Genomic DNA, 461,373 nt, shown 5'->3' with positions numbered 1-461,373 from the left:
CCGATTTGCGCCGCTGGTGCCCGAGATAACACCGCACAAGCACGGTTTGCGCGTACGCCGCCGGGTTTCCGACACGCGATGTGCGCCCCCATACCGTGTACATCCGGCCGAGCGTCTCCTGTACGAGATCCTCGGCAAGATGCGTGTCTCCGCCGGTCAGCAGGCACGCCGAACGGAAGAGATGACCCATGCGGGCTTCCGCGAATTCACGGAAGGCGCCCTCCGTGGACTGCCTCATCCGCCACCCCCCCTCTCACCTACACCCTTTTAGATGCAGTGACTGCCGGAAAATGTTTCACCCCGCGAGGCCGAGGCTTCCTGGCGCCCCGTGGCACAGGGCGGGACCGACGGCAATGCCGATGGGGTCCCTGGCCGCTGGCGTCCTTGAGGTAGTGCGTGCCAGGGCACGCGAGCCCAGCGTGATCCGAACGAGAGGCCCTGGTCAGGCCATGTCCCGGCCCGTGCACGCCTGAACGTACGTGTTCCCCTGTCCGCGAGGCGGGCAGGGGAACACGTCGTGGGAGCCGCAGCCGCAGCCGCAGCCGTTGCGTTACGAGGCGGTCGGTACCGCCTCGTGTGCCGCCGGGGCCGGTGTCCGCCCCTGAGACCGGGCCTGTGCCCTGCCGAGGTGGTGGAGGCGCGCCGTGCACGCGATGCCGATCGCCGAGATGACCATCAGCATCACGGCCGGCGGCCAGTAGTGACCGCCCGCGGCCGCCGCGAGGGAGACCGCCGCGAGGGGGGCGAGGCCGCCGAAGATCATGTTGCAGATCTGGTAGGAGAGGGAGATGCCGGTGTAGCGGACGTGCGGCGCGAAGCCCTCGACGAGGATCGACGCGATCGGCCCGTACAGTGCGGACATCACCAGGCGCATGGCCAGCATCATCAGCCAGATGAGGAAGACGCTCCCGGTGCCCAGCACCATGAACTGCGGCAGGGCCAGGACGATGACGCCCGCCAGTCCGGCGATGACGACCTTGTGCGATCCCACCCGGTCGGCGAGCCACGACAGCCAGGGGGTGACGAGGAGTTCCAGGAACGCCGCCAGGGTGAGGCCGTTGAGCAGCATCGACTCCGACAGGTGGAGGTCGCCGGTGCCGTACGAGAGCAGGAAGCTGGTCACGACGTAGTAGCCGCCGGTCGCGGTGGCCAGGGCGAAGACGCCGACGAGGACGGTCCGCCAGGCCGTCTGGAAGACCTCGACCACCGGGAGTTTGGTCTCTTCCTTCCCATCCTTCGCCTGCTTCGTCTGCTGTTCCTTGCGCACCTCCTCCATGACCGGGGACTCCTCCAGCTTGGCCCGGACGACCAGGCCCACGATCACCAGCACGGCGGAGGCCAGGAACGGTACGCGCCAGCCCCAGCTCATGAACGCGTCGTGCCCGAAGAGGTTCATCAGGCTGAAGGCGCCGGTCGACAGCAACGCTCCGACCGAGGAGCCGAGTTGGGCGAACGAGCCGAAGAAGGCGGCCTTGCCGCGCGGGGCGTTCTCCACGGCGATCAGCACCGCGCCGCCCCACTCGCCGCCGATCGCGATGCCCTGGACCAGCCGCAGCACGATAAGCAGGATCGGCGCGAGTGCGCCGACCTGGGCGTACGTGGGCAGCAGGCCGATGGCGAAGGACGCGACGCCCATCATCACCAACGTGATGACCAGAGTCTTCTTGCGTCCTACGCGGTCGCCGATGTGCCCGAAGACGATGCCGCCGAGCGGGCGCAGCAGGAAGCCGATGGCGAACGTCGCGAAGGCGGACAGGGTCCTGAGGTACGGCGACATGTCCGGCGGGAAGAACACGTCGTTGAAGACGATCGCCGCGGCGGTGGCGAACGCGTAGAAGTCGTACCACTCGATGGACGTGCCTGCCAGTGCCGCGATGGCGGGTCTGTACGGGCTCTGCTTGGTGGCGGACCGCGTGGACGCGGATGGGGACGGGGACATGGTGCCTCCGGGGGCGGGAGGGGCGGCGGAAGGTGCGTGAGCGGGGGAGCGGTGGGTCAGGCGAGGGAGCGGGGAGTGACGGGTCAGCGGCCGGGGGCTGCCCAGGCGCGGGTGCCGCCGATCCAGGTCTCGCGTACGCCGATGGAGGCGAGTTCCGTCGGGTCGGTGGTGAGCGGGTCGTCGGCCAGGACGACGAAGTCGGCGAGCATGCCGGGGGCCAGGGCGCCGACGGCGTGTTCGCGGTGCAGGGCGCGGGCAGCCGCGGCGGTGTGCGCGTGCAGTCCGTCGGCGACGGGCATCCGCAGCGAGGCGTCGCCGAGGACGGTGCCGAGCACGGTGCGCCGGGTCGCGGCGGCGGAGACGGCCTCCAGCGGGGCGGGCGGGGCGACGGGCGCGTCCGAGCTGAACACGACGGGCACCCCGGCGGCCAGGCAGGTGCCTGCCGGGTTGTAGCGGTGGCCGAGGTCGCCGACGGCGGTCAGCGTGCCGTCGCCGGTGCGCAGGTGGTGCTGGGGCTGCATGACCGGGACGACGCCCAGCCGGCCCATGCGGGCGATCTGTTCGTCGGTGGGCAGGCCGGAGTGCTCGATGCGGTGGCGGATGCCGGGGCGCTCCCGGTCCGCCTGCGCCTTCTCGACGGCGTCGAGGACCATGCCGATGGCGTACGGGGACTGGGCGTGGGTCGCGGTCTGGAGCCCGGCGCGGTGGGCGCGGCCGATGAGTTCGGCGTACTCCTCGGTGGAGTGGTAGAGCTGTCCGTGGTGGCAGCAGTCGGCGGCGTAGCCCTCGGGGAAGTACGCGGTCCAGCCGCCGAGGGTGCCGTCGGCGTAGAACTTGACGCCCTGGACGCGGAACAGGTCGTCGCCGAAGCCGTTCACGACGCCCAGTTCGAGCGCGGTGTCCAGGAGCGCGGAGGTGAGGTACGCGGAGACGCGCAGGCGCAGTGAGCCGTCCGCGCGGGCGCGCAGGTACGTCTCCATCTCGCGCCGGGATGCCTGGGCGTCGCCGACGGTGGTGACTCCGGCGGCGAGGAAGACCTCCTGGGCGCGCTGGAGGTGGTCGGCCATGATGGCGTCGGGCTCGGAGAGGTGGAAGTTCGGGCCGTGGTTGCCGATCTTCACGCCGCCGGGGCCGGTGAGCAGGTCGCAGGCGGCGTCCCAGAGCTGTCCGTCGGGTTCGCCGGAGGCGGACCGGCCGATGCTGCCGCCCTCGGGGTCGGGGGTGCCCGCGGTGACACCGCAGGTGCGCAGGGTGTGGGAGTTGACGACGCCGCCGTGGCCGGAGGCGTTCATCACGTACACCTCGCGGTCGGTGGCGACGCGGTCGAGGTCGTGGCAGGTGGGGTGGCGGCGCTCGGCGAGGCGGCGGTGTTCGTAGCCGAAGCCGCGCACCGGGACGCCGACGGGCAGTTCGCGGGCCGCTTCGGTCAGGACGGCGACGAGCGTCTCGATGTCCGGTACGCGTTCGGGGCGGCAGTCGACCCAGGCGAGTGCCTGCCCGTACATCACGGGGTGGCAGTGGGCGTCGACGAAGCCGGGGTGGACGAGGCCGCCGTCGAGTTCGAGGACGTCGTCGGCCCGGCCGCCGAGTGCGGCGCGGGCGTCGTCGGTGGTGCCGATGTGGACGACCCGGCCGCCGCGGACGGCCAGTGCCTCGGCGCGTTCGGCGGTACCGGGGGCGGCGACGGCGGCGCCGGTCACCAGGAGCGTGCGGTCGGCGTCGTCGAGGGGGTGGTGCATGAGGGGGCCTGCTTTCGACCTGGGGCGTCCATGAGGGAGGCCGTACGCACGGAGACTCCGCGACGGCTGATTCGTTCGCATGGACGATATGCAGCAGACGATGTCTTGCCTAGACCCCCGGCTCACAAATTTTTCGTAATGTGATGCGGGTTCTGACTTACGTATCGTCTGGCATCCAGCTCAGGAGCCGGTGGTGGTGAGGTCGTACCGCTCCTTGACCAGCTCCAGATGGACCCAGCTCTCCACGGCGCGCACGCCCGCGCACGCTCGCATGTCCTCCAGCGTGTCGCGCACCGCGGTGAGCGACTCGGCGCTGATCGTCCCGACGAGTTCCGCGCGCCCCATGCATGCGGAGAGGAACGAGACCCGGTCCCATCCGCCGATGTGCTGCGCGATGGTGTCCCGCTCACCGTCCAGCCGTACGGCGAATCCGCACAGGACGCCGAGCCCCAGCAGATCGGGGCGGACCAGCGCGAGCACCTTGGCCACGCCGTCATCGAGGAGGCGCAGGGTGCGGGCGCGGGCGGCGCCGGGCGAAAGCCCGACGCGCTCGGCGAGTTCGGCGAAGGGGAGGCGCCCGTCGCGCTCCAGCTCGTCCAGGATCAGCCGGTCCGTCGCGTCCAGTTCCGGCACATCGGGCCGGCCCGCCAGCAGGTAGGGGTCCTTGAGGTGCTGGAGGGAGATCAGCGGGTCCACGACGTCGACGCCGTCCAGCGAGCGGATCGACTCGATGGCCAGGTCCAGCTCCGCCAGCCCCTTGGTGCGCAGCTCCGCCATGATCGCGCGGCTGCCCGCGGTGAGGGTGACGAACGGCGCCTGCGGCATGGCGGCGATCGCGCGCGCCACCGGCTCGGCCGGTCCGCTCACGCCGATCGACAGATGCGCCGACGCGGTCAGCTCCCGTACGGCGGGATGCACGACGGCCACCACGCGTACGCCGCCGCCCGCCAGCAGCCGCTGCACGCGGGCGCGGGTGGCGGGGCGGGAGAGTCCGACGCGCTGCGCCAGGGTCTCGTACGTCAGGCGGCCGTCCGTCCGCAGTTCGCGGACTACGGCCAGATCGGTCCGGTCCAGATCCACCTGGGCGCTTCCCCTCGGTTCGGTTGCCCGGGGGCGGGTGCGCCCGGGGCGGGCCCCATTCTTGACCACCGGGGCGCAGGGGCTACGGGGTGTGGGCCGGGTGATACGCATCACCGGCGTACGCATTTGCTGCATCTGGACAATTTTGCCGGATGAAACGTAGGTTCAGTGCGGATGAGACGAACGAATCAGTATTTTGCTGTGGCTGAAGGGCTGCGGCGGCTGGAGGTCAGCTGTGGCTGAAGGTCGGTTCTGGCTGAAGGTCGGCTGTGGCTGAAGGCCCGAAGGAGCTTGTGCAGCTTGAGGAGGATGGGATGAGTCGGCCCCTGGCGGTGTTCACGGACCCCGAGGAACTCGATGTCGGTCCGGCGATGCGGCTGCTGGCCGAGGCGGGCTTCGACACCCGGGTCGTGGGCAGCCGGGACCCGGACGCGATCGTGGCGGCCGCACGCGACGCCGTGGCGCTGATCGTCGGCTACGCGCCGGTGGACGCCGCGCTGCTCGACCGCCTCCCCGGTGTGCGGATGGTGGCCGCCATGTCCGCCGGGTACGACATGATCGACACCGCGCAGGCGCTCCGGCGCGGCGTGTGGGTGAGCAACCTGCCGCATGCCGCGACCGAGGACGTCGCCGTGCACGCGCTCGCCTCCGCGCTCTGTCTCGTACGCGCGCTGCCCCAGGCCGACGCCACCGTGCGCGGTGGGGGCTGGAGCGCCGAGTTCGCCGAACTGCCGCGCCGGGCCGGTGAGCTGACGCTCGGCCTCCTGGGGTTCGGGCGCATCGCGCGAGAGCTGGCCAGGATCGCGGGGCCGGTCTTCGGGCGCGTCGCCGCGTACGATCCGCGCGCCGACGCGGCCGGGTGGCCGTCCGATGTCGAGCGGCTCGGCCGCAACGAGCTGGTCGCCGGCTGCGACGTGCTCTCGCTGCACACGCCGCTGACCGAGCAGACCCGCGGCATGGTCGACGCGGAACTGCTCGCCCGTATGCGGCCGGGCGGCTACCTGGTGAACGTCGCCCGCGGTGAACTCGTCGACACCGCCGCGCTGCTGGCCGCGCTGGACGGCGGACGGCTCCGGGGCGCGGCCCTGGACGTGTTCCCGGTCGAACCCCCGGCGCCGGACGACCCGTTGCGCGTCCACCCGCGCATCCAGCTCTCCCCGCACAGCGCCTATCTGTCCGACACCTCGCAGCGGGCGTACGTGTGCGTGCCCGCCGAGAACGTCATCGCCTGGCACCGCACCGGGCGCCCGCTGACCCCCGTGGTCGACCCGACGCTCGAAGGAGCCCCCTCGTGACCGAACTGCCGACCGTCCACGACACGGATCTCGCCGAGGGGAGCGGGAGCGGCGCGGACCTTGCCGAGGAGACCCGGCTGCGTCGTGAACTCGCCGCCGTCTACCGGCTCGTGGCGCACTTCCGGATGACCGACCTGATCTTCACCCACATCTCGCTGCGGCTGCCGGGGCCCGATCACCACTTCCTGATCAACCCCTACGGCCTCCTCTTCGAGGAGATCACCGCGTCGAACCTGGTCAAGATCGATCTGTCGGGCAATCCGGTCGAGCCCACGCCCCACCCCGTCAACCCCGCGGGCTTCGTCATCCACAGCGCGATCCATGCCGCGCGCGAGGACGCGCAGTGTGTCCTGCACACCCACACCCGGGCCGGCTGCGCGGTCGCCGCCCAGCGCGACGGGCTGCTGCCGCTGAACCAGATGTCGATGGAGTTCTACAACCGTGTCGGCTACCACGACTACGAGGGCGTGGCCCTCAACCTCGACGAGCAGAAGCGCCTGGTCGAGGACATCGGCAACCATCCGGCGCTGATCCTGCGCAACCACGGTCTGCTGACGGTGGGTGAGAGCGCGGCCCAGGCCTTCCTGCGCATGTACTACCTGGAGAAGGCCTGCGAGATCCAGGTCACCGCCCAGGCGGGCGGCGGACCGCTGACCATTCCCCCGGCCGCGACCTGCGAGTACACCGCCCGGCAGCTCGCGGGCGACGCGGACGCGGACAGCGACCTTCAGGACGATGTCGCCTACGACCTGGCATGGGCGGCCATGCTGCGGCTGCTGGACCGGGTGGCTCCGGACTACCGGGACTGAGGGCTGCCGGGAGTGACGAACTGCCGGGAGTGACGAACTGATGCGGAGGCTCTGGGGCGGTTGACCAGAGCCTCCGCGCCGTCAATTGGAGACTCAGTACGTGAGGGCGTCGGCCATGTCGCTCTGCCAGTAGGTGACGAAGCCGTTGCTGCCCCAGGAGGTGCCGGCGGGGAGCGTCAGCTCGGCGGGGGCGCCCGTGGAGCCCTGGTCGCTCTTGCCGGAGAAGTACACCGTGAGGTGGGTGCCCTTGTACAGCTCCTGTCCGTCCGGCTCACCGGACAGCCCGATCGAGGCGTAGGCGGACTGGCCCGGCGCAAGGGTGACCACGGCCTGCGGGATGCTGTCGCGGAGGATCGGGAAGACGGCCTGGGCGTCGTCGAACCGGAGCTTCGGCGCGTGGTACGCGTAGCAGGGGCTGGAACCGGTGTTGGTCGCCGTGAGCAGCAGGTGGTTGATGGGACGGCTCACCTTGCTGACGGTGACCTTGGTGTTCGCGCCGGTGCAGGTGACGGGTGACTTGCTGCCGCTTCCGGTGGTGCCGGCGTTGCTCTTCTGACCGCCGGTGGTGCCGGCGTTGCTCTTCTGGCCGCCGGTGGCGACGGCGTTGCTCTTCTGACCGCCGGTGGAGCCCTTGGATGCGTCGGAGACGTTCTCGGCGGGGGCATCGGCCGTGCCGCTGTCGGTCTCCTGGGCGTCCTTGCCCGTGTCGGGGGTGGTGGCGGTGGTGCTCGCCGCCGGAGCCACCGCGCCTGCCTTGCCGTCGTTCCCGTTGTCGTTGCCGCCGCAGGCGGTGAGCGAGAGGGCGGCCAGCAAGGCGGTCGCGGCGAGGGTGGTGGTGCGGATGTGGTTGCTGCGCATGGTGGTACTCCCCGTGTGTGGGCTGGTGATGTCGTTCGGTCAGTTGTGGCAGATCAAGACCATGACGATCGCGGTGGACACGATCACCACTCCGATGGCCACGGCATCGACGAGCTCGATGCGGGAGTGGATTCGCACTGCGTTGTCCCGGTGGTCGCTGCGGTGTGTTCACAGATTGCGGGGCGGCGGAATCCGTCCGCAACGCCGAACAGCCCATTCGGGAAGCTGGAATGCCTGCGCGTACTGTGACCTGGGCAGATTCCACGTCCCTGGAACGGTGTTCCGGGACGGACCAGGAGGGGGAACGCCGAAGTGGCGACGCCGGAGGCCGGGGAATTCGCGGCTCTGCTGAAGGAACTGAAGGACCGTTCGGGGCGCAGCTACGGGGTTCTCGCGGGGAGACTGCACGTCAGCACGTCGACGCTTCACCGGTACTGCAACGGTGATGCGGTGCCGAACGAGTACGCCCCGGTGGAACGGCTGGCGCGGTTGTGTGCGGCGAGCCCGGAGGAGCTGGTGGAGCTGCACCGGCGATGGATCGTGGCGGATGCGGCCCGGCGGCGGCCGGCCGCGGCTGCTCCTGCGGCTGCTGAGCCGGTGCGGGACGCGGCTGCGGGACCGGTACGGGACGCGGGTTCGGAGCCGGGTCGGGATGCGGTCTCGGACATGGTTTCCGACTCGGGTCCGGAGGCGGTTCGTGGCTCCGGGGCCGAGGCTGGTCGCGACGCGTCCGAGCTCACGCCCGAACCCGAACCCGAACCCGCGATCGTGGCCGGTGGGGCGAGCCAGCCCCGGCGGTTCCTGGCCTCCGCACGGGCGCGCGTGCTGCTCGCGGCCGTTGCCGTCGTCGCGCTGACCGTGCCCACCTCGATCGTCGTCAGCAATCTGTCGGGTACGGACATGGACGATCTCAGCAACGCCCCCGCCGTGGACGGGGTGGACCCGGACGGGCCCGTGTCCACCCGGCCCCGCCTCGACGCGAGCCTCACGGCTCCGCCCGGTGGGGGGAAGAAGTCGGGTACGCCGGCCCCGTCCGGTACGGCGAGTGCCTCGTCCCCGGCGCCCGGCCATGGAACCGCCACGTCCGAGGGGCACGGCACGCGAGCCGGGTCGGGTGGGCAGCAGAGCGGGGGTGTGCCGCTGAGCGCCACCATCAGCTCGTACAACTGGGAAGAGCCCTGCGGTCAGCACTACGTGCTGGACCAGAAGCCGGACGACGTGCCTCCGCCGCCCGCACCGCAGGACACCCGCGGCTGGGCCAGGGCGCTCGGCGGGGTGGACGGTGGCAGCATGCTGCTCGAACTCACCGTGCAGGGGAAGTCGGGGCAGGCCGTCGTGCTGAAGGGACTGCATGTGCGGACACTGTCCCGGAAGGCGCCGCTGGCGTGGTCGGCGTACTCGATGGGCGAGGGCTGCGGGAGCGGCATCACCCCGCAGTCCTTCGACATCGACCTCGACGACAACCGGCCGACCCTCACCCCGGTGGCGGGGCAGCAGGGGGACGTGCGGGTGCCGCCGAAGAACTTTCCGTTCCAGGTGTCCTCCACCGATGTGGAGGTGTTCGACCTCAAGGCCCATGTCGAAGGGCACGACGTCAGCTGGTACCTGGAGCTGGAGTGGAGCAGCGGCGGCCGGAAGGGGACGCTGCGCATCGACGACGGCGGGAAGCCGTTCCGTACCAGCAGCATCGAGGCGCGGCCGAAGTACATGTACCGGTACGACACGGCCCAGTGGGTGACCAAGGAGTGGGACTAGTGGTCACGGCCACCGGGCCGGTGCGTACGGGCTGACTGACGTCCCGGTCAGAGGCGCTCGGGCGTCCTGATGCCGAGCAGCTCCATGCCCTGGCGCAGGGTGCGGGCGGTGAGGTCCGAGAGGAAGAGACGGTTCTCGGCCACATCGGCCGGGACGTCGGACTTCAGCACCGGGCACTGGTCGTAGAACGTCGTGAACAGCGACGACAGCTGGTAGAGGTACGAGGCCAGCTTGTGCGGCTCGTACGCGGCGGCGACCTCGGCCACGATCTCGCCGAACTGGTCCAGGTGCAGGCCCAGCGCCCGCTCGGCCGGGGCCAGCTCCAGCTCGGGGTGCGGCTGGGGCTTCCGCTCGCCCGCCTTGCGCTTGATAGAGCGGGAACGGGCATGCGCGTACTGGATGTACACGCTCGTGTCGCCGGTCAGCGACACCATCTGGTCCAGGTCGAACTTGTAGTCGCGGGCGGCCGACGTCGACAGGTCCGCGTACTTCACCGCGCCGATGCCGACCTGCGTGGCCCGCTCGGTGATCTCCTCGTCGGTGAGGTCCTGTGCCTTCTCGCGCACGACCGCAGACGCCCGGTCGATCGCCTCGTCCAGCAGGTCCGCCAGCCGGATCGTCTCGCCCGCACGGGTCTTGAACGGCTTGCCGTCCTTGCCGAGCACGGTGCCGAAGGCGAGATGCACGGCCTTGACGTCCTCGTTCAGCCAGCCGGCCCGGCGGGCCGTCTCGAAGACCATCTTGAAGTGCAGGGCCTGCCGTGCGTCCACCACGTACAGCAGGGTGGACGCCTTGAGGTTCTGGACCCGGTCGCGGATCGCGGAGAGGTCGGTGGCCGCGTAGCCGAAACCGCCGTTGGACTTCTGCACGATCAGCGGCACCGGCTCGCCGTCCGTGCCCTTCACATCGTCGAAGAACACGCAGAGCGCGCCTTCGGAGCGGACGGCGACGCCCGACTCCTCCAGCAGGCGGCAGGTCTCCGCCAGCATGTCGTTGTAGCCGGACTCGCCGACGATGTCGGCGTCGCGGATCTCCATGTCGAGCTTGTTGAAGACCGAGTAGAAGTAGATCTTCGACTCGTCGACGAAGCGCTGCCACATGGCGAGGGTCTCCTCGTCACCGGCCTGGAGCGCCACGACCCGGTCCCGGGAGCGAGCCTTGAACTCCTCGTCGGAGTCGAACAGCACCCGCGAGGCCTTGTAGAGCCGGTTCAGGGAGGACATGGCGGCCTCGCCGTCCGCCGCGCCGCCGTCGGCCTCGTGGTTCAGCTCGCCCGGGTGCTCGATCAGGTACTGGATGAGCATGCCGAACTGGGTGCCCCAGTCGCCGATGTGGTGGCGCCGGACCACGGTCTCGCCCGTGAACTCCAGGATCTGCGCCATCGCGTCACCGATCACCGCGGAACGGAGGTGACCGACGTGCATCTCCTTGGCCACGTTCGGCTGCGCGTAGTCGATGACGGTGGTGCCCGCGGCGCTGTTGTACGGGACACCGAGGCGGCCCTCGTCGTCCGCGTCACGCGCGGCGAGGGTTTCGATGATCGCCCGGTCGGTGAGCGTCACATTCAGGAAGCCGGGGCCGGAGACCTCGATCTCCTTGATCAGATCGCCCGCCGGGATCGCGGCCGTGACCTGGGACGCCAGCTCGCGCGGGTTGCCCTTGAGCTTCTTGGCGAGGGCCAGGATGCCGTTGGCCTGGAAATCGGCCCGGTCGCTTCGTCGCAGCAGCGGGTCCGCGGTGCCGACATCCGGCAGAGCTGCCGTCAGGGCGTCCGCCAGCTGCTGCTGGAGCGTGGAAGCGAGGGAATTGACCGAGGCCATGGGCTGGCTGCCGTTTCCGTAGGAGTACAAGGGATCACACCCAGTATTCCACGGCGAGTAAAGCCGTTTTCGCGCTGTCGGTGGGACCTGGGACAATGGGCAATGCCCTACGAGTCCCGCAGGGGTTTGTCCCTCCCAGGGGTTGTCCCTTGCCAGGGTTTGTCCCTGCCAGGGGTTCTGCCCCTGCCAGGGGTTTTGTCCCTGCGAGCCCCACAAGAGAGAAGGACGTGCAGACCGTGGCTCAGAGTCAGAGCAGCACCGAGACCGACTGGGTCTCCCGCTTCGCGGACGATGTCATCGCCGAATCGGAGCGTCGTGCGCCTGGCAAACCGGTCGTCGTCGCGTCCGGCCTCTCCCCGTCGGGCCCGATCCACCTGGGCAACCTCCGCGAGGTCATGACCCCGCACCTCGTCGCCGACGAGATCCGCCGCCGCGGGTACACCGTCCGGCACCTGATCTCCTGGGACGACTACGACCGGTACCGCAAGGTTCCCAATGGGGTCCCGGGGATCGACGAGTCCTGGGCCGAGCACATCGGCAAGCCGCTGACCTCGGTGCCCGCCCCGGCCGGGTCCGCGTATCCGAACTGGGCGGAGCACTTCAAGGCCGCCATGACCGCCGCGCTGGACGAGCTGGGCGTCGAGTACGACAGCATCAGCCAGACCGAGCAGTACACGGCGGGCGCCTACCGCGAGCAGATCCTGCACGCGATGAAGCACCGTGCCGACATCGACGCCGTCCTCGACCGGTACCGGACGAAGAAGGACCCGGGCGCGGCGGGTGCGGCGGGCGCCAAGGGCGGCAAGAAGCCGCAGCAGCAGAAGAAGGTCGACGAGGCCGAGCTGGAGGCCGAGGCGGGTTCCGGCGCGGCCAGCGAGGACGACGGCAGCGGCGGCTCGGCCGGCTACTTCCCGTACAAGCCCTACTGCGGCAACTGCGAGAAGGACCTCACGACCGTCACGTCGTACGACGACGACAGCACCGAGCTGAACTACACCTGCACCGCCTGCGGCTTCGCCGAGACCGTCCGGCTGAGCGAGTTCAACCGCGGCAAGCTGGTCTGGAAGGTCGACTGGCCGATGCGCTGGGCGTACGAAGGCGTGATCTTCGAGCCGAGCGGTGTGGACCACTCCTCGCCCGGCTCCTCGTTCGTCGTCGGCGGCCAGATCGTCCGTGAGGTCTTCGACGGCGTGCAGCCGATCGGCCCGATGTACGCGTTCGTCGGCATCTCCGGCATGGCGAAGATGTCCTCCAGCAAGGGCGGCGTGCCGACCCCGGCCGACGCGCTGAAGATCATGGAGGCGCCGCTGCTGCGCTGGCTGTACGCGCGCCGCAAGCCCAACCAGTCCTTCAAGATCGCCTTCGACCAGGAGATCCAGCGGCTCTACGACGAGTGGGACTCGCTGGCGCGCAAGGTCGCCGACGGCTCGGTGCTGCCCGCCGACGCCGCCGCGTACACGCGGGCCATCGGCACGGCCGCCGGCGAGCTGCCGCGGACACCGCGCCCGCTGCCGTACCGCACGCTCGCGTCGGTCGTCGACATCACGGGCGGGCACGACGAGCAGACGCTGCGCATCCTGAGCGAGCTGGACCCGGAGAACCCGCTGACCTCGCTCGACGAGGCCCGGCCCCGCCTCGACCGCGCCGAGAACTGGATCACCAGCCAGGTCCCGGCCGAGGCCCGCACCATCGTCCGCGACGAGCCGGACAAGGAACTGCTCGGCTCGCTGGACGAGCAGGGCCGGGAGTCGCTGCGGCTGCTCCTGGAAGGGCTGGACACGCACTGGTCGCTGGACGGGCTCACCACGCTCGTCTACGGCGTGCCGAAGATCCTGTCGGGCCTGGAGCCGGACGCCAAGCCGACGCCCGAGCTGAAGGTCGCGCAGCGGTCGTTCTTCGCGCTGCTCTACCGGCTGCTGGTCGGCCGGGACACGGGGCCGCGGCTGCCGACGCTGCTGCTGGCCGTGGGGGCGGACCGGGTGCGGAGGCTGCTGGGCGCGTAGGGGGTTTCATACGAAAGGGCCGTCACCCGGTGATTCGGGTGACGGCCCTTTCGTCGTTGCCGGTTCCGGTCCGTCTTCGAGCGGTGACGGGCCCGGATCGCTCACGCGATGTGGTTCTCGGCCATCTCGTTGTCGAAGCGCTGCTTGAAACCCGGCAGCAGACGGCGGAGCAGAGCCGCGCTGCGCGGGTGCCTGACGTTGTGGCCGTCCGAGAGATGTATGTCGAGGACCTCGACGCTCGGGTAGTCGTTGTGCTGGTGCGTGTACGCGCTGAACACCTCGTACGCGATTTCGCCGAACTCCGCGTCCTCCTGTGCCCACTCGACCGGGTCCGCCACGGGCTGCTCGGACTGCTCGGGCTGCTGGGGTTGCTCCGGTGACTCCGGCAGGGGCTCTTCGCTACGGGGGTGGGGGACCGCGCCGATCGTGCCCACGTTGCCCAGCGGGCGGGTGCGGCCGCCCGGGCCCGACGGGACCATGACCGGGGTGGGCTCCAGGCCCTCGACGTACTTCGGGTTGTACGCACCCTCGTACGTGCCCTCCGGGACGTGGGGCTTCGCGAACCAGGGGCTCTCGTGCGAGCCGGGGCCTTCCTGGGGCCACTCCTCGGAGGCGGGGGCCGGCTCGGAGGGGTGGGCGTGTTGTTGCTGTTGCGAGTGTTGTTGCTGTTGCTGTTGTTGCAGGTGCTGCTGGGCTTGCTGCTCCGGGTGGGGCTCTGCGTACGGCAACTCCGGGAACTCGTCCGGTCCGGACGAGGCCAGGACGGGCGCCGGGGCGGGGGCGGGGGGCAGCAGGGCCGGTTCGATGCCCGCGGCGGCGAGGCCGGACGGACCGGTTTCGGCCAGCGGGACGCCGTACTTCGCCAGGCGCAGCGGCATCAGGGACTCGACGGGAGCCTTGCGGCGCCAGTTGCGGCCGAAGCGGGCCTGGAGGCGGGCCTGGTAGATCAGCCGGTCCTGTTCGAGCTTGATGACCTGCTCGTACGACCGGAGTTCCCAGAGCTTCATCCGACGCCACAGCTTGAACGTCGGTACGGGCGAGAGCAGCCAGCGGGTGAGCCGCACGCCCTCCATGTGCTTGTCGGCGGTGATGTCGGCGATCCGGCCGACGGCGTGCCGGGCGGCCTCGACGGAGACCACGAACAGCACCGGGATGACCGCGTGCATGCCGACGCCGAGCGGGTCGGGCCAGGCAGCGGCGCCGTTGAAGGCGATCGTCGCGGCGGTCAGCAGCCAGGCCGTCTGGCGCAGCAGCGGGAACGGGATGCGCATCCAGGTCAGCAGCAGGTCCAGGGCGAGCAGGACACAGATGCCCGCGTCGATGCCGATCGGGAAGACCAGCGAGAAGTTCCCGAAGCCCTTCTGCAGCGCGAGCTCGCGCACCGCCGCGTACGAGCCCGCGAAACCGATCGCGGCGATGAGCACCGCACCGGCGACCACGAGCCCGATGAGTATTCGGTGAGTGCGTGTCAGCTGCATCGCGGCCACCCGCGTTCCCTCCCCGTTTCCCGCATCCGACGCCCTGCGCTGATGCTCTGCTTCGACGTCCTGCTTCGACTTCCGGCGGGCACAGCCTGGCACATGAGGGGGCGGTGTGTTGCGCGGGGAGGGGCGAAGCCCGGTACTCGGGGGAGAACCGGGCTTCGTGAAGAGCTCCGTAACGGGCTCCGTAACGGCTCCATATCGGGCTTCGTGACGGGCGTCGTGGCGGGCGTCGTGATGGGTTTCGTAAAACTGCTTCTGGGCGGGGGCGTTGAGGTGCTTCCCGAGGAGGCCGCCGCGTTGGCTAGTTCGCCTTGGCGGACTTGCTGGGCTCGGCGGAGCTGCTCGGTGCGTCCGGCTTCGTGTCGGCGGCGAGGGCGGCGACCGAGGCGACCGCCTCCTTGGCCACCTTCTCGGCGCCCTTCAGGATGTCGTCGGCGGACGGGGTCTTCGCGCCCGCGTAACCCGCGCCGTTGTAGGTGAGGGTGACGACGACGTTCTCCGTACGGGCCACGATCGTCGCGTACTTGAAGTCCTCACTCGTCTTGGTGAGGTCGTACGTGATCTTGGTGGCCTGTTCGCCGATGCCGCTGGCGGGCCCCTCGGCGACCTTCTTCGCGCCCTCGGCCGCCTTCGCCTTGGCGACCTGCTTCGCGTAGTCCTGCTGCGCCCGCTCGGCGCCGCTGCCCAGGGTCTGGTCCGAGTCGAAGCGGGTGAAGCCGATGTCGAGCCAGCGGTACTGGGAACCGTTCACGCCCTTGTCGGTGAGGCCGTTCCAGGAGCAGCCGGCGCGGTACGAGACGTCGCTGGAGTTGGCAGGCGTGCCGCTCTTGGACTTCGCATCGGGGACCAGGGAGGTGATCGTCTTCTTGGCGATCGACTTGCACGGGTCGGGCAGCGTGGCGAACTTGGCGGGCGCGACGCTCGGTTCCGACTTCTTCGCGCTCGGCGCCGCGGACGACGAGGACGAACCCGACGAGTCCTTCGTTTCCTTGCCGCCGGAGTCCGACGAGCAGCCGGCGACGACGAGCATCACCGGAACGGCGGCGCAGGCGAGTATGCGGGAGAGTCGCGGGGCTGAACGGTGCATGGTTCCTTCACTCGGGTGGCGCGGCGGTCGGGCTGCCAGGCGGTCGGCGGACGTTCCGGGAGGGGCCGGGGGATTCCCGGTCGGGTCCCTGCTGGTGTCCCTGCTGTGTCCCGGATGGGTCCCGGTTGGGGTCCCGGTTGGTGTTTCGGCTGGTGTTCCGGAGGGCCACGGTACGACGTACGGCGATCGGATGCCGCCTCGGTCGGGTGGTCGGCGGGCGGGAACGGTGCCGGTCCGGGGCGTCCCGGACGGGGCTATTCGCTGAACTTCTCGACCAGCTTCCGGGCCAGCGACTGGGCCTTCTCCTGCAGTTCCTTGCTGTCGGGGACCACTGTGGAGACGGTCGGGTGCTGGGCGTACTGGATGGTCACGATGACGTTCGATGTGCGGAATACCACGCTCACCGTTCGGTTCTGTGTCGTGGAACCTGCCCGGGTGGGCAGATCGTCCAGAAATGCACTGTCTCCGAGGCCGTCGAGGGTGCGCGGAGCGAGGCTCTGGTCGGAACTTCCGGAGCTGCCGGAGGTGTCGGCACTGTCAGCCGTACCGCCGTCGGTGGTTCCGCTGTTGTTGCTGTCGGCGTTGTTGCTTTCGGGATCGTCCGCGTTCTTGTCCTCGGAGGCCGATGCGGAGTCCGAGGAGGGGGACGTCTGCTCCTTCGTGCTGCCGGGCGTGGCGGCATCGGTGTTCGCGTCCGCGGGCAGGCCGGCGGCGGCCTCCTTCTGCGCGTACACCTCGCGTGCCCGGTCGTCGTCGCTTACCGAGGGGTCGTAGGACACGACCCGCTCGAAGTCGACGAAGAGGGTGCGCGAGGAGTCGGAGGCCTCGGACTTCCAGCGGCAGCCGACGCGGCGGTCGGTGTCGTAGGTGACGGTGGCCGTGCCGCCGTACACCTTCTTCTGCTGGTCCTCGGGAAGATCGGCTGCGCCCGGGAGCAGGTCCTTCAGGCTGGACGACGGAACGGTGCGGCAGGCGTCGAGGAGGGTGCGGTACTTGCCCGGGGCGGCAGCCGCGGCGGTTGCCTCGCCGGGCTTGCTGTCGGGGGCGGAGCCACCCGTTCCGGTGCTGGCACTGCAGCCGACGACAAGCGCTGCCAATAGCGCGGTGCCGGGTACGTACGCCATTCGTCGCACGGTCCTGGGCTCCCTTCGTGCGAAAAACGGTTGCCGCTCGGTGGCGACCGGTGAACACAATGTGTATCGCACGCGCCGCTGTGATTGCCGGTCGACCGACTTATTTGTCGACCTTGGCACCGGTTTTGCGCTTTCAGGCTTTTCGGGGGAATCGAGGAATTATGTCGTATGTAGAGGTGCCGGGCGCGAAGGTTCCGATCCGCATGTGGGCCGACCCGGCTTCGGTCGAGGACGTTGCGATGCGGCAGCTGCACAACGTGGCCACCCTGCCCTGGATCAAGGGGCTCGCCGTCATGCCGGACGTCCACTTCGGCAAGGGCGCGACGGTCGGTTCGGTGATCGCGATGCACGGTGCGGTGTGTCCGGCGGCGGTCGGCGTGGACATCGGCTGCGGAATGTCCGCGGTGAAGACGTCCCTGACGGCCAACGACCTGCCGGGCGACCTGTCCCGGCTGCGGTCGAAGATCGAGCAGGCCATTCCGGTGGGTCGCGGCATGCATGACGACGCCGTGGACCCGGACCGGGTGTACGGCCTCTCGGCGAAGGGGTGGGACGACTTCTGGGGAGAGTTCGACGGGGTGGCCGACGCGGTCAAATTCCGTCGGGAACGAGCCACGAAGCAGATGGGAACACTCGGATCGGGAAACCACTTCATCGAGTTCTGCCTCGACGAGTCGGGTTCCGTCTGGCTGATGCTGCACTCCGGATCGCGGAACATCGGTAAGGAACTGGCCGACTTCCACATCGGGCAGGCGCAGAAGCTGCCGCACAACCAGAACCTGGTCGACCGTGACCTGGCCGTGTTCATCGCCGACACCCCGCCGATGGCGGACTACCGGAACGACCTGTTCTGGGCGCAGGAGTACGCGAAGCGCAACCGCGCGATCATGATGGGGCTCCTGAAGGAAGTCGTCCGCAAGGAATTCCGGAAGGCCAAGGTCACCTTCGAGCCGGAGATCAGTTGTCACCACAACTACGTCAGTGAAGAGCGCTACGAGGGCATGGACCTGCTGGTCACTCGGAAGGGGGCGATCCGTGCCGGGTCCGGTGAGTACGGAATCATCCCGGGCTCGATGGGTACCGGCTCGTACATCGTGAAGGGCCTCGGGAACGAGAAGTCCTTCAACTCGGCCTCGCACGGGGCTGGCCGGAAGATGAGCCGGAACGCCGCGAAGCGGCGCTTCACCGCGCGGGACCTGGAGGATCAGACGCGGGGCGTGGAGTGCCGTAAGGACTCCGGCGTCGTGGATGAGATTCCGGCCGCGTACAAGCCGATCGAGCAGGTCATCGAGCAGCAGCGGGACCTGGTGGAGGTCGTCGCCAAGCTCAAGCAGGTGGTGTGCGTGAAGGGCTGAGGCCCCTTACGTACGCGAGTTACGTATTACGTACGCGAGTTACGTGTGCGAGTTACGTGTGCGAAACGAGGGCCCCGGACGCGGATTGCGCGTCCGGGGTTCGCGTGCGACCGGGGCCGTCCGACAGTTCCGTCCGGGGCTCCGGAGGGCTCAGGCGGTGCGGTGGACCTTGGTGTTGGAGGCCTGGGCGCGGGGGCGGACCACCAGGAGGTCGACGTTGACGTGGCTGGGGCGGGTGACGGCCCAGGTGATGGTGTCGGCCACGTCGTCGGCGGTGAGGGGGGCCTCGACGCCCGCGTAGACCTTTGCCGCCTTCTCGGTGTCGCCGCGGAAGCGGGTGATGGCGAACTCCTCCGTCTTGACTATGCCGGGGGCCACCTCGATGACGCGGACCGGGGTGCCGACGATCTCCAGTCGGAGCGTCTCGGCCAGGACGTGTTCGCCGTGCTTGGCGGCCACGTAGCCGCCGCCGCCCTCGTACGTGGAGAGGCCCGCGGTGGAGGAGAGGATCACGATCGTGCCGTCGCCGCCCTCGGTGAGCGCGGGGAGCAGGGCCTGGGTGACGTTGAGCGTGCCGATGACGTTCGTCTCGTACATCTGGCGCCAGTCGGCGGGGTCGCCGGTGGCGACGGGGTCGGCGCCGAGCGCGCCGCCCGCGTTGTTGACGAGGACGGCGAGGGCACGGAACGCCGTGGCGAACTCGTCCACCGCGTTGCGGTCGGTGACGTCCAGGGCGTAGGCCGTTGCCTGGTGACCCGCCTCGTTGATCTCGGCGGCGAGCGCCTCGATGCGGTCCTTGCGGCGGGCAGTGAGGACCACGCGATAGCCGGCGGCCGCCAGCTGCCGGGCGGTTGCGGCGCCGATGCCGCTGCTCGCTCCGGTGATGACGGCGATCGGGGTGGCGGCCATGGCGGACTCCTCGGGCGGCTGATCGGTACGGGCTCAGGATAGGCAGGCGCGCGGTCAGTGGTTGCGGGGGGCGTACATGATGACGGCCATGCCGGCCAGGCAGATCAGCGCGCCGATCACGTCCCAGCGGTCGGGGCGGTACCCGTCCGCGACGACGCCCCAGGCGATCGAGCCCGCCACGAAGACACCGCCGTACGCGGCGAGGATGCGGCCGAACTCGCCGTCCGGCTGGAACGTGGCGACAAGACCGTAGACGCCGAGCGCGATGACGCCCGCGCCGATCCAGATCCAGCCCCGGTGTTCACGTACGCCCTGCCAGACGAGCCAGGCGCCGCCGATCTCGAAAAGCGCGGCGACGAGGAACAGGACTACAGAGCGGGCGACGAGCATGAACTCAGCGTTTCATGGGAGGGGAGGGAGCCGGGTCAGGGGGGCGAGGCCCCGGGGCGGTCGGGGGAGGCAGGGGAGGACGAGGGGGAAGGCGCGCCGAACTGGTGGGTAAATGTGGATGATTCGGGGCTATCTGTATCTTCGGGGCATGGTAGTGACACGTAGAGGTGCGCCTGTGGAGTCCGCCGCGGCCGAGACCGCAGCGGCGGCAGCTATGGCCATGGCTATGGCTATGGCTGTGGTGCTGGGGATGGGTGGCGCGGCTGCGGCTGCACCTGGGAACGGGGCCGTGGCGGGGGCGGCCGGGGGCATCGCGCCCGAGGCGGATGTGTCGCACCACGGGCATGTCTCGCTGTGGGGATCGGGGCTCGGTGTCTGGGTGCAGAGCGTGAACTACGGTCCGTCGAACCTGGCCGATGTGACGGTACGGGTGCGTACGTCGGTGTCGCTCTCCAGGCGGCAGGAGCTTCCGGAAGGCTGCCTGCAGGCGGACCGGCTGACCGTGCTGTGTCGTACGGGTGCGCTGCGCACGGACGAGGCGGAGGGGCGGCAGCTCGCCCTCGAACTGCAGCTTGCGGGGTGGCCGGACGAGGTCGTCGTGCGGGTCGACACGCTGTGGAACGGCGGGGCGACCGACCGGAACCCGCAGAACAACGACCACGAGGTGCTGGCCCTGGCCACTGGGGACGAGTATGTGTTCTGACCGTCGGCGCCCGGCGATGCCGGCACGACGGGCGCTGTGGGGGCGGGTGCGTGCTCATAGCGTGACCGCCGTCTGCAGGGCGGCAGGGTCGGCGTGGTCGCCCGCCCAGGCGATGTAGCCGTCGGGGCGGATGAGCAGCGAGGTGGTGCGGTCGCTCTTCCAGTGGGCGTGCACCAAGGGGATGGGTGATGCCGGAGTGGTGGTGTCGACGGGGGTGACGAGCACGAACGTGCCGTCGCGCAGGAGCTGGTGGAGGCGGCCCTCCTGCAGGCTCAGGTCCGGGGCTCGCTTCGCGGTGAGGGGGTGGGCGCCGCGCGGGGCCGCGTAGGCGATCGAGATGCCCGAGACCTGGCCGATGGCCTTGTCGGCGGCGGGCCGGATCGTGTACAGCACTGTGGCGGCGAGGGCTCGGACCGTCCGCTGGAGCGGCGTGCGCGCCATGGCGAGGCGGACGAGTGCGCCGCTGGAGCGGAGCACCATTGTGCCGACCGGGTGCCGCTCGGCGTGATAGCTGTCGAGCAGCGCCTCCGGGGCGGCCGTCTGTCCGCGCAGTACAGCGGAGAGCTTCCAGGAGAGGTTGGCGGCGTCCTGGAGACCGGTGTTCATGCCTTGGCCGCCTGCGGGGGAGTGGACATGCGCGGCGTCCCCGGCGAGGAAGACCCGGCCGGTGCGGTAGGCGGGCACCTGGCGTTCGTCGCTGTGGAAGCGGGAGATCCAGCGCGCGTCGTGCATGCCGTAGTCGGTGCCGAGGACGCGGCGGGTGGTCTCGCGGAGTTCGTCGAAGTCGACGGGGTCGCTGTCGGCGGCCTGGTGGGCGCGGTTCCAGCCCATCACGCGGTACCAGCCGTCGCCGAAGGGGACGATGAAGGCGAAGGCGTCCCCCACGCCGTTGACCGTCAGGAGGTCCGGGGGCTCCTCGGCGAGCCGGACGTCGGCGAGGACGATCGACCGGATCACGGACTGGCCGGGGAAGGGGAGGCCGAGCGCCTGACGCACTCGGCTGTGCACGCCGTCGGTACCGACGAGGTAGCGGGCCCTGAGCGTCGTCACGCTGTCGTTCGCCTCGCGCAGTTCGGCTGTGACGGTGTCCGATGAGGCGTCCTGATGGAGCGCGATCAGCTCCGTGCCGTAACGGAAATGGACGCCCGAGGTGCGGGCGCGGCGCTCCAGCAGGCGCTCCACCTCGTACTGCGGGGTGATCAGCACGAAGGGGAAGCGGGTGTGCAGCCGGGAGAGGTCGAGCGAGAGCTTGCCGAAGAAGCGGAAGGCGGAGAGGGGGGTGCCTGTCTTGACGAGCTCGTCGGCCACGCCGCGGGTGTCGAGCAGTTCGAGCGTGCGGGCGTGTACGGCGAAGGCGCGGGTCGTGTTGCTGGTCTCGTGCGGGCGGCGCTCCGCGAGTGCGACCGAGAGGCCCTGGGCGGCCAGGTCGCCCGCGAGCAGCAGTCCGGTGGGCCCCGCGCCCACGACGAGGACGTCGACGGTGTCGGGTGCGGTGCTCGGGGTGGTGGTCATGTCTGCCTCCTGCGCCCGCTCGTCAGCCGGCAACTTCGCGCGATTCGCACCAACAACTGTTGGTCAACGCTTGTTGGCAACGGTAACTCCGCCGGGTCTGGCGTGTCAACACTTGTTGGCCTACAGTTGTTGGCATGGAGACGAAGCCCGCTACCGCCAACCGCCGCTCGGATGCCACCAAGGCCGCGATTCTCGGAGCCGCGCGCGAGCGGTTCGCTGCCGACGGCTACGAGCGCGCCACCATCAGGGCCATCGCCCGTGACGCGAACATCGACCCGTCGATGGTCATGCGCTACTACGGCAACAAGGAGGGGCTGTTCGCCGCCGCGTCCGTGATCGACCTGCGGATTACCGAGCTGGGCGCGATACCGGGCAAACACATCGGCGCCGCCCTCGTCGCGCACTTCCTGGACCGCTGGGAGGGCGACGACGTGCTCACGGGCCTGCTCAGAGTTGGTGTCACCAATGGCGCCGGAGCCGAGCGGATGAGGGCCGTCTTCGCCGAACAGCTCGGCCCGATAGCAGCCGGGGTCTGCCCCGACCCGGCCGCCGCCCCGCGCCGTGCGGCTCTCGTCGCCTCGCAGATCCTGGGGATGGCGCTCGCGCGCTATGTCCTGCGGATCGACCCCGCCGTCTCGATGCCGCGCGAGGAGGTGATCGCCTGGCTCGCGCCCACCGTTCAGCGCTATCTGACCGCCGAGCGGCCGTAGAACAACGTGTCGGCCGGCAGTGACTGCTTCGAACACTTTCTGCATGCCGCAGAAATTCCGGGGGCACCGCGGTGCGCTGATGGCCGAGCTGACCGCCGAGCCGCGCCGCTTGCGGGGTTCCTTGGATTCTCTGATTCCTCGGGGTTCCTCGGGGTCTCAGGGCTTCGGGGGAGTGGGCGCGAAGTCGTGGAGCGCCTGTGTGACGATCGCGTCCAGGTGGGTGTGGTGGGCGCCCCGCCAGTAGACCCGGCCGCACTCCGTGCACTGTGCGAAGACGTCGTACGAGCGCCGGGTCCCGTGTTCCAGCCGGCCGCTGACGGACTCCTTGTCGGCAGCCTTCAGCGGGCCGTTGCACGCGGTGCATCTGGTCCAGGGGGCCAGATGCGGGGTGAACCGTTCCAGCACGTCCCGCAGTTGGTCCTCCGGCCGGTCGCTGTAGACATACGCCCCGGCCCAGATCTCCCGCCGGTGCAGCAGCCCGCGGTCCCGGGAGAGCAGCACGCGGCGCTCGTCCGCGGACCGGGCGGCCAGTGCGGCATCGCCGATGTCCTCGCTCTCGTACGCCGCGTCGACGCCCAGCAGCCGAAGCCGCCGGGCGAGCGTGCCGAGGTGGACGTCGAGCAGGAACCGCAGGGGTGCGCCCGGGACGCGCTGGGGGCGTTCCACGGCGCGCACCTCGACCAGTTCGCCCGCCCCGGGGATGTGGGAGGCGGGTACGGGCCGGCCGTCGACCAGGAGCTGCCCGGCCTCGGTGAGCGGGATGCCGAGCGACTCCACGACGTGACCGAGGGTGGACGCGCCGTCGGTGGTCACGGTCGAGCGTCCCCGGCGGCGTTCATGCGCGACGAAGAGCCGCAGCTCGGGGGCGACTTCGAGGTGGATCTCCGGTCCGTTCACCCCGTCAGGATGTCATCGGGTGGGGTGTGTCGGCGAGGGCTTTCTCCTCGCGTGCCTACAGTTCCCGCATGAAGATCCTCGATCTCGAACCCGGTGATGCCCGACTGGCCGCCGACCTGCTTCCCGTGCTGCGGGAACTCCGCCCGCATCTCACCGAGGACCTCTTCCGGGAGGTGTGCGAGAAGGGGCACCCGCAGGGGCTGCGGTTCAGCGCCGCCTATGACGACGAGGGAGCCTGCGTGGGCGCGGCCGGCTGGCGCGTCGTCCACAACACCAGCCGGATCCGGATGCTGTACGTCGACGATCTGGTGACCGCCGAAGGGTCCCGCTCCACCGGTGTCGGCCGTCGGCTCCTCAGGCACATCGAAGGGCGGGCCAGTGCGGCGGGCTGCCTGCACCTCAATCTGGACTCTGGCACGCAGCGCACCGACGCCCACCGCTTCTATATGCGGGAGCGGCTGAGCATCGGCGCGTTCAATTTCGACAAGGCCCTCGATCTGGACTGAGTCGGCCCGCCTCGTCCGGGGTGAGGTCCAGCCGCCAGTCGTTCGTCAGCAGCGCGTGGCCGGGCGGGTACTCGAAGTCGCACGTGCCGATCAGGGTGAAGCCCGCCTTGCGGCACACCGCGTTCGACGCGCCGTTGTCGACCGACGGATAGGCGTGCAGATAGCGGTGCCTGTGCTCGGCGCGGGCCTGTTCGGCCACGGCTGCCGTGGCGGCCGTCGCGATGCCCAGGCCCTGGTGTCCGGGGAGGACGGCCCAGCCCGTCTCGTACACATTCCGGCCCTGCCACGTCCGCTCCCAGAAGCCGATCGTGCCCACGGCCTCGTCCCCGCCGGACAGGGCGATGCGGAACATCCTGCCCCGGCCCGTGCGGTCCGCACTCATCTCCACATAGCGCTCGTGGCGCGCTATGAGCCGTGCCTCCGACTCGGGACCGCCCAGATGGTCCATCAACTCCGGTGCGTTGGCACGGCGGAGCAGCTCCAGGTCGGCCTCCGACCAGGGCTCGATCCGTACGGATGACGAAGCGGTGCGTTCCATGTCAAAACTGTAGAACGGGGCACTGACAGACGGGGCACTGACAGTGGGACAGGGTCAGCGTGGGGCGAACGCCGTCGGTCAGACGCCGACCGTTGCCGTGAAGTCCCTGACCAGGTGGGCCTGGTCGCTGTATCCGAGTTCGGGAGCGTCGACGATGCCCCGGGTGTCGCGTCGCGGACCTGGCATGGCCGCGATCCTACGGTGGGCAGGGAACGCCGTGGGAGCGACGTCGCGTTTCTTCACCGACCAGGAGTTCGTACCGGACGAGTCCGTGTTGAACGCGTCCGGGCCGTTGTCGTAGAGGCTGCCCAGCCTCGTGTACGCACTGTCGACAATGTCCTCGGCGTCCGCCGGCATCGCGCGCAATGAAGGTGTCTCTGTATCGGCAGATTCTGCAGGTCGGCTGAAGATCACTCCTCGGTCAATGAATGGCCGAATGCGGGCGATCGGTGGACGGCAGTGGTGACCCCGAGGCGCCGCTTCAGCGGCTCCAGACATGCAGTGTGTCGCCGGCCTCCGACACCGTGTACCAGGTGCCGTCGCCGAGGGTCGTGACCCCGCCGGATATCGGGAACGGGTACGTGATCCGCGCGGCCACCCGCATCCGTACCGCGTCCGTGCTCACCAGCCAGTGGCGCTGCTCGCCGTAGTCCTCGTCGCTCTCCGACGTACCGGCGACGACGGTCTCCTCGTCCAGGAAACCGCACTCGTAGTCCCAGAACGTCTCGTCGGCGTCCCGGTCGTCGGGATCGGCCTCGGGGTGGCGGGGAATGGTGGTTTCGCTGTCGAGCGCATCGGCCCCTTCGCACCTCCCGAACCCACGCCGTGGAGCACCGAGCCGGCGTACAAGGATCTTTGACCGGATACGACGTATGTCCCTGATGTCTACTCCACGCCGGGCGCGGGGGAGCCGAGCGCGGGGGAGTCGAGTCCGGAGGACCCGTCGGGGCCGTAAAGCGGTGCGGTCGTGAAGCGGTGCGGCGGTGGAGCGGGTTCGCGGGCGTTACTTCGATGCCGCCGGGGTGATCTCTTCGATCAGGCTCTCGACCAGGGCCCTGATCTCGTCGCGGATCGGGCGGACGGCCTCGACGCCCTGGCCTGCCGGGTCTTCGAGCTGCCAGTCCAGGTAGCGCTTGCCGGGGAAGGCCGGGCAGGTGTCGCCGCAGCCCATGGTGATGCAGACGTCCGACTCGCGGACCGCGTCGACCGTGACGATCTTCGGGATCTCGGCGGAGATGTCGATGCCGGCCTCGCGCATCGCCTCGACGGCGGCCGGGTTCACGGCGTCGCCGGGAGCCGATCCCGCCGAGCGGACTCGACGCGGTCCCCGGCCAGGTGGGTCAGCCAGGCGGCGGCCATCTGGGAGCGGCCGGCGTTGTGGACGCAGACGAACAGCACGGAGGGCTCGTCGGGCATCGGGGGTCTCTCCTGTCGTGCGTCGAGCGGTGGAATCAGTAGTGGTGGTGGCGGTGGACTTGGGTGGCGAGAGCGATGGGGGCGGCGCGCCCGGCTGCTGCTGGACCTTCGGCTCAGTCCGTATCGGGCCCGGGCTCGGGGCGGTGGTAGGCGTCGGGGACGACTGCGACCGGGCAGGGCGCGTAGTGCAGCATCGCGTGGTTCACCTGGCCCAGGTGGGTGCCGTGCCATCCGCCGGGCCGCCGTGCTCCGACGACCAGCAGTTCCGCACCCTTGGCGGCTTCGATCAATTCCTGGTGGACCGGCCCCTGCACCACCGACCTGTGGATGGTGACGTCCGGGGCGCCGGTCCGGTCCAGCCCCGCGAGTACCTCTTCGAGGTGCTCCTCGGCCTGCCGGTGGTGCGCGGAGGCCGGGGAACCCGAGATGAGCGGATGGACCACCGCGTGGTGGGCGGGGCGGCGCCAGGCCCGTACGACGACCAGTTCGCCGTGGCGCGCGGCGGCCTGGGCGAGGGCGAAGACGGTGGCCGCCGTCGGTTTTGCGGCGTCGCTGATCCCGACGACGACGCGGCCGGACTGCGGCGGGGTGTCCGGTGGCCTCGCCGGGATCACCACGACCGGGCAGTGGGACCGGCCGGCGAGCGCGAGGCTGACGGACCCCAGGAGCATCCCGGCGATCCGGCCGCGGCCGCGGGAGCCGAGGACGACCATGGCCGCCTCGTGGCTCTCCCTGACGAGTGCGGCCACCGGGTCCTCGGGTTCCACGGAAGCCGTCACGGCCACCTCGGGCCCGAGCCTCTGGGCGCGTTCACGGGCGGTGGCGACGAGATGCTCGGCGAGGGCCGTTTCGGTGGGACGCTCGCTGTCGGAGGCGGGGTGCATGCCCTCGTAGCGTTCCCACAGCGAGGCGTGGACGACGCGCAGCGGGTGCTGCGAGCGGGCCGCTTCCGTCGTCGCCCAGTCCAGGGCGCGGAGACTGCCGTCCGATCCGTCCACTCCGACGACTACGGGGAGCCGCATCGCTCCCACCGCCTTCCGTACGGATGTCTCTACGGTTTTCCGGTTCTAGGGTTCTGTCTCTGGTTCTGTCTCTGGTGCTGTTTCTGGTGCTGTTTCTACGGCGCTGTTCCTACGGTTCGATGGTCAGTATCTGGTCCAGGGGCCGACGCGGCGAGCGTGGTCCTCCGGGCCCGTATCCCAGGCGGAGGATCATCTGGGCCTGTCCCGTGCCGAAGACCGGGTCGCGCAGCAGCCATCGCAGGTCCGGCCATTCGACGGGCTGGGTCGAGAACGAGGTGGACACCTGGTGGAGCGTGGCGGTGAGCAGGACGCGCTCCAGGGCCTGGCCGGCGCGCAGCCAGTCCGCGGCGTGGTCGCCCGGGGTGGTCAGCAGGGCCAGTTGCGGCCGGTTCTCGAACGGGACGCGCGGCCGGCCCGGGATGACCCGGGTTCCCGCGAAGTCGCGGGTGGTGGCTCGTTCGGAGGCGTCGCGGGGGCCGAAGGCGTAGTCGGGGATTCCGTCGACGGGTGCCTCGGTCTGCGTGTCCCGGGTCCAGTGCTCCTGCTCCGCCTCCCGTGCCGGGTCCCCGCGGTCGTATCCCTCGGCGTCCCGGATCAGCTCGAGGACGGTCTCCAGATGCGGCGAGGCCAGGAACGTGAAGTCCGCGCCCTCGGCGCGGGCCGCTTCGGCCAACCGCGCGCGGACGTCCTCGGGGATCGGCTGCTCGTCGAACGGGTAGCGGCTGGTGTGCCGGTCCGGGATCGCGGGGTGGAGGGCGGCGAGCGCTACGTCCGCGGGCTTTCGCGGGGCCTCGTCGGCGATGCCGAACCGGACGGTGGCCAGCAGGGCCGGGTCCGAAGGTTCGGGCAGCAGCGTGGTGACCGCCTCCAGGCCGTGGTGGGCGGCGGACACCCGCAGGTTCAGCAGGGCCGCGCCGCAGCCCACGTGCAGTGCGCGGGTGGCGGGGTCGGCCTCCGGCATGGCGCGCTCGAAGTCTGCCCGGAGCGTGAGGGTGCGGCCGGCGCGTGTGTAGCGGAACTGCCAGGGCTGGGCGTTGTGCATCGACGGGGCGGCGGTGGCATCGGCGACGAGGCCGGTCAGCGTCGCGTCGTCGACTGACTGGTTGAGCATCGGGACTCCCGGGAGATCGGGAACGGTCGATGTCTCTCCAGCATGGAACAGATCTCGTCCCGGTGGGATGGGCCGTTCATCCCGCCCCGGGCCCCGGACGGCCCTCGCGCCACGCGAATGCCTGCACCACTGGGGCGTCGTGACGCCGGGACGTCGTACGGAGCCACGCCGCGCCCCTGCGCCGGAACCGTGATGCCATGAAAAGGAGCCCCTGACGAAGGGACCCTCGATCGTGGCAGCCGCACTGGTCCCGGCACCGTGCCTGCGCTCCGTGCGGGCCGTGGTCTTCGACACGGACGGAGTGATCACCGACTCCGCCCGGAGTCACGCCGCAGCCTGGAAGAAGGCGTTCGACGCCTGCCTGTCGACCGTCGAGGGGCAGCGTCCCTTCGATGCCGTCGACGAGTACCTGCGGCACGTCGACGGCCGCTCGCGGAGGGACGGTGCGGCGGCGTTCCTGGCATCGAGGGGGGCTGGACCTCCCTGAAGGCAGCCCCGACGACCCGCCCGGAACCGCGACCGTGTGGGCGGTCGCGGCCCGCAAGGACGAGCTGTTCACGCAGAGCCTGCGTACCGACCCGGTCGACGTCTGGCCCGGTACGGTCCGCCTCCTCGACGTGCTGCGCGGCGAACGGAAGCCGTGCGCCGCCGTATCCGCGTCCCGGCACGCCACGGAACTGCTGTCGCGGGCCGGCCTCATCGACCGGTTCGACGCCGTGGTCGACGGGAACGAGGCGCATCGGCTGCGGCTGCCGGGGAAGCCGGACCCCGCGCTCTTCGTCGAAGCGGCGAGGCGCCTGCGGGTCCCGGTCCGGGACACGGCCGTGGTGGAGGACGCGCTGGCCGGGGTCGAGGCCGGGCGCCGAGGCGGCTTCGGACTCGTGGTCGGCGTGGACCGTACGGGTGGCCCCACCAGCGCCGCCGAACTGCGCGGCCACGGCGCCGACCTCGTGGTGTCCGATCCGGGGGATCTGCTGACGGCCGGTGACGACTGATGGTGCAGGCGTGGACCTGGTCGTACGAGGGGTACGACCCGCGGGAGGAACGGCTGCGGGAGGCGCTGTGCACGCTCGGCAACGGGTACTTCGCCACCCGCGGGGCTGCGTCCGAGACACCTGTGACCCCTATGACGCCTGTGCCACCTGTGCCACCTGAGACGTCGGCCGAGGCGTGGCGGCACTACCCCGGCACCTACGTGGCGGGCTGCTACAACCGGCAGACCTCCACGGTCCGGGGCCGCCGGGTCGAGAACGAGGACCTGGTCAACCTCCCGAACTGGCTGCCGCTGCACTACCGCATCCACCCTGCCGGAACCGCCCCGGGGCCGTGGCTCACCCCGGATCACTCACACCTCGTGGAGCACCGCCAGTCACTCGATCTGCGCGGCGGCACGCTGACCCGCCGATCCGTCTACGAGGACGAGGCGGGCCGACGGTTGCACGTGGAGCAGTGCCGTCTGGTGCACATGGGCGATCCGCATCTCGCCGCCCTGCGCACGGTGTTCCGGGCGGAGGGGTGGGCGGGCGTGATCGAGGTGGAGGCGGGGATCGACGGCGGCGTCCGCAATTCCGGCGTCGCGCGGTACCGGGATCTGTCGTCCAGCACCTCACCGGCTGGGTGACCGGCGTGGACGAGGACGGTGTGGTGTCGCTGAAGTGCCGCACGGTGGAGTCGGACATCGTTGTCGTACTGGCGGCCCGCACGCTGGCGGTGTACGACGGTGAACCCGGCCCCGACGCCGCCCCGGGACCCGATGCGCACCCCCATCCCCATCCCCGTCCCCATCCCCGGCAGGCGGAGAAGGCGGTCTTCCAACGGCTGGTGCTGCCGCTGAACCCGGACTCCGACATCACCGCCACCGTCGCCCGTCGACAAGACGGTGGCCCTCCACACCACCCGCGACCTCGCGATCGGCAGCCCGCTGCGGGCAGCCGTGGCCGCGGTGCGAAGGGCCCCGGACTTCGCGCAGCTGCTGTCCTCGCACCGGCAGGCCTGGGCCGACCTGTGGCGGCAGGTCCGGCTGGACGTCCCGGGCGAAGCGGGGCGCGTGCTGCGGCTGCACCTCTTCCACGTACTGCAGACGCTCTCCCCGCACACCGCCGAACTCGACGTCGGCGTACCGGCCAGAGGGCTGCACGGCGAGGCGTACCGCGGCCATGTCTTCTGGGACGAGCTGTTCGTGCTGCCGTTCCTGAATCTGCATCTCCCGGAGGTCTCCCGGGGCCTTCTCGACTACCGCTACCGGCGGCTGCCCGCGGCCTGCCGGGCGGCGCGCGAGGCCGCCCGGGCGGGGGCGATGTATCCCTGGCAGAGCGCCGCCAGCGGACGCGAGGAGACCCAGGAACTCCATCTCAACTCGCACTCGGGGGGCTGGCTGCCCGACCACTCCCGGCTGCAGCACCATGTCGGCTCGGCCGTCGCGTACAACGTGTGGCAGTACTGCCAGGCCACCGGGGACACGGAGTACCTGTACTCCAGGGGTGCGCAGATGCTGCTGCAGATCGCCAGGTTCTGGGCGGACAGTGCCACATGGGACGAATCCCTGGCCCGGTATCGCATCCGCGGTGTCGTCGGGCCGGACGAGTACCACGACGCCTATCCGGGAACGGCGGCGGCTGGCCTCGACGACAACACGTACACGAACGTGACAGCGGCCTGGGTTCTGTCACGTTCGACGGAGCTGTACCGGGCCCTGCCGGAGACGCGGCGTCGGCGGCTGTGCGACCGGATGCATCTTGATTCCACCGAACCGGAACGCTGGGAGGACATCTCCCACCGGCTGCATGTGCCGTATCACCGGGGCGTCATCAGCCAGTTCGCCGGTTACGGGGAGCTGGAGGAGTTCGACTGGGAGGGGTACCGGAGGCGGTACGGGGACATCCGGCGGCTGGACCGGATCCTGGAGGCGGAGGGCGACACGGTCAACCGCTACCAGGCGTCCAAGCAGGCCGACGTGCTCATGCCCTCCACCGCCGAACCCTCCACCGCCGAGCCCGTAGCCCCTGCACCCTCCGCCGCCGGGCCCTTCACCGCCGAACCCTCCACCGCCGAGCCCGTAGCCGCCTGGTCACGCGAGTCCGTACAGTCCGCCCGGTCCGACGGCCGGGTCGCGCCGAGCTGTGTGACCAGGTGGTGCCAGCCTTCCTCCAGGCGCTCCAGCGGTATGCCGCGCTCCTGCGTGAGGTGGTGGACGAGAGCGGTGTCGATGGACGCGAGGAGGGTGTGCGCGAGCAGTGCCGGGTCGCCCGCCACCTGCGCCCCTCGCAGCAGCATCGTGATGTGGCTGAGCCGCAGACGGCTCGCCGGGACGCTGTAGGCGCGCAGCGGGTCGGTCCGGCCGGCCAGGATCAGGGGATGGTGCTCGCGTTCGTGGCGCAGGACGGCGGGCCCGAAGGCGTGCAGCCGCTCCGCCGCGGGGGCGCCGGGGCCCAGGGGCGGCGGCCCCGAGAGGAAGGCGGCCTGCAACTGCACCTCCCGGTGGTCCAGGAGCGCGATCAGGAGCCCCGCGCGGTCGCCGAAGCGCCGGAAGACGGTGCCTTTGCCGACTCCCGCGGCGGCAGCCACCGACTCCATGGTCAGGTTCGCCGCCCCGCACTGGGTCATCAGCCGGGAGGCCGCGTCCAGCAGGCGGGTGCGATTGCGTGCGGCGTCCGCCCGTAGCTGCGGCGGTTCATCGGTCGGGGCGAGGGGGAGAGTCGTCCGTGCCTCGCCGGGGCCGGACGGTCTGAGCGGCGGGGTTTCGGGACTGGTCATGGACTCAGGGTAGCGTCCGGAGAGGACAAGTGGACCGCGGTCCGGTTAAGTGGTACAAATTTCAACGGACCCTGGTCCGCTTGAAGCCGTTCCGAAGTCTCCGCCCTCTTGGGAGTTCCTCATGTCTGTACGCATCCTCGCGCTCGTCGGCAGCCTCCGCGCCGGCTCGCACAACCGTCAGCTCGCCGAAGCCGCTGCCAAGCACGCCCCCGAGGGCGTCGACATCGAGCTGTACGAGGGCCTGGCCGACGTGCCCTTCTACAACGAGGACACCGACGTCGAGGGAGGCGTCCCGGCCGCTGCCGTCCAGCTGCGCGAGGTGGCCGGCCGGGCCGACGCCTTCCTGCTGTTCTCGCCGGAGTACAACGGCACCATGCCGGCCGTCCTGAAGAACGCCATCGACTGGCTGTCCCGCCCGTTCGGCGCCGGCGCCATCTCCGGCAAGCCGGTCGCCGCGGTCGGCACCGCCTTCGGCCAGTACGGCGGCGTGTGGGCGCAGGACGATGCCCGCAAGTCCGCCAGGATCGCGGGCGGTGTGGTCCTGGAGGACGTCAAGCTGTCCATCCCCGGCTCCGTGACACGCTTCGCAGAGACCCACCCCGCCGATGACGCCGAGGTCGTCACCGCGCTCACCGAGGTCATCCGCCAGGTCACCGAGCAGGCCGCGCCCGCCGCTGCCTGACCCACGCCACGTGCGGCGGCGGCCCGCCGAGGATGCCGCGCCGCCGCCGCACGAAGCCGTACCGCGCAAGCGCGGGCGAGCCCGACACCCTCGGCCACCCCGTCAGGCCCGATGCGCCCCGCGAGGAACTCCTGATTCAGGATTCAGGGCCACACCAAGCAGTACGCCTGGTGCCCCGCGTCGTGCAGGCGGTAGCTGAAGTCCTGCCACTCGTGCAGCAGTTGGTAGACGTTGAACGCGTCGCGCGGGCCGCCCCGGTCCGGGACCGTGGACCAGATGAAGGCCGCCGCGCCCACCGACTCCTCGCCGACGCTGCGCAGTGGGTCGACGACCGTCATCGGAAGCTTGACCACCGCGTAATCGGGGTGGAGTACGACCAGTTCCAGCGGGGGAACCTTGTGCAGGGGTATGCCCTGGATGCCGGTGAGGACCATCGCCGCCACCGTCTCCGGCTTGATCTTGGTGAACATGCCGCCCATGCCCAGTTCGTCGCCCCCGAGCTCCTCGGGGCGCATCGAAATGGGCACGCGTGCCGCAGTCGCCCCGTCGGGGGCACCGAAGTACTTGTAGGTCACCCCCATCCGGCCACCACTCCTGCTTCCGGCTCCGCCACCCTGCGCGCCACCGGCCTGTATGCCTTGCCTGCGCTCTGCCCCACGCCGGTGCCGACCCCGCCGGGAAGGCTCGGGCCCCAGGTCGTCGGTCCCTTCGCCCACTCCGCCACCGCGATGCATATCTCATCCACCCGACTACTACTTAGGAGACCCGGCCCCCGCCGCGCAACCTGATCATCGTGTCAGTGACCTCCCCCACGGGCGCGCGGTGAAACACCTGGCCGCGAGACCGTCCGTGGCTCGGACACCATGGCTTGTGTGAGCTTTCCCTATGTCGGCCCAGTTTCGCAGACGTGAGGGGGCCGAAGCCCGGTCGTCGCGCGACGGATGTGCCCGCCGGGCATTCGGTGGCCGGAATCTTCCGCGCCCGGCCGCGTACGGGCGCTGTCCTACCCTGGGGAGGTCACTAGCCCCCCGGAGTCGGAGAAGTCGCAGGTCATGACCGAACTGCCTTATCAATATGAAGCCCCAGTCTCGCAGGCGCTGTTCGACCGCGCGTCCCTCGTGACGCCCGGCGGCGTCAACTCTCCCGTCCGTGCCTTCCGGGCCGTGGGCGGTACGCCCCGCTTCATGGTGTCCGGTACCGGTCCGTACCTCACCGACGCCGACGGCCGCGAGTACGTCGACCTCGTGTGCTCATGGGGGCCGATGATCCTCGGGCACTCCCACCCCGAGGTCATCGCCGCGGTCCAGGAGGCGGTCGCCCGCGGCACCTCGTTCGGTACGCCCGGGGAGGGCGAGGTCGCGCTCGCCGAGGAGATCGTGGCCCGGGTCGAGCCCGTGGAGCAGGTGCGGCTGGTGTCGTCCGGCACCGAGGCGACCATGTCCGCGATCCGTCTCGCCCGCGGGTTCACCGGCCGGGCCAAGGTGGTGAAGTTCGCCGGCTGCTACCACGGCCACGTCGACGCGCTGCTGGCCGCCGCCGGGTCCGGGGTCGCGACCTTCGGCCTTCCGGACACCCCCGGCGTCACCGGCGCCCAGGCCGGCGACACGATCGTGCTGCCGTACAACGACCTGGACGCCGTGCGGGAGGCGTTCGCCGCGCGGCCCGGCGAGATCGCCTGCGTCATCACCGAAGCGTCGCCGGGCAACATGGGCGTCGTACCGCCGCTGGACGGTTTCAACGCCGGACTCAAGGAGATCTGCGCCGCGGGCGGCGCGCTCTACATCTCCGACGAGGTCATGACCGGATTCCGTACCTCGAAGGCCGGCTGGTTCGGCGTCGACGGGGTGCGCCCCGACCTGATGACCTTCGGCAAGGTCATGGGCGGCGGCTTCCCGGCCGCGGCCTTCGGCGGGCGCGCGGACGTGATGGCGCACCTCGCCCCGGTCGGCCCCGTCTACCAGGCGGGCACCCTCTCCGGGAACCCGGTCGCCACCGCCGCCGGTCTCGCGCAGCTGCGGCTGCTCGACGACGCGGCGTACGCCAAGGTGGACGCGGTCTCCGCGGAGATCCGCGGCCTGGTCAGCGAGGCGCTCGCCAAGGAAGGCGTGGCGCACACCGTGCAGACGGCGAGCAACATGTTCTCCGTCTTCTTCACCGACCGGCCGGTGCGGAACTACGAGGACGCGAAGCAGCAGGAAGCTTTCCGCTTCACCGCCTTCTTCCACTCGCTGCTGTCGCAGGGCGTCTACCTGCCGCCGTCCGCCTTCGAGTCCTGGTTCGTCTCGACAGCCCACGACACGCAGGCCGTCGAGCGCATCGCCGCCGCCCTGCCCGCCGCTGCCCGCGCCGCATCGGAGGCCACCGCATGAGCGGGAACGGAAGCCGCGAGGACGTCACCGTCGTCCATCTGATGCGGCACGGAGAGGTGCACAACCCGGAGGGCGTGCTGTACGGGCGCCGCCCCGGCTACCACCTCTCCGAGCTGGGCCGGCAGATGGCGGACCGGGTCGCCGAGCACCTGAAGGACCGCGACATCACCCATGTCGTCGCCTCCCCGCTGGAGCGTGCCCAGGAGACCGCCACGCCGATCGCCAAGACGCACGGCCTCGACCTGGCCACCGACGACCGGCTCATCGAGGCCGCCAACGTCTTCGAGGGCAAGACCTTCGGCGTCGGCGACGGGGCGCTGCGCAAGCCGGACAACTGGAAGCACCTCACGAATCCGTTCCGGCCGTCGTGGGGCGAGCCGTACATCGAGCAGGTCGTACGGATGATGGGCGCTCTGGACGCCGCGCGTGACGCGGCGCGCGGTCACGAGGCGGTGTGCGTCAGCCACCAGCTGCCGATCTGGATCGTGCGGAGCTTCGTGGAGCGGCGGCGGCTGTGGCACGACCCGCGCAAGCGGCAGTGCACTCTCGCGTCGTTGACCAGCTTCACGTACCAGGGCGACAAGATCGTGTCGGTCGGGTACGCGGAGCCGGCGCGGGATCTGGTGCCGGCTCATCTGCGGGCCGGGGCGAAGCCGGTGAAGGGGAAGTCGAAGGCGTTCGGCGCGTAGCCGGCCGCCCGGTTGCCGTTCTGTCCTCGATCGCCGGACGGGCTTGATCTCGCCGCCCGTCCGGCGAACTGTCATGCCATCAGCCATGCCGTCAGCCATGCCGCCAGTCCTGCCGTGAGTCATGCCGTCAGTCATGCCATGAACCGAGAGTTCGGACGGACGATCAGCTGAGCGATCAGCAGGTGATCGACCATGTGATAGGTCATGTGTTCGGTCACGTACCGGGTCTGGTCACGCAAAGAAAAATATGCTAAATAGCGGAACCCCCGTGCTGTTTCCATCATCTAAGCCTTTGGCAGTTTGTATGGATTTGGGGCAAAACGACCGCAGGTGGGGAACTCATGCGCGAGATCAGCCGAAGGGGTTTGCTCGGAGCCGGGCTCGGGGCCGCGGCCGCGATCGGTCTCGCGGGGTGCAGTTCCTCCGGCACGGGTTCATCGGGGGCGGACACGGGGACCACCGACGAGAAGGGTGCCGACGGGCACACCCGGGGGACCGGGCCTGCCAAGAAGGACGTCCGGGAGATCGGCGACGGTTCCACCGTGGACACCGGGAAGCAGCCGCACCAGCCCGCCGCGCCGGTTCCGCTCGAACCCGGGCAGACGCCGCCGCAGTTCGTGATCTTTTCCTGGGACGGGGCGGGCGAGGTCGGCAACGGGCTCTTCCCGCGCTTTCTGGAACTCGCCAAGGAACACGACGTGGCGATGACCTTCTTCCTCTCCGGCCTCTATCTGCTGCCCGAGTCGAAGAAGTCCATGTACCGGCCGCCCAACAACCCGGTCGGCGCTTCCGACATCGGATATCTCACCGATGATCACGTCAAACAGACGCTGAAGTACGTCCGGCAGGCATGGCTCGACGGGCATGAGATCGGCACCCACTTCAACGGGCATTTCTGCGGCGGTTCCGGATCGGTCGCGAACTGGTCGCCCTCCGATTGGCGGAGCGAAATCGATCAGGCGGTCTCCTTCGTCACCGAATGGCGCACCAACACCGGCTGGAGTGACCTCGATCCGCTGCCTTTCGACTACCGCAAGGAACTGATAGGCGGCCGCACCCCCTGTCTGCTCGGCCAGGACAATCTGCTGCCCACGGCGAGCAGACTGGGCTGGCGCTACGACGCCAGTTCGCCCGGCGGCATCCAGGTGTGGCCACAGAAGCGCGAGGGCGTCTGGGACCTGCCGCTGCAGGGCATGCCGTTCCCCGGGCACTCCTTCGAGGTCCTTTCGATGGACTACAACATCCTCGCCAACCAGTCGCTGAATTCGACCAAGGGCATGCCCTCGCGTTATCCGGGCTGGCGCGAGCAGGCCGCCAAGTCGTATCTCGCCGGTTTCGACCGCGCCTACACGACGAACCGCGCGCCCTTCTATATCGGAAACCACTTCGAGGAGTGGAACGGCGGCATATATATGGATGCGGTCGAGGAAGCGCTCAAGAAAATCGCGGGGAAGCCGGATGTGCGGCTCGTCTCCTTCAAGCAGTTCGTCGACTGGCTCGACGTGCAGACCCCGGCCGTGCTCGACAAGCTCCGTACGCTGGGTGTCGGACAGGCGCCCGAAGGCGGCTGGAACGCCTTCTTTAAACAGGCCTGACAACGGGCTTTACGGGCACCGAGGGGGGTGCCCGAGATCGCCGGAACCGCCATGCGAAACTTTTCACATGAGCTATGGCCGGGCACCTCGACGCCGCTTCACCCTGCTCGCCGCCCCCGCAGCGGTCGTCGCGCTCGCACTCACGCTGACGGCGTGCGGCGGGGACGACAACAAGGTCGGTGGCGGTGGCAACACGAACTTCGTCACGGGCAGTGGCGGAATCTCCACCGTGGCCAAGGGCGACCGCAAGGCCGCCCCGAAGCTCGACGGTGAGACCCTCGAAGGCAAGCAGCTCGACGTCGCCGACTACAAGGGCAAGGTCGTCGTGCTGAACATGTGGGGCTCGTGGTGCGGGCCCTGCCGCCTGGAGGCCCAGTACTTCGCGAAGGTGGCGAAGGAGACGAAGGACAAGGGCGTCCAGTTCGTCGGGATCAACACGCGCGACGCCCAGAAGGGCCCCGCGCTGAGCTTCGAGAAGGACTACGGGGTCCCCTACCCGAGCATCTTCGACCCGACCGGCAAGCTCATGCTCCGCTTCCCCAAGGGCACGCTGAACCCGCAGACCATTCCGTCGACCGTCGTCCTGGACCGGGACGGGAAGATCGCCGCCCGTTCCCTGGCCGCGCTCGACGACACCAAGCTGCACAAGATGATCGACCCGCTGATCGCGGAGAAGTGATTCCGTGCTCACCCTCGCCGCCGTTGCGGGCCAGAACGAGACCGTGATGAACGGGGCGCTGTTCGTCGCCCTGCCCATTGCCCTGCTCGCCGGGCTCGTCTCGTTCTTCTCGCCGTGCGTCCTGCCGCTCGTGCCCGGCTACCTTTCCTACGTCACCGGCGTCAGCGGCACCGACCTGGCGCAGGCCAGGCGAGGGCGGATGGTCGCGGGCGCCTCGCTCTTCGTGCTCGGCTTCACCGCCGTGTTCGTCTCCGGCGGCGCGCTCTTCGGCTTCTTCGGCCAGACCCTCCAGGCGCACAGCGCGACGCTCTCCAAGGTCCTCGGCGTGCTGATGATCCTGATGGGGATCTTCTTCATGGGCCTGATGCCCTGGATGACGCAGCGTGAATTCCGTATCCACAAGAGGCCGGTGACCGGGCTGGTGGGTGCACCGCTGCTGGGTGCCCTCTTCGGGATCGGCTGGACGCCGTGCCTCGGTCCGACGCTCAGCTCGGTGAGCTTCCTCGCGCTGGATCAGGGCACCGCCGTACGCGGGGCGATACTGACCGTCGCGTACTGTCTCGGGCTCGGTCTGCCCTTCGTGCTCGCGGCGGTCGCCTTCCGCAAGGCGCTCGGCGCCTTCGGCTGGGTCAAGCGCCACTACGCATGGGTCATGCGGATAGGCGGCGTCATGATGATCGCGACCGGGCTGCTCCTGCTGACCGGTGTCTGGGGCAGCATGATGCAGGAATTGCAGGGCTGGTCCAACGGCTTCACTGTGGGGATCTGAGTTCCATGAGCGACACCAAGTCCAACCCGGCCCCGGAGCGCGAGCGCCGGGACGAGCGGGAGATCCGGGACGAGCAGGACCGGGAGAACGCCCGCGAACTGGGCGCGGCCGGCTCCCAGCTCTCCACCGCCCCGCGCGAGGAGACCGCGGCCGCCCTGCCGGCCATGGGCGTCATCGGCTGGGCCCGCTGGTTCTGGCGGCAGCTCACCTCGATGCGGGTCGCGCTGATCCTGCTCTTCCTGCTGTCGCTCGGCGCCATCCCCGGCTCGCTGATCCCGCAGAACAGCGTGGACGAACTGAAGGTGCAGACCTTCAAGGAGGCCCACACCACCGTCACGCCGATCTACGAGAAGCTCCAGCTCTTCGACGTCTACAGCTCGGTGTGGTTCTCCGCGATCTACATCCTGCTGTTCATCTCGCTCATCGGCTGCATCGTGCCGCGCACCGGCCAGTTCATCGGCCAGCTGCGCAGTCGTCCGCCGGGCGCCCCGAGGCGCCTGACCCGGCTGCCCGCTTACACCACCTGGCGCACCGAGGCCGAGCCCGAGCAGGTCCGCGAGGCCGCGCTCGCCATGATGCGCAGTCGCCGCTACCGCGCGCACACCGCGGGGGACGCGGTCGCCGCCGAGAAGGGGTACCTGCGCGAGGCCGGGAACCTGATCTTCCACGTCGCCCTGATCGTGATGCTGGTGGCGTTCGCCTTCGGGCAGCTCTTCAAGTCCGAGGGCGCCAAACTGATCGTCGAGGGCGACGGCTTCTCCAACACGCTGACCCAGTACGACGACTTCAAGTCCGGTTCGCTGTTCGACACCGACTCGCTCGTCCCGTTCAGCTTCAAGCTCGACAAGTTCATCGGTACGTACGAGCGCAGCGGCCCCCAGGTCGGTACGCCCCGGACCTTCGAGACCCATGTGACGTACGAGAAGGGCGCGTACGGCAAACCGCAGAAGACCGTCATCAAGGTCAACGAACCCCTCGTCATCGACGGCACCAAGGTCTATCTGAACGCGCACGGCTACGCGCCCGTCGTCTCCGTCAAGGACGCGAGCGGCAAGGTGGTCTACCGCAACGCCGTGCCGCTGCTGCCCATCGACAACAACGTCACCTCGACCGGGGCGATCAAGGTGATGGACGGCTACCGCGACAAGAACGGCAAGAAGACCCAGCTGGGCTTCCAGGCCTTCTTCGTGCCGACCTTCGCGGGCGACAACCAGGGCACGATGTTCTCCCAGTTCCCCGCCGCCGACAATCCGCGGCTCGCCCTCAACGGCTACTACGGCGGCCTCGGCGTCGACTCCGGACTGCCGCAGAACGTGTACCAGCTGGACAAGTCCGATATGAAGGAGTTCAAGGACAGCAAGGGCAAGCAGCTCAAGCAGCGCCTGGCGGTCGGCGACACGATGAAGCTGCCCGACGGCGCCGGCTCGATCACCTTCGAGGGCGTCGAGGAGTGGGCCAGCTTCCAGATCTCCGAGCAGCCCGCCAGCGGCTGGGCGCTCACCGGGTCCATCGCCGCGATCGCCGGACTCGCGGGCTCGCTGTTCATCCAGCGCCGCCGCATCTGGGTGCGGGCCGTGCGCGGTGCGGACGGCGTCACCGTCGTCGAAATGGCGGGTCTCGGCCGCAGCGAGTCCGCGAAGCTTCCCGAGGAGCTGGCCGATCTCGCGGTCACGCTCCACGCCGTCGCGCCCACCGCGCCCGGCGCCGACCCCGGATCCGATTCCGGCACCGTCGAAGAATCCCCCGTAGAACTTGCCGAAGGGGCTGAGAAGTGAATCTCGCCGCCGCAACCAACGAGAACCTGGCGCACACCAGCAATGTGCTGATCTATTCGTCGATGGCCGTGTACACCCTGGCCTTCTTCGCGCACATCGCGGAATGGGTGTTCGGCAGCCGCAGCAAGGTCGGCCGCACCGCCGCCGCCCTGACCGGCGCCGGGGCCCAGGGCGCCGGAGCCTCGGTGAAGGTGCAGGTCGCGCAGCAGGGCGGCGGCACCGCCGTACTGGACCGCCCGAAGATCATCACGCGCTCCGCGGCCGGTTCCCGCGACGTCCCGGACGGGCCCGGCGCGGCCGGTGGCACGTTCAAGGGCGACCTGTACGGACGCATGGCGATCTCCATGACCGTGCTCGCGTGCCTCGTGCAGGCCGGCGGAGTCATCGCCCGTGCGCTGTCCGTGCAGCGTGCGCCCTGGGGCAACATGTACGAGTTCTCCATCACCTTCTCCACGGTGGCGGTCAGTGCGTACCTGGTCCTGCTCGCGCTGAAGAAGAACGTCCGCTGGATGGGCCTGCTCCTGGTCACCACCGTCCTGCTGGACCTCGGCCTCGCGACCACGGTGCTCTACACCTCCAGCGGCCAGCTGGTGCCCGCACTGGACTCGTACTGGCTGTGGATCCACGTCTCCACCGCCATCATCTGCGGTGCCGTCTTCTACATCGGCGCGGTCGCCACCCTGCTCTACCTCTTCCGCGACAGCTACGAGAGCAAGCTCGCGGGCGGCGTGCAGCCCGGTTCGTTCGCCCAGTCCGTGCTCTCCCGGCTGCCCGCCGCCGCGACGCTCGACAAGTTCTCGTACCGCATCAACGCCGCCGTCTTTCCGCTGTGGACGTTCACGATCATCGCGGGCGCCATCTGGGCCGGCGACGCGTGGGGCCGCTACTGGGGCTGGGACCCCAAGGAGGTCTGGTCCTTCATCACCTGGGTCGCGTACGCCTGCTACCTGCACGCCCGCGCCACCGCCGGCTGGAAGGGCCGCAAGGCCGCCTACCTGGCCCTCATCGCCTTCGGCTGCTGGCTCTTCAACTACTACGGCGTGAACATCTTCGTCACCGGCAAGCACTCCTACGCCGGGGTCTGACCCGCGCCCGCCCCGTAAGGGTGCGGATCGTGGCCCACCGGGCCACGCTGGAACCATGACCGATGCGACCCCCGTCATCGAGCGTGGCACCAGTGAAACCCACGGTGACCTGCACATTGTGCGGTTCCTGCTACGGCTGCCCCACCCCGTTCCACGGGTGTGGGCAGCCGTAGCCAGTTCCGAGGGGCTGGCCGGCTGGCTCGGTGCCGCCGACCCGTTCGAACCGCACATCGGCGGCGCGATCACGCTGCGCCGGCTGACCACCGACCGGGACGGGCACGCCTCGGCCGCCTCCGGCACGGTCACCGCCTGGGACATCGAGCGGGTCGCCGAATACACCCTCGTAGGGGCCCACGGCCGGATCCGCTTCCACCTGGAGCCACCGCGCGGCGACCATGTGCTGCTGCGCTTCACGCACGAGTTCCGGGGCGACGACGCGATGCGCCTGGACCGCCTCGCCGAGTGGCACGACCACTTCCGCTACCTCGTGGACGCGCTCGACGGCTACCCCGCCGACTGGACGCGATGGACCCCGGTCCGGTGGGCGGAACTGCGCGAGGAGTACGCGGCCACCGTGCGGTGACGCGACTTGAGCCGAACGAAAGGCCCTACGACGGCGGCAGGCACCTCGGGCCGGGCGGCGCTCCCTTGGGCCAGGCGATCGCGACGAACCGCTGACGGGCGTCCTCGGGCGCCGGCCCCGGGACGCGGGACGGGCCGGGTGTATCAGCCGGCGCCGATGTCCTCGTTCCACAGGCCGGGCCGATCCCGTACGAAGTCCCGCATGAGCGCGATGCATTCGGCATCGTCGAGCACCACGATCCCGACCCCGTGCCGGGCCAGCCAGTCGTGCCCGCCGTGGAACGTCTGCGCCTCGCCGATCACCACCCGCGAGATCCCGAACTGCCGTACCAGGCCGGAGCAGTACCAGCACGGGGAGAGCGTCGTCACCATCGTCGTGCCCCGGTACGAACGCTGCCGCCCGGCCGCGCGGAAGGCGGCCGTCTCTGCGTGCAGCGACGGATCGCCGTCCTGCACCCGGCGGTTGTGCCCGCGCCCGAGGAGCGTACCGTCCGGCCCGTACAGCGCGGCACCGATGGGGATGCCGCCCTCGGCGAGCCCGGTCCGGGCCTCGGCGAGGGCGGTGGCGAGCATGGCCCTGTCGTTCACGCGTGCGTGCTCCTGGTAGCCGTTGCCGGGGGCGCTGCCCCCGCACCGCCGCTCCTCAATCGCCGGAGGGGCTTGAGCTCTCCCCGCTCTCGCGGCGCTTGAGTTCCTCCTCGCGGCGGCGCAGATCCGCCTCCCAGTCCTTGAGGAGCGACTCGTCCTTCTTGTTCTCTTCCTTCAGCGCGTTCAGGAACTCCGGATTGTCGTCCGGCGCCACCCACTGCGAGCGGTGATTGCGGTGCCATTCGGAGGGCGTACGGCCCCCGGCGGGCACCTCGCGCATCTTGCCCGCGGCCAGCCAGACGATCGGGCCGACGATCCAGAACAGCAGGATGATGAAGACCCAGGCGATCTTCGGCAGGTGCTTGGCCTCGTCCTCGGGGGTGTTCAGGCAGTCGATGAACGCGTAGATCGTCAGCGCCAGAGGCAGGAGAAAGGTCAGGGCCCGGAGCATGATGGAAAGGTCCCCCTGAGGAGAGATGGCGGGGCTCGGCCCGCCCCGGTGACGCGCCCAGAGTAGCCGGTGTCAATGACGTCCCACGGCGAGCAGGTGGGAACTGGCGGCGAGCAGGTCGGGGTACGGCTCCGCCATGCGGGCCGCGGTCACGATGCGCTTCCCGACCACGGCCGACGGTCGGGACACGGAGCCCCCTACCGTCTATGTGGAGGGCTTCACCGGCGCGCTCTACCTCGATAAGCCCCACGAGATCGAGCGCTACGACGGGGCGTTCAAGTCGATTTGGGGCTCGGCGCTTGACGAAGCAGGCAGCACGAGCCTTCTCAAGCGAGCAGCGAGGGAGCTAAGAAAGTGAACAGTGCGGATCTGACAGGCGCGGTCTGGCGCAAGAGCAGCCGCAGCAACGGTGACGCGAACTGCGTCGAGGTCGCCTTCCTCGGCGACGGGCGGGTGGCCACCCGAGACAGCAAGGACCGGGGCGACGGACCCGTGCTCGTCTTCACCAGGGGTGAGTGGGCCGCTTTCGAGGGCGGCGTGGTGGACGGCGAGTTCCAGCGGCCGTAGCCCTGGCGAAGCCGGTCGTCCGGACGCCTCAGCGCCCCCGTGGCGCGGGCGCGTCCCTGTTCCGTCCGAGGGCCACCGAGGTGGGGCACCCCCGGTGATCGCCAACGGTGATGACAAACTGGGCGGCATGGCTTACGACGATCTTCGTTCCCTCCTCCGGGCCCTGGAGCGCGAGGGCGAGCTCAAGCGCATCAAGGTCGAGGTCGACCCGTATCTGGAGGTCGGCGAGATCGTCGACCGGGTGAACAAGGCGGGCGGACCCGCGTTGCTCTTCGAGAACGTCAAGGGGTCGTCGATGCCCCTGGCCATGAACGTCTTCGGGACCGACAAGCGGCTGCTCAAGGCGCTCGGGCTGAAGTCGTACACCGATATCAGCGACAAGATCGGCGGGCTGCTCAAGCCGGAACTGCCGCACGGCTTCGTCGGCGTGCGGGAGGCGTTCGGGAAGCTCGGGTCGATGGTGCACGTGCCGCCGAAGAAGGTGAAGTCGGACAGCGCCCCCGTGCAGGAGGTCGTCCTCACCGGCGACGACGTGGACCTGGACCTGCTGCCCGCGCTCTTCACCTGGCCCGAGGACGGTGGCTCCTTCTTCAACCTGGGGCTCACGCACACCAAGCACCCGGAGACCGGCGTACGGAACCTGGGCCTCTACCGGCTCCAGCGCCACGACCGGCGCACCATCGGGATGCACTGGCAGATCCACAAGGACAGCCGCAACCACTACCAGGTCGCCGCCAAGCGCGGGGAGCGGCTGCCGGTCGCGATCGCGTTCGGGGCGCCGCCCGCGGTGACGTACGCCTCCACCGCCCCGCTGCCGGGGGACATCGACGAGTACCTCTTCGCCGGGTTCATCCAGGGCAAGCGGATCGAGATGGTCGACTGCAAGACCGTGCCGCTCCAGGTCCCGGCGCAGGCGGAGGTCGTCATCGAGGGGTGGCTGGAGCCCGGGAAGATGCTTCCCGAGGGGCCGTTCGGCGACCACACCGGCTTCTACACGCCGCAGGAACCATTCCCCGCGCTGACCATCGACTGCGTGACCATGCGGAAGCGTCCGCTGCTCCAGTCGATCGTGGTGGGCCGGCCGCCGACCGAGGACGGGCCGCTGGGGCGGGCCACCGAGCGGTTCTTCCTGCCGCTCCTCAAGATCATCGTGCCGGACATCGTGGACTACCACCTGCCGGAGGCGGGCGGCTTCCACAACTGTGCGATCGTCTCGATCGACAAGAAGTACCCGAAGCACGCCCAGAAGGTGATGAGCGCCATCTGGGGCGCGCACATGATGTCGCTGACCAAGCTGATCGTGGTCGTGGACTCCGACTGCGACGTCCACGATCTGCACGAGGTGGCCTGGCGGGCGCTCGGGAACACGGACTACGCGCGGGACCTGACCGTCACCGAGGGGCCCGTCGACCATCTCGATCACGCCTCCTACCAGCAGTTCTGGGGCGGCAAGGCGGGCATCGACGCGACGAGGAAGTGGCCCGAGGAGGGTTACACCCGGGACGGGGGCTGGCCGAACATGGTCGAGTCCGACCCTCAGACGGCGGCGAAGGTCGACCGCCGGTGGAAGGAATACGGACTGTGAGCGCCGCCGAAGCAGCACTGGGCTCAGGGCCCGTACAGCCGAACAGCAGGGTCAAGGCGTTCCTGCGACTCGTGATGATCGAGCACTCGGTCTTCGCGCTGCCCTTCGCGTACATCGCCGCCCTGACCGCGATGTTCCAGGCGGACAAGGCCATCCACTGGGTCACGCTGCTGCTCGTCACCATCGCGATGGTGGGGCTGCGGACGTTCGCGATGGCCTGCAACCGGATCATCGACCGGGAGATCGACGCCCGTAACCCGCGCACCGCGAGCCGGGAACTGGTCACCGGCGCGGTGTCCGTGAAGTCGGCGTGGACGGGGGCGATCATCGCCGTCGTCCTCTTCCTCGGGGCGGCCGCGCTGCTGAACCCGCTCTGTCTGGCGCTCGCGCCGGCCGCCGTCGTACCGATGGTGGTCTATCCGTACGGGAAGCGGTTCACCCACTACCCGCACGCCATCCTCGGTGTCGCGCAGGCGATAGGGCCGATCGGCGCCTGGCTGGCGGTGACCGGCAGCTGGTCGTGGGACGCGGTGATCCTCGGTCTCGCGGTCGGGATCTGGATCGGCGGCTTCGACCTGATCTTCGGCTGCCAGGACGTCCAGGCGGACCGGGCGCACGGGGTGCTGTCGGTGCCCGCTCGGTTCGGGATTCCGGCCGCCCTGTGGGGTGCGCGGGTCTGCCATGTGGTGACGACCGGGCTGCTCGTCTGGTTCGGGCTGGCCACGGAGGCCGGACTGCTCTACTGGATCGGCATGGTGATCGTCGCCGTCGCCTTCGTGTACGAGCACCGGGTGGTGCGCCCGCACGATCTGTCCCGGCTGAACCGGGCGTTCTTCTCGGTCAACGGGTTCATCGGGATGGCGCTGTTCGCGTGCGCGCTGCTCGACCTGCTGGTGCGCGGGCTGACGGTGTAGGACCTGTCCGGCGGCCCCGAACTCCTGACGCGTGGGCCGCCTTGCGCGCCGGATAGGCTCGGGTGTGTGGATTCCGGGATTTCAGTGAGTCAGCACCAGCGTCAGCCTTGGATTGTCGGGGTTTCCGGTGCTTCGGGCACCCCATTCGCCGCCTCCGTGCTGCGTGGTCTGCTGGCCGCGGGGGAGAGCGTCGATCTGGTGGTGAGCCGGGCGTCGAGGCTGACGCTGCTGGACGAGACCGGGATCGCGTTCCGCGACGCGCACTGGCGGGAGGATCTGCGCAGCTGGCTGGCGCGCGGGGCGGACGGCAAGCCGCACACCTTCGACGTGGGTGACGCGGACATCGAGGGCGTACGGCACTGGCCGGCCGGTGATCTTGCCGCCGGGCCGTCCTCGGGGTCGTACCCGGCGAAGGGGATGCTGATCGTCCCGGCTTCGACGGCGTGTGTGGCCGGGGTGGCGCTCGGACTCTCGAAGGATCTGCTCCAGCGGGCCGCGAGCGTGACGCTCAAGGAGCGGCGGAAGCTGGTCGTCGCGGTGCGGGAGACCCCGCTGAACGGGCAGACGCTGAAGCATCTGGTGAGCCTGGACGAGGCGGGCGCCGTGGTGCTGCCCGCCTCTCCGGCGTTCTACGCGGGGGCGACGCACATCCAGGATCTGGTGGACTTCGTCGCGGGGCGGGTGCTGGACGCGGCGGGGGTGCCGCACGGCCTGTACCGCCGGTGGGAGGGAGAGCTCGGTGGCGGCTCTCGCCGGGATGGCTGAGCCGGTGGTGGTCAGCGCTTCTTCGTGGCGCGCGGGCTGCGGGGCTTGTCGATCCGGTGCGCGGCGGCGGGCTGGTGGGCACGCGAGCGGTTGGCCAGGTCCTGCAGCTCGCGCATCCGGGCGTAGGCCATCTCGATCGTGTACACGGTGTTCTCACTCCTGAGGATTCGAAAGCATTTTTTGGATGTTCGAGAAGTTTTGCAGGCAATGAAGCCTGCGTGCCTTAGATTCTACACGTAGAATCGCGATACTGCTGAACAATGGAAGGTTTCAGTCATATGGACGCGGTGGACAGGCAGCTCATCCAGGCCCTCAGGGAGAACGGCAGGGCCTCGTACGCCGAGCTGGGACGGCTCGTCGGACTCTCCGGGCCCAGCGTCACCGACCGCATCAACCGGCTGGAAACCGCCGGTGTCATCACCGGCTACCGCGCCACCGTCGACGCCGCGGCCCTGGGGCTCGGCGTCACGGCACTGATCGGCATCTCGCTCTCCGACGCGGCCGATCACGAGGACGTGGCGCGCCGGCTGAAGGACCTCGCGGAGATCGAGGACGCCTGGTTCATCGCGGGCGACGACTCGTACATGCTCAAGGTGCGCGTCGGTGACGTGGACGGTCTGGAGCGGACCATTCGCCGGCTCAGCGGTACGAGGGGCGTCTCGCGTACGCGTACCACGATCGTGCTCTCCACCAAGTGGGAGAACCGGGTCGGGGAACTTCCCGAAGAGGTGTAGGCGTAACGTGGTGGGGCCCCCGGGGGACCGGGGGTTTCGCCCGGTATCACCTGTCACCGGGAAACGCACAGCACGTCGACAACTGGGAGGCAGCCGCATGGACGTCGGGCTCAAGCGCGAGCTGGAGGAGAAGGTCCGCGCAGGGGAGCGGCTGACCCGTGAGGACGGCATCGCCCTCTACGAGTCGGACGACCTGGCCTGGCTCGGTGGCCTCGCCCATGAGGTGCGGATGCGCAAGAACGGCGACGTCGTGCACTTCAACGTCAACCGGCACCTCAACATGACCAACGTGTGCACCGCGTCGTGCGCGTACTGCTCGTTCCAGCGCAAGCCGGGCGAGAAGGACGCGTACACCATGCGCATCGAGGAGGCCGTCCGGCTCGCGAAGGCGATGGAGGGCGAGAACCTCACCGAGCTGCACATCGTCAACGGGCTGCACCCCACCCTCCCGTGGCGCTACTACCCGCGCTCCCTCAGCGCGCTGAAGGAGGCCCTGCCGCAGGTCTCCCTCAAGGCGTTCACCGCAACCGAGATCCACCACTTCGAGACCATCTCCGGGCTCTCCGCCTCCGAGATCCTCGACGAGCTGATCGAGGCCGGTCTGGAGTCGCTGACCGGTGGCGGCGCGGAGATCTTCGACTGGGAGGTCCGCCAGCACATCGTGGACCACAACACTCACTGGGAAGACTGGTCGCGCATCCACCGCCTCGCGCACGAGAAGGGTCTGAAGACCCCGGCGACGATGCTGTACGGCCACATCGAGGAGCCGCGTCACCGCGTCGACCATGTGCTGCGGCTGCGCGAGCTGCAGGACGAGACCGGTGGCTTCCAGGTCTTCATCCCGCTGCGCTACCAGCACGACTTCGTGGACATGAAGGACGGCAAGGTCCGCAACAAGCTCCAGGCCCGGACGACGATGGCGACCGGCGCCGAGGCGCTGAAGACCTTCGCCGTCTCGCGGCTCCTCTTCGACAACGTCCCGCACGTCAAGGTCTTCTGGGTGATGCACGGCGTGCAGACCGCCCAGCTCGCGCTCCAGCACGGCGCGGACGACATGGACGGCTCGGTCGTCGAGTACAAGATCACGCACGACGCGGACAACTACGGCACGCCGAACAAGCTCGGCCGCGAGGATCTGCTCGACCTGATCCGTGACGCGGGCTTCCGGCCCGTCGAGCGCAACACCCGGTACGAGATCATCCGCGAGTACCCGGGCCCGGACGCCGAGCGGCGCGAGTCGCCGCAGCCGATGCGCGTCTGACGTCCCGCCGTCAGCAGCCCCGTACGAGTTGAGCCCCGGCCACCGGCCGGGGATCGCGGGGATCGAGGCCGTCCGGCCGACCTGCCGCGGAGGTATCGGTGTCGACCGGTTCTATGCCTCGTGCGGATACAAGGAGGTGGGGCGGGTGCCCGACGCGATCCGGGTGGCCGAGGGGGACGACCGCGAAGACATCATCATGCTGCTGCCGCTCGGCCGAGAAGCCGCGGCGGAACCCTTCAGACGCAACCCTCCGAAGTGATCGATTCCGGGGCATGCTTCACTGGTCGGGCAGGATCGCAGGACTGTCGTACGTAGAGAAAGAGGCCAACTGTGTCCGCTGCCAGCCCGAGCGCGACAATTCGGTACACCGCGATGCGCCTCGGTATCTTCGTAGGCTGCTTCGCCGTCGCGGCCGTGGCCGTCCACTTCGGCCTGCTGCCCTCCGGGGTGGGCGGCTCCAATTTCATCTGGGTGATCCTCCTCGCCCTGGTCCTGTCCGCGCCGCTCAGCTATGTGCTGCTGCGCAAGCAGCGTGACGAGATGTCCGAGCAGATCGTGTCCACGGTCGGCCGCACCAAGGCACGGCTCGAAGCGAACCGGACCCGCGAGGACCGCGTCGCCCCGTGACGACCGGCCGAGGATGACGCGGGCGGCTGCACACGGCCTCGTAAGGGCTGCGTAAGTTTTCTCACACCCGCACCGTTTCTCTACGAAACCCCAGCGCCGGAGCGATTGCTCCCGTACTGGGGTTTTGCCGTTCCCGCAGGGGTGTTGGGCGCTCCGGCGCCCGCGTCGCCGGCCGAGCGGGGCCAAAGAAGACCTTTGAGGTTCTCAAAGTTCAAGTGTTAACGTGTTCGCCATGAAGACAGCAGTGCGCCACCGATACGCCGCGAGCGTCCCGCTCGTGGAGCGCCTGCATGTCGATCTCTGCCGCTGTATGTCCGCGGTCTGTTGCCGCAACGTCTGAACCGGCACCATGCAGCGGCGCCGCCCCTGACGCGGGCGCCGCACCCCCGTCCCCCGCACAACGTTCCCGTGCGCCCCGGTGCGCCACCCCAGGAGTGTGTCCGTGTCCGCGAATTCCGCGTCCGCCGCCGCGACCGACAGCCCGTCCGGCTCCGGTTCCCGTATACCCAAGGTCCCGTTCTGGGCCCAGATAGTCGCCGGTCTCGTCCTCGGTGTCGTCCTCGGGTGGCTTGCCCGTACGTACGACATCAACTGGCTCTACAGCACGCTCGACAAGGTCGGCCACATCTTCGTCCAGCTGCTGAAGCTGGCCGTCGCGCCGCTCGTCTTCTTCGCGATCCTGGTGTCGATCACCAACCTGCGCAAGGTCAACAACGCCGCCCGGCTGGCCACCCGTACCCTGCTCTGGTTCATGATCACCTCGCTGATCGCGGTCGCCATCGGCCTCACGATCGGCCTGATCACCAACCCGGGTGCCGGAACCGGCCTCACGCCGAAGGACGGCAAGCTGCCGGAACACGCGGGCTCCTGGCTCGACTTCCTCACCGGCATCATCCCGGACAACGTGATCACCCCGTTCACCGAGCTGAACGTGCTCCAGATCGTCTTCATGGCCGCCGTCGCCGGCATCGCCGCGCTCAAGCTCGGCGACAAGGCCCAGCCGATCCTCACCCTCAGCGAGTCCGTCCTGGAGCTCCTCCAGAAGGCCCTGTGGTGGGTCATCCGCCTCGCCCCCATCGGCACCATCGGCCTCATCGGCTACGCGATCGCCGACTACGGCTGGGACCTGATCGGCAAGTACGCGACGTTCACCGCCGACGTCTACATCGGCTGCGCCCTGGTGCTGTTCGGGGTGTACCCGCTGCTGCTCGCGACCGTCGCCAAGCTCAGCCCGCTGCAGTTCTTCAAGGGTGCCTGGCCGGCGATCCAGCTGGCGTTCGTCTCCCGCTCCTCGGTCGGCACGATGCCGGTCACCCAGAAGGTCACCGAGCGCCTCGGCGTCCCGAAGGAGTACGCCTCCTTCTCGGTCCCGTTCGGTGCCACCACCAAGATGGACGGCTGCGCCGCGATCTACCCGGCGCTGGCCGCGATCTTCATCGCGCAGATCTTCGACGTCCAGCTGGGTGTCGGCGACTACGTCCTGATCGCGTTCGTCTCGGTGATCGGCTCCGCGGCCACCGCCGGCCTCACCGGCGCCACGGTCATGCTGACCCTCACGCTGTCGACGCTGGGCCTCCCGCTGGAGGGTGTCGGTCTGCTCATGGCCATCGACCCGATCCTGGACATGATGCGCACGGCCACCAACGTGGCGGGCCAGGCGCTGGTCCCGGTGATCGTCTCGGCCCGCGAGAAGATCCTCGACCACGACGCGTACAACTCGGCCTCGTCCTCCCCGGTCGACGACGACGTCGAGGTGCGTGACGACGAGCCACAGCGCGTGCCGGTCGCCGCGTAGCGCTCATCCGACGTACGCAGGGGCGCCCCGGTCCGTGCTCACGGACCGGGGGCGCCCCTGCGTACTGGTCAGGGCGCGTGTCTACCGGGCCGCCCCGGCAGGCGAGACCGTCGACCTGGCCGGGCGGAAGACCGACGACGGCTTCCGGGCGGCCAGCCGCTGCTCGGCGAAGTCCCGGTTGGCGCGCGTCTGCTCGCGATAGGCGTCGGGCAGGTCCGGCATCGCCAGCAGGCGGTCGCAGGCCCGGAGCGAGCCCGCGTAGTCGCCGACCCAGTAGGCGGTGATCGAGAACTCGAAGAGCAGGCCCCAGCGGTACACCCACGGCTGGACGAACAGCAGGTCGTCCTTCGGCGCTTTCCGGTCGAGCGCCGCGCAGACGAAGGCGTGCGCGGTGCGGTAGCGGCCGAGGCGGCGCAGCCGGGAGGAGAGTTCGTAGCAGGCTTCGAGCCGCTGCGGGCGTGATTCCCAGGCGCGGGAGAGGGCATCCATGGCGGCCGGCCAGTCGTCGGCCTCGGCCTTGAGGATTCCGGCCTGCAGCAGCGCGTAGTACACCTCCTCCTCCCAGCCGCCCATCTGCGCGCGGCGTTCGTACAGGGCGGCCGCCTTGGCGATGTCGCCCATGTCGCGCATGGTCTGTGCCAGGTAGAAGACCGTACGGGTGTTGGAGGGGTCGCGCTTCATCTCGGCGCCGAGCAGCCGGGCGTCGCGTTCGAACTTGTCGTGCCGCGAGCCGCCGTCGGCGTAGTCCTCGATGACGAGGGCGTCGAGATTCCGCTGGTCGTCGTGCCGGTCGGTGGTGAGGTACTCATGGGTGACGCCGACGTACCGCCAGGGCAGGTTGCCGCGGACCAGCCGCTTGATCCGGTACTCGGTGGCGCCCTCGTGCCGGAGCATGTACGAGTCGGCGGTCAGCGGGGGCAGTGGGCCCTCCTGGCGGATCACCAGGTCCGCGTCGAGGAGCAGCAGAAAGTCGGCCTTGCCGTGGGCGTGCTTGATGTTCAGCGTGCGGTTGTGGCCGAAGTTCACCCAGGGCTCCTCGTGGAGCTCGCCGGGGAGGCCGTCGAGTGCGCCACGGATCAGTTGCTGGGTTCCGTCGGTCGAGCCGGTGTCGGAGATCACCCAGGTGTCGATCAGGCCGCGGACGGAGGCGAGGCAGCGTTCGATGACCGCGGCCTCGTTCTTGACGATCATGCACAGGCAAATAGAAGGTTTCATGGCAACACCAATTCCCGGCGGACAGGTGCGCGTGACCTTACGTACGGGGCGGGGCGGTGCGACTGCGGCACGCCGGAACAGCCCGGATGTACCACGGTGCGGGCACCCGACCGGACGTGGTCGCTAGGCCAATGCGTTAAACAGACCCGCTCGGCTGTAAAGCGACTCCTCCTGCGATCCGATGAACCGACCGAAGCGTGAACACGCTTCGTTGTGGCTTCACTTGATTCAGCTCTGGAAGGAGCAGTGAATGAGTCCTGAGAACAGGACCCGGTCCTCTCTCGGCCCGATTCCGCGGCGGCGTGCGTGGCTGACGGGTACCACGATTGCCTCGATCGCCCTCATCGTCACGGGGTTCGCGAGCCCCGCGGTCGCCGCGGCACAGCAGGCGCGTCCGGCTGCCGACAGCAGCAGCGTCGTCATGCCGTCGGGCGGCGACAATTGCAAGGTTGAGAAGCCCAAGAAGAAGAAGCCGAAGAAGCACAGGTCGCTCACGGACGCGGAGCAGGCGTCGCTCGCGCTCGGCGGCGGCGACAAGTGCAAGGTGGGCCCCACCGGGCCGACGGGGCCCACGGGTCCGAAGGGTGACACGGGACCCACGGGTCCGACGGGTGACACGGGTCCCACGGGTGCCAACGGTGAGACCGGTCCCACCGGCCCCACGGGTGGCAACGGTGAGACCGGTCCCACCGGTCCCACCGGTCCCACCGGCCCCACGGGGCCCAGGGGTCCGAGGGGTAACACAGGCCCTACCGGCCCCACCGGTCCGTGTGCCGACATCGATTCCCTCGACCCGAACGACGCGGAGGAGTTCAGCGCCGTACTCAGCGGCGGCAACGCGTTCGTCGGACGCCGGAACACCAACCCCATGCCCCCGCAGGGGAACTACTCGTGGGTGAACCTCTCGAACAATGACAACTACCCCACCAACGCCTGTTCCATCTCCATCGTGGACCACGGGAACGACTCCTACGTGAAGGTGCTGACCACCACCGGTCAGGTCTGGGAGACGCACGGGGTCACCAACGACAACAACTTCATCTGGATCGAGCCCTGGACGCTGGTGGTGTTGCAGCCGAGCTGACCGAACGAGGGAAGTGATTGTGTGTGCTGTGCCCGCCGGGTTCCGGCGGGCACAGTGCGCATTCGGCCCCGTCCGCAAATCGGCCATCTGAACCGGGCCGCCACCGCTCCGTACGACGCCGAGGAAACCCGCGCCGTACTCTTACCGGGGAGTGGCACAGCGGGGCGGGAGGAAGTCGACGTGGGTGCTGTGAAGAGCAGACGGATGCCGCGTGCCGTGCGTGAGCAGCAGATGATGGACGCCGCCGTGCGGACCTTCGGGCAGCGTGGATACCGTGCCGCGTCGATGGATGAGATCGCCGAGCTGGCCGGGGTGTCCAAGCCGCTGGTGTATCTGTACCTCAACTCCAAGGAAGAGCTCTTCACCGCCTGCATCCGGCGCGAGGCGAAAGCACTGGTCGACGCCGTACGGGCGGGGGCGGAGCCGGGACTTCCGGCCGACCGGCAACTGTGGTCCGGGCTCCGCGCGTTCTTCACGCACACGGCGGAGCACCCGGACGGCTGGTCGGTGCTGCACCGCCAGGCGCGTACGCACGGGGAGCCCTTCGCCGCCGAGGTCACGGCGATGCGGGACGAGATCGTGGCGTTCGTGACGGGTCTGATCGGGGCCGCGGCGCGCGAGGCGCACCACGATCCGGCGCTCCCCGACCGCGATGTGTCGGGGCTGGCGCAGGCGCTCGTGGGGGCCGCGGAATCGCTCGCCGGGTGGGCGAACGAGACCCCGGGCGTCTCGGCGAAGGAGGCCGCGGCCACCCTGATGAACTTCTCCTGGGCGGGGCTGGAGAACCTTTTGACTTCCTCCCCCTCGTGAACGAGGGGGATTCCTACGGCTCGCGCCGTGGGGGTTTCTGCTTCGTAGCCGACTGCCCGCCCGGAGAACTCCGTTGAGGTCTTACACCAGCTCCACAGACTGTTACCGCCAGCCCGGCGGCCAGAAGGTTCTTCGCCGCGTTCACGTCCCGGTCGTGGGTCGTTCCGCAGTCGCACGTCCAGGTACGGACGTTCAGCGGCATCTTCTCGGCGAGGGTGCCGCAGGCGGAGCACAGCTTGGACGAGGGAACCATCGGTCGACGGCGATCACCTCGCGCCCGTACCAGGCGGCCTTGTACTCCAGCATGGAGCGGAACTCGCTCCAGCTCGCGTCCGAGATGGCTCGGGCGAGCGTGTGGTTCTTGACCATGTTGCGCACGGTCAGGTCCTCGATCACGAGCGTTTGGTTTTCACGCACGAGACGAGTGGTCAGCTTGTGGAGCAGGTCACGGCGACGGTCGGCGATCCTCGCGTGGATCTCGGCGACCTTGCGCCGGGCCTTGGCCCGGTTGGCGCCGTCGCCCCTGGCCTTGCGGGACAGTTTCCGCTGAGCTTTGGCGAGTCGGGCGCGGTCTTGGCGTTCGTGCCGGGGGTTGGCGATCTTCTCCCCGGTGGAGAGGGTCAGCAGGTGGTCCAGGCCGGCATCGATTCCGAGCGCGCTGTCGGTGGCGGGGAGGGGCTGGATGGACGGGTCGTCACACAGCAACGAGACGAACCAGCGTCCCGCCGCGTCCTGGGAAACGGTCACCGTGGACGGCCTCGCCCCCTGGGGGAGCGGCCGGGACCACACGATGTCCAGCGGTTCGGTCATCTTCGCCAGGGTCAGCTCCCCGTCACGGAAGCGGAACCCGCTGGTGGTGTACTCCGCCGACTTCCGCGACTTCTTCCGCGACTTGAAGCGCGGGTACTTCGCCCGCTTGCCGAAGAAATTGGTGAACGCGGTCTGCAGGTGCCGCAGCGTCTGCTGGAGCGGCACCGACGAGACCTGGTTGAGGAACGCCAGCTCCTCGGTCTTCTTCCACGCCGTCAGCATCGCCGACGTTGCGTTGTAGTTGACCCGCTCCTGCCGCACCCATGCCTCCGTGCGGGCGGCGAGCGCCAGGTTGTAGACCTTCCGCACGCAACCGAACGTGCGCGACAGCTCGGCTGCCTGCGCATCGGTCGGACAGAAGCGGTACTTGAACGCCCGCTTCACACAGCTCGTGGTCACGCTCACAAACTAGCGGTGCTGCGAGTTAAGATCAAATCTGCGGGTCACAGCACGGCCTTTCGCCCCGGGAGCGAAACCCCGTTCCTTGCCCTGCTCCGCAGGAGTCCGTTTCCTCTCCGCCCTGAAGGGCGGAGTATCCGCGGAGGAATCCGATGAACGGCCGTCCGTGGCAGCCGCCGAACCGGGCGGGGGACCGGGCGACCTGAGGGTCGTCCCGGTGAGGTGGACGCGGTCCGCGCCGCGCAGCTGGAAGCCGGTGGGGTCCGCCGCGTAGATGACGGTGGCGGGCAGCGGGACGGGGGCCCGGAAGTCGGCCCGTACCCACCGGACTTCATCGGGTCGCGGCGCCTCGGCCAGGCAGCGGGCGACGGTCCACATGCCGTGGGCGACGGCCCGGGGGAAGCCGAAGAGCCGGGCGGTGAGCGGATACAGGTGGATCGGGTTGCGGTCGCCCGACGCGGCACCGTAACGGCGCCCCAGATCACCGGGGAGCCGCCACTCGGCGACGGCGGGCGGCTCGGGGACCGGGGTCGGGTCCGGGGCAGGGGTCGGGGGCGGGGCCGGGGTCGGGTCTCCCGTGGTGACGGTCGCGCGCGTCGCGTGCCGGGAGAGGTAGCCGCTGCGGGACTCCCAGACCACTCGCCCGCCAGCCGCGCCTCGGTGACCATCGTGACCTCGGTGCCGCGCCGGTGCGGGGCCAACCCATAGGCGTACACCGTGAGTTCGAGCCGATCGCTCGGGTGCGGGGCGCGGTGGCGGGTGATCTCTGTCCAGGTGTGGACGAGCCCGACGACCGGCAGGGGAACTCCCTGGCCGTCATCAGCCGCATGGCGAGCGGGAAGCCCAGCACATGCGGGTACGTGAGCGGCAGCGCGCCCGACCCGGAGAAGCCGCAGACCCGGCGGTACGCGGCGAGGGGGGCCGGTGCGATCGGCGCGGCCGGGAGGACCGCCCGGCCCGTGGGTACGGTGGCGCCCGGGCGGCCTGCCCTCTTGAACGGGGACGTGACAGCTGCCCGTACGAGTGTCACGTTCAGATTCGGCATGGGCCACGCACCCAGCAGGCTCTGGCCGCAGACCCGCACGATCTGGCCGTTGACGGCCGTCGACGAGGGCTGGGCGAACCAGGCGACGGTCTCGGCGACATCGACCGGCAGGCCGCCCTGCGCAAGGGAGTTCATCCGGCAGACCGCCCCGCACAAGGGAGTTCGTCCGGCGGCCCGCCTCCCGGATGAAGAGGGGAACGGCCGCGGTCATCTTCGTCTCGATGAAGCCGGGGGCCACCGCGTTGACCGTGACACCGTGGTCGGCGGCGGCGGCACGCGGAGCCAGCGAGCGGACCAGGCCGATGATGCCCGCCTTGCTCGCCGCGTAGTTCGTCTGGCCGGTGTTGCCCGCGATACCGGCGATGGAGGCCGTGGCGACGATTCGGCCGCCGCGGTTGACGGTGCCCGCCTTGAGCAGCGCGTCCGTGGTGCGCAGCACGCTGTCGAGATTGACGTCGACGGCACAGGCCCAGCGGTCGGCCGGCATGTTGGCGAGCCGGCGGTCGCGGGTGATGCCCGCGTTGTGGACGAGGACGTCGAGGCCGCGAGGAACCGCGGCGGCGATCCGTTCCGCCGCGTCCGCGGTGGTGATGTCCAGCGGCAGTGCGGTGGCGCCGAGCCGGTCGGCGGTCCGGGCCAACTCGTCCTGCGCCGACGGGATGTCGAGGCAGACGACCCGGGCGCCGTCCCGGGCCGGCACCGAGGCGACCGAGGCGCCGATGCCGCGCGCCGCGCCGGTGACCAGCGCGGTGCGCCCGGCGAGCGGTGCCGCCGGGCCGGCGACGTGGCCGGGCGCGTCGGCGGTCAGCTCGATCCCGCAGGGTCGCGGTGATCGGCGGCAGCCGCACCCCGTTCGCGCGCTCCGACGGCCCGTACGTGCAGGTCGGCTGGTTCGCCACCGGCGACCTCGGCGCGCTCGACGAGGACGGCTGCCTCGCCATCACCGGCCGCAAGAAGGACATCGTCTTCACCTCCGGCGGCAAGAACGTCGCCCCGGCTCCCCTGGAAGACTGGCTGCGCGTTCACCCGCTGGTCAGCCAGTGCGTGGTCGTCGGCGACGACCGGCCGTTCATCACCGCCCTGATCACCTTGGAACCGGACGGGCTCGCCCACTGACTGCAGATGAAGAAGAAACAGGACGTGCCGATACGGAACCTCGTCGTCGACGACGAGTTCCGGGCGGCCCTGCAACGCGCGGTCGACGTGGCCAACCGGCTCGTCTCCCGCGCCGAATCGATCCGTAAATTCACCGTGCTGCCCGCGGACTTCACCGAGGAGAGCGGCCACCTGACCCCCTCGCTGAAACTGAAGCGCGCCGCGATCGGGCGGGACTTCGAGAAGGAGATCGAGGCGCTTTACCGGAACTGACCGCACAGGCCGCGGCCGTCGTCATCGGGCGGGACGGTTTCCGGGTCTTTCCCGGATTCCGGATTTGTCATATACGTCTTTCAATCCGACCCAATGGGGCAATTCCTCAAGGTCAATTGGCAAGGTGGATGCATTGCGGCCGGTCCGGACGCCGGGCCGAAGTGAGCAACGGGCTTAACCAGTCTGCAAATAGGGGCAGATGGCCGAAGCCCTGCTCACTCACATGGGGAGCGGTCTGCATCCAGACGGTAGATCACCGGCGTGGCGCATATGCCATTGAGTCGCCGCGGCTGCCACAGTCCAGGCTCCGATCCACGCAGAGCCGGTAAGGAATCCGAGATGCACAAATCGAGAAGCCGGGACGCCCTGTCCCGTTCAATCCTGGGCGCCATGTCGCTGGGTATGACCCTGGCGCTGTGTCCCATGGACATCGCTCACGGAACGCCGAACCCCGTGGGTTCGCAGGCGGTCAACCGAGCGATGGCGGAACGGGTGGCGGCCAGCGTGTCCGGGACAGTCATCGCCCAGACCTCTCAGAACATCCGCAGCGGTCCCACCACTCAGTCGGCGATCGTGGGCAGCGTGCCGTCCGGCGGCACGGTGTCCATCGCCTGCCAGGTGAACGGCGAGAGCGTGGGCGGGAACCCGCTGTGGTATCTGCTGTCCAACGGCAGCGGCTGGATGAGCGCCCGCTACATCGCGACGCAGACCAGCGTGCCGTTCTGCAGCAGTTTCCCGGGTAGCGGTGCCACCGGTCCGACGGGACCCACGGGTCCGACGGGTCCGACGGGCCCGACGGGTGCCCACGGCACGACCGGTCCGACGGGTGCGACGGGTCTGCAGGGTGTGACCGGCGCGACCGGTGCGACGGGTGCCCACGGTGCGACCGGTCCGACGGGTGCGACGGGTGCCCACGGTGCGACCGGTGCGACCGGTGCGACGGGTGCGACGGGTGCGACGGGTCTGCAGGGTGTGACCGGTGCGACCGGTGCGACCGGTGCGACGGGTGCGACGGGTCTGCAGGGTGTGACCGGTGCGACCGGTGCGACGGGTGCGACGGGTGCGACGGGTCTGCAGGGTGTGACCGGTGCGACCGGTGCGACGGGTGCGACGGGTCTGCAGGGTGTGACTGGCGCGACCGGTGCGACCGGTGCGACGGGTGCGACGGGTGCGACGGGTGCGACGGGTCTGCAGGGTGTGACTGGCGCGACCGGTGCGACGGGTGCGACGGGTGCGACGGGTCTGCAGGGTGTGACCGGCGCGACGGGTGCGACGGGTGCGACCGGTGCGACGGGTGCCGATGGTGTGACTGGTCCGGCTGGTCCGACGGGTGCGACGGGTCTGCAGGGTGTGACCGGTGCGACGGGTGCGACCGGTGCGACGGGTGCCGATGGTGTGACTGGTCCGGCTGGTCCGACGGGTGCGACGGGTCTGCAGGGTGTGACCGGTGCGACGGGTGCGACCGGTGCGACGGGTGCTGACGGTGTGACTGGTCCGGCTGGTCCGACGGGTGCGACGGGTCTGCAGGGTGTGACCGGTGCGACGGGTGCGACCGGTGCGACGGGTGCCGATGGTGTGACCGGTCCGGCTGGTCCGACGGGTGCGACGGGTCTGCAGGGTGTGACCGGTGCGACGGGTGCGACCGGTGCGACGGGTGCCGATGGTGTGACCGGTCCGGCTGGTCCGACGGGTGCGACGGGTCTGCAGGGTGTGACCGGCGCGACGGGTGCGACCGGTGCGACGGGTGCCGATGGTGTGACCGGTCCGGCTGGTCCGACGGGTGCGACGGGTCTGCAGGGTGTGACCGGCGCGACGGGTGCGACCGGTGCGACGGGTGCCGATGGTGTGACCGGTCCGGCTGGTCCGACGGGTGCGACGGGTCTGCAGGGTGTGACCGGCGCGACGGGTGCGACCGGTGCGACGGGTGCCACGGGTGCCACGGGTGCAGCTGGTGTGGACGGTACCAACGGGATCGACGGTGCTACCGGGCCTGCGGGTGCGACGGGTGCCACCGGTGCGACGGGTGCCACGGGTGCCACGGGTGCTACGGGTGCAGCTGGTGTGGACGGTACGAACGGGATCGACGGTGCTACCGGACCTGCTGGTCCGACCGGCGCAACCGGCGCCACGGGTGCCACGGGTGCAGCTGGTGTGGACGGTACGAACGGGATCGATGGCGCTACCGGGCCTGCGGGTGCGACGGGTGCCACCGGTGCGACGGGTGCCACGGGTGCCACGGGTGCTACGGGTGCAGCTGGTGTGGACGGTACGAACGGGATCGACGGTGCTACCGGACCTGCTGGTCCGACCGGCGCAACCGGCGCCACGGGAGCAACCGGCGCAACCGGTGCGACGGGTGCCACGGGTGCCACGGGTGCAGCTGGTGTGGACGGTACCAACGGGATCGACGGTGCTACCGGGCCTGCGGGTGCGACGGGTGCCACCGGTGCGACGGGTGCCACGGGTGCCACGGGTGCTACGGGTGCAGCTGGTGTGGACGGTACGAACGGGATCGACGGTGCTACCGGACCTGCTGGTCCGACCGGCGCAACCGGCGCCACGGGTGCCACGGGTGCAGCTGGTGTGGACGGTACGAACGGGATCGATGGCGCTACCGGGCCTGCGGGTGCGACGGGTGCCACCGGTGCGACGGGTGCCACGGGTGCCACGGGTGCTACGGGTGCAGCTGGTGTGGACGGTACGAACGGGATCGACGGTGCTACCGGACCTGCTGGTCCGACCGGCGCAACCGGCGCCACGGGTGCAGCTGGTGTGGACGGTACCAACGGGATCGACGGTGCTACCGGTCCGGCTGGTCCGACGGGAGCAACCGGCGCGACGGGTGCTACGGGTGCAGCTGGTGTGGACGGTACGAACGGGATCGACGGTGCTACCGGGCCTGCGGGTCCGACGGGTGCCACCGGTGCGACGGGTGCGACGGGTGCAGCCGGTGTGGACGGTACCAACGGGATCGACGGTGCTACCGGACCTGCTGGTCCGACCGGCGCAACCGGCGCGACGGGCGCAACCGGCGCAACCGGTGCCACGGGTGCCACGGGTGCCACGGGTGCCACCGGTGCGACGGGACCTGTCGGCCCGTCTCAGACCGCGACCAGCAACGCCATTCCCATTCCCCCCGGCGGTAGCGTCGAGAACATCAACGCCATCTGCCCCGCCGGGACCGTAGTGACCGGTGGAGGTGCCCTGAACCAGAACCAGAACGATGAGATCCACTGGACCGCGAGCTACCCGGACACCGGCCTCAACATGTGGGTGGTCTCCGCGTACAACGCCGGTGGCAGCCCGCAGACCGTCCAGTCCTACGCGGTCTGTCTTCCCGCCAGCCCGTGACGTGACTAGTTCGAAGGGGAATGGTCAGGAACCCGCTTAGGGTTCGGGACAGTTCCCGTGGCCGCTGCCGCAGCAGATGAAGGGTCTTCTGCTGCGGCAGCGGCATGTCGTTTCCGCCGAGCGCCACAGGTCTTACGGGGCAACCGAACTTCCGGCACTCTTGGGTCCGTTCAACCCGAAAGGCTCTCCCCCCGTACCTCGGTGTTCCACACGGAATCGACTCGGAGGATGACCGCATGCGCATGCGCTCGATACGTATCGCCCTGCTTGGCCTGGTGGCCCTCGTCGCAGGGCTGCTCACCGCGACCCCCGCCGCCGCGGCCCCGAATTTCAAGGCGCCGTTCCCCTGCGGCCAGACCTGGACCTACAGCCATCACTCGGCGGAGGTCAGATCGGCCCTCGACTTCGTCCGCACCGACGGTGGCGCCACGGCCGGCACCCCGGTCCTCGCCTCGTCCGGTGGGATCGCACACCGTTACTCCCAGCCCAGCGGTGCGGGCAACTACATCGCCATCGACCACGGCGGCGGCTGGCAGACGTACTACTTCCACCTCGCCTCGTACTCCGTCGCCGACGGCGCCTCCGTCTCCCAGGGCCGGCAGATCGGTGTCACCGGCTCCACCGGCAACAGCAGCGGCGCCCACATCCACTACGAGCAGCTGTACAACGGCGTGGGCCAGACCATCGCGATCAACGGGCAGTCGCTGGCCCCGTACCCCGGCTCGTACTACAGCAAGTACCTGACCAGCGACAACGGCTGCGGTGGCGGTGGAGGCGGTAAGTACTGGGTCGACACCTTCGCCAACGCCACGGGCTACGCGGCACCCAACACGGCCGACGCCCAGGGCGTGCTGAACGCCGGCACGAACTACGTCTACTGCAAGGTGTGGGGTGCCCAGGTCGGCTCGGGCTCCAGCTACAACCACTGGTGGCTGAAGACGGACCTCGACACGGTGTACGCGGGCAAGAACGGGCGCGGCGCGTACGTCTCGGCGTACTACCTGTCCCGTTGGGGCAACGACGAGGCCCGGGACAACAACGGAACCGTGATCCCGGGCTGCTGACCGGCCGGCCTACGCGATCCGGTGGTCGTCGCCCGCACGGACGCCACGGTTGGCTGGAAGTGGACCGCACCCTCAATGTGCTGGGTCCCTTCAGCAAGGGCACGGCGGGCAGCGACCACGACGGCGGCGGGGGCTCGATCGAACAGCACGTGTCGGGTTCCCAGGGCGTCGGCGTCCAGGCCGCTCCGAACGAACACGAGGACGGCGAGGAGGAGGGAGAGGGGAAGGAAGGGGCGGTGGCGGTTGTCCCTGCCGCGGCGCACCCGGGTCGACCGCTCCCACCCCTTGTCTGATGCGACGTCAGGTACGACGATGGCCCCCGCACCCGTCAAGTGACGATGCGTCAGATTCAGCGGGAAGGAGGCCGTTCGGTGCCGATACCGCTCACCGGGCCGCTGCCGTACGGGATGCAGCTCCCGGTCCAGTCGCAGAGCACCATCTATGCCGAGGGGTGGGAGGCCGCGGCCACCCCCGCCGATCTCGCCGAGATCGCCCGCACCGCGGACCGTACCGGCTTCGCCTACCTGGCGAGCTGTGACCACGTCGCGATCCCGCGGCGGCTCGCCGGGGTCATGGGTACCGTCTGGTACGACCCGGTCGCCACGCTCTCGTTTCTCGCCGGGATCACCGGGCGCGTCCTGCTGATGAGCCATGTCGCCGTCGTCGGCCTGCGGCACCCGCTGGCCACCGCCAAGCAGTACGCCACCCTCGACCACCTCTGCGGCGGCCGGCTGATCCTCGGTGTCGGGGCCGGGCACGTCCCGGAGGAGTTTCAGGCGCTCGGGGCGGACTTCGACGGGCGGGGCGGGGTCCTCGACGAGACCATCGACGCGCTGAAGGCGGCGCTGGGCCCCGAGGAGTACCCCGAGTTCGTGGGGGAACGGTTCTCCTTCGCCGGGCTCGGGCAGCTGCCGCGGCCGGCCCAGGAACGGGTGCCCCTCTGGGTGGGCGGCTCCTCGCCCGCCGCCGTGCGCCGGGCCGCGGTGCGGGGCGACGGCTGGCTGCCGCAGGGCGATCCGCGGGAGAAGCTGCCCGCGCAGATCGCCCGGCTGAAGGCGCTGCGCGAGGCGGCCGGGATCGAGGACCCGATCGTCATCGGCGCGATCACCGAGCCGCTGTACGTCGGCGAGCCGGAGTGGTCCGTGGGGCGGCGCACCCTCGCCGGGAAGCCGGAGGTGCTCGCCGAGTCGCTGCGCGCGTACGGGGCGATGGGCGTGCACCAGATCCAGGTGCGGTTCCGCAGCCGGAGCCGTAGCGAACTGACCGACCAGATGGCGGCGTTCGCCGCCGAGGTCGCACCCCATCTCGACAGGTAGGAGTCAGGTCATGGGCAAGCTGGACGGGCGCACCGTGCTGATCAGTGGTGCGGCGCGCGGGCAGGGCGAGCAGGAGGCGCGGCTCTTCGCGGCGCAGGGCGCGCGGGTGGTGATCGCCGATGTGCTCGACGAGCAGGGTGAGGCGCTGGCCAAGGAGTTGAGGGAGGAGCTGGGGGAGGACGCCGCCCGGTTCGTCCATCTGGATGTGAGCCGGGAGGAGGACTGGCAGGCCGCCGTCGCCGCGGCGAAGGATGCCTTCGGGCGGATCGACGGGCTGGTCAACAACGCGGGGATCCTCCGGTTCAACGAGTTGGTGGCCACGCCGCTGGCGGAGTTCCAGCAGGTGGTGCAGGTCAACCAGGTGGGCGCGTTCCTCGGGATCAAGAACGTCGCGCCCGAGATCGAGGCCGCGGGCGGCGGAACCATCGTCAACACGGCCTCGTACACGGGGCTCACGGGCATGGCGTTCGTGGGCGCGTACGCCGCTACCAAGCACGCGGTGCTCGGGCTGACCAAGGTGGCGGCGGTGGAGCTGGCGGCAAAGAAGATACGGGTCAACGCGCTGTGCCCGGGGGCCGTGGACACCGCGATGACCAACCCGGCGGCGCTGGACCCGACCGCGGACCCGGAGGAGTCCAGGGCGGCGGTGGCCGAGCTGTACCAAAAGCTCGTGCCGCTGGGGCGGATCGGGCGGCCGGAGGAGGTGGCGGCGCTGGCGCTCTTTTTGACCTCGGACGACTCCTCGTACATCACCGGGCAGCCGTTCGTCATCGACGGGGGCTGGCTGGCGGGCGTCAGCCTGTTCTGAGCGGTCGCCTCCGGCTGTTCCGGGCAATCCCCTCCAGCGGTTCCGGGGAATCCCCTCCGGCGTGTCTGACGATGCGTCAGGTATTGACGGGTGCGGGTGCCGGTGGAACAGTCGGACGCATCACGAACTGACGATGCGTCAGAAACGATTGAGGACGGTGAACCCCCTTGGAATTCGGGCTCTTTGTACAGGGGTACGTGCCCGCCGCGCGGGCCAGGACCGACCCCGAGGCAGAGCACAAGGCGCTGATCGAGGAGACCGAGTACGTCATCCAGGCGGACAAGTCCGGCTTCAAGTACGCCTGGGCCTCCGAGCACCACTTCCTGGAGGAGTACTCGCATCTCTCGGCCAACGATGTGTACCTGGGCTACCTCGCGCACGCCACCGACCGCATCCACCTCGGATCCGGGATCTTCAACCCGCTCGCCCCCGTCAACCACCCCGTGAAGGTGGCCGAGAAGGTCGCCATGCTCGACCACCTCTCCGAGGGCCGCTTCGAATTCGGCTCCGGGCGCGGGGCCGGCAGCCACGAGATCCTGGGCTTCATGCCGGGCATCACCGACATGAACCACACCAAGGAACTCTGGGAAGAGACCATCGCCGAGTTCCCCAAGATGTGGCTCCAGGACGAGTACGTCGGTTTCCAGGGCAAGCACTGGTCGCTGCCGCCGCGCAAGATCCTGCCCAAGCCGTACGGGAAGTCGCACCCGGCGATGTGGTACGCGGCCGGGTCGCCGTCCTCGTACGCGATGGCGGGGAAGAAGGGGCTCGGCGTGCTGGGCTTCAGCGTGCAGAAGGTCTCCGACATGGAGTGGGTCGTCGAGTCCTACAAGACGGCGGTCAAGGACGCCGAACCCGTCGGGGACTTCGTCAACGACAACGTCATGGTCACCTCCACGGCCATCTGTGCCGAGACGCACGCGAAGGCCGTTGAGATCGCGGTGGGCGGCGGGCTGAACTACCTGCAGTCGCTGCTGTTCCGCTACCACGACACGTTCCCCCGGCCCGAGGGCATTCCGGAGTGGCCCGAGCTGCTGCCGGAGTACTCCGAGGAGATCATCGAGCTCCTGATCGCCGAGGAGCTGATGATCTGCGGCGATCCCGACGAGGTGCTGCGCCAGTGCAAGCGGTGGGAGCAGGCGGGGGCGGACCAGCTGAGCTTCGGGCTGCCGGTGGGGATGAGTCGTGAGGACACGCTGAACTCGATCAGGCTGATCGGGGAGCACGTGATTCCGGAGATCGATACGGACCCGGTGCATCGGACCTCGCGGTTCCGCGGGGCGGCGTAGGGAGGTTTCGGGGGCGCTGCCCCCGGACCCCCGCTCCTCAATCGCCGGAGGGGCTTGATTTTGCGGGTTTCGGGGCGCTGCCCCTGGACCCCCGCTCCTCAATCGCCGGAGGGGCTTGATTTTGCGGGTTTCGGGGCGCTGCCCCTGGACCCCTGCTCCTCAACCGCCAGAGGGGCTTGATTTTGCCCGGTCGGGCTTGGTTTTCAGCCTCGCCGGAGGGGCTTGACTCCCCCGACCAGCGGCGTCTTCCCGGACCGCCGCTCCGTGGGGCCGGGGTGCGCGACGCGGCCGTGCGCACCCCGGCCCCGCACACACCACGGAAGGGAACCCCGTCATGCTCGACCACCTCATCCGCGGAGCGACCGTCGTGGACGGCACCGGCGGACCCTCGTACCCCGCCGACATCGGCCTTCGCGACGGGCGCATCGCCGTCATCGCCGAACCGGGCACGCTCACCGAGGAGGCCGTCACCACCGAGGACGCCACCGGACTTGTTCTCGCCCCCGGCTTCGTCGACCCGCACACCCACTACGACGCCCAGCTCTTCTGGGACCCGTACGCCACCCCGTCCATGAACCACGGCGTCACCACCGTCGCCGGGGGCAACTGCGGATTCACCCTCGCCCCGCTCCACCCCGAACGCCCCGAGGACGCCGACTACACCCGCCGCATGATGGCGCGGGTCGAGGGCATGGCCCTCAAGGCCCTGGAGGAGGGCGTCGACTGGACCTGGTCCAGCTTCCGCGAATACCTCGACGCCCTCGAAGGACGGATCGCCATCAACGCCGGGTTCATGGTCGGCCACTGCGCCCTGCGCCGGCACGTCATGGGCGCCGACGCGATCGGCGGACAGCCCACACCCGGGCAGCTGGCCGCCATGCTGGCGCTCCTCCACGACGCCATGGACGCCGGGGCCTGGGGCCTTTCCACCACCCAGTCCGCCACCCACTCCGACGGCGACGGACAACCGGTCGCCTCCCGGCACGCGCTGCCCGAGGAACTCCTCGCCCTCTCCCGCGCCGTCGGCGAACACGAGGGCACCCAGCTCGAAGCGATCGTCGCGGGCTGCCTCGACCAGTTCTCCGACGAGGAGATCGACCTCCTCGTCGACATGACCGCCACCGCCGGACGCCCACTGAACTGGAACGTCCTCACCATCGACGCCGCCGTCCCCGAACGCGTACCCCGCCAGCTCGTCCCCAGCGAACGCGCCCGGCGCGCCGGCGGCCGGATCGTGGCCCTCACCATGCCGATCCTCACGCCCATGAACATGTCGCTCGGCACCTTCTGCGCCCTCAACCTCATACCCGGCTGGGGCGACATCCTCGCCCTCCCCGTTCCCGAACGCATCGAACGGCTCCGTGATGCCGCCACCCGCGCCGAGATGCTGCGCCGCGCCGACAGCAAGGAGGCCGGCGTCTTCCGCCGGCTCGCCGACTTCGGCCGGTACGTCATCGGGGACACGTACAGCGCGGCCAACGAGGGGTTGAGCGGACGCGTCGTCCGCGACATCGCCGCCGAACGCGGCCAGGACCCCTTCCACTGCCTCGTCGAGATCTGCGCCGCCGACGAGCTGCGTACGGTGCTGTGGCCCATGCCCACCGACAACGACCCCGACTCCTGGGCGCTGCGACGGCAGACCTGGGAACACGAGGACGTCATGCTCGGCGGCTCCGACGCGGGCGCGCACCTGGACCGGATGTGCGGCGCCCCGTACACCACCCGCTTCCTCGGCGACTGCCTGCGCCGACGCAAGCTCCTCCCCCTGGAACAGGCCGTCAAGATGCTCACCGACGACCCGGCCCGCCTCTTCGGGCTTCGAGGCCGCGGCAGGATCGAGGAGGGCTTCCACGCCGACCTCGTCCTCTTCGACCCCGAACGCATCGACGCCGGGCCCGCCACCCTCGTACACGATCTGCCCGGCGACAGCCCCCGCCTCGACGCCAAGGCCATCGGCATCGTGTCCGTCCGCGTCAACGGCGTGGAGACCCTGCGCGACGACAAGGTGACGGGCGCGGTCCCCGGTACGGTGCTCCGCTCGGGCCGCGACACCCGGACGGTGAGCACACTGTGACCACACCTCAGCGCCTCTTCATCGGCGGCGAGTGGACCGAACCGGACCACGGCCATTACGAGGTGATCAACCCGGCGACGGAGGACGTCGTCGGCCTCGCCCCCGAGGCGAGCCGCGCGCAGGTGTACGCGGCGGCATCCGCGGCCCGCGAGGCGTTCGTCGGCTGGTCCCGCACCCGCCCCGAGGAGCGGGCCGCGATCCTCGACCGGGCCGCCGACCTGATGCAGCGCGACCTCACCGGCAACGCCGCGCTCGCCCAGGCGGAGAGCGGCGCCACCACGGCAACGGCCAGGGGCATGCAGGTCGCCGTCGGCGCCGCCCGCTTCCGCCGGTACGCGAAGGGCGCCCTGGAGCCGGTCGAGGAAGCCGTCGCACCGCAGATCAACGAGGCCGGTCCGATGGGCCGGGCCGGAGTCTTCGGGGCGCTGGCCGTACGCCAGCCGGTCGGCGTCGTCACCTGCATCACCTCGTACAACAACCCCTGGGCCAACCCGGCCGGGAAGATCGCCCCCGCACTCGCCATGGGTAACACGGTCGTCGTGAAACCCGCACCGCAGGACCCGCTCTCCGTCTACCGGATGGCCGAGGCGCTCGCAGAGGCGGGCGTCCCGGCGGGCGTCGTCAACGTCGTCACCGGGTCGGGCCCGGACGCGGGGGAGGCGGCCGTCGACTCACCGGACGTCGACATGGTCAGCTTCACCGGCTCCACCGCCGTCGGGCAGCGCATCGCCGAGGTGTGCGGGCGCTCCATGAAGCGGCAGCTGATGGAGCTGGGCGGGAAGGGCGCCGCAGTCGTCCTCGACGACGCGGACCTCGACTCCGCGGTGGCGGGCATCGGCACCACGTTCTCCTTCTACAGCGGTCAGATCTGTACGGCTCCGACCCGCGTCCTCGTCCAGCGCGCGGCCCACGACGCCCTGATCGAGCGGCTCACCGCGTACGCGGGCCATCTGACGGTGGGCGATCCGACGGTCAGGGGCACGGTCGTCGGGCCGGTCATCTCCGCCGCCCACCGCGACCGCGTCGAGTCGTACATCGAGCTGGGGCGGAAGGAGGGGGCCAGGATCGTCACGGGCGGCGAACGCCCGGCCGGACCCGACCGGGGCTTCTACGTCGCGCCCACCCTCCTCGCCGACTGCACCAACGACATGCGTGTCGTCCGGGAGGAGATCTTCGGCCCGGTCGTCGTGGTCGTCCCCTTCGACGACGAGGAGGAGGGCATCGCCCTGGCCAACGACAGCGACTACGGGCTGATCGACTACGTCTGGTCCTCGGACGTGGCACGCGCCTTCCGAGTGGCCCGGCGGCTGCGAGCCGGCGGGGTCGGGGTGAACACCATCGGGCGGAACATGGAGGCCCCGTTCGGCGGGTTCAAGAAGAGCGGTGTCGGACGCGACGTCGGCTCGTACGCCCTGCACGCGTACAGCGAACTCCAGGCGATCGTCTGGCCGGGCTGAACCGGGGAACGGTGTACGGGTGTCCGTGGGCGTCCGCTGAGCGGACACCCACGGGAAAATTTCGAACCCCCATAAAACGGACAGTGCTGCGATTCCCGTACGGTGCTGCGATCGGGTGTCGGCCTATTATTGCGAGGCCGTTGTTGCTGATTGCCTTCAATTAACCCCAACTTGGGCCTCCTGGCGCCTGAAATTCAAGGGCGAGGGGACGGAGTCTCAGGCTCCGGATGTGGATATCGCAGCGCCTAACGTCCTTTTCATGACACAGCTGGATGCTCGGCCGGAGGCCGGAGAGACGGTACGGGGCGACGCCCCGGCCGACGGCCAAGTACGCGGCAAGGGTCTCGGCGGGAACTCCGTCGGCCTGATGGGCAGTGCCGTCATCGGCATCTCCACCGTCGCTCCCGTCTACTGCCTCACCTCGACGCTCGGCTCCACGGCGGGCGAGGTCGGCGTGCAGATGCCCGCGGTCTTCCTGGCCGGCTTCCTGCCGATGCTGCTCGTCGCCTTCGCGTACCGCGAACTCAACAAGGCCATGCCGGACTGCGGCACCTCCTTCACCTGGACGGTGAAGGCCTTCGGCCCGCGCGTCGGGTGGATGTGCGGCTGGGGCCTGGTCATCGCGACGATCATCGTCCTGTCGAACCTGGCGGGCGTCGCCACCTCGTACTTCTGGCTCCTCGCGGGCGAGATCACGGGCAGCGGTTCGATCGCCGCCCTGGACGACAGCAAGCCCGTCCACATCCTCACGTGTCTGATTCTGATCGCGATCGCCACGGTGATCAGCTACCGGGGCATGACGGCCACCAAGGGGATCCAGTACGCCCTGGTGGGCCTTCAACTCGTCGTCCTCGCGCTGTTCGTGGTGATGGCCGTGCAGAAGGCGCACAGCGGGGAGTTCGCCTCGTCGCTGAACTTCTCCTGGTCCTGGCTGAACCCGTTCGCGGTGCAGTCGTTCGCGGCGTTCACGGCGGGGCTCTCGTTGTCGATCTTCATGTTCTGGGGCTGGGACACCTGTCTGACCGCGAACGAGGAGACCATCGGCAGCGAGAAGACCCCGGGGCGCGCCGCTCTCATCGCGATGGTCGTGCTCGTCGGCTCCTACCTGGCGACCGGCGTCGCCGCCCAGATGGCGGTCGGCTCCGGCGGCTCCGGTCTCGGCCTCGCCAACCCGGACACCTCCGACAACGTCTTCGCCGCACTCGCCGGCCCCGTCATGGGCCCCGGCCTCGGCGTCCTGCTCTTCGTCGCCGTGCTCGCCTCCGCCGCCGCGAGCCTGCAGACCACCTTCATCCCGGTGGCCCGCACGGTCCTGGCGATGTCCACGTACGAGGCCCTGCCCGCCTCGTACGCCCGCGTCCACCCGCGGTTCCGGACCCCGGGGAAGGCCACGGTCACGGCGGGCGTGGCGACCGGTGTCTTCTACACGGTCATGACCCTGGTCAGCGAACACGTCCTGGTCGACACGATCTACGCGCTCGGCCTCATGATCTGCTTCTACTACGCGCTGACGGCCTTCGCCTGCGCCTGGTACTTCCGCGCCGACCTGAAGCGCTCCGTCCGCGACCTGATCTTCAAGGGCCTCTTCCCGGTCGTCGGCGGCATCCTGCTCACCTCGGTCTTCGGCAAGACGCTCTACGACATGTGGAACCCCGCGTACGGCTCCGGTTCGTCGGTCTTCGGGGTCGGCTCGGTGTTCGTGATCGGTGTCGGTCTGCTGCTGCTCGGCGTGGTGCTGATGGTCGCGATGCAGCGCAGGAGCCCTTCGTTCTTCCGCGGGGAAGTGCTGACGAAGGAGACTCCGGCGCTGGTCGTCGAGGACTGAGGGCCGGATCGCCTCAGTGACCGTGTCCGCCCTGGTGCGGCCCGGTTCCCCCCAGGCGGGCGTCCAGACGGTCCAGGACCCGGCGGCCTGCTCGGCCCACGCCGATGGGGATCAGGGCCGCGCGGCCCGGGACACGCACGCCGCCCGTGAAGGCGACCAGGGTGCGGCCGGGGACAGTGGGGGACGGGGTGGCCGCCAGGCCGATCAGGAGGAAGCGGCTCTGCAGCCAGAGCCAGCCGGGGCGGCGCACGCCGTGGAAGCGGGCGTGCATGCCGAAGCGGCTGTGGGCCACGGCCTCGATGCGGTCGCCATCCGTGTGGGTGAGTTTCAGGCGGCGCATGTCGGGGACCAGGCGGGACAGTTCGCCGTCGATGTCCGCCAGGAGCGGGTGGACGGTGGCGTAGGGGACGGGGATCTCGCGGGTGGTGACGCGGGCGCCGCGGACGCCCGCCGCGAGGGCGTGCAGGCGGCGGACCGGGTCGAGGCCGGGAGCGGTGGGCCACTGGGGGCGGGGGAGTTCGGTCATGACGTCCATGCCTTCCGGAAGGAGTCCCGGGCCCGGTGCAGCCGTGACTTGACGGTGCCCACCCGCAGGCCGAGGAGTGCGGCGGCGGATTGTTCGTCGAGGCCCTCGACGTCGCGCAGGACGAGGACGGCGCGGTGTTCGGGGGAGAGGCGGGCGAGGACGTCGCCTATGTCGGTGGCCAGTTGCGGGTCGCCGCGCTGAGGGACGGTGGTGAGGTCCGCCGGGACGGAGCGTGCGGTGCGGCGGGCGACACGGACCGCCTCGCGGCAGGCGATGGCGCGCATCCATCCGTACAGCGCGGCTGGTTCCTTGAGGGAGCGCAGGCCGCGGAAGACGGCGACGAGGGTCTCCTGGACGGCGTCCGGCCCGTCGGCCAGGGCGATGGGCGTGCAGATGCGGTCCGCGTACGGGGTGAGGGCGTCGAGGAGTTCGTTCATGGCGATCGTGTCGCCGCGTTGGGCCGCGCGTACCAGCCGGATGGTGCGGTCGTGGTCATCGGTCACGGGCCGGGGCTTCCTCCCCGGCCGCCACCCGGAGTGCGGCGGCCGCGAGCAGCAGGCAGACGGGGGTGTAGAGCGCCAGGTTGAGCCAGTGGAACGTGTCGCCCGCCCCGTCGTCCAGCCCGGTGCGCAGCCCGAACGCCCAGGCGGTCCCGGCGAGGCCGCGCAGCGCGGTGCCGCAGGCGACGGCCACGGTGCCGGCCTGGAGCAGCCTGCCCAGGCGGTGGGTGCGGCCCAGGCGGGCGCGGGCGGTGACCAGGGCGGCGCCGGTGAACAGCAGGGCGGCGAGGGGGAGGACCACGGGCGGGGTGAAGGGTGCGTTGATGCCGAGTACGGCGTACGAGAGGGACGTGGCGTCGTGCGCGGGCCAGGTGATGCCGGTGGACCAGAGCACGTGCAGCAGCCCGTCGGCGGTGAGGACGGTGGCGACGGCGGCGGCCGCGACGGGTGTGCGCCGGGTGGGGTTCATGGGGGTGCTCCTCTGCGGAGGCGGATGGCCGGTGGCCGTTGGCCGGTTGTGGTGACGGCATGCGTCACCCCACAGAGGAGCCGGATCGCCGATTCGTTCCGGCGAGTTCGTGAGATTCCGGTACGCCCGCTGATTCAGTCCGTCGTCGGGGTCGGCAGCAGGACCGGCGACCGCAGGAGTAGGGCGCCGTGCGGGGGCAGGCCCGCCGGGCGGCAGGGGTGTCCTCGGGGCCTTGGGCCTCACGCGTGCGCTGCGACGTCGTCCACGACGTGCTTGTCCAGAGCGGCACGCACCAGGGCCGCCGCGAGCACGGCGGGCCCGCGGTCGTCGGTCTGCCCGGCTCGCTCGGCCTGCTCGGCTTGATCGACCTGTTCTGCCAGCCGTACGAGATTCGCCGGCGAGGCGGGCAGCCCCAGTTTCTCGGCGCCCTGAAGCGCCTTCCCGTCCAGGAACGGTGCCGCCTCCGGCCACACGGCCTGCACCTCGCGGACGAAGATGTCCGCACCGGCCGGGCCCATGCCCGGGGTCCTGCGCAGCCCGGACCGCAGGATGTCCAGGTCGCCGTCGGCCTCCTTGCGCAGCCGCCGCAGATCGCCCCCGTACTCGACGAGCAGCAGTTCCGCCCCGTCACCGAGCTGGGTGGCGGTCCGTTCGTCGTAGCGCCGGTAGCCGCCCTCGCCCAGGGCGTCAACGCGCTCCTGCCAGGTCGCTCCGATCATCCTGTCCGGGGACCGCAGGCCGTGGGCGAAGAGCGCGCGGGCCGCCGCCACCGCCACGGACGCCCGGATGCGCGCACTCAACAGATCGCTGAGTACGAGGAGTTGGTACAGGGGCTGCGGTGCGTTCCGCAGCCGGATGCCGGCCTCGGCGGCATAGGTGGTTCCGTAGCGGTCGAGGAGCACCTCCACGGTCCTGCGCGCGGTCACGGGGCCCCGCCCCCTTCCTCGGCGGCGACCTGCTGCAGCGTGCGCCCCGTACGGGCCGAGCGTGCGCGGTACGGGTCGGGCGTGTCCGGCCCGTCATGGGTGGCCTGGCCGTCCTTCGCCTTGATCAGCAGCCACACCTCCTCGCCCGGGGCGTCGTTTCCGCTGCCGCCCTTGAAGCGGGTGAGGGCGAACTCGCCGTGCAGCTTGGTCCCGTCGAGCCAGAAGGTGGCGTGCCCGTCCTCCAGGGACTGCTCGAACGGCACGGGCGCGCCCCAGCGGTCGTGGCTGAGCGGCCGGTAGGTGCCCTGGTCCCAGACGATCACCGTGCCGCCGCCGTACTCGCCCTTCGCGATGACCCCCTCGAACGTGCGGTACTCCAGCGGGTGGTCCTCCGTGGGGACGGCCAGCCGCCTCTCGCGCGGGTTCTCGGACGGGCCGCGCGGCACCGCCCAGGACTTCAGTACGCCGCCGACCTCCAGCCGGAAGTCGAAGTGCATGCGCCGCGCCTGGTGGATCTGGACGACGAAACAGGGCGCCGGACCCGTCCGCCCGCCGTCTCCGCGCGGCTCCGCGGTCGCGTCGAAGTGCCGTTTGCCTCGGTAGTCCCGGAGCCGGTCGTCGCTCCCGCCGGTCACATCCATCGGGATACCTCCTCCGGCAGCCCCGCCAGTGCCCCCCTTCCCCCCTTCCACTGTGACGCTCCCGGGCGTGACGTGCACAGGGACGCCGACACCGGCGCGGACGGCAAGTATGCCGACGTCAAGTATCTCGACATGGAGACTGTCGGTGAAGCCGGTCCGCCCGGTTCGGGCGCCCAGTCTTCAGGCCGCCGGCGCAGCGGCGCGTCGTGGTCAGTGGAACCGCGGTCCGGCGTCGGTGACCCTTGCTGCTTCGACCAGGCCGGGCTTGCCCTTGTCCACGGTCTGGCAGGTGTACTTGGTCTTCACGTCCAGCGGCACCAGCACGGCCTTGGGAATGTTGTTGCAGCGCACAAGTTCGGGGTCGTAGTTGCCGTAGAGCAGGCGGGCGGCGCCGTCCCGGGTAAGGACGCCCTTGCGCGGGACCGCTTGGTATTGCACCACGTTGTCCGACCAGCCGGAGTTCTCGCCGATGGTCACATCCCACACCACCTCGAGGCCCTCGTAGGTGATCGTGCAGGTCACCTGCGTACCGGCCTTCGAGGCCACGTCGTTCGGGCACTCGCCGACGGTCTTCCCTTCGGCCTTGGCCATGTCGAGAGTCTTGCGGCGCAGCTCGTACGCCAAATTCTTGCTGAACGAGGCGCCGGCGGCCGGAGACGGTTGCAGCTCCCCCTCCGGCATCGCCGGCGGCTTGGGCACCTTCTGCGGGAGCACGGGAAAGGCCGACGCCGACTTGGCACCGGCGTCGTCCGAGCCGGAACCTCCGCCCGCGCACCCCGTGACCAACAGGCCCACCGCACCGACCATGACGGCTGTAACGATCTTTATCCGCATGGCCGTCACTCTACCGAGGGGGCAACCGGCGCCGGGCGGGGCTTCTCGCCCCGCCCTCTTCGACGAGGACCGGCCCCGCCGACCTCCCTACCCCTCCAGGAACACCGGATTGGTGAGCGCCGCCAGTGCCCCCGGCAGCCCCGGCACCGTCGCCGGGTGCCGGACCTCGGCCCGCACATAGGCGGCGTACACCGGCGTCGTACGCCACTCCACCACGCCCGTCCCCGACTCCGGCAGCGTGGCCGTGAACAGGGTGCCCTGGTCGGTGACGAAGTGCGCGGTGCAGCCGGGTGCCCCGGTCACCTCCAGCCGCACGGTGACCGGGGTGTCGTCGCCGTCCACCCGCAGCCGCTCACCGATCCCGGCGTGCCCGCCGCGCCCGCCCGAGACGCCGAAGGACAGGGTGACGGCGGACGACTCGGCGATGTACGAGCGCCCCGCACGGAGGCCGGCCACGATCGCCTCGCGCGACAACTCGTCGGCCAGGACCACGGTCTGCGGCAGCCCCACCTTGTCCGGCTCCCGGTGCGCGTCGCTGTTGCCCATCGCCGGAACCCACGGCTTCGACGAACGGACGGCGGCGACAAGGGAGTTGTCCCACTCCGCGAGGGCGATCCCGTCCTCCGGGGTGTACGCCCCGTTCCACACCTCCACCGCGTCCGCCTCACCGAAGCCGAACTTCCAGTGGCAGCCGATGCAGGTGGCGTGCGGATGAGCGGGCACGACCAGACCACCGGCCCGGCGCACAGCCTTCGCGCAGTGCCCGAACCGGTTGTCGCGGGCCCGGTAGCGCCAGTCGATCCACGTGCCCGGGTCGGTGGCGAGCGCGAGCACATGCCCGTTACGGGTAGTGACCTCCTCGCCCGTGAGGACGAGCAGGTCGTCGCCCCACAGCCCGCCCCACGCGCCGTGCGCGGAGTACGTGTTGTGCTCGCTGCTGTTGATGAAGTCGAGCCCGGCCGCGCGCGCGGCGGCGGCGACCTCCGCCGGGGTGCGCCTGCCGTCCGAGTGGACGGAGTGGAGATGGCAGTCCCCGCGGTACCAGGCGCGCCCGCGCCCCTTCGCGCGCTCCGGCGGGTACACGGGCTCCGGCGTGGACCCAGCGGGCCCGAAGCGCAGGGTGACCGTCACCTCGTACGGCAGCCCTGCCGGGGCGACGGTGTACGGGCCGAGGGCGATGTGCCACGTCCCGGCCCGAACCGGACCCGCGATGTAGCCGGGCGTCGCCTCGTCCGCCCGGATGAAGAAGCTGCTGCGCGCCCCGCCGGACCACCCCCGGAACCCGGGCCCGCCCAGCTCCGTGCCGCGTTCGTCGAAGATGCCGATGTCGAGGGCGTTGCCCTGGGTCCCGGCCGGGACGGGCGTCTTCTCGTACGTGTACGAAACGGCGATCTCCCGTACCCCGCGTGGTACCTCGACCGGCAGGTACACATAGTCGGGCGACCCGGTCGGCAGAGTGCCGCGTACGGTCCTGGTCCGGTCCGGGGCGTCGTCCCCGGTCGCGGCGTCGGCGAAGCTCACACCGCCCAACGTCAGAGCGGTGGCCGCCGTCCCGACGAGAAGGCCGCGCCTGGCCGTCGGACGGCCGTGGGCGGATCGCGTTGCGGACATACGAGTGGCTCCCCGGAATGTCGTGAGGGGCGAGGCATGACGTCCCCGACCCTGGCCGCGCGCCGTGAACTCCCGGGAAACGGCGGGAGGAATGACCGGGACCGGAACTCCCGAACTCCGGAACTCCGGAACTCCGGAACTCCGGAACTCCGGAAACTCCCGAATTTCCGGACCCCGGACTCCCGGACGCTCGGCTTTGCGTACCGCGCGGCATACGTTGGGGCCGTCACCGGACCACGACGGAGGAGCCCTCGTATGCGGATCGCCACCACGATCTTCCTCACCGACGAGACGATCACGCCGCTGCGGCTCGCCCGCGAGCTCGAACAGCGCGGGTTCGCCGGGCTCTATCTGCCCGAGCACACCCACATCCCCGTCAGCAGGGAAACCCCGTACCCGGCGGGCGGCGAACTCCCGCCGGAGTACGGCCGCACCCTCGACCCCTTCGTCGCCCTCGCCCAGGCCGCCGCGGTCACCGAGCGCCTCACCCTCGGCACCGGCATCACCCTCGTCGCCCAGCACGACCCGATCGACCTGGCGAAGCAGATCGCCACCCTCGACCACCTCTCCGGCGGCCGGTTCACGCTCGGGCTCGGCTACGGCTGGAACGTCGAGGAAGCCGCGGACCACGGAGTGAACTGGTCGACGCGCCGCGAACTCGTCGGCGATCGCATGGCCCTGATGCGGGCCCTGTGGGCGTACGAACCGACTGCGTACGAGGGCGATTTCGGCTCGGTCCGCGCCAGCCACGCGTACCCGAAGCCGGTCCAGGAACCCCGCGGCCCGGTGAACGGTCCCCGCACCCTGATCGGCGGGGCGGCGGGCCCGAAGCTGTTCACGCACATCGCGCAGTACGCGGACGGCTGGCTCCCGATCGGCGGCCGGGGCCTGACGGAGTCCGTACCGAAGCTCCGCGAGCTCTGGGAATCGGCCGGCCGCGACCCGAAGCACCTCCAGGTGGTCCCCTACGCGGTACTCCCGAGCCCGGGGAAGCTGGCGCACTACGCGGACCTCGGCATCGAGGAGGTCGTCCTCCAGCTGCCCCCGGCCGGAGAGGCGCAGGTGCTTCGGGCGCTGGACGCGTACGCGGAGTTCCTGTAACCGCTCGTCGCAACCAAGCTGATGCAGCCGTACATCGTCGAGGAGCTGCGCGACCCGACCTGTCGGTCCTGGAGAAGCACGAGCCGAAGCTCAAGAGCCAGGCCGTGTCCGAGGGGACGGCGAAGAAGGTCCAGGAAATGATGGAGTTCACGGCCAAGGAGGGCAGCGCTCAGCGGGCCTTGATCGACGGCGTCACGGTCGGCGGCAAGACGGGCACGGCGCAGCGCGGTGTCAACGTGAAGGACGAGGTGCCGTACGGCTGGTTCGTCTCGTACGGCAAGAAGTCCGACGGCCGGTCGGTGGCGGTCGCGGTGTTCATCGACCCGACGGACATGGACATCTCCCGATCGGACATCTCCGGTGGCCGGCTGGGTGCGCCGATCGCGAAGAGCGTGATGAAGGCGGTATTGGGCAAGTAGCTTCCTGGGACACGTGTGCGATCATCGTGTGCACTCTTCTTTACGAGTTGCGTCTTTACGAGTCGCGCACCTCTCGCTTGTGTCACGGGCCGCCCCGCGTTCGCGCGTCGTTCGTGAAGCCCCCGGCACAAGCGCACACTTCACCAGTCCGGGGGGAACGGAATGCCCAGCTACCCACGCACGGCGGCGAGATCCGAGAGATCGGCGGGATCGGCGGCGTACGCCGCGCTGTTGCTCGCGCTGTCGGTCCTGTTCTCGCTGCTGATACCCGCGAGCGCCGCGCAGGCGTACGCCCCCACGGCGGCGGCCGACACCGCGGCCGATGCCACGGCCGATGCCACGGCCGATGCCACGGCCGACGAGGACTGTGCCGCCCTGCCGCTCTCCGGCTTCGGCGAGGCCGCCCCGGCGGAGGGCAAGCCGACGATCCCGGGCGACGGCACGGCCTGCTTCACGTTCACGGCCGGGGCCGCGGGGCTGCACAGGGTCGTGCTCGTCGGCGGCGCCAACGCCAGCACGTACACGCATGTCTACGACGGCGGGACGGAGATCGACTGCTACGACCCCCAGGGGGGCGCCGGCTGGTGCCGCCTGCCCCGCTCGGGCGACTTCACGCTCCGGCTGTACAACGACTGGTCCGAGCCGAGCAGCCCCACCGTCGCCGTCGTCCCCCTCGGCACCACCGAGGGCTGCGCGCCCGAGACCGGCACGTCCTGGGACACCGCACCCATCGTGGGCTCGGCGGCCGGGCCGACCGCCATCCAGTGCCAGCCGATCAAGGCCGTGCCGGGCGAGCGCGTCACCGACACCATCAGGACGACCGCGTACGGCCGGAGCCTGTCGTGGATCACCGACGAGACCGGCGGCCTGATCTGCGCGCACTCCAATACGGACAACGGCAAGGGCTGCGTCCTGCCCGGCGACGGCCCCTACCGCGTGCTCTCGCAGGTCAGCGAGGCCGAGCACGGCTTCCCCGCCGAGTACACCCTCACCGTCCGCCGCATCTCCGACCCGGCCGGCTGCACGCACCCGGCGCTGAACGGGTACAACTCCGGCCCCACGGCCGCCGATCCGTCCCGCGGCTGCCGGACCTTCACCGCCCCGGCTGCCGGACGCTTCGACGCATACGCCGTCCACGACGGCATCCGCTCCGCGCTCCCCGTCTACGACCGGACCGGCCGGACCGCCTGCGAGACCTGGGACGTCTGCACCCTCCCCGCCGCCGGTGACTACACCGTCTACACCGGTGCCGCCACGCTGATCATCGACCACACCGCCACCACCGGCTGCGAGCCGGTCGAACTCGGCGTGCACCACTCCGAGTTCACCGTCGGCGGCGAGATCGACTGCCTGCCCCTGCCGCTGCCCGCAGGCTCCCGGATGGCCGCGCTGGAGCCCCTCTACAACGGCGCGCCGCACCCGGCCGTCACCGTCGTCGACGCCGACGGCGTCCAGATCTGCGAGCCCTCCCGGCCCGCGAACGGTACCTGCGGACTCACCGGCAAGGCCCCGTTCCGGGCCCTGGTCACCAACGACAGCGAGTCGAAGCCGACCGGCCCGTACACACTCGCCCTGCACCGCACCGACGTGGCGGGCGACTGCCCGGCGGTTCCGGCGGGCGACTTCACCTCGGCCACCCGCTCCGCCCGCGCCGTCACCGGCAACGGCGTCTTCTCGAACTGCCTGAGCATCCCGGCCGGCGACCACAGCGCCCAGGAGATCATCCAGCTCCAGGCCACCTCCGCCACCGCGGCCCTCGCCCAGTTCACCGTCATGGACGTCCAGGGCAAGCAGATCTGCTCGACCCTCCCCGCCGTCTCCAGCTGGACGAGCTGCGCCCTGACCCCCGGTGTCGCCCACACCGTCCTCGTCACCGGCCGCGACACCCCCGGCGAGTACGTGCTGACCCGCCGCGACGTCACCGCGACCGCCAAGGGCTGTACCGCGAACCCGGCGACGAAGCCCGGCGGCCCGTCCACCGGCGGCACCATGGGCGCCCCCGGCGAGCTGCGCTGCCGCCAGGTCACCACCACCGACGCCAAGGACACCCTGCACATCAACGTCCGCGACCCGCTGGGCACCGCGAATGTCGTGGTGAACGGTGACGGCGGCGCCCCCCTCTGCGAGAAGAACCAGGCGTGCGCCGTCACCGGCTCCACGCACTACCAGGTCGTGGTCACCGTCCCGCCGACGCTGAAGGCCGCCGACTCGTACCGTTTCGACGCCCTGCGCATCGCGGGCCCCGAGGGTCCGGCCGCCGAGTGCGAGAAGGTCGCGAGCATCGCCTACGGGTACGGCCCGGTCACCGGCACCCTCGACGAGCAGCACACCGCCGTCTGCGCCGCGCTGCCCACCGTGTACAGCGACCGCTTCAAGATGGAGATCAGCGACACGACGGGCGCCACGGATACGGCGGTACCCGCCCTGTACGACCCGAGCCTCGACAACGGCTGCACGTACTCCACCTCCGGCGGCTACGCGTGCCGGGTGATCGAGAGCATCTCCAGGGAGCTCACCCCGAGCATCCTGGTCCTCTCGCTGCCGGAGAAGGCCTCGCAGACCTCCTACAAGGCCGAGGCGGTCTGCTCGGGTCTGTGCGGCATGGAGCGGGTGACCGTCACGAAGCTGACCCCGGCCACCGGGGCCGCCGGTACGAGGACGACGGTCACGGTCACCGGCTCGGCCCTGCACAAGGACCACCGCCTCGTGCTGCGGAACTCCGGCCGGGAGATCACGGCGACCACCGTCTCGGTCTCGCCCGACCGCCGCACCCTGACCGCCGAGGTCGACCTGACCGGCGCGGCAGAGGGCGCCTGGAGCGCGAGCATCATCACCCCCAGCGGCGGGGAGTACCCACGGGGCAACTTCACCGTCACCTCGGCCCCGCTCCGCAACAGCGCACCCCCGACGATCGGCTCCACCGCCCGCGTCGGCGACCGCCTCACCGCGTCCACCGGCACCTGGGCCCCCGCCCCGACGTCGTACGCCTACCAGTGGAAGGCCGACGGGCAGCCGATCACCGGCGCGACCGCCGCCGCGTACACCGTCCCGGTCTCGCTGCTCGGCAAGAAGATCGGCGTCACCGTCACGGCCCGCCGCACCGGCACGGCGGACGTCCCGGCCACCTCGGCGGCGCTCACGGTCACCAAGGGCGCGGCGCCCAGGGTGACGACCACTCCGAACATCACCGGCACCGTGAAGGTCGGCGCCAAGCTGACCACCACGAACGGCAGTTGGATGCCGTCCGCCACCTCCTACGGCTACCAGTGGAAGGCCGACGGCAAGGCGATCAAGGGCGCGACGGCGTCGACGTACACCGTCCCGGCGTCGCTGCTCGGCAAGTACATCACCATCACCGTCACGGCCCACCGCACCGGTCACGCCGACGGTTTTGCGACGCCCGCCTCGGTGAAGGTCGCCAAGGGCAGCGCGCCCAAGGCCACCAAGCAGCCCACGATCTCCGGCACCGCGAAGGTGGGCCGCACCCTCAAGGCCGCCCATGGCACCTGGACGCCCGCCCCGACCTCGTACGGCTACCAGTGGTACGCGAACGGCAAGGCGATCTCCGGCGCGACCAAGTCCTCGCTGACGCTCAAGTCCGCCCAGCGCGGCAAGAAGATCACCGTGAAGGTGACCGCCCGCCGCACCGGCCACGCCAGCGGTTCCGCCACCAGCAAGGCGACGAAGACGGTCGCCCGCTGACATCGGCAGTGTGATCAAAAGGGCCGGGCCCCTCACTGGGAGTGGGGTGCCCGGCTGTCGGCGGGCCGTTCTCCAGCCCGCCGCGCCCAGTGGCAACGGGAGGAACAGGGTAGCGACCGGGCGGCCGTCAGATCTCCGACAAGAGCGTCGGTAGTTTGCGCATGTCGTCGAAGACCACCGTGTCCGGGCCCTCCAGCCAGTGCGCCGGAGTCAGCCCGCCCGCGTAGCCCAGCGACCGCATGCCGGCCGAACGGGCGGCCTGGACCCCGTACTTGCTGTCCTCGACGACGACGCAGGCCGTGGGGGCCACCCCCATCTGCCGGGCCGCGTGGAGGAAGAGGTCGGGGGCGGGCTTGCCGTGTGCGACCTCGGTCGCGCTGAAGATCCGGCCCTCGAAGTGTACGCGGAGACCGGTGCGGCCGAGGGTGTGGCGCATCTTCTCGTGGCTGCCGCTCGACGCCACGCAGGTGGGGAGCGTGAGGGCGGCCAGCGCCTCGTGGATGCCGTCGACCGCGACGAGTTCGGCGTCCACGGCGTCGCGGTGGAGGTCCTCGAAGCGTTGCTGCCAGGTGGCGGCCGCGCTCGTCCCCAGCCGGGCGGCGATCAGCTCGCCGACGGACGCGGCCGACCGGCCCACGAACTTCTCGATCACCTCGTCCGCCGTCAGCGGCCACCCCAGCTCGGCACCCACTTCGACCTGGATGCGCACGGCGATTCGTTCACTGTCGACGAGTACGCCGTCGCAGTCGAATATGACGAGTTCTGGGGAAGTGGTCATCCGGACAGGATAGGGACCTCACCCGTGCGAGTGACGCGTGCGGTGGGTGGCCGCGTCTTACTGCACCGAGTCGGGGGTGCCGCGATCCGGTGCAGTGCCGGTGGGGGCTCAGCCCTGCTGCGCGTACGCCGGCCACGAAGGCGGACCAGGTGACGTGATCACGCGGGCTGGTCCGGCAGTGCGGCAGGCGGGGCGGGGGCCGTGGCGTCGGTGGATTCCGTGCGGCCTGCGGTCAACCGCAGTGTCACGACAGCCGCGACGCCCGCCACCAGACCGCAGGTCAGGGCGGCCGGGACGCCGCCACCGATGGCGGCTGACAGGTGTACGAGCCCCCAGCGCATGCCAGAGTCCGACGCGCTCGTCGCGATCTGCAGCAACTGGCTCGACAGCAGCCCGATAACGGTCGCACAGACCGTGCCGACCGCCATCGCCGGAACCGTGGCCCGGGTCAACAGCGCGGGCAGCCACCGCAGCGACCACCACACCACGGCGAGCAGCAGTACATCGGCGGCGCGGTACAGGAGCCAGTCGCCGATCGGCGCACCCGCCGGGCCCGCCCAGGCGCCGAGCAGCAGCCACTGGCGCAGGAGATCGCCCGGTTCGGAGAGCAGCCGGCCGGACAGGGGGACGCTCTGGAGGATCGCGGCGACCGGCTGGTACGAGAGGACCACCAAGGACAGCGCGACGACGAAGGTCCCGGAGGTGGCGGCCAGGCGGGCGGCGCGTGCCGGAACGTTCTGCCGTGGCAGCACATCGGCACCCTTGGCGGTGACCCACGCCGCGAGCACGGTGGCCGCCGCCGCGACGAGCGCGATCACCGTCAGGATCTGCCGCCCGGAGGAGATCGCCCCCGCCAACTGGGGCAGGAAGCGGTAACTGCCGCGCCCCTGCGAGGCGATCAGCCACGGCGCGGAGACGGTCACCGCCAGGGTCCCGGCCACCAGGCCCCAGGCCCACACCGCGAGCAGTGCGGCCACCATCCGGCCGCGTACCGGCGGCAGCCTGCGTACCAGGAGCAGCGCCCCGGGTATGAAGAAGGCGAAGACCGCGACGAACCTGATCTGCATCCCGGTCGCGTACAGCGTGAGGTAGCGGCTGCCGTCGGTCACGGCTGTGTCCCCGATCCCGCCGGACACCTCGGCGCCGAGCCGTACCGAGTCCGGGGGATCGTACGACCAGGGGATGAGCCAGTATTCGAGATCGGCGGCTGCCCGGCCGCCGATCACGTCGGCGGTGCCCGGCAGGTGCAGTGCGTTCACGCTCGCCCCCGCCCACCACAGAAGCGCCGTGAGCAGCAGTCCTCCGGCCAGTGCCGGTATCGCTGCGCGCCGGTATGTCATGTCCTGCCCCCGCCTTGATCGCGTACCCCGCCAATCGCCTGGCCGGTGGGAGGTTACGAGGTGGTGATCACGCGGGGATCACGGTCGTGCATGGGCGAGGGCGTTGTCGTCCCCTGCGAAGGTGCAAGTCGCCGCGATGCCTGTTCAGCCCGTGCTCTCCCGAGCGCCGCAGACAACCCCACCCCATCCGAACAACGTGACACCACACCCCCTACATGTCACGTTTTTTCTCGACCGTGCCCGAGCCGCGCGGCTCCGCGAGCGGCCGGCCCGAACCGGATACGGGCGGGCCGCGCGGCTCCGCGAGCGGCCGGCCCGACCCGGATACGGGCGGCCTGCCACACGGCGGGACCGGCCGGGCGGGTGGGCGGCTATGCGGCGCAGCGCAGCGGTGATCACCATCAGGTGGAGATCCCACTCGTTCAGCCCGCCGACCCTCCTCCGGGCCCGCCGACCTGCCTCGACGGGACACCGAATCCCGTAAGACGCACGTCAGTGAGACGCAAGCGATGCATCAGCGCTGAGCAGGAGAGTGGGTGATGTCAGCGGGGCAAGGGGCGGTTCAGCCGTCGGGCCCGATCCTCTTCGGTCGTTCCGTATGGAACTTCATGCCCGCGTTCCGTCGGTGGCCCTCTGCTCTCCGAGCTGACCGTGCGCCTGGGAAGGCTCCGTAGCAAGCCGGGCCTTCTCCGGCTCTCGGCGTACCCAGCCCTCCGTCCACCACCATCGAAGGAAGATCCGTGCGTTCGAGAAACAAGCTGTCGGTCCTGGCCACCCTGTGCGTGAGCGCCCTGGCGGTCGGGGCCCTGGCCCAACCCGCTGCGGCGGACGGCTCGTACGACCCGGCCACGGATAACTGCAACGCCGCGACCGCCGTGACTCCGGGCTCCTACGGCACCGGCAGCCTGACCTGGTGCATCATCGCGGCCAAGCAGTCCGGCGAAACCAAGAAGCTGGCGCGCGAAGGCTTCGTCAAGGGCCTGCTCGACATGCTGATCAATCACACCGGCGGCTACTACAACATCATGATCTTCGACGTCGCGGGCAAGAACGCCTTCGGAGATCCGTGGTTCGTCCACGACTACCGGGAGAACTTGCAGGAAGTGGCGTTCCAGACGGACGTCACCTACAACGACCAGACCTCGCGCGAGGACCAGACCTACCGGGTCTGGATCTTCTCGGGTGGCGGCACCTTCGCCAACATGGGCGACGGCGGCTGGGGCAACTGGGCCTTCTACGGTCTGTGGGACCGCAGCACCTCCGTCGTGAACCTCCGCCCCACGTCGATCCCCGCGCTGCCCAACCCCGGAGAGCCGGCCCCGGGCGACACCCCCATGACACCGGCCGTACCCGCGCGGCCCGGCCCCGACTACCGTTCCGGCACCACGACGGCGCTCCTCGAACGCCGGACGGGCTGCCGGAGGCGCGGACAGTCCCGCCCACCGGAGGCCCCGGTCCGGGCCGTGCGCCTCGCTCGTATGCTCGGTCCATGACCGATCCTCAGCGCGGACGCCCGACCACCAACTCCATGCGGCGGGCCCTCAAGCGGGCCCGCGACGGTGTTGCCCTCGATGTGGCCGAGGCCGCCGTTCTGCTCCAGGCGCGCGGCGACGAGTTGACGGATCTCGCCGCCTCGGCCGCCCGGGTGCGCGACGCCGGGCTCGAAGCCGCGGGCCGGCCGGGTGTCATCACGTACTCCCGCAAGGTCTTCATCCCGCTGACCCGGCTCTGCCGCGACAAGTGCCACTACTGCACCTTCGTCACCGTCCCCGGCAAGCTCCGGCGCGCCGGGCACGGAATGTTCCTGTCGCCCGACGAGGTGCTGGCAATCGCCCGCGAAGGCGCCGGCATGGGCTGCAAGGAAGCGCTGTTCACGCTCGGCGACCGGCCCGAGGACCGCTGGCCCGAGGCACGGGAGTGGCTGGAGGCCGAGGGGTACGACGACACTCTCGCGTACGTACGCGCCATGGCGATCCGGGTCCTGGAGGAGACCGGCCTCCTCCCGCACCTCAACCCGGGCGTGCTGACCTGGACCGACCTCCAGCGGCTCAAGCCCGTCGCCCCGTCCATGGGCATGATGCTGGAGACGACCGCCACCCGTCTGTGGTCCGAACCGGGCGGCCCGCACCACGGCTCCCCGGACAAGGAACCGGCCGTACGCCTGCGCGTCCTCGAAGACGCGGGCCGCTCCAACGTCCCGTTCACCACCGGCATCCTGGTCGGGATCGGCGAATCGTACGAGGAGCGCGCCGACTCCCTCTTCGCGCTGCGCAAGACGGCCCGCGCCTACCACGGCATCCAGGAAGTCATCGTCCAGAACTTCCGCGCCAAGCCGGACACGGCGATGCGCGGCATGCCGGACGCCGAGCTGGAGGAACTGGCCGCGACCATCGCCGTCGCCCGGCACATCCTCGGCCCGTCCGCGCGCATCCAGGCCCCGCCGAACCTCGTCGACTCCGAGTACGCGCTGCTCATCGGCGCGGGCATTGACGACTGGGGCGGCGTCTCCCCGCTCACCCCCGACCACGTGAACCCCGAACGCCCCTGGCCCCACATCGACGAACTGGCCGCGAAGACCGCCGAATCGGGCTTCACGCTCCGCGAACGCCTCACCATCTACCCGGAGTTCATCCAGCGCGGCGAGCCCTGGCTCGACCCCCGCGTCCTCCCGCACCTCCGCGCCCTCGCCGACCCGGAGACGGGGCTGGCCCGTGAAGGAGCGATCCCCGCCGGCCTGCCCTGGCAGGAACCCGACGAGGAGTTCGGCGCCACCGGCCGCACCGACCTGCACCGCACCATCGACACCGAGGGCCGCACCGGCGACCGCCGGGAGGACTTCGACGAGGTGTACGGGGACTGGGAGGCGCTGCGCGAGGCCGCCGCCCCCGGCATGGTCCCGTCCCGCATCGACGCCGACGTGCGCCAGGCACTCGGCCAGGCCGCCGACGACCCGACGAAGCTCACCGACGAGCAGGCCCTCGCCCTGCTCCACGCGGACGGCCCGGCGCTCGACGAACTCTGCCGGATCGCGGACGCCCTGCGCCGTGACGTGGTCGGCGACGACGTCACGTACATCGTCACCAGGAACATCAACTTCACCAACGTCTGCTACACCGGCTGCCGTTTCTGCGCCTTCGCCCAGCGGCGCACCGACGCCGACGCGTACACCCTCTCCCTGGACCAGGTCGCGGACCGGGCCGCGCAGGCGTGGGACGTCGGCGCGGTCGAGGTCTGCATGCAGGGCGGCATCCACCCGGACCTGCCCGGCACCGCGTACTTCGACATCGCGCGGGCGGTGAAGGAACGCGTCCCCGGCATGCACGTGCACGCCTTCTCGCCGATGGAGGTCGTCAACGGGGCGACCCGCACCGGCATGTCGATCCGCGACTGGCTGATCGCGGCGAAGGAGGCCGGGCTCGGGTCGATCCCCGGCACGGCGGCCGAGATCCTGGACGACGAGGTCCGCTGGGTCCTCACCAAGGGCAAGCTGCCGACGGCGACCTGGCTGGAGGTCATCAGGACCGCCCACGAGGTGGGCCTGCGCTCCTCCTCCACGATGATGTACGGCCATGTCGACCAGCCCCGCCACTGGCTCGGCCACCTGCGGACCCTGGCCCGGCTCCAGCAGGAGACCGGCGGGTTCACGGAGTTCGTCACCCTCCCGTTCATCCACACCAACGCCCCGGTCTACCTGGCCGGCATTGCCCGCCCCGGCCCGACCGACCGCGACAACCGGGCCGTCACCGCCATGGCCCGGCTGCTGCTCCACCCGCACATCACCAACATCCAGACCAGCTGGGTGAAGCTCGGCACGGAGGGTGCGGCCGAGATGCTTCGCTCGGGCGCCAACGACCTGGGCGGCACGCTGATGGAGGAGACCATCTCCCGTATGGCTGGCTCCAGTTACGGCTCGTACCGCTCCATCCAGGACCTGATCGCGATCGCGGAACTCGCGGGCCGCCCGGCGAAGCCGCGTACGACGCTGTACGGCGAAGTGCCGCAGGAGCGCGTCACGGCCGCGGCGGCGTCGGACGGCCACCTGCCGGAGCTGCTGCCGGTGCTGCCGAGCTGAGGCTCTCGCGGCAGGCGCTCAGGACGGGGCCGTACCCCAGCGAGACCTCTCGGGGGGTACGGTTCCGGCCGAAGCGCATGCGGGACGGACGGAAGTCCGACTGGGGGCGGCGCCAACCGGGAACGTTGGAAAGGTAGTTGGGGCGACAAAAAAACCGGTCCGATTCGTCAAGTCCGGGATGCCTCGTGATCAACCTCCGGTTGTTCAACGTCCATGTTTCACGTCGATCCTCCTCACGCGGTCGCAGTGGCGACGCGGGACCGAGGAGACCGGCATGGGACACGGACACGGGCATCACCACCATCACGACCACAGTCACGAGGGCGGTCCGGAGCTGCCCGCCGCGTTCGACACCTCCGTGCCCGACGAGGCCCTGACCCCCGAGCAGCAGTCCCGCCGCACCCTGCTGCGGCGATCACTGACCGCGCAATCCGTCCCGGAATCACCTTCGGGAATCCCGTCCGCGGAAACGTCTCCCCGAATCCTTCCCGAAACCTCCTCCGGAATCCCGCACCGGAAATCCGCCCAGGAAACTCATCCAGGAAAACCGTGAGGAATGCCGTTCAAAAGTGCTCCGAAGTGCGACTCCGTACATAACGTTCCACCCCTGAATCGGCACTTCCCGTTCGATTACAGTGCTTGCGCAGTCGCAAGCCGGTGAACGAACGGAAGGGGCACGGTGAGCACAGGGACCACAGCTGTCTGGGGCCGTGCCGAGCAGCAGGACTTCCGTAGCCGGGTACGGGGCGCTCTGCTGGGCGGGGCCATCGGCGACGCGCTCGGGGCGGGGGTCGACGGGCTCACGCTCGAAGAGATCCGGGCGGCCCACGGCGCCGACGCCGTCACCGACTTCGTGCCCGCGCACGGCGGGCGCGGCACCGTCACCGCCATCACCCAGCTCAGCCTGTTCACCGTCGACGGGCTGATCCGCGCCCAAGTCCGGCGCGACACCGGCGCCTGGCACCCGCCCACCGATGTGCACCGGGCGCACCTGCGCTGGGCTGCGACCCAGTACGACTGGGGGCCCGACGAGCGCCGCAAGGACAACGGCTGGCTCGCCCAGCAGGAGTGGCTCTACGCCCGCCGCGCCCCCACCCGGGAATGCCTCACCGGGCTGGGGGACGCCACCATGGGCACCCTCGAGCAGCCGAAGAACCCCACCGCACGGAACTCGGCGGCCCTCACCCGGTCCGCGCCGTTCGGGCTGCTCGTCGGCTGGGAGCCGCACCTCGTCCTCCAACTGGCCGTCGAATGCGCCGCGCAGACCCACGGCCATCCCACCGCCCTGCTCTCCGCGGGCGCCCTCGCCGTCGTCGTGCACGGGCTGGCCCGCGCCGAGACCCTGGACGGTTCCGTACAGCACGCCCTGGCGCTGCTCGCCGAGCGGCCCGGGCACGAACCGGTCTCCGAAGCGCTGAAGCGGGCCCTCGGGACGGTGCGCCAGGGCATCCCGGGACCGGCCCTGATCGAGTCGCTCGGCGCGACGGAATCGGCCGAGGACGTCCTCGCCGTCGCCGTGTACTGCGCACTGGTCGGCGAGGACATACGGCACGGTCTGCGGCTGGCCGTCAACCACGGCGGCCCGTCCGCGGCCACCGGGGCCCTGTGCGGGGCGCTGCTCGGTGCGCTGCATGGCGAGACCGCGCTGCCGCCCGCCTGGCTCGCGGAGCTGGAGGGGCGCGCAACCCTCCTCGAACTCGCGGACGACTTCGCTATGGAGATGACCCAGGGCCCGGCCCTGCACAGCCCGTCGGCCGCCGCGCCGGGCTGGCTGACCCGCTACCCGCGCGGCTGACACGCGCTGCCCGTGCGGTCGGCGCCTGGAGCACGGTCGAGGGCAGGGGTGCGGAAAAGAACGTGACAGTGAAACGGTTCCCTGTCACGTTCTTCTCCGACCCCACCCCAACCCCGTGCAGCGGCGAGCGTCAGTCCTTCACGCCCTCCGTGACCGCCGCGTCCCCCGGACCGGCCTGCGCCGCCACCGTCGCCCCGGCCGCCGCGCCGTTACCGTCCGAGTTGATCTTCTCGGTGATCGCGTCGCGCTCCGGGGTGTCCTCCGGCTTGACGAAGCCGATCACGATGTAGAGGACCAGCGAGATCGCCGGCGGCAGCGCCACCTGGTACTGCCGCGCGACATCCTTCTTTACCGAACCGTCGAAGTTGTAGTTGGTGAAGTAGAACGCCAGCAGCCCCGCCGCCCAGCTGGTGAGCGCCGCCGTCGGTCCCTACCTGTGGAACCTGCGCAGCAGACCCAGCACGAACGGAACCGCGATCGGGCCCATCAGACCGGCGACCCACAAGATGACGACGGAGATGATGTCCCTGAACGTCGGCGAGTTGTGTCAAGGTTTTTCGCGATCAGAAATGTGAACACCGATCAGCAAGGCGAACGAATTTGCTTGTTCTTGACTCACGTGGGCGTTGTCGCGAACGTGACGGCGGCCACACGATGAGCGGGCACTTCGTCAGGCTGTACAGACGAGTCGGAAGCATCGAGAAGCGCAGAAAGACCGCACGGGATGCGGGTCCCGCGCGGCCGGGAAGGAGGAGGGCTGCTCGTGCCGACAGCGTGCTGGCGCATCAGCTCATGCATGCCCTCCTTGGGGGCCCGCCTGAAGCGCACGGGTGAGCAGGTTGTGACGTTTTATGGTCACGGTGAAGCGCGGCTCGATTCATGAGGCGGCGATGTCTACCAGTTCCGATCTTTTCGCACGGGTCGTCGAGTCCCAGTCGTACGGTCGTGCATGTGCAGCTTCGCTATTCGTTTCGAATCGAGCCGAGCCCTGGTCAACGCAAGGCGTTGGGCAAGGCGTTCGGCTGTGCGCGTGTGGTGTTCAACGACTGTCTGCGGGCCCGGAGGCAGGCCCATGAGCACGGCGCACCGTTTCCGACGTCGTCGGAGCTGTCGAAGCGGTACATCACGGAGGCGAAGAAGACCCCGGAGCGGTCCTGGCTCAAGCAAGTGTCGTCGGTGGTGCTTCAGCAGTCGTTGCGGGACCTGGATACGGCGTATCGGAGCTTTTTCGCGAGCATCAAGGGCGCCCGGAGGGGGCCGAGGACCGGCGAGCCGCGGTTCAAGTCGAAACGTGACAGCCGTCAGTCCGTGCGGTTCACTGCGAATGCGCGGTGGTCGATCACGGCGGACGGGAAGCTGAACCTGCCGAAGATCGGCCCGGTACGGGTCCGCTGGTCCCGCACCCTGCCGTCGGTTCCGTCGACGGTGACGGTAGTCAAGGACGCGGCCGGCCGGTACTGGGCCAGCTTCGTCGTGGAGACCAACCCGGCGGACGAGGTCCTGCCCCCGCTCGACTGTGACCAGGGCATTGACCTGGGGCTAACGCACTTTGCCGTCATGGCGGACGGCTCCCGGGTGCGGTCACCCCGGTTCCTGCGCCGGGCGGAGAAGAAGCTCAAACGCGAGCAGCGGAGCCTGTCGCGGAAGGAGAAGGGGTCGAAGAACCGGAACAAGCAGCGGGTCAAGGTTGCGCGGGCTCACGCCAAGGTGGTCGACGCGCGCCGGGACTTTCACCACAAGCTGTCCACGAAGCTGATCCGTGAGAACCAAGCGGTCAGTGTGGAGAGCCTGAGTGTGAAGGCCCTGGCCCGCACGCAGCTGGCGAAGTCCGTGCAGGACGCGGGCTGGTCGGCGTTTGTGACCATGCTGGAGTACAAGGCGTCCCGGTACGGGCGCACCCTGACCAAGGTCGACCGATCGTTCCCGTCCTCGCAGATCTGCTCGGCCTGCGGACACCGCGACGGCCCAAAGGCGTTGCACGTCCGTGCCTGGACGTGTTCCGCATGTGGTGCCCGGCATGACCGGGACCACAACGCGGGCCAGAACATCAGGGACGAAGGGCGGCGCATCCGCGCCGCAACAACAAGCTGAACCATCTACCCCCGGGCCGGGGGCCTCACACCGGTAACGACGTGAGTACACGCCTGTGGAGCACAGGTAAGACCAGGACTTGTCCCGGCACAGTGCACAGTCCCCACCCCACGGGTGGGAAAGAACCAGGAACCCACCTCAAGGCGATCCGTTCGCACGGACACCAGAGAGAGAATCCCCCAGACTCGTGCGGGGGAGGAGGCCAAGACGATCACATGAAGTGGACCGTCGGGATCAACGACCGGATGACAAGGACGGCTGGGCCTACCCAGGGCCGCACCCATGTCTTCACAGCCTTCCAGGGGCAGGAGGCCCCGCGGGACTGCTGGGCCGAGCGCTGCACCGGGCTCGAAGCGGTGGTCGCGGAATTCGGCCTGGGGCGTGTGGAGCTGGTGACGCCGTTCATCCCGACCGTGCCCGGCACCGATCTCCACGCCGATCAGCTGCGCTGACTTCGAGAATGCGTTTGGCTCTGTCATGCCGGACCATGCTTGTCGGTACTTCCACCTGACACCGCAAACCACCACACATATTGTGGACGTTCGATCCAGGTGCTGAAGGGTGCCGGCGGAGTGGGGGCGTAGATGGAAGCGCAGTTGATCGAGCTGGCACGGGCTGCAGGGACTGCTGTGGTCACGCTCATGGCCACCGATGCGTGGGAGAGGACGCGGGAGGGGGTCGTTGCTCTGTGGCGACGGGCCAGCCCGGCGCGTGCCGAGGGAGTCCTGAACGAACTGGATGCAGCTCGGAATGATCTGCTCACGGCCAGGGAATCCGGCGACGAACTGACGGAGCAGGAGCTTCGCGAGGCATGGACGGGCCGTGTCCGACGCCTTCTCAGCGAAAGGCCCGAGGTGGCCTCGGACTTGCGCCAGATTCTGTCGGAACTTGATCCCGAACTGCGGGACGGTGCGCCGCGCACCGTGCAGATGCGCGCCGCAGCGTTTGGTAGTGGCCGCGTCTACCAGGCAGGGCGCGACCAGAACATCACCGAACGGTGAGCGGGTACGAACAGGGCGCAGAGCACCTGGTGCAGGGGCGAGCATCGGGTCAGGGCCGTGTGTTCCAGACGACCGGCGACCAGTACGTAACTGAACACCACTACCATCACCCTCCGGACCAGGGCGCGTCCCTCTTCGGCCCGTCCATGCAGCGAACTGTGGTGCGGGCACAGACCAGTCATCGGTTCGACTGGCCTGCCCCGGATTCCGTGCGCACTCCGCTCGTCGGTCGGACTCCTCTGGTTCTTCGGGACCGAACGGACCTCGTGAGCAGACTGATGGACGCCGTTCAGAATGAGAGTGGAGGAATTCACGTCCTTCACGGGCTGGGCGGCTGCGGCAAGACGGCTGTGGCCCAGGGGGTCTTCAACGCAGTCACGCGCCAGGGCGGCCGGGTAGGCTTGTGGGTCAACGCCTCCGAGCGAGCCACGCTCCGAGCGGGAATGCTTGCAGTGGCCGCCGATCGTGGCGCCGAGTCATTCGAGCTTGCTGCTGCCTACGACGGACAGCGCGCGTCGGCCGACCTTGTCTGGCACTACCTGCACTACTCGTCGCAGCCGTGGGTTCTGGTTTTGGACAATGCGGATGACCCTGCGGCCCTTGAGGAAGGCACGTGGCTGAGGTCGAGTTCGCAGGGCACCGTCATCGTGACCACCCGGCAGGCCGGCTCGCACGTATGGAATGGAGCGGAGCTGCACCGTGTGGGCGTACTGCCTGTGGAAGATGCTGCGCTGGTGCTGTGTGACCTGGCTCCTGGGGCCGGCACTCCGGAAGAGGCCGAAACCGTTGCTCGAAGACTTGACTGCCTCCCTCTTGCGCTGACCTTGGCCGGATCCTTCCTGTCTCGTCAACTTCTGGAGAGTTGGTCCATGAGCGACTACCGACGGCACTTGGATGCCAAGCCAACCGAGCTGATCGACCGAGGAGTAGCCCCAGGGAGTTCGGAGAAGAATGCGCGGCAACTCGTTGGCCGGACATGGGAGATCTCGCTGAGGGCCCTCGCTGAAGAAGGAATCCCCGAGTGCGTTTCGTTGCTGCGGCTGCTGTCCTGTTGGAACTCCGACCCGGTTCCGCTTTCGCTGCTTCTTCCATCGTCTATTGATGCCGCAGGTCTGAGTAGCTTCGATCCGCCACTGCCTGGGCACCGGGTCGAGATCGCGCTCCGCGGTCTACTGGATCACTCGATGGTTTCGCTCGTCGACTCGGAGGAGAGCGGTGAGGTGGTGCGGTGTATCAAGGTGCATGGCGTTGTTCTCGACAGCGTTGCGGCTGCGGTGCCGAACGACCAGAGGCCGCTCCTGGTTGAAGCGGCAGCGCGTCTGCTCGGTGGCGAGATCCCTTCCGAGGTGTGCGGAGCACAGGCGGTAGGTCGTGTTCGCCGACTCGTCCCGCATGCGGCGAACCTGCTTCGGCGCTTGGAGGATGCTGCCACCGGGGGAAACGTGGTCGGGGTCGCAACTCTGGTGGCTAAGCACGTTTTTGAGAGCGGAGACTACCAAGCTGCCCTCTTTTTGGCTCAGGCTGCCGCAGAGGCGGCGCAGGTGCATCTGGGGTCGGATCATCCACTGACATTCCGTGCGGAGCATCGAGCGGCCTTGGCCCTGTTCAGGCTCGGCCGCTTCGAGGAGTCCGAGATCTTGCACCGAAGAGTTCTTGACGGGCGGAAAGGGGTGCTCGGGGAGGAGCACGCAGAAACCATGGAGAGCCGCCAAGACATCCATGAGCCGCTCGGCCAGATGGGAAGAGTGGAAAAATGTATTGCGGTTCTGCGAGAGACGGAGGGAATTCGAAGTCGAGTTCTTGGTGACACTCATCCGGAGACGCTCTATGTTCGAGCGCTTCTCATCGAATACTTGGCTGTTGTCGATAACGTCGAAGAATTCGACAGAGTCGGCCCGGCAACTGTGGCCGTCTGTGAGGAGGTTCTCGGATATGACTCCCTGGCCACCGTGACCGGCCGCCACAATCTCGCCTACGGCCTCTACCATTTCGGTAGGCATGAGCAGGCTGAGCCGATTGCCCGAAGGGCTTTGTCGGATCGTGAACGTGTACAGGGCGCCGGTCACCCACTGACTCTCTCAGCCACGGTCCTCCTGAGCTGGATCCTTGCTGAGCGGGGATCGCTGGCGGAGTCCATCTCATTCGGGCGTCTTGCAGTGGCCGGACAGGAGCGGGCTCTCGGGCCCGAGCACCCTTATCTGCTCTCGAATCGAGCGGGACTGGCTGTTTCTCTCGCAGCCTTCGGTCAGCTGGCCGAGGCGCAGGAGCTTGCGCGGCTCAATCTGCCGCTGTGCGAGCGTGTGCTGGGGACGGAGAGTCCTGTCACGGTGAAGACCCGCAGCCTGTTGGTTGACCAGTAGGCGGGCAAGCAAGCCCTCTCGGCCAGGACGGTGGGCCAGTCGAGAGGGCTTGACTCAGGCTGCGGCTCACGTGATCGGTCGGTTGTTCCGTTCAGCTTCCGTGCTGAGTGGTCCGGCTGACGCCCAAGACGAACATCGACCACGTCTGCGCGGTGAAGTCGAGGATTCCGCTGCGCGGATCCTTCGAATCGCGAACTGCCACGGCGTGGTGCCCCGTTGCCTTAACTTCTACGCAGTCCCCGTTTACGGCGGAGTATGAGGACTTGGTCCATTCCGTCAGTGCGTCATGCCGAATCAGCATATTGACTCCGATGGTTGTGCCAGTTGTTGGGCCTGGTATGCCCAGTCGCTGCGCTCAGCAACTCTACGACCGACGCTACGCCGCAGCATCGCCGGAAGTGAGTAGCGTTCACCCATACGGATGGCGCATCTCCTTAAAGTCTTCCCGGCTTGGGTCACTTAGGTGTATTATCCGCCCTCCGCGCCGAGGTGGATCGCTCATGTGTCGCAACTTTCCGCTGCTCTGAGGATGAACTCGCGAGATTGCTCGGCGCTCAGTGCCTTGGCCCGCAAGTGCTCGTACATCACGGTGTAGCTCTGAACGTCGTTCGCCTTCTCCAAGTACAGGTCGCTCGTGACGCCCTCAAGGTAAACGACACTTGCGTCCATGGCTTCCTGAAACTCAAGGATGGCGAACTTCCCATACATGCCTGGATGTGCTCCGACGGCATACGGCAAAACCTGCAGTGTCACGTGCGGAAGTTCACTCAACTCTGCTAGGTGTGACAGCTGGTCGGTCATGATCTGCGGATTTCCGACGACGCGACGCAGCAGCGCCTCATCGATCACAGCCCAGAAGCGGAGTGGGTTGACCGGATCGGTAAGGCGATCCTGGCGCTTGAGCCGGATCTGGATGCGCTTGTTGATCTCGCTGGGTGTGGCCTCGGGCCACATCCCCTCGATGACTGCTTGTGCGTACTCCTGTGTCTGCAGCAGGCCGGGAACGATCAGCGACTCGTACACGCGGAGCGAAGCGGCGTCGGTCTCCAGGCCGATGTAGACGCTGTACGGGATGTCGCCGAAGGCGTGCCACCAGCCCTGCTGGCGCGAATCCTTGGCCATCTGCATGAGGGAGTCGACGATCCGGTGATCCTCGACCTCGTACACCCCGCAGAGGTCGCGTACATCGCGCTGGCTGATGGAGCGGCGGCCGTTTTCGAGACGGCTGATCTTCGACTGCGAGACCAGCAGTCGCTCCGCGACCTCCTCGGCCGTCATGCCCTTGAGTTCGCGCAGTCGGCGCAATTCCTGGCCCAACCGGCGTCGCCTGACGGTGGGATTGACGTTGGACGGCACGGAAACGGCACCTCCGGCTATGTAGCTGTGCGTATCTACTGCTGAGCAGATTGCCACCTGCGACCCCGGCCGCGCTGGGAAATGGTCACACGCAAGCGCGCGGGGCAGCCGTGATTCCGGCTGCCCCGCGCTTGGTGCGGCTCCCGAACCGGGTCTCGGGGACGACGGTGCGGCGGTATTCGGTTGGTGCAGCGGTGCGTGCGGCGCCAGGCCCTAGCGGGCCGCGGTGTGCGCCATGCTGCCGCGGCGTGACTGCGACTGGACTTGCGGTTGCAACGGCATTCCGGCCGCCTGGTTACGGCGCGGCTGTGCGACCGCCCCGTTCTGGACGTCCATCACGGCATGCGCCACGAGTCCGCCCATCGGGTCGTGCCTGATCAGGTCCCGGAGCCTGGAGCGTGATGAACGCCCCTCGTTCCCGGGATACAGGTGCTTGCCGAGTCCGACCGCGTGGGCCAGCGCGGCGAGCGCCGCGGTCCGCGGGTCCGGCGGTACGCCGGTGCGGATCGCACTGTCCAGCCTGGCTTTGATGTCCCGGCTGATGGCCGTCTCCGTCGCCTGGTAGCGAGTCGTCGGCAGCACTCCGCACATCTGGCCCGCCACGGCATGCACCATGCCGCACCGCTCCAGATGAGCGAGATAGATCTGGCGCAGCCCCAGCCGGGGTCCGCCGATCCAGTGGACCGCCCGAACCGGGCTGCCGCGTCGGCGCAGCAGTTCCAGTGCGGAGTCCAGAGTCGGATCTCCTGTCGGCCGTGGCATCACCACGGCGATACGATCCCCGTCAGGGGCTATCCGTCCTGCCAGAGCCAGCTCCACTAGCTGAGCTCCGGCGAGGCCGAGGTCGAGCGACTGCGGCTGCGCTGTGGTACCCGTGGCCGGGTCCAGAGCGAGCAGCAGAAGCTCCTCCGGAATTGTTCTGCGGCTCCTGCCCATCCATGCCTCCCCGCGTGGATGAATGACAGGGTGACCCCTCTCACATTGGTCTGTCGAGGGTGCCTGGGCGCTATGTGCGGGAACCAGTAGGTATGTCGTTCTCGTCTAGCAGCCGGGTCGGTGGTTCACACGGGACACTGGTAGATGGTTCGGACAGCGCGGGGATGTCCCCGCGCCGCATGGAGGAGGCATCGGTGGCGGGCGAGTCCCCCGACAAGTCGAAGCAGCAGAAGTCGTCGGGGACGGCTCGGAGCGAGAGTGATCCGCGGCTTGCCGTCCTCCTCGAACCGTCCGCCGGGGCCGGCGGGGGCACGGACACGGCGACGGCCGTTCTCCGCACGGGGCCGGAGGCGGGGACGGGTTCGAGGTCGGGGTCGGGCGCGGAAGCGTCCGGCGACGACGGCGGGCGGGGCGACGACTCCTCGCACGTCGGCGACTCCGGGGCCCGGGAGGGCTCCTCGGCGGTCGAGAGCTCCGAGGACTCCGAGGGGGCCGAGAAGGCTGCCGAGGGCCTGGAGGAGGCGCCTGAGGCCTCTGGGGCCGGCGAGGAGCCGGTCGAGGAGCCGGTCGAAGAGTCCACTGAGGAGTTGTCCGAAGAGCCGGTCGAGTCCGCCGGGAAGTCCGAGGGCTCCGAGAGCTCCGAGGACGCGGATGGCGCCGGGCACGCCGATGCCGACGCGCCCGAGACGCCCGAAGCGCCGGAGGAGGGCGACGCGCGGCTGCGTGCGGCGGTCGCGGCATGGGTGTCGAAGGGCGACGCCGAGAGCGACGAGCCCGCCGAGCCCGCCGAGAGCGACGAGAGCGACGAGAGCGACGAGAGCGGCGAGAGCGGCGAGAGCGGCGAGAGCGGCGAGAGCGGCGAGAGCCCGAAGGTCGACGTGTCCGACGTGTCCGACGCGTCCGGCACGGGCAGCGCGGATGGTGCGGACGGCACGGACACCGACGCCGCGGCGGAGCGTGACGATGCGGATGAGCCGTCCGACGCCGCCGACGACGATGCCTCCGGCGAGGCCGCCGAGGACGCGAAAACCGCCGAACCCGACGCCAAGGACCGCGCAGACGCGGACGGCGCAGGCAAGGCCGACGACTCGGACAAGGCTGACGGCGCAGGCAAGGCCGATGACTCGGACAAGGCTGACGGCGCAGGCAAGGCCGATGACGCAGACAAGCGCGACACCGCCGAGGGCAAGCGCGGAGTCGATCAGCCGACCGCCGTCTTCAGGGCGCCCGCGGCGGCCAAGGTCGACCAGCCGACGACCACGCTGAAGATCACGCCGCCCGCGTCGAAGACCCCGCCGAAGCCGGACTCGAAGCCCGAGTCCGCCAACGAGCGGACCAGCACGTTCGTGCCCCTGCGCCGGGACGACGTACGACCGGCCCCGGCCGCCGCCCCCGCGGCGGCGGCCGCTACGCGGCCCCCCGCGCCCTCGCTCTTCGGCGCCGAGCGGACCACGCAGCAGCCGATGCCGCCGAAGCCGCCGCTCGACCTGCTGGCCGAGCTGACGAACACGCCCCCGCCGCCCGAGACGCCGGTCCGCACCGCCGTCCGCCGGGTCAAGATCTGGACCCCGCTGGTCCTGCTCCTGCTGATCATCTTTGCGATCGTGCAGATGGTGCGGCCGCTCCCGGACCCCGAACTCCAGATGTCGGCGAAGCCGACGTACACCTTCAAGGGGAGCAAGCCGTCGCTGCCGTGGCCGAGCGAGGGCCAGGGCTACATGGCGGCCACCGGCCTCGGCACAGTGGACTCGTTCGGCGAGCAGAAGGCCGTGCCGATCGGCAGCGTGGCCAAGGCGATGACCGCGTACATCGTGCTCAAGGACCACCCGTTGAAGAGGGGCGAGAAGGGCCCTTCCATCAAGATCGACGCCAAGGCGGAGTCGGACGGTCAGCTGGACTCGGAGGGTGAGTCGACGCTCAACACCGTCAAGGCCGGTGACAAGCTCACGGAGCAGGAGGCACTCTCCGCGATCATGATCCCCTCCGCGAACAACATCGCGAGGCTGCTGGCGCGCTGGGACGCGGGTTCCGAAGAGGCGTTCGTCAAGAAGATGAACGACACCGCCAAGTCGCTCGGCATGACGAACACCACCTACACCGATCCGTCCGGCCTCGACGCGACCACGGTGAGCTCTGCCGAGGACCAGGTGAAGCTCGGCCAGAAGCTGGTGGAGATCCCGGCGCTGATGGACATCACCAAGCTGCCGTCGTGGACCGACCCGTCGGGCAAGTTCCATCGGAACTACAACACTCTCGTTCCGTACAACGACGCGCTCGGCATCAAGACCGGCTCCACCACCAAGGCCGGCGGCAACCTGCTCTTCGCCGCCCACAAGATGGTCGGCGACACCGACCAACTGATCGTCGGCGCCGTGCTGGGCCAGCACAAGCCCTCCATCATCGACACCGTCAACGCGGTGAGCAAGGAAGCCATGGTCGCCACCCAGGATCTGCTGACGAGCGCCAAGGTGGTGAAGAAGGGCGATGTCGTCGGCGCCGTCTTTGACGGGCTGGGCGGCAGCACCCCGGTGGTCGCGGCCAAGGACGTGACGGCGGTCGGCTGGCCCGGTCTCACGGTCAGGATCGAACTGACCGACGACGGAAGGACGATCCCGCACTCGGCGGCGGCCGGCACCCACGTCGGCACGCTCACCGTGGGCGAGGGCACCAGCCAGGTGAAGGTGCCCGTCGCGCTGCAGAGCGATCTGGCGGAGCCGACGGCCGGGGACAAGCTGACCCGGCTCGGCTGACCGGCCGATTGCCGGAACGGTGCGGCAGTCGGGAAGAGGGTGCCGGTCCCGGCCCCCTCTTCCCGACTGCGTACGTGTTAGCGTCCCGGAGCAACTCAAGGATGCCGCGGAGGCGTCCTCATAGGCGTACGGGGTACGGGGCACGGGGCCGGCGGATACGGGGAGACGGGGAGAGCCGTAGTGACCACCGCGGAGCCGAAGCCCGGCCGTGAGGCGGCCGACAGCGGCGGCATGAGGGGCAGCAGCGGCAGCAGCGGCGTCAGCACGCGGACGGCCGCGCCCGCCCCGGACAGCCTTGGGCCGTGCACCACCCCGTCGCGGCGGACCCGCGCCGAGCGGCTGCTGCGGCACCCGGTGACGATCGCGACGGCGGCCGCCGCCGTCACCCACGTGCTCTGGTTCTTCTTCTTCGCGAACAGCGGCGGCGACCTCGCGGCCCAGGACGCCTGGGCGGAGTTCGTCGGCCGGCATCCGGGCACCGCGTACAACCTCGCCTGGTACGGGGGCATGCACCCCGTCTCGTACAGCGTCGTGTCGCCGTATGTGATGTCGGTGCTCGGCGTGCGGACGACGATGATGGTCGCCGGGACCGTGTCGGCGGCGCTGACCGCGTTGATCCTGGTCCGGGTGCGGGCCGTCCGCAATCCGCTCGCCTGCTCGCTCGCCGGGGCCTTCGCGTACCTGTGCAACGCGCTGTCCGGGCGGGTGACATTCGGGCTCGGCATGATGTTCGCGGTGGGGGCGGTGGCCGCGGTGTTCTGCTGGCCGCACCTCCGGTGCGAGCACCGGCTCCACCGGAGCAGCTGTCGCTGCGCCCCCCGTAGACGGTGGGCGAAGGCGGCAGTCGCCGCGCCGCTCGCCGGACTCGCGACGGCGAGCAGCCCCGTCGCCGGGCTGTTCCTGGGTGTGGTCGCCGCCGCGCTCTTCCTGAACAAGCGGCGCCCCGGCGCGTACGCGCTGGGCCTGGCCCCGGTGGCGGTCGTGGCGCTGTCCGCGTGGCTGTTCCCGTTCTCCGGTACGCAGCCGATGTCGATCGCGACCCTGTCGCTGCCGTTCCTCTTCGCGGTCCTCGTCTTCGTCCTCGTACCGCGCGACTGGAAGACGGTCCGTACCGCGGCCGCCGTGTACGGCGTCGGGACGCTGCTGACCTATGTGATCGACTCGCAGATCGGCTCGAACGTCACGCGGATGGCGATGCTGTTCGCCGGGGTGGTGCTGCTCGCCGCGCTGCCGTACGCGCGGCCGCGCTCCCGGCGCTGGTACGCGCTGGTTCTCGCCTTCGCCGGGCTGAACTTCTGGATCGGCTTCAAGGGCGTCGACGACATCGTCCGTACCGCCCCCGCCGCGTCCTGGACGCGTGAACTGGCCCCGCTGGTCAACCAACTCCAGGAGGTCGGGGCCGAGCGCGGACGGGTCGAGGTCGTGCCCGCGAGCAGCCACCGGGAGGCGTCCGCGCTCGCGCCGTACGTCAATCTGGCGCGTGGCTGGAACCGGCAGGCGGACATGGAGCGCAACCCGCTCTTCTACGACGACACCTTGAACAGTGCCAGTTACCGCGAGTGGCTCGACCGCTGGGCGGTGCACTACGTGGTGCTGCCCCGGGGGACACCGGACTCCACCGGCGCGGTGCAGGAGGCGGAGCTCGTCGACGGCGGGCTGCCGTATCTGAAGCTGGTCTGGTCCGACGCCAACTGGCGGCTCTTCGAGGTCGACAGCCCCGTACCGCTGGCCGATCCGCCCGCCACGGTGGACCGGGCCGGTGCGGGCGAGCTGACCATCCATGTGAAGCGGGCCGGCCGGATCCTGATCCGCATCCCGTACTCGCGCTGGCTCGCCGTGGTCGACGACCAGGGCAAGAGCGTCGAACGGCCGCAGGAGACCGAGGAGTCCACGCGGCGCGAGGATCAGAGCAGCCCGCGGACGTATCTCAACACCAACGGCTGCCTGATCAAGGTCGACGAGGACGAGGACGGCGACGAGTGGACGGAACTGCTCGCGCCGCGGCCGGGCGTGTACCGGCTCGCCGCCCCTTACCAACTGCCTCCCGGCACGCCGTGCCCGGAGGAACTGCGCTGAGCGCGGACGGGTCGTCCTGAGCCCCCGGCAGCGGGTGCCGCACGCCCGAGGGTCTGTCGGGCTGATGAACGATCGCGGCTGATCTGCCTGCTTGTCGGCATTTCCCGGGGGCATGACAGGCAGGGAGCAAGCTCGCTCGCCGATGAGTCCCGCCCGTCAGGCACGGTGAGGCTTGCACGCAGCAGGTCCCCGAAGGCCGCGGTGGCGGGGCCGGAGGGGCCATCTGTCCGCCAGGCCAGAGCGATGCGGGCGCGTAGCCGTGGCCCGGTGATCTCCAGCGTCCGCAGTCCGAAGCCCGTCGCCGCGTCGGTCCGAAGGGCCGGAATCACCGCCACGCCGAGACCGCGGACGGCGAGCCGGGCAAGGAACAGCGGGGCGGCCGCCTCGAAGGCGATGTCGAGTTTCCCGCGGTGCCCGAGACGAGGCCGACGTCGACATGGCCTTCGGAGCAGTCCGGTGAACTCGTCCACGGTCTGCCGTACCGCTTCGACTGCGGCAAGCGCGGCCCGCGCGTACGGCAGGACGGCGTACCGGACGCCCGGCTACTCGTTGACCAGGACGGGGATGGAGACGACGGCGGCCGCCGCGGTGCCGGTGAGCTTGGTGGCGGGCACCTTGAAGTCGATGCCCTCGCCCGCCGCGCGCGGCCCGTCGTGGTGATGGCCGCCTTCTGCGTCCTGCCCCTCTTCCTGGTACTGGAAGCTGCCGGTGCCGATGAAACGACCCTTGGAATCGTAATAGGCGGCGCTCAGCTCAAGCGCGAGCACATCGCTGACGTCGGAGGTAATTGCCAGATGCCCGCTGACGGCGGGCCCGCCGGTGAGCGTGAGCCGCGTGAGGCGGACGCGGTCGGTGAACGGCCCTTCCTCGACACGTACCTCGCCCCGCTCGGGCGGCGCCGGGAGCGTCGCGGCCGGGGACGGCGCGGAACGGGGAGGGGGCAGGGGCAGGGCGGTGGCCGGGGTGGTGGCCGCGAGCGGCTCGCCCTTGCCCGGGTCGGTCCCCGCGGAGGTGCCGCAGCCAGTGAGAGCGGTCAGCGCGATAGCGCCCAGCGCGGCGGCTGTCGTGATGCGGATCGGGTGTCTCATCGGACATGCTCCTGGGATACGAACGACCCGGGGCCGGGAGGGGCGCCCCCTCCCGGCCCCGGGTCGCGTGGCTGAGTGAGGGTCAGTGGCCCTGCGGTGCGGTGCCGAACAGCGAGCGGTACATCTTGCCGTAGAGCTCGGTGTTGTCCTGGCTGGCGGCGAAGGAGCTGTTACCCGGTCCGTACGCGTAGATCGGCACATCGGCGCCGGTGTGGTTACCGGACAGGTAGGTCAGCCAGAGGCTGGCGTCCTCGCTGCCGTCCTTCACACCCGCCGGGTCGTCGGGGGTACGGAAGGTGGCCGGGCCGAAGTTCTTGGCGTCGCCGGCACCCGAGCCGTTGACGATGCCGGAGGAGCGGGCCGGGTCCTTGACGTTGGCCGAGGACGAGCGCGCGGGCACGGAGTTGTTGGCCGTGTTGCCCGAGTCGTTGTTGGCCGGCGGGGCCGCCGCCTCGGCGTTGGTGAAGCTGCCCTTCTCGATGATGTTGAAGCCGGCGCACTCGTGGTCCGCCGTCACGACGACGAGGGTGTGGCCGTCCTTCTTCGCGAAGTCCGTGGCGGCCTTGACCGCGTCGTCGAACGCCTTGATCTCGCCCAGGGCCTGCGACGCGTCGTTGGCGTGCGAGCGCTTGTCGATCAGCGCGCCTTCGACCTGGAGCAGGAAGCCCTTCTTGGACCGGCCGTCGAGCAGCGAGATCGACTTCTTGGTCAGCTCGGCGAGCGTCGGCTCCTTCTTCTCCGGGGCGCCGGCGGGCAGTGCGGCCTTGGACGTCTCGACCGTCAGGTTCCCGCGGTTGAACAGTCCGACGACCTTGCCGCTCTTGACCTTGTCGAGATCGGCCTTGGTCGCGACCTTCTGGCTCTCGGCGGTCTGGGCGGGCAGCGCCGGGTCGCCGAAGTTGCCGAGCACCTGGTAGCCCTGCGACCCCAGCGCCTTCTGGTCGTCCGGCGCGAAGCGTGCGAGGCCGCCGCCGAAGATCACGTCGGCGGTGCCGTTACGGGCGATCTGCTGGGCGATCGGCGTGATCAGGGTCTTGTCGGCGGGCTTGTCCTCGTACGACCCGTCGTCCTTCTTCGGCAGGCACGCCGCGTCGGAGTACACCGGGCCCTGGCAGCCGCGCAGCAGAGCGTGGCTCATCTGGGCGGCCGGGGTGGCGTCGGTGATCTCGGCAGTGGACACGTTGCCGGTCGCGAAGCCCGACTTCTTGGCCTGCTCCATCAGCGTGGGCAGCTTCTTCTCGTACGAGTCGACGCCGATGGCCGCGTTGTACGTCTTCACACCGGAGGACCACGCGGTGGCCGCGCTGGCGGAGTCGGTGACCAGCGCCGGCTGGTCACTGCCCTTCTCGACGGCGGACGTCGCCACCGCGCCGTAGCTCGGCAGCCGCTCCATGTTCAGCTTGCCCTCGGCGCCGTAGTAGCGCTCGCGCCCGGCGGTGACATGGGTACGGCCCATGCCGTCGCCGAGCAGGTAGATGACGTTACGGATCTCCTGCTTCTTGCCATCGCCGCCCTGCTGGGGCGCGGAGCTGGCGGTCGCCGCGGTACTGGCGGCAAGTGCACCGGTCACGGCGAGAACCGCCAGGATTTTGCTTGATCTGCTGCGCATGCGCGGAGTGCTCTTTTCGGACGTTGGACGAGGCACCGGGGCAGGCCGGGCGAGGCAACGGTAGGAGCGGGACATGAACGCAGCGCCAATACCGGGCGCCATACCGATGTGGAACCCCCAACCCAATACTTCAAAAATTGCGCAACTGGGTAACAGAATTCATCAGGACGAGGTCGCGGGCAGGCTTGCACGCCGCCAGATGGCCCAGGAGCGAGGACAGGTCCTCGTCGCCGAACCGTCCGGCTGCCGCCGCCGGCCCGAGGGCCTGGCCGGCCTTGTCGCTGCCCAGGACGGCGGCGAACTCGACCGCGCGGGCCATCTTGGCGCGGATGCGGGTCGCGCCGGCGGGCCCGGCTTTCTTCAGCCAGTGCCCGGCCCCGGCGCCTGTTGTGCGGACAGCACCCGGAATGCTGCGGCGAGATCGCCCTTCAGATCGTCGAGGTCCTCGAAGCCGACGTGGACCCGCAGCAGTGGGCCCCGGCCCGCCCAGGTCCCCGGCAGCCGGTGGCCGACCGGGTCGGCCGGCACGATCAGACTCTCGTAGCCGCCGTAGCTGTGGCCCAGCCCGAACAACCGCAGCCGTCCCAGCATCGCGTCCACGGCGGGTTTGCCGAATCCAGGCTCAAGCTCCAGACCGAACAGGCCCGCCGCACCCGTGAAGTCCCTGCACCACAGCCCGTGACCCGGGTCGGCGGGCAGTGCCGGGTAGACCACGCCGGCGACCCCGGCCTGCTCCTGCAGCCAGTAGACAAGCTCCAGCGCCTGGCGTTGGTGTTGTCGCAGCCGGATGCCCAGCGTGCGTAGTCCCCGAAGCCCCAGGTAGGTGTCGTCCGCGCTCGCGCACTGCCCGAGTCTGATCGCTGTGCCGCGGACCGGCGCGAAGGTGTCCTCGGTGCACACGATGGCGCCGAGGATGCTGTCGGCGTGCCCGGTCAGATACTTCGTCGCCGAGTGCACCACGACGTCCGCTCCCAGGGAGCCGGACTCCGACACCGGCTTGATCACCACCGGATAGCCGTGCTGCGCGACGAACTCCACAGCGGTGTAGGCCGAGTCGAGGAGCCGGTAGGCGGGGACCTCCACCGGGCCGCCGTTCAGATGGGCGGAACGCGAGCGCGCTCGCAGTCCGCTGCCCGGGCAGATTCAGCAGGTCCCGTAGCTGGGCGGCCCGTACGACGTCCGCCTCGGCCCGGGCGAAGACCGCACCGACGCAGTAGGCGCGGGCCAGTTGCAGTGCCGTCAGCCCGGCCAAGATCGGCTGCACCACTCCGCGGGACGCCATCGTGGCGGGTTTGTGGCATGGACGACATCCGCCACTGTCCATCAGTTGCCCTGGTACCTGGGAGGCCTGAGCATCTGTCTGATGCGGCAAGGAAATTCTTTGTTGCGACGAGTAGGAGGCGCTCGTGCATCCGCCACGCCATGTTCACGGCGAAAGCGAAAGAACGGCAGCTCAGGAGGCCTGGCGATGAGGCGTTTGGGACAGCGGTTGGCCACTGCGGTCACCGGCATCACCATCCTCGGGGTGGTCATGTCGACCACCCCGGCGAGTGCCACCGGCTCGAACCCCGCCCCATCTACCCCTGCAGCCTTCGACCAGACCCAGCCCGATTCGGTCGACGGCAACCTTCTCCGCGCTGCCGCCGGCACTCGGGCAAAGGTGTCACTGACGCTGGTGACCGGCGACAAGGTGCAGATCGGTGTCACCGCGGACGGGAAGCCGGTTGTCCACGAGATCGAGCCGGCAGCGCGGCCCGGGCACGAGTCGGTTCTCTTCCAGACCATCACCAGGAACGGCCAGGCCTACGTCATACCGGACGACGCGTTGCCGCTGCTCCGTGCCGACCTGCTGGACTGGGAGCTCTTCAACCTCGCCAAGCTGGCCGATTGGGCGGCCGAGGGTAGGACCGGTGAGGTCCCGGTGATCGCCGAGTACACCGAGAAGACCAACGCCCGGACGGCGGCGACCGTCGCCGGTATCACAGCCAAAACCGTCCTGCCGAGCATCAACGCCCGCTCGATGACCATCAAGGGCAACGGCCAGTGGTGGCGAGAGGTACGGGAGAAGAGCGCCGGCAAGTCCGCCTCCGCCGCTCGGGCCGCCGGTCCGCTGGCCGGAGTGCAAAAGGTGTGGCTGAACGAGCTGGCGAAGATTCAGCTCGACAAGTCCGTACCGCAGATCGGCGCGCCCGCCGCCTGGAGCCGCGGCTATGACGGTTCGAACGTGAAGGTCGCGGTGCTGGACAGCGGCATCGATGCCACCCACCCCGATCTCGCCGACCGGATCGCCGAGGCGGTTGACTTCACCAACAGCCCGAAGGGTCCGGTGGACGAACACGGACACGGTACCCATGTGGCGTCCACGATCGCCGGCACCGGACAGGCCTCCGACGGGCTGCGTCGAGGTGTGGCGCCTGGTGCGAATCTGCTCATCGGCAGAGTCTGCGGTCCGGACGGCTCGTGCCCTAGCGACGGGATCATCGCCGGCATGGAGTGGGCCGCCAAGTCCGGTGCCGATGTGGTGAACATGAGCCTCGGTGGCCCGCCCTCCGACGGAACGGACGCGCTGAGCCAGTCGGTCAACAAGCTCAGCAAGGACTACGGCACCCTGTTCGTCATCGCCGCGGGCAACAACGGCCCGACCGCCAAGACGGTCGGGTCGCCAGGTTCCGCCGACGAGGCGCTGACGGTCGCGGCCGTGGACAAGAGCGACCAGATGGCCCCCTTCTCCAGCCGCGGACCTCGGATCGGGGACGGCGGGGCCAAGCCGGACATCGCGGCTCCGGGCGTCGCCATCACCGCCGCCCGCGCCAAGGGCACCGCGATGGGTAAGACCGTGGACGACTACTACACGACCGCCAGCGGCACTTCCATGGCCACCCCCCATATGGCCGGCGCCGCGGCGATCATCGCCCAGCAGCACCCGGACTTCACCGGGCGGCAGATCAAGGCGCTGCTGATGGCCACCGCCAAGGACCTCGGGCACGACCTGTACTCGCAGGGCGCCGGCCGGGTGGACGTGGCCCGTGCGATCGATCCGAAGATCATCCCGGACGGGAACCTGAACTTCGGCCGATTCGAATACCCGCACTCGTCGGCGTCCAAGACGGTCACCTACACCAACTGGACCGACGAGCCGATCACGCTCACGCTTTCCGCCTCGGCCTCCTCCTCGGGCAAGCCCGCGCCGACGGGGCTGCTCACGCTCAGCGCCGACCAGGTGACCGTGCCCGCCAAGGGGTCGGCCGACGTGACGGTGACCCTGGACGGCAAGGTGGCGGAAGGTGCCGGGCAGTACGGCGGATACACAGGCGCCCTGACCGCCAAGGACAGCACGGGGACGACGCTGGGAACGTCGCGGCTCTCGGCGTTCTTGGAGCCGATCCGTCACGACCTGACCATCAAGGTCATTCCTCCGGCCGGCGCCACCGACATCCGGTACGGCAACGCGCTGATCGTCCCGATGAACGAGGACAAGCTGGGCCTTTACGAGGACGCGATGGTGGCACCGGGTGGCGAGACGACCAAGGCCAGGGTCTTCGCCGGCACGGTCGCGGCGGGCCTCGCGATGTCGTGGCGGGACGCGGCCGGTGAGCTGCACCGGGCCGCACCGATGGCACCGCAGGTGCAGATCACCGGGGCGACCACGGTGGAGCTGGACTTGCGGAAGGCCAAGCCGGTCAGGGTGAACGCCACGGAGCCGACGGAGACATACCGCGCGGCCTTCAAATACCAGCGGACCTCTGTGGACAGCAATTGGGGGCTTGCCGGAGCGCTGGGCACCGAATACGGTCCCGATGAACCGAACTGGTGGGTACTGCCGACCAGCGAGGTGAGCCTCGGCACGCTCACCTTCAACAGCCGCCATGTCCTGGTACCGCCGTCAGTAACGATGAAGGTCACGGGACACGGTGACTCCTTCGACCTGGACGCCCGCTACGCGACGCCGGACACCTCCATCCACGGCGGGACCCAGGGATGGAAGGAAGACGGGAAGAACCAGGTCCGCTCCGTGCGGTTGACGATCCCCCGACTGCCCACCAACGGGCAGAAGCCCGTGGTCTACGCGGGCACCGGCTCGGCCGAGGAGCTCGCCAAGGTCGACGCGAAGGGTGCGCTGGTGCTGTTGCGGCCGACCGACATCTGCAAGACGACCTGCAACTTCACCGCACTCCGTGAGCGAGTGGCGGCGGCTGCCGCGGCGGGTGCGGTCGGGGTGCTGGTGGCCGGCGGGACCGATCGGGTCACCCTGGAGTCGTACGGGACTCGGAACTACCAGTGCGGGAACGGTCCGGACAGCTGCCCGCCGGTCGAGCCGTACGCAGCGTTGCCGATCGTGACCGTACCCCCGGCCGGGGCCGCCACGCTGATCCAGCGGATCGGGGACGGGGCGAAGCCCGGCGTCCAGGTCGAACTCGGCGGCAACAGCGAGGTGTCGAAGAGCTACGCGCTGGCGTTCAGCACCAGCGGTCGGATCCCCGCCAGCCTGCCGCACCAGGTCCTGCCCGAGGAGCTCGACCGTGTCGACCACCGTATCCACGCTGACCGGCCCGGGGTGACTACCTACTTCGGCTGGAGCCGGACCACCGACGCCGGCCCGGTTGTAGCGGAGATGGACCTGCCCAAGCCGGCCAGCCAACGGCAGCTCACCACGTGGGTCACGCGGGACGACAACGCGGTCGACACATTTGAGCTGGCCACCAGGCATTACATCGCGCCGTCCGTGCTGAGTGGAACGGGCGCAGGCGAAACTCAGGACCTGGCGCTCGACAGGAAGAACACGATCGACTGGAGCACGGGTCCGTCCCTGCCCGGTGCGGTGCCCCAGGTCCGCACCAAGTCGGGCTTCACCAGCAGCGCCGGCCTGCCGTGCGCCGGCTGCCGGGAGGCCGACCGATTCTGGCCGACCATGTACCTGACCGGCAGCGGAGGCGCTCGCCAGGCCGTGATCGGCATGGCCAACGAAACGCCATTGTTCCCGCTCCTCTATGGGATGCAAACCTGTACCACCTGCGACGTCAGCCTCTCCAACCAGGCCGGCGACGAACTCGAGCAACGGCTCGTCCCGCTCGAGTTCGCCTTCCAGCTCGGCGAGCCCGGCAACGCGCCGGACCTGGTGTCGGGGAGCAAGCGGTGATGACCGAAGTGAGGAAGGAGACCGGTCCGATGAACGCGACCGCGCCATCGAGGTGGCGCCGGACAGTGAATCTGGCGGCGCTGACAGCCGTAGCGGTGCTTGCGGTGGCGGGTTGCGGTAGTGCTGACGTCATCGTGTATGACCTGCCTGCGCAATCAGCCCGCTACTCGTACGAGGCGGAAACCAACGGGGTCAAGACCGTGTGGGAGTACACGTCCGACCGGCCGACCAAGCCTGACGCGCCGACGTCGCAGCCGTGCATCGCGGACGCCATCGTCAAGGATCCAGGTGCGTGCCGTCCGGAGCCGTTGATCTTCCTGCGGTACGACCTGGGCCTGGAACTGGACAACACCGCCAAGGCCGGCGGCATGCACCCCATCACCGTCACCGGCTACTACCAGGATCGGCTCAGCAAGCCACCGACCGTGACCAAGCTGCGGGTCGAGGCCAGCGTCGACGGCGGCAAGACCTGGCAGCCGGCAATGACCAAGGCCGACGGGCAGAACACGTTCACCGCGCAAATCAAGCACCCGAAGCGTGACGAGGCTCCCGGAGGAGTCGGACTGCGGATCACCGCGACCGACAGTGCGGGGGACACCGTCAAGCAGACGATTCCCAAGGCGTACCAACTGCGCTGAGGTGAACCGCTGAAGCGGTGAACCAACCCGGAGGGGGTCACGGCCGGGGCGAGACGTGAGTTTCGCCCCGGCCGTTTCTCGTGTACTCGGCGAAGCCCTCGCCGCATGCGGGCAGGGCCAACGATCGCAGACCGTTCGCCAGTAACTGCCCCGCTCCGTCGGTTCAGCCCCGTCGGTTCAACCCGTTGGCCCGCTCCCGCTTGTACCCGATGAAGTCGGCCCTGTCGCGCGGGGACGGCAACCCAGCAGTCCAGATCGTGGGCACGCGCCGCACTCCGGCGATCCGGCCCAGCGCCCGCTCGTCCAGGGCCGCCAGGGCACGCCGAGCTGTGGAGCCGGAGGCCAGGGCACCGAACACCGGGGCCTGGTGGAGCTGCAGCTGCTCGGCCTCGAGCAGGTTCGCCGCCCCAGCCCCATCGCGCAGGCCACGCCCGCTAGGAACTCGGCACGGTCGCGCCAGGCACCGCTCCCGCCCGGCAGCACCCGCCCGAGCACGGCGGTCAGCCCGAGCCGGTCCGCACACGCCCTCAGCAGCACGGCCCCGCGTGCCCGACCAGCCCCTTCCCGTCGGCAGCCACAGACAGCCGCTGGTTTGCTAAACAGCCATCAGGGAATCAGACCCAGCTGAACAGGCAGGGCCGGCAAGCAGGCGGAGGAGCACCATGTTGTCAGACGTGCTGGGACTAGCCCCCGCAGAGTCGGAGATCTACGGCACGCTCATCTCGGTAGCGTCCGCCACTCCCGCCGAACTCGCCGGGTCCGTCGGCCGCGATGCCCGCCAGGTCGAGCGCATCCTCGGCATGCTCGAAGGCCGGGGACTCGCCACGCGCAGCCTCAGGGACACCACCCGGTTTGTGGCCTCCCCACCGGCGGCGGCGCTGCGGGCGCTCCTGGTCCAGCGACAGAACGACCTCAGGCTGGCGGAACTCGAACTCGACTCCCTCGACGAAATCTACCGTGCGGCCGCCGCTAGGCGCGGCGTCGGAGACGTCATCGACGTGATCCACGGCGCCGAGACCATCCGCGAGCGCCTCGGACAAATACAACTCGGCGCACAGAAAGAAATCATGAACCTCGTCAAGGCGCCAGTCTTTTCGGTCGGCAACATGACCGACGGCGCGGCCATCGCGCGCGGAGTCCGTTACCGCGTGATACTCGAACGCGCGATGCTCGACGAGGGAGCCCCGTCGTTCGACGAGATCGTCCAGGCACGGGCCGCAGGAGAGGAGGTCCGAATCACTGAGACGGTGCCACTGAAACTCTTCATCGTGGACCGCGAGTTCGCCGTTGTTCCACTCCTCGGTTCGGCCGATGCCGCAATGGCGGAAGCCCTGATCGTGCACGCGAGCAGCCTGCTCGACGCGCTGATAGCACTCTTCGAGTCCGAATGGGGGAAAGCGACGCAGTTTGTCACCTCTGCAGGTGCTTTGCAGAACGCGCCCGCCATCGATGATCTGGATGCACAAATCCTCAGCCTGTCGCTGACCGGCCTCACCGACAAAGCGATCGCCGCCCAACTGCACAGCTCCCTGCGGACGGTGCAGCGCCGGATCCGGCACCTGATGGACGTCGCGAAGGTGCAGAATCGCATGCAGTTGGGCTTCCACGCGGCACGGCTGGGCTGGCTCGAAGCCGAGTGAGCCGGCAACCGGACCAGGGCCCCGGCGTTCGGTCCGGATGTCCGGGTTCGGCATGGTCGGTGATGGTGGCGCCCCCGAACACAGACGAACACGGGCCTTGTGCGACTGGTTCGAGCAGGGCGACGTCTGGGCGAAGATCGCCGCACTCCGGCCGGTCACCAGTCCTCTGCCACCCGAACGAGTCGCCGAACTGGCCCCGGCCGCGCGGCAACTCATGACCACCGATGCCCGCAGTCTCTGCCGCCCGGACGGTCCACTCCACGCGCACGGCGCATGGGTGACCGCCTTCGAACGGGCAGGAGCCACACTCGCCGACCTTGCAGGCTGCGGCGCGTTCACCCGCGGCCTGCGAGCCGTCATGGCCGTCCTGTTCTTCGTGCTCGGCCTCAAGCTCCTGGGCGACGGCATCAGCATCCTCGCCACGTGAGATCGTCGCGCTAACCGTCGCCCTGCTCGATGTGCAGATGGATCGGCCCGCGCAGAACGGGGCTGCGCCGGTACGGTGGCGGGTCGGCGACCAGCCTGGGCCGGTCGAGGCGGCGTACCAGCTCGGTCAGTGCGATTTGGGTTTCCCTTCGGGCCAGCGGGCCGCCGAAGCACAGGTGAATGCCGCTGCCGAAGCCGAGGTGCTGGTTGTCACGCCGATCGGGGTCGAAGCGGTCGGGGTCGTGGAAGCGGTCCGGATCGCGGTTGCCCGAGGCCAGCATCAGCATGATCTGCGAGCCCTTGGCGATCACTGTGTCGGCGACAGCGATGTCGCTGTACGCCGCCCGCCAGGGAATGATGTGCACGGGCGGCTCGTAACGCAGCAGTTCCTCGACCAGCGGTATGACGAGGCCCGGTTCGTCGCGCAGGCGCTGGAGCACCTGCGGGTGGCGCAGCAGCGTCAGCATGCCGTTGGTGATGAGGTTGACGGTGGTCTCATGGCCGGCGATCAGCAGCAGGTTGGCGGTGCTGACGATTTCCTCGTCGGTCATCCGCCCGTCGGGCCCGTCGTCGTTGGCCAGCCGTGACAACAGGTCGTCGCCCGGCCGGCCGTGGCGTTGCTCCAGCAGCCCGCCGAGGTACTGGCGCAAGTCCTTGCGGGCCTGCACGCCGTTGTCCAGTTTTTCCTTCGGATCGGTCTTGGGGTCGTAGTCGATCGAGTTGATGATGTCGTTCACCCACAGATGGAACCGCGGTTCGTCCTCGCGTGGCACGCCGAGCAGGTGGCAGATCACGGTGACGGGGAACGGGTAGGCGAAGTCGTCCACGACGTCGATCTGCTCCTTGCCCGCAAAGGCGTCGATCAGGCCGCTGACGGTGGCGGTCAGGGCGGGTTCCATGCCGGTCACCAGCCCCGGGGTGTGCGGGGGGCCGAAATGGCGCATCGCCATACGCCGCAGGCGGTCGTGCTCGGGCGGGTCGAGGTTGATGAACGCCGGCGTGGTCTGCTCCTCGGCTCCGGCCGTCGGATGCGAGAGATTGCGAGTGTCCGAGCTCAGGTGCGGGTTGTGCAGGATGTCCGCGATCTCGCGATAGGTACTGATGACGTAGCTGCCGTCCTCCTGCCGGGCCACCGGTGTCTTGCGCAGTTCGGCGTACAGCGGATACGGGTCGGCTCGTGAGGAGTGGTCGAGGACCCGGCGCAGCAGGTCGGGCGTCTTGGTCGTGGTCATCTCGCTTCCCTCCTACCGGTGCTGGCTCGCGGCCGTGACGCGTCGCTCGCCCGGATCGTGGCCGGTGACGACGACGGTGGCGCCCTGGGCGAGCAGGACGGGTCCGGGGAAGTCGACGGGCACCGGTTTCATGTCGGCGGGCCGGTCGGGCGTGGGACAGGGAGGCGGGAAGGGTGCGGCCGTCTCGATGAGCGTCCGGTAGTGGTCCAGCCACTTCGCGTTGTTGAAACTCACTGCCGCGGTGACGCGGCCCCGGTAGCCGTATGCGGCGACGAAGCGGTGGTCGGGCACCGACCCCTGGGTGACGACCACCTCGTCGGCGAAGGTCGGCACGCCGACGGACTTGATGTTGACGCCGAACTGGATCGACCAGAACAGCGGAATGGACAGATGGGGCCAGCGGTCCGCCTGGGAGCTGACCATGTTGTGCGCCGCGACCTCGGCCTGCTCCACTGCGTTGGCCCAGTGCTCCAGCGAGATGAGCCGGTACTCGTAGATCGGGTTCGGGCAGCGTGCCACGTCTCCGGCGACGAAGACATCGTCGGTGACGAGGCCGTTGAGGTCGAGGGCGCGACAGCCCGTGTCGCAGGCGATTCCCCAGACACCCGCCGCCAGTCCTGAGCCTTGCAGCCACTCGGTGTTGCGGATGCCCCCGAGTGCCACCACCGCCACGTCGGCGTCGATCGTGGTGCCGTCGTCGAAGTGAGCGCGGCGAAGCCGCCCCTGCGCGTCGCCCTCCAGTCGGGTCACCTTGACACCGCAGCGCAGATCTACACCGTGAGCGCGCTGCATGTCCGCCGCAACCTCACCGATCATGGCGCCGAGGGCCCCGACCAGCGGGGCCGGTGCGAGTTCGGCGACGGTCACCGGGATGTCCCGTTCGCGGCAGATCGAGGCGATCTCGGAGCCGGTGAATCCCGCACCGATGACCAGGACGCGGGAGGGGCCGGCGGCGAGGGCTCGCTGCAGGCCCTCGGCGTGTTCGCGCGTACGCACGACAAAGACCCCGTCCAGAGCCGCCTCGCTCTCGACGAACCAAGGCCGGGCCCGGACCCCGGTGGAGATCAACACCCGGTCGAAGGGGACGTCGCGTCCGTCGGCGAGACGCACGTGGTTGGTCCTCAGGTCCAGCCCGCCGGCAGGCACACCCAGCAGCCACTGCGCATCGATGTCACGACGTCGCGGCAGTTTGGTGCTTTCGGCCGGCACCCACCCGGTCAGTACCTGCTTGGACAGGGGAGGCCGGTCGTAGGGCTCGCCCAGCTCGTCGCCGATCATGGTCAGCGATCCGGTGAAACCCTCGTCGCGCAGCGCCTCCGCGGCCCGCAGTCCCGCCAGCGACGCCCCGACAACCACGATGCGGCCATCGCGCTTGAACGCTTGCAGATTGTCGGCGCTGGTCATGACGGCGACGCCTCCGCCGGTGCGTCCGGTCCCTCCAGTTGGTCGACCAGAATCGCTTGGACGGGGCAGGCCGCCGCGGCGCGCAGCACCTGGTCGCGCTGGGCGTCGTCGGCGTTCGGGTCGTACATCAGCGCTTCCTCGCCGTGCATCCGGAATGCGTCCGGAGCCAGGAAGGCGCACTGCGCGTACCCTTCACATCGGGAAAGATCAACGACAACTCTCATCCCGACCTCCACAGGGACTACAAGCTGCGGGCCCGGAAGCCGGCGCCACTCGGTGCGCAAGGAGCGCAAGGAGCACACGGCGCGAGAGAAGGCATGTAGCCGTTGCCCAGCTCCGCGGACGCGAGGAGATGCACCGCGCTCGTCGGGTCGCCGCAGAAGGTTGGTTATCGCGTACAAGGCGACTGGCGGGCAGAACCGCCCAGAAATCCTCCACCTTCCTGTCAAACAGCGTATCCCGCACGTACTTTGCCCGCACTCCGGGAAAGGCTGCGCTGCCGATCGGCTCCGGCGTCCCATGTCCCCGAGGCCCGGTCGCGTTCGACCGATCGGCGCAATCTGTCCGTGCCCGGCGTGTGGCCTGGGCTTTCGGATGGTTCGGTGTCTACGGGAGCCGACCTGACTCACATGCGGTCGTGAGGTCAGCCAGTCGAGGAGGAGAACCGGCGTGAGCGTGACTCAGGGAGCCCCGCAGGGCGTCGTTCCCTCGCATCTGCTGAAGGGCCAGAAGGCACTCGTCACCGGCGCGAACTCGGGCATCGGTAAGGCGACGGCCATCGGCCTGGGGCGTGCCGGAGCCGACGTGGTCGTGAACTACGTCGCCGGGCGCGAGGAGGCCGAGCAGGTAGTCGAGGAGATCTCCGGGTTCGGGGTGCGCGCGATGGCGTACGAGGCCGATGTGTCCCAGGAGGACCAGGTCGTCGCGATGATCGATCGGATGGTTCAGGAGTTCGGGACCATCGACATCCTCGTGGCCAACGCCGGGCTGCAGCGCGACGCTCCGTTCACCGAGATGACGACGGCCCAGTGGCAGAAGGTGCTGGACGTCAACCTCACCGGCCAGTTCCTCTGCGCGCGGGAGGCGACGAAGGAGTTCTTGAGAAGGGGGGTCGTCCCCGAGGTGTCGCGCGCGGCCGGGAAGATCATCTGCATGAGCTCGGTGCACCAACTCATCCCTTGGGCCGGCCACGTCAACTACGCGGCCTCCAAGGGCGGCGTGCAGATGATGATGGAGACGCTCGCCCAGGAGCTCGCGCCCCATAAGGTCAGGGTCAACGCAATCGCTCCAGGAGCCATCAGGACGCCCATCAATCGCAGCGCCTGGGACACTTCCGATGCCGAGAAGGACCTATTGGAGCTGATTCCTTACGGGCGCGTCGGTGATCCGGAGGACATCGCCCGCGCGGTCGTCGGGCTTGCCTCGGACCTCATGGACTACGTGGTGGGTACGACTCTCTACGTGGACGGCGGCATGACCCTCTTCCCCGGCTTCGCCACCGGCGGCTGAACCGCTACGGCGGCCTCGAGCGGCAGGCGCGACCTTCGTTCTCAGTCGCGCTGCTGGTCGAGGGCGTTGTCCAGGGTGGTGGCGGCCATGATCAGGGACAGATGCGTGAAAGCCTGCGGGAAGTTGCCCAACTGCTCGCCACTGGGGCCGATCTCCTCAGCGAACAGGCCGACGTGGTTGGCATAGGTCTGCATCTTCTCGAAGGCATAGCGCGCCGGACGAATCCGCCCGGCGCGAGCGAGAGCGTCCACGTAGAGGAAGGTGCAGAGACTGAACGTGCCTTCGGAGCCCCGCAGACCGTCCGGGGAGGCCGCAGGGTCATAGCGGTAGACAAGGCTGTCCGACACCAGCGTGCGTTCCATCGCGTCCAAGGTCGACAGCCAGCTCACCGTCCTGGGCGCCAGGAACCCGACGCGCGGAATGAGCAGCAGCGAAGCGTCGAGGACATCGCTTCCGTAGTGCTGGACGAGGGCCTGCTCCTTCTCGTTCCAGCCCCGCTCCATCACCTGTTCGAGGATGGCGTCGCGAGCCGCGGTCCACCGAGGAGCGTCGGCCGGACGGCTGTGCTCTCTCGCCAGGCGCAGCCCCCGGTCGAAGGCCACCCACGTCATCACCCGGCTGAAGGTGTAGTCCTGGCGCCCGCCACGGGTCTCCCAGATGCCTTCGTCGGGGCGGTCCCAGGAATCGGCGAGCCAGTCCAGCGTCCGCGCGAGGTTCTTCCAGCCGTGGTAGCTGCCTCCGATGGCGACCTCACGCCCCTCCGACAAGGCGTAGAGCGCCTCCCCGTAGATGTCCAGCTGCAGCTGATCGGCCGCCGCGTTCCCCAGCCGCACCGGATACGAACCCCGATAGCCCTCGAAGTGCGAGAGAACCTCTTCCGGCACCTCGGGGTCTCCGTCGACGCGGTACATGATCTGCAGCGGCTCGCCACCGACGCCCTCCCGGGCCTGGAGGCGGTCGCTCATCCAGTGCGTGAACTGGGCCGCCTCCTTGGCGAACCCCAGATCGAGCAGGGCACGCACGGACAGGGAGCCGTCGCGGACCCAGGTGTAGCGGTAGTCCCAGTTGCGTTCACCCCCGATCTGCTCGGGCAGGCCCATGGTGGCGGCGGCGACGGGAGCACCTGTGGGTGCGTAGGTGAGCAGCTTGAGCGTGATGGCCGAGCGGTGCACCACCCCCGGCCACCGGCCGCGATACCGGGAGGAGTGCACCCAGTGCTGCCAGAATTCCACCACGTCCCAGAACTGCTCCATCGCCGAGTCCGGGGTGACCGGCGGCGGAGGGTCACCATCGGGTCCGCCGACGGTGAACACCGCTGCGGCCACCTCACCCGGCCTCAAGGTCACCGCACCCCGCACGTCCCTGCCGTCCTGCTGCAGGGGGAAGGTGCTCTGCAGAAAGGCGGTGACGTTCGGTGCATGGAACGTGGCGGTACCGTCCTGCAAGTCGAGATGGTGGGTGGCCCGGCCGTAGTCGAAGCGCGGACGGCACTCCAAAGTGAAGCGCACCGTTCCGCGCACCGCCCGCACTCCGCGCGTCAGCACGTGCCTGTCCGTTGGGGTGCCGGTGCGATCCGGTGGCATGCAGTCGAATACCTCGCCGACCCCGTCCGGCGACATGAACCGCGTAACCAGGACTGCGGTGTCGGGGTAGTAGAGCTGCTTGCAGGTGGTGGTCCGGCTGTCCGGCGCGAACAGGAAGTAGCCGCCGCGGTCGTGGTCGAGCAGGGCGGCGAAGACACTGGGCGAGTCGAACCGGGGAGCCGCGAACCAGTCGACGACCCCCTGGGACGACACCAGAGCAGCGGTCTGTAGGTCGCCGACGAGGCCGTGGTCGGCAATGGGCGGGTAACGGTCCATGACCATCTCGCTTCCCTGATGCCCCTGATGCCCCTGATCCCACTGTCCGCCCTGTGCGACGAGGCTGCCATGGGATGCGGCACGAGGGGCGAGCGGTGCGACGGCCGGCGTCAGGAGGCGAGGGTGCTCGCCGAACTCGACAAGCTGCCCGATCTGCCTGGCCGCACCTGCCGCCTCATCCGCGCCTGCTGGGACCTCGACATTTCGGTCCCAGCTGATGGTTGTCAGTGGCCCCGCTCACCTGACCGACGAGGCACCGGATCCCGGGCAACCGAATCCGCCGAAACTGTGGTCTGGAGGGCGAGGGAGGGTGCTTGATGCAGGCCAAACAAGAGGCCGAGTTCCAAGAATTCGTCAGAGCGCGGTGGTCCCATCTCGTACGGACCGCGTATCTGCTCACGGGCGATGTGCACTACGCCGAAGACCTGACTCAGACGGCGCTGGCCAAGGCGTACCGCTCATGGCGGCGCGTCTCGCGCAGCGACAGACCGGAGGCGTACGTCCGGCGGATACTGGTCAACTGCAACAACGACCGGTTCCGCAAGCGGCGGGTTACGGAGGCTCTGACCGCGGCGCCGCCGGAGGTGGCCGGGCGCGACGAGGCCGTCTCGTGGGCCGACGAGCGCAGCGCCCTGCTCACGGCGCTGGCCGGACTGCCGCCGAAGCAGCGGGCGGTGATCGTCATGCGCTACTGGGAGGACCTGTCCGAGGCCGAGGTCGCCGAGGTGCTCGGCTGCTCGCCCGGCACGGTCAAGAGCCAGGCGTCCAAGGCGCTGGCGAAGTTGCGTACGTATCCGGGGCTCGCGCAGGTCGTGGACGAACCTGTCCGCAGCCGAGTGTCGTCCGGGCAGGAAGGCAGCAAGTGAACGAGGAACAGAAGCAGCAGGGGACGGGAACCAGCGGGGACTTCGAGGAGCAGCTGCGCGAGCTGCTCGCCGAGGACGCGAACACGATCCGGCCCGCGCCGGTGCCGTATCCGGCGATCCGCCGCTGGGGCACGGTCGAGCGGCGACGCCGGGTGGCGGCGACCGGGGCGGCCCTGGTGACGCTGGCGGCGATGCCCGTGGGGGCGTACGCGCTGGCCGACGGGGATGCGGGTGGGAACACGGTGGCATCGACACCGCCGCTCAGCGCCACACCGCGGACGTCGGCGACGCCGACACCGACGCCGTCCGCGTCGCCGGCGAGGCCCGCGCGGCCGGCCACGGAGGACCAGCTCCTCGACGGGATCACCTTCGGGCAGGCCGTCGACGGGCTGAAGAAGTGCCTCGCATACGACCAGTCGCACACACGCGGCCCGGCCGGCTTCCGCACGGACTTGGGCGCGGCCGAGGAGTACCGGATCATCCTGGCGATGAACAGCATCGGCGACTCCAACGCGCCCGGCGATGGCATGTACGTCGTCGCGGTGAAGGAGCAACCGAAGCAGACCCGACTGATCTGCAACGTGAAGGACGGCAAGGCGAACGGCCTCAACGCCGGCGTGGGTTCCGACGATGTGCCGGGCGCCGGCCCCGTGATGGCCGACATCAACGGCGGCAAGCTCTACCAGCAGTCGGTCCTCGACCGCGGCAACTGGAAGCTGCCGTTCAGGTGGGGTGTCATCGGCACCGTCGAGCCGTCAGTGGCCCGGGTGACCGTCTCCTACGGCGGCGCCACCAGCCAGGCCGCCCTGGACCACGGCTGGTTCGTCGCCTCTGGTGTCCTGAACCAGCAGGTCGCCGTGGCCCCGCGCATCAAGGGTTATGACGCCGACAGCAAGCTGGTCTACGACTCCGACAAGGACAAGAACTACGAGAAGCGGTTGCCGTAGCGCCACCCGGCCGGCCAGGGCGCCGTACAGGGGGCGGCGCCCCGGTTTTCGGTCAGCGGTGCGGCACGAGGGCCCTTCTGGCTCGGTGCAGATGTGGCAATCCACACCGAGCCAGAAGGCCCCGCTGCGAACCGCTGAGGTTCAGGGCCTCGATGATGCGGCGAAACGTCGTGTGGGTGACTTTGCGGGCTCGGGCTTCGGCCTCGAACTGGTCGAGCTGGGTCCAGATCGCGGCCGACCGACCGCACCCGTGAGCGGAACGAGTCGGTGATGCGGCTGCACATCCTGCCCACCTTCGGGGCGGGAACTGAGGCTGACGTGACGACTGCTCGCGTACGGAGCCGGCGCGGCAAGCTGCTCACGGCCGGCACCGGCGGGCCGATGGCCGTCAAGGCGTACCAGCTGTTGCGCGCCCCTATGAACACCCCTGCGGCGCCGGGACATCGATCCGGAGGGGCGGGCTGACCGCCACTGTTCGCCGAGCGCAAGCCGAGCTGCAGGACGGCCGGCTCTTCGACAGGAGCCGAAGTCCGCGGCCGGGGTGCGTTCCGTCTCTTTCCCGGCCGAACTGCTCGACGAGGTGATGCGCAACCTGGAGCAGTTCGCCGCTCCCGGTCGTGACGGTCAGGTCTTCGTGGGGCCCCAGGGCGGGCAGTTACGACGCAGCAACTTCCGGGACGACTGGGCCAAGGCCCGGAAGGCTGCGGGCGTCGCTGGCGAGCCGCACTTCCACGTTCTACGGCACACGGGCAACACACCGGCCTCCACGGCCGGGGCCAGTACGCGTGAGCTGATGACGCGGATGGGGCACAGCAGCTCGCCGGCCGCGCTGATCTATCAGCACATGACCAGTGACCGTGACCGAGCCATCGCCGACCGGCTCGGGGCCATGATCCGGGGCGGTGGGGGAGCGGCTTCGGGCTCCTCCGAAGAGGGCGCCGAGCGGACGTAGTGACACACGTGTGGCACGGCCTGGACAGCGAAGGGCCGACCTGGGAGGCCCCCCTGAGCCGGCCCTTCTGTCTGTGCCCCCGGCAGGATTCGAACCTGCGACACCCGCTTTAGGAGTTTTCCCGGGTGAGGGCTGTGACCTGCGGAAACAGTGGTTGCAGGGTGCCTGGCCCGGGAAAACGCCCTTCTGCACTTCTCACGTGTTCACGGGGCTTCCCGGCCTCATGTGTGCTGAATCCGTTGCGCTGGAAGTTGTGCGGTGTCGGCTGTGAGGAGCCGGACCGCGTCCACAAGGACCGCGCGGGAGAGGCGTAATCAGTTTCTGCCCCGCGGGTCACCGTGTGCCGTCCAGAGCACCCGACATGAGCCGGCGGACCACCTCGGTCAGCAGATCGGTGCCCGCGCTGATGTCCTGGTCGTTCGTGAACTCGCCCTCGTTGTGGGAGATTCCCTCGATGCTGGGCACGAACAGCATGATCGAGGGCGCGACATCCTTCATGTTCACCGAGTCGTGTCCCGCGATGGTCATCATGGTCTGGTGGCTGAGCCCCAGTTCGTCGGCTGCTTGGGCTGCGAGCTCGACCCCGGCCGCCGGGAACTGCGCCACGCCCCAACCGTGTGTCTGAACCTGCTCGATGGTGACCGACGCACGCTCCTCGATGCCGGGGATCGACTCGGCCAGCTTCTTGGCCGCCGAGTCGAGAAGCGCTTCGTCGGGCGAACGCAGATCGACGTGCATGCGCACCTCGCGCGCGACCACCACGGGAGAATTGGGTTCGATGATCATCTCGCTCACCGAGGTGTGCAACGGGATGTCCGTGCTCTGCTCGGCCAGTTCGCGCACCGCCACGACGAGGAGCGAGGCGCCGAACAGGGCGTCGCGTCGGTCCGCCATGATCGTCGATCCGGTATGCGACTGCTCGCCGCGAACCACGACCTGGTACTTGCGTGCCGCCCAAGTGGCATCCACCAGGCCGATCGTGATCCCCTTGTTCTCCAGGTCGCGGCCCTGCTCGATGTGGATCTCGGCGTACGCTGCCACGTCCGGCCCGGCGTAGTCGCCGATCGTTCCGATCTCGCGGAGAGCGGCTTCGACCGTGGTGCCCGCAGGATCGGTCGTCGTGAGGGCGGTCCGGGCCGGCAGCTTCCCCGTGAACACCGAGCTGCCCATCATGCTCGGCTTGAACCGGGAGCCTTCCTCGTTGAACCAGTTGACCACGGCCACGTTGTACTTCGGTGCGGCGTCCGCGACGCCGTACCGTTCCACGGCCCGGTGCGCGGCGTGGGCCGAGGCCAGGACGCCGTACGCACCGTCGTAGCGGCCACCGAGCGGCTGGCTGTCCAGGTGTGAGCCGGTGAGGACGTACGGGGCTCCGGGTGTGACGGTGAAGAGACCGAACTGGTTGCCGACACCGTCGTAGCGCACTTCGGCGCCGCGGGCGGTGAGCCACCGGTGGAGCCAGGCACGCTGTTCTGCGTCGGCGGGGGTGGCAGCCTGTCGGTCGACCCCACCGCCGGGTGTGGCACCGAACGCCGAGAGAGTCGCGAAGTCCTCCAGCAGGGTGACGTCGTGTGCGGTCGGAGCCGTGGAAGAGGTGGCGGGGTTGCTCATGATCACGTCCTGTCGGGTTGCGGGGTGGGGTGCGGGAACGCGTCCACGGAGGGAGGCGGGTCACCTTGGCGGAGGCGGGTGGGGCGCCGGCGATCGTGGGGCGGCGCGGGGGTCATCGGGCGGGTGGCCTCGCGGCTCATCGGGCGGGCGGCTTCGGGGCTCAGGCGGCGGTCGCCGGAGCCCGGACCGCCGGGTCCTGGATCAGGTGCAGCACGGCCGGGAGGCCGCTCGCGCGGGCCCGCCGGAACGCCTCGCGGAAGTCGCGGTGCGAGGTCACGGTCTCGCCGTACGCACCGTACGAGCGGGCCCATGCCGCGAAGTCCGGGTTGGTCAGCTGGGTGCCGGACGGGCGGCCCGGGTAGGCGCCCTCCTGGTGCTCGCGGATCGTCGCGTAGCAGCCGTTGTCGACCACCAGGGCGACGAAGGCGGCGCCGTGTCCCACTGCGGTGGCCAGTTCCTGACCGTTCATCAGGAAGCAGCCGTCACCCGCGACCGACACGACCTCGCGTCCGGGGAAGGCCAGCGAGGCCGCGACGGCGGCCGGTATGCCCATGCCCATGGCGCCGTTGCGGGGGGCGACGAGGGAGGCCGGGGCGCGGTGCGGGAGGTAGCGGGCCGGCCAGAGGGCGTGGTTTCCGGCGCCGTAGGTGATGACGGCGTCGTGGGTGAGCTCCTCCCGCAGCACGCCCATGACCGCGGTGAGGTCGACGTAGGTGTCGTGGGTGTCGTCCTCGGTCGGCTCGGAGGGGGGAGTGGCGAAGCGGGCCTGGGTGTCCACGGCCGCCCCGAACCACGCGGCGTCGGCGTCCGGCGCCGCCGGCGTGGTGACGAGGTCGAGGACGAAGGCGGGCGCATGGGCCGCGACGAACTGGTCGATGCGGCCGCAGTGGCCCTGTGCGTCGCCGGGGAGGACGAGCACCGTCTCCGAGTCGAGGCCGCGGGTGTATCCGTCGCTGAGCACGTCACCGCGCGGTGCGCCGAGGAAGACCGTGAGGTCGGCCTCGTCCAGCAGGCGGGCCGCGTGGTCGCCACGGCCGTAGCCGAGCGAGCCGGCGTAGGCGCCGAGGCCTTCGAGGTCGTGGGGGACGGCGTCGTAGGCGCGGAAGTCGGCGAGGACGGGGATCGAGTGCCGTGTCGCCCAGCGCATGAGTTCCTGGCCGCTCTCCGCGGTCCAGCCCTCTCCGCCTACGACGACCAGGGGCCGCCGCGCGCGCTCGAACCGGCGCACCAGCTCCTTCAGCTCCGCTTCTGCGGCGCCGGGCCGCGGCACCGCAAGCGGCCGAACTCCGAGGGCGGGGCCCGCGGGGAGGGTGAGTACGTCCTCGGGCAGGCCGATCACCACCGGGCCGGGCCGGCCGCTGCGGGCCACGTGGACGCTCTCCGCGACAACGCGGGCGGCGGCGGTGGGGTCGTCCAGCATGACGACCTTCTTCGCCGTGCTGCCGAACCACCCGCTGAGGTCGAACTCCTGGAACGCCTCCCGGCCGCGGTCGGGCACCGGGACCAGCCCGACGAAGAGGAGCATCGGGGTCGCGTCCTGGTACGCGGTGTGGACGGCGATGAAGGCGTTGGCGGCGCCCGGCCCCCGGGTCACCATCGCCACCCCGGGAAGGCCCGTCAGCCTGCCCTCCGCCAGTGCCATGAAGCCCGCACCGCCCTCGTGCCGGGTCACCACCGTCGAGATCGACGAGTCGTGCAGGCCGTCCAGAACGTCGAGGAAGGACTCACCGGGAACCCCGTACACCCGCCGGACGCCCTCGCGCTCCAGCTGCGCGACGATCAGATGGCCGGCGGAGAGGGGGCGTTCGGGGGAGTCGGTGGGTTCGGGTGCGACGTTCGCCATCGGGGGTCTGTTCCTTCTCTTGAGGCCGCGGTTGCCCGGCCAGTGTTGCTTTCGAGGCGGCCGGAGACACGGGGCAAAGGCCCCCGGATAGCGGCGCTGCGATGTGCAGATGAACAGGCGTGGGCGAGGGGGTCAGGTCCGTAACACGAAGTTTTCATCCGGAATTCGGAGCGCGACGTGGCGCATTGGTCATGTGCACAGTCGCCGCCCCGCTGCGGTGTGCTTCTGCTCCTTGTGGTCGGCGAAGTCGTCGATGCACCGTTGGCCAACCGGACGGCGCCCGCTCAGCCCCCAGTCCCCCAGACGATTCCTCGGCTCAGACCTCAGACCGGAGTCCCCATGACCGCTCCCGCTTTCCCGCCGACCACCGGCAGCCGGCTCGACGCGACGAAGATGCGCAGGATCTCCCTCGCCAGCATGGTCGGCACCACGGTCGAGTGGTACGACCTGTTCCTGTTCGGCACCGCCTCCGCGCTGGTCTTCGGCAAGGTGTTCTTCCCCGAGTTCGACGGGGCCGTAGGCACGATCCTCTCGTTTCTGACCTTCGCCTCCGCCTACCTGGCGCGCATGGTGGGCGCCGTGCTCTTCGGCCACTTCGGAGACCGTCTCGGCCGCAAGTCCATGCTGCTGATCTCCCTGACGGCGATGGGCGTGGCCACCTTCGCCATCGGTCTCGTGCCCGGTTACGCCACCCTCGGCGTGGCCGCGCCCCTCCTGCTGCTCGGCCTCCGCGTGGTGCAGGGTCTCGCGCTGGGCGGCGAGTGGGGCGGAGCCGTACTGATGACCGTCGAGCACGCACCGGAGAACCGACGCGGATTCTTCGGCTCCATGGTCCAGATCGGGGTGCCGATCGGAACGCTGCTCGCCAACGGGGCTTTCCTGCTGGTCGCCTCGACCACGAGCACCGACGCGCTGTACTCGTGGGGCTGGCGGATCCCCTTCCTGGCTTCGGCGATCCTCGTCGGGATCGGCTTCTACATCCGGCTCCACATCGAGGAGACGCCGTCCTTCCAGGCGGTCCGGGAGGAGGGCGTCAAGGCCAGAATCCCGTTCTTCGCGCTGATGAGCCGGTACTGGCGCCAGGTGCTGCTGGGCGGCGTAGCGACCCTGTCCACGGGGTCGACCTTCACCCTGATGGTGGCCTCCGGCGTGAGCTACGGGACCAACGACCTCGGACACTCCAAGAACCTGATGCTGTGGGCGGTCATGGTGTCCTGCGCCATGGCGTTCCTGGCCATCCCGTACTTCGGCCGGCTGTCCGACCGGGTGGGCCGCAAGCCCGTTATCTACGCGGGCATCGCGGCGGAGGCCGTACTCGCCTTCCCGTTCTTCTGGCTGCTGGACACCGGATCGGCGCTCGGGGTCTTCGTTGCCTACGCGCTCATGATGCTCGCGTTCTCCGCCAACTACGGCCCCATCGCGACCTTCCTCGCCGAGCTCTTCGGCACCCGGGTCCGGTACTCGGGCCTCTCGGTCGCCTACATGCTGTCGGGCCTGCTGGGCTCCGCGGCGACTCCGGCCGTCACCGCCTGGCTGCTGTCGGCCACCGGAAGCAGCTCCTCGATCGCCTGGTACGTGCTCGGCGCGGCGTCCTTGTCCCTGCTGGCCCTGCTCCTGCTCGCGGAGACCCGGTTCGGGGACATCGACGAGCCGGGCGTGGAGTCCCGGTCCGCCGCGCGCCCGATCGGGGCGGTCGCATGAGCACAGCGACAACGGCGGCAACAGCGACAAATGGACGCGGGATCACGCGGATCGACTCGGCGCCGGGCGTCCCGGCCGCCGTGGGCCCCTACGTCCAGGCGACGTCCGCCGGTGGCTTCGTTTTCACCACCGGTCAGATACCCGCCGCCCCGGGGCAGTCGAACGGCACCTTCGAGGACGACGTGCACGCGACGCTGCGCAACCTCGAAGCCGTTCTCCACGCGGCGGGTTCGGATCTCGACCACATCGTCAAGGTCAACACCTATCTCAGCTCGCCGGACCAGCTCGCGCCCTACAACCAGGCGTACGAGGCGTTCTTCGCCGACCGCCGGCCGGCGCGGACGACGGTCTGCGTGGGGCTGTGGGGCGTGTCCCTGGAGATCGACTGCATCGCGGTGGTCAAGGAAGGAGCGGGGGAGTGAGGGTCACCGCCGCCCCCGACCAGGCCGGACTCGCACACGGGGAGTTGCTGGAGCGCCTCCGGCGGGTGGACCTCCCGACGCTCGGCCATTTCCTGGAAGAAGGCTTCGTCGACTCGGCCGTCCGGCGACTGGGCCGGCCACGGCGGATGGCCGGTACGGCCGCCACCCTCGCCCTCGACGCCCCGGACGCCGTGGCGGTGAACCGCGCGCTCGTCGCGCTGCGCCCCGGCGAGGTGCTGGTCGTCGACATGCGCGGCGACCACACCCACGCGCCGATCGGCGCCGTCACGGCAGCGGCGGCGCGAGCGCGCGGGGCTGCGGGCATCCTCGTCGACGGAGTGGTGACGGATGTGGACGCGCTCACGGACCCGGCCTTCGGCCTGCCGGTCCACGCCCGGGGCACCAGCTGCCTGACCACCAAGAGGCTTGACGGTCGGGGCGGGCGGCACCAGGTGCCCGTGGACATCGGCGGCGTCCGCATCGCGCCGGGGGACATCGTCCTCGGCGACGCCAACGGCGTGATCGCCCTGCCGCCGGCAGCGCTGGCCGCCGTAGCGCACAAGGCGGAACTGTCGGACGCGGCGGAGCCGGAGCTCCTACGGCGGATCCGCGCGGGCGAGGACCTCCGGACGCTCCTGCACCTCGGCTGATCCACCTTTGGCTATGCGAAGGAAGAAGGCACGCGTGACGGAATACAAGATCGTCGACCCGGCCACGAACGTTCTCGTGCGGCGGTACCCGACGTCGGACGACGCCACGGTCGACCGCGCGGTCGAGGCGGCGGCAGCGGAGTTCACGGCCTGGCGGCGACGCCCGGTCAAAGAGCGGGCCGACGCCGTACTCGCCGTGTCCCGGGAGTTCGAGAACCGGCGGGAGGAACTGGCCGCGATCATCACCCGCGAGATGGGCAAGACCACCCGCGAAGCCCTGGGTGAGGTGGATCTGTCGGCGGCGATCTTCGCGTACTACGCGGAGCACGGCCCCGACTTCGCCGCCGACCAGCGGCTCGACATCCGCGGCGGCGACGACGTGGTCGTACGGTCCGAGCCGCTGGGCGTGCTGCTCGGCGTGATGCCGTGGAACTACCCGTACTACCAGGTCGCCCGCTTCGCGGCCCCCAACCTCGTCCTCGGCAACACCGTCGTCCTCAAGCACGCCCCGAACTGCCCCGAGTCGGCGCAGGCCATCGAGGACATCATGCGGGCGGCCGGACTGCCGGCGGGCGCGTACATCAACGTGTACGCCACCAACGAGCAGGTCGCCCGCGTCATCGCGGACCCTCGGGTCCAGGGAGTGTCGCTCACGGGCTCGGAGCGGGCCGGGCGAGCGGTGGGCGAGGTCGCGGGCCGCCACCTCAAGAAGTACGTCCTCGAACTCGGTGGCTCCGACCCCTTCGTTGTCCTTCCCGACGCCGACCTGGAGGCCGCCGTCGCCGCGGCCGTCGAGGGCCGGATGGGCAACGCGGGCCAGGCGTGCACCGCCTCGAAGCGGTTCATAGTCGTAGACCCTCTCTACGACCGTTTCCTCGGCGCCTTCACGGACGCGGTGCGGGCGTTGACCGTTGGAGACCCCACCGACGACGGCGTCTCCTTCGGTCCCCTCTCCTCCGAGGAGGCCGCCCGGGCCGTGATCGCGCAGGTGAACGACGCGGTGGAGCGGGGCGCGACGGCGGTGACGGGGGGCAAGCGGCCGGCCCGCGAGGGTGCCTTCGTCGAACCGACCGTCCTCACCGGGGTCACCCCCGGCATGCGGGCGTACCAGGAGGAGATCTTCGGCCCGGTCGCGGTCGTCCACCGTGTCCCCGACACCGCGACGGCGATCCGCCTCGCCAACGACACCCCGTACGGCCTCGGCAGCGTCGTGTTCGGCCGCGACCTCGCCGCCGCGAAGGCGGTCGCCGACGCGCTCGACGTCGGCATGGTCTCGATCAACGGCTCCTCCCGGACCCAGGAGGACCTCCCCTTCGGCGGGGTCAAGCTGTCCGGCGTGGGGCGGGAGCTGGGGGTGTACGGAATGGCGGAGTTCGTGAACCGGAAGGTGATCCGCGTACGCGGCCGAGCGAGCTGACTCGGCGTTTCTACCCCGGCGGGGACGAGGCACGATGGAGCACATGCACACCCCGACTCCGCACCTGGCCGCCCTGCCCTCGCCGGACCCGCATGTCGTCGCTCTGGCCCGCGAGTGCCTGGAGGAGATCGACAGCCTGGTCGACGAGTGGGCCGAGTACGTGGGGCCGGTCCGCGCGTCCTACTCGGACCTGGTCTCCCGGCACGAGTTCCGCGACAGCGCCTGGCAGGCGTTCGAGCTCTTGCTGCGCACCGTCGCGCAGTTGCCGGTGCCGGAACACATCGTCGGCGTCTCCGAGCGGGTCGGCGAACAGCGTGCCCGGCAGGGCGTTCCGCTGGATGCGCTGCTGCAGGCCGCCCGCGTGGACTTCCGGGTCGTCTGGGCCGCCCTGGTGCGGCGCGCGGGTGAGGAGGGCAGGGCGCAGCTGGTCACCTCCGCCTACTACGTGTGGGAGGCGGTCGAGCGCCACGTCACCGGCATCATGACCGCCTATCAGCGCACCGTCCTGGAGATGGGGCGGCGGACGGAGGACGATCGGCGTCTGTGGTTCAGCCGGCTCCTGGACACCGACGGTCGCAACCCCACCGTGGTGCAGGACACGGCGCGGGCTCTCGGATTCCAGGTGCCCGGGCAGTTCCTGTGCGCGGTAGCGCCCGGAGGCGGCGAGGCGTCGCTACGGGGAGTCGCAAACGCCCTCCGCAACCTCGACGCCCCACTGCAACAGCAGGCGGTCGCCTCGGACATGGTCCTGGTGGTCCAGCTGGGCCCACGCCTCACCCGGGAAGTGGTGCTGACACAGCTGCACGGGACGCCGTGCGGCGTTTCCCGCGTGGTGACCGGACTCACCGAGGTGCCCCGCGCGGTGACGCTCGCGACCGCCACGGCCCGCGTGCTGCCGCCCGACGCCACAGAACCGCACCGGCTGGAGGACAACTGGCTCGACGTCCTGGTCCACCGCGCCGGCGACCTCGGCCGGGACCTGGCGTCCGACGTGCTCGGCGGCCTGTACGCGGGAGTTCCCGCGGTTCCTGCGGCGGAGGCGGAACGCCTGCTGGAAACCGTCCAGGTCCATCTGTCGGGCAGCGGATCGGTGGCCGACACGGCCGCCGCCCTGTACTGCCACCGCAACACGATCCAACAACGCCTCAACCGCTTCGCCGAACTAACCGGCCGCGACCCCAGACGCCCCGAGGACGCGGCCCTGGTCGTCCTGGCCCTCAGCGCGCATCGCCTGCAACAGATGTGACGCCCGGTGCCGGCGCGCAACGCGACGGAGCCGACACCGCCAGGGGAAAGGTCCGCGCCACGTTCGCCGGCCCAGTTCGTCGATCCAGTCGGCGACTCCGAGCTTGCAGCGGCGCCCCGCCCTGCATCGGCTCCGGGGGCGATGCGTTCGACCAGCCGGAGCAGTGGCAAGAAGTGCCCGGAGGGAGCGGCGAGATGCTCCATCCCGCAACGCGTCACACGGCGGTTCGTCGAGCTGTGCGAGGAGATCGGTCTCCCGCCGGTCCGCCTCCACGACTTGCGCTACGGTGCCGCAATGCCGGCCCACGCGGCCGGGGCCGGCCTGAAGGACATCCAGGAGATGCTCGGCCACTCCTCGATCACCGTCACGGCCGACACGCACACGAGCCTGCTCCCTGAAGCGGACCTGGCGATCGCCGAGGCCGCAGCCCGGCTCGTCCCGCGCGCCCGCGCCGACCTCCGAAAACACCGCCCCCGAAGCGGAGGCCGAGCCCGACGACGCGGAGCATCCCGGCCCGGAGTCCGTGCCGGATGATGCTGATCCATTGGGAGAAATTTCGGAGATCAACTCTCCGCCCGCTCACGCACCGCTCACGCATCCGGCGGCCGTGGGTGTCCAGCGGCGGACCATGCTGTGGCGTCGAAGGCTGGTTCTCTCCCGTGGGTGTACCGGGGGAAGTGGCACCCTTCCCAGCCCGCTTGTCACTAACGCGCATGTTACTAACTGTGATGTTAGTACCTGCGGCGGCATCCCAACTTGCCGGGCGGGCCGCGGACAGCAGATCTCGGCCTTGCTGGTGTCGGCGGAGCGCTCGCTCGCTGCGGAGTTCCCCCAACAGGTGCAAGCCCGCACCGTCCTCTCGGCGATCGGCAGCGGTGAGCGGACGTTCTCAAACATTGCACGCGCCGCCGGGGTATCGGGGCGACCCCGCTACAGCGGTCGCTGGGAATCCTTGCGGACAAGCGGGTGATCGCGGCGGAACTTCCCGTGTCCATGCGGCCGTCGAAGGACCGTCGCTATCGGGTCGCGGATCCCTACCTCCGCTTCTGGCTGAAGCTCCTGGGGCCGGCGATGGAGGAGATCGAGCGGGGACGGCGCGGCTCAGCCGAAGCGCCGAGCCAGGGGAGAACGGGAGGCTCCTTCCCTCATCCACCTCTGGCGAGGCGGTACAGGATGTCCCAGCCCTTGTGCGTGATGCGTGGATCTTCGTTGGGGGTGGGGGGCCGGCCCAGAAGGTGCTCCCGGTTTAGTCTGGCGACCGCCTGGCAGGTCTTGGGGCCGTAATGATCGCTCTCGACAACGAGCTGGTCAAGGTATTCGGCCCGCTTCAAAAGTCTCTGCAACTGTTCGACGTCCGCGTGGACGCGGCCGGGCGCAAGGCGCCGCGGGAACGGCGGGACCATGAAGTGCCGGCGGTCGGATTGGAGGGGGATGCTCAGGGCCTGCCCCTCGCGGATGGTGTACGGGACCCGGAGGTCGTTTTCGTCGAGGATGCCCGCCTGGCGCACGCCATAGCGTTTCGCAATGTCAGAGACGGTTTCATCGCGTTTGACGATATACATCACGTGCGTGTGCGCTGATGGCTGGTAGGCGAAGCGCTGCCGTGGCCACCACGGCCACCAGGGCTCCGCGGGCTTGGTCTGCTTCCGTGCGGTGCGCAGGGCAGCTGCGAAGTCCTTATCGCTGGAAGCCCGTTGCTCCAGGTACCGGGCGCAACCGATCTGCGAACGCTCTTCCAGCCCGATGATGAGCTGTGCCTGCGCCGTCATGCTCCACTCGGCGACGACCGCCTTGAGTACCTTGTTGGACAGGGTGTTGGCCTCTGCCTTCTCCAGGCTGTCCACCATCGTGGCTACCTGGTGCACGGGGCGTCCGGTAATGCTGAGTAGCAGTTCCGACTTGTGTGGAAGAGAGCGCTCCAACGCCAAGGCGAGCCGGGCAAAGTCACTGGGCGGGCGGGTCTGCAAAAGATCGGACAGCTCGGAGTCGCTGAGGAACCGTGATCCCGCGTGGTCCAGGTGGCGGAGCATTCCCGCGGCGTGGCCCACGGGGCGGTGGAGGCTTAACCAGAAGATACGATCCGCCGGTCCGTCCTGCCCCGCGGCGTCTAGCTTGGTCACCAGGTAGGCGGCCTGACTGGACGAACACGCTCGGGCCGCGTCGTCCAGCAGCTCTCCCATTGCCTGGTCGGCGATCAGTTGGGTGAGGTGCGAGGTGATGGAGGCGAACTCCTCGACCGTCCGCTCCCGCGCTGTGTCCACGGCTGCCTCCAGCGCGTGCTGGTGCTGGCCGACCGCCAGCAGATGCGCGATGAACTGAGAGACCTCCTCTGTGGACCAGCGCTGTACTGCCAGGAACCGGGCAGTGGCAGCGGCGTCGACCAGCCGATTCGACTGCAAGGCCGCGACCAGTTCCGCCAGGTAGTCGGGGCCGCGTTGGCTCATACCGACCGCGAATATCTGCCGTGCTTCGTGTTCGTACCCTTCCCGCACGAGGACGGAGATCATTTCGGCGGCATCGATGGCGCTGCGACTCTCCGCGACGATCTTGGAAAGGAGGGCTGCAGTGTCTCGCATGTCGTCCACGTACAGCGGCAGGAACAACGCCGTGACGTCGGAGGCCGCGCGGCGCTCGGAGACGGATCGCGCGACCTCGATGAGTAGATCGGTCAACTCGCCATGGGCCAGCTCCTGCATCAGCTGGAGAGTCTCTGCCACGTCCCTTGTCAGTGCGAAACCTGTGAGGAGCACCCGCGCGTGTTCGGCGAGGTCTGCCCGGCACAGAGCCTCGGCAAACTGGACAGCCTGCTGTGTCGGCTGCAACCGCACGGAAAGCTGCAGCAGGCTGACGACACACTCGTCCGCGGACATCGCGTGCAGCAGGTCCACTAGATGCGCGGTTTCCTCCACGGGCCGGGTCAGGAACAGGGTCGGCAACGCTGCCTCGGCTGGGGCACGAAGGCCGGCCTCGAAGAGAGCAGCCAGAAACGGGGCGAGTTCAGCGACCGCTCGTACCTGGAGAGCTGTACGGACGAGGTCGCCAGCGGTGGCCGTGCGTTTCTCGCTCAGGAGGCTCACCGACGCCACTAGCTGGGCGATTGTCGCAGTGCGCGGCGTCGACTCCAGGACATGCAGCACGTCGTGTTGTGCATCGGTCGGGGGCTCGGTAGGCACATAGGCGCTGTTGCGGATAAAGGGGGTGGCGCCCAGGCTGTTGCGGTCCAGGTCCAGCGGCGTGGGCCGACTCCGGGCCTTCAGGCGTCCCCGTACATCGCGGAAGATGACGTTGAGGTCGAGCAGCTCGCCCGCACCCGGCACGCCCTTGCTCAAGGTCTCGATGAGTTCGGCGGTGAAGGCCGTGAAGGTCTCCCCGGGCGGGGAGAGAGCCACGGCCGTTTCTCTCGCCGCGGCCATGACATAAGTGCCGTCCACCTCCGCGAGGTCGATGACCGACTCGGACTGGACGCCGAACGCCCTTGCGCCGTAGCAGCAGTCCAGGATGACGATGCGGCGGGCCGCTCCGGTCGACTCGATGGGGCGCCTGATCCAGTCGTAGGGGACGGCCGTGTCGTAGACGGAAGCATTGTCGCTTTGCGGGACGGCCAGGTGCAGGTCACCCTTGTCGTCGAGGAGACCGTGCCCCGCGTAGTAGATGAGAAGTGTGTCGGTCGCCTCGCGTGCTGCCTTCTGCACGGCCTTCGATACCTCGACGGTGGTGGCCGGGTCGACCAGGGCAGCGCAGTTCTCCGTTCGAAACGGCGAGTCGGGCCCGCACAGCAACGCCCTCAGCGCGGGCACGTTGGCCTGCACGGCGGGCAGATCGTCCAGGTGGGAGTAGCTGCTGGCGCCGACGAGCACGGCCCGTGAACGTTCAGGGCAGGGAAGATCGTCCACAACTCGGCCGCGCCTATTCGAGCCCGAGCCGTTCGAGGAGGACGCGTGCCTCCTCTGGCGAGCCGGTGTTGATCTCGACGGTTGTTCCGTCGGTTCGGCGAACCGTCAGGATGGGCTGTTGCGGTCGTGTGGCGCGCCAGTTGATGAGGCTCAGAGCCAATGACGCGGCGTTGAAGGCTGAACCGAGCACAAGTGAGAGGACATCGATCACCGACCCCTGTGCTCCTGGTACGGGTGGGTTCACTGCCCCTAACTGCGGGGCCGCGAGGCGCCTCGTGTGCCGGTCCGATTGAAGCCACCTGTGCAGCGATCTCAACTCGGCGTCTTTCTCACGGTCGTTCACGCCTTCAACACTGACCTGAACCTGCATGATCCCTCCTTTTCTGCCCCCAGCGTTCATGGTCCACAGACGTCGGCGCCGACGCCCTGGTTCCCGACGGACCGGGGCTTCGGCGTGTTGGCCTCCCTCTGTTACAGGGCGCCGAGCTCGCTCGACGACGGGCTGCGCGGCGCGCCAAAGTAACTCCACGCAACTCGAGGCAGGCCGCTGGCTCCACCGAACTCAGCGCATGACTGCGGCTTCATGGAGCCGTGGTTGTGGGTCTCAGCGTAGGTGGCGGTGTTCGGCGCAAAACCGCTGCGCATAGGTCTGGTCCCCGACACAGCCGATCGGCTCCATCCGCTCACGCACCGCTCACGCAAACGGCCCCGGACGAGGAGTCCGAGGCCGAATAGAGCGCTTCCCTGGCGGATAAACCCCAGGTCAGCGGCGTAATGCGTTGTGCCCCCGGCAGGATTCGAACCTGCGACACCCGCTTTAGGAGAGCGGTGCTCTATCCCCTGAGCTACGAAGGCGGGGGCTTGTCGAAAACCTTGCCGGAAACCCCAGTGGGGAATGCCGGGCGGAGTGAGACAAACTCCCTGGTCAAGCTCCCTTGCGGCGGTGCCGGGACAGGGGTTCGGAGGGACCCTTTCCCGGGCAGGTGCACTGAAGGTCGACTGACCGCTGACAGCCTAGCGGATAAGGGTTACGGAGGTCGCCCCCGTTGCCACTAAGCGCCGCCATGGGTTCATGCCATGCCTTCTGGCCTGGGAGGTTCCGATGAGGTGTATGGGGGCTGGAGCCGGTGTGATCAAGGTGTCGGCCGCCTGCGGGCGGCGCAGGATGTCCGATCTGGCGCGTAGACAGGTGCGGCCGCGGCGCGTGATGCGGGGCGGCGTCTTCGGACAGCCCGTGCAGGGATTCGGCCATGTTCACGGATGGGCGTACACGCCGCCCTCACCTCGCGACACTACTCAGGGCACTTGCCTGACTACTGTTTCTCAGGGGTGGAGGGCGCTTCGGTGCGCAGGACACATCGTGACGATCCTGATCGACACGAAGAACGAGATGAAGACGTCGATCGCGGGCCTCGACGGCCGTGTGAGCGAACTGGATCGGGAACTTCGGGGGGGGCGTTCGCCGATGAGATCGGCGAGCTGCGGGACAACGGCCTCGCGGATTTGAAGGCATCCCAGCAGGAGACGCGGACCAGCGCCTACAACGCGGGCAAGCGCAAGCGGGCCCGCTTGCCCTTTCGGTATTCGAGTTCCTCGACGGGGAGCGGGGTGTAGTGGGTCTGTCCATCGACGGTGATGCGGCGTTCGCAGACCCGGGCCTCGGCGACGTAGAGGTCGTGGGTGCAGGGTCCGTCCTGGTAGCGCTCCAGGGATTGAGGTGGGAGTCCCGCGTACTGGGGGGTGAAGACGAGGAGGCCTTCGGCGATAAGCGGGGCCCGGTGGACACCTCGGAGGGCCTTGTCGTAGGTGACGGCCCGCAGGCCGGGAGCATGCTTGAGGAGATGCCTGATCATCTCGACGAGGGCGGCGCCCTCGGCCTCGCGTTCCGGGTCTTCTTCCTCTGACTTGTGACAGATGGACTCCAGGGCCAGGAACACGCGGCTGTGCGGAGTGTTTGCGAGGCGGACGGCGACGGAGAGCGATGGGCTTGGGGGCTTGGTTCAGCGCAAGTACGAGCGCGTCGCCTTCGAGCGGGAATCCATCACCGTCCCGGGTAAGCCCCGAGCCGACCTCATCGCACCGGGGCATCCGTCTTCGACGCCGTATTGAATGAGACGCTGCGACGCCACAGCCACCTGCTGGGCAGGGCGCCATCTCGGTCGACGCCGCTGATTCGGGCGACCAGCCGCAGCTCCTCGTCGCCCTCGAGCAGGACACCCTGGATGGCCACCGGCGAGCTGTTGACCGAACCTTCGCGCTCACCGAGCTGCTGCCGGACGGTGCGGCCCGCAACGCGGGTCCGGCCCCCTGTCTTGGCTATCGGCCCCCTACGGCACTGGAGGCCAAGGCCATAAAGGTCTTGCTGGACAAGGAGTGGCTGCGTGACGGCGGAAGCACGCGAGCGCTGGACTGGGCGATCCGGGAAGCTGTACCTGAACACCTCGCTTTGGCTCGTGAACGCCTCCTCCCGTTCATCGACCGCACCCGCACTCAGGTCGATCAGCGTCTGAAGCAGGAGATCAGCTACTGGTACGCCCAGGCCGGCAAGTTGGAGCAGGACTCGGCCGAGGGTAAGTGGATCCGACACCGGCCGGAGCACGCGCGGTCGTGGGCTGAGGAACTTGAGATCTGCCGCGTCAGCTCGAGAGGGGCGCGTCGCTCGACCAGAACGTCGACTTCACGTTCGGCGCCGGCAACTCCTGCTTCGAGTAGTCGGGACCGTTCGGCTTGCTGGTCGGCGGAGCAACCTCGGACTTCTCCACACACGGGGTGGTGACGCTCACGTGGGCCTGGCCGGTGGTCCCGATCAGGGCTTCGAGTTGGAAGCCGTCCTGCGTCTCGAAGTTGGCCGCCAGCCCGTTCGGACTCGTGGCGACGAGCTTGTAGCCCTTGCTTTTCCAGTGGCGTTCCAGCACGCCGAGGAAGCCGCCACGCCGTTCAGCAGAGATGATCGTCATGACGGAACGCTCGCGGTCCACGTAGCAGTCACCCGGCATGGAGTACCTGTGTGTCCACTGAACGGGAGGCTTGATGGACGCAAACGTCTCGTCCAGAATCGTGTCCGCCCTGTCGGCCGCCTCTTGCATGTTCATCTTCGATTGGCTTCCCTTGGTTGAGGACGCGGTACCTGTCGCGCCGCATCCGGAAAGAAGCAGAGTCAGTACTGCGGCTGCTGCAACCCTTTTCCTCATCGCGGCGTCTCCCTCGTGACGTATCCTGGCTGCCCTGCGACAATGGCAGCGATGTTTCGCGCAGAGACCCTATCCTTCCCTTCTTCTGGAGAGAAGTAATTGCTATGGGCTTCGATATCCAACTTCGAGTCCAGCACGTTGGGGAAGGAAGGCTGAACAACCTCCGGTCCGGGCAAGGTCTCGAATCTGTTGGCGCCGAACGCCTTGCTTGCCGGATCCTTGCCGAACCAGATGTCGTCGTCACCCTGGTCGGCAATTTCTGCCATGAGGTACGCGCCAGGCGGCCCTCCTCCGAGGAGCCCCATGGTTCCGGCCAAAGCTTCCATTTTCGAAGGGAGTTTGGTGACGATGTCGTTCTCGGCCGCTCCCACCCAGACGTGCTCCTTGCCTACACCCAGGTCTTCCGCCCTGTCGACGCCAACGCCGGGACTTCCGACGAGGATGATGTCGTCAGCCCCCGGAATCCCTCCTGGCTCCTGTGTGGCGGCCCCCACCAGTCGAGAGCCATAGGAATGTCCAATGGCAGTGATATGGGAATCGGCGTTCTCATTGGTTGCCGAAATTCCACTCATGAAACTGTTGTACGCGGGAGCGCCGCGCTCGGCGTCGACCGTAGTCATCACATCGATCGATTGGGGGGCATCGTAACCGAGCCATACAATCGCGGATGAGGAGGGGTCAATATCCTGGGCGCCCGTTGCTGTTTCGAAGGCGCGTTTCACTGTGCCGTCGGCAAAATCGGCGTTGAATTTAGTGCCCAAGCCGGGCACATAAGCCGAGACGTTCTTTGAGGTGTCAGGGTTTCCGAAGGCGACGATCGCCCTCCCGTTTCCTTCGAGACCAATCCCCAGGAGGAACATCGGCGGCTGGCTTCCCGAGTTGAGCTTGTTCTGGATACCTTTCAGTCCGCCGAGCTTGTCTATGGAAGCCTCGTCGTGCCGGCCCTCCAACTGTGCGATGAGAAGGTGGATGTTCTCCCGGTTCACCTCGTCCCGGACCGCTGACGGGATGCCGTCCAAGTTGCCGATGACTTCCGGGAAGGCCGTCCTGTACTCCTCGCGCTCCTCGTTGCTGAGGCTGTCCCACCACTCCTTGCGGTCGGCCGGCGACTTGTCCAACGGGATCTGATCCTGAAGGTATTTGCTGGCGGCCGAACTGACAGCGTCGACATCGTCTGCCACATTTGCCCACGTCTTGGTGTCGACGTTCAGCCCCGGCGCGGCCTTGAGCTTGCCCAGCGCCTTGCTGTACCGATCGTCGATCTCCTGGGCTTCCCGTACGGCGTGGGCGATGCGGTCGGCGATGTCCACGGCTTTGGCGTGGTGTGGGTTCGGGTTCTTGAGCCGAGTGTCGCTCGGTAGCAGTCCCGGCGATTGGAAATTTGTGTTGTTGCCCGTGATCAGGTAGGTGTTGCCCAGGACTGTGCCGCCAGCGATCGGCTCGCCGGTGAGCTCGCTCTTACCGCCGGCGGGATACGTGACGGTGCCGTCTTCGTTCACGGAGTATGCCAGCGTGGCCGCATCGTCCAGTGCCTCAGTCAGGCGCCGCTTTGGAGCGGTGATTTCGGACGAGAAGCCGTCGAGAGCTCCGGTGATCAGACTGCACTCGACCTGGGTGTAGTGGAAGTTCTCCGACAGCTTCCGCAACTGCTCGAGCGCCGCGTCCGCAGCCTCGCCCGCGTTGGCCTTCCGCATGGCCGCGGTGATCTGGTTGTCGATGCGGTCCTTGGCCGAGTCAGCCATGGCGCTGATCGCGCGGTACCCGTCCGCCGCTTCCACGTACTCGGTCGGTTTGAGGGCCTTGAGCGTCAGGTGGTCCATTCTTGCGGGTCACCGCTCCTTGGGCTGGCCGCCGGCGGGCGAATCCTGGTAGTACTCGGTCTTCAGCTTGGCGATCTCGGCCTTGATGGCCTCGTCGGTCCGTAGCTGGTCATTTCCCGAGTTCTCGAGCACGTTGGCAAGCCCGTCGCATACCTTGCCGACATCCTTGACGTAGCGCCTCCAGGAATCGTAGACATCCTGCTGGGCTGCCGAGGTCAGGCACCCCGACTCCTTCCCGAGTCCCGTCTGGCCCAACTCCGCCTTCACCCACGCCTTGTCAAGGTCCCCCCGCAACGAGCCGACGCCTTCCCCTGCCTTGGTCCATGCCGCCTTGTCGGACCTCAGCTTGCCGGCACCGCCGCCGCTGCCACCGGAAATGGAACCTCCGGGGTCGGCGGGCAGTTGGTTGAGCTGCATCTGCGTGGTGTGCCGCTCGACCGCCGCGGTCTTGAGCTGCTCCCACTCATCCCACGCCATGCGTGGCCCCCTCCCCGTGCCTCGTCGTACACCGACGAGCGGATATGAACGTGCGACAGCAACGTTTTGGTGATCGAGAAGTACCGTAGCGCCCGTTCATCACGTGCCCCATCTGTGCCGGTAACCATCGCGCCTGAGTATCTGTACTCATGCGGAACCAGGGCCTCGGTCGGAAGGATCGACGCTGCCCGGTGCGCTCCGGGGCCGAATGCGGAGCATGCGTGAACCCTGTATCTGTGTAAGGGAATTGGCTCGGGTAGATCGTGGCCGCCTGGAATGACGCTGCAGGGGCCCGACGCTTGCGGATGGCTGCGGAAACCGTGATCGCCGCTCCGAGGAGTACTGCCGTCCCGATACCCAGAGTGATCCAGAGGATGCTGTCGTCGTCCTTGGGCGCGGAGGCCGTCGTGGCGGAGTGGTCATTCTTTGCCGACGCATCGTTGCCGTTGGATCTAGAGGCGTCGGGAGACGGCGACTGCGACGCTGCGGCTGCGAGGTCCGGGCGGGGGTACTCGTTGGAGGGGCCCGGAGCGCCGGGGTTCTGCAGAGCGATGCGGGGGCGTACGGCGCCGTAGCCGAGGTACACGGTGCGCTCCTTGCTGCTCTTGGGCTTGCTTGCCGTGTTGAGCATGACCCTGAGTACCTGGTTGTTCGTCCAGTCGGGGTGCTTGGACCAGATCAGCGCTGCGGAGGCGGAGGCGAGGGCGGTGGCGTCGCTGGTGCCGTGCGTCTTGCACAGTTCCGTGCCGCCGAGACAGGCAGCGAACATGTCCTCGCCCGGCGCGACCAGGTCGACTTGGGGGCCGTGCTGAGATTCCTTCGTCGCCTTGACGTTTCTGTCGATTGCCCCGACGCCCACCACGCCAGGAGTCGCTGCCGGATATTCCAGTTCGTTGAGAGCATCGCCGGTGTTGCCCACTCCCGCGAAGATCAGCTTGCCCTTGGACAGCGCGTAGGCGACGGACTCTCTCCACGCGGCTGACAGGGCAACAGGGGCCAGGCCTGATCCAACTCGCCTACCAGATCGACGCGGAACTCCGGCCCGATGGCACACTGCGCTTCCCCGGTCCTGGCTTTGCCGAAGCGGTCGTGCGCTACTTCCTGCTGGACCGACCCGAACTCATCGACAAGTTCACCAGGTGGGCAGCGCAGTTGTGCATGGGCCTGACGGCGTCCAAGGCTGAGAAGCTCGCCGAGCGCCTGGCTCCGTGGATCCTGCACCATGCGCAGGCCGCCCGTTCCACACGCACGTTGCTCGTCGTGGCGACGAACTGGTCTGCGGACAGCACCCTGGACAGGCATGCACACGCGCTACTGGTCACGGCGGCTCTGGACCCGGAGATCGGCCAGCTCACACGGAACGCCACCAGCAGCTGGATCGAGAAGGACGACGCTCCTCTCCTGAAGACCCTTGCCCACGTCTTCCAGAGCGTCACCCCAGCCCACCCTGAGCAGATGCTTCGCCGCCTGGGCGACCTGGCCGGCTCGCTCGACCAGCGGGTGCAGTTCGACGCCGAACGAAAGGCCGGCGTCGCGGAGGCAGTCGGCGCAGCCATCGATGCCCTCTGGGGCGACGACGGTCTTCGCCCGCTGCTACGCAAGACGCTGAACACCTGGTTCGCCAGTGATCAGAAGGGGCAGCAGCAGGCCGCGGCGAGCGCCTTCATGCACCTGGCCCTGCAGCGGGATGACACGGGCTCGCCCGTCCTCCTGAGCGGTTCAGAGGACTCCATTCCGGACTGGTGATCCGCGGGTGGCGAACCGCCCTGGAATCCGAGGAGCCCACGTCGCTGACCCGTCGAGCCTGTGCTGCCTGGCTGGATTCGGCAGTGGCGCATCCAGACGCGGCTGACCTGATCTCCAGCACGATGGTGCGGGCTGTACATGAGACTCCCAGTGACCATCTGCGAGGCCTGCGTTTCCTCAACCTTGTCCGGCTTGCTGAGCACTGGGTGTCTGAAGAGGCCGCACCCGACAAGGAAGACCGCCACCGGTTCCACGCCACCTTGATGCGAAGTGTCCGGGACGCCGATCCGCATGGAGCCCGCTCACAGAGCGAGGGCGAGCCAGCGGGTGAATAGAACCTGGCCCTGGTCGGCGCGACGCGGCTTGTTCTCTGTGGACTTCACCGCCGCGAGCGCCGACGAGGTCTTCCGCTTTGCCGTCCAGGTGGAGGGGCAATGGCGTAGAAGGGGGCGCCGATTCCATCACGCACCTGAGGCGGTCGCGGCAGCCCATGTGATCGATGAGTTCACGAAGATGGCGGCCGCCTGCTCGATCGTCACGGCCGTGGAATTGCAGCATCGCGCTAACGTCCGGTTTGGTCGGCGTGTGGACCTACCAGGCGACCGAGTGCGCGTGGATTGGGCCACTGCGCAGGTTTACGTCAGCCCGGAGGACCTGCATGTGGCCCAGAGCCGCATACGCCTTCGTGCCCGGGCGCGCACGGACTGGGAGCTTAAGCAGCTGCGGGTCGTCCAGACGGTGGCCTACCGCGATCAGCTACGCGAGGACCCCACGCTGATTCTCGCGCAGTTGCTCCTTGATTCACCTGCGGCGGTCAGCGACCAGACCCTCGCGATGATCCCCAAGATCGCTGCGCACGTAGGCGCCCATGCCCCGGGTGCAGCGTGGGTGCAGACCGCTCACCTGCTGAACGAGTGGTACGGAGGGTTGGCCCCAGATGCCAAGCAGTTCATCATCGATCGCCTGTGCACTGTGGCTAGAGAATTTGGCGGAGAACGAGTTGCCCAACGGTTGAAGGATGCTCACAGAATTGCTGCTGACTCACCCGCACCTGCCGGAGAGCCCGCTCACGAGAGTTCGACCGGCCCATCGGGCAGCCAGCCCCCCGGTGTAGCCGGCGGTCAGGAGCGCGACTCCTTCAGGGAAGACCTCCCTTCGCCGTCGCCATAGTTGGGGCACAGACCAGAGGTCGTGCTCATGGCCTGCGCTTCTTGCGTTCTCGGCCTGTTCATCAGTGATGCGCACGATGTAGATCCGCGAGGCGGTCGGACGGTCAGACTCCCACACCGCACCCGACCGCGACTGATGCCGCCCATACAGGCCGGAGAATCGTGGATCCCGGAGACCGAACCGATCTTGCAGGAATCGGGTGGCCTGACCGAGGTAGCCGGCACCCGAGTCCAGCCGTACTTGTGGGACTGTCCATCCGCGACAGCATGCCCCGCACAGCAGCAGCCGCTGTTGCTCATCCAGGAGCAGGAGGAACACGCGCCGGTCGAACCGGGGCCACGGTACGTAGACGTCGTCCATGACCACACCGCCAGGTCTTGCGTTCAAATAGTAAGTCGACGGGTGCGTGTGCAGAGTCGGAATGATCCGACTGGGTGAACACGGAGCCAGCGTGCAGCCGTGGAGCTTGTCTTCCCCGGGCAGGCCGGCATCGCGGGGAGGTGGTAGCTGCTGGGGGCGTTTTGGAATCAGGGGGAGGCCGTTTTCACTCCCAGGGAGCCGAGCCGGTGACCTGCGTCTCGAGAGTTTTCGACAGATCCCACGAAGGCGGGGGCCTGTAGAGAATCTTGGGAAAACCCAGCGAGTGGATCTTCGGCCAGGCCTACAAGCCCGCTGGTCAGGCGGAGTGCGGCGCTCTCTGCGATCTTGCTCGGGCAGACAGTGGGACGTACCGACGACCGACCAGGGACAGCGTAGCGGATCCGTGCCGGTGAAGGGGCTGCCATATCGCGATAGCGACGTGAAACGGCTGCAGGGCGCCTCTGACCTGCTGCTTGTGCGTTCAGGTGCTGACTGGACCTCACGGTTCCACCAGGTGCTTCTCGGCGTGTGGCTACTACCGTGAAGGTGTGGTCCGCTGCGCTGCGCGCGGGTCACGACGGAGGCACCGTGGGCGACAAGGGATCTGACCACTGCGGAGAGGCGCACCGGTGGCTGGGCACGCTGCCGGGCGATCTTCAGGAGCGGCTGGACGCCGTGAAGCGGGGGCCTGCCGAGGCGGCCCTGTTGCTGGATGCCGTCATGTCGGTGGGCAGAGGGCTCGATCTGCCCCAGGTGCTGCAACGGATCATCGAGGCCGCAGTCGTGGTGGCCGATGCCGAGTACGGGGCCCTGGGAGTTGTCGGTGAGGGGACCCGGCTCACGCAGTTCCTGCCGGTGGGCGTCACTGGAGAGCAGCGCGAGGCCATCGGCCCGCTGCCCGAAGGGCACGGCATCCTCGGTGAGCTGATCCGCCACCCCGAGCCGTTGCGCCTCACGGAGATCTCCGAGCATCCGTCGTCCTACGGGTTTCCGCCGAACCATCCCCCGATGCACTCGTTCCTGGGGGTCCCCATCCGGGTTCGCGACAAGGTGTTCGGCAATCTGTACCTGACACAGAAGCGGCGTGGCCGGGCGTTCGACAGCGAGGACGAAGTCGTGCTGTCGACGCTCGCGGTGGCGGCGGGAGTGGCCATTGAGAACGCCCGTCTGTACGCGGAGACACACGACCGTCAACGCTGGCAGGAAGCCAACAGCGAGATCGTCGCGGCTCTGCTGAGCGGGGCGGACGAGGTACGCGTCCTGCAGATGATCGTCGACCACTCCTCGCGCATTCTCGCCGCGGATCTCGGTGTGCTGGCACTGCCCGCGGAAGGGAAGTCCCTCCGTGTGGCTCGGGCCTCCGGGGTGGACGCCGAGACGCATCGCGGTCTGGTCCTGCCACGGGCGGGATCGTTCGCCGGCGCCGCCCTGGACGCGGGCGAGCCGATCACCAGCCTCGATGTCGCACATGATCCGAGGATCACCGAAGGCCCTCCGAGGTGGACGGGGCTCGGCCCCGCTGTCGCGGTTCCGATGGTTACGGGGGAGCGGACCCGTGGGGTGCTGCTGCTGGCCCGGGTACGGGAGCGCCCCGCATTCACGGATGCGGAGACCGCGCCCCTGCTGGCGTTCGCCGGGCAGGCGGCTCTGGCGATGGAACTCACCGAACGGCGTGAGTCCGCCGAGCAGATCGCCCTGCTGGAGGAACGTGACCGCATTGCCAGGGATCTGCACGACCTGGCCATTCAACGGCTGTTCGCCACCGGGATGACGCTGCAGAGCGTGGTGCGGCTCGTGGAGCAGCCGCAGGCGAGCGAGCGGTTGCTGCGCGCGGTGGACGATCTGGACGAGACCATCAAGATCATCCGGTCCACCATCTTCGGGCTCCGTGCCCGTGACTCGGGCCGTACCGGCCAGGGGCTGCGCGCCCGGACGACGGCCACGGTCGAGCAGGCCGCCCGGACCCTGGGCTTCCAGCCGTCCCTGCGGATGGGAGGGCTGATCGACACCGATGTGCCGGCCGAGACCGCCGAGCAGGTGATCGCGGTCCTCGGCGAGGCGCTGAGCAACGTCGCCCGCCATGCACGGGCGACGGCGGTGATCATCTCGCTGGTGGTGGGAAAGGGCGAGGTGAACCTGGTCGTGTCCGACAACGGAGTGGGCATACCCAGACACCGCGGTTCCCGAAGCGGGCTCGACAACCTCGCACGGCGCGCCCAGAAACTCGGCGGCGAGATGGATGTGGGGGCGTCCGCGCAGGGCGGCACCCGGCTGAGCTGGCGGGTGCCGTTGCGGCCCTCCTGATGTCGTGTGATGTCGCGCGGGATGCTTCGAGGGGCGCCGTACGGTTCGAGGGGCCGTGCGGTCAGCTCTGGTGGTGCCCGGCACCGGGCGGGGAGGATTCCGTGGCGTGCGCGGCGATCACGGCCGCCTGGATGCGGCGCTCGACGCCGAGCTTGGCCAGCAGGCGGGAGATGTGGTTCTTGACCGTCTTCTCCGACAGATAGAGGCGTTTGCCGATCTGGCTGTTGGTCAGCCCTTCACCGATCAGCGCGAGGACGTCCTTCTCCCGCGGGGACAGCCCGGACAGCGCGTCGTCCTCCTCGGAGCCGGTACCGGATTCCTCCTCGCGCAGACTGTTCATCAGCCGCGCCGTGGTCGACGGGTCGAGGGTCGAGCGCCCGGATGCCAGGGTGCGGACGGCGGTGACGAGGTCCGCACCCTTGATCTCCTTGAGTACGTATCCGGCCGCGCCGGCCATGATGGCGTCGAGCAGTGCCTCGTCGTCGTCGAACGAGGTGAGCATGAGGCAGGCCAGTTCAGGCATCCGCGAGCGCAGCTCACGGCAGACCGTGATCCCGTCGCCGTCCGGCAGCCGCACATCGAGGATCGCCACGTCGGGGCGGAGCGCCGGGCCGCGGGCCAGTGCGTGATCGGCTGTGCCGGCGTCGCCGACGACCTGGATGTCGGGTTCCGCGTCGAGCAGGTCCTGCACGCCGCGCCTGACGACCTCGTGGTCGTCCAGCAGGAACACGCGGATCGGATTCTGAGCCGAGAACCCTGTCTCGTCGCTCATGGTGGCCCTCCTCGCTGTCAAGGGTGGCGCAGTCCCAGTCCCGCCTCGTTCATAGTGGGTTCGCGCAGGAGGAACTCACCAGGGCCGAACGGTCCCATGCCCGGGACCGTTCAGTCTTCGGGAGCCTCGGCCCGGGGACCGTACAGCTGCAGCAGCCTTTTCCGTGTTCCGTACAGTCGCTCCGCCACCGTCTCGGCGACGTACTTGTAGACCGCCCGGCCCAGCACCGCATCGGCCTCGCACAGCGAGCGGACGGCCCCGGCATCGAATTCCACGGCCTGTCCCGCCTGGATCACGTGCGCACCCAGGTGCCAGACGCGCGGGGGGAACAGCCAGGACCAGCCCAGCAGATCGTCCTGTCCCAGCGTCTCGATGACCGCCGCACGGCGCCCGGGCACATGGAGGTCGACCTCGACCTGTCCGGAGCGGATGACCCAGAAGCGGTCGGCCCTTCGGCCTTCCTCGAAGAGCCGTGCGTCGAGGACCAGCGGCACTTCGCGGGCCGCCTCGTCGAACAAACGGGCCCGGCTCTCGGGCGGGATCACGTCGAACAGACTCCTGGCCGTTGACATGGAACCTCCGTCCCTGGCCGACGGTGTGCAACCCGACCGCCTGCCCTGAACGATATGCGCGCTTTTGGAGGGGCGCTCGGTCGTGCCCCGTGGTGCCGTACGCAAATGCATGCCGGGCCGGTACGCCGTGGGGCGGTGGGCTGGTTGGCCGGAACCCGCGACATCGTGCGCCTGAGCCCTGCCGTGGACCGGTCGCTGCGTCACGTCGAGGGATCTCGGGGTCCACCGCCGGTCGGCGCGGCGTGGCTGTCGAGCACACGAATGCGGCGCCCGGTCATGCGGGTGGGGGTGATGGTCATCCATACATTCCGTGGGCCGCCCGCCCACGGAGTGGTGTAGGCGAGTTCGTCCAGCCTGCGCGAGGCTTCGGGATCGGTGACTCTCGCCGCCGTACCGGCGAGAAGTACGCTCCACCCCTGGCTCAGCGCTTCGTCGATGTGATCCACCTCGAAGGCCACCGGGTGGTCCGCTGCGGTGGCGGGCAGTGTGTCGGGAGCGCAGCGATAGGAGATCCGGTCACCGTCGACGACGTAGTTGACCGGCAGGATGGCCGGCCCGTCGTCCGTCGTCACACCGATTCGGCCCACTCCGTGGGTGGACAACAGCCGACGGCACTCCTGCGGGCCGAGTTCGAGCAATTCGGCGTGATAGCCGGCGCGGCCGATGCCCGGCGGCAGCTCCGTCGTGCTGCCGGTCAGCTCGGCCACGGTGGTTTCCAGTGCCTGGGCCAGCCGCAACAGAAACCCGATGCCAGGTGTGGCCTGCCGTTCCTCGACGTACTGGACGTATCCGGGCGCCGATCCGGCCCGCTCGGCCACCTCCTCACGGCTGAGCCCCAGCTGCTCGCGGCGCATCGCCACCCGGCGGCCCAGGTCTCCCGGCTGGAATGCGTCCGGCTTGCTGTCCGATGAGTGGCTTTCTCCGTGCACCATGCTCCACACATCCTTCATGGGGTCCGGGGCCGGGTCCGGTCCGGCAGCCGGGCCAGTCACTGTTCTGCGTGCCCTTCCGCCACTCCATCGTGTGCCACCGGGGGGCACGGCGCTTGGGCCGACCGGCCCGGTCCCGCGACCCGCTCAGCCCCTGCCGTACAGGATGGTGGTACGCGTTCCTGCCCGCACGCCGCGCGATGCACCGCGTGCGGGGGACGGGCGGTTGCGCAGGACAATGAGGACCGGACCATGGCTGCGGAAGTGCCCCGTGGAAGCCGAGATTCCGGGCAATCCCGGGACCGGTGGTAAGCCGGTGCTCGTTCGTTCTGCCTCGCACACGGAACTGCGAGGAGAGACCATGGGCAGCACTCGATCAAGCGTGACCATGACGGGACCGGTCGTGGTCGGCACCGACGGTTGCGACCACGCGATGCGGGCCGTGCGGTGGGCGGCGGACGAGGCGGCTGCCCGCAGCCAGCCGCAAAGGGCGTTCCGCTGCGGGTGCTCAGCGTCTGGGTCCTCCTTGAGAACGTCGGCAGCATGGTGACGATGTTCGATGGTGTGGGCCGGCTTGCCGCGGATCAGGCCACGGAATTTGCCCGGCTCGTCGAGCCAGTACGCCAGGAGTTCCCGGACCTCAAGGTGACCGAGCACGTCGTTCGGGCCGGTTCCGTCTCCGAGGTCCTGGTGGCGGCGACCGCCGACGCGGACGCGATCCTCATCGGATCCCGTCGGCGGTCCCACCCCGTCGGCTCTCCGCTCGGCCATGTGACTCATGCTGTCCTGCACCACGCGCACTGCCCGGTCGTCCTCATTCCCCACCCTTGATCGAGATTCCCCACCCTTGGTCGAGGGCGCCCCTTGGCGACGGGGCAGGGCGCACAGTGCAACACCGCATGGTTCACCGGGCGTGCGGTCCGGGGTTCTACGGTTCGATGGTCAGCACCTGGTTCAGCGGGCGTCGCGGTGTACGTGGCCCGCTCGGTCCATATCCCAGACGGATGATCATCTGCGGCTGTCCCGTGCCGAAGACCGGGTCGCGCAGGATCCACCGCAGGTCCGGCCATTCGAGGGGTTGGGTCGCGAACGACGTGGACACCTGGTGGAGCGTGGCGGTGAGCAGGACGCGCTCCAGGGCCTGGCCGGCGCGCAGCCAGTCCGCGGCGTGGTCGCCGGGGGTGCTCAGCAGAGCCAGTTGCGGCCGGTTCTCGAACAGGACACGGGCTCGGCCCGGGATGACCCGGGTTCCCGCGAAGTCGCGGGTGGTGGCTCGCTCGGAGGCGTCGCGGGGGCCGAAGGCGTAGTCGGGGATTCCGTCCACGGGTGCCTCGGTCTTCGTGTCCCGGGTCCAGTGCTCCTGCTCCGCCTCCCGTGCCGGGTCCCCGCGGTCGTATCCCTCGGCGTCCCGGATCAGTTCGAGCACGGTCTCCAGATGGATCGGGGTCAGGAACGTGAAGTCCGCGCCCTCGGTACGGGCCGCGTCGGCGAGGTCTGCGCGGACGTCTTCGGGGACCACCCGTTCGTCGAACGGGTAGCGGCTGGTGTGCCGGTCCGGGATCGCGGGGTGGAGGGCGGCGAGCGCTACGTCCGCGGGCTTTCGCGGGGCCTCGTCGGCGATGCCGAACCGGACGGTGGCCAGCAGGGCCGGGTCCGAAGGTTCGGGCAGCAGCGCGGTGACCGCCTCCAGGCCGTGGTGGGCGGCGGACACCCGCAGGTTCAGCAGGGCCGCGCCGCAGCCCACGTGCAGTGCGCGGGTGGCGGGGTCGGCCTCCGGCATGGCGCGCTCGAAGTCTGCCCGGAGCGTGAGGGTGCGGCCGGCGCGTGTGTAGCGGAACTGCCAGGGCTGGGCGTTGTGCATCGACGGGGCGGCGGTGGCATCGGCGACGAGGTCGGCCAGTGTGGTGTCGTCGAGCGCTCTCGTGAGCATCGTAGGTCTCCCGGGGACTCGGGAATGGTCGATGGCTTCAGCATGAGGCGGGGCGCCGCCCTGTACATATGGGCCGTTCGTCCCTTGCCCGGACCCGGACGGCTCCTCGGCAGGGGCACATCCGGTCCCCCTGGAGGCGGATGTCGGACGGATGTCGGACCTTCGGGGTCCGGCCGGACAGGTCCTGGCCGGCTAGGCGGATGCCGGGCCTTCGAGCCGGCAGTCCACGCCGACGATGCCTTCCACCTACTGGGTGAGGCGGGCGGCGACGGGAATGACGGTGGCGTCGTGGACGCGACCGGTGAGTGTGGCCACACCGCGGGTGACGCCGACCTTCACGTTTCGGTGCGAGGCGGGGAACAGCCGGTCGACGACCTCGTGGCGTATTTCGGCGGCGAGGTCGTCGTCGGAACGCAGGAAGATCTTGAGGAGATCGGCGCGGCTGACGATGCCCTTGAGGCGGCCATCGGTGTCGACGACCGGGAGGCGCTTGACGCGCCGTTCGGCGATGAGCCGGGCGGGCGCGAGTGGTGTGCCCGTGACCGGGACGCCGGGCTGCCGGCAGATGAGGCCGGCACGAATCCGGACGAGAAGCCCTCGTGGCCGAGGTCGCGCCGTCATCCGACCTGGTAGGGCCGCATCATCTCGTTGTCTTCGTGTTCGAGCATGTGACAGTGCCAGACGTACCGGCCCGCCCGGTCGAACGTCGCCTTCAGTCTCGTAACAGCACCGGGGTAGGCGACCGCGGTGTCCTTGAACCCTCTCTCCCACGGCTCCGGCGGCCGGGCGGCACGGCCGGCCTGTCGACGGTCGAGGATCTGGAACTGAACCTCGTGGATATGGATCGGGTGCGCGTCCGCCGTGAGATTGTGAATCTCCCAGATCTCGGTCGCTCCAAGGGCCGGATTCTCCGTGACGGGGTCGTCCCAGTGCATGGGCACGGCGTTGCCGGCTCGATCCAGGGTGCCGACCATCATCTGCCGGGGGCCGACGTGTGGCAGCGTCGCGGAGTTCTGCTCGCTGAGGGAAAGTTGTCGGATGCGGCTCGCCTTTCCCAATGGCTTGATCGTCGGCAGCGACAGCTGGGAGGGCGGCACGCTCGTGTCAGGCGCGGTGAGCGCTTCGACCACGAACTTCATGACCTGCCCGGTGGTGGCCGGGTCCGCCGGGGAGAAGTCCGTACCCGCCTTCCCGCCCTGGAACGCCTTATCGGGGCCCTCGTTGACGAGATACAGCTCGCTCCCGATCGGGACCGCGGTGAAGTCGACGATCACGTCGGCGCGTTCGGCGGGTGCGATGAGCACCTCGTCGCGCTGTACGGGCGCGGGCAGGAACCCTCCCTCGTTGCCGATCTGCCAGAACGGGAGGGCCGCCCGCACGGGTCTGGGCGCGAGTGCACGGGTCGCGATCTTCAGGATCAGATATCGCGAGTTGCATCCGTTGAGGAGCCTGAACCGGTAGCGGCGGGGTTCGACTCGAAGGACCGGCCAGGTCCGCCCGTTGGTGACCATCGTGTTGCCGAAGAACTCGGGGTTCCAGATCGGCGAGATGTCACTGACCGGAACGTAGGGGCCCTTGAATCCGTCGAAGGCAGCGCGTCCGGCCGGATAGGAAAGGCTGCCGTCGGTGTGGAACGAGCGGTCCTGTACCACCAGAGGGATCTCGTAGTACTTCCGACCGGGCGGATCGCCGGGCCGGGGCGCCGGGCCGGGCAGTACGCCGTCCGGAAGGTCTGCGGGGCCGCCCCGCAGGAGGTAGAAACCCGCCAGTCCGGCGTAGACGTTCAGCCGCGTGAGACCCAGGGTGTGATCGTGGAACCAGAAGGTCGAGGCTCTCTCCTCGTTGGCGTACTGGAACACGGCGTCTCCCCGGCCCCAGGCATCGTCGAACCGGTTCTCGAACTTGTCCCTGAACTCATCGTAGAACGAGCCGACTTGAGCGAATCCTGCGGGAAGGTCGAGTGCGCCGGGAAGGTACCAGGCTTCGGTGTAGCCATCACTCTCCTCCGTGTTCCGCCCGCCGTGCAGATGCGTCACGATCGGTACCGGGCCCGTATACGGTCCGGGGGTCGTGCGGAATGCGGGGCGTGTGTCCCGGTCCGATATTCCGCCCGCAGGGTTCGCCCAGTGCAGTGTGGGGTCGACCGGTAGCAGGTGGGGCAGGTAACGCCCTGTGCGGTCGTGCAGTTGGTTCTTCCACCTCACCCGCACGGGCGTTTCGGAGCGCGCCTCGATGGTGAACGCGGGGTAGTGGAAGCTGAGCGGATGCTGTGTGGAGCCGTACCCCCACACGGTCGTCACCGGCAGGCCGGGGGGCAGCACCTGCTGCTGGAACTGCCGTACTCCGATCACGTAATGGTCGATGGGGCCACCGACGGAGCCGTCGGTCCGCGGCATGGCGGACGGGACGACGAGCGGCGTGACGTACTTGTCTGTTTTCCCGGGATCGAGAAGGCTTTTACCGGCCGGCGCCAGGAGACGCGGAGCCGCGGTAGCCGCCGGCAGGACGGCGAACGCTCCGCCGACCGCTGCCTGTATGACACGCCGCCTCGTGACCAACTTCTCCTCCAGTGCGCGTCGGGCCTGCCTCGCTGCCCACTCCGGGCGGGTCGGCGGTGGCCTGGGGCCGCCTGCGCGCGGCAGGCGTTATCAGCTTGCTGCAGACGCCGGATCCGTGCGGTGTCGGACTGCTCCGGAGGAGGGATCTCGGCTACTGCCAGTGATGACCGGCGCGCCCGGGGACACGCTGCGCGCCGAGCTTCCCGGGGCGGTCATGCGGGCCCGTCGTGCCTGCCGCGCCGGTGACTGTCGGCGATGCCTGCCGTCATTCCCCGGACGGGCAGTTCGTTCACGGCCGGGCCGGCCTGGGGCGCGGCCGTGAGGGCTGACGCGGCTTTGCAGCGTCGGGTGAGAGGCGCGGAGGTGATGCCGTGTGCGAAGACACTGAGCAGCACGGCGCAGGCGACCACCGGCACGATCGTCTCCCTGGGACGGGCTCCGGCTCGGGGGGGCGCTGGTTCGGTCTCCGCCGTACGTCCGGGGGCGGCGCTCGCGGGACGGTGACGGCCTCTCGGGTCATGAACGGGTGTGCGTGCCGATGCGCCGTGCTCCCCTCCTAGCGTGGGGCGCCCGGTCGTGCGTCGTCGACCGGTAGGTCGTCCCGCTCGTAGCCGAGCCGATCGGTCACGTCGATGACTCCGTCGACGCTCCGGCACAGACGCAGGACGACCGGGACGAGGCTGTGCCGGCTGACGGTGCCGCTGAGGGTCACGACGCCGTCCGCGACCTCGACGGTCAACGACGAGGGACTGAGCCGCAGCGTGTGCGTCAGGACGTCTTCGAGGATCTCCTCCTGGATTGCGCGGTCCCTGCGCAGGAAGAGCTGCAGGAGGTCGCTGCGGCTCAGGACTCCGACCAGCCGGCCCTCGCTGTCGACGACGGGGAGCCTCTTGACCTTGTGCTTCTCCATGACGCGGGCGGCACGGACGACGCTCCACTCGGGCGACGCGGTGATCACCGGGTGGCTCATGAGTTCGACGGCGGTGTTCGTGCCGCTCCCGTAGCCGCGCCTGCGGAGCAGGTCGGCTTCCGAAACGACGCCCACGAGACACCCGTTCTCGTCGACGACGGGCACGGCGGTGACGCCGAACTCGTCGAGGACCCGGGCGATCTCCTTGAAGGTGGTGCCGCGCTGGACGCTGACGACCGCGGGTGTCATGAGGTCGGCGACGCTGCGATGCCTCATTGTCCCTCTCCTTCAGACGGGCACTTCGGTGTCGTCGTTCCCGGCGGCAGCACCGGCCGGGGGCCACCGGGGACCGGTCGGCCCTGTCGGCCCGGCACGGACGGTGCTTTCATGAGGATGACGGGAAGAGTCATTGTGAGGATGCGGAGGAGCGACCGACGGCCGCGCACCGCACGATCGGGATCCGCGAGAAGTGGATGAGGCTCTTTCCGTCCCTCGGCGTACGTGCAGTTCCCCGGCGTACGTGCTCATCGTTCGCTGCTGCCCTGTGCCGGATCGAGTTCCGGTGACAGGTCGTCCACGGCGTAGGCGAGAGATTGGTCGACGCTGACGACGCCGTCCACGGAAAGGCACAGGAGCTCGATCACCGGGATGGCGGAGCGCCGCTCGACCCCTCCACTCAGGGAGACCACCCCTTCCTGAACGGTTACTGTCACACCTCCCGGCGTCATCCGAAGGGTTCGGCCCAGTACCTCGTCGACGATCTCGTCGTGTATGGCGTCGTCCCTGCGGAGCATGGGACGCAGCAGGTCCGAGCGGCTGACGATGCCTACGAGTACGCCGGTGTCATCGATCACCGGCAGGCGTTTGACGCCCCGCTCGTCGAGGAAGCGGGCTGTCTCGACGATGCCCCACTCGGGCCGGGCCGTCAGTACGGGGGCGGACATCAGATCACCGGCGGTACGCGCGTCCATGGCGCGGCGGTCCACAGCTGTCGGCTCGCGCAACTGGTCGCGCCCCGCCGCGTCCGGCAGACCGGCCTGTCTGCGGAGCAGGTCGGCTTCGGAGACGATGCCGATGGGGCGATGGCGGATGTCCACGACGGGCAGGGCCGAGACGTTGTTGTAGGCGAGGCTCCAGGCGACTGTCTTGAGCGACGCTTCGGGGCTGGCCGTGGCCACGTCACGGGTCATGACCTCGGCGACAGTGCGGTGCGTCATGGTCGGATCTCCCTTTCGTTCCGGGCCCGTCCACCTGGTGGCCATGTGCGGGGCGACGTATTCCGGCGCACGTGACGACGACGGCCGCAGCGCGCTCTCATAGCTCCGCGGGCAGTCCGCGCGCGGCACGTGGGGAAGCGGCTACGGGGCCGTCCTCGTGTGCGGTGACGTGGTTCACGACCGCGACCACCCCGTCGAGCTGTTCGGCAAGACGGGTCAGGATCGCGATCTGGGTCCGCTTCCTCAGACGGCCTTCCAGCGTGACGACACCGTCCACCACATGGGCGGTGACCATGTCGGCTCCGAGGTCCATGGTGTCCGTGAGTACGTCCTGGACGACGCGTCGTCGTATCTCGGCGTCGGGCCGCAGAAAGAGGCGCAGCAGATCCCGGCGCGTGACGATGCCGACGAGCCTGTCCTCGTCGTCCACGACCGGGAGCCTTTCCACGCCTCGGCGTGTCATCAGCCGGGCGGCCGCCGGCGCGTTCTCCTCTGCGCGGACCGTCACCGCCGGCGTCGACATGACCTCGGCAGCGGTGAATTCCGCTCCGTTCGAGACCGTGGTCCCGGTGGCGGCGTCGGCAGCGTCGCCCGTGACCGGGTACCCGGCCGCCTGCCGGCCCACCAGGTCGCTCTCGGAGACGACGCCGACCACCCGGTCCTCGTCGTCGAGCACGGGCAGTCCACTGATGTCGTACTGGGCGAGCAGCTTCGCGACCTCTTTGAAGGAGGTGAGCGGGACGACCGACACGACCTCGTCGGTCATCAGGTCTCCCACTTTGATGTGCTTCATGGAGGCACCTCCTGCCATCTCACAGCGCTTCGCACGGGCCTGGTGCCGCAGGTGGTTCAGCAACCACGATCCGCCGGGCCCCACCGAGGCGAGGAGGGCCGAACGGGCCGGGGCCGGGGCCGGTCGGACCAGGGTCGGGCGCCCGGGCGCGGCAGGTTCCCCCGAACAGGGACCATTGGGCCCCCGGGCGGCCCTGAGCGGCCCTCTCCACCCGGGGCCCGCGGTGTCGGCGCGAGAGCTGATCCTTCAGTCGCCCTTGGGGGGAACCATGAAATGCGTACGTCCACGACGCCTTCGACCGCGCGGATGGCCCGAGCCAGCAGTGGCACCAGGGAACGGTTCCGGAGAGGTCCCTTCAGGGTGACGACACCGTCCAGTACGGAGAACTCCGGACGCTCGGCTGGAGGAAGTTCCGCGACGACGGAGGACCGGATCTCCTCGTCGATCTCCTCGTCCGGGCGCAGGAACACCTTCAGCAGGTCGCTGCGGCTCACGACGCCCTCCAGCATGCCGAGACGGCGACGTCATCCGCGTCCACGCGGTGGGCGGAGCGGCGGTCGAGGACCGAATCCAGCCCGGCACAGACAAGAAAGCCCCGGTCCGGCGGCAGATCGCGCACGAACAGGCTGAACGTCGCCGAACGGGTCATGCCCTCGCTCAGATACGACTGAGCCATCGTGACCTCGTAGAGGTCGGTGCTCGTGGCACTGGACATGGACGGCGCTTTCCTCCCCGTCGTGTCATCCCTTCCGGGACTGCTGCCCGACCCCGCGCGTTCGTGCCGCACTGCCCCGGTCTCCCCTCCCACTGTGGGCCTCCCGCGCCTCGTGGGCCAGCCAGGAGCCGGGGCGGCAACCAGCACCGCGGGCCCGGAACGAGTTGATCGCCGACGTGAGCTCGCATGATCTCTGCCGCTTCCTCATCATGTTGCTGTACCCGACGTGCCACGCGTCTTCTCGGCACCTGACCATTACCAGCCGTCACATCCCGAAAGGAGAAGCCGCATGCACCACCGATCGGTCGCAGAGCTCATGACCCGGGATGTCGTCCGGGCGCGGCGTGATCTGCCGTTCAAAGAGATCGTCAAGCTGTTGGCGGAGAACGATGTCACAGCGGTACCGGTGGTCGACGAACTGGACCGTCCCATGGGCGTGGTGTCCGAGGCCGACCTGCTGCGCAAGTCCTCCGACCAGGCCGATCCGTCCGGCCTGACGCCGATTCCGTATCTGGAGGCGTGGGAGCGGGCCAAGGCCGAAGGGGCCAGGGCGGAGGAACTGATGTCGGCTCCCGCGGTGTGTGCGCGTCCGGAGTGGACCGTGGTCGAGGCGGCCCGCCTCATGGAAGTGCAGAACGTCAAACGGCTGCCCGTCGTGGACGAGACGGACAGGTTGCTGGGCATCGTCAGCCGTAGCGACCTGCTGCGGATCTTCCTGCGCCGTGACGATGCCGTCCATGAGGAGATCACCCGGGAAGTACTGCAGGGGACGATGGGGCTGGCCCCCTCGGAGGTGACGGTCGAGGTACGCCAGGGGCAGGTCGTCCTCGGCGGATCCGTCGAGTTCAAGAGCCTGATCCCCATCATCGAACGGCTGTGCCGGAGCGTTGACGGTGTGGTCTCCGTCGCCGAGCACATCACCTATCGGACCGACGACACCTCGAGTTCCCGCACCGGCACGTGAGACTTGCGTGGCCCCGCCACCTCGGGGCCCGCATGCGGTACCGGGAGATCTGCGGTACTTCTCGAGTAGGAGGAAGCCGTGCTCGGCGCGGCGGCATGGAAGCACGGCGCACGGCGCACGGCGCACGGCGCAGGGACGACAGGCCGGACAGGCGGTCTCGCTCGCCGTCCTTCCACCGGTTACGAGACGGAGACGGTCGTCATGGAGCCAGTCGTCACCGTGGGCCTCGACGGCTCACCCGAGAGCCTTACCGCTGCCCGGTGGGCCGCTGACGAAGCAGAGCGGCGCAAGCTCACGCTGCGTCTGCTGCACGCATGGCCGCTGCTGGTACCGGAACCGACCCGCGTTCCTGCGGAGATGGACCAGAACTACTGGGCAAGGCGGATCGTGCACAAGGCGCGGGCCGAGCTCCAGGCGCGCCACCCGGGTCTTTCCGTCGTCGGCAACCTGGTCGCCGACGACGCCCAGAACGCGCTGCTGCTGGCGGCAGCGGAATCCGAGATGACCGTGCTCGGTTCGCGCGGGCTGCTGCCTGTCGAGAGCTATTTTCTCGGAGACATCAGCATGCCCGTCGTGGCGCGGGCCGAGGGGCCGGTGGTTCTGGTGCGCGCCGAAACGAGCGAACGGGGGCCCCAACCCGCTCCAGCGGGGGAAGGCGGCGTCGTGGTGGCACTGAAACTGCACGGCTCCTACGACGACCTGCTCGCATTCGCCTTCGGCACCGCCGCGGCGCGGGGGGTGCCTCTTCGAGCCGTCCATGGCCAGAGTCTGCCGCTGAGCGCATATGTGCCGTGGGGTGTGGATCACGACGTGACGGAGGAAATCACCCAGGACGCACGGAAGCACCTCGAGCAGATCCTCCGCCCCTGGCGTGACAAGTTCCCGCGTGTGGAGGTGAGTGTCACCATCGCTCTCGAAAGCCCCGCCAGGGCTGTCGTACGGGCCGCCCATGACGCCACGCTGCTGGTTGTCGGCCGCCGCAAGCACCGCCCCGCGCCGGCACCACACCTGGGCGCCGTGGTCCAGGCCGCCATTCATCACGCGCGCTGCCCTGTCGCCGTCGTCCCCCACGCCTGATCCGGGCAACCGTCCGAGCCGAGCACGTCGGCGCGGCGTCGCCGCTCCTGGCCTCCGACGGTGTGCGAGATGCCGTAGACCTCGCGTTTCGCGGTGATCGAGTGGTCACCCTTTCGAACTCATAGGCTATAACTCGTAGGCTGTACAGGGGAGATCATCCGAAGCGGAATCGCGCCTGCGAGGCGCGCCGACGGCCGGTGCGCCGTGGTGGGCGCAGGGCCCGTACGACCGCTGTGGGCGTATCACTGATGCAACCGCATCCGGGGGGAACGAATGACGCGGCTGAGACTGTCCTTGTGCGTCGGGGGGCTGCTCCTCGTGCTGGTTGCCGGTGGGCTGGTCTGGACCGTCTCGTCCAAGGGGGGTGACGGTGAAGACCTCGGAGACCGGTGCCAGGGCTCCCTCGCGGTGGAGGAGGCGCGGCAGTTCTTCGGCGGTGCCAGGCTGAAGGCGCGCGGTCATACCGCTGACTGGGGCGGGTACGACGCCCAGTGGTGCTCGGTCTGGGCCGAGGGGCATGACGGTGGGCCGGTCCTCAAGCTCCGGGTATGGCCGCGGGCGGCCTACCGGTCGAGCGGGTCTGCCGCGGACGAGTCGGCGACGCCGATCGGTCACGGTTGGACCGGGTCCTTCGTGAGCGGGTATTCGCCGGGAGCCGCTGTGCTGGTCGACTGCAAGTCGATGGCGGGCGCCGGTCTGCTCGTCACGGCCGAGACGAGCGAGAAGTCGGAGGATCTCTCCGCCCGGCAGGTGCTCCAAGTGGCACGGGTCGCAACGGAGACGGCGCGTCGCGCAGCCGGCCGCGCCGGGTGCGAGGGCGCGCTCGGTGAACGTCCGGGGAGTGTCGACCGTGCGGAGTGGGCGACGCGGCCCGTCGGCCGGGCGGCGGGCACGTGCGGCGGCGTGATGACCGGGCGTGAAGCTGCTCGGTTGCGCGTCACCGACGTCACCGAGAAGCCCGCAGGACGTGCGCTGACGGAACAATGCGGGATGAGCCGGGGCGAGTTGGACCTGTTCAGCATGACCGGCTACTACGGGCCGTCGGCGGAGGAGGAGAAGCATCTCGACAACAAGTACCCGGGCACCGTGAAGGGCGCCTACACCCGCACCCTCGAATGCGGGGGCGCCATCGGGACCGCCTACTTCAAGCTCGTGCTCCCCAAGGGCAAGGCGGCGGACGGCGCCGTCGGAACGGATGGAGCGAGTGACCCCGCAGCGCTGAAGCGGATTCTGGAGTCGTACGCCACCGCCTCGGGCAAGCGGCACGGCTGCCCCGCACCCACCCCCTGACTGCGTCCGCTGGGATCCTCCCGCTCGCCCTGCTCGTCGCCCCGGGGCGGCCCGGCACCGCTGGGCCGTCGGCGCAGGAACGGAGTCGAGCCGTGGCCACGAGGTACGACAAGCGCGTCCGCGTCTTCCAGCGGCCCCGTCACTGTCACCGCGATCCGGCTCCGGCTCCGTTCGTGAGCTGCCGGATACGTCGCAGGTGTCCGGGTGGACCATCGCGTCCGAATTCCGCCAGCGGGCCACGGGCGAGCCGCCGACGCTGGACCCATGACCACGTACACACCCCTCCCCATCCCGCCCGCCGCACTCGAAGAACTCCGCCACGTCGATGACGCCGGACACCCACTGCGGCCGTACACCGCACGCGAGGACGGCGTTCCCCTCGACTGCGTAGGCAGTCCGCTGCGGTGCTGCCTGCGGGCCATCGAGCCCGGCGACCGCGTCGCCCTCGTCTCCTACGCGCCTCTGCGCCGCTGGGCGGTGGCGACCGGAGCCGAGCCCGGAGCCTACGACGAAGCGGGGCCGGTATTCATCCACGCCGATGAATGCGGAGCCCCACGAGGAGTCCGGGGCTATCCCTTCGCCCGTCCCGGGGCTCTGCGCACCATCCGCCGCTACAACGCCGAAGGACACATCGTCGGGGGCCGTTTCTTCGAGATCCCCGACAACGCCGAGGCCGGGTTCGACCGGGCCTTCGAGGAAGCGTTCGCCGAGCCGGAGGTGGTACTGGTACACGTGCGGGCGCTGGAGTACGGCTGCTTCCAGTTCGAGGTGCGGCGACCGTAGTCCGCGGCCGGCAGACCGGCCGACAGTGCTGCCCTTTTGCCGCCTTGTCGCGGGTTTGGCGTCCGCCGTCCGTTATCTCGTTGCGCGGCCCGGTCGAACGCCGGCAGGCTCCGGTCCGTGGCCCGCCGGCGCGGGCCGGACGGCTCCCTTGACGGGGGGTGGGCGCGGGCATACCGTCGCGAAGACTACTGAGCAAGCGCTTAGAGAGGTCCTTCGTGCCGGATATCGAAGCCGCGCTCACCGGCCCGGGAGCACCGTTCGCCGTGGTGCGGGTGCAGGACGGGGCGCACGCGGGGTCGCTCGTGTACGCGGACGGGCCCAGGACGCTCCGTGAGTTCGTGGAGACCACCTGGGCCTTCGGGGACCGGTCGTTCCTGATCGCGGAGGAGCGCCGCTACTCGTACGCCGAGTTCTTCGCCGCCGCGTCCGCGCTGGCGTGCCGGATGACCAGGACGTACGGGCTCCGCCGGGGCGACCGGGCCGTCGTCGCGATGCGCAACCACCCGGAGTGGCAGATCGCCTTCTGGGCCGCGCAGCTGGCCGGTCTGGTCGCCGTGCCGCTCAATGCCTGGTGGACGGAGGACGAGTTCACGTACGCGCTGGACGACTCCGGGCCGCGGGTGCTCCTGGTGGACGGCGAGCGGCTGCCGCGGGTCGCCGGCTGGGCGGCGAAGAACGGTGCGCGCGTCGTCGTCTGCCACGCGGAGGGGGCCGTTCCGGACGGCGTCGAGCGGTACGAGGACCTGCCCGCGCCCAATCCGCTCGCCGCGCCCCCCGAGGCCGAGATCCGGCCCGAGGACGACGCGACGATCATCTACACCTCCGGCACCACCGGGCGGCCCAAGGGTGCCGTCGCCACCCATCTCGCCCAGGTGGGGGCCGTACTCAACCCGCGCTACCACGCGGCCGCCTCCGCGCTCGGGCGCGGGATCATCCCGGGGCAGGGGCCCGCCCCCGTGACGCTGCTGACGTTCCCCTTCTTCCACGTCGCCGCGTTCACCGGCTTCTACGCGGCGATGGCGGCGGGCGGCACCCTCGTCCTGATGCGGAAGTGGGACGCCGAGGAGGCGCTGCGGCTGATCCGTGAGCACGGCGTCACGCACTACGCGGGTGTCCCGACGACCGCGCTCCAACTGCTCGCCGCGGCCGAGCGGACGGGCGACGGCCTGGAGAGCCTCCAGATGCTGAACACCGGCGGGGCCGCCGCCCCGCCCGATCTGGTCGCGCGGCTGACCGCCCGCCACGGCGACCGGATCGAGCCGCGCAACGGCTACGGGCTGACCGAGACCAGCGGGGGTGTCCTCGCGAACTTCGGCGCCGAGTACCGGCTCCACCCGGGCAGTGTCGGCCGGCCGACGCCCACCACCGAGGTGCGCATCGCCGGTCCCGCGGGCGAGGCGCTGCCCGAGGGCGAGGTCGGCGAGCTGTGGCTGCGCGGCCAGTCCCTGGTCCGCGGCTACTGGCGGGACGAGGCGGCGACCGCTCGGGCGTTCATCGACGGCTGGTTCCGGACCGGTGATCTCGCGGTGGTGCACGAGGGGCGGGTCGAGGTGGTCGACCGGATCAAGGACATGGTGATCCGCGGCGGCGAGAACGTGTACTGCGTGGAGGTCGAGGCGGTCCTGCACGACCATCCGGACGTCGAGGACGCCGCGGTGCTGGGGGTGGCGCACCCGGTCCTGGGCGAGGAGGTCGCGGCCGTCGTCCGGCTGCGGGCCGGTGCGACCGTCACGGCCGAGGAGTTGCGGGCGCACGTCGGGCGGAGCCTGGCCGCGTTCAAGGTCCCGGCCCATGTGCTCGTACGCGAGGAACCGCTGCCCCGGAACCCGACCGGGAAGATCCTCAAGCGGGAGCTGCGCGGGCCCGCCGAGGCGGAGGTGCGGCGGGCGGCCAGGGATGCGGTCAGGGGCGAGTGATCCGGACGCGGTAGTTCCCTTTGTCCTCCTTGCCGACCACGGATATGCGTATCCCGCGGGCCCGGTCGGTGAAGGTCTGGCCGGGCTGGAAGGTGGCGTCGGAGAGCGCGGCATGCACATTGGGCAGTCGGGTGCAGCCGTCGCTGTCCTTGGTGCTGTCCGTGACGGACACCGGGCCCTGACCGGTGTCGACGTCGGTGCTGACCTTGTAGATGAGCACGCCGGGCCGGCAGACCGCATGGTCGTTGCCCGCCTGCGTCCGTACCTCCACGGCGTAGCCGGACACGTCGCTCAGCGGGACGAACGCCAGCTTCGTCCCGCCCCGGGTGGCCAGCGGTTCGAGGACGTGGTCGCTGGTGCCGGGCCTGGCGGCGCAGCTGATCTGCTTGTTGTCCAGCCAGCCGAGCTTCCACTTGTGCCAGCCGAGCAGGTCGTTGTCGGCCCCCCAGTCCTCGGACATGATGTCCCAGTGCCCGACCGCGCCGCCGCCCTCCACGGTGTAGAGGTCGGGAAGGCCGAAGATGTGCCCGTTCTCGTGCGGCAGGACGCGGAATCCGGTCTGCTTGAACGACCCCGAGCCGTCGTCCTGGCGGCTGTAGATGAAGGACGTGTTGCCGAGGGGCGCGCCGTCCGCGTGCGGTGCGTCCTGGTTGCCGGAGAAGGTCACGGACAGGACGGTGTCCAGGGCGGAGGGACCGGCGTTCGGGGTGACCAGGATGTTGACCAGGTCGTACGTGCTGAAGTCGACCTTCGGATCGGCGGCCGCGACGATGTCCTGGACGAGGTGGTGGTAGCCCGGCTCGTACGGTGATCCGCGCTCGATCCCGTACTCCGAGAACGGCAGTGGCATCCGCAGCCAGGACTTCAGGGGGGCGTCGGGGACGTAGGTGAGTCGCCCGTACGAGGCGGTCCGGAACCAGTTGATGGTCTGCGGGAAGAATTCGGCGAACCGGTCCATCGCCGGTTCGGGGCCCGGTGCGTCCGGGAAGTCGATCATCAGGTTGAGGGCGCGGATCCTGCCCGTGGAGCGGGCGTAGCCCTCCGGTGTCGGCATGCCCTCCGACATCTGTACGCCCATGGTCGCCGGTATGCGGCACGGGGCTATTCCCGCGGACCGGGCGGTGGCCACCGGGCCGGCCGAGGCCCGGCTGGATATCGGAAGGGTGCTGCTGGCCGAGGCCAGAGTGGCGATGATCAGGGCTGTTGCCGAGGCGAGCGCGATCGCGTGGCGGTGCTTGCGTATCCGGTGGCGGGGCTTCTGCATATAGGCGCCTCGGGGTCCGCGGCAGTCGGCCGGCCCAAACTGCGCTCTCGGATCAGCCTGTGGCGGGTGGTGCGGCATCGCTCGTTGAGTGCGCCGATCGGTTGGTTTTCCCGCTCCGGAGGTGTGGGTCAGGTCACACCGTGCTGGGGAAATATCCGGGGAGCCTTTCCCCGTTTGAACGTGAGTCCCCGCGAACCGGGGAGGTGGTCCCCGGTTACGGAAGGGGGTCGCCATGAAGAACGAAGAGCGTCGCGGCGACGAAGGGCGTGGCGACGAGAGCCGGACGGGTCAGCGGGCCCGGAGGCTCCAGAAGGCCCAGAAGAGCAGCAGGACCAACAAGAGCAACAAGAGCAACAAGAGTCGGAAGGCAAGGACAGCCGTCGTGGATACCGTCATCCGCACCGCCACCGGAGCGGCGCAGCCCCGGACGACCCGTCCGCGGGCGGACGCGCTGCGCAACCGGGAGCGGATCGTGACGGCTGCGCGCGAGATGTTCGTCGAGTTCGGGCCGGATGTGCCGCTCGACGAGGTGGCCCGCCGCGCCGGCGTCGGCAACGCCACGCTCTACCGGAACTTTCCCGACCGGGCCGCGCTGACGCACGAGGTCGTGCTCGCGGTCACCTCCCGCACCACCGAACGCGCGGAGGAGGCGACGGCCGAGGAGGCCGATCCCTTCGCCGCACTCAGCCGCTTCGTGCACGCGGCGGCCGACGAACGGATCGGGGCGCTGTGCCCGATGCTGTCCGGCGGCTTCGACAAGGACCATCCCGAACTGCTCGCCGAGCGCCGACGTCTCGAAGAGGCCGTCGAAGGGCTCGTGTCGCGCGCCATGTCCGCGGGGCGCCTGCGTACCGACATCGCAGTCGGTGACGTACTGGTCGCCCTCTCCCAGCTCACCCGGCCGCTGCCCGGCATCGGATGCCCGGACATCGACCGGTTCACCCACCGTCATCTACAGCTGTTCCTGGACGGACTGGAGGCCCCGGCCCGGTCCCGACTGCCCGGAACGGCGGCGACCTTGGAGGATCTGCGGCGCCGGTCATGACGCCCGCACCGGGCCCGCCACCGGGCGGCCGGTGCGCCTCGACCACGCCATTCCTTTCATGACCAGGGCTTTCACGCCTCGTCGTCCTCCTGCGACCCCTCCTGTCACGACCAGCGTCCTCCTTTTCACCGTCCCTCCCCTTTTCGCCGTCCTCCCTTTCACCGCCCGCCTTTCGCCGACGGTCGCCGTCTTCGACCGTCCCTGACCGACTGCCCGTTCGCCGACCTCTCGGTTCATGACTCCGCGCGCCCGCGTGCGCCCTTAGGTGGATACCCCCATGCCAAAAACAGCCGACATCCGACTCCCGGACCCCAGCCGCTGGAAAGCGCTGGCGTTCATCGCCCTCGCGCAGCTGATGGTCGTACTCGACGCCACGATCGTGAACATCGCGCTGCCGCACGCCCAGACGGCACTGGGTATCTCCGATGCCAACAAGCAGTGGGTCATCACGGCCTACGCCCTCGCCTTCGGCGGGCTGCTGCTCTTCGGAGGCCGGATCGCCGACCTCTGGGGCCGCAAGCGGACCTTCGTCGTCGGCCTGATCGGCTTCGCGCTGGCCTCCGCGCTCGGGGGTGCGGCGCAGAACCAGGGCATGCTCTTCGGCTCCCGTGCGCTCCAGGGTGTCTTCGGCGCGCTGCTCGCCCCGGCGGCCCTGTCCCTGCTCGCCGTGATGTTCACCGATGCCAGGGAGCGCGCCAAGGCGTTCGGTATCTACGGTGCGATCGCCGGTGGCGGCGGCGCCGTCGGCCTGATCCTCGGCGGCTTCCTGACCCAGGCGCTGAACTGGCGCTGGACGTTCTTCGTCAACATCCCGTTCGCGGTCGTCGCGGCCCTCGGCGCGTACTTCGTGATCCGTGAGCCGGCCGGCAGCCGCAACCGCTCGTCGCTCGACATCCCCGGTGTCGTCCTGTCCGCGCTCGGGCTGGTCTCCCTGGTGTACGGATTCACCCGCGCCGAGTCCGCGGGCTGGTCGGACCCGCTGACCATCGGCACGTTCATCGCGTCCGGTGTGCTGCTCCTGGCGTTCGTCGTGACCGAGTCCCGGGTCTCGTCGCCACTGATGCCGCTGCGCGTCCTGCTGGACCGCAACCGCGGTGGCGTCTACCTCTCGCTGGGTCTGGCCATCATCGCGATGTTCGGGCTGTTCCTCTTCCTGACGTACTACCTGCAGGTCGTGAGGGGCTACTCGCCGATCAGGACGGGCTTCGCCTTCCTCCCGATGATCGCGGGCATGATCACCGGCTCGACGCAGATCGGTGCCCGGCTGATGACCCGGGTTCCGGCGCGGGGGCTCATGGGCCCCGGCTTCCTGGCCGCCGCCGTCGGCATGCTGCTGCTGACGCAGCTGGAGATCGGCTCCTCCTACACCCTGCTCATCCTGCCCGCGCAGCTGCTGCTGGGCCTGGGCATGGGTACGGCGTTCATGCCGGCCATGTCGCTGGCCACGCACGGTGTCGAGCCGAGGGACTCGGGTGTCGCGTCCGCGATGGTCAACACCTCGCAGCAGGTGGGCGGCGCGATCGGTACGGCGCTGCTGAACACAGTCGCCGCCTCGGCCGCGACCGCGTACGCCACCTCGCACGCCGCGCTCGGTGCCACCGACCCGGAGCTGCTGAAGCTCCAGGCGATGGTGCACGGCTTCACCGGTGCCATCTGGTGGGCCGTCGGCATCCTGGTGGTGGCCTCCGCGATCGCGCTGACCTTCATCAACGCCGGTCGTCCCGCGATGGCCGCGACGGGCGGAGCCTCCGGTTCCGGCGACGCCGACGGTGTCGAGGACGAGTTCAAGGTCCCGGTCGTCGCCCACTGACGTGCTGGTGAGACCTGGAGCGGCAGGAACGCGGCTCTGCCCCGGTTCCGTTCGACGGGACCGGGGCAGAGCCGTTTCGGCGGGCGGCTCAGCGCAGCCAGGGCAGATCCGCGTCCGTACCCTCCGGCTGCAGTCCGCCGGCGACGACCTGCATGATCTCGCCCAGCGAGCGCATCTGCTCGGGAGTGAGCCGGTCGAACATCGCCTGGCGCACGGCGCTGACATGACCCGGCGCGGACCGGCGCAGCATCTCGTAGCCCTCGTCGGTGAGGACCGCGTTCTGGCCGCGCTTGTCGGACGGGCAGTCCTCGCGGCGCACCCAGCCGCTCTTCTCCAGCCGCGCGACGGCGTGCGAGAGCCGGGATCGGGTGATCTTGGCGTCCTTGGCCAGCTCGGTCATCCGCTTCCGGCGGCGGGGCGCCTGGGAGAGCTGGACGAGCAGTCCGTAATAGATGTGCGGCATGCCGGCATCGCGCTGCAGCTGACGGTCGAGATGGTCCTCCAGGAGCGTCGTGGCGTGGAGATACGCCTGCCAGACGCGCTGCTCTTCGTCGGAGAGCCAGCGGGGCTCGCCGGGGGATGCCGGGGTCATGTACTCCACTGTACGACCTTTTCTTGAAAGTTTAACTAGATAGAGCTAAGGTCTCGGGAAGTAGGAACTTGAAGTTTAAAGAATCCTTCCTTCTCGAAGACACCTGTAGAAGACCTACCTCGATCAGCACCGGATGGGGAGTGCCATGACTGTCACCGCGGAGCGCATGCCCGCCCTCTACCTCTCCCACGGCGCACCGCCGCTGGCCGACGACCCGCTCTGGCCCGGCGAACTGGCGGCCTGGTCCGCCTCGCTGCCCCGCCCCCGCGCGATCCTGATGGTCTCCGCGCACTGGGAGGAGGCCCCGCTCGCCCTCGGTGCCACGGAGACGGTCCCGCTCGTGTACGACTTCTGGGGCTTTCCCGAGCACTACTACCAGGTGCGGTACGCGGCCCCGGGCGCCCCGGCGCTGGCGGAGAACGTGCGCAAGCTGCTGCGCGGCGCCGGTACGCCGGTCCAGGACATCCCGGACCGCGGCCTCGACCACGGGGCGTACGTCCCGCTGGTGGAGATGTTCCCGGACGCCGACATCCCCGTACTCCAGATCTCCATGCCGACGCTGGACCCGCAGCGGCTGATGGACATCGGGCGCAAGCTCGCGCCGCTGCGCGACGAGGGCGTCCTGATCGTCGGCAGCGGCTTCTTCACTCACAACCTGGCCGCCCTGCGGCACGCGGGCGGCGGCACCCCCGGCTGGTCGGCGGAGTTCGACGACTGGGGGAACCGGGCGCTCCAGGCGCAGGACATCGACGCCCTGCTGGACTTCGAGCACAAGTCCCCGGCCGGCCGGCTGGCCCACCCGCGCACCGAGCACTTCGCGCCGCTCTTCGTGACGCTCGGCGCGTCGGAGCACGAGCTGGACCGGGGCCGCAGCGTCATCGACGGGTTCTGGATGGGGCTCGCGAAGCGGTCGGTGCAGTTCGGCTGAGACCGACGAGCGGAGCCGGGCGGCCCGTCACGGGGGTGGCGGGTCCGGTCCGCGTACGGGCGGGCCGGCCGGGCCGGGCCGGGCCCTTAAGGCTGTGGTCCCAGTCGTTTCTCGTACCAGGCCACGTCCCAGTACGTGCCGAACTTCCGCCCCACCTCGGCGTACGTACCGACGTGGCGGAAGCCGAAGCGCTCGTGCAGCCGGACCGAGACGTCATTGGGCTGGGTGATGCCCGCGTACGCGCGATGCAGGTCCTCGCCGGCCAGCGCCTCGAACAGGGACGAGTAGAGGAGCGTGCCGATGCCGCGGCCGGTGGCCGACGGAGCGCAGTACACGCTCACCTCGACCGAGGTCGCGTACGCCGCCTTGGGGCGGAAGGGGCTGCTGGTGGCGTAGCCCAGGATCGAGGCCGGGCCGACAATGCGGACATCCTGAGCAACCAGAAGACGGTGCGGGCCGTCTTCAGGGTGGGAACGAAGCCACGGCAGACGCCGTTCAGGTGTAAAGGGGTCCGTATCGAATGTGAGCGCGGTCTCACGCACGTAATGGTTGTAGATGTCCGTGAGCGCCACCAAATCACCTTCGGTGCCCGGTCTGACCAGCACTTCTGTCCGGGTGTTAGGCATTCGCTCTCCCCTCGCGGCGGCACAGGGTACTGCATGATCGCGAAAATGAATGCCAGGCATGGGAATTCTGTCCGGATTCCAGTCGTTGTTTCCATCGGATGCAGGGCACCCGAGAGGGTGTCGCGACCTACTCAGCAAGGGAGCACGCATGGCAACCCGTGCCGTCGCCCGTCGTTCGTCCGCCACCGGTGGGACCAGCCGGGCAAGCAGTGTTCGCGCCTCGGGCGGGGAGATCGCCGATCGCGACCTGGTCGGCATGTACCTGGACGAGATCGCGCGTACGCCGCTGTTGGATGCCGCGAAGGAGGTCGAGCTGTCGCAAACCGTCGAGGCGGGTGTGTACGCGCGGCAGATTCTCGACGGTGCGGTGGAGAGCGACGCCGGCGGAGCGTCACGCGCGGAGCTGGAGGCGCTGGTCGCCGAGGGCGAGCGCGCCAAGGACGTATTCATCCGTTCCAACCTCCGACTCGTCGTTGCCGTCGCCCGCCGCTATCCGCGGGCCGGGCTGCCGCTGCTCGACCTCATCCAGGAGGGCAACGCGGGCTTGGTGCGCGCGGTCGAGAAGTTCGACTACGCCAAGGGCTTCAAGTTCTCCACGTATGCGACGTGGTGGATCCGTCAGGCCATCACCCGTTCCATAGCCGACCAGTCCCGTACGATCCGGCTCCCCGTCCACCTGGTGGAGGAGCTCGGCCGGATACGGCGGGTGCAGCGCGAATTCAACCGTGAGCACGGGCGCGAGCCGGAGCACGCGGAGATAGCCACCGAGCTGGACTCCACGCCGGAGCGCGTGGGCGATGTCCTGGACTGGGCCCGTGACCCGGTCAGCCTCAACATGTCCGTGGACGACGAGGGCGAGACGCAGTTCGGCGATCTGCTGGAGGACACCTCCGCGGTGTCACCCGAGCAGTCGGTGATGACGCTGCTGCGCAGTGAGGAGCTGGAGGACCTGATCGGCAAGCTCGACAACCGCACCGCGTCGATCATCCGTATGCGGTACGGCATCGAGGACGGCCGCGAGCGGACCCTCACCGAGGTGGGCAAGCAGCACGGCCTGACCCGTGAGCGGATCCGGCAGATCGAGAAGCACGCGCTGCTCGAACTGAAGCGAATGGCCCATGACACGGGTTTTGACGCTGCGGCGTGAGCCCCGGTCCAGTATCCTCCGAAATAGGTCGCTTCGTGTGACCCCCTGAGCTGAGTCCCGGCGCCCACCCCCCCCTGGCGCCGGGGCTCATTCTTTTGGCGCTCGCCCGTCTTTCGGCGGCGGCAGGTCTTTTGCGCTGGTCGGTCCTTCGGCGCTGGTCGGCGATGTGTCAGCGTGCCGTCGCGCGCGTCAGGCGGGCGCCCAGATCGCCCAGGTACTCCACCAGCTGCGGCGGCTCGTGGGCGGTGAACTCGCAGTCCACCAGCGCGAGTCGGAGCGCGACCCACTCCAGCGAGTCCGACAGCACCGCCCGCAGCCGGCAGCTGTTCTCGCCGGTCGGTTCCAGCGGGCCGAACGCGGCGGGCAGCCGCGCGGACACGAAGCCCGCCGGGGCCGCGAAGCCCACATCCACCGCCAGCTCCGGCTGCCGCCGGGCGATCGAGCCGGCCAGGAACTTTGCCGCGTCCCCCGTGGGCAGCTCGCGCGGTGTGAACCGGGCCCCGGTCGCGAACGGCTCGCTGACCCGGTCGACCCGGAACGTACGCCAGTCCTCGCGCCCCAGGTCGTACGCGACGAGATACCAGCGCCACCCCGTGCTCACCAGCCGGTACGGCTCGGCCTCCCGCTTCGTCTCCGCGCCGTCCCCCGCGCGGTAGGCGAACCGCAGCCGCTCCCGGCCGGTGACCGCCGACGCCATCACCGTCAGCGTGTGCGGATCGATCGTCGAGCCGTCGCCACGGGTCAGCGGCATCGTCGCGTTCTGCAGGGTCGAGACCCGGTACCGCAACCGCGACGGCAGCACCTGCTCCAGCTTCGCCAGAGCCCGTACGGACGCCTCGTCGACCCCCTCGATGGCATGCCCGGCACCCGCCCGCAGACCGACCGCGATGGCCACCGCCTCCTCGTCGTCGAGGAGCAGCGGCGGCATGGCGGTGCCCGCGACGAGGCGGTAGCCACCGACCGAACCACGCGAGGCCTCGACCGGATAGCCGAGTTCGCGGAGCCGGTCGATGTCGCGACGGATGGTGCGCGGGCTCACGTCGAGCCGCTCGGCGAGTTCGCTGCCCGGCCACTCGCGAGGCGTCTGGAGGAGCGACAGCAGGTTCAGCAGTCGTGCCGGGGTGTCCGTCATGGGCTCATCCTCGTGTCCGGGTGTCGGTGGTTCGGGGCGTCCGTCGTCTCACCAGGCTGCCCATCCATTGGGTCATGAACTGTCCTAATGACTGGTTAGCTTCTTCTCATGACTTCTTCCGCATCTCTGCCGTCCACGGCATCCGGGCCGACGGTGTCCTCGGACCCGTCGGACCGGCGACGCTGGTTCGCGCTCGCCATCGTGATGACCGCGGCCTTCATGGACCTGGTGGACGTCACGATCGTCAACATCGCCGTCCCGAGCATCCAGGAGGACACCGGCGCCTCGTTCAGCTCGATCCAGTGGATCACCGCCGGATACGCCCTGGCCTTCGCGGCCGGGCTGATCACCGGCGGCCGGCTGGGCGACATCTACGGCCGCAAGCGGCTGTTCCTCATCGGCATAGGCGGCTTCACGCTGGCCTCCGCGCTCTGCGGTTTTGCGATGAATCCGGAGATGCTGGTCGCCTCCCGCATTCTCCAGGGCGGCACCGCCGCGCTGATGGTTCCGCAGGTGCTGTCGATCGTGCACGCCACCTTCCCGGCGCACGAGCGCGGCAAGGTCTTCGGTCTCTTCGGCGCGATCGTCGGCCTTGGCGCCGTGCTGGGACCGCTGCTGGGCGCGCTGCTCACCGAGTGGAACATCGCTGGTCTCGAATGGCGGCCGATCTTCCTGATCAACCTGCCGGTCGGCCTCATCGGTCTCGTCCTGGGCCAGAAGTTCATCACCGAGTCCAAGGCCCCGAAGGCGCTGCGGCTCGACTTGATCGGCGTCGCTCTGGTGACGCTGGGGATGCTGATGCTGATCTACCCGCTGACCCGTGGGCGCGAGCTGGGCTGGCCGCTGTGGGGCTACGCGTCGATGATCGGCAGCCTGCTGGTGTTCCTGGTCCTGGTGGTGTTCGAGCGGGAGAAGGCGCGCGGCGACGGTTCGCCGCTCGTGGAGCTGTCGCTGTTCCGCGTCAAGAGCTTCGCGGCGGGCATCGCCGTGCAGCTGGCCTTCGGTGTCGGCCTCGGCATCTTCTTCCTGGTCTGGACGCTCTACATGCAGAAGGGGCTCGGCTGGAGCGCGCTGCGGGCCGGTACGACCGGTATCCCGTTCTCGATCGCCGTCTCGTTCGCCGCCGGGATCTCCGTGCAGAAGCTGGTGCCCCGCTTCGGCCGCAAGGTCCTCCAGACGGGCGCGCTGCTGATGATCGTCGGCCTGCTCCTCTACATCTGGGAGTCCGACCGGTACGGCATGGGCATCACGTCCTGGCAGATGGCGCTGCCGCTGGTGGTCATGGGCGCCGGCATGGGCCTGATCGTGGCCCCGCTGACGGACATGGTGCTGTCCGAGGTGCCCAAGGAACACTCCGGTTCGGCCTCCGGGCTGATCAACACCGTGCAGCAGATGGGCAACGCGCTCGGGCTCGGACTGGTCTCGGTCGTCTTCTTCAGCTCGATCGGGGACCGGCCGGCGCCGCAGCAGGCGGGCCCGGCATTCGCGGAGGGGTTCCAGCACTCGCTGTGGTGGGTGGCCGGGGTACTCGCGGTGATCTTCCTGGTGATGTTCGCGCTGCCCGCCCGGCCGCGACCGCATGCGGAGGGCGGCGGCGAGGGCGCGGACACCACGGACGAAGCCGTGGACCACGGGAATCCGGACGACGCGACCCCGGACACCCCCGCCGGGTCCGTGCACGCCGTGAACAAGCCCGAACTCGGCAAGGAGCCCGCCTTCACTCCCTGATGCTCCGGACGATGCTCCGACGTGGAGAACGGCGACGGTGCCCGCACCCCCTCGGGGATGCGGGCACCGTCGCCGTTCGCTCCTCGCCCGGATCGCCTCGGGTCAGCAGATGCGTGTGCGGCTCTCCATGGCTCCGCGCGCGGAGTCCTCGTCGCCGTACACCTCACACATGTGGCGGCCGTCCGGAGTGGCCGTGTGCTCGACCTCCCACAAGCTCGTCTCGCTGCCGTCGAGGAGCAGGAAGGCGTGCTCGTACAGCGTGAATCCGGCGTCCCGTCCGTCCACCTGGCACTGCCGTCCGAAGACCTGGGTGATGTGGTGGGCGAACGCGGCGCGCAGTAGCCGGGCGGTCTCCTCGCCGGGGCAGTTGCCGTTCTCCGCGCGGCGCAGGACGCGGCGGGCATGGTCGGCGGAGTTGTCTGGGGCGTACATCCGGGGCAGCGGGACCGGGGGAGCGGCCATCAGGACCGTGAGTATCTCCAGGTCGCCCTGCGGCCCGTCCTCCCCGAACGCCGGGACGTCACCGAAGCCGGCGGTCAGCCGTGCGGCGGCGATATGGGCATCGGACTCGTCGTCGTACAGCTCGTGGTGCCGGAGGTCGGGCTCCGCCCGGGAGCGCGGGTCCATCGAGCTCCGCGGACCGCCGTGCACCAGCTCCCACAGGATGAGGGGGGTGCCGTCGGACAGCAGATACGTGTGCCGGTAGGTCTCGCGGTGGAGTACGGAACTGTGGTGCGAGGAGTGCAGGGAACTGCTGTGGGCGAGTGCGGTACCGAGTCTCTCGACCGTGCTGTCGGGCAGATCGAAAGAGTTGAGTGCCCGTCGCAGGAGTCGCTCGAGGTGCTGCTCGGTTGTCTCGTACGGATCGCTCAAGGTGCTGTCTCCAGGCCGTCGCCGCGTGTTACTTGGTGCGTGCTTAACGTAGTCCCTGGGCCTGACATCGTGACCGGGGTTCAGAAAAACGTATGACGCACACAGATGGTTCCTGGCAGTTCGTCCGAACTTTCTTACCCGGCAGGCGAGTCGGGGTCCGGGCGGCTTCGCTGCGACGGCCGCGAGGGGGACCGGCCGGCGCCGTAGAGATCACTGTACGCGGGGTAGCTGCCCCCGCCGGGGCGGCCGTTGACGCTCTGAGCTGCCCGGACGGCCTTCACGATGGCACGGGTCAGCGCGTCCGCGCCGGCCGCCAGGAGGTCGTTCAGCGCGATCGGGTTCTGCGGATCCAGCGACCGGGCGCCGGTGGCCAGCGCGAAAACGGTGTCCCCATCGGTCAGCAGATGTACGGGGCGGACGGCGCGCGCCAGTCCGTCGTGCGCCGTACCCGCGAGCTTCTGCGCCTGGGCCCGGGTGAGATCCGCGTCCGTGGCGACGACCGCGAGCGTGGTGTTGAGCGGAGGCCGCGCGTTCGCCTCCCGGGCCTCGGCCAGGCGCTGCCGCGCCGCACGGTGGACCTCGGGCGCGGGGTGCACCGGAGGTTCGGCGGCGCCGTACTCGCCGTACAGCACCCCGGTACGCGGATCGATCACCGATCCCGCCGCGTTCACCACGACGAGCGCGGCCACCGTGATCCCGGACGCCAGCCGCACGCTCGCTGTGCCGACCCCACCCTTGAGCTGCCCGGCGACCGCACCCGTACCGGCGCCGACACTCCCCTCGACGACCGGCGCCGCGGTCTCCTTACCCGCCGCGTCGACCACCGCCGCGCGGCCGGTCGACGCGTCCGGGCGGGCCCGCCAGTCGCCGCCCCGTCCCAGGTCGAAGACGCACGCGGCCGGAACGACCGGCACCACCTGCGCCGGATCGGGCCCGACTCGCACCCCGCGCCCCTGTTCTTCCAGCCAGGCCATCACCCCGGACGCCGCGTCCAGGCCGTACGCGCTGCCGCCCGTCAGGACCACGGCGTCGATGCGCTGCACCAGATTGCGCGGATCGAGCGCGTCCGTCTCCCGGGTGCCCGGGCCGCCGCCGCGTACGTCGACGGCCGCGATCGCGCCGCCCTCGGGGGCGAGGACGACGGTGGTGCCGCTCAGTGCGCCCGCACCCGCCACCTGCGCATGGCCGACGCGCAGCCCGGCGACATCGGTGAGCGCGTCGAGCGGCCCGCAGGACGGGAGTGATGTGTGCTGCACGGCGGAGAGGTCCGTCGGCTCGTGCGGTTCTTCTGTCATCACGCGCTCCTCACAGGATTCACCACGGGCAACTCACCACTCGCCGGCCGTGGGCAGCGCACCACATCCGTGTTGCTCACCCCGCCACCACGGGCCGCCGGGACAGCAGCACCCCCACGGCCACGTTCGCCGCCACCAGGCCGACTGCGAACACGGCCCACTCCCCGGCGAACGTACAGGCCAGGATCGCCAGCGCGGCCACGGGGAGCGGCAGTTGCTCCGCGAGATCGCGCTTGAAGTGGCGGGCGTGCAGCACCCACACCGTCAGCAGGAAGAGCGCGGAGGGCACGGTCACCGCGGCGGCGGCCACCGTCGTTGAGGCATGGGCCTCGGGTACGACGAAGACGGGGGCACGCGCTCCGCCCGTGTTGTCGGTCAGCAACAGCATGCCGATCCAGCCGCATTGCACCACCGTGATTCCGGGCATGGCATCAGCATCCCCAGACGGGTTCGGTGGTGCCCGGGGACGCGCCCCGGACGCGGGTCGGGAAGTTTTCGTGGAGCTTTCGCCGGTGGACGAGGGCGCACGGTCCTCGGAGAAACCACGCGTGCGGGCAGCAAGTCACCCGACGGGTGCCGCGGGCCCGAGTCACCCGGCGGGTGCCGCGGGCCCCTCCTCGTCCTCGGGCTGTGGCTGCTCGCCCCGATGGACTGCTGACCACCGACGTTCCGCGGGCCGTCGCCGTACCCTGGATTCATGAGTACCGCCCCCGCCCCCGGCCCGCGCGATTCGAAGCCGTCCCAGCCGGAACAGCCGAAACCGAAACCGGCTCTGATCTTCGACGATCCGCTGGACCAGCAGTCCGCGGACGATACGGACCGAGGGTGGGGCGAGCGGGCCCCGGCCGGTGGCAGCGCCGCAGATCTGGCACGCTTCCTCGACGAGAAGCCTCCCCACCACATCTGAGCCCCCCGCTCCGTGGTGGTCCGACGACGCTGCTGTCGGTCCTCCCGCGCATCGAGCCGCACAGGATCCGGTTACTGACCGTCCATCAGTACGCATCAGCCCATCAGTACGCATCAGCACAGGGTCACCGCCAGCCTGGCGGAGATGCCCGCACCGGCCAGCGACGCGGCCGTGCCCCGCGGTACGGACAGCACGATCAGCGCTCCGTCCTCCGCGGAACCTTCGGCCGGGGCCCGCGGTACGTCTGCCACCCGCGCGCCCTTCGCCAGCACCCGGGCATCGGATCCGGTTCTCTCCGCGGCGATGACATCGACGCGGTCCCCCGGCCGTAACAGCCGCACCGTCCCCGCATCCGCGATCCTGACCGGTGCGGACACCAACGGAGCCGTCCCCCGCGCCCGCTCCGGCGCCGCCCCGGCCGCACCCCCTGCCTCCGCACCCGCACCAGGCCCGGAATCGCCGCCCACGCCGCTTCCGACGCCCGCGCCCAGCCCCGTCGCGGCCAGCGCGGCAGCGGTCAGGGCCAGTCCGGCGGCCATGGTGTGGCGGCGTTGCCGCCACAGGGCCCGCCGCAGCCGGTGCGCACCGCCTCCGTGCACCCGCAACGGTTCGAACGCGGGCACACCGCACGGCGGGGGAGCCGACGCCGGAGGCCCTGGAGCCATCGGCCCTGGAGCCATCGTCGCAGCGGATCGCCCGAAGCGCGACGGGGACGACTGCGACGACGGGGACGACTGCGACGACGGGGACGACTGCGACGACGGGAACATGGTCAACACCACCTGGCGTGAGGAGTTTCGGACGAACACCCCTCACGATCCACCGTCCGCGAGTTTCCCGCCGACGCCTGTGGACAGCCCCAGCGTTGTGGATAACTTCGTCACCCGGCCGCCCCCGGCTACCCCCCCGGCTACCCCCGGCTACCCCCGGCTGCCCCGGCTAAGGAAGCTCGATTCCCGTCTCCAGCCCGTCCAGCGCACGCGAGCAAGGGCAGTCGCGGTCCGCCTCCACGGGCAGCGTGGCCACCACGTCGAAGAGCACTGCGCGCAGCCGGTCCACATTGGCCGCGAACACCTTCAGCACATCCCCGTGCGAGACGCCCTCCCCGGCCTCCGCCCCGGCGTCCAGGTCCGTCACCAGCGTCATCGTCGTGTAGCAGAGGCCCAGTTCACGAGCCAGGATCGCCTCCGGGTGCCCCGTCATCCCGACCACCGACCAGCCCATCGCCGCATGCCAGCGCGACTCCGCCCGGGTCGAGAAGCGCGGCCCCTCGACGACCACCAGCGTCCCGCCGTCCACCGGCTCCCAGTGCTTCGCGCGAGCCGCCACCAGCGCCGCCCTGCGCCCCTCGGGGCAGTACGGGTCGGCGAAGCCCAGATGCAGGACGTTCGGCTCCGCGCCATCGGCTCGGATCTCCCCGTCGTAGAACGTCTGCGTACGAGCCTTGGTGCGGTCCACCATCTGATCGGGCACGAGCAGCGTGCCCGGCCCGTACTCCGGACGCAGTCCGCCCACCGCGCACGGGCCGAGCACCTGCCGTACGCCGACGGAGCGCAGCGCCCACAGGTTGGCCCGGTAGTTGATGCGGTGCGGGGGGAGATGGTGGCCGCGTCCGTGGCGGGGAAGGAAGGCGACCCGGCGGCCGCCGACCTCGCCGAGGAAGAGGGAGTCGCTCGGCTGTCCGTACGGGGTGTCCACACGCACCTCCGTGACGTCCTCCAGGAAGGAGTACAAGCCCGAGCCACCGATGACACCGATCTCTGCGTTCGCCATGCGATCACACTAGTGGCGTGGAAAAACGCCGGGGACCCCGCTGAACGGATCAGCGGGGTCCCCGGAAAAGTGCGGTGCGGGTCAGGCGGCCGACGTACCACTCGTCGAAGACGAAGAGGACGAAGCAGAGGATGAGGACGTCGAAGAGGACGACGACGCGGCGGCCGAGGAGGAAGCGGACGACTTCGCGTCCGACCCCGTCGACGACGACGAATCGGAACCGGCCGCCTTCGCCGAGGACGACGTCGGCGTGCTGCTCGACGAGGAGCCACGGCTGTCGTTCCGGTAGAAACCGGAACCCTTGAAGACAATTCCGACCGCCGAGAACACCTTCTTCAGGCGTCCGTCGCAGCTCGGGCACACGGTCAGGGCATCATCGGTGAACTTCTGCACCGCCTCGAGGCCCTCGCCGCATTCGGTGCACTGGTACTGGTAGGTCGGCACTTGTCTTCCTCCTGGCACTCTCACTCGATGAGTGCTAACAGTCGTCAATGGTAACTGCTGCAGGCCACTGTTTGCAGTAACGTCTGTCACCTGCCCGATGGGCAGCGGTCAGTGCTCGCCCGTCCTGAGGGCCGTCGGCCCGGGTGAGAGGCTGCCACACCGTGGTTCCGGTCGTTCCCGCGATTCCCATGAATTCGAGTACAGGAATCGTCTGATTTCGAGTGCAGGAATCGTCATTCTCCGGCCGTGACAGCATCGCGGCGAACCACGCCACGCGCGGCCGTGACGGTCACTTGGACCGGTGCCAGCCTCGAACGCAGCGCGACCAGGGTGACCAGCGCGAGTATGGTCCCGACCAGCGGCACGACGAATCCGGTGCTTGCGCCGTGGGCGTCCGCGAGCCGTCCGGCGACCGTCACCGCGGCCGCCTGGCCGAGGGCGACCGAGCCCGTCAGCCAGGTGAACGCCTCGGTCCGGGCGGAGTCCGGAACCAGCGCCTCCACCAGCGTGTAGCCGCTGATCAGGGCCGGGGCGATGGACAGCCCGACCAGCAGGCCGAGCCCGGCCAGCAGCGGCACGGAGTGCACCGCCCACAGTCCGGAGGCGGTCAGCGTCAGCGCCGCGTACCCGACGATCAGCCGCCGCCGCGGCCCGATCTTCCAGGCGATGGCGCCGCAGGCGATCCCGGCCAGCATGTTGCCGGCCGCGAAGACCCCGTACAGCAGGCCGTTCGCCCCCGGCCGGCCGATCTCCTCGGCGAACGCCGTCAGCGAGACCTGCATGCCGCCGAAGACCGCGCCGATCCCCAGGAAGGCCACCGCGAGCACCCGGACACCCGGTACGGACAGCGCCGACGCATGCCGCCGGGAGGTGCCGGGCGAGGCGTTGCGCACCGCGGGCTGGGTGCGGCGCCGCGCGGCGAAGAGCAGCCCGCCGACCAAGGTCAGCCCGGCCTCCGTGATCAGACCTGCCGCCGGGTGCACCCCCGTGCACAGCGCGGTGGTGAGCACCGGGCCGATGACGAAGGTGAACTCGTCCGTCACCGATTCGAACGCGGCCGCGGTGGACAGCAACGGCGAAGCCTCGCGGCCCGGTGCCGCGCCCAGCAGGGCCGCCCAGCGGGCCCGGACCATCGGCCCGATCTGCGGAACCGACGCACCGGTCGGCACGGCTGCCGCGAACAGGGCCCACAGGGGCGCGTCCGCCAGCGCGAGCGCCGTCAACGCCGACACGGACGCCGCGTGCACCAGGACACCGGGCAGCAGCACGGCGCGCTGGCCGAAACGGTCGGCGAGCTTGCCGGTCTGCGGCGCGAACAGGGCCATGGAGACACCGGTCACGGCGGCGACGGAGCCCGCGCTGCCGTACGAGCCGGTGGTGTTCTGAACCAGGAGCACGATGCCGATCGTCAGCATTGCGAAGGGCTGCCGTGCGGCGAAGCCCGGCAGGAGAAATGTCCACGCACCGGGGGTGCGCAGCAACTGCCCGTAACCGGGGCGGTCGGAGACCGTGGACGCCACGGTCCATGCCTTTCTGCCGCCTGGTGGCAGAGCTCCCGGGGTCGGCCGGCACTGGGGTGCGGGCACATGCGGGTGCTGCCGAGAGCTGTCCTCTTCGCGCGGGACTGCGGTAGATGCCGGGCGCTCAGCAGAGGCGGAGGACGCCACGACCGCCATACGGTCGCGCCAGCTCTGCGTCAGGCAGAGTTGGTCGTTCGAGTTGGTCGTTCGAGTGGTTTTTCGGGTTGATCGTCGGGCCGACCGGCCCCGTAGGCAGGGGCCGGAAGTAAGGGCCGAACGGGCCTCCTTCATGATACAGGCGGATGCCCCCGCACACCTCTGATTGTGCGGAAGGCCCCCGCCTCCGCCTCGGATCGCAGCCCTGGGGCCTTGACCTGCGGCCACCTTCACCCCTCCGGTGGTGCAGGAGCCTCAGTGGTGCGCTTTGGGCCCGTCGGCCTTCCCGCGCTTCGTCACGGCCTTCAGCGCGTGTGCCACATCATGTGCCACATCGCTCCCGGCGAGGCTTTCGCCGCCCTTGCCGGTCGTCCCCAGCCAGCCCGCGAGCTTGCCGCCCTCGCCGACCGCGCGCAGCCGCTCCTCCGTCGCGTCGCGCACCGGGTCGGTGGTGACCACCAGCAGTTCGTCGCCGCGCCGCAGTGCGGTCGACGGCGCCGGTACGAAGCTCTTCCCGTCCCGTACGACCAGCGTGACCGCTGCTCCGGCGGGCAGCCGCAGTTCCCCGACCTCCACGCCGTGCATCTTCGACTTCCCGGGGATCGCGACCGACAGCAGATGGCCGCGCAGCCGCTCCAGCGGCGCCGATTCGATGCCCAGGTCGGAGGCCTCGGCCGGATCCTCGGCGATCTTCAGCGCCTTCGCCAGCCAGGGCAGGGTCGGTCCCTGGATGACGGTGTAGACGATGACGAGCACGAAGACGATGTTGAAGACCCGGGTGGAGCCCTCGATTCCGGACACCATCGGAATGGTCGCCAGGATGATGGGTACGGCGCCGCGCAGCCCTGCCCAGGACATGAGCGCCTTCTCCTGCCAGGGCAGCCGGAACGGCGCCAGCGAGATGAAGACCTCCAGCGGCCGTGCCACCACGGTCAGGACCAGTCCCACGATGACCGCGGGCCAGAAGTCGTCGTACAGATCGTGCGGCGTGACCAGGAGTCCGAGCAGCACGAACATGCCGATCTGGGCCAGCCAGCCGAGCCCGTCGGCGAAGCCGCGGGTGGCGGGCCAGTGCGGCAGCTTGGCGTTGCCGAGGATCATCGCGGCCAGGTAGACGGCGAGGAAGCCACTGCCGTGGGCCATGGCGCCCGCCGCGTACGCGGACACCGCGATCGCCATCACGGCGATCGGGTACAGGCCGGAAGCCGGCAAGGCGACATGGCGCAGTCCGAACGCGCCGAGCCAGCCGACGGCGAGACCGACGGCCGCGCCGATCGCGAGCTCCAGGGCGATCTCGCCGACCAGTACGTACCAGCTGTCCACCGGTCCCTTGGCCGAGAAGGCCACCACCAGGATCACCACGGGGGCGTCGTTGAAGCCGGACTCGGCCTCCAGAACACCCGTGATGCGGGCGGGCAGCGGCACTTTGCGCAGGACGGAGAAGACCGCGGCGGCGTCCGTCGACGAGACGACCGCGCCGATGATCAGTGACTGCCGCCAGTCCAGGCCGACCAGGTAATGGGCCCCGGCCGCGGTGACGCCGACACTCACCGCGACGCCGAGAGTCGAGAGCACCGCCGCGGCCGGCAGAGCGGGCTTGATCTCTTTCCACTTCGTGCCCAGGCCACCCTCGGCGAGGATCACGACCAGTGCGGCGTAGCCGATCACCTGGGTCAGTTCGGCGTTGTTGAACTTGACGTCGAAGATGCCGTCCTGCCCTATGGCGATCCCGATGCCCAGGTACAGGAGCAGGCTGGGGAGCCCGCTGCGGGACGAGACGCGCACCGCCGCCACCGCGACGAGCAGGACGAGTGAGCAGGCGAGCAGGAGTTCGTTGAGCGCGTGGACAGTCAGTGGCCGTTCCTTCCCTGTGTACGCCTGCCGAATCGACCCTCGGCATCGGCTCTTCCCCGCCGACACTTCGTTACCTTACCTAATCTTTAACGCTTTCTTGACGCGTTCGATCGTTCGTGCGATCGCTGTGGAATTCAGACCATTCCCATGCCGCGTCAGAGCCGCCCCGGTGCTGCGCCTATGGTTGCTCCTGCACTCCCAGGACCACCTGCCCCTCGAAGGACAGCGATGCCCGCCAACACAACCGCCTCTTCCGGCACCACCGGTTCCGCCGGTGGGGAGACCGGCAGGAAGAAGGGGCGACGTGCCCGCCTGATCGTGATCGTTCTGGTGCTGGCGCTTGTCGCGGGTATCGGGTACGGCGCGTTCTGGTCCGTATCGACCGTGCGGGCCTCGTACCCGCAGACGACCGGGTCGCTGAAGCTCGACGGCCTCGACGGCAACGTCGACGTCAAGCGCGACTCCTACGGAATCCCGCAGCTGTACGCGGACTCCGACACCGATCTCTTCCGCGCCCAGGGCTTCGTACAGGCGCAGGACCGCTTCTGGGAGATGGACGTCCGCCGCCACATGACGGCGGGCCGGCTCTCCGAGATGTTCGGTTCCGGCCAGGTCGAGACGGACTCCTTCCTGCGCACGCTCGGCTGGCGCAAGATCGCGCAGGAGGAGTACGACAGGGTCCTGTCCGCGGATACCAAGAAGAACCTCCAGGCGTACGCGGACGGCGTCAACGCCTACCTGAAGGGGCGCGACGGCAAGGACATCTCCGTCGAGTACGCCGCCCTCGGCTTCACCACCGACTACAAGCCGGCCGAGTGGACCCCGGTCGACTCCGTCGCCTGGCTCAAGGCCATGGCCTGGGACCTGCGCGGCAACATGCAGGACGAGATCGACCGCTCGCTGATGACCAGCAGGCTCGACGCGAAGCAGATCGAGGACCTGTACCCGGCCTACCCGTACGAGCACAAGCCGATCGTCGGCGGGGGTGCGATCTCTCCGGTCACCGGGAAGTTCGACCCGGACGCGACACCGTCGACGAACCTCGGCTCGAACACCGTGGCGGGCGCCACCGAGGGTCTGAACACCCAGCTCTCCTCGCTCTCCGACACCCTCGACCAGATCCCGGCGCTCCTCGGCCCGAACGGCACCGGCATCGGATCCAACTCCTGGGTGGTTTCCGGCGACTACACGACGACCGGCAAGCCGCTGCTCGCCAACGACCCGCACCTGGCGCCGCAGTTGCCCTCGCTCTGGTACCAGATGGGGCTGCACTGCCGCCAGATCTCGGCGAAGTGCCAGTACGACACCGCCGGCTACACCTTCTCCGGTATGCCCGGCGTGATAATCGGCCACAACCAGGACATCGCCTGGGGCTTCACCAACCTCGGCGCGGACGTCACCGACCTCTTCCTGGAGAAGGTCTCCGGCGACGGCTACCTGTACGACGGCAAGGTCAAGCCCTTCACTGTCCGTGACGAGACCATCAAGGTCGCGGGCGGCAAGAGCCGGACGATCACCGTCCGCGAGACCAACAACGGTCCGCTGCTCTCCGACCGGAGCGGCGAACTGGAGAAGGTCGGCCAGAAGGCCCCCGTCGTCAACGCGGCTCCGGACCGGGCCGACGGTTACGCGGTCGCCCTGAAGTGGACCGCGCTGGAGGCCGGCAAGTCCATGGACGCCGTCTTCGAGCTCAACCGCGCCAAGGACTTCCCGTCCTTCCGCAAGGCTGCCGAGCACTTCGAGGTGCCCTCGCAGAACCTCATCTACGCCGACACCAAGGGCAACATCGGCTACCAGGCCCCCGGAAAGATCCCGGTCCGCCTCCAGGGCGACGGCACGATGCCCAGCCCCGGCTGGTCCTCGGCGTACGGCTGGAAGGAGGCCGAGATCCCGTTCGACGAGCTGCCCTACGAGTACAACCCGAAGCGCGGCTACATCGTCACCGCCAACCAGGCCGTCATCGACGAGAAGAAGTACCCCCACCTGCTCACCCAGGACTGGGGCTACGGCTCCCGCAGCCAGCGGATCAACGACCTCATCGAGTCGAAGATCAAGGGCGGCGGGAAGATCTCGACCGAAGACATGCAGAAGATGCAGATGGACAACACCAGCGAGATCGCCGCGCTGCTGGTGCCCGAGCTGACGAAGATCAACATCTCGGACAAGAGCGTCCGCGAGGCGCAGAAGCTCCTGGAGGGCTGGGACTACACCCAGGAGCCCGACTCGGCCGCCGCCGCGTACTTCAACGCGGTCTGGCGCAACATCCTGAAGCTGGCCTTCGGCGACAAGCTGCCCAAGGAGCTGCGGGTCAAGGGCGAGTGCCTGTATGTGCCGCGGGCCGACAGTTCGGGCCCGGTCGACGAGCAGGGCAAGCTGGTGCGCGAGTGCGGCCGGCGCGACGGGGACACGGCACAGCCGGACGGCGGCGACCGCTGGTACCAGGTGGTCGAGCGGGTGATGGAGGACCCGAAGAGCGACTGGTGGAAGTCGCCGGAGCGCGGCCGGGACGAGGCGACCGAGAACCGCGACCAGCTCTTCGCCCGCGCCATGGCGGACGCCCACTGGGAGCTGACCGCCAAGCTCGGCAAGGACATCACCACCTGGAACTGGGGCCGGCTGCACCGGCTGACCCTGAAGAACCAGACCCTCGGCACCGAGGGCCCCGGTCTGCTCCAGCGGGTGCTCAACCGCGGCCCGTGGAATCTCGGCGGCGGCGAGGCCGCGGTGAACGCCACCGGCTGGAACGCGGCGGGCGGCTACGACGTCGTCTGGGTGCCGTCCATGCGGATGGTGGTCAACGTGGGGGACTGGGACAAGTCCCGCTGGATCAACCTCACCGGCGCCTCCGGGCACGCGTTCGCGGCGCACTACACCGATCAGACCGACAAGTGGGTCAACGGCGAATTGCTCGACTGGTCCTTCGGGACCAACGCCGTCGCCGGGTCGACGACCGACACCCTGACCCTCAAACCGTAGGGCGGCCCGTCCGGCGGGTCATGGCCGGAGTCACCACCGCGTCCACGGGGTGGTCGTGCGGTTCCTCGGGGACCTGCGCGACCACCTCGTCGTCGTACAGCAGGACGATCAGCGCCGGATGCGCCCCCGCCGCGGCGAGCCGGGCCAGCACCCGGTCGTAACTGCCGCCGCCGCGGCCCAGCCGCATCCCGCGCGCGTCCACAGCGAGACCCGGCAGCAGGACCACCTCTGCGTCCAGAACAGCGTCGGGACCGAGCCGTGGCCCGTCCGGCTCCAGCAGCCCGCGACCGGCCCGGACCAGACGGTCGGGTCCCTCGTACGGTGCCCAGTCCAGATCGTTGTCCGCCAGGAGCACCGGGAGCAGCACCCGCACGCCCCGCGCGCGCAGCGCGTCCAGCAGGGGGCGGGTGCCCGGCTCGCTCCCCACCGAGACGTACGCGGCGACGGTGCGGGCCCCGGAGAGCTCCGGAAGACGCAATGCGCCCCGGGACAGAACCGCCGCGGCGTTGTCCACGTCTTCCCCGGTCAGAAGGCGCCGCGCGGCCAGCAGTTCACGTCGGAGAAGCGCCTTTTGTGACATGTCGGTATTCAAGGGGCACCTGAATTTCTCTTAAGTTCACATAGGTGTACAAAGTTAACCGGAGCATCATCTTCCGCCTGTACGCACCGGTTATGGTTCTGCGCATGACTCAGTCGCACACCAGGATCAGCAAGGCTGTCATTCCGGCGGCAGGACTCGGTACCCGCTTTCTGCCGGCCACCAAAGCCACTCCCAAGGAGATGCTGCCGGTCGTCGACAAGCCCGCGATCCAGTACGTCGTCGAAGAAGCGGTGGCCGCCGGCCTCTCCGACGTCCTGATGATCACCGGCCGCAACAAGCGTCCCCTCGAGGACCATTTCGACCGCAACTACGAACTGGAGTCGGCGCTCACCCGCAAGGGAGACGCCGAACGGCTCCAGAAGGTCCAGGAGTCGAGCGACCTGGCCACCATGCACTACGTCCGGCAGGGCGATCCGCGCGGTCTCGGCCACGCCGTGCTGTGCGCCGCGCCGCACGTCGGCGACCAGCCGTTCGCGGTCCTCCTCGGTGACGACCTGATCGACCCGCGCGACCCGCTGCTGGCCCGCATGGTCGAGATCCAGGAGCGCGAGGGCGGCAGCGTCGTCGCGCTGATGGAGGTCGCGCCGGAGCAGATCCACTTGTACGGCTGCGCGGCCGTGGAGCCCACCGCCGAGGGCGATGTGGTGCGTGTCACCGGTCTCGTCGAGAAGCCCGACAGGGCAGCGGCGCCCAGCAGCCTAGCCGTCATCGGCCGCTACGTCCTCGACCCGGCGGTCTTCGGCATACTGCGCAGGACCGAGCCCGGGCGCGGTGGCGAGATCCAGCTCACCGACGCCCTGCAACTCCTCGCCGAGGACGAGAAGATCGGCGGCCCCGTGCACGGCGTCGTCTTCAAGGGGCGCCGCTATGACACCGGTGACCGGAGCGACTATCTCCGTGCCATTGTCAGACTCGCGTGCGAACGTGAAGACCTGGGCCCGGACTTCAGGACCTGGCTCCGCAGTTACGTCACCGAGGAGATGTAGCACTTTGAGCAGCACGATCTGGTCGGTGGACGAGCACCTGGAAGACATTCTCGGCGCGGTGCGACCGCTCGAACCCATCGAGCTGCAACTGCACGATGCCCAGGGCTGCGTCCTCGTCGAGGATGTCGTCGTGGAGATCGCCCTGCCGCCCTTCGACAACAGCTCGATGGACGGGTACGCGGTCCGTGTCGCCGATCTCGAGGGCGCCGACGAGGAGTTCCCCGCGGTGCTCACCGTCATCGGTGACGTCGCGGCCGGCAGCGACGGGCTGCCCGGAGACCGCCGCGTCGGCCCCGGCGAGGCCGCCCGCATCATGACCGGCGCCCCGCTGCCGGCCGGCGCCGAGGCCGTGGTCCCGGTCGAGTGGACCGACGGGGGCACGGGCGGTGGCCCGGCCGCCACGATGCGCGCCCACCGCGACGCCCCGGAGGGCGCGGGCGGCGAGGTCCGCGTCCACCGCCCCGTCGAGGCCCGCGCCCATGTCAGGGCCCGCGGCAGCGACGTCAAGCCGGGCGATCTGGCCCTGCGCGCCGGATCGGTGATCGGCCCGCCGCAGATCGGTCTGCTCGCCGCGATCGGCCGTTCCACGGTGAAGGTGCGGCCGCGGCCGCGCGTCGTCGTCATCTCGACCGGCAGCGAGCTGGTGCAGCCCGGCGAGGAGCTGACCGGCGGCCGGATCTACGACTCCAACAGCTTCGCGCTCACGGCCGCCGCCCGGGACGCCGGAGCGATCGCCTACCGGGTCGGCGCCGTCACCGACGACGCCGACACCCTCCGCGCCACGATCGAGGACCAGCTGATCCGCGCCGACATCGTCGTCACCACCGGCGGCGTCAGCGTCGGCGCGTACGACGTCGTCAAGGAAGCCCTGTCGTCGGTGGGCGACGAGGACGAGCCCGGCAGCGGCATCGACTTCCGCAAGCTGGCCATGCAGCCCGGCAAGCCGCAGGGCTTCGGCTCGATCGGCCCCGAACACACCCCGCTGCTGGCGCTCCCGGGCAACCCCGTCTCGTCGTACGTCTCCTTCGAGCTGTTCGTACGGCCCGTGATCCGTGCCCTGATGGGTCTTCAGGACGTGAACCGCCCCACCGCCCGGGCCACGCTGAACACCGACAAGGCGCTCTCCTCACCGGCGGGCCGACGCCAGTTCCTGCGCGGTACGTACGACGCGGAGGCCGGCACCGTCACCCCCGTCGGCGGCTCCGGATCGCATCTGATCGCCGCCCTCGCGCAGGCGGACGCGCTGATCGTGCTGCCCGAGGACGTCACCTGCGCCGAACCCGGCACGGACACCGAGGTGATCCTGCTCCGCTGATCCCCGGGCGGTGGCGGTACGGTATCTGCCGCTGTGCCGTCCCGGGGACACCCCCGGGCCCCTCGGCCCGCACCAGTGGTGCGGGCCGGTCGGACAACCGGCGCCCTACCGCGAGGCGGAGTGAGTTGAGTACGCAGAACAGGCTGACGCACATCGACGAGGCGGGCGCGGCCCGCATGGTCGACGTCTCGGAGAAGGACGTCACCGCGCGGGCCGCCAGCGCCAGCGGCCGGGTCCTCGTCTCGCCGCGCGTCATCGAACTGCTCCGCGGCGAAGGAGTGCCCAAGGGCGACGCCCTCGCCACCGCCCGGATCGCCGGGATCATGGGCGCCAAGCGCACCCCCGAGCTGATCCCGCTCTGCCACCCGCTCGCCGTCTCGGGCGTCAAGGTCGAGCTGAGCGTCGCCGACGACGCGGTGGAGATCCTCGCCACGGTGAAGACCACGGATCGCACCGGCGTCGAGATGGAGGCCCTGACGGCCGTCTCGGTCGCCGCGCTCACCGTGATCGACATGGTCAAGGCGGTCGACAAGGCGGCGGTCATCACGGACGTGCGGGTCGAGTCGAAGTCGGGCGGCAAGTCCGGCGAGTACCGGCGCACCGCGCCGGACGGAGCGGACGCGTGACGGCGCCCGACGGGGTGGCCGTCGGCGGGCCGGACGAGAACGCGGCGTCCGGAACCGGGCAGTCCGGTGACGGCCGACCGGCCGAGCCTCCGCTCGGTGGCGCGCTGACCGCCCCGTACGCCGCCCTCGTCGTCACCGCATCCAACCGGGCCTTCGCCGGGGTCTACGCGGACAAGGGCGGCCCCCTGATCTCCGAGGCGCTCACGCGGCTCGGCTTCGCCGTCGACGGACCGCGGGTCGTGCCCGACGGCGACCCGGTCGAACAGGCACTGCGCGCCGGGGTGGCCACCGGGTACGACGTCATCGTCACCACCGGAGGTACGGGCATCTCGCCCACCGACCGCACCCCCGACGCCACCCGCCGCGTCCTCGACCACGAGATCCCCGGCATCCCCGAGGCGATCCGCGCCGAGGGCCGCGACAAGGTGCCCACCGCCGCGCTCTCCCGCGGCCTCGCGGGCGTCGCCGGCCACACGCTCATCGTGAACCTGCCGGGCTCCACCGGCGGGGTGCGCGACGGCCTCGCCGTCCTCGAACGTCTCCTGACGCACGCCGTCGACCAGCTTCGCGGCGGCGATCACCCCCGACCCGGGAGCCCGAGCTGAACGTCCCGACCTGGCCGGTGGTCCTCACGGACGGAGCGGTCACCCTCCGCCCGGTGAAACTGCGCGATCAGCGCATGTGGCGCGAGGTCAACCGGCGCAACCGTAACTGGCTGCGCCCTTGGGAGGCGACCGTGCCGCCGCCCGCCCCGGGCGGCCCCGTGACCCAGCGCCCCACCTACCGTCAGATGGTCCGTCATCTGCGTTCCGAGGCCAACGCGGGCCGGATGCTGCCCTTCGCCATCGAGTACGAGGGCCGTCTGGTCGGGCAGCTGACGGTCGCCGGCATCACCTGGGGCTCGATGTGCTCGGGCCACGTCGGCTACTGGGTCGACCAGGACGTGGCGGGCCGCGGCGTGATGCCGACCGCCGTCGCCCTCGCGGTCGACCACTGCTTCCAAAGGGTCGGACTGCACCGCATCGAGGTGTGCATTCGGCCGGAGAACCGGCCCAGCAGAAGGGTCGTCGAGAAACTGGGATTCCGCGAGGAAGGTCTGCGTCCGCGCTATCTCCACATCGACGGCGCCTGGCGGGACCATCTGATCTACGCGCTCACCGCGGAGGAAGTACCCGAGGGACTGCTCCGGCGCTGGCACCAGGCACGACCCGGAACGTCACGGAAATAAAATAAGTGTTCGATATCGATCGGCGTATGACCACAAATGAACGCGCAAACATGCGCTGCCGATCTGAACAATCACAAAAAAAGTCCTTGAAATCAGCCGGATCGTGCGACACACCGGGCCAATTGGCGGATCCCTCCGTGCAAACCCCTCTACGGTGTGAGACGTGAGCAGCAGCGGCCTCATCTACGCAGTCATCGTCGGGGCCTGGGCCGCCTACTTGGTGCCGATGTGGCTCCGCAGGCAGGACGAGCTCAACGAAGCCCGTCCGACGGAACGCTTCAGCACCGCCATCCGGCTGCTGTCCGGACGGGCGGCAATGGAGCGCCGGTACGCCAAGGAGCTGCGGGAGCGCACCGCCGAGGAGGCGGGGCCCGACGCCGACCCGGACGTCGACACGGACCGTATGGAATCCGTGGACGTCCGGGCCTTCGCCGCGCCTCCGGCGCATACCGAAGCCCGGTTGCACGACCCGGCGCACCCGCCCGAGCGCGCGGACCGGGAGCGCCCCGCGTCCGCACGGCGCGCGCGCCCCGGCGCAGCGGACGCCGAGCGCGTCCGGCGCGCCCAGCGCCTGCAGGTCCTCGCGCGCCGTCGGCGTACCACCGTCGTCCTCTTCCTCGCCTTCACTCTCGGCGCGGTCGTCGCGGCGGTCGGCGGCCTCGGTTTCCTGTGGGCGCCCGCGGTTCCGGCGGTGCTGCTGAGCACGTACATCGTGCATCTGCGCGCCCAGGAGCGGCGCCGGTTCGCCTTCACGATGGACCGGCGGCGGGCCGAGGTGGCGGCGCAGCATCTGCGCGAGAACCGCCCCCGCAGGCACCAGCCGGCCGCGTCGGCCCCCGCAGAGGCCGACGAGGAGCCCGAAGCGCGCCACCCCGAGCCCGAGCCCGCACCCGCCCTCTCCCCGCAGGAGGCCGGCCGGCGCGCCCTGGTCGAGCAGACGGACCACGCGGAATGGGTCGACCAGCAGCGCGAACGCGGCCGGGTCCAGGGCGACAGCTGGGAGCCGGTCCCGGTCCCGCTGCCGACGTACGTCACCGCCCCGGTCGCCCCGCGCGCCACGGGCGGCGTCGAGGTCGGCAACCCGGAGACCTGGAGCGCGGCCCGCTCCAGCACCGCGGAACCCATCCAGACGGGCACCTCGCACGCCACGGCACCTCCCGTCGACCCGGCGCCGCGCCAGCGCACCAACCAGTCCCGCCGCACCCGCGACCGCGGCCGGACCCCGCTCTTCGACCAGTACGAGGACGGGGAACGCCCCCGTGCCGCCAACGAGTGAGACCGCCGGGCCCCCGCTGCGACACCGACTCGGCTGACCAGCACGGAACGGATTTCCGAGCACCCCCGAGGGGGTGCTAGAGTTTCACTCGTTGCAAGGGCCTGTGGCGCAGTCTGGTAGCGCACCTCGTTCGCATCGAGGGGGTCTGGGGTTCAAATCCCCACAGGTCCACCGCACATAAAGAATCCCGGTCCGACGATCATCGTCGGACCGGGATTCTGTCGTTTCAGGCGTGGGTTCTCTCCCGCGTCGACGTTCACGACGTGACCAAGGAGATCGTCGGCCGGGCCGCCGCCCTCCTGCGCGCCCACCACCTCCACGGCCACAAGTACGCCATCGACGCTGCCTTTGCCGTTATCGCCGGCGTCGCGCCCCGGCCGGTCACCGTTCTTACTTCCGACCCGGAGGACCTCACGCTCCTCTGCGGCCCCGCGGTAGAGATCGTCAAGGTGTGAAACCTTGACGCACCCGAACCGCGCCCGAACCGCACCCGAGGCCGAAGAGGCCCGCCGTTTGCGATGGAACCGCTGGGTGTGGGCCGCGAGTACCGCATTGGACGGTTCGTGATCACGTGTGCGCGGACTCCCCGCGGCCCGAGCTTCGGGATTCGAGCCTCGGAAGGGGCCCGTTCACTCTTTCGTGGGTACGGGGACGGCGCTGGGCCCGAGTCTGGAGCTTCGGGCTCCGGGCGTCGGGGTCCGGGCTTCGGGACCCAAGCTGTGTCTTACAACCGGTAGGTAAAAGAAGGGGGTTGGGAAAACCTCCCCACCCTCCCTGACCCGTCACGGCCAGCAAGTATGACTAATCGTGACCGACTTGCGGCGCGGAGTCGCGGCTGCTTACGGTGCCCCCAACGTAACGACCCCGACGCGGTGTTAGCAGCACCGAGCCGGGGTCTCACCCCAAGATCGACAGGACGATCCCGTGGTTACCCAGAACCTTAGCCCTGCCCTGTGCGCGCCCGCATCCTCGCGCCCGTACCCGAAGGCGAAGCCCGGCTACGGGAAGCGATCCGTACCGGACCAGCGCCCGCCCCGCGAGGACGACTTCGCGTTTCTGCCCGAGCGCGAGCGGCACATCGCGGGCTACGTCGACAAGCTGCCCGACGGCGCGGCGATGGACATCAAGTCGCTGGCCAAGTGCCAGCCGCTATACGGGCAGATGGCCGTCGGCAGCGCGCTGCGGGCCCTGGGTGTGGCCGGTCATCTGCGTCACGTACGGTGCCTGACCGGCGAAGGCGGCCAGGCCCGCTGGGTCACCCGCACCTTCTGGTCCCGCGCCGCCCGCGACAATGAGTGGTGGACCGCCTTCCTCGCCGCCGAGGAGAGCCGCCCCGTACCGCAGGAGGCCGCAGTGGCCGTCGCGACCCCGCCGCCGTGGGCCTCCGCCGATCCCGCCGCACCCCGGGCAGATGTTCCGGCCGAAGGGGCCGCACCCGTAGCGGTACCGCCACCCGTAGCGGTACCGCCACCCGTCCCGGCCGTGCCGCAGCAGCGCACTGCGGAGCCGAAGTGCGACAAGGGTGCCTCGGGGCACCCCTCGATCGCCTTCCTCACCCTGGCCCAACTCGGCCGTACCGAAACCCGCTTGGCCCTCTCCGCCGCAGACTGCACAGCGCTGGAGCAGCCGGCCGCCGAGTGGTTCGCACGCGGTGTCGACGCCGACTACCTCACGCACGCCCTCACCGCCGGACTTCCCGCGGCTGTCGACTCGCCCGTCGGTTTCGTCAGGCGTCGCCTCCTCGACAAGATCCCGCCCCGCCTGCCCGTCACCCCGGCACCGGCTGCGCCGGGCGCTCCCGTACGCCGTCTGATGGTCGAGTGCATCGAATGCGGCGCGCCTGGCAAGTCCGAGGCGTTCCGCGACGGGCTGTGCGGCCCCTGCCGCGAACCCGCTCCGGACCCTGCAGCCCACCCTGCCCCGGAGGCGGCCCCCGCCATCGAACGCGACATCCAGGCTCATGTGAACCGTCTTCGCGAGCAGTTGAAGCTGCGTTGACGCTTCCGGCGCCAGGTCTTGCCGGTGCCCGGGTCCTTGAATTCCACCTCTTTCGACGGTCGCCGTGTCCCCCGCTCGGAACCACGACCTGGCCGGTACGAGCATGAGTCCCGGGCCTGGGAAGCTGGGTGCGGCATCGAAATTCGCTGGACGGTTGTCCGCAATCCACCCGAGCGTCACCCGATCCATCGGCTGGTGGGCCGGCAGTCGGCGCTGGGAGGCGAGTTCATGCAGGCGGGCGCGGCCGGGCGGAGTGGTATCGGTCATGGCGTCCTTCACACAGATGGGTACAGAGCAGGCGTGAAGCTGGGCCTGGCGATCCTGACGATGGGCACCCGGCCCAAGGAGCTGGCGGAGCTGCTGGCCTCGGTCCATTCGCAGACGACTGAGGCGTCGCGGACGGTGGTGGTGGCCAACGGATGCGCGATGCCCGATCTGCCGCCGTGGGTCGAGACGGTGCGACTGGATGAGAACCTGGGGGTGACCGGCGGCCGCAACGCTGCCCTGGCGCATCTTGAGGACATGGACCTGGTGCTGGACCTGGACGACGACGGCCTGCTGGTGGCCGACGACGTCTTCTCCACGATCACCGCGCTGTACACGGCGGAGCCGCGGCTGGGGATCGTCGGGTTCCGTATCGCCGACGAGACCGGAGTGACCCAGCGCCGCCACGTGCCCCGGCTGCGGGCCGGTGATCCGATGCGCGGCGGCCTGGTGACTGGCCACTCCAGGTAGCGGCTCGCCCCGTCCTCAATGTCCACCTGTGAGGTTCCCCCGAGACGCGGAAAGAAGTGACGGCGGGTCAGATGGGGCTCATGAGAGGAACATCGACCATGGCTGCCCCAGGAACTTTGACCGGCCGGCCGCTGGGGCGTGTCAGCGTGCGGTGACTGAATACGCGGCGAGCGCTCGGTTACCGCGCGGCTTGGCGATGGCCCGGAGAACGTCGGCCTGGCTCAGGACGATCTGTCGCACCGGCTCGGGCAGCGCGGCCAGGCGTTCCTCCGTTCCGGCCAGGTCGAGGCAGGCAGCGATTTCCCAGTCGCCGTCCTGGAGGGCTTCGGTATCGACTGACTCGCTGCCGTCGGTCGTCCAGCCGGTCTCGGGCAGCAGCCGCAGCAGCCCCTCGCGGGAGAAGGGTGTGCGGACGTTGCCTTCGCCATGCGATCCTGCGGCCTCGATCTGCCCTTGGATCAGCACGGCGAGGAGGTGTGCCAGCTGGTCGCCAGAGGTGGGCGTCAAGTCCCACTCGGTGAACCATAGTCGCCGCGCCCACGGCCGTACCCGGGCCAGTGTGTCTCGCAGTTGCCCGAGCGAGGCGAAGTACCAGGAGCAGTGTGCGAGCACCACGTGGTCAAAGGCGCCTTCGGGGAAGTCGACCGATGGGTCGAGGACGTTCGTGCCGAATCGGAAGTCGATGCGCGGCCCGAGGGAGCCCGCCGCGAGCCGGGCGGCCGATTCCCCGAGCGTGACCGGCGCCCCGTAGGAGGGCTCGGCCACGTCGACGGCCACCACGCGCCCCTTGGGTCCGACCGCCTCAGCCAGGACGGCGGTCATGTCGCCCTGTCCGCAGCCCAGTTCGAGAACGGTAGAGCCGGGCGTGATGTGCCAGCTCGCCACCAGCGCGGCCCGGTGGCGAGTCTGGGACAGCTGGATATCCGGGCTGTGATCGGCGGCGGCCATGCCGGCCGCGAGCGAAAGGGCCTTGGCCCGGAGATCGGAATGATTCACAAAATCCTTGGTGGTGCTCGACGTCAGTTCGGGCCGACAATACGAGACACCCGGGCGGCGGCGCCTCCGACTTCCCAGGCACCCTGCGACGCCGCAGCCGGAGCCTACGGCGCCGCGGGGCTGAGCCGGGCCACCGGGGATTCGGTGGTCAGGACCTGGCCCGCGGGGGTCGGAAGGGCATCCCCGCCACGAGCGGGATGCCCTTCTGCGCCCGGCGGTCACCGGGCCCGGTTCACCCGCCGCTCGTCCCACACCGGCTCGTTGGTCTCGCGCACGACGCCGTCCGAGCCGAACAGCAGGTAGCGGTCGAAGGACTTGGCGAACCAGCGGTCGTGGGCGACGGCCAGGACCGTTCCCTCGTACGCCTCCAGCCCCTCCTGCAGGGCCTCCGCCGATTCTAGTGCCGCATCAGGCAACGTTCGCCCTGTTAATGTCCGGCGGTGTCAGCGCGTGCTGAGTGGCTCGGTTTGCTCAGTGTCGAGCTGGTGGTCGGCCCAGATGTAGCTTTTGGGAAGCAGGTCGGTGATGGCGACGGTCCGGAGGCGGTCGCCTGTCCCGACGATGACTTTCAGGGCCGGGAAGTAGTCGACAAGGACCTGGCGGCACCGTCCGCATGGGGGAACGACCCCCCGGTCGCGGTCGCCCACGGCGACGATCGTGTCCAGTTCGTAGGCACCCAGGGTGGCTGCCGCGCCGATGAGAACCAGCTCGGCGCAGGGGCCTCCCGTGAAGTGGTACGCGTTCACTGCGGTGACGATCCGGCCGTCCTGGGCACGGGCCGCGGCCGCCATGGTGTGGTTGTCGCCCCGGCAGCGAGTGCGTGCGACCTGGGACGCGGCCTGGATGAGTTCGTGGTCGACGTGGTGGGTCTGCGTGGTCATCGTCCCTGCCTTCGTAAGGTGTCAGGCGACGTTGACTCGAGTGACGATTGTGTGCAAGCGAATATCGGCGGTGTGCTTGTTCCGCCAGACGATGTAGCGGCGGATTACGCTGCCCTGCTCCTTGTGGCCGGCGTGGTCGGTGCCGTCGAGAGTGAAGTAGCGCAGGGCGGTGAACTGGGCCTCGATGCGGTTCAGCCACGAGGAGTTGGTAGGTGCACTCCGACGCCAGCAATCAATGATGCGTGCGACGCGGGGGCGGGCCGGGATCTCCGGGGCCGAATTTCGGTCGGCCTAGTCCTATTGACGTCACGTCAGGTCATGGAGATCACGTTCGAGCTGTGCGTCGCCTACGCTGAAGGCGCTCGCCTGCTCATGAATTCCCCGTACGGAGGAGCGTCCTGTGACGGCCGGAATGCCCCAGCCGCAGCTCCCGATCGACACCAGCAAGCCCCACCCCGCGCGCGTCTACGACTGGCTGCTGGGCGGCAAGGACAACTATCCGGCCGACCAGCGGGTGGGGGAGACGCTGCCCGAGGAGGCGCGGGGCAATGCGGCGCGGAACCGGGCGTTCATGCACCGGGCCTCCGCCTGGTTGGCGAGGAACGGCGTCGACCAGTTCCTCGACATCGGCACCGGTATCCCCACGAAGCCCAATCTGCACCAGGTCGTCCAGGCCATCACGCCGACCGCCCGGGTCGTCTACGCGGACAACGACCCGATCGTCCTGCGTCACGCGGAAGGGCTGCTGATCAGCAGCCCGGAAGGCGCCACCGACTACCTCCACGCGGATGTGGGGGAGCCGCGGGCGATCCTCGAACGAGCCTGTGAGCTGCTGGACTTCAGCAGGCCCGTCGCGCTGTCCCTGATCGCGCTCATGCACTTCCTGCCCGACGACCAGGACCCGTACGGCATCACCCGCACCCTGGTCGACGCCCTGCCCGCGGGCAGCTTCCTGGTCCTCTCGCACGGCACGGCCGACCAGCACCCGGAGCTGAAGCAGAAGACCGAGACCGCGTACAAGAAGGGTGCGATTCCGCTGCGGATGCGTACCCGGAGCGAGGTCGAGCCGTTCTTCGAGGGGCTGGACCTTGTCGAGCCCGGCCTGGTGTTCGCCACGGAGTGGTACCAGGAGGAGCCTGCGCCGGCGCAGGAGCGCAGTGGCTTCTACGTGGGCGTCGCGCGGGTGCGCTGACCGGGGGCGAGGCCGGGGGCTGCGGCCTGATGGTCTGAGGCCCTCGGGAGCGGCGGGGCCGCTACCGCAGCGGTTTCGCGAAGCAGAGGCTGCTTTCGTACGTGCGGTAGTGGCCGAACTTCTCGCACGGGGTGTAACCGCTGGACGTGTACAGCGCGATGGCCTCGGGCTGCTTGTCCCCCGTCTCCAGCACCATCCGGATTCGGCCCGCCGCCCGGGCGTCGGCCTCCAGGGCGGCCAGGATGCGGCGTGCCAGCCCGTTGCCCCGGCCCTCGGGTATCACGAACATCCGCTTGATCTCGGCGTCGCCGTCGCAGTAGCCCTCCTCGTTCCGCTCCTGGGAACGCCAGCCTCCGGTGGCGACGGGGCGGCCCTGCGCATCGTAGGCGAGGAGATACAGACCGTTCGGCGGCTCGAACATCGAGGCGTCGAGCGGTGTGACATCGCCCTCGTCGTCGTACCGGGCCGCGTATTCGAGCTGCACCTGGTCGTTGAGTCTGACGGCGTCCGGGTGGTCGAAGGGGCGGGGCTGGATATTCATGCGGAATATCGTACAGGTATGCGGATCGTTGTTGTCGGTATCGTGCCTGAATGCTCACTGTGACGACCGTCAATGTTAATGGGCTCCGCGCCGCCGCCAAGAAGGGCTTCGTCGAGTGGCTGGCCCGGACCGAAGCCGATGTGATCTGCCTGCAGGAGGTGCGGGCCGAGCCGCAGCAGCTGCCCGACGAGGTGCGTGACCCCGAGGGCTGGCACACCGTGCACGCGCCGGCCGCCGCCAAGGGGCGGGCGGGTGTCTCCCTCTACACCCGGCGCGCGCCCGAGCGCGTGCAGATAGGGTTCGGCGGCTTCGGGGACGCCGGGAGCGAGGAGTTCGACGCGAGCGGCCGCTATGTCGAGGTCGACCTGCCCGGCGTCACGGTCGCCAGCCTGTATCTGCCCTCCGGCGAGGTCGGCACGGAGAAGCAGGAGGAGAAGGAACGGTTCATGGTCGCGTTCCTCCCGTACCTGAAGGGCCTCAGGGGGCGGGCCGCGGCCGACGGCCGTGAGGTCGTGGTGTGCGGTGACTGGAACATCGCCCACCAGGAGGCCGACCTGAAGAACTGGAAGGGCAACAAGAAGAACTCCGGCTTCCTCCCCGAGGAGCGGGAGTGGCTGACCCGGGTCTTCGGCGAGGCCGAGTACGTCGATGTCGTACGGGCGCTGCACCCGGAGGAGGAGGGGCCGTACTCGTGGTGGTCCTACCGTGGGCGGGCTTTTGACAACGACACGGGCTGGCGGATCGACTACCAGGTCGCGACGCCGGGGCTGGCCGCCCGCGCGGTGAAGGGCTGGGTCGAGCGGGCTGCGACGCACGACGAGCGGTGGAGCGACCACGCGCCGGTGACGGTGGTCTTCGAGCTGTAGGACTTCGGCCCGTGGTTCTACGCCGTGTCGGTCGTCGCGGTCTCGGTCATCGGCCCGTCGGGTATGCGCGGTTTTGGGCCCGCTGCGTCACGGGGCGGGCTTGCGCGCCGGGCGCGCGGTGTCCTCGCGGCGCACGCGCCGGTCCAGTGCCATGGAGAGCTCGGCGTCCACCACCGCGCGGGCCAATGGGCGGAGTTGGGGCGGTTCGGGCGCGTCGCCGCGGGCATCCTCGTCGCTGTGGGCTTCGAGGACACCCACGAAGAGTTCGGCGAGCGCGTCCGCGTGTTCGCGGACCCGGCGGCCGGCCGACAGCACCGTGGCGAGCGGCACCCCTTCCCGTACCAGCTGCGCCGAGACCTCCAGCAGGCGGCGGCTGATGTGGACGATCTCGTCACCGTCGGTGGCCAGATAGCCCAGGTCGAGGGCGGCGGCCAGGTTCTCCGGGGTGACCTCGCCCTCGAAGTGGTCCGCGAGCTGTTCGGGGGTGAGGCGGACCGGCGTCTCCTCGCTCGGTTCGCCCAGGCCCAGCACCTCGGCGACATCGCGGCCACTCTCGAAGGTGCGGGCGAGATCCGCGATGCCGGTGAGGGTGTGCCCTCGCTCCAGCAGGCCCGCGATGGTGCGCAGCCGGGCCAGGTGGTGATCGTCGTACCAGGCGATGCGCCCCTCGCGGCGGGGCGGCGAGATCAGGCCGCGCTCCCGGTAGAAGCGCACGGTCCGTACGGGGATGCCGGCCTCCTTGGCCAGCTCCTCCATCCGGTATTCGCGGTGCTCGCGTCCCTCAGCCACACCCGCACCCTATGTTGTACCGCCGGTAACTTTCCCTTGCCGGACCCCTACCCATCGGTACGGAGCTGCTCTACTCTCCCAACAATGCCAGTGATTGCTGGCGGAGTCGTGTGACGTACCGCGGGAGGCGGCAGCATGGCCCAGCACGAGCACGTACGAGTGGCGGTGATCGGATCCGGATTCGGGGGCCTTGGAGCCGCGGTCCGGCTGCGCCGCGAAGGCATCACGGACTTCGTCGTCCTGGAACGGGCCGACTCCGTCGGCGGCACCTGGCGCGACAACAGCTACCCGGGCTGCGCCTGCGACGTACCGTCCCACCTCTACTCGTTCTCGTTCGCGCCCAATCCCGAGTGGCCGCGCACCTTCTCCGGGCAGGAACACATCCGCGCCTACCTGGAGCACGTCGCGGACACCTTCGGGCTGCGCCCGCACATCAGGCTGAACCATGAAGTCATGAAGATGAGTTGGGACCGCGACGAGCTCCACTGGGTCATCGGGACCGGCAACGGGGCCACGTTCACGGCCGATGTCGTCGTCTCGGCGACCGGACCGCTCTCCGACCCGAAGACGCCGGGCATCCCCGGGCTCGACGGCTTCCCCGGCAAGGTCTTCCACTCGGCCCGCTGGGACCACGACTACGACCTGACCGGCAAGCGCGTCGCGATGATCGGCACCGGCGCCTCCGCCATCCAGATCGTGCCCTCGATCCAGCCGAAGGCCACCAGGCTCACGCTCTTCCAGCGCACCCCGCCCTGGGTCATGCCCCGCATGGACCGCAGGATCAGCGGCGCCGAGCGCTGGCTGCACCGCACGCTCCCCGTCACCGGCGCCGCACGCCGCGGACTGCTGTGGGGCATACGGGAGTTGCAGGTCAGCGCCTTCACCAAGCACCCGAACGAACTGGGCCTGGTCGAGAAGATCGCCAAGTCCAACATGGCCCGGTCCATCAAGGACCCGGCGCTGCGGGCCAAGCTGACCCCCTCGTACCGCATCGGCTGCAAGCGCATCCTGCTCTCCAGCGCCTATTACCCGGCGCTCGCCCAGCCCAACGTGGACGTGGTCGCCTCCGGTCTGGCCGAGGTGCGCGGCTCCACGGTCGTCGCCTGTGACGGTACGGAGGCCGAGGTCGACGCGATCATCTTCGGCACCGGCTTCCACGTGACCGACATGCCGATCGCCGACCGGGTGGTGGGCGCGGCGGGCAGCACGCTCGCCGAGTCCTGGAAGGGCGGCATGCAGGCGCTGCGCGGTGCGAGCGCGGCCGGCTTCCCCAACTGGATGACGATCATCGGCCCCAACACGGGGCTCGGGAACTCCTCGATGATCCTGATGATCGAGTCCCAGCTCAACTACATGGCCGACTACCTGCGCCAGTTGAACGTACTGGGCGGCCGGGTCGCACTCGACGCGCGGCCCTCGGCGGTCGGCGCCTGGAACCGCCGCGTCCAGGACCGGATGAAGCGCACCGTGTGGAACACCGGTGGCTGCACCAGCTGGTACCTGGACGCCAACGGCCGCAACACCACGGTGTGGCCGGGCACGACCGCCGAATTCCGCAGGGCGACGCGGTCGGTCGATCTCGCGGAGTACGAGATCGTGCGGCTACCGAAGCGGGCCGCCGCCGAGCGGGCCGTCGCCGAGGAGGTCGTGGGATGAGCCGGCTGCTGCGGCGGGACGACGCTCCGCCGGTCCCCGCGCGCGAACTGACCGCGCTCTGTGCCGACGGCGCCCGGATCCACGTCGAGGTCCACGGACCGGACAACGCCCCCGCGGTGGTCCTCGCGCACGGCTGGACCTGCAACACCCACTTCTGGGCCGCGCAGATCCGGGACCTGGCGGTGGACCACCGGGTCGTCGCCTACGACCAGCGGGGCCACGGCCGTTCGCCCGCCGTTGGCCGCGAGGGCTACAGCACGGACGCCCTCGCCGACGACCTCGAAGCGGTACTGGCCGCCACCCTCGCACCGGGCGAGAAGGCCGTGCTCGCCGGGCACTCCATGGGCGGCATGACGATGATGGCCGCCGCGCGGCGCGCCGGACTGCGGGCACACGCGGCGGCCGTGCTGCTGTGCAGCACCGGCAGTTCGCGGCTGATCGACGAGTCGCTGGTGGTGCCGTTGCGGGCCGGGGCCGTCCGGACCCGGATGACCCGCGCGATTCTCGGGGCACGCGCCCCGCTCGGGCCGGTCACGCCGGTCTCCAGGCGGATACTCAAGTACGGCACGATGGGAGCGGGCTCGGCCCCGGAACGGGTCGACACCTGCGCCCGGATCGTGCACGCGTGTCCGCGGGCGGCCAGGGTCGCCTGGGGGCACGTCCTCGCGGAGCTCGATCTCGACGCCGGGGTACGGGAGTTGCGGGTGCCCACGGCGGTGATCGTGGGTACGCAGGACCGGCTGACGCCGCCCGTGCACGCCCGCGCCGTCGCGGCGGCGCTCCCCGACTGCCTGGGCCTCACCGAACTGGCGGGCATGGGGCACATGACACCGGTGGAGGCGCCCGAGGCGGTCACCGCGAAGATCCGGGAGCTCGTCACCGCGTACGTCCCGGCGGGCGGCGCGTGCAGTGCGCGCGGCGCGGGCAGTACGGACGGTGTGGACGGTACGGCCGAGAAGGAGGATGTCGCATGAGCGACCGGCGGAGTCTCGAAGGACAGGTCGTCGTCGTCACGGGCGCGGCGCGTGGCGTGGGTGAACTGCTGGCACGCAAGCTCTCGGCGCGCGGCGCAAAGCTCGCGCTGGTCGGCCTGGAGCCGGACGAGCTGAAGAAGGTCTCCGAGCGGCTGTATTCGGAGAGCGACCACTGGTTCGCGGACGTCACCGACCACGAGGCGATGGCCCGCGTCGCCGAGGAGGTCAAGGAGCGGTTCGGGAAGGTCGACGTCGTCGTCGCCAACGCCGGAGTCGCGTCCGGCGGACCGTTCGTCGACTCGGACCCGGAGGCGTGGCGCCGGGTCATCGAGGTCAATCTGATCGGCGGCGCGGTGACGGGCCGGGCGTTCCTGCCCGTACTCATGGAGAGCCGCGGCTACTTCCTGCAGATCGCCTCGCTCGCGGCGATCACGCCGGCGCCGATGATGACCGCGTACTGCGCGTCCAAGTCGGGGGTCGAGGCGTTCGCGCACAGCCTGCGGGCCGAGGTCGGCTACCGCGGGGTGAAGGTCGGGGTCGGCTATCTGTCCTGGACCGACACGGACATGGTGCGGGGCGCCGACCAGGACGACGTCATGCGGGAACTGCGGCAGCGGCTGCCCTGGCCGTCGAACCGTACGTATCCGCTGGGCCCGGCGGTCGACCGGATCGTGGCCGGTATCGAACGGCGCTCCGCGCATGTGTACGCGCAGTGGTGGCTGCGCGGGATGCAGTCCGTACGGGGCTGCCTCCCCGCGCTGATCGGCGTCGTCGGGCAGCGGGAGATGCGACGGTTCGGGCCGCGGCTGGAGGGCGTGAGCAAGGGGCTCATGGGTGCGGGAGGCGCGGCGGACCAGGAAGCGCGGGCGGTGCGTACGCAGCGTAATTGATCGAAATGCGCGGCGTGTCGAGGCGTGTAACTCTGGTCGAGGCCCTTACGGGCCGTCCCCACGCACCCACTAGGAGTAAACAGCATGGGTATCGCAGACCAGTTCAAGGACAAGGCGCAGGAGCTCGCCGACCAGGCGAAGAAGAAGGCGAACGAGGGCAAGGGCACGGGCACGGGCCGCGAGGCCCGCGGCGAGGGCCGGGAGCGGGCGCAGGACGCGTCCCAGCGGGCCTCGAAGCCGGGCTCGAAGACGTCGCAGCAGGGCCGTGACAGGGTCCAGGGCGCGACGGACGACACCCGCGAGCGCTTCGACCGCTGACGCGATTCGCGACACTGCGCGTTGCCTGTGAGGGGCGTGCCCGGGTGACCGGGTGCGCCCCTTGCGCGTGGCGTGGACAGGGCTTACGGCGGGGCCGCCGGCCGGGGCGGCAAGCCCGGGCCGGCCGCCGGGAATCAGTGGTCGGCCGGGTGCACCAGGTCGCTCGGGTCGGTGTTCGCCCCGCACAGCACCACGGCGACCCGCTCGCCGTCGCGCGGCCGGTAGCCGTAGCCCGGCGCCGTCGGCCCGTTCGGCCCGTTCGGCCCGTTCGGCAGGTCCGGAGCGCTGAGCGCGGCCAGTGCGGTGGCGGCAGCGTGCTCGACGGCGACACGGCGGTGGTCCCACAACGCCTTGCGGGCGCGGACGATTTCGCCGTCCGGCACCAGGACGGAGCGGACGTCGTCCCGGTCGGCGGCGTGCAGGGCCAACGCGGTGGCGCGCCGGGCGCCGAGGGCGTCGACGGCGACCGAGTCGACGGGGACGTCGACCGGGCGACCGGCCTCGATGGCTGCGTTCAGCGCCCGGCAGTTCTCCGGCTCGACGGCGACCGTGCGGATTTTGTGGTGCCGGGCGGCGGTGGCGACGCCGGCGAACAGGCCGCCGCCGCCGACCGAGACCACCACGGTGTCCAGACCGGGGATCTGGGCGTGGATCTCCTCCAGCAGGGTGCCGGCCCCGGCGGCGATCAGCGGGTGGTCGTAGGCGTGCGCGGCGAGCGCGCCGGACGAGACGGCGAACTCCTCGCACGCTTCGAGAGCTTCGGCGTACTCCGCGCCGACCACCCGTACGTCCGCCCCGAAGCCGCGGAGCCTGGCCACCTTCACCGCCGGGGCGACGATCGGCACGAACACCGTGGCTCGCACGCCCTGCTGCTGGGCGGCCCACGCGCAGGCCAGCCCGGCATTGCCGCCGGAGGCGATGGTCACCCCCGCGCTCGGCAGGGTGCCTGCCTCGCGGTGGGCCTGGATGAAGTTCTGCGCGCCGCGCGCCTTGAAGGAGCCGGTGTACTGCATGAACTCCAGCGCGAACCAGACCTCGTAGGGCTCCTCGGACGGGGCGTCGAGCGGACCGCGGCGCGCCGTGCGGATCGTTTCCGGTGCGACGGGCGCGACAGGTGCGACGGGTGTGACGGTGACCGGGCGGATGTGCCCGGCGGTCCGGTCGGTAGCCGCCTTGATGTCGTCGTAGGTGAGCTGCTGCACGTCGTTGCTCCTGCCGAGAGAGGCCGCGACCGGGCGAGGAGTCGGGCGGGGACGGTACGGGTGGGGGAGAACGCGCAGACGATCGTCGCCCGTCTGCACCCTGGTGTCGTGAGTGCTCTCTCAGCCGGCGTGAAGGATCCGAAAGCGATCGGGTTCCGCCGGATCTCGATCAACGACTTGGATTGGCGGCCGAGCCCATTGCCAAACGCTGATGCCTGGCGTGCGGGAGAACTGGATCTGCCCGCGGGTGCCTTCGACTGCGACGCGCGGCCAGGATTCGGCAGTGCGCGCCCGGTCCGCGCCGTGAGAACGCAGCACATCGGCGAGGACGGCGACCGTGTCGTAGCCCTCGAAGGCGACGAAGGAGGGCGCTGCGGCCAGCTGCTCGCGCAGGGCCGTCTCGACTCGTGCACCGAGTGGGCCGAGGCGCTCGGGCAGGTAGCGCAAGAACGGGATCGCGGCGCTGTCGTCGCCCAGCAACGTCGCCCATTCGGCGAACTCCGGTTGCCCGGCCGGAGCACCAATCATGATCTCGGCGAGGCGCTGGTCGCGACGGACCGACTTGACGATCGGCACGGCCGGCTCCGGGTGGCCGACCAGAAGAAGGAGGGCGGTCGCGCGATTGTCGACGAGTTCGTCGCACACGGCCGCAGGGGTGAGCGCGCTCATGTCGAGTTCGATGACGGTGCCGCCGCGTGGAGCGAGGTAGTCGCGCAGAATGCGGGTCCCGGATGCCCAGTAGACACTCGGCTGGGCTGCTACGGCGATTCGGCTGTGGCCCGCGCCGAGGAGGAAGTCCGCGTAGATCTGCCAGCCGCGGGACTGCGGCGGGGCGAGGCGCGCGACCCATTCCGTTGGCTGTTCGGTGAGCGCGTCGAGCACCGCTGACGAGCAGAGGAACGGCAGGCCGAGGGCGTCGGCCCTGGCGGCAGCGGCGCGAGCGACGACGCTGTGATACTCCCCTGCCAAGGCAGCCACACCCAGGCGAGCCAATTCGTCTACGGCCGCCGCGGCCCTCTGTGGATCAGCCGCGGTGTCTCGGACCACCAGCTCGAGTGGTCTTCCGACGATCCCGCCGGCGTCATTGACTTCGGATACGGCCAGCTCGAGTCCAGCGAGCAAGTGTTGGCCTGCCTCGACCCAGCCAGGCCGGGTGAGCGGAACGAGAGCGCCGATCCGCACTGATGATCCGTCAGTCCGCTCCGTTTCAGATGTCGATGGCGGCGTATTCATGCGTTGGCGTCTCCCTCGTGACAATTCGGTCGCAGGTTGCCCGGATCGCCGAGTGGTATGACCCGGTGGTACGCGTCCATCTCATCTCGCCGTGGCGGGCGCACCTGCGTGATCATGCTGGACATTGCATCCACCATCATCGCCAAGAGGCAACCGATTATTTTTTCAGGTGCCCGGACTGCACCGGCGGCCTCTACGTTGCCGGACAGAACCTGCGATCCGCACTCCGCATACGGCCTGACTTCACGTCAGCCCCCGAAGGACTTCCACAGCCGACCACTTGGCACGACGATCGAACGGCGCCCTCGACGCACACTCGACCACATCGGTATGGCCGAACGCCTCATCCGCACCGTCCCCGACGGCCGCGCGATGTCGATCGACGGCACCGCCCACCACCCCGACACGGAACGCCCGGACGCCTTCTCAGTGGCCTGCCTACCGCGGCGGCAGGGGGGGACGCCGACGGTCCGGGACCGAGCCGTACGTCGGCGGGGTCGCCGCCGGGTGCGCGGCCAGCAGGTCCAGGGCCACCCGCACCGCGTCGTCGAGTACCGCGTACCGGCCCTCGGCCCAGTCGAGCGGGGTGCGCAGGGCTTCCAGGTCCGGTTCGACGCCGTAGTTCTCGACCGACCAGCCGTACGTGTCGAACCAGGCCGCGTTCATCGGCACCGTGATCACCGTGCCGTCGCCCAGCCGGTGCCGGCCGGTCATGCCGACCACGCCGCCCCACGTCCGCTGGCCCACCACCGGGCCCAGCTTCAGCAGCCGGAACACGGCGGTGATCATGTCGCCGTCGGAGGACGTCGCCTCGTCGGCCAGGGCGACCACCGGACCCCGGGGGGCGTTGGACGCGTACGACACCGGCTGGGCGTTGCGGGTCAGGTCCCAGCCGAGGATCGTGCGGGTGAGCTTCTCGACCACCAGCTCGCTGATGTGGCCGCCCGCGTTGCCGCGTACGTCGACGATCAGCGCCGGGCGGGAGACCTCCATGCGCAGGTCCCGGTTGAACTGTGCCCAGCCGGAGCCGCCCATGTCGGGGATGTGCAGGTATCCGCACTTGCCGCCGCTCAACTCCCTTACGACCTCTCGGCGTTTGGCCACCCAGTCCTGGTAGCGCAGGGGGCGTTCGTCGACCAGGGGGATGATCGCGACGCGGCGGGGAGCGCCCTCCCCCTCGGGCGGGCGGAAGGTCAGTTCGACCGTGGTGCCGCCCGCCGCGGAGAGAAGGGGGTACGGGCCCGCCACCGGGTCGACGGGGCGGCCGTCGATATGGGTGAGGACCGAGCCCTCCCGGATGCCCGTACCGGCCAGCGGGGAACGGGCCTTGGAGTCGGAGGAGTCGCCAGGCAGGATGCGCCGGATCGTCCAGTCGCCGTCCCGGCACACCAGGTTCGCGCCGAGCAGGCCGATCGCCCGCTGGTAGTGCGGCGGGCCCTCGTTGCGGCGGGCCGGTGCGACGTAGGCGTGCGAGGTGCCCAGTTCGCCCAGGACCTCGCGCATCAGATCGGCGAACTCGTCGGGGGAGGCGACCCGTTCGACGAGCGGGCGGTACTGGTCGAGCACGGCGTCCCAGTCGATGCCGCACATGTCCGGTTCCCAGAAGTACGAGCGGATGATGCGGCCGCCCTCCCCGTACGCCTGGCGCCACTCCGCCGCCGGGTCGACCTCGTGCAGGATGCGGCGCAGGTCGAGGTAGACCGTCGAGTCGCTGTCGCCGATCTCGGTGGCGGGGACGGCGCGCAGCTCGCCCTGGTCCATGACGACCAGCCGCGTCGCGTCGCCGCTGACCGCGAACCAGTCCAGGTGGCCGACGAGTTCGGTCTTCCTGGCCTTGGAGATGTTGAAGTGTTCGAGTGTGGGACGGCCCGACATGTCCGCCGGGTTCGCGAACGTCTCGCCGAGCGCGCCGGAGATCGGCCAGCGCAGCCAGACCAGCCCGCCGCCGCTCACCGGATGAAGGGCCGAGTACTTCGACGCCGAGACCGGGAACGGCGTCACCCGGTTCTCCAGCCCCTCGAACTCGACCGTGACCGTCGACGGCCCCTCTCCCGTGCCCGTGTCGGGTACGTCGTCGGCCGGGTCGAGTCCGCCCGCCGCCGGGCGCCCCTCCGGTGACAGGGCGAACGGGGAGGGTGTCGCCGAGGAGAGCGGCACCAGGTACGGGCGGCAGCCCAGCGGGAAGGAGAGGTCCCCGGTGTGGACGTCGTACACCGGGTCGAAACCGCGCCAGGAGAGGAAGGCGAGGTAGCGTCCGTCGCCCGTGAAGACGGGATTCTCGTCCTCGAAGCGGCCGTTGGTGACATCGACGATCACCGGCGAGCCGGTGCCCAGGATGCGGGCCAGTTTGATCTGGCGCAGCGAACGGCCGATGCCGGGGTGCGACCAGGCCAGCCAGGCGCCGTCCGGCGAGAACGCCATGTCGCGGACCGGGCCGTTGATGGAGCGGATGAGTTCCACGGGCTCCCCCGTGGACGTCTCCTCGTCCGTGTCCAGGAGCAGCAGCCGCCCGTCGTTCGTCGCGATCGCCAGGCGTTCGCCGTCCGGGTCGGCGACCAGTTCGTGGACCCTGCCGATCTGTCCGGAGGCCAGCCGGCGCGGGGCGCGGTCGCCGCTGGCGCGCGGCAGGTAGGCGATCTCGATCGCGTCCTCGCCGTCGGCGTCCGTGACATAGGCGACCTGGCCGCCGCTGCCGAGCATCTCGGGCAGCCGGACCCGGACCCCCGGGGTGTCGGCGATCGTCCGGGCGGGGCCGTCGCGGTGGGTGAGCCAGTACAGGCTGCCGCGTACGGTGACGGCGCTGGCCCGGCCCGTCTCGTCCACGGACAGCGAGTCGACGTTGCTGGCGGCCGGCACCTGGTGCGTACGCCGTCCGACGCGCGGCCCGCCGAGCCGTACCTCCAGCTTCCGCGGCACCGCGTCCGGCGAGGCCAGATCGTCCACCAGCCACACGTCGCCCGCGCACTGGTAGACGACCCGGCGCCCGTCGCTGGAGGCGTGCCGGGCGTAGAAGGCGTCGTGGTCCGTATGGCGGCGCAGATCGGTGCCGTCGGGCCGGCAGGAGTACAGATTGCCGACGCCCTCGTGGTCGGAGAGGAACGCGATCCGGCCGCCGACGAACATGGGCGAGTCGAGATGCCCGCCGATGTCCGGGAGCAGCCGCTTGCCGTGCAGCCACAGCCGCCCCATCGCGCCGCCCCGGTACCGCTTCCAGGAGGCCGGTTCGTGCGGCGGTGTGCCGGTGAGCAGCAGGGTGCGCCGCTCGCCGTCGATGTCGGCGACCGCGATGTCGGAGACCGGACCCCAGGGCAGCTTCCCGCCGGGGCTGCCGTCCGTGGGGAGGGTGTAGGCCCAGGAGATGTGCGCGAACGGCTGGTTGTGCGAGGACACGGCGAGGATCTGGGCGGCGTCCCCCGGATCGGGGGTCCAGCCGCAGACCCGGGCGTCCGTCGATCCCCAGTAGGTGAGCCGCGTCGCCGGGCCCCCCTCGACCGGTGCGAGATGGATCTCGGGGTCGAGGCTGCGCCAGGTCGTGTAGGCGATACGGCTCCCGTCGGGGGAGAACCGCGGGTGGCTGACTCTGGTCCGGTCGACGGTCACCCGCCACGCGCGGCCCGGCCGCTGCCCCTCCGGCGCGAGGGGAGCGACCCAGAGGTCGTCCTCGGCGGCGAAGCAGAGCAGATCGTCGTGGAGGTGCGGGAATCGGAGATACGCGACGTCGTCACTCACTCTTCAATGCTTTCCGCGTGCGGGGGCCCCGGCAACTTGTGGTGCGGAACACAAGCGAAACGCATTCGTTTCGCTGGGCGGCGCCGCCGCTATGTAGCCCTGATCCGGGTGGCACCGCCGGCACTCGCCGGATTCGGCGCGGCTTCCGCGTCCACCGCCACCTCCAGTTCCTTCTCCATTCCGGGTACGTCATCGCCGTCCGCGTCATCGCGTGGACGTCATGCGTCCATATGGGTCATGGGCGTGGGGGCGGGGGCGTCCTCGCCGTAGGTGCGGTGCAGAAAACGGATCAGCGGCGCGTTGTCGATCTGCACCACCTCCACGCCCTCCTTCGAGCGGAGCTCCACGACCAGTTGGGTCCGGCCGCACGGCCACACCCGGATGCCGCCGAGTTCGGCGGGGGCGCGCAGTCCGCGCTCCAGCAGGTCGCGGCTGAAGGACCAGTCGATGCCGCCGGGGAAGGCGAGATGGACGGTGCGCGGGTCCACGTCGGCGTCGTACAGCAGGTCGACCGGTACCGCCGGGAGGTCTGGGGTGTCATTGACGAGCCAGGCCTCGGCCTGTTCATGAATCACGGGGGGCATGGCCGACTCCTCCAGTCTGTTCGTATTCGTCATCTAATGTCCCATATTTCCTGCTGGAGGCGCGGTGAGAATTCCAGCCGGGGAGGCGATGGGTGGGCAGCTGTGACAGACCTGCTCTTGCGAATCATTCGCAACAAGGCCCTATCATTGAGCGGTTCACGACACCGTTCGCGGTACGCAGGATCGCAGGAAGCGGAGCCCCCACATGCATGTACCCGACGGATTCATCGATGCCCCCGTCTCCGCCGCCGCCGGAGTCGTCGCCGCGGGCGCCGTCGCCGTCAGCCTGCGGGGCGCCCGGCGCGAGCTGGGGGGCAACTCCCGCTCGAGCGCAGCCGAGAGTGGGGGAGAACGCACCGCGCCGCTCGCCGGTCTCGTCGCCGCGTTCATCTTCGCCGTGCAGATGCTGAACTTCCCGGTCGCCGCCGGCACCAGCGGGCATCTGCTGGGCGGGGCGCTCGCCGCGATCCTGGTCGGGCCGTACACCGGGGTGCTCTGCATCTCCGTCGTCCTCCTCATGCAGGGCATCCTCTTCGCCGACGGCGGTCTCACCGCGCTCGGCGTGAACGTGCTCGACATGGGCATCACCACCACCGTCGTCGCGTACGCCCTCTTCCGCGGGCTGGCCCGCGTCCTCCCACGGACCCGCCGCTCCGTGACGGTCGCGTCCTTCGTCGCCGCACTGGTCTCCGTACCGGCCTCGGCCTGCGTCTTCACACTGATCTACTGGATCGGCGGCACCACGGACATCCCGATCGGCAAGGTCTTCACCGCCATGGTCGGGGTCCACGGCCTCATCGGGATCGGCGAGGCCGTGATCACCGCGCTGACCGTCGGCGCCGTCGTCGCCGTACGCCCCGACCTGGTCCACGGCGCCCGCGGACTCACCACCCCGCTCAAGCTCCGGGTCGACGGGGCGCTCGTCGACGCCCCGGTCCGGCAGCCCGTCGCCCCGGTCGCCGCCCGCTCCACCCGCGGGCTCTGGGCCACCGGCCTGGTCACCGCCCTCGTCCTCGCGGGCTTCGTCTCCTTCTACGCCTCCGCGAGCCCCGACGGCCTGGAGAAGGTCGCCGCCGACCAGGGCATCGACAAGAAGACCGAGGAGCACGCCGCCAAGGACTCCCCGCTCGCCGACTACGGCGTCAAGGACATCTCCGACGCCCGCATCTCCGGCGGCCTCGCCGGGGTGATCGGTGTCGGCGCCACGATCGTGGTCGGCAGCGGCGTCTTCTACGTGATCCGCCGCCGCACGCCGGACGCGCCCGCCGCCTCCACGCACGACCGGGAACTGGTCTGACATGGGCGCGGGACACGCGCACAAGCTCTACCGGCACGGGCACTCGCCCGTCCACGACCTGCCGCCGCACTGCAAGCTCGCCGCCACCCTCTGCTTCGTCGTGGTCGTCGTCTCGACGCCGCGCGAGGCCGTGTGGGCGTTCGCGCTCTACGCGGTACTGATCGGCGCCGTCACCGCACTGGCCCGCATCCCCGCGGGCTTCCTGCTGGGGCGGCTGCTCATCGAGGTGCCGTTCGTCGCGTTCGCGCTGCTCATGCCATTCGTGGTGCCCGGCGAGCAGACCCACGTCCTCGGCCTCTCCGTCAGCGTCCCCGGCCTCTGGGGCGCCTGGAACGTCCTGGCCAAGGGCACCCTCGGCGTCGCCGCCTCCGTAGTCCTCGCCTCCACCACCGAACTGCGCGCGCTGCTGCTCGGCCTCCAGCGGCTCAGGCTGCCGCCGCTGCTCGTCCAGATCGCGTCCTTCATGATCCGGTACGGCGATGTGATCACCGACGAGCTGCGCCGGATGTCGATCGCCCGCCGCTCCCGCGGCTTCGAGGCCCGCGGGATACGGCAGTGGGGCGTCCTGGCCAAGTCGGCGGGCGCGCTCTTCATCAGGTCGTACGAGCGCGGCGAACGCGTCCACCTCGCGATGGTCAGCCGCGGCTACGCCGGTTCCATGCCCGTCATCGACGAGGTGACGGCCTCCCGGACCCAGTGGGCGTACGCCGCCGCCCTCCCCGTCCTCGCCCTCACGATCTGTCTGCTGGGATGGACCCTATGAGCCTGCACACCGCCCCCGCGCCGTCCCTGGAGGTCAGCGGCCTCGCCTACGCCTACCCCGACGGCCACCAGGCGCTCTTCGGCGTGGACCTGACCGTCGACCGGGGCGAACGCGTCGCCCTGCTCGGCCCCAACGGAGCCGGCAAGACCACCCTCGTCCTCCACCTCAACGGCATCCTCGACGCCGGCGCGGGCACCGTCCGGGTCGCCGGTCTCCCCGTCGACAAGCGCAACCTCGCCGAGATCCGCCGCCGCGTCGGCATCGTCTTCCAGGACCCCGACGACCAGCTCTTCATGCCCACCGTCCGCGAGGACGTCGCCTTCGGCCCCGCCGCGTCCGGGCTGCGCGGCGCCGCACTGGAGGAACGCGTCACCGAAGCGCTCGCCCAGGTCGGCATGGCGCAGTACGCGGACCGGCCGCCGCACCACCTCTCCTTCGGCCAGCGCCGCCGCGTCGCCGTCGCCACCGTCCTCGCCATGCGGCCGGAGATCCTCGTCCTGGACGAGCCGTCCTCCAACCTGGACCCGGCCTCCCGGCGCGAACTCGCCGACATTCTGCGGTCCCTGGACGTCACCGTGCTCATGGTCACGCACGATCTGCCGTACGCCCTGGAGCTCTGCCCCCGCGCGGTCGTCCTGAGCGAGGGCGTCATCGCCGCCGACGACCGCACCCAGGATCTGCTCTGCGACGAGAAGCTGATGCGCAGCCACCGCCTGGAGCTGCCGTTCGGCTTCGACCCGCGGTCCGTGACCGTGGATTCGAGGTGACCCGCCCCACCTGCGACCTGCGACGGGATGCACCATGGAGGGATGAGCGGGAGCGCAGGAACAGGTGTGGACGTACGGGGCACGGTGGCGGCCGGATTCGAACCGGTCCGGGACGCCTTCGTCCGTAACTTCGAGCAGCGCGGCGAACGAGGCGCCGCCGTCACGGTCTACCGGGACGGGCGCAAGGTCGTCGACCTGTGGGCCGGCACGAGAGACGTCGACGGGGCCGAACCGTGGGCCGTCGACACCGTGCAGATCGTCCGCTCGGCCGGAAAGGGCATCGCCGCCGCCGTACCACTGCTGCTGCACCAGCGCGGCCAGGTCGATCTCGACGCCCCGGTCGGCACGTACTGGCCGGAGTTCAAGGCGGCCGGCAAGGAGCGGGTGCTCGTCCGCCACCTCCTCGCCCACCGGGCCGGCATACCCGCGCTCGACTGCCCGCTGACCCCCTCCGAGGCGGCCGACGGGATCTCCGGTCCGCAGGCCGTCGCCGCCCAGCGCCCCCAGTGGGAACCCGGCACCGACCACGGCTACCACGCCCAGACCTACAGCTGGCTCATCGGCGAACTGGTGCGCCGGGTCACCGGCCGCACCGTCGGCCGCTGGATCGCCGAGGAGATCGCCCGCCCGCTCGGCCTCGACTTCTGGTTCGGCCTCCCGGCCGACGAGGCACACCGGGTGGGCCGCATAGGCCCCGTCGAACCACCGGCCGTCGCGGGCAACGGCGGCACCCTGCGGATGCGCCCCAAACGTTCCGTCGCCGACGCGTACCGCGATCCGGAGTCCCTCACCCGCCGCGCCTTCGGGGCCATCGACCCCTTCCCCGACGAGAACGCCCCCGACTACCGGGCGGCCGAACTCCCCGCCTCCAACGGCATCGCCACCGCCCGCGCGCTGGCCCGCTGCTACGCCGCGATGATCGGCCCGGTCGACGGCCACCGCCTGTTCGCCCCCGCCACCCTCACCCTCGCCCGCACCGAGGAGTCGGCGGGCCCGGACCGGGTCCTGGTCGTCAACACCCGTTTCGGCCTCGGCTACATGCTGCACGGTCCGGCGGCCCCGCTGCTCGCCCCCGGCTCCTTCGGCCACCCCGGCCGGGGCGGCTCGCTCGGTTTCGCCGACCCCGAATCCGGTATCGCGCTGGGCTATGTGACGAACGGTCTGCAGAAGGGAGTCACCGCCGATCCCCGTGCCCAGGCCCTGGTCAGGGCAGTACGGTCGGCGCTATGACTCCTCCTTCCTCTGCTGGTTCACGGTTCGACGGATATGGCGTACTCATCACCGGAGCGGGCCGGGGCATCGGGGCGGCCACGGCCGGCCGGCTGGCCTCGGAGGGCGCCCGCGTCCTGGTCACCGACCTGGACGGCGACCGCGCCGAACGCACCGCCGCGGCGATACGCGAGAGGGGCGGGACCGCCGAGGCGCTGCCGTGCGACGTGTCCGACCGGGCCGCGGTCGAGGCCGCGGTCGCCCACGCCGTCGCCGCCTTCGGCTCCCTCGACGTGCTGGTGAACAACGCGTACGCCTGCACGCCCGATGCCCCGCTCTTCGAGGACGAGCCCGACGAGGCTTGGCAGCGCGACCTGGACATCACGCTCACCGGCCCGTACCGGTGCGCCCGCGCCGCCCTTCCGTACCTGGTGGCCTCCGGCCGGGGCGCGATTGTCAACATCGGCTCGGTCAACGGCGAACAGGACTTCGGCAACCACGCCTACAGCGCCGCCAAGGCCGGCCTGGGCAGCCTGACTCGCACCCTCGCGGGCCATGCCGGACCGCGCGGCGTACGCGTCAACCTGGTCGCGCCCGGCACGATCCGCACGGACGCCTGGGCGGGCCGGGACGCGGAACTGTCCCGCTTGAGTGGCCTCTACCCGCTCGGCCGGATCGGCGAGCCCGACGACATCGCGTCCGCCGTCGCCTTCCTCGCCTCGCGCGACGCGGCCTGGATCACCGGCACGACGCTACGGGTGGACGGCGGTCTGACCACGGTGAACTCGGCCTTCCACCAGGCGGCTTCGGCGGAGTGACGGAGCCCGCGTCCCTGCCGCCGGGGTACGAGCGGGGTGCAGAATAAACGTGACACATCGGGGTTCGGGTGTCACGTTCCCGCGAAGGGGTGGGCGGCGAACGGGGCACATCGCCCACCCCGCTCGGACCAGCCGTTGGCCGCGGGGGTGTCGTCGGACGTCCTGCGCCATAGCCGGTCGGAGCTGGGCTGGGCGATGTCCAGGCAGAGGGTGTGCCAGCCCGAAGCCCTGCCGAAACGATCAAGTCCGGGCGAACCGGCCCCTTTTCACCCCATCGGATCCCTCACCGCCCGCAACGCCCTGACGTGCCGGTCGCAGGCCGGGAACGGGGTACGTCGCCCCCGCTGGCGTGCGTGACAGCGGCGATCAGGACGGCGAAGGCGACCAGGGGTGTCACGCGGACTGCTCGCGCACATCCACCACGGTTCCGCCGGCGTGCCCGATCAGGGTCTTGGGGTCGAGCGGGAAGACGGTGTGCGGGGTGCCCGCGGCCGCCCACACCACGTCGTGGTCCAGCAGTCCGCGGTCGGCCAGCACCCGGGTCGTCGTACGGTGCCCGAAGGGCGGTACGCCCCCGATCGCGTACCCGGTCGTCTCCCGGACCAGATCGGCCCCGGCCCGCTTGACCTTCGCGGCCCCCAGCTCTGCGCGCACGAGCTCGACGTCGACGCGCGAGGATCCGTCCATCAGGACCAGCACCGGGACGCCGTCGGCCTCGAAGATCAGGGACTTGACGATCTCGCTGAGCTCGCAGCCGATCGCGGCGGCGGCCTCGGCGGCGGTACGGGTGGCCTCCGGGAACCGGCGGACCTCGACATCGAGGCCCAGTTCCCGCAGGGCCTCGGCGAATCGGGGGTGGGCTTCGGCGGCAGCGGTGGTGTCGGGAGTGCTCATGCCCTGCACGCTAGCGAACACGGCACAGGGCGCGCGACGGGGTTCACGCGTGCGGAACCCGTCGGGACGGAATCGCCGTCACCTCTTCCCGGCGTACGACACGACGCAGCCGACGGTCAGCGTCACCCCGAGCACTCCTAGGGAAAGTAGGCCAAGGACCTTGAGGAGCCCCACGCCGTCCGCCGCGCCTCTGATCGCGCCGGCGATCCCGCCGACGGACGCGCATGCCCCGAGCACGAACATGCGCGAGCCGAGGGGCCCTGACAGGCCGCGGCCGGACGTGCCCACGGCCTTGGCGGGGCGACGCCTCACGACCCCGCTCGCAGCACCGCCGCCACCACCGGCCCCGCCGCGTCGCCGCCGTGGCCGCCGGACTGGACGACCGCCGCGGCGGCCAGGTCGTTGCTGAAGCCGGTGAACCAGCTGTTGGACGTGTCCTGGCCGTCGACCTCCGCCGAGCCCGTCTTGGCGCCCTTGTCGCCGCCGACCGAGGCCATCGCGGCCTTTCCGGTGCCCCAACTCGCGGTCTGGCGCATCATGTTGGTGACCTGCTGGGAGGCGGACGGGGAAAGCGACCGGGAGGCGGTGGCGATCGGCCGGCCGTCGAGGTCCCGGTCGACGAGAATCGGCTGGCGGAAGGTGCCGTTCTTCGCGGTGGCGGTGATGGACGCCATGTTGAGCGCGTTCATCTGGATCGTGCCCTGACCGATGTACTGCGCGGCTGCCTCGCCTTCGGTCTCCTCGGGCACGCTGCCGTCGAAGGACAGGATGCCGGTCTTCCAGTCCAGGCCGATTCCGAAGACGTCGCGGGCCTCCTTGGCGAGCGCCGCGTCGTCCTTCGTGTCGTCGATCAGCTTGATGAAGGCCGTGTTGCAGGACCGGGCGAAGCTGGTCGTCAGAGTGCCGTCGGGAATGGAGAAGTCGTCCAGGTTCTTGAAGGTGCTGTTGTAGTACGTCGCGGTCGGCGGGCACTCGATCTTCTGGTTGGCCGAGGCGAGGCCCTTCTCGATCAGCATCGCCGCCGTCACGATCTTCATCGTCGACCCGGGTGCCTGCTTGCCCTGCATCGCCGTGTTGAAGCCGGTGGCCGGATTGTTGGCGACCGCGCGGATCGCACCCGTGGACGGCCTGATCGCGACCACCGAGGCCTGGCTGAACTTCTTCACGGCAGTCTCGGCCGCCGCCTGGGCGTTCGCGTCCAGGGTGGTCTGCAGCTTGCCCGGCCTGCCCTTGGTGAGGGTCAGCAGGGTCTTGCCCGGCCCGTCCGCGTTCGCGCTGTCGATCCAGGTCTCGATGCCGGCCGTCCCGCCGGCCTTCTCCCCGTACTTGTCGCGCAGCGCGTCCAGGATCGGTCCCAGGGAGGGGTACTTCTCCTTGGTGAGCACCTTGCCGTTGTGGTCGATGGCCTCGATCGACGGCGCCGACGCCTCACCCGTCTTCAGCGACGCACCGGCCGTCAACTGCGGGTGGATCACGGTGGGGGCCCAGTCGACCAGCGGCCGGCCGGTGGTCAGGCCGCGCACCACGGTCAGATCGGAGGAGTACGACCAGGGCTTGGACTTCCCCTCGAACGACACGGTCGCCTTCACCGCGAAGGGCACCTTCGAACCCACTGCCGGGCCCGGAGTGATCACCGCGTCCGTGACATGGGCGCTCTCGCGGTAGCCGCTCAGGGCGGGTTCGGCCTCGGTCGCGTTGTTGGTGAGCTGGGACGCGACGGCCGCGTCACCGCTCGCCCAGGCCTTGAGGAACTTCTTCGCCGTGTCGTCGATCTCCGCGGCGGTGACCGGCCCCGTCTTCACCTCGGCGGAAGCGGACTTGCTGTTCGTACCGTCGCCGCCCCCGCCGTTCAGCCCGTCCAGGACGTTGTACGCGCCGTAGCCCACCCCGCCGACCACGACCGCGAACACTCCGCCGACCATCGCGACCTTCGCTCCACTGCGCATCCGTCAGTCCCCCTCCCCCGGAGTTCCCCTTGAACGTGTCCAAGGGGATGGTGCTGGGCACCCTACGGGACCGCGGTGACAGTCGAGATGGTCGTTATCGGAACGGGATACGTGTGGCATGAATACGACGGTCGAATCATGGTGCACCCTCCTAAATCCAGGTATTGAGCCACATTCGGTTCCGCCAGGATCCGTCGGGAATGGGCGTTCCCGTGTAAATGGGCCAGAAATAAATGAAATTCCAGATGATCAGCAGGACCAGCACGCCCGCCGCGACAGCCCCCAGCGTCCGCCGCCGTTCGCCCGTCGCGTCTCCGGTCACCAGGCCGAGTTCCCGCCGGGGGCCGGTACCCGCCGCCGGGCCCAGCATCGCGCCGATCATCATCGTGACCGCCAGACACAGGAACGGCACGAACACGACCGCGTAGAAGAGGAAGATCGTCCGCTCCTGGTAGAAGAACCAGGGCAGCCAGCCCGCCGCCACACCGCAGGCGATCGCACCCGCCCGCCAGTCGCGCCGGAAGAACCAGCGCCACAGCACGTACACCAGGGCGAAGCACGCCGCCCACCACAGCAGCGGCGTCCCGATGGCCAGCACCTCGCGGGAGCATTTGCCGGTCTCCGACGCCGCGCAGCCCGGCTGTTCCTGCCAGAAGTAGGAGACGGGCCGGCCGAGCACGATCCAGCTCCAGGGATTGGACTGGTAGGTGTGGCCGGAGGTCAGATTCACATGGAATTCGTAGACCTGGTACTCGTAGTGCCACAGGCTGCGCAGCCAGTCCGGCAGCCACGTCCAGTTGCCGCCCCTGCCGTCGGTCTGCGCCCAGTTCCGGTAGTAGCCCTTGTCGGTGACGATCCAGCCGGTCCAGGACACGAGGTACGTGAGGATCGCGACCGGGACCGTGGAGACGAACGCGGGCAGCAGATCGCGCTTGAGCACCGCCAGGTACGGCCGCACCGCACCCGCGGTCCGGCGCGCGCCCACGTCCCACAGCACCGTCATCAGGCCGAAGGCGGCCAGGATGTACAGGCCGTTCCACTTGGTGGCGAAGGCCAGCCCCAGCATCAGACCGGCCGTCAGTCGCCACGGGCGCAGGCCGAGGCGCAGATTCTCCGCGACCCCGGCGTCGGGGCGCAGCACACCCTCCTCGTCGACCGGCAGCGCCGCGGCGAGCCTGCGCCGCGCCCAGTCGCGGTCGATCAGCAGCGCGCCGAACGCGGCCAGCACGAAGAACATCAGCACCAGGTCGAGCAGCGCGGTGCGGCTCATCACGAAATGCAGACCGTCGACGGCGAGCAGTGTGCCCGCCAGGCACCCCAGGAACGTCGAGCGGAACAGCCGCCGGCCGATCCGGCACAGCATCAGCACCGACAGCGTGCCGAGCACCGCGACCATGAACCGCCAGCCGAACGGCGTGAAACCGAAGAAGTGCTCCCCGATCCCGATGACCCACTTGCCGACCGGCGGATGCACCACATAGCCCGGGTCCACCGGAACGTGCACCTTCGACGGATCGTCGAGGATGAGCTTGTCGATGTCCTTGGGCCAGTCGCCCTCGTACCCCTGGTTGATCAGCGCCCAGGAATCCTTGGCGTAGTACGTCTCGTCGAATATCAGCGCGTGCGGGCTGCCGAGCTGCCAGAACCGCAGCACCCCCGCGACCAGCGCCACCAGCAGCGGACCGCCCCAGGCGGACCACCGCACCAGGCGCCCGGCCAGCGGCGGGGAGATCCCGAGTACCGCCCACAGCTGGAGGCCGGGCCGGGTGTACGGCGGAACCAGCCGTTCACGCAGCCCGATTCCGGGCCGCGGCGCATGGCCGAAGCGGCGCAGCCGCTGTTGCCAGGAGGCGGGCTCTTCGCCGTGCGGTTCCCCGGCGTCTTGACCCTGCTGGGCCTCGGGCGCAGTACTCGTCACCGCGCCATCGTAGGGAACGCGTCTGTGCGAACGTTGTCGCCCGTGCTGGGAGGATGACTCATGTGACTGGAACGACTGGAACGCTGGTACTCGCAGGAACCCCCATCGGCGATGTGGCGGACGCCCCGCCGCGCCTCGCCGCCGAACTGGAGACGGCCGATGTCGTCGCCGCCGAGGACACCCGGCGGCTGCGCCGCCTCACCCAGGCGCTCGGCATCCACACCACGGGGCGGGTCGTCTCCTACTTCGAGGGCAACGAGTCGGCCCGTACGCCCGAACTCGTCGAGGCACTGACCGGCGGCGCCCGCGTCCTGCTGGTCACGGACGCCGGGATGCCGTCCGTCTCCGACCCCGGCTACCGGCTGGTGGCCGCGGCGGTGGAGAAGGGCATCAAGGTCACCGCGGTCCCCGGCCCGTCCGCGGTGCTCACCGCTCTCGCCCTGTCCGCGCTGCCCGTCGACCGGTTCTGCTTCGAGGGCTTCCTGCCGCGCAAGGCGGGCGAACGGCTCGGCAGGCTGCGCGAGGTCGCCGACGAGCGCCGCACCATGGTCTTCTTCGAGGCCCCGCACCGGCTCGACGACACCCTCGCGGCGATGGCCGAGGTCTTCGGCGCCGACCGCCGGGCGGCCGTGTGCCGGGAGCTGACCAAGACGTACGAGGAAGTGAAGCGCGGCCCGCTGGGCGAGCTGGCGGCGTGGGCGGCCGAAGGGGTGCGCGGCGAGATCACCGTCGTCGTCGAGGGCGCGGCCGACTCCGGACCCGGGGAGCTGGACGCCGCGGAGCTGGTACGCAGGGTGCGGGTGCGCGAGGAGGCGGGGGAGCGACGCAAGGAAGCCATCGCCGCTGTGGCCGCTGACGCGGGGCTGCCCAAGCGCGAGGTCTTCGACGCGGTCGTGGCGGCAAAGAATGCGGAGCGAACCGGCCCCGCTTAGGTCAACGAACCGATCTCGTAAGCAAAGCGGGAGTCGCGCATCGGGCCTTTCTGCCACGAGATGGCCAAAACCGCTCCAACACTCGTCACGGTCCGATGCGCTCCCGCCGGTAAGGGCGTCCACTGGACCAAGGACGCATTCTGCGGAGTGCTCGTCCGGCGGACCAAAGGAGCAGGCATGAGCGAGATCACACCTACCACCGTCCATGAGGCGTATGCCTTCGCCTGCATGAAGTGCGGATACGGCTGGGAACAGGCCTACGAGATAGAGCACCACGTCGACGGTTCCAACAACGACTACGTCATATACAAGGCGGACGGGGAGCGGGTCCCCTCGCCCCTCTCCCGGCCCAACTGCGCGAACTGCGGCGGGCACGTGCTCCGGTTCATGCGGGCCGGCCGGGTCTCGACCGTCCAGAACCTGCTCCACACGTCCCGGACGCCGCGGCCGCCCGTCGAGGGCGTCGACGCCCCGGCCGGCGAGGCCATGACCGCCGCCCCCACCACCGCACCCGCGGGCGCGCAGCACCACTGGCACCTGTCCGGCCTGCTGCACCCCTTCCACCGCAAGTAGCGGCCGGTCGGCTTCCACCGCCGGCGAGGCGCCCGGCGCGGTCCTCGTACGATCGTCGTCATGAGCCGTACCGAAGCCCCGCCGCTGCCCGAACCCCTCCGGGTGCCGGTCGCCGATTCGCACACCCACCTGGACATGCAGGACGCGACCGTCGAGGAGGGCCTGGCCAGGGCCGCGGCGGTCAACGTGACCACCGTGATCCAGGTGGGCTGCGACGTGGCCGGTTCACGCTGGGCCGCCGAGACGGCCGCCGCGCACGCGAACGTGCACGCGGCGGTCGCACTCCATCCCAACGAGGCGCCGCGCATCGTGCACGGCGATCCCGATGGGGGGTCGCGGCAGGGGGCGCGCGAAGGGGGCGGGACAGCGGCGCTGCACGAGGCGCTCGCGGAGATCGACGCGCTGGCCGCGCTCGACCACGTACGCGGTGTCGGCGAGACCGGGCTCGACTACTTCCGTACCGGCCCCGAGGGCATGGCCGCGCAGGAGGAGTCCTTCCGCGCCCACATCGAGATCGCCAAGCGGCACGGCAAGGCGCTGGTCATCCACGATCGCGAGGCGCACGCGGACGTGCTGCGTGTCCTCGCCGACGCGGGCGCCCCCGAGCGGACCGTCTTCCACTGCTACTCCGGCGACGCCGATATGGCCCGGACCTGCGCGGACGCCGGGTACTTCATGTCCTTCGCGGGCAATGTCACCTTCAAGAACGCCCAGCCGCTGCGTGACGCGCTGGCCGTCGCGCCGATGGAACTGGTCCTGGTCGAGACGGATGCGCCGTTCCTGACCCCCGCCCCGTACCGCGGACGGCCCAACGCGCCTTATCTCATTCCCGTTACGCTGCGTGCCATGGCGGAGGTGAAGGGCGTGGACGAGGACGTCCTGGCGTCGGCCATCGCCGACAACACCGCTCGCGCATTCGACTACTGACGGTACGTATTCAGCCGTCGGTCACGGTACGCAGTCGGGCTGTTTTGGAGAGTCACCGATGCTCCGCTATCATCCCGGGCGCCATCAGGCGAGCCGGCCGATCGGATCCTCTGGAGCATCGTGAGCAACTCGAAGGGCAGTCACCGCGCGGCACGCGGCAGCGGACGTACGGCGGTGGCGCGACCGCCCGCCCCGCGACCGCCGGCCCCGCTGCCCGCCGCCCCCGCGTCCGTCCCGCTCCATGAGCGGCTGACGCTCGCCGCCTGGGCGGTCCACGCCCCGACCGTCGTCGACCTGCCGTCGCCCGGCCGGCCGGCCGCCCCCGACGCTCCCGGCGGCCGGGCGGCAGCGCGCCGGGCCGCCCGGCGGCACAGGGCCCCGGTCCGGCCCGAGAGCCTGCGCCGCCTCGTTCCGCAGGCCCTCGTCGTCGCGTTCCTGGCCGGTGGCACGACGGCGTTCGTGGCCTGCGACAAGGCGGTGACGCTCGACGTCGACGGCAGGCCCCGCACCCTGCACACCTTCGCGGACGACGTCGACGAGCTCCTCGCCGACGAGGGCGTCACGCTCGCCGCCCGCGACAGCGTCATCCCGGCTCTCGGCAGCGGACTCGCCGACGGCGACGAGGTCGTGGTCCGGCCGCGGCGGTAGGAGCCCGGCGCCCGGCCGGAGAAGCCGGGTGTGCGACGGGCGCGAGCCCCCGGCCACGCCGCGGCCGTACGCTTACCGGGTGAGCACCACTGAGCCCGACGCCCTCCTGGGCCCCGCAGACATTCGCGAGCTGGCCGCCGAGCTGGGCGTACGCCCGACCAAGCAGCGCGGTCAGAACTTCGTCATCGACGCCAACACGGTCCGCCGGATCGTGCGGACGGCGGAAGTCCGCCCGGACGACGTCGTCGTCGAGGTCGGTCCCGGGCTCGGCTCGTTGACCCTGGCGCTGCTGGAGGCGGCGGACCGGGTCGTCGCCGTCGAGATCGACGACGTGCTGGCGCGCGCCCTGCCGGCCACGGTCGCCGCTCGGATGCCGGGGCGCGCCGACCGGTTCGCGTTGGTGCACTCCGACGCGATGCTGGTACGGGAGCTGCCGGGCCCGGCGCCGACCGCGCTGGTCGCGAACCTTCCGTACAACGTCGCCGTGCCGGTCCTGCTGACGATGCTGCAACGGTTCCCGTCGATCGAGCGGACCCTGGTCATGGTCCAGGCCGAGGTCGCCGACCGGCTGGCCGCCCGGCCGGGCAACAAGGTGTACGGCGTGCCGTCGGTGAAGGCCAACTGGTACGCGGACGTCAAGCGGGCCGGGTCCATCGGCCGCAACGTCTTCTGGCCCGCCCCGAACGTCGACTCCGGTCTGGTGTCGCTGGTCCGGCGCACCGAGCCGATCGCGACGAGCGCGAGCCGGACCGAGGTCTTCGCGGTCGTCGACGCGGCCTTCGCCCAGCGCCGCAAGACGCTGCGGGCGGCCCTGGCCGGCTGGGCGGGCTCCGCGCCCGCCGCCGAAGCGGCGCTGGTCGCGGCCGGGATCTCGCCGCAGGCCCGCGGCGAGGCGCTGACGGTCGAGGAGTTCGCCGCCATCGCCGAGAACAAGCCCGCCGGGAACAAGCCCCTTGGGAACGAGCCGGCCGGGAACGAGCCGGCCGGGAACGAGCCCGTCGGGAACGAGCCCGTCGGGAACGAGCCGGCCGGGAACAAGCCCGCCGAGAACGAGCCCCTCGGGAACGAGCCGGCCGGGAACGAGCCGGCCGGGAACGAGCCGGCCGGGAACAAGCCCGTCGGGAACGAGCCCTCCGGGAGGGGCGAGTGAGCGTCACCGTCCGCGTACCGGCCAAGGTCAACGTCCAGCTCGCGGTCGGCGCCCCGCGCCCCGACGGCTTCCACGACCTGGCCAATGTCTTCCTCGCCGTCGGCCTGTACGACGAGGTCACCGTCACCCCCGCCGACGAGCTGCGCATCACCTGCTCGGGCCCGGACGCCGCAAAGGTCCCGCTGGACGCGACGAACCTCGCCGCCCGCGCCGCGATCGCACTGGCCGAACGGCACGGCATCGCCCCCGACGTGCACATCCACATCGCCAAGGACATCCCCGTCGCGGGCGGCATGGCGGGCGGCAGCGCCGACGGTGCCGCCGCCCTGCTGGCCTGCGACGCCCTCTGGTCCACCGGCGCCCCCCGGGAAGAGCTCCTCGCCATCTGCGCGGAGCTGGGCAGCGACGTCCCGTTCAGCCTCGTCGGCGGCGCGGCCCTCGGCGTCGGCCGCGGCGAGCGGCTGACCCCGATCGAGGTCGGCGGAACCTTCCACTGGGTCTTCGCGGTCGCCGACGGCGGGCTCTCCACCCCGGCCGTCTACGGCGAGTTCGACCGGCTCACGGCGGGTACGGACGTCCCGGCACCGGAGGCCTCACCGGCACTCCTGGCCGCACTGCGCGCCGGGGACACCACCGCGCTCGCGGACGCACTGAGCAACGACCTCCAGCCCGCCGCGCTCTCCCTGCGCCCCTCGCTCGCCGACACCCTCGCCGCGGGCACCGCGGCCGGTGCCCTGGCCGCCCTGGTCTCGGGCTCGGGGCCGACCACCGCGTTCCTGGTGGCGGACGAGGAGTCGGCCCGGAAGGTGGCCGAGGCGCTGATCACCTCGGGCACCTGCCGCAACGCCCGGGCCGCGGTCTCCCCGGCGCCGGGTGCGGCCGTCGTCTGACAGCGCCTGCCACCACCGGAGGGGCGGCAAGGGCGAGCGGGCATCGCACCGCCGTCGCCCCGTACCCTGGGAAGTCGATCGATCCCCCGGGGCAGGAGTGAAATGGCCGTCAATCTGGTCAATGTCGAGCAGGTCAGCAAGGTGTACGGCACCCGTGCCCTGCTCGACGGCGTGTCCCTCGGGGTGTCCGAGGGGGACCGGATCGGTGTCGTGGGCCGCAACGGCGACGGCAAGACGACCCTCATCCGGATGCTCGCGAGGCTGGAGGAGGCGGACAGCGGCCGCGTCACCCACAGCGGTGGGCTGCGCCTCGGCGTCCTGACGCAGCACGACTCGCTCGACCCGGAGGCGACCATCCGCCACGAGGTGATCGGCGACCTCGCCGACCACGAGTGGGCGGGCAGCGCCAAGATCCGCGATGTGCTCACCGGGCTCTTCGGCGGGCTCGCCCTGCCGGGCTTCGAGCACGGCCTGGACACCGTCATCGCGCCGCTCTCCGGCGGCGAGCGGCGCCGCATCGCGCTGGCCAAGCTGCTCATCGCCGAGCAGGACCTGATCGTCCTCGACGAGCCGACCAACCACCTCGACGTCGAGGGCATCTCCTGGCTGGCCGGCCATCTGCGGGCCCGCCGTTCGGCGCTCGTCTGCGTCACCCACGACCGCTGGTTCCTCGACCAGGTCTGCACGCGCATGTGGGACGTCCAGCGCGGCACGGTCCACGAGTACGAGGGCGGCTACAGCGACTACGTCTTCGCCCGGGCCGAACGGGAGCGGATCGCCGCGACCGAGGAGTCCAAGCGGCAGAACCTGATGCGCAAGGAGCTGGCCTGGCTGCGCCGCGGCGCCCCCGCCCGTACCTCCAAGCCGCGCTACCGCATCGAGGCGGCCAACGAACTGATCGCCGACGTGCCGCCGCCGCGCGACACCAGCGAGCTGATGAAGTTCGCCAACGCGCGGCTCGGCAAGACCGTCTTCGACCTGGAGGACGTGACCGTCCAGGCGGGCCCCAAGACGCTGCTCACCCACCTCACCTGGCAGCTCGGCCCCGGCGACCGGATCGGCCTGGTCGGGGTCAACGGCGCGGGCAAGACCTCGCTGCTGCGGGCGCTCGCCGAGGCGGCCCGTACGCAGGGCGACACCCAGCCCGCCGCCGGGAAGGTCGTCGTCGGCAAGACCGTCAGGCTCGCCTACCTCTCCCAGGAGGTCCACGAGCTGAACCCGGACCTGCGGGTGCTCGAAGCGGTGCAGCAGGTACGGGACCGGGTCGACCTCGGCAAGGGCCGGGAGATGACCGCGGGCCAGCTCTGCGAGCAATTCGGCTTCTCGAAGGAGAAGCAGTGGACCCCGGTCGGCGACCTCTCCGGCGGTGAGCGGCGCCGGCTCCAGATCCTGCGCCTGCTGATGGACGAGCCGAACGTCCTCTTCCTCGACGAGCCCACCAACGACCTCGACATCGAGACCCTGACCCAGCTGGAGGACCTCCTCGACGGCTGGCCCGGGTCGATGATCGTGATCTCCCACGACCGGTTCTTCATCGAGCGCACCACGGACCGCGTGATGGCGCTGCTCGGCGACCGCACGCTGCGGATGCTGCCGCGCGGGATCGACGAGTACCTGGAGCGCAGGCAGCGGATGGAGGAGGCGGCCACCCCCTCCGCCGCGCCCGCGGTCAAGGAGAAGGCCGCACCGGCCGCGACCGTCTCCCCGCAGGCCGCACGCGCGGCGAAGAAGGAACTGCAGAAGGTGGAGCGGCAGCTCGACAAGGTGTCGACGCGGGAGACCGCGCTGCACGCACAAATCGCGGACAACGCCACGGACTTCGAGAAGGTCGCCAAGCTGGACGCGGAACTGCGCGAACTGGTCGCGGAGCGCGACGAGTTGGAGATGCGCTGGCTGGAACTGGCCGAGGACGCCTGATCGCTGAGGTGCATGAGGCGCCTGAGACGCCCGCGGTGCGTGAGGCGCCCGCGGTGTGGCGGGTGTGGCGGGTGTGACCCGTGCAGCTTGAGGGGCGGGTGGTAGAAAGAAGCCTTGCCCGGCGCAGGTGCAGGTGCCGGACCAGGTCCGCACGAAGGGGGACGTGTCGATGACCCAGCCGCCCGGCCGGCAACCGTCGCAGGGAGGCTTCGGCGCCCCGTACGATCCGCCGCCGGGGCCGTACGGGACGCCGCCCGTACAGCCCGGTCCGTACGACGCGCCCACGCAGCCCGGTCCGTACAACGCGCCCGCGCAGCCGGGACCGTACAACGCGCCCACGCAGCCCGGTCCGTACGACGCGCCCACGCAGCCCGGTCCGTACAACGCGCCCACGCAGCCCGGTCCGTACAACGCGCCCACGCAGCCGGGACCGTACAACGCGCCCACGCAGCCCGGTCCGTATGGCTACCAGGCTCAGCCGCAGCCCGGATACGGCGCTCCGCCACAGCCGCCGCAGCAGCCGCAGCCCGGGGGCGGCGGCTTCTTCCGGGGCAGGCGCGGGGCGGTCCTGGGCGCCGTGCTCGCCGTGGTGCTGCTGGCCGGTGGCGGCGTCTGGTTCGCCACGAGCGGCGACGGCGGGTCGAAGCCCACGGCGGAGGCGAGCGCCGATCCCGGCCCGAGCTCCACCGGCGACGGGAGCGACGGCAAGGGCCAGGGGCAGGGCAAGGACCAGGGCGCGCACGACCTCCGCGCGGAGGCCGACGCGCTCAACGCCCAGCGCAAGCCGGGCGAGGCGAAGGTCACCGCCGACGGCAAGATCGTCCTCGGGATCGAGAGCGGTCACGGCGACCAGGCGCTCTGCAACGCGCTCCAGATGGTCGACCTCACGACCGGCAAGGCCGGCTGGCACAAGACGTACAAGCGGCAGGGCACCTGGGACCTGCTCTCCGACCCCGCGATGGCGATCAACGGCGACACCGTGACCGTCGGGCGCAAGACCAGGACGGACGCCTTCCGGGTCAGCGACGGCAAGGTGCTCTTCGGGAAACTGCCGGGCAACTGCCAGCCGTTCGGCTTCGCGAGCGGCCCCGTGGCGATCGCCGCGGCCAGCTGTCAGACGGCCGCCGACGACCACAAGGAACAGCTGGTGGAGCGGATCGACCCCGCCACCGGCAAGGTCCAGTGGACGTACAGGGTCAAGAAGGGCTGGGAGGTCGCGCAGTTCTACTCGGTCAGCCCGCTGGTCGTCTCCCTGAAGAAGGAGCGCGACTGGGCCGTCATCATGCTCAACGCGGACGGAACCTACCGCTCCCAACTGGTCGGCGGCACCGAGAACTACAAGACGCAGTGCGACACCGACGTCGTCTCCGACGGCAAGAACCTCGACAACTGCCTCGGGGCGGCGGCCGACGACAAGACGGTCTACCTGGCGACCAAGCCCGACGAGTCCGACCCCGCCCCCACCAACAAGGTCGTCGCCTTCGATCTGGCCAGCGGTCAGACCAAGTGGAAGGCCGCAGCCCCCGCCGGGCAGACCCTGATGCCGATGCGGGTGGAGGGCGGCAGGTTGCTGATGTACCTGTCGGCGGCGAAGAACAGGGGCGGCGGCATCGCGTTCCTCCCGTCGACCGGTGGCACACCGCAGATGGTGCTGCGGCACCCGGCCGCGGCGGCAGAGGCCGAACGTGGTCTCTTCGACACCCGGGTCGCCTACGTGAACGGGCGTTCTTTCCTCTTGAGCACGAGCATCACCGGGATCGAGGACGGGGACGAGAAGTGGATGAAGTCGATGGTGGCTTTCGGTAGCTGACGGGCCGAGGCGTAACGAGGGCATCACGGGGCGGTTCTCCCTTGGGAACAGGGGGTGGACCGACCCGGTGTCCGTGGTGGGGCGGGTGGTACAAAGAAGCCCCGCTCGACTGTCGTAACACTGCGGGATCCATGCCTGATTCGCTCCTTTTCGTGGAGTTCAGGGGCCTTGTCGGCCCCTTCGAGTTCCGCGGAATCGCGGGGGAGACCGGACCGGGCACCGGACCGCACGAAGGGGGACGTGCTGATGACCCAGCCGCCCAGCCAGCAACCGCCGCAGGGTGGCTTCGGCGCACCGCAGGAGCCGCCGCAGGGAAGTCCTCAGCCGCCCCAGGGCCCGCCGCAGACCCCGCCGCCCGCGCAGCCGCCGCAGACCCCGCCGGCTCCGCAGTCCCCGCCGCCCGCCCAGCCCGGTTACGGCTTTCCTCAGGCCCCCGGTCAGGCGCCGGGCCAGATGCCAGGTCAGGCGCCGGGCCAGGCCCCCGGTCAGGCGCCGGGTCAGATACCCGGCCAGGCGCCGGGTCAGATGCCCGGCCAGGCCCCCGGTTACGGCTATCCCCAGCAGCCCGGTCCGTACAACCAGCAGCAGCCGGGCCCCTACAACCAGCAGCCCGGTCCGTACGGTCAGGCGCAGCCAGGCCCGTACAGCCAGCAGCCCGGTCCGTACGGTCAGGCGCAGCCGGGCCCGTACAACCAGCAGCCCGGCCCGTACGGCCAGCAGGCACAGCCCGGTTACGGCTACCCGCAGCAGCAGTACCCCGGCGCACCGGCCCCGGGCGGCCCCGGCGGTGGCGGCCTCTTCAAGCGCAAGCCCGCGCTGATCATCGGCGCCGCGGTCGTCGCGCTCCTCGTGATCGGTGGCGGCGTACTCATCGCCACGAGCGGGGGCGGCGACGACAAGAAGCCCGTCGCGCAGAAGAGCGACGACGCCAAGCCGAGCACCTCGCCCTCCGTCGACGAGGGCAACGGCAACGGTGACGGCGACGGCCGCGAGACCGACGACGACCTCAACGCGGGCCGCAAGGAGGGCGAGGCGAAGGTCCTCTGGCTGCAGAAGAACGACATCGACCTGCCGCGCAACGGCTCGTACGTGTACGGCCCCTGGGTCGTCGGCGACATCGTCGTCAAGGGCATGTACCGCAGCATCTCCGGCTACTCCGTGGCCGACGGCAAGCAGAAGTGGACGCTGAAGCTGCCCGCCGACCTGTGCGCGGCACCCTCGCAGACCACCACCGACGGCAAGATCGTCATCGGAGTCAAGAACGACACGACCGAGAGGGCGGTCTGCGCGGACCTCCAGATGATCGACCTCAACACCGGCAAGGCCGGCTGGAAGAAGTCGATCAAGAAGAACGGCGTCTGGGACATAATGTCGGACATCTCGCTCGCCATCAGCGGCAACACCGTGACGGTCGGGCGCACCGGCAACTCCAACGCGTACCAGGTCAGCGACGGCAAGGAGCTGTTCGGCAAGCAGCCGGGCAACTGCCAGCCGTTCGCCTTCGCGGGCGGGCCGAAGCTGATCGCCGCCTCCAGCTGCCGCACCGACGACGTCGAAAATCCGCAGCACCAGGTCCAGGAGCTCGACCCGACGACCGGGAAGCCCAAGTGGACGTACCGGCCCAAGCGCGGCTGGGAGATCGACCGGGTCTTCTCGGTGAGCCCGCTGGTGGTCTCCCTGAAGAAGGACAAGGAGTGGAGCCTTCTCTCCCTCAGGGAGAACGGCTCGTTCCGCTCCGGGCTCGTCAGTGACAAGGGCGACAAGTTCTCGCCGGACTGCGGCAGCTCCTTCGTCACCTTCGTCAAGTCCCTGGACGTTTGCACGGGTGTCGCCGCCGACGCCAACACGTTCTACATGTCGACCTCGCCGGACTCCAGCGGCCTCGCCCGTACGAACAAGGTCGTGGCGTTCGACCTGAACACCGGCAAGCCCAAGTGGAAGGCCGCGGCCCCGGCCGAGCGCACGGTGAAGGTGCTGCGCATGGAGGGCGGCAACGTGCTGCTCTACGTGGAGGCCGGTTACAACAAGGGCGGCGGGATCGCCACCCTCGCACCGACCGGCGGCGCCGTGCAGATGGTGCTGAAGCACCCCGTGTCGATGTCCGAGATCGAGAGCACCTTCTACAACACGAAGATCGTCTACGCCGGTGGTCGTTCGTTCATCGCGAGTGGATTCGTCAGTGGGAGAAACGACAAGGAAGAGCTGGAGACGAAGACCATGATGGCCTTCGGCAACTGACGGCTCACGAAGACCTCTCACGGTGGGCAGCGGCCCGAGCCCCTTCGGCTGCCGCTGCCCGCCCCGACTCACCGACTCTCCCTTCCCCCTGAGGTACGTACGCCATGACGCAGCCGCCCCAGCCGCCCAACGAGCCGTCCCAGGGCGGGTTCGGTGCCCCGCAGGACCCCCCGCCGGGTGGGTTCGGCGCGCCGACACCGCCGCCCGCCGACCCGTTCGGCAAGCAGCCGGCCACCCCGCCCGCGGGCGGATTCGGCGCCCCGCAGGCTCCGCCGCCGACAGGCGCCCCGCAAACCCCGCAGCCCGCGGGCCCGCCGCAGCAGCCGGGCCCCGGTTACGGCTACCCGCAGGGCCAGCCGCCGCAGCCCGGTTACGGCTACCCGCAGGCGCCCGTGCCCGGCCAGCCGCAGCAGGGGTACGGCTTCCCGCAGGGCCTGCCGCCCGGTCAGCCGCCCCAGCAGGGCTACGGCTACCCGACCGCCCCGATGCAGCAGCAGTACCCGCCGCAGCAGAACGGGAACGGCGGCAAGAAGTTCAGCACCCAGATGCAGATCATCGTCGCCGCCTCGGTCGCCGTCGTGCTGATCGTCGCCGCCGGCGTCTGGTACTCCTCCAGCGGCGGTGACGACGGCAATAAGAAGGAAGAGGCGTCCCAGACCGGCGGCACCGTCGATGGCAAGGGCGGCAGCCAGGGCGGCGCGGTCGGTGGCGGCGGCAAGGAGAAGGCACCGGCGGACCCCAAGTCCAAGGTCGCCTTCCAGCTGCCGTTGCCGAAGGTCACCGAGGTCACCAAGGTCGACGGTTCCTGGCTGACCGACAAGGCGTACGTGAAGAGCGGTCTGAACGAGATCGTCGGCTACGACCTGGCCAAGGGCACCAAGCTGTGGTCCATCCCGCTGGCGGGCCAGGTCTGCGCCGCCTCCCGGCACATGTCCAAGGACTACAAGACAGCCATCGCCTTCGAGGCGGGCAAGCCGACCGCGGCCAAGAAGTACCAGCCGTGCAACCAGGTCGGCGCGCTCGACCTGAACACCGGCAAGCTGATGTGGAGCAAGTCGGTGACCGCCGCCACCAGCGGTGACGAGCCGGTCAGGTACGACGAGATAACGCTCAGCGGCACCACGGTCGCCGCGGCCGGCACCGAGGGCGGCGCGGCGTTCGACCTCGACACCGGCGCCGAGCGCTGGAAGCCCAAGGTCTCCACCGACGGCTGCTACGACAGCGGCTACGGCGGCGGCGACGCGCTCGCCGTGGTCCGCAAGTGCGGTACGTACGACGACCCGCAGCTCGTCATCCAGGCACTGAACCCGACCACCGGCGCCCCGATCTCCTCGTACAAGATGCCGCCCGGTGTCGACTACGCGAGCATCGTCTCCACCAAGCCGCTGGTCGTCGCGGCCGACGTCGGCGACACCGCCGGTGACGGCAGCGGCATCTCGGACTTCTTCTCGATCGACGCCTCCACCGGCAAGCTGCTCACCAAGATCGCGGCGGACGGCGAGAAGTACGCCGCGCGGTGCCACTCCACCGAGGTCGAGAGCTGCAGCCAGGTGGCCGTCGGCAACAACCGCATCTACGTGCCGACCGAGGACCACGAGGGCACCGGCGAGTACGGCGACACCAACGAGATCGTCTCCTTCGACCTCACGACCGGCAAGCCGACCAGCGATCGGGCCGACGCGGGCGAGCGCTACACGATGTTCCCGATCCGCATGGACGGCGGCAACATCATCGCGTACCGGGTGCCCCCGTACGACAAGGGCGGCCAGGTCGTCTCCATCGACGGTGCCACGTTCAAGCAGACGGTGCTGATGGAGAACCCGAGCGACCGGTCCGTCCGCGAGGTGGAGACCAGCTTCACGCCGGACTACTCCGAATTCCTCTACAACGACGGGCACTTGTACCTGGCCAGCACCATGGTGAGCAAGCCCAGCGGATCCCTGGACACGAGCCGCCGCCTGGCGGTCGGCTTCATCAGGGAGTAACCGCCCGCCGTATACGCGGGGGTGGCGCCGGTCGTCGGCGCCACCCCCGCGCGCGTGTCCACGGCCCGGACGCCGCCGTCGGCGAACGGTATCGGTCGGCAGGCGGATCGAAACGACGCCCGGTCGGGCAGGTCGGGCTGTCAACTGATCTTGAATGCTCGCCGAGTTGGCCATTCAGGCCTTTTGGCCGGTAAGGCGCCCGTAACGTCGAACAAGCGTGTAACTTGCCGGGTCAGGGCGGGCCGGGGGGCCTGGTGCCGGTGCTATGGGGGTGTGCTCGATGGGCGTGCGGCTCATGGTGGTCGACGATCACCGACTGCTCGCCGAGGCGCTGGCCTCGGCGCTGAGACTGCGGGGCCACCGGGTGCTCGCGGCGGCCGCGCCGACCACGGGGGCGGCGGAGCTGGTGGTCAGCAGGGCCCCGGACGTCTGCCTGTTCGGCACCGCGGCGCCCGCCGATCCCGGTGCCTTCGACCCGATCGTACGGATCCGGCGGGAGCGCCCGCAGGTGGCCGTGGTGGTGCTCGGTCCGGTGCCCAGCCCGCGCGGGATCGCGGCGGCGTTCGCGGCGGGCGCCGCAGGATACGTCCGCCACGACGAATGCATGGAGGGCGTCGAGCGGGCGATGGTCAAGGCGCGCGCCGGTGAGGCCGCGGTGGCGCCGCAGCTGCTCCAGGGCGCCTTCGCCGAGCTGCTCAACCCGGCCGCGGCGCCGGACGACGAGGGGCAGCGGCTGCTGGCGCTGCTGACCCCGCGTGAGATCGAGGTCCTGGTGCGGGTCGCCGAGGGGCAGGACACCCGGCTGATCGCGGCCGGGATGCGGATCGCGTCGAGCACCGCGCGCACGCATGTGCAGCGGGTGCTGATGAAGCTGGGCGTCGGCTCCCGGCTGGAGGCCGCGGCCCTCGCGGCCCGCACGGGGCTGCTGGACCGCACGGGTCTGCTGGACCGGGCGGTGCCGCTGGACGGGCAGGGGCCCGGCGGCATCGGGTGACGCCGTCGGCCCCTTGCTGAAAGGCCGGGCCTCCCGCTGAAGGCGGTGTGTCAGCCGTCGGCCGGGTTCATCGAGGCCCACTTCCTTCGTTGTGCGAACTGAGCCCGAAGGAATCAAAGCTCTTGTGTTCAAAAGCTGAACACTTCTCCTGAGCTCACGCGCGCGGGTGGACCCGGATCGCGGAGCCGTGTACGCGCACCTCCCGCACCGCTCCACCATTGACGCGCCTGTTGGCTTGTGATTCATTGTGTTTGTTTATGTTTGGAGGAACCTGGTGAAGAAGACGGTCACGACGCTCGCCGACGGCCGGGAGCTGCTCTACTACGACAGCTGCGACGATGTCGTGCGCGACGCCGTCGACCGGCGGCCCCTCGACGCCGTCTCGACCTCGTCCGAGATCCGCCGTGACCCGTTCCTCGGCGACAGCGTCGCCATCGCCTCGCACCGCCAGGGCCGCATCTACCACCCGCCGGCCGACGAGTGCCCGCTCTGTCCCTCGCGGGACGGCCGGCTGAGCGAGATCCCCGAGGCGGACTACGACGTCGCCGTCTTCGAGAACCGTTTCCCCTCGCTCGCCGGCGACTCCGGCCGCTGCGAGGTCGTCTGCTTCACCTCCGACCACGACGCGTCGTTCGCCGACCTCACCGAGGACCAGGCCGCCCTGGTCCTCGCGGCATGGACCGACCGCACCGCCGAACTCGCCGGGCTTGCGCAGGTCGAGCAGGTGTTCTGCTTCGAGAACCGGGGCGCCGAGATCGGCGTCACGCTCGGCCATCCGCACGGGCAGATCTACGGCTACCCCTTCGTCACCCCGCGCACCGAGCTGATGCTCCGCTCGATGGAGGCCCACCGCGCCGAGACCGGCCGCAACCTCTTCGACGACGTCGTGGCCCGCGAGGAGAAGGACGGCTCGCGGATCGTCATCGCCGCCGAGCACTGGATCGCCTTCGTGCCGTACGCGGCGCACTGGCCGTACGAGGTCCATCTCCATCCCCGTCGCCGCGTCCCCGATCTGAGGGAACTCGACGAGGCCGCGCGCACGGAGTTCCCACAGGTCTATCTGGAACTCTTGAGGCGATTCGACCGGATCTTCGGCCCCGGCGAGCCGCCGACCCCGTACATCTCGGCCTGGCACCAGGCCCCGTTCGGGGCTCCGGGGCGGGAGGACTTCGGGCTCCATCTGGAGCTTTTCACCATCCGACGCACATCCGGCAAGCTGAAGTTCCTCGCGGGTTCCGAATCCGGCATGAACGTGTTCATCAACGATGTGCCGCCGGAGGCCGCGGCCCAGCGACTGCGAGAGGTAGCGAGCGAGTGAGCAAGCCCCAGAAGAAGTATCTGGTCACAGGTGGCGCGGGATATGTCGGCAGCGTGGTCGCCCAGCACCTGCTGGAGGCCGGTCATGCCGTCACCGTCCTCGACGACCTCTCGACCGGGTTCCGGGAGGGCGTCCCGGCCGGCGCCGAGTTCGTCGAGGGCCGCGTCCAGGACGCGGCGAAGTGGCTGGACGCCTCGTACGACGGGGTGCTGCACTTCGCCGCGTACTCCCAGGTCGGCGAGTCCGTCGCGGACCCGGAGAAGTACTGGGTGAACAACGTCGGCGGCTCCGTCGCACTGCTCGCCGCGATGCGGGACGCCGGCGTACGCACCCTGGTCTTCTCCTCCACCGCCGCGACCTACGGCGAACCCGCCACCACCCCCATCACCGAGTCCGACGCGACGGCGCCCACCAACCCCTACGGCGCCACGAAACTCGCCGTCGACCACATGATCACCGGCGAGGCCGCCGCCCACCAACTGGCCGCGGTCTCGCTGCGCTACTTCAACGTGGCCGGGGCGTACGGCAGCCACGGGGAACGGCACAGCCCCGAATCGCACCTCATCCCGCTCGTCCTCCAGGTCGCCCTCGGGCAGCGCGAGTCGATCTCCGTTTACGGCGACGACTACCCGACCCCCGACGGCACCTGCGTCCGCGACTACATCCACGTCGCCGACCTCGCCGAGGCCCACCTCCTCGCCCTGGACGCGGCCACCGCGGGCGAGCACCTGATCTGCAACCTCGGCAACGGCAACGGCTTCTCGGTGCGCGAGGTCATCGAGACCGTCCGCGCCGTCACCGGCCACCCGGTCCCCGAGACCGCGGCCCCGCGCCGCGCCGGCGACCCCGCCGTGCTCGTCGCCTCCGCCGCCACCGCCAGGGAGCGGCTCGGCTGGACGCCGTCACGCGCCGACCTGACCGGAATCGTCTCCGACGCCTGGACGTTCGCCCGCCGAGAGGAGCCCACCGCCCCATGACCGACGATGCCGAGCTGCGCACCGCTTTCACCGAGCTGTACGGGACCGCCCCCGAAGGAGTCTGGGCGGCGCCCGGCCGGGTCAACCTGATCGGCGAATACACCGACTTCAACGACGGCTTCGTGATGCCGCTCGCGCTGCCGCACACCGCGCGCGCCGCCGTGGCCCGCCGCACCGACGGCGAACTGCGGCTGCACTCGACCGACGTACCGGGCGGCGTCGTCCGGCTCCGGCTCGACGAACTGGCCCCCCACCAGGGGCACGGCTGGGCGGCGTACCCCGCCGGAGTGCTCTGGGCGCTGCGCGAGGCCGGTCACCCGGTCACCGGTGCGGACATCCAGCTGACCTCCACCGTCCCGACCGGCGCGGGCCTGTCCTCCTCCGCCGCGCTCGAAGTCGTCACCGCGCTGGCTCTGAACGACCTCTTCGAACTGGGGCTCTCCGCCTTGGAGCTGGCGGTCATCGGCCAGCGCGCCGAGAACGCGTTCGTCGGCGTGCCGTGCGGGGTCATGGACCAGATGGCCTCCGCCTGCTGCACCGAGGGCCACGCCCTGTACCTCGACACCCGCGACCTCACCCAGCGCCAGGTCCCCTTCGACCTGGCGGCCCACGGACTGCGGCTGCTGGTCGTCGACACCCAGGTCAAGCACGCGCTCGGCGACGGCGCGTACGCCGAGCGGCGGGCCGGCTGCGAGGCGGGGGCGGCGGCACTCGGCATACGTACGCTGCGCGAGTTGCCGTACGACGGACTCGGCGCGGCCCTGGACACCCTGGCCGGGGCCGGCGTGGACGAGTCCGTGGTGCGCTACGTACGCCATGTGGTCAGCGACAACGAGCGGGTGAAGCAGGTCATCGCGCTGCTCGACGCGGGCGATGTACGGGGCGCGGGCCCGGTCCTCGACGCGGGACACGCCTCGCTCCGCGACGATCTGCGCGTCTCCTGCCCGGAGCTGGACCTGGTGGTGTCCGCGGCGGGCGAGGCCGGGGCGCTCGGCGCGCGGATGACCGGTGGCGGCTTCGGCGGCTCGGCGATCGTCCTGGTGGAGGAGGCGCAGGCGGACACGGTCGCCAAGTCCGTGCTGGCGGCGTTCGCTTCGGCGGGATACGCGACGCCGCGCGTCTTCCCGGCGGTTCCTTCGGCGGGCGCCCGGCGCCTGGCCTGATGCTTGTCCTGAGGCCTGTTCACTTCTGCCTCGCGACGGAACACGTATCACACCCTACGGAGCCGAACCCGCCACTTCTGCGAATCGGCTTCCCCATCGGCCGTACGGCCGTACGCTGATGCACAGCACCGGTGGGGGCCGGTGCTGATTCAGGGGTACGAAACAGTCGGGTACGGCACCCGGGGCGGGTAGCAGTCGACACACGGCGGCGGCCGTGGGACTGCGGTCCATCTCCCCGATCCGGGCGGCCGTACCCGCGCCCGTTCCGTCCCTTCGTCGGGCCGGGGGTGGCCCGGCAACAGAGGCAGTATGGGGGTGCCTGTGGTTCGTATCCGGGTTCTCGTGGTGGACGACCACCGCATCTTCGCCGAGTCGCTCGCGGCGGCGCTCGCGGCCGAGCCGGACGTCGAAGTGGCGGCGGCGGGCAGCGGCCCCGCCGCGCTGCGGTGTCTGGAACGGGCCGCCGCCGAGGGGCGCGGCTACGACGTGATGCTGGTCGACGCCGAACTGGGCGCCCTGGCCGGGGCGCGGAACCCGGCCGGTGCGCGGGGCCACCGGGCAGCCGTCCCGGCGCCCCGCAGCGGGGAGGCCGCCCCGGTGGACGGCATCTCGCTGGTCGCCGGGGTCCGTTCGGGCCGGCCCTCCGTGCACACGGTGGTGCTCGCCGAGAGGGACGACCCGCGCCGGGCCGCGCTTGCGCTGCAGGCCGGGGCCTCGGGCTGGGTGGCCAAGGACTGCTCGCTGCAACGGCTGCTCACGGTCATCCGGGGGGTGCTGCGCGACGAGACGCATCTGCCCCCCGCCCTGCTCACCGGCGTGCTCCGGGAGCTGACGGCGGCACGCAAGCACCGCACCGAGAGCGAACAGCTCGTCGAGTCGCTGACCCCGCGCGAGCGCGAGGTGCTGCGCTGCATGGTCGCGGGCCTGGGGCGCAAGGCGGTGGCGGAGCGGCTCTACCTCTCCCCGCACACGGTGCGTACGCACATGCAGAACGTGCTGGGAAAACTGGGCGTGCACTCGACGCTGGCCGCGGTCGCACTGGCCCGGCGGGCGGGTGTCGGACCGGTGGATCTGGAACCGGCCGGGTCCCTAGGGGATGTTGTCGAACGGGGCAGTCAACCGGCGTAGCAGTCCGGCCAGTTCGCTCCGCTGCTGCGTGGAGAGCTCGCCCAGGATGGCGCGCTCCTGGGCGAGCAGGCCGGCCAGCGACTGGTCGGCCTTGTCGCGCCCCTCGGCGGTGAGCCGGACCAGCACGCCGCGGCGGTCGCTGGGGTCGGGGAGCCGCTCGACGAGGTTCTTCTTGGTCAGCCGGTCGATGCGGTTGGTCATCGTGCCCGAGGTGACCAGGGTCTGGGTGAGCAGCTGGCCGGGGGAGAGCTGGTAGGGGGCGCCGGCGCGGCGCAGGGACGTCAGTACGTCGAACTCCCACGGCTCCAGGTTGTGCTCGGAGAAGGCGATCCGGCGGGCCCGGTCCAGATGGCGGGCCAGGCGGGAGACGCGACTGAGCACCTCGAGTGGTTCCACGTCGAGGTCGGGGCGCTCGCGGCGCCATGCAGCGACCAGTCGGTCGACCTCGTCCTCCATGTGGATCAGTGTAGAGGGTCTGTCGACATGAAGTCTCTTGAATTCAAGTGTCTTGACATCAAGATAGTCTGCCGTGATCCTGGTCCCATGACCGCACCCACCTGGGATCCGCAGCAGTACCTGCGTCACGCGGACCATCGCACCCGCCCCTTCCGTGACCTGCTGTCCCGCATCGCCGAGCCTCCGGCCGCCCCCGCACCCCGTATCGCCGACCTCGGCTGCGGCGCGGGCAACGTGACGATGCTGCTGGCCGACCGCTGGCCGAAGGCGCACATCACCGGCTACGACAACTCCCCACAGATGCTGGAACAGGCACGCACCCACGCCGGCCCCCTCCTGGACTTCACCGAGGCCGACGCCGTGACCTGGACCCCCGAGGAGCCGTACGACCTGATCGTCTCCAACGCCCTCCTCCAGTGGGTCCCGGACCACACGGCCCGCTTCCCGGTCTGGCTGGACGCCATCACCCCCGGCGGAACGTTCGCCTTCCAGGTCCCCGGCAACTTCGACCAGCCCAGCCACGTCCTGATGCGCGAACTCGCCGGATCCCCACGCTGGCGCGACCGCCTGGCCGGCGAGCTGCGCCACGCCGACGCGGTGCTCAGCCCCGCCGCCTACCTCGACGCGCTGACGGCCCCCGGCATCACGGCGGACGTCTGGGAGACCACGTACCTGCACCTGCTGCCCGGCGAGGACCCGGTGCTCGACTGGGTCAAGGGCACCGGCCTGCGCCCCGTCCTGACGGCCCTGGCCGACGACCCCGAGGCCCGCGACGCGTTCCTCGCCCAATACCGCGACCTGCTGCGCACCGCCTACTCCCGGGGTCCGCACGGCACGGTCTTCCCGTTCCGCCGCATCTTCGCCGTGGCCCGTAAGGAGAAGTGATGATCGCCGCCCTCGACCACGTCCAACTGGCCGCCCCGGAAGGCTCGGAGCCCGCCCTGCGTACCTACTACATCGACACCCTCGGCATGACGGAGCTGCCCAAGCCCCCGGCACTCGCCTCCCGCGGCGGCTGCTGGTTCGAGGCGGGCCCGGTCCAGCTCCACGTGGGCATCGACCGCGACTTCCACCCGGCGAGGAAGGCCCACCCCGGCCTGCGCGTCACGGACATCGAGGCGTTCGCGGCCCGACTGGCGGAACACGGCGCGGAGGTGACCTGGGACGGCGACCTGCCGGGGCACCGACGCTTCTTCAGCCACGACCCGGTGGGGAACCGGCTGGAGTTCCTGGAGCGGGTGGACGGGTGAGCCGCAGGGCGGTCACCGCAGTCCGGCCTCCGCCTCGGCTGTCTCCCGGATACGCCGTATCTCGGCGATCGCTTCGGCCGGATCCTCCTCGCCCGCGTCCACGATCCGCTCCAGTGCGCGCAGCCGGGTGGCGTGGTTGGGATGCCGCTCGATCGCTACGAACACGGCGCAGGCGCGGACGAATGCCCGCAGGGGAGCGAGGCTCTGCGTCCGGCGGTCATAGCTGATTGAGCGCGTCCAGTGTGATGTCGATGCTGATCGGGAACGGCACTCCCGTCTTTAGCCGACCGTGGTGGATCCCGGTCAGGGCATACGTCTTGGACACCGGGTCCAGCGCGTAGACCCGTACCACCGGATGCTGGTCGGTGCCGTCCCTCTCGACCAGCCAGAAATTCGGGATACCGGCGGCGGCGTACTTCTGCGGCTTGGTACCGCGGTCGCGGGCCTCGGAGTCAGGGGAGGCGACCTCGACGGCGAGAAGGACGTCGGCGGCCCGGTAGAGAGTCTCGTCCGGGCCCAGCTCGATCTCGGCACGAATGAGCGAGATATCGGGTTCCGGGCCGTTGTGCCGGTCGAGGACCACGGTCATGTCACGGCGGACTTTCAGATTCGGGGGCGTCGTGCGCCGTATGCCGGTCACCAGGAGATCGACCATTGTGCTGTGGAAGATCTGCTGCGGACTGGCGAACACGAGGCTCCCGTCGAGCAGCTCGGTGTGCGGCGGAAGTTCGGACAAGGTGAACAGATCGTCCACCGTGTATCCGCCCTGCTCGGTAGTCATGTCCTCTCCCACGGATGGGATTCTGAACCTGTTACCTCGTGGTGTCGGCCGGAATCGAGCGGCGTCATCAAATGGTGTGACGCCGGGCCGGTGTCGACCTCGGCCCAGACGAGGAGACCGCCGCATATGCGCCGCTGACCCCAGTCGGTGGCCAGCGCGCCGACGATCAGCAGCCCGCGTCCGTCCTCCTGGTCCGGCGGTGGCGCGCCCGCTGCGGTTGCGCTGCCCTGCCCTTCGTCGATCACTCCGACGGCGGCCGTACGGGCGGTACGGGACAGCACGACGGTGATCGAACGGCTTGCGCTGTGCTCCAGGGCGTTGGCGGCGAGCTCCCCGGTGATCAGTTCCAGAGCGTCCACCGCATCCGGCGGCAGTCCCCAGGACCGGGCCGTCGTCGTTACGTAACAGCGGGCCGCGCTCGCTGACGCGAGTGTTCCTCCGGGTAAGGAGACCAGGCCCAGGGCCTGTGGAGAGGTGGCGCAGTGCACGAGGGCGTTGTGGACGATCTCGACGAACGGCGGCATGACCGCACCTCCTTCACTGGTCCTCATCGGTGTCCGCCGTGGCGAGGCGGGCGCCGCGGCTCTCGGCAATGAGCAGGGTGTCGCGCAGTGCGTCGGCCAACTGGGCGGTCAGGAGCCTGAGTTCCGAGGTGTCCGGTGTGGCGCCGGAGAGCACGACTCGTACGTGGTCGAGGAGCTTGCCCGCGAGGCCGAGCTGTACGTACTCGATCTGGTCGGCGAGCCGGGACAACGGGCCGGTGCCGTCAGTGGAGAGGTAGCAGGGCTTCCCGTCCGTCCAGGGCAGCAGCCGGATCACCGGGCCACCTCCACGCCGTGGATGCGGCGCGGGCCGACGTCGATGCCGTACGTCGCGAGCCAGAGCGCCCGGCGCCGCTGCCGCTGCTCGGGGGTGAGCAGGTAGGGCCGCACCAGGGCGGTGGCCCGGCCGTCGATGGGGATGTCGGTGGCGTACGGCCCGGGGCGGGAGCGGGGGAGGCGGCCTGCGGGGGCGTGGGGGAGGGGTGCAGGGCACGGTGCCGGCCGCGTGGGGCGAAGAGGCTTCGCAGCCGGGCGGTGGTGCGGGTGGCGAGGCTGGTCATGACCTCAACTCCCTTTCCTGAGGCAGGTGGACGGGGCAGTTCGCGCAGACCTTCACGGCCCAGCCGAGACGTCCGCCATCGGGGCTGTGGGTGTACGCGTGGCCGCCGGGCCAAAGGGTTTCGGTGCTGCCGCAACGGGCGCAGGCGAGTCCGGCAAGGCGGAGGCGAGTCTCGGGGGTGAGGGAGGCCAGGTCGTGGACCTGGGCGCGTACGTCTTCGGAGCCGGTTGGAGCCGGACTCTTCGCGGGCATGACTCCCATCCCCTCTTTCTGGGCTGGCGCGAGAAAGCGCTCCTCTGAGATCGCTAAAAGCGATCAAGAGCACACGTGGAGTGCTTGTTGAGTACCGTGTCATTGAATTTCAATCAGTGATAGCTCCATGGATGGAATTCCTCCGGAGGGGTGAACGCCGGTGGACCGAGATGAAGCACTGACTGCCGCGTACGCTCGGCGTGTTGATTGCATCGCTGGACAAGCTGGCGGCAAGGACAGCTGCGTTGGAGGAGCACCGTGACCGTACGAGGCTCGGCAGGGCCGGCCGGGCGCATGCAGATCGCCCGTGGGCTGAAGGCACTTCGCATGCGAGCCGGCCTCACTCAGTCCGAGGTGGCCAAACGGGCCGGTGTCTCCGTCGGAACCGTGAACCGATACGAGACCTGGCAGGACCGCGCCAAGCTCAGAGTGCCCACCGTGAGCGCGCTCGCGGAAACCTGCGGTGCTTCACCTCAAGAACGCGAGGCGTTGGTCGAACTCGTCCGCAACCAGCAGAACGGCTGGTGGATGGATCACCCCGGTTTGCCTGAAGTCATGGACCCGCTGATGTCCTTCGAAGACGTGGCCGAGTACGAGCACGTCTACGCCAACGCCCTGGTTCCCGGGCTGCTCCAGACGCCTGACTACGCACTTGCGCTCCACCGGGCGCAGGACGTCCGGGCGGACGCGATCGCAGACAAGGTCGACGCACGAATCAAGCGTCAGGCGATCCTGGAGCGCTCGCCCGCCCTTCACTTGTGGGTCGTTCTCGACGACGCTGTTCTCCGCCGCCCTGTCGGGGGTCCGGACGTGATGTCCGCGCAGATCGACCACCTGAGCGCCATGGCCCAGCGTCCCAACGTGGACATCCAGGTGCTCAAGTTTGCCGCAGGGGCTCACGCCGCAGGGTCCGGCGGACACTTTCTGATCCTTGGACGGGACGACGAGAAGAATCCGCTCAACAGCATGAACGTGGTCTACCTCGAACTGCACAAGCGCGGCCTGTATCTCGACGCCCCCACCGAAGTGCAGAGCTACAAGCTGATGTTTGATTACTTGCGATCCCAAGCGGCCGATACGTCGAACAGCGTCGAACTGCTGGCCGCAGCACGACAGGAGCTGATCCGATGAACAACGCACCAACCAATGCTCAGTTCGCTGCTACGGACTGGACGAAGAGCAGCTACAGCGCAGCCGACAACGAGTGTGTGGAGGTCGCATTCGCCAGGTTGTGGGTCGGGGTCCGGGACTCGAAAGCAACGCAGGGGCCCGTACTCCCTGTGACTGCGGAAGCGTTCACCGCGTTCGTGAACGGTGTGAAGGGCGAGGAGTTGACGTGAGAGTGCCAGTCGACTTTCGCGAATCGCACTGGGCCAAGAGCCTGGGGGGTGTCCACCAGCCCAACCCCGGGAAGGTCGTCTGCTGCGATTTCGCCAGGCGACTGTGATGGCCGCCGGACCTTGTGGACACCCCGAGCGTCCGGCACCATGACGAGCATGAAGACCTGCCGAAAGGCCCATGCCGCGTAGACGGCCCGGCGCGCTTCGCGCCGAAGATCCGGTGGCGCCTGTCTGGGGCCCCTGGACCGATCGGATTCCCGGCTTGTCCGAGCGTACCTGCGCCGAGATTCAGCGCACGGAGCGCGAACACGACGACCCCGTGGGCGGCCTGTGGAACGGGGCGGTGGAAGCCGCGCTCAGGCACTACCGGGCGTTCTTGCGGCAACCCGGCCATTATCTGGACCTGTGCTTCGAGGTTTCTCCCCACCCTGAATCCTCGCTCGTCAACGTGGCGAATGCTCGGGACCTCTTGGAAGAAGCGTTGCGGGTGCTGCCCCTGCCCGCCCGCGCCGAACTCGGGCGACTGGTGTCGTCCCTCGACGCCGAGTTCCGGCGCCGGACCTTGCCCGACCCGCACGCCTACCGGCGTTTCTGGCGCGGTAGTGGATGGTGGCACCAGCGCCTCTACGACGGTGAGTTCCGGTGGTGAAGGGCCTCGGCTCGACTGCTTCTCGCCTCTACTTCGAGTTGGAGAGACTGTGACCTCTTTCTTGGCCCGTACGGCTCTCTCGCATCGGATCTGCACGGGCATCCCGAGGTATCGACTTGGTTCGCTCATTGCCGAGTTGGCTGGACCGTGGACAGCGCGACAGGACTCACTGCGGCGGGGCTGTGGTGATGCGCGAACAGCTCAAGGCCCTGGCTGCATCCACTCGGCAGCAGAACATCACGGTGCAGGTATATCCGGAGACCAAAGAAGTTCATCCCGGACTCCGTGGATCTTTCAGCCTCTTGGAGTTCGGGCCGTCGGACCCCCGAGTCGGCTACGTGGACAGCCCGTCGGGGAACGCTTTCCTGGAGAAGGACAAGCAGGTCCGCTCCCTCGTCCACACTCTCGACCGCCTTCGGGCGGGCGCGCTCGACCCCGAGGAGTCCGCGGCACTCCTGGACGACCTCGCTGCAAAGGAGAACTCATCATGAACCGCTCCACCACGCCGGAATTCACTCTTGGAGAGTTGACCTGGTTCAAAGCGTCGGCCAGTAGCGAGAACGGTGCCTGCGTGGAAGTAACCCAAGTCCCGGGAAGGCTGATTGGCGTCCGTGACTCGAAGGCCCCCGGAGGGGCCGTCTTGATCCTCACCGCCGATACGTTCGCCGCGTTCCTCGGAGGCGTGAAGGGCGGAGAGCTGACGTGAGAGTGTCGGCCGATTCGCGAGAAGCACATTGGGCCAGGAGCAGTTTCAGCTCAGGCGGAGACAACTGTGTCGAGGTGGCGTTCGCGGACGGCGTGACCGGCATCCGCGACTCGAAGGTCACGCAATGTCCCGTCCTCGCTGTCACTGGCGCCGCATTTGCCGCGTTTCTCGGCGGAGTCAAGGGCAGCGGACTGGGCCGGACCGTCTGACGCGACCGTCTCTGGAACAACACGAAGCAGACTGCCCTAGCCGGGGCGGTCCGCTTCGTTGTCCGGCCTCACTCGCGGGCAGCCGTCAGGCAGCTCCACGCCCGGAGGCTTGGCCGGTGCGTCGCTCTCCGTGAGCGTCTCGTGCAGGTCGACCGTGATCCTCGGGATCAGCGCGCCGGGGGATTTGGCCTCGGACGCCTCCGTCGCGGAGGCGTCCATCAACGCGATGTCGAGGTTGACCTCTTTGCTCTCCGCGAGCTTTGCGCCGTCGAAGACCCGGATGGGGTCGCGCCAGGGCGGTGGCCCGGTCGTCGATGGGGGGTGTCGGTGGCGTACGGCCCAGCGCGGAGCGTCCTGCCGGGATCACCCGCCCCGTCCGCCCCTTCAGCACCCCGACCCGGGTATATCTATCGCTATACTTTCTGCATGACGGAGGACGAGTGGGAGATCTACATCGTCGATGAGGTGCGCGAGTGGATCGATCGCCTCGACGACGCTGCGCACACCCGGGTGGTGCAAGCGATCGACGCTCTGGCCGAGGGCGGCCCCGGCCTGGGGCGCCCGCTGGTCGACACGATCACCGATTCCACGGTGAAGAATCTCAAGGAGCTGCGCCCGGGCACGGCGAGAATCTTGTTCGCCTTCGATCCGTGGAGATCCAGCATTCTGCTGGTGGCGGGAGACAAGCGCGGTCGTTGGAATGAGTGGTACGACGAAGCGATCCCGCTGGCTGAGCAGCGCTACGCGACCTACTTGAAGTCCCGGACAGAGGAAGAGGAAGGGGACACGGCATGACTGGTTATGCACGTTGGAAGGACATCCGCGCCGAGCACGTCGAGCGTGCCGGCGGTGAGGCTGCTGTGGCGAAGGGGAAGCAGGAGCTTCTGGCCGAGGTCCTCGGGTACCGGCTGGCTGAGATCCGACGGGCGCGTGGCCTCACACAGGAGCAGGTCGCCGAGAGGATGGAGGTCACCAAGGGGCGTGTTTCCCAGATCGAACAGGGCAAGATCTCCGGACAGGAAGTACTCGCCCGGTACGCCGCAGCCCTCGGCGGGCAGCTGCATCAGGCGATCTACTTCGACAATGGTGACATCGCCGCCATTGCGTGAGCCCTCGCGGCCGCGATCACTTCGGCCTTGAAGGTCCCACTGAGGCTGAGACTGAGCTCCGGTTGCCCCGTTCGAACTGATCCGGCTGACCGCTCGGGCCGGCCCTTGCGCCCCCTCAGCTCTTGCGGTGCCCCATCAGCCGTGGCTTCGACTCCAGGTTCTCCAGACCGTGCCAGGCCAGGTTCACCAGATGGGCCGCGACCTCCGCCTTCTCCGGCTTGCGGGCGTTGACCCACCACTGGCCGGTCAGGGCGACCATGCCGACCAGGGCCTGGGCGTACAGCGGGGCCAGCTTCGGGTCGAAGCCGCGGGCCTTGAACTCCAGGCCCAGGATGTCCTCCACCTGGGTGGCGATGTCACTGATGAGGGAGGCGAACGTGCCGGTCGACTGGGCGACGGGGGAGTCGCGGACCAGGATGCGGAAGCCGTCCGTGTACGTCTCGATGTAGTCGAGCAGGGCGAACGCGGCCTGTTCCAGGAGTTCGCGGGGGTGGCCCGCGGTCAGGGCGCCGGTGACCATGTCGAGGAGCTGGCGCATCTCGCGGTCCACCACGACGGCGTACAGGCCCTCCTTGCCGCCGAAGTGCTCGTAGACGACCGGCTTGGAAACACCGGCCCGGGACGCGATCTCCTCGACCGACGTGCCCTCGAAGCCCTTGTCGGCGAAGAGCGTACGGCCGATGTCCAGCAACTGCTCGCGACGTTCCTTGCCGGTCATCCGCACTCTGCGGCTGCGCCGGGCGGAAGAAGGACGGTTGTTCTCGCTGCTGGTGCTGGAGTCGGTCGCCACGTCGTCAATCATGCCGCTTCGGTATGCGCACGGTCGCGCCGGGAGTCGATGCGGCGGGACTCGATCCGGGCGGCGTCGGGCCAGCGCACGTCGGACGCCCAGCCCAGTTTCTCGAACCAGCGGATCAGCCGGGCACTCGAATCGATCTGCCCCTTCATCACACCGTGCCGCGCACTCGTCGGATCCGCGTGGTGCAGGTTGTGCCAGGACTCGCCGCACGACAGCACCGCCAGCCACCACACGTTCCCCGACCGGTCACGGGACTTGAACGGGCGCTTGCCGACCGCGTGGCAGATGGAGTTGATCGACCACGTGACATGGTGCAGCAGCGCCACCCGGACGAGAGAGCCCCAGAAGAAGGCCGTCGCCGCCCCCCACCACGACATCGTCACCAGACCGCCGACCAGCGGCGGAAGCAGCAGCGACACGGTCGTGAAGGTGAGGAAGTGGCGCGAGATCCCGCGGAGCGCCGGATCCTTGATCAGATCGGGGGCGTACTTCTGCTGCGGCGTCTGCTCCTCGTCGAACATCCAGCCGATATGCGCCCACCACAGCCCCTTCAGCAGGGCCGGGAGGCTCTCGCCGAACCGCCACGGCGAGTGCGGGTCGCCCTCCGCGTCCGAGAAGCGGTGGTGCTTGCGGTGATCCGCCACCCAGCGCACCAGCGGGCCCTCCACGGCCAGTGAACCCGCGACGGCCAGCGCGATACGGAGCGGGCGTTTCGCCTTGAAGGAACCGTGGGTGAAATAGCGGTGAAAACCGATCGTGATCCCGTGGCAGCCGATGAAGTACATCGCCACGAGCAGACCCACGTCGAGCCAGCTCACGCCCCGGCCCCAGGCCAGCGGCACCGCCGTGACCAGCGCCACGAACGGCACCACGATGAACAACAGGAGAGCGAACTGCTCGACCGACCGTTTACTGTCCCCGCCGAGTGTGGCGGAGCCAAGGGCCTGGTCATCGGCCGCCGGCGGCTGGGCCTCGTCGACCGCAGCAGGGCTGGTGTTCATGGGGGTTCCCCCGGGGATGAGGAGTGCGACGGATTGCTGCGGCTACGCATCCGTAACCTACGCTTACGTAAGTATGGCAGCGCAAAGGCCCACCGCACGAGAGCGCGACGGGCCGTCCACGAAGGGAAACCCGATCGGGGCGGAGCGGCGCCCAGAGTGTGGACACCTATCCTGTGGGGGTCGGACAGCGCGGTCCGCACTCTGCTTTCCCGGGGTGGCGTCAGCACCGCTGCCGACCGCGGCCCCGGAAGACCTCGTGCCCGCCCGTCTCCCACCGCCACCCTTGTTGGGAGTCGCTTCGCGACACACCTCCTCATTCACTGCAAGGAGCCGCACACTGTGAGCAGTGCCGACCAGACCCCCGCCGCCAGCCCCGAGCTGCGCGCCGACATCCGCCGCCTCGGCGACCTGCTGGGCGAGACCCTGGTACGCCAGGAAGGCCAGGAACTCCTCGACCTCGTCGAGCGCGTCCGCGCCCTGACCCGTACCGACGGCGAGGCCGCCGCCGAACTCCTCGGCGACACGGACCTGGAGACCGCCGCACAGCTCGTGCGCGCCTTCTCCACCTACTTCCACCTCGCCAACGTCACCGAACAGGTCCACCGCGCCCACGAGATGCGCGACCGCCGTGCCGCCGAGGGCGGGCTTCTCGCCCGCACCGCCGACCGGCTGAAGGACGCGGACCCGGCCCACCTGCGCGAGGCCGTCAAGAACCTCAACGTACGGCCCGTCTTCACCGCGCACCCCACCGAGGCCGCCCGGCGCTCCGTGCTCAACAAGCTCCGCCGCATCGCCGAACTGCTGGATACGCCGGTCATCGACGCCGACCGGCGCCGCCAGGACCTGCGCCTCGCCGAGAACATCGACCTCATCTGGCAGACCGACGAACTCCGCGTCGTCCGCCCCGAGCCGGCCGACGAGGCCCGCAACGCCATCTACTACCTCGACGAGCTGCACGCCAATGCCGTCGGGGACGTACTCGAGGACCTCGCGGCCGAGTTGGAGCGCGTCGGCATCGAACTGCCCGCCGGCACCCGCCCCCTCACCTTCGGCACGTGGATCGGCGGCGACCGTGACGGCAACCCCAATGTGACGCCCGCCGTCACCCGCGAAGTACTGATCCTCCAGCACGAGCACGGCATCACCGACGCGCTGGAGCTCGTCGACCACCTCCGCGCGCAGCTCTCCAACTCCATCCGCTACACCGGCGCCACCGACGAACTGCTGACCTCGCTCCAGGCCGACCTGGAACGCCTCCCCGAGATCAGCCCCCGCTACAAGCGGCTGAACGCCGAGGAGCCGTACCGCCTCAAGGCCACCTGCATCCGGCAGAAGCTCGTCAACACCCGCGAGCGCCTCGCCGGCGGCACCCCGCACCGTCCTGGCTGCGACTACCTCGGCACCGCCGAGCTCATCGCCGACCTCGAACTGATCCAGACCTCGCTGCGCGAGCACCGCGGCGGCCTGTTCGCCGACGGCCGGATGGACCGCACCATCCGCACCCTCGCCGCGTTCGGCCTGCAGCTGGCCACCATGGACGTACGCGAACACGCCGACGCCCACCACCACGCGCTGGGCCAGCTCTTCGACCGGCTCGGCGAGGAGTCCTGGCGCTACGCCGACATGCCGCGCGACTACCGGCAGAAGCTGCTCGCCAAGGAGCTGCGCTCGCGCCGCCCGCTCGCCCCGACCCCGGCCCCGCTGGACGCCGCCGGGGAGAAGACCCTCGGCGTCTTCCACACCATCAAGGAAGCCTTCGAGCGGTTCGGCCCCGAGGTCATCGAGTCCTACATCATCTCGATGTGCCAGGGCGCCGACGACGTCTTCGCGGCCGCCGTCCTGGCCCGCGAGGCCGGACTGCTCGATCTGCACGGCGGCTGGGCCAGGATCGGCATCGTGCCGCTCCTGGAGACCACCGACGAGCTGCGCGCCGCCGACGTCATCCTCGACGAGATGCTCGCCGACCCGTCGTACCGCCGTCTCGTCTCCCTGCGCGGGGACGTGCAGGAGGTCATGCTCGGCTACTCCGACTCCTCCAAGTTCGGCGGCATCACCACCTCGCAGTGGGAGATCCACCGGGCACAGCGCCGGCTGCGCGACGTCGCGCACCGCTACGGCGTACGGCTGCGGCTCTTCCACGGCCGCGGCGGCACCGTCGGCCGCGGCGGCGGCCCCTCGCACGACGCGATCCTCGCGCAGCCGTGGGGCACCCTGGAGGGCGAGATCAAGGTGACCGAGCAGGGCGAGGTCATCTCCGACAAGTACCTCATCCCGGCGCTCGCCCGGGAGAACCTGGAGCTGACCGTCGCGGCCACCCTCCAGGCGTCCGCGCTGCACACCGCGCCCCGGCAGTCCGACGAGGCCCTGGCCCGCTGGGACGCCGCGATGGACACCGTCTCCGACGCCGCGCACAACGCCTACCGCAAGCTGGTCGAGGACCCGGACCTGCCCGCGTACTTCTTCGCGTCCACCCCGGTCGACCAGCTCGCCGAGCTGCACCTGGGTTCCCGTCCGTCGCGGCGTCCGGACTCCGGCGCGGGCCTGGACGGGCTGCGGGCCATCCCGTGGGTCTTCGGCTGGACCCAGTCACGGCAGATCGTGCCCGGCTGGTACGGCGTCGGCTCCGGCCTCAAGGCACTGCGCGAGGCCGGTCTCGACACCGTCCTCGACGAGATGCACGGACAGTGGCACTTCTTCCGGAACTTCATCTCGAACGTGGAGATGACGCTCGCCAAGACCGATCTGCGGATCGCCCGCCACTACGTCGACACGCTCGTCCCCGACGAGCTGAAGCACGTCTTCGCCGACATCGAGGCCGAGCACGCGCTCACCGTCGAGGAAGTCCTCAAGGTCACCGGCGAATCCGAACTGCTCGGCACGAGCCCGGTGCTCCAGCAGACGTTCGCCATCCGCGACGCCTACCTGGACCCGATCTCCTACCTCCAGGTCACCCTGCTCGCCCGCCAGCGCGAGGCGGCGGCACGCGGCGAGGCGGCCGACCCGCTGCTCGCCAGGGCCCTGCTGCTCACCGTCAACGGTGTCGCCGCGGGCCTGCGCAACACCGGCTGAGCCGCAGGGGCGCGGGTGCGGTCCCGCTCACAGGGCGATGAACGTCGCCACCAGCAGGACCGCACCCGCGATCCCCGTACCCCAGGCGACCCGGGGCAGCCGCAGGCCGCCGCCGATCACCAGGGCCGCCAGCACCAACGCGCCGCCCAGCGGCACCCACGCATGCAGGAAACCCGCGATCCCCGTGCGCACGACATCGTCCGTACCCGGCTTCACGACCACCGGGAACCGCTCCCCGTGCCGCGCGGCCACGGACTTCTCGATCGTCACCCGGGCGCGCGCGGCAGCCTGCCCGGACGGTGCGAACGGACCGGTGCAGACATCGGCGCCACAGCCCGTGACGGTCATCGTGCCGTGCTCGCGGCCCTTGGGCAGAACGATGTGGTGCGCCGAACTCCAGGAGGAGCGCACACCCGCGACGAGCAGCAGCAGGACGACACCGCCCATGGCGGCGTTGCGGGCATGGACCAGGGCGCGGTGGGAGGAGCTCCGCTTCATGGGGAGCGATCCTTGGGCAGAGCAACGCGCCCGGTCAACTCATGGCTGAAAATCGCCGGGGTACCGGCGGGAATGTCAGAGTTGTGCGCGCGGGCCGGGCCTAGGAGTTGTACGCGCTCTGCGCGCGCTCCAGACCCTCCGCCAGCAGGCACTCCACCGAGTCGGCGGCCCGGTCCACCAGGTACCCGAGCTCCTTGCGCTCGGTGGACGAGAAGTCCTTCAGCACGAAGTCCGCGACCTGCATCCGGCCCGGCGGCCGGCCGATCCCGAACCGGATCCGGTGGTAGTCGGCGCCCATCGACTTGGTCACCGACTTGAGCCCGTTGTGTCCGTTGTCGCCGCCGCCCAGCTTCAGCCGGAGCGTCCCGTAGTCGATGTCCAGCTCGTCGTGGATCGCCACGACGTGGTCGGTCGGCACCTTGTAGAAGTCGCGCAGCGCGGTGACGGGGCCGCCGGAGAGGTTCATGTACGACATCGGCTTGGCCAGGATCACCCGGCGGTTCTCCGGTCCGGGCGGGCCCATCCGGCCCTCGACGACCTGCGCCTGGGCCTTCTGCGCCCGCTTGAACTTCCCGCCGATCCGCTCCGCGAGGAGATCGACGACCATGAAGCCGACATTGTGCCGGTTCGCCGCGTACTCGGGACCGGGATTGCCGAGGCCCACGATGAGCCAGGGTTCGGTGGCGTCGGACATCTCGCGGGGTCTCCTCGCATCACATACGGCGGCAACGGGTCGGGCAGAGCCGAACGGGGCAGCAGATCCCGAAAGGGAACCGCCGCCCCGTCACTGAACCAGGTGGGGCGAGGCTCAGGCCTCGGCGCCCTCTTCCTCGCCCGCGGGAGCCGCCTCGACCTGTGCGGCGACGACCGACAACACGACGGCGTCCGGGTCCTCGGCCAGCACGGAGCCGCTGGGCAGCGGAATGTCCTTGGCGAAGATGGAGACACCCGCTTCGAGACCGGCGATGGAGACCGTGACGGACTCGGGGATGTTCGTGGCCTCGGCCGCGACACGCACGGTGTTCTGCACGTACTCCAGGAGGTTGCCGCCCGGGGCCAGCTCGCCCTCGACCTGCACCAGGACCTCGACGTCGACCTTCTCACCGTGCTTGACGGTCAGCAGGTCGACGTGCTCGATGTCGCCCTTGAGCGGGTTGCGCTGCACGGACTTGGGGATGACCAGGGCGTTCTTGCCGTCGACCTCGAGGTTGATCAGGACGTTGGCCGTACGGAGCGCCAGCAGCAGGGCGTGGCCCGGCAGCGTGATGTGAACCGGATCGGCACCGTGACCGTAGACGACCGCGGGAACCAGGTTGGCGCGACGCGTACGACGGGCGGCGCCCTTGCCGAACTCGGTACGGACCTCGGCGGTGAGCTTGATCTCGGCCATAACGCACTCCTCGTAAGGTGACAGAACTTGGACGGTCACCCGGCCCACGACAGGCCTGCTACGAAGAGCGCGTCGATAACGGACCGCCGTACACATGGGTACGGCCTCCCTCGCCGAGCAACTCGCTGAGTCTACCCGGCGGGGAGGCCGCACCCAAAGTGGATCTTCCGAGCCCCGCGTCTACTGCTCCTCGAAGAGGCTGGTGACCGAGCCGTCCTCGAAGACCTCGCGCACCGCACGGGCGATCATCGGCGCGATCGAGAGCACCGTGATCTTGTCGAGCTCCTGTTCACCCGGCGTCGGCAGGGTGTCCGTGAAGACGAACTCGCTGACCTTGGAATTCTTCAGACGGTCTGCGGCCGGACCCGACAGCACACCGTGGGTCGCCGTCACGATGACGTCCTCGGCGCCGTGCGCGAACAGCGCTTCGGCGGCGGCGCAGATCGTGCCACCCGTGTCGATCATGTCGTCGACCAGGACACAGACCCGGCCCTTCACGTTGCCGACGACCTCGTGGACCGTCACCTGGTTGGCGACGTCCTTGTCGCGGCGCTTGTGGACGATCGCGAGCGGGGCGTCCAGACGGTCGCACCAGCGGTCGGCGACCCGGACGCGGCCGGCGTCGGGGGAGACGATCGTCAGCTTCGAGCGGTCGACCTTGGCACCGACGTAGTCGGCCAGTATCGGCAGCGCGAAGAGGTGGTCGACCGGGCCGTCGAAGAAGCCCTGGATCTGGTCGGTGTGCAGGTCGACGGTGAGGATGCGGTCGGCACCCGCCGTCTTCATCAGGTCGGCGATCAGACGGGCCGAGATCGGCTCGCGACCGCGGTGCTTCTTGTCCTGGCGCGCGTAACCGTAGAACGGCACGATCACCGTGATGGAGCGGGCCGAGGCGCGCTTCAGCGCGTCCAGCATGATCAGCTGCTCCATGATCCACTTGTTGATCGGAGCGGTGTGGCTCTGGATCAGGAAGCAGTCGGCGCCGCGAGCGGACTCCTGGAAACGTACGTAGATCTCACCGTTGGCGAAATCGAAGGCCTTAGTCGGCACGAGGCCGACACCCAATTGGTGCGCAACCTCCTCGGCCAGCTCGGGGTGGGCGCGGCCGGAGAAGAGCATCAGTTTCTTCTCGCCGGTCGTCTTGATCCCGGTCACAGCACAGTCTCCTCAGACGTGTTCCTGGCGCTGCACGGATGTGTCCCGATGTGCAACGAGCCAGCCGAAATGGGGTGAACATCTATCACGGTACGCCGTGCTCGGCGCACCTGTTTCCGGTCAGCTTTCGCTGTCGTGCTCCGGAGCGGCGGCCTGAGCCGCCTGCGCGGCGGCACTTCCCGGACGCTTGCGGGCCACCCAACCCTCGATATTCCTTTGCTGACCGCGCGCGACGGCCAGCGAACCGGGCGGTACGTCCTTGGTGATGACCGAGCCGGCCGCGGTGTAGACACCGTCCCCGACCGTGACAGGCGCCACAAACATATTGTCCGAGCCGGTGCGGCAGTGGGAGCCGATCGTGGTGTGGTGCTTGGCCACGCCGTCGTAGTTCACGAAGACGCTCGCCGCACCGATGTTGGTGTGATCGCCGATCGTCGCGTCACCGACGTAACTCAGGTGCGGGACCTTCGTGCCCTCGCCGATCGTGGCGTTCTTCATCTCCACGTACGTACCGGCCTTGGCCTTGCGCCCGAGCCTCGTGCCCGGCCGCAGGTACGCGTACGGGCCGACCGTCGCGCCCGCACCGACCTCGGCCCCGTCCGCGACCGTGTTGTCCACCCGCGCGCCCGCGCCCACGACGGTGTCCCTGAGCCGGGAGTTGGGGCCGACCTCGGCGTCCTCGGCGAGATGCGTGGCGCCGAGAAGCTGGGTGCCCGGGTGCACGATCGTGTCCCGCTCGTAGGTGACCGTGGCGTCGATCAGCGTGGACGCCGGGTCGACGACGGTCACCCCGGCCAGCATGGCCCGCTCCAGCAGCCGCTGGTTCAGCAGCCGCCGGGCCTCGGCCAGCTGGACCCGGTTGTTGATGCCGAGGATCTCGCGGTGGTCGCCCGCGACGGAGGCGCCGACCCGGTGCCCGGCCTCGCGCAGGATGGACAGCACGTCGGTGAGGTACTCCTCGCCCTGGCTGTTGTCCGTACGGACCTTGCCGAGGGCGTCGGCGAGCAGCCGGCCGTCGAACGCGAAGACCCCGGAGTTGATCTCCCGGATGGCGCGCTGGTCCTCGGTGGCGTCCTTGTGCTCGACGATCTCGACGACCGCACCGCTGGCCGGGTCGCGGACGATCCGCCCGTAGCCGGTGGAGTCCGGGACCTCGGCGGTCAGCACGGTGACGGCGTTGGCGTCGGCCGTGTGGGTGGCGGCGAGCGCGCCGAGCGTCTCGCCGGACAGCAGCGGGGTGTCGCCGCAGACGACGATCACGGTGCCCTCGACGGTCCCGCCGAGCTCGTCGAGACCGACGCGCACGGCGTTGCCGGTGCCCCGCTGTTCGGCCTGGTAGGCGGTCCGCAGCCGGTCGTCGACCGCGGTGAGATGCGCGCTGACCTGCTCGCTCTCGTGACCGACGACCACGACGAGATGCTCCGGGTCGAGTTCGCGGGAGGCGGCGACGACATGTCCGACGAGCGAGCGCCCGGAGATCTCGTGCAGAACCTTGGGAGTCTTCGACTTCATGCGGGTGCCCTCACCCGCTGCGAGGACGACGACGGCTGCCGGGCGGATGACGCTCACGGAAATGCCCTTCGGCTTCGGGTGGTGGACATCCGAAGGATACCGGGGCGCCTGTGGGCCGACACGGGCGCGGGCCCCGACCGGTGAGGTCGGGGCCCGCACTCATGGGCTCCCGGGGAAGGAATCGAACCCTCATTCAATGGACCAAAACCATTTGTCCTGCCATTAGACGACCCGGGATAGTTCGCCTTTTATGTCCGATTCTTATGATCGGCTCGTTTCGCAGCCCCTACTATGCCGCACCACCAGCCTTCGATGCGACGGTATAGGTCGGCGCTTTTGAGAACGCGTACGACCAGGCAGCCCCGGTAGTCCTCGCCGACGTTCTTCCGGTTCGTCCTGGGGTTGTGTTTCTTGATCGATGTCTTGCCGAACGACGCGCTGCCGGCGCGGGTCAGATCCCTCCAGTACTGCTCGGCTGCAGTCGCGTCTGCCGTCTCGTGGATGTGCACATGGAAGCGCAACTGCTGTGGACTCACTCCGAGGAGCTGGAGCCACGCCAGGAAGACCTCGATCATCCGAGGGTCGCTGTTGATGAAAGTGACTCTCTCTGCGAGGCGATGAGGTTTGGACTTCGACCCCTCCGACCAGTACAGGCCGACGCCCAGCAGGAAGAGCTCGCGTTCACTCATCGTGCCGATCTCGTTCGTCGCATCCTGCTTCGTCTTCCGGCGTTCCGTCTCACGCCTGCGAAGCGTTGCCTCCCAACCCCGCCGGGCGATGGCTGATGCCTCTTCTCGCGTTCGGTTGCGCTCCGGCTTCGGAAGATCCCGCACCCACAGCGAGATCGAGCTCTTCGAGCAGCCCAGCTCCACCTGGATCTGGTCGTACGTCATGCCCTGGAGTCGCAGTTCCCGCGCCTTGTCGCGAAGGTCGTCCTTGGCGTTCGGGCGCTTCGTCCACTCCGGGGCGGGCTCGCCCTCCAGGAGGCGGTTCAGGATGTCGTTGTTATCCACGAACAGCCGGTCGCGGATCTGGCGGCGGCTGAGGCCCTCCCGGCGCAGGGCGATCGCCTGCTCGCGCAGGTCTTCGAAGTCGGCGTACTTGCTCGTGATTTCCGTCATGCGACAAGCGTCGTCCGGAATGCGGACGTCCGGTGCGAATGCCTGATCGATTCACCATTTCAAGCGATAAGTGGTTGTTCCGTCTCTGTTCGGCGGACGCACGTGCTGTCCAGGTCACCCGAAAACGAGGTGCGTCCGCCCGTAGTCTGGACGGCATGACCACAACGGGGGCATATCGGGAAGCCGCAGGTCCGACCACCCGCGGCTATTGGTGGTGGGAAAGGCGGCGCGGCGTCGCCCTGGACGTGGGGCTCGCGGTCCTGTCGGCGCTGGAATGCGCTCTGGAGGGGGTGGAATTCGCCGGGGACACCGGGCTGCCGGTGCCGGTCGGTGTGGTGTTCGGGCTGCTCGCGGGGGCTGTGCTGGTGGTGCGGCGGCGCTGGCCGATCGCCGTGGTGCTGGTGTCGATCGCGACGACGCCCGCCGAGATGGGTTTCCTGATGGGGCTGGTCGGCCTCTACACGCTGGCCGCTTCCGATGTGCCGCGCAGAATCACCGCGGTGCTGATGGGGATGTCCTTCTCGGGGACGTTCATAGTCACGTACGTACGGCTGCGGCAGAGCGTCTCCGCGCAGGCCGATTTCGGGCGCGACGACTGGTACGTACCGCTGCTCTCGCTGTTCATGTCGCTCGGGCTCACCGCGCCGCCCGTGCTGTTCGGCCTGTACATAGGGGCCCGGCGCCGGTTGATGGAGAGCCTGCGGGAGCGGGCGGACTCGCTGGAGCGGGAGCTCTCGCTGCTCGCCGACCGGGCCGAGGAGCGGGCCGAGTGGGCGCGTACGGAGGAGCGCACCAGGATCGCCCGCGAGATGCATGACGTGGTCGCCCACCGGGTCAGCCTGATGGTTGTGCACGCTGCCGCGCTGCAGGCCGTCGCGCCGAAGGATCCGGCGAAGGCGGTACGCAATGCCGCGCTGGTCGGTGACATGGGGCGGCAGGCGCTGACGGAGCTCCGCGAGATGCTCGGGGTGCTGCGGAGTGGGGAGCCCGTGCCGGCGCGGTCCACGAAGGTGCCGCTCGCGTCGGTCGGCCGGGCGGCCGCGGCGGTGGCGGCTGCCGCGGCGGAGGACGGGCCCCGGCTGCACGAGGTGGAGACCCTGGTCGGGGAGTCCAGGGCGGCCGGTATGACGGTGGAGCTCTCGGTGGACGGTGAGGCCCGCCCGTACGCCCCCGAGGTCGAGCAGACCGCGTACCGGGTGGTGCAGGAGGCCCTGACGAACGTGCACAAGCACGCGGCCGGCGCGAAGACGTGGGTGCGGCTCGCGCACCGGGGCTCGGAGGTCGCGATGCAGGTGGAGAACGGCCCGTCGGACGCCGCCACGGCGGACGCCGGGCTGCCGAGCGGGGGCAACGGGCTCGTCGGCATGCGGGAGCGGGTGCTGGGGCTCGGCGGCGTCTTCGTTTCCGGGCCGACGGACGCGGGAGGTTTCCGGGTGTCGGCGGTCCTGCCGCACCGCGGGGAGGCCTGACCTGCCGGGCGGTCGGCCTGACTCGACCGGCGGGCGGTTACCGGCCCGTCCGGCGTTCGAGGACACAACCGGGACGGCGGGTCGCCAGGACGGAATCATGGCCGGGCACGGCCGGGTGCCGACCCGTCCTCCATCGCCGGACGGGCCGGTTCGTGCCGGGGTCGGCCGGAAGATCCGGGCTGCTCAGCCGGGGATCAGGCGTTCCGGCTGGATGCCGCCGATGAGGGTGGCGAGTGCCTGGTCGATGTCCGGGCCGAGGTACCAGTCCCCGGTGTGGTCGATGCTGTACACGCGGCCCTCGGAGTCGATCGCGAGGACGGCCTGCCCGTCCCCCTCCTCGCCGAGAGGGCTGACCTCGGTCTCCAGCGCGCGGCCGAGGTCGCCGAGCGTGCGGGCGAGATGCAGGCCGCTCATCGGGTCGATGCGTACGGGGGACGGTGCGATGTGCCGGCCGGGCGCGGACGCCGTGATGTGGAGTCCGCCGAATTCCGCCCACACCTCGACGGCGGCCGGGAAGACCGCGTGCTGATGACCGCCGGGTGACGCGTGCGAGCGCAGCGCGTCGGCCCATTCCTCGGCCCGGCGGATGTCCCAGCGGCCGGGCTGCCAGCCCGCGGCGCGCAGGGCGGCGTCGACGGCGGCGGGGAAGCGGGCCGTGGCATGCGGGTCCCGGCCCGTGGGGGCCGCTTGTTCGGGTAGGTCGGTTCGGTCGTGCATCGGCGCCCGGTCAGCCCTTCTCGGCGGCGGTCGTGAGGTCGACGGGACGTACGCCGAAGTGGGCGAGCATCTCCGTGCAGGAACGGCACGGCGGTGCGTAACTGCCGTGCATCGGGTCGCCGTCCTCGCGGATGCGCCGTGCGGTGAGCCGTGAGTGCTTCAGGGCGCGGCGGGCTTCGCCGTTGGTCAGTGGTTTGCGCTGGGCCCGCTTGGAGCGGCCGGCTTCCGCGGCGGTGAGTTGCCGGGACAGCAGTATCGCTTCGGGGCAGCGGCCGGTGAAGCGTTCGCGCTGGCTGCTGGTGAGGGTGTCGAGGAAGTCCTGGACGAGGGGGTGCAGTACGGGGGGCTGGTCGCCCTTGCCCGCGGTGCAGGTGAACGTCTCGCCGCGTACGGACAGCGCCGCGGCCACCGCGGGCAGGATGCCGTCGCGGCGGTGGTGCAGGCGGGGTATGGGGCTGGTTCCGGTGTTGCTCCAGCTGAGGCGTGGGTCCCCGGTCGTGACTGGTCGTGCGGTGTGCATTGGTGCTTTCCCTCCCGTGCCCGCAGCGGTAGCTGCGCGATGTGCACGCCCCCGAGTTGCGGTGACAGCCTGCCAAATGTCGCGGCTCGTCGGGAAGCTGGGGCGGGGAAACGCGCCTTGGTGTCGCCCGGGGTGGCAGGAGCGTTGCTTGTCCGTCACGCCGTTGTGACGGTTCGTGACGGAAGGGAAAGGGGGTGGCGTACGGGCGAGACCTGCTCTTGTGCCACCGCATAGGCTGTCCGCGGACCGCCCCCCTTGGGCAGGTCGGTCCTCACCAGCCAGACGCAGCAGGGGGCAACCGCCATGACGACAGGTCGGCTCGGGCAGCAAGCCGCGCCACCGAACGCGGCCTACGCCGGGCAGCTCGTGCATTTCCCGGACCCGGTCCGGGCGTCCCGCCATCCCAGAGGCGTGCGGATGGACGAGCACGGCAGCCCGGACTTCGCGTTGTACGCGCGCGCCGCCGCCGAGATCGCCGAGCCCCCGCCGGGTTTCGGCGTCGATGAGCTGCGGCTGACCGACTATGTCTCGGCCAACGCGGCGCTGGCGGCGAGTGGCCATGAGCTGTGGGACACGATTCCCGCGGTCGCGACCCCGCACGGCTGGACCTGGCACCACGTCCCCGGTGGTCGGCGCATGGAGCTGATTCCGGTCGAGGTCAAGGCGTTGCTCAGGCACCACGGCGGCCTCGCCGCCACGGCGGTCGACCAGAACAAGCGCGGTACGCGCCCCTTGCAGGAGACCCGGCCAGCGCACTTCCGGCTGCCCAAGGGCGCTGTGGCGGTGAGCGAGCAGCAGATCCTGGGCGTGGAGGAGGACCTCGGTTACCGGTTGCCCGGTGCGTACCGGTCGTTCCTGAAGGCGGCGGGCGGTTCGGCTCCGGTCGGGGCGGCGCTCGACGCGGAGCTCGGTGTCCTGGTCGACCAGCCGTTCTTCACGGTTCGCGAGGAGGCTGCCGTGAACGACCTGGTGTACGTGAACAAGTGCCTGCGGGACCACCTCACCAAGGACTACCTGGGCGTCGGCTTCGTCCAGGGGGGCCTTCTCGCGGTGAAGGTGAAGGGCCATGGGGTCGGCTCGGTCTGGTTCTGTGCGTACGACGACGCCCGGGATCGGGACGGCTGGACGGTGCAGGAGCGGGTGGACCGGCTGCTGCTGCCGTGCGGCGGCGATTTCGATTCCTTCCTGCAGCGTCTGGCGGGTAATCCGCCGGAGCTGGAGACCGTGGCGAACCTGATGGTGGACGGCGGCTTCGCGCGGGCCGTCCCGGTGGAGGGGTGAGCGCGATGGTGACCTTTGCGCAGGCGCAGGAGCGCGCGGACGAGTGGATCAACGGCGACGTGCCCGCGTACCAGCACCGTGAGGTGCGGGTGCGGGAGTTCGAGCTGGGCTTCGTGGTGTGGGGCGAGGACCGTGCCGAGGGCCCGGTCTCGGACGGCGGCCGGCAGCGGCTGGTGATAGCCCGGGACAGCGGTGAGGCCACGCTGTGGCCGGGGTTGCCGGTGGGTGAGGTGATCCGGCGGTACGAGGAGGAGTACGGGGCGCACGAGGTGGCTCCGGCTGCTCCGGAGCCGCCGCAGCGCATCGACCTGAATCAGACGTCGTTCCTGCTGACCCCCCCGGAGTGGCTCCAGGAAGCGGCCGACAAGCTGGGTATTCCGGATCAGCGGGCGGGGCGGGACGGGGGCGCGGTTCCTACGTCGCCGCCGGTTCCCTCGGCCCCGTCGGCCCCGTCGGCCCCGTCGGCCCCGTCGGCTTCTCCGGCTTCCTCGGACGGTTCGCGCGGTGGGCCGGTCGCGTACGAGCCGACGGCCAACGACGGCGTTCCGGCGTCCTCCGTCGCCGCGTCGCCGCCGAACGTGCCCGCCGGGGCCACCCCGTGGGCCGGGACCGACACCAACGCGGGTTCCGACGACGGTGCGGTGCCGCTGCCGGCCACGGTGTTCTCGCCGCCGCTCTCGGGTGCCGACGACGAAGGGACCCCGCCGCCGGTCGTGCCGGCCGACGCGCCGACCGCCCTGATGTCGGGGGGCAGTCAGCTGCCCCCGACGGCGATCGCCCCCGGCATGGAGCCGCGGGGAAACGGTGCGCCTTCGCCGCGTACTTCCGGCCCGGCTTCCGATCCCGGCCCCGGTGCCGGTGACATCGCGGACGCGGCCACCAGTAAGGCCGTCGTGCCGCCGCGTGGTGCGCGTGGGGGCGGTCCGACGACTCCGCCGCCGCCGGGTGCCCCCGGTACGCCGGGAGCGCGGCCGGGTGCGCCTGTGCCGCCGCCCTCGGGCCCGGGTGCGCCCGGCGCTCCGGCGGGCGGGTACCTGCCGACGCAGCTCGTCTCCCAGCAGGGCCCGCCCGGTCCGCCCGGGCCGCCTGGTCCTCCGGCTCCCCCCGCGCCTCCGGGTTCGATGCCTCCGCCGCCCGGTGGTGGGGTGCATCATGCCGCGACGATGCTGGCGGACCCGAGCATGGGTGGCCTGGGTGCGCCGCAGCCGCCCGCGCCTCCTGGCCCTCCCGGCCCGCCCGGAATGCCCGGTCCTCCGGCTCCGCCCGGTTCGACGCCTCCGCCGCCCGGTGGTGGGGTGCACCATGCGGCGACGATGCTGGCGGACCCGAGCATGGGCGGCCCGGGTGCGCCGCAGCCGCCCGCGCCTCCTGGCCCTCCCGGCCCGCCCGGTCCGCCCGGAATGCCGCAGGGCGGCGCCCCCACGCCGCCGCCCCCGGCGTACGGGTATCCGCAGGCACCCGTCGGTCAGCCGACCGTCGGCCCCGGCTACCAGGCCGTGCTGCGCTACCGCGCGCCCGACGGCAGCGAGCAGCAGCTGATCCGCCGCTCGGCGCCCGGCACCCCGCACCCCGAGTGGCAGATGCTGCACGAGCTGCGGGCCATGAACGTGCCGCCGCAGCAGGTCATCGAGCTGCACACCGAGCTGGAGTCGTGCGAGCTGCCCGGTGGGTACTGCGCGCGGATGATCCGGGAGACCTGGCCGCAGGTGCGGATCACCAGCGTCGCCCCGTACGGCACCGATCACGCCAGCCGTCAGCAGGGCATGCAGCATCTGCTCACGCATCAGGGCGAGCTGCATCAGGTCGCGGACGGGCCGGCGCGTCCGGCGCCGGTGCGGGCGCCGCTGCCGCAGATGCAGCCCGCGCCGCCGGTGCCGCCGGAGGCCGTCGCGCAGGAGCTGCTGCAGGCCTTCGGGCCGCAGGGCATCCTCCGCTTCGATCAGCGCGCGGTGTCGCGGCAGGGTGTGCCCGAGACCGTGGCACAGACGTTGGTGTGGGCGGGGCTGCCCGCCGACTTCGGGCCGTTCTTCTGGGCGCAGCCGGGCCAGCCGGTCGTGGCGACGCTGGGTGAGCTGGCCGCCCAGCGGCAGGTGCAGGCCGCCCCGGACGCGGGGTCGTATCTCGTCATGGGGTCCGACTTCGGGCGGGCGATCTGTGTCCAGTACGGCACCGCGAACATCGTGGCGGTGCCGGTCGAGGCAGGGCCTGGCGGGCAGTCGGTGCCGCCGCAGTTCGTGAACACAGGGCTGCCGGAGTTCCAGCGTTCGATGGCGCTGCTCGGCCGGATGTGGTGGCTGCGGTTCGGGCTCAATCCGGAGCAGGCGGGCCGCTGGACGGTCGACTTCCAGGCCCAGTTGGTGGCGCTGGACGCGGCGGCGCTGGCGTCGCCGGAGAGCTGGTGGTCCGTACTGCTCGAACAGATGTGGGACGGACTGATCTGACCCGGCACGTTTCCGCGTACGGCGCCCGGTTCCCCGTGAGGGGGGCCGGGCGCCGTGTTGTGCGGGGTCTGTGATGACGGTCGCTTCCGTCCGGAAAGTCGCTGATCGATTCCGACTTCTGTGGCAATTGCCGCATCCTTAGACGTACTGCAGGTGGTCGGAGAGTCGGAAAGAGGCTTCAGGGATGAGTTCTGCACCGGTGTCCGCGCACGGCTTCGTCGGCGTACGGGGACGTGGCTACCGTCCGGAGCAGGTGGACCGGGCCGTGGGCGCGCTGTCGGCGGAGCGGGACGCGGCGTGGGAGCAGGTGGCCCGGCTGACCGCGCTGGTGGAGGAGTCGTCGGCCGAGTCGGTGCGGCTGGGCCAGGCCGTCGCGCAACTGGCCCCGCAGGATTACGCGTCGCTCGGTGAGCGCGCCCAGCGGATCCTGGCGCTCGCCGAGGCCGAGGCGGGGGCCGTCCTGGGCGCCGCCCAGGAGGAGGCACAGGCGGTGCGGGACGCGGCGGACGAGGCGGGCCGGGCTCTTCGCGAGTCGGCGCGCGCGGATGCCGGGGCGATGTGGGCGGCGGCTGAGAAGCATGCCGACGAGACGTTGTCCGCGGCCCGGGGCACCGCCGAGCAGACCCTCGTCGAGACCCGCGAGGAGGCCGCGGAGGTGCGGGAGTTGGCGGAGTCCGCGATGGCCGAGACACGTCGTCGCACCGCGAGCGTCCTGGCCCACCAGGAGCAGGAGCACGCCGAGCGCTGGAAGGCGGCCGAACGTGAGGTGGCGGAGGCCGAGGCGGCGCAGGCGGCGCGGCACGACGAGCTGACCGAGCAGGCGGAGGCCCGTCTGGCCGAGGCGCGACGGGCGCTGGCCGAGACGGAGGAGACCGCGCGGCACGGTCAGGAGGACGCGCAGGCGCAGGGCGCGGAGCTGATCGCGGCGGCCAGGGTCCGTGAGGAGCGGGTGGTCCGGGAGACGGAGCGGATCCTGCGGGAGCACGAGGAGGGCCGCGAGGAGGTGCAGGCGCACATGACGCACGTACGGAACTCCCTCGCTGCGCTCACCGGGCGGGTGGGCCCGGCGGAGGACTGAGAGACCGGCCGCGGTCCGGGACCGGCGCAGGACGAGGGCCGGCCTTGGTGCCCAGCAGTACCAGTTCGAGCGCACCCCACGGGCCCTTGCCGGGCCGGCCGGGGGGTTGGGTGCGGGTTCCGGCGTTCAGGGGCGGGGCGCCGGTGGGATGCCCGCCAGGATCCGCGGCTCCTCCCCGTCGTACCGGCGGCGGGCCTCGGCCGCCGTGTAACGGGGGAGCACCGTGCCCAGCCAGCCCGCCAGGAATCCGGCGGGGATGGAGACGAGGCCGGTCGTGGTGAACGGGAACCAGTTGAAGTCGTGCCCGGGGAAGACCGAGGAGGGCGAGCCCGAGACCAGATTGGTGCCGGTGATCAGCACCATGGCGGTGGCGGTGCCGACGATCAGGGTGCAGAGCAGTCCGGTGCGCGTGAAGCGCCGCCAGAACATGCTGTAGACGAGGGCCGGGGCCAGCGCCGACGCGCCGACGCAGAACGAGAGCGTCGCCAGTGCCTGCACGTTCCAGTGTCTGGCTACGACGGCGAGGGCGATGGAGAGCAGTCCGACGGCGACCGCCGAGGCCTGTGCCATACGCATTTCGGACAGGCCCGGCAGTGGCTTTCTGTCCGGGTCGCGCACCCCGTGCAGTCCGTGGGCGAAGAGATCGTGTGCGAGGGAGTTCGCGCAGGCGAGGATCATTCCGGCGACGGAGGCGAGCAGCGTCAGGAAGATCGCTGTCGTCATCGTCGTGACGATCAGCGCGCCCAGTTGGCCGCCGCCCGCGACCGCGCCGCTGACCTGGAGGATCGAACTGTTTCCGGACGCTCCGGCGGCGGTGATGCGGTCGTGGCCGACGAGTGCGCCCGCGCCGAAGCCGATCACGACGACGAGGAGACAGATCGTGGCGACCACGGCGACCGCCCAGGACATCGAGCGGCGGACGGCCTGGGTGGAGCGGCCGCTCGTCATCCGCATGGCCACGTGGGGCAGGCAGGCGGCACCGAGTACCACGGTCAGTTCGGAGCTGACCATGTCGAGCCCGCTGCCCTCGAACTGGAGTCCCGAGCGCAGATACCCGGCCCCGGCGCCGCTGCTGTTGCGGGCGGCCGAGAGCAGGGCGCCGGTGTCCCAGCCGAAACGGTTCATGATCAGTACGGAGATGGTGAACGCGGCGACGAAGAGGACCACCGTCTTCACGATCTGGATCAGTGACGTGCCCTTCATGCCGCCGATCGCCGCGTAGCCGATCATCAGGATGCCGAGCCCGATGATGGCGCCGGTGCGGAATCCCGAACTGTCGAAGCCCAGGATGAACGCGAGCAGATCGCCGCTGCTGGCGAGTTGGACGACCATCATCGGGACGAGCGCGGCGAGGGTGGTCGCACAGGCGGTGATGCGGACGGCGCGGCCGGGGGCGCGGCGCACGAGCAGGTCGCCCACGGTGAACCCGCCCGCGTTGCGCAGGGGTTCGGCCAGCAGGAACATCAGCAGGACGAGCGAGAGGGTGATGCTCAGGGTGAGGATCAACCCGTCGTAGCCGGTGAGGGCGATGATGCCGGTGGTGCTGAGAATCGTGGCGGCGGAGAGGTAGTCGCCCGCGAGGGCGAGGCCGTTCTGCAGGGGCGAGAGCGAGCGGGAGCCGGCGTAGAACTCGTCGAGGTCGTCGCGGTCCGGACCCGTCATCACACAGAGCAGCAGGGCGACGGTGGCCACCGCGAGAAACGCCACCAGGGACATCGACTGCGCGGAGTCGTCGAATCCGTTCACCGGGCCGCTCCCGCTCTTCGGAGCCGGGCGGCGAGCGGGTCGACGGTGTGCCGGGCGGTCCGTTCGTACAGGACGATGGCGAGCAGCGTCACCGGCAGCTGGCAGAGCCCCAGCGCCAGGCCGATGTTGAGGCCGCCGAACAGGGGGCGTTCCAGCAGGTCCTTGGCGAAGACCGAGAGCAGCAGGAAGGCGACGAAGTAGCCGAGTGCGGTCAGGGTCGTGATGCGGCGCAGCAGCCGGTACGCGGTGCGTAGCCGGCGCAGATCGCCGTGGCGGGCGGCTCCGGCCACGGGGGTGGCGGGCGGTTCCGGCAGCTCCGGGGGAGGTACGGGGTCCGAACTCTGCCAGGGCAGCAGGTAATCGGGGCGTTGCGGAGTTGGCGGCCGATGCCCTCGGGGTGCCGTCGGCAGCCGTTCGGGCCAGGAGGAGTACGGGGACGGGGGCGGGCTTCCGTACGACATCTGGGTGCTGCTCCTTGCATGGCTCGGGTCCTGGGCTGGACGGCAAGGCAGGAGTGCGGTGGTGCTGTCGGAAGCGCGAACATTACTCGCCGGTATGGGGAGTTGGGGAGACGTTGGCCGGAACTACCCAAGGTAATGGCTCAGTTGCATGAGATCGGGCCCGGCGCCGTGGCGCGGTGCGGACGTCTGAACTGAAGGGCTACCGCGCCGGGGCGTCGCTCGCGGGCTCCTCGGGGAGCACGGGGAAGCGGCGCGGGGCCACGAAGACGAGCACGAGGAGGGCGAGTGCCGCGGCCCCGGCAGCGCCCAGGTAGACGTGGTCGACGGCGGCGTCGACGGCCCGCCGCAGGTAGTCCGTCGCAGCGGCCGAGAGCCTGCCCGGGGTGTCCAGGGCGTGCGAGATCGCGTCCAGGTCGCCAGGCAGTCCGGGCACCGGGGCGGCGGCCAGCCGGGACGCGAGGATGCCGTTGGCGACGGCCCCGAAGAGCGCGGCGCCGATGCTCTGGCCGACCTGGCGGCAGAAGAGCACGGACGCGGTCGTCGTACCGCGCTCGGCCCAGCCGACCGTCGACTGGACGCCGACGATCAGCGGCAGCTGGAACAGGCCGAGCGCCGCACCGAGCAGCAGCATGATCAGGGCGGGCTGCCAGGCCTCGCCCGGATACGGCAGCAGCGGGAACGCGAGCAGTATCAGCAGGGCGCAGCTCATGCCGATGATCGCGGTGCGGCGGAAGCCGATGCGGTTGTAGACGCGGTTGGAGAACGCCGCCGACACCGGCCAGCTCAGGGTCATCACGGACAGGACGAATCCGGCGGCGATCGGGCCGAGGCCCAGCACCGACTGGGCGTACGTCGGCAGGAACACCGTGGGGGCGACCATCAGCAGCCCCATCGCGCCCAGCCCCAGATTGACCGAGGCGATGGTCCGCCGCCGCCAGACCCAGCCGGGAATGATCGGCTCGGCGGCCCGCCGCTCGACGACGACGGTCAGCGCGCCGAGCGCGGCGCTGCCGGCCAGCAGCCCGAGGGACGGGGCGGAGAACCAGGGCCAGGCCACCCCGCCCTGGACGAGCGCGGTCAGCAGCAGGGTGCCCGTCGCGAAGACGAGGAGGGCGCCCGCCCAGTCGATCCGGGGGCGGGGCGCGTCGGCCGCCCGGCGGGCACCGGACGGCTCGTGGAGGTGACGTACGACGAGCCAGAGCGCGAGCGCCCCGATCGGCAGATTGATCAGGAAGATCCAGCGCCAGTCGGCGTACACCGCGAACAACCCGCCGATCACCGGCCCCGCGACCGCCGAAGTGGCCCACACGGTCGACAGCTTGGCCTGGATCTTCGGGCGTTCCTTGAGCGGGTAGAGGTCCGCGGCGATGGTCTGCACGGTGCCTTGCAGGGCTCCGCCGCCCAGGCCCTGGACGACCCGGAAGGCGATCAGCGCGGCCATGTTCCAGGCGGCGGCGCAGAGCACCGAACCGAACAGGAAGAGGGCTATGCCGGCGATCAGGACCGGCTTGCGGCCGAAGGTGTCGGAGAGCTTCCCGTACACCGGCAGAGTGACCGTCACGGCCAGCAGATAGCCGGAGAACAGCCACGAGAAGACGGAGAAGCCGCCGAGATCGTCGACGATCTGCGGGACGGCGGTGGAGACGATGGTGCCGTCGATGGCCGACAGGGCCATCCCGAGCATCAGGGCGGCGACCACCGGACCGCGTCCGCGTGGCGTCGCGGGGGAGCGGCCCGGGGCGACCCCGGAGCCCGATGTCGCTTCGGTACTGCCGTCCCCGTTACCGCCCGCGCCGCTCACCAAGATTCGTTCCCCCTGCACGTATTTTCTCCGGACACTGTCTCACCCGTGGGCCGCGGTGGGGAGGCGCCGCTGCTGAGGGAGGAGGCGGGTGGCGGTCCTGCGTCCCCCGCCGACCTTGGCTCGTGCACCCACAGGTACAGCCCCTGACACGGTTCTCCACCCGGGGACCGAGACCCCTAGGGGGCGCTCCCCAGTTCGGCCCAGGGGCGGTTCCTCCCGGCGGAGGACGTGACGGCGGTGGCTCGTTCCTTAACGTGTTCCTACACCGCGAAATGCGGCTGATTCCCACCGCGGATGCGACAGACCGCAGGGGGCGGGGTGGGGAAAACCCCACCCGAAGACTGCGCTGGGCACCAGCGCGCCGGGCTCCTGCGAACACCAGACTTCAGACGTACGCCGCGACCACTCGAAAACCGCATGACCGACTTAGGAGATAAACCGTGACAACGGCTGTAACCATTCCCAGGCACGGGGGCACTGGAGGGCGTACGGCCGTCGCTGCGCGAGCGCGACAGGTCGTCAAGGCGTACGGGGCGGGGGAGACCCGGGTCGTCGCGCTCGACCATGTCGATGTGGACATCGCCCGCGGGCAGTTCACGGCGATCATGGGCCCGTCCGGCTCCGGCAAGTCGACCCTGATGCACTGCCTGGCCGGCCTGGACACCGTGACGTCCGGTCAGATCTTCCTCGACGAGACCGAGATCACCGGGCTCAAGGACAAGAAGCTCACCCAGCTCCGCCGGGACCGGATCGGCTTCATCTTCCAGGCGTTCAACCTGCTCCCCACGCTCAACGCGCTGGAGAACATCACGCTGCCGATGGACATCGCGGGCCGCAGGCCCGACGCGGCCTGGCTGCGGCAGGTCGTGGAGACGGTCGGTCTCGCCGAGCGGCTGAAGCACCGGCCCACCGAACTCTCCGGCGGCCAGCAGCAGCGCGTCGCGGTGGCCAGGGCGCTCGCCGCCCGGCCGGAGATCATCTTCGGTGACGAGCCCACCGGAAACCTGGACTCGCGGGCCGGCGCCGAGGTGCTGAGCTTCCTGCGCAGGTCCGTCGACGAGCTGGGCCAGACCATCGTCATGGTCACCCACGACCCGGTCGCCGCCTCCTACGCGGACCGGGTGCTGTACCTCGCCGACGGACGCATCGTCGACGAGATGCACAACCCGACGGCCGATCAGGTCCTCGACCGCATGAAGGACTTCGACTCGCGCGGGCGGACGTCATGACCGTCTGGAAGACATCGAGGCGCAACTTCTTCGCGCACAAGGGACGCATGGCGCTCTCCGCCGTCGCGGTCCTGCTGTCGGTGGCGTTCGTGTGCGGCACGCTCGTCTTCACCGACACCATGAACACCACATTCGACAAGCTCTTCGCCGCGACGTCGGCCGATGTCACCGTCAGCCCGAAGACCCCCGAGGACGACGACCGGCTTCCGGAGAACGGCAAGCCCGTCACGCTCCCCGCCTCCGCCGTCCAGCAGGTCGCCAGGGCCACCGGCGTGAAGGACGCCGAGGGCGCGGTCTTCAGCATGTCCGTCACCGTCGTCGACAGCGACAACAAGAACATGGGCTCCACGACGGGCGCCCCGACGATCGCGGGCAACTGGACGAAGAACGAACTGCGCTCGATGGAGATCACCTCCGGCCACGCACCGCGCGGCCCGACCGAGGTGATGGTCGACGCCGACACCGCCGACAAGCACCACCTGAAGATCGGCGACGAGCTGCGCACCATCGCCGCCACCGGCGACATCAACGCGAAGATCAGCGGCATCGCCACCTTCAAGGTCACCAACCCCGGCGCGGCGGTCGTCTACTTCGACACCGTCACCGCGCAGACGAAGCTGCTCGGCAAGCCGGACGTCTTCAGCCTCATCTCCGTCACCGCCGAACAGGGCGTCAGCGACACGCAGCTGAAGCAGTCCGTCGCCACGGCGCTCGGCGACACCTCCGCGTACAAGCTCCAGACGCAGAAGGAGGCCGCGGACGCCAACAAGAACTCGATGGGCTCCTTCCTCGACGTCATGAAGTACGTGATGCTCGGCTTCGCCGGGATCGCCTTCCTCGTCGGCATCTTCCTGATCGTCAACACCTTCTCGATGCTGGTCGCCCAGCGCACCCGCGAGATCGGCCTGATGCGGGCCATCGGCTCCAGCCGCAAGCAGGTCAACCGTTCCGTGCTCATCGAGGCGCTGTTCCTCGGCATCCTCGGCTCCGTCCTCGGCGTCGGCGCGGGCATCGGCCTCGCCGTCGGCCTGATGAAGCTCATGGGCGCCCTGGGCATGGAACTGTCCACCGACGACCTCACGGTCGCCTGGACGACCCCGGTCGTCGGCCTCGCGCTCGGCATCATCGTGACCGTCGTCGCCGCGTACATCCCGGCCCGTCGCGCCGGGAAGATCTCCCCGATGGCCGCCCTGCGCGACGCCGGAACCCCGGCGGACGCCCGGGCCGGCCGGGTCAGGGCCGCGATCGGCCTGGTCCTCATCCTCGGCGGCGGCACCGCGCTCTACGCCGCGACGCGGGCCGACAAGTCGAGCGAGGGCTCGCTCCTCCTCGGTGCGGGCGTGGTCCTCACCCTGATCGGCTTCATCGTGATCGGCCCGCTGCTGGCCGGCTTCGTGGTCCGGGTGCTGAGCGCGGTCATGCTGCGGATGTTCGGCCCCGTCGGACGGCTCGCGGAGCGCAACGCCCTGCGTAACCCGCGCCGCACCGGAGCGACCGGCGCCGCCCTGATGATCGGCCTCGCCCTGGTCGCCTGCCTCTCGGTCGTCGGCTCCTCCATGGTCGCCTCGGCCACCGAGGAACTCGACAAGTCGGTCGGCGCCGACTTCATCGTCCAGCCGGCCGGCGGCAACCCGACGCTCCTGGTGGACCAGGCGGTCAAGTCCCTGGAGTCCGTGCCGGACATAGAACACCTCACCGGCTACAAGGTCGTCGGCGCCAGGATCACGGCTCCCGACGGCACCACCGAGAACAAGGCCCTGGCCGCCGTCGATCCCACGTACCAGGAGGACGTCCGGCGCGAGACGGTCGCCGGGAAGCTGGCCGACGCGTACGGCAAGGACGCCATGTCCGTCGGCGACACGTACGCCACCAAGCACCACCTCAAGGTCGGCGACCGGCTCACCGTCGCGTTCAAGGGCGGCGAGACCGCGAAGCTGAGGCTTGCCGCGATCACCTCGGACGACGTGAACATCGACAAGGGCGCGATGTACACGAACGTCGCGACCGCCGCGCGGTACGTTCCCGCCGACAGCCTGCCGAAGAACATGATGATGTTCGCTAAGGCCGCGGACGGCAAGGAGAAGGAGGCGTACGCCGCACTGAAGGCCGCCCTCGTCAAGTATCCGCAGTACGAGGTGAAGAACCAGGCCGACTTCAAGCAGCAGCTGAAGGACCAGATCGGCCAGCTGCTGAACATCGTCTACGGCCTGCTGGCGCTCGCGATCATCGTCGCGGTGCTCGGTGTGGTGAACACCCTCGCCCTGTCGGTGGTCGAGCGGACCCGTGAGATCGGCCTGATGCGCGCCATCGGCCTCTCCCGCCGCCAGTTGCGCCGGATGATCCGCCTGGAGTCGGTGGTCATCGCCGTCTTCGGCGCCCTGCTCGGCCTCGGCCTCGGCATGGGCTGGGGCACGGCGGCCCAGAAGCTGCTGGCCCTGGAGGGCCTCGGCGTCCTGGAGATCCCGTGGCCGACGATCCTCACGGTCTTCGTCGCCTCGGCCTTCGTCGGCCTGTTCGCGGCCCTGGTCCCGGCGTTCCGGGCGGGCAGGATGAACGTGCTGAACGCGATCGCCACGGAATAGCGGGGACCGATCGGCGAGGGTCGGTGGTCCAGACCGCCGACGTAGGATGACTGATCCGGCCCCGGGGTGTCCCTCCAAACACCCCGGGGCCGGTCGCGTGCGACCGGGGAACGGGCCGGGGTGTCCGGGTCCGGCCGTGGGCCGGGGTGTCCGGGTCCGGCCGTGGGCCGGGGTGTCCGGGTCCGGCCGTGGGCCGGGGTGTCCGGGTCCGGCCGTGGGCCGGGGTGTCCGGGTCCGGCCGTGGGCCGGGGTGTCCGGGTCCGGCCGTGGGCCGACGACGGCAGGGTCCGGCCACGGGCCGGGGTGTCCGGGTCCGGCCACGGGCCGGTGGCGCCCGCAATCCGACCCGCTGAGCCGGATTGCGGGCGCGGCTGTCACAGCGGAGTCGTACGCTGGAACCCCCGGCCCGTGAGACGTGTCGGGTCCTTCGTGTTGCCCCTACGCGTCGCCCCCTGGCAGCAGCCGGCTGTCAGACCTCGCCCTCGTTACCCGGACGGAAGCCCTTCATGAGCCTGCACGGCCTGCTGGATGTCGTCGTACGTGACCCGGCACTTTCCGAAGCGGTGAAGGCCGCTGCCGACGGCCACCGGATGCATGTCGACCTCGTCGGTCCGCCCGCCGCCCGCCCCTTCGCGGTGGCCGCGCTGGCCCGCGAGACCGACCGGACCGTGCTCGCCGTCACCGCGACCGGCCGGGAGGCCGAGGACCTGGCCGCCGCGCTGCGCACCCTGCTGCCGCCGGACACGATCGCCGAGTTCCCGTCCTGGGAGACCCTGCCGCACGAGCGGCTCTCGCCCCGCTCAGACACCGTGGGCCGCCGCCTCGCCGTGCTGCGGCGCCTCGCGCACCCGAGGAATGACGACCCGGAGACCGGGCCGGTCAAGGTCGTCGTCGCACCGGTGCGCTCCGTGCTCCAGCCGCAGGTCAAGGGGCTCGGCGACCTGGAACCCGTAGCGCTGCGCATCGGACAGAGCGCCGACCTCGGCAAGACGGTCGACGCGCTCGCGGCAGCCGCGTACTCCCGGGTCGAACTGGTGGAGAAGCGCGGCGAGTTCGCCGTGCGCGGCGGCATCCTGGACGTCTTCCCGCCGACCGAGGAGCACCCCCTTCGGGTGGAATTCTGGGGCGACGACGTCGAGGAGATCCGCTACTTCAAGATCGCCGACCAGCGGTCGCTGGAGATCGCCGAGCACGGGCTGTGGGCGCCGCCCTGCCGGGAGCTGCTGCTGACCGGCGAGGTGCGTGAGCGGGCCGCCGCCCTCGCCGAGCAGCACCCGGAGCTGGGCGAGCTGCTCGGCAAGATCGCCGAGGGGATCGCGGTGGAGGGCATGGAGTCCCTCGCCCCGGTCCTCGTCGACGACATGGAGCTGCTGCTCGACGTGCTGCCGAAGGGCTCGATGGCGCTGGTCTGCGACCCGGAGCGGGTGCGTACGAGGGCCGCCGACCTGGTCGCCACCAGCCAGGAGTTCCTCCAGGCGTCCTGGGCGGCGACCGCGATGTCCAGCGCGGACGAAGTCCGCTCCGGCAAGGGCGGTGGTGGGCGACGGGTGGGAGGCCAGGCCCCGATCGACGTCGGCGCGGCATCGCTGTGGGGCATCGCGGACGTCCGGGACCGGGCCCGCGAGCTGGAGATGATGTGGTGGTCGGTCTCCCCGTTCGCCGCGGACGAGGAGCTCGATGAGGACACCCTCAAGCTCACGATGCACGCCCCGGAGTCGTACCGGGGCGACACCGCCCGCGCGCTCGCCGACACCAAGGGCTGGATCGCCGACGGCTGGCGCACGGTGTACGTCACCGAGGGCCAGGGGCTCGCCTCCCGTACCGTCGAGGTGCTGAGCGGCGAGGGCATCGCGGCCCGCCTGGATGCCGACCTGGCCGAGATCTCCCCGTCGCTGGTCCACGTCTCCTGCGGCGCGATCGACCACGGCTTCGTCGACCCGGCGCTCAAGCTCGCCGTGCTGACCGAGACGGACCTCACCGGCCAGCGCACCGCCACCAAGGACCTGGGCCGGATGCCGGCCCGCCGCCGCAAGACGATCGACCCGCTGACGCTGGAGACCGGCGACTACATCGTCCACGAACAGCACGGGGTTGGCCGCTACATCGAGATGGTGCAGCGCACCGTGCAGGGCGCCACCCGTGAGTACCTCCTCGTCGAGTACGCCCCCGCCAAGCGCGGCCAGCCCGGCGACCGCCTCTACATTCCGACCGACCAGCTGGAACAGGTCACCAAGTACGTCGGCGGCGAGGCACCCACCCTGCACCGGCTCGGCGGCGCCGACTGGACGAAGACGAAGGCGCGCGCCAAGAAGGCCGTCAAGGAGATCGCCGCCGACCTGATCAAGCTGTACTCGGCGCGGATGGCGGCGCCCGGCCATGTCTTCGGCCCCGACACCCCCTGGCAGCGCGAACTGGAGGACGCCTTCCCGTACGCGGAGACGCCCGACCAGCTCACCACCATCGCCGAGGTCAAGGAGGACATGGAGAAGTCCGTCCCGATGGACCGGCTGATCTGCGGCGACGTCGGCTACGGCAAGACGGAGATCGCGGTGCGGGCGGCCTTCAAGGCGGTCCAGGACGGCAAGCAGGTCGCCGTCCTCGTCCCCACGACCCTCCTCGTCCAGCAGCACCACGGCACGTTCACCGAGCGCTACTCCCAATTCCCGGTCAACGTACGGGCGCTGAGCCGCTTCCAGTCCGAATCCGAGTCCAAGTCGACCCTCGAAGGGCTCCGCGAGGGCTCCGTCGACCTGGTCATCGGCACCCACCGCCTCTTCTCCTCCGAGACGAAGTTCAAGGACCTGGGCCTGGTCATCGTCGACGAGGAACAGCGCTTCGGCGTCGAGCACAAGGAGCAGCTGAAGAAGCTCCGCGCAAACGTGGACGTCCTCACCATGTCCGCGACGCCCATCCCCCGAACGCTCGAAATGGCCGTCACCGGCATCCGCGAGATGTCGACGATCACCACGCCGCCCGAGGAGCGCCACCCGGTCCTCACCTTCGTCGGACCGTACGAGGAGAAGCAGATCGGCGCTGCCATCCGCCGCGAACTGCTCCGCGAGGGCCAGACGTTCTACATCCACAACCGCGTCGAGTCGATCGACCGGGCCGCAGCCCGGCTGCGCGAGATCGTCCCCGAGGCGAGGATCGCGACGGCCCACGGCCAGATGTCCGAACAGGCCCTGGAGCAGGTGGTGGTGGACTTCTGGGAGAAGAAGTTCGACGTCCTGGTCTCCACGACGATCGTCGAGTCCGGCATCGACATCTCCAACGCCAACACCCTGATCGTGGAGCGCGGCGACAACTTCGGCCTCTCCCAGCTCCACCAGCTGCGTGGCCGGGTCGGCCGGGGCCGCGAGCGCGGCTACGCCTACTTCCTCTACCCCCCGGAGAAGCCGCTCACCGAGACGGCCCACGAGCGCCTGGCCACGATCGCCCAGCACACCGAGATGGGCGCGGGCATGTACGTGGCGATGAAGGACCTCGAAATCCGCGGCGCGGGAAACCTGCTGGGCGGCGAACAGTCCGGCCACATCGCGGGCGTCGGATTCGACCTGTACGTACGCATGGTGGGCGAGGCGGTCGCCGACTACCGGGCCTCCCTCGAAGGCGGTGTGGAGGAGGAGCCGCCCCTGGAGGTCAAGATCGAGCTCCCGGTCGACGCCCATGTCCCCCACGACTACGCCCCCGGCGAGCGGCTGCGCCTCCAGGCGTACCGCGCCATCGCCTCCGCCAACACGGAGGACGACATCAGGGCGGTCCGCGAGGAACTCACCGACCGCTACGGCAAGCTTCCCGAGCCGGTCGAGAACCTGCTCCTCGTCGCGGGCCTGCGCATGCTGGCCCGCGCCTGCGGCGTCGGCGAGATCGTGCTCCAGGGCTCGAACATCCGGTTCGCCCCGGTCGAGCTGCGCGAATCGCAGGAGCTCCGCCTCAAGCGCCTCTACCCGAAGACGATCATCAAGCCGGCCGTCCACCAGATCCTGGTCCCCCGCCCCACTGCCGGCAGGATCGGCGGCAAGCCGGTCGTCGGCCGCGAACTACTGGCGTGGACGGGGGAGTTCCTCACGACGATCCTGGGGTCTTGAGGCACCGTACGCAAGGCGGGGGAGAGACCGCAGAGTCAGCCTCTCCCCCTTTTGCGATCCGGACCTGTCCGCGCCGTCACATGTCCTTCCGACGTGACATGTCGGTGCCGAAGTGTCATGTTCGCTCCCGAGCACGTGACGGGAGCGTGGAGGCGGCCGGGATCTTGAAGCTCAGCCACACGGTCTTGCCCACGACGTGATCGCCGACGCCGAAGTCATCGGCAAGCTCGTTCACGAGGCGTAACCCACGCCCTGAGCAGGCGTCGTCGCCGGGCTGCTGGACCGTGGGCCGACCGGGTCCACTGTCACGGACCTCCAGCCGCACCAGCTCCTCGCCCCGGTGGAGTCCGACGCAGAACTCGCGCCCGGGTGGCGCGCCATGACGGCGGGGGAACCCGTGGCAGGCGGCTCGTCAGCGGCTCGTGAAGCGCGGGCTGCTGACGGAGGACGGTACGGCGGCCGAGGCGGGGCGGGCGTTGCGCACCGAAGTCGAGCGGCGTACGGATGAGGCGGCTGCCGCCCCGTGGCGGGCGCTCGGTGAGGAGGAGAGGGAGCGGCTGGTCGAGTTGCTGGGGCCGCTGTGGGTGGCGGTGATCGGCTCCGGACTGCTGCCGTCCGAAACGACGCTGGGTATCGGGAAGGTGTGAGCGGCCGGGCGGGCCGGGCGGTGTGATTCCGGCCGCATCCTGACGGAAGCGCACTCATGAAGGCCTGTCAGCGGGGAAGACATCCGTACGATTCCCGAGTTCGACTTTCTCCCCGTCAGGACGGCTTCGAGTGATATCTCCCCGCACGTACCGAGTGATGCTGCCCGCCCTCAGCGTGGCGGCTGTGCTGGCCCTGGCCGGCTGCGACCCCGAGCAGGCGGCCTCCGGGACCGGGCAGCAGGGCGGTGGACAGGCTGCCGTCACCGGGTTCGGGGCGAGCCCGCTGGACAACGCCGACGGTACGAAGCCGGGGCTCGCACCGCTCACCGCCGAGGCGGACCGGGCAGCCGGCCGGAAGATCATCGAGAAGGTGGCGACGAAGGGGCGGGGACCGAAGACCGGGTACGCCCGTGATGAGTTCGGCTATGCCTGGATGGACACGGCGGACGGCGTGCCGCTGGCCCGGAACGGCTGCGATACCCGGAACGACTTGCTGAAACTCAACGGCCAGGAAGTCGAGTTCCGCACCGGCTCGGAGTGCGTGGTCGTGTCGATGACGCTGCACGACCCGTATACGGGCAAGGACATCGCCTGGAAGAAAACGAAGGCCACCGAGGTACAGATAGACCACGTGGTGCCGCTGTCGTACGCCTGGCAGATGGGCGCAGCCCGCTGGGACAAGCAGAAGCGGCAGCGCCTGGCCAACGACGTGCTGAATCTTCTGCCGGTCTCGGGCCCTGCGAACTCCGCCAAGCAGGACTCGGGGCCGGCGTCCTGGCTGCCGCCCAGCAAGGCGATCCGCTGCTCGTACGCGGTTCGCTTCGCGCAGGTAGCGGAGAAGTACGAGCTTTCCGTTACGGCGGCGGACAAGAGCACGATGCTCAAGCAGTGCGGCGGTTGAGTGGCGGGCTGTCCAGCAGGCCTGCATACAGGCGCTGTCAGAGCTGTGTGGAACTGTGTGCGCCATGGGTGAACTGGTGGAGCAGGTCGACGATCAGGATCGAATACTGAGAGTTGTCGAGCGTGGCGAGGCCATCCGGAGTGGGTGGCTGCACCGCGTTGCGACGACCGTCTGTCGCCGCCCCGACGGCAGGATCCTGGTGCATCGACGGCCACAGACCGTGTCCCGGTTCCCCGGCCAGTACAACTGGCTCGTGGGCGGGGCCGTGGACGTCGGCGAGTCCTACGAGGAGGCGGCTGCGCGGGAGCTCACCGAGGAGCTGGGTGTCAGTGCCTCACCGCAGTTCGTCTTCAAGTACCTGTGCCGGGGGGCTATCAGTCCCTATTGGCTGGGGCTCCATGAAGTGGTTATCGAGGGAGAGGTCGTTGTCGACCCATCGGAGATCGCCTGGCATGAATGGCTCACTCCTCAAGAGTTCCTGGAGGCGAGGCAGCGATGGAGCTTCGTGGAGGACGGTGTCGATGCCTTGAGGCTCTACCTCCAGCGGCAGCAAGGCACGGCCGGGACGGTCTGATGAATCACGACTGAACCGACCGCGACCCGGCGGATGTCGGGGAATTCCGGAGCTGCTTCACCACTCCGTGCTGTTCCTCGACGAGTTGGGCTTGCAGCCGGTGGGCGTCCGCTTCCAGCTCGGCGTTCCTGAGCGTGAGGATCTGGATCTGGTTCGCGTACGCCGCGACGGTCGATCGCAGCTCCCGGATCTCGGCGGCCTTCTCGATGCGGAGCTCCTGCACAGTCTTCTTGAGCCGGGCGATCTCCTGCCTGAGTTCGTCGGCCTCGGGCCGCTTGGCCTGTGGGGCGCCGAGGACTTCCTTGATCGCCGCCGAGACCGGTGAGCGGTAGTACGAGGCCCGGGAGATACCGGCCTCGGCGCAGATGTTCACCGCCGAGGTCCTGCCGTCGGTGATCTCGGGCCGGCCGAGCATGAGCTGCTCGAAGGCGCGCATGATCTTGTGGTCGATGTCGGTCAGGCCGGGGTTCTCCCGGGTCAGGCGTGCGAAGGCGGTGCGGACGGCTCGGAGGGTTTCGTCCGTGGAGTCGGTCATCGGCGGGTGTCCTCGTGGTCGATCTCGGCGATCAGGCGGCTCCGACGGCGAGGCCGCTTCCTATCACATCTCGCCAGAGTCATTGAGCCTCCGCCAACTTGAAGTAGCAGGTCAAAGGGCTGGTATGGCCGCTGTTTGGAGTACTCACGCTGGTCGAGGGCGGCAGTCTGCGGAGTAGATCGTCCGCCAGCTCGTTGTCCAACCTCGTCAGGGGGTGACGGAGTCGCCCCAGCCGAAGGTGGCAACCTAAGCCCGTCGAACGGCTTCTCCGCCGCCCTCGTCCGGCTGCCGGGGTGGTGCAGCCCGATCGGTCAGCATCGACTTGACCTGCCCAATCGGGCGCAGCTTTTACCCTGGCCGACCGCGCGCGCTTCGGTACCCATCCGGAGTTATAGGAGTGCGTGCCGCGGGCGACATGCCGCGCAGGCATCCGAAGTGCGGGGACAGCCGCGCCGTCAGCGCGGATTCATGTGCCCTCGGTCGTGAGCTCGTAGCCTGCGTCCTCGACCGCGGCACGTACGTCGGCGGTTTTCAAATCCCTGTCGCTGGTCACCACAACCGTGCCGCCGTCGACGTCCACTGTCACGGTGGTAACACCGGCGATGCGCTCAAGCTCCTCGGTGACCGACTTCGCGCAGTGCCCGCAGGCCATGCCCGTGACGGTGTACGTGCTCTCGGTCACGACGCCGCCTCTTCCCGCTCGTCGCTGCCTTCCACTGGAACAGTGCGGGTGGTCATGTGCGCCTGACGCATACGCCCATCGGGGGCGAACCGGCCGAAGAAGTAGACCTCGATGGCGAGGTCTTTGCCGCGCTGGGAGGAGTGCAGGGTGTAGCGGGCGGCGAGGCGGTCACCGTCGGCGACCGCCTCGTGCACGTCCATGCGAATGGTGGGCCGGTTCTTGCGGACCGGGCGGGCGTGCGCGATGAGCTTGTCCCGGTCCATCCGGTGTCCGTCGGCGATTTCGACGATGTCCTGGGTGTGATAACGATCGACGATCAGCGCCGCATCCTCGTCCGTCTGCAGCAAGTCCTCGGTGAAAGAGGTGAAGAAGTCGGCGATGAACTGCTTGGGGTCGGTGTTGCCGAGTAGACGCATGTCACTCCCGCCGGTCCGGTGCTCACGCACGATCTTTTACACACCGTAAGATATGCAGTCTCCGATAAATTTGGCAACATGTAAAAGATGATGTCCTCCTCCGCCCGAAACCGCCGTGCTGACGCCCGCCGCAGCAGAGCCGCCATCCTGGATGCCGCAACCCAGGTCCTCAACGCCGAACCCGGCGCCAGCCTGGAGGCGATCGCCGGCGCCGCGGGTGTGACCCGCCCGACCGTCTACGCCCACTTCCCTTCACGGGAGCAGTTGCTGCTGGCCGTGGTCGACCGGATCACCGAGGAGGCCGTCGCCGCCATGGACGCCGCCGACCTCGACACCGGCCCCGCCGCGGACGCCCTGATGTGCCTGCTCGACGCCGGCGCACAGGTTACTCGGCGTTACCCCGTACTGCTGCAGCTGATCAGCGCCCACCCCGTCAGCCCGGAGGCCGACCACGACCGGCACACGCCCGTCGCCGACCGGATCAGGCGGGTGATCCAACGCGGTCGGCAGACCGGAGAGTTCGACGACCGGCTCCCCGTCGACTGGCTGGTCGCGGCCACCATCAGGCTTGGCCATGCCGCGAGCGAGGAGCAGGACGCCGACCGCCTGTCTGCCTTGGCCGCACAAGACGCCCTCCGTATCAGCCTTCTCCGCATCCTCGGTGCCACCGCACAACCAGATTCCTCGCCTTGGCCCCGGTGAACGCATCCGACTTTCCCCATCTCATGACTCCGGGCCGACCATCCGAGTTCCTGAACCCCCTGCAGACGCGCTCGTGAGTCTGTTCAGCTCGGCCTGCTCCTCCCAGACAGGATCTTGTGGCTTCTTGTTCAACGACGTGGGGCCCTGCTGTTGATGCTCGTGACGTTCGACGCCTCCTCCAGCGCCTCTTGGAGTCGTTCGTTGCGCAGGGTGGCGTCGACGCCGACGGCTCGATCAACACCGGCCCTCTTCGGCTGGCCCGGTCCGTGGAGGAGGGCACCCATGAGGTAGTTCTGGCTAGCGGGCTGGAGCTGTTCGAGCACCCGGATTGCACGAACGACGGGCTCGCAGACGGTCCATGTCGCCTCGACGCCTTCTGCGTCCTCTTCGCCCTTGAACGCTCGGCTGTGTACTCGCCAGCGGTAGGCGTTGCCGCCCTCGTCGCGCTTGGCCTCCATGCAGGCGCGCTTGATGTGTTTGACTACTGGTGAAGGGGGCTTATTTCACCCGTGCACTATTCAGTAAGCAGGACAGAGGTGGCGCGTTGGCTGAGCCCCGTGGCGTTGACCGGCTGGCGGCCCGCCGGTTCCAGCGCTCGCGAGTGCGAATCCGCATCCGGTATGGGTGACACCGAGCCCGCCGCACTCGGCCGCAGGCAGGCGGGGCTGCCCGGACGGAGACCCCGCCTGCCTGGGTTCGGAACGGTCAGAAGTGCACGGTGTGGTCCCGGGTGACCGTTGGGACGGCGAATACGGCGTCAAACGCCTCGGGGACCGGGGTGCTCAGATGGGAGCTCTGGAACCGGATCCCGTTGAGCAGTGGTGCTCCCTGGGCGTCGCGCGGTGTGTGGCGCAGGTCGGTCAAGGTGATCCGGTCGGCGAGTCCGGCGTCGGTGAGGGCGGCCTCGACGCTGCCGGGTTCGGCAGGCTGAAGGGGGGAGTCGGCGAGGGTGAACCCGACCGCGGCGCTCTGGTCGGGGTACATCTCCGGCACATGGTCCGCGGTGTGGACGAGGGCCACGGTGCGGTAGTCCTGGCCGAGCATCCGCTGAAGGTGCTGGCCCATCGGGAGTGTGGTGAGTCCGCCGGCGAACTCCAAAGTGAACGCTGTCTTGTGGATGTGGTTGTTGTGTGCGGCGAGGGCGATCCGGGTCCCCGGTTCGGCGTGGTTCAGGTGCCAGCGTACGGATTCGGCCATGTAGATCTCGCGCACCGACAGGTCCGCGGCCAGGCCCCGGCCGGACAGCAGAGCGTTCATCGCCTGGAACATGTAGTCGGTGTGGCAGGCCGCTTCCACCCTGCGCTGGGCGATGTCGAAGCGGCTTTGGCTGCTGCGGGAGACGTAGAGCGGTTCGGCGGCGCGCAGCCGCAGCAACAGCCGCGCCAGTGTGGCGGTCAGTTCGTTCTGCTCGGCGGACTGAAGGCCGGCCCATGCAGGCCCGGCCGCAGCGCCGGATCCGCAGCCCTTGAGGAACCGGTCGCTGACCTCCAGGACCGTATCGACGAGGCGGAGTGCGTCGGGGTCGACGTTGCGTAGGTAGTCGGCCACCGGCTCAAGGGCGGGCCGTAGTGCCCCGCCGGCTTCTGGGACGTCGATGCCGACGAAGCGCACGGGTGGGCGCTGGTGCGGTTGTGGTGGCGCAGCCAGTTCATGAGGGCTGCGGCGCCCCACCCGGCGGCGGCCCGGCTCACCTTCGCCAGGTCGCCGTCGTCCCCCTTGCCCTGCAGCCACTGGTCGAGCGGGAAGGCTTCGCTGAAGCCGAACTCCATCGCGAAGACGGTGAACCCGCAGCGCTCAGCGAGAAAGCGCAGCACCCGCTGGCGTGCGAGCGAGAACTCTTCGACGAAGTGGGCGCCCTCTCCGATCGCGACAACCCTGGCGTCGCCGACGATTTCCCGGAGCCCTTCGAGGTCATCGAGGGGCTGCTGTGGATCAAGCGTGGTCAGGGGGGTGGAGTGTTCGCGAAACCAATCGGCGAGCACGGTTCATTTCTCGGCTTGGAGTTCAGGACACAGCGGCTCGTCCGCATGCGGCGGACAAGCGACGTGACGATGCGCAGACGCAACCGGCGTCGGGCCACTGGGCCAATGGCGCACCGCGTCTGCTGACGAACCCCGTCAGAGAAAATTGCTGAAAATTGCCATGCCCGAAAACTAGCACCGGGCGCCGTACGCGCGCGCACGAATATTCCCGCTTGAACGCGGGGCGGTGACTCGTCAAAGGGGGGTTGCCCTGCTGTACGACGGCTCGTGCCACCCCGCCTGGCCACCCGGACGCTGACGTCACATTCTGTCCTGGCGAAGGAGGCTCATTCCGATCGTGCACTATTACCCTTCTTCTGCCGTTTGTTGGCCTCGTCCTCGGCTCGGGCGGCGAGCCGGTCACCGCCGCTGACAAGCAGGCCATGCTGGAGCAGTGCGGGGGATGAACTCCGCAGCGCGTGGGTGCCCGGGGCGTGAGCTCCGGCCGGGCGCTCGGTGACTGGCGTGAGCGGGATGGAGCTGACCATCACCACCCTCGCCCAACGGCCCGAGCTGGCAGACGCGGTGTTCCGGATGCTGTGAACGCGCTGACGGAACCCGCCCGGGTGGGGGGGCGGGTTCCGTGGTGCCGGGCCGGTCAAGAAGGTGAGATCTTCGGTTTCTTCACCGAGAACGGCTGGTTGAACCCGGAGAACTCGACGGTGAGGGGGCGGCCGTGGCTGCCGGCGCCGTCCGGCAGGCGCATTCTCTGCAGGTAGGGCCTGCCCTCGGAGGCGATGCTTGCCGTCCATGTCCCCTCGTCCGTCCTGCCGTTGACGGTCAGGGTGGGGACGTCGGAGCTGGAGTCGGGGCCGGGTGTCGTCGTTTTTCCCTTGCGGGCGGTTCCGCTCTTCGGGGCGACGAGGCCGAGGAACGTCTCCCGGTCGCAGTAGCGCTCGGCCAGCTTTGCGTGCGGGTCGCCCGTGGGGGCCTTCACCCAGCGGCCGGTGAGCTTCTCGACGTCGGCGGCGGTGGTCTTGCGCGAGCCGTCCTGAGCGGCGGTCTCTTTCAGCATCGCGGCGTCGGACCGGGTGTAGACCGTGCCTTCCGTCCGCACCAGCTCCAGGGTGCCTGCCGTGCCCATGGAGAGCGTGACCGTGCACGCGCCCCTGACGTCCGTGGCGACGAACGCACTGACCGGGCCCTCGGCGGAGGTCGTCTCCACCGCCATGCGCACCGACTTGGCGCTCCGGGTCGACGCGAGGGCCTTGTTGACGACCTCGGGGCCGGTCAGCCGTGCATAGGGAGCGGCGGTCCGCTCGTCGTCGAAGAGTGTGCCGCAGGCCGCTGTGAGGGCGAGGGCCGTCATGGTGCAGAGAGCGGCTGCCGCGGTGCGGGCGAGTGGGCGCATGGTGGTCGGCTCCGGTCGGGAGGGAGAGTCAGAGCTTCAGGTCCCACTGGGTGGCGTCGTACGTAAACCCGGGGTTGACCTCGACCGTCAGGTTCTTGGCGTCCGCGGGGGCGTCGAAGGCGAACTGGACCGTGATCTTCTTGCCCGGCAGGACCGTGCCGGAGAAGCCCGCGCCGACCTTGTTGTCGAAGATCTGCTCGGCGTCCACGCCGTCCTGGCCGGCCCGGGCCGAGACGCTGACGAGCGCGGAGTCGAACTTCTCCTTGCCCGCGTTCTCGATGACGACGGCGACCCGGTAGGCCTTCTTGCCCTTGGTGTGCCCGGCGGCGTACGCGTCCGGGGTGTACGAGGTGGCGTCGCCGACCGTGACCGTCAGATCGTCGTCGTACACGGCCGAGTCGCCGGCCTCCAACGCCTTTCCGGTGTCCTTCTTGTCGGCGCCGCCCTTCTTGTCGGATCCGCCGTCCTTGGCGGAACCGTCGCCGCCGGGCTTCGGCTTCGCGGAGGCCGTGGTGTCCGACACCGCCTTGTTGAGGTCGTTCACCGCGTCGTCCACCGCCTTGAAGATGATCACCGCGCCCACCACCGCGAGGATCAGCGAGACCAGGCCGAGGACGGCGCCGAAGGTGGCCATGCCCTTGTTGGTGGCCTCGCCGCGCTTGGCCCGGCCCCGGCCCACCAGACCCAGGATCAGGGCGATGACGCCGAGAATGCCCGCCAGCCAGAAGAAGAACGGGATCAGCCCTGACACGGCGCCGATGACACCCAGGATGAGCGCGGAGACGCCCAGTCCGTTACGGGCCGGGCGCGCGCCCGGCATCTGGGCGGGAGCGTGCGGCTGCTGGGGCTGCGGGGACTGCGGCGGCTGCGTGAACTGGGACATGGCTGTGCCCTCCGGCGAATGCAGAGATGGGTGGTGAGCGGTTCCGTGCATCGCTCCTGAAGCGATGGGTCAATAACAGCAGAGCTTGTGAACCGAGTCAACATCGTTCACGCTGGAGGGGTTGATGCACGCTGTGAATCGGCGGTGCGAAACCAGGATCGGTATGCTCGCCAACACCGCACGAAGGCCACTGCCAGGACAGCCACTACCAGGACAGCCGTGCCGGGACCAGCCAGTGCCAGGACCCAGTCAGTGCCAGGACCAGGGAGACAGTCAGTGCCGGAGAACTCGACAGAGGTGACCGCGGCCGGGATCGCCCGGCTCGCGGGCGTGGGGCGGGCCGCCGTCAGCAACTGGCGTCGCCGCCACGCCGACTTCCCCAAGCCCGTCGGCGGTACCGAGACCAGCCCGTCCTTCGCCCTGCCCGAGGTCGAGCAGTGGCTGCGTGACCAGGGGAAACTCGCCGAGGTCCCGCTCCGTGAACGGGTCTGGCAGCAACTCGCCGGACACCCGGCCGGCGCGGTCCCCGCTCTGGTCCACACGGGCTGCGCCCTGCTGCTCCGGCGGAACAGCCCCAACGCCTGGCGGGAGATTGCCGCTGTGTCGGACGAGGCGATGGCCGGTGTGCTGTCCCTCGCCCTCAACGACCTGCTCGCCGATCGTTTCGGGCCCGCCGCGGTAGCCGGACGGGCTGTTCACACTCCCGGCCGCGCCGAACTGCTGCCGTCCATTCCGCTGCTCCGGGGCGCCGCGGAGCTCGCCGCGGAGACCGGGGTCCGGGAGACCTTCGAGTTCCTGCTCGGCCGCCAACTGGACGCCAACCCGCGCCAGTACACCCTCACGCCGCCCGGACTCGCCGAGCTCATGGCCGCGCTGGTGGAGACCGGGAAGCAGCCCGCCCGCACCGTCCTCGACCCCGCCGCAGGCACCGGCGCCCTGCTGCGCGCCGTCGGCCGCCCGACCGCCCTGTACGCGCAGGAGGCCGACCCCGACCTCGCCGCGCTCACCGCACTGCGGCTCGCCCTGCACACCGACCCCGACAACAGCTGCGCCCTCGCGGCGCGGGCCGGCGACACCCTGCGCGCCGACGCCTTCCCGCAGCTCGCCGCCGACGCCGTGCTCTGCCACCCGCCGTTCAACGAACGCAACTGGGGCCATGACGAACTCGCCTACGACCCCCGCTGGGAGTACGGGTTCCCGGCCCGTACGGAGTCCGAACTCGCCTGGGTCCAGCACGCCCTGGCCCATCTGCGCGAGGGCGGCACCGCCGTACTCCTGATGCCCCCGGCCGCCGCATCGCGCCGCTCCGGTCGCCGGATCCGTGCGGATCTGCTGCGCCGCGGCGCCCTGCGCGCCGTCATCGCGCTTCCGGCCGGCGCCGCACCCCCGTACGGCATCCCGCTCCACCTCTGGGTGCTGCGCAAGCCGGGCAGTGGCCCGCACCCCTCGCCCGAACTGCTCCTCGTCGACACCGCCGAACCCGTCGAATCCCCCTCGGCGGGTCCGGCGGCCACCGTTCCGTCCGGTGGGCGCGACCGGGTCGACTGGCAGGCGGTGCGCAACGCCGTGCTCGACGCCTGGCGATGGTTCGAGGGCGAACGCGAGGACGTGCGCGAGGGTGTGGCCAAGGGGGTGGGCGCGAGCGCTGTCCCCGTCATCGAACTCCTCGACGACGACGTGGACCTGGCCCCCGCCCGCCATCTGCCGCCCCCGGCCGCCGCGGGCGGGCCGGCCGAGCTGATCCGCGTACGGGAACGGCTCACCGAGACGCTCGGACTGACCGGCACCCTCACCCCACCGGCCGTGACCCCCGCCGAGCCGGCCCGCTGGCCGCTCACCACCGTCGGCGAACTCGCCCGCGCCGGCGCGCTCCAGCTCCGCACCGGCGGCTCCGGCACCGGCCCGGCCCCCGTCCTCACGGAACACGACGTCCTCGGCTCCACCGCCCCTTCGGGAAGCCTCCCCGTCGACGGGCCCCCCGAGGAGCCCGTGCTCGTCGAACCGGGCGATGTCGTCGTCCCCGTGCTCGGCGGCGGCTCCGTCACCCGCGTCATCGACGAGTCCACCGCGGGCGCCGCGCTGGGCCGCAACCTCCAGCTGCTGCGCCCCGATCCGGCCGCCCTCGACCCCTGGTTCCTCGCCGGCTTCCTGCGCGGCACCGCCAACAACCGCCAGGCCAGCAGCTACGCCTCCACCGCCACCCGGCTGGACGCCCGCCGCCTCCAACTGCCCCGGCTGCCGCTCGCGGAACAGCGGAAGTACGGAGAACGGTTCCGCGCCCTCGCCGAGTTCGAGGACGCGCTCCGGCTGGCCGGGCGGCTCGGCGGGCAGTTGGTCCAGGGGATGTACGACGGGCTGACGGACGGCACGGTCACACCACAGTGAGCTGAACCACATCGGTTCCGTGCAACCCGGGGCGGGTTGTCGGTGTCGCCCTTTACGCTCGGATCTGCGTGCATCGAGCGTGTGCGTGGACGTTCAACGACCAGGTCTCCAGGAGCAGCCATGTACGCCCCGGGTCATCCGCCGATGCCACCACGCCGGGTTCCCGGCCGGGCCTGGATCGTCTCGATGCGCGTGCTGTTCATCGTGCTCCCGGTGTGCTCGCTCGGACTGCTGCTGTGGAGCCCGCTCCTCCGCCTCGCGATCGTGCGCCGCAGGGCGTCCGACTGGTGGCTGACCGGGGCCGGTTTCGTCTTCGTCTGCGTGCTGCTGCCGATCATCGGCAGGGACGGCAGCGACGACCCCAGCGGCATCGACAACGTCCTCATACCGCTGCTGCTGGTGATGATGGTGGCCGCCCCCGCGTACTACCTGGTCGGGGACATCCGCCACTACGAACAGCTCGCGAAGCGGAGCGTCATGGGCGGGTACGCGCCCATGGCACCGGGGTACGGATACGCGGCCACGATGCCGCTGCCCGTGGGTGTGCCCGCGCCCGCGCCGGCACCCGTCGCGCCGCTCGCCACCCCGATGCCGGTCGTCGCGCCCGTACGACAACCGCCCGCCGCACCACCACAGCCGTACCCGCAGCCCCAGCCGCACCACCCGCAGCCCCAGCACCACCCGCAGCCCCAGCACCACCCCCAGCCCCAGCACCACCCCCAGCACCACCCCCAGCCCCAGCCGCAGCCGCAGCCTCGGCCCCAGCGCATCGACCAGGTCCGCGCCGAGCTCGACGAGTTGAGCGACTACCTCCGTAAGGAGGGGAACCGGTGAACGGACGTGTCATCGGCGGGCGGTACCAGCTGGCGACCGTCCTGGGCCAGGGCGGCATGGGCCAGGTCTGGACGGCGTACGACCAGCGCCTGGACCGCCGGGTCGCGGTGAAGCTGCTCCGCCCCGACCGGGTCACCGGCCCCGTCGGCAGCGAGGCGGCGGACGAGCTGCGCCGCCGCTTCGTCCGCGAGTGCCGGGTCACCGCCCAGGTCGACCACCCCGGCCTGGTCACGGTCCACGACGCGGGGAGTGACGGCGACGACCTGTTCCTCGTCATGCAGTACGTCGAGGGAGCCGACCTCGCCGATCACCTCGCCGAGCACGACCCGTACCCCTGGCAGTGGTCCGTCGCGGTCGCCGTCCAGCTCTGCGCCGTCCTCTCCGCCGTGCACGCAGTGCCGATCGTCCACCGCGACCTCAAGCCCCGCAATGTGATGGTGCGTCCGGACGGCACCGTCACCGTCCTCGACCTGGGCGTCGCCTCCGTCCTGGACACCGACACCACCCGCCTCACCCACACCGGTTCGCCGATCGGCTCCCCGGCCTACATGGCGCCCGAGCAGGCGATGGGCGGTGCCGTCGGCCCGTACACCGATCTGTACGCACTCGGCGTACTCCTCCACGAACTCCTCAGCGGTGACGTGCCGTTCGCGGGATCGACCGCTCTCGGCGTGCTGCACCGCCACCTCTACGAGCCGCCGCTCCCGGTCCGCCGGATCCGGCCCGACATCCCCGAACCGCTCGAAGCGCTGGTGCTGCGGCTGCTGGCCAAGGACCCGCAGCACCGCCCAGCCGGCGCCCAGGAGGTGTACGAACACCTCGCCCCGCTGCTCCCCTCCCGGGGCAACGGGCTGCCCACCGGGCCGCTCGACCCGACCCGTCCTTTCCTGCGCCCGCACGCCCCCTGGCCCGACCGCGCCACCACACCGCCCCCGCCCCCGGCCCCACCCGCACCGGCGGCCGCCCGGCCCGATGTCGCAGCCGCCGTCGACGACGTCAAGGAGCTCCTCGGAGAGGGCCGCATCACCCAGGCCGTGGACATCCTCGGCTCGATCCTCCCGGTCGCGGCCGAACAGCACGGCGAGGACTCCGCCGTGGTCCGCATCCTGCGCAAGCAGTACGCGGCGACGCTGATGGACGACGGCCAGTACCGCCGCGCCCTGCCCGAACTGCGCCGCCTCGCCGACGACCGCGCCGCGGAGGCCGGCCCGGCCGACGCCCAGACGCTCCAGTTCCGCTACGACGCGGCCCAGTGCCTGGAACAGCTCGGCGAACCGGCCGCCGCGCTCGCGGAGTACCGCGCCGTTCTCCCGTACTACGAGAACCGCCACGCCACAGGCCACGATCCGGCCCGCTCCTTCGAGATCCGCAACCGCATCGGGCACCTGCTGCTCGCGGTCGGCGACCACGTGGCGGCGCGTGTACAGCTGCAGGGACTGCTGTACGAAACGGAGCGGGCCTACGGACCGCATCACCCACTGCCGGTGGAGCTGCGCCGCCGACTCGACCGCCAGGTGGAAGTACACGGCGGCTGACCCGGCGTCTCTCGCGCACGATCATGCTGCGCCCGGAGAGCAGGGGCCCGGCGGCCGAGCGCGCCCTGACCGCGTCTGCGGAACGCGTCTGCGAACACGTCTCCTGAACGCCGCGCAGCCCCGTGCGGGTTCCCACAGCCCCAACTCCTTCCGAATCGTTGGTCGAACCAGTGGCCTCAACCACATCCACTGCCTAACATCGATCAACGCAAGGTCTTGTGCACTGATGCACAAACTCTCCCCGGGAGGTTCCTTTGCACCGCCGCCGTCGCACCGCGCTCACCGTCTCCGCCGTCCTGCTGGCCGGAGCCCCACTCCTGACCGCCTGCGGCAGCCAGGCCCACCCGGGTGCCGCGGCCCTCGTCGGCGGGGACCGGATCGAGGTGGCCACGCTGCAGGGTCAGGTGGCGGCGGTACGGGAGGCCCAGCGCGACTCGAAGGACGCCTCGCAGCTCATCGACAAGTCCGGGCAGCTCAGCCGGGCCAAGCTGCACGGCATGATCTTCGACCGGGTCCTGGACCGGGCCGCGCGGGACGCGGGCGTGACCGTCAGCCGCAACGAGATCCAGCAGATGCGGAAGGCGGCGGCCGCCCAGTCCGGGGGAGAGGCGCAGCTGCGTACGGCGATGCTCCAGCAGAGCTGGGTCGCCCCCGACCAGATCGACGCCGTGCTTCGCGAGCAGGTCCAGCTGACGAAGCTCGCCCAGGCGCTCGGCGCCGACCTGCAGCAGCCGGCGGGGCAGAAGGCCGTCGGCGACGCGCTCAGCAAGGCGTCCAAGGAACTGAAGGTCGACGTCAACCCGCGCTACGGCGCCTGGGACGACAAGCAGACCCAGCTCGCCAACTACAAGGCCCCCTGGATCAAGCAGGTCACCAAGCCCGCCGGGGCCGGCGCCTAGAAGACCGGGGAAACGGCGACCGGACCGACCGGAGTAGATTCGAACGGTGAACGCTGAAGATCCCGGCCGTATCGTCCTGCTCACCGCCAGTCACCGCGTCGCGCCCGGGCTCCTGTCCTGGCCCGCCTGGCAGGCGCTGCACGCCGCCGACCGGGTGCTCTGCGCCGAGCAGGACAATCCGCAGCTGCCGTATCTGCGCGAGGCGGGCGTCGCCGTCGAGCAGTCCGCGCCCACCGCGCAGGAACTCGTCGACGCCTGCGCGGGCGGCCGGAGCGTCGTCGTCCTCACGGGCGGCGAAGGCAACCAGCCGCTGACCGACGGGCTCGCCCGGCTGGCCGGCTCGGGACGGGTGCGGATGCCGGACCTGGAGCTGCTGCCCGGTTCGTACGATCTGCCGGGTGCCAGGCTCCTCGATCTGGTCCAGGTCATGGACCGGATCCGGCTCGAATGCCCCTGGACCTCGCAGAAGACCCACAAGGGCCTCGCCAAGTACGCCATCGAGGAGGCGTACGAACTCGTCGAGGCGATCGAGGACGGCGACCGCGACGAGCTGCGCGAGGAGCTCGGGGACGTACTGCTCCAGGTCGTCTTCCACGCGCGGATCGCGGAGGACGGCCGCCCTGAGGATGGAGCGGAACCGTTCTCCGTCGACGACGTGGCCGCGACCCTCGTAGAGAAGCTGATCCACCGCCACCCGCACGTCTTCGGCGACGAGACCGCCGAGACCCCGGAGGACGTCCACGCGCACTGGCTGCGGACCAAGGCCGTAGAGAAGCAGCGCGACTCGGTCACCGACGGCGTGCCGCTCGGCCAGCCCGGGCTGGCCCTGGCGGCGAAACTGGCGGGCCGGGTCCGTACCGCGGAGCTCGACGTGCCGCTCCCCACGGGCGACGGCATCGGTTACGAGCTCCTCGCCCTCGCCGTACGCGCCGAACGCGACGGCATCGACCCCGAGGCCGCACTGCGGGCCGCGGGCCGCGCCTACCGGGACGCCATCCGGGCGGCGGAGGGCAACGGATAGCGCCGGATAGCGCCGGAGGGCGACGGATGGCGCCGGAGGGCGACGGATGGCGCCGGAGGGCGACGGATGGCGCCGGAGGGCGACGGATGGCGTCCGGGGGCAACGGATAACGTCGGGGGGTGAACCACAGCCCCGCCGCCCGCCCCGCCGGTCAGCCCGCGGACGGCCGCGACGACCGTCCGGCCGATCAGCCGGCGGACGACCTCGCCGCCTGCCCCGCCGCCCGCCCCGCCGACGCACCCGAACTCTTCACGTGGGAGTTCGCCACCGACCCGTACCCGGCCTACGCCTGGCTGCGCGAGCACAGTCCCGTGCACCGCACCGCGCTGCCCAGCGGCGTCGAGGCGTGGCTCGTGACCCGGTACGCGGACGCGCGGCAGGCCCTCGCCGACACCCGGCTCTCCAAGAACCCGGCACACCACGCCGAGCCGGCGCACGCCAAGGGGAAGACGGGCATCCCCGGCGAGCGCAAGGCGGAGCTGATGACGCATCTGCTGAACATCGACCCGCCCGACCACACCCGGCTGCGCCGCCTCGTCTCCAAGGCGTTCACCCCGCGCCGGGTCGCCGAGTTCGCCCCGCGCGTGCAGGAACTGACGGACCGCCTCATCGACCGCTTCATCGCGCAGGGGACGGCGGACCTCATCCACGACTTCGCGTTCCCGCTCCCCATCTACGCGATCTGCGACCTGCTCGGGGTCCCGCCCGAGGACCAGGACGACTTCCGGGACTGGGCGGGCATGATGATCCGGCACGGCGGCGGCCCGCGCGGCGGGGTGGCCAGGTCGGTGAAGAAGATGCGCGGCTATCTCGCCGAACTGATCCACCGTAAGAGGGAGAACCCGGGGGACGATCTGATCTCGGGGCTGATCCGGGCCAGCGACCACGGCGAGCACCTCACCGAGAACGAGGCCGCGGCCATGGCCTTCATTCTTCTGTTCGCCGGATTCGAGACAACGGTCAATCTCATCGGCAACGGTGTGTACGCCCTGCTCCGCAACCCCGCACAGCGCGAGCGGCTGCACCTCTCCCTCGACGCGGGGGAGAGCCGGCTGCTGGAGACCGGGATCGAGGAACTGCTGCGGTACGACGGTCCGGTGGAGCTGGCGACCTGGCGGTTCGCCACCGAGCCGCTGACGCTCGGCGGACAGGAGATCGCGGCCGGCGACCCCGTGCTCGTCGTCCTCGCCGCCGCCGACCGCGACCCGGAACGCTTCGAGGACCCCGACACGCTCGACCTCGCACGGAGTGACAATCAGCACCTCGGATACGGGCACGGCATCCACTACTGCCTGGGAGCACCGCTCGCCCGGCTGGAGGGACAGACCGCGCTCGCCACGCTCCTGAGGCGCCTTCCCGACCTGCGACTTGCGGTGGAACCTACCGATTTGCGATGGCGTGGCGGGCTCATCATGCGTGGACTGCGCACGCTGCCCGTGGAGTTCACGCCGGGGTCTGCACCCGCGCAAAGTGACATCCCGTCAAGTCTGTGACTTTCACGTGATCTGCGCTGCATCGACTTGTGACGCGCGTTCGAGTCCGGCTAGGTTCACCGTTCGACTCACCAGTCACTCGTCAGTCACACGGAAGGTATCCCCATGGGCTCCGCGAACGGCAGACACCGTCGCCCTCGTCAGGCACCCGCCATCGTCGTCGCCGCGGGCGTGACCGGATCGGCCATCGCCATCCCGCTGCTCGGCGCGGCCGGCGCGCACGCCGCCGACGCGACGACCTGGGACCGGGTGGCCGAGTGCGAGAGCGCCGGCATGTGGAGCTCCGACTTCGGCAACGGCTTCTACGGCGGCCTGCAGTTCTCGCAGGAGACCTGGAAGGCGTACGGCGGCGATTCGTACGCCGAGCGCGCCGACCTCGCCAGCCGCGCGCAGCAGATAGCCGTGGCCGAGAAGGTGCTGGAGGACCAGGGCCCGCAGGCCTGGCCCAGCTGTGCGGTCATTTCCGGCCTCGCGGAGGACGGGACGCTGCCGGGCGTCGATCCGGGGGTCGCGCCCTCGCTCGAGCCGACGCAGAGCGCGGAGCCGGCTGACGGCACGTCGGCGTCCCCGGCCGACGGCGCCACGCCGTCGGACGGCGTCACGGACGCCACGGACGCCACGGGCGGCAAGGGCGGCAAGGGCGGCTCGAAGGGCTTGGGCGGTGCCGACGGGTCGGCAGGGAAGGCCGAGCCCTCCGCGCAGCCTTCGGCCACGGAGTCGGCCGCCCCGTCCTCCGACGCGCCCGAAATGCCTGATACGCGTGATTCATCCGATTCCTCCGGCCGTACGGGTGGTAAGCACCGTGGCGCCCCGGCCCCCGAGGGGGGCCGAGGTGCGGGCGGCGGCCTCGACCGCGAGTCGGGACGCCACGCCTCCCGGGGCGACGGTGGCGCACGCGACGCGGGCGCGTCGGCCGCCGACGGCATGTACACCGTCCACCCCGGCGACAATCTCTGGGCGATTGCTGACGCACAGAAGGTTCCTGGTGGCTGGCCTGCGCTCTATGAGGCCAACAAGGGGGCCGTCGGCAACGACCCGGACCTCGTCCTCCCTGGCCAGAGTCTTGATCTCGGCGTGGAGGCCGAGTGAGGGCGGTATGAAAATCGACTAAAAGAGCCCCAAAAATCGGGGTAGTTCAGGGACCTATGTCCGCTTATGCGTAAGTGAGACATGGGTCTCTTTGCGTCAATTGGCGTGTCGCGCCCAGGGGCTCCCGTCGTATCGCGTCCCACCTGCGAAAACGATGGTTCCTCACATGCAAGTAAGGGCTGATTGTCCGATGTGTTCATCTTTGAAAGTGGGGGTTGCCTATGTTTACGGTCGGAACCGCTCGCACCGCGGGCCCCGTCGACCGTCACGCCGAATCCTGCCGTCGGTCGAAGGGAACAGACGCGTAAAGCGCCGTAGGCAGGAGCGGGGGACCCAGGTAAGCGCCGGGCCCGATCGTCGAAAGACGCATCAGGACCGGCTTGGGGTGAAGTCGCGTGCTAGGACGTGCGACCGGGCAACTCACTTGGCCCGAACCCGACAGCTCACCTCGTAGGCGTCGGTGAGGAGAAGTTCCATGCTGTTTTCCAGCAAGGGCAAGCACCGCCGCCCGTCCAAGGCCGTCCGTGTCGCCACGCTCGCCGGTGTCGCCGGTGCCGCCGTCGCCGTTCCGCTGATGGGCGCGACCGGCGCCTCCGCCGCCTCCGTCGCCACCTGGGACGCCGTCGCCCAGTGCGAGTCGGGTGGCAACTGGTCCATCAACACCGGTAACGGCTACTACGGCGGTCTGCAGTTCTCGCAGTCCAGCTGGGCCGCCGCCGCCGGTACGCAGTACGCCCCCCGTGCCGACCTGGCCACCAAGGCCCAGCAGATCGCCACCGCCGAGAAGCTCCTCGCCATGCAGGGTCCGGGCGCCTGGGGCTGTGCCGGTGCCGGCAACCTGACCAACGACGGTGTCGACCCGGGCGTCGACACCGGCTCCTCCTCGAACTCCGGCGCCACCAAGCAGCAGAGCGCCCCGGCCGCGCCGAAGCAGCAGGCGCAGCCGAAGAAGGCCGAGCGCACCGAGGCTCCCGCCGCCGACCGCTCGGACCGCTCCGCCGCCCCGCAGGCCGAGTCGAAGAAGACCGTCACCACCCCGACCGGCCAGAAGGTCGGGAAGGGTGACGGCGAGTACAAGGTCGCCTCCGGCGACTCCCTGAGCAAGATCGCCGCCGACCACAAGGTCAAGGGCGGCTGGCAGCGGCTGTTCGAGCTGAACAAGGACATCGTCAAGGACGCGGACCTGATCTACCCGGGTCAGCAGCTGCACCTGACCAAGTAGTCCAGGGCCTCTCCTCCCCGAGCACCCCGGCCCGGCGCGCATCCCCCGTATGCGCCGGGCCGGGGTTTCCTGTGTCGCGCGCCACCCCCGCGTGACGCCTCTGCTCTGTGTGATCGTTCAACTGTTGTAGTTACTGACCAATAAAATTCTGACGGTTTGTCTGGCAATGCTCGCCCTCGGGTCCTTTTTCGTCCCAGGGGTCGGGCGGTCGTCCGGCTGAGCGGGCCGGGCCGGTTAGGCTCTTGTCGCAAGGCCAAAGTGACCCTGCACAACCAGTGTCATATCCCAGAAGGAGATGCCTCGTGCCGTCCATCGACGTCGTCGTAGCCCGGGAAATCCTCGACTCCCGGGGGAACCCCACGGTCGAGGTCGAGGTTGGCCTCGACGACGGCAGCACGGGCCGTGCTGCCGTGCCGTCCGGCGCCTCCACCGGTGCGTTCGAGGCCATTGAGCTTCGCGACGGTGACCCCAACCGCTACCAGGGCAAGGGCGTGGAGAAGGCCGTCCTCGCCGTGATCGAGCAGATCGGCCCGGAGCTCGTCGGATACGACGCGACCGAGCAGCGGCTGATCGACCAGGCGATGTTCGACCTGGACGCCACCGAGAACAAGGGCTCGCTCGGCGCCAACGCCATCCTCGGCGTCTCGCTGGCCGTCGCCCACGCCGCCTCCGAGGCCTCGGACCTGCCGCTCTTCCGCTACCTCGGCGGCCCGAACGCGCACCTGCTGCCCGTTCCGATGATGAACATCCTCAACGGTGGGTCGCACGCCGACTCCAACGTGGACATCCAGGAGTTCATGATCGCCCCGATCGGCGCGGAGTCCTTCTCCGAGGCGCTGCGCTGGGGTGCCGAGGTGTACCACACGCTGAAGAAGGTCCTGAAGACCAAGGGACTTTCGACCGGTCTCGGCGACGAGGGCGGCTTCGCGCCGAACCTGGAGTCGAACCGCGCCGCCCTCGACCTCATCGTCGAGGCCATCAAGGAAGCCGGCTACGTCCCGGGCAAGGACATCGCGCTCGCGCTCGACGTCGCCGCGTCCGAGTTCTACAAGGACGGCACGTACGAGTTCGAGGGCAAGTCCCGCTCGGCCGCCGAGATGACCGAGTACTACGAGGAGCTCGTCTCCGCGTACCCGCTGGTCTCCATCGAGGACCCGCTGTACGAGGACGACTGGGCCGGCTGGAAGGTCATCACCGACAGGCTCGGCGCCAAGGTGCAGATCGTCGGCGACGACCTCTTCGTCACCAACCCGGAGCGCCTGGCCCGCGGCATCGAGGAGGGCTCCGCCAACGCCCTGCTCGTCAAGGTCAACCAGATCGGTTCGCTGACCGAGACCCTGGACGCCGTCGAGCTCGCCCAGCGCAACGGCTTCAAGTGCATGATGTCCCACCGCTCCGGCGAGACCGAGGACGTCACCATCGCGGACCTCGCCGTCGCGGTGAACTGCGGCCAGATCAAGACCGGCGCCCCGGCCCGCTCGGACCGCGTCGCCAAGTACAACCAGCTGCTGCGCATCGAGGAGATCCTCGACGACGCCGCGGTGTACGCGGGCCGCTCGGCGTTCCCCCGGTTTCGCTCTGCGAACCAATAAGCACAGCGCTCTGCGAACCAATAAGCACAGCGCTCTGCGAACCAATAAGCACAGCGCTCTGCGAACCCATAAGCACAGCGCTCTGCGAACCAATAAGCAGAGCAAGGGCTGAGCACCGGCCCGTCGTGGGCCGAAGCACCCGGCTTGCGTCCGTCCCCGCACTCGGTCCCGTACCGTGTGCGGGGACGGACGTGCGTAACGGGGAGGCGGAGACATGGCCGCGAAGGACCGGGACCGGTTCTCCACCGCGACCCGGCTGCGGCTGCTCGGCGAGCAGACCGCCGCCCGTGTCTACCGGTCGCAGAGCCGCCGTCAGGCCCGCCGCTCCCGGCTCACCGGCCGGGCGGCCTTCCTCGCCCTCGTCGTCTGCTCCCTGGTGGTGGCGCTCGCGTACCCGATGCGGCAGTACGTCTCGCAGCGGGACGAGATCGCTGACCAGGAGCGCCTGGCGCAGGAGGCCCGTGCCCGCACCGAGGAGCTCCGCGACGAGAAGGCGCGTCTCCAGGACGACGCGTACGTCCGGCAGCTGGCCCGCAAGCACCTGCACTACCTTCTTCCCGGGGAGACCGGTTACACGGTGATCGACCCCGACGCGGTCAGGGAGCGCAACGGCGAGACGGACGATTCCGACCGGCCGTGGCACTCCAACCTCTGGGACGGCGTCGACAGCGCCGACCGCGACTGACTCTCCTCGTCCCCCTTCGTCCCTCCTTCATCCCTCTGCAGAACCGCAGTTCGAGCAGCCCGATCAGAACCTAGGCAGGCATGGAAACCCCCCCTCCGCAGACCGAGTCCACCGCGCCCACCGAGGCGGACATCGCCGCGTTCCAGCAGCAGCTGGGCCGCCCACCGCGCGGGCTGCGCGCGATCGCGCACCGCTGCCCGTGCGGCAACCCGGACGTGGTCGAGACGCAGCCCCGGCTGGAGGACGGTACGCCGTTCCCGACGACGTACTACCTGACGTGCCCGCGTGCCGCGTCCGCGATCGGCACGCTGGAGGCGAACGGCGTCATGAAGGAGATGACCGAGCGCCTCGGTACGGACCCCGAGCTGGCCGCCGCGTACCGGGCCGCGCACGAGGACTACATCGCCCGGCGCGACGCCATCGAGGTGCTGGAGGGCTTCCCGAGCGCGGGGGGCATGCCGGACCGGGTGAAGTGCCTGCACGTGCTGGTCGGGCACTCGCTGGCCGCGGGGCCCGGGGTGAACCCGCTGGGCGACGAGGCGATCGCGATGCTGCCGGAGTGGTGGCGCAAGGGGCCGTGCGTTTCGCCGTGCGGCGCGCCGGACGAGGACTGAGCGTTCCCCCCCCGGGGGCTCCGCCCCCGGACCCCTGCTCCTCAATCGCCGGAGGGGCTTGGTTTGGGGCTCTGCCTCGGGCCTCTGCTCCTCAGTCGCCGGAGGGGCTTGGTTTGGGGCTCTGCCCCGGGCCTCTGCTCCTCAGTCGCCGGAGGGGCTTGGTTTGGGGCTCTGCCTCGGGCCTCTGCTCCTCAGTCGCCGGAGGGGCTTGAACTGCTCCTCGACTGCCGGAGGGGCTTGATCTGGGAGTACTTCATGACCCGCGTGGCCGCCATCGACTGCGGTACCAACTCCATCCGTCTGCTCGTCGCCGACGCGGACCCGTCCACCGGTGAGCTCGTCGAGCTCGACCGGCGGATGGAGATCGTCCGCCTCGGGCAGGGCGTCGACCGCACCGGCCGGCTCGCGCCCGAGGCCCTGGAACGGACCTTCGCCGCGTGCCGCCAGTACGCGGAGGTGATCAAGGAGCACGGCGCCCGGAAGATCCGCTTCGTCGCCACCTCCGCCTCCCGCGACGCGGAGAACAGGGACGAGTTCGTCCGCGGCGTGCTGGACATCCTGGGCGTCGAGCCCGAGGTGATCAGCGGTGACGAGGAGGCGGAGTTCTCCTTCATCGGCGCCACCAAGGAACTCGCGGGCCGCGACCACTTCGAGAAGCCGTATCTCGTCGTGGACATCGGCGGCGGCTCCACCGAATTCGTCGTCGGCGACGACCACGTGCGGGCCGCGCGCTCCGTGGACATAGGGTGCGTCCGGATGACCGAGCGGCACCTCGTGCACGACGGCGTCGTGAGCGATCCGCCGACCCCCGACGAGATCACCGCGATCCGCGCCGACATCGACGCGGCCCTCGATCTCGCCGAGAAGAGCGTCCCGCTCACCGGGACCGCCACCCTCGTCGGCCTCGCCGGGACGGTCACCACGGTCGCCGCGATCGCCCTGGAGCTCGACGCGTACGACTCCGAGGCGATCCACCACTCCCGGATCTCCCTCGACCAGGTCCAGGAGATCACCGGACGGCTCCTCGCCTCCACCCACGCCGAGCGTGCCGCGATCGGCGCCATGCATCCGGGACGGGTCGACGTGATCACCGCCGGGACGCTGATCCTGCTCGCCGTGATGAAGCGGACCGGGGCCCGGGAGGTCGTCGTCAGCGAGCACGACATCCTCGACGGAATCGGCTGGTCGATCGCCTAGGACCCGCCCCCGCGGCGACCGTGAGCGGCACTGCGCACCGGCCTTCCGCAGGGTGCCGAAACGGTGCTCATGCGCACTCCGGCCTGCACTTTTGAGCCGATGTGGGCCACCCGAGGGGCCCTCCGCGGCACACGTCGCGACAAACTTCGTGAACTTCTTCACAAGGAATTCGGCCCCGCGGAGGGCAGTTCTCGTCCGTACGGGCATCGAAGGCCGCTCGCGGGGTCGTCCCGTGTCGATACGGGACCGTTCCGGGCGCGTTGTCGGCGCGTGGATCGGGGCGGTGGTTCGCCCGGCCCGACGGCTCAAGGGCCAGCTCACAGGCGGTGAGCAACGTTCGCCGCCACGCCGTGGTTCCCCTCCGGGGTCATGACCTCGGTCACGTGGGCGGCGGAGTGTAGCAGAGGGTGGGGGATAACTTGTGAAGGGGCTCACGAGCCCTCCACCCGAGGGGGGTGGATACTCGATGGCATGAGCACCACGGAGCGTCCCAGGATCCTCGTAGTAGGCGGTGGGTACGTAGGCCTGTACGCAGCTCGGCGCATTCTGAAGAAGATGCGCTACGGCGAGGCGACCGTCACGGTCGTCGACCCCCGGTCGTACATGACCTACCAGCCCTTCCTCCCCGAAGCCGCCGCCGGCAGCATCTCGCCTCGGCATGTCGTCGTCCCGCTGCGACGCGTACTGCCGAAGGCCGAGGTTCTCACCGGCCGCGTCACCACCATCGATCAGGACCGCAAGGTCGCCACGGTCGCGCCGCTCGTCGGCGAGGCCTACGAGCTGCCCTTCGACTACCTGGTCGTCGCGATGGGCGCGATCTCCCGCACCTTCCCGATCCCCGGCCTCGCCGAGCAGGGCATCGGCATGAAGGGCATCGAGGAGGCCATCGGCCTGCGCAACCACGTCCTCGAACAGCTGGACAAGGCCGACTCGACGGCCGATGAGGACGTCCGCCGCAGGGCGTTGACGTTCGTCTTCGTGGGCGGCGGATTCGCCGGCGCAGAGACCATCGGCGAGGTCGAGGACATGGCCCGCGACGCGGCGAAGTACTACACGAACGTGAAGCGCGAGGAAATGCGCTTCATCCTCGTCGACGCCGCCGACAAGATCCTTCCCGAGGTCGGCCCGAAGCTGGGCACCTGGGGCCGGGAGCACCTGGAGTCCCGTGGCGTCGAGGTCTTCCTCTCGACCTCCATGGACTCCTGCGTCGACGGTCACGTCGTGCTGAAGAACGGCCTGGAGGTCGACTCCAACACGATCGTGTGGACGGCCGGCGTGAAGCCGAACCCGGCGCTGGCCCGTTTCGGCCTGCCGCTCGGTCCGCGCGGTCACGTGGACACCTCCGAGAAGCTCCAGGTGCAGGGCACCGACTACATCTGGGCCGCGGGCGACAACGCCCAGGTCCCGGACATGGTCGGCCGTCGGGCCGGCAACCCGAACGCCTGGTGCCCGCCCAACGCCCAGCACGCGCTGCGTCAGGCCAAGGTCCTCGGCGACAACGTCATCTCCGGGATGCGGGGCTTCCCGCAGAAGGAATACAGCCACGCCAACAAGGGTGCGGTCGCCGGTCTGGGGCTGCACAAGGGCGTCGCGATGATCGTCATGGGCAAGATGAAGATCAAGCTCAAGGGCCGTCTCGCCTGGTACATGCACCGTGGCTACCACGGCATGGCGATGCCGACCTGGAACCGTAAGATCCGGATCTTCGCCGACTGGACCCTTGCGATGTTCCTCAAGCGCGAGGTTGTCTCGCTCGGCGCCATGGAGACGCCGCGCGAGGAGTTCTACGAGGCCGCCAAGCCGGCCCCGGCACCGGCCGCCGCCAAGGCCGCGGGCGAGAAGGCCAAGGCCTCCTAGCCCGCCCGCGGGCCCACTCGCCCGCGCAGTACGTGCACAACGCCCGAAGGGGCCGTCCGCCATCCGTGGTGCGGACGGCCCCTTCGGCGTATCCACGTACCCGGACCGCAGTGCGCCCACAGATAGGTGCTCTGTGCAGGTATTTTGCCTTTCCGTTGCGCTGTAGCGGGATGGCGCGCGCTGCGCAGACTGTTGACGGGGATGCACCTCGCCGTGGCGTCGTGGGTGCTCGGCGTGGTTGCAGGCATGTTTGGGCATATTTGGGCACATTGGGAACACCATCACGGAGGTGTGCGCCATGGCAGACGCCGCATTGCGGCTGACCGCTCTCGCCGAGGAGTTGCTGGGAGAGAAGCTGCTGGTCCGTATCCGGGCCTGGGACGGCAGCGAATCAGGACCGCCCGATGCCCCCGTCCTCGTCATCCGGGACCGCCGCGCGCTGCGCAGGCTGCTCTGGAAGCCGGGTGAACTGGGCCTGGCCCGCGCGTGGGTGGCGGGCGAACTCGATATCGAAGGCGATCTGTACGAGGCCCTGGACCTGATGGCCTCGCTGATCTGGGACCGCGGCGCGGAGGCCAAGGACAGCGTCCACCCGGTCCGCGACCCGAAGGTGCGGGCCTTCGCCAAAGGGCTGTTGCAGCTCGGCGGCCCCTGGCTCCCGCCCGCCCCGCCGCCCGAGGAGGTACGGCGCCGCACCGGCACCCTCCACACCAAGCGGCGCGACAAGGAGGCCATCAGCCACCACTACGACGTGGGCAATGACTTCTACGAACTGGTCCTCGGCCCCTCCATGGTCTACTCCTGCGCCTACTGGGAGGACGACGGAATCCTCGAGGGCGCCCAGCGCGACAAGCTCGACCTGGTCTGCCGCAAGCTCGCGCTGAACGAGGGCGACCGGCTCCTCGACGTCGGCTGCGGCTGGGGCTCCATGGCCCTCCACGCGGCCCGCGAGTACGGCGCCCGGGTCACCGGAGTGACCCTCTCCGTCGAACAGGCCGCCTACGCCAGGAAGCGCATCGCGGAAGAGGGCCTGACCGACCGGATCGAGATCCGGGTCCAGGACTACCGGGACGTCAGGGACGGCCCGTACGACGCCATCTCGTCCATCGGCATGGCGGAACACGTCGGCTCCGTCCGCTTCCGCGAGTACGCCGACGACCTCTACGCACTTCTCAAGCCCGGCGGCAGACTGCTCAACCACCAGATCGCCCGCCGCCCCGAGAAGGACGAGTCCGCGTACCACGTGGACGAGTTCATCGACGCCTACGTCTTCCCGGACGGCGAACTGGCCCCGGTGGGACGGACCGTGACCACCCTCGAAGAAGCCGGCTTCGAGGTCCGTGACGTCGAGTCGATCCGCGAACACTACGCACTGACCCTGCGCACCTGGGTCGCCAACCTGGAGAAGTACTGGGAGCGGGCGGTCCGGATGACCTCGCCCGGACGGGCCAGGGTCTGGCGCCTCTACATGGCCGCCTCCGCCCTGTCCTTCGAGCACAACAAGATCGGCGTCAACCAGATCCTCGTCGTACGCCCGGCGGAGGGCGGGGCCTCCCGCATGCCGCTGAGGGCCCGCGTCTGGGGGGCGTCGGCGACCGGCTGACACGGGGATGGACGGGGGGCCGGTACGCGCGGTTCCGCACTGCGCGTACCGGCCCCCGTCCGTACCGTCCCGGCTCGCCGGGAGCCCGCTACTCGGTCTTGATGGCCGTCAGCATGTTCAGCTTCGCGGCGCTGCGGGCGGGCCACAGCGCGGCCAGCACACCCACCGCGCCCGCCAGCACCAGGAAGACCGCGATCCGGTCCCACGGGACGACCAGTGCGTAGTCCGGGATGGACGATGCCACGGTCTGCCCGATCGCCCAGCCGAGGAACATGCCGAGCACGACACCGACCACCGCGCCGAAGAGCGAGATGACCACGGCCTCCAGGCGGATCATGCGCTTGACCTTGCGCCGGTCCAGACCGATCGCCCGCAGCATGCCGATCTCCTGCTGGCGTTCGAAGACCGACATCGCCAGGGTGTTGACGACCCCGAGCACCGCGATGATCAGCGCCATCGCCAGCAGCCCGTACATGATGTTCATCGCGAGGTTGACGGAGCCGCCGAACATGTCGCGGATGTCCTGACGGTCCATCACGCTCATGCCCGGGTTGTCACCCAGCGCGTTCACCAGGGACTTCTCGTTGGCCTTGGTCGCACCGCCGTCCATCTTCAGCCAGACCTCGGAGATGTGCGCCCGGGCCTCGTGCTGGTCGGCGACCTTCTTCGAGATCAGGACCGGCGAGAGGAACTCGTTCTCCTTGAAGACCGCGCCCACCCTCAGCTCGCCCTTCTTGTCGTCGTCGAACTTCACCCGGAGGGTGTCGCCGGTCTTCCAGCCGTTCGACTTCGCGGTCTTCTCGGCCACCGCGATGTCGCCGCCGGCGAGCGAATCGATCGAACCGGAGACCGTGGTGAGCGTGAAGACCTTCTGCACCTGGCCGGGGGTGACGGCGGACGCGGCGTGGAACCTGTCCCCGACCCGCACCGACGTGGCCTGCTGCGGCGAGACCGCCGAGACGCCGTCGGCCTTCTCCAGGGCGCTGAGTGCCGTCTCGTCGAGCGAGTCGCGGCTCGCCATCGACACCATGTAGTCGGCTCTGATGTTGTCCGTCGTCATCCGGTCGACGGCCTGGCCGAGAGTGACGCCGAGCACGGAGATGCCGGTGACCAGGGTGAGGCCGATCGCCAGCGCGGAGGCGGTGGCGCCGGTACGCCGCGGGTTACGGACCGCGTTCTGCGCGGCCAGCTTGCCGGACACCCCGAACAGTCGCCGCAGCAGCGGGCGCACCAGCGCGATCACCGGCCGCGACAGCAGCGGGATCAGCACGATGACACCGATCAGCGCGAGGAAGGCACCGGCGGCGATGACGGCCTGACCGGTCGATCCGGACTGCGCCGCACCCGCCACGATCGCGGCCGCGCCCAGCAGGGTGAGCACCGCGCCGATCGAGTTGCGCAGTACCAGGGACTTGACGGTGGCCGTCGCGTGCACGCTGCTCATCGCCGCGACCGGCGGGATCTTCGCCGCCCGGCGGGCGGGCAGCCAGGCGGCCAGCACGGTGATCAGGACGCCGACGCCGAACGCGGCGATGACGGCGGTGGGCGAGATGATCAGGGGCCCGGCCGGGATCTTCCCGCCGAACAGGCCCATCGCGGAGCGCAGCCCGGAGGCGAGCCCGAGGCCGAGGGCGAAGCCGACGACCGAGGCGATCACGCCGACCACCGCTGCTTCGAGGAGCACCGAGCGCTTGACCTGGCGGCGGGAGGCGCCGACGGCGCGCAGCAGCGCCAGCTCCTTGGTGCGCTGGGCGACCAGCATGGTGAAGGTGTTGGCGATCAGGAAGACACCGACGAAGAGAGCGACGCCCGCGAAGCCGAGCAGCATCCTGTTGAGGTTGCTCAGGCCGCTCTCGATCTGCTTGGCCTGCTCGTCGGCGAGCGCCTTGCCGGTCCTGGCCTCGGCGTCCTTGGGCAGCAGCGGCTCCACGTCGGCCAGCAGCTTCTCGGCGGAGGCGCCGGCCGCGGCGGAGACGTTGACGTCCTTGAACTCGCCGGGCCTGAGGTACAGCCGCTGGGCGACCGGGGTGTCGAAGAGGACCAGGCTGCCGCCCGCGTTGACCGCGCCGTCCTCGGTGGTGAAGACGCCGGCGAGGGTGTACTCCTTCACCGGCCCGTTCGTGGCGACCCGGACCCGGTCACCGACGTGGTACTCGCCCTTCTTCGCGGTCTCCTGGTCGAGCGCGATCCGGTCGGCCGCGTCCGGGCCCTTGCCGTCGACGAAGGTGTACGCGGAGTCCTTGCCGTTCCTGCCGGGGGAGTAGTTCCCTCCGGTGTTCGACCAGCCGTTGCCGATCAGCTTGCCGTCGGGGTCGGCGACGCCGGCGAAGCCGGAGACCCGGCCGGTGGCGGTGTCCACTCCGGCCAGGCCCTGGATCTTCTTCAGGGTGGCGGCGGTGATTCCGGGCGTCCTGCCGTCGCGCTGGTCGGCCCGGGTGGTGACGGCGACGGCGACGTTGTCGTAGCTCTTCGCCGACTGGTTGCGGAAGGCGTTGCCGAGGGTGTCGGTGAAGACCAGGGTGCCGGACACGAAGGCCACGCCGAGCATCACGGCGAGCAAGGTCATCAGCAGCCTGGCCTTGTGCGCGAGCACATTGCGCAGGGCGGTACGGAACATGTCTGTCAGTCCTGGGATGGGGAGGAGGCCGGAGGAGGGCGCGGGGCAGGGCGGGCGTCAGCTGGTGCGGCCCCTGGCCTCGAACGCCTTCATCCGGTCGAGGACCCCGTCCGCCGTGGGGCGCATCATCTGGTCGACGATCCGGCCGTCCGCGAGGAAGACGACCCGGTCCGCGTAGGAGGCCGCCGCCGGGTCGTGGGTCACCATCACCACGGTCTGCCCCAGCTCGCGCACCGAGTTGCGCAGGAAGCCGAGGACCTCGGCGCCGGAGCGGGAGTCCAGGTTCCCGGTCGGCTCGTCACCGAAGATGATCTCCGGCTGCGAGGCCAGGGCGCGGGCCACCGCGACGCGCTGCTGCTGGCCGCCGGAGAGCTCGGCCGGCCGGTGCGTCAGCCGGTCGGAGAGGCCCACCATGTCGATGACCCGGCGCACCCACTCGGCGTCGGGCTTGCGGCCCGCGATGTCCATGGGGAGCGTGATGTTCTCCAGCGCCGTCAGGGTCGGCAGCAGGTTGAACGCCTGGAAGATGAACCCGATCTTGTCCCGGCGGAGCTGGGTGAGCTGCTTGTCCTTGAGGGAGCCCAGCTCCGTCTCACCGATCCGCACCGAGCCGCTGCTGAAGCTGTCGAGGCCGGCCACGCAGTGCATCAGCGTGGACTTGCCGGAGCCGGACGGGCCCATGATCGCGGTGAACTCGCCCTGCGGGAAGTCCACGGAGACCCGGTCCAGGGCCGTGACCCTGGTCTCGCCCTCTCCGTAGACCTTCGACAGATCCGTGGCGCGGGCAGCCACCGTGGTGACGCGGTGTGCGGTGGAAGTGGTGGTCACGGGAATCTCCTGATTCGGGGCTCCGGTCGAAGTTTCGCCCGGGTGCGTCGCGGCTGCGACCGGTGAGTTCCGGCCGCTCGGGAACCTCTCCATCGTCACCGTCGTAACGCCGCGGTTCGTCAGTCCCCGTGCCCGTTCCCGGGGCCCTCTTGAGTCGCACCGCAGGGCCCCTGCGTCCTCCTTCGGTATGACACCGACCCTGAGGGCGTTCGCCCGATCGGGTGGCGCCGCCCATGGCGAGCACCGGCGCGCGCCTGGTGAATGTGCCCGGCGAATACTCCGTCCGGGTGCGGCGACTTTACGTCAATCCGGATTGCCGGCCGCTGCGGCTGCTACCCCGCCCAGGCATGTGACGATGCCCCTCGGCGAGTGCTGACGACCCCTCAAACGGTCAATAAAATAAGACAACATCGCGCCACTGATCCGCTGATCGGACGAAGTCCCCGGATAGGGTCATGTGCCAACGCGGAGCCGCGCGCCAGGCCCGGATGGTGGAATGCAGACACGGCGAGCTTAAACCTCGCTGCCCCTCGGGGGCGTACCGGTTCGAGTCCGGTTCCGGGCACCACTTCGCGCGCACGGCGGCCGAGTGGGCGCGGTGCGGTACGGCGGGCCCTGTCGGCCGACCGAGGAGGGCGGCCGCTCGTCCACCGGTTCCTCAAAGATCCTCCCCAGGCACTAGTCTGATTCTTTTGCCTACCCATTACTCTTGTGGGAAGGCCGCGCAGGGCGGCCATGAAGGAGTGAGATGAGGAGCAGCAACCCGGTCTTCTCGCGACGGGGCTTCAGCCGCGACAACGGATACGCGGGCTTCAACGCGGCGCCGCAGGCCGGGGCCCCCGTTGCGGGCACCAACCCGTACGCGCAGGGCACCGCCGCCAACCCGTACGCCACCAATCCCTACGCCCAGCAGGACACCCAGTACGGCGTTCCGCAGGCACCGGCGCGCTCCGGCGCGATGACGATCGACGACGTCGTCACGCGCACCGCGATCACGCTCGGTACCGTGGTGCTCGGCGCCGCGCTCGCCTGGGCCCTGTTGCCGGTCGACGGGGCCAACCTCGGCAAGTCCTACGGCATCGCGATCGGCGCCGCCCTGGTGGCGTTCGTCCTGTCGCTCGTCCAGTCCTTCAAGCGCAGGCCGTCCCCGGCGCTGATCGTGTCGTACGCGGCCTTCGAGGGTGTCTTCCTCGGAGTGATCTCCAGCGCGGTCAGTACGTACATCGGGCCGGGCGTCGTGATGCAGGCGGTGATGGGCACCATGTGTGTCTTCGCCGGTGTGCTTCTGGCGTACAAGATGCGCTGGATCCGCGTCACCCGCCGCTTCTACGGCTTCGTGATGGCCGCTGCCATGGGCTTCATGCTCCTGATGGTGGTCAACCTGCTGTTCGCCGTCTTCGGCGGCGGCGACGGCCTGGGCTTCCGCAGCGGCGGCCTCGGCATCCTCTTCGGCGTCATCGGGATCATCCTCGGCGCGTGCTTCCTGGCCCTGGACTTCAAGCAGGTCGAGGACGGCGTCGCCTACGGCGCCCCCCGCGAGGAGTCCTGGCTGGCGGCCTTCGGCCTGACCATGACCCTGGTCTGGATCTACCTGGAGATGCTGCGTCTGCTCTCCATCCTCAGCGGCGACGACTGACGCGCGGCCCCGCGCCGGGAACGGCGCGGGAAATGGGACGGCCCGCAGGCACCCGTGCCTGCGGGCCGTCCCATTTCCTTCCCACGTGTGCCTAGAGCAGCCTGCGCGCGGCCCTTCTGAGGTCGTACTCGTGAATGAGTGCCTTCGCGTGTCCGTAGGCGAGGTCGTGTTCGCTCCGCAGCCAGCTGACCTTCTCCTCGAAGCGGAGAGCGGGGCCATCCTCGACGATGCGGAGCCAGTCGGAGACTTCGCGACCGGTGCAGCGGGGGATTCGGGAGAGCAGATTGCGATGGGTCTCTTCGGAGAAGACTTGGGACATCGGCGCCTCCGACGCATTGCGCGTTGCTGGTCCTTCCCGACACCGTGCCCGAGCATCAGCCCGTTGGCAACCATCCGGGGAGGGCGCGTAGGGTCGCGGAGTGCTCGATACGACCCCGCTGATCACCGCCGTGGACCAATTCGCCGACCGGCTGCGCGCCGCCCCGCAGAGCCGTCTGCAGCGCGGAGCGGCAGCCGAAGGACTGGCCACGGCCAGGGAATTGGCGCTGCGGGCCCAGCGCATCGAGGCGCCGGACCGGGAGCCGCGGATCATGCCGGACGCCGGGATCTTCACGATCGGCGACCAACTCGCCGTAGCGGGCCGCGACTTGGCGGTGGCACTGGAAACGGCCCCGTCGGCTGAGCTGGACGAGGCCGTGCAATTCGTGACGGAGGCGGCTGCGCGGGCGTTCGCGTAGCAGCGGTGGCGCGGGGGCGGCGGCCGGCGAGAGCCGCTCCGCCCGGCTGCCCTTGAGGCCGGAACGCGGGGCTGGAACGTGGGGCTGGAGCGCGGGACTAGAACGAGGCGATGACGCGGTCGGCGAGGATGTAGACGTTCTCCTTGCCGCAGGAGAAGGTCAGGGCGTACGCACCGGAGACACCGGAACCGCCCAGCAGCACCGGGTGCTCACCCGCGAGCAGCGCCTCGGCCAGGCGTTCGGCCGTCTCGCGGTGACCTGGGGTCATACAGAGCGTGGTGCCGTCGGCGAAGACGTACACATCGAGGGTGCCGAGCGGGCCGGGGCGCACGTCGGCGAGTTCCGTGCGGCTGTCGGCGAGCTCTTCGAGGCGGTTCACGGTGCGCTCGTGATCGGTGACGACCGGGGTCTGTACGGGTACGAAGTCGGGGTGCGAGGGGTGGCGGCGACGGGCCGCGGCCAGCTCGGGGGAGTCCTCGGCGAACTCCGCCGTCTCGGGCAGCTCGGTCACGTCCGCCAGTTCGACCAGTTCCGTCAGCTCTTCGAGCGCCTCGGTGGCATCGAAGTCCATCGCCTCCAGACCCGCGAAGTCGGCCTGGCGCGGCATGAAGAACGGTGCCTCCTCGCCGATCCCGGTCAGGCCGCCCAGCAGGGACGGGGCGTCGGCGGCGTCGCGCGCTTCCTGGGTGGCCCAGAAGGCGCGGGCCTCGGCGAGCTCGCGTTCCCGTTCCTCGGCGAGTGCTTCGGCGACGGCGGCGCGTATCTCGTCGGCCGGGGTGGCTTCGTTGCGGCTCTGCGCGGGCACGGCGGCGCCGTGGACGCGGGCCGATGCCAGCTCCGTACGAAGGGCCGTGATCTGCTTGCGCAGCCCGTGAGCAGCGTGCAGAGCGGCGACGCCCACGGCCGTGGCAGCGGTGGTGGTCAGCAACAGGGCAAGAGGCATGGCGCTCACTGACATACTCCCGGTTTCAATCGATCCCCCGACTTCCTACCTCAGCTTGTCCTCTACCTGTGCCTGGTGTCAGTGCATTACGTCACGAATTGGACAGGTCTTTGGGTCCGGTGTTTAACCCCGGTGCTGGTGTGACCTGCGGGAATGGCTCTCCCCCAGGACATAGGTCACATCCTGGGGGAGATTCGGTCACGGTCGGGGCTCGGGACCGGCCGGTTCCGTCGCTTCGCTTCCGCTGAGGGCCTCAAGCGACCGTTGAGGGCCTCAAGCGACCGTTCCTGGGCAGCGAGCTGGAGTGAGTACCGACTCACCGGCACGCCCCGAACGGTCTTGGGCGCACTGGTCCTCCGCTTTCTAGGTGCCGGACCAGCAGTTGTGAACCCTCCGCTGCAGCTCAGCTCAGCCGCTCGATGACCATCGCCATGCCCTGGCCGCCGCCCACGCACATGGTCTCCAGGCCGAACTGCTTGTCGTGGAACTGCAGGCTGTTGATCAGCGTGCCGGTGATCCGGGCGCCGGTCATGCCGAAGGGGTGGCCGACGGCGATGGCGCCACCGTTGACGTTCACCTTCTCCAGCGGCAGGCCGAGGTCGCGGTAGGAGGGGATCACCTGGGCGGCGAACGCCTCGTTGATCTCGGCAAGGTCGATGTCGTCGATGGTCAGCCCGGCCCGCTTCAGCGCCTGCTTGCTGGCCTCCACCGGCCCGTATCCCATGATCTCGGGGGAGAGGCCGCAGACGCCGGTCGAGACGATCCGGGCCAGCGGAGTCAGGCCCAGCTCGCGCGCCTTGGTGTCGGACATGATCACGAGCGCGGCGGCGCCGTCGTTGAGCGGGCAGCAGTTGCCCGCGGTGACCAGGCCGTCCGGGCGGAAGACCGGCTTCAGGCCCTGCACGCCCTCCAGGGTGACGCCCGCGCGCGGGCCGTCGTCCTTCGAGACGACCGTGCCGTCCGGGGTGGTGACCGGGGTGATCTCGCGCTCCCAGAAACCGTTCTTGATGGCTTCCTCGGCGAGGTTCTGCGAGCGGACGCCGAACTCGTCCATGTCCTGGCGGGTGACGCCCTTGAGCCGGGCCAGGTTCTCCGCGGTCTGCCCCATCGCGATGTACGCGTCCGGGACGAGACCGTCCTCGCGCGGGTCGTGCCAGTCGGCGCTCTCTTGCTCGGCGCGGGCCGCGGTACGGGCCTCGGCGTCGGCGAACAGCGGGTTGTGCGTGTCCGGCAGGCTGTCGGAGTTGCCCTTCACGAAACGGGACACCATCTCGACACCCGCTGAGATGAAGACATCGCCCTCGCCGGCCTTGATGGCGTGCAGCGCCATCCGGCTGGTCTGGAGGGAGGACGAGCAGTAGCGGGTGACCGTACAGCCGGGAAGGTGGTCCATTCCCATCTGTACGGCGATGATGCGGCCCAGGTTGTTGCCCTGCTCGCCGCCGGGGAGGCCGCAGCCGAGCATCAGGTCGTCGATGTCCTTCGGGTCCAGCTCGGGAACCTTGGCCAGCGCGGTCCGGATGATCATGGCGGTCAGGTCGTCCGCGCGCAGATCCTTCAGCGAACCCTTGAAGGCCCGGCCAATGGGGGAACGGGCAGCAGAGACGATCACGGCTTCGGGCATCACGCGGCTCCATGAAGGCTGGAAGGCGGGTTCTGGCAGGTGCTGACTTGGAAGCTACCTGTACGTAGCTGCTGGGTCACCGGGCAGCGCATGTGACGCCGACCTCTTTTCTAAGCGACCGCTCAGCCGGTCAATTGGCGGGGAGGTTGCGCGACTCCCCGTGCGGCTCGCCGCGCGACTCTCCGGACGGCTCCGGGCGTGGTCCCTGGCGCGGATCCGTGATCGGCTCCTCGTACGGTCCCTGGCACGGATCGGTGATCGGCTCCTCGTACGGTCCGGAGGAGGTCGTCGGCTCCGTCTCCGGGTGCGGCTGAGGCTCCGTGGTGGTGGGCAGGCGCCGCCGCCTGCGGTGCTTGAGGAGCGCCCAGGGCGCCCGGGCGCCCGTGACCTCCGTACCGGCCTCCCTGGCTGCCTGGGAGGCTGCCTTGGCCACCGGCAGCATGTCCTCGCGGCGCGCCCCGTCCAGCCGGTCGGACTCCGGCCACAGCCCCAGCACCGCACAGAGCGTGGGCAGGACAGCCATCGCCGCCGTGGCGTACCCCTCCGCCGACGGGTGGTAGTTGTCCGGCCCGAACAGTTCCCGCGGATTCGCCTCGAACTCCGGCCCGAGCAGGTCGCCCAGCGACACCGTGCGCCCGCCCTGTTCCACCGAGCCGATCGTCTGGGCCGCCGCCAGCTGCCGGCTCACCCGCCGGGCCAGCCAGCGCAGCGGCTGGTAGACCGGCTCGATCGTGCCGAGATCCGGGCACGTGCCGACCACCACCTCCGCGCCCGCCGTACGCAGCCTGCGCACCGCGGTGGTCAGACAGCGCACCGACTGGGTGGCGGGCATCCGGTGCGTGACATCGTTCGCCCCGATCATGATCACGCAGACGTCGGGCGTATGGGACGGATCGGCGAGCAGCAGTGAGACCTGCCTTTCCAGGTCGTCCGACCGGGCACCCGGCTGCGCCACATTGCGCAGGTCCACCGGCCGCTCGGACACCGCCGCCAGGCCCGAGGCGAGCAGCGCCCCCGGTGTCTGCCCGGCCCGGCGCACCCCCTGCCCGGCCGCCGTCGAGTCACCCAGCAGTCCCAGCCGCAACGGGTCGGCGGGACCGGCGAACGCCACCCCGTACCGCCCGTCCGCGCTCGGCGGAACCGGTGCGACACCGCCGCCCACGTGCCGTTTCGCCAGCTGGACCTCCGCCAGCAGTACGCCCACCGCCGCCGCGCCGAGCAGCCCGATGCTGCCGCCGCCGTAGGCCGCACCCGCCGCGATCCGCCGTGCCACCCTTGCCCTCGACACAGTCCGGTCCACCTCCTCGTTGCCGTACCGCCGTACCTACAGCTAACTGCCCCGCGGTGACGGTCGCTCAATCGCTTCGCCCAATACCGCGTCCGTACGCATACCCTTGCCGCACCATCTCGGAGACCCCGGAGTACACGGTGCGATATCACGATTCGATGATCAGTCTCGTAGGCAATACCCCGCTGGTGAGGCTGCGCAGTGTCACGGCCGGCATCCAGGCGACGGTCCTGGCCAAGGTCGAGTACTTCAACCCCGGCGGTTCGGTCAAGGACCGCATCGCCCTGCGCATGATCGAGGCCGCCGAACAGAGCGGCGAGCTGCAGCCCGGCGGCACGATCGTCGAGCCGACCAGCGGCAACACGGGCGTCGGCCTGGCGATCGTCGCCCAGCAGAAGGGGTACAAGTGCATCTTCGTCTGCCCGGACAAGGTGTCCACGGACAAGATCAATGTGCTGCGCGCCTACGGTGCCGAGGTCGTCGTCTGCCCGACGGCCGTTGACCCCGAGCACCCCGACTCGTACTACAACGTCTCGGACCGGCTGGTCCGCGAGACCCCCGGAGCCTGGAAGCCCGACCAGTACTCCAACCCGAACAACCCGCGCTCCCACTATGAGACCACCGGTCCGGAGCTGTGGGAGCAGACGGACGGGAAGATCACGCACTTCGTCGCGGGCGTCGGCACGGGCGGCACGATCAGCGGCACCGGTCGCTATCTGAAGGAGCTCAGCGGCGGCTCGGTGCAGGTGATCGGTGCCGACCCGGAGGGTTCGGTCTACTCCGGCGGCTCCGGACGTCCGTACCTCGTCGAGGGTGTCGGCGAGGACTTCTGGCCGAGCGCCTACGACCGTACGGTCACGGACGAGATCGTCGCCGTGTCCGACAAGGACTCCTTCCAGATGACCCGCCGCCTCGCCAAGGAGGAGGGCCTGCTGGTCGGCGGCTCCTGCGGCATGGCGGTCGTTGCCGCACTGGAGGTCGCGAAGCGACTGGGTCCGGACGATGTGGTCGTCGTCCTGCTGCCCGACAGCGGCCGCGGCTACCTGAGCAAGATCTTCAACGACGAGTGGATGGCCGACTACGGCTTCCTTGAGGACGCCGGCCCGTCCGCACGCGTCGGGGACGTTCTCGACCACAAGGACGGCCCGATCCCGACGCTCGTGCACATGCACCCCGAGGAGACCGTCGGCGAGGCGATCGACGTGCTGCGCGAGTACGGCGTCTCGCAGATGCCGATCGTGAAGCCGGGCGCGGGCCACCCGGACGTGATGGCCGCCGAGGTCATCGGCTCGGTGGTGGAGCGGGAGCTGCTGAACGCGCTGTTCGCCCAGCGCGCCTCGCTCGCCGACCCGCTGGAGAAGCACATGTCGCCACCGCTGCCGCAGGTCGGCTCCGGTGAACCGGTCGCGGACCTGATGGCGGTGCTCGGCGGCACGAACGCGGCGGACGCGGCGATCGTGCTGGTGGAGGGCAAGCCGAAGGGCGTGGTCAGCAGGCAGGACCTGCTGGCGTTCCTCGCGAAGGACGCGGGGACCGGCAAGCCGTGACGATCCGCAGGCCGTAGCGGACTGTGGCGCCGGGCTTCGCCGAAACGCGGCGCCATGTTTCGCCGAAACGGTACGAGCGTGACACGTACCCGCAGCACCGGCTTAACACGAGTCCGGCACATTGAGGGGTGTCGGCAGGGAAACCCGCCGACACCCGGAACGGCGACACGGACTACGGAGCGGCTCCCGGACCTCCACCGTCGCCCGGACATGGTGACCGGCCCTGACCCGGACCCGTGTCCCCCGCGGGGACCGCCGTCGTCCCGCCCCCTGGGAAACCGGGGGTGCGGCGGTCCCCGCGACACACTCCCGCACGGCGCCTCGTCCGGCCGGTGCGGCCGCCCAGCTCCCAGCAGCGCGACGCGTTCCGCGCTCGGGGGCTGTCGGGCGACGAGACCGACCTCGTGGCCTGCGCGACCAGCCGAGCGCGCCACATCAACCCGCGCCGGCTGATCGTGCTGCCCACCCGCCGGGCGTGACGCCCCGTGTCCTCGGACCCGGCCCCCGGCTCTCAGTCCTCCCAGTCGGACCCTGCGCGCGAGGAGCGGCGCTGGAACCAGGGCCAACTGCGGGCGGCGTGGACAGTGTTGACACCGACGATGCCGAGCCAAACGACGACCAGGCCCCCGGTATGGGCGGCCGCGGCGCCGATCGCCGACAGCGGGATGGCCAGGACCAGCGAGATGATCCCGAAGCCGTAGCGCTCGCCGAAGTTTCCCATGGACTGCGGTGTACGCGCGGCCCTGGCGACGCTCACCTGCTGCTCGGCGAGATGACGCCGGACGCGGCGGTCGAGCGCGGTGTCGAGGCGCTGCTCGACCTTCTCCAGGAAGGACTCGACGAGTGCGGACTCGTAATCCGCACCCAGCTCGCTACGGGCATGCAGGGTGGCATCGAGCTCGTTCTTGAGCTCAGGGTCACGGGTATCCATGTCCTTCACGGTACGAATCGGGAGCGCTTGGGGCAGTGGGGCTAACCCCCCTCTTTTCCGGCTGCGCGTCTCTTCCGGCTATGCGCGGGCGGTCGCCGTGCCAGTGGTTCCGGCCCCGCTGTCCTCGCCCGAGGCCGCCTGGGCGGGGAGGATCGTGTGCTCCGGAATGTGCGTGGTGTCGCGGCGGGCGAGCAGCCAGTACAGCAGTGCGGGTACGACCAGGCCGACCACCCACGAGATGTCGGCGCCGCCCAGCGGAGCGACCAGCGGGCCGGTGTAGAAGTGCGTCGCCAGGAACGGCAGCTGGGCGAGGAGCCCGATCCCGTACACCACCAGCGCGTCCCGGCGCCATGCGCCGTACCGTCCGTGCGGATCGGCGAGGGCGGGGATGTCGTACCGCTCCCGTGAGATCAGGTAGTAGTCGACCAGGTTGATCGCCGACCACGGGGTGAAGAAGGTCAGCAGGAAGAGGAGGAAGTCCTTGAAGGAGGCGAGGAAGCTGTCCTTGCCGAGCAGGGCCACGACGGTGCCGGCGAGCATGATGCCCGTGATGTAGAGGGCTCGGCCGCGCGGGGAGAGGGTCTTCTGACCGCGGAAGCCGCTGATGCTGGTCACCAGCGACATGAAGCCGCCGTAGGTGTTGAGGACGTTGATGGTCAGTTTGCCGAGCGCGATCACGAAGTACAGGAACGAGGCGATCAGGCCGGTTCCGCCCAGGGCGACGACATAGCCGACCTGGCCCGCCAGGAAGGCGTCCCCGGCGGTGGCCGCGACGAGCACGCCGAAGACCATGGACCACTGGGAGCCGAGCGTTGAGCCGGAGAGTGTCCACCAGAAGGTGGCGCGGGCGCTGGTCGTACGCGGCAGATAGCGGGAGTAGTCGGCGACGTACGGGCCGAACGCCAGCTGCCAGGACGCGGCGAGCGAGACCGCGAGCAGGAACATCGGCAGATCGAAGGCGCGGTCGGCGAGGACGGCTCCGAGATCGATGCGGTCGAGCAGCCGGATGCCGAGATAGACGAAGGCGACCGCGCAGATCACCCCGGCGACCCGGCCCAGCATGTGGATGACGCGGTAGCCGATCGCTGCCATCAGGGCGGTGACCAGCGCGAAGATGGTGATGCCGGGCGTCTCGCCGAGGTGGGTGAGCTCCCCGACCGCCTGGCCGGCCAGCACGCTGCCGCTGGCGAAGAAGCCGACGTACATCACGATCACCAGGGCCAGCGGGACCACCGCGCCCTTGACCCCGAACTGTGCGCGGGACTGGATCATCTGCGGCAGCCCCAGGCGCGGGCCCTGCGCGGAGTGCAGGGCCATCACGGCTCCGCCGAGCAGATTGCCCAGCGCCAGGCCGATGACCGACCAGAACGCGCCGCCGCCGAAGACGACCGCGAGCGCGCCGGTGACGACGGCGGTGATCTGGAGATTCGCGCCGAGCCAGAGCGTGAACTGGCTGAACGCGGTGCCGTGACGTTCGTCGTCCGGCACGACATCGATGGAGCGCTGTTCGAGCAGGCCTGCCATGGGTCGGGCTCCCTTCTTGAGGCTGAGGCCGAGGTCGTGAACTGCCGTGGTGCCGTTCGGGAAGCGCTCGTCCACCGCGCCGAACCGATCAGGGGTCGTCCCTTGTCCCGGCTGCATATAGTCATGCAGAGTTCTTCTTTGCTGAATAGATTGTCAATACTTTGGAGCGAAATACTGGTTGCAGAGGCCCGAAGGATGAGATGAAGCGCCTGGAAAGGAGGGTTTTGCGCATGATGTCGTCCCACGTGATGGACTCCGGGGACTTCGGGAACCCCGCGTCCGGGATCGCGGGCCCGTTCGGGGCTCCCGGCTCCGTCGGCCCCGTGGGCCGGGACCGGCCGCTCACCGATGATGGAGAGGTCGCGGCCGGGGAGCTGCTCGACCAGGACACGGGACTTTGGAGCAGGACGGTATGAGCGAGAGCAGCCCTGCCGCACGACTGCAGCAGCTCTTCGAGGGGCGCCGGCTGACACCGACACAACGGCGCATCGCGCACTCGATGGTGCGCAGGGCCGGGGACGTGCCGTTCCTGTCGAGCGTGGAGCTGGCCGAACTCGCCGGGGTCAGCCAGCCGTCCGTCACCCGGTTCGCCGTGGCACTCGGGTTCGACGGCTATCCGGCGCTCCGCAGACACCTGCGGGAGGTCGCCCCCGCCGAGTCCGTACCGGGGGGCGGTGGCGGGGAGGACGCGTACAACGAGTACCAGCAGGCCGTCCTCGGCGAGATCGAGAACCTGCGGCATCTGGTCGAGCTGCTCGCCGACCCCGGGCCTGTCGAACGCGCGGGCAGGCTGCTGGCGGCCTCCCGGCCGCTGCTGGTGCTCGGACTGCGGGCCGCCTCCTCGCAGGCGCGCGGGTTCGGGTACTTCGCGGCCAAGGTCCACCCCGATGTCCGGGTGCTCGACGAGGGCGGCAGCATGCTGCACGACCGGATCGACACCGCGCGGCGGGCGGGTGCCACCGCGCTGATCTGCTTCGCGCTGCCCCGGCATCCGAAGGAGGTCGTGGACGCCCTCGCGTACGCCCGGGAGCAGGGCCTGACCGTGGTGGCGGTCGCCGATTCGGCGTTCGCTCCGGTGGCCGGGCACAGCGACCTGCTGATCCCGGCCGCCGTCGGCACCGGGCTCGCCTTCGACACCGCGTGTGCGCCGATGCTGCTGGGGCGGGTGCTGCTGGAGGCGATGTGCGACGACCTGCCCGACGCACAGGCGCGGCTGGAGGAGTTCGACGCGAGGGCCGCGGCGCGAGGGCTGTTCGTCGAGTGACGGCGGTGGCGGCTGCCCGATGCGGGTCAGGCACCGAGGTCGGCCCCACCAACCTCGACGATTCTCAGACACCGCTCATTTACGGCTATTAACCTCCCGGCCCAGAAGGGTCAGAAGGAGCTGTGGAGAGGGGTACGGACGTGGGGCGCGGAGCGCAGTCGTTGGCGAGGGTGGCCGTGATCGTACGGGCCGGAGCCGCACCGCTGTGGTGGCCGGGGCTGCTCGCCGCGGCGATCGGCGCACTGGTGCCCGGACTCACCGGGCGCCGGATCGGGCTGCTGGCCGGGGCGGCGCTGTTTTTGATCACGGCGGCCGCGGTGGCCCTCGTACGCGGCCGGCGGTACGCGGAACTGGCCGGGGGCGCCACCCGCGCAGGGCGGTCCGACTTCCTCCAGGACCGGGCCGTGACCGTACGCAACTGGCGGCGCGGGCACCGGTGGTGGCTGCTCGGCGCGTTCCTCGTGGCCGTGGCGAGCGCGTTCGTCCTGCCCGGGGCCGGCGGGCTGGTGCTCGCGGGAGCGGGGGCCGGGCTCTGGATCAAGGCCGTCCGGATCGGGCGGCGCGAGCACCGGGACGATGCCCTGTACTGGGTGCGGACCGACTGGGTGGAGCGCGGCCGGCCCACGGGCAAGCAGGTGAAGGGGTACCGGACGACCGGGCCGATGGCCGGCGACGCCGCGCCCGGTGGGGCGCGGCGCCGGCGCTGAGGCCCGCCGGGTCAGACCTCCAGTTCGGCCTCGATCCGCTTCAGCTGGTGGCGGGCCATCGCCAGATTGGCGCGGCCCGAGTCCAGCACGAGGTAGAGGAACAGGCCGTTGCTGCCACGGGCCTTGAGCAGCCGGATCAGGTGGTACTGGGTGCCCAGCGTGATCAGGATGTCCTCGATCTCGTCCTGGAGGCCGAGGTGTTCCATCGTGCGGAGCTTGGCGCGTACGACATCGGTGTTGCCGGCGGCCGCGACCTCCAGGTTGAAGTCCTTGCCGCCGCCGAGGGTGCCCAGCGCCATGCCGCTGGTGTAGTCGACGAGGGCGATACCGAGGGTGCCCTCGATGGACGTCATCGCTTCCTTGAGTGACGCTTCGGTGTTCGACATGCGAGCTCGTTTCCTTTCCTGGCCGGCCGGGTCGACCGGATCCTTGGGTTCTCTCCGGGGCGTGTGGTGTTACGTGCGGTGCGGCAGCGGGCCGGGCTGCGGGGCGGGCCGCTCGGGGGCGCGGGCCGGGGGCGCCGGTTGTGCGGCGCGTTCCATCGCGGTGTCGATCAGTTCGCCGATGCGGGTGCCTGCCCGGCGGCCCTCCAGATGCAGCCTGCCGACGTTGATCCGGTCCTCGGCCAGCAGCGTGAGGACGGCCGAGGAGCCCGCGGCGTACGTCGCGATGTAGCCGCTCCCGCCGCGGACGAGAAGTTCGCGGAAGCCGCCTCGGCCGGTCGCGTCCGCCATCCGGATCGCGACGCCGAGCGCGGCCGCGGTCAGTGCGGCGACGCCCTCCGCCTCCACGCCCGGGGTGTCATGGGCCAGGACGAGACCGTCGGTGCTGGCCGCCAGGGCGCCGGAGAGGAGCGGGACCCGGGCCCGTAACCGCTGGAGTTCGGCCAGCACATCCTGGGCTTGGGCCTCGGGCACCATCAGCTGTCTCCTCCCGGCACGCTGTCTGAGCGCGCGTATCACAGGGCCTCCAATGCGTCTCGGAGCCGGCGCAGCAGCGCGACGTCGGGGTCGGCCGTGACCTCCGGAAGCGCGATCCGGCCGGAGCCGGCCGGAGCCGGCAACTCCCGTACCGCTGCGACCAGTCCGGCCGCGGCCAGGCGGCGCAGATCGACCAGGACATGGAACGCCGGCCTGCCCAGCTCCTGGGCGATGTCCGATGCGGTACGCACCCCGTCCACGAGATCGAGCACGCGGCGTCGGCCCGGCGGAACGGGTGTGTCGACGGAGCGGTCCGTCCGCACGAGCGGTGCGCTGTCGCCCGCCGCGTCGGGCCAGATCCGCTCCAGCAGCTCCCGGCGCCGGAGCGTCTCGCGCTGCACGGCATCGACGGGGACGGGGCGGACGGGGCCGATCCAGTGGGAGACCCCGTAGCGGAAGCGGGCCGGGGTGCGGGTGGGGGCGAGTGCGAAGAACGCCGCGTCGTACAGCGCGCCCAGGTGGCACAGCTCCAGCGCACCGCCCGGCACCTGCCCGCTGTCCACCAGATAGCGGCCGACCCGCTGCCCGGCGCCGGCACTGGCGACCGCCTCCCACCAGCCGTCGCGGTGCAGGGCGCCGCCCGTGGTGAGCAGGACGTCTATACCGGGTGTCGCGGGGCTCTCGGCGTGCACCACCTGGCCCTCGGCGAGGTACAGGGTGCCGCGGTCGCGCATCAGGGCGCCGGTGGCACGCTCGGCGGCGAGGCGCTGCAGCATGGGGGAGAGGGGCGCGACCGGCGCGGGGGCGGTTCTCATGCCAGGACCAGCCGCTGGGCCATCTCGCCCAGCCGTATCCGGGCGAGGGCCAGATTGCCCTCCGCGCGATCGAGCCAGAGATGGACGAAGACGCTGCTGTCGAAGGCGGTCTCGACGAAACGGAGGATGTGGTACCCGGCCCTGGTGGTGACGATGACGTCCTCGACCGGGGGCGGCGCTCCCCCGACCGCCCCGTCGGGTAACCCGGTGGACGGTCCGGTGGCCTCCAGCGCGAAGGCGGGCTGCTCGGCCGCCATCCGCGCGACCTCGGCCGTCTCCGCGGCGGTGGCCTCGTGGTCGCCGTTGGGCGATTCACCGATGGTGCCGAGGGCGAGGCCGCTCGTCCAGTCGACCACCGCGGCGCCGCGGGCGCCGGGCAGCCTCATGACTTCGAGCAGGCACTCGTCGATTCCGGGCACGCGCACTCCCCTCCCGACGTGGCGTACGGCTGTGACTCCGAGGCTACGCAACGTGCTCGCCCCAGGCAGGGGTTCTGGCATTTTCCATGGGTACATGCGCAAGGGATCTTCGGCGGGCGCGCGGGAGGTGCGTGCGGGGCGGTCGGGCGCCTTCGTTCCGGACAACGGCGCGAGGGCTGTTGACTACGAGTATTCAGAACATCAAGATGTGAATAGAAGATTTACAAAACGCGAGGAGGCATCGCCATGTCAGGACCCCGCCCCGTACGGGCACCGCGCGGTACGGAACTGAGTGCCCTGGGATGGCAGCAGGAGGCCGCCCTGCGCATGCTGCAGAACAACCTCGATCCCGAGGTCGCCGAACACCCCGACAAGCTCGTCGTCTACGGCGGCACCGGAAAGGCGGCGCGCGACTGGCGCTCGTTCGACGCCATGGTGCGTACGCTGCGGACGCTCAAGCAGGACGAGACGATGCTCGTCCAGTCCGGCCGTCCGGTCGGCGTCATGCAGACGCACGAGTGGGCGCCGCGCGTCCTGATCGCCAACTCCAACCTGGTGGGCGACTGGGCGAACTGGGAGGAGTTCCGCCGCCTGGAGGCGCTCGGCCTCACCATGTACGGCCAGATGACCGCCGGATCGTGGATCTACATCGGCACGCAGGGCATCCTGCAGGGCACCTACGAGACCTTCGCTGCCGTCGCGGCCAAGAAGTTCAACGGGACGCTGGCCGGCACGATCACCCTGACCGCCGGACTCGGCGGCATGGGCGGCGCCCAGCCGCTCGCCGTGACGATGAACGACGGCGTCGCGATCTGTATCGACTGCGACCCGCGCGCCATCGAGCGCCGGATCGAGCACCGCTACCTGGACGTGCGCGCCGACTCCCTGGAGCACGCGCTCCAACTCGCCACCGAGGCCCGGGACGCCCGCAAGCCGCTCTCCATCGGTCTGCTGGGCAACGCGGCGGAGCTGCTGCCGCGGATGCTCGCCGAGGGCGCGCCGATCGACATCGTCACCGACCAGACCAGCGCGCACGACCCGCTCTCGTACCTTCCGCTCGGAATCGACTTCGACGACATGGCCTCGTACGCCGCCGAGAAGCCCGCCGACTTCACGCGGCGCGCACGCGAGTCGATGGCCAAGCACGTCGAGGCGATGGTCGGCTTCATGGACGCCGGGGCCGAGGTCTTCGACTACGGCAACTCCATCCGCGGCGAGGCACAACTCGTCGGCTACGACCGGGCGTTCGACTTCCCCGGGTTCGTGCCCGCGTATATCCGGCCGCTCTTCTGCGAAGGCAAGGGGCCGTTCCGCTGGGCGGCGCTCTCCGGTGAGGCGTCCGACATCCACAAGACCGACAAGGCGATGCTCGAACTCTTCCCGGAGAACGAGTCGCTGCACCGCTGGATCAAGATGGCCGGCGAACGCGTCCACTTCCAGGGACTCCCCGCCCGGATCTGCTGGCTCGGTTACGGCGAGCGCGACCGGGCCGGCGAGCGGTTCAACGACATGGTGGCCTCCGGCGAGCTGGCCGCCCCGCTGGCCATCGGGCGCGACCACCTGGACTGCGGCTCCGTGGCCTCCCCGTACCGGGAGACCGAGGCCATGCTCGACGGCTCCGACGCGATCGCCGACTGGCCGCTGTTGAACGCCATGGTCAATGTGGCGTCCGGCGCCTCCTGGGTCTCCATCCACCACGGCGGCGGCGTCGGCATGGGGCGCTCCATCCACGCCGGGCAGGTGACCGTCGCCGACGGTACGAAGCTGGCGGGCGAGAAGATCCGCCGGGTGCTCACCAACGACCCGGGCATGGGCGTCATCCGGCACGTCGACGCCGGGTACGACATCGCGGAGTCGGTCGCCGCGGACAAGGGCGTCCGCGTGCCGATGGCGGAGGGGCAGTGACCGGGGAACGGAACAGGGCTGGGGCCGATGGGGCCGATGGGGCTGCTGGGCCTGTGACCGAGGCTGCTGGGGCCGCCGGGGCCGCCGGGGCTGCCCCCGGCGCCGCGGACAACGCCGGGGGCAGTGCGCCGTCGTTCCAGGCCATGTGGCGCGAGCTCGCGCCCATCGGCCGGCACCAGGGCAGCGGCGGTTACCGCCGCTACGCCTGGACCGGGGTGGACGCCGACTGCCGTGCCTGGTTCCGGGCGCAGGCCGAGACGCGCGGGCTCACCTACGAGGTCGACCGGAACGGCAACCAGTGGGCCTGGCTCGGCGACCCCCTCGCCGGCGATGCCGTCGTCACTGGATCGCACCTCGACTCCGTACCGGACGGTGGCGCCTTCGACGGGCCGCTCGGTGTGGTCTCCTCCTTCGCCGCCCTCGATGAACTCCGGCGCAGGGAAGTGCGGTTCACCCGGCCGCTGGCCATCAGCAACTTCGGCGACGAGGAGGGGGCCCGCTTCGGGCTCGCCTGTGTGGGCTCCCGGCTCGCCGCCGGGCAGCTGACCGTCGAGGCGGCACACCGGCTCACCGACGCCGACGGCATCACGCTGCCGCAGGCCATGGAAGCGGCCGGATACGACCCCGACACCATCGGCCCCGACTCCGAACGCCTCGCCCGTATCGGCGCGTTCGTGGAACTCCACGTCGAGCAGGGGCGCGCCCTCGACCTCACCGGCGACCCGGTCGGCATCGCCTCCGCGATCTGGCCGCACGGGCGCTGGAGGTTCGACTTCCGGGGCGAGGCCAACCACGCCGGCACCACCCGGCTGGCCGACCGGCGCGACCCGATGCTCACGTACGCCGAGACCGTGCTGGCCGCCCGCCGCGAGGCGGAGCTCGTCGGCGCCCTCGCCACCTTCGGCAAGATCGCCGTCGAGCCGAACGGGGTCAACGCCATCCCCTCCCTCGTCCGTGGCTGGCTCGACTCCCGCGCCGCCGACCAGGACCGCCTCGACGCCGTGGTCGGCGGCATCGAGCGGGCCGCCCGGGAACACGCCGAGCGGGCCGGGATCGACCTCGATGTCGTACGGGAGTCCTTCACGCCCGTCGTGGAGTTCGAGCACGCCCTGCGCGACGAGCTCGGCAAGATCCTGACGGGCCGGGGCGACGCCGACCGCGCCGTACCCGTCCTCGGCACCGGCGCCGGACACGATGCGGGTATTTTGTCCGCTTCGGTCCCGACCGCCATGCTGTTCGTACGGAACCCGACCGGGATCTCGCACTCGCCGGCCGAGCACGCCGCCGAGGACGACTGTGTGGCCGGGGTGACCGCACTCGCCGACGTACTGGAAGGTCTCGCGTGCAGCTGACAACGGAGTCGACGGGCCGGCCCGTCACCGTGACGTACTGGTTGTCCCACGCCTGGCTCGGCACCCATGTCGAGCCGGGCGTCGCCCTGGACGTGTCCGGCGGAATCATCGCGGGCGTCCGCACCGGCGTCGCCACACCGCCGCCGGGCGCCACCGTGCTGCGCGGGCTCACCCTTCCCGGGCTCGCCAACACCCACTCGCACGCCTTCCACCGGGCCCTGCGCTCCACCGTCCAGGTCGGCTCCGGCACCTTCTGGACCTGGCGCGAGACCATGTACCAGGTCGCCTCCCGGCTCACCCCCGACTCGTACTACGACCTCGCCCGTGCCGTGTATGCCGAGATGGCCCTGGCCGGCATCACCGCGGTCGGCGAATTCCACTATCTGCACCATGCGCCGGGCGGCACCCCGTACGACAACCCCAACGCCATGGGCGAGGCGCTGATCGCGGCCGCGGGCGAGGCCGGCATCCGGATCACGCTGCTGGACACCGCCTACCTCTCCGCCGGATTCGGCCGGCGCCCCACTCAGTACCAGCAGCCCGACCAGCACCAGCTGCGCTTCTCCGACACCACCGCGGACGCCTGGGCCGAACGCGCCTCCCTCCTCAAGGGCAGCGACCACGCCCTGATCGGCGCGGCCATCCACTCCGTGCGCGCCGTCCCCGCCGCGCAGCTCGCCACCGTGGCCGCGTGGGCCGAGGAACGGCAGGCACCGCTCCATGTCCACCTCTCCGAACAGACCGCGGAGAACGACGCCTGCCTCGCCGCCCACGGCCGCACCCCCACCCGGCTCCTCGCCGACCACGGGGTCCTCGGCCCGCGCACCATCGGCATCCACAACACCCACCTCACCGACGAGGACATCACGCTCCTCGGCTCCTCGGCGACCGGCACCTGCATGTGCCCCACCACGGAACGCGACCTCGCCGACGGAATCGGCCCCGCCCCCGCCCTCCAGCGCGCCGGCTCGCCGCTCTCCCTCGGCAGCGACAGCCACGCCGTGATCGACCTCTTCGAAGAGGCCCGGGCGATGGAACTCAACGAGCGCCTGCGCACCCGGACGCGCGGTCACTGGACAGCGGCCGCCCTGCTGCGCGCCGCGACGGCCGACGGACATGCCGCGCTCGGCCGGCCCGAGGCGGGCGTCCTCGAACCCGGCGCGCCCGCCGATCTGGCGACCGTCGCCCTGGACTCCGTCAGAACAGCGGGACCGGTGCCCCGGCTCGCCGCCGAAACAGCCGTATTCGCCGCCTCCGCAGCCGATGTGCGGCACACGGTCGTGGCAGGACGGCACATCGTCCGCGACGGGCAGCACACCCTGGTCGGGGACGTCCCCGCAGCGCTGGCCTCGGCCATCGCCGCACTCCACCACTGACCGCCCCGCCGCCCCGCAAGCCGATACACAAGGAGAGCAGTCTCCCGATGACGACGACCGCCATTACCAACATCGCCAGCCTGGTCACCAACGACCCCTCCCTGCGCGCGGATTCCCCCCTGGGCCTGATCCGGGACGCGGCCGTCGTCATCGAGGGCGATCGGGTCGTCTGGACCGGTGAGTCAAGCAAAGCACCCGCCACTGACAACGCCGTCGACGCGGGCGGCCGGGCGGCGATCCCAGGCTTCGTCGACTCCCACTCCCACCTCCTGTTCGCGGGCGACCGCACCGAGGAGTTCAACGCCCGGATGTCCGGCCGCCCTTACACGGCGGGCGGTATCCGCACCACGGTCGCCGCCACCCGCGCCGCCACCGACGACGAACTCTCCGCCAACGTCGCCCGATACCTCGCCGAGGGCCTGCGCCAGGGCACCACCACCTTCGAGACCAAGTCCGGCTACGGCCTCACCGTCGAGGACGAGGCCCGCGCCCTGCGCATCGCCGCCCAGCACACCGAAGAGGTCACCTACCTCGGCGCCCACATCGTCTCCCCGGACTACGCCGACGACCCGGCCGGCTACGTCGACCTGGTCACCGGGCCGATGCTCGACGCCTGTGCCCCGTACGCCCGTTGGATCGACGTCTTCTGCGAGAAGGGCGCCTTCGACGGCGACCAGGCCCGCGCGATCCTGACCGCGGGCATCGCGAAGGGCCTGCACCCCCGCGTCCACGCCAACCAGCTCGGTCACGGCCCCGGCGTCCAGCTCGCCGTGGAACTCGGCGCCGCCTCCGCCGACCACTGCACCCACCTCACCGACGCGGACATCGACGCCCTGGCCCAGGGCAACACCGTCGCCACGCTGCTCCCCGGCGCCGAATTCTCCACCCGCGCCACCTGGCCCGACGCCCGCCGCATCCTCGACGCGGGCGCCACCGTCGCGCTCTCCACCGACTGCAACCCGGGCTCGTCGTTCACGTCCTCCATGCCGTTCTGCATCGCCCTCGCCGTACGCGACATGGGCATGACCCCGGACGAGGCCCTCTGGTCCGCCACCGCGGGCGGCGCCGCGGCCCTGCGCCGCACGGACATCGGCCGCATCGCCCCCGGCGCCCGCGCAGACCTGGTCCTCCTCGACGCGCCCAGCCATGTCCACCTCGCCTACCGGCCGGGCGTCCCGCTGGTCCACGCGGTCTGGCGGCGCGGCGAACGCGTCGCCTGAACCGGTACGGCGCCGGAGGCATGTGGCACGCCGTCACGCATGCGGAAGGACCCGCCCGTTGCCCGGGCAGGTCCTTCCGCAAGGGGCGCGCGACGCGCCCAAGGGGCGCGCGACGCGACGCGCGGGTGCTCCGCGGGTGTGCGAGGTGCCCGTTCACTCCTCCAGCGTCAGGCCCTTCCGGAGCTTGACCAGGGTGCGGGAGAGCAGCCGCGACACATGCATCTGGGAGATGCCCAGCTCCTCACCGATCTCCGACTGCGTCATATTGGCGACGAACCGGAGCGAGAGGATCGTGCGGTCCCGGCCCGGCAGCGAGGCGATCAGCGGCTTCAGGGACTCGACGTACTCGATGCCTTCGAGCCCGTGGTCCTCGTAGCCGATCCGGTTCGCCAGCGCGCCCTCGTGGTCGTCCTCCTCGGGCTTGGCGTCCAGCGAACTCGCGGTGTACGCGTTGCTCGCGGCCATGCCCTCGACGACCTCGTCGTTGGTGATGCCGAGGCGGTCGGCGAGCTCGCTCACAGTGGGTGAACGATCCAGCTGCTGGGCGAGCTCGTCGCCCGCCTTGGCCAGGTCCAGCCGCAGCTCCTGCAGTCGGCGCGGGACGCGCACGGACCAACTGGTGTCGCGGAAGAAGCGCTTGATCTCGCCGACGATGGTCGGCATCGCGAACGTCGGGAACTCCACGCCCCGGCTGAGCTCGAAGCGGTCGATCGCCTTGATCAGGCCGATGGTGCCGACCTGGATGATGTCCTCCATCGGCTCGCTGCGGGAGCGGAACCGGGAGGCGGCGAACTTGACCAGGGCCAGGTTCAGTTCGACGAGCGTGTTGCGTACGTACGAGTACTCGTGGGTGCCCTCTTCGAGGGATTCGAGCCGCTCGAAGAGCGTCTTCGACAGTGCCCTGGCGTCCAGGGCGTCCACTTCGTCATAGGGCGGGATCTCGGGAAGTTCTTCGAGACCGTGGGCGACGTCGTGGCCGTCGACCGTGCCGACGGCGGTGCCGACGGCGGTGCCGACGGCGGTGCTGCTGTTCGTGCTGGTGGGGGTGGTGCTGGTCGTGGTGCCAGCACTGGTGTCGCTGGTGCGCGTGCCGTTTCCGGCGTTCGCGGCAGGGGAGTCTGAGTGGGTCGGTCCCTGAGGACGTGCTGACGTCGCGTCGTGGGTACGCGGTTCGTCGAGCCGGGGTGACATGGGTCTCCTCCATCGTTCTCGGCATATGGCTGCCGATGCCCATACGTGTTCCTGCGGTGAAGCGGCGCCTCCGAAGCCGGCCGTGTTTTGGGTGTCCCCCTACCCTTACCCGGTCCGGACAGGCAGTTACAAGCGATAAATGTTGCTGTATGTCCGGTTTGTTGAGGTCTTCGGCTACCACGTGGCGTACGGAACGCGTACTGTTTCAAGAACGTCAGCGACGGCTACAACGAATCTGCGCACGCGGAGATGCAGGCAGTGACGCAGGCAGTGATGCAAGCAGTGACGACGAAGAGGGACGGGCATGGACCGCGGGACGGTCGGCAGTGCGAACCGGGGTCGGCTTCATGTCGAGACCCGAACCGAGGGGCGCAGCGAGGTCGTGACGCCGGTGGGTGAGCTGGATCACCACACGGCGGATCTGCTGCGAGAACCCCTGGAGAGCGCGGTCGAGCAAGGGCGAGTGCGCCTGGTGGTCGACTGCTCGCGACTCGAATTCTGTGATTCCACCGGGCTGAACGTGCTGCTCGGTGCCCGCCTCAAGGCGGAGGCGGCCGGGGGAGGGGTCCATTTGGCCGGAATGCTGCCGGTGGTGGCGCGGGTCTTCGAGATCACCGGGGCCGAGGCGGTCTTCACCGTCCACGACACCCTCGAAGAGGCCCTGGATACCTGATCGCGGCGCGTTTCGCGACTCCGGGGGCCTCATGTGTTGCCCGTGTCACGCGAGCCACGTAGGCGAAGTGGGTGTTGTCGCGATTCGGCCGGGCAGAAGACACCGGGCGGAACCATGAAAGAGCCCCGCACTCCGTATCTGTACGTGTACCTGTACTTGTAACTGTTCAATGGCGACATGGTGAATCGGTGAGGTGAAGCGCTGATGAGCACCACCCGGCAGCATCCGCCGGGCGACCTCGGCCGCGAGCCGGAGGGCGCCGGCACGGGCGCGGACGCGGGCGCCGGTGCGGCCTCCCCCGAGCCGGTCGAGCGGCAGTGGCGCACGTTGTCGCTGCGGGGGGTCGGCGGCATCGTGCCGACGGCCCGTGACTTCGCCCGTCAGGCGCTTCACGACTGGGACTGGCTCCCCGCGACGAGCGCCGACGGACGGGCCGCCGCCGAGGACGTCCTGCTGGTCGTCTCCGAGCTGGTCACCAACGCCTGTCTGCACGCGGACGGCCCCGAGGAACTGCGTATCGCCTGCACGGCGAAGGTGCTGCGGGTGGAGGTCGTCGACTCGGGTGCGGGGCAGCCCGCGCCGCGCACTCCGCACCGGGCCGGCCGGCCCGGCGGGCACGGCATGTTCATCGTGCAGCGGCTCTGCCTGGACTGGGGGGTCCTGCGGGTGACGGGCCTGGCCGGCAAGACCGTCTGGGCGGAGCTGGCGGCCCCGGCGTAGTCCCGAATCCGGGCATCGCGTAGTCCCGGGTCCGGGCATCGCGTAGTCCCGGGTCCGGGTTCCACGTAGTCCCACGTCCGGGCGTCGCGTCGTTCCGTGTCCGGTCCCGGGGGCGTGCGGCCCCGTATATGCACCACTGAAGAGCGCGCCGGATCGGCGCGCTCTTTGTCTTCCCTCCACAAGGCCTCGGGCGTACCTTGAGCGCCCGATCTGATGTGTCGTCAGTTAAGTGGTGAGGGGAACTCAAGGTGTCCTACCAGAAGCGAACAGCTCTCGCGCTGGCGTCCGCGCTGGCGGGCGCGGTGGTGCTGATGGCCGCGCCCGCCGCCCACGCCACGGTCGTGGACGTCAACTACCAGTGCAAGACCCCGATCGGCGACAAGAGCGCCGTATCTCCCATCGACATCAAGAGCGTCAAGAGCGGCAGTGGCTACAAGCTCACGATGTCCTTCCAGAAGGGCGTCTCGTCCAGCCCCGTCGAACTCGGCAAGGGTGCGATGAAACCCGGCGCGATCATCAAGGTGGGAGGCGCCGACCAGGGCCAGGTCCAGGTCTCCGGCGCGCCGAACTCCGCTGCCATACCCGCCAACACCTCCATCAAGATCAGTGACCTGTCGGGTACGTACACCCCGAAGAAGAGCGGCAAGGTCGACTTCACCGCCGGTGTGCTCACCATCAAGGCGCTCGGTACGACCACGACCTGCACCCCCTCCAACAACCCGGGGCCCTCGCTCCAGCTCGACGTGACGGCCGCGGGCAACGCGCAGAGCACCCCGGACGACGGCGGGCAGCTGCCGAAGACCGGTCCGCTCGATTCGGCGGTGGCGCTCGGCACGCTCGGCGGCACGGTGCTGCTGGCCGGTGCGGCCGGGGTGCTCTGGCTGACCAGGCGCGGGCAGGGGGCCGTGGGCCGGTAGGGCGTCAGGGTGCGTCTTTTGGACCGGCCGGATCCGGAAGACGCCCCCAGTCCACGAGCCGGCCGCCGTCACGTTCCAGGGAGCCGCCCATGCCGTCGCCGCCCGGTCACGCCGCCCGACCCGCTATCGTCGGGCGACTCGTCCTCGCCGTACTGCTGTTCACCTTCGCCCTGACCCCGGCGGCCGGTGCCGAGGCCCGGACGCCGACGCCCGCGAGTACCGCGTCGTGGACGGCGCAGCCCGCGGTGAGCGGTTTTGGTACGGGCGGCGGCAGACCGTACTTCTATCTGGAGGGCCCGCCCGGCACCGTCCTCCAGGACCGGCTCTCCGTCACCAACCCCGGTACGGTCCCGGTCACCGTACGGCTGCGCGGGGCGGACGCGTACAACGCGGAGGACGGCGGCTTCGCGGTACGCGAGGGCAAGGGCTCCACCGGGACCGGTGCCTGGCTGCGGACCGCCGCCGCCGAGGTGACCGTGCCGGCCCGGACCCGCGCCGAGGTGCCGTTCTCCGTCACGGTGCCGACGGGTGCGACGCCCGGCGACCACCCCGGCGCCATCGTCGTGCAAAGCGGCGACCGCTCGGTCGGTGTGCGCATCCAGCTACGCGTCGGCGGGCCGACGTTGGGCGCGCTCACCGTCGAGGACGTCACCGTGTCCGGGCGGACCATCCACTACACGCTGGTCAACCGCGGCAACACGGTCCTGGCCCCGCGGATCGCCGTCGGCGCCGACGGGGCGTTCGGGCGGCGGCTGCTGCGGCGCGAGGCCCGCGCACTGCCGGTGGAGCTGCTGCCCGGACAGCGCGTCAGGCTCGGCGAACCATGGCGGGACGCCCCGGCGCTCGACTCGGTGACCGTACGGCTGCGCGTCACGGCGGCCGGCGGCGCGCACGGCGAGGCGACGGCCCGCGCGGTCTTCGTCCCGTGGGTTCCGATGACCGGCGGCGGGCTACTGATCCTGGCGGCCGTCATCGCGTACGCGTACCGGCGCGCCCGCGCCCGCGCCCGCGTCCGGACACCGGACGACCGCGACGGCGGCAGCAGCCCGCCCGGACAGTCCCCGGCAGATCAACAGCACTCCGAGAGCAGGCACTTGGTGAAGGCGGGAGCGGAATCGTGACTGGACAGGCCGGACCGGCAACACTCCGCGGCGGCAGCCACCGACGGGCCGCCGCGCCGCTGCTCGCCGCGTTGCTCGGCGCACTGCTGGCCGCCCTGCTGATGCTCTTGGCGACCGGCGCCGACGCGGCGGGGGCGACAGCCGTGGACGCGAAGCCCGTCGTTACCCTCTCCAAGCAGCAGGCGGGCAAGGGCGGCGAGATCACCGTCAAGGGCAGCGGCTGGCGGCCCAACACGCTCCTGATGATGCTGATCTGCGGACAGTCCACCCCGGACCGCGGGGTGATCGGCGGCACCAACTCCTGCGCCAATGCCGAGGGCCGTGCCGTCACGACCGGTGCCAAGGGCGACTTCGGCAAGAAAATGCCGGTCGCCGAGCCGCCCGCACCCTGCCCCTGCGTGGTGCACGTCGCCACCGTCACCGGAGAACAGGCCACCGCCGACGCCGTGTTCGTCGTCGCGGGCCACCCGGTCGCCGCGCTGCCGAAGGAGACCGAGGGCGGCAGGCTCGCGGTACTGGCCACCACCCGGCTGGAGGGCGACAGCACAATCCTCACCTGGTTCGGCGCCCCGCCCTCCCGCCAACTGGTCTTCACCGTGGGCAACCTGGGGTCCGCTCCCGTCAAGGACCCGGTCTTCCAGGTCGGTACCGCGCACGGCGTCCTCGCCCCGCAGTGGGAGGAACGGCAGTGGCGCGGCACCATCGAGTCCGGTCGCAAGGCGCAGATCAAGCTGCCGGTCGAACTGACCGCGGGCGCCCACGGCGACTACCAGGTGTCGCTGAAGTACGGCAGCAAGGTGCTGGCCGAGCAGCCGTGGGGGGTCGGCCGCCCCTGGGGCGTCACCCTCTTCTGGATCCTGCTGTGCGTCGTCGTGCCGGCCGCCGTGTTCCGGATCGGCATGGCGATCGTCGACAAGGTACGGCCCCGCACCTCGCGCACCCCGGCACGCACCAGGCGCCACCGCCACCCGCAACCGGCCGGGGCGACGGCCCGGCTCCCGAAGCTGCGCCGCGTACCGGGGCCCGCCGGGGGCCCCGCGGCCGCGCCCCCGCCCACCACCACGGCCGCGCTGCCGTGGTTCACACCGGATTCCGCACCGTCAGAGAACAGACCGACGACGAAGGGACATTCGTGAGTACGCAACGGAGGACGGTCGCGGCGGGAGTCGCGATGATGCTCGGCGGCGCGGGCATGCTGCTGGTCGCGAGTCCGGCCCAGGCCGCCGACACCTCGTACAAGACGGAGTGCATACCCCCGGCCGTCTCCGGACTGCCGCCCGTGGAGGGCACCACCGTGGTCCGGTTGACCGCGCCCGCCGAGGCCAAGGTCGGGGACACCGTCGAGGTGGTGTGGAAGACGGTCGAGGCCGCTTCCAAGAACCCCGACATGCTCGATCTGGACAAGGACACGGTCAAGCCGACCGGCACCATCAAGGTGGGCGGCGCGGCCACGGGCACCCTGCAGATGGAGGGGCCGCGGCAGAACCCGCCGATCCCGAAGAACAGCGCCATGGTGCTGCCCGACATGAAGGGCACGCTGAAGCTGGAGAAGGCCGGTGAGATCACGCTGACGCCGGACGCGTACAACATCAACGTCTCCAAGCCGATCTCCACGGACACCAAGTGCAGTCCGAAGGAGACGGTGAAGGCCGGCGCGACCATCAAGGTCACGGACGGCGGCGGAGCCACGACCGGGGGCGGTACGACCTCCGGTTCCACGGCGGGTGGCACGACAAGCGGCTCCACGAGCGGCTCCGCCACCGCGGGCGGCACGACCTCCGGTTCCACGGCCGGTGGTACGACCTCCGGCTCCACCACCTCCGGTTCCACGGCCGGTGGTACGACCTCCGGCTCCACCACCTCCGGTTCCACGACCGCGGGCGGCACGACCTCCGGCTCCGGCGGCGGCCAGACCGACTTCCCCGGGAAGGAAGTCGCCGTCCACTTCGCCTGTACGTCCCCCGGACCGGCCGACATATCGTCCAAGGTGACGATCAACGCCAAGAAGAGCGGCGGGAGTTACGCGCTCACGGTCAAGACGGCCAAGGGCGTGATGGACAGCCCGGCCGCGTTGCCCGCCGGTGCGCTCAAGCCGTCCATGGACGTCGTCATCTCAGGCGCCGACAGGGGTTCGGTGAAGGTCACCGGCCCGGCCAACGCCGAACCGCTGGAGCTGGGCAAGCCCGTCGACCTCTCCGACATGACCGGCACGTACAAGCCGGGCGCGTCCGGGAAGTCCACGCTCAGCCCCGGCACCCTGACGATCGATGTCACCCTGGGCGCCTCGAAGATCAATATCCCGTGCAAGGTCAAGGGTTCGGTGACCCCGTCGCTGGAACTCGACACCACCGCCCAGCAGGGCGGCGCCTCCGGCTCCACGACCTCGGGCTCCACGGGCACCGCCGGCGGCACGGCCTCCGGCGGCGGACTGGCCGCCACCGGGGCCGAGGGCACCGGCACCCTGCGCGCGCTCGGCCTGGTCGCGGGGACGGCGATCCTGCTGGGCGGCGCCGTGTTCACCTTCACCCCGTGGCGCAGGCTGCGCGACACCAGGTGAGCTGAACACCGTACGGACGCACGCGAAGGGCCGGACGTACGCGAACGGCTCGACGTACGCGAAGTGCTCGACGTACGCGAAGTGCTCGACGTACGCGAAGGGCCGCCGCACACCGAAGCGTCGGTGTGCGGCGGCCCTTCGCGCAGCCGGGGCGGGTGCGTCAGCGCACGCTGCCCATGAGCTGCTTGACCTTGCCGCGGTACATGAAGACCGCGATACCCGCGGCGACGGCGAGGATGGCCTCAAATGTGACCACGCCGGTGCCGTTGAGCTCCACACCCGCGGTGGAGAGCAGACCCGTGATGCAGTCACCGGCAGTGACGGCCAGGAACCAGACACCCATCATCTGGCTGGCGTACTTGGCCGGAGCCATCTTCGTGGTGACGGAGAGCCCCACCGGGGAGAGCGTCAGCTCGGCGATCGTCTGGACGAAGTAGATCGCGACCAGCCACATCGCGGCGGCCTTGTGGCCGTCGGTCGCGATCGTCAGCGGCATCAGGAAGAGGAAGAACGACGCACCGACCAGCACCAGGCCGGAGCTGAACTTCACGATGGTGCTGGGCTCCTTGCCGCGGCGGTTCAGCGCCAGCCAGAAGGTGGCGAAGAGCGGGGCCAGCGCCATGATCAGGATCGGGTTGACCGACTGGTACCAGGAGACCGGGAAGTTCCAGCCGAAGACGCTGTTGTCGGCCGAGGAGTCGGCGAAGATCGCGACCGTGGAACCGCCCTGGTCGTAGATCATCCAGAAGACGGCGGCGGCGACGAAGAACCAGATGTAGCCGGACATCTTCGACTGCTCGACGGCGCTGAGTTCCTTGTCGCGCTTGATGCGCGTCAGGACGACGACCGGTATGACCAGGCCCGCGATGGTGATGGGGACCAGGAGCCAGTTGAGCGTGTAGACGCCGGTGGCGACCGTGACGATGTAGAAGACGGCCGCGACGGCCAGCCAGATCAGGCCCTTGCGCAGCGTGCTCGTCCGCTCGGCGGCGGACAGCGGCTTCGGGACGACGAGGCTGCGCTCGTTCAGGTGGCGGGTGCCCATCAGGAACTGGGCGAGGCCCAGCCCCATGCCGACCGCGGCGAGCGCGAAGCCCAGGTGCCAGTTGACGCTCTCACCGACGGTGCCGATGACCAGCGGCGCCGCGAAGGCACCCATGTTGATGCCCATGTAGAAGACCGTGAAGCCACCGTCGCGGCGCGGGTCGTCCGGGCCGTCGTAGAGGTGGCCGACCATCGTCGAGATGTTGGACTTCAGCATTCCGGAGCCGATGGCCACCAGTCCGAGACCGGCGAAGAAGGTGCCCTGCGCGGGCAGTGCCAGCGCCAGGTGGCCGATCATGATGACGGTACCGGCGATGGCGACGGTCTTGCGGGGACCCCAGACACGGTCGCCGAACCAGCCGCCGGGCATGGCGAGCAGGTAGACCAGCGACACGTAGACCGAGTAGATCGCCGTGGCCGTGGCCGGGTTCATGTGAAGCCCGTTGGGGGCGATCAAGTAGAGGGGGAGCAGTGCCCTCATGCCGTAGTAGCTGAAGCGCTCCCACATCTCGGTCATGAAGAGAGTGGCCAGGCCGCGGGGGTGGCCGAAGAAGGTCTTCTCGGATCCAGAAGTACTGGCCGGGTCCTTCGTCAGGCTGGACGCCATGGTCGATCCTTGCTCGCTCGGGACGCGACGCCTCGTGAGCGTGACGCGCCCGGTGGGGGGAGGCCGGCACCGGCACGGCCACGTCCCACCCCCACGCCTGACAGGGGATTCGTCCCGACCGCCGGGCCCATTCAGGAGCCGGCCGAGGAGACGGGGAGCGACCGCATCGGGATCCACGCCCGGTGCGCATCTCGCGCTCCGGGCCCGGCCACAGGTCATTCACTTGATTCACGACTGGCGGATACCAGCCGGCAGAACAAAAGAGACCCTCGGCGCTAAAAGCTGCCCAAGGGTCCTTGAGTAGTGCAACAGGCGTCGAGCAACCATACGACATGACAGTGCCTGACATGGAAGGACTTGAGACATGGATCACAGGTGAACGTGGAACCGCACACCCATATTCGAAGGTCTCCTTCTGTTTTCCTTGCGGAGCCGCAGGGCTTTTGGATCACCCCACTTCATCCGCCCCGCGCGGACTACCATCACTCCATGACCCGTGTACTGCTCGCAGAGGACGACGCATCCATCTCGGAGCCGCTGGCCCGCGCCCTGCGTCGGGAGGGTTACGAGGTCGAGGTCCGCGAAGACGGTCCGACCGCTCTCGACGCCGGCCTCCAGGGCGGAGTCGACCTGGTCGTACTCGACCTGGGCCTGCCCGGGATGGACGGCCTCGAAGTCGCCCGCAGGCTCCGTGCCGACGGCCACGCGGTGCCGATCCTGGTGCTGACCGCCCGTGCCGACGAGGTGGACACCGTCGTCGGCCTCGACGCGGGTGCCGACGACTACGTCACCAAACCCTTCCGCCTGGCCGAACTGCTCGCCCGCGTCCGGGCCCTGCTGCGCCGCGGCGCCAGCGAGCCCGCTCCGCAGCCCGCCACCCACGGCGTCAGGATCGACGTCGAGTCGCACCGGGCCTGGATGGGCGACGAGGAACTGCAGCTCACCGCCAAGGAATTCGACCTGCTACGGGTCCTGGTCCGCGACGCGGGCCGGGTCGTCACCCGTGACCAGCTGATGCGCGAGGTCTGGGACACCACCTGGTGGTCCTCCACGAAGACCCTCGACATGCACATCTCCTGGCTCCGCAAGAAGCTCGGTGACGACGCGGCCAACCCCCGCTACATCGCGACCGTACGGGGCGTCGGCTTCCGCTTCGAGAAGAGCTGACGTACAGAAACACTCATGCGCCGCAGACTGATCAACTCCACGCTCGCCGTGGTGCTCGTGGTGATCGCCGTCTTCGGCGTCTCCCTCGCCATCGTCGAGAGCCGCACCATCAGCAACAGCGCCCAGGAGAGCGTCGACTCCGAGGCGCTGCGGCTGATCAGCGTCGTCGACAGCCGGCTCCTGGGGGACGAGCGGATCAACCCCACGCTGCTGGCCGAACAGATCTCCGGCAAGCGCTACGCGATCGTCAAGATCCCCGGACGCGCCCCCCTCGAAATCGGCGAGCGCCCCACCGGCAGCGTGATCAGAAGCACCGCCGAGGGGGAGCAGGGCGAGCGGGTCACCGTCGAGGAGTCCAGCTCCTCCGTCACCCGTGAGGTCGGCCGCACCCTGCTGATCATCGGCGCGGTGGCGCTGCTGGCCATCATCTCCGCTGTGCTCCTCGCCGTACGCCAGGCCAACAGGCTCACCTCGCCGCTGACGGACCTGGCCGAGACCGCCGAGCGCCTGGGTTCCGGCGACCCGCGTCCGCGCCACAAGCGGTACGGGGTGCCGGAGCTGGACCGGGTCGCCGACGTCCTGGACGCCTCCGCCGAACGGATCGCCCGGATGCTGACCGCGGAACGCCGGCTGGCCGCCGACGCCTCGCACCAGCTCCGGACGCCGCTGACCGCGCTCTCCATGCGGATCGAGGAGATCTCGGTCACCGACGACCCGGACACGGTCAAGGAGGAGGCGAACATCGCCCTCACCCAGGTCGAGCGGCTCACCGACGTGGTGGAGCGGCTGCTGACCAACGCCCGCGACCCGCGTACCGGCTCCGCCGTCGTCTTCGACCTCGACGAGGTCGTCAAGCAGCAGATCGAGGAGTGGCGTCCGGCCTACCGGGGCGAGGGCCGCGCCATCGTCCGCTCCGGAAAGCAGGGACTGCGGGCCGTCGGCACACCCGGTGCGGTCGCCCAGGTGCTGGCCGCACTGATCGAGAACTCACTCATGCACGGCGGCGGTACGGTCGCGCTGCGCACCCGCGTCACCGGAAACCAGGCGGTCATCGAGGTCACGGACGAGGGCCCGGGCGTGCCCCCCGACCTCGGCGCCCGGATCTTCGAGCGGACGATCAGCGGCCGCAACTCCACCGGCATCGGCCTCGCGGTGGCCAGGGACCTCGCGGAGGCGGACGGCGGCCGTCTCGAACTGCTCCAGCAGCAGCCGCCGGTCTTCGCCCTCTTCCTCAGCCGGGTAGCCCTGCGGCGACAGGAACCGGAACGCCCGGTGCGGTGAGCGGACGGCGCCGTGCGGGGGGCGGTTACCGGCGCACCGGATCCACCTCGGTGATCCGCTACCGGCGCACCGAGTCCGCCTCGGTCCGCGGCACCTGCTCCGTACGCCCCTGCTTCAGGAACCCCTTCGTGCTCAGCACGGTCTCCTTCGCGCTCAGCAAGGTCTCCTTCGCGGGCAGCGCCTTGAACACCCAGGTCCGGTAGGACCAGAAACGGAACAGCGTCGCGATGCCGATGCCGAGGATCTTGAACACATTGCTCTGGACCGGGCTGTTCCACCCGAACCCGTACGTCGCCGCGTACAGCACACCAGTCTCGATGACCGCGCCCACCGCGCTGAACAGCAGGAACAGCGTCAGCTCCCGGGTCCGTCCGGTCTTGTCACGGTCCCGGTACGTCCAGTAGCGGAAGCCGACGTAGTTGAAGAGGATGGCGACGAACGTGGCCAGCAGACCTGCCCGCACCACCTGGAGATCCGTGGTGCGCCACAGGAGGTTGGACACGGCGATGTTCACGACCAGGCCGAGTGCGCCGACCGTGCCGAACTTGGCGACCTCTCGGGCCAGCAGATCCAGCCGGGTCCGCAGTGCGCCCCGTTCGCTCATAGTGATCGCTCAGCCTGTCTGTCGGATACATCGGACCCGCCATGCTATCCAGCCCGTCCGGGGGATGCCTGTGAGCGGCCGACAGGTGTGGCGATGCTGTGACGCGGCCGCCCGCGGGGCGGCCGGGAGGGCGTCGTCGGGCGACCCCCGGGGCGCCCGATACCCTGGAGGAGTGACGTTCCCGGTAGTCGGCATGGTCGGTGGCGGTCAGCTCGCCCGTATGACCCACGAGGCGGGCATCCCCCTCGGCATCAAGTTCAAGCTCCTCAGTGACACCCCCCAGGACTCGGCGGCCCAGGTGGTGAACGAAGTCGTCATCGGCGACTATCGCGACCTGGACACCCTGCGCGCCTTCGCGGGCGGCTGTGACGTGATCACCTTCGATCACGAACACGTACCGACCGAACACCTGCGGGCCCTGGAGGCGGACGGCATACCCGTGCGCCCGGGACCCGACGCGCTGGTGCACGCCCAGGACAAGGGGGTGATGCGCGCGAAGCTCACCGAGATCGGCGCGCCCTGCCCCCGCCACCGCATCGTGCAGGACCCGGCGGACGTCGCGGCCTTCGCGGCGGAAGTCAGCGGGGGCGGCGCGCAGCGCCTCGAAGAGGGGCGGTGGCCGGGCGACGGGTCGGGAGGCGTCCCCGTCGTCCTCAAGACGGTCCGCGGCGGTTACGACGGCAAGGGCGTCTGGGTGGTCCGCTCCGAGGCGGACGCGGCCGCCCCCTTCCGGGCCGGTGTCCCGGTCCTCGCCGAGGAGAAGGTCGACTTCGTACGGGAGCTGGCGGCCAACATCGTCCGCTCACCGCACGGCCAGGCCGTCGCCTACCCGGTCGTCGAGTCGATCCAGGTCGACGGCGTCTGCGACACGGTGATCGCCCCGGCGCCGGAGCTGGACGAGCGGCTCGCGGGCGAGGCCCAGCAGCTCGCCCTGCGTATCGCCGCCGAACTCGGTGTCGTCGGCCACCTCGCCGTCGAACTCTTCGAGACGCCCGACGGACGCATCCTGGTCAACGAGCTGGCCATGCGCCCGCACAACTCCGGGCACTGGACCCAGGACGGCGCGATCACCTCGCAGTTCGCCAACCACGTCCGGGCCGTGCTCGACCTGCCGCTCGGCGACCCGCGCCCGCGCGCCACCTGGACGGTCATGTCCAACGTCCTCGGCGGCGACTACCCGGACATGTACCAGGCGTATCTGCACTGCATGGCCCGCGACCCGCAGCTCAAGATCCACATGTACGGCAAGGACGTGAAGCCGGGCCGCAAGGTCGGACACGTCAACACCTACGGCGACGACCTGGCGGACGTGCGCGAGCGCGCCCGGCACGCGGCCGACTACCTGCGAGGAACGATCACCGAATGACTTCCCCCGCCACCGCCGCGCCCCTCGTCGGCATCGTCATGGGCTCGGACTCCGACTGGCCCGTCATGGAAGCGGCGGCCAAGGCCCTCGACGAGTTCGAGATCCCCTACGAGGTCGACGTCGTCTCCGCCCACCGCATGCCGCGCGAGATGATCGCGTACGGCGAGCAGGCGGCGGACCGTGGTCTCAAGGTGATCGTCGCGGGCGCGGGCGGCGCCGCCCATCTGCCCGGCATGCTCGCCTCCGTCACCCCGCTGCCGGTCATCGGCGTGCCGGTCCCGCTGAAGTACCTGGACGGCATGGACAGCCTGCTCTCCATCGTGCAGATGCCCGCCGGCGTCCCCGTCGCGACCGTCTCGGTCGGCGGCGCACGCAACGCGGGCCTGCTCGCCGCCCGCATCCTCGCCGCGCACGACAGCGAACTGCTGGCCCGGATGCAGGAGTTCCTGCAGGAGCTGAACGACCAGGCGACGGAGAAGGGCAAGCGACTGCGCGCCAAGGTCGAGGGCGCCGACTCCTTCGGCTTCGGGAAGTAGGCCCCGGTGGACAGTGCGGAGCAGCTGGAGCGGGCCGCGGAGCTCCTCGCCGAGTACCCCGTCGTCGACGGGCACAACGACCTGCCGTGGGCGCTGCGCGAACAGGTCGGCTACGACCTGGACGCCCGCGACATCGCCACCGACCAGTCCGCCCACCTGCACACCGACATCCCGCGGCTGCGCGCGGGCGGTGTCGGCGCCCAGTTCTGGTCGGTCTACGTACGGTCCGACATGGCGGGCGACGACGCCGTCAGCGCCACCCTCGAACAGATCGACGTGGTCGCCGAGCTGATCGGCCGCTACCCCGCCGACCTGCGGCGCGCCCTGACCGCCGACGACATGGAGGCGGCGCGCACGGAGGGCCGTATCGCCTCCCTGATGGGCGCCGAGGGCGGCCACTCCATCAACAACTCGCTGGGCACCCTGCGCGCCCTGCACGCCCTCGGCGTCCGCTACATGACGCTGACCCACAACGACAACATCGCGTGGGCCGACTCGGCGACGGACGAGCCCGGCGTCGGCGGTCTGTCGCCCTTCGGCCACGAGGTCGTACGGGAGATGAACCGCACCGGCATGCTGGTCGACCTCTCCCACGTGGCGGCCACGACGATGCGCGACGCGCTCGACACCTCCACGGCGCCGGTGATCTTCTCGCACTCCTCGTCGCGCGCGATCTGCGACCACCCGCGCAACATCCCCGACGACGTCCTCGGCCGGCTCCCGGCCAACGGCGGCATCGCCATGGCGACGTTCGTGCCGAAGTTCGTCCTCCCGGCGGCCGTCGCCTGGACGCAGGCCGCGGACGAGAACATGCGCGCCCACGGCCTGCACCACCTCGACACCACCGCGCAGGCCATGAAGATCCACGCCGCCTTCGAGGCGGCCAACCCGCGCCCGATCGCCACCGTGGCGACGATCGCCGACCATCTCGACCACATGCGCGAGGTCGCCGGCATCGACCACATCGGCATCGGCGGCGACTACGACGGAACCGCCTTCCTCCCGGAGGGCCTTGGGGACGTCGCGGGCTACCCGAACCTGATCGCGGAACTGCTCGGCCGCGGCTGGTCCGGCGCCGACCTCGCCAAGCTCACCTGGCAGAACGCGGTACGGGTGCTGCGCGACGCCGAGGACGTCGCACGCGAGCTGAGCACCCGCCGCGCCCCGTCGCACGCCACGATCGGGCAACTGGACGGCCGGGCCTAGTCAAGCGTCCGGCGACCGAGGACAGCGCGGTCGCCGGACGAACCCGGTACCTAAGACCGACCGGCAAATGGGGGGCGGCGTCGCGGGGCCGGGCACGCGCTCCCCCAAGGCCTTAAGGGCCAGGGGGGACCCCCTCCGGCGTTGTCGTCAATCACCAACGCTCCTTCCCCAAGCTCTCGGCTTCGCTCGAGCAGGGGAGACCCCATCTGCCTCAATCCTCCGCCTTGCAGCTGCACGCACCCAGCCCCGCTCCTTCTCCCGCCCCCCATTTGCCGGTCGGTCTAACACGCGCACAGGCAGAACGGATGCCCGGCCGGATCGGCGTACACCCGGAACGTGCGCTCCCGGTCCTCCGCGTCCAGCACGGTCGCACCCAGCGCGAGCGCCTCCTTCTCCGCCGCGTCCAGATCCGGCACGGTCAGATCCAGATGGATCTGCTGCGATGCGTCCGCACTCGGCCACCGAGGCGGTACGAAACCGGGCGCGGCCTGGAACGCGAGGAGCGTGCCCCCGGCTCCGGTCAGCTCCAGCCAGTCCTCCCCGCCGGGCACGATCTCTCCGCCGAGCAGCCCCGCGTAGAAACCGGCGAGCGCGGCCGGGTCGGGGCAGTCCAGAACGACGGTACCCAGGGTGGCGACAGGCATGACAATTCCTCCTCTGGACAGATGGATGCAGCCGGTTACCCCTAAGCGGGCTCAACAGGTAACCGTTACTGCATGCTCCCGCACTGGAGGTAACGTCGCAACCATGAATGGGAAGGAATCCGCGCCCGGTGGACTCGCCCTGATCGAGGCCCTGGTCAACACGCTGGACATCGAGACCGGCGCGGACACCCTCGACACGGCGGACGGGCGCGCCGCCTTCGGTCTCGCGGAGCCGGACGTCCCCGAGGCCCGGGTCCTGCGCGAGGCGCTCCGTACCGCCTGCCTCGCCCACGCCGGCCACCGCCCGCCGGACGGCTCCCCGGCGCCCCCGCTCGACCGGCTCCTCGCCGGAGCGCCCCTGCGCGTCACCGTGGACGCGGCGGGCGTCGCCGCGCTGCGCCCCGTCGCCGAACCGGCCGGGCTGACCGCCCGCGTCGCGGCGGCCATCGCGGCGGCTGCGGCCGACGGCACCTGGGCCCGGCTCAAGGCGTGCGAGGCCGAGGACTGCCGATGGGCGTACTACGACCGCAGCCCGGCGGGGCGCCGCCGCTGGTGCTCCATGTCGGTGTGCGGGGCCCGCGCCAAGATGCGCATCTACCGCGCGAAGCGCGGCTGAAGGTGCGGACGGCCGGGCGCTGTCAGGCCTTCGGCCGCCCCATCGCCCGGTACGTCCAGCCGGCCCCGCGCCACAGCTCGCTGTCGAGCGCGTTGCGGCCGTCCAGGATGATCCGGCGGGAGACGACCTCGCCGAGCGCCGCCGGGTCCAGCTCGCGGAACTCCCGCCACTCCGTCAGGTGCAGCACCACGTCCGCGCCGCGCACCGCGGCCGGCGCCGAATCGGCGTAGCCGAGGGTGGGGAAGAGCCGTCGGGCGTTGTCCATGCCCTTCGGGTCGAAGACGGTGACCTGGCCGCCCTGCAGATGGATCTGCCCGGCCACGTTCAGCGCGGGCGAGTCCCGTACGTCGTCCGAGTCCGGCTTGAACGTGGCGCCCAGGACCGCCACCCGCTTGCCGAGGAACGAATCGCCGCCCAGGGCCTCCCGGGCCAGCTCCACCATGTGCCCGCGGCGCCGCATGTTGATGGAGTCGACCTCGCGGAGGAAGGTCAGCGCCTGGTCCGCGCCCAGCTCACCGGCGCGCGCCATGAAGGCCCGGATGTCCTTGGGCAGACAGCCGCCGCCGAAGCCGATTCCGGCCCGCAGGAACTTGGACCCGATCCGCTCGTCGTGCCCGATCGCCTCGGCCAGCTTCTTCACATCGCCGTCGGCGGCCTCGCAGACCTCCGCCATGGCGTTGATGAACGAGATCTTCGTGGCCAGGAAGGAATTGGCCGCGGTCTTCACCAGCTCGGCGGTCGGGAAGTCCGTCACCACGAACGGCGACCCCTCGGCGACCGGCACCGCGTACACCTCGCGCAGCAGCTTCTCGGCCCGCTCGCTCGCCACCCCGACGACGATGCGGTCCGGGTGCAGGGTGTCCTTGACGGCGAAGCCCTCGCGCAGGAACTCCGGGTTCCAGGCCAGCTCCGCGTCCGCGCCCGCCGGTGCCAGCTCCGCCAGCCGCGCCGCGAGCCGGGCCGCCGAACCGACCGGCACGGTCGACTTCCCGACGACCAGGGCGGGCCGGGTCAGATGCGGCGCCAGCGACTCGAAGGCGGCGTCGACGTAACTCATGTCGCAGGCGTACTCGCCGTGCTTCTGCGGGGTGTTCACGCAGACGAAGTGGACGTCGCCGAAGGCCGCCACCTCCTCAGGGGAGGTGGTGAACCGCAGCCGCCCCGTGGACCCCTCGATGCCCTCGACGTGCTTGCGCAGCAACTCCTCCAGGCCCGGCTCGTACATCGGGACCCTGCCACTGCTCAGCATCTCGATCTTCTCGGGCACGACATCGAGGCCGAGCACTTCGAAGCCCAGTTCCGCCATGGCCGCGGCGTGGGTGGCGCCGAGGTAGCCGGTACCGATCACAGTGATCCTGAGGGCCATGTAGTGCTCCTGAGAGATGCGGACAGACGTGCGGTGAACGAGCATAGTCGTGCCCCCGAAGGCCCGGTTTCCGGCTGCCTGAGCAGCTTCTCCCACCCCTGTCGCCAAGCTCACGCACGCATGGCATAGGCCATTTCCGGAGCCGGGCCCTAAAATTGGGTTACTTAACGGTAGTTAGCATCTTGGGGAGTGAGCGTCTTGGCGGGTTCGACCGATTTCGACCTGTACCGTCCGGCCGAGGAGCACGAGATGCTCCGGGAGACGGTGCGTGCGCTCGCCGAGGCGAAGATCGCCCCTTACGCGGCGGCGGTCGACGAGGAGGCGCGCTTCCCGCAGGAGGCGCTGGACGCCCTGACCGCCGCGGACCTGCACGCGGTACACGTACCGGAGGAGTACGGCGGCGCGGGAGCCGACGCCCTCGCCACGGTCATCGTGATCGAGGAGGTGGCCCGCGTCTGCGCCTCCTCCTCGCTCATCCCGGCCGTGAACAAGCTCGGCTCGCTCCCGGTCATCCTGTCCGGCTCGGAGGACCTGAAGAAGAAGTACCTGGGCCCGCTCGCCAAGGGCGACGGCATGTTCTCGTACTGCCTCTCCGAGCCCGACGCGGGTTCCGACGCGGCCGGCATGAAGACCAGGGCCGTGCGCGACGGAGACTTCTGGGTGCTCAACGGCGTGAAGCGCTGGATCACCAACGCGGGCGTCTCCGAGTACTACACGGTCATGGCCGTCACCGACCCGACCAAGCGCTCCAAGGGCATCTCGGCCTTCGTCGTCGAGAAGTCGGACGAGGGCGTCTCCTTCGGCGCCCCGGAGAAGAAGCTCGGCATCAAGGGCTCCCCGACCCGCGAGGTCTACTTCGACAACGTCCGCATCCCCGCCGACCGCATCATCGGTGAGGAGGGCACCGGCTTCGCCACCGCGATGAAGACCCTGGACCACACCCGCATCACCATCGCGGCCCAGGCCCTCGGCATCGCCCAGGGCGCCCTCGACTACGCCAAGGGCTACGTCCAGGAGCGCAAGCAGTTCGGCAAGCCGATCGCCGACTTCCAGGGCATCCAGTTCATGCTCGCCGACATGGCCATGAAGCTGGAGGCGGCCCGCCAGCTCACCTACTCCGCCGCCGCCAAGTCCGAGCGCCTCGACGGCGACCTCACCTTCTTCGGCGCCGCGGCCAAGTGCTTCGCCTCCGACGTCGCGATGGAGATCACCACGGACGCGGTCCAGCTGCTCGGCGGCTACGGCTACACACGGGACTACCCGGTGGAGCGGATGATGCGCGACGCCAAGATCACGCAGATTTATGAAGGCACGAATCAGGTCCAGCGCATCGTGATGGCAAGGAACCTGCCGTAGGACGGTTGTCGCCCTGGCGTCCGGCCCCCGATGTGTGCGTCGGGGGCCGGACGTGTGTATGTGGCCAGGAGACCGCGTAGCTTCCTAGACTGATGCCAGAACACGGTCGAGCGCCGCCCGGCCCGCGGGTCCCCACGTCGGCTTGCCGCCGGGCAGGCCCCGTTCCCCGGCCCGGCCAATGAGGATGAGGACAAGGCTCTTCAGGGCAGCCAACCCTCGTGCGCGCCGGATCGTCGCCTCGTCCGCGTGCGCGTACGCGTCGAAGAACCGTGCAGCCGCCCCCGCGGGAAGGAGTACCCACGCAGCCGCGAGATCGACCGCCGGATCGCCTGCGCACATGTCACCGAAGTCGATCACGCCCGAGAGCGTCCCGTCCAGGACGACGACATTTGCCGGGTGAAGGTCGCCGTGCAGCCATACCGGCAGCTCCTCCCAGTCGGGAGCCGCAAGGGCCTCGTCCCAGACGTCCTGGATATTCCGGAGATCGACGGCAACGGCTTCGGAGGCGACGTCCTCGAGTATCTTTCCGAAGCCGTCCGTGAGCGTTTTGAGGGGAACGCCGCGATCTGGACTGACCGGTGCCTCGGCGGGCGCCTTCACATGGAGCGCCTCGAGGAAGCCCGCCAAAGTGTCGGCCGCGCGGTCGTGGCTGATCGGGGCGCGGTCGGCTGGTTCGCCGGGAACCCATGTCGCGATGGTCCATGGCCGCGGGAAGCGTGCGGAGGGTTCACCGATCCGCAGGGGGGTCGGGACCGGTAGCGGAAGGCACGGGGCCAGGGCGGGCAGCCACCGGTGCTCGTTGCGCAGGAGGGACGGTGCGCGCTCCGTGCGCGGCATGCGCACGGCCAACTCGTCCCCGAGACGCCACAGTTGGTTGTCCCAGCCGCCGACCACCTCACGCAGGTCCAACTCTGCAAGGTCAGGATGCTGCTCTCGCACCAGGGAGCGCACCAAGTTCTCATCGATCTCGAAGCCGTCCATGATCTCACTCAATCATCGACGCCTTCGCCGAAGCTCCCGCCTTACCTGATATGTGATCGCCCCGGAGCCGGATCATCCGTAGGGTTCGTGCATGGCAGACGAGAGTGAGCGGGACGTTCAAGCGGCCATTGAGGCAGAGATGCGGCTTCTCGACCCTGACGTGCGTGCTTCGCCGGCCCTGGTCTCGGAGCTCCTGGACCCGGAGTTCCTCGAGATCGGAGCGTCGGGGCGGCGCTGGGACGCGACGTCGATTCTCACGGTGACAAGTGACGGTTCGGTGGTCCCGGAAGCTCCGGTCAAGGTCAGCGAGATGTCAGGGACCGTGCTCGCTCCCGGCATCGTTCATCTGACGTACTTCGCCGACCACAGAGGGCGCCGAGCATGGCGGAGCTCCGTGTGGCGTCTGACGGAAGTGGGCTGGCGCATGTACTTCCACCAGGGCACTTTGACGAGCTGAGCGATCAGTGGGCGCCGGGTCTCTTTACATGGGCCCGGGGGCTTTTGGACGGGCACGAACCCGGAGCGGAGTTACAGCGTCGGGCGTTGGTCGTCGAGAGGCCGTCACCCCACTGCAGCCGACCTGTTCCGCGGGAACGTCCCGCCAGCTCACGCCATTGCACAGCACGTAAACGATGCCACGCAACGCAGCCCGGTCACCCGCCTGCAACCGCCCGGGATACCGATGCCGCCGAGGCGGACGAGCAGGCAACAGCGGGGCCACACGCTCCCGCAGGTCATCAGGCACGAGATCCAGGGAACCACGAGGAGAGTCCCCTGTTCGTGAAGTCGGCGCGGGCAAAAGGAGTATGCACTGCAATAGGGGTGCAGCCCTTCACGACGGGGGATGCGTGAAGAGCTACACGTACATAATGACCGCTGGTCAGGTTGTCATCAACTGACCGCCCGGTCAGTGGGGCGGCGGAGTCGGGGCCGTCATGAAGTCCCGCACGTCCAGGGGGCGTTCGACGATCCGGATGTCGCCGAGCCAGCCGTGCATCAACTGGTCGAGCCTGCCTCCGTACTCGTAGGCGCCGAGCAGCCAGGGCAGGCCCAGGGTGGCGAGACCGGTGGTGCGGGTGGCGGGGTTGCGGGCGACTGTGCAGCCGTCGACGTACATCGTCGTGTGCTTCTCGTCGTTGACGACCGCCACATGCCACCATCGCTCACGCAGCAGCTCATGGCTCCAGTTGGTGACGACCCCCGGCTGGTTCAGCGGCGCCGCCGCCCACTGGAGCCCGGGGCCGTCCGATACGGAGAGGGTGGCGACGGGCTCCTCCGGGTCGCCGGAGGTCTTGCCGGCCGCCCCGAGCGTGCCGCGGCGGCTGAGCACGGCGCCCCAGGCGTTGCGTCGGGCGTCCCAGTCGGCGGGGAGGCGGAGGAAGGCCTCGATGGTGTAACCGGACCTGAACGTCTTGGTGTTGAGCGGTGCGTTGTTCTCCGTACGCAGATACGCGCCCCGCAGCGGCGGCTTCGAGCCGTCGAAGTAGAGGCTGCCGTGACCGGGCTGGTCGGGGTGGTGGGCGGTGGACCAGCGCAGCGCGTCGGGTGCACTGCCGGGGACGGCTTCGCGCACCAGGTCGTTGCGGTACCCGGACAGGTCGGGGACGCGCAGGCCGGCGTCGGCGGCAGAACCGTCCTGGTGCGAAGGGGAGTCGAAGCGCCAGTAGGCGACGGTGCCCGGTATCAGCAGCTGTTTCGCCGGGCGGGGGCCGCGCACGGGCGCGGGCGCGAAGCCCGCGAAGCGCTTCTCGAAGTCGATGGGGACGGCGAAGCGGTCCTGTGGACCGGTCAGTTCGATCTCGCCGCGCTCCAGGTCGTTGAGCCTCTCGCCCGCGCGGCCGAGGACCCACGGGGAGATCGTCTCCACGTCGATGGTGTTCCTGGCCAGGTCGAAGCGGTAGAGGCGGATCATGGCGCCGCCGCCGTAGTAGCGATTCTGGTAGTTGGTGATGTGCAGATGGACGTCGTTGCCCGCGGTGTTCTTACGGGTGGTGCGCCCGGCGGGCCAGTAGTGGCCGTTGAGGGTGAGGAAGATCTGGTCGTGCCCGGCTATCAGCTCGTCCCACAGATGCTTTCCGTGGCCGGAGAGTTCGGCCTCGTCGCCGTCCGCGTTCGCGTACACCAGCTCGTGGGTGGTGAGGATGACGGGCGTGTCCGGGTGCTGGGCGATGACGTCCTTCGCCCAGGCGAGCCCGGCCGCCGACGGCCGCCAGTCGAGCGCCAGCACCAGCCACTCGCGGCCGGCGGCGCGGAACAGGTGGTACGTGTTGTAGCCGTCCGGGGTCGCCCCGCCGAACGTCGGCAGGCGCCGCATCCGCTGCGGGCCGAAGGTGTCCAGGTACGGGGTGCGGCCGCGCCGGTCGTCGGTGGACGACTCGATGTCGTGGTTGCCCGCGACGACGCTGTAGCCGACCTGCCGCCGGTCGAGCAGCTCGAACGCCTCGCCGATCGCCGCGAATTCGCCTGCCTGGCCGCTCTCGGTGAGGTCGCCCAGATGGGACAGGAAGACGATGTTCTCGTCGCGCCCGTGATCGAGGACGTAACGCAACGAGGCCTCGACCGGAGCCTTGTTGATGCTCGCCCCGTCGAAAAGGTACTGGGTGTCGGGCATGACGACGAGCGTGAACCGGGGGCTCTTTGGATCGGGTCGCCAACGGGCCGTGGCGGCACCGGCGTTCTGCTGGGGGAGAGCCGCGGCGGGGGCGGCGGACACGAGCCCCGTGGCCGCGGCGGCGGCACCGGTGAGCGCGGCGGCCCGCAGGAACGTACGACGCCCGGCGTCGGGCAGGAGTGGTCCGTCGGGCTGGTGGAGGGGGCTGCACATGAGTGTCTCCGCGGAGGACGATCGTCGGGAGGTGATCGTCTGCAAGCTAGCCGCGGGACCGGGGGAGGAATGGCCCGTAAGATCGACATCCGGGCGAAGACTCCATGAATTGCCCGCTTCGGGGCCCGCGGTGGGGAGGTGAGGTGGTGGGGCTCCGGCCCGACTCCAGAACATGACAGACGTCCCGGTCCCGGTCGGTGAACGAGCCCATGACGTCCACGCCACAGGCTCGAACGGACATCACGAACAGCACAAATCACGGTCGGTAAAGCGAACTGGCAGAACCGTCCACACGACGGGCTGCGGGACCCGGCTTCCCCCCAGCCGGTCATTCACGCCGAACGAGTAGTGAGGCTGCGGAGCCCGCGCAGGTGCGGGTGGTGGAGCAGAGCGCTGCCCCGGCCGGCGACGACCCCGGGGTTTCGGTTCAGTGGGTTCCGCTGGGCAGTCTGCTGTTCTCCGACCGGGCCGTAAAGACCAGCGTGAGCCCGGTGCGATGGGATCGCTGACCGAACGCCTCCACCGCGCCCGGACCGCCGGCATTCGGGCCTACCGGGCGCGCCTGCACCCCGACACACCCAGCCCCGCCGGAATGACGTCCACAGCTTCCGGGGAAACAGTCGCCGAGGCGGGTGACGGCGTGAACGGGTTCGACGTCCTTGCCCGAGTGGTCCGTCTGCCGGTAAGCACATGGCGGTACCGGTGGGAGGACGACGAAGTGCGCCACCTGGGGCCGATGGCACAGGACTGGCGGGCCCACCTCGGCCTGGGAGCCGACGACAAGACGATCTGCTGCACCGATGCCAACGGCGTCGCCATCGTGGCGATTCAGGCACTTCACCGGCAACTCACCGAGCTTCAGGCTGAGGTCAGAGAACTCCGGGCGCAGAAGGTCGAACCGGCAGCACACGCACCTGGTGCAAAGACCCCGCGGGTCTGACCGTCTCAACTGCTGCACCTGGCTGTGGCTGGGTGCAGCGGTTGCGGATGGGATGACGCGGCGCTGTCGCCCGGCACATCGCCGAGCACGATCCGGCCGTCCGCCGCCGTCGGTGAACTCCAGAACGTACCGGCGGGTTACTTGCTCCCGTTGTCCGAGCCAGGACTGCCGGGCCGAAGCTGATGGATCATCACAAATGTGTGGGTTCATGGTAGATCGTGTATCCGTCATGGCGGTCTTGTCGAGAACATGGCGACCATGTTTAGTTGTCCCGGCGGATGAACCCATCTGCTGTCGACCGAGAACCAGCGCACGGGTCGACCCCAGCTCAGCCGCATGGGAGTCACACATTGCGCACTTCGAGGTATTCCAGACCGGCCCCGCGGAGGATCTCCGCGCGGCTGGCCGCCTTCACCGCGGCGGCCGTCGCAGTCATGGCTGCGGGCTTACCCGTCGCCCAGGCTGCCACCGGCGCCGAGGCGGCCGCTCCGGGCACCGTTGCCACCGCGACGCATCCCGGGGGCGGTCTCGCCGTCGGCTCGCACGGCGAGATCTCCGGCGCCGTCACCGACAGCTCCGGCAAGGCGCTTTCCGGCGCTTCCGTCGTAGCCGGTATCTACCGGGCGACCACCGACGCCCAGGGGCACTACAACCTGACGGTGCCGCCTGGCACCTACAACATGGCCGCGTACGCCTACGGGTACGAGCCCAAGAAGGCCCACGGCGTCGTCGTCGACGATGGTACGGTCACGACCGACTTCGCGCTGGACGCGGTGGCCCGGCAGACCGTGACCGGTAAGGTGACCGACGGCTCCGGCCACGGCTGGCCGCTCTACACGAAGATCACCATCGATGACGTGCCCGTCGCCCCGGTCTTCACCGACCCGTACACCGGCGCGTACAGCATCGACCTGCCGCAGGGCGCCGACTACACCCTGCGCTTCACCTCCGTGTACCCCGGCTACAAGGCGGTCACCAAGCAGGTGACCGTGGATGACGCGGCGCAGACCGTGAACGCGGCGGTCCCGGTGGATGCCCAGGCGGCCACGGCGCCCGGTTACCAGGTCAAGCGGTCCGGCCCGATCGAGCCCTTCGACTCCACCGCCGGCGCCCCCGAGGGCTGGAGCGTGGTCAACGCCGACGGCACCACCGGCGGCTGGTCCTTCGACGACTTCGGTAAGCGGGGTAACAAGACCGGTGGTTCCGGCGCCTTCGCCATGGTCGACAGTGACAAGATCGGCAGCGGCAAGAAGCAGGACAGCTCGCTGATCACGCCGGTCATCGACCTGACCGGCAACGACAGCCCGCAACTGGAGTTCGACACCGACTACAAGAGCTTCAGCAACCAGAGCGGCAACATCGACGTCAGCACTGACGGCGGTGCGACCTGGACCAACATCTGGAACCGCACCACCACCCTGACCGGCCCTGCCCATGTCGAGCTTCCGCTGACCGACTACGCCGGGAAGCCCGGCGTGCAGGTGCGGTTCCACTTCACGGGCAGCTACGGCTACTGGTGGGAGCTCGACAACGTGTTCGTGGGCAAGCGGTCCTACGAGCCTGTCAACGGTGGTCTGGTGGCCGGTACCGTGAAGGACGCCAACACCGACGACAGCGTCGTCGGCGCCACTGTCGTCAACACCGACGCCCCGCAGGACAAGGCCATCACCGCGGCCACCCCGGACGACCCGGCGCTCGGCGACGGCTTCTACTGGATGTTCACCTCCAAGACCGGCAGCCACACCTTCACCGCCTCCAAGTCGCACTACGCCGACCTGGACAAGTCGGTGGACGTGGCGGCGGACAGCACCAACAAGGCGAACTTCAGCCTGAAGGCCGGCAAGCTGGCGTTCACCCCCGGCTCGATCGACAAGACGGTCGAGTGGGGCAAGAAGGCCACCCAGGACCTGACGGTGACGAACACCGGCGGTGCGCCTGCCAGCCTCACCCTGGGCGAGCAGCCGGGCGGCTTCACCCAGCAGCTCAAGGGCGGCGCGCCGCTCAACCTGGTGAAGGGCAACTACTCCCCGCTGGCCCTCAGCAAGGGCAAGAGCTCGGATGCGGCTCCGGCGGCCAACGCGGCCGGTGACGCCTGGCAGCCCGTGGCCAACCTGCCGACCACTGTGCAGGACAACGCGGTCGCCGTCTACAACGGCAAGGTCTACTCCGCCTTCGGCTACACAGGCAGCGCGGACACCAACGAGCTGTACGCCTACGACCCCGACAGTGGCTCCTGGACCAAGCTGGCCTCCGCGGCCGACACCCGCGAGGGCAACCCGGCCCACGGCTTCATCGGCGGCAAGCTGTACGTGGTCGGCGGCTGGGGTGGCGACGGCGACCCCGACGCCAAGCTGGAGGTCTACGACCCGGCGTCGAACAGCTGGTCCACCAAGGCGTCCTCGCCCAAGCCGTACGCCGGTTCGGGCAGCGCGGTGCTCGGCGGCAAGCTGTACGTCGTCGGCGGCTGCACCAGCAGCTGTGGCACCACGGACGCCACGGTCTACGACCCGTCGTCGGACAGCTGGTCCCAGATCGCCTCCTACCCGGAGCCGATCTCCTGGCAGTCCTGCGGCGGCATCGACGGCAAGCTCTACTGCGCCGGTGGCAACAGCGGCAGCGGTTCGACCAAGCACGCCTACGTCTACGACCCGGGCGCCGACAGCTGGTCGTCCGTCGCCGACATGCCCGCAGACCTGTGGGGTTCGGCGTACAGCGTGGGTAACGGCAAGCTGCTGGTCTCCAGCGGTGTCGTCAACAACAGCGCCGCCATCACCAACCAGGGCTACGCCTTCGACCCGGGCACCGGCAGCTGGACCGCCCTGCCCAACGCCAACACCAGCCTCTACCGTGTGGGTGCTGCCTCCGGCTTCTACAAGGTCGGCGGCAACCCCGGCGGCAGCTCGACGCCGCCGGTGTCCACCGTCGAGGTGCTGCCCGGCTACGACCAGGGCGGCGAGTCCTCGGACGTCAGCTGGCTGTCCACGAGCAAGGACAAGGTGACACTCCAGCCCGGGGAGAGCACCACGATCACCGTCGGCCTGGACGCCACGGTCCCCGAGGTCATCCAGCCCGGCGACTACACCGCGGCGCTGACCGTCCAGACCGACACCCCGTACGCCGGTGTCCCGGTCGACGTGAAGATGCACGTCAGCCCGCCGAAGGACTGGGGCAAGTACGCCGGCACCGTGCTCGGCGCCGACGGCAAGGGCGGCACCGCGCCACTGGCCGGGGCGACCATCCAGATCAGCGCCTCGACGACGAGCTACACCGTGCGGACCGCCAAGGACGGCACCTTCGCCCTGTGGTTCGACACCCGCAACAACCCGGTCAACGTGGTCGTGGCCAAGGACGGCTACCAGCCGGTGGCCACCACTGTGAAGCTCAAGAAGGGGGAGACGACGACCGGCAACTTCACGCTGAAGAAGGCCTCGTGACCCTGTTCCCGTGAGGTGAAACAGCGCGGGCCGGCCCCTCGGGGCCGGCCCGCGCGCCACGCTCAGCCCCGGCTATATGCGCGAGGGTGGTCAGTAGGTCCGGTGACGGCCCCGACGCACCGCGTCCAGCTCCGGCCCTCGGACGTGCGGGGAGCCGTGAACGGGATGCGGGCCTGCGGACAGCAGGGGCGCAGCCACCGGGGCGGGGCTACTCCTCGACGAAGACTTCCTCGGCGGTGGCGGCGGTGGCGGCGCGGTTGAGCCACTGGTGCAGGAGCTGCGGGTCGTCGCAGCCGGTGATCTTCTCGCGGGTCTCGTCGGTGATGGCGAGACCGCGCACGGCGAGGATGAGCAGGAGTCCTTCGGCTCGGCCTTCGGCTCGGCCTTCGTCCCGGATTTCTTCCGACATGAAGGACTTGTAGAAAGAGAGGTCCACGGCCACCAGATTCCTCCACTGTTGTGCGGCCGGGCGGTTGCCCAGGCCTTGTGCGGTGAGTTCGACGATGGGGTCGGCGATTGCTTCCGGTGTGTCCCGCAGTGCGGCGGACAGGGTTTTCAGTATGGCACCGACGTCCGGATTGTCGGCGTGTGTGATGGCGGCCAGGGTGGCGAGTGCGAGGTCCTTGCGGGCCTCGGCCACATCAGTGATGACGGGCATGTTGTGCGGGCCCGCGACGAGGGGGTTCAGGGTGAGTGTCTGCCATTGGCGGAGGCCGATGGAGATGGGGCGTGCGGCCCATTCGGCGGTGGCGTGGTCCTGGCAGACGACCAGTAACAGGACGGGCAGTCCGTATCTGTTGTGGAGGTAGGCGACGTAGTACGGCCAGCTGGTGGTCTTGCGCGGGTCCTTCTTGCCCTGGGCTTCGATGGTGAGGAGGAAGGGCCCGTCGTGCTCCGTGTCGATGCGCAGGAGGGTGTCTACCCGGCGTTCGAGGGGCCGGGTTTCGGTGAGGTCGGTGGGCAGGGCGGTGGCCGAGGTGGGTGGCGGGATGTCGACTCCGAGCACTTCGGAGACACGGGAGAAGAGGCCGGGGTACTCCTGGAAGATGCGGTGCATTGCTTCGTGGGGCGAGCTGACCATGGAGGTCCGTTCGGGTTGTGGGTGGTGTTCCGGTCAGGCGGCTGTGTGCAGTTCGGTGCGGCAGTCGCGGCAGTCGCGGCAGTCGCGGCAGTCGCGGCAGTCGCGGCAGTGGCCGGGGTGGCGGGAGCGGAAGGCGCGGTCGCAGCCGTCGCAGTTCTGGAGGGGGACGGCGATGACGCCAGGGCGTGCGGGTGCGAGGTCCTGGGCTTCCGGCAGCGGGGGTGGCAGGAGTGTTGTGATCCGGTGGCGCAGGAGCTTGGCTGGGTGCTTCAGGGGGTTCGGGAGGTCGGTGGTGAGGGTGTGGCGGATGGTGTCGGGGTAGGCGTCGCGTTCGAGCCAGGTGGCGACGCCGGGGGTGAGGGTGTGGATGTCGTTCTCGGAGAGGGCGAGTTGGGGTGTGTGGCGGCGCAGGTCGGCGAGGAGTGCGGCTGCGGAGCGGTGGAGTTCCGGGGTGGGTGACTGCGGCTGGGGGAGCGGTGGGGGTGGTGCCTTGCGTGCGGTGGGGGCTGGGACGAGGACGGGTGCGGGCGCCGGCTGCGGTGCGGGCGCGGGCTGCGACGTGGGTACGGGCCGTGGTGCGGCTGCCGGTTGAGGTGTGGGCGATTGTGGTGCCTGGGTGGGCTCCGGTTCGGGAGCGGGTTCGCGTGGCGGTGGTGGGGGCAGCGGGACTCCCGGTTCGGTGCGCCTGGTCCGCGGTTGTGGCGCTGCGGTGGTGGACGCGCCGGTGCCCGGCTGGTTGTAGGAGATGGTGCGGGTGACGATGCGGCCGTCGGGGAGGCGTACGCGGCTGCGGTGGAGGTAGCCGGCGGCTTCCAGCTCGCGCAGGGCGGCGGCGATCCGGGTCTCGCTCTCCGGGAAACGGTCGGCGAGCCGTTTGATGCCGATCTTGGCTCCGGCGGGGAGCGATTGGATGTGTAAGGCGAGCCCGATCGCGGTGAGGGAAAGCCCGCGGTGCTGGGCGAGGTGGTTGCCGATGACGGTGAAGCCTGCGGCGTGCCGGAAGTTGATGTGGATGACACCGGATGACGGTGTGGCGTCCCCAGGTACGGGGGACGGGGCGCACGGGGGCGCGGTAATCTGCTGGGTATCCATCGGGAAGGGCCTAACTTCCTCGGTGGTCAGGCCCTCGGTCGAGATTGGCGTCTCGTCGGGGGCCGTCGCATGTCTGTAGTTGTCGCGGCGAGCATATGCCAGTCAACCCGTATGAAATCCAGCCCAGTTGCGATATGTCACCCGGGCGAGTGACGGGGCCGGGGTGGGTTCGGGTTTGGGTGGGGAGGGTGATTTCCCTAAGTTCTTTAAAGCTTTATGTGTCGTGGGGCGCGGCGACGTGGCTCACCGGGTCGTGGGTCTCCGCGACCCGGTGGAGTGGTCACGGTACGAGGATGAGTTCGGCCCAGATCGTCTTGCGAGGGACGGGCCCGACGTCGATGCCCCAGCGGTCGGCGAGTGCCTCGACGATGAGGAGGCCGCGCCGTGATTCCGCGTCGTCGGCGGGGACGGACGTGGTGCCGGGCGTGGGAGGTAGTTGCTCGCCCCGGGTATCGGTCACCTCGATCCGCAGGAGCGTGTCGCGGTGGACGGTGAGGCTCAGTCGGAAGTCCCGGCCCGGTACGCGGCCATGGGTGGCGGCGTTTGCGGCCATCTCAGCCACGATGTGCGCGGCTGACTCCGTGGGGAGCCCCCAATCGCATAGATGCGCGGTGGTGAGCAGCCGGGCGAGCCTGGCACCTCGGCGGGTGGGGGAGAGCAGCACCGTGAACTGCCGAGTGGGAGCGGAGTGTTCGGTTCGGGTGATTTCTTGAGTCACGTCACTCAGCGTGGCCGCGCCTGCGTACCGTGAATAGCGACGAGCCGCTTACGTACGGTGATTGTCCCGTGCTTGTCCAGTGCTGTCCCGGCTGTCCGGGGTGACGTGCTGGGGACGAGCAGGGTTGAGCAAGAACGGCATGCACATCGGAAGTGGGGCACGGATGAGCGTGGATGGGACCGGTACGGAGCGCGGGGACGGCGGAGCGGACGAGCCCGGCTGGGACGTCGATCCCGATGATGAGTCGGGGGTTGCGGTGGTCGCTGCGGTGGGCCGCCAGATCAAGGCGTGGCGGGAGTCGGCGGGCATGCGGGCCGGCGAGTTCGGCGCTGCGATCGGGTACGGGGAGGACCTGGTCTACAAGGTGGAGGGCGGGCGGCGCATCCCTCGGCCCGAGTTCCTGGACAGGGCGGACGAGGTGCTGGGCGCGGGCGGGAAGCTGGCCGCGATGAAACGGGATGTGGCGGAGGTCCGGTACCCGAAGAAGATTCGGGAGCTTGCGAAGCTGGAGGCGCAGGCGGTCGAACTCTCGGCGTACGGGAGCCACAACCTTCACGGTCTGTTGCAGACGGAGGAGTATGCGCGGGCGCTGTTCGGGATGCGGCGGCCCGCGTTCTCGCAGGATGAGGTGGAGAGGCTGGTGGCTGCTCGTGTAGCCCGGCAGTCCATCTTTGACCGCTCGCCTGGCCCGGAGCTCAGCTTTGTCCAGGAAGAGGTGACACTGCGGCGCCACCTTGGGGGCAGAATGGTGTTGCGCCGACAGCTTGAACGCCTTTTGGAGGTGGGGCAGTTGCGGAACGTCGAGATCCAGGTGATGCCGACCGGCCGCGACGATCACGCCGGAATGGGCGGGGAGATGCAGGTGCTGAAGTTCAGGGACGGCTCGGCGGTGGGTCGCTCCGAGGGCGACTTCGGCAGTCGCCCGGTCTCTGACCCGAAGCATCTTCGGATCGTTGAGCTGCGGTGTGGCATCATCCGGGCTCAGGCTCTCACGCCTCGGGAGTCGCTGGCCTTCATCGAGCAAGTGCTGGGAGAGACATGATCAGCGAGACCTCTGCCGGAGACGCTTCCCGGCTGGAGTGGTTCAAGAGCAGCTACAGCGACAGCAGCAACAGCAATGAATGCGTCGAGGTCGCGACCACCCCAGGCGCGGTGCTCGTGCGCGACTCCAAGAACTTGCAGGGGGCCCGGCTCGCTTTCGCGTCAGGTGCTTGGGCGGGCTTCGTCTCGTACGCCGCCAGGCATTGATCCCACACGCGCTCGTGCCCCGAGCCTGGTTGATGCCGGCCCGGGGGCGCGTTGCTGTCAGAAGAACCCGTCCTGGATGCCGTCCTCCAGCTTGGGGTCCATCTTCGGCTTCGGCGTCCGCTTGGGGGCGGCCCTCTTCTTCGCCCCTGGCACGTGAAGCCCAGCTTCCTGCTCCTCACTTGTAGCGAGCACCCGCATCAGGATCGCGCCCCAGGCCCTCGGCATCGCCCACAGTTCGGCGAGCCGATCGGCGACTTTCGCAGGTCAGCGGCTGTTGGGTGTGACGTGTGAGCCGCGATCGACTTCGGGTCCGTTCGGGTCCGTTCGGCTCAGTTCCTGGCCGGTCATGGGCGTCGTGCCGGGGGCTCGACACGGTTACCTCCTTGAAGAGACCCTATGGGCATGGAGTTCCTCTGCTACCACCGTGACCGGCCCGGCTCCGTAGCGCTGCGCGACGAGCTGCTGGAAGAGCATTGGTCCTACATGGACCAGTACGCGGAGGAGATGATCGCCCGGGGCCCGACCCTCGCCGACGACGGCGACACACCCACCGGCAGCGTGCACATCGTCGACCTGCCCGATCCCATCGCCGCCCGCGCGTTCGCCTTCGACGAGCCGAACTACCAGGTCGGCGTGTACCGGGACGTGCTGCTGCGACGGTGGCGCAACATGCTGGGGCGCACCATGTGGGACTTCCCCGGCGGCCGGACCGGGGGCGACCGGTACCTGGTGCTCGGCCTCGGCGCGGGGCATGTCGCCGACCTTGCGGTGCCGCCCGACCGGGACGCGCTGATTGCCTACGGGCCGCTGCTGTCCGACGACGGCGCCGCCTGGCTGGGCACGGCGGTGCTGCTCCGGGCGCCGGACCCGGACACGGCACGCGCCGTCCTGACCCCGGACCGGTACTCCGACATCGAGGTGCACAACTGGCAGTTCGGCGGGCGACCGTCATGACCTGAGGAATCCGGGACAAGGTCTGGCACTGCAAAGATCACCAGTGGTACTTCTTCCTGTGCGAGGACTCGGGTGCGGGAACGGCAAGCGGCACTCCGCCGCAGATGTGCGAGACCTCCGGGTCGGCTCCGGGGGTTCTTCGAGGGGCACCGACCAGGTCCGGCGGACCGTGATGGTGCGGAACCTGCCGTAAATCGGCCTTCTCGAAAGGGATCACCGCTACCTTTACGTTGGCCTGCTCGCTCATCTCGAGCCCGCCCGCCGGTGTGGCCGCGATCGGGCAGCTGGTCAACAGCCGGGGGCCGGCGGGGGTGGCCGCGGCCAAGCGGGAGTACGACGCGCTGTGCACCGAATTCGCGGCGGACGACGGCCGGTTGGCACTTCCGAATGTGGCGTTGCCGGCCCGGGGGAGCAGGCCGGGAGGGTGACGGTGCGGACGGGCCGGATCCCCCGGCCCGCGCCCGGCATGGAGCGGGGCCCGGACAGTGAACCGTCCGGGCCCCGCATCCGCCTGCCGTCAGTTACCGGTGACGGTGACCTTCTCGTCGTTGTTGAGCTGTTCCACCAACTGCTTGACCTTGGCCTTGTCCCAGACCAGATTGCCGCCGGTGGAGCCCGAGATCGGCATGTTCATCGACACGCCGTCACCACCCGTGACGCCCTTCATGGCGAAGAACATCTGCGCCAGGGACCAGAGGGACATGTCCTTGTCCACGATCAGGGTGTCCAGGCCGGCGCCCATCGTCGGGTACAGCTTGAACGGGTTGAGGATCGTGGACGGCGTCGCTGTCTGGCTGGCCAGCGCCGCGAGGAACTTCTGCTGGTTCTTCGTACGGTCCAGGTCGCTGCCCGCGAACGCGTACCGGGTGCGGACGAAGGCGAGGGACTGCTCGCCGTTCAGGGTCTGTTTGCCCGCCTTGAAGTCGGCGCCGGACTTCTTGTCCTTGAACGCCTTGGGGATGTCCAGCTCCACCCCGCCGATCGCGTCGACGATTTTGGCGAAGCCGCCGAAGCCGATCTCGACGTAGTGGTCGATGTGCAGTCCGGTGTTGAACTCGACGGTACGGACGAGGAGTTCGGGACCATCCATGGCGTATGCGGCGTTCAGCTTGGTGAAGCGGCCGCGGCCCGGGTAGAGCTTGCCGGAGTCGGAGCCCTTGAAGGACGGGATCTCGACGTTCGAGTCACGGGGCAGGGAGACGAGCGTCGGCCCGTTCGACCCGTCGTGCAGGATCATCATCGAGTCGGTCCGCTTGCCCGCGGCGGAGCCCGTGTGGAGCTTCTTCTTGTCCTCGGCCGTCATGCCCTCGCGGCTGTCGGAACCGACGATCAGGTAGTTGGTGCCGTCGCCGCCCTTCGGCCGCTCGATGACCTTGGAGAGGTCCACCTCGCGCTTGAGCTTGGAGTCGGCCCAGAAGTACGTGCCGATGGAGACCGCGAGCACCACGACGACCAGGGACAGCGTGCCTATCTTTATTCGGCGGCCCCAGTTGGGCGCGGGGCGCCCCTGGACATAACCGCCGTCGCCCCGGCCGCTGCCGTGACCGTTGCCCCGGCCGCCGCCGTTGCCACCGCCGCCGTAGACGTGGCCCGTGTTGTAACCGCTGTCGTACCCGGCGCCGTCGTCGTAGCCGCCGGAATACTGCGGCGGCTCCGGTTGGCGTTGCCGGGGCGGTGCGGGGCGCTGCTGCGGCGGCGCGGGGCGCCGTTGGACGTGCCGCATCACGCGGGCGCCCTCGGGCCGGTCGCTGTCGCTGCCCTGCCCGTAGCGGTTGCCGCTGCGGTTGTCGTCGGTCCAGCCCTCGGGCCAATCGTTCATGCGATCCAGTGTGCAGGCCGGGCGCACCTCTCTTACAGGGTGTACGGGAAATCGCATCAGGGATGTTGCGAAGCTGATGCATTGCGGCGGGCCGGAAGCCCCCGCATAAGGTGGACGGTATGACAGATCAGGCCCTGCGCCCGGAGGGCGACATTCCGGGCAAGTCGACCGCTGCTTCCCGGACCACCCTCAGTCACATCATGACCGGCAGCGACACCAATCTGCTGGGTACGGTGCACGGCGGCGTGATCATGAAGCTGGTCGACGACGCGGCGGGCGCCGTGGCCGGCCGGCACTCCGGCGGACCCGCCGTGACGGCCTCGATGGACGAGATGGTCTTCCTGGAGCCGGTCCGCGTCGGTGACCTTGTTCACGTCCGCGCCCAGGTGAACTGGACGGGCCGGTCCTCGATGGAGGTCGGCGTCCGCGTCATGGCCGAGCGGTGGAACGAATCCGCACCCGCCCAGCAGGTCGGCACCGCGTACCTGGTGTTCGCCGCCGTCGACGCGGACGGCAAGCCGCGCCGCGTACCGCCGGTGATCCCGGAGACGGAGCGCGACAAGCGGCGCTACCAGGAGGCGCAGATCCGGCGCACCCACCGCCTCGCCCGACGCCGCGCGATCAAGGAACTGCGCGAGAAGCGCGCGGCGGACGGCATCGACGACTAGTGCCGTGACCGGCAAAGCTTGCCGGGCGGGGCACCAGTACGCCCGAGCCCCGGCGTACCCGCGGTCACGGGCAGGCCACCTGGTCGCCCGTGACCGCGCCGAATTCGCCCCGGTTCGTATCCTCGCCCCGTACCCGGCGTACCTTCTCGAAGTCCGCGCCGGCCGTCACCTTCATCAGGGGGCCCTGCCCCCGCACCGGCCGCAGCTCGGCCCCGGGCAACGCGCCCGCCAGGGACTTCGCGGACTGGTCCCAGCGGGGGTCGTACGTGATCAGCGTGTGCGCGAGATTGCGCGGCTCCCCGTTCAGCGGGGCGCGCGTGGTGTTGAAACCGGTGGCGTGCAGCCCGTCGTCGATCGTCTTGCCGAGGCCGTCCTTCGGGGTCCCGTTGTAGACCTGGACCCGGATCTGCTGCGGGGCGACATCGACCTGCACGGCCTTCGGCCCGCTGGGCCGGACCGGGGAGAGCGGCCGGTCGTCGCGCAGCGCCTGGAAGAGCTTCTTCGACTTCGCCTCGTCCCACTTGACCGTGGAGCCGATGCCCTTGACCGGGTACGCGACGTTCCCCAGCGGGACGGAGGTGAACTCGGACGAGGCGGGGGAGAAACCGCGCATCGCCTGGCCGAGCTCCAGCATCTGATCCGTACCGAATCCCTTGTCGGCCCGGACCGAGCTCAGCATCGTCGACGCGACGTCCCGGAACTTCACGGGGTTCAGCAGCACGCCGCTGCTGGTCGCCTGCTTGATCAGTGAGGCGAGGAATTTCTGCTGGCGCTGCATCCGGCCCAGGTCGGCGGCCCCGTCGATGTGCCGGGAGCGTACGTACTGGAGTGCCTGCCCGCCGTTCAGCTCATGGGTGCCCGCGGCGAGGTCGAGACCGGTGTACGAGTCCTTCAGCGGCCGGGTCGTGCAGATCTGCACCCCGCCCAGGGTGTCGACCGTCTTCATGAAGCTGGTGAAGTCGACCTCCAGATAGTGGTCGATCTTGACGCCCGTCAGCTGCTCGACGGTCCGCACGGTCAGACCGGGCCCGCCCTCGGTGTAGGCGGCGTTCAGCTTCAGCGCGTGCCCGGCGTGCGTCGCGCCGGTGTTGCGGTCCTTGTACTCGGGGACCTCGGCGTAGCTGTCGCGGGGCAGCGAGACGATGCTCGCGCGCTCCTTGTCCGCCGACAGATGCACCATCATGACCGTGTCGGTGCAGTTGCACGGCGCACCGCCCAGCCGGTACTTCGCCTTCTCTTCCGGGGTGATCCGGTCGCGGCCGTCGGTGCCCACCAGCAGCAGATTCATGCCGTGACCGGCCCGCGGCCGGTTCTTCATGTCCTTGAACGGGTCGACCCGGTCGATCCCGGTCTCCAGGCTGGTCACCACCGCGTGGCCGATCCCACCGGCCCCGAGCACCAGCACGGAGATACCGGTCACCACCCGCATGCCCCAGCGGGGCCGCTCGTCCTGCCTTCTGGACCTGCGCTGCGGCGGAACTGCGCGGGAGCGCGGCGAACGGGGGGAGGGGTGCGGCCTGGGCACGGGGGAACCTCCGCGGTGCAAGGGGGACCGTTCGCACAGTAGGCCCATACGATCTGCAGTCCGGGACGCGACCCGGCGGCGCGCGCCCGTGTCCCCCATTCGCGGTAACGTGGCGGCCGAATATCGACGCCTGGTGGGGTGTGAACCCCTGGCGCCCCCGAGGACCACCCGAGGACCACCATGTCTGCCGCGCAGCACCCCGCCGTCTCCGTGATCATGCCGGTGCTCAATGAGGAACGCCATCTCAGGAACTCCGTCCGGCACATCCTGGAGCAGGAGTACGCAGGTGAGATGGAGGTGGTGATCGCGCTGGGCCCCTCCACGGACCGTACGGACGAGATCGCCGCGGAGCTGGTGCGCGAGGACCCCCGGGTGCACACCGTTCCGAACCCCACCGGCCGCACCCCCGCCGCGCTCAACGCCGCGATCAAGGCCTCCCGCCACCCCATAGTCGTGCGGGTCGACGGCCACGGCATGCTCTCGCCGAACTACATCGCGACGGCCGTCCGCCTCCTGGAGGAGACGGGCGCGCAGAACGTCGGCGGCATCATGCACGCCGAGGGCGAGAACGCCTGGGAGGACGCCGTGGCCGCGGCCATGACGTCGAGGATCGGCGTCGGCAACGCGGCCTTCCACACCGGCGGCCAGGCGGGCCCGGCGGAGACCGTGTATCTCGGTGTCTTCCGCCGTGAGGCCCTGGAGAAGGCGGACGGCTACAACGTGGAGTTCATCCGCGCCCAGGACTGGGAGCTGAACTTCCGCATCCGCGAGGCGGGCGGTCTGATCTGGTTCTCGCCCGAGCTGAAGGTGCAGTACCGGCCGCGGCCCTCGGTCAGGGCGCTCGCCAAGCAGTACAAGGACTACGGCCGCTGGCGGCACGTCGTCGCCCGCTACCACTCCGGCTCGATCAACCTGCGCTACCTGGCGCCGCCGACCGCCGTCTGCGCGATCGCGGCGGGCATCGTGGTCGGCGCGGCCGTCACCCCGTGGGCGTTCGTCGTCCCCGCCGGGTATGTCGCGGCGATCGTCGCCGGGTCCCTCCCGGCGGGCAAGGGCCTGTCGCTGAAGGCGCGGGCCCGGATCCCGGTGGCCCTCGCGACGATGCACATGTCATGGGGGTACGGCTTCCTGACCAGCCCGCGCTCGCTGGCGAAGAAGGTCATCGCCAGTCGGCGCCCGGCCGTCACCGCGTAACCGCGTAACCGCCGACGTGGTGGGGGCCCTCCGGGTGCACCGGAGGGCCCCCAACCGTGTCGGCTACCAGCCGAACCCCGGCTGGATGTCCATGCAGGCCGTCTCGTCGTCGCCGTTCAGGGCGCGGGCGCTCTCCGGCGTCTTCTCCTCGGCGCTGGGCGCGGCATAGTCCCCGTCCTCGCGCCAGTCCGCGCCCACGGTCAGCGTGATACCGGAGACCGCGGTCGACTTCTTCACCGCCGTCAGCGGAATGCCGAGCGCCTCGGCCACGGCCTGGGCATTGCCCTCCATGTCCACGCTGGGGAAGAGCACCCCGGTCCGTGCCGCCGCGTCGGTGTTCTGCGAGTCGATCGTGGCCTGGGTGAAGCCCTTCCCGGCCAGCAGTTCCTTGACCGCCATGGCGCGGCCCTTGACCGGGTACTCGGTGTCGGTGCGGGTGCCGTTGCGGACGCTGACCGGGATCTCGGCGACGGGCGCCGTGGGCTTCTTGGCGACCGGGGCCTTGCGCTTGGAGGCCTTGCCGTCGAGCGGGACGTCGTCGCGGACCATCCGGAACAGCTGATCGGCGTCGACGGGCTTGGGGAGCACCCGGCCCTTGTCCACGCCCGTTCCGTAGACGTTCGGCATCGTCGTCATCGTGATGCGCTTGGTGGGCACCTTCTTGAGCTCGCCCGCGAGGTTGTACAGCTTCGTGACGCTGCCGAGGCCCTTGTCGCCCTTGTCGACCGTCAGCGCGTTGGTCGCTGCCTCGGCGAGTCTCATCAGCTTGCCCGGGTCGGTGAGCTTGGTGCCCTTGCGCAGCTCACGGACCATCGAGTTCAAGTACATGTGCTGGGCCTGGGTACGGCTGAGGTCGGTGCCGTCCTTGAAACCGTAGCGGGTCCGCAGCCACTGAAGGGCCTGCTTGCCCTTGACCTTGGTGGTGCCCTCCTCCAGCTTCAGCCCGGAGCCCTTGCCGTCGCGCGTGTGGGAGTAGACGTTGCCCTTGACGCAGACCGGGACGCCGCCGATCGCGTCGGCCATCGAGACCACACCGGAGAAGTCGATCATCATGAAGTGGTCGATGGTGATGCCGGTGAGCTCGTACCAGGTGGCCACGGTGCACCCGGGACCACCGCGGCGGAGCGTCTCGTTGGTCATCGCCAGGCCCGTGGTCGCGGGGTAGACGTGCTTCGTCTTCGGGTCGGTGCACTTCGGGATCTTCAGCAGTGTGTCGCGCGGCATGCTGATCACCGACATGTTGCTGCGGTCGGCGGAGAGATGGAGCAGCATCTGTACGTCGGCCAGGGGCGACGCCCCGAAGGTGTCCCTGGCCCCGCCGAGCTTCTGGTTCTCCTTGGAGTCCCGCGCGTCCGAACCTATGAGCAGGATGTTCAGCGGGGTCTGACCGGCGGCGTTGACCTTGTGGTCGGCCATCTTCTTGTCGCCGAGCGTCAGGTCCGCCTTCTTGAGGTTCCCGTTGAGGTGCTCTACGTAGAGGTATCCGGCGACGGCGCCGCCGATTATGACGAGGGAGAGGACCGAGGCGACCCAGCGCAGTACGCGGCGTTTGCCCTTCTTGCCGTGCCGCGCCCCGCCCTTGCGATGGCCGCCGTCCGCGCCGATGTCGGGGCCCTTCTCCGGGGCGTCCGCGTAGAGCCCGTCGTCCCGGCCGAGTCGACCGGCGTGCCGGACGCGTGGTCGCGTCCCCTCCCCGGGCGTACCGCTCCGTCCCACCAGGACCCCCCCTGCTGCTCAGACTCGTGGTTCGGCGCAGTGACCCGGTGTCACTTGGCGCACTCTGCCTTGTCGGCGTTTGCCTGCTGAATGCCGTCCGGCACCTTTGCCGGTCCCGTGATGGGGATGCCCGCCCCCTTGAAGTCGGCGCCCAGGGTCAGCACCATCGCCTGGAGCCCCTCGGCGTCCGTGGTGCCCTGCTTCAGGGCCGAGCCGGGCAGGCCCATCATGGCGGCCAGCGCACGGGCCTGGTCCGCCTGGTTCGGTGCGTACTCCAGCGTCGTCTTGTCGATCTTCGCCGGGGCGTTGGCCTTGTTCGTGGACTTGAGCACGCCCTGGTTGTTCTGCAGCCAGACGACGGTCGTCTGCGCGGCACCGGGGACCTTGCCGCCGTTGTACACATCGACCCGTACGTCGGCCGCGGCGGCCTTGGTGCCCTTGAGGACCGCGTCCTGCTTGCTCTTCGCGGCCTTCTTCTGCTCCTTCACCTCGGTGAGCGAGGTGTCCTCGCGCATCATGGCGAACAGCGGGTCGGCCTTGGCCGTGTCCAGCACGACGGTGGCACGGACCTTCTCGGCCGGGTTGTCCATCACCGGCACCGTCGTGAAGGTGATGTTCTTGGTGTTGACCTTGCCGAGTTCCTGGGCCAGCGAGGCCAGCTTCTTCGGCGACCCGATGCCGGTGTCCACGGTGAGCGCACTGGTTGCCGCGTTCGCCAGCTTGAACAGCTTGGTCGGGCTGGTCAGGGTGTCGTCCGACTGCATCTGCCGGATCATCGAGGCGATGAACTGCTGCTGGACCTTGATCCGGTCCAGGTCGCTCTCGTTGCCGAAGCTGTGCCGGGTCCGTACGAACGCCAGGGCGTCCTCGCCCTGGATCCGGTGCTCACCCTCCGACAGGTCCAGATGCGAATCCTTGTCCTTGACCGGCTTGGCCAGACAGATCTTGACGCCGCCGACCGCGGTGGACAGCTCCTTAACCGCGTTGAAGTCGACCATCATGAAGTGGTCGGGCTTCAGGCCGGTGATCTCCTCGACCGTACGCATGGTGCAGCCCGGGTCGCGGTCCTCCTGGCCGAGGCTCTCGTTGAAGCGGACGTTCTGCGTCCCCGGAATGACCTTCTTCGTGCCGTCCGGCTGCGTGGTCTCGCAGTCCGGGATGTTGGTGATCATGTCGCGGGGGATGCTGAGCGCCGTCGCGTTGGTGCGGTCCTTGGAGACGTGGAAGAGGATGTTGGTGTCGGCGTGGCCCACGCTGTCCTTGTCGCCGTATCCCTCGTTGCCCTTGCCGGTGCGCTTGTCGGTACCGATGATCAGGATGTTGACCGGGGCGTCGTTGTCGAAGACGTTCTTGTTGCCGGCCCCGCCCACGTCGACGGTGCTCAGGTTGCCGTTGAAGTGCTGGTAGAGCGCGTATACGCCCACCGACAGGCCGACGAGTACGAAGGCCATCACGCCGCCCGTCCACAGCAGCGCCTTCTTGCGGCGCGCCTTGGGGGCCTTGCGGCTGCGGCGGCCCGCCGTGTCGCCGCGGCCGGAACCCTCCTGGCCGCGCGGGCCATTGGCCGAGCGGCGCCCGCGCTGCCCCGGCACCTCGCGGCGCGGACCGGATTCCTGCCCGTCACGCCGGGACTGTCCCCGGCGCTCGCCATCGCCGTCACGGGACGTGTTTCTGCGCCCGCCGCTGCCTTCACGGTCCGGCTCTCTGCGACGCGGGATGCGCGGGCCCGGAGCCTGGGAAGCACCGGCCGAATCCCCTCCGGAATTATTCAGTCGCAGTTCGTAATCACCGGTGTGCGGATTGAGAACCCACTGGTCTGCGGGGTCGATATTGTTCGACCGCCCACGGCTTTGCGCATCCACGGTTGCTTGAGTCCTCCGTCGGTGCCACGCGAGGCGCCTCCCCGATCAGGCGCTCGATCTTTCGCTCCGGAAGTGCGCGGCCTGACGGCCGGAAGCACCGGATCGCGTCACACTATCGGCCCAGTTCGGCGTTGAGCGACGAGCGTGACAAATTCCACGGTCCTTACAACTGGTCATTCTGCTCATTACACGCCGATCATCGGCTTCTGCTTGGGAATTGCTTTACTGCTTGCACAGGTCCGCCGCCGCGTTGTTGCCCGAATAGGTCGGTGTGGGACTCGGGTCCGCGGCGCCCGGTGTATCGGCCGGGGCATTGTTTTTCCCGTTGTTCTTCCCGGCGTCATCCCCGCCGTCCTTGTTGCCGTCGAGCCGGTCCGCGGGAACGACGGCGACCGGGGCGTCCTCACGCAGCCGCTTGAAGAGCCGGTCCGCGTCGGGCTGGACGAGTTCGTCCCGGTTCGGGTCGGCGGCGTACGGCTGCCGGGGCACGGTCAGGAACTGCACCTTGTCGGTCGGTACGTCGCGCAGGCCGCGTACCAGCTCGTACAGGTCCTTGAGGGTGTCCAGGCCCGGATCCGTGGTCAGCGCCTTGGTGGCCGCGTCCAGCACCGGATAGAGACGGGTCGGGTTGAGCAGTACGCCATTGCTCTGCACCTTGTTGACCAGCGCGCCCAGGAACCGCTGCTGGCGGTCCATCCGTTCGGTGTCGCTGCCGTTGCCGATGGACTTGCGGGCCCGTACGTACCCAAGCGCCTGCTCGCCGTCGAGCTTCTGGCGTCCGGCGGGGAGCTTCAGATGGGCGTCGGGGTCGTCGACCGGCTTCGTGAGGCAGACCTCGACACCGTTCACCGCGTCGACCATGTCCTTGAAGCCGTTGAAGTCGACGACCATCTGGTGGTCGATGCGGACGCCGGTCAGCTTCTCGACCGTACGCACCGTGCAGGCGGTACCACCGAACTCGAAGGCCCAGTTGAACTGGGCGAATTGTTTCTTCGTGGCCTTGCCGTCCGGTGTGTGGCAGACCGGGATCCGCACCATCAGATCGCGCGGCAGGGACATCGCGGTGACGCTCTTCCGGTCCGCGGCGAGGTGCAGCAGGATCGTGGTGTCGGAGCGTTGGCTGCCGCCGTCGTCCCGCCCGTACTCGCGGTTGTCACCGGCCCGGCTGTCGGAGCCGATGAGCAGGATGTTCTCCGCGTCGTGCACCACGGTGGCGGGCCGCTCCCGCTCGTACACCTTGAGCTCGGCCGCCGCGGAGGTGTCGGTCCTGATGTTGCCGTCGAGTTTCCGGTACAGCCACCAGCCGCCGCCCGCCGCGACCAGGACGACGAGCGAGACGCCGAGCGCGGTCCAGCGAAGCCAGTGGTGCCTGTGCCCGGCAAGGGGTTCCGGGCCGGAGCCGTCCCCGGCCTGCGACGTGCCCGGGCCCGCGGCCGAGTCGTCGGAGTCGTCCGGCGGTCCGGCGCTTTCGCTCACGTCTGCGTCCATCCTTCACGTTCGGCGGCGCGTTGGGCCGCCGGTCGCAGGAGTAGACGGCTGGACCTCACGCTTGGTTGTATCCCGAGTGGTCTGTACCGCCGATGATGTACCGGAGTTGACGCGCAGCCCCGAGGACTCGGCCCGCTGTGGGCCGGACGAGTGATCCGCAGGGCGCTTGTCATACCGTGCTGTTGGTGACCCGTTCACTCTCGACGCGCTTGGCAAGACCGTCCTCGTCCAGCTGTCCCAGGTGCCGGCACAGGACCACGGAGGCCCCGGCGGCCAGCGGCGCGAACAGCCCCGCGCTCAGGCCGTCCCAGGTGTCGTACGTACGTCCCGTCAGCAGCCGCGACCCGGCGGTCAGGCCGAGGGCGGCCGCGTCCTCGCGGGCCCGCGCCACCAGTTGCGCCGCGGTCAGCTCGCCGCCGCCCACCGCGAGCGCGGGAGCGTCCGGGTCCACCGGGGCGAACGGGGCGAACCGGTCGCCCTGGCCCGGCACCTCGACCGCGTAGTCCGCGAAACCCTCGGGCGTCCGCGGGAACCTGCCGCCCAGCGGGCGCAGCGCCAGGGCGACCCGCTCGCCGCGGCAGGCGCGCGCGGCCTCCAGCGTGTCCGGGCCGCTGACGACGAGGTCGGCGCCGGCCGGGTCGCCCTGCACGTCGGCGATCACGCCGACCGAGGAACAGGCGAGCAGCCACACCGCGGACTGCCAGTGCGCGGGCAGCAGAAGGGCGAGCCGGTCACCGGGCTCCGCGGCGAGGTCGCCCTGGAGGAGGTTGGCGGTCTTGGCCACCCAATTGGCGAAGGTGGCCACCGACAGTTCGACGCGTTCTCCGGTGGCGTCGTCGTAGAAAGTGACCAAGGGGCGGGCCGGGTCCGCGGCGAGCGCGGAACGCAGCAGGTCGGCGGGGGTGCGGTCGGTGGCGTTCATCCGCGCAAGGGTACGCGGCGGCGCCGGGCCGGGTGGGGCGGACGGGCGCGGGGTACACCGGTTGGACAGACGGCCCGTCAAATGCGCGGAGATACCCGGGTAGCCGGAGTTGCCGGTATATGGCCAGGATCGTTCGTATGCGTGCCTTCATTGCATCTTCGATCGGTGTCACCTGCGCGGCGGCTCTCGTACTGCCGTCGGCCGCGCCCGCGGGCGCCGACACCGCCACTGCCCCCGCCGACACCTCCACAGCCCCCGCCGAGTCCGCCGAGCCCTCCGACGTGGCGGGCTCGACGCAGTCCCTGCCGATGTCGCCCCTGCCGGATGCGTCCGGCCGGGCCACCGACGAACCCACCCGGACCGCCGAGGCCGCCGAACAGGGGCTGCCCGAACGCGAGGTCCGCCCGTTCTCCCTGGTCGGCGTCGTCTGGAACGACGTCGACACCGAACTCCACGGCACCGTCCAGGTCCGTACCCGCGCCATCGGCACCACCCGCTGGTCCGACTGGCAGGACCTGGAGACGCACAACGCCGAGCATGCCGCCGACCCCGGGACCGCCGAGCGCGAGTCCGGCACCGTCCGCGGCTCGACCGCCCCGCTCTGGGTCGGTGAATCGGACGGTGTCGCGGTCCGGGTACACCCGGAGGCGTCCGACCCGCAGGACCGGACCTCCCCCGCCGTACCGCTGCCCACCGGCCTGCGCCTCGAACTCGTCGACCCCGGAAAGGACCCGCAGCAACTCCCCGCAGCGGGCGCCGAGGCAGACGCCGGGAACGCCGGGACCACCGGGAACACCGGGACCACCGGGAACGCGCGGAACGCCGGCGACGCCGGGGGCGGGGGAGACACCGGAGACACCGGAGACACCGGAGACACCAGTGACGCCTGGGGCACCGCCGACATCCCCGACGCCGACATCCCCGACGCCGACACCGACGGCCGCACCACACCGCTCGAACCGAGCGTGCTCCCCGCCCTGAGCAAGCAGGAGACCGAGGCCCTCGGCGAGGCGGAGGCCGGACTCGCGCCCGGCGCCCAGCCGTACATCGGACCCCGCCCGCGCATCATCACCCGCAAGGGCTGGGGCGCCGACGAGAAGCTCCGGGAGAGCGCCTTCGTGTACACCAAGAGCGTCAAGGCCGCGTTCATCCACCACAGCGCCACGGGCAACAACTACACGTGCTCCCAGGCGCCCGCGGTCCTGCGCGGCGTCTACCGCTACCACGTCAAGAGCAGCGGCTGGCGCGACATCGGCTACAACTTCGCCGTCGACAAGTGCGGAAACATCTACGAAGGGAGGGCGGGAGGCGTGACGAAGCCCGTTCTGGGAGCCCACACGCTCGGCTTCAACACCAACAGCATGGGCATCGCCGTGCTCGGCACCTTCACCAGCTCGAACCCGCCCGCCGCCGCGGTGAACGCCGTCGCGGAACTCACCGCCTGGAAGCTCGGCCTGTTCGGAGCCGACCCGCGGGGCAAGGTCACGCTCGTCTCCGGCGGCGGGAACAAGTTCAAGAAGGGGACGAAGGCCAAACTCAACGTCATCTCCGGCCACCGGGACGGTTTCGCAACCGAATGCCCCGGAGCGCGTCTCTACAAGAAGCTCGGCTCGGCCCGGACCACCTCGGCGCAGCTGCAGGGCCGCTGACCGGGGACGGCCGTACCGGTCTGCATACACTGGCCAGCCGAAACCAGGACAGGCCCCACCAGGAAGCAGAGTCAGCGCTGTGACAGAGGCAAGAGAAGCGATCCTCCTGGTCGGCGGCAAGGGAACCAGACTGCGCCCGCTCACGGTGCACACCCCGAAGCCCATGGTCCCGGCAGCGGGCGTCCCGTTCCTCACGCACCAGTTGGCGCGTGCCCGGGCCGCCGGGGTCGAGCACATCGTGCTCGCGACGTCGTATCTGGCGGAGGTCTTCGAACCGTACTTCGGGGACGGTTCGTCGCTCGGTCTCCACATCGAGTACGTCACCGAACGCGAACCCCTCGGTACCGGCGGCGCGATACGCAACGTCGCGTCCCGGCTCGCCGCGGGTCCCGACGAACCGGTGCTCGTCTTCAACGGTGACATCCTCACCGGCCTCGATATACGGGCGCTGGCCGCCTCGCACACCACATCCGGAGCGGACGTCTCCCTCCACCTCACCCGGGTCGAGGACCCGCGCGCCTTCGGCCTCGTACCGACGGACGGCACCGGCAGGGTCACCGCGTTCCTGGAGAAACCCGAGACGCCCGAGGAGATCGTCACCGACCAGATCAACGCGGGGGCGTACATCTTCCGCCGGTCGGTCATCGACACCATCCCGGCCGGCCGCCCGGTCTCCGTCGAGCGCGAGACGTTCCCCGGACTGCTTGCCTCCGGCGCACACCTCCAGGGCATGGTCGACTCCACGTACTGGCTGGACCTCGGCACCCCGCAGGCCTTCGTACGCGGCTCCGCCGACCTGGTACTGGGCCGCGCCCCGTCCCCGGCCGTGCCCGGCCGGTGCGGCGACCGGCTCGTCCTGCCGACGGCCTCGGTGGCCGCCGACGCCAAACTCAGCGGCGGTACGGTCATCGGCGAGGGCGCCCTGATCGGCGAGGGAGCCCGGATCGACGGCTCCGCGGTGCTGGCCGGCGCGGTCGTCGAACCGGGAGCCGTGATCACGGACTCGCTGGTCGGAGCCGGTGCCAGGATCGGCAGGCGTACGGTGATCGAGGGAGCGGTCATCGGGGACGGGGCGCGGGTCGGCGCCGACAACGAACTGCGCGCCGGAGTCCGCGTCTGGTGCGGGGCGGTCCTGCCGGACGCATCGGTGCGCTTCTCGTCCGACGAGTAGGACGAACAGGCGAGTAGGACGAACAGGCGAGTAGGGCGAACAGGCGAGTAGGACGAACAACCGGCCCCGGGCACCCGCCACTGCGCTTACCCTCGACAGGCACCCCCGACGACCGAGGACCTCACCGTGGCAGGACGATTCGCACCCCGCAGTGCCCCTCGCGCGGCCGTCCCGCACCAGGCGGCGGCTCCGGCGACGGACGCGCTGACCCGCGACTGGACCCCGCCCGGCCCGCTCGACCTGCGCCTGGTCCTCGGCCCACTGCGCCGCGGCCCCGCCGACCCCACCTTCCGGATGACCCGGGACGGCACGGTCTGGCGGGCCGGCCGCACGCCCGCGGGCCCCGGCACCCTCCGCCTCACGGCCCGGGGTGGCCGGATCGAGGCGGCGGCCTGGGGACGGGGCGCGCCCTGGCTGCTGGACCAGCTGCCGACACTGCTCGGCGCGACGGACGACCCGGACGTTTTCCGCCCGCGCCACCGGCTGCTCGCCCTGACCCGGCACAGCCGCCCCGGCCTGCGCCTGCTGCGCACCGGCCTGGTCATGGAGTCCCTGATCCCGTCGATCCTCGAACAGAAGGTCACCACGGACGAGGCCTACCGCGCCTGGCGCCACCTGGTCCGCACCCACGGCACCCCGGCACCCGGCCCCGCGGACGATGCCGCGTTCACCGCCCTCGGCCTGCACGTCATGCCGGACGCCCGCACCTGGTCACTGATCCCGTCCTGGGAATGGCACCGCGCGGGCGTCGACGCCAAGCGCTCGGCCACGATCCTGCGCGCGGTACGGGTGGCCCGCCGGCTGGAGGAGGCGGCCGCCATGGAGCTCCCGCAGGCCATGGCCCGGCTGGAACTGATCCCCGGCATCGGCCCCTGGACCTCGGCCGAGACCCTCCAGCGCTCGAACGGCGCGGCGGACGCGGTCACGGTCGGCGATCTCCATCTCCCCGGCATCGTCGGCCACGCCCTGGCGGGGAACAGAAACGCCGACGACGAGGAAATGCTGGCCCTTCTCGCCCCCTACGAGGGCCAGCGCCACCGGGCGACCCGCCTCATCCTGCTCTCGGGCCGCACCCCACCCCGCCGGGCCCCACGCATGACCCGAGGCGACATCGCCCGCCTGTAGCGGGGAGGCACCGCCGCCCCCGCTCCCGCCTCACCGCACCGCGACGAACTCATCCGCACCCCGTACCGCCCGCGCCGCGGGCGCCACCGCCGGACGCCCCACCGCAACCGCCCCCAACGGGTCCCACGACTCCGGCAGTTCCAGCACCTCCCGCACCACATCGCGGCAGAACATCGTCGACGACACCCACGCCGAGCCGAGCCGCTCGCCCGCCAGCGCCACCAGGAAGTTCTGGATGCCGGCCCCCGCGGCGACCACGAACATCTCGCGCTCCGCCGTGTCCCGCCGCTCGTCCCCGTACGTGTGGGAGCCGTCCATCACCAGGCACGGCACCACCAGATACGGCGCCCGGCGCAGTACATCGCCCCGCCGTACCCGCTTCGCGATCGACTCCTCGCCGCGGCCGTCCCGGCGCAGATCCGCGATCCACGCATCCCGCATCGCGTCGAGCAGCCGGGTCCGCGCCCCCTCCGACTCCAGGAGCACGAAGCGCCACGGCGTCGTGTGATGCGGCGCCGGTGCCGTCACCGCCGCGGCCACGGCTCGCCGCACCGCCCCCGGGTCCACCGGGTCGTCGGTGAACTCGCGCACCGTACGCCGCAGGGTCACCGCCTCCCGTACCGCCTCGGACGTGCCGAGCCGGAACATGTCATCGGCAGCGACCCGCACCATCGCCCGGGCACCGCCCGCGGAGTCCGTCGGGTCCACGACATGACCGAGCCCCCGCACCACCGCGACCGGCAGCCCCGAAGCCTTGCCCTTGACCAGATCACCGGCCGCGGCCAGCTCATCGGCGGTGGCGACGACGGTCGCGCTCAGCGGATTGCCGTACGCGTCCGTGCCGCCCCGCAGATCGTCCAGCACCAGGACCCCGGCAGCCCCGATCGCGACATCGGTCAGCCCGTTGCGCCACGGCCGCCCGAAGGTGTCCGTGACGACGACCCCGACCTCGACGCCGAGGGTGTCCCGCAGCCCGTCCCGGATGGCGCGCGCCGAGGCATCCGGATCCTCGGGAAGCAACAGCACCGTTCCGGCAGGGGTGTTCGAGGCGTCGACCCCGGCTGCGGCCATGACGAGACCCTGCCGGTTCTCGACGATCCGCAGCGCGCCGCGGCGCGCCACCACCCGTACCGTCTCGGCGTCGATCGCCGCTTCCCGGTCGGTGGCCTCGACGATCCGGCCCTCCGCCTTGGAGACGATCTTCGATGTGACCAGCAGGACGTCACCGTCGACCAGCTCCGGCCCGGCGGCGGCGATCAGCTTCGCCAGATCGTCCCCGGCCCGCACCTCGGGCATCCCGGGCAGCGCCCAGACCCGGTACGAGGGAGCCTCGCCGGAGGACTCGGCGCTCACGCCCGTACCTCCCCGGCCAGCGCCAACGCCTGCCGCGCCATCTCAGCCGTGGCGTCGGCGTCCGTCATCATCAGTGGCACGGCACGGCACCGGATCCCCGAGGCCTCCACCTCGTCGACCGCCCCGGCGTCCACCGTGTCGACGAGCCATCCGTCGAGCAGCCCGGAGCCGTAGTGCCGGGCCACGGCCGACGCCGTCGACTCGACGCCCACCGCGGCGAGCACCTTGTCCGCCATCCCGCGCACGGGCGCGTCCCCGACGATGGGGGAGAGGCCGACGACCGGCACCCCGGCCTCGGCGATCGCCTCCCGGATCCCGGGCACGGCGAGGATCGTCCCCACCGACACGACGGGGTTGGACGGCGGGAAGAGGATGACATCGGCCTTGGCGAGGGCCTCCAGCACGCCCGGCGCCGGCTTGGCCTGCTCGGCGCCGACCGGCACGACCGCCTGCGCCTCGACCGAGGCACGCAGCTTCACCCAGTACTCCTGGAAGTGGATCGCTCTGCGCTCGCCGTCCAGGTCGACCGCGACATGCGTCTCGACCCGGTCGTCGGACATCGGCAGCAGCCGGACGCCCGGCTTCCAACGCGCGCAGAGCGCCTCCGTGACGGCGCTCAGCGGATAGCCCGCGCCCAGCATCTGCGTACGGACGATGTGCGTCGCGAAGTCGCGGTCGCCGAGCCCGAACCACTCGGGCCCCACGCCGTACGCCGCGAGTTCCTCCTTGACGTGGAAGCTCTCGTCCGTACGCCCCCAGCCCTGTTCCTCGTTGATGCCACCGCCGAGGGTGTACATCACGGTGTCGAGGTCGGGGCAGACCTTCAGCCCGAACAGATGGATGTCGTCACCGGTATTGCCGATCACCGTGATGTCCGCGTCGGGCGCGGCCTGCTTGAGGCCACGCAGAAAACGAGCACCACCGATACCGCCGGCCAGAACCACAATGCGCATGCACAGCAGTTTGTCAGGCGGGTACGACATCCACGGTCGCCGGGGCGCATTGCACCGCGTGCATCGGCATCTCGGTCAGACCCGGGTAATAGATGTGCAGACTGACGGCCGGTTCGATGGAGTCGTTGACCACTTCGTGCACGTAGCCGGGTGCGAAGACGCGCTGCGCGCCGGGGGCCAGTGTCCGCGTGCCGCGTTCGGTGTGCTCGGTCAACCGGCCGTCCAGGACGGTCAGTACGCCGGAGGACGGGCCGTGGTCGTGGTGCCCGCTGCCCTGGCCGGGGACCCAGCTGAGCAGCCACACCTCGTAACCGAGTGGGGTCTGCCCTGCCTGGGCGGAGCCGGGAGCCTGGGGAACGGTGCGCAGCCGGTGGTACCAGCGGCTGGTGGTGTCGTACCGGACGAGCGGCGCCCACTGCGCGCGGTCGGCGGCGATCGCGCGGGCGAGCCCGACGAACTCGGCCACGGTGGAAGGGTGCTCGCGGGCCGGCTGGAGGAGGTGCTGGACCTCGAGGATGTCGCCGGCGATCTGAAGGTCGCTGTCGCTGTTCATGGAAGCGGTGGTTCCTCGGCATGGGAGGTGCATGTGCGGGGTGTCACGGAGACCTGAGAGCCACAAAAACGCGGAGAGAAGGCGCTACGGAGTCGCTCAGCGAGGAAGCTCTGCGCAAGAGGAGCTGGAAGCCGGACCGGCCCGGATCGGAGCCGGTGCCCTACGGCGTCAACAGCTGCGACAGCTCGAACAGCAACAGCGGGCCTGGACAGCAGTACGGAACCCACGGAGGTGGGTGGTGTACATCGCTGCGGTCGCTGGCATGCAGTCAAGGAGACCGGCTCGACCTGCCACTGTCAACCCAATGCCCGATTTGGGAGGCAATATTTCACCTCATCCGGTTACTGGCGACGGAGAAAGGTTTGTGCGGTCGTTGTGACGGAGATGTGGCGCATCAGCCGTGTCCGCAAACGTCGTTGGGGTCTTGTGACCCGACTGTGATCTTGATCGCTTCGGTGATCGAATCGAAACATGACGGTGGCACCGGTCGTCTCACTGAGTGAGAGAAGGGGATGCGGTGGAGCCGGTGGCATATGTCAGGTTTTTGGAGATTTGCACACTTTCCGCATACCCTTGGTTCCGCAGAGTGAATACCGGGGCCAATAGCAGATCTTCGCTTGACTGGCCCGGAGCTACACACTTGTAATTTCACTCGTGTCGTTCGGCCGCAATCAGTAACGGCTGCATCACGGGGACGCGAGAGACAGACGAGGGGCGCACATGACCGAGCTGTTCCAGCAACTGCTGGTCGAGGACGCGGACGAGGAACTCGGCTGGCAGGAGCGCGCACTGTGCGCGCAGACCGATCCCGAGTCCTTCTTCCCCGAGAAGGGCGGATCCACCCGCGAGGCCAAGAAGGTCTGTCTCGCCTGTGAAGTCCGGTCCGAATGCCTTGAGTACGCGCTTTCCAATGATGAACGGTTCGGAATCTGGGGCGGCCTCTCGGAACGCGAACGGCGCCGCCTGAAGAAGGCCGCTGTCTGACGGCGAACCGCCGCGGCACCGGACCACCGCGGCAACGGGCGCGCCGCCGAGCGCCGCGACAACAGAACACCGCGCACCGGATCACCACGACCCGGGTGCGTCCCGAGCACCGGCCGCGCTCCGGACCGGGACCGACCATGGCCCGTCGCCTGCATCCTGCCCACAGGCGACGGGCCATCGCCATGTCCGCCGCCGCCTGCCCCGTCGCTCTACTGCCGGTCCGTCGCCTGCCCCGTCGCTCTACCACCCGGCCCGCCCCTCCCCGTCGCTCCGGCGCTCGCCCCGCCTCCTCCCCGTCGCTCTACCACCCGGCCCGCCCCTCCCCGTCGCTCCGGCGCTCGCCCCGCCTCCTCCCCGTCGCTCCGCCGCCCGGCCCGCCTCCGCCCCGTCTCGGCCCTCGTTCAACCGCTCGGCGCCACCGTGGGTTATCCGTACCGTTAGTGTGGGGCTCCGTCCGAGACGCGCCAACGCCCCGACGGCGCGCGCGTGTACACCGATGCAGCCCCGGGGGGACGTCCCCCCGGACCCGGCCGGAGGGCCCGTACCTCGATGTCCGTGCACAGCCAATCGACGGCGCCGTACGCGGCCGCCGCCGCCCCAGAGTTCCCCCGGCACGTCGTCACCGCCGTGCTCGTCTCCCATGACGGCGCACGCTGGCTGCCCGACGCGCTCGCCGGGCTGCTCGGGCAGGAACGCCCCGTACAGAACGTCGTCGCCGCCGACACCGGCAGCGCCGACGACTCCGCGCGGCTGGTCACCGAGGCGCTCGGCGCCGAACGCGTCCTGCATCTTGCGCGCCGTACGAGCTTCGGCACCGCCGTCGACGAGGCGACCCGCACGACCGGTGCCCTCACCCCCGAAGACCTGCCGTACCTGAAGCGCCCCAGCAGCTGGGACCCCGCCAGCAGGACCTGGCGCGACGACGCGTACGACCTGCCCGAACTGCCGCACGGCGAACCGGTGCAATGGCTCTGGCTGCTCCACGACGACTGCGCACCCGAGCCCGACGCGCTCGCCGAGCTGCTGCGCGTCGTCGACAACGACCCGCACGCCGCGATCGTCGGCCCCAAACTCCGCGGCTGGTACGACCGCAGGCAGCTGCTCGAAGTCGGCGTCTCCATCGCCAACAGCGGCCGCCGCTGGACCGGACTCGACCGGCGCGAGCAGGACCAGGGCCAGCACGACCAGGTCCGTACCGTGCTCTCCGTATCCACCGCGGGCATGCTGATCCGCCGTGACATCTGGGAGGAGCTCGGCGGGTTCGACCGCAGGCTCCCGCTGATGCGTGACGACGTCGACCTGTGCTGGCGCGCCCACACCGCGGGACACCGGGTGCTCGTCGCCCCCGACGCCGTCCTCAGACACGCCGAGGCGTCCGCCCGCGAGCGCCGCCCCATCGACTGCGCGGGACGCTCCGTCGCCTCCCCGCACCGCGTCGACAAGGCCGGCGCCGTCTACACGATGCTGGTCAACGCACGCGCCAAGGCCCTGCCGTGGGTGATGCTCCGGCTCGTCGTCGGAACGCTGCTGCGTACCCTCGCCTATCTCGTCGGCAAGGTGCCCGGCCAGGCCCTCGACGAGGTCGCCGGGCTCTTCGGCACCCTGCTGCGCCCCGGACGGATCCTCGCGGCCCGGCGCAGCCGCGGCAGGGGCGCCGTCGACCAGGCCGAACTGCGCGGCCTCTTCCCGCCGCCCGGTGCCACCGTCCGTGCCACCGTCGAGCAGGTCGCCGGAAACTTCGGCAGCGGCTCCGAAGCCGACTCGGGCGGCTCGCGGCACGGCGCCGTGGAGTCCGGTCCCGGCGGTGACGACGCCGACTTCCTGGAGATCGAGCAGTTCGCGCGGCTGAAGCGGATCGGGCGCAAGCCGGGCCCGGTGCTCTTCGCCGTCCTGCTGTTCGTCTCGCTCGTCGCCTGCCGCGGCCTGCTCGGCGGCGGAGCGCTCGCGGGCGGCGCGCTACTGCCCGCGCCCGCCGACGTCTCCGGCCTGTGGGGCGCGTACGCGGACGGCTGGCACCCGGTCGGCACCGGCGGCACACAGACCGCGCCGCCCTATCTCGCCATCATCTCGGCGCTGTCCGCGCTGTTCCTCGGCTCGACCGGCTTCGCGCTCACGCTGCTGCTGGTCTGCTCGGTCCCGCTCGCCGGACTTACCGCCTACTTCGTCTCCCGGCCGCTGCTCGAATCGAGGCTGCTGCGGGCCTGGGCGAGCATCGCGTACGCCTTCCTGCCGGCCGCGACCGGCGCACTGGCGACCGGCCGCCTCGGCACCGCCGTCCTGGCCGTCGTGCTCCCGCTGATCGCCCGCGCCGCCGTCTCCGCGCACGGCATGCGGGCCGACGGCGACGCCCGCGGAAGCTGGCGCGCCACCTGGGCGTACACGCTGCTCCTCACCTTCGCGATGGCGTTCACGCCCATCGTCTGGCCGCTCGCGGTGGTCCTCGGCATCGGTGTGCTGGCACTGCGCCGCGACGACATCGTCGCGTACGGGCTCCGCTTCCTCGCCGCGATCGGCACGCCGCTGCTCGTCCTCGCGCCCTGGTCGCTCTCGCTCCTCGGCAGCCCCTCCGGCTTCCTGAAGGAGGCGGGCCTGGACATCGGTACGGGCACGGCCTCGGCACTCGACCTGCTCGGCATCAGCCCCGGCGGCCCCAAGGCCGCGGGCGGCGTACTGCTGCTCGGCATCGTGTTCGCCGCGCTGGCCGCGCTGCTGCGCGGGGAACGGCAGTTCGCGGTGCGCACCGCGTGGGCCGTCGCGCTCGTGGCACTGGTCTTCGCCGCGCTCGCCAACGGCTCGGGCTGGGCGGGCCCCGCCACCCTCGTCTACGGCATCGCGCTGATCGCCGCCGCGCTGGTGGGCGCGGACGGCGCCCGGGTACGCGTCGCCGAACTCAGCTTCGGCTGGCGCCAGCCCGTCGCCGCACTGATCGCCCTCGCCGCGGGCCTCGCCCCGGCGCTGGCCGCCGTCGGCTGGATGATCGGCGGCGCCGCGGGCCCGCTGGAGCGCCGCGACCCGGTGCAGGTGCCGGCGTTCGTCGCGGAGGAGAGCGCCACCCGCGACCAGCCGCGCACCCTGGTCCTTGGCGGCACCTCGCCCGCCACCGTCTCGTACACCCTGGTACGCGGCTCCGGCGCGCGGCTCGGCGACGCCGAACTGGCCGAGGCGGGCGGCGACAACAGCCACCTCGACAAGGTCGTCGCCAACCTGGTCGCGGGCTCCGGCGCCGATCAGGGCAGCCAGCTCAGCGGCTTCGCGATCCGTTACGTACTGGTACGGGACGGCGCTCCGAAGGAGATGAGCCGGGTCCTCGACGCGACCCCGGGCCTCAGCAGGCTGAGCCAGCTGGACGGCAGCGCGCTGTGGCGGGTCGACCGGCAGGTCGCCCGCGTCATGATCGTCCCGTCCGACGCCGGCGCCGAACCGCTGCCCGTGGGCGCCCTCCCCGTCGAGGCGCACACCAAGATCCCGGCGGGCGGTTCCGGCCGGGTGCTGCGGATCGCGGACGCCGCCGACCCCGGCTGGCAGGCCACGCTGAACGGCCGGACGCTGACCCGTAAGACGGTCGACGGCTGGGCCCAGGGCTTCGAGCTCCCCGCCGAGGGCGGCACGCTGGACCTCACGTACGACACCCCGCTCAGCCACACCGCCTGGATCTGGGCCCAGAGCGCGCTGGCCGTGGTCCTGCTGGTCCTCGCCCTGCCGGGCCGCCGCCGGGAGATCGACGACGACCTGCCCGAGGAGGCCATGACGGTGCCCGCGGAGCCGGTCGCGGGCGAGGGGCGCCGGGCACGCAGGCTCCGCGCGGCCGCCCAGGCGGAAGCGGAGTCGGAGCAGGCCGGGAGCGGGAGCGCCGAGGAGGCACCGGACGCGGCGGGCCAGAACATCCCCGCCCAGCAGACCACCGAGCCGCAGCCCCCTCAGCAGGCGCAGCCGGATCCGCAGCAGAGCGACGACAGTGATGTCTTCGCCCCGCAGGCCGACAGCGGTCAGTACGCGGCGGTGCCGCAGCAGCAGTACGGCGAATGGGACGCGCAGCAGTACCACCAGGGCGCCGACTACCAGCAGTACCACGGCGAGCACCAGTACCAGGACGGCCAGTACGGCGCGCAGCACGAGCACCAGGCCGCGGCGGACCCGTACCAGCAGAACGCCTACGACCCGTACGGCTACGCCCAGCAGCAACAGCAACAGCAACAGCAACAGCAACAGCAACAACAGCAGTACGACGCGCAGGCCCCGTACGCCCCGCAGGTCCCGCAGTACGACCCGCAGGCCTCCTACGACCCTCAGGCCGGCTACGGCGGGCAGGGCCCGTACGACCCGCAGAACCCCGACGAGAACCCCGCCCCCGGCCAGTACCCGTGGCCGACCGGTAACGCATCGCGAGGCGAGTCCGAGTGAAGTCCACCAGCCTGTCCCTCATCGCGGGCGCCGCAGCCCTCGCCGCGGTCACCGGATTCGCCGCGCTCACCGCGCCCGGCGGCGGGGGTGCGACGGAGGCGAAGGCCGCCGCCCGGCTGCCGGTGGAACGGTCCAGCCTGCTCTGCCCGGCGCCCGGCCTCTCGGACCTCGCGGAGACGACGTACACGTCCTTCACCCCGTCGGGCGGCAGCGGCAGTGGCGGCGAGGCCGGGGCCGCCGAACTGAAGCAGACCACGTCCGCCACCGTCGACGAGAACGGCAAGAAGGACGAGAAGGGCAAGAAGAAGGCGGATCCCGAAAAGCCGGTCGTCTCCCTCAAGGAGCCCGGCAAACCGGCCACCGCCGACGCGTCCGGCGCCGACGCCCCCGCACTCGTCGGCACCGCCACCGGGCGTCTGGCCCCCGGCTGGACCGCCCAGCAGACCACCACGGTCGAGGCGGGCAGCGCCCGCGGCCTGCTCGGCGTCAGCTGCACCGGACCCGACACGGACTTCTGGTTCCCGGCCGCGAGCACCGCGAAGTCCCGCGAGGACTACGTCCACCTCACGAACCCGGACGACAGCGCGGCCGTCGCCGACATCGAGCTGTACGGCCCGGACGGCACCCTCAAGTCCGACGTCGGTGAGGGCATCACGGTGCCCGCCCGGTCCAGTGTCCCGGTCCTGATCTCCACGCTGACCAGCGAGGCGGCCGAGGACGTGACCGTCCACGTCACCACCCGTACCGGACGCGTCGGCGCGGTCGTCCGGGCCGCGGACGAGCAGACGGGCAGCGACTGGCTGGCCGCCTCGGCCGACCCGTCGGGCACCCTGGTGCTCCCAGGCATTCCGGCGGACGCCACCTCGGTCCGTCTGGTGGCCTTCGCACCCGGCGACGACGACGCCGATCTGAAGGTGAGACTTCTCGGCAAGAACGGCGCGATCTCCCCGGCCGGGCACGAGGACCTCCACGTCAAGTCGAGGATGACCGCGGGCGTCGACCTGAAGGACATCACCAGGGGCGAAGCCGGCTCCCTGCTGCTGACCCCGGCCGACGGCGGCAAGGGCACCCCGGTCGTGGCCGCGCTGCGCGTGATCCGCGGCAAGGGCGACGGGCAGGAGGTCGGCTACATCCCGGCGACCGGTCCGGTGGGCGCGCAGGCCACCGCGGCCGACAACCGGGCCAAGGGATCGACCCTCTCGCTCACCGCGCCGGGCGCCACCGCCACCGTGAAGGTCATCGCCTCAGCGGGCAGCGAGGGCGGCGAAGAGACCGTCAAGACGTACACGGTCAAGGGCGGTACGACGCTCGCGGTGACCCCGTCCGTACCGTCCGGGCTCAAGGGCGGCTACGCGCTGACGGTCCGGACGGAGTCGGGCGGCCCGGTCCACGCCGCACGCACGCTCAGCCTCCCGCAGAACGGCATCGAGATGTTCACCGTGCAGACCCTGCCGTACGACGGCGGAACGGTCGAGGTGCCCGCGGCCGAACAGGACCTCTCGGTCCTGGACGACTGAGCCGGCGGTACGGGTGGGCGGGCGCCGGCCGCCCTGCCGGGCCTACTCCTGCCCGTACCGCGGATCCACCGACTCCGGCGACAGCCCGAGCAAGTCCGCGACCTGCTCCACCACGACCTCGTGCACCAGCAGGGCACGCTCGTCACGGTTCTTGGTACGGATCTCGACGGGCCGCCGGTAGATGACGATCTGCGCGGGCCGGTCCTTCTTCGCGGAGACCGCGCGCCCCAGCGGAACGGTCTCCTCCTGCGTCGCCGGCACATCGAGCACCATGAAGTCGACCTCGGCCAGCTGCGGCCAACGCCGCTCCAGCCGCTCCACCGAGTCCTGCACGAGATCACGGAAGCTCTCCGACCTGCTGACCGAGAGCGGCACCTGGGGCGGGGCGACGGGCCCGCGCATGCCACGGCCATGGCGGTCACGACGGCGCGGGCGCGGCTCGGACGGGTGGGGCGGTACGGGACTGTCCATCACTGACGCAGGGTAACTCTCCGCCGCGCGAGCGGATCGCCGCTCCCTGACAGGGCGTCGGAATGTCCAATTCTGAACAATCCGGCCAGGCCGGAGCCCGTTTCAGGTCCCGCTCCTGACCGTTGATCTCTTGGTGAATGACAGCTTTTGTGCCGAGTGGTGACCGGAATCGTTGCCGGTACGACCGGTGCTGCTGTCTTCCTCCGCAGGTCAGGAGGGCTGCCCGAAAGGCGGTCGGGCCGGAGGTCACGGGGCGACACGGTGGGGTGACCTGAGGGAGAGTCGTCGCAGCCCGCTCAAGAGTGCGGTACCGTCCAACATCGTGAGCCCTGTACGTCGCTGTTCGCGCACCGCGTGCGGCCGCCCTGCCGTCGCGACACTGACGTACGTCTATGCCGACTCGACTGCGGTCCTCGGCCCGCTCGCCACCTACGCCGAGCCCCACTGCTACGACCTCTGTGCCGAGCACAGTGAGCGGCTGACCGCGCCGCGTGGCTGGGAAGTCGTCAGGCTCTCCGACCCCTCCGCCCCCACCCGCCCCAGCGGCGACGATCTCGAAGCACTCGCCAATGCGGTACGGGAAGCGGCGCGTCCGCACGACCGCGGCGACGGCAGGAGCGGTGGCGGTCCGCAGGCCGCCGATCCGATGGAGGTCGCGCGCCGCGGCCATCTGCGGGTGCTGCGCTCACCGGACTCCTGAGGGCGGCGCTCCGCCCGCGGTCCCTCAGGCTCTCCGACGACCCCCGCATCCAGGCGCTCGTCATCGCCTTCTGCTTCGGCGCGCTCCTCGAAGCCCTCGCCGGCTTCGGTGCGCCCGTCGCGATCTCCTCGGTGATGCTGGTGGCGCTCGGCTTCGAACCGGTGAAGGCGGCCGTCGTCTCGCTCGTGGCCAACACCGCGCCCGTCGCGTTCGGCGCCATGGGTACCCCCGTGGTGACGCTCGCCCAGGTCACCGGGGTGCCGCTGGACGACGTGGCCTCCGTCTGCTGGCCGGCCTGGTCACCGCCGGCGGCACGGCACCCGATCCCGCCGCACCGCGGTATCGCACCACCCCTGGAGACCCCGCGGTCCGCCCGAACCGCCGCCGGGTAGTTTGGGCGGTCCGCAGAAATCTCAGGAGGACCGGCCCGTGGCTGCTGATCTGTCGCAGATCGTCAAGGCGTACGACGTACGCGGGGTGGTCCCCGACCAGTGGGACGAACCGCTGGCCGAACAGTTCGGAGCGGCATTCGTCGAGGTCACGGGCGCGGACGCGATCGTGATCGGCCATGACATGCGGCCCTCGTCGCCCGGCCTCTCGGGAGCCTTCGCGCGCGGCGCGGCGGCGCGCGGCGCGGACGTCACACTGATCGGCCTCTGCTCGACCGACCAGCTGTACTTCGCCTCCGGCAGCCTGGGGCTTCCCGGCGCGATGTTCACCGCCTCGCACAACCCGGCGCAGTACAACGGCATCAAGCTCTGCCGGGCGGGCGCCGCACCCGTGGGCCAGGACACCGGTCTCTCGGAGATCCGCGCCCTGGTCGAGAAGTGGTCCGAGACCGGCGCGCCGCCCCCGGCGGCCACCCCCGGCACCGTCACCCGGCGCGAAACGCTCACCGACTACGCCGCGCACCTGCTGTCGCTGGTGGACCTCGCGTCGATCCGCCCGCTGAAGGTCGTCGTCGACGCGGGCAACGGAATGGGCGGCCACACAGTCCCGACCGTCTTCGCGAACCTTCCCGTCGACCTCGTACCGATGTACTTCGAGCTGGACGGCACGTTCCCCAACCACGAGGCCAACCCGCTCGACCCGAAGAACCTCGTCGACCTCCAGGCCCGCGTCGTGGCCGAGGGCGCCGACCTGGGCCTCGCCTTCGACGGCGACGCCGACCGCTGCTTCGTCGTGGACGAACGCGGCGCGGGCGTCTCCCCGTCCGCGATCACCGCCCTCGTCGCGGCCCGGGAACTCGCCCGCAACGGCGGCAAGGGCACCGTTATCCACAACCTGATCACCTCACTCACGGTCTCCGAGGTCGTCCGCGAGAACGGTGGCATCCCGGTCCGTACCCGCGTGGGCCACTCCTTCATCAAGGCGGAGATGGCCGGGCACGGCGCGATCTTCGGCGGTGAACACTCCGCGCACTACTACTTCCGCGACTTCTGGAACGCCGATACGGGCATGCTCGCCGCGCTCCACGTCCTGGCCGCGCTGGGAGGCCAGCCGGGCACGCTGTCGGAACTGGTCGCGCAGTACGACCGCTACACCGGATCCGGCGAAATCAACTCCACGGTCACCGACCAGGCGGGCCGTACGGCAGCGGTACGCGACGCCTTCGCGAGCCGCGACGGAGTCACGACCGACGACCTCGACGGCCTGACCGTCACGGCCCCCGACTGGTGGTTCAACCTGCGCGCCTCCAACACCGAACCCCTGCTCCGCCTGAACGTCGAAGCCCGTGACGAACGGACGATGACGGCGGTACGGGACGAGGTACTGGCACTGGTCCGGGCCTTGTAGGACATTTTCGGCCTCGCCGGCGTCTGAGGCGCGGAGTCCGGGGCGGCGCCCCGGTTTCGGGAAGGGGCGGGTAGGGGACAGGCCCGCCGCAGGCGCCCCGGCCCCGGCTCCACCCCCCACCCCCCGGCGGTAGGCTGACGTCGCCTGATCCGCGTGAACCCGAACCGCTTGTCCGAATGCTTGAAGGGACTCACCCCATGCCGCTCGAAGCCGGCCTTCTGGAGATCCTCGCCTGCCCGGCCTGTCACTCTCCGCTCGACGACCGGTCGGCGACCGACAGCCCCGAACTCGTCTGCACCGGCAAGGACTGCGGCCTGGCCTACCCGGTACGGGACGGCATCCCCGTCCTCCTCGTCGACGAGGCCCGCCGCCCCGCGTAACGGCATCCGCATCCCGCACGGTGATCAGCACGTGATCGGAGGACCGTTCCCATGCTCGACGAGTCGCTGCTCGACGCCCCGGAATCCCTGGCCCGAGCCGACCGCCGCGGGCTGCTCCGCGGCGCCGCCGAGGCCGGGGCCCGGGTCCGCACCGCCGCCCGGCACGCGGCGGAGGCCGGGATCGCCGCACTGAACCCGGAAGGCCGCCCCCGCGCCGTACTCGTCGCGGGCTCCGGCACCGCCGCGTCCGGCGTCGCCGACCTGATCACCGCCCTGGCAGGCGCCTCCGCGCCCGTCACCCGCATCCGCCCCACCGGGGTCGCCCCGGCCGCGGGCGCGATGCGCTGGACGCTGCCCGGCTGGGCCGGCTCCGTCGACCTGCTGCTGATCGTCACGGCCGACGGTTCCGAGCCGGGCCTCTCCCTACTCGCCGAACAGGCGTACCGCCGCGGCTGCAGCGTCGTCGCCGTCGCCCCCCACCGGTCACCGCTGCGCGAGGCGACCGACGGGGTACACGGACTCGTCGTACCGATGGCCACCGCACCGCACGGCGAGTACGACGCCGAGACGTCGGCGGCGGGCCCCGGCACGCTCTGGGCCCTGTTCACCCCGCTGCTCGCACTGCTCGACCGCGTCGGCCTGGTCACCGCACCCGCAGAGGCGCTGCAGAGCGTCGCCGACCGCCTGGACCGCACCGCGGAACGCTGCGGTCCGGCCATCGCCACGTACAGCAACCCGGCCAAGACCCTCGCCGCCGAGCTCGCCGACAGCCTGCCCCTCATCTGGACGGAGGGTGACGCGGCGGCCCCGGTCGGCCGGAGATTCGCGGCAGTCCTGGCCGAGCTGTCCGGCCGCCCGGCCCTCGCCGCAGAGCTCCCCGAGGCCCTGCCCGCCCACGGCGCGCTGCTGGCGGGCACATTCGCCGCCGGGGCCGACCCCGACGACTTCTTCCGCGACCGGGTCGACGAGGCGGAGCCCCTGCACGCCCGCGTCGTACTGCTCCGCGACCGCCCCACGGGCGGCCTGAGCGCCGGCCCCGCCGCCCGCGAACTGGCCCTCGGCCACGACACGGCGATCAGCGAACTCGAACCGGAGGAGGGCACCGAACTCGAAGCCCTCGCCGAACTCCTCGCCGTCACCGACTTCGCTGCCGTCTACCTGGCACTCGCGTCGGCAGCCCGCGTCTGACGCAGGCGCCCACCGGTAGTACGCCGCCCCCGATCCACGCACTTGACAAGGACAACCCATGGACCGGCTCTCCAACACCGTGCGCCCTTACGCCTGGGGTTCCACCACCGCCATCCCCGAGCTGCTCGGCATCGCACCCACCGGCGAACCCCAGGCAGAGATGTGGATGGGCGCCCACCCAGGAGCCCCCTCCCGCCTCACCCGTACAACCGGCACCAAAGAGGCCGGCCCCGAGCAACCCCTCACCGAGGTCATCGCCGCCGACCCCGAGCGTGAACTGGGCCGGGCCACGGTCGAAAAGTTCGGCCCCCGCCTGCCCTTCCTCCTCAAACTGCTCGCCGCCGGAGCCCCGCTCTCCCTCCAGGTCCACCCCGATCTCGCACAGGCGAAGCAGGGTTACGAGGACGAGGAGCGCCGGTCCGTCCCGATCGACGCACCCCACCGCACGTACAAGGACGCCCACCACAAACCCGAGCTGATCTGCGCGCTCACCCCCTTCGCCGGCCTGTGCGGCTTCCGTAGGCCCACCGAGGCGGCCGAGACGATGGCGGCGCTCGGCGTCGATTCCCTCAAGCCGTACGTCGACCTCCTCGGCGCCCACCCCGAAGAGGCGGCCCTGCGCGAGGTCCTCACCGCGATCCTCGCCGCCGACCCGGCGCAGACGGCCGAAACGGTGAACCAGGCAGCCGCGGCCGCCGAACGCCTCGGCGGCGCCCACGCCCCGTACGCCCGCATCGCCCACCACTTCCCCGGCGACCCCGGTGTCATCGCGGCCATGCTGCTGAACTACGTGGAACTCCAGCCCGGCGAAGCCCTGTTCCTCGGCGCAGGCGTCCCGCACGCCTACCTCGACGGCCTCGGCGTCGAGATCATGGCCAACTCCGACAACGTGCTGCGCTGCGGACTCACGCCCAAACACATCGACGTACCCGAACTCCTGCGCATCGTCCGTTTCGAGCCGACCGACCCCGGCGTCCTGCGCCCCGAGGCCTCCCCGTCCGGCGAGGAACTGTACGAGACGCCCGTGGACGAATTCCGGCTCTCGCGCTTCGACCTGTCGCCCGGCGCCGACCCCGTCGACCTGACCAGGGACACCCCGCAGATCCTGCTCTGCACCGCGGGCGCCCCGAAGGCTGGCACGCTCGGTCTCACACCCGGCGCCTCGGTCTTCGTACCCTCCGGTGAGAGGGTCGAAGTATCCGGTACGGGAACTCTGTTCCGCGCCACAGTGGTGGCCTGAGGCACCGTCCGCACCAGCTGACTGCAACAATGTCCGGCCGTACCGCGGCGCCAGGGCCGCAGCACCGAAGAAGGGACACCAGGCACCCATGAGTGCGTCAGGCGGAACCAAGGCGATCGTGGCGGCACTCGGCGCCAACCTCGCGATCGCAGTGGCCAAATTCGTGGCGTTCCTGTTCAGTGGCTCGTCGTCGATGCTCGCGGAGAGCGTCCACTCGGTTGCCGACTCGGGCAACCAGGGCCTGCTGCTGCTCGGCGGCAAGAAGGCCAGGCGCGAAGCAACCCCCCAGCACCCCTTCGGCTACGGCCGCGAGCGCTACATCTACGCCTTCCTCGTCTCCATCGTGCTGTTCTCCGTCGGTGGCATGTTCGCGGTGTACGAGGGCTACGAGAAGATCAAGCACCCGCACGAGATCGAGGCCTGGTACTGGCCGGTCGGAGTGCTGATCTTCGCGATCATCGCCGAGGGCTTCTCCTTCCGTATGGCCATCAAGGAGTCCAACGAGACCCGCGGATCGCTCTCCTGGAAGGAGTTCATCCGCCGTGCCAAGGCCCCCGAACTCCCGGTCGTCCTCCTGGAGGACTTCGGCGCGCTGATCGGTCTTGTGCTCGCCCTCGCGGGCGTCGGCCTGGCCCTCGGGACCGGCAACGGCGTCTGGGACGGCATCGGCACCCTCTGCATCGGCATCCTGCTGATCATCATCGCGATCGTCCTCGCGGCCGAGACGAAGTCCCTCCTGCTCGGCGAGGCCGCGGGTGCCGACCAGGTCGAGAAGATCAAGTCCGCACTCGTCGACGGCGACACGGTCACCGGCGTCATCCACATGCGCACACTCCACCTCGGCCCGGAAGAACTGCTGGTCGCCGCCAAGATCGCGGTACAGCACGACGACACCGCCACCGAAGTGGCCAACGCCATCAACGCCGCCGAGACCCGAATCCGCGCAGCCGTCCCGATCGCCCGGGTCATCTATCTGGAACCGGACATCTACAGCGAGGCGGCCGCCGCAGCCGGCACGAACCCCGGCAAGGCCCCGGGCGGAGCCCCGAACTCCCCGACGCCCTCCGACCACTGACCCACCCACGTACCCCTAGGGCCCCAAGCGCACCTCCCGTCCCAACCGCCTCCCGTCCGTGTCCTCTCCGGCAATCCCCGCCCGCCCGCTCCCGGTACGCCCTCCCGGCCACGTTCCTTCCCGGGCGGGCTGGGAGCGGCCGGGCCGGTCGGTGTAGATTCGATGGCAGTGTCAGACGTCGCTGCTGATGGCGGTCGATCGGTCCGTACGCGTGGACCGGCCGAGGGAGAGAGGGCCTCCGACGGACTGTGCTGCGAGCGCCCGGGCATTCGTGTGCCCGCCGCCGCAGAGCCAGCCGTGCCCACCTCCGACGCCCATCACGAGGAGCAGCCCGTTATGACAACGGTCGCCAATCGACAGGACTTCAAGGTCGCCGACCTCTCCCTCGCGACCTTCGGCCGCAAGGAGATCACCCTCGCCGAGCACGAGATGCCCGGCCTGATGTCGATCCGCAAGGAGTACGCCGCCGCGCAGCCGCTGGCCGGTGCCCGCATCACCGGTTCGCTGCACATGACCGTGCAGACCGCCGTGCTGATCGAGACCCTGGTCGCCCTCGGCGCCGAGGTCCGCTGGGCCTCCTGCAACATCTTCTCCACCCAGGACCACGCCGCCGCGGCCATCGCCGTGGGCCCGAACGGCACCCCGGACGCCCCCGCCGGCGTCCCGGTCTTCGCCTGGAAGGGCGAGACGCTCGAAGAGTACTGGTGGTGCACCGAGCAGGCCCTGACCTGGCCGAACACCCCCACCGGCGGCCCGAACATGATCCTCGACGACGGCGGTGACGCCACCCTCCTCGTGCACAAGGGCGTCGAGTTCGAGAAGGCCGGCGCGGCCCCGGACCCGTCGACGGCGGACAGCGAGGAGTACGCCCACATCCTCACGCTCCTCAACCGCACCCTCGGTGAGAGCCCGCAGAAGTGGACCCAGCTCGCTTCCGAGATCCGCGGCGTGACCGAGGAGACCACCACCGGTGTCCACCGCCTGTACGAGATGCACCGCGATGGCACCCTCCTCTTCCCGGCGATCAACGTCAACGACGCCGTCACCAAGTCCAAGTTCGACAACAAGTACGGCTGCCGGCACTCCCTGATCGACGGCATCAACCGCGCCACCGACACGCTCATCGGCGGCAAGACCGCGGTCGTCTGCGGCTACGGCGACGTAGGCAAGGGCTGCGCGGAGTCGCTGCGCGGCCAGGGCGCCCGCGTGATCATCACCGAGATCGACCCGATCTGCGCGCTGCAGGCGGCGATGGACGGCTACCAGGTGACCACCCTCGACGAGGTCGTCGACAAGGCCGACATCTTCGTCACCACGACGGGCAACAAGGACATCATCATGGCCGCCGACATGGCCAAGATGAAGCACCAGGCCATCGTCGGGAACATCGGCCACTTCGACAACGAGATCGACATGGCCGGCCTGGCGAAGATCGACGGCATTGTCAAGGACGAGGTCAAGCCGCAGGTCCACACCTGGACGTTCCCCGACGGCAAGGTCCTCATCCTGCTGTCCGAGGGCCGCCTCCTGAACCTGGGCAACGCGACCGGCCACCCGTCGTTCGTGATGTCCAACTCGTTCGCGGACCAGACGCTGGCCCAGATCGAGCTGTACACCAAGCCCGAGGAGTACCCGACCGACGTCTACGTGCTGCCCAAGCACCTGGACGAGAAGGTCGCCCGTCTCCACCTCGACGCGCTCGGCGTGAAGCTCACGGCGCTCCGCCCCGAGCAGGCCGCCTACATCGGTGTCGAGGTCGAAGGCCCGTACAAGCCCGACCACTACCGCTACTGATCGGCTCCTGATCCCGCCCGTCAGCGACCGCACACGTCACCACCGGACCGCCGGCCAGTGACCACCGGCCGCTGACAGACGGAATAACCTCAGCAGCAGCTACGAGCACAGGCCCCCGCACCCCCGTGTCGGGGGCCTGCGCTCGTATCGCACCCGCTCAGCCCGAGGAACCTCGAAGGACCCCATGCCCCGCGGCCGATATTCGCTCCACGATCTTCACGATCACACCCTCCTCGGCGAAGAACACTTCCAGTGCGCCCCCGGCCCCTCCGGCTGGCGCTACGTCTCCCAGATCACCGCCCCTTCCGGCGACCACCTCGGTTCCGTCGATCTGACCCTCGACGAACTGGGCCGCCCCATCCGCCTCGAACTCCACGCCGCGAGCTGGCAGGTCCGCGGCGCCGCCCTCGAAGGCGTCACCTGGGTCCGTACCGACCCGACCGGCACTCATGCCACCGAAGGCAATGTGCGCGCCCACGCCTTCACCGGCACTTCCCCCGCATTCCTCATCGCGACCTCACGACTTCTGCGCCTCACCCCCGATTCCCCCGCGACCCGCGTCCGCCTGGTCGCCTTCACGGACCCGGTCCTCGCCCCCCGCACCGTCGACCAGTCCTGGGCCCTGGTGAACAGTGAAGCGCACGCCACTGACAACGGCCCTCTGACAGTGGACGAATACCAGGTCAGTGCCCTGGACACCGGCGAACAGCACACCGTTCACATCGCCGGCGACGTGGTCCTCTCGGCACCCGGGATCGAGCTCGAAGACCTGGAAACCCCGCCCTCACCGCGCTAGGCAGGCGGCGCGAACCCCGTCGCTGCGGGCGCCGCCGCCCCGCCCTCCTCCGTAACCGGAACGACTGGAGCACCTGTCCCCGTACCTCCCACGGACGGCACGGCCCCCACCGGCGAGGACATGGCAGCCCGACCCTCCGGCACCCCGCCCCCCACCTGCGCGGCACCGAACTGCGGATCACCGTCCCGAGCAGTGACGAACACCCGCCGCGCATCCCGCGCCTGCCGCTCGTTCACCACCGCCGCGAGATACGCCCCGGCCGGCACCCCCTCGGGCACCGGAACCCCGGTCCGCGTCGCCAGTTCCGCGGCCAGCCGCTCCGCCATCGACCGGCCCACCTGCGCGTCGAGCTGATGCATCCGCGTCAGGTACTGCCGTATCGCCAGCCACAGGCCATCCGGCACCGCCGACAGATCCAGACCCGCGAACCGCCCGACCAACCACGGCGGCGGAGGCGGCACAGCGGTCGCCCGCCCCGTCGGCACCCGCTCCCGTACGACAAGCGTTCCCGCGAACACGTCCCCGAGCCGCCGACCCCGCGCCGACACCAGCGAAGCGATACAGGCGACCACCCCGAGTGTCATCAGAATCTCGACGACCCCCATGGCCCCGCGCACCAGCGCATGCCGGAAACGGATCGGCCCCCCGTCGTCCCGTACCACGCGCAGACCGCACGCCAGCTTCCCGAGCGAACGCCCATGGCTGAGGGTCTCCACCGCGATCGGCCCGCCCACGAGCACCAACAGGAAGGACGCCACGGACACCGCCGCGAGCGCCGCTTCGTCCAGCGTCACCGTCGCCATGGCCAGGCCGATCGACACGAGGACGAACGCCGCCCCCACCACGGCAAGGTCGATGGCCAGCGCCAGCGCCCGGCTCGGCAACTTCGCAGGCCGCAACCCCAGCACGACCGCGTCCCCGGTCACGAGCTCATTCATCGCCGCCCCATCCTTCGCCGGTCTTCCCTGCCCCTCGGGACCTCAGTCTGCCAAGCTGACACGCAACGCGCCGCCGTAGTACGAACCCCGTACGCACCCATGCCTGGAGCATCAGCCGCCCATGGACCTCGACGTTTTCGTGACCACCCACCGCACCGAGTGGGACCGCCTGGACCAGCTCCTGCACCGTGGGCGCGGTCTCACCGGCGCGGAAGCCGACGAGCTCGTCGAGCTCTACCAGCGCACGGCCACCCATCTCTCCCTGCTTCAGTCCAGCACCCCGGACCCGATACTCACCGCGCGCCTCACCCAACTCGTCGCCCGCGCCCGGTCCACGGTGACAGGAACCCGCCGAGCCTCCTGGCGCGACGCCACGCGCTTCCTGACCACCGGCTTCCCCGCCGCGGTCTACCGATCCAGGCACTGGTGGATACCCACGGCCGTCCTCTCCACCTTGCTGGCCGCAGTCATCGGCTGGTGGATAGGTACGCATCCGGAAGTCCAGTCGGCCATCGCAGCCCCGGACGACCTCCGCCGACTGACCAGCCCGGGCGGGGAGTACGAGACCTACTACTCCAGCCACCCGGCCGCGTCATTCGCCGCCCAGGTATGGACGAACAACGCCCAGGCCGCAGCCATGTGCCTGGTCCTGGGAGCGTTCCTGGGCATCCCGGTGATCTGGATCCTCCTCGTCAACGTGCTCAACCTCGGGGTCGGCATCGGCCTGATGTCCTCAGCCGGCCGCCTCGACACCTTTCTGGGACTGATCCTCCCGCACGGTCTGTTGGAACTCACCGCTGTCTTTGTCGCAGCGGGTACAGGCCTCCGGCTCGGCTGGACGGTCATCGACCCGGGCCCCCAGACCCGCCGCTCGGCGCTCGCGCAGCAGGGCCGAGCCGCGATCGGCATGGCCATCGGACTCGCTGTGGTCCTGTTCGTCTCGGGCGTCATCGAAGGCTTCGTCACCCCTTCCGGTGTCCCGACCTGGGGGCGCATCACCATCGGCATCACGGCCGAGCTGGCCTTCCTTGCGTACATCTACCTCCTGGGCGGCCGCGCAGCTCGCGCCGGCGATCGGGGCGACATCGACCCGACGGAACGCAGTGCCGAACTCCCCGCCGCAGCCTGATGTGCGTACACCCGCCCTGACCTGCTAGTCTCCTCTTCGCCCCGGGAGACCGTTGACACAGTCGCTCGGGGGAGGTAGATTTAAACGGTTGAGTCGGACTGGAAAGGTCCGATCCCGGCGGTTAACGTCTTCCTCGCTCTCAACGGAGATGGAATCTCCGCAGAGCCATTGATTCTCTTATTCCGGGTCATGCAGCCGATCGGTTCGGCTGAATGGTTCTGGTAAAGTCGAGTCAGCCGAAAGGCAAGGCCATTCCAAAGGCCGCCAGAATTCAAATTCGAGCCGGACACGGAACGAAATGAGTCTGGTAAGGTTGGAGCCGCGGGAAAGGGAAACGCGAAAGCGAAGAACTGGAAAGCAACCCCGCTTCGACCGGGAATCGGACACGAAAGAGTCTGATAGAGTCGGAAACGCAAGACCGAAGGGAAAAGCCCGGAGGAAAGCCCGAGAGAATGTTCTGCGGGTGAGTACAAAGGAAGCGTCCGTTCCTTGAGAACTCAACAGCGTGCCAAAAGTCAACGCCAGATATGTTGATACCCCGGCCTGCTTCGGCAGGTTGGTGGTTCCTTTGAAAGTCCTACAGGGTCACTGACCCGGTGGGCAATTTACACAGCGAGGACGCTGTGGACGATCGGTCTTATTCCGGCTGATCGTTCCGCTCTCGTGTTGTGTTGTCCCGATTACGGGAAAACATTCACGGAGAGTTTGATCCTGGCTCAGGACGAACGCTGGCGGCGTGCTTAACACATGCAAGTCGAACGATGAAGCCCTTCGGGGTGGATTAGTGGCGAACGGGTGAGTAACACGTGGGCAATCTGCCCTTCACTCTGGGACAAGCCCTGGAAACGGGGTCTAATACCGGATAACACTCTGTCCCGCATGGGACGGGGTTGAAAGCTCCGGCGGTGAAGGATGAGCCCGCGGCCTATCAGCTTGTTGGTGGGGTGATGGCCTACCAAGGCGACGACGGGTAGCCGGCCTGAGAGGGCGACCGGCCACACTGGGACTGAGACACGGCCCAGACTCCTACGGGAGGCAGCAGTGGGGAATATTGCACAATGGGCGAAAGCCTGATGCAGCGACGCCGCGTGAGGGATGACGGCCTTCGGGTTGTAAACCTCTTTCAGCAGGGAAGAAGCGAAAGTGACGGTACCTGCAGAAGAAGCGCCGGCTAACTACGTGCCAGCAGCCGCGGTAATACGTAGGGCGCAAGCGTTGTCCGGAATTATTGGGCGTAAAGAGCTCGTAGGCGGCTTGTTGCGTCGGTTGTGAAAGCCCGGGGCTTAACCCCGGGTCTGCAGTCGATACGGGCAGGCTAGAGTGTGGTAGGGGAGATCGGAATTCCTGGTGTAGCGGTGAAATGCGCAGATATCAGGAGGAACACCGGTGGCGAAGGCGGATCTCTGGGCCATTACTGACGCTGAGGAGCGAAAGCGTGGGGAGCGAACAGGATTAGATACCCTGGTAGTCCACGCCGTAAACGTTGGGAACTAGGTGTTGGCGACATTCCACGTCGTCGGTGCCGCAGCTAACGCATTAAGTTCCCCGCCTGGGGAGTACGGCCGCAAGGCTAAAACTCAAAGGAATTGACGGGGGCCCGCACAAGCAGCGGAGCATGTGGCTTAATTCGACGCAACGCGAAGAACCTTACCAAGGCTTGACATACACCGGAAAGCATCAGAGATGGTGCCCCCCTTGTGGTCGGTGTACAGGTGGTGCATGGCTGTCGTCAGCTCGTGTCGTGAGATGTTGGGTTAAGTCCCGCAACGAGCGCAACCCTTGTTCTGTGTTGCCAGCATGCCCTTCGGGGTGATGGGGACTCACAGGAGACTGCCGGGGTCAACTCGGAGGAAGGTGGGGACGACGTCAAGTCATCATGCCCCTTATGTCTTGGGCTGCACACGTGCTACAATGGCCGGTACAATGAGCTGCGATGCCGCGAGGCGGAGCGAATCTCAAAAAGCCGGTCTCAGTTCGGATTGGGGTCTGCAACTCGACCCCATGAAGTCGGAGTTGCTAGTAATCGCAGATCAGCATTGCTGCGGTGAATACGTTCCCGGGCCTTGTACACACCGCCCGTCACGTCACGAAAGTCGGTAACACCCGAAGCCGGTGGCCCAACCCCTTGTGGGAGGGAGCTGTCGAAGGTGGGACTGGCGATTGGGACGAAGTCGTAACAAGGTAGCCGTACCGGAAGGTGCGGCTGGATCACCTCCTTTCTAAGGAGCATCTAGATTCCGTAAGGAATCCAGAGCCACTACGTCGGCAAATGTCCGACGGTGGTTGCTCATGGGTGGAACGTTGACTATTCGGCACGATGGGTTGTTGTTCACTAGTACTGCTTCGGCGTGGAACGTGGGTGATGGCTTGTCGGGTCGGGCACGTTGTTGGGTATCTGAGGGTACGGCCGTGAGGTCGCCTTCAGTTGCCGGCCCCGGTAAAGCACCGCTTGTGTGGTGCGTGACGGGTGGCTGGTCGTTGTTTGAGAACTGCACAGTGGACGCGAGCATCTGTGGCCAAGTTTTTAAGGGCGCACGGTGGATGCCTTGGCACCAGGAACCGATGAAGGACGTGGGAGGCCACGATAGGCCCCGGGGAGCTGTCAACCAAGCTTTGATCCGGGGGTGTCCGAATGGGGAAACCCGGCAGTCGTCATGGGCTGTCACCCGCTGCTGAACACATAGGCAGTGTGGAGGGAACGAGGGGAAGTGAAACATCTCAGTACCCTCAGGAAGAGAAAACAACCGTGATTCCGGGAGTAGTGGCGAGCGAAACTGGATGAGGCCAAACCGTATGCGTGTGATACCCGGCAGGGGTTGCGCATGCGGGGTTGCGGGAGTTCTCTTGATCAATCTGCCGATTGGTCGACGAGTCAGAAACCGTTGATGTAGGCGAAGGACATGCGAAAGGTCCGGCGTAGAGGGTAAGACCCCCGTAGCTGAAACATCAACGGCTCGTTTGAGAATTTCCCAAGTAGCACGGGGCCCGAGAAATCCCGTGTGAATCTGGCGGGACCACCCGCTAAGCCTAAATATTCCCTGGTGACCGATAGCGGATAGTACCGTGAGGGAATGGTGAAAAGTACCGCGGGAGCGGAGTGAAATAGTACCTGAAACCGTGTGCCTACAAGCCGTGGGAGCGTCGCTGTTGTTCTTCGGAGCAACAGTCGTGACTGCGTGCCTTTTGAAGAATGAGCCTGCGAGTTTGCGGTGTGTTGCGAGGTTAACCCGTGTGGGGAAGCCGTAGCGAAAGCGAGTCCGAATAGGGCGGTTGAGTAGCACGCTCAAGACCCGAAGCGGAGTGATCTAGCCATGGGCAGGTTGAAGCGGAGGTAAGACTTCGTGGAGGACCGAACCCACCAGGGTTGAAAACCTGGGGGATGACCTGTGGTTAGGGGTGAAAGGCCAATCAAACTCCGTGATAGCTGGTTCTCCCCGAAATGCATTTAGGTGCAGCGTCGTGTGTTTCTTACCGGAGGTAGAGCACTGGATAGGCGATGGGCCCTACCGGGTTACTGACCTTAGCCAAACTCCGAATGCCGGTAAGTGAGAGCGCGGCAGTGAGACTGTGGGGGATAAGCTCCATGGTCGAGAGGGAAACAGCCCAGAGCATCGACTAAGGCCCCTAAGCGTACGCTAAGTGGGAAAGGATGTGGAGTCGCAGAGACAACCAGGAGGTTGGCTTAGAAGCAGCCATCCTTGAAAGAGTGCGTAATAGCTCACTGGTCAAGTGATTCCGCGCCGACAATGTAGCGGGGCTCAAGCGTACCGCCGAAGTCGTGTCATTCGTACATGTATCCCCAACGGGAGTACGGATGGGTAGGGGAGCGTCGTGTGCCGGGTGAAGCAGCCGCGGAAGCGAGTTGTGGACGGTTCACGAGTGAGAATGCAGGCATGAGTAGCGATACACACGTGAGAAACGTGTGCGCCGATTGACTAAGGGTTCCTGGGTCAAGCTGATCTGCCCAGGGTAAGTCGGGACCTAAGGCGAGGCCGACAGGCGTAGTCGATGGACAACCGGTTGATATTCCGGTACCCGCTTTGAAACGCCCAATACTGAATCAGGCGATGCTAAGTCCGTGAAGCCGGCCCGATCTCTTCGGAGTTGAGGGTAGTGGTGGAGCCGACGAACCAGACTTGTACTAGGTAAGCGATGGGGTGACGCAGGAAGGTAGTCCAGCCCGGGCGGTGGTTGTCCCGGGGTAAGGGTGTAGGCCGTGTGGTAGGTAAATCCGTCACACGTTAAGGCTGAGACCTGATGCCGAGCCGATTGTGGTGAAGTGGATGATCCTATGCTGTCGAGAAAAGCCTCTAGCGAGTTTCATGGCGGCCCGTACCCTAAACCGACTCAGGTGGTCAGGTAGAGAATACCGAGGCGTTCGGGTGAACTATGGTTAAGGAACTCGGCAAAATGCCCCCGTAACTTCGGGAGAAGGGGGGCCATCACTGGTGAGGAGACTTGCTCTCCGAGCTGGGGGTGGCCGCAGAGACCAGCGAGAAGCGACTGTTTACTAAAAACACAGGTCCGTGCGAAGCCGTAAGGCGATGTATACGGACTGACGCCTGCCCGGTGCTGGAACGTTAAGGGGACCGGTTAGCCGACTTTCGGGTCGGCGAAGCTGAGAACTTAAGCGCCAGTAAACGGCGGTGGTAACTATAACCATCCTAAGGTAGCGAAATTCCTTGTCGGGTAAGTTCCGACCTGCACGAATGGCGTAACGACTTCTCGACTGTCTCAACCATAGGCCCGGTGAAATTGCACTACGAGTAAAGATGCTCGTTTCGCGCAGCAGGACGGAAAGACCCCGGGACCTTTACTACAGTTTGATATTGGTGTTCGGTTCGGCTTGTGTAGGATAGGTGGGAGACTTTGAAGCGGCCACGCCAGTGGTTGTGGAGTCGTCGTTGAAATACCACTCTGGTCGTGCTGGATGTCTAACCTGGGTCCGTGATCCGGATCAGGGACAGTGTCTGATGGGTAGTTTAACTGGGGCGGTTGCCTCCTAAAGAGTAACGGAGGCGCCCAAAGGTTCCCTCAGCCTGGTTGGCAATCAGGTGTTGAGTGTAAGTGCACAAGGGAGCTTGACTGTGAGACCGACGGGTCGAGCAGGGACGAAAGTCGGGACTAGTGATCCGGCAGTGGCTTGTGGAAGCGCTGTCGCTCAACGGATAAAAGGTACCCCGGGGATAACAGGCTGATCTTCCCCAAGAGTCCATATCGACGGGATGGTTTGGCACCTCGATGTCGGCTCGTCGCATCCTGGGGCTGGAGTCGGTCCCAAGGGTTGGGCTGTTCGCCCATTAAAGCGGTACGCGAGCTGGGTTTAGAACGTCGTGAGACAGTTCGGTCCCTATCCGCTGTGCGCGTAGGAATATTGAGAAGGGCTGTCCCTAGTACGAGAGGACCGGGACGGACGAACCTCTGGTGTGCCAGTTGTTCTGCCAAGGGCATGGCTGGTTGGCTACGTTCGGAAAGGATAACCGCTGAAAGCATCTAAGCGGGAAGCCTGCTTCGAGATGAGTATTCCCACCAACTTGATTGGTTAAGGCTCCCAGTAGACGACTGGGTTGATAGGCCAGATGTGGAAGCCCGGTAACGGGTGGAGCTGACTGGTACTAATAGGCCGAGGGCTTGTCCTCAGTTGCTCGCGTCCACTGTGTTTGTTCTGAAATAACGAACGGCCGTGTTGTTCCGGTGTTGGTTAATTTCATAGTGTTTCGGTGGTCATTGCGTTAGGGAAACGCCCGGTTACATTCCGAACCCGGAAGCTAAGCCTTTCAGCGCCGATGGTACTGCAGGGGGGACCCTGTGGGAGAGTAGGACGCCGCCGAACTCCTTTTACGGGAAAGCCCCGTGCCCTTGTGGCACGGGGCTTTTCTGCGTTTAGAACCCGTCGAGGAAATGCCCCTTCCTCGACGGGTTTGTAACGGGCGGGAGCGGGTCAGAGGCGACCCATACTCTTGAGAGCCAGGTAGGCGTCGGCTAGAGCCGGAGCGAAGTTGTCCGGGGTGGCATCGACGACGACGGCGCCGCGGCGCTGGAGCTGCTCTGCAGTGTGGAGTCGCCTCGCTCGGGCTTGTGCGCCGGCTGCCGATTCGTAGATCGCCTCCACGGTGCCCCTGGCTCTCACCATCTGTTCGATGTGCGGATCGGTTACCGACGCCACCAGCACCGTGTGGCGCTGAGTCAGTTGGCGGAGAACAGGCAGTAGGCCCTCTTCCATGGGGGCCGCGTCCAGACCGGTGAGCAGCACGATCAGGGAGCGACGAGGTGCGGAGGCCAGTACAGCAGCGCTGAGACCTCGGGCATCCGTTTCCACGAGTGCTGGTTCGACCGACGCCAGCGCATTCACCATGGCCGACAGGACGTCTCCCGCGGACCTGCCCTGCACCTGGGCCTGGATTCGGCGGTCGTAGGCGAGCAGATCCACACGGTCGCCCGCACGAGAGGCCAGTGCAGTAAGGAGCAGGGCCGCGTCCAGAGCGGCATCGAGACGGGGCACGTCACCGACACGGCCCGCCGAAGTACGGCCGGTGTCCAGGACGACAAGGATGTGACGATCCCGCTCAGGTCGCCATGTTCGCACCGCGACGGCGGACTGACGTGCTGTGGCCCGCCAGTCGATGGAACGCGTGTCGTCGCCGGGAACGTACTCACGCAGGCTGTCGAACTCGGTGCCTTCCCCGCGGGTGAGGACGCTGCTGCGGCCGTCGAGCTCCCGGAGTCTGGCGAGACGGGACGGCAGATGTTTGCGGCTGGTGAACGGCGGCAGGACACGTACCGTCCACGGGACTTGGTGATTCCCCTGGCGGGCCGCGAGTCCCAGAGGTCCAAAGGAGCGGACCGTGACACGTTCGGCTCGCCGGTCTCCGCGCCGCGTCGGTCGCAGCATGGTGGTGAGCCGACGGCGTTCCCCCGCCGGGATCGTCAGTGTGTGACGGGCTGAGGCCTGCTCCGTGCCGGTGGGCCAGCTGCTGGGCGGCCAGGCGTCACGGAGGTGTGCCCGTAGGCGCCGACGGGAAGGATTGGTTACGGTGAGTTGCACTTCGGCGGACTCCCCGAGGCGAACGGTTGTGTCACCGGATCGGGTGAGCTGAAGCGTTCGCACTGGTGCGGCCAGGGCGTAGTCGCACAGAATTGCTAGAGAAAGCGGTGCGTTGACCGCGAGCATGCCTGTCCAGCTTGGGGCAAGGATTCCAACAGGGAGTGACCCCAGGGCGGCCAGCAAGGCGGTACGTCCGGTAAGGGCCACGGTCACTGCCTCATCGGGGTACGGGGACGTGGGCGAGGATCGCCGTGATGACGGAGTCGGGGGTGACTCCCTCCATCTCCGCTTCGGGCCGTAGTTGGATGCGATGGCGAAGCGTGGGGAGAGCCAGGGCTTTCACGTCATCAGGAATGACGTAGTCGCGGCCAGTGAGCCAGGCCCAGGCACGGGCGGTCGACAGCAGTGCGGTAGCGCCTCGGGGAGAGACACCGAGAGAGAGCGAAGGGGACTCACGCGTGGCACGACAGATATCGACGACATAGCCGGCGATCTCAGAGGAGACCTTGGTCCGTGAAACCGCGTTGCGGGCTGCTTCCAGATCGGCCGGGCCGGCAACGGGGCGTATGCCCGCTGACCTGAGGTCGCGCGGATTGAAGCCGTCGGAATGACGGGTGAGGACGTTGATCTCCTCGTCGCGGGACGGCAGGGGCACGGTCAGTTTGAGGAGGAAGCGGTCCAGCTGGGCTTCGGGGAGCGGGTAGGTGCCCTCGTATTCGACGGGATTCTGCGTCGCGGCCACGAGGAAGGGGTCGGGCAGGAGCCGAGGAGTTCCGTCGACGGTGACCTGGCGTTCTTCCATCGCTTCCAGGAGGGAGGACTGTGTCTTGGGAGGGGTGCGGTTGATCTCGTCGGCGAGCAGCAGGTTGGTGAAGACGGGGCCTGGCTGAAAGGAGAACTCTGCCGTGCGGGCGTCGTAGACCAGCGAGCCGGTTACATCGCTCGGCATCAGGTCGGGGGTGAACTGGACGCGTTTGGTGTCGAGTTCGAGTGAGGCGGCGAGAGCCCGGACCAAGAGGGTCTTGGCCACGCCGGGGACGCCCTCGAGGAGGACGTGGCCTCGGCAGAGCAGGGCGACGACGAGTCCCGTGACTGCCGGGTCCTGGCCGACCACGGCCTTGGCGATCTCGGAGCGCAGCGCTTCCAGGGATGCGCGGGCTGTGTCGCCGTTTCCGAGGGTCTCGGTGGTCCCGGTGGTCCCGGCGGGCACTGGGGGCGGGGCGCTCATGATGTGCGTACCTCTCTTTCGAGGGTGTCGAGTTGATCTGCCAGATGTACAAGAGCGGCATCGTCGGACGGGGCGGGTCCGAAGAGCAGGGCTTGGAGACCTGTGCCAGTGGTGTTGAGGCGGGCGGAAATGGCAGGGATGACTGTCATGCGGGAGTGGGCATCGCGTGGGGAGACGCCGATGAGCGGGGCGATACGGGTGCGGGTGGCGGAACGCAGTGCGTCGGCGGCCCGGTCGCGGGCGTTTGCCTTGCGGTAGAGGCGGGCTCGCCCTTCGGCGGATTCCGAGGCGCGGATGGCCACGGGCAGCCGTTCGGTCACCAGGGGGCCCAGACGACGGGCGCGCCAGATGGCGGCGAGTGCAGCGGCAAGTGCGAGTTGCAGCGTGCCCCACAGCCAGCCTCGGGGAATCAGGTCGGCGAAGCTGCGGTCGTTGTGGGCACCGGCTCCGCCGTCTCCGCCGTTCTCGGCGGCAGCGGAAGTGTCAGCGAGTGAGGGGAGGTACCAGACCAGATGTGGGCGGGAGCCGAGAAGCTGAAGGGCCAGGGAGGCATTGCCCTGGTTGCTGAGCCGGTCGTTGTAGAGGAGGTCGGGGGAACCGAGGAGGACGGTGTCGCTCGTCCCCTGTTCGACCAGGAGCAAGGTGGGGAGGCCATTGTTAGGGAAGCAGGCGACGGCATCGGGGACGTTCGAGGAGTATTGGAAGCCTCCCGTTTCGGCGGTACCGGCGTTGCGGGCGGCGGACAGGGAGCACTGGGGGGTTCGGGCGGCCACCGGTCCGGCGGGCTCTGCGCGGACACCGGGGACCAGGGTGCCCACGGAATCAGGGCCTGCTGCGAGAAGGACTGTGCGGCCGGCCGAGTCGGCTGTCGTGGCGTGGAGTTCGTTCTGTTGGTGCGGTGTCAGCAAATCGGGGGAGGTGACGAGCAGCGTGGTCTCGGGGCCGGCCTGGGCCGTGGCCTCGTCGAGAGTGGTGACCACTTGCACGGAGACGCCACGCTCCTTGAGGAGTTCAGCGACGGCCCGGCTGCCGTAGCGGTCGGCGGAGCGGGGATCGAGGCGGCCGTGGTGGTCACCGGAGCGCACGGTTGCCAGTGCGATTCCGGCTGCGGCGAGTACCAGGAGGGCGAACAGCAGACCTCGTACTCGGGTCCAGATCTGGTGTGGGGTGAGGGATGTCGAGGTGGTGGGGGCGGCGGTGACCGCGGTCATTCGGCTGCTCCCTGGGCCGCGGTTGTCAGGAAGGGTTTGGCGGTCTGGAGGTCGAGGTCCAGAGTTCGTACGGTGAGGTACGCCTGCTGGTCCGCGGTGCGACCGCCGTATGTGACATCGTCGAATTCTCTGGCGGCGGCGTGGAGTCGCGCGGCGTGTGCGGGCAGCGGACGGCCCGCTTCGGCGGCGGCCTCGTCTGCGGTGCGCCCAGGGCGGGGCACGAGCAGGGCGCGCTCTTCCAGAGAGCGGACGATGGCGCGCATGCGCTCCTGGACCGCCTCATTCCAGCGGTGGGCGGCCGCATGGGCCTCGGCGGCCGTCCGGTGTTCGGCCGCGCTGCGGGGGCCGTCGTCGAAGAGGGCCTCAGCGGAACGCACGGCGCGGTGCGGGGTGCCCAGCCGCCACCAGAGCGCGGCAACCAGGCCGATGACGACAAGCACAAGCACGACAAGACCGACTGGTCCGCCCGGTGCGGCGCCGGAGGCAGTGTTCAGGAGATCGCCGATCCAGTCCCATAGCCGGTCGAGACCGCGCTGGAGGAGGTTGGGATCGTTCTCGTGGTACATCGGCTTGGACAGTTCGTGCTCCGCGGCCTCCTGGGCCGGGACACGTGGAGTGTCCACGGGTATGTCGCCGCTCGCTCGTATCAGTAACTGCGCTGCTGTTGTGCCCCCCGCCCCCGACACGGCATCAGCTCCTGGAATCGTAGCCGGGCAGGCCCGCTGCCCGGGCGAGATCGAGGTCGAGTGCCTCCCGACGGATGCGCTGATCGATGTAGAGCAGGGCCATCACACCGGCGGAGAGCGGGTAGGTGATCGTGGCAGTGATCACTTCGCCGATGCCGGAGACGATCAGGAACGGCCAGCCGAAGTCCAGGGAGCCGTCGGTGAGGAGGGAGTTGATACCGCCACCGTCCACAGACAGCGCGATGATGCTGAACGGGATCGCGATGACCACGGACACGATGAGTGTCAGCAGCCAGGTGAGAGCCAGGATGCCGAAGGTTCGCCACCAGGCGCCCCTGACCAGCTTCGCGGAGCGGCGCATGGAGGTAGTGATGGATTGCCGCTCCAGCATCAGTGCCGGCGAAGCGAGACAGAAGCGGACCATCAGCCAGATGACGATGACGGCGGTGGCGACGAAGCCGACGACGACGAGCGCGGCGCCTGCGGCGGAGCCGATCAGCATGCCCGGCAGCAGGCCGACCGTCAGGATGGCGGAACTGATCAGGACCAGCAGCAGTGTCAGACCCAGCATCTGAGCGAGCCGGGGTCGGGCCTCGGCCCAGGCGTCCGAGAGCGTCACCGGGCGGCCGAGCACCGAGCGGCTGATCACCACGGTCAGTACGGATGTCGTGATCAGCGTGGCGATCATGGTGATGAGCAGGGACGGCACACTGTTGGTCAGTGCCGACTGAGCCGAGTCGGCACTTTGCCTGAGCGCCTCCGAGCCGGTGGCCTTCGGGTTGATTGCCGCGGGTTCCGGCAGCAGATAGCGCTGCACGAGGATGATTGCGATCTGGGCGATCACGGAGACGGTCAGCGTGATGCCGAGGACCGTGCGCCAGTGGGCGCGCATCGTGGAGACGGCGCCGTCGAGGATCTCGCCGACGCCGAGTGGCCGGAGCGGGATGACACCGGGCTTGGCCGCAGCGGGTGGCCGGCCCCAGCCGGCGCCGTGCGGCCCGCCGCCCCAGCCGGGGCCCTGAGGTCCCCCGCCCGAGCCCGGGACGGGGGGAGGCCCGCCGGGGCCTGCTCCCGGGGTGCTTGGTGGGGACCACTGCCCTGCGGGCGGCTGCGTGGGCGACCAGTTCCCTGCCGGGCCGCTGCCGTCGACGGGCTCGGAAGGTCGGGGGACGCCCGCCTTCTGGCTGTCGGAGGGGGCAGATCCGGGCGAGGCCCAGCCCGGAGTGTCGTTCATTCTCGCTCCTTCATGGTCCTGTCCGCTCATCGGGGCGGCAGGTTGGCAGCCATCGTGCCACGCGTTGCTCCGGCGCGGGCCTGGCGCTCCATCTCCTTCGTACCTTCATTTGTGAGCGGTTTACCGGGCAGACTGTGCGGATGGCTGATCAGGACGCGCAATCGCCGGTGGGCATCGAGCCCCCCGCGCTTCCCGTACTTCGCTGGGACGAGCTTCCGGAAGGTCCCGCGCTGGTGCTCCTCGATCAGACGCGGCTGCCTGCCGAGGAGGTCGAACTCGTGTGCACCGATGTGCCCGCGCTGGTGCGGGCGATTCGGACGCTCGCAGTGCGCGGGGCGCCGCTGCTGGGCATCGCAGGGGCTTACGGAGTGGCTCTCGCAGCCGCGCGGGGAGACGACGTGGCCGAGGCCGCGGAACTGCTGGAGCGGGCGCGGCCCACCGCGGTGAATCTTGGATACGGTGTGCGGCGGGCTGTCGGAGTGTACGGGGCGGCCATCGGGAAGGGGGCCGATCCGGGGCGGGCAGCAGAGGCGGCGCTGTCCGAGGCCAGGGCGCTGCACCGGGAGGACGCCGAGGCCAGTGGGCGTATGGCGCGCTACGGGCTTGCCCTTCTGGATGAACTGCTGTCCGGCGGCGGGCATCAACTGCTGACGCACTGCAATACGGGGGCGCTCGTCTCGGGAGGTGAGGGTACTGCCTTCGCTGTCGCGCTCGGGGCACACCGGGAGGGCAGGCTGCGCCGGCTGTGGGTGGACGAGACACGTCCACTGCTGCAGGGAGCCCGGCTGACCGCGTACGAGGCGGCGCGCAATGGCATGCCGTACAGCTTGCTCACGGACAATGCCGCAGGTTCGCTGTTTGCCGCGGGGGAGGTGGACGCCGTACTCATCGGGGCGGACCGCATAGCCGCGGACGGATCGGTGGCGAACAAGGTGGGGAGCTATCCGCTGGCGGTGCTCGCGAAGTACCACCACGTACCGTTCATCGTGGTGGCGCCGACCACGACCGTGGATCTGGACACCGCGGACGGGGCGTCGATCACCGTCGAGCAGCGGCCCGGGAGTGAAGTGACGGAGCTCACATCGCCACAGGTGGGAGTGGCAGGTAGGGATGCCGGCGGGGTGCTCGTGGCGCCAGTCGGAACCCCCGCGTACAACCCCGCATTCGATATCACACCGCCGGAGCTGGTTACGGCGATCGTCACGGAGGAGGGCGTAGTTTCCCCGGTCACGGGGGTCGGACTGGCAGAGCTGTGTGCCAGGTCATCGCAGGTAACGATTAGCTAATGGGATGATGTCGATTATGAAAGGACGCGTCCTTGTCGTCGACGACGACACCGCACTGGCCGAGATGCTCGGGATTGTGCTGCGTGGTGAAGGGTTCGAGCCGTCGTTCGTAGCGGACGGCGACAAGGCACTTGCCGCATTTCGTGAGGCCAAGCCGGACCTGGTCCTGCTGGATCTGATGCTGCCCGGAAGGGACGGCATTGAGGTTTGCAGATTGATCAGGGCCGAGTCGGGTGTGCCGATCGTCATGCTCACTGCCAAGAGCGACACGGTTGACGTGGTGGTGGGCCTGGAGTCCGGGGCCGACGACTACATCGTCAAGCCGTTCAAACCTAAGGAGTTGGTTGCCCGGATCAGGGCACGTCTGCGGAGGTCCGAGGAACCGGCGCCGGAACAGCTGGCCATCGGGGACCTGGTCATCGATGTGGCCGGTCACTCGGTGAAGCGGGAAGGGCAGTCGATCGCCCTCACCCCGCTGGAGTTCGACCTGCTGGTCGCGCTCGCCCGCAAGCCGTGGCAGGTCTTCACCCGTGAGGTACTGCTGGAGCAGGTGTGGGGATACCGTCATGCCGCCGACACCCGGCTGGTGAATGTGCACGTTCAGCGACTGCGTTCCAAGGTCGAGAAGGACCCGGAGCGGCCCGAGATCGTGGTGACCGTCCGTGGGGTCGGTTACAAGGCCGGACCGAGCTGAGATGCCCCCGAGCAGCGCTGCTCCGCAGCCCGGGGAGCCGGGAGCCCGTGCGGAGCGGGCTGCTGCTCCGGGGCAGAGGGCGTCCCGGGTCGTGCGCCTTTTGAAGGGTGGCCGGTTGTTCCGCGACCGGGCGCTCGGCGGCCCGGTGCCGCGACTGCTGATGCGCTGGGTGCGGCGCCCGCTGCTGCCCGCCGTGCGGCTCTGGCGACGCAACCTCCAGCTCCGCGTCGTCGCGGGCACGCTGCTCATGTCGCTCGGTGTGGTGCTGCTCCTCGGGCTGGTCGTGATCGGGCAGGTGCGCAACGGTCTGCTCGACGCCAAGGGCAAAGCCGCCCAGACCCAGGCAGCCGGCGGTTTCGCGGCGGCTCAGGAGAAGGCGAACGCCCCGCTCACCCCCGGTGGGCAGGGCAGTGACGCGGTGGACGGCAGCACGGCCAACAATTCCTGGCGGACCGAGCTGGTCGACCAGCTCGCCAGCGGCGGCAAGAACGCCTTCAACGTGGTGGCGCTCAGCGCCGACGAGGGAACCCGTGCGCCGCGCGGTTCGGGCAGTGTGGAGGCGGCGAGCATCCCGCAGAGCCTGCGGGACTCTGTGAACAGCGGCCCGGGAGCGTTCCAGACGTACTCCCTGATCCAGTATGCGAATGGCCAGGAGTCGCAGCCCGGACTCGTCGTGGGCAAGCGCCTCTACGACATCGACCACAATCCGTACCAGCTCTACTACCTCTTCCCGCTGACGCAGGAGGAGAAGTCATTGACGCTGGTCAAGGGCACGTTGGCGACCGCGGGAATGTTCGTGGTCGTGCTGCTCGGGGCCATTGCCTGGTTCGTGGTGCGACAGGTCGTCACGCCGGTACGGATGGCGGCGGGCATCGTTGAGCGGCTTTCCGCGGGTCGGCTCCAGGAACGGATGAAGGTCACCGGCGAGGACGACATCGCCCGGCTCGGTGAGGCCTTCAACAAGATGGCGCAGAACCTGCAGCTCAAGATCCAGCAGTTGGAGGAGCTGTCCCGGATGCAGCGGCGCTTCGTCTCCGATGTCTCCCATGAGCTGCGGACACCGCTGACGACCGTGCGGATGGCCGCCGATGTCATTCATGAGGCCCGTAGCGACTTCGACCCCGTGACGGCACGCTCTGCGGAGCTGCTCGGGGACCAGCTCGACCGGTTCGAGTCGCTTCTCTCCGATCTGCTGGAGATCAGCCGGTTCGACGCGGGCGCCGCGGCGCTGGAGGCGGAGCCGATAGATCTGCGGCAGGTCGTCCGACGGGTGATCGGCGGGGCGGAGCCGCTGGCCGAGCGCAAGGGCACCCGGATCCGGGTGGTCGGCGACGAGCAGCCGGTGATCGCGGAGGCCGACGCCCGGCGGATCGAGCGGGTCCTGCGCAATCTGGTGGTCAACGCCGTCGAGCACGGTGAGGGCCGGGACGTGGTGGTGCGGATGGGAGTGGCCGGAGGTGCGGTCGCCGTGGCGGTCCGGGACTACGGGGTGGGGCTCAAACCCGGCGAGGCGACGCGGGTGTTCAACCGCTTCTGGCGGGCTGACCCGGCCCGCGCACGAACGACCGGCGGCACCGGGCTCGGACTGTCCATCGCCGTGGAGGACGCCCGGCTGCACGGCGGCTGGCTGCAGGCGTGGGGCGAGCCCGGTGGCGGTTCGCAGTTCCGGCTGACTCTGCCGCGTACGGCGGACGAACCGCTGCGCGGATCGCCCATACCGCTGGAGCCCGAGGACTCCCGGCGCAACCGGGAGAACCGGGAGCGCGCCGTGGGCGCTCCCGTGACCGGGAGTGGGCACCGGCTGACGGCGGTGCCGAACCAGCCCGGTGGCAACGACCGGGCCGCGCTGCCCGTACCCTCGCGCGCGCCCGCGGCCCCCCGCACGGCACCGGCCTCGGTGCATCCGGCGGCCCTGCCGGGGAGCGGAGCGCGGGTGGTTGCGCGCCCGGCCGAGGACCGGCCGGGCGGCGAATTCGACTCTGCAGTGAAGGAACCGGAGCGGGGGGAATCGAATCGTGGGCACTGACCGTCGCAGGGACGGCCAAGGGCGCGTGCTGGGGCTGTTCGCGCTGCTCGGAAGCGGTGTCGTGCTCCTGTCCGCGTGCGGCTCGATGCCCGTCACCGGGGATGTCAAGGCTGTCGACGCCTCGCAGCCCGGCGATTCCCAGGTGCAGGTGTATGCCGTGGCACCGCGTGACAACGCCACCCCCAACGAGGTGGTCGACGGCTTCCTGGAGTCCATGACCAGTGATGACTCGGACTTCAGGACGACTCGTAAGTACTTGACGAGGAAGGCGGCCAGTACGTGGAAGCCGAGCGCGTTCACGACGGTGCTCACCAAGGCGCCGAACCGTAACGACCGCCCGTTCCGCGACAGCGACCGCGCCCTTACGGAGATCACCTACACCCTGACCGGCGAGAAGGTGGCAACGGTCGACGCCCAGAGCGTCTATCAGCCGCTCGCGCCCACGGACTACAACCAGACCCTGCGCCTGGTGAAGGAGAGCGGGCCGGAGGGCAAGGAATGGCGCATCGGCCTGGTGCCGGACGGACTTCTTCTCGGGCAGTCGGACTTCAAGCGGCTCTACCGCTCGGTCGACAAGTACTACTTCGCCGCAGGGCGGACGGCTGCGAAGTCGATGCTGGTCGCCGACCCCGTCTATCTCCGTAGCCGGACGGACCCCGTCACCGGGATGGACACCGTGACGCAGGCGGTCCGCAGTCTCCTGGCGGGGCCGACCAGTTGGCTGCGGCCGGTGGTCGCCTCCCGCTTCCCCCCGGGTACGGCGCTGAAGAAGGGCGTCACCTCGCTGTCCCCCGACGACCGCAGCGTACTGAAGGTGCCGCTCAACAAGAAGGCGGACGGTGTCGGACAGCGGTCCTGCCGCATGATGGCGGCACAGGTCCTCTACACCCTGCGGGACCTGACGTCCGCACGGGTCGAGCAGGTCCAGCTCCAGCGCTCCGACGGCTCCCCGCTGTGTGTCATCGGCGCGGACCAGGCGGAGGAGTTCGCCCCTGACGGTTCGTCGAGTGGGCCGGACAGCCAGTACTTCGTCGATGGGAAGGGGCATGTGCAGCGAATTCCCGGCAGCACAAAGGGCAGTGGCACCCCGGAGGTGGTGCCCGGTCCGCTCGGCAACGGACCGGTGCAGATGGGAGCGGTCGGTGTGGCCAGGGACGAGCAGTCGGCGGCGGCGGTCTCGCGCGAGAGGAAGGCCCTCTACGTCTCGTCCATCGTCTCGGACGGTGAGCTTCCGGCAGCCTTGGTGACCAGCAAGGCCCACGCCTCGAACAACCGTCTGTCGGTGCCGAGCTGGGACGGCCGGGGCGACCTCTGGGTGGCCGACCGGGATCCCGGCAATCCCAGACTGCTGCGGCTGGCCGGTGGCGCCGGCAAGCCGCAGGAGGTCACCGTGCCGAGCCTGGACGGCGACCGGATCGAGGCGCTGCGGATGTCCGCGGACGGGGTACGGATCGCGCTCCTGGTGACCAAGGACGGTCACACCACACTGAAGATCGGCCGGATCGAGCGGCACGGGCCTGAGACCGAACAGCAGGTCTCGGTGGTGGAGTTGCGGCAGGCCGCACCGCAGCTGACGGATGTGACCGCGATGTCGTGGTCGGGCCGGAGCCGTCTCGTGGTGGTCGGCAAGGAGCAGGGTGGCGTGCAGCAGGTGCGCTACGTGCAGGCGGACGGCTCGACACCGGCGTCGGGCGTTCTGCCCGGCGTGAACCAGGTGTCTTCGGTCGCAGCGGCGGACGACGAGCAACTGCCGCTGATGGCGGCCACGTCGAGTGACGGGATCGTGAAACTGTCGCCGGGTGACAACTGGCAGACGGTGGTCAAGCAAGGCTGGTCGCTGGTCTACCCGGGCTGAGACTTCTCTGGCGGGCCGTGATCTCACGAGGCCGCCCCCGGTTATCCACAGGGGTGGCCGGGGCCCTTCGGGGAGTGCACAGTGGAGTCATGCGGGGGTGGTGGCGGGAGATCTCCGGGCTGGTCCTGCCGGTGTCCTGCGGTGGCTGCGGCAGGCCGCGTACCGAGTTGTGCGCGGAATGCGGTGCGGAGTTGTACGGCGGGGTGCCGCGCCGGGTGAGGCCCGTGCCGGAGCCGGTGGGCCTGCCGGTGGTGCACGCGGCCGCCGCGTACGAGAACGCGGTACGTGCGGTGCTCCTGGCCCATAAGGAGCGCGGTGCGCTGGGGCTGGCCGGGGCGCTCGGGAAGGCGCTGGCGGGGGCAGTACGGGCCGGGACGGGGCAGGCGGGCTTCGTCGGCCCGCAACTGCTCGTGCCTGTGCCGTCGGCGCGGCGGGCCGTGGCGGCGCGGGGTCATGATCCGACGCGGCGGATCGCGTTGGCCGCGGCCGGTGAGCTGCGGCGCGGCGGTATCGGGGCCGAGGTGGCCGGGGTGCTTCGGCAGCGGCGCCCGGTGGCCGATCAGACGGAGCTCGGAGCCCGGCAGCGGCAGGCGAATCTTGCGGGGGCGCTGGAGGTGGTCGCCGGGGGTGAACGGTTGCTTGCGGCCGGACGGGTGGTGCTGGTGGACGACCTGCTGACGACCGGCTCCTCGCTGGCCGAGGCGGCTCGGGCGATCGGGGCTGCGTGCGGGCGCGACGGTGTCGTCCACGGCAGTGGCCAGGCAGCCGTTGTCGCAGTATCTCCATCCGCCTTCGAAATAAACCGGAACTGCCGGTGAACCTGCATCGTTGCAGGTAGTGAGTGGGTAAAAAGACCTGAACGGAGGTACGTGCGAGTAGCGGGTGCCGACATCCGGCCAGGCAGGCTATGTTCGGTTGTGAGGAATGGTGAATGCCGGACCTCGATGAATGCACCACCAGGTTTCGGGCAGGTGACTCACCGGTAGCCAGAAGCAGAGAATTCGGTGGGGTGGAAACCCTGCCGATGGGGGAGGAGGAGGTGAAAGCCACCGAGTCCGCGGCTCCGGCTACGACCGGAGCCTGGTGCAAAAGGGAGATGCTCCGCCGCTGAGCGGAGCGATCCGGGAACGGAGTTCTGCGTGGACATCGTCGTCAAGGGCCGCAAGACCGAGGTGCCTGAGCGGTTCCGCAAGCACGTGGCCGAGAAGCTGAAGCTGGACAAGATCCAGAAGTTCGACGGCAAGGTGATCAGCCTCGACGTCGAGGTGTCCAAGGAGCCGAACCCCCGTCAGGCAGACCGTTCCGACCGGGTGGAGATCACGCTCCGCTCGCGTGGGCCGGTCATCCGGGCGGAAGCGGCCGCCGGCGACCCGTATGCAGCGCTGGACCTGGCCACCGGCAAGTTGGAGGCGCGGCTGCGCAAGCAGCACGACAAGCGCTACAGCCGCCGTGGGAACGGCCGGATTCCCGCTGCCGAGGTCGCCGAGACGGTGCCGGGTGCGGCGTCGTTCAACGGCGAGGGTGAACTGGTCGGCAACGAGACGTCCGAGTCCGTGCCCACTACCAGGATCGGCTCGCTGGAGGTGCAGGGCGAGGGCCCGCTGGTGATGCGCGAGAAGACGCACGTCGCCGCACCGATGTCGCTTGATCAGGCGCTCTACGAGATGGAGCTCGTCGGGCACGACTTCTATCTGTTCGTCGACTCCGAGACGAAGGAACCCAGTGTCGTCTACCGACGGCATGCCTATGACTACGGTGTCATCCACCTGAGGACCGATCCGCTGGCCGCCGATGAGGCGGGCGGCGCGGGCGGTGCGCTCGGCGGCTGATGCCACCCTTCCGTGGTGCCCCTGGAGCGCCTGTGCGCCCCCAGGGGCACCCGTGTGGGGGCACAGGATCACCCCTCCGACGTCCAGGCATGAAATCATGTCGTCCCAAGCCAACCGGTGTTCATCGAACTGCCGTTGGCGGACAGTTGTGAACTTCAGGCCATGGCCTTCAGGGGGAGGAACGATGGCGGACACCTTCGGGCCCGTGCGCGATGCGAATGATGCCGACGACACCGCCGGTGCGGACGTGGACAGTGGTTCCGACAAGGAGCCGATCCGGGTCCTCGTGGTGGACGACCACGCGCTCTTCCGCAGAGGTCTGGAAATCGTCCTCGCCCAGGAGGAGGACATCCAGGTCATCGGCGAGGCGGGTGACGGGGCGGAGGCGGTCGACAAGGCGGCCGATCTGCTGCCCGACATCGTGCTGATGGATGTCCGGATGCCCAAGCGCGGCGGCATCGAGGCCTGCACTGCCATCAAGGAGGTGGCCCCCAGCGCGAAGATCATCATGCTGACGATCAGCGACGAGGAGGCCGACCTCTACGACGCGATCAAGGCGGGCGCCACCGGCTATCTCCTCAAGGAGATCTCCACGGACGAGGTGGCCACGGCGATCCGCGCGGTCGCCGACGGGCAGTCCCAGATCAGCCCCTCCATGGCGTCCAAACTGCTCACCGAGTTCAAATCGATGATCCAGCGGACCGACGAACGCAGGCTGGTGCCCGCGCCGCGACTCACCGACCGGGAGCTCGAAGTCCTGAAACTCGTTGCAACGGGCATGAACAATCGCGATATCGCGAAAGAGCTTTTCATTTCCGAGAACACCGTGAAGAACCACGTCCGCAATATTCTGGAGAAGTTGCAGCTGCACTCCAGGATGGAAGCCGTGGTCTATGCCATGCGCGAGAAGATCCTGGAGATCAGGTGACCGGTCCGCAGACGGACCGAACCGACTGAACCGACTGAACCGGCCGAACAGGGCGACATCGGGCAGAGAGACGGGAATGCGCGCTCACGCCAGTGCGCGGGCGATTTCCTGAGCGAGCGGCCCGCGCAGTTCCGGTGCGTCGACCCGCTCCAGCCGGACATCCGTACAGCCGACCCAGGACGCGGCCTCCACCAGGGCCTCGGCCATTGGCGCCACGGCCTTCCTGCTCTCCAAGGACACCTGGCGGGCGACCAGAGTGCGGCCCTCGCGCGCCGGGTCGACACGACCCTGTAGCCTTCCGCCCGCCAGCAGCGGCATCGCGAAGTATCCGTGTATCCGCTTGGGCTTGGGGACGTATGCCTCCAAGCGGTGGGCGAAACCGAAGATCCGCTCGGTGCGTGCCCGCTCCCAGACCAGCGAGTCGAACGGTGACAACAGGGTCGTACGGTGCCGCCCGCGCGGCTCCGAGGCCAGCGCCGCCGGGTCCGCCCAGGCCGGCTTCGACCAGCCCTGCACCGTCACCGGCACCAGGCCGGAGTCCGTCACGATCGCGTCGAACTGCTCGCCCTTGAGCCGGTGGTAGTCCGCGATGTCCGCGCGGGTGCCGACGCCCAGGGACCGGCCCGCCAGCGCGACCAGCCGACGCAGGCACTCCGCGTCGTCCAGATCGTCGTGCAGCACGGCATCGGGCAGGGCCCGCTCGGCGAGGTCGTACACCCGCTTCCAGCTGCGCCGCTCCGTGCACACCACCTCGCCGTACATCAGGGCCCGCTCGACGGCGACCTTCGACGCCGACCAGTCCCACCACTCCCCGCCGTTCTTCGCGCCGCCCAGCTCCGTCGCCGTCAGCGGGCCCTCGGTGCGCAGCTGCTTGATCACCGTCTCGTAGGCGCCGTCCGGCAGGTCGTGGTGCCAGTGGGGGCGCGAGCGGTAGGCGCGGCGGCGGAACGCGAAGTGCGGCCACTCCTCGACCGGCAGGATGCAGGCCGCGTGCGACCAGTACTCGAAGGTGCGGCCACCCGACCAGTACGCCTTCTCGACCGTGCGCCGACCGACCGTGCCCAGGCGTGCGTACGGAATCAGCTCGTGCGAACGCGCGAGCACCGAGATCGTGTCGAGCTGCACGGCACCGAGATGCCGCAGAACACCCGGAACGCCGGCCCGGCGGTCCGGAGAGCCCAGGAAGCCCTGGGCGCGCAGGGCTATCCTGCGCGCCTGGTCGGCGGAGAGTTCGGCGGCGGGAGGCGGCACAGACGTCATGCCCCGCACCCTAGAGGGCGGCACTGACATCCGGTGGGGAGTCCACGGGACGGGTCCGGTTCGGGGGGTTCGCCGGCGGGGGCCCGGCGGCGGGGCCGGTGAGTCAGGTGGCCGCGGGCAGACCGTTCTCTGCGGGCAGATAGGTGTCGGTGCCCGGCAGGCCGAGATCGGACGGGAGCAGCGCGCCGATCCACGCGTCGTGCCGTACCCCCTTGTTGAGCAGGGCCGACCGCTGTTCGCCCTCCATCCGGAATCCGGCCCGCAGCGCCACGGCACGCGAAGGGATGTTGCCGACCTCGGCCCGCCACTCCAGCCGGTCACCGCCGAGCGACGCGAAGGTCCAGTGGGCGGCGGAAAGGACCGCCTCCGTCATGTAGCCGTGGCCCCGGTGCTCGGCCGAAGTCCAGAAGCCGACCTCGTACGTGCCCGGCAGATTGCGGCGATTGATGCCGACCGCGCCCGCCAGGGCCCCGCTCTCGCGCAGAACCACCGCGAAGTTGTACATGGAGTCGTCGGCCCACCCGCCGGGGGACAGCTTTCCCGCGAAGAATTCCGCGTCGGCGCGGCTGTACGGGGAGGGCACGACCGTCCAGCGCTGGATGTCCGGGTCCTGACAGGCGGCGTGGACCTCGTCCGCGTCGCTGCCGGCGAAGGGGCGCAGCAGCAGGCGTCCGGTGGTGAGAGTGATCGGATCCATGTACGGATTCTGGTGGCGCGCGGGCGGTGAAGCGAACACTTTTCGGACTTCCCGGCACCTTCGGCGCTCCCCGGCCGTTGATTGGGAAGGGACAGCGGGGCCAACGCGGCGGCAGCCCTCCCGGCGCGGCGGGGTCCTCGCTTACGATGGCCGTTGCGGTGGGGCCCACCTGCCGTGCCCGCGCCAGAGTCCTTAACACGACCCAGCGCCAGGCCCGACCGGCAAGGAGACCAGCCTCAGTGTCCGTCTTCAACAAGCTCATGCGTGCAGGCGAAGGCAAGATCCTGCGCAAACTGCACCGCATCGCGGACCAGGTCAGCTCCATCGAAGAGGACTTCGTCAACCTCTCCGACGCCGAGCTGCGGGCGCTCACCGACGAGTACAAGGAACGGTACGCGGACGGCGAGAGCCTGGACGACCTGCTCCCCGAAGCATTCGCGACCGTCCGTGAGGCCGCCAAGCGGGTCCTCGGACAGCGCCACTACGACGTCCAGATGATGGGCGGCGCAGCCCTGCACCTCGGCTATGTGGCCGAGATGAAGACCGGCGAGGGCAAGACCCTGGTCGGTACCCTGCCGGCGTATCTCAACGCGCTCTCCGGCAAGGGTGTGCACCTGATCACGGTCAATGACTATCTGGCCGAGCGCGACTCCGAGCTGATGGGTCGGGTTCACAAGTTCCTCGGCCTGACCGTCGGCTGCATCATCGCCAACATGACGCCGGCCCAGCGCCGTGAGCAGTACGCCTGCGACATCACGTACGGCACGAACAACGAGTTCGGCTTCGACTACCTCCGCGACAACATGGCGTGGTCCGCGGACGAGCTCGTCCAGCGCGGCCACAACTTCGCCGTGGTCGACGAGGTCGACTCGATCCTCGTCGACGAGGCCCGTACGCCGCTGATCATCTCCGGCCCGGCCGACCAGGCCACCAAGTGGTACGGCGACTTTGCCAAGCTGGTCACGCGCCTGACCAAGGGCGAGGCGGGCAACCCGCTCAAGGGCATCGAGGAGACCGGCGACTACGAGGTCGACGAGAAGAAGCGGACCGTGGCCATCCACGAGCCCGGTGTCTCGAAGGTGGAGGACTGGCTCGGCATCGAGAACCTCTACGAGTCGGTGAACACGCCCCTCGTCGGCTACCTCAACAACGCCATCAAGGCCAAGGAACTCTTCAAGAAGGACAAGGACTACGTCGTCATCGACGGCGAAGTCATGATCGTCGACGAGCACACCGGCCGTATCCTCGCCGGCCGCCGCTACAACGAGGGCATGCACCAGGCGATCGAGGCGAAGGAAGGGGTGGACATCAAGGACGAGAACCAGACGCTCGCCACGATCACCCTGCAGAACTTCTTCCGCCTCTACGGCAAGCTTTCCGGTATGACCGGTACGGCGATGACCGAGGCCGCCGAGTTCCACCAGATCTACAAGCTCGGTGTGGTGCCGATCCCGACCAACCGGCCGATGGTCCGCGCCGACCAGTCGGACCTGATCTACCGCACCGAGGTCGCGAAGTTCGCCGCGGTCGTCGACGACATCGCCGAGAAGCACGAGAAGGGCCAGCCGATTCTGGTCGGCACCACCTCGGTCGAGAAGTCCGAGTACCTCTCGCAGCAGCTTTCCAAGCGTGGGGTGCAGCACGAGGTCCTCAACGCCAAGCAGCACGACCGTGAGGCGACGATCGTCGCCCAGGCCGGCCGCAAGGGTGCGGTCACGGTCGCGACGAACATGGCCGGACGAGGCACCGACATCAAGCTCGGCGGCAACCCCGACGATCTCGCCGAGGCGGAGCTGCGTCAGCGTGGTCTCGACCCCGTCGCGCACGTCGAGGAGTGGGCGGCAGCGCTGCCCGCCGCGCTGGAGAAGGCCGAGCAGGCCGTGAAGGCGGAGTTCGAAGAGGTCAAGGAGCTCGGCGGGCTCTACGTCCTGGGCACCGAGCGTCACGAGTCGCGGCGTATCGACAACCAGCTGCGCGGTCGGTCCGGCCGTCAGGGCGACCCTGGCGAGTCCCGCTTCTATCTGTCGCTCGGCGACGACCTGATGCGTCTGTTCAAGGCGCAGATGGTCGAGCGCGTCATGTCGATGGCCAACGTGCCGGACGATGTGCCGATCGAGAACAAGATGGTGACGCGGGCGATCGCGTCGGCCCAGTCGCAGGTCGAGCAGCAGAACTTCGAGACGCGTAAGAACGTCCTGAAGTACGACGAGGTGCTCAACCGGCAGCGCGAGGTCATCTACGGCGAGCGCCGCCGGGTTCTGGAGGGCGAGGATCTGCAGGACCAGATCCGCCACTTCATGGACGACACGATCGACGACTACATCCGTCAGGAGACCGCAGAGGGCTTCGCCGAGGAGTGGGATCTGGACCGGCTGTGGGGTGCGTTCAAGCAGCTCTACCCGGTGAAGGTCACCGTCGAGGAGCTGGAGGAGGCGGCCGGCGACCGCGCGGGGATCACCGCCGAATTCATCGGTGAGTCCATCAAGGACGACATTCACGAGCAGTACGACGAGCGTGAGAAGCAGCTCGGCTCGGACATCATGCGTGAGCTGGAGCGGCGTGTGGTGCTGTCCGTCCTGGACCGCAAGTGGCGTGAGCACCTCTACGAGATGGACTACCTCCAGGAGGGCATCGGCCTCCGTGCCATGGCGCAGAAGGACCCGCTGGTCGAGTACCAGCGGGAGGGCTTCGACATGTTCAACGCCATGATGGAGGGCATCAAGGAGGAGTCCGTCGGCTACCTGTTCAACCTGGAGGTTCAGGTCGAGCAGCAGGTCGAGGAGGTTCCGGTGCAGGACGAGGCCGAGCGGACGTCGCTCGCCAAGGAGGACCTCGTGCCGGCGGCGCGTCCGGAGATCCGGGCCAAGGGGCTCGATGCTCCGCAGCGTCCGGACCGGCTGCACTTCTCCGCTCCCACGGTGGACGGGGAGGGCGGGGTCGTCGAGGGTGACTTCTCCAACAGCGACGGTGGCGGTGCGTCGGAGTCGGACGGGTTGACTCGGGCGGAGCGGCGCAAGGCGCAAAAGAATGGTGGAGGTGGGCGGCGCCGCAAGAAGTAGCGGTGGCGTTGCCGGCGTCGGCGTTCTTGACGTTGGCGTTGGCGTGGTTGAGAGCTTGCCGGGGTCGGGCACCTTTTGGGGGTGCTCGGGCCCGGTTTGTTTTTGCTGCCGGGCCGGGCCGGGCGGGGCCGGTCCCGGCGCGGTGGGGCGTGGTGGGGCGGTGGCTTGGGCCTGGGGTTGCGGTCGGTCGGGGTGTGGTGGGGCTTGGTGTGGGTGGGTGGGCCGCTGCGCGGGGCTTTCCCCTACCCGCCCCTTCCCGAAACCGGAGCTCCGCCCCGGACCCCGCTCCTTAAACGCCGGAGAGGCTGGAATCGGGGCGGAGGGCCAGGGAGGGATGCAGGGGCAGGTGGATGGGGAGCGGGGAGTAGGGCTGGCGGGTCGGGTCGGATGGGAAGCGGGGAGTGGGGCCGAAGAGCCGGGCGGAGCGGGGATCGGGGAATGGGACTGGGCGGGGTGCAGGGGCAGGGTCGCGAGCGGGGAGTGGGTGGGTGGGGGCGAGGGAGTTGGCGAGGTGGAGGGGCGAGAGGGCTCGATGGGGTGAAGGGTTGGGTGGGGCCAGGGCACCCGGAGGCCAGCGGCCCTCTTGCAGGACCGCGAAGAACATAACGGGGGGCCGGGGGGCTCGGGGTGAGTAGGGGCGCGGAGGTTTGGTGGGGTGAGGGTGCTCGGTGGGGTGGACAGCTGGGTCGGTGTCGGCGTGGGGGCGGAGGGCTGGGTGGGGTGGAAGTGCGGCTGGGGCGGAATGCAGGGTGGGGTGGAAGTGCGGCTGGGGCGGAATGCAGGGTGGGGTGGAAGTGCGGCTGGGGCGGAATGCTGGGTGGGGTGGAAGTGCGGCGGGGGCGGACGCTGGGTGGGGTGGAAGGAATTGTGGCCGCGGTTGGGGCTGGGGGTGTTGTTGTGGGGTGGTTGGGTGGGGCTGTTCCGGGCCCCGGTCCCCCCAGTGCCCGGTGCGGGTGTTTCGATGGTTCTGGCCTGGGGCCCCGGGGTTTATCGGGGGGTCGCCGTCTGGAGGCGTTCGTCGCCCAGTTCTACTGCTGCGCAGCGCCAGCGGAGGTCTGTGCCCTGTTCCAGGCGGAAGGCCATGGCTCGCACCTGTTCGCCTGCCGCGATGCTCGCGCAGGCCTCCACCACTCCCGGGGCCGGCTGGGCGCCGTGGCACATGCGGATCACGGGGCGGGCGCCGCGGGCCCTGAGGGGGGTACGGGGGGCCAGTTCGGCCAGTTGGTCGTAGGCGTCGCCGATGGTGTGGCCGAGCATCCAGTGCACCGGGCGTTGGCCGCTGAGGACCGCCAGGAGGCGCTCGGCGAACCAGTGGTGGGGGCGGACCCTCCGGGGAGTCCTGGTGCGCTGTGGTGGTACGGCCTCGGGCCTGCGTCCGTCGTGACGTCCGGTGGGCCGGGTTCTGTTCGTGCTCATCGCTCATCGCCCCCGTGCTTCAGAGGCCCGGCCGAATACCGGGCAGTAACTTCTGCTGTGGATCTTCTACGGCGACGGCGGAGGCGGTCGCAAGTGCCGGACGGGCGCCGGAACCGGCCGGGAGGAATCACCTATCCGGGTGATGCGGCGGGTGCTCCGCAGCGCACGCGGCAGGCGCGGAGAGGTAAGAGGCGGTTGCCAGGTGGACGGGGCGACCGTGGTGCACGTAACCCCAAAGGGGGACGTCGCACGTATCCTGAGGGCGTTTCCGACTACGAAAGCGGCCAGCCATGCGCGTGTACGTCCCCCTGACGCTCCCCGGTCTCGCAGCGGCGCACCAGGCGGGCGAGATCGGTCCCGGTCCGCTGACCGCCTATGCGGTGACTCCCGGACTGCGCGAGTGGTACGTCTCCGACGACATCGAGGAGCTGGAGTACGCGGCGCTCAACCGGGCCGCTTCCGCCTCGCTGCGCCTGATCGCCGGAAACCCCGACGCGGCCCGCCGGCGCATCGTCGTTGCCGTCGACGTGCCGGACGGTGCTGCTGTGGCCGACCCGGACCGCAGCCTCGACTCGTCGTCGCTCGGCGAAGTGCGGATCTCGTCCCCCGTACCGCTGACCGCGGCCGCCGCCGTGCACGTCGACGCCGACGACGCGGAGAAGGACGTCACGGCCGCCGCGGCCGCTCTGGGCGCCGCGGACCTCGGTGACGACGACGCGCAGTTCACCGTGGACGGTGCCGAGGACCACGAGCTGCTCTGGTTCGGCATCCAGGAGATTCCGAATCTGATCGGCTGAGGTGGCCCTTCTTGCAGGTGCCGGACGCGTTGTCGTACCCGGCGGGTACTTTCTTGTGCATGGGGACGCATGGGAAGCACCGCACGCATCTGGTCTGGGACTGGAACGGCACACTGCTCGACGACAACGCCGCGGTCGTCGGCGCGACGAACGCCGCATTCGGTGAGGTCGGCCTGGCGCCGATCACGCTGGAGCAGTACCGCGAGATGTACTGCGTCCCCATCCCGCGCTTCTACGAACGGCTGATGGGCCGGTTGCCCACAGAGGCCGAGTGGGAGCGGATGGATGAAATATTCCACCGGTACTACACCGAGCAGCGGGCCGCCTGCGGGCTCACCGAAGGGGCCGAGGAGTTGCTCTCCCAGTGGCAGCTGGACGGCGGCAGTCAGTCCCTGCTGAGCATGTACGGCCACGATCAGCTGGTCCCCGTGGTGCGGGGGTACGGCATCGAACGGCACTTCCTGCGGATCGACGGGCGAACGGGGCCGTCCGGCGGCAGTAAGGCGCGGCACATGGAGCGCCACATCGCGGCGCTCGACGGGATATCCCCGGAGTACACCGTGATCGTCGGTGATGCCGTGGACGACGCCGTGGCCGCCGCCCACATCGGCGCGAAGGCCGTGCTCTACACCGGTGGCTCGCACAGCAGAGCCAGCCTGGAGGCCGCCGGGGTGCCGGTGGTGGACAGCCTGGCCGAGGCCGCGGACCTTGCCGGGCGCATGGCTGGATGAGATGGCCGGCTGAGACGGCTGGATGGGGTATGGCCGGATGAGATGGCCGGCTGAGATGGCTGGGTGGGGTATGGCTGGCGTGGGAGGGGGGAAGAGGACCGCTCCGTGAGCGTCGTCGTCAGGTGGTTACCGGGGCCTTCGTGCGGAGCACCTTCAGGAATTCGCGCATCCACGCCGAGTGGTCCGGCCACGCGCGGGACGAGACCAGTGTGCCGTCGACCACCGCCTCGTGGTCCTCGAAGGTGGCGCCCGCCGCCTGCATGTCGAGCTCCAGCGCCGGGTACGCGGTGACGTGCCGCCCGGCCAGTGCGCCGACCGCCGCCGTCATCAGCGGGCCGTGGCAGATCTGGGCCACCGGCCGGTCCGAGTCGAAGAACGCCTTGAGGATCTTGCGCAGCTCGGCGTCGTTGCGCAGGTACTCGGGGGCCCGGCCGCCCGGGACGACCAGGGCCACGTAGTCCCCGGCGTCCACCTCTGAGAAGGCCAGGTCGGCGGGCCAGGTGTAGCCGGGCTTCTCGGTGTACGTGTCGAAGCCGGGCTCGAAGTCGTGGACCACGAAGCGGAGCGTCTTGCGGGCGGGGGCCGCGATATGGACGTCGTACCCCTCCTCGCGCAGCCGCTGGTACGGATAGAGGACTTCCAGGGACTCGGCGGCGTCGCCGGTGACGATCAGGATTTTCGGTGCCATGGCGGGGCTCCCACGGTTCGTCGGCCTGTTCCGTCTACCAGAGTGCGGCAAGACGGGCCGGCGCGCTGTCCAGAGTGTCAAATTTCCGACCATCTTTTGTACACATACGGCTCGTGACGGTTACGGCGGCGGGCGAGATAGCCTGGACCCCGTGATCAGCGCGATACGCCTCGGGGGCAGCGGAGCCCCCGGCCTGCGCCCGGAGTGCCACAGCACCCGGGCCATCACTGATCCTCACAGCCCGGACCGACTGCCAAAAATGGCCAATATGGTCCCGGGCGTCTCTCATAGCGGCATAGCGTCGACTCAGACCGGAAACCCCGTGTCGTGGCGGTACGTCGTCTTTTTCACCTACGTCACGCAACGGCGCGCGACAGGAGCCAGAGGACATGCAGACCAAGCTGGACGAAGCCAAGGCCGAGCTGCTCGCACGGGCCGCCAAGGTAGCTGACAACAGCCCGGGCGGTGGTGTCGGCGGCCCGGGCGGTACCCCCCCGGTACGTGTCGCGGCCACCGGCGGCGCCGGGGCCGCGCAGGAGCGTCCCGGACAGGACGTACTCCTCGCCTATCTCCAGCGCTACTACCTGCACACCGCGCCCGAGGACATCGCGGGCCGCGACCCCGTCGACGTCTTCGGTGCCGCTTCCTCCCACTACCGGCTCGCGGAGGTCCGTCCGCAGGGCAAGGCGAACGTCCGGGTGCACACCCCTACCGTCGAGGAGAACGGCTGGACGTGCAGCCACACCGTCGTCGAGGTCGTCACCGACGACATGCCGTTCCTGGTCGACTCCGTCACCAATGAGCTGTCCCGGCAGGGCCGCGGCATCCATGTCGTGATCCACCCGCAGGTCGTCGTACGCCGTGACGTCACCGGCAAGCTCATCGAGGTCTTCGCCGAAGGCAACGGCGCCTCGGCGAGCCCGCAGGTCCGCAAGAACGCCAAGGGCGGCAAGAAGAGCGGCACGACCGAGCTGCCGCACGACGCGCTCGTCGAGTCCTGGATCCACGTCGAGATCGACCGCGAGACCGACCGGTCCGACCTCCAGCAGATCGCCACCGATCTGCTCCGCGTGCTGTCCGACGTACGCGAGGCCGTCGAGGACTGGGAGAAGATGCGCGACGCCGCGCTGCGCATCGCCGACGACCTGCCCGCCGAGCCGCTCGACGAACTCGCCGACGAAGAGGTGAACGAGGCCAGGGAGCTGCTGCGCTGGCTCGCCGCCGACCACTTCACCTTCCTCGGCTACCGCGAGTACGAGCTCAAGGACACCGACGCGCTGGCCGCCGTACCCGGCACCGGCCTCGGTATCCTGCGCTCCGACCCGCACCACAGCGTCGACGAGGCGCACCCTGTCAGCCCGTCCTTCGACCGGCTGCCCGCCGACGCCCGGGCCAAGGCCCGCGAGCGCAAGCTCCTCGTCCTCACCAAGGCCAACAGCCGGGCGACCGTCCACCGCCCCAGCTACCTCGACTACGTCGGCGTGAAGAAGTTCGATGCCGACGGCAACGTCATCGGTGAGCGCCGCTTCCTCGGACTGTTCTCGTCCGCCGCCTACACCGAGTCCGTGCGCCGGGTGCCCGTCATCCGCCGCAAGGTCGCCGAGGTGCTGGAGGGCGCGGGCTTCACGCCCAACAGCCACGACGGCCGCGACCTGCTGCAGATCCTGGAGACGTACCCGCGCGACGAGCTGTTCCAGGCGCCCGTCGACCAGCTGCGCTCCGTCGTCACCTCCGTGCTGTACCTCCAGGAGCGCCGCCGGCTGCGGCTCTACCTGCGCCAGGACGAGTACGGGCGCTACTACTCCGCGATCGTCTACCTGCCGCGCGACCGCTACACCACCGGTGTACGGCTGCGCCTGATCGACATTCTCAAGGAGGAACTGGGCGGCACCAGCGTCGACTTCACCGCCTGGAACACCGAGTCGATCCTCTCCCGGCTGCACTTCGTCGTCCGGGTCGCCCCCGGCACCGAGCTGCCCGACCTCACCGACGCCGAGGCCGACCGCATCGAGGCACGGCTCGTCGAGGCCGCCCGCTCCTGGGCCGACGGCTTCCAGGAGGCGCTCAACGCCGAGTGCGGCGAGGAGCGGGCCGCCGAGATGCTGCGCCAGTACGGCCACTCGTTCCCCGAGGGCTACAAGGCCGACCACACGCCGCGTTCCGCCGTGTCCGACATGATCCACCTCGAAGCGCTCAAGAAGGACGAGAAGGACTTCTCCCTCAGCCTGTACGAGCCGGTCGGCGCCGGCCCCGGCGAGCGTCGCTTCAAGATCTACCGGACCGGCGAGCAGGTCTCCCTCTCGGCCGTCCTTCCGGCGCTCCAGCGGCTCGGTGTCGAGGTCGTCGACGAGCGTCCGTACGAGCTGCGCTGCGCGGACCGTACGCACGCCTGGATCTACGACTTCGGTCTGCGGTTGCCGCAGATCAACGGCAGCGGCAACTACCTCGCCGATGACGCCCGCGACCGCTTCCAGGACGCCTTCGCGGCCGTGTGGACCGGTGTCGCCGAGAACGACGGCTTCAACTCCCTCGTCCTGGGCGCCGGTCTGAACTGGCGGCAGGCGATGGTGCTGCGCGCCTACGCGAAGTACCTGCGGCAGGCCGGTTCGACCTTCAGCCAGGACTACATGGAGAGCACTCTCCGCAACAACGTCCACACCACCCGGCTGCTGGTCTCGCTCTTCGAGGCGCGGATGTCCCCGGACCGGCAGAGCGCCGGCACCGAGCTGACCGACGGGCTCCTCGAAGAGCTGGACGGGGCCCTGGACCAGGTCGCCTCGCTCGACGAGGACCGGATCCTGCGGTCCTTCCTCACCGTCATCAAGGCCACTCTGCGCACGAACTTCTTCCAGATCGCGGACGGCGGCGAGCCGCACGGTTACGTCTCGATGAAGTTCGACCCGCAGTCCATTCCGGATCTCCCGGCGCCCCGCCCGGCGTTCGAGATCTGGGTGTACTCGCCGCGCGTGGAGGGCGTGCACCTGCGCTTCGGCAAGGTCGCCCGAGGCGGTCTGCGCTGGTCGGACCGGCGGGAGGACTTCCGTACGGAGATCCTCGGCCTGGTCAAGGCGCAGATGGTGAAGAACACCGTCATCGTGCCGGTCGGCGCCAAGGGCGGCTTCGTCGCCAAGCAGCTCCCGGACCCGGCCGTCGACCGTGACGCCTGGATGGCCGAGGGCGTCGCCTCCTACCGCACCTTCATCTCGGCGCTGCTCGACATCACGGACAACATGGTGGCCGGCGAGGTCGTGCCGCCCAAGGACGTCGTCCGGCATGACGAGGACGACACCTACCTGGTCGTCGCCGCAGACAAGGGCACCGCGAAGTTCTCCGACATCGCCAACGAGGTCGCCGTCTCGTACGGCTTCTGGCTCGGCGACGCGTTCGCCTCCGGCGGCTCCGCCGGGTACGACCACAAGGGCATGGGCATCACCGCCCGCGGCGCCTGGGAATCCGTCAAGCGGCACTTCCGCGAGCTCGGCCACGACACCCAGACCGAGGACTTCACCGTCGTCGGCGTCGGTGACATGTCGGGTGACGTGTTCGGCAACGGCATGCTGCTCTCCGAGCACATCCGGCTCGTCGCCGCCTTCGACCACCGGCACATCTTCATCGACCCCACCCCGGACGCCGCCACCTCGTACGCCGAGCGGCGCCGCCTCTTCGACCTGCCGCGCAGCTCCTGGGCCGACTACAACAAGGAACTGCTCTCCGCGGGCGGCGGAGTCCACCCGCGCAGCGCCAAGTCCATCCCGGTCAACGCGCACATCCGCGAGGCGCTCGGCATCGAGTCGCGGGTCACGAAGATGACGCCCGCCGAGCTGATGCAGGCCGTCCTCAAGGCCCGCGTCGACCTGCTGTGGAACGGCGGCATCGGTACGTACATCAAGTCCTCCGCCGAGTCGAACGCGGACGTCGGCGACAAGGCCAACGACGCGATCCGCGTCAACGGCCAGGACCTGCGGGCCAAGGTCGTCGGCGAGGGCGGCAACCTCGGTGCCACCCAGCTCGGCCGGATCGAGTTCGCCCGTACCGGCGGCAGGATCAACACCGACGCGATCGACAACAGCGCCGGTGTGGACACCTCCGACCACGAGGTGAACATCAAGATCCTGCTCAACGGTCTGGTCCGGGACGGCGACATGACCGTCAAGCAGCGCAACAAGCTGCTCGCCGCGATGACCGACGAGATCGGCCGTCTGGTGCTGCGCAACAACTACGCGCAGAACGTGGCCCTCGCCAACGCCACCGCACAAGCGCCCTCCCTGCTCCACGCCCACCAGCGCTTCATGCGCAGGCTTGGCCGCGACGGGGATCTCGACCGCGGGCTGGAGTTCCTGCCCGCCGACCGGCAGATCCGCGAACTGCTCAGCGGCGGCAAGGGGCTCAGCCAGCCCGAACTGGCCGTGCTGATGGCGTACACGAAGATCACCGCGGCCCGGGAGCTGATCCGGACCAGCCTGCCGGACGACCCGCACCTGCAGAAGCTGCTGCACGCCTACTTCCCGCAGCAGCTGCGCGAGCAGTTCCCCGAGGCGGTCGACGGGCACGCGCTGCGTCGCGAGATCATCACCACGGTCCTGGTCAACGACACCGTGAACAGCGGTGGTTCGACCTTCCTGCACCGGCTGCGGGAAGAGACCGGAGCTTCGATCGAGGAGGTCGTGCGGGCACAGTTCGCGGCCCGCGAGATCTTCGGCCTCGGCCAGGTGTGGGACGCCGTCGAGGCGCTCGACAACGAGGTCGCAGCCGATGTGCAGACCCGGATCCGGCTGCACTCGCGCCGGCTCGTCGAGCGCGGTGCGCGCTGGCTGCTCGGCAACCGGCCGCAGCCGCTGGAGATCGCCGGGACGATCGACTTCTTCAAGGCGGGCGTCGAGCAGGTCTGGGCCGAGCTGCCCAAGATGCTGATGGGCGCCGACCTGGAGTGGTACCAGTCGATCCTGGACGAGCTCACCGAGGCGGGTGTCCCGGGCGAACTGGCACAGCGGGTCGCCGGGTTCTCCTCCGCCTTCCCGGCGCTGGACATCGTGGCGATCGCGGACCGCACCGGCAAGGAAGCGCTCTCCGTCGCCGAGGTGTACTACGACCTCGCGGACCGGTTGGGTATCACCCAGCTGATGGACCGGATCATCGAGCTGCCGCGGGCCGACCGCTGGCAGTCCATGGCCCGGGCGTCCATCCGCGAGGACCTGTACGCCGCGCACGCCGCGCTCACCGCGGATGTGCTGTCCGTGGGCAACGGGACCTCGACCCCGCAGGAGCGGTTCACGGCGTGGGAGGAGAAGAACGCGGCGATCCTCACGCGGTCGCGCTCCACGCTTGAGGAGATCCGGGGGTCGGACTCGTTCGACCTGGCGAACCTGTCGGTGGCCATGCGGACGATGCGGACGTTGCTTCGTACGCACGTGTAGCGAGTGAGGGACGGGGCGGTCGCCGGGGGTGCTCGGCGGCCGCCCCGTCCTCATGCCGGGCGGGCTTGATTTCGGCGTGGCTTCAGAACGTGCGGGTTTCGGCCGCCGCCGTGGGTGAGGTAACGGGGTTGGCGGCGTTGCCATGTCTGGGTGAGTCCGGTGGGGAAGCGGCGGCCGCTGCGGGACAGGACCATGCCCTCGACCAGCTGGAGTTCGTCCCCGCCGGAGTACTGCCGCTCGGTCGTGCCGAGCTTCTTTTGCGGGCCCGGGCCGGACTTGCCGGCCGTTGAGCGCCATTGGGTGCCGTAGGCGCTGGTGTCGTGGACGTGGACGATGCCGCCCTCGCCCGGCGCCCTGCCCACGCCGCTACTTCTTGCCGGTGAACTCCTCGTACGCGGCCACGACCTCCTCGGCCGGACCGTCCATCCGCAGGGTCCCCGCCTCCAGCCAGATCGCCCGGTCGCAGGTCTCGGTGATCGACTTGTTGCTGTGGCTGACCAGGAAGACCGTGCCGGCCTCCTTGCGCAGCTCGATGATCCGTTCCATGCTGCGCCGCTGGAACCTCGCGTCACCGGTGGACAGCGCCTCGTCGATCAGGAGGACGTCATGGCTCTTGGCCGCCGCGATCGAGAAGCGCAGCCGGGCGCCCATGCCGGAGGAGTACGTCCGCATCGGCAGGGTGATGAAGTCGCCCTTCTCGTTGATGCCGGAGAAGTCGACGATCCCCTGGTAGCGCTCGCGGATCTCGGCCCGCGTCATCCCCATCGCGAGCCCGCCGAGGACGACGTTGCGCTCGCCGGTCAGATCGCTCATCAGCGCCGCGTTCACCCCGAGCAGGGAGGGCTGGCCCTGGGTGTGCACCCGGCCCTTCGTCGCGGGCAGCAGACCGGCGATCGCCTTCAGCAGCGTCGACTTTCCCGAGCCGTTGGAACCGATCAGGCCGATGGCCTCGCCCTTGTACGCGGCGAAGCTCACCCCCTTCACGGCGTGCACCTCGCGCACCCCGGGGGTCTGCCGGCGCGAGACGATCCGGCTCAGCGCCGAGGTGGCGCTGCCCTTTCCGGTACGGGCGCCGTTGACCTTGTACGTGATGTGCACGTCGTCCACGACGACGGTCGGCACCCGCTCTTCGATGTCGGCCGGATTGCCGACCAGGTTGTCAGCCACGTCCGTACCGCTCCTCCGCCTGCCAGAAGTACACGAAGCCGCCCACCCCGCACACGAGCGCCCAGCCCGCGGCGATCGCCCACACATGCGGCGGCAGATGGGACGCGCCGAAGCTGTCGATGAGCGCGAACCGCATCAGGTCGATGAAGACGGCGGCCGGATTGCACTCCAGCATCACCATCACGTAGTGCGGGACCCGGTCCCCCTTGAGCATCGTGTCGACGCTCCACATGACGCCCGAGGCGTACATCCAGGTGCGCAGGATGAACGGCATCAGCTGCGCGATGTCCGGCGTCCGGGCGGCGAGCCGCGCCACCACCATGGAGACACCGGTGTTGAACACGGCCTGGAGGAACAGCGCCGGAACCGCCAGCAGCCAGGACGGCTTGGGGAACTGCCCGAACCCCACCAGGATCAGCACCAGCGCACCCAGCGAGAACAGCAGCTGCTGGAGCTGCTGCAGGGCCAGCGCGATCGGCAGCGAGGCGCGCGGGAAGTGCAGCGCTCGCACGAGGCCGAGGTTGCCGCTGATCGCACGGGTGCCCGCGGTGATCGAGCTGGCGGTGAAGGTCCAGATGAACACGCCGGTGACGAGGAACGGAACGAAGTCCTCGACGTTGCGCTTCGTGCCCATCAGGACGCCGAAGATGAAGTAGTAGACCGTCGCGTTCAGCAGCGGGGTCATGATCTGCCAGATCTGGCCGAGCTTCGCCTGGCTGTACTGCGCGGTCAGCTTGGCGGTGGCGAACGCCGTGATGAAGTGCCGCCGCCCCCACAGCTGCCGGATGTACGTGACCAGCGAGGGCCGGGCCCCGCTCACCGTCAGTCCGTGGCGGGCGGCGAGCGCGGCCAGCTCGCCCGGCGCGTACACCGGGCAGGGCGTACCGGCGGGGGTGTCGGCCGGGGCCGCTGGGGTTTTTGTCTGGCTCACCACGATCGCTTTCGACGGGAGGGCGGGAACACGACGACGGACGGGACGGAACCGTATCGTCGCAACGCTGAGAGTAGGGCGCTCCACGCCGCAACGCAACCGTTTCGTCGTGGCGGACTATGATTCAGCCATGACCACCGCCCCGGGAACCCGCCGCCGTGCCCCCGCCGGAGCCGCTGTGCTGCGCGAGGACGTCACCGATGCGATTCGCAGCGCCGTCTTCGAGGAACTGGCCGCTGTGGGCTTCGCCCGGATGTCGATCGAGGGCATCGCCCGGCGGGCGGGCGTCGGCAAGACGGCCGTGTACCGCCGCTGGAAGTCCAAGCTGGCCCTGGTCCTCGACCTGGTCTCGGCCGTCGCCGTCCAGGGCATGCCGGCCCCGGCCACGGGTTCGCTGTACGGGGATGTCCGCGCCGTACTGGAACTGGCCGCCTACGCCCTGCGCCACCCCGTCGCCTCGCAGGTCATCCCGGACCTGCTGGTCGAGGCGGCCCGCAGTCCGGAGATCTCCGACACGATCAAGGCCGCCCTGCTGGACCCGCAGCAGGGCATCGCCGCCGTCGTTGTACGGGACGCCGTGGCGCGCGGCGAGCTGCCCGAGGACAGCGACCCGGACCGCGCGCTGGACCTGATCGTCGGTCCGCTCTACTGGCGGCTCGCCGTCGTCCGCGCCCCGTTGCCCAAGGGCTACCTCGACGACCTGGCCGCGTCGGCCGTCGCCGCGCTCAGGAACCGGGCCGGGTAGGTACTGCCGTTCCTGCGCGGTGCGCATGGGGGCCGGCGTCGGGGAACGGCCTCTGCCGCCAGGTCACCAGGGGCGGCGGTGGCTGCCGGCTCATTACTCGGGCCGGTTCACGCGGATCAGCGTCTGCTGCCCGTTGGCGACGAGTTTGTGCCGGCCGTCCTGGACGCCGTGCACCTCCAGTTGGCAGACGGTCAGGGTGCGTCCGGACTTCAGGACGGTTCCGACCGCCTCGATGTGGTCGCCGATGGCGGGTGCGAGGAGGTTGATCTTGTACTCGACGGTGAGTACCTCGGTGTTCTCGGGGAAGAGCGTGTAGGCGGCGTAGCCGCCGGCGCTGTCCGCGATGGCGCTGGTGGCGCCGGCGTGGAAGTAGCCGTGCTGCTGGGTGACTTCGGGCCGGCTCGGGAGCACGATGTGCACGAGGCCCGGCGCGATGCGGGTCATGCGTGCGCCGAGGTGGCTCATCAGCCCCTGGCGGTCGAAGCTGGCCCGGACGCGCTCGCGCACCTCGGGGCTTGCCTGTTCCTGCTGCGTCCGGTTTTCCACGTGCTCTCCTTCGACGGGCGTCATGGTCCGTGTACGAGGTGGGGCGGGTCAGCCGGCCAGGCGTTCCGCCAGCAGGAACCCGCCGATGGCGATCATCATGGCACCGGAGACCCGGGTGACCGCCCGGGCCGCCGAGGGCCGGGTCCTCAGCACGGTGCGAGCGAGCACGCCGACGGCGAGGCGGACGACGGCGCAGGCCGTCATGTGGAGGGTGCCGATCAGCCCCGTCTGAGCGGCGACGGGCCAACCGCCCGTGGTGCCGGTGAACTGCGGGAACAGTGAGAGTCACTGGAACGCTGTCCATCAGGTGGCCTCGGCCGTCTGTCGGCCGATGTCAGCCGGTGGACTCCCCGGCCAGCAGCCGGTCCGCGACCCGGGCCGCCGCCCCGCCGTCGTCCAGGTCGCAGAAGTCCCGGCGGAAACTCTCGTACGCCTCCGCGTGCCGGGCCGCCGACGCGGTCAGGGCGCCGGCATCGCGCAGGGCCCCGGCGATCTCGTCCGTGCCGATGAGCAGCGGCCCCGGCGCCCGGGTCTCGAAGTCCAGGCAGAAACCGCGCACCGTGTCGCGGTAGTGCTCCAGGTCGTAGGTGTGGAAGAGCATCGGGCGGCCCGTGTGCGCGTAGTCGAACATCAGCCCCGCGTAGTCCGTCACCAGCACATCCGCGATGAGCAGGAGCTGAGCGGTGTCCGGGTGGGCCGACACGTCGCGTACGCCGTGCCCCTCGGGCACGCTTCCGGTCACCCTCGGATGGCGCCGCACCAGGAGGGTGTGGCCGTCGCCGAGAGACCGGGCCAGGGCGGCCAGGTCGAGCGCGGGGTCCCAGCGGTAGCGGGGCCGCTCGCCGTCGGCGCCGGGCGGGTGGGCCAGCTGGTCGCGGTAGGTCGGCGCGTACAGCACGACCCGGCGGCCGTCCGGGATGCCGAGCCGGCGCCGGACCCGCTCGGCGGTCTTGGTCCGGTCGGCCGAGAAGAGCAGGTCGTTGGCAGGGGAACCCGCCTCCAGGACCTCGCCCCCGTAGCCGAGCGCGCGGCGCAGCAGCGGGGTGGAGTGGCGGCTGGGGGAGACCAGGACGGACCACTGGGCCGACCGGCGCGGCAACGAGGCGAGTTCGTGGTGGTCCGCGTACAGGGTGCCGTCCAGATCCGTGCCGAAGCGGCCGAGCGGGGTGCCGTGCCAGGTCTGCACGACGATCTGGCCGGGCCGCCGCTCGAACCACTCGGGCAGCTGGTCGGCGGTGACGATCCAGCGGGACCGCGCCAGCGCCTCGTACCAGTCGGCGCTGTACTCGACGACCGGGACGGCGGTGGGCGGAACGTGGCCGTGGAGCCCGTCGGTGACCCAGAGCTGCTCCGACTCCACTCCCCGGCGCACCAGTTCGGCGTGGACGGCGCGGGGTGAGTCGCCGCCCGTGTAGAGGACGGTGTCCCGCAGCGGCAGGGCGCGCCGGGCCGGGTAGTGCGTGCGGCGCAGTTCGGCCCGGCGGTACGCGCCCTGTTCGCAGCCCGCGAGGACCGGCCCGGACCGTACGGTCAGCCGGTCGCCGAACCGGCGGTCCAGGGCGAACTCCCGCCCGACCGCAGGGGTGTTGGCGTCCGCGCCCGTGCGGCGGAGCGGCAGCCGGGCGGCGAGCGCGGTCAGTACCCGGACCGGCCGGCCGCCCAGATACGCGTCCCAGCGGCCCTCGGGCAGCCCGACGGCCACCGAGGGCGCGAGGAACGCGGTGAAACGGCGCCCCTCGTACGCCCCCGCGCGCCGTTCCTCGTGGTGGGTGACGGGGACCGATACGGTCTCGCGCAGCGTCTCGTGCCGCAGCACGAGGTGGGCCGGCCCCTCGTCCTGCCGTACGCCCGTCCCGGCACCGGTAACGCCCTCCACCCGCAGCGCCCCGTCCGGCGTCCACGCGGCCCCGTCCGCGAACGGCTGCCCGCTCAGGTCCAGCACCAGCTCGCCCGCCGCGTCGGCCACCACCGGCGGCGCCACCTCCGGGGCCGCCGCCAGCGGTACCCGCGACCCGTCCGCCAGCACCAGCCGCGCCCGCCACCGCCCGCCGGGCTCCGGCTCGACCTCGCGCGGCGCCCGGTGCGGGGCCGCGGGCGCGGCCGCCATCCCGGCGAGGTCGGCGAGCGGAACACGTACCGCGAAACGGCCGTCCGCCCGGCACTCGACGGGGTGGCCGAACTCCTGGTCCGCCACCCCGTCACAGGTCAGCACCAGGGCCTTCGGCCGGGCACCCCCGTACAGTCCGCCGGTCAGCACCAGCTCCTCGCCGATGCGGCGGTCCTCGCAGCGGGCCGGCAGCTGCGTCAGGGTCAGCCGGAGCCGGCCGCCCAGGTAGTCGAGCACGGCCCGCCGCCCGTCGCCCAGGTCCCGGACGTGACGCTGGACCGCCCCCGCGTCCACGGCGCGCACGGCCACCCGGCGGACCGTGCCATGAGCGGCCACCATCATGCCCACCAGCCAGCCGCCGGGCCGCAGCCGACGCGGGTCGAGCGTCAGCTCGAACCCCGAGTGGTCGTAACTGTGCAGCTGCTGACCGGAGTTGACGGTCGCCTCGGGTGCGGGAACGTTTCGTACCGGCACCGTCCGCAACTGCTGGCCACGGGTCGCGCGCACCATGCCCACCTTCAGCGAGTGGCGCGGCGACGCGGCCGGCAGATTGCGGATGTACGCGTAACCGCGCAGCCGCAGCCTTCCGTCGTCGTCCCACTGCGCCTCCAACAGCCGTGCCACGGCCGGGAGATCGGTACGGGCGAGGCGGGGGGCGTCCGGGATGCCGGGAAATCCGGCCTGCCGCCGCCCCGGCACACCGGCCACCAGGAACGTTCCGGTGCCGTTGGCCCGTTCGAAGGCGAGCACGGCGAGCAGCTCCGCGAGCCTGCGCTCCTTCACCAGCCGCCACTTGATCCGCAGCTCCACCGGCAGCTCGTGCGCCACGGACCGGCCCGGCCTGACCGCCCCGTCCATCCGTTCCATCCGGTCCAGGAACGCCCCCGCGTCCGCCATGAACGCCTCCCGGTACGCGGGCCCGCCCATGGCGAGCCCCTCCAGGAAGTACACGAAGTCGTCGCGCAGGCACGAGAGGTCGTAGCGGCGCCGCGCACCGCCGTGTCCGACCCCGCCCCGGCCCGCCAGGAACGCGCTGACCTGCTCGCACGCCGCGATCCGGTCGCGTACGCCCCGCACATCCGTACGCCGCCGGGTGATCGACCCCTCGCGCACCCGCCAGTAGTAGACGTGCTCGTGCAGTACGTCGACCGAGCCGGCGAGGAAGTGGGCCGGGATCATCACCGGGGTGTCCTCGTACAGCTTCCCCTCCGGGAAGGCGAAGGCGTGCCGGTCCCAGAAGGAGCGCCGGAACACCTTGTTCCAGGCGACCCGGTCGGCGAGCAGCCGCGGATCGCGGCTGATGTGGGTGCGTGCCCGGGTGGCGGTCAGCCAGCGGTACTGCCAGGCCTGCTGCCGCCCCTGCTCGGTCAGCCGCCACACGTTGCCGGTCGCGAGGTCGGAGCCGGTCGACTCCAGGGAGGCCAGCATCCGCGCGTAGGCGTCGTGGACGACGATGTCGTCGCTGTCGACGAACGCCAGATACGGCACGCCCTGTGTGGTGTGCCGCACGCCGGTGTTGCGGGCCGCGCTCAGCCCCCCGTTGGGCCGGCGGACATAGCGGAAGCGGCGGTCGCGGGCGGCGAACTCCCGGGCGATGGCCGTACTGCCGTCCGTCGAACCGTCGTCGACGAGGATCACCTCGATGTCGGCGACCGACTGTTCGGCCACCGAGCGCAGGCAGTCCTCCAGATAGTCCTCGACGTTGTGGACCGGGACGACGACACTGAGGCGCGGCTTCATGCCCGGTCAACCGGGGCGGACGCCCCGGGTCACCGGCACTGCCCCGAACGGGTGAACACGCGATTCGGTGCGCGGTGAGTGCGCGATTACGCTCGGCTGCCATGCTCCTCAGTGTTGTCGTGCCCGTCCACCGCGCTCAGGGATATCTCAGGGCGACGCTGGAGTCCGCGCTCGGCCGGGGCTCCGGCGACCTGGAGCTCCTCGTCGTCGACGACGGCTCGCGGGACGGCAGCGCCGAGATCGCCGCCGAGTTCGCGGCGCGCGACCCGAGGGCCGGGGTGCTCACCCTGCCCGAGCACCGCGGCGCGGGTCCGGCCCGCAACGCCGGGGCCGCCGAGGCGCGCGGCCGGTACCTGCTCTTCCTCGACGGTGACGACCTGCTGCGACCGGGCGCCCTGGACGCGATCACCGCCCGGCTGGCCGGGAGCGAACCGGACGTGCTCCTCCTCGGACACGACCGGATCGACTGGTGGGGCACCGTCACGCCCCCGCAAACCGGCCCCGACGGCTTCTCGACCGTCACCCCGCGCCTCTTCCGCCGCGCCTTCTGGAGCGCGCACGGCCTCCGCTTCACCGACGGCCCCTACGAGGACGTCCTCCCCGTCCTGAGCGCCACCCTCCTCGCCTCCGACGCCGGCACGCTCGACACCCTCGACCGGATCTGCGTCCGTCAACGCGTCCGCCGCACCGGCACCTTCGCCACCACCCCGGGCCGCCACCACTTCGCGATCGTCGACGCGTACGAACGGCTGCTCGCCGCGACCGGCCCCGACCTGCGGATCCGGGCCGCCCGCGCCCGCCATCTGCGGACCGTCCTCGACGACCCCGGCCGGATCGTCCCCGAGGACCGGGCCGCCTTCCACCGCGCCGCGGACCTCCCCGGCAGCTACGCCGTCCACCGCGCCCAGGAGGCCGTCCGCACCGGCCGCGCCCGCACCCGGGAAGCCCTGCGCCGCCGGAAGAAGAAGCTCCGGACCGGCCTCACGCGCGCCGCCTACCGCGCCGACCTGCTGCGCCCCCTGGACCCGAACCTCGCGGTGTACGGCGCCTACTGGAACCGGGGCGTCGCCTGCAACCCGGCCGCGATCCACGCCAAGGCCCTCGAACTGGCCCCGCACGTCCAGGGTGTCTGGGTGGTCTCGTCCCGGCACCGCGACCGCATGCCGCCCGGCGTCCCGTACGTCATCGAGGGCTCCCTCGCGTACTGGCGGATCATGGCCACCGCCACGTACCTGATCAACAACTCCAGCTTCCCCGGCGGCTTCACCAAGCGCCCCGGCCAGCGCTATCTCCAGACCCACCACGGCACCCCGCTGAAGACCATGGGCCTGGACCAGCGCGCCTACCCGGCCCTCACCAACGGCATCAGCTTCGAGAAGATCGTCGCCCACGCCGACCAGTGGGACTTCTCGCTCTCCGCCAATCCGCACACCACGGAGGTCTGGGACCGGGTCTACCCGTCCGGGTACGAGCATCTGAACCTCGGCTACCCGCGCAACGACGTCTTCTTCACCGCCACCCCCGAGCGGATCGCGGAGATCCGGCGGCGCCTCCACCTCGACCCGGAACGGACGGTGCTGCTGTACGCGCCGACCCACCGCGACTACCGCAAGGGCTTCGTCCCCGACCTCGACCTGGACCGGCTGACCCGCGAACTCGGGCCGCGGTACGTGGTGCTGGTCCGCGCGCACTACTTCTACGGCCGCTCGGCGGCGCCGGACAGCAGCCGGGTGGTGGACGTGACGGGACATCCGTCCGTCGAGGAACTCTGCCTGGTCTCCGACGCGTTGATCACCGACTACTCGTCACTGATGTTCGACTACGCCTGCCTGGACCGCCCGATCATCAGCCACGCCCCGGACTGGGCCGCCTACCGGGCCTCGCGCGGCGCCTACTTCGACCTGCTCTCCGGACGCCCCGGCGACACCCCGGGCGCGGTCGCCACCACCGACGACGAACTGCTGGAACTGTTCAGGACGGGCGAGTGGCGCTCGGCGCGGACGGCGGAGCTGCGGGCGGCGTTCCGGGCGCGCTTCTGCCCGTACGACGACGGGCACGCGGCCGAACGCGTGGTGCGGCGGCTGTTCCTCGACGGCGGCGAGTAGGACCGACCGGCAAATGGGGGCGCAGCCAATGTCACCCGTTCGGGAGAGACCGCAACCGGTGACCCCCGGCCCGTCACGGGGTTGAGCCATACGGACAACCAGGCCCCGGATGAACGGACGTGCTCAACATGCCGCCACGGCTCAGTGTCGTCGTACCCGTCCACAACGTGGAGCTCTATCTGACGGACTGCCTGAAGTCCCTCGCGGAGCAGACCATGACCGACCTGGAGGTGGTCATGGTCGACGACGGGTCCACCGACAACAGTGCGGCCCTGGCCGCCGGGTTCGCCGCGCAGGACGGCCGGTTCCGGCTGGTGAGCCAGGAGAACGGCGGACTCGGGCACGCCCGCAACACCGGGGTCCGCCACTGCGACCCGGGCGCCCGCCATCTCGCCTTCGTCGACAGCGACGACGTGCTCCCGCCCCGCGCGTACGAACTCCTTCTCGGCGCCCTGGACGAGACGGGCTCGGACCTCGCGTCCGGCAACGTACTGCGGCTGCGGTCCTCCGGCAGGCTCCAGCAGTCGCCCAACTTCCGCAAGCCGATGGCGACGACCCGGCTGCGCACCCACATCTCCCGCGACTGGGACCTCGCCGCCGACCGGATCGCCTGCAACAAGGTCTTCCGCCGGTCCTTCTGGGACGAGCACGCCTTCGCCTTCCCGGTCGGCGCCCTCTACGAGGACATCCCGGTCGTCCTGCCCGCCCACTTCCTGGCCCGCTCCGTCGACGTGCTGAAGGACGCCGTCTACCACTGGCGCGACCGTCCGGGCTCGATCACCGCGCGCCGCGCCGTCGTCCGCGGCATCCAGGACCGGGCCTCGCACGTGCTGGGCGTAGCCACGTTCCTCGACGAGCACCGCGGCGCCACCGACAAACGGCGCTACGAGGCCCACGTACTCGCCCATGACCTGCGGTACTTCATGGAGGCGCTGCCCGACGGCGACGAGGAGTACCGGCGCGCCTTCCTCACGTACGCCAATGAGTTCACCGACCAGGTCGACCCCGCGGTCCTGGACGCGCTCCCGCTGCGGCTGCGGCTGATGTGGCACCTCGTGCGCAAGCGGCGGGCCGACGAACTGCTGGCGCTGCTCGCCTTCGACCGGGCCGAGCCGGGAGCCTTCGCGGTACGGGGCCTGCGGCGCCGCAGCGCCGCCTTCCCGGCCCTCACCCGGCCCGTGCCGCGCCCGGTCCTGCGGGTCACCGACCGGGACCTGCCGCTCACCGCCCGGCTGCGGGACGCCCACTGGCAGGGCGGCAGGCTGCACCTCAAGGGGTACGCCTACATCCGGAACCTGCCCGCCACCGCGCGCGGCAGCGAGTTCCGGGCCGGGTGGCTGCGGGCGGGGCGCCGGCACGTGGTGCCGCTCCGGCTGCGTACGGTCGCCGATCCCGAGGCCACCGCCCGGTCCCGGCAGAGCCTGCACGACTACGACCGCTCCGGCTTCGAGACCGTCATCGACCCGGCCAGGCTCCGCATCGACGCCGACGGCGGTCCCGAACGGCTCACCTGGCGCCTGGAGATCGGCATCGCCGGGCACGGCATGCTGCGCCGCTCCGGCCTCTCGACCGACGAGGCGGCCGCACCGCCGCCCGTGCACCGCCCCGACGGCGACCACCGGATCGTGCCCGCCTTCGACGACGGCCGGCTCGTGCTGCACGCCGAACGGATCGACGCCCGCTTCGAGACGCACCGCGCGGGCGGCACGGGCGACGGCGCGGGCACCGTGGTCGTCGACGGCATGATCCGCGACCGCCTCGGCAAGGGCCCGCTGCGTCTCGCGTTCACCCACCGGGCCTCCGGCACCTCCTTCGACTGCCCGGTGACCGTCCAGGAGGGGACCGTGCCGTCGGCGGCGGGATGGCGGCGCTTCACCGCCGTCGTCCCGCTCGGCGCCTTCGCCGACGCCCGCGCGGGCGCGGGGGAGGGGACGACGCCCGCGCAGCTTCCGTACAGCCTGCATCTCGTCGGCCCGGACGGGCGCAGGACGCCGATCGACGTGCCGGGGCCCGTACTGCCGGGCCGCTACCCGCTGGACGGGGCCGGCGGCCGGCGGCGCGAACTCGGTCTCACCGCGAGCTCGCGCGGCAATCTGCTGATCAGCGACCGCACCGTGCAGCCCGCCGTCGACCTGGCGACCTGGACGGAGGACGGACAACTCCTCCTGGAGGGCACCTTCCCCCACGACCCGGACCGCCCCGTCGAACTGGTGGCCCGGCACAGCGGACACGGCGAGGAGGCGGCCTTCCCGCTGGCCTTCTCGGGTGCGGCCGGAACGTGTCGGTTCAGGGCCGCGCTCCGGCCGGACGCCGTCGAGGGACCGGGCGGGAAACTGCCGCTGGGCCAGGGCCACTGGTACCTCTTCCTCCGCGAGAAGGGCGCCGAGGACGATGCCTACGACGCCCCGCTGCGCATCCCGGCAGCCGCCCACCGCACCCTGCCGGCCGCCCGCACCCTCACCGGCCGGAAGTACCTCGTCGAACGGCGCTTCCACGACCAACTGCTGATCAACTGCGCCCCGGTGCTCACCCCCGCGGAACGCGGCGCACGCGGCAAGCGGCTGCTGCGTGAGACGTACCGGAGCCGACGACGCACCGCGCCGCTGCGCGACACCGTGCTGTACAGCAGCTTCGACGGCCGCCAGTACTCCGACTCCCCGCGCGCCGTCCACGAGGAACTGGTCCGCAGGGGTGTCGAGTCGGAACACCTGTGGGTGGTGAGCGACCAGCAGGCCCGTGTCCCGGCGGGTGCCACGGTCGTCGAGCACGGCTCCACCGACTGGTACGAGGCGCTGGCCACCAGCCGCCACGTCGTCACCAACACCCAGCTGCCGGAGTGGTTCGAGCGGCGCGAGGGCCAGTGCGTCGTCCAGACCTGGCACGGCACCCCCCTCAAACGCATCGGCCTCGACCTCGCGGGCACCGCCTGCGCCAATGCCGCCTACCTCGCCACCATCGAGCAGCGCGCCCGGCAGTGGAGCGTCCTCGTCTCCCCGAACCGCTTCTCCACCCCCGTCCTGCGGCGCTCGTTCGGCTACCGGGGCGAGGTCCTGGAGTGCGGCTATCCCCGCAACGACCTGTTCCACGCCTCCGACCGGACCAAGGTCGCCGCGTCGGTCCGGGAAAGGCTCGGCATCCCCGGGACCAAACGGGTCGTGCTGTACGCGCCGACCTGGCGCGAGGACCGACCGCAGGGCGGCGGCCGCTACGCCCTCGACCTGCGACTCGACCTCGCCGCCGCCGAACGCGAACTCGGCGCCGACACCGTCCTGTTGGTGCGCCGTCACTACCTGGTCACCGATCGGCTGCCGGACAGCGGCAGCGGCTTCGTCCGTGACGTCTCGCGCTACGGGGACGTCGGCGAGCTGATGCTGATCAGCGACGCGCTGGTCACCGACTACTCCTCCCTGATGTTCGACTTCGCCCAGACCGGCCGGCCCATGCTCTTCCACACCCACGACCTGGCGCACTACCGCGACACGCTGCGCGGCTTCTGCTTCGACTTCGAGGCCCGCGCCCCCGGCCCGCTGATCCCCGGCTCCGCCGGACTGATCGAGGCGCTGCGCGACCCGGAACGGGCCACCAGGGGGCACGCGCAGGCGTACGAGGCATTTCGCCGGGACTTCTGCGACCTGGACGACGGACACGCGGCGGCGGGCGTGGCCGACCGGATGCTCAAGGATCTCGCCCGGCCCTGACCGGCCGCGAACGGACGCCGATGTGCACGGCCCTGCCCGGCCAGTCCTGGTCGCGGCGGGGCAGGGCGCGGAGCCACCATGCCCACTTAAACCATTCGAGTGATTTGCCGTATTAGTACGCTTATTGGTACATCACTCTGTGTCTTGCGGTTGCTACGTTCTGTTTTCATGAGAATCCGAATGGGATGCGAGCCTCGGGACGTACAACGCGCAAGATTTGCGGTGCTCGTCGCTGCCGCGGTCGGTCTGATCACCCGGATGGTGATCGCGGCGAACATGCCGGGACCGGCTGATGTGCGGATCTTTCACGGTTTCGCAAAGGCGATCGCCCGGTACGGTCCCATTCGGATTTACGAACAGCCGCTGCCGGGACTGCCCGTGTACAACCATCCGCCGCTGGCCGGCTGGATGCTCCTCGGTCTGAACGAGCTCTCCGAGCTGGGCATTTCGTTCGGAACGTTGATCAGATCACCTGCCTCGATCGCCGACTTCTTCTGCGCGCTCGTCGTATTCGAGATCGTCCGGCGGCGCAGCTCCGTTCGTGCAGCGGTCGCCTGCGGAATCGGCGTGGCGTTCAGCCCCCTGCTGATCGCGACCTCCGGCTATCACGGCAACACCGATGCGGTCGCCGTCACATTCGCGCTCGCCGCCGCCCACTTGCTTGCCGACCGGAAGTCCCCACTGGTCGCCGGCGTGGTTGCCGCCCTGTCAATCAGTGTCAAGTTCGTCCCGATCGTGGTGATTCCGGCCCTGTTCGTTGTCGCCATGCGGGCCGGCCGGCCGGTTCTGGTCCGCTTCACTGCCGGATTCACCGCCCTGATCGCCCTCGTCTGGGGCCCTGTTCTGGTGACCGTTCCGCAGAACCTCAAGGAGAACGTTCTGGAGTACGCGGGCGGCAGCTACGGCTTCTGGGGCCTCGTCCGGTTCGCCGACGCGCTCGGCCTGCCGGACTACCTCATCGCCTTCATGCGTGGAGAGGGCCACTTTCTCTTCGTGTTGATCTGTGTGGCGGCGGGCGTCTGGCTGGCGTGGCTGCGGCCCGCACAGTGCGTCGCCGTCGTCGCGGTCACGCTGAGCCTCCTGCTGCTGCTCTCCACCGCGTCCGCCCTGCAGTACCTGACCTGGGCGGCCGCCGCGATGTTCGTCATCGGAGTCTGGGAAGGGGTCGCGTACAACTTGCTGCTCGGTCTGGTGGCCTACCTCGGCTATCACGGGCGCTCGGCCGTGCGCTGGAGCGAAACGGTGCTGCATTTCGGCGAGGCCGGCTGGTTCGTCCTCGCCGCCGCTCTCCTCAGCGGAATCCGCAAGATCCTTGCCGCGCCGGCGGCCGTACCCCCGCAATCCTGCGCCGAGCGGCCCCTGGCCGAGGTGCCCCGCACCCCGCACCCCACCGGTTCCGCCGTCAACTGACCGCCCGCCCCCTCCCGAGCCCCGATTCGCCGAGCACCGTGCACTGCCCACCGAGCGCAACTGGAGAAGGCCCCGTGAAGGAAAGCCCGAGCCCCAGGATCGGCATCCTGGTGGTCGCGTACAACGCCGAGACGACACTGGAGAGGACCCTCGACCGCATTCCGGAAGACTTCCGGTCCAAGGTCGCCGAGGTCCTCATTCTCGACGACGCGAGCCACGACGCGACCTTCACCGCGGGCTGCCGCTGGTCGCAGACGGAGGGAATGCCGCGGACGGTGGTGATGCGGCACACCAAGAACCTCGGCTACGGCGGAAACCAGAAGGCCGGATATGCGCTGGCCGCCGAACACGGACTCGACATCATCGTGCTGCTGCACGGCGACGGGCAGTACGCCCCAGAATTCCTGCCCGACATGGTCGCACCGATCGAACGCGGCGAATGCGAGGCCGTGTTCGGCTCACGGATGATGAATTCCGGCTCCGCCCTCAAGGGCGGCATGCCGATGTACAAATGGCTCGGCAACCGCATTCTCACCCGCCTGGAGAACACCCTTCTCGGCTCGCGGCTCACCGAATTCCACTCCGGGTACCGCGCCTACAGCGTCGCCGCGCTCAAGAAGCTGCCGATCCACCGCAACACCGACGCGTTCGACTTCGACACCCAGATCATCGTCCAGCTGCTCAACGAAGGAATGCGGATCAAGGAGATCCCCGTCCCCACCTACTACGGCGACGAGATCTGCTACGTCAACGGCATGAAGTACGCGAAGGACGTCGTCAAGGACGTCCTCGAATACCGGCTCGCCGTCAAGGGGTTCGGCACCTGCGCCTGGATCCCCAAACCCGTCGAGTACGCGTTCAAGGAGGGCGACGGTTCCTCGCACGCCGTCATCCTGGAGAAGATGCGCGGACTGCCGCCCGGCCGGGTCCTCGATCTCGGCTGCTCCGGCGGCCTGTTCGCGCAGCGCCTCGAAGCCCTCGGCCACGAGGTGACGGGCGTGGACTACGTCGAAGTCCCCGGCGTACGCGAGAAATGCACCCGATTCCGCCTCGCCGACCTGGAGGAGGGGCTGCCCCCGGAGATCGGCGCCGACTACGACTACGTGGTCGCGGGCGACGTCATCGAGCACCTCTCCCGCCCCGAGCGGGTGCTCGCCGAGGTCGCCACCGTGCTGCGGCCCGGCGGCCATGTGCTGCTCTCCGTACCGAACTTCAGCCACTGGTACTCCAGGCTGCGGGTCGCGCTCGGAGTCTTCGACTACGACCGGCGCGGCATCCTCGACGAAACGCATCTGCGCTTCTTCACCCGGGCCAGCCTGCGCCGCACGGTCAGGAACGCCGGCTACGACGTCCTCAACATCGTCTCCACCGGGGCCCCGTTCTGGGCGCTCCTCGGCGGTGGACCGCTCCCCGCGGTCCTCGGCGGGATGTCGAAGCTGCTCACCCGGATCCGGCCGACGCTGTTCGGCTATCAGCACGTCGCCCTGCTCACCCCGCACGCGGCCGAGACGATCATCGCTGGAGAGCACGTCGATGTACAGGACATCCTCAACCGACAGTACGCCCCTGCCGTCCGGGTCGGCGTCTGAGGCCGCCGTCCCCCGTCCCACCCCCGCCCCGGCGTCCGAGACACCGGTCGCCGCAGTCAGGAGCAAGGCCGTGACCCTCCCCAGTCTGATGCTGCTGCTGTTCGCCGTGTTCTCGTCGGCGGGTGGGCAGATCATGCTCAAGCACGGGATGAAGGGCGCCGCGGCCGCCGCCGCGCACGGCGGCGGTTCCGTCGCCCTGCGCGCCGCGACCAGCCCGTGGGTCGTCCTCGGCCTGGTGGTCTTCGCGGTGTCCGCCCTCGCCTGGATGACCACCCTGGCCACGGTGCCGCTGTCCATCGCCTACCCGTTCAACGCCCTCGGGTATCTGCTGATCGTGCTGGCCGGGGCGACCGTGCTGCACGAGCGGACCTCGATGTGGACCTGGGGCGGCTCGCTGCTCGTGGTCATCGGCCTCGCCACGGTGATGGCCGGCCGGCAACGCTGAGAAGATTCACGCCCGTCCGGCGATCCCGTCCGGCGATCCCGTCCAGCGATCCCGTCCAGCGATCCCGTCCGGCGATTCAGGACATGCCACCGGACGGGCCCGGCACCGCGCTCTCCCTCAGCAGCACCGTCCGCACCACCCGCTCCGCGGCCCGCCCGTCGTCGTACGGACAGAACCGGGCCCGGAACGCGGCCCGCAGCGCCTCGTTCGCCGGGCTCTCCCAGCTGCCGTCGAGAAAGATCCGGGCCAGCTCGTCGGTGTCGGTGGAGACCGCGCCGGGGGTGTCGCCGGGCTTCTGGGACAGCAGGTCGAAGCAGACCCCGCGGACCGTGCGGTACGTCTCCCAGTCGGGAGCGTGCACCACGATCGGGCGGTCCAGATGGGCGTAGTCGAACATCACCGACGAGTAGTCCGTCACCAGCGCGTCCGCCGCCAGGCACAGCTCCTCGATCCGGGGATGGTCGCAGACGTCGAGCAGCGAGGGGTGTTCCGGCAGCCCGGCACCCTCGTAGAAGTAGTGGGCGCGGACCAGCACCACGGTGTCCGGGCCGAGCGCCTCGCAGAACCGGACCAGATCGAGGCGGCTGGTGAACGCCGCCTCGTAGTCGCGGTGCGTCGGCGCGTACAGGATGGCGCGCCGGCCGGGCCGGATGCCGAGGCCCTCGCGGATCTGTGCGATCCGCTCGTCGGTCGCCGTCGCGAAGACGTCATTGCGGGGGTAGCCCGATTCCAGGGACCGGGCGGCGCCCGGATAGGCGCGGGCCCACACCTCGGTGGAGTGCGGGCTCGCGGCGACGCTCCAGTCCCACCGGTCGACGCGCTGGAGCAGGCGGTCGAAGTTCAGCCCCTGGGCCGCCGCCGGGTAGTCCTGCTGGTCGAGCCCCATGATCTTCAGCGGGGTGCCGTGGTGGGTCATCACATGGATCTGGCCGGGGCGTTTGACCAGGTGGTCGGGGAAGTTGACGTTGTTGAAGAAGTACGTGGCCCGGGCCAGCAGCCGCCAGTAGCGGCGGGTTCCCGGCACCACGTGGTCGATGCCCCGGTCCACCGCGCCCAGGTGGTTCTTCGACACCACCCACACGCCCCGTACCTGCGGGGCCAGTTCCTGGGCCTTGCGGAAGACGGCCTCCGGATTGCAGCTCACCCCGCGGTTCCAGTACGCGGCGTAGACGGCGAGCCCGGGGTCCAGCGGAAGTCTGCGCTGCCACCAGTAGTAGCGCGCGGCGAGGGTGCGCCGGGCCCGCGCCCGGACCGCGCCGGGCGCCGCCCGCAGGCCCCGGCGCATGGCCAGGGCCGTGTCGAGGGCGCCGAGCGCGGCGTACCGGCCGACGCCCAACAGTCGCGGGCGCAGCCCCCTGGCGCCGCCCGGGAAGCGGTGTCCCTCGGGCCGGTGCGCGCGGACGAACGCGGCCACGGACCGTACGTAGCGCCTGCGTCGCCGGGCCACCGACGGGTATCCGGCGAGGAGTTCCTGGACGGCCCGCTCGAAGAGCAGGGGGCGCACGGGGTGCAGCGGCGGCCGGTCCCGGACGAACTCCATCAGAGCGGCGTACGCGTCGACGAGTTCGTGCGGCGCCGCGCCGTCCGCCGGTTCCGCCGCGTCGGCGACAGCGGGCAGCCGGCGCCGGCCCCGGTGTTCGACGCAGGCGGTGGGGAGTACGGCGATGGACTCCGCCGCGGCGAGGGTCTGGAGCGCGTACATCCGCTCGCCGTGCGGCCCCGGCCCGAAGGCCATTTTCTCGCCCTCGTGGAGGGTGCGGCGCACGGCGCGGTTCCAGGAGACCGGTGCGATGTCCAGGAGGACGGGGTGCCCGGCGAGGGTGAGCCGGTCCGCGGGCAGTTCGTTGAGCAGCTCCAGCGACCGGGTCGGCCGGGGGCGGCCCCGGAACGGGCGCCTGTGGTGGCCGAACAGCAGCAGTTCGGGGTCACCGGCGGCGTCCAGCCGGTCGGCGACGGCCCGCAGGGAGCCCGGCAGGTGGACGAAGGTGCCCTCCAGGAAGAGGAGATAGTCGCCGACGGCCCGCTCGGCCCCGGCGTTGCGTCGCCCGTCCGCGCCCGCCCCCGGCGGCAGATGGACGGCCTGGACCCGGCTGTCCCGGGCGGCGAACTCGTCGAGGAGCAGCCCCGAACCATCCGGCGCGCCGTCGTCGACCCCGATCACCTCGATGTCCGTGAACGACTGGCTGAGCACCGACTCCAGGCACTCGCGCAGCTGCCCTCGGGCGCGGCGGACGGGGATGATGACACTCAGCCGGGGCATACGGGCTCTTTCTCGGACAGGGGTTCTCGGGGGTTCGGGGGAGGGGCGCCGTCAGGGGCGGTCGGCGGGCCGGGAGCCGGCGAGACCGAGCCCCGCGGACGGCTGCCGGTCCGCGGGGACCGTGGTGGTGGCCGGTGCGGGGAGCGCTGCCGGGGCCTGCGCCGGACTGCCCGCCGCCGGTACCGGCTGCCGGCGGGCCGGCGGGATCGCGGGCGGCCCGGCGGCCGTGTCGCCCAGGAAGACCCGGCGCACCACCCGCTCCGCCGCGTGCCCGTCGTCGTACGGACAAAAACGCTCCCGGAACGCCGCGCGCAGCCGGGCGGAGCGGACGCCGCACCAGTGGCCGGTCGCGAAGATGTCCAACAGTTCGTCCTCGCTGTGCGCGACCGCGCCGGGCGGGCAGGTGCGCAGGTCGAAGTAGGTGCCGCGGGCCGCTTCGTACGCCTCGCGGTCGCCGCAGTGGATGACGACGGGCCGGTCCAGATTCGCGTAGTCGAACATCAGCGACGAGTAGTCCGTGAGCAGCGCGTCCGAGGCGAGCGCGAGCTTCTCGACGCAGGGGTGGCCGCCGACGTCGATGATCCGCGGGTGCGGCTCGTGGACCGGCACGGCCCCGTACGAGTAGTGCGCGCGGTCCAGGATCACGGAGTGCGGGCCGAGGACCCGCAGCAGACGCGCCAGGTCGAGCAGGGGCTGCCGGTCGCGCCGGTAGTCGCGGTGCGTGGGCGCGTACAGCAGGGCCAGGGCGCCCTCGGGGATGCCGAGCGACGCGCGCAGCCGCGCCACGTCGCCCGCGGTGGCGCGCTGGTAGATGTCGTTGCGCGGGTAACCGGACTCCAGCGTCGCGCAGTTCGCGGAGGCCGACGGATAGGCCTTCTCCCAGACGAGGGTGGAGTGCCGGTTCGCGGAGAGGGAGTAGTCCCACTTGTCGACATTGGCGAGCAGCTGCCCGAAGTCCATCCCGCGGGCCGCGGCCGGCCGGTCCTGGAGGTCGAGGCCCATGGTCTTGAGCGGGGTGCCGTGGTGGGTCTGGAGCAGCACCTGGCCGCGCCGCTTGACCAGCCGCCGGTCGAAGTTGACGTTGTTCACCAGATACCCGGACCGGGCCAGCGCCCGCCAGTAGCCGTACGTCCCGGGGGCGACCCGGCGGGTCGCGGTGGGCACGGTGTGCGCGTCCTCGGGGCGGCAGATCCAGGCGGTCCGCAGGCCGGGGACCAGTTCGCGGGCCTTCGCCTCGATCGCCGCCGGGTTGCAGGCGTACCCGCCGTGCCAGTACGCGGCGAACACCGCCCGGTCCGTCTGGACGGGCAGCCGCAACTGGACGCGGTAGTACGCCTGGAGGGCGGCGGCCCGCAGCACCCGGCGGACGGCGCCACCGGCCTTCCGCAGCCGGCCGAGCAGCGACTGCGCGCTCCACAGCGCACGGTACGTGCGGTGCGCGCCCAGCCGGATCAGGCCGTGGCGCAGCCGGGCGCGGCGCGGGACGGGCGCGCCGGGCGTGCGGTAGCGGGCGCAGTGGGCCCGGGCCCGGCGGAAGAACTCGGCGCGGCTGTCGCGCGGCAGCCGGCCCGGGGCGGTGAACAGCGTGCAGAAGTGGTCGAGCATCCTGCGGTGGATCACCGGCCGCCAGGGCGCGAGTTCGGGGCGGGTGTCGATGAACGCGAAGACCCGGTCGTACTGTTCGAAGACGTCGAAGTGCTTGCGGCTGGTGGTGGCCAGGATGTTGCCCCGGCGCCGCTGCCGGTAGCCGACGCACACCCGGTCGAGGACCGCGATCGAGCGGGCGGCCATCAGCACCGGGTAGGTCCACGGGGTGTCCTCGTAGTAGCCGGGCGGGAAGGCGAACCCCTCGGCCTCGACGAACGCGCGGCGGTACGCCTTGTTCCAGACGACCATCAGGACCTTCAGCAGTCCGGGCCGGCCGGTGAGCGTGAAGGTGGCGGGGCCGGACTCGTCGAGGTGTTCGGCGAAGGTGTTGCGTACGCTCTCGCCCGTCCAGTACGTACGGGCGTAGTCGTAGACCAGGACGTCCGGTTCCCCGGTCGCCCCGATCCGGTCGGCGACGGCCCGCAGGGCGCCGGGGGCGAGGGTGTCGTCGCTGTCCAAGAAGATCAGATAGTCGCCGGTGGCCCGGGCGATCCCGGCGTTACGGGCCCGGCCCAGGCCCACGTTCTCCGGCAGGTGCACGGCCCGCACCCGGGGATCCCGGGCGGCGAACTCGTCGATGACGGCGCCGCAGGCATCGGGGGAGCAGTCGTCGACCACGATCAGCTCGAAGTCCTCGAAGGACTGCGTGAGCACCGAGTCCAGGCTCTCGTGCAGATACGCCTGGACCCGGTACGCGGGCACGATGACACTGAACCGGGGCACATCACATCCAGGGGGCGTTCGCAGCGCGTGTGGGCGGTCCGCAAACGGCCGATGGAGTGACGAAGTTACGTCAAAGTGTGGCAAATCCGTGAAAGTGCAGGTGGGGTGGCCCTGTTGCGGTGAACAGGACCACCCCGTGTTTGACGTACTGCTGTGCGTATTGACGTACGGTCGTGCGGACTACTTCACCGCGCCCGCCATCACGCCGGAGACGAACTGGCGCTGGAAGGCGAAGAAGACCGCCAGCGGAATCACCATCGATACGAACGCGCCGGGCGCCAGCACGTCGATGTTGTTGCCGAACTGCCGGACCTGCTGCTGCAGGGCCACCGTGATCGGCGGCGAGCCGGAGTCCGCGAAGATCAGCGCGACCAGCATGTCGTTCCACACCCAGAGGAACTGGAAGATCCCGAGCGAGGCGATCGCCGGTCCGCCCAGCGGCATCACGACCCGGGTGAAGAGCCGGATCTCGCCCGCGCCGTCGAGGCGGGCCGCCTCCAGCAGCTCCCGCGGGATCTCCGCGAAGAAGTTCCGCAGCAGGAAGATCGCGAAGGGCAGGCCGAACGCGGTGTGGAAGATGATCACGCCGAAGGTCGTCTCGAAGATCCCGACCGCGCCGAAGAGCTTGGAGACCGGGACGAGAGCGACCTGTACCGGCACCACCAACAGCCCCACGACCACCAGGAACCACCAGTCGCGGCCGGGGAAGTCCATCCAGGCGAAGGCGTATCCGGCCAGTGAACCGATCACGACGACCAGAACGGTCGCCGGGACGGTGATCATCACCGTGCTGAGGAGGGAGTGGGTGATAGTCGAATTGTCCAGCAGTCGCGCGTAGTTGTCGAAGGTGAGCTGCGAGGGGGCCGTGAAGATCTTCCACCAGCCGCTCGACGCGATGTTGTCCGCGCTGCGCAGCGAGGAGAGCAGCAGCCCGATGGTCGGCATCAGCCAGAACAGGCCCACCAGGATGAGGAAGACCCGCATCACCCCGCCGCCGGTACGCGCGGCGATGCGTGCGCCGAGGGACCGCTCGGCCTTCGCCCGTCCGGTTCCCGGTCCGGCTGTCGTGCTCGTGGCCGGGCCCGGTGCCGCGGCCGTGTTCGACGTCGTCATCGGCGCCCCTCCTTCCGGATCCGGCGGATGTTGACGTACATCACCGGGAGTACCAGCAGCAGCAGGAGTACGGCGATGGCGCTGCCGATTCCGAGGTCGGCGTCCGTGCCGAACGAGGAGCGGTAGAGCTGGAGCGCCAGCACGTTCGCGTCGGCCAGCGAGGACCCCGGTGAGATGATGAAGACCAGGTCGAAGACCTTCAGGACGTTGATCATCAACGTGACCAGCACCACGGAGAGCACGGGTGCGAGCATCGGCACCGTGATCCGGCGGAACACCTGCCATTCGTTCGCGCCGTCCACCCGGGCCGCTTCGAGGAGTTCACGCGGCAGGCCCGCCAGGCCGGCGGCGATCAGCACCATCGCGAACCCGGCCCACATCCAGACGTAGGAGCCGATGATCCCCGGGGTGACGAGGGTCGGGCCGAGCCACTCGACCCCGTTGTACGGCTCCTTGAAGTTCGAGGCGGGGAGCCGGAGTTCGGCGCCGTCGGCCGCGGCGGGCAGGGTGAACGTGCCGTCCGCGCCCGCGGTCGCCGAGGCCACCACCTTGCCGCCCTTGACCGCCTCGACCTTGATGCCCTTGAGGCCCAGCTCCTTGGCGTCGATGACGTTGGGGCTGCCGCCGCCGCCCTTGGTGAAGTCCAGCCACGCCGTGCCGGTGACCTTCCCGGGCTCCGTGGCGGCGGCCTTCGCGGGCTTCGCGCTCGACGGCAGCTTCGCCGGGGCCACACCGACCAGCGGCAGCTGCACCGGCTGCCCGGCCCGTACCGGCGCCTTGGTGACGAACGAGCCGCCGCCGCCCGCCCTGAGCGGGTGGACGGGCAGCGGATGCGCCTTCGGGTAGCCCGCCGACTCCGCGAACGTGTCGTGCACGCCCACCCATACGGCGTTGGCGACCCCGCGCTCCGGGTTCGCGTCGTACACCAGCCGGAAGATGATGCCGGCGGCGAGCATGGAGATCGCCATCGGCATGAAGACGACCAGCTTGAACGCCGTACCCCAGCGGATGCGCTCGGTCAGCACGGCGAAGATCAGCCCGAGGGCCGTGGAGACCGTCGGCGCGAACACGACCCAGATCGCGTTGTTCTTGATCGCCGTACGGATGGTGTCGTCCGTGAACAGCGCCTTGTAGTTGTCGAGTCCGGCGAAGCCCGTACCCGCCTGGTCGAAGAACGACCGGTAGACGGAGTACACGATCGGATAGACCACGAGCGCGCCCAGCAGCACCAGCGCGGGCGCCAGGAAGAGCGCCGCGAGGACCCGGCGGGTGCCGGTCACACTCCGGCGGCCGCGTCCCGGGCCGCCGGCCGGACCGTCGGACGGCTTCCTGGGCGCGGGTACCGACGGCCCGCCGGACGGATGCTTGTCGGCGGGGGGCACCGCGTCGGCGCCCCCCGCTGCGGCTGTCGTCATCGCGTCAGCTCTTGTATGCCTTGGCCGCGTCGGACTCCAGCTTCGCCTGAGTCCCCGCGATGTCCTTCGGGTTCTTCAGGAAGTCCTGGAGGGTCTTCCACTCGCCCTTCCCGGGCGTCCCGCCGAACGACTGCGGGGCCTGGTCGGACATGTCGAACCGGACGGCGTCACCCGCCGCGATCAGCGCCTTCGCCATCGTGCGCTGCACCTCGTTCGGATACGCGGCGACGTCCAGGGCCTTGTTCGGCGAGATGAACCCGCCCTGTTCGGCCATGATCTTCGCCGCGTCGGTCGAGCCCAGCCAGGTCAGCAGGGCCTGGGCGCCCTTGCCGTCCTTCAGGGCCACTGCCGCGTCGCCACCCGTCACGACGGGGGACTCGGCGCCGACCGCCGGGAACGGGAACACCTTGGCGTCCGTCCCGATCTTCGCCTTCGTCTGCGCGATGTTGACGGCCACGAAGTCGCCCTCGTAGACCATCGCGGCCTTCGGCTGGTCACCGCCGGTGAAGGTCTGGGTGACCGAGGCCGGGAACTCCGTCTGCAGCGCGCCGTCCGCGCCGCCCGCGATCAGCGACGGCTTGCCGAAGAGCTGCGCGAGCGTGGTCAGCGCGTCCTTGACGGACGGGTCCGTCCACTTGATCTCGTGCTGGGCCAGCTGGTCGTACTTCTCCGGACCCGCCTGGGAGAGGTAGATGTTCTCGAACCAGTCGGTGAGCGTCCAGCCGTCCGCACCGCCGACCGAGACCGGGGTGACGCCGGAGGCGGACACCGTCTCGGCCGTCGCCAGGAAGTCCTTCCAGGTCTTCGGCTCGGCCGCGCCCGCGTTCTCGAACGCCTTGGCGTTGTACCAGATCAGGGACTTGTTGGCGGCCTTGAAGTAGACGCCGTACTGGGTGCCGTCGACCGCGCCGAGGTCCTGCCAGACCTTCCCGTAGTTCTTGGCCAGCTGGGCCTTGGCCTCGGCGCCGACCGGCTTGGCCCACTTCTTCTCGGCGGCCTGCCGGATCGCGCCGACCTGCGGGATCATCGCGACGTCCGGCGGCTGCCCGCCCGCGATCTTCGTACCGAGGAAGTTGACGATCGGGTCCTGCGCCGGGACGAAGGTGACCGTCGCCCCCGTGCGGCTCTCGAACTCCTTGAGGACCTTGACGAAGTTGGCCTGCTCGGCTCCGGTCCAGACCGCCGCGACCGAGAGCTTCTCGCCGTTCAGTTTCGGCAGTGCGACGCTCGACGAGCTCTCCTTGTCGCCCCCGGAGCCCTTGTCCGGCTTGTCTTTTCCGCCGCCGCTGTCGCTGCAACCGGTCAGGGCGAGTGCGCCGATGGCGGTGAACACCATGGCGGCCCTGCTGATCCGAAGGGTTGTTCGCATCGCTGCCCCGTCTCTCCACATCGTCGTGTGCGCACAGTCCTACCCGGGCTTACGGGTGCCGCAATAGCGCTTTCGACGTCAACTCCTTGATCGTGATGGGCTCGTGACGTGTGGTCAGTAGAAGTTCCGGTTCACCCCTCAGGAGTGGACGGGGCCGAACGGGGCTATCGGTTCGGCGTTCACCGAACGGGCCGCCCGCTCCAGCGCACTGGCCAGCAGCGCCAGGTCCGTCGGGCCGTTGCCCAGTTCGCGGACCGGGCGCCGGGTCGGCGGATCGCCCATCCGCTCCCACTCCAGCGGGACGACGGTGGGGCGCAGCGTCGCCGTACGCGGAATGCGCCCCGTCACCCGGCCGCCCTGGAACGGGGTCACCCGCCCGTCCGGATGCCCCAGCCTGCCGCGTCCGGGCGCCGGATCCTCCGGCGACGGCGGGACGACCGGTGCGTCGAGCACGATGCGCAGCCGGGCGCCGTGGGCCAGATCCGTGTCCTCCGTACGGTCCGGGCGGGCTGACGTCGCGACCAGGTGGACGCCGAGCCGGCCGCCCTCCCTGGCCACGGCCTCCAGGGCCCGTACGACCGAACCGGCGGCGGGCCGGCCGGGGCTGCCGAGCGCCGGGGCGACCAGCGCGTCGAAGTCGTCGACGAGGACGACGAGTCGGGGCAGCGGGGACGGGCCGGCATCCGTGGACCGCGCGGCGGGGCGCAGGCGGAGCGTCCCGCTCAGCGGGGAGTCCACGTCGCCGCGCTGTTCCGCGGCGGTCGGCGGGCGCTGGCCGACCATCCGCTGCGCCACCTCGTGCCGGTGGTGCCACTCGGCGAAGTCGTACCGGCCGAGCAGCTCGGCGCGCCGCTTCAGCTCGCCGCCCAGCGCCTGCGCGAACTCCCGCATCCGTACCGGATCGGAGGCCACGAGGTGCGTGAACGCGTGCGGGAGTTCGGTGCACGGGCGCAGGCTCTCGCCGCGCTCGCCACCGGCGCCGTCGACCAGGAGGATGCCCAGCCGGTCGGGCCGGGCGGCGGCGGCCAGCGAGGCGGCGACGGCCCGCAGCAGCTCCGTACGTCCGCTGCCGGCCGGACCCTCGATGAGGAGATGGGGGCCCTCCGCCGACAGGTCCACACTGACCGCGCCCCGGGGCCCGGCACCGAGCACCACGACGGGCCGCCCGGCGGCCACGGCGGCGATTCCTTCGGCGGGGGCGGACGGGGCGGGTGCGGGTGCGCCGGTGCTTGTGCCTGTGCCTGTGCCTGTGTTCGTGTCCGTGGCTGTGTTCGGGTCCACGGCGGCTGCCGCCGCGATCTGGGGGGTGTCGGTGCCGCGCGGCCCGCTCACCCGGTTCGACGTCCGTCCCGACCCGGCCGAACGGAGACTGTCGGCGCCCTGGGCATCGCCGCCGCCCCAGGAACCGGACCCGGGAACGGTGCGGGAGCCCGGGGTCTCCCCGGGCGAGGCGTCGTGGCGCCCGCCACTGACGCGGGGCGCGGCGGTGCCGGGACAAGGGGTGCGCCCGGAGCCGTGGGTGTCGCGGTCCTCGTCGCGCCCGAGGCCGTAGCCCGCCGTGCCGACGTGCGTGGCGGTGTCACTGCCGGAGTACAGGGTGCGACCCGGGCCCGGGTCGTATCCACCCGGGCCGCCGCCCGAGCGCTGGGCACCCACGCGGGGGCCCGCACCGCGCGGGTAATCCGTACGGCCCGAACCGCGGGAGGCCGTGTCCGTACCGCCGCCGGTTCTGCCCCCCGGCCCGCCCGCCCAGCGGCCCGAACCGTGGACGGTGGCGCCGGGTTGGTCATCGGCCGTGGACGCCCAACGGGCCATCAGCGAGGCGGGGGTGGCACGGGCCAGGCCCAGCTCGTCCAGCAGCCGGGCCGACGTCGGGAGCGCCGCCGACACCGGCCGGCCGTGGGCCGTCACCGAACTTTCCGTGCGCAGCGGGGCCAGCGCCCGGCCGAACCGCTCGGCCCAGTGCGCCGACACCGCGTCCACGGTCGCGACCGTGCCCCGGCCCGCGGCCCGGCCGTCCGCCGCGCGCAGCAGTCGCAGGGCCGTCGCCACATCGCCGCTCAGCATCGCCACCGCCCCGCACTCCCGGAACGCGATCGAGGCGTGGCAGGCGGCCTCGTACGTCGCTGCGACGGGTGAGGTGGGTGTGGCGGCCGGGGTCTCGGCCAGACAGATCAGATGGATCCCGGCGGCGGCACCCGCGGCGGCCAGCCGGGCGGTGTTCTCGCGCAGCACCGCCGAGCCGGGGTCGCCGTCGACGATCAGCACGGTGTACGGGCCCGTGTACCGGTCGGCGGCCTCGGCGACCGTGTCCCGGTCCAGGCTCGCCCAGCCGGGCCCGAGCGGCCCCTCGTCCAGCCGGCGCACCAGCTCCGTCGTACGGGCGAGGGCCTGCTCACGGTCGTACGCGAGGAGCAGCCGGCAGTCCTGGCCGTGCATCGGGCGCACGTGCGGCAGCCAGCCGAGCCAGGCCCACTCGCGTCTGCGCTCGTCCGCGCCGCGGGCGCGGTCCGTGCTGATCAGGACGATCTCCAGATCGGCGGGGGAGTGCAGCGCGGCGAGCTGCGCGACCGTCGAACGGGCGAGCCCGGCCAGCCGGGTCCGCGGCCCGGCGAGCCCGAGGGAACCGGCCTCCCGCAGCCCCACGGTCACCGGCACGGCGGGCAGCTCGGCCCGGTCCGTCGTCCCCAGGCGCACCACGAGCGCCTCCGGGTGCGCGGCGTCGCGCTCCCAGAGCCGGGGACCGGGGCCGAGCGCGGTCAGCAGCACGGCCGCGGGGTCGGGCCAGGTGCTCTCCGCGGGCGTCACCGGGGCGGCGGCCGGAAAGGGCGGCCCGCCGGCGCCCGTCCTGTCGGACGTCGGCTCATGGACCGGCTCGCCCTTGTTGCCCGCGAGTCTGCGCGCCCAGGCGCCTATCCCGCCGCGCCGGGGTGTCTCCTCGCCCGGGAAGGGGGCCGGGGGCCCGGCGGCGGGGTGGCGGCGGGTGTCGGCGGGCCCGTCGTCGCCGCTGCCGTGATGGTCGGGGTCGCCGGGTCTCTCGTGCGGGGCGGGGCCGGAGCCGGGGGCGACAGCCGGTGCGTAGCCGTGGCCGGAGCCGTGCTCCTCGGCGAAGCCGTCGTCGGCGGCGGAGGCGCCCGCCGTACCGGACACCCGCAGATGCCCCTCGCCGTCCGGGGCCGTCGACAGCGTCGGCGTACGCGCGCCGGAGGTCAGCCGGAGCGTCGATTCGCCGAGCCGCAGCAGCGCACCGGGCTGCAGGCGGACCGGGTGGTCGCGGACCTCGGCGCCATCGAGCAGGGTGCCGTTGGTGGAGCCCAGGTCCGCCACCGAGACCAGGCCGTCCGCGGAGACCGTCACCGCGCAGTGCAGCCGGGACACATCGGGGTCGTCGAGCGGGACGTCCGCGTCGGCGGAGCGGCCGATCCGGACCCGCCCGCCGTGCAGCAGGTGGACCCCGCCCGCGTCGGGCCCCGCGACCACGTGCAGCTGCGCCGGGACGGCGTCGTCCGCCGCTTCGTCCTCGCCCGGGACCTGGAGCGAGAGCACCGCTCCGTCGACCAGCGGGGGCTCACCCAGCGCGCACCGCTGCGCGTCGAGCCGCTCACGCCCGGCGAACAGCACCACCGCACCGCTGCCGAGCGAGCCGTCGGGCCCGGAGACGGCCGCGGCCAGCGGGGACGCCACGGTGGCGAGCGCCGTCCCCGGCGGAGCGGTGACCAGCACGTCGCAGGCGCGCGCCGGGGTCTGGCCGCTGCGCGGCGCGAGGACGGTCAGCCGGATCTGCATCGCCGTCAGCGGTCCCTTCTGCGCGGGGTGCCGGGCAGGGGAAACGGCCTGTGATTCCCCCCACCCGACACGGACGCGTCGTCCGGTACAGGTTCGTCACGCACCGCAGGGCTCCCTACCCCACAGTCCGTGCTGAGGGCATCCTCGCACCTGCCACTGACAACCCGCCCGCGGGCCACCGTTAAGTGATCTTGAAACGTCGGCTGTGCGCCCATACGTGCCTGCTTGGAAGGTTCTTCCCTGCCTGTCCGGGAGGGCGTCCGGCATGATGGTTCGCACGCGCGTGCGGCAACCATCCGCCCGGTGTGAGCGTCTTGTTCCGCAATCGGCCGTCACCTCCCCGGAAGGCACCGGCCACGGCGGACGAGGGCGACGAGGACGAGCGCCCCGACCCCGCCGGTCACCCCACTAGAGTGGGCGGAACTCCCGGGCGGATCCGGGAGCACCGCAATCACCACGATCGCAGGGAGCGCATGACGTGCGGCCGGTAGGCAGCAAGTACCTGCTCGAGGAGCCGCTGGGACGCGGCGCCACGGGCACCGTCTGGCGTGCCCGCCAGCGGGAGACCGCAGGCTCCGAGGCGGCCGTCGCCGGTCAGCCCGGCGAGACCGTGGCGATCAAGGTCCTGAAGGAGGAGCTCGCCAACGACGCGGACGTCGTGATGCGGTTCCTGCGCGAGCGCTCGGTGCTGCTCCGGCTCACCCACGAGAACATCGTGCGCACCCGCGACCTGGTCGTCGAGGGCGATCTCCTCGCCCTCGTCATGGACCTGATCGACGGCCCCGACCTGCACCGCTACCTCCGCGAGAACGGCCCGCTCACCCCGGTCGCCGCCGCGCTGCTCACCGCGCAGATCGCGGACGCGCTCGCCGCCAGTCACGCCGACGGCGTCGTCCACCGCGACCTGAAGCCCGCCAACGTCCTGCTCGACGAGCGCGACGGCCAGATGCACCCGATGCTCACCGACTTCGGCATCGCGCGCCTGGCCGACTCCCCGGGGCTCACCCGGACCCACGAGTTCGTCGGCACGCCCGCCTACGTGGCGCCAGAGTCCGCCGAGGGCCGCCCGCAGACCTCCGCCGTCGACATCTACGGCGCGGGCATCCTGCTGTACGAACTGGTCACCGGCCGCCCGCCGTTCTCCGGCGGCACCGCCCTCGAAGTCCTGCACCGGCACCTCAGCGAGGAACCCCGCCGCCCCACCACCGTCCCGGCGCCGCTGTGGACGGTGATAGAGCGCTGCCTGAGCAAGGACCCGGACCAGCGGCCCAGTGCCGAGAACCTGGCCCGCGGACTGCGCACCGTCGCGGCCGGCATCGGCGTGCACGCCGATGCCGCCCAGATCGCGGCGGCCGACGGCGTGGGCGCCCTGCTCGCACCCGACCCGGCGCCCGCGGCCGTGCCGCAGACCCCCGGCGCGGCCGACCCGACGCAGGTGCTGCCGAGCAACGTGGGCTCGTACGATCCGAATGCCGCGACCAGTGTCATGCAGCACGGCCCCGGCCCCGGCCAGGGCGCGGGCGGGCACGCCGACCCGACCTCGGTCATGCCGCCCGTACCGCCGCACTCGGACGGCCCGCCGCAGCCCGACGGGCCGCACCCCTGGCAGTCCCAGCTCCAGGCGGCCCGTGACCGCAACGAGCAGACGCAGGTCCAGTACCTCGACCCCGGCCAGGACCCGCTGCGTCGCCGTCCCCAGCGGCCCCAGCCCCAGCAGCAACCGCAGCAGCCCCAGCGACGCCAACAGCCGCCGCAGCACCAGCAGTACCCCCAGCCCCGGCAGCAGCAGTACCAGCCGCAACCTCAGCACCAGCCCCAACAGCAGTACCAGCGCCAGCAGTACGCGCCGCCGCAGCAGCCGCCGCCCCAGCAGCCGGTCCCGCGACAGCCCCGCGAGCCGCGGCAGCGCAGCGCCAACCCGATGAGGATTCCCGGCCTCGGCTGCCTCAAGGGCTGTCTGTTCACCCTGATCCTGCTGTTCGTCGCGGGCTGGCTGATCTGGGAACTGACCCCGCTGCAGGACTGGATCGGCCAGGGCAAGAGCTACTGGCAGGCCATCAGCGACACCGTCTCCACAGTGACCGACTGGGTCTCGAAACTGGGCGGAAGCAGCGGGCCCTGAGCGGCCGACGCCCCATCAACTCTGTAGCTATATCGACTTCTGCGGGCGAGTTTCCACGCATATCGCCCGCAGAAGTGAAGGTTGGCGCCGACCCGGGCACTCAACACCCCGATCGACGCGTAACTTTGTCGACCGGGGGTCATGAGCGACGGTCCATCGCCAGCCGCTGAGGGAGCAGTCTTGGCACGGAATATCGGCAGCCGGTACACCGCCCACCAGATCCTGGGGCGCGGCAGCGCCGGCACGGTGTGGCTCGGCGACGGGCCCGAGGGCCCGGTGGCCATCAAGCTCCTCCGCGAGGACCTCGCGTCCGACCAGGAGCTCGTGGGCCGCTTCGTCCAGGAGCGCACCGCCCTGCTCGGCCTGGACCACCCGCGTGTGGTCGCCGTCCGCGACCTCGTGGTCGACGGCAACGACCTGGCGCTGGTCATGAACCTGGTCCGCGGCACGGACCTGCGTACCCGCCTCGACCGCGAACGCCGGCTCGCGCCCGAGGCCGCCGTCGCGATCATCGCGGACGTCGCCGACGGCCTGGCCGCCGCGCACGCCGCCGGAGTGGTCCACCGCGACGTCAAGCCGGAGAACATCCTGCTCGACATGGAGGGCCCGCTCGGCCCCGGCGGCTCGCACCCGGCGCTGCTCACCGACTTCGGCGTGGCCAAGCTGATCGACACCCCGCGCCGCACCAAGGCCAGCAAGATCATCGGTACGCCGGACTACCTCGCCCCCGAGATAGTCGAGGGCCTCCCGCCCCGCGCCGCGGTCGACATCTACGCCCTCGCCACGGTCCTGTACGAGCTCCTCGCCGGCTTCACGCCCTTCGGCGGCGGACACCCCGGCGCGGTCCTGCGCCGCCACGTCACGGAGACCGTCGTCCCGCTCCCGGGCATCCCCGAGGAGCTCTGGCAGCTCCTCGTCCAGTGCCTGGCCAAGGCTCCGGCCTCCCGGCTGCGCGCCTCCGAGCTCGCGGCCCGGCTGCGCGAGCAACTCCCGCAGCTGGCCGGCATCCCGCCACTGGACGTGGACGAACCGGACACTGAACCGGAACCGCAGACGTGCGACGAGCAGCAGTACACCCCCGCGTCCGAGGAGCCCCGCCGCCGCGGCGCGGTCCCCCTGGTCCCCGGCTCGTCCACCGACTCCAACCGCGACACCCACACGAGCATGCGCGTCCCGGCCCCCGACGAGTTGTCCGGCGGCCCCCGGGGTACGGCCAGGGCCCCCCGCTCGCCGGGCCGGCCCCGCCCCGGCTCGGCCCGCAACAAGTCCGCGGCCGTCCGCAAGCGGCGCCTGACGCTGGGCGCCGCGGCGCTGGTGCTGGTGGTGGCCCTCGGCGTGGGCGGCCGGCTGGCGCTGGGCGGCGACGGCGCGGACGTGCCCCCGCAGGACACGAAGAACTCGGCGCCGGGAACCCCCTGAGCCGGGGGCCCGGGGGCGGTTCCCCGGCGGCTCGCGGTCCCGGCGGAACCCAGGGGCGCACCCGGTCGCCGCACGGTCCGGGGAGGGGCCGGACACCCGGTCACCGAGTCGTGATCATGCGGCCCGAGGAATGTCCGTGCCGACAGCCGCTACGCTGGACCCGTGGCAGTCGTCGATATTTCCGAAGAGCTGAAGTCCCTCTCCTCGACCATGGGGTCGATCGAGGCCGTCCTGGACCTGGATGCGCTGAGGGCGGACATCGCCGCGCTCGAGGAGCAGGCGGCAGCGCCTTCCCTCTGGGACGACCCGGAGGCGGCGCAGAAGATCACCAGCAAGCTTTCGCACCTCCAGGCCGAGGTCCGCAAGACCGAGGCGCTCCGCGGCCGGATCGACGATCTCGAGATCCTCTTCGAGCTCGCCCAGGACGAGGGCGACGCCGACGCCCTCGCCGAGGCCGAGTCCGAGCTGGAGTCGGTCAGGAAGGCGCTGGACGAGATGGAGGTCCGCACCCTCCTCTCCGGCGAGTACGACTCCCGCGAGGCGCTGGTCAACATCCGCGCCGAGGCCGGTGGCGTGGACGCCGCCGACTTCGCCGAGAAGCTCCAGCGCATGTACATCCGCTGGGCCGAGCGGCACGGCTACAAGACCGAGGTCTACGAGACGTCGTACGCGGAAGAGGCCGGCATCAAGTCGACGACCTTCGCCGTCCAGGTGCCGTACGCCTACGGCACGCTCTCCGTCGAGCAGGGCACCCACCGGCTCGTCCGGATCTCGCCCTTCGACAACCAGGGCCGCCGTCAGACGTCCTTCGCGGGTGTCGAGGTGCTGCCCGTGGTCGAGCAGACCGACCACATCGAGATCGACGAGTCCGAGCTGCGCGTCGACGTGTACCGCTCGTCGGGCCCCGGCGGCCAGGGCGTCAACACCACGGACTCCGCGGTGCGCCTGACCCACCTCCCGACCGGCATCGTCGTCTCCTGCCAGAACGAGCGCTCGCAGATCCAGAACAAGGCGTCCGCGATGAACGT

At 69.9% G+C, this 461,373-nt stretch carries 384 protein-coding genes, 4 tRNA genes, 3 rRNA genes, 29 pseudogenes and 1 riboswitch (2 of these 421 only partly in view); of the genes and pseudogenes, 233 read left to right on the top strand and 187 right to left on the bottom strand.

Annotated elements, in window-relative coordinates:
- The 4 genes from OH735_RS16070 to OH735_RS16055 form a co-directional block, all read right to left on the bottom strand.
- Positions 1–238, bottom strand: the 5' portion of a protein-coding gene (locus OH735_RS16070; RefSeq protein ID WP_406382216.1) for a SigE family RNA polymerase sigma factor. 272 nt of this gene lie to the left of the window's left edge; 238 of the gene's 510 nt are visible here — the first part of the coding sequence; its start codon is at positions 236–238; its stop codon lies beyond the left edge, outside the window.
- Between the two features lie 312 nt (positions 239–550).
- Entirely contained in the window at positions 551–1,939 is a 1,389-nt protein-coding gene (locus tag OH735_RS16065) for an MFS transporter (protein ID WP_406382215.1), read from the bottom strand.
- 83 nt (positions 1,940–2,022) lie between these two features.
- On the bottom strand, positions 2,023–3,678 hold the full coding sequence (locus OH735_RS16060) for an amidohydrolase (RefSeq protein ID WP_406382214.1): 1,656 nt from the start codon (positions 3,676–3,678) through the stop codon (positions 2,023–2,025).
- 180 nt (positions 3,679–3,858) lie between these two features.
- Positions 3,859–4,758, bottom strand: a complete 900-nt coding sequence (locus OH735_RS16055; protein WP_406382213.1) for an Lrp/AsnC family transcriptional regulator — start codon at positions 4,756–4,758, stop codon at positions 3,859–3,861.
- A 314-nt stretch (positions 4,759–5,072) separates the two neighbouring features.
- Here OH735_RS16055 and OH735_RS16050 point away from each other — a divergent pair, with 314 nt between their 5' ends.
- Positions 5,073–6,053: a C-terminal binding protein gene (locus OH735_RS16050; protein ID WP_406382212.1), complete on the top strand. Its 981-nt coding sequence runs from the start codon at positions 5,073–5,075 to the stop codon at positions 6,051–6,053.
- A gap of 5 nt (positions 6,054–6,058) precedes the next feature.
- Positions 6,059–6,862, top strand: a complete 804-nt coding sequence (locus tag OH735_RS16045; RefSeq protein ID WP_406386587.1) for a class II aldolase/adducin family protein — start codon at positions 6,059–6,061, stop codon at positions 6,860–6,862.
- A 93-nt stretch (positions 6,863–6,955) separates the two neighbouring features.
- On the opposite strand, the gene OH735_RS16040 is transcribed toward OH735_RS16045, so the two are convergent.
- Positions 6,956–7,720 (bottom strand): DUF4232 domain-containing protein, encoded by a 765-nt coding sequence (locus OH735_RS16040; protein ID WP_406382210.1) that lies wholly within the window; start codon positions 7,718–7,720, stop codon positions 6,956–6,958.
- A gap of 312 nt (positions 7,721–8,032) precedes the next feature.
- Between OH735_RS16040 and OH735_RS16035 the strand changes: the two genes are divergently transcribed.
- Positions 8,033–9,475, top strand: coding sequence for a helix-turn-helix domain-containing protein (locus OH735_RS16035; RefSeq protein ID WP_406382209.1), 1,443 nt, complete (start codon positions 8,033–8,035; stop codon positions 9,473–9,475).
- Between the two features lie 47 nt (positions 9,476–9,522).
- Here the strand turns inward: OH735_RS16035 and argS are convergent, their stop codons facing one another.
- The gene (gene argS, locus OH735_RS16030) at positions 9,523–11,295 is read right to left on the bottom strand and encodes an arginine--tRNA ligase (RefSeq protein WP_406386586.1); all 1,773 of its coding nucleotides are present in this window, start codon (positions 11,293–11,295) and stop codon (positions 9,523–9,525) included.
- 227 nt (positions 11,296–11,522) lie between these two features.
- Here argS and lysS point away from each other — a divergent pair, with 227 nt between their 5' ends.
- Entirely contained in the window at positions 11,523–13,298 is a 1,776-nt protein-coding gene (gene lysS / locus OH735_RS16025) for a lysine--tRNA ligase (RefSeq protein WP_406382207.1), read from the top strand.
- Positions 13,299–13,399: 101 nt separating this feature from the next.
- Here lysS and OH735_RS16020 read toward each other — a convergent pair whose 3' ends face one another.
- From OH735_RS16020 to OH735_RS16010, 3 genes are all read right to left on the bottom strand, one after another.
- Complete coding sequence (locus OH735_RS16020) at positions 13,400–14,776, bottom strand: DUF2637 domain-containing protein (protein ID WP_406382206.1); 1,377 nt, start codon at positions 14,774–14,776, stop codon at positions 13,400–13,402.
- Between the two features lie 307 nt (positions 14,777–15,083).
- Entirely contained in the window at positions 15,084–15,869 is a 786-nt protein-coding gene (locus OH735_RS16015; RefSeq protein WP_406382205.1) for a DUF3558 family protein, read from the bottom strand.
- A gap of 254 nt (positions 15,870–16,123) precedes the next feature.
- Positions 16,124–16,993, bottom strand: a complete 870-nt coding sequence (locus tag OH735_RS16010) for a DUF3558 domain-containing protein (protein WP_406382203.1) — start codon at positions 16,991–16,993, stop codon at positions 16,124–16,126.
- 170 nt (positions 16,994–17,163) lie between these two features.
- Here OH735_RS16010 and OH735_RS16005 point away from each other — a divergent pair, with 170 nt between their 5' ends.
- Positions 17,164–18,357, top strand: coding sequence for an RtcB family protein (locus OH735_RS16005; RefSeq protein ID WP_406382202.1), 1,194 nt, complete (start codon positions 17,164–17,166; stop codon positions 18,355–18,357).
- Between the two features lie 150 nt (positions 18,358–18,507).
- Here OH735_RS16005 and OH735_RS16000 read toward each other — a convergent pair whose 3' ends face one another.
- Both OH735_RS16000 and OH735_RS15995 read right to left on the bottom strand, forming a co-directional pair.
- Entirely contained in the window at positions 18,508–19,266 is a 759-nt protein-coding gene (locus OH735_RS16000; RefSeq protein WP_406382201.1) for an SDR family NAD(P)-dependent oxidoreductase, read from the bottom strand.
- Between the two features lie 54 nt (positions 19,267–19,320).
- Positions 19,321–19,656, bottom strand: a complete 336-nt coding sequence (locus OH735_RS15995; RefSeq protein WP_406382199.1) for a YnfA family protein — start codon at positions 19,654–19,656, stop codon at positions 19,321–19,323.
- A gap of 175 nt (positions 19,657–19,831) precedes the next feature.
- On the opposite strand from OH735_RS15995, the gene OH735_RS15990 reads away from it, so the two are divergent.
- Entirely contained in the window at positions 19,832–20,359 is a 528-nt protein-coding gene (locus OH735_RS15990) for a hypothetical protein (RefSeq protein WP_406382198.1), read from the top strand.
- 54 nt (positions 20,360–20,413) lie between these two features.
- Here the strand turns inward: OH735_RS15990 and OH735_RS15985 are convergent, their stop codons facing one another.
- Positions 20,414–21,871 carry an FAD-dependent monooxygenase gene (locus tag OH735_RS15985; RefSeq protein WP_406382196.1) on the bottom strand — a complete coding sequence of 486 codons (1,458 nt, stop codon included), beginning with the start codon at positions 21,869–21,871 and terminating at the stop codon, positions 20,414–20,416.
- A gap of 134 nt (positions 21,872–22,005) precedes the next feature.
- Between OH735_RS15985 and OH735_RS15980 the strand changes: the two genes are divergently transcribed.
- The gene (locus tag OH735_RS15980) at positions 22,006–22,581 is read left to right on the top strand and encodes a TetR family transcriptional regulator (protein WP_406382195.1); all 576 of its coding nucleotides are present in this window, start codon (positions 22,006–22,008) and stop codon (positions 22,579–22,581) included.
- A gap of 156 nt (positions 22,582–22,737) precedes the next feature.
- Here the strand turns inward: OH735_RS15980 and OH735_RS15975 are convergent, their stop codons facing one another.
- Complete coding sequence (locus tag OH735_RS15975; protein WP_406382194.1) at positions 22,738–23,478, bottom strand: Mut7-C RNAse domain-containing protein; 741 nt, start codon at positions 23,476–23,478, stop codon at positions 22,738–22,740.
- A gap of 68 nt (positions 23,479–23,546) precedes the next feature.
- On the opposite strand from OH735_RS15975, the gene OH735_RS15970 reads away from it, so the two are divergent.
- Positions 23,547–23,984 carry a GNAT family N-acetyltransferase gene (locus OH735_RS15970; protein ID WP_406382193.1) on the top strand — a complete coding sequence of 146 codons (438 nt, stop codon included), beginning with the start codon at positions 23,547–23,549 and terminating at the stop codon, positions 23,982–23,984.
- Here OH735_RS15970 and OH735_RS15965 read toward each other — a convergent pair.
- The 3 genes and pseudogenes from OH735_RS15965 to OH735_RS15955 form a co-directional block, all read right to left on the bottom strand.
- Complete coding sequence (locus OH735_RS15965; RefSeq protein WP_406382192.1) at positions 23,953–24,522, bottom strand: GNAT family N-acetyltransferase; 570 nt, start codon at positions 24,520–24,522, stop codon at positions 23,953–23,955. The genes OH735_RS15970 and OH735_RS15965 overlap by 32 nt on opposite strands.
- A gap of 78 nt (positions 24,523–24,600) precedes the next feature.
- A pseudogene (locus OH735_RS15960) lies at positions 24,601–24,702 on the bottom strand (AraC family transcriptional regulator); the annotation flags it as partial.
- A 301-nt stretch (positions 24,703–25,003) separates the two neighbouring features.
- A complete protein-coding gene (locus OH735_RS15955) occupies positions 25,004–25,147 on the bottom strand; it encodes a hypothetical protein (RefSeq protein WP_406382191.1) in 144 nt (47 codons plus the stop codon).
- Positions 25,148–25,153: 6 nt separating this feature from the next.
- Between OH735_RS15955 and OH735_RS15950 the strand changes: the two genes are divergently transcribed.
- Positions 25,154–25,381 (top strand): hypothetical protein, encoded by a 228-nt coding sequence (locus tag OH735_RS15950; RefSeq protein WP_406382190.1) that lies wholly within the window; start codon positions 25,154–25,156, stop codon positions 25,379–25,381.
- 144 nt (positions 25,382–25,525) lie between these two features.
- On the opposite strand, the pseudogene OH735_RS15945 reads toward OH735_RS15950, so the two are convergent.
- From OH735_RS15945 to OH735_RS15935, 3 genes and pseudogenes are all read right to left on the bottom strand, one after another.
- Positions 25,526–25,938, bottom strand: a pseudogene (locus OH735_RS15945) (arsenate reductase ArsC).
- A gap of 113 nt (positions 25,939–26,051) precedes the next feature.
- Complete coding sequence (locus tag OH735_RS15940) at positions 26,052–26,960, bottom strand: universal stress protein (RefSeq protein WP_406382189.1); 909 nt, start codon at positions 26,958–26,960, stop codon at positions 26,052–26,054.
- A gap of 109 nt (positions 26,961–27,069) precedes the next feature.
- The gene (locus OH735_RS15935) at positions 27,070–28,071 is read right to left on the bottom strand and encodes an Acg family FMN-binding oxidoreductase (protein ID WP_406382188.1); all 1,002 of its coding nucleotides are present in this window, start codon (positions 28,069–28,071) and stop codon (positions 27,070–27,072) included.
- Positions 28,072–28,303: 232 nt separating this feature from the next.
- Between OH735_RS15935 and OH735_RS15930 the strand changes: the two are divergent.
- A pseudogene (locus tag OH735_RS15930) lies at positions 28,304–29,066 on the top strand (HAD family hydrolase).
- Positions 29,066–31,033, top strand: a pseudogene (locus tag OH735_RS15925) (glycoside hydrolase family 65 protein); the annotation flags it as partial. The pseudogenes OH735_RS15930 and OH735_RS15925, both read left to right, overlap by 1 nt.
- 149 nt (positions 31,034–31,182) lie before the next feature.
- On the opposite strand, the pseudogene OH735_RS15920 reads toward OH735_RS15925, so the two are convergent.
- Positions 31,183–31,824, bottom strand: a pseudogene (locus OH735_RS15920) (TetR/AcrR family transcriptional regulator); the annotation flags it as partial.
- 121 nt (positions 31,825–31,945) lie between these two features.
- Between OH735_RS15920 and OH735_RS15915 the strand changes: the two are divergent.
- The gene (locus OH735_RS15915) at positions 31,946–32,506 is read left to right on the top strand and encodes an NAD(P)H-dependent oxidoreductase (RefSeq protein WP_406382186.1); all 561 of its coding nucleotides are present in this window, start codon (positions 31,946–31,948) and stop codon (positions 32,504–32,506) included.
- Between the two features lie 143 nt (positions 32,507–32,649).
- Here the strand turns inward: OH735_RS15915 and OH735_RS15910 are convergent, their stop codons facing one another.
- On the bottom strand, positions 32,650–33,240 hold the full coding sequence (locus OH735_RS15910) for a hypothetical protein (RefSeq protein ID WP_406382185.1): 591 nt from the start codon (positions 33,238–33,240) through the stop codon (positions 32,650–32,652).
- A gap of 327 nt (positions 33,241–33,567) precedes the next feature.
- Between OH735_RS15910 and hemL the strand changes: the two genes are divergently transcribed.
- From hemL to OH735_RS15870, 8 genes are all read left to right on the top strand, one after another.
- Positions 33,568–34,875, top strand: a complete 1,308-nt coding sequence (gene hemL, locus OH735_RS15905; protein WP_406386584.1) for a glutamate-1-semialdehyde 2,1-aminomutase — start codon at positions 33,568–33,570, stop codon at positions 34,873–34,875.
- The gene (locus OH735_RS15900; RefSeq protein WP_406382184.1) at positions 34,872–35,564 is read left to right on the top strand and encodes a histidine phosphatase family protein; all 693 of its coding nucleotides are present in this window, start codon (positions 34,872–34,874) and stop codon (positions 35,562–35,564) included. The genes hemL and OH735_RS15900 overlap by 4 nt, the downstream gene beginning before the upstream one ends.
- 341 nt (positions 35,565–35,905) lie before the next feature.
- A complete protein-coding gene (locus tag OH735_RS15895; RefSeq protein ID WP_406382183.1) occupies positions 35,906–37,159 on the top strand; it encodes a hypothetical protein in 1,254 nt (417 codons plus the stop codon).
- A gap of 67 nt (positions 37,160–37,226) precedes the next feature.
- Positions 37,227–37,838: a TlpA family protein disulfide reductase gene (locus OH735_RS15890; RefSeq protein ID WP_406382182.1), complete on the top strand. Its 612-nt coding sequence runs from the start codon at positions 37,227–37,229 to the stop codon at positions 37,836–37,838.
- Between the two features lie 46 nt (positions 37,839–37,884).
- Entirely contained in the window at positions 37,885–38,607 is a 723-nt protein-coding gene (locus OH735_RS15885; protein WP_406386582.1) for a cytochrome c biogenesis CcdA family protein, read from the top strand.
- Positions 38,608–38,612: 5 nt separating this feature from the next.
- Positions 38,613–40,382 (top strand): cytochrome c biogenesis protein ResB, encoded by a 1,770-nt coding sequence (locus OH735_RS15880; protein WP_406382180.1) that lies wholly within the window; start codon positions 38,613–38,615, stop codon positions 40,380–40,382.
- Positions 40,379–41,467: a c-type cytochrome biogenesis protein CcsB gene (gene ccsB / locus OH735_RS15875; protein WP_406382179.1), complete on the top strand. Its 1,089-nt coding sequence runs from the start codon at positions 40,379–40,381 to the stop codon at positions 41,465–41,467. The genes OH735_RS15880 and ccsB overlap by 4 nt, the downstream gene beginning before the upstream one ends.
- 55 nt (positions 41,468–41,522) lie before the next feature.
- Positions 41,523–42,050 carry an SRPBCC domain-containing protein gene (locus tag OH735_RS15870; protein ID WP_406382178.1) on the top strand — a complete coding sequence of 176 codons (528 nt, stop codon included), beginning with the start codon at positions 41,523–41,525 and terminating at the stop codon, positions 42,048–42,050.
- A gap of 143 nt (positions 42,051–42,193) precedes the next feature.
- Here OH735_RS15870 and OH735_RS15865 read toward each other — a convergent pair whose 3' ends face one another.
- Positions 42,194–42,622, bottom strand: coding sequence for a nucleoside deaminase (locus tag OH735_RS15865; RefSeq protein WP_406386580.1), 429 nt, complete (start codon positions 42,620–42,622; stop codon positions 42,194–42,196).
- 70 nt (positions 42,623–42,692) lie between these two features.
- A complete protein-coding gene (locus tag OH735_RS15860) occupies positions 42,693–43,088 on the bottom strand; it encodes a PLD nuclease N-terminal domain-containing protein (RefSeq protein ID WP_406382177.1) in 396 nt (131 codons plus the stop codon).
- Between the two features lie 208 nt (positions 43,089–43,296).
- Here OH735_RS15860 and OH735_RS15855 point away from each other — a divergent pair, with 208 nt between their 5' ends.
- The 5 genes from OH735_RS15855 to OH735_RS15835 all read left to right on the top strand — a co-directional run bounded on the left by OH735_RS15855 (position 43,297) and on the right by OH735_RS15835 (position 46,919).
- Complete coding sequence (locus tag OH735_RS15855; protein ID WP_406382176.1) at positions 43,297–43,446, top strand: hypothetical protein; 150 nt, start codon at positions 43,297–43,299, stop codon at positions 43,444–43,446.
- Complete coding sequence (locus OH735_RS15850; RefSeq protein ID WP_406382175.1) at positions 43,443–43,655, top strand: DUF397 domain-containing protein; 213 nt, start codon at positions 43,443–43,445, stop codon at positions 43,653–43,655. Before OH735_RS15855 ends, OH735_RS15850 begins: the two co-directional genes overlap by 4 nt.
- 127 nt (positions 43,656–43,782) lie before the next feature.
- Positions 43,783–45,240: a menaquinone biosynthesis decarboxylase gene (locus OH735_RS15845; protein ID WP_406382174.1), complete on the top strand. Its 1,458-nt coding sequence runs from the start codon at positions 43,783–43,785 to the stop codon at positions 45,238–45,240.
- Entirely contained in the window at positions 45,237–46,154 is a 918-nt protein-coding gene (gene mqnP / locus OH735_RS15840; protein WP_406382173.1) for a menaquinone biosynthesis prenyltransferase MqnP, read from the top strand. Before OH735_RS15845 ends, mqnP begins: the two co-directional genes overlap by 4 nt.
- A gap of 84 nt (positions 46,155–46,238) precedes the next feature.
- A complete protein-coding gene (locus OH735_RS15835; protein WP_406382172.1) occupies positions 46,239–46,919 on the top strand; it encodes a UbiX family flavin prenyltransferase in 681 nt (226 codons plus the stop codon).
- Between the two features lie 11 nt (positions 46,920–46,930).
- On the opposite strand, the gene OH735_RS15830 is transcribed toward OH735_RS15835, so the two are convergent.
- Complete coding sequence (locus tag OH735_RS15830) at positions 46,931–47,065, bottom strand: hypothetical protein (protein WP_384447332.1); 135 nt, start codon at positions 47,063–47,065, stop codon at positions 46,931–46,933.
- Positions 47,066–47,197: 132 nt separating this feature from the next.
- On the opposite strand from OH735_RS15830, the gene OH735_RS15825 reads away from it, so the two are divergent.
- The 5 genes and pseudogenes from OH735_RS15825 to OH735_RS15805 all read left to right on the top strand — a co-directional run bounded on the left by OH735_RS15825 (position 47,198) and on the right by OH735_RS15805 (position 51,336).
- Positions 47,198–47,653: an Lrp/AsnC family transcriptional regulator gene (locus tag OH735_RS15825; protein WP_266746854.1), complete on the top strand. Its 456-nt coding sequence runs from the start codon at positions 47,198–47,200 to the stop codon at positions 47,651–47,653.
- Between the two features lie 97 nt (positions 47,654–47,750).
- Positions 47,751–48,914, top strand: coding sequence for an aminofutalosine synthase MqnE (gene mqnE, locus OH735_RS15820; protein ID WP_406382171.1), 1,164 nt, complete (start codon positions 47,751–47,753; stop codon positions 48,912–48,914).
- A gap of 52 nt (positions 48,915–48,966) precedes the next feature.
- Positions 48,967–49,173, top strand: a pseudogene (locus OH735_RS15815) (hypothetical protein); the annotation flags it as partial.
- A gap of 113 nt (positions 49,174–49,286) precedes the next feature.
- Positions 49,287–49,541: a DUF4229 domain-containing protein gene (locus OH735_RS15810; protein WP_406386579.1), complete on the top strand. Its 255-nt coding sequence runs from the start codon at positions 49,287–49,289 to the stop codon at positions 49,539–49,541.
- A gap of 442 nt (positions 49,542–49,983) precedes the next feature.
- Positions 49,984–51,336: a dicarboxylate/amino acid:cation symporter gene (locus OH735_RS15805; RefSeq protein ID WP_406382170.1), complete on the top strand. Its 1,353-nt coding sequence runs from the start codon at positions 49,984–49,986 to the stop codon at positions 51,334–51,336.
- Between the two features lie 81 nt (positions 51,337–51,417).
- Here OH735_RS15805 and OH735_RS15800 read toward each other — a convergent pair whose 3' ends face one another.
- A complete protein-coding gene (locus tag OH735_RS15800) occupies positions 51,418–52,551 on the bottom strand; it encodes a glycosyltransferase (RefSeq protein ID WP_406382169.1) in 1,134 nt (377 codons plus the stop codon).
- 250 nt (positions 52,552–52,801) lie between these two features.
- On the opposite strand from OH735_RS15800, the gene OH735_RS15795 reads away from it, so the two are divergent.
- Together OH735_RS15795 and OH735_RS15790 are read left to right on the top strand one after the other, a co-directional pair.
- A complete protein-coding gene (locus OH735_RS15795; protein WP_406382168.1) occupies positions 52,802–53,635 on the top strand; it encodes a hypothetical protein in 834 nt (277 codons plus the stop codon).
- A gap of 204 nt (positions 53,636–53,839) precedes the next feature.
- A complete protein-coding gene (locus OH735_RS15790; protein ID WP_406386577.1) occupies positions 53,840–54,445 on the top strand; it encodes a TetR/AcrR family transcriptional regulator in 606 nt (201 codons plus the stop codon).
- A 13-nt stretch (positions 54,446–54,458) separates the two neighbouring features.
- Here OH735_RS15790 and OH735_RS15785 read toward each other — a convergent pair.
- From OH735_RS15785 to OH735_RS15775, 3 pseudogenes are all read right to left on the bottom strand, one after another.
- Positions 54,459–55,660, bottom strand: a pseudogene (locus OH735_RS15785) (RNA-guided endonuclease InsQ/TnpB family protein).
- A 198-nt stretch (positions 55,661–55,858) separates the two neighbouring features.
- Positions 55,859–56,699 (bottom strand): annotated as a pseudogene (locus OH735_RS15780) (MaoC family dehydratase); the annotation flags it as partial.
- A gap of 6 nt (positions 56,700–56,705) precedes the next feature.
- Positions 56,706–57,513: pseudogene (locus tag OH735_RS15775) on the bottom strand (SDR family oxidoreductase); the annotation flags it as partial.
- Between the two features lie 71 nt (positions 57,514–57,584).
- On the opposite strand from OH735_RS15775, the pseudogene OH735_RS15770 reads away from it, so the two are divergent.
- The 11 genes and pseudogenes from OH735_RS15770 to OH735_RS15720 all read left to right on the top strand — a co-directional run.
- Positions 57,585–58,067 (top strand): annotated as a pseudogene (locus OH735_RS15770) (long-chain fatty acid--CoA ligase); the annotation flags it as partial.
- A gap of 270 nt (positions 58,068–58,337) precedes the next feature.
- Positions 58,338–58,706 (top strand): annotated as a pseudogene (locus tag OH735_RS15765) (hypothetical protein); the annotation flags it as partial.
- A 2,547-nt stretch (positions 58,707–61,253) separates the two neighbouring features.
- A complete protein-coding gene (locus OH735_RS15760) occupies positions 61,254–61,418 on the top strand; it encodes a hypothetical protein (protein WP_406386956.1) in 165 nt (54 codons plus the stop codon).
- 242 nt (positions 61,419–61,660) lie between these two features.
- Entirely contained in the window at positions 61,661–62,482 is an 822-nt protein-coding gene (locus tag OH735_RS15755) for a M23 family metallopeptidase (protein WP_406382167.1), read from the top strand.
- A gap of 59 nt (positions 62,483–62,541) precedes the next feature.
- Positions 62,542–62,775: a hypothetical protein gene (locus OH735_RS15750; RefSeq protein ID WP_406382166.1), complete on the top strand. Its 234-nt coding sequence runs from the start codon at positions 62,542–62,544 to the stop codon at positions 62,773–62,775.
- 114 nt (positions 62,776–62,889) lie between these two features.
- Entirely contained in the window at positions 62,890–63,798 is a 909-nt protein-coding gene (locus tag OH735_RS15745; RefSeq protein WP_406386576.1) for a TIGR03619 family F420-dependent LLM class oxidoreductase, read from the top strand.
- A gap of 10 nt (positions 63,799–63,808) precedes the next feature.
- Positions 63,809–64,606, top strand: a complete 798-nt coding sequence (locus tag OH735_RS15740; RefSeq protein ID WP_406382165.1) for an SDR family NAD(P)-dependent oxidoreductase — start codon at positions 63,809–63,811, stop codon at positions 64,604–64,606.
- Between the two features lie 167 nt (positions 64,607–64,773).
- A complete protein-coding gene (locus OH735_RS15735) occupies positions 64,774–65,895 on the top strand; it encodes an LLM class flavin-dependent oxidoreductase (protein WP_406382164.1) in 1,122 nt (373 codons plus the stop codon).
- Positions 65,896–66,229: 334 nt separating this feature from the next.
- Positions 66,230–67,969 (top strand): amidohydrolase family protein, encoded by a 1,740-nt coding sequence (locus OH735_RS15730; RefSeq protein WP_406382163.1) that lies wholly within the window; start codon positions 66,230–66,232, stop codon positions 67,967–67,969.
- Complete coding sequence (locus OH735_RS15725; protein WP_406382162.1) at positions 67,966–69,426, top strand: aldehyde dehydrogenase family protein; 1,461 nt, start codon at positions 67,966–67,968, stop codon at positions 69,424–69,426. The genes OH735_RS15730 and OH735_RS15725 overlap by 4 nt, the downstream gene beginning before the upstream one ends.
- A gap of 259 nt (positions 69,427–69,685) precedes the next feature.
- Positions 69,686–71,251: an APC family permease gene (locus tag OH735_RS15720; RefSeq protein WP_406382161.1), complete on the top strand. Its 1,566-nt coding sequence runs from the start codon at positions 69,686–69,688 to the stop codon at positions 71,249–71,251.
- 13 nt (positions 71,252–71,264) lie between these two features.
- On the opposite strand, the gene OH735_RS15715 is transcribed toward OH735_RS15720, so the two are convergent.
- From OH735_RS15715 to OH735_RS15685, 7 genes are all read right to left on the bottom strand, one after another.
- Positions 71,265–71,777: a hypothetical protein gene (locus OH735_RS15715; RefSeq protein ID WP_406382160.1), complete on the bottom strand. Its 513-nt coding sequence runs from the start codon at positions 71,775–71,777 to the stop codon at positions 71,265–71,267.
- Positions 71,774–72,214: an RNA polymerase sigma factor gene (locus OH735_RS15710; RefSeq protein WP_266752223.1), complete on the bottom strand. Its 441-nt coding sequence runs from the start codon at positions 72,212–72,214 to the stop codon at positions 71,774–71,776. The genes OH735_RS15715 and OH735_RS15710 overlap by 4 nt, the downstream gene beginning before the upstream one ends.
- A gap of 55 nt (positions 72,215–72,269) precedes the next feature.
- Positions 72,270–72,746: a DUF3995 domain-containing protein gene (locus OH735_RS15705; protein WP_406382159.1), complete on the bottom strand. Its 477-nt coding sequence runs from the start codon at positions 72,744–72,746 to the stop codon at positions 72,270–72,272.
- Between the two features lie 239 nt (positions 72,747–72,985).
- Positions 72,986–73,672 carry an endonuclease gene (locus OH735_RS15700; RefSeq protein ID WP_406382158.1) on the bottom strand — a complete coding sequence of 229 codons (687 nt, stop codon included), beginning with the start codon at positions 73,670–73,672 and terminating at the stop codon, positions 72,986–72,988.
- Positions 73,669–74,313, bottom strand: a complete 645-nt coding sequence (locus OH735_RS15695) for a DNA polymerase ligase N-terminal domain-containing protein (protein ID WP_406382157.1) — start codon at positions 74,311–74,313, stop codon at positions 73,669–73,671. Before OH735_RS15695 ends, OH735_RS15700 begins: the two co-directional genes overlap by 4 nt.
- A 210-nt stretch (positions 74,314–74,523) precedes the next feature.
- A complete protein-coding gene (locus OH735_RS15690) occupies positions 74,524–75,147 on the bottom strand; it encodes a hypothetical protein (RefSeq protein ID WP_406382156.1) in 624 nt (207 codons plus the stop codon).
- A gap of 87 nt (positions 75,148–75,234) precedes the next feature.
- Positions 75,235–76,758, bottom strand: coding sequence for a CehA/McbA family metallohydrolase (locus OH735_RS15685; protein ID WP_406382155.1), 1,524 nt, complete (start codon positions 76,756–76,758; stop codon positions 75,235–75,237).
- Between the two features lie 255 nt (positions 76,759–77,013).
- Here OH735_RS15685 and OH735_RS15680 point away from each other — a divergent pair, with 255 nt between their 5' ends.
- From OH735_RS15680 to OH735_RS15670, 3 genes and pseudogenes are all read left to right on the top strand, one after another.
- Positions 77,014–77,859, top strand: coding sequence for an LLM class F420-dependent oxidoreductase (locus OH735_RS15680; protein ID WP_406382153.1), 846 nt, complete (start codon positions 77,014–77,016; stop codon positions 77,857–77,859).
- Between the two features lie 15 nt (positions 77,860–77,874).
- A pseudogene (locus OH735_RS15675) lies at positions 77,875–78,278 on the top strand (penicillin-binding transpeptidase domain-containing protein); the annotation flags it as partial.
- Positions 78,279–78,440: 162 nt separating this feature from the next.
- Positions 78,441–81,980, top strand: a complete 3,540-nt coding sequence (locus OH735_RS15670) for a hypothetical protein (protein WP_406382151.1) — start codon at positions 78,441–78,443, stop codon at positions 81,978–81,980.
- A 127-nt stretch (positions 81,981–82,107) separates the two neighbouring features.
- On the opposite strand, the gene OH735_RS15665 is transcribed toward OH735_RS15670, so the two are convergent.
- Positions 82,108–82,758, bottom strand: a complete 651-nt coding sequence (locus tag OH735_RS15665) for an HAD family hydrolase (RefSeq protein ID WP_406382150.1) — start codon at positions 82,756–82,758, stop codon at positions 82,108–82,110.
- Positions 82,759–82,916: 158 nt separating this feature from the next.
- The gene (locus OH735_RS15660; RefSeq protein ID WP_406382149.1) at positions 82,917–84,098 is read right to left on the bottom strand and encodes a hypothetical protein; all 1,182 of its coding nucleotides are present in this window, start codon (positions 84,096–84,098) and stop codon (positions 82,917–82,919) included.
- Positions 84,099–84,838: 740 nt separating this feature from the next.
- Here OH735_RS15660 and OH735_RS15655 point away from each other — a divergent pair.
- The 4 genes from OH735_RS15655 (at position 84,839) to OH735_RS15640 (ending at position 89,965) form a co-directional block, all read left to right on the top strand.
- Positions 84,839–85,591, top strand: coding sequence for a hypothetical protein (locus tag OH735_RS15655; protein WP_406382148.1), 753 nt, complete (start codon positions 84,839–84,841; stop codon positions 85,589–85,591).
- Positions 85,588–88,170 carry a bifunctional FO biosynthesis protein CofGH gene (locus OH735_RS15650; RefSeq protein WP_406382147.1) on the top strand — a complete coding sequence of 861 codons (2,583 nt, stop codon included), beginning with the start codon at positions 85,588–85,590 and terminating at the stop codon, positions 88,168–88,170. The genes OH735_RS15655 and OH735_RS15650 overlap by 4 nt, the downstream gene beginning before the upstream one ends.
- 274 nt (positions 88,171–88,444) lie before the next feature.
- Positions 88,445–88,723 (top strand): hypothetical protein, encoded by a 279-nt coding sequence (locus OH735_RS15645; protein ID WP_406382146.1) that lies wholly within the window; start codon positions 88,445–88,447, stop codon positions 88,721–88,723.
- Positions 88,724–88,849: 126 nt separating this feature from the next.
- Positions 88,850–89,965, top strand: a complete 1,116-nt coding sequence (locus tag OH735_RS15640) for an ADP-ribosylglycohydrolase family protein (RefSeq protein ID WP_406382145.1) — start codon at positions 88,850–88,852, stop codon at positions 89,963–89,965.
- 130 nt (positions 89,966–90,095) lie between these two features.
- Here OH735_RS15640 and OH735_RS15635 read toward each other — a convergent pair.
- Positions 90,096–90,509: pseudogene (locus OH735_RS15635) on the bottom strand (Na+:solute symporter); the annotation flags it as partial.
- Positions 90,510–90,916: 407 nt separating this feature from the next.
- Between OH735_RS15635 and OH735_RS15630 the strand changes: the two are divergent.
- The 4 genes and pseudogenes from OH735_RS15630 to OH735_RS15615 all read left to right on the top strand — a co-directional run bounded on the left by OH735_RS15630 (position 90,917) and on the right by OH735_RS15615 (position 95,417).
- Positions 90,917–92,056 carry an RNA-guided endonuclease InsQ/TnpB family protein gene (locus tag OH735_RS15630; RefSeq protein WP_406382144.1) on the top strand — a complete coding sequence of 380 codons (1,140 nt, stop codon included), beginning with the start codon at positions 90,917–90,919 and terminating at the stop codon, positions 92,054–92,056.
- A gap of 197 nt (positions 92,057–92,253) precedes the next feature.
- Positions 92,254–92,508, top strand: a pseudogene (locus tag OH735_RS15625) (hypothetical protein); the annotation flags it as partial.
- A gap of 132 nt (positions 92,509–92,640) precedes the next feature.
- Positions 92,641–93,057, top strand: coding sequence for a hypothetical protein (locus OH735_RS15620; RefSeq protein ID WP_406382142.1), 417 nt, complete (start codon positions 92,641–92,643; stop codon positions 93,055–93,057).
- Positions 93,054–95,417 carry a tetratricopeptide repeat protein gene (locus OH735_RS15615; protein WP_406382141.1) on the top strand — a complete coding sequence of 788 codons (2,364 nt, stop codon included), beginning with the start codon at positions 93,054–93,056 and terminating at the stop codon, positions 95,415–95,417. Before OH735_RS15620 ends, OH735_RS15615 begins: the two co-directional genes overlap by 4 nt.
- A 91-nt stretch (positions 95,418–95,508) precedes the next feature.
- Here the strand turns inward: OH735_RS15615 and OH735_RS15610 are convergent, their stop codons facing one another.
- The 3 genes from OH735_RS15610 to OH735_RS15600 form a co-directional block, all read right to left on the bottom strand.
- Positions 95,509–95,718: a DUF397 domain-containing protein gene (locus tag OH735_RS15610; protein WP_406382140.1), complete on the bottom strand. Its 210-nt coding sequence runs from the start codon at positions 95,716–95,718 to the stop codon at positions 95,509–95,511.
- A gap of 197 nt (positions 95,719–95,915) precedes the next feature.
- Positions 95,916–96,773 carry a helix-turn-helix domain-containing protein gene (locus OH735_RS15605; RefSeq protein ID WP_406382139.1) on the bottom strand — a complete coding sequence of 286 codons (858 nt, stop codon included), beginning with the start codon at positions 96,771–96,773 and terminating at the stop codon, positions 95,916–95,918.
- 213 nt (positions 96,774–96,986) lie between these two features.
- Positions 96,987–97,709, bottom strand: a complete 723-nt coding sequence (locus OH735_RS15600; protein ID WP_406382138.1) for a GPP34 family phosphoprotein — start codon at positions 97,707–97,709, stop codon at positions 96,987–96,989.
- A gap of 164 nt (positions 97,710–97,873) precedes the next feature.
- Here OH735_RS15600 and OH735_RS15595 point away from each other — a divergent pair, with 164 nt between their 5' ends.
- The gene (locus OH735_RS15595; RefSeq protein ID WP_406382137.1) at positions 97,874–100,459 is read left to right on the top strand and encodes a D-alanyl-D-alanine carboxypeptidase; all 2,586 of its coding nucleotides are present in this window, start codon (positions 97,874–97,876) and stop codon (positions 100,457–100,459) included.
- 180 nt (positions 100,460–100,639) lie between these two features.
- Positions 100,640–102,535, top strand: coding sequence for an MFS transporter (locus OH735_RS15590; protein WP_406382136.1), 1,896 nt, complete (start codon positions 100,640–100,642; stop codon positions 102,533–102,535).
- On the opposite strand, the gene OH735_RS15585 is transcribed toward OH735_RS15590, so the two are convergent.
- From OH735_RS15585 to OH735_RS15565, 5 genes are all read right to left on the bottom strand, one after another.
- Positions 102,490–103,005 (bottom strand): LysR family transcriptional regulator substrate-binding protein, encoded by a 516-nt coding sequence (locus tag OH735_RS15585; RefSeq protein WP_406382135.1) that lies wholly within the window; start codon positions 103,003–103,005, stop codon positions 102,490–102,492. The two genes, OH735_RS15590 and OH735_RS15585, sit on opposite strands and share 46 nt — an antisense overlap.
- Before the next feature lie 72 nt (positions 103,006–103,077).
- On the bottom strand, positions 103,078–103,623 hold the full coding sequence (locus OH735_RS15580; RefSeq protein WP_406382134.1) for a hypothetical protein: 546 nt from the start codon (positions 103,621–103,623) through the stop codon (positions 103,078–103,080).
- Between the two features lie 82 nt (positions 103,624–103,705).
- Positions 103,706–105,232, bottom strand: coding sequence for an alkaline phosphatase (locus tag OH735_RS15575; protein ID WP_406382133.1), 1,527 nt, complete (start codon positions 105,230–105,232; stop codon positions 103,706–103,708).
- A 130-nt stretch (positions 105,233–105,362) separates the two neighbouring features.
- Positions 105,363–105,551: a hypothetical protein gene (locus OH735_RS15570; RefSeq protein WP_406382132.1), complete on the bottom strand. Its 189-nt coding sequence runs from the start codon at positions 105,549–105,551 to the stop codon at positions 105,363–105,365.
- A 41-nt stretch (positions 105,552–105,592) separates the two neighbouring features.
- Positions 105,593–106,315 carry a PLP-dependent transferase gene (locus OH735_RS15565; RefSeq protein WP_406382130.1) on the bottom strand — a complete coding sequence of 241 codons (723 nt, stop codon included), beginning with the start codon at positions 106,313–106,315 and terminating at the stop codon, positions 105,593–105,595.
- A 385-nt stretch (positions 106,316–106,700) separates the two neighbouring features.
- Here OH735_RS15565 and OH735_RS15560 point away from each other — a divergent pair, with 385 nt between their 5' ends.
- Entirely contained in the window at positions 106,701–110,369 is a 3,669-nt protein-coding gene (locus OH735_RS15560) for a S8 family peptidase (RefSeq protein ID WP_406382129.1), read from the top strand.
- A complete protein-coding gene (locus OH735_RS15555) occupies positions 110,369–111,007 on the top strand; it encodes a hypothetical protein (RefSeq protein ID WP_406382128.1) in 639 nt (212 codons plus the stop codon). The genes OH735_RS15560 and OH735_RS15555 overlap by 1 nt, the downstream gene beginning before the upstream one ends.
- A gap of 163 nt (positions 111,008–111,170) precedes the next feature.
- Here the strand turns inward: OH735_RS15555 and OH735_RS15550 are convergent, their stop codons facing one another.
- On the bottom strand, positions 111,171–111,365 hold the full coding sequence (locus OH735_RS15550) for a hypothetical protein (protein WP_406382126.1): 195 nt from the start codon (positions 111,363–111,365) through the stop codon (positions 111,171–111,173).
- Between the two features lie 304 nt (positions 111,366–111,669).
- Between OH735_RS15550 and OH735_RS15545 the strand changes: the two genes are divergently transcribed.
- Both OH735_RS15545 and OH735_RS15540 read left to right on the top strand, forming a co-directional pair.
- Complete coding sequence (locus OH735_RS15545) at positions 111,670–112,647, top strand: helix-turn-helix domain-containing protein (protein WP_406382125.1); 978 nt, start codon at positions 111,670–111,672, stop codon at positions 112,645–112,647.
- 103 nt (positions 112,648–112,750) lie between these two features.
- A pseudogene (locus OH735_RS15540) lies at positions 112,751–113,068 on the top strand (methyltransferase, FxLD system); the annotation flags it as partial.
- Positions 113,069–113,084: 16 nt separating this feature from the next.
- Here OH735_RS15540 and OH735_RS15535 read toward each other — a convergent pair.
- Genes OH735_RS15535 through OH735_RS15525 form a run of 3 tightly spaced genes read right to left on the bottom strand, consistent with a single transcriptional unit; the run spans position 113,085 to position 115,933 of the window.
- Complete coding sequence (locus tag OH735_RS15535; protein ID WP_406382124.1) at positions 113,085–114,305, bottom strand: cytochrome P450; 1,221 nt, start codon at positions 114,303–114,305, stop codon at positions 113,085–113,087.
- A 12-nt stretch (positions 114,306–114,317) separates the two neighbouring features.
- Positions 114,318–115,709, bottom strand: a complete 1,392-nt coding sequence (locus tag OH735_RS15530; protein ID WP_406382123.1) for an NAD(P)/FAD-dependent oxidoreductase — start codon at positions 115,707–115,709, stop codon at positions 114,318–114,320.
- Positions 115,706–115,933, bottom strand: coding sequence for a ferredoxin (locus OH735_RS15525; protein ID WP_406382122.1), 228 nt, complete (start codon positions 115,931–115,933; stop codon positions 115,706–115,708). The genes OH735_RS15530 and OH735_RS15525 overlap by 4 nt, the downstream gene beginning before the upstream one ends.
- 445 nt (positions 115,934–116,378) lie before the next feature.
- Between OH735_RS15525 and OH735_RS15520 the strand changes: the two genes are divergently transcribed.
- Complete coding sequence (locus tag OH735_RS15520; protein WP_406382121.1) at positions 116,379–117,218, top strand: SDR family oxidoreductase; 840 nt, start codon at positions 116,379–116,381, stop codon at positions 117,216–117,218.
- Between the two features lie 41 nt (positions 117,219–117,259).
- Here the strand turns inward: OH735_RS15520 and OH735_RS15515 are convergent, their stop codons facing one another.
- Positions 117,260–119,077, bottom strand: a complete 1,818-nt coding sequence (locus OH735_RS15515) for a glycoside hydrolase family 15 protein (RefSeq protein ID WP_406382119.1) — start codon at positions 119,075–119,077, stop codon at positions 117,260–117,262.
- Positions 119,078–119,394: 317 nt separating this feature from the next.
- Between OH735_RS15515 and OH735_RS15510 the strand changes: the two genes are divergently transcribed.
- Together OH735_RS15510 and OH735_RS15505 are read left to right on the top strand one after the other, a co-directional pair.
- The gene (locus OH735_RS15510; protein ID WP_406382118.1) at positions 119,395–119,943 is read left to right on the top strand and encodes a SigE family RNA polymerase sigma factor; all 549 of its coding nucleotides are present in this window, start codon (positions 119,395–119,397) and stop codon (positions 119,941–119,943) included.
- Complete coding sequence (locus OH735_RS15505) at positions 119,940–120,890, top strand: hypothetical protein (RefSeq protein ID WP_406382117.1); 951 nt, start codon at positions 119,940–119,942, stop codon at positions 120,888–120,890. The genes OH735_RS15510 and OH735_RS15505 overlap by 4 nt, the downstream gene beginning before the upstream one ends.
- Positions 120,891–120,942: 52 nt before the next feature.
- Here the strand turns inward: OH735_RS15505 and OH735_RS15500 are convergent.
- Positions 120,943–121,122: pseudogene (locus OH735_RS15500) on the bottom strand (hypothetical protein); the annotation flags it as partial.
- An 86-nt stretch (positions 121,123–121,208) separates the two neighbouring features.
- Here OH735_RS15500 and OH735_RS15495 point away from each other — a divergent pair.
- Positions 121,209–121,355 (top strand): hypothetical protein, encoded by a 147-nt coding sequence (locus OH735_RS15495; RefSeq protein WP_406382115.1) that lies wholly within the window; start codon positions 121,209–121,211, stop codon positions 121,353–121,355.
- A 76-nt stretch (positions 121,356–121,431) separates the two neighbouring features.
- Positions 121,432–121,842 (top strand): tyrosine-type recombinase/integrase, encoded by a 411-nt coding sequence (locus OH735_RS15490; protein WP_406382114.1) that lies wholly within the window; start codon positions 121,432–121,434, stop codon positions 121,840–121,842.
- A gap of 333 nt (positions 121,843–122,175) precedes the next feature.
- Here OH735_RS15490 and OH735_RS15485 read toward each other — a convergent pair whose 3' ends face one another.
- Entirely contained in the window at positions 122,176–123,453 is a 1,278-nt protein-coding gene (locus OH735_RS15485; RefSeq protein ID WP_406382113.1) for a M20 family metallo-hydrolase, read from the bottom strand.
- Between the two features lie 160 nt (positions 123,454–123,613).
- Complete coding sequence (locus OH735_RS15480) at positions 123,614–125,296, bottom strand: thiamine pyrophosphate-dependent enzyme (RefSeq protein WP_406382112.1); 1,683 nt, start codon at positions 125,294–125,296, stop codon at positions 123,614–123,616.
- Between the two features lie 339 nt (positions 125,297–125,635).
- On the opposite strand from OH735_RS15480, the gene OH735_RS15475 reads away from it, so the two are divergent.
- From OH735_RS15475 to OH735_RS15445, 7 genes and pseudogenes are all read left to right on the top strand, one after another.
- Complete coding sequence (locus OH735_RS15475) at positions 125,636–126,997, top strand: MFS transporter (RefSeq protein WP_406382111.1); 1,362 nt, start codon at positions 125,636–125,638, stop codon at positions 126,995–126,997.
- Positions 126,994–127,419, top strand: coding sequence for a RidA family protein (locus OH735_RS15470; RefSeq protein WP_406382110.1), 426 nt, complete (start codon positions 126,994–126,996; stop codon positions 127,417–127,419). Before OH735_RS15475 ends, OH735_RS15470 begins: the two co-directional genes overlap by 4 nt.
- Positions 127,416–128,069 (top strand): RraA family protein, encoded by a 654-nt coding sequence (locus tag OH735_RS15465; protein WP_406382109.1) that lies wholly within the window; start codon positions 127,416–127,418, stop codon positions 128,067–128,069. Before OH735_RS15470 ends, OH735_RS15465 begins: the two co-directional genes overlap by 4 nt.
- A gap of 34 nt (positions 128,070–128,103) precedes the next feature.
- Complete coding sequence (locus tag OH735_RS15460; RefSeq protein WP_406382107.1) at positions 128,104–129,486, top strand: NAD-dependent succinate-semialdehyde dehydrogenase; 1,383 nt, start codon at positions 128,104–128,106, stop codon at positions 129,484–129,486.
- A gap of 43 nt (positions 129,487–129,529) precedes the next feature.
- Positions 129,530–130,732 carry a PucR family transcriptional regulator gene (locus OH735_RS15455; protein WP_406382105.1) on the top strand — a complete coding sequence of 401 codons (1,203 nt, stop codon included), beginning with the start codon at positions 129,530–129,532 and terminating at the stop codon, positions 130,730–130,732.
- A gap of 294 nt (positions 130,733–131,026) precedes the next feature.
- Positions 131,027–131,266, top strand: a complete 240-nt coding sequence (locus tag OH735_RS15450; RefSeq protein WP_406382104.1) for a hypothetical protein — start codon at positions 131,027–131,029, stop codon at positions 131,264–131,266.
- A 247-nt stretch (positions 131,267–131,513) separates the two neighbouring features.
- A pseudogene (locus OH735_RS15445) lies at positions 131,514–131,827 on the top strand (ATP-binding protein); the annotation flags it as partial.
- A 50-nt stretch (positions 131,828–131,877) separates the two neighbouring features.
- Here OH735_RS15445 and OH735_RS15440 read toward each other — a convergent pair.
- The 3 genes from OH735_RS15440 to OH735_RS15430 form a co-directional block, all read right to left on the bottom strand.
- Positions 131,878–134,625 carry a caspase family protein gene (locus OH735_RS15440; RefSeq protein ID WP_406382102.1) on the bottom strand — a complete coding sequence of 916 codons (2,748 nt, stop codon included), beginning with the start codon at positions 134,623–134,625 and terminating at the stop codon, positions 131,878–131,880.
- A gap of 13 nt (positions 134,626–134,638) precedes the next feature.
- Positions 134,639–134,995, bottom strand: coding sequence for a hypothetical protein (locus tag OH735_RS15435; RefSeq protein ID WP_406382100.1), 357 nt, complete (start codon positions 134,993–134,995; stop codon positions 134,639–134,641).
- A 412-nt stretch (positions 134,996–135,407) separates the two neighbouring features.
- Positions 135,408–135,480: transfer RNA gene (locus OH735_RS15430), tRNA-Arg, on the bottom strand.
- A 505-nt stretch (positions 135,481–135,985) separates the two neighbouring features.
- Here OH735_RS15430 and OH735_RS15425 point away from each other — a divergent pair.
- Entirely contained in the window at positions 135,986–136,132 is a 147-nt protein-coding gene (locus OH735_RS15425; protein WP_406382099.1) for a hypothetical protein, read from the top strand.
- 31 nt (positions 136,133–136,163) lie between these two features.
- Here OH735_RS15425 and OH735_RS15420 read toward each other — a convergent pair whose 3' ends face one another.
- From OH735_RS15420 to OH735_RS15395, 6 genes are all read right to left on the bottom strand, one after another.
- A complete protein-coding gene (locus tag OH735_RS15420; RefSeq protein ID WP_406382098.1) occupies positions 136,164–136,562 on the bottom strand; it encodes a hypothetical protein in 399 nt (132 codons plus the stop codon).
- 134 nt (positions 136,563–136,696) lie between these two features.
- Positions 136,697–137,212 (bottom strand): hypothetical protein, encoded by a 516-nt coding sequence (locus tag OH735_RS15415; protein WP_406382096.1) that lies wholly within the window; start codon positions 137,210–137,212, stop codon positions 136,697–136,699.
- A gap of 49 nt (positions 137,213–137,261) precedes the next feature.
- On the bottom strand, positions 137,262–137,816 hold the full coding sequence (locus OH735_RS15410; RefSeq protein WP_406382095.1) for a hypothetical protein: 555 nt from the start codon (positions 137,814–137,816) through the stop codon (positions 137,262–137,264).
- Complete coding sequence (locus OH735_RS15405; RefSeq protein ID WP_406382094.1) at positions 137,813–139,636, bottom strand: alpha/beta hydrolase; 1,824 nt, start codon at positions 139,634–139,636, stop codon at positions 137,813–137,815. The genes OH735_RS15410 and OH735_RS15405 overlap by 4 nt, the downstream gene beginning before the upstream one ends.
- A gap of 9 nt (positions 139,637–139,645) precedes the next feature.
- Positions 139,646–140,113 (bottom strand): hypothetical protein, encoded by a 468-nt coding sequence (locus OH735_RS15400; RefSeq protein ID WP_406382093.1) that lies wholly within the window; start codon positions 140,111–140,113, stop codon positions 139,646–139,648.
- The gene (locus OH735_RS15395) at positions 140,100–141,167 is read right to left on the bottom strand and encodes a S8 family serine peptidase (protein ID WP_406382092.1); all 1,068 of its coding nucleotides are present in this window, start codon (positions 141,165–141,167) and stop codon (positions 140,100–140,102) included. The genes OH735_RS15400 and OH735_RS15395 overlap by 14 nt, the downstream gene beginning before the upstream one ends.
- A gap of 35 nt (positions 141,168–141,202) precedes the next feature.
- On the opposite strand from OH735_RS15395, the gene OH735_RS15390 reads away from it, so the two are divergent.
- The 3 genes from OH735_RS15390 to OH735_RS15380 all read left to right on the top strand — a co-directional run bounded on the left by OH735_RS15390 (position 141,203) and on the right by OH735_RS15380 (position 145,693).
- Positions 141,203–141,859, top strand: coding sequence for a hypothetical protein (locus OH735_RS15390; protein ID WP_406382091.1), 657 nt, complete (start codon positions 141,203–141,205; stop codon positions 141,857–141,859).
- A 372-nt stretch (positions 141,860–142,231) separates the two neighbouring features.
- Complete coding sequence (locus OH735_RS15385) at positions 142,232–143,029, top strand: hypothetical protein (RefSeq protein ID WP_406382090.1); 798 nt, start codon at positions 142,232–142,234, stop codon at positions 143,027–143,029.
- A 948-nt stretch (positions 143,030–143,977) separates the two neighbouring features.
- Complete coding sequence (locus tag OH735_RS15380; RefSeq protein ID WP_406386574.1) at positions 143,978–145,693, top strand: GAF domain-containing protein; 1,716 nt, start codon at positions 143,978–143,980, stop codon at positions 145,691–145,693.
- A 61-nt stretch (positions 145,694–145,754) separates the two neighbouring features.
- On the opposite strand, the gene OH735_RS15375 is transcribed toward OH735_RS15380, so the two are convergent.
- The 3 genes from OH735_RS15375 to OH735_RS15365 form a co-directional block, all read right to left on the bottom strand.
- The gene (locus tag OH735_RS15375; RefSeq protein WP_406382089.1) at positions 145,755–146,465 is read right to left on the bottom strand and encodes a response regulator; all 711 of its coding nucleotides are present in this window, start codon (positions 146,463–146,465) and stop codon (positions 145,755–145,757) included.
- 110 nt (positions 146,466–146,575) lie between these two features.
- Entirely contained in the window at positions 146,576–147,037 is a 462-nt protein-coding gene (locus OH735_RS15370) for a cyclic nucleotide-binding domain-containing protein (RefSeq protein ID WP_406382088.1), read from the bottom strand.
- Positions 147,038–147,237: 200 nt separating this feature from the next.
- On the bottom strand, positions 147,238–147,969 hold the full coding sequence (locus tag OH735_RS15365; protein WP_406382087.1) for a helix-turn-helix domain-containing protein: 732 nt from the start codon (positions 147,967–147,969) through the stop codon (positions 147,238–147,240).
- A 444-nt stretch (positions 147,970–148,413) separates the two neighbouring features.
- Between OH735_RS15365 and OH735_RS15360 the strand changes: the two genes are divergently transcribed.
- Positions 148,414–148,797, top strand: coding sequence for a universal stress protein (locus OH735_RS15360; RefSeq protein ID WP_406382086.1), 384 nt, complete (start codon positions 148,414–148,416; stop codon positions 148,795–148,797).
- Positions 148,798–148,894: 97 nt separating this feature from the next.
- On the opposite strand, the gene OH735_RS15355 is transcribed toward OH735_RS15360, so the two are convergent.
- The 9 genes and pseudogenes from OH735_RS15355 to OH735_RS15315 all read right to left on the bottom strand — a co-directional run.
- The gene (locus tag OH735_RS15355; protein ID WP_406382085.1) at positions 148,895–149,896 is read right to left on the bottom strand and encodes an Acg family FMN-binding oxidoreductase; all 1,002 of its coding nucleotides are present in this window, start codon (positions 149,894–149,896) and stop codon (positions 148,895–148,897) included.
- A gap of 246 nt (positions 149,897–150,142) precedes the next feature.
- Positions 150,143–150,517 carry a CBS domain-containing protein gene (locus OH735_RS15350; protein ID WP_406382083.1) on the bottom strand — a complete coding sequence of 125 codons (375 nt, stop codon included), beginning with the start codon at positions 150,515–150,517 and terminating at the stop codon, positions 150,143–150,145.
- Positions 150,514–152,292, bottom strand: a complete 1,779-nt coding sequence (locus tag OH735_RS15345) for a multicopper oxidase family protein (RefSeq protein WP_406382082.1) — start codon at positions 152,290–152,292, stop codon at positions 150,514–150,516. Before OH735_RS15345 ends, OH735_RS15350 begins: the two co-directional genes overlap by 4 nt.
- 374 nt (positions 152,293–152,666) lie before the next feature.
- Positions 152,667–152,870 (bottom strand): hypothetical protein, encoded by a 204-nt coding sequence (locus tag OH735_RS15340; RefSeq protein ID WP_406382081.1) that lies wholly within the window; start codon positions 152,868–152,870, stop codon positions 152,667–152,669.
- A 140-nt stretch (positions 152,871–153,010) separates the two neighbouring features.
- On the bottom strand, positions 153,011–153,640 hold the full coding sequence (locus OH735_RS15335; RefSeq protein ID WP_406382079.1) for a CBS domain-containing protein: 630 nt from the start codon (positions 153,638–153,640) through the stop codon (positions 153,011–153,013).
- Positions 153,641–153,888: 248 nt separating this feature from the next.
- Positions 153,889–154,581 carry a CBS domain-containing protein gene (locus OH735_RS15330; protein ID WP_406382078.1) on the bottom strand — a complete coding sequence of 231 codons (693 nt, stop codon included), beginning with the start codon at positions 154,579–154,581 and terminating at the stop codon, positions 153,889–153,891.
- Between the two features lie 97 nt (positions 154,582–154,678).
- Positions 154,679–155,374, bottom strand: a complete 696-nt coding sequence (locus OH735_RS15325) for a CBS domain-containing protein (protein WP_406382077.1) — start codon at positions 155,372–155,374, stop codon at positions 154,679–154,681.
- Between the two features lie 56 nt (positions 155,375–155,430).
- The gene (locus tag OH735_RS15320) at positions 155,431–155,883 is read right to left on the bottom strand and encodes a BON domain-containing protein (RefSeq protein ID WP_406382076.1); all 453 of its coding nucleotides are present in this window, start codon (positions 155,881–155,883) and stop codon (positions 155,431–155,433) included.
- Between the two features lie 11 nt (positions 155,884–155,894).
- Positions 155,895–156,089, bottom strand: a pseudogene (locus tag OH735_RS15315) (nicotinate phosphoribosyltransferase); the annotation flags it as partial.
- 289 nt (positions 156,090–156,378) lie between these two features.
- Here OH735_RS15315 and OH735_RS15310 point away from each other — a divergent pair.
- The 5 genes from OH735_RS15310 (at position 156,379) to OH735_RS15290 (ending at position 162,119) form a co-directional block, all read left to right on the top strand.
- Positions 156,379–157,053 (top strand): CBS domain-containing protein, encoded by a 675-nt coding sequence (locus OH735_RS15310; RefSeq protein ID WP_406382075.1) that lies wholly within the window; start codon positions 156,379–156,381, stop codon positions 157,051–157,053.
- A 201-nt stretch (positions 157,054–157,254) separates the two neighbouring features.
- Positions 157,255–158,130 (top strand): universal stress protein, encoded by an 876-nt coding sequence (locus tag OH735_RS15305; RefSeq protein WP_406386573.1) that lies wholly within the window; start codon positions 157,255–157,257, stop codon positions 158,128–158,130.
- Between the two features lie 273 nt (positions 158,131–158,403).
- Entirely contained in the window at positions 158,404–159,420 is a 1,017-nt protein-coding gene (locus OH735_RS15300; protein WP_406382074.1) for a hypothetical protein, read from the top strand.
- 264 nt (positions 159,421–159,684) lie between these two features.
- Positions 159,685–160,203 carry a DUF1203 domain-containing protein gene (locus OH735_RS15295; RefSeq protein ID WP_406382073.1) on the top strand — a complete coding sequence of 173 codons (519 nt, stop codon included), beginning with the start codon at positions 159,685–159,687 and terminating at the stop codon, positions 160,201–160,203.
- A 215-nt stretch (positions 160,204–160,418) separates the two neighbouring features.
- Positions 160,419–162,119: a class I adenylate-forming enzyme family protein gene (locus OH735_RS15290; RefSeq protein ID WP_406382072.1), complete on the top strand. Its 1,701-nt coding sequence runs from the start codon at positions 160,419–160,421 to the stop codon at positions 162,117–162,119.
- On the opposite strand, the gene OH735_RS15285 is transcribed toward OH735_RS15290, so the two are convergent.
- A complete protein-coding gene (locus OH735_RS15285) occupies positions 162,106–163,383 on the bottom strand; it encodes a M6 family metalloprotease domain-containing protein (protein ID WP_406382071.1) in 1,278 nt (425 codons plus the stop codon). The two genes, OH735_RS15290 and OH735_RS15285, sit on opposite strands and share 14 nt — an antisense overlap.
- A gap of 382 nt (positions 163,384–163,765) precedes the next feature.
- Here OH735_RS15285 and OH735_RS15280 point away from each other — a divergent pair, with 382 nt between their 5' ends.
- On the top strand, positions 163,766–164,428 hold the full coding sequence (locus OH735_RS15280; protein WP_406386571.1) for a TetR/AcrR family transcriptional regulator: 663 nt from the start codon (positions 163,766–163,768) through the stop codon (positions 164,426–164,428).
- Positions 164,429–164,705: 277 nt separating this feature from the next.
- A complete protein-coding gene (locus OH735_RS15275) occupies positions 164,706–166,238 on the top strand; it encodes an MFS transporter (RefSeq protein ID WP_406382070.1) in 1,533 nt (510 codons plus the stop codon).
- Between the two features lie 88 nt (positions 166,239–166,326).
- Here the strand turns inward: OH735_RS15275 and OH735_RS15270 are convergent, their stop codons facing one another.
- Complete coding sequence (locus tag OH735_RS15270; protein WP_406382068.1) at positions 166,327–166,839, bottom strand: MarR family winged helix-turn-helix transcriptional regulator; 513 nt, start codon at positions 166,837–166,839, stop codon at positions 166,327–166,329.
- Positions 166,840–166,975: 136 nt separating this feature from the next.
- On the opposite strand from OH735_RS15270, the gene OH735_RS15265 reads away from it, so the two are divergent.
- Positions 166,976–167,758 (top strand): dioxygenase, encoded by a 783-nt coding sequence (locus OH735_RS15265; RefSeq protein WP_406382067.1) that lies wholly within the window; start codon positions 166,976–166,978, stop codon positions 167,756–167,758.
- 86 nt (positions 167,759–167,844) lie between these two features.
- On the opposite strand, the gene OH735_RS15260 is transcribed toward OH735_RS15265, so the two are convergent.
- Positions 167,845–168,384 carry a GNAT family N-acetyltransferase gene (locus OH735_RS15260; protein WP_406382066.1) on the bottom strand — a complete coding sequence of 180 codons (540 nt, stop codon included), beginning with the start codon at positions 168,382–168,384 and terminating at the stop codon, positions 167,845–167,847.
- Between the two features lie 148 nt (positions 168,385–168,532).
- Between OH735_RS15260 and OH735_RS15255 the strand changes: the two genes are divergently transcribed.
- Entirely contained in the window at positions 168,533–169,531 is a 999-nt protein-coding gene (locus OH735_RS15255; RefSeq protein ID WP_406382065.1) for an RNA polymerase sigma factor RpoD/SigA, read from the top strand.
- A gap of 169 nt (positions 169,532–169,700) precedes the next feature.
- Here OH735_RS15255 and OH735_RS15250 read toward each other — a convergent pair whose 3' ends face one another.
- Positions 169,701–170,663 carry a helix-turn-helix transcriptional regulator gene (locus tag OH735_RS15250; protein ID WP_406382064.1) on the bottom strand — a complete coding sequence of 321 codons (963 nt, stop codon included), beginning with the start codon at positions 170,661–170,663 and terminating at the stop codon, positions 169,701–169,703.
- A gap of 108 nt (positions 170,664–170,771) precedes the next feature.
- On the opposite strand from OH735_RS15250, the gene OH735_RS15245 reads away from it, so the two are divergent.
- Complete coding sequence (locus OH735_RS15245; RefSeq protein ID WP_406382063.1) at positions 170,772–172,391, top strand: MFS transporter; 1,620 nt, start codon at positions 170,772–170,774, stop codon at positions 172,389–172,391.
- A gap of 102 nt (positions 172,392–172,493) precedes the next feature.
- On the opposite strand, the gene OH735_RS15240 is transcribed toward OH735_RS15245, so the two are convergent.
- The 3 genes from OH735_RS15240 to OH735_RS15230 form a co-directional block, all read right to left on the bottom strand.
- Positions 172,494–173,264 carry a DUF6227 family protein gene (locus OH735_RS15240; protein WP_406382062.1) on the bottom strand — a complete coding sequence of 257 codons (771 nt, stop codon included), beginning with the start codon at positions 173,262–173,264 and terminating at the stop codon, positions 172,494–172,496.
- 134 nt (positions 173,265–173,398) lie between these two features.
- Complete coding sequence (locus OH735_RS15235) at positions 173,399–174,559, bottom strand: P1 family peptidase (protein WP_406382061.1); 1,161 nt, start codon at positions 174,557–174,559, stop codon at positions 173,399–173,401.
- Between the two features lie 76 nt (positions 174,560–174,635).
- Positions 174,636–174,986 (bottom strand): hypothetical protein, encoded by a 351-nt coding sequence (locus OH735_RS15230; protein WP_406382060.1) that lies wholly within the window; start codon positions 174,984–174,986, stop codon positions 174,636–174,638.
- A gap of 270 nt (positions 174,987–175,256) precedes the next feature.
- Between OH735_RS15230 and OH735_RS15225 the strand changes: the two genes are divergently transcribed.
- The gene (locus OH735_RS15225; RefSeq protein WP_406382059.1) at positions 175,257–175,466 is read left to right on the top strand and encodes a hypothetical protein; all 210 of its coding nucleotides are present in this window, start codon (positions 175,257–175,259) and stop codon (positions 175,464–175,466) included.
- 113 nt (positions 175,467–175,579) lie between these two features.
- Here OH735_RS15225 and OH735_RS15220 read toward each other — a convergent pair whose 3' ends face one another.
- The 5 genes from OH735_RS15220 to OH735_RS15200 all read right to left on the bottom strand — a co-directional run bounded on the left by OH735_RS15220 (position 175,580) and on the right by OH735_RS15200 (position 181,153).
- A complete protein-coding gene (locus tag OH735_RS15220; protein ID WP_406382058.1) occupies positions 175,580–176,146 on the bottom strand; it encodes a hypothetical protein in 567 nt (188 codons plus the stop codon).
- 259 nt (positions 176,147–176,405) lie between these two features.
- Positions 176,406–177,239 (bottom strand): S-methyl-5'-thioadenosine phosphorylase, encoded by an 834-nt coding sequence (locus OH735_RS15215; protein ID WP_406382057.1) that lies wholly within the window; start codon positions 177,237–177,239, stop codon positions 176,406–176,408.
- An 81-nt stretch (positions 177,240–177,320) separates the two neighbouring features.
- A complete protein-coding gene (locus tag OH735_RS15210; RefSeq protein ID WP_406382056.1) occupies positions 177,321–177,683 on the bottom strand; it encodes an FmdB family zinc ribbon protein in 363 nt (120 codons plus the stop codon).
- 233 nt (positions 177,684–177,916) lie between these two features.
- Positions 177,917–179,203, bottom strand: coding sequence for an MFS transporter (locus tag OH735_RS15205; RefSeq protein WP_406382055.1), 1,287 nt, complete (start codon positions 179,201–179,203; stop codon positions 177,917–177,919).
- Between the two features lie 411 nt (positions 179,204–179,614).
- A complete protein-coding gene (locus tag OH735_RS15200) occupies positions 179,615–181,153 on the bottom strand; it encodes a potassium/proton antiporter (RefSeq protein ID WP_406386570.1) in 1,539 nt (512 codons plus the stop codon).
- A gap of 288 nt (positions 181,154–181,441) precedes the next feature.
- Between OH735_RS15200 and OH735_RS15195 the strand changes: the two genes are divergently transcribed.
- Positions 181,442–184,189: a penicillin acylase family protein gene (locus tag OH735_RS15195; protein ID WP_406382054.1), complete on the top strand. Its 2,748-nt coding sequence runs from the start codon at positions 181,442–181,444 to the stop codon at positions 184,187–184,189.
- Here the strand turns inward: OH735_RS15195 and OH735_RS15190 are convergent.
- Positions 184,179–184,769: a 5-formyltetrahydrofolate cyclo-ligase gene (locus tag OH735_RS15190; protein ID WP_406382053.1), complete on the bottom strand. Its 591-nt coding sequence runs from the start codon at positions 184,767–184,769 to the stop codon at positions 184,179–184,181. The genes OH735_RS15195 and OH735_RS15190 overlap by 11 nt on opposite strands.
- Positions 184,770–184,873: 104 nt before the next feature.
- Between OH735_RS15190 and galU the strand changes: the two genes are divergently transcribed.
- From galU to OH735_RS15140, 10 genes and pseudogenes are all read left to right on the top strand, one after another.
- The gene (galU, locus tag OH735_RS15185; RefSeq protein WP_406382052.1) at positions 184,874–185,776 is read left to right on the top strand and encodes a UTP--glucose-1-phosphate uridylyltransferase GalU; all 903 of its coding nucleotides are present in this window, start codon (positions 184,874–184,876) and stop codon (positions 185,774–185,776) included.
- Between the two features lie 4 nt (positions 185,777–185,780).
- Positions 185,781–187,091 carry a gephyrin-like molybdotransferase Glp gene (gene glp, locus OH735_RS15180; protein WP_406382051.1) on the top strand — a complete coding sequence of 437 codons (1,311 nt, stop codon included), beginning with the start codon at positions 185,781–185,783 and terminating at the stop codon, positions 187,089–187,091.
- Positions 187,092–187,216: 125 nt separating this feature from the next.
- Positions 187,217–187,717 carry a cyclic pyranopterin monophosphate synthase MoaC gene (gene moaC, locus OH735_RS15175; protein WP_406382050.1) on the top strand — a complete coding sequence of 167 codons (501 nt, stop codon included), beginning with the start codon at positions 187,217–187,219 and terminating at the stop codon, positions 187,715–187,717.
- Positions 187,718–187,821: 104 nt separating this feature from the next.
- Positions 187,822–188,322 (top strand): molybdenum cofactor biosynthesis protein B, encoded by a 501-nt coding sequence (locus OH735_RS15170; RefSeq protein WP_406386569.1) that lies wholly within the window; start codon positions 187,822–187,824, stop codon positions 188,320–188,322.
- A gap of 17 nt (positions 188,323–188,339) precedes the next feature.
- Entirely contained in the window at positions 188,340–188,945 is a 606-nt protein-coding gene (locus OH735_RS15165) for a GNAT family N-acetyltransferase (protein ID WP_406382048.1), read from the top strand.
- Positions 188,946–189,108: 163 nt separating this feature from the next.
- Complete coding sequence (gene glpR, locus OH735_RS15160; protein WP_406382047.1) at positions 189,109–190,221, top strand: gephyrin-like molybdotransferase receptor GlpR; 1,113 nt, start codon at positions 189,109–189,111, stop codon at positions 190,219–190,221.
- Positions 190,222–190,318: 97 nt separating this feature from the next.
- Positions 190,319–190,392 (top strand) — tRNA-Ala (locus OH735_RS15155).
- Between the two features lie 92 nt (positions 190,393–190,484).
- Entirely contained in the window at positions 190,485–190,676 is a 192-nt protein-coding gene (locus OH735_RS15150) for a hypothetical protein (RefSeq protein ID WP_406382046.1), read from the top strand.
- 469 nt (positions 190,677–191,145) lie between these two features.
- Entirely contained in the window at positions 191,146–192,219 is a 1,074-nt protein-coding gene (locus tag OH735_RS15145; RefSeq protein WP_406382044.1) for a MarR family transcriptional regulator, read from the top strand.
- A 327-nt stretch (positions 192,220–192,546) separates the two neighbouring features.
- Positions 192,547–192,939: pseudogene (locus tag OH735_RS15140) on the top strand (glycosyltransferase family 2 protein); the annotation flags it as partial.
- A gap of 156 nt (positions 192,940–193,095) precedes the next feature.
- Here the strand turns inward: OH735_RS15140 and OH735_RS15135 are convergent.
- The 4 genes and pseudogenes from OH735_RS15135 to OH735_RS15120 all read right to left on the bottom strand — a co-directional run.
- Positions 193,096–193,950 (bottom strand): class I SAM-dependent methyltransferase, encoded by an 855-nt coding sequence (locus OH735_RS15135; RefSeq protein WP_406382043.1) that lies wholly within the window; start codon positions 193,948–193,950, stop codon positions 193,096–193,098.
- A gap of 218 nt (positions 193,951–194,168) precedes the next feature.
- Positions 194,169–194,351, bottom strand: a pseudogene (locus tag OH735_RS15130) (ABC transporter ATP-binding protein); the annotation flags it as partial.
- Positions 194,352–194,393: 42 nt separating this feature from the next.
- On the bottom strand, positions 194,394–194,831 hold the full coding sequence (locus OH735_RS15125; RefSeq protein WP_406382042.1) for a cytidine deaminase family protein: 438 nt from the start codon (positions 194,829–194,831) through the stop codon (positions 194,394–194,396).
- 21 nt (positions 194,832–194,852) lie between these two features.
- Positions 194,853–195,044, bottom strand: a pseudogene (locus tag OH735_RS15120) (transposase); the annotation flags it as partial.
- Positions 195,045–195,231: 187 nt separating this feature from the next.
- On the opposite strand from OH735_RS15120, the gene OH735_RS15115 reads away from it, so the two are divergent.
- Positions 195,232–196,023 carry an SAM-dependent methyltransferase gene (locus OH735_RS15115; protein WP_406382041.1) on the top strand — a complete coding sequence of 264 codons (792 nt, stop codon included), beginning with the start codon at positions 195,232–195,234 and terminating at the stop codon, positions 196,021–196,023.
- Between the two features lie 61 nt (positions 196,024–196,084).
- On the opposite strand, the gene OH735_RS15110 is transcribed toward OH735_RS15115, so the two are convergent.
- Positions 196,085–196,564, bottom strand: coding sequence for a GNAT family N-acetyltransferase (locus OH735_RS15110; RefSeq protein WP_406382040.1), 480 nt, complete (start codon positions 196,562–196,564; stop codon positions 196,085–196,087).
- A 50-nt stretch (positions 196,565–196,614) separates the two neighbouring features.
- Between OH735_RS15110 and OH735_RS15105 the strand changes: the two genes are divergently transcribed.
- On the top strand, positions 196,615–197,430 hold the full coding sequence (locus tag OH735_RS15105) for an exodeoxyribonuclease III (protein WP_406382039.1): 816 nt from the start codon (positions 196,615–196,617) through the stop codon (positions 197,428–197,430).
- 87 nt (positions 197,431–197,517) lie between these two features.
- Here OH735_RS15105 and OH735_RS15100 read toward each other — a convergent pair whose 3' ends face one another.
- A complete protein-coding gene (locus tag OH735_RS15100) occupies positions 197,518–198,186 on the bottom strand; it encodes a MerR family transcriptional regulator (protein WP_406386567.1) in 669 nt (222 codons plus the stop codon).
- Between the two features lie 168 nt (positions 198,187–198,354).
- Between OH735_RS15100 and OH735_RS15095 the strand changes: the two genes are divergently transcribed.
- From OH735_RS15095 to OH735_RS15080, 4 genes are all read left to right on the top strand, one after another.
- On the top strand, positions 198,355–199,875 hold the full coding sequence (locus OH735_RS15095; protein ID WP_406382038.1) for a flavin-containing monooxygenase: 1,521 nt from the start codon (positions 198,355–198,357) through the stop codon (positions 199,873–199,875).
- On the top strand, positions 199,872–200,849 hold the full coding sequence (locus OH735_RS15090) for an alpha/beta fold hydrolase (protein ID WP_406382037.1): 978 nt from the start codon (positions 199,872–199,874) through the stop codon (positions 200,847–200,849). The genes OH735_RS15095 and OH735_RS15090 overlap by 4 nt, the downstream gene beginning before the upstream one ends.
- Complete coding sequence (locus OH735_RS15085) at positions 200,846–201,739, top strand: SDR family oxidoreductase (protein ID WP_406382036.1); 894 nt, start codon at positions 200,846–200,848, stop codon at positions 201,737–201,739. Before OH735_RS15090 ends, OH735_RS15085 begins: the two co-directional genes overlap by 4 nt.
- Before the next feature lie 84 nt (positions 201,740–201,823).
- Positions 201,824–202,057, top strand: coding sequence for a hypothetical protein (locus tag OH735_RS15080; RefSeq protein WP_406382035.1), 234 nt, complete (start codon positions 201,824–201,826; stop codon positions 202,055–202,057).
- 134 nt (positions 202,058–202,191) lie between these two features.
- On the opposite strand, the gene OH735_RS15075 is transcribed toward OH735_RS15080, so the two are convergent.
- From OH735_RS15075 to OH735_RS15060, 4 genes and pseudogenes are all read right to left on the bottom strand, one after another.
- Positions 202,192–203,259, bottom strand: a complete 1,068-nt coding sequence (locus OH735_RS15075) for a serine/threonine dehydratase (protein ID WP_406382034.1) — start codon at positions 203,257–203,259, stop codon at positions 202,192–202,194.
- Between the two features lie 120 nt (positions 203,260–203,379).
- A pseudogene (locus OH735_RS15070) lies at positions 203,380–204,617 on the bottom strand (ABC transporter substrate-binding protein).
- A gap of 313 nt (positions 204,618–204,930) precedes the next feature.
- Positions 204,931–208,221 (bottom strand): S41 family peptidase, encoded by a 3,291-nt coding sequence (locus tag OH735_RS15065; RefSeq protein WP_406382033.1) that lies wholly within the window; start codon positions 208,219–208,221, stop codon positions 204,931–204,933.
- Between the two features lie 218 nt (positions 208,222–208,439).
- Positions 208,440–208,805, bottom strand: a complete 366-nt coding sequence (locus tag OH735_RS15060) for an SsgA family sporulation/cell division regulator (protein WP_406382032.1) — start codon at positions 208,803–208,805, stop codon at positions 208,440–208,442.
- Positions 208,806–209,010: 205 nt separating this feature from the next.
- Between OH735_RS15060 and OH735_RS15055 the strand changes: the two genes are divergently transcribed.
- From OH735_RS15055 to OH735_RS15035, 5 genes are all read left to right on the top strand, one after another.
- Positions 209,011–210,102, top strand: a complete 1,092-nt coding sequence (locus OH735_RS15055) for an energy-coupling factor ABC transporter permease (protein WP_406382031.1) — start codon at positions 209,011–209,013, stop codon at positions 210,100–210,102.
- Position 210,103: 1 nt separating this feature from the next.
- A complete protein-coding gene (gene cbiQ / locus OH735_RS15050; RefSeq protein WP_406382030.1) occupies positions 210,104–210,865 on the top strand; it encodes a cobalt ECF transporter T component CbiQ in 762 nt (253 codons plus the stop codon).
- The gene (locus OH735_RS15045) at positions 210,862–211,632 is read left to right on the top strand and encodes an energy-coupling factor ABC transporter ATP-binding protein (protein WP_406382028.1); all 771 of its coding nucleotides are present in this window, start codon (positions 210,862–210,864) and stop codon (positions 211,630–211,632) included. The genes cbiQ and OH735_RS15045 overlap by 4 nt, the downstream gene beginning before the upstream one ends.
- Positions 211,633–211,698: 66 nt before the next feature.
- Entirely contained in the window at positions 211,699–212,862 is a 1,164-nt protein-coding gene (locus tag OH735_RS15040) for a serine hydrolase domain-containing protein (protein ID WP_406386565.1), read from the top strand.
- Positions 212,859–213,659 (top strand): SDR family NAD(P)-dependent oxidoreductase, encoded by an 801-nt coding sequence (locus tag OH735_RS15035; RefSeq protein ID WP_406382027.1) that lies wholly within the window; start codon positions 212,859–212,861, stop codon positions 213,657–213,659. Before OH735_RS15040 ends, OH735_RS15035 begins: the two co-directional genes overlap by 4 nt.
- 393 nt (positions 213,660–214,052) lie before the next feature.
- Here OH735_RS15035 and OH735_RS15030 read toward each other — a convergent pair whose 3' ends face one another.
- The 4 genes from OH735_RS15030 to OH735_RS15015 all read right to left on the bottom strand — a co-directional run bounded on the left by OH735_RS15030 (position 214,053) and on the right by OH735_RS15015 (position 218,417).
- Entirely contained in the window at positions 214,053–214,553 is a 501-nt protein-coding gene (locus OH735_RS15030) for a YbaK/EbsC family protein (RefSeq protein ID WP_406382026.1), read from the bottom strand.
- 78 nt (positions 214,554–214,631) lie between these two features.
- Complete coding sequence (locus OH735_RS15025; RefSeq protein ID WP_406382024.1) at positions 214,632–214,865, bottom strand: hypothetical protein; 234 nt, start codon at positions 214,863–214,865, stop codon at positions 214,632–214,634.
- Positions 214,862–216,499: a penicillin-binding transpeptidase domain-containing protein gene (locus OH735_RS15020; RefSeq protein ID WP_406382023.1), complete on the bottom strand. Its 1,638-nt coding sequence runs from the start codon at positions 216,497–216,499 to the stop codon at positions 214,862–214,864. Before OH735_RS15020 ends, OH735_RS15025 begins: the two co-directional genes overlap by 4 nt.
- Before the next feature lie 151 nt (positions 216,500–216,650).
- Complete coding sequence (locus OH735_RS15015) at positions 216,651–218,417, bottom strand: dolichyl-phosphate-mannose--protein mannosyltransferase (protein WP_406382022.1); 1,767 nt, start codon at positions 218,415–218,417, stop codon at positions 216,651–216,653.
- A 53-nt stretch (positions 218,418–218,470) separates the two neighbouring features.
- Here OH735_RS15015 and rsmI point away from each other — a divergent pair, with 53 nt between their 5' ends.
- The 15 genes and pseudogenes from rsmI (at position 218,471) to OH735_RS14940 (ending at position 237,067) form a co-directional block, all read left to right on the top strand.
- Positions 218,471–219,349: a 16S rRNA (cytidine(1402)-2'-O)-methyltransferase gene (gene rsmI / locus OH735_RS15010; RefSeq protein ID WP_406382020.1), complete on the top strand. Its 879-nt coding sequence runs from the start codon at positions 218,471–218,473 to the stop codon at positions 219,347–219,349.
- Between the two features lie 177 nt (positions 219,350–219,526).
- Positions 219,527–219,922, top strand: coding sequence for a hypothetical protein (locus tag OH735_RS15005; RefSeq protein ID WP_406382019.1), 396 nt, complete (start codon positions 219,527–219,529; stop codon positions 219,920–219,922).
- Positions 219,923–219,982: 60 nt separating this feature from the next.
- Positions 219,983–220,849, top strand: a complete 867-nt coding sequence (locus tag OH735_RS15000) for a TatD family hydrolase (protein ID WP_406382018.1) — start codon at positions 219,983–219,985, stop codon at positions 220,847–220,849.
- Between the two features lie 120 nt (positions 220,850–220,969).
- Positions 220,970–221,497 carry a ubiquitin-like domain-containing protein gene (locus OH735_RS14995; protein ID WP_406382017.1) on the top strand — a complete coding sequence of 176 codons (528 nt, stop codon included), beginning with the start codon at positions 220,970–220,972 and terminating at the stop codon, positions 221,495–221,497.
- 79 nt (positions 221,498–221,576) lie between these two features.
- Positions 221,577–222,434: pseudogene (gene rsmA, locus OH735_RS14990) on the top strand (16S rRNA (adenine(1518)-N(6)/adenine(1519)-N(6))-dimethyltransferase RsmA); the annotation flags it as partial.
- 209 nt (positions 222,435–222,643) lie between these two features.
- Positions 222,644–223,537, top strand: coding sequence for a 4-(cytidine 5'-diphospho)-2-C-methyl-D-erythritol kinase (locus OH735_RS14985; protein ID WP_406382016.1), 894 nt, complete (start codon positions 222,644–222,646; stop codon positions 223,535–223,537).
- A 102-nt stretch (positions 223,538–223,639) separates the two neighbouring features.
- On the top strand, positions 223,640–225,454 hold the full coding sequence (locus OH735_RS14980; RefSeq protein WP_406382014.1) for an ABC-F family ATP-binding cassette domain-containing protein: 1,815 nt from the start codon (positions 223,640–223,642) through the stop codon (positions 225,452–225,454).
- 169 nt (positions 225,455–225,623) lie between these two features.
- Positions 225,624–227,264 (top strand): PQQ-binding-like beta-propeller repeat protein, encoded by a 1,641-nt coding sequence (locus tag OH735_RS14975; RefSeq protein ID WP_406382012.1) that lies wholly within the window; start codon positions 225,624–225,626, stop codon positions 227,262–227,264.
- A 246-nt stretch (positions 227,265–227,510) separates the two neighbouring features.
- Positions 227,511–229,502 carry a PQQ-binding-like beta-propeller repeat protein gene (locus tag OH735_RS14970; RefSeq protein WP_406382011.1) on the top strand — a complete coding sequence of 664 codons (1,992 nt, stop codon included), beginning with the start codon at positions 227,511–227,513 and terminating at the stop codon, positions 229,500–229,502.
- Between the two features lie 104 nt (positions 229,503–229,606).
- On the top strand, positions 229,607–231,487 hold the full coding sequence (locus OH735_RS14965; protein ID WP_406382010.1) for a PQQ-binding-like beta-propeller repeat protein: 1,881 nt from the start codon (positions 229,607–229,609) through the stop codon (positions 231,485–231,487).
- Positions 231,488–231,767: 280 nt separating this feature from the next.
- Entirely contained in the window at positions 231,768–232,481 is a 714-nt protein-coding gene (locus OH735_RS14960) for a LuxR C-terminal-related transcriptional regulator (RefSeq protein WP_406382009.1), read from the top strand.
- A 274-nt stretch (positions 232,482–232,755) separates the two neighbouring features.
- Entirely contained in the window at positions 232,756–233,799 is a 1,044-nt protein-coding gene (gene galT, locus OH735_RS14955) for a galactose-1-phosphate uridylyltransferase (protein WP_406382008.1), read from the top strand.
- On the top strand, positions 233,796–234,776 hold the full coding sequence (gene galE / locus OH735_RS14950) for a UDP-glucose 4-epimerase GalE (protein WP_406382007.1): 981 nt from the start codon (positions 233,796–233,798) through the stop codon (positions 234,774–234,776). The genes galT and galE overlap by 4 nt, the downstream gene beginning before the upstream one ends.
- Entirely contained in the window at positions 234,773–235,939 is a 1,167-nt protein-coding gene (gene galK, locus OH735_RS14945) for a galactokinase (RefSeq protein ID WP_406382006.1), read from the top strand. The genes galE and galK overlap by 4 nt, the downstream gene beginning before the upstream one ends.
- Positions 235,940–236,248: 309 nt before the next feature.
- Complete coding sequence (locus OH735_RS14940) at positions 236,249–237,067, top strand: LuxR C-terminal-related transcriptional regulator (protein WP_406382005.1); 819 nt, start codon at positions 236,249–236,251, stop codon at positions 237,065–237,067.
- Here OH735_RS14940 and OH735_RS14935 read toward each other — a convergent pair.
- Entirely contained in the window at positions 237,029–237,523 is a 495-nt protein-coding gene (locus tag OH735_RS14935) for a MarR family winged helix-turn-helix transcriptional regulator (protein WP_406382004.1), read from the bottom strand. The genes OH735_RS14940 and OH735_RS14935 overlap by 39 nt on opposite strands.
- A gap of 87 nt (positions 237,524–237,610) precedes the next feature.
- Here OH735_RS14935 and OH735_RS14930 point away from each other — a divergent pair, with 87 nt between their 5' ends.
- Together OH735_RS14930 and OH735_RS14925 are read left to right on the top strand one after the other, a co-directional pair.
- Positions 237,611–238,408 (top strand): trans-aconitate 2-methyltransferase, encoded by a 798-nt coding sequence (locus OH735_RS14930; protein WP_406382003.1) that lies wholly within the window; start codon positions 237,611–237,613, stop codon positions 238,406–238,408.
- Positions 238,408–238,773 carry a VOC family protein gene (locus tag OH735_RS14925; RefSeq protein WP_406382002.1) on the top strand — a complete coding sequence of 122 codons (366 nt, stop codon included), beginning with the start codon at positions 238,408–238,410 and terminating at the stop codon, positions 238,771–238,773. Before OH735_RS14930 ends, OH735_RS14925 begins: the two co-directional genes overlap by 1 nt.
- A 12-nt stretch (positions 238,774–238,785) precedes the next feature.
- On the opposite strand, the gene OH735_RS14920 is transcribed toward OH735_RS14925, so the two are convergent.
- Genes OH735_RS14920 through OH735_RS14905 form a run of 4 tightly spaced genes read right to left on the bottom strand, consistent with a single transcriptional unit; the run spans position 238,786 to position 240,373 of the window.
- Complete coding sequence (locus OH735_RS14920) at positions 238,786–238,938, bottom strand: hypothetical protein (protein WP_406382001.1); 153 nt, start codon at positions 238,936–238,938, stop codon at positions 238,786–238,788.
- A gap of 52 nt (positions 238,939–238,990) precedes the next feature.
- Entirely contained in the window at positions 238,991–239,554 is a 564-nt protein-coding gene (locus OH735_RS14915) for a Uma2 family endonuclease (RefSeq protein WP_406382000.1), read from the bottom strand.
- The gene (locus OH735_RS14910; RefSeq protein WP_406381999.1) at positions 239,551–240,078 is read right to left on the bottom strand and encodes an ATP-binding protein; all 528 of its coding nucleotides are present in this window, start codon (positions 240,076–240,078) and stop codon (positions 239,551–239,553) included. Before OH735_RS14910 ends, OH735_RS14915 begins: the two co-directional genes overlap by 4 nt.
- A 13-nt stretch (positions 240,079–240,091) precedes the next feature.
- Positions 240,092–240,373: a hypothetical protein gene (locus tag OH735_RS14905; RefSeq protein ID WP_406381998.1), complete on the bottom strand. Its 282-nt coding sequence runs from the start codon at positions 240,371–240,373 to the stop codon at positions 240,092–240,094.
- Positions 240,374–241,165: 792 nt separating this feature from the next.
- Here OH735_RS14905 and OH735_RS14900 point away from each other — a divergent pair.
- The 6 genes from OH735_RS14900 to OH735_RS14875 all read left to right on the top strand — a co-directional run bounded on the left by OH735_RS14900 (position 241,166) and on the right by OH735_RS14875 (position 243,811).
- The gene (locus OH735_RS14900; protein WP_406381996.1) at positions 241,166–242,038 is read left to right on the top strand and encodes a helix-turn-helix transcriptional regulator; all 873 of its coding nucleotides are present in this window, start codon (positions 241,166–241,168) and stop codon (positions 242,036–242,038) included.
- Positions 242,035–242,247, top strand: a complete 213-nt coding sequence (locus OH735_RS14895; protein WP_406381995.1) for a DUF397 domain-containing protein — start codon at positions 242,035–242,037, stop codon at positions 242,245–242,247. The genes OH735_RS14900 and OH735_RS14895 overlap by 4 nt, the downstream gene beginning before the upstream one ends.
- Before the next feature lie 262 nt (positions 242,248–242,509).
- Complete coding sequence (locus OH735_RS14890; RefSeq protein ID WP_406381993.1) at positions 242,510–242,896, top strand: hypothetical protein; 387 nt, start codon at positions 242,510–242,512, stop codon at positions 242,894–242,896.
- A gap of 188 nt (positions 242,897–243,084) precedes the next feature.
- Positions 243,085–243,387, top strand: coding sequence for a Scr1 family TA system antitoxin-like transcriptional regulator (locus OH735_RS14885; protein WP_406381992.1), 303 nt, complete (start codon positions 243,085–243,087; stop codon positions 243,385–243,387).
- Complete coding sequence (locus OH735_RS14880) at positions 243,384–243,602, top strand: DUF397 domain-containing protein (RefSeq protein WP_406381991.1); 219 nt, start codon at positions 243,384–243,386, stop codon at positions 243,600–243,602. The genes OH735_RS14885 and OH735_RS14880 overlap by 4 nt, the downstream gene beginning before the upstream one ends.
- Positions 243,599–243,811, top strand: a complete 213-nt coding sequence (locus tag OH735_RS14875; RefSeq protein ID WP_406381989.1) for a DUF397 domain-containing protein — start codon at positions 243,599–243,601, stop codon at positions 243,809–243,811. The genes OH735_RS14880 and OH735_RS14875 overlap by 4 nt, the downstream gene beginning before the upstream one ends.
- A gap of 36 nt (positions 243,812–243,847) precedes the next feature.
- Here OH735_RS14875 and OH735_RS14870 read toward each other — a convergent pair whose 3' ends face one another.
- Positions 243,848–244,030 (bottom strand): hypothetical protein, encoded by a 183-nt coding sequence (locus OH735_RS14870; protein ID WP_406381987.1) that lies wholly within the window; start codon positions 244,028–244,030, stop codon positions 243,848–243,850.
- A gap of 207 nt (positions 244,031–244,237) precedes the next feature.
- Between OH735_RS14870 and OH735_RS14865 the strand changes: the two genes are divergently transcribed.
- Both OH735_RS14865 and OH735_RS14860 read left to right on the top strand, forming a co-directional pair.
- Positions 244,238–244,606 (top strand): type II toxin-antitoxin system RelE/ParE family toxin, encoded by a 369-nt coding sequence (locus OH735_RS14865; RefSeq protein WP_406381986.1) that lies wholly within the window; start codon positions 244,238–244,240, stop codon positions 244,604–244,606.
- Positions 244,603–244,920, top strand: a complete 318-nt coding sequence (locus OH735_RS14860) for a helix-turn-helix domain-containing protein (RefSeq protein ID WP_405687228.1) — start codon at positions 244,603–244,605, stop codon at positions 244,918–244,920. Before OH735_RS14865 ends, OH735_RS14860 begins: the two co-directional genes overlap by 4 nt.
- A 115-nt stretch (positions 244,921–245,035) precedes the next feature.
- Here OH735_RS14860 and OH735_RS14855 read toward each other — a convergent pair whose 3' ends face one another.
- Together OH735_RS14855 and OH735_RS14850 are read right to left on the bottom strand one after the other, a co-directional pair.
- Complete coding sequence (locus OH735_RS14855; protein WP_406381985.1) at positions 245,036–245,722, bottom strand: TetR family transcriptional regulator; 687 nt, start codon at positions 245,720–245,722, stop codon at positions 245,036–245,038.
- Positions 245,719–246,720 (bottom strand): acyl-CoA desaturase, encoded by a 1,002-nt coding sequence (locus OH735_RS14850; protein WP_406381984.1) that lies wholly within the window; start codon positions 246,718–246,720, stop codon positions 245,719–245,721. Before OH735_RS14850 ends, OH735_RS14855 begins: the two co-directional genes overlap by 4 nt.
- A 339-nt stretch (positions 246,721–247,059) precedes the next feature.
- On the opposite strand from OH735_RS14850, the gene ppc reads away from it, so the two are divergent.
- Positions 247,060–249,789, top strand: a complete 2,730-nt coding sequence (gene ppc, locus OH735_RS14845; protein ID WP_406381982.1) for a phosphoenolpyruvate carboxylase — start codon at positions 247,060–247,062, stop codon at positions 249,787–249,789.
- Positions 249,790–249,816: 27 nt separating this feature from the next.
- Here the strand turns inward: ppc and OH735_RS14840 are convergent, their stop codons facing one another.
- The 7 genes from OH735_RS14840 to OH735_RS14810 form a co-directional block, all read right to left on the bottom strand.
- Positions 249,817–250,287 carry a hypothetical protein gene (locus tag OH735_RS14840; protein WP_406381981.1) on the bottom strand — a complete coding sequence of 157 codons (471 nt, stop codon included), beginning with the start codon at positions 250,285–250,287 and terminating at the stop codon, positions 249,817–249,819.
- 100 nt (positions 250,288–250,387) lie between these two features.
- Positions 250,388–250,981 carry an aminoacyl-tRNA hydrolase gene (pth, locus tag OH735_RS14835; RefSeq protein ID WP_406381980.1) on the bottom strand — a complete coding sequence of 198 codons (594 nt, stop codon included), beginning with the start codon at positions 250,979–250,981 and terminating at the stop codon, positions 250,388–250,390.
- 114 nt (positions 250,982–251,095) lie between these two features.
- Complete coding sequence (locus tag OH735_RS14830) at positions 251,096–251,677, bottom strand: 50S ribosomal protein L25/general stress protein Ctc (protein WP_406381979.1); 582 nt, start codon at positions 251,675–251,677, stop codon at positions 251,096–251,098.
- A gap of 180 nt (positions 251,678–251,857) precedes the next feature.
- Entirely contained in the window at positions 251,858–252,832 is a 975-nt protein-coding gene (locus OH735_RS14825) for a ribose-phosphate diphosphokinase (RefSeq protein ID WP_406381978.1), read from the bottom strand.
- A gap of 120 nt (positions 252,833–252,952) precedes the next feature.
- Entirely contained in the window at positions 252,953–254,401 is a 1,449-nt protein-coding gene (gene glmU, locus OH735_RS14820) for a bifunctional UDP-N-acetylglucosamine diphosphorylase/glucosamine-1-phosphate N-acetyltransferase GlmU (RefSeq protein WP_406381977.1), read from the bottom strand.
- A 109-nt stretch (positions 254,402–254,510) separates the two neighbouring features.
- Positions 254,511–254,581: transfer RNA gene (locus OH735_RS14815), tRNA-Gln, on the bottom strand.
- Positions 254,582–254,592: 11 nt separating this feature from the next.
- Positions 254,593–255,465, bottom strand: coding sequence for a hypothetical protein (locus tag OH735_RS14810; protein ID WP_406381976.1), 873 nt, complete (start codon positions 255,463–255,465; stop codon positions 254,593–254,595).
- 155 nt (positions 255,466–255,620) lie between these two features.
- Between OH735_RS14810 and OH735_RS14805 the strand changes: the two genes are divergently transcribed.
- Complete coding sequence (locus tag OH735_RS14805; RefSeq protein ID WP_406381975.1) at positions 255,621–256,934, top strand: sensor histidine kinase; 1,314 nt, start codon at positions 255,621–255,623, stop codon at positions 256,932–256,934.
- A gap of 183 nt (positions 256,935–257,117) precedes the next feature.
- On the opposite strand, the gene OH735_RS14800 is transcribed toward OH735_RS14805, so the two are convergent.
- Together OH735_RS14800 and OH735_RS14795 are read right to left on the bottom strand one after the other, a co-directional pair.
- On the bottom strand, positions 257,118–257,651 hold the full coding sequence (locus OH735_RS14800) for an SUKH-3 domain-containing protein (RefSeq protein ID WP_406381974.1): 534 nt from the start codon (positions 257,649–257,651) through the stop codon (positions 257,118–257,120).
- 10 nt (positions 257,652–257,661) lie between these two features.
- Positions 257,662–258,171 carry a YwqJ-related putative deaminase gene (locus OH735_RS14795; RefSeq protein ID WP_406381973.1) on the bottom strand — a complete coding sequence of 170 codons (510 nt, stop codon included), beginning with the start codon at positions 258,169–258,171 and terminating at the stop codon, positions 257,662–257,664.
- 303 nt (positions 258,172–258,474) lie between these two features.
- On the opposite strand from OH735_RS14795, the gene OH735_RS14790 reads away from it, so the two are divergent.
- The 3 genes from OH735_RS14790 to OH735_RS14780 all read left to right on the top strand — a co-directional run bounded on the left by OH735_RS14790 (position 258,475) and on the right by OH735_RS14780 (position 262,971).
- The gene (locus tag OH735_RS14790; protein ID WP_406381972.1) at positions 258,475–259,452 is read left to right on the top strand and encodes an SMI1/KNR4 family protein; all 978 of its coding nucleotides are present in this window, start codon (positions 258,475–258,477) and stop codon (positions 259,450–259,452) included.
- Positions 259,453–259,457: 5 nt separating this feature from the next.
- A complete protein-coding gene (locus OH735_RS14785) occupies positions 259,458–261,893 on the top strand; it encodes an SUKH-4 family immunity protein (RefSeq protein WP_406381971.1) in 2,436 nt (811 codons plus the stop codon).
- 184 nt (positions 261,894–262,077) lie between these two features.
- The gene (locus tag OH735_RS14780; protein ID WP_406381970.1) at positions 262,078–262,971 is read left to right on the top strand and encodes a cellulose-binding protein; all 894 of its coding nucleotides are present in this window, start codon (positions 262,078–262,080) and stop codon (positions 262,969–262,971) included.
- 126 nt (positions 262,972–263,097) lie between these two features.
- Here the strand turns inward: OH735_RS14780 and OH735_RS14775 are convergent, their stop codons facing one another.
- The 3 genes from OH735_RS14775 to OH735_RS14765 all read right to left on the bottom strand — a co-directional run bounded on the left by OH735_RS14775 (position 263,098) and on the right by OH735_RS14765 (position 266,862).
- Positions 263,098–264,717 carry a cation acetate symporter gene (locus tag OH735_RS14775; RefSeq protein WP_406381968.1) on the bottom strand — a complete coding sequence of 540 codons (1,620 nt, stop codon included), beginning with the start codon at positions 264,715–264,717 and terminating at the stop codon, positions 263,098–263,100.
- Positions 264,714–265,178 carry a DUF485 domain-containing protein gene (locus OH735_RS14770; protein ID WP_406381967.1) on the bottom strand — a complete coding sequence of 155 codons (465 nt, stop codon included), beginning with the start codon at positions 265,176–265,178 and terminating at the stop codon, positions 264,714–264,716. The genes OH735_RS14775 and OH735_RS14770 overlap by 4 nt, the downstream gene beginning before the upstream one ends.
- A gap of 199 nt (positions 265,179–265,377) precedes the next feature.
- On the bottom strand, positions 265,378–266,862 hold the full coding sequence (locus OH735_RS14765) for an MFS transporter (RefSeq protein ID WP_406386563.1): 1,485 nt from the start codon (positions 266,860–266,862) through the stop codon (positions 265,378–265,380).
- 560 nt (positions 266,863–267,422) lie between these two features.
- Here OH735_RS14765 and OH735_RS14760 point away from each other — a divergent pair.
- The 3 genes from OH735_RS14760 to mfd all read left to right on the top strand — a co-directional run bounded on the left by OH735_RS14760 (position 267,423) and on the right by mfd (position 274,881).
- Complete coding sequence (locus OH735_RS14760) at positions 267,423–268,211, top strand: ABC transporter ATP-binding protein (RefSeq protein WP_384450789.1); 789 nt, start codon at positions 267,423–267,425, stop codon at positions 268,209–268,211.
- Positions 268,208–270,793, top strand: a complete 2,586-nt coding sequence (locus OH735_RS14755) for an ABC transporter permease (protein WP_406381965.1) — start codon at positions 268,208–268,210, stop codon at positions 270,791–270,793. Before OH735_RS14760 ends, OH735_RS14755 begins: the two co-directional genes overlap by 4 nt.
- A 506-nt stretch (positions 270,794–271,299) precedes the next feature.
- Positions 271,300–274,881: a transcription-repair coupling factor gene (gene mfd, locus OH735_RS14750; RefSeq protein ID WP_406381963.1), complete on the top strand. Its 3,582-nt coding sequence runs from the start codon at positions 271,300–271,302 to the stop codon at positions 274,879–274,881.
- Between the two features lie 115 nt (positions 274,882–274,996).
- Here the strand turns inward: mfd and OH735_RS14745 are convergent.
- Positions 274,997–275,239, bottom strand: a pseudogene (locus tag OH735_RS14745) (ATP-binding protein); the annotation flags it as partial.
- A 40-nt stretch (positions 275,240–275,279) separates the two neighbouring features.
- Here OH735_RS14745 and OH735_RS14740 point away from each other — a divergent pair.
- The 3 genes and pseudogenes from OH735_RS14740 to OH735_RS14730 all read left to right on the top strand — a co-directional run.
- Positions 275,280–275,528, top strand: a pseudogene (locus tag OH735_RS14740) (helix-turn-helix domain-containing protein); the annotation flags it as partial.
- A gap of 130 nt (positions 275,529–275,658) precedes the next feature.
- Entirely contained in the window at positions 275,659–276,429 is a 771-nt protein-coding gene (locus tag OH735_RS14735) for an HNH endonuclease family protein (protein WP_406381962.1), read from the top strand.
- Between the two features lie 64 nt (positions 276,430–276,493).
- A complete protein-coding gene (locus tag OH735_RS14730) occupies positions 276,494–277,003 on the top strand; it encodes an NUDIX hydrolase (RefSeq protein WP_406381961.1) in 510 nt (169 codons plus the stop codon).
- 4 nt (positions 277,004–277,007) lie between these two features.
- Here the strand turns inward: OH735_RS14730 and OH735_RS14725 are convergent, their stop codons facing one another.
- The 3 genes from OH735_RS14725 to OH735_RS14715 all read right to left on the bottom strand — a co-directional run bounded on the left by OH735_RS14725 (position 277,008) and on the right by OH735_RS14715 (position 278,636).
- On the bottom strand, positions 277,008–277,538 hold the full coding sequence (locus OH735_RS14725) for a hypothetical protein (RefSeq protein ID WP_406381960.1): 531 nt from the start codon (positions 277,536–277,538) through the stop codon (positions 277,008–277,010).
- 466 nt (positions 277,539–278,004) lie between these two features.
- Entirely contained in the window at positions 278,005–278,220 is a 216-nt protein-coding gene (locus OH735_RS14720) for a heavy-metal-associated domain-containing protein (RefSeq protein WP_406381959.1), read from the bottom strand.
- Positions 278,217–278,636: a nuclear transport factor 2 family protein gene (locus OH735_RS14715; protein ID WP_406381957.1), complete on the bottom strand. Its 420-nt coding sequence runs from the start codon at positions 278,634–278,636 to the stop codon at positions 278,217–278,219. Before OH735_RS14715 ends, OH735_RS14720 begins: the two co-directional genes overlap by 4 nt.
- 87 nt (positions 278,637–278,723) lie before the next feature.
- Here OH735_RS14715 and OH735_RS14710 point away from each other — a divergent pair, with 87 nt between their 5' ends.
- Positions 278,724–279,338 (top strand): TetR/AcrR family transcriptional regulator, encoded by a 615-nt coding sequence (locus OH735_RS14710; RefSeq protein WP_406381956.1) that lies wholly within the window; start codon positions 278,724–278,726, stop codon positions 279,336–279,338.
- Between the two features lie 128 nt (positions 279,339–279,466).
- On the opposite strand, the gene OH735_RS14705 is transcribed toward OH735_RS14710, so the two are convergent.
- The 5 genes and pseudogenes from OH735_RS14705 to OH735_RS14685 all read right to left on the bottom strand — a co-directional run bounded on the left by OH735_RS14705 (position 279,467) and on the right by OH735_RS14685 (position 283,593).
- On the bottom strand, positions 279,467–279,796 hold the full coding sequence (locus OH735_RS14705; RefSeq protein WP_406381955.1) for a hypothetical protein: 330 nt from the start codon (positions 279,794–279,796) through the stop codon (positions 279,467–279,469).
- A 247-nt stretch (positions 279,797–280,043) separates the two neighbouring features.
- A pseudogene (locus tag OH735_RS14700) lies at positions 280,044–281,107 on the bottom strand (erythromycin esterase family protein).
- A 539-nt stretch (positions 281,108–281,646) separates the two neighbouring features.
- Entirely contained in the window at positions 281,647–281,847 is a 201-nt protein-coding gene (locus OH735_RS14695) for a hypothetical protein (protein WP_406381953.1), read from the bottom strand.
- A 110-nt stretch (positions 281,848–281,957) separates the two neighbouring features.
- Positions 281,958–282,710 carry a hypothetical protein gene (locus OH735_RS14690; protein ID WP_406381952.1) on the bottom strand — a complete coding sequence of 251 codons (753 nt, stop codon included), beginning with the start codon at positions 282,708–282,710 and terminating at the stop codon, positions 281,958–281,960.
- A 28-nt stretch (positions 282,711–282,738) separates the two neighbouring features.
- The gene (locus OH735_RS14685; RefSeq protein ID WP_406381951.1) at positions 282,739–283,593 is read right to left on the bottom strand and encodes a DUF4190 domain-containing protein; all 855 of its coding nucleotides are present in this window, start codon (positions 283,591–283,593) and stop codon (positions 282,739–282,741) included.
- A gap of 276 nt (positions 283,594–283,869) precedes the next feature.
- Here OH735_RS14685 and OH735_RS14680 point away from each other — a divergent pair, with 276 nt between their 5' ends.
- The 14 genes from OH735_RS14680 to OH735_RS14615 all read left to right on the top strand — a co-directional run bounded on the left by OH735_RS14680 (position 283,870) and on the right by OH735_RS14615 (position 301,619).
- A complete protein-coding gene (locus OH735_RS14680; RefSeq protein ID WP_406381950.1) occupies positions 283,870–285,978 on the top strand; it encodes an N-6 DNA methylase in 2,109 nt (702 codons plus the stop codon).
- A 120-nt stretch (positions 285,979–286,098) separates the two neighbouring features.
- Positions 286,099–286,812, top strand: a complete 714-nt coding sequence (locus tag OH735_RS14675; RefSeq protein ID WP_406381949.1) for a hypothetical protein — start codon at positions 286,099–286,101, stop codon at positions 286,810–286,812.
- Positions 286,809–288,347, top strand: a complete 1,539-nt coding sequence (locus OH735_RS14670) for a protein kinase domain-containing protein (protein ID WP_406381948.1) — start codon at positions 286,809–286,811, stop codon at positions 288,345–288,347. Before OH735_RS14675 ends, OH735_RS14670 begins: the two co-directional genes overlap by 4 nt.
- 254 nt (positions 288,348–288,601) lie before the next feature.
- Positions 288,602–289,246, top strand: coding sequence for a SurA N-terminal domain-containing protein (locus OH735_RS14665; protein ID WP_406381947.1), 645 nt, complete (start codon positions 288,602–288,604; stop codon positions 289,244–289,246).
- A 46-nt stretch (positions 289,247–289,292) separates the two neighbouring features.
- On the top strand, positions 289,293–290,267 hold the full coding sequence (locus tag OH735_RS14660; RefSeq protein ID WP_406381946.1) for a nucleoside triphosphate pyrophosphohydrolase: 975 nt from the start codon (positions 289,293–289,295) through the stop codon (positions 290,265–290,267).
- 119 nt (positions 290,268–290,386) lie between these two features.
- Complete coding sequence (locus tag OH735_RS14655; protein ID WP_406381945.1) at positions 290,387–291,760, top strand: cytochrome P450; 1,374 nt, start codon at positions 290,387–290,389, stop codon at positions 291,758–291,760.
- A 105-nt stretch (positions 291,761–291,865) separates the two neighbouring features.
- Positions 291,866–292,849 (top strand): transglycosylase family protein, encoded by a 984-nt coding sequence (locus tag OH735_RS14650; RefSeq protein ID WP_406381944.1) that lies wholly within the window; start codon positions 291,866–291,868, stop codon positions 292,847–292,849.
- A gap of 300 nt (positions 292,850–293,149) precedes the next feature.
- A riboswitch (cyclic di-AMP (ydaO/yuaA leader) is annotated at positions 293,150–293,321 on the top strand.
- 3 nt (positions 293,322–293,324) lie between these two features.
- Entirely contained in the window at positions 293,325–294,071 is a 747-nt protein-coding gene (locus OH735_RS14645) for a transglycosylase family protein (RefSeq protein WP_406381942.1), read from the top strand.
- 302 nt (positions 294,072–294,373) lie between these two features.
- Positions 294,374–295,663, top strand: coding sequence for a phosphopyruvate hydratase (gene eno / locus OH735_RS14640; protein ID WP_406381940.1), 1,290 nt, complete (start codon positions 294,374–294,376; stop codon positions 295,661–295,663).
- A gap of 214 nt (positions 295,664–295,877) precedes the next feature.
- Positions 295,878–296,348, top strand: a complete 471-nt coding sequence (locus OH735_RS14635) for a septum formation initiator family protein (RefSeq protein WP_406381939.1) — start codon at positions 295,878–295,880, stop codon at positions 296,346–296,348.
- 80 nt (positions 296,349–296,428) lie between these two features.
- Positions 296,429–296,962 (top strand): DUF501 domain-containing protein, encoded by a 534-nt coding sequence (locus OH735_RS14630; protein ID WP_351261362.1) that lies wholly within the window; start codon positions 296,429–296,431, stop codon positions 296,960–296,962.
- Between the two features lie 255 nt (positions 296,963–297,217).
- The gene (locus tag OH735_RS14625) at positions 297,218–298,159 is read left to right on the top strand and encodes an exopolyphosphatase (RefSeq protein WP_406381938.1); all 942 of its coding nucleotides are present in this window, start codon (positions 297,218–297,220) and stop codon (positions 298,157–298,159) included.
- A 471-nt stretch (positions 298,160–298,630) separates the two neighbouring features.
- Positions 298,631–300,016, top strand: coding sequence for an NAD(P)/FAD-dependent oxidoreductase (locus OH735_RS14620; protein ID WP_406381937.1), 1,386 nt, complete (start codon positions 298,631–298,633; stop codon positions 300,014–300,016).
- A gap of 298 nt (positions 300,017–300,314) precedes the next feature.
- Positions 300,315–301,619 (top strand): class I SAM-dependent methyltransferase, encoded by a 1,305-nt coding sequence (locus tag OH735_RS14615; protein WP_406381936.1) that lies wholly within the window; start codon positions 300,315–300,317, stop codon positions 301,617–301,619.
- An 88-nt stretch (positions 301,620–301,707) separates the two neighbouring features.
- Here the strand turns inward: OH735_RS14615 and OH735_RS14610 are convergent, their stop codons facing one another.
- Entirely contained in the window at positions 301,708–304,236 is a 2,529-nt protein-coding gene (locus OH735_RS14610) for an ABC transporter permease (RefSeq protein ID WP_406381934.1), read from the bottom strand.
- Positions 304,237–304,293: 57 nt separating this feature from the next.
- Complete coding sequence (locus OH735_RS14605) at positions 304,294–305,064, bottom strand: ABC transporter ATP-binding protein (protein WP_406381933.1); 771 nt, start codon at positions 305,062–305,064, stop codon at positions 304,294–304,296.
- A 482-nt stretch (positions 305,065–305,546) separates the two neighbouring features.
- On the opposite strand from OH735_RS14605, the gene OH735_RS14600 reads away from it, so the two are divergent.
- Together OH735_RS14600 and OH735_RS14595 are read left to right on the top strand one after the other, a co-directional pair.
- Positions 305,547–305,632, top strand: a tRNA-Leu gene (locus OH735_RS14600).
- Between the two features lie 180 nt (positions 305,633–305,812).
- The gene (locus OH735_RS14595; RefSeq protein WP_406381932.1) at positions 305,813–306,700 is read left to right on the top strand and encodes a Bax inhibitor-1/YccA family protein; all 888 of its coding nucleotides are present in this window, start codon (positions 305,813–305,815) and stop codon (positions 306,698–306,700) included.
- A 91-nt stretch (positions 306,701–306,791) separates the two neighbouring features.
- Here the strand turns inward: OH735_RS14595 and OH735_RS14590 are convergent, their stop codons facing one another.
- Positions 306,792–307,019, bottom strand: coding sequence for a DUF4287 domain-containing protein (locus OH735_RS14590; RefSeq protein ID WP_406381931.1), 228 nt, complete (start codon positions 307,017–307,019; stop codon positions 306,792–306,794).
- Between the two features lie 100 nt (positions 307,020–307,119).
- On the opposite strand from OH735_RS14590, the gene OH735_RS14585 reads away from it, so the two are divergent.
- A complete protein-coding gene (locus tag OH735_RS14585) occupies positions 307,120–307,437 on the top strand; it encodes a hypothetical protein (RefSeq protein ID WP_406381930.1) in 318 nt (105 codons plus the stop codon).
- A 97-nt stretch (positions 307,438–307,534) separates the two neighbouring features.
- Here OH735_RS14585 and OH735_RS14580 read toward each other — a convergent pair whose 3' ends face one another.
- The 3 genes from OH735_RS14580 to OH735_RS14570 all read right to left on the bottom strand — a co-directional run bounded on the left by OH735_RS14580 (position 307,535) and on the right by OH735_RS14570 (position 311,277).
- Complete coding sequence (locus OH735_RS14580) at positions 307,535–308,395, bottom strand: hypothetical protein (protein ID WP_406381929.1); 861 nt, start codon at positions 308,393–308,395, stop codon at positions 307,535–307,537.
- A 388-nt stretch (positions 308,396–308,783) separates the two neighbouring features.
- Positions 308,784–310,004 carry an acetyl-CoA C-acetyltransferase gene (locus OH735_RS14575; RefSeq protein ID WP_406381928.1) on the bottom strand — a complete coding sequence of 407 codons (1,221 nt, stop codon included), beginning with the start codon at positions 310,002–310,004 and terminating at the stop codon, positions 308,784–308,786.
- A gap of 130 nt (positions 310,005–310,134) precedes the next feature.
- Entirely contained in the window at positions 310,135–311,277 is a 1,143-nt protein-coding gene (locus tag OH735_RS14570; protein WP_406386562.1) for an SGNH/GDSL hydrolase family protein, read from the bottom strand.
- 155 nt (positions 311,278–311,432) lie between these two features.
- Here OH735_RS14570 and OH735_RS14565 point away from each other — a divergent pair, with 155 nt between their 5' ends.
- A complete protein-coding gene (locus OH735_RS14565) occupies positions 311,433–312,839 on the top strand; it encodes a cystathionine beta-synthase (protein WP_406381927.1) in 1,407 nt (468 codons plus the stop codon).
- A 332-nt stretch (positions 312,840–313,171) separates the two neighbouring features.
- Positions 313,172–313,318, top strand: a complete 147-nt coding sequence (locus OH735_RS14560; RefSeq protein ID WP_406381925.1) for a hypothetical protein — start codon at positions 313,172–313,174, stop codon at positions 313,316–313,318.
- A gap of 32 nt (positions 313,319–313,350) precedes the next feature.
- Here the strand turns inward: OH735_RS14560 and OH735_RS14555 are convergent, their stop codons facing one another.
- Both OH735_RS14555 and OH735_RS14550 read right to left on the bottom strand, forming a co-directional pair.
- A complete protein-coding gene (locus OH735_RS14555) occupies positions 313,351–313,770 on the bottom strand; it encodes a hypothetical protein (protein WP_406381924.1) in 420 nt (139 codons plus the stop codon).
- 78 nt (positions 313,771–313,848) lie between these two features.
- The gene (locus OH735_RS14550; protein WP_406381923.1) at positions 313,849–315,294 is read right to left on the bottom strand and encodes a purine-cytosine permease family protein; all 1,446 of its coding nucleotides are present in this window, start codon (positions 315,292–315,294) and stop codon (positions 313,849–313,851) included.
- A gap of 230 nt (positions 315,295–315,524) precedes the next feature.
- On the opposite strand from OH735_RS14550, the gene OH735_RS14545 reads away from it, so the two are divergent.
- The 3 genes from OH735_RS14545 (at position 315,525) to OH735_RS14535 (ending at position 317,265) form a co-directional block, all read left to right on the top strand.
- Positions 315,525–315,710 (top strand): hypothetical protein, encoded by a 186-nt coding sequence (locus tag OH735_RS14545; RefSeq protein WP_406381922.1) that lies wholly within the window; start codon positions 315,525–315,527, stop codon positions 315,708–315,710.
- Entirely contained in the window at positions 315,707–316,558 is an 852-nt protein-coding gene (locus OH735_RS14540; protein WP_406381921.1) for a MurR/RpiR family transcriptional regulator, read from the top strand. Before OH735_RS14545 ends, OH735_RS14540 begins: the two co-directional genes overlap by 4 nt.
- Positions 316,559–316,728: 170 nt before the next feature.
- Positions 316,729–317,265: a hypothetical protein gene (locus tag OH735_RS14535; RefSeq protein ID WP_406386560.1), complete on the top strand. Its 537-nt coding sequence runs from the start codon at positions 316,729–316,731 to the stop codon at positions 317,263–317,265.
- Positions 317,266–317,276: 11 nt separating this feature from the next.
- Here the strand turns inward: OH735_RS14535 and OH735_RS14530 are convergent, their stop codons facing one another.
- From OH735_RS14530 to OH735_RS14515, 4 genes are all read right to left on the bottom strand, one after another.
- On the bottom strand, positions 317,277–317,651 hold the full coding sequence (locus OH735_RS14530) for a hypothetical protein (RefSeq protein ID WP_406381920.1): 375 nt from the start codon (positions 317,649–317,651) through the stop codon (positions 317,277–317,279).
- A 69-nt stretch (positions 317,652–317,720) separates the two neighbouring features.
- Entirely contained in the window at positions 317,721–318,185 is a 465-nt protein-coding gene (locus OH735_RS14525; protein WP_406381919.1) for a roadblock/LC7 domain-containing protein, read from the bottom strand.
- Between the two features lie 38 nt (positions 318,186–318,223).
- Entirely contained in the window at positions 318,224–319,000 is a 777-nt protein-coding gene (locus OH735_RS14520) for a transcriptional regulator (protein ID WP_406381917.1), read from the bottom strand.
- On the bottom strand, positions 318,997–319,419 hold the full coding sequence (locus OH735_RS14515; RefSeq protein WP_406381916.1) for a hypothetical protein: 423 nt from the start codon (positions 319,417–319,419) through the stop codon (positions 318,997–318,999). Before OH735_RS14515 ends, OH735_RS14520 begins: the two co-directional genes overlap by 4 nt.
- A 246-nt stretch (positions 319,420–319,665) precedes the next feature.
- Here OH735_RS14515 and hutU point away from each other — a divergent pair, with 246 nt between their 5' ends.
- The 4 genes from hutU (at position 319,666) to hutI (ending at position 325,272) form a co-directional block, all read left to right on the top strand.
- Complete coding sequence (gene hutU, locus OH735_RS14510) at positions 319,666–321,324, top strand: urocanate hydratase (RefSeq protein WP_406381915.1); 1,659 nt, start codon at positions 319,666–319,668, stop codon at positions 321,322–321,324.
- A 143-nt stretch (positions 321,325–321,467) separates the two neighbouring features.
- Complete coding sequence (locus OH735_RS14505) at positions 321,468–322,676, top strand: allantoate amidohydrolase (RefSeq protein WP_406386559.1); 1,209 nt, start codon at positions 321,468–321,470, stop codon at positions 322,674–322,676.
- Positions 322,667–324,052, top strand: coding sequence for a formimidoylglutamate deiminase (locus OH735_RS14500; RefSeq protein ID WP_406381914.1), 1,386 nt, complete (start codon positions 322,667–322,669; stop codon positions 324,050–324,052). The genes OH735_RS14505 and OH735_RS14500 overlap by 10 nt, the downstream gene beginning before the upstream one ends.
- A 47-nt stretch (positions 324,053–324,099) precedes the next feature.
- Positions 324,100–325,272 carry an imidazolonepropionase gene (hutI, locus tag OH735_RS14495; protein WP_406381913.1) on the top strand — a complete coding sequence of 391 codons (1,173 nt, stop codon included), beginning with the start codon at positions 324,100–324,102 and terminating at the stop codon, positions 325,270–325,272.
- A gap of 153 nt (positions 325,273–325,425) precedes the next feature.
- Here hutI and OH735_RS14490 read toward each other — a convergent pair whose 3' ends face one another.
- On the bottom strand, positions 325,426–326,463 hold the full coding sequence (locus tag OH735_RS14490) for an RNA polymerase sigma factor SigF (protein WP_406381912.1): 1,038 nt from the start codon (positions 326,461–326,463) through the stop codon (positions 325,426–325,428).
- A gap of 304 nt (positions 326,464–326,767) precedes the next feature.
- Here OH735_RS14490 and OH735_RS14485 point away from each other — a divergent pair, with 304 nt between their 5' ends.
- The 6 genes from OH735_RS14485 to OH735_RS14460 all read left to right on the top strand — a co-directional run bounded on the left by OH735_RS14485 (position 326,768) and on the right by OH735_RS14460 (position 332,451).
- Entirely contained in the window at positions 326,768–327,136 is a 369-nt protein-coding gene (locus tag OH735_RS14485) for an STAS domain-containing protein (protein ID WP_406381911.1), read from the top strand.
- 204 nt (positions 327,137–327,340) lie between these two features.
- A complete protein-coding gene (locus OH735_RS14480) occupies positions 327,341–327,856 on the top strand; it encodes an ATP-binding protein (protein WP_406381910.1) in 516 nt (171 codons plus the stop codon).
- Positions 327,857–328,104: 248 nt separating this feature from the next.
- A complete protein-coding gene (locus tag OH735_RS14475; protein ID WP_406381908.1) occupies positions 328,105–328,773 on the top strand; it encodes a peptidase in 669 nt (222 codons plus the stop codon).
- A gap of 89 nt (positions 328,774–328,862) precedes the next feature.
- The gene (locus OH735_RS14470; RefSeq protein ID WP_406381907.1) at positions 328,863–329,894 is read left to right on the top strand and encodes a hypothetical protein; all 1,032 of its coding nucleotides are present in this window, start codon (positions 328,863–328,865) and stop codon (positions 329,892–329,894) included.
- The gene (locus tag OH735_RS14465; RefSeq protein WP_406381906.1) at positions 329,891–331,030 is read left to right on the top strand and encodes a hypothetical protein; all 1,140 of its coding nucleotides are present in this window, start codon (positions 329,891–329,893) and stop codon (positions 331,028–331,030) included. Before OH735_RS14470 ends, OH735_RS14465 begins: the two co-directional genes overlap by 4 nt.
- A 38-nt stretch (positions 331,031–331,068) precedes the next feature.
- Positions 331,069–332,451 (top strand): hypothetical protein, encoded by a 1,383-nt coding sequence (locus OH735_RS14460; protein ID WP_406386558.1) that lies wholly within the window; start codon positions 331,069–331,071, stop codon positions 332,449–332,451.
- A gap of 160 nt (positions 332,452–332,611) precedes the next feature.
- On the opposite strand, the gene OH735_RS14455 is transcribed toward OH735_RS14460, so the two are convergent.
- Positions 332,612–334,102: an oligopeptide:H+ symporter gene (locus OH735_RS14455; RefSeq protein WP_406381905.1), complete on the bottom strand. Its 1,491-nt coding sequence runs from the start codon at positions 334,100–334,102 to the stop codon at positions 332,612–332,614.
- 489 nt (positions 334,103–334,591) lie between these two features.
- On the opposite strand from OH735_RS14455, the gene OH735_RS14450 reads away from it, so the two are divergent.
- A complete protein-coding gene (locus OH735_RS14450; RefSeq protein ID WP_393766672.1) occupies positions 334,592–335,269 on the top strand; it encodes a response regulator transcription factor in 678 nt (225 codons plus the stop codon).
- 15 nt (positions 335,270–335,284) lie between these two features.
- A complete protein-coding gene (locus tag OH735_RS14445) occupies positions 335,285–336,550 on the top strand; it encodes an ATP-binding protein (protein ID WP_406381903.1) in 1,266 nt (421 codons plus the stop codon).
- A gap of 58 nt (positions 336,551–336,608) precedes the next feature.
- On the opposite strand, the gene OH735_RS14440 is transcribed toward OH735_RS14445, so the two are convergent.
- Positions 336,609–337,154 carry a GtrA family protein gene (locus tag OH735_RS14440; RefSeq protein ID WP_406381902.1) on the bottom strand — a complete coding sequence of 182 codons (546 nt, stop codon included), beginning with the start codon at positions 337,152–337,154 and terminating at the stop codon, positions 336,609–336,611.
- A gap of 172 nt (positions 337,155–337,326) precedes the next feature.
- Here OH735_RS14440 and OH735_RS14435 point away from each other — a divergent pair, with 172 nt between their 5' ends.
- Genes OH735_RS14435 through OH735_RS14425 form a run of 3 tightly spaced genes read left to right on the top strand, consistent with a single transcriptional unit; the run spans position 337,327 to position 340,262 of the window.
- Positions 337,327–338,520: a 5-(carboxyamino)imidazole ribonucleotide synthase gene (locus OH735_RS14435; protein ID WP_406381901.1), complete on the top strand. Its 1,194-nt coding sequence runs from the start codon at positions 337,327–337,329 to the stop codon at positions 338,518–338,520.
- Positions 338,517–339,056, top strand: coding sequence for a 5-(carboxyamino)imidazole ribonucleotide mutase (gene purE, locus OH735_RS14430; protein ID WP_406381900.1), 540 nt, complete (start codon positions 338,517–338,519; stop codon positions 339,054–339,056). The genes OH735_RS14435 and purE overlap by 4 nt, the downstream gene beginning before the upstream one ends.
- 6 nt (positions 339,057–339,062) lie before the next feature.
- A complete protein-coding gene (locus tag OH735_RS14425; protein WP_406381898.1) occupies positions 339,063–340,262 on the top strand; it encodes a dipeptidase in 1,200 nt (399 codons plus the stop codon).
- 281 nt (positions 340,263–340,543) lie between these two features.
- On the opposite strand, the gene OH735_RS14420 is transcribed toward OH735_RS14425, so the two are convergent.
- On the bottom strand, positions 340,544–340,906 hold the full coding sequence (locus OH735_RS14420; protein WP_406381896.1) for a VOC family protein: 363 nt from the start codon (positions 340,904–340,906) through the stop codon (positions 340,544–340,546).
- A 103-nt stretch (positions 340,907–341,009) separates the two neighbouring features.
- On the opposite strand from OH735_RS14420, the gene OH735_RS14415 reads away from it, so the two are divergent.
- A complete protein-coding gene (locus OH735_RS14415; RefSeq protein ID WP_406381895.1) occupies positions 341,010–341,522 on the top strand; it encodes a CGNR zinc finger domain-containing protein in 513 nt (170 codons plus the stop codon).
- Between the two features lie 22 nt (positions 341,523–341,544).
- Here OH735_RS14415 and OH735_RS14410 read toward each other — a convergent pair whose 3' ends face one another.
- The gene (locus OH735_RS14410; RefSeq protein WP_406381894.1) at positions 341,545–342,888 is read right to left on the bottom strand and encodes a UDP-glucose dehydrogenase family protein; all 1,344 of its coding nucleotides are present in this window, start codon (positions 342,886–342,888) and stop codon (positions 341,545–341,547) included.
- Between the two features lie 198 nt (positions 342,889–343,086).
- Here OH735_RS14410 and OH735_RS14405 point away from each other — a divergent pair, with 198 nt between their 5' ends.
- Positions 343,087–344,244, top strand: coding sequence for an acyl-CoA dehydrogenase (locus tag OH735_RS14405; RefSeq protein ID WP_404253769.1), 1,158 nt, complete (start codon positions 343,087–343,089; stop codon positions 344,242–344,244).
- An 84-nt stretch (positions 344,245–344,328) separates the two neighbouring features.
- On the opposite strand, the gene OH735_RS14400 is transcribed toward OH735_RS14405, so the two are convergent.
- Positions 344,329–345,225 carry an aminoglycoside phosphotransferase family protein gene (locus OH735_RS14400; protein WP_406386556.1) on the bottom strand — a complete coding sequence of 299 codons (897 nt, stop codon included), beginning with the start codon at positions 345,223–345,225 and terminating at the stop codon, positions 344,329–344,331.
- A 91-nt stretch (positions 345,226–345,316) separates the two neighbouring features.
- Here OH735_RS14400 and OH735_RS14395 point away from each other — a divergent pair, with 91 nt between their 5' ends.
- Positions 345,317–345,682, top strand: a complete 366-nt coding sequence (locus OH735_RS14395) for a DUF4440 domain-containing protein (protein WP_406381893.1) — start codon at positions 345,317–345,319, stop codon at positions 345,680–345,682.
- A 90-nt stretch (positions 345,683–345,772) separates the two neighbouring features.
- Here the strand turns inward: OH735_RS14395 and OH735_RS14390 are convergent.
- Positions 345,773–346,024, bottom strand: a pseudogene (locus OH735_RS14390) (transposase); the annotation flags it as partial.
- A 108-nt stretch (positions 346,025–346,132) separates the two neighbouring features.
- Positions 346,133–348,049, bottom strand: a complete 1,917-nt coding sequence (locus OH735_RS14385) for a LamG-like jellyroll fold domain-containing protein (RefSeq protein ID WP_406381891.1) — start codon at positions 348,047–348,049, stop codon at positions 346,133–346,135.
- 592 nt (positions 348,050–348,641) lie between these two features.
- Here OH735_RS14385 and OH735_RS14380 point away from each other — a divergent pair.
- The gene (locus OH735_RS14380) at positions 348,642–348,989 is read left to right on the top strand and encodes a tail fiber domain-containing protein (protein WP_406381890.1); all 348 of its coding nucleotides are present in this window, start codon (positions 348,642–348,644) and stop codon (positions 348,987–348,989) included.
- Positions 348,990–349,423: 434 nt separating this feature from the next.
- A complete protein-coding gene (locus OH735_RS14375; RefSeq protein WP_406381889.1) occupies positions 349,424–352,423 on the top strand; it encodes a carboxypeptidase regulatory-like domain-containing protein in 3,000 nt (999 codons plus the stop codon).
- Positions 352,424–352,631: 208 nt separating this feature from the next.
- Here the strand turns inward: OH735_RS14375 and OH735_RS14370 are convergent, their stop codons facing one another.
- The 3 genes from OH735_RS14370 to OH735_RS14360 all read right to left on the bottom strand — a co-directional run bounded on the left by OH735_RS14370 (position 352,632) and on the right by OH735_RS14360 (position 355,314).
- A complete protein-coding gene (locus tag OH735_RS14370) occupies positions 352,632–353,504 on the bottom strand; it encodes a hypothetical protein (protein ID WP_406381888.1) in 873 nt (290 codons plus the stop codon).
- 33 nt (positions 353,505–353,537) lie between these two features.
- Positions 353,538–354,596: a helix-turn-helix domain-containing protein gene (locus tag OH735_RS14365; protein WP_406381887.1), complete on the bottom strand. Its 1,059-nt coding sequence runs from the start codon at positions 354,594–354,596 to the stop codon at positions 353,538–353,540.
- Positions 354,597–354,876: 280 nt separating this feature from the next.
- Entirely contained in the window at positions 354,877–355,314 is a 438-nt protein-coding gene (locus OH735_RS14360; RefSeq protein ID WP_406381886.1) for an ATP-binding protein, read from the bottom strand.
- A 163-nt stretch (positions 355,315–355,477) separates the two neighbouring features.
- On the opposite strand from OH735_RS14360, the gene OH735_RS14355 reads away from it, so the two are divergent.
- A complete protein-coding gene (locus tag OH735_RS14355) occupies positions 355,478–356,356 on the top strand; it encodes a helix-turn-helix domain-containing protein (RefSeq protein ID WP_406386555.1) in 879 nt (292 codons plus the stop codon).
- Positions 356,353–356,562 carry a DUF397 domain-containing protein gene (locus tag OH735_RS14350; protein ID WP_406381885.1) on the top strand — a complete coding sequence of 70 codons (210 nt, stop codon included), beginning with the start codon at positions 356,353–356,355 and terminating at the stop codon, positions 356,560–356,562. The genes OH735_RS14355 and OH735_RS14350 overlap by 4 nt, the downstream gene beginning before the upstream one ends.
- 57 nt (positions 356,563–356,619) lie before the next feature.
- Here the strand turns inward: OH735_RS14350 and OH735_RS14345 are convergent, their stop codons facing one another.
- Positions 356,620–356,787, bottom strand: coding sequence for a hypothetical protein (locus tag OH735_RS14345; protein ID WP_406381884.1), 168 nt, complete (start codon positions 356,785–356,787; stop codon positions 356,620–356,622).
- A 177-nt stretch (positions 356,788–356,964) separates the two neighbouring features.
- Here OH735_RS14345 and OH735_RS14340 point away from each other — a divergent pair, with 177 nt between their 5' ends.
- On the top strand, positions 356,965–357,516 hold the full coding sequence (locus tag OH735_RS14340; protein WP_406381882.1) for a YciI family protein: 552 nt from the start codon (positions 356,965–356,967) through the stop codon (positions 357,514–357,516).
- 517 nt (positions 357,517–358,033) lie between these two features.
- On the opposite strand, the gene OH735_RS14335 is transcribed toward OH735_RS14340, so the two are convergent.
- Complete coding sequence (locus OH735_RS14335; RefSeq protein ID WP_406381881.1) at positions 358,034–359,335, bottom strand: LCP family protein; 1,302 nt, start codon at positions 359,333–359,335, stop codon at positions 358,034–358,036.
- 119 nt (positions 359,336–359,454) lie between these two features.
- Between OH735_RS14335 and OH735_RS14330 the strand changes: the two genes are divergently transcribed.
- Positions 359,455–360,003 carry an acyl-CoA thioesterase gene (locus tag OH735_RS14330; protein ID WP_406381880.1) on the top strand — a complete coding sequence of 183 codons (549 nt, stop codon included), beginning with the start codon at positions 359,455–359,457 and terminating at the stop codon, positions 360,001–360,003.
- Positions 360,004–360,067: 64 nt separating this feature from the next.
- On the opposite strand, the gene OH735_RS14325 is transcribed toward OH735_RS14330, so the two are convergent.
- Entirely contained in the window at positions 360,068–361,432 is a 1,365-nt protein-coding gene (locus tag OH735_RS14325; RefSeq protein ID WP_406386554.1) for an LCP family protein, read from the bottom strand.
- 276 nt (positions 361,433–361,708) lie between these two features.
- On the opposite strand from OH735_RS14325, the gene OH735_RS14320 reads away from it, so the two are divergent.
- The gene (locus OH735_RS14320) at positions 361,709–362,722 is read left to right on the top strand and encodes a glycosyltransferase family 2 protein (protein ID WP_406381879.1); all 1,014 of its coding nucleotides are present in this window, start codon (positions 361,709–361,711) and stop codon (positions 362,720–362,722) included.
- A 63-nt stretch (positions 362,723–362,785) separates the two neighbouring features.
- On the opposite strand, the gene OH735_RS14315 is transcribed toward OH735_RS14320, so the two are convergent.
- From OH735_RS14315 to OH735_RS14300, 4 genes and pseudogenes are all read right to left on the bottom strand, one after another.
- Entirely contained in the window at positions 362,786–364,438 is a 1,653-nt protein-coding gene (locus OH735_RS14315) for an LCP family protein (RefSeq protein WP_406381878.1), read from the bottom strand.
- A 50-nt stretch (positions 364,439–364,488) separates the two neighbouring features.
- On the bottom strand, positions 364,489–366,300 hold the full coding sequence (locus OH735_RS14310) for an LCP family protein (protein ID WP_406381877.1): 1,812 nt from the start codon (positions 366,298–366,300) through the stop codon (positions 364,489–364,491).
- A 222-nt stretch (positions 366,301–366,522) separates the two neighbouring features.
- A pseudogene (locus OH735_RS14305) lies at positions 366,523–367,785 on the bottom strand (LCP family protein); the annotation flags it as partial.
- A gap of 172 nt (positions 367,786–367,957) precedes the next feature.
- On the bottom strand, positions 367,958–368,710 hold the full coding sequence (locus OH735_RS14300) for a TIGR03089 family protein (protein WP_406381876.1): 753 nt from the start codon (positions 368,708–368,710) through the stop codon (positions 367,958–367,960).
- 137 nt (positions 368,711–368,847) lie between these two features.
- Here OH735_RS14300 and OH735_RS14295 point away from each other — a divergent pair, with 137 nt between their 5' ends.
- From OH735_RS14295 to OH735_RS14285, 3 genes are all read left to right on the top strand, one after another.
- A complete protein-coding gene (locus OH735_RS14295; protein ID WP_406381875.1) occupies positions 368,848–370,359 on the top strand; it encodes an N-acetylmuramoyl-L-alanine amidase in 1,512 nt (503 codons plus the stop codon).
- 79 nt (positions 370,360–370,438) lie between these two features.
- On the top strand, positions 370,439–371,530 hold the full coding sequence (locus tag OH735_RS14290; RefSeq protein ID WP_406381874.1) for a sugar phosphate nucleotidyltransferase: 1,092 nt from the start codon (positions 370,439–370,441) through the stop codon (positions 371,528–371,530).
- Between the two features lie 126 nt (positions 371,531–371,656).
- Positions 371,657–372,655: a DNA-3-methyladenine glycosylase family protein gene (locus tag OH735_RS14285; protein WP_406381872.1), complete on the top strand. Its 999-nt coding sequence runs from the start codon at positions 371,657–371,659 to the stop codon at positions 372,653–372,655.
- Positions 372,656–372,685: 30 nt separating this feature from the next.
- Here the strand turns inward: OH735_RS14285 and OH735_RS14280 are convergent, their stop codons facing one another.
- From OH735_RS14280 to OH735_RS14270, 3 genes are read right to left on the bottom strand one after another with little or no spacing between them, the layout of a single operon-like run.
- A complete protein-coding gene (locus tag OH735_RS14280; protein ID WP_406381871.1) occupies positions 372,686–374,008 on the bottom strand; it encodes a coenzyme F420-0:L-glutamate ligase in 1,323 nt (440 codons plus the stop codon).
- Positions 374,005–374,961: a 2-phospho-L-lactate transferase gene (gene cofD / locus OH735_RS14275; protein WP_406381870.1), complete on the bottom strand. Its 957-nt coding sequence runs from the start codon at positions 374,959–374,961 to the stop codon at positions 374,005–374,007. Before cofD ends, OH735_RS14280 begins: the two co-directional genes overlap by 4 nt.
- A 13-nt stretch (positions 374,962–374,974) precedes the next feature.
- On the bottom strand, positions 374,975–375,514 hold the full coding sequence (locus tag OH735_RS14270; protein ID WP_406381869.1) for a cysteine dioxygenase: 540 nt from the start codon (positions 375,512–375,514) through the stop codon (positions 374,975–374,977).
- 720 nt (positions 375,515–376,234) lie between these two features.
- Here OH735_RS14270 and OH735_RS14265 point away from each other — a divergent pair.
- From OH735_RS14265 to OH735_RS14255, 3 genes are all read left to right on the top strand, one after another.
- Complete coding sequence (locus OH735_RS14265; protein WP_030927001.1) at positions 376,235–376,498, top strand: WhiB family transcriptional regulator; 264 nt, start codon at positions 376,235–376,237, stop codon at positions 376,496–376,498.
- A 549-nt stretch (positions 376,499–377,047) separates the two neighbouring features.
- Positions 377,048–380,899, top strand: a complete 3,852-nt coding sequence (locus OH735_RS14260; protein WP_406381868.1) for a glycosyltransferase — start codon at positions 377,048–377,050, stop codon at positions 380,897–380,899.
- Entirely contained in the window at positions 380,896–382,416 is a 1,521-nt protein-coding gene (locus tag OH735_RS14255; protein WP_406381867.1) for a DUF5719 family protein, read from the top strand. The genes OH735_RS14260 and OH735_RS14255 overlap by 4 nt, the downstream gene beginning before the upstream one ends.
- Positions 382,417–382,458: 42 nt before the next feature.
- Here the strand turns inward: OH735_RS14255 and OH735_RS14250 are convergent, their stop codons facing one another.
- Positions 382,459–382,887, bottom strand: a complete 429-nt coding sequence (locus OH735_RS14250; protein WP_406386552.1) for a metallopeptidase family protein — start codon at positions 382,885–382,887, stop codon at positions 382,459–382,461.
- Positions 382,888–383,209: 322 nt separating this feature from the next.
- On the opposite strand from OH735_RS14250, the gene OH735_RS14245 reads away from it, so the two are divergent.
- From OH735_RS14245 to OH735_RS14205, 9 genes and pseudogenes are all read left to right on the top strand, one after another.
- Positions 383,210–383,587: a DUF3499 domain-containing protein gene (locus OH735_RS14245; protein WP_406381866.1), complete on the top strand. Its 378-nt coding sequence runs from the start codon at positions 383,210–383,212 to the stop codon at positions 383,585–383,587.
- Positions 383,588–383,613: 26 nt separating this feature from the next.
- Positions 383,614–383,871, top strand: a pseudogene (locus tag OH735_RS14240) (L-lactate permease); the annotation flags it as partial.
- Between the two features lie 145 nt (positions 383,872–384,016).
- Positions 384,017–385,384 (top strand): phosphomannomutase/phosphoglucomutase, encoded by a 1,368-nt coding sequence (locus OH735_RS14235; RefSeq protein ID WP_406381865.1) that lies wholly within the window; start codon positions 384,017–384,019, stop codon positions 385,382–385,384.
- Between the two features lie 197 nt (positions 385,385–385,581).
- Positions 385,582–385,764, top strand: coding sequence for a Trm112 family protein (locus OH735_RS14230; RefSeq protein WP_406381864.1), 183 nt, complete (start codon positions 385,582–385,584; stop codon positions 385,762–385,764).
- A 51-nt stretch (positions 385,765–385,815) separates the two neighbouring features.
- Complete coding sequence (locus tag OH735_RS14225; RefSeq protein ID WP_406381863.1) at positions 385,816–386,952, top strand: SIS domain-containing protein; 1,137 nt, start codon at positions 385,816–385,818, stop codon at positions 386,950–386,952.
- 58 nt (positions 386,953–387,010) lie between these two features.
- On the top strand, positions 387,011–388,192 hold the full coding sequence (manA, locus tag OH735_RS14220) for a mannose-6-phosphate isomerase, class I (protein WP_406381862.1): 1,182 nt from the start codon (positions 387,011–387,013) through the stop codon (positions 388,190–388,192).
- Between the two features lie 88 nt (positions 388,193–388,280).
- Complete coding sequence (locus OH735_RS14215) at positions 388,281–389,267, top strand: cation diffusion facilitator family transporter (protein ID WP_406381861.1); 987 nt, start codon at positions 388,281–388,283, stop codon at positions 389,265–389,267.
- Positions 389,268–389,603: 336 nt separating this feature from the next.
- Positions 389,604–391,061, top strand: coding sequence for an adenosylhomocysteinase (gene ahcY / locus OH735_RS14210; RefSeq protein WP_406381860.1), 1,458 nt, complete (start codon positions 389,604–389,606; stop codon positions 391,059–391,061).
- Between the two features lie 184 nt (positions 391,062–391,245).
- A complete protein-coding gene (locus OH735_RS14205; protein WP_384451114.1) occupies positions 391,246–391,857 on the top strand; it encodes a hypothetical protein in 612 nt (203 codons plus the stop codon).
- On the opposite strand, the gene OH735_RS14200 is transcribed toward OH735_RS14205, so the two are convergent.
- Complete coding sequence (locus OH735_RS14200; protein WP_406381859.1) at positions 391,854–392,795, bottom strand: RDD family protein; 942 nt, start codon at positions 392,793–392,795, stop codon at positions 391,854–391,856. The two genes, OH735_RS14205 and OH735_RS14200, sit on opposite strands and share 4 nt — an antisense overlap.
- Before the next feature lie 121 nt (positions 392,796–392,916).
- Here OH735_RS14200 and OH735_RS14195 point away from each other — a divergent pair, with 121 nt between their 5' ends.
- From OH735_RS14195 to rrf, 4 genes are all read left to right on the top strand, one after another.
- The gene (locus OH735_RS14195; RefSeq protein WP_406381858.1) at positions 392,917–393,924 is read left to right on the top strand and encodes a stage II sporulation protein M; all 1,008 of its coding nucleotides are present in this window, start codon (positions 392,917–392,919) and stop codon (positions 393,922–393,924) included.
- 693 nt (positions 393,925–394,617) lie between these two features.
- Positions 394,618–396,143: ribosomal RNA gene (locus OH735_RS14190) — 16S ribosomal RNA — on the top strand.
- A gap of 295 nt (positions 396,144–396,438) precedes the next feature.
- A 23S ribosomal RNA gene (locus tag OH735_RS14185) occupies positions 396,439–399,563 on the top strand.
- A gap of 77 nt (positions 399,564–399,640) precedes the next feature.
- A 5S ribosomal RNA gene (gene rrf, locus OH735_RS14180) occupies positions 399,641–399,757 on the top strand.
- Together the 16S, 23S and 5S rRNA genes form the textbook arrangement of a ribosomal RNA operon.
- A 108-nt stretch (positions 399,758–399,865) precedes the next feature.
- Here rrf and OH735_RS14175 read toward each other — a convergent pair.
- From OH735_RS14175 to OH735_RS14155, 5 genes are read right to left on the bottom strand one after another with little or no spacing between them, the layout of a single operon-like run.
- Entirely contained in the window at positions 399,866–401,176 is a 1,311-nt protein-coding gene (locus OH735_RS14175) for a DUF58 domain-containing protein (RefSeq protein WP_406386551.1), read from the bottom strand.
- A 10-nt stretch (positions 401,177–401,186) separates the two neighbouring features.
- The gene (locus OH735_RS14170) at positions 401,187–402,197 is read right to left on the bottom strand and encodes an AAA family ATPase (RefSeq protein WP_406381857.1); all 1,011 of its coding nucleotides are present in this window, start codon (positions 402,195–402,197) and stop codon (positions 401,187–401,189) included.
- Positions 402,194–403,408, bottom strand: coding sequence for a DUF4350 domain-containing protein (locus tag OH735_RS14165; protein ID WP_406381856.1), 1,215 nt, complete (start codon positions 403,406–403,408; stop codon positions 402,194–402,196). Before OH735_RS14165 ends, OH735_RS14170 begins: the two co-directional genes overlap by 4 nt.
- Positions 403,405–404,094, bottom strand: coding sequence for a DUF4129 domain-containing protein (locus OH735_RS14160; protein WP_406381855.1), 690 nt, complete (start codon positions 404,092–404,094; stop codon positions 403,405–403,407). Before OH735_RS14160 ends, OH735_RS14165 begins: the two co-directional genes overlap by 4 nt.
- A gap of 4 nt (positions 404,095–404,098) precedes the next feature.
- Positions 404,099–405,328, bottom strand: coding sequence for a hypothetical protein (locus tag OH735_RS14155; RefSeq protein ID WP_406381853.1), 1,230 nt, complete (start codon positions 405,326–405,328; stop codon positions 404,099–404,101).
- Positions 405,329–405,468: 140 nt separating this feature from the next.
- Here OH735_RS14155 and mtnA point away from each other — a divergent pair, with 140 nt between their 5' ends.
- From mtnA to OH735_RS14120, 7 genes are all read left to right on the top strand, one after another.
- Positions 405,469–406,614 carry an S-methyl-5-thioribose-1-phosphate isomerase gene (mtnA, locus tag OH735_RS14150; protein ID WP_406381852.1) on the top strand — a complete coding sequence of 382 codons (1,146 nt, stop codon included), beginning with the start codon at positions 405,469–405,471 and terminating at the stop codon, positions 406,612–406,614.
- Between the two features lie 4 nt (positions 406,615–406,618).
- Entirely contained in the window at positions 406,619–407,308 is a 690-nt protein-coding gene (gene mtrA, locus OH735_RS14145) for a two-component system response regulator MtrA (RefSeq protein ID WP_187438793.1), read from the top strand.
- 1 nt (position 407,309) lies between these two features.
- A complete protein-coding gene (gene mtrB / locus OH735_RS14140) occupies positions 407,310–409,334 on the top strand; it encodes an MtrAB system histidine kinase MtrB (RefSeq protein WP_406381850.1) in 2,025 nt (674 codons plus the stop codon).
- Positions 409,324–411,189 carry an LpqB family beta-propeller domain-containing protein gene (locus tag OH735_RS14135; protein WP_406381849.1) on the top strand — a complete coding sequence of 622 codons (1,866 nt, stop codon included), beginning with the start codon at positions 409,324–409,326 and terminating at the stop codon, positions 411,187–411,189. The genes mtrB and OH735_RS14135 overlap by 11 nt, the downstream gene beginning before the upstream one ends.
- Before the next feature lie 89 nt (positions 411,190–411,278).
- Positions 411,279–412,007, top strand: a complete 729-nt coding sequence (locus tag OH735_RS14130; protein ID WP_406381847.1) for a ComF family protein — start codon at positions 411,279–411,281, stop codon at positions 412,005–412,007.
- Positions 412,008–412,328: 321 nt separating this feature from the next.
- Complete coding sequence (gene hpf, locus OH735_RS14125; protein ID WP_406381846.1) at positions 412,329–413,018, top strand: ribosome hibernation-promoting factor, HPF/YfiA family; 690 nt, start codon at positions 412,329–412,331, stop codon at positions 413,016–413,018.
- Positions 413,019–413,202: 184 nt separating this feature from the next.
- Positions 413,203–413,946 carry a response regulator gene (locus OH735_RS14120; protein WP_406381845.1) on the top strand — a complete coding sequence of 248 codons (744 nt, stop codon included), beginning with the start codon at positions 413,203–413,205 and terminating at the stop codon, positions 413,944–413,946.
- A gap of 84 nt (positions 413,947–414,030) precedes the next feature.
- Here OH735_RS14120 and OH735_RS14115 read toward each other — a convergent pair whose 3' ends face one another.
- Both OH735_RS14115 and OH735_RS14110 read right to left on the bottom strand, forming a co-directional pair.
- Positions 414,031–415,206 carry a winged helix-turn-helix domain-containing protein gene (locus tag OH735_RS14115; RefSeq protein ID WP_406381844.1) on the bottom strand — a complete coding sequence of 392 codons (1,176 nt, stop codon included), beginning with the start codon at positions 415,204–415,206 and terminating at the stop codon, positions 414,031–414,033.
- A gap of 103 nt (positions 415,207–415,309) precedes the next feature.
- Positions 415,310–415,903, bottom strand: a complete 594-nt coding sequence (locus tag OH735_RS14110) for a GNAT family N-acetyltransferase (RefSeq protein WP_406381843.1) — start codon at positions 415,901–415,903, stop codon at positions 415,310–415,312.
- Between the two features lie 239 nt (positions 415,904–416,142).
- Between OH735_RS14110 and secA the strand changes: the two genes are divergently transcribed.
- Positions 416,143–418,962, top strand: coding sequence for a preprotein translocase subunit SecA (secA, locus tag OH735_RS14105; protein WP_406381842.1), 2,820 nt, complete (start codon positions 416,143–416,145; stop codon positions 418,960–418,962).
- A gap of 987 nt (positions 418,963–419,949) precedes the next feature.
- Here secA and OH735_RS14100 read toward each other — a convergent pair.
- On the bottom strand, positions 419,950–420,378 hold the full coding sequence (locus OH735_RS14100) for an Rv3235 family protein (protein ID WP_266746525.1): 429 nt from the start codon (positions 420,376–420,378) through the stop codon (positions 419,950–419,952).
- A gap of 290 nt (positions 420,379–420,668) precedes the next feature.
- On the opposite strand from OH735_RS14100, the gene OH735_RS14095 reads away from it, so the two are divergent.
- Positions 420,669–421,175 carry a DUF6912 family protein gene (locus OH735_RS14095; RefSeq protein WP_406381841.1) on the top strand — a complete coding sequence of 169 codons (507 nt, stop codon included), beginning with the start codon at positions 420,669–420,671 and terminating at the stop codon, positions 421,173–421,175.
- A gap of 59 nt (positions 421,176–421,234) precedes the next feature.
- Complete coding sequence (locus OH735_RS14090) at positions 421,235–421,906, top strand: HAD family hydrolase (RefSeq protein WP_406381840.1); 672 nt, start codon at positions 421,235–421,237, stop codon at positions 421,904–421,906.
- Positions 421,907–422,024: 118 nt separating this feature from the next.
- Here the strand turns inward: OH735_RS14090 and OH735_RS14085 are convergent, their stop codons facing one another.
- Positions 422,025–422,594 (bottom strand): DJ-1/PfpI family protein, encoded by a 570-nt coding sequence (locus OH735_RS14085; protein ID WP_406381839.1) that lies wholly within the window; start codon positions 422,592–422,594, stop codon positions 422,025–422,027.
- Between the two features lie 389 nt (positions 422,595–422,983).
- Here OH735_RS14085 and OH735_RS14080 point away from each other — a divergent pair, with 389 nt between their 5' ends.
- Positions 422,984–428,008 (top strand): NAD-glutamate dehydrogenase, encoded by a 5,025-nt coding sequence (locus tag OH735_RS14080; protein WP_406381838.1) that lies wholly within the window; start codon positions 422,984–422,986, stop codon positions 428,006–428,008.
- Positions 428,009–428,058: 50 nt separating this feature from the next.
- On the opposite strand, the gene OH735_RS14075 is transcribed toward OH735_RS14080, so the two are convergent.
- The 3 genes from OH735_RS14075 to OH735_RS14065 are packed head-to-tail and all read right to left on the bottom strand — an operon-like array spanning position 428,059 to position 430,109.
- On the bottom strand, positions 428,059–428,370 hold the full coding sequence (locus tag OH735_RS14075; RefSeq protein WP_406381837.1) for a hypothetical protein: 312 nt from the start codon (positions 428,368–428,370) through the stop codon (positions 428,059–428,061).
- Positions 428,371–428,374: 4 nt separating this feature from the next.
- Entirely contained in the window at positions 428,375–429,175 is an 801-nt protein-coding gene (locus tag OH735_RS14070; RefSeq protein WP_406381836.1) for an ABC transporter ATP-binding protein, read from the bottom strand.
- Complete coding sequence (locus tag OH735_RS14065) at positions 429,168–430,109, bottom strand: ABC transporter permease (RefSeq protein WP_406381835.1); 942 nt, start codon at positions 430,107–430,109, stop codon at positions 429,168–429,170. The genes OH735_RS14070 and OH735_RS14065 overlap by 8 nt, the downstream gene beginning before the upstream one ends.
- A 127-nt stretch (positions 430,110–430,236) precedes the next feature.
- On the opposite strand from OH735_RS14065, the gene OH735_RS14060 reads away from it, so the two are divergent.
- Complete coding sequence (locus OH735_RS14060; protein ID WP_406381834.1) at positions 430,237–430,851, top strand: TetR/AcrR family transcriptional regulator; 615 nt, start codon at positions 430,237–430,239, stop codon at positions 430,849–430,851.
- Positions 430,852–430,944: 93 nt separating this feature from the next.
- On the opposite strand, the gene OH735_RS14055 is transcribed toward OH735_RS14060, so the two are convergent.
- The 3 genes from OH735_RS14055 to OH735_RS14045 all read right to left on the bottom strand — a co-directional run bounded on the left by OH735_RS14055 (position 430,945) and on the right by OH735_RS14045 (position 435,244).
- Positions 430,945–431,397, bottom strand: coding sequence for a PaaI family thioesterase (locus tag OH735_RS14055; protein WP_406381832.1), 453 nt, complete (start codon positions 431,395–431,397; stop codon positions 430,945–430,947).
- 48 nt (positions 431,398–431,445) lie between these two features.
- A complete protein-coding gene (locus OH735_RS14050; protein WP_406381831.1) occupies positions 431,446–431,601 on the bottom strand; it encodes a hypothetical protein in 156 nt (51 codons plus the stop codon).
- 130 nt (positions 431,602–431,731) lie between these two features.
- A complete protein-coding gene (locus tag OH735_RS14045) occupies positions 431,732–435,244 on the bottom strand; it encodes a CDP-glycerol glycerophosphotransferase family protein (RefSeq protein ID WP_406381830.1) in 3,513 nt (1,170 codons plus the stop codon).
- 101 nt (positions 435,245–435,345) lie between these two features.
- Here OH735_RS14045 and OH735_RS14040 point away from each other — a divergent pair, with 101 nt between their 5' ends.
- The 5 genes from OH735_RS14040 (at position 435,346) to OH735_RS14020 (ending at position 444,491) form a co-directional block, all read left to right on the top strand.
- A complete protein-coding gene (locus OH735_RS14040) occupies positions 435,346–437,349 on the top strand; it encodes a CDP-glycerol glycerophosphotransferase family protein (RefSeq protein ID WP_406381829.1) in 2,004 nt (667 codons plus the stop codon).
- A gap of 119 nt (positions 437,350–437,468) precedes the next feature.
- Positions 437,469–441,047 carry a CDP-glycerol glycerophosphotransferase family protein gene (locus OH735_RS14035; protein WP_406381828.1) on the top strand — a complete coding sequence of 1,193 codons (3,579 nt, stop codon included), beginning with the start codon at positions 437,469–437,471 and terminating at the stop codon, positions 441,045–441,047.
- A 222-nt stretch (positions 441,048–441,269) separates the two neighbouring features.
- The gene (locus tag OH735_RS14030) at positions 441,270–442,457 is read left to right on the top strand and encodes a hypothetical protein (RefSeq protein WP_406381827.1); all 1,188 of its coding nucleotides are present in this window, start codon (positions 441,270–441,272) and stop codon (positions 442,455–442,457) included.
- A gap of 74 nt (positions 442,458–442,531) precedes the next feature.
- The gene (locus OH735_RS14025; RefSeq protein ID WP_406381826.1) at positions 442,532–444,046 is read left to right on the top strand and encodes a methyltransferase domain-containing protein; all 1,515 of its coding nucleotides are present in this window, start codon (positions 442,532–442,534) and stop codon (positions 444,044–444,046) included.
- Positions 444,047–444,116: 70 nt separating this feature from the next.
- Positions 444,117–444,491 (top strand): hypothetical protein, encoded by a 375-nt coding sequence (locus OH735_RS14020; RefSeq protein WP_406381825.1) that lies wholly within the window; start codon positions 444,117–444,119, stop codon positions 444,489–444,491.
- A gap of 76 nt (positions 444,492–444,567) precedes the next feature.
- On the opposite strand, the gene OH735_RS14015 is transcribed toward OH735_RS14020, so the two are convergent.
- The 6 genes from OH735_RS14015 to OH735_RS13990 form a co-directional block, all read right to left on the bottom strand.
- Complete coding sequence (locus OH735_RS14015; RefSeq protein ID WP_406381824.1) at positions 444,568–446,751, bottom strand: CDP-glycerol glycerophosphotransferase family protein; 2,184 nt, start codon at positions 446,749–446,751, stop codon at positions 444,568–444,570.
- Positions 446,752–446,802: 51 nt separating this feature from the next.
- Positions 446,803–449,121 (bottom strand): CDP-glycerol glycerophosphotransferase family protein, encoded by a 2,319-nt coding sequence (locus tag OH735_RS14010; RefSeq protein ID WP_406381823.1) that lies wholly within the window; start codon positions 449,119–449,121, stop codon positions 446,803–446,805.
- Between the two features lie 180 nt (positions 449,122–449,301).
- Positions 449,302–450,234: a carbohydrate ABC transporter permease gene (locus OH735_RS14005; protein ID WP_406381822.1), complete on the bottom strand. Its 933-nt coding sequence runs from the start codon at positions 450,232–450,234 to the stop codon at positions 449,302–449,304.
- Positions 450,231–451,649, bottom strand: a complete 1,419-nt coding sequence (locus tag OH735_RS14000; RefSeq protein WP_406381820.1) for a carbohydrate ABC transporter permease — start codon at positions 451,647–451,649, stop codon at positions 450,231–450,233. Before OH735_RS14000 ends, OH735_RS14005 begins: the two co-directional genes overlap by 4 nt.
- 4 nt (positions 451,650–451,653) lie before the next feature.
- Positions 451,654–453,018, bottom strand: coding sequence for an ABC transporter substrate-binding protein (locus OH735_RS13995; RefSeq protein ID WP_406381819.1), 1,365 nt, complete (start codon positions 453,016–453,018; stop codon positions 451,654–451,656).
- Positions 453,019–453,156: 138 nt separating this feature from the next.
- A complete protein-coding gene (locus OH735_RS13990) occupies positions 453,157–456,804 on the bottom strand; it encodes an FHA domain-containing protein (protein ID WP_406381818.1) in 3,648 nt (1,215 codons plus the stop codon).
- A 478-nt stretch (positions 456,805–457,282) separates the two neighbouring features.
- Between OH735_RS13990 and OH735_RS13985 the strand changes: the two genes are divergently transcribed.
- From OH735_RS13985 to prfB, 3 genes are all read left to right on the top strand, one after another.
- Positions 457,283–458,926, top strand: coding sequence for a serine/threonine-protein kinase (locus OH735_RS13985; RefSeq protein ID WP_406381817.1), 1,644 nt, complete (start codon positions 457,283–457,285; stop codon positions 458,924–458,926).
- A 180-nt stretch (positions 458,927–459,106) separates the two neighbouring features.
- Positions 459,107–460,345, top strand: a complete 1,239-nt coding sequence (locus tag OH735_RS13980; protein ID WP_406381816.1) for a serine/threonine-protein kinase — start codon at positions 459,107–459,109, stop codon at positions 460,343–460,345.
- Positions 460,346–460,507: 162 nt separating this feature from the next.
- Positions 460,508–461,373, top strand: partial view of a peptide chain release factor 2 gene (prfB, locus tag OH735_RS13975; protein WP_406381815.1) — the 5' portion only. The gene runs 241 nt beyond the window's last position; 866 of the gene's 1,107 nt are visible here — the first part of the coding sequence; the start codon lies at positions 460,508–460,510; its stop codon lies off the right edge, out of view.

Origin of the sequence: Streptomyces sp. NBC_01618 (genome assembly GCF_045209435.1) — a bacterium.
GTDB lineage: Bacteria > Actinomycetota > Actinomycetes > Streptomycetales > Streptomycetaceae > Streptomyces.
This window is presented reverse-complemented; position numbering and strand designations above follow the sequence as displayed.

What these genes read in the sequence shown, in the direction of transcription:
- OH735_RS16010 (WP_406382203.1), bottom strand. Translation starts at nt 16,993, where the DNA reads ATGGCGTACGTACCCGGCACCGCGCTATTGGCAGCGCTTGTCGTCGGC.
- OH735_RS14935 (WP_406382004.1), bottom strand. Translation starts at nt 237,523, where the DNA reads ATGGAGGACGAGGTCGACCGACTGGTCGCTGCATGGCGCCGCGAGCGC.
- OH735_RS14795 (WP_406381973.1), bottom strand. Translation starts at nt 258,171, where the DNA reads ATGCACACCGCACGACCAGTCACGACCGGGGACCCACGCCTCAGCTGG.
- OH735_RS15535 (WP_406382124.1), bottom strand. Translation starts at nt 114,305, where the DNA reads ATGACCACGACCAAGACGCCCGACCTGCTGCGCCGGGTCCTCGACCAC.
- OH735_RS15890 (WP_406382182.1), top strand. Translation starts at nt 37,227, where the DNA reads ATGAGCTATGGCCGGGCACCTCGACGCCGCTTCACCCTGCTCGCCGCC.
- OH735_RS15575 (WP_406382133.1), bottom strand. Translation starts at nt 105,232, where the DNA reads ATGCGCAGCAGATCAAGCAAAATCCTGGCGGTTCTCGCCGTGACCGGT.
- OH735_RS14550 (WP_406381923.1), bottom strand. Translation starts at nt 315,294, where the DNA reads ATGGCAGGCCTGCTCGAACAGCGCTCCATCGATGTCGTGCCGGACGAC.
- OH735_RS14650 (WP_406381944.1), top strand. Translation starts at nt 291,866, where the DNA reads ATGGGCTCCGCGAACGGCAGACACCGTCGCCCTCGTCAGGCACCCGCC.
- OH735_RS15705 (WP_406382159.1), bottom strand. Translation starts at nt 72,746, where the DNA reads ATGAACCCCACCCGGCGCACACCCGTCGCGGCCGCCGCCGTCGCCACC.
- OH735_RS14165 (WP_406381856.1), bottom strand. Translation starts at nt 403,408, where the DNA reads ATGACCGCGGTCACCGCCGCCCCCACCACCTCGACATCCCTCACCCCA.
- OH735_RS14730 (WP_406381961.1), top strand. Translation starts at nt 276,494, where the DNA reads ATGGGTGAACTGGTGGAGCAGGTCGACGATCAGGATCGAATACTGAGA.
- OH735_RS14345 (WP_406381884.1), bottom strand. Translation starts at nt 356,787, where the DNA reads ATGCCGAGGGCCTGGGGCGCGATCCTGATGCGGGTGCTCGCTACAAGT.
- OH735_RS15480 (WP_406382112.1), bottom strand. Translation starts at nt 125,296, where the DNA reads ATGGCGAACGTCGCACCCGAACCCACCGACTCCCCCGAACGCCCCCTC.
- OH735_RS14385 (WP_406381891.1), bottom strand. Translation starts at nt 348,049, where the DNA reads ATGTGCAGCCCCCTCCACCAGCCCGACGGACCACTCCTGCCCGACGCC.
- OH735_RS15745 (WP_406386576.1), top strand. Translation starts at nt 62,890, where the DNA reads ATGCAGCTCCCGGTCCAGTCGCAGAGCACCATCTATGCCGAGGGGTGG.
- OH735_RS14765 (WP_406386563.1), bottom strand. Translation starts at nt 266,862, where the DNA reads ATGCTCGGGATGGCCCTGTCGGCCATCGACGGCACCATCGTCTCCACC.
- OH735_RS15865 (WP_406386580.1), bottom strand. Translation starts at nt 42,622, where the DNA reads ATGCTCGCCACCGCCCTCGCCGAGGCCCGGACCGGGCTCGCCGAGGGC.
- OH735_RS14505 (WP_406386559.1), top strand. Translation starts at nt 321,468, where the DNA reads ATGTGGCGCGAGCTCGCGCCCATCGGCCGGCACCAGGGCAGCGGCGGT.
- OH735_RS14095 (WP_406381841.1), top strand. Translation starts at nt 420,669, where the DNA reads ATGCGCGTGTACGTCCCCCTGACGCTCCCCGGTCTCGCAGCGGCGCAC.
- OH735_RS14300 (WP_406381876.1), bottom strand. Translation starts at nt 368,710, where the DNA reads ATGAACGCCACCGACCGCACCCCCGCCGACCTGCTGCGTTCCGCGCTC.
- OH735_RS15685 (WP_406382155.1), bottom strand. Translation starts at nt 76,758, where the DNA reads ATGTCCGCAACGCGATCCGCCCACGGCCGTCCGACGGCCAGGCGCGGC.
- OH735_RS14485 (WP_406381911.1), top strand. Translation starts at nt 326,768, where the DNA reads ATGGACCGCGGGACGGTCGGCAGTGCGAACCGGGGTCGGCTTCATGTC.
- OH735_RS15980 (WP_406382195.1), top strand. Translation starts at nt 22,006, where the DNA reads ATGGAGACGAAGCCCGCTACCGCCAACCGCCGCTCGGATGCCACCAAG.
- OH735_RS14085 (WP_406381839.1), bottom strand. Translation starts at nt 422,594, where the DNA reads ATGGCACCGAAAATCCTGATCGTCACCGGCGACGCCGCCGAGTCCCTG.
- OH735_RS14420 (WP_406381896.1), bottom strand. Translation starts at nt 340,906, where the DNA reads ATGCCTGTCGCCACCCTGGGTACCGTCGTTCTGGACTGCCCCGACCCG.
- OH735_RS15970 (WP_406382193.1), top strand. Translation starts at nt 23,547, where the DNA reads ATGAAGATCCTCGATCTCGAACCCGGTGATGCCCGACTGGCCGCCGAC.
- OH735_RS14910 (WP_406381999.1), bottom strand. Translation starts at nt 240,078, where the DNA reads ATGCCGCCGTTCGTCGAGATCGTCCACAACGCCCTCGTGCACTGCGCC.
- OH735_RS14865 (WP_406381986.1), top strand. Translation starts at nt 244,238, where the DNA reads ATGACGGAGGACGAGTGGGAGATCTACATCGTCGATGAGGTGCGCGAG.
- OH735_RS14540 (WP_406381921.1), top strand. Translation starts at nt 315,707, where the DNA reads ATGAGCGAGAGCAGCCCTGCCGCACGACTGCAGCAGCTCTTCGAGGGG.
- OH735_RS15355 (WP_406382085.1), bottom strand. Translation starts at nt 149,896, where the DNA reads ATGCTCACGAGAGCGCTCGACGACACCACACTGGCCGACCTCGTCGCC.
- OH735_RS14470 (WP_406381907.1), top strand. Translation starts at nt 328,863, where the DNA reads ATGCCGTCGCCGCCCGGTCACGCCGCCCGACCCGCTATCGTCGGGCGA.
- OH735_RS14260 (WP_406381868.1), top strand. Translation starts at nt 377,048, where the DNA reads ATGTCCGTGCACAGCCAATCGACGGCGCCGTACGCGGCCGCCGCCGCC.
- OH735_RS14675 (WP_406381949.1), top strand. Translation starts at nt 286,099, where the DNA reads ATGTACGCCCCGGGTCATCCGCCGATGCCACCACGCCGGGTTCCCGGC.
- OH735_RS15915 (WP_406382186.1), top strand. Translation starts at nt 31,946, where the DNA reads ATGTCTGTACGCATCCTCGCGCTCGTCGGCAGCCTCCGCGCCGGCTCG.
- OH735_RS14790 (WP_406381972.1), top strand. Translation starts at nt 258,475, where the DNA reads ATGACGACAGGTCGGCTCGGGCAGCAAGCCGCGCCACCGAACGCGGCC.
- argS (WP_406386586.1), bottom strand. Translation starts at nt 11,295, where the DNA reads ATGGCCTCGGTCAATTCCCTCGCTTCCACGCTCCAGCAGCAGCTGGCG.
- OH735_RS14335 (WP_406381881.1), bottom strand. Translation starts at nt 359,335, where the DNA reads ATGAACGATTGGCCCGAGGGCTGGACCGACGACAACCGCAGCGGCAAC.
- OH735_RS15470 (WP_406382110.1), top strand. Translation starts at nt 126,994, where the DNA reads ATGAGCACAGCGACAACGGCGGCAACAGCGACAAATGGACGCGGGATC.
- OH735_RS16060 (WP_406382214.1), bottom strand. Translation starts at nt 3,678, where the DNA reads ATGCACCACCCCCTCGACGACGCCGACCGCACGCTCCTGGTGACCGGC.
- OH735_RS14170 (WP_406381857.1), bottom strand. Translation starts at nt 402,197, where the DNA reads ATGAGCGCCCCGCCCCCAGTGCCCGCCGGGACCACCGGGACCACCGAG.
- rsmI (WP_406382020.1), top strand. Translation starts at nt 218,471, where the DNA reads ATGACTCATGTGACTGGAACGACTGGAACGCTGGTACTCGCAGGAACC.
- OH735_RS15740 (WP_406382165.1), top strand. Translation starts at nt 63,809, where the DNA reads ATGGGCAAGCTGGACGGGCGCACCGTGCTGATCAGTGGTGCGGCGCGC.
- OH735_RS15730 (WP_406382163.1), top strand. Translation starts at nt 66,230, where the DNA reads ATGCTCGACCACCTCATCCGCGGAGCGACCGTCGTGGACGGCACCGGC.
- OH735_RS15090 (WP_406382037.1), top strand. Translation starts at nt 199,872, where the DNA reads ATGAGCCGGCTGCTGCGGCGGGACGACGCTCCGCCGGTCCCCGCGCGC.
- OH735_RS15215 (WP_406382057.1), bottom strand. Translation starts at nt 177,239, where the DNA reads ATGGCGAACGCAGAGATCGGTGTCATCGGTGGCTCGGGCTTGTACTCC.
- OH735_RS15795 (WP_406382168.1), top strand. Translation starts at nt 52,802, where the DNA reads ATGAGTCCTGAGAACAGGACCCGGTCCTCTCTCGGCCCGATTCCGCGG.
- OH735_RS14690 (WP_406381952.1), bottom strand. Translation starts at nt 282,710, where the DNA reads ATGCGCCCACTCGCCCGCACCGCGGCAGCCGCTCTCTGCACCATGACG.
- OH735_RS15620 (WP_406382142.1), top strand. Translation starts at nt 92,641, where the DNA reads ATGGAAGCGCAGTTGATCGAGCTGGCACGGGCTGCAGGGACTGCTGTG.
- OH735_RS15190 (WP_406382053.1), bottom strand. Translation starts at nt 184,769, where the DNA reads ATGTCACAAAAGGCGCTTCTCCGACGTGAACTGCTGGCCGCGCGGCGC.
- OH735_RS14230 (WP_406381864.1), top strand. Translation starts at nt 385,582, where the DNA reads ATGCCGCTCGAAGCCGGCCTTCTGGAGATCCTCGCCTGCCCGGCCTGT.
- OH735_RS14590 (WP_406381931.1), bottom strand. Translation starts at nt 307,019, where the DNA reads ATGTCCCAAGTCTTCTCCGAAGAGACCCATCGCAATCTGCTCTCCCGA.
- OH735_RS15515 (WP_406382119.1), bottom strand. Translation starts at nt 119,077, where the DNA reads ATGGACCGTTACCCGCCCATTGCCGACCACGGCCTCGTCGGCGACCTA.
- OH735_RS14860 (WP_405687228.1), top strand. Translation starts at nt 244,603, where the DNA reads ATGACTGGTTATGCACGTTGGAAGGACATCCGCGCCGAGCACGTCGAG.
- OH735_RS15125 (WP_406382042.1), bottom strand. Translation starts at nt 194,831, where the DNA reads ATGACCACGCAGACCCACCACGTCGACCACGAACTCATCCAGGCCGCG.
- purE (WP_406381900.1), top strand. Translation starts at nt 338,517, where the DNA reads ATGACTTCCCCCGCCACCGCCGCGCCCCTCGTCGGCATCGTCATGGGC.
- OH735_RS15570 (WP_406382132.1), bottom strand. Translation starts at nt 105,551, where the DNA reads ATGGCCCGCGCGGTCGAGTTCGCCGCCGTCCTGGGCAGCGACAAGGCC.
- OH735_RS14490 (WP_406381912.1), bottom strand. Translation starts at nt 326,463, where the DNA reads ATGTCACCCCGGCTCGACGAACCGCGTACCCACGACGCGACGTCAGCA.
- OH735_RS15100 (WP_406386567.1), bottom strand. Translation starts at nt 198,186, where the DNA reads ATGGAGGAGCTGGCCAAGGAGGCCGGCATCCCCGTACGGACCGTGCGC.
- OH735_RS15330 (WP_406382078.1), bottom strand. Translation starts at nt 154,581, where the DNA reads ATGACGCACCGCACTGTCGCCGAGGTCATGACCCGTGACGTGGCCACG.
- OH735_RS15450 (WP_406382104.1), top strand. Translation starts at nt 131,027, where the DNA reads ATGCCGGCCCACGCGGCCGGGGCCGGCCTGAAGGACATCCAGGAGATG.
- OH735_RS15275 (WP_406382070.1), top strand. Translation starts at nt 164,706, where the DNA reads ATGCCAAAAACAGCCGACATCCGACTCCCGGACCCCAGCCGCTGGAAA.
- OH735_RS15310 (WP_406382075.1), top strand. Translation starts at nt 156,379, where the DNA reads ATGCACCACCGATCGGTCGCAGAGCTCATGACCCGGGATGTCGTCCGG.
- OH735_RS14295 (WP_406381875.1), top strand. Translation starts at nt 368,848, where the DNA reads ATGCGTGCCTTCATTGCATCTTCGATCGGTGTCACCTGCGCGGCGGCT.
- OH735_RS14225 (WP_406381863.1), top strand. Translation starts at nt 385,816, where the DNA reads ATGCTCGACGAGTCGCTGCTCGACGCCCCGGAATCCCTGGCCCGAGCC.
- OH735_RS14575 (WP_406381928.1), bottom strand. Translation starts at nt 310,004, where the DNA reads ATGCCCGAAGCCGTGATCGTCTCTGCTGCCCGTTCCCCCATTGGCCGG.
- OH735_RS14970 (WP_406382011.1), top strand. Translation starts at nt 227,511, where the DNA reads ATGACCCAGCCGCCCAGCCAGCAACCGCCGCAGGGTGGCTTCGGCGCA.
- OH735_RS14440 (WP_406381902.1), bottom strand. Translation starts at nt 337,154, where the DNA reads ATGAGCGAACGGGGCGCACTGCGGACCCGGCTGGATCTGCTGGCCCGA.
- OH735_RS15020 (WP_406382023.1), bottom strand. Translation starts at nt 216,499, where the DNA reads ATGCGCAGTGGAGCGAAGGTCGCGATGGTCGGCGGAGTGTTCGCGGTC.
- OH735_RS14805 (WP_406381975.1), top strand. Translation starts at nt 255,621, where the DNA reads ATGACCACAACGGGGGCATATCGGGAAGCCGCAGGTCCGACCACCCGC.
- OH735_RS15810 (WP_406386579.1), top strand. Translation starts at nt 49,287, where the DNA reads ATGCGCCTCGGTATCTTCGTAGGCTGCTTCGCCGTCGCGGCCGTGGCC.
- OH735_RS15660 (WP_406382149.1), bottom strand. Translation starts at nt 84,098, where the DNA reads ATGACATACCGGCGCGCAGCGATACCGGCACTGGCCGGAGGACTGCTG.
- OH735_RS14445 (WP_406381903.1), top strand. Translation starts at nt 335,285, where the DNA reads ATGCGCCGCAGACTGATCAACTCCACGCTCGCCGTGGTGCTCGTGGTG.
- OH735_RS14555 (WP_406381924.1), bottom strand. Translation starts at nt 313,770, where the DNA reads ATGGATACCCGTGACCCTGAGCTCAAGAACGAGCTCGATGCCACCCTG.
- OH735_RS14270 (WP_406381869.1), bottom strand. Translation starts at nt 375,514, where the DNA reads ATGAACAGCGACAGCGACCTTCAGATCGCCGGCGACATCCTCGAGGTC.
- OH735_RS15935 (WP_406382188.1), bottom strand. Translation starts at nt 28,071, where the DNA reads ATGCTCAACCAGTCAGTCGACGACGCGACGCTGACCGGCCTCGTCGCC.
- OH735_RS14800 (WP_406381974.1), bottom strand. Translation starts at nt 257,651, where the DNA reads ATGCACGACCGAACCGACCTACCCGAACAAGCGGCCCCCACGGGCCGG.
- OH735_RS14620 (WP_406381937.1), top strand. Translation starts at nt 298,631, where the DNA reads ATGAGCACCACGGAGCGTCCCAGGATCCTCGTAGTAGGCGGTGGGTAC.
- OH735_RS15000 (WP_406382018.1), top strand. Translation starts at nt 219,983, where the DNA reads ATGAGCCGTACCGAAGCCCCGCCGCTGCCCGAACCCCTCCGGGTGCCG.
- mtrA (WP_187438793.1), top strand. Translation starts at nt 406,619, where the DNA reads ATGATGTCGATTATGAAAGGACGCGTCCTTGTCGTCGACGACGACACC.
- OH735_RS14705 (WP_406381955.1), bottom strand. Translation starts at nt 279,796, where the DNA reads ATGGAGGCCAAGCGCGACGAGGGCGGCAACGCCTACCGCTGGCGAGTA.
- OH735_RS14855 (WP_406381985.1), bottom strand. Translation starts at nt 245,722, where the DNA reads ATGATTGACGACGTGGCGACCGACTCCAGCACCAGCAGCGAGAACAAC.
- OH735_RS14215 (WP_406381861.1), top strand. Translation starts at nt 388,281, where the DNA reads ATGAGTGCGTCAGGCGGAACCAAGGCGATCGTGGCGGCACTCGGCGCC.
- OH735_RS14520 (WP_406381917.1), bottom strand. Translation starts at nt 319,000, where the DNA reads ATGAGAACCGCCCCCGCGCCGGTCGCGCCCCTCTCCCCCATGCTGCAG.
- galU (WP_406382052.1), top strand. Translation starts at nt 184,874, where the DNA reads ATGACTCAGTCGCACACCAGGATCAGCAAGGCTGTCATTCCGGCGGCA.
- OH735_RS15060 (WP_406382032.1), bottom strand. Translation starts at nt 208,805, where the DNA reads ATGCCCCCCGTGATTCATGAACAGGCCGAGGCCTGGCTCGTCAATGAC.
- OH735_RS14320 (WP_406381879.1), top strand. Translation starts at nt 361,709, where the DNA reads ATGTCTGCCGCGCAGCACCCCGCCGTCTCCGTGATCATGCCGGTGCTC.
- OH735_RS14755 (WP_406381965.1), top strand. Translation starts at nt 268,208, where the DNA reads ATGACCGTCTGGAAGACATCGAGGCGCAACTTCTTCGCGCACAAGGGA.
- pth (WP_406381980.1), bottom strand. Translation starts at nt 250,981, where the DNA reads ATGTCCGACGCCACCGAACCCTGGCTCATCGTGGGCCTCGGCAATCCC.
- OH735_RS15110 (WP_406382040.1), bottom strand. Translation starts at nt 196,564, where the DNA reads ATGAATATCCAGCCCCGCCCCTTCGACCACCCGGACGCCGTCAGACTC.
- OH735_RS15610 (WP_406382140.1), bottom strand. Translation starts at nt 95,718, where the DNA reads ATGCTGATTCGGCATGACGCACTGACGGAATGGACCAAGTCCTCATAC.
- OH735_RS14780 (WP_406381970.1), top strand. Translation starts at nt 262,078, where the DNA reads ATGAGTTCTGCACCGGTGTCCGCGCACGGCTTCGTCGGCGTACGGGGA.
- OH735_RS15370 (WP_406382088.1), bottom strand. Translation starts at nt 147,037, where the DNA reads ATGTCAACGGCCAGGAGTCTGTTCGACGTGATCCCGCCCGAGAGCCGG.
- OH735_RS15300 (WP_406382074.1), top strand. Translation starts at nt 158,404, where the DNA reads ATGACGCGGCTGAGACTGTCCTTGTGCGTCGGGGGGCTGCTCCTCGTG.
- OH735_RS15665 (WP_406382150.1), bottom strand. Translation starts at nt 82,758, where the DNA reads ATGACCACTTCCCCAGAACTCGTCATATTCGACTGCGACGGCGTACTC.
- OH735_RS15845 (WP_406382174.1), top strand. Translation starts at nt 43,783, where the DNA reads ATGGCTTACGACGATCTTCGTTCCCTCCTCCGGGCCCTGGAGCGCGAG.
- OH735_RS15995 (WP_406382199.1), bottom strand. Translation starts at nt 19,656, where the DNA reads ATGCTCGTCGCCCGCTCTGTAGTCCTGTTCCTCGTCGCCGCGCTTTTC.
- OH735_RS14350 (WP_406381885.1), top strand. Translation starts at nt 356,353, where the DNA reads ATGATCAGCGAGACCTCTGCCGGAGACGCTTCCCGGCTGGAGTGGTTC.
- OH735_RS15885 (WP_406386582.1), top strand. Translation starts at nt 37,885, where the DNA reads ATGAACGGGGCGCTGTTCGTCGCCCTGCCCATTGCCCTGCTCGCCGGG.
- OH735_RS15860 (WP_406382177.1), bottom strand. Translation starts at nt 43,088, where the DNA reads ATGCTCCGGGCCCTGACCTTTCTCCTGCCTCTGGCGCTGACGATCTAC.
- OH735_RS15710 (WP_266752223.1), bottom strand. Translation starts at nt 72,214, where the DNA reads ATGAACGAACTCCTCGACGCCCTCACCCCGTACGCGGACCGCATCTGC.
- OH735_RS14980 (WP_406382014.1), top strand. Translation starts at nt 223,640, where the DNA reads ATGGCCGTCAATCTGGTCAATGTCGAGCAGGTCAGCAAGGTGTACGGC.
- OH735_RS15895 (WP_406382183.1), top strand. Translation starts at nt 35,906, where the DNA reads ATGCGCGAGATCAGCCGAAGGGGTTTGCTCGGAGCCGGGCTCGGGGCC.
- OH735_RS14120 (WP_406381845.1), top strand. Translation starts at nt 413,203, where the DNA reads ATGGCGGACACCTTCGGGCCCGTGCGCGATGCGAATGATGCCGACGAC.
- mqnE (WP_406382171.1), top strand. Translation starts at nt 47,751, where the DNA reads ATGGACGTCGGGCTCAAGCGCGAGCTGGAGGAGAAGGTCCGCGCAGGG.
- OH735_RS15555 (WP_406382128.1), top strand. Translation starts at nt 110,369, where the DNA reads ATGACCGAAGTGAGGAAGGAGACCGGTCCGATGAACGCGACCGCGCCA.
- OH735_RS14830 (WP_406381979.1), bottom strand. Translation starts at nt 251,677, where the DNA reads ATGGCCGAGATCAAGCTCACCGCCGAGGTCCGTACCGAGTTCGGCAAG.
- OH735_RS14840 (WP_406381981.1), bottom strand. Translation starts at nt 250,287, where the DNA reads ATGAAGCGGAGCTCCTCCCACCGCGCCCTGGTCCATGCCCGCAACGCC.
- OH735_RS15410 (WP_406382095.1), bottom strand. Translation starts at nt 137,816, where the DNA reads ATGAGGAAAAGGGTTGCAGCAGCCGCAGTACTGACTCTGCTTCTTTCC.
- OH735_RS15225 (WP_406382059.1), top strand. Translation starts at nt 175,257, where the DNA reads ATGAGTACCGCCCCCGCCCCCGGCCCGCGCGATTCGAAGCCGTCCCAG.
- OH735_RS15260 (WP_406382066.1), bottom strand. Translation starts at nt 168,384, where the DNA reads ATGCCTAACACCCGGACAGAAGTGCTGGTCAGACCGGGCACCGAAGGT.
- OH735_RS14530 (WP_406381920.1), bottom strand. Translation starts at nt 317,651, where the DNA reads ATGTCGAACACCGAAGCGTCACTCAAGGAAGCGATGACGTCCATCGAG.
- OH735_RS15335 (WP_406382079.1), bottom strand. Translation starts at nt 153,640, where the DNA reads ATGAGGCATCGCAGCGTCGCCGACCTCATGACACCCGCGGTCGTCAGC.
- OH735_RS15580 (WP_406382134.1), bottom strand. Translation starts at nt 103,623, where the DNA reads ATGAGACACCCGATCCGCATCACGACAGCCGCCGCGCTGGGCGCTATC.
- OH735_RS15530 (WP_406382123.1), bottom strand. Translation starts at nt 115,709, where the DNA reads ATGACCAGCGCCGACAATCTGCAAGCGTTCAAGCGCGATGGCCGCATC.
- OH735_RS15220 (WP_406382058.1), bottom strand. Translation starts at nt 176,146, where the DNA reads ATGGCTCCAGGGCCGATGGCTCCAGGGCCTCCGGCGTCGGCTCCCCCG.
- OH735_RS14850 (WP_406381984.1), bottom strand. Translation starts at nt 246,720, where the DNA reads ATGAACACCAGCCCTGCTGCGGTCGACGAGGCCCAGCCGCCGGCGGCC.
- OH735_RS15645 (WP_406382146.1), top strand. Translation starts at nt 88,445, where the DNA reads ATGGGACACGGACACGGGCATCACCACCATCACGACCACAGTCACGAG.
- OH735_RS15285 (WP_406382071.1), bottom strand. Translation starts at nt 163,383, where the DNA reads ATGCAGAAGCCCCGCCACCGGATACGCAAGCACCGCCACGCGATCGCG.
- OH735_RS13990 (WP_406381818.1), bottom strand. Translation starts at nt 456,804, where the DNA reads ATGCAGATCCGGCTGACCGTCCTCGCGCCGCGCAGCGGCCAGACCCCG.
- OH735_RS15475 (WP_406382111.1), top strand. Translation starts at nt 125,636, where the DNA reads ATGACCGCTCCCGCTTTCCCGCCGACCACCGGCAGCCGGCTCGACGCG.
- OH735_RS14880 (WP_406381991.1), top strand. Translation starts at nt 243,384, where the DNA reads ATGAACCGCTCCACCACGCCGGAATTCACTCTTGGAGAGTTGACCTGG.
- OH735_RS15510 (WP_406382118.1), top strand. Translation starts at nt 119,395, where the DNA reads ATGCAGGCCAAACAAGAGGCCGAGTTCCAAGAATTCGTCAGAGCGCGG.
- OH735_RS15375 (WP_406382089.1), bottom strand. Translation starts at nt 146,465, where the DNA reads ATGAGCGACGAGACAGGGTTCTCGGCTCAGAATCCGATCCGCGTGTTC.
- OH735_RS13995 (WP_406381819.1), bottom strand. Translation starts at nt 453,018, where the DNA reads ATGCGAACAACCCTTCGGATCAGCAGGGCCGCCATGGTGTTCACCGCC.
- cofD (WP_406381870.1), bottom strand. Translation starts at nt 374,961, where the DNA reads ATGCGCATTGTGGTTCTGGCCGGCGGTATCGGTGGTGCTCGTTTTCTG.
- OH735_RS15245 (WP_406382063.1), top strand. Translation starts at nt 170,772, where the DNA reads ATGACTTCTTCCGCATCTCTGCCGTCCACGGCATCCGGGCCGACGGTG.
- OH735_RS15695 (WP_406382157.1), bottom strand. Translation starts at nt 74,313, where the DNA reads ATGGATGTGACCGGCGGGAGCGACGACCGGCTCCGGGACTACCGAGGC.
- OH735_RS16020 (WP_406382206.1), bottom strand. Translation starts at nt 14,776, where the DNA reads ATGCAGCTGACACGCACTCACCGAATACTCATCGGGCTCGTGGTCGCC.
- OH735_RS14130 (WP_406381847.1), top strand. Translation starts at nt 411,279, where the DNA reads ATGCGGGGGTGGTGGCGGGAGATCTCCGGGCTGGTCCTGCCGGTGTCC.
- OH735_RS14155 (WP_406381853.1), bottom strand. Translation starts at nt 405,328, where the DNA reads ATGAACGACACTCCGGGCTGGGCCTCGCCCGGATCTGCCCCCTCCGAC.
- OH735_RS14685 (WP_406381951.1), bottom strand. Translation starts at nt 283,593, where the DNA reads ATGTCCCAGTTCACGCAGCCGCCGCAGTCCCCGCAGCCCCAGCAGCCG.
- OH735_RS15680 (WP_406382153.1), top strand. Translation starts at nt 77,014, where the DNA reads ATGCGGATCGCCACCACGATCTTCCTCACCGACGAGACGATCACGCCG.
- OH735_RS15600 (WP_406382138.1), bottom strand. Translation starts at nt 97,709, where the DNA reads ATGGGCAGGAGCCGCAGAACAATTCCGGAGGAGCTTCTGCTGCTCGCT.
- OH735_RS14265 (WP_030927001.1), top strand. Translation starts at nt 376,235, where the DNA reads ATGACCGAGCTGTTCCAGCAACTGCTGGTCGAGGACGCGGACGAGGAA.
- OH735_RS14375 (WP_406381889.1), top strand. Translation starts at nt 349,424, where the DNA reads ATGGCTGCGGGCTTACCCGTCGCCCAGGCTGCCACCGGCGCCGAGGCG.
- OH735_RS14000 (WP_406381820.1), bottom strand. Translation starts at nt 451,649, where the DNA reads ATGACGACAGCCGCAGCGGGGGGCGCCGACGCGGTGCCCCCCGCCGAC.
- OH735_RS15095 (WP_406382038.1), top strand. Translation starts at nt 198,355, where the DNA reads ATGGCCCAGCACGAGCACGTACGAGTGGCGGTGATCGGATCCGGATTC.
- OH735_RS14930 (WP_406382003.1), top strand. Translation starts at nt 237,611, where the DNA reads ATGACCGCACCCACCTGGGATCCGCAGCAGTACCTGCGTCACGCGGAC.
- OH735_RS15985 (WP_406382196.1), bottom strand. Translation starts at nt 21,871, where the DNA reads ATGACCACCACCCCGAGCACCGCACCCGACACCGTCGACGTCCTCGTC.
- OH735_RS16065 (WP_406382215.1), bottom strand. Translation starts at nt 1,939, where the DNA reads ATGTCCCCGTCCCCATCCGCGTCCACGCGGTCCGCCACCAAGCAGAGC.
- OH735_RS14340 (WP_406381882.1), top strand. Translation starts at nt 356,965, where the DNA reads ATGGAGTTCCTCTGCTACCACCGTGACCGGCCCGGCTCCGTAGCGCTG.
- OH735_RS15900 (WP_406382184.1), top strand. Translation starts at nt 34,872, where the DNA reads ATGAGCGGGAACGGAAGCCGCGAGGACGTCACCGTCGTCCATCTGATG.
- OH735_RS15670 (WP_406382151.1), top strand. Translation starts at nt 78,441, where the DNA reads ATGCCCAGCTACCCACGCACGGCGGCGAGATCCGAGAGATCGGCGGGA.
- OH735_RS15295 (WP_406382073.1), top strand. Translation starts at nt 159,685, where the DNA reads ATGACCACGTACACACCCCTCCCCATCCCGCCCGCCGCACTCGAAGAA.
- cbiQ (WP_406382030.1), top strand. Translation starts at nt 210,104, where the DNA reads ATGGGCGCGGGACACGCGCACAAGCTCTACCGGCACGGGCACTCGCCC.
- OH735_RS14080 (WP_406381838.1), top strand. Translation starts at nt 422,984, where the DNA reads ATGCAGACCAAGCTGGACGAAGCCAAGGCCGAGCTGCTCGCACGGGCC.
- OH735_RS14040 (WP_406381829.1), top strand. Translation starts at nt 435,346, where the DNA reads ATGCTCCTCAGTGTTGTCGTGCCCGTCCACCGCGCTCAGGGATATCTC.
- OH735_RS14090 (WP_406381840.1), top strand. Translation starts at nt 421,235, where the DNA reads ATGGGGACGCATGGGAAGCACCGCACGCATCTGGTCTGGGACTGGAAC.
- OH735_RS14580 (WP_406381929.1), bottom strand. Translation starts at nt 308,395, where the DNA reads ATGTCAGTGAGCGCCATGCCTCTTGCCCTGTTGCTGACCACCACCGCT.
- manA (WP_406381862.1), top strand. Translation starts at nt 387,011, where the DNA reads ATGGACCGGCTCTCCAACACCGTGCGCCCTTACGCCTGGGGTTCCACC.
- OH735_RS15485 (WP_406382113.1), bottom strand. Translation starts at nt 123,453, where the DNA reads ATGAGCAACCCCGCCACCTCTTCCACGGCTCCGACCGCACACGACGTC.
- OH735_RS15345 (WP_406382082.1), bottom strand. Translation starts at nt 152,292, where the DNA reads ATGCCGCGGACCGACGGCTCCGTCGGTGGCCCCATCGACCATTACGTG.
- OH735_RS15545 (WP_406382125.1), top strand. Translation starts at nt 111,670, where the DNA reads ATGTTGTCAGACGTGCTGGGACTAGCCCCCGCAGAGTCGGAGATCTAC.
- OH735_RS15365 (WP_406382087.1), bottom strand. Translation starts at nt 147,969, where the DNA reads ATGGTGCACGGAGAAAGCCACTCATCGGACAGCAAGCCGGACGCATTC.
- OH735_RS15045 (WP_406382028.1), top strand. Translation starts at nt 210,862, where the DNA reads ATGAGCCTGCACACCGCCCCCGCGCCGTCCCTGGAGGTCAGCGGCCTC.
- OH735_RS14205 (WP_384451114.1), top strand. Translation starts at nt 391,246, where the DNA reads ATGCCCCGCGGCCGATATTCGCTCCACGATCTTCACGATCACACCCTC.
- OH735_RS15525 (WP_406382122.1), bottom strand. Translation starts at nt 115,933, where the DNA reads ATGAGAGTTGTCGTTGATCTTTCCCGATGTGAAGGGTACGCGCAGTGC.
- OH735_RS15790 (WP_406386577.1), top strand. Translation starts at nt 53,840, where the DNA reads ATGCCGCGTGCCGTGCGTGAGCAGCAGATGATGGACGCCGCCGTGCGG.
- OH735_RS15195 (WP_406382054.1), top strand. Translation starts at nt 181,442, where the DNA reads ATGCCCGCCAACACAACCGCCTCTTCCGGCACCACCGGTTCCGCCGGT.
- OH735_RS15080 (WP_406382035.1), top strand. Translation starts at nt 201,824, where the DNA reads ATGGGTATCGCAGACCAGTTCAAGGACAAGGCGCAGGAGCTCGCCGAC.
- OH735_RS15055 (WP_406382031.1), top strand. Translation starts at nt 209,011, where the DNA reads ATGCATGTACCCGACGGATTCATCGATGCCCCCGTCTCCGCCGCCGCC.
- OH735_RS14915 (WP_406382000.1), bottom strand. Translation starts at nt 239,554, where the DNA reads ATGACTACCGAGCAGGGCGGATACACGGTGGACGATCTGTTCACCTTG.
- OH735_RS16040 (WP_406382210.1), bottom strand. Translation starts at nt 7,720, where the DNA reads ATGCGCAGCAACCACATCCGCACCACCACCCTCGCCGCGACCGCCTTG.
- OH735_RS15105 (WP_406382039.1), top strand. Translation starts at nt 196,615, where the DNA reads ATGCTCACTGTGACGACCGTCAATGTTAATGGGCTCCGCGCCGCCGCC.
- OH735_RS14380 (WP_406381890.1), top strand. Translation starts at nt 348,642, where the DNA reads ATGACGTCCACAGCTTCCGGGGAAACAGTCGCCGAGGCGGGTGACGGC.
- OH735_RS14355 (WP_406386555.1), top strand. Translation starts at nt 355,478, where the DNA reads ATGAGCGTGGATGGGACCGGTACGGAGCGCGGGGACGGCGGAGCGGAC.
- OH735_RS15910 (WP_406382185.1), bottom strand. Translation starts at nt 33,240, where the DNA reads ATGCATCGCGGTGGCGGAGTGGGCGAAGGGACCGACGACCTGGGGCCC.
- OH735_RS15825 (WP_266746854.1), top strand. Translation starts at nt 47,198, where the DNA reads ATGGACGCGGTGGACAGGCAGCTCATCCAGGCCCTCAGGGAGAACGGC.
- OH735_RS15650 (WP_406382147.1), top strand. Translation starts at nt 85,588, where the DNA reads ATGACCGATCCTCAGCGCGGACGCCCGACCACCAACTCCATGCGGCGG.
- OH735_RS14925 (WP_406382002.1), top strand. Translation starts at nt 238,408, where the DNA reads ATGATCGCCGCCCTCGACCACGTCCAACTGGCCGCCCCGGAAGGCTCG.
- OH735_RS14975 (WP_406382012.1), top strand. Translation starts at nt 225,624, where the DNA reads ATGACCCAGCCGCCCGGCCGGCAACCGTCGCAGGGAGGCTTCGGCGCC.
- OH735_RS14525 (WP_406381919.1), bottom strand. Translation starts at nt 318,185, where the DNA reads ATGGTGCCCGAGGCCCAAGCCCAGGATGTGCTGGCCGAACTCCAGCGG.
- hutU (WP_406381915.1), top strand. Translation starts at nt 319,666, where the DNA reads ATGTCAGGACCCCGCCCCGTACGGGCACCGCGCGGTACGGAACTGAGT.
- OH735_RS15085 (WP_406382036.1), top strand. Translation starts at nt 200,846, where the DNA reads ATGAGCGACCGGCGGAGTCTCGAAGGACAGGTCGTCGTCGTCACGGGC.
- OH735_RS14545 (WP_406381922.1), top strand. Translation starts at nt 315,525, where the DNA reads ATGATGTCGTCCCACGTGATGGACTCCGGGGACTTCGGGAACCCCGCG.
- OH735_RS14940 (WP_406382005.1), top strand. Translation starts at nt 236,249, where the DNA reads ATGGGGGTGCCTGTGGTTCGTATCCGGGTTCTCGTGGTGGACGACCAC.
- OH735_RS15715 (WP_406382160.1), bottom strand. Translation starts at nt 71,777, where the DNA reads ATGACCGAACTCCCCCGCCCCCAGTGGCCCACCGCTCCCGGCCTCGAC.
- OH735_RS16015 (WP_406382205.1), bottom strand. Translation starts at nt 15,869, where the DNA reads ATGCACCGTTCAGCCCCGCGACTCTCCCGCATACTCGCCTGCGCCGCC.
- OH735_RS15235 (WP_406382061.1), bottom strand. Translation starts at nt 174,559, where the DNA reads ATGACAGAAGAACCGCACGAGCCGACGGACCTCTCCGCCGTGCAGCAC.
- OH735_RS15035 (WP_406382027.1), top strand. Translation starts at nt 212,859, where the DNA reads ATGACTCCTCCTTCCTCTGCTGGTTCACGGTTCGACGGATATGGCGTA.
- OH735_RS15350 (WP_406382083.1), bottom strand. Translation starts at nt 150,517, where the DNA reads ATGACGGCGCGACCTCGGCCACGAGGGCTTCTCGTCCGGATTCGTGCC.
- OH735_RS15870 (WP_406382178.1), top strand. Translation starts at nt 41,523, where the DNA reads ATGACCGATGCGACCCCCGTCATCGAGCGTGGCACCAGTGAAACCCAC.
- OH735_RS14460 (WP_406386558.1), top strand. Translation starts at nt 331,069, where the DNA reads ATGCTCGGCGGCGCGGGCATGCTGCTGGTCGCGAGTCCGGCCCAGGCC.
- OH735_RS14645 (WP_406381942.1), top strand. Translation starts at nt 293,325, where the DNA reads ATGCTGTTTTCCAGCAAGGGCAAGCACCGCCGCCCGTCCAAGGCCGTC.
- OH735_RS14635 (WP_406381939.1), top strand. Translation starts at nt 295,878, where the DNA reads ATGGCCGCGAAGGACCGGGACCGGTTCTCCACCGCGACCCGGCTGCGG.
- OH735_RS15595 (WP_406382137.1), top strand. Translation starts at nt 97,874, where the DNA reads ATGTCCCCGCGCCGCATGGAGGAGGCATCGGTGGCGGGCGAGTCCCCC.
- OH735_RS14115 (WP_406381844.1), bottom strand. Translation starts at nt 415,206, where the DNA reads ATGACGTCTGTGCCGCCTCCCGCCGCCGAACTCTCCGCCGACCAGGCG.
- OH735_RS14060 (WP_406381834.1), top strand. Translation starts at nt 430,237, where the DNA reads ATGACCACCGCCCCGGGAACCCGCCGCCGTGCCCCCGCCGGAGCCGCT.
- OH735_RS15405 (WP_406382094.1), bottom strand. Translation starts at nt 139,636, where the DNA reads ATGGACCACCTGACGCTCAAGGCCCTCAAACCGACCGAGTACGTGGAA.
- OH735_RS15005 (WP_406382019.1), top strand. Translation starts at nt 219,527, where the DNA reads ATGAGCGAGATCACACCTACCACCGTCCATGAGGCGTATGCCTTCGCC.
- OH735_RS14400 (WP_406386556.1), bottom strand. Translation starts at nt 345,225, where the DNA reads ATGGACGGCTTCGAGATCGATGAGAACTTGGTGCGCTCCCTGGTGCGA.
- OH735_RS15305 (WP_406386573.1), top strand. Translation starts at nt 157,255, where the DNA reads ATGGAGCCAGTCGTCACCGTGGGCCTCGACGGCTCACCCGAGAGCCTT.
- OH735_RS15800 (WP_406382169.1), bottom strand. Translation starts at nt 52,551, where the DNA reads ATGAAACCTTCTATTTGCCTGTGCATGATCGTCAAGAACGAGGCCGCG.
- mtnA (WP_406381852.1), top strand. Translation starts at nt 405,469, where the DNA reads ATGGCTGATCAGGACGCGCAATCGCCGGTGGGCATCGAGCCCCCCGCG.
- OH735_RS15880 (WP_406382180.1), top strand. Translation starts at nt 38,613, where the DNA reads ATGAGCGACACCAAGTCCAACCCGGCCCCGGAGCGCGAGCGCCGGGAC.
- mfd (WP_406381963.1), top strand. Translation starts at nt 271,300, where the DNA reads ATGAGCCTGCACGGCCTGCTGGATGTCGTCGTACGTGACCCGGCACTT.
- OH735_RS14005 (WP_406381822.1), bottom strand. Translation starts at nt 450,234, where the DNA reads ATGACGACGTCGAACACGGCCGCGGCACCGGGCCCGGCCACGAGCACG.
- OH735_RS14770 (WP_406381967.1), bottom strand. Translation starts at nt 265,178, where the DNA reads ATGTCGTACGGAAGCCCGCCCCCGTCCCCGTACTCCTCCTGGCCCGAA.
- OH735_RS15255 (WP_406382065.1), top strand. Translation starts at nt 168,533, where the DNA reads ATGGCAACCCGTGCCGTCGCCCGTCGTTCGTCCGCCACCGGTGGGACC.
- OH735_RS14410 (WP_406381894.1), bottom strand. Translation starts at nt 342,888, where the DNA reads ATGGCCCTCAGGATCACTGTGATCGGTACCGGCTACCTCGGCGCCACC.
- OH735_RS14960 (WP_406382009.1), top strand. Translation starts at nt 231,768, where the DNA reads ATGGGCGTGCGGCTCATGGTGGTCGACGATCACCGACTGCTCGCCGAG.
- OH735_RS15265 (WP_406382067.1), top strand. Translation starts at nt 166,976, where the DNA reads ATGACTGTCACCGCGGAGCGCATGCCCGCCCTCTACCTCTCCCACGGC.
- OH735_RS14330 (WP_406381880.1), top strand. Translation starts at nt 359,455, where the DNA reads ATGACAGATCAGGCCCTGCGCCCGGAGGGCGACATTCCGGGCAAGTCG.
- OH735_RS14710 (WP_406381956.1), top strand. Translation starts at nt 278,724, where the DNA reads ATGATGTCCTCCTCCGCCCGAAACCGCCGTGCTGACGCCCGCCGCAGC.
- OH735_RS14045 (WP_406381830.1), bottom strand. Translation starts at nt 435,244, where the DNA reads ATGAAGCCGCGCCTCAGTGTCGTCGTCCCGGTCCACAACGTCGAGGAC.
- OH735_RS14810 (WP_406381976.1), bottom strand. Translation starts at nt 255,465, where the DNA reads ATGACGGAAATCACGAGCAAGTACGCCGACTTCGAAGACCTGCGCGAG.
- OH735_RS14200 (WP_406381859.1), bottom strand. Translation starts at nt 392,795, where the DNA reads ATGAATGAGCTCGTGACCGGGGACGCGGTCGTGCTGGGGTTGCGGCCT.
- OH735_RS15940 (WP_406382189.1), bottom strand. Translation starts at nt 26,960, where the DNA reads ATGCGGCTCCCCGTAGTCGTCGGAGTGGACGGATCGGACGGCAGTCTC.
- OH735_RS14050 (WP_406381831.1), bottom strand. Translation starts at nt 431,601, where the DNA reads ATGACGGCCTGCGCCGTCGTCCGCCTCGCCGTCGGCGTGCTCGCTCGC.
- OH735_RS14595 (WP_406381932.1), top strand. Translation starts at nt 305,813, where the DNA reads ATGAGGAGCAGCAACCCGGTCTTCTCGCGACGGGGCTTCAGCCGCGAC.
- OH735_RS15400 (WP_406382093.1), bottom strand. Translation starts at nt 140,113, where the DNA reads ATGGCGTGGGATGAGTGGGAGCAGCTCAAGACCGCGGCGGTCGAGCGG.
- OH735_RS14455 (WP_406381905.1), bottom strand. Translation starts at nt 334,102, where the DNA reads ATGGCGTCCAGCCTGACGAAGGACCCGGCCAGTACTTCTGGATCCGAG.
- OH735_RS15690 (WP_406382156.1), bottom strand. Translation starts at nt 75,147, where the DNA reads ATGCGGATAAAGATCGTTACAGCCGTCATGGTCGGTGCGGTGGGCCTG.
- OH735_RS14415 (WP_406381895.1), top strand. Translation starts at nt 341,010, where the DNA reads ATGAATGGGAAGGAATCCGCGCCCGGTGGACTCGCCCTGATCGAGGCC.
- OH735_RS15320 (WP_406382076.1), bottom strand. Translation starts at nt 155,883, where the DNA reads ATGCTGGAGGGCGTCGTGAGCCGCAGCGACCTGCTGAAGGTGTTCCTG.
- OH735_RS14015 (WP_406381824.1), bottom strand. Translation starts at nt 446,751, where the DNA reads ATGCCCCGGCTGAGTGTCATCATCCCCGTCCGCCGCGCCCGAGGGCAG.
- OH735_RS14630 (WP_351261362.1), top strand. Translation starts at nt 296,429, where the DNA reads ATGGAAACCCCCCCTCCGCAGACCGAGTCCACCGCGCCCACCGAGGCG.
- OH735_RS14610 (WP_406381934.1), bottom strand. Translation starts at nt 304,236, where the DNA reads ATGTTCCGTACCGCCCTGCGCAATGTGCTCGCGCACAAGGCCAGGCTG.
- OH735_RS14695 (WP_406381953.1), bottom strand. Translation starts at nt 281,847, where the DNA reads ATGGTCAGCTCCATCCCGCTCACGCCAGTCACCGAGCGCCCGGCCGGA.
- OH735_RS14250 (WP_406386552.1), bottom strand. Translation starts at nt 382,887, where the DNA reads ATGGACAGTCCCGTACCGCCCCACCCGTCCGAGCCGCGCCCGCGCCGT.
- OH735_RS14885 (WP_406381992.1), top strand. Translation starts at nt 243,085, where the DNA reads ATGCGCGAACAGCTCAAGGCCCTGGCTGCATCCACTCGGCAGCAGAAC.
- galK (WP_406382006.1), top strand. Translation starts at nt 234,773, where the DNA reads ATGACCGACGATGCCGAGCTGCGCACCGCTTTCACCGAGCTGTACGGG.
- OH735_RS15720 (WP_406382161.1), top strand. Translation starts at nt 69,686, where the DNA reads ATGACACAGCTGGATGCTCGGCCGGAGGCCGGAGAGACGGTACGGGGC.
- OH735_RS14370 (WP_406381888.1), bottom strand. Translation starts at nt 353,504, where the DNA reads ATGGTCAGCTCGCCCCACGAAGCAATGCACCGCATCTTCCAGGAGTAC.
- OH735_RS14450 (WP_393766672.1), top strand. Translation starts at nt 334,592, where the DNA reads ATGACCCGTGTACTGCTCGCAGAGGACGACGCATCCATCTCGGAGCCG.
- mtrB (WP_406381850.1), top strand. Translation starts at nt 407,310, where the DNA reads ATGCCCCCGAGCAGCGCTGCTCCGCAGCCCGGGGAGCCGGGAGCCCGT.
- OH735_RS14715 (WP_406381957.1), bottom strand. Translation starts at nt 278,636, where the DNA reads ATGCGTCTACTCGGCAACACCGACCCCAAGCAGTTCATCGCCGACTTC.
- OH735_RS16005 (WP_406382202.1), top strand. Translation starts at nt 17,164, where the DNA reads ATGTCGTATGTAGAGGTGCCGGGCGCGAAGGTTCCGATCCGCATGTGG.
- OH735_RS14895 (WP_406381995.1), top strand. Translation starts at nt 242,035, where the DNA reads ATGAACAACGCACCAACCAATGCTCAGTTCGCTGCTACGGACTGGACG.
- OH735_RS14615 (WP_406381936.1), top strand. Translation starts at nt 300,315, where the DNA reads ATGGCAGACGCCGCATTGCGGCTGACCGCTCTCGCCGAGGAGTTGCTG.
- OH735_RS14965 (WP_406382010.1), top strand. Translation starts at nt 229,607, where the DNA reads ATGACGCAGCCGCCCCAGCCGCCCAACGAGCCGTCCCAGGGCGGGTTC.
- OH735_RS14110 (WP_406381843.1), bottom strand. Translation starts at nt 415,903, where the DNA reads ATGGATCCGATCACTCTCACCACCGGACGCCTGCTGCTGCGCCCCTTC.
- ahcY (WP_406381860.1), top strand. Translation starts at nt 389,604, where the DNA reads ATGACAACGGTCGCCAATCGACAGGACTTCAAGGTCGCCGACCTCTCC.
- OH735_RS16000 (WP_406382201.1), bottom strand. Translation starts at nt 19,266, where the DNA reads ATGGCCGCCACCCCGATCGCCGTCATCACCGGAGCGAGCAGCGGCATC.
- OH735_RS14195 (WP_406381858.1), top strand. Translation starts at nt 392,917, where the DNA reads ATGGACCTCGACGTTTTCGTGACCACCCACCGCACCGAGTGGGACCGC.
- OH735_RS14785 (WP_406381971.1), top strand. Translation starts at nt 259,458, where the DNA reads ATGGTGACCTTTGCGCAGGCGCAGGAGCGCGCGGACGAGTGGATCAAC.
- OH735_RS14480 (WP_406381910.1), top strand. Translation starts at nt 327,341, where the DNA reads ATGAGCACCACCCGGCAGCATCCGCCGGGCGACCTCGGCCGCGAGCCG.
- OH735_RS14395 (WP_406381893.1), top strand. Translation starts at nt 345,317, where the DNA reads ATGGCAGACGAGAGTGAGCGGGACGTTCAAGCGGCCATTGAGGCAGAG.
- OH735_RS15435 (WP_406382100.1), bottom strand. Translation starts at nt 134,995, where the DNA reads ATGCAGGTTCAGGTCAGTGTTGAAGGCGTGAACGACCGTGAGAAAGAC.
- OH735_RS14325 (WP_406386554.1), bottom strand. Translation starts at nt 361,432, where the DNA reads ATGCGGGTGGTGACCGGTATCTCCGTGCTGGTGCTCGGGGCCGGTGGG.
- OH735_RS15965 (WP_406382192.1), bottom strand. Translation starts at nt 24,522, where the DNA reads ATGGAACGCACCGCTTCGTCATCCGTACGGATCGAGCCCTGGTCGGAG.
- OH735_RS14625 (WP_406381938.1), top strand. Translation starts at nt 297,218, where the DNA reads ATGACCCGCGTGGCCGCCATCGACTGCGGTACCAACTCCATCCGTCTG.
- OH735_RS14725 (WP_406381960.1), bottom strand. Translation starts at nt 277,538, where the DNA reads ATGACCGACTCCACGGACGAAACCCTCCGAGCCGTCCGCACCGCCTTC.
- OH735_RS15755 (WP_406382167.1), top strand. Translation starts at nt 61,661, where the DNA reads ATGCGCTCGATACGTATCGCCCTGCTTGGCCTGGTGGCCCTCGTCGCA.
- OH735_RS15030 (WP_406382026.1), bottom strand. Translation starts at nt 214,553, where the DNA reads ATGAGCACTCCCGACACCACCGCTGCCGCCGAAGCCCACCCCCGATTC.
- OH735_RS15325 (WP_406382077.1), bottom strand. Translation starts at nt 155,374, where the DNA reads ATGAAGCACATCAAAGTGGGAGACCTGATGACCGACGAGGTCGTGTCG.
- OH735_RS14365 (WP_406381887.1), bottom strand. Translation starts at nt 354,596, where the DNA reads ATGGATACCCAGCAGATTACCGCGCCCCCGTGCGCCCCGTCCCCCGTA.
- OH735_RS15250 (WP_406382064.1), bottom strand. Translation starts at nt 170,663, where the DNA reads ATGACGGACACCCCGGCACGACTGCTGAACCTGCTGTCGCTCCTCCAG.
- OH735_RS14100 (WP_266746525.1), bottom strand. Translation starts at nt 420,378, where the DNA reads ATGAGCACGAACAGAACCCGGCCCACCGGACGTCACGACGGACGCAGG.
- hutI (WP_406381913.1), top strand. Translation starts at nt 324,100, where the DNA reads ATGACGACGACCGCCATTACCAACATCGCCAGCCTGGTCACCAACGAC.
- OH735_RS15455 (WP_406382105.1), top strand. Translation starts at nt 129,530, where the DNA reads ATGCACACCCCGACTCCGCACCTGGCCGCCCTGCCCTCGCCGGACCCG.
- OH735_RS15230 (WP_406382060.1), bottom strand. Translation starts at nt 174,986, where the DNA reads ATGCCCGGAATCACGGTGGTGCAATGCGGCTGGATCGGCATGCTGTTG.
- OH735_RS16050 (WP_406382212.1), top strand. Translation starts at nt 5,073, where the DNA reads ATGAGTCGGCCCCTGGCGGTGTTCACGGACCCCGAGGAACTCGATGTC.
- OH735_RS15560 (WP_406382129.1), top strand. Translation starts at nt 106,701, where the DNA reads ATGAGGCGTTTGGGACAGCGGTTGGCCACTGCGGTCACCGGCATCACC.
- OH735_RS14870 (WP_406381987.1), bottom strand. Translation starts at nt 244,030, where the DNA reads ATGGACGCCTCCGCGACGGAGGCGTCCGAGGCCAAATCCCCCGGCGCG.